Origin of the sequence: Hydrogenibacillus sp. N12 (genome assembly GCF_019645935.1) — a bacterium.
Lineage (GTDB): Bacteria > Bacillota > Bacilli > Thermicanales > DSM-22653 > Hydrogenibacillus > Hydrogenibacillus schlegelii.
Genome location: NZ_CP080953.1, coordinates 167,698 through 629,070, shown reverse-complemented (window position 1 = coordinate 629,070; position 461,373 = coordinate 167,698). Strand labels below are relative to the sequence as shown.

At 66.4% G+C, this 461,373-nt stretch carries 380 protein-coding genes, 13 tRNA genes, 2 rRNA genes, 15 pseudogenes, 5 CRISPR repeat arrays and 5 riboswitches (2 of these 420 cut by a window edge); of the genes and pseudogenes, 81 read left to right on the top strand and 329 right to left on the bottom strand.

Going from position 1 to position 461,373, the window contains the following annotated elements; genetic code table 11:
• The 56 genes and pseudogenes from rpsB to K2M58_RS02705 all read right to left on the bottom strand — a co-directional run.
• Positions 1–31: the start of a 30S ribosomal protein S2 gene (gene rpsB / locus K2M58_RS02980; RefSeq protein ID WP_066200094.1), read on the bottom strand. 755 nt of this gene lie to the left of the window's left edge; only the first 31 of its 786 coding nucleotides appear in the window; it begins with the start codon at positions 29–31; its stop codon lies off the left edge, out of view.
• Positions 32–182: 151 nt separating this feature from the next.
• Positions 183–917 carry a hypothetical protein gene (locus K2M58_RS02975; RefSeq protein WP_220678222.1) on the bottom strand — a complete coding sequence of 245 codons (735 nt, stop codon included), beginning with the start codon at positions 915–917 and terminating at the stop codon, positions 183–185.
• On the bottom strand, positions 904–1,185 hold the full coding sequence (locus K2M58_RS02970) for a hypothetical protein (protein ID WP_066200088.1): 282 nt from the start codon (positions 1,183–1,185) through the stop codon (positions 904–906). The genes K2M58_RS02975 and K2M58_RS02970 overlap by 14 nt, the downstream gene beginning before the upstream one ends.
• Positions 1,182–1,985, bottom strand: coding sequence for a sigma-70 family RNA polymerase sigma factor (locus K2M58_RS02965; RefSeq protein WP_220678221.1), 804 nt, complete (start codon positions 1,983–1,985; stop codon positions 1,182–1,184). Before K2M58_RS02965 ends, K2M58_RS02970 begins: the two co-directional genes overlap by 4 nt.
• 35 nt (positions 1,986–2,020) lie before the next feature.
• On the bottom strand, positions 2,021–2,500 hold the full coding sequence (locus tag K2M58_RS02960; RefSeq protein WP_220678220.1) for a chemotaxis protein CheD: 480 nt from the start codon (positions 2,498–2,500) through the stop codon (positions 2,021–2,023).
• Entirely contained in the window at positions 2,497–3,132 is a 636-nt protein-coding gene (locus K2M58_RS02955; protein WP_220678219.1) for a chemotaxis protein CheC, read from the bottom strand. The genes K2M58_RS02960 and K2M58_RS02955 overlap by 4 nt, the downstream gene beginning before the upstream one ends.
• Positions 3,129–3,635, bottom strand: a complete 507-nt coding sequence (locus tag K2M58_RS02950) for a chemotaxis protein CheW (protein WP_252393515.1) — start codon at positions 3,633–3,635, stop codon at positions 3,129–3,131. The genes K2M58_RS02955 and K2M58_RS02950 overlap by 4 nt, the downstream gene beginning before the upstream one ends.
• 30 nt (positions 3,636–3,665) lie before the next feature.
• Entirely contained in the window at positions 3,666–6,272 is a 2,607-nt protein-coding gene (locus tag K2M58_RS02945) for a chemotaxis protein CheW (RefSeq protein WP_220678218.1), read from the bottom strand.
• 12 nt (positions 6,273–6,284) lie between these two features.
• A complete protein-coding gene (locus K2M58_RS02940; protein ID WP_220678217.1) occupies positions 6,285–7,220 on the bottom strand; it encodes a nucleotide-binding protein in 936 nt (311 codons plus the stop codon).
• Entirely contained in the window at positions 7,217–8,473 is a 1,257-nt protein-coding gene (locus K2M58_RS02935; RefSeq protein WP_220678216.1) for a flagellar biosynthesis protein FlhF, read from the bottom strand. Before K2M58_RS02935 ends, K2M58_RS02940 begins: the two co-directional genes overlap by 4 nt.
• The gene (flhA, locus tag K2M58_RS02930; protein WP_220678215.1) at positions 8,470–10,476 is read right to left on the bottom strand and encodes a flagellar biosynthesis protein FlhA; all 2,007 of its coding nucleotides are present in this window, start codon (positions 10,474–10,476) and stop codon (positions 8,470–8,472) included. Before flhA ends, K2M58_RS02935 begins: the two co-directional genes overlap by 4 nt.
• Positions 10,477–10,569: 93 nt before the next feature.
• On the bottom strand, positions 10,570–11,667 hold the full coding sequence (flhB, locus tag K2M58_RS02925; RefSeq protein ID WP_220678214.1) for a flagellar biosynthesis protein FlhB: 1,098 nt from the start codon (positions 11,665–11,667) through the stop codon (positions 10,570–10,572).
• Positions 11,668–11,678: 11 nt separating this feature from the next.
• Positions 11,679–12,428 (bottom strand): flagellar biosynthetic protein FliR, encoded by a 750-nt coding sequence (locus tag K2M58_RS02920; RefSeq protein ID WP_220678213.1) that lies wholly within the window; start codon positions 12,426–12,428, stop codon positions 11,679–11,681.
• Entirely contained in the window at positions 12,425–12,697 is a 273-nt protein-coding gene (locus K2M58_RS02915) for a flagellar biosynthetic protein FliQ (protein ID WP_252393514.1), read from the bottom strand. The genes K2M58_RS02920 and K2M58_RS02915 overlap by 4 nt, the downstream gene beginning before the upstream one ends.
• 21 nt (positions 12,698–12,718) lie before the next feature.
• Positions 12,719–13,402 carry a flagellar type III secretion system pore protein FliP gene (fliP, locus tag K2M58_RS02910; RefSeq protein ID WP_220678212.1) on the bottom strand — a complete coding sequence of 228 codons (684 nt, stop codon included), beginning with the start codon at positions 13,400–13,402 and terminating at the stop codon, positions 12,719–12,721.
• Positions 13,399–14,349, bottom strand: a complete 951-nt coding sequence (locus tag K2M58_RS02905) for a flagellar biosynthetic protein FliO (RefSeq protein WP_220678211.1) — start codon at positions 14,347–14,349, stop codon at positions 13,399–13,401. The genes fliP and K2M58_RS02905 overlap by 4 nt, the downstream gene beginning before the upstream one ends.
• A gap of 10 nt (positions 14,350–14,359) precedes the next feature.
• Entirely contained in the window at positions 14,360–14,722 is a 363-nt protein-coding gene (locus K2M58_RS02900; RefSeq protein WP_220678210.1) for a response regulator, read from the bottom strand.
• An 88-nt stretch (positions 14,723–14,810) separates the two neighbouring features.
• On the bottom strand, positions 14,811–16,106 hold the full coding sequence (gene fliY / locus K2M58_RS02895; protein WP_220678209.1) for a flagellar motor switch phosphatase FliY: 1,296 nt from the start codon (positions 16,104–16,106) through the stop codon (positions 14,811–14,813).
• Positions 16,096–17,091 (bottom strand): flagellar motor switch protein FliM, encoded by a 996-nt coding sequence (gene fliM, locus K2M58_RS02890; RefSeq protein WP_220678208.1) that lies wholly within the window; start codon positions 17,089–17,091, stop codon positions 16,096–16,098. The genes fliY and fliM overlap by 11 nt, the downstream gene beginning before the upstream one ends.
• A gap of 29 nt (positions 17,092–17,120) precedes the next feature.
• Positions 17,121–17,567: a flagellar basal body-associated FliL family protein gene (locus K2M58_RS02885; RefSeq protein ID WP_220678207.1), complete on the bottom strand. Its 447-nt coding sequence runs from the start codon at positions 17,565–17,567 to the stop codon at positions 17,121–17,123.
• Entirely contained in the window at positions 17,564–17,806 is a 243-nt protein-coding gene (locus K2M58_RS02880; RefSeq protein ID WP_220678206.1) for a flagellar FlbD family protein, read from the bottom strand. The genes K2M58_RS02885 and K2M58_RS02880 overlap by 4 nt, the downstream gene beginning before the upstream one ends.
• 101 nt (positions 17,807–17,907) lie before the next feature.
• Positions 17,908–18,720, bottom strand: a complete 813-nt coding sequence (gene flgG, locus K2M58_RS02875) for a flagellar basal body rod protein FlgG (RefSeq protein WP_220678205.1) — start codon at positions 18,718–18,720, stop codon at positions 17,908–17,910.
• A gap of 138 nt (positions 18,721–18,858) precedes the next feature.
• Positions 18,859–19,254, bottom strand: a complete 396-nt coding sequence (locus K2M58_RS02870) for a flagellar hook assembly protein FlgD (RefSeq protein WP_220678204.1) — start codon at positions 19,252–19,254, stop codon at positions 18,859–18,861.
• A complete protein-coding gene (locus K2M58_RS02865; protein WP_220678203.1) occupies positions 19,251–20,735 on the bottom strand; it encodes a flagellar hook-length control protein FliK in 1,485 nt (494 codons plus the stop codon). Before K2M58_RS02865 ends, K2M58_RS02870 begins: the two co-directional genes overlap by 4 nt.
• Positions 20,736–20,780: 45 nt before the next feature.
• Positions 20,781–21,569 carry a MotE family protein gene (locus K2M58_RS02860; protein WP_220678202.1) on the bottom strand — a complete coding sequence of 263 codons (789 nt, stop codon included), beginning with the start codon at positions 21,567–21,569 and terminating at the stop codon, positions 20,781–20,783.
• Positions 21,562–22,011 (bottom strand): flagellar FliJ family protein, encoded by a 450-nt coding sequence (locus K2M58_RS02855; RefSeq protein ID WP_169816913.1) that lies wholly within the window; start codon positions 22,009–22,011, stop codon positions 21,562–21,564. Before K2M58_RS02855 ends, K2M58_RS02860 begins: the two co-directional genes overlap by 8 nt.
• Positions 22,012–22,118: 107 nt before the next feature.
• Entirely contained in the window at positions 22,119–23,441 is a 1,323-nt protein-coding gene (locus tag K2M58_RS02850; protein ID WP_220678201.1) for a FliI/YscN family ATPase, read from the bottom strand.
• A complete protein-coding gene (locus K2M58_RS02845; protein ID WP_220678200.1) occupies positions 23,438–24,316 on the bottom strand; it encodes a flagellar assembly protein FliH in 879 nt (292 codons plus the stop codon). The genes K2M58_RS02850 and K2M58_RS02845 overlap by 4 nt, the downstream gene beginning before the upstream one ends.
• Positions 24,309–25,298, bottom strand: coding sequence for a flagellar motor switch protein FliG (fliG, locus tag K2M58_RS02840; RefSeq protein WP_066200023.1), 990 nt, complete (start codon positions 25,296–25,298; stop codon positions 24,309–24,311). Before fliG ends, K2M58_RS02845 begins: the two co-directional genes overlap by 8 nt.
• 76 nt (positions 25,299–25,374) lie before the next feature.
• Positions 25,375–26,973, bottom strand: coding sequence for a flagellar basal-body MS-ring/collar protein FliF (gene fliF, locus K2M58_RS02835; protein ID WP_066200019.1), 1,599 nt, complete (start codon positions 26,971–26,973; stop codon positions 25,375–25,377).
• A gap of 37 nt (positions 26,974–27,010) precedes the next feature.
• Positions 27,011–27,328 (bottom strand): flagellar hook-basal body complex protein FliE, encoded by a 318-nt coding sequence (locus tag K2M58_RS02830; protein ID WP_066200016.1) that lies wholly within the window; start codon positions 27,326–27,328, stop codon positions 27,011–27,013.
• Between the two features lie 103 nt (positions 27,329–27,431).
• Positions 27,432–27,920 (bottom strand): flagellar basal body rod protein FlgC, encoded by a 489-nt coding sequence (flgC, locus tag K2M58_RS02825; RefSeq protein ID WP_220678199.1) that lies wholly within the window; start codon positions 27,918–27,920, stop codon positions 27,432–27,434.
• A gap of 2 nt (positions 27,921–27,922) precedes the next feature.
• Complete coding sequence (gene flgB / locus K2M58_RS02820) at positions 27,923–28,297, bottom strand: flagellar basal body rod protein FlgB (protein WP_066200010.1); 375 nt, start codon at positions 28,295–28,297, stop codon at positions 27,923–27,925.
• A gap of 570 nt (positions 28,298–28,867) precedes the next feature.
• Entirely contained in the window at positions 28,868–29,650 is a 783-nt protein-coding gene (gene codY, locus K2M58_RS02815) for a GTP-sensing pleiotropic transcriptional regulator CodY (protein ID WP_066200007.1), read from the bottom strand.
• A gap of 96 nt (positions 29,651–29,746) precedes the next feature.
• A complete protein-coding gene (hslU, locus tag K2M58_RS02810; RefSeq protein WP_220678198.1) occupies positions 29,747–31,147 on the bottom strand; it encodes an ATP-dependent protease ATPase subunit HslU in 1,401 nt (466 codons plus the stop codon).
• Positions 31,148–31,711 carry an ATP-dependent protease subunit HslV gene (gene hslV, locus K2M58_RS02805; RefSeq protein WP_066441242.1) on the bottom strand — a complete coding sequence of 188 codons (564 nt, stop codon included), beginning with the start codon at positions 31,709–31,711 and terminating at the stop codon, positions 31,148–31,150.
• A 29-nt stretch (positions 31,712–31,740) separates the two neighbouring features.
• The gene (locus tag K2M58_RS02800) at positions 31,741–32,700 is read right to left on the bottom strand and encodes a tyrosine recombinase XerC (RefSeq protein WP_220678197.1); all 960 of its coding nucleotides are present in this window, start codon (positions 32,698–32,700) and stop codon (positions 31,741–31,743) included.
• Positions 32,701–32,784: 84 nt separating this feature from the next.
• Positions 32,785–35,148 carry a type I DNA topoisomerase gene (topA, locus tag K2M58_RS02795; RefSeq protein ID WP_220678196.1) on the bottom strand — a complete coding sequence of 788 codons (2,364 nt, stop codon included), beginning with the start codon at positions 35,146–35,148 and terminating at the stop codon, positions 32,785–32,787.
• A gap of 118 nt (positions 35,149–35,266) precedes the next feature.
• Positions 35,267–36,625 (bottom strand): DNA-processing protein DprA, encoded by a 1,359-nt coding sequence (gene dprA / locus K2M58_RS02790; protein ID WP_220678195.1) that lies wholly within the window; start codon positions 36,623–36,625, stop codon positions 35,267–35,269.
• A 305-nt stretch (positions 36,626–36,930) separates the two neighbouring features.
• On the bottom strand, positions 36,931–37,830 hold the full coding sequence (sucD, locus tag K2M58_RS02785; RefSeq protein WP_220678194.1) for a succinate--CoA ligase subunit alpha: 900 nt from the start codon (positions 37,828–37,830) through the stop codon (positions 36,931–36,933).
• Positions 37,831–37,833: 3 nt separating this feature from the next.
• Positions 37,834–39,003 (bottom strand): ADP-forming succinate--CoA ligase subunit beta, encoded by a 1,170-nt coding sequence (sucC, locus tag K2M58_RS02780; protein WP_220678193.1) that lies wholly within the window; start codon positions 39,001–39,003, stop codon positions 37,834–37,836.
• A 43-nt stretch (positions 39,004–39,046) separates the two neighbouring features.
• A complete protein-coding gene (tpx, locus tag K2M58_RS02775; protein ID WP_220678192.1) occupies positions 39,047–39,574 on the bottom strand; it encodes a thiol peroxidase in 528 nt (175 codons plus the stop codon).
• A 492-nt stretch (positions 39,575–40,066) separates the two neighbouring features.
• Positions 40,067–40,270 carry a hypothetical protein gene (locus K2M58_RS02770; protein WP_220678191.1) on the bottom strand — a complete coding sequence of 68 codons (204 nt, stop codon included), beginning with the start codon at positions 40,268–40,270 and terminating at the stop codon, positions 40,067–40,069.
• A 380-nt stretch (positions 40,271–40,650) separates the two neighbouring features.
• Positions 40,651–42,210: a YifB family Mg chelatase-like AAA ATPase gene (locus K2M58_RS02765; RefSeq protein WP_220678190.1), complete on the bottom strand. Its 1,560-nt coding sequence runs from the start codon at positions 42,208–42,210 to the stop codon at positions 40,651–40,653.
• Positions 42,211–42,363: 153 nt separating this feature from the next.
• Entirely contained in the window at positions 42,364–42,951 is a 588-nt protein-coding gene (locus K2M58_RS02760) for a nitroreductase family protein (RefSeq protein WP_354667531.1), read from the bottom strand.
• A 259-nt stretch (positions 42,952–43,210) separates the two neighbouring features.
• Complete coding sequence (locus tag K2M58_RS02755) at positions 43,211–43,936, bottom strand: glycerophosphodiester phosphodiesterase family protein (RefSeq protein ID WP_220678188.1); 726 nt, start codon at positions 43,934–43,936, stop codon at positions 43,211–43,213.
• Positions 43,937–44,023: 87 nt separating this feature from the next.
• Entirely contained in the window at positions 44,024–44,584 is a 561-nt protein-coding gene (locus tag K2M58_RS02750; protein ID WP_220678187.1) for a YraN family protein, read from the bottom strand.
• On the bottom strand, positions 44,581–45,222 hold the full coding sequence (locus K2M58_RS02745) for a ribonuclease HII (RefSeq protein ID WP_220678186.1): 642 nt from the start codon (positions 45,220–45,222) through the stop codon (positions 44,581–44,583). The genes K2M58_RS02750 and K2M58_RS02745 overlap by 4 nt, the downstream gene beginning before the upstream one ends.
• Positions 45,223–45,333: 111 nt before the next feature.
• On the bottom strand, positions 45,334–45,879 hold the full coding sequence (gene lepB, locus K2M58_RS02740; protein ID WP_252393576.1) for a signal peptidase I: 546 nt from the start codon (positions 45,877–45,879) through the stop codon (positions 45,334–45,336).
• A gap of 299 nt (positions 45,880–46,178) precedes the next feature.
• A pseudogene (rplS, locus tag K2M58_RS02735) lies at positions 46,179–46,520 on the bottom strand (50S ribosomal protein L19); the annotation flags it as partial.
• 267 nt (positions 46,521–46,787) lie between these two features.
• On the bottom strand, positions 46,788–47,747 hold the full coding sequence (ylqF, locus tag K2M58_RS02730; RefSeq protein ID WP_220678184.1) for a ribosome biogenesis GTPase YlqF: 960 nt from the start codon (positions 47,745–47,747) through the stop codon (positions 46,788–46,790).
• Entirely contained in the window at positions 47,744–49,108 is a 1,365-nt protein-coding gene (trmD, locus tag K2M58_RS12815; protein WP_220678183.1) for a tRNA (guanosine(37)-N1)-methyltransferase TrmD, read from the bottom strand. The genes ylqF and trmD overlap by 4 nt, the downstream gene beginning before the upstream one ends.
• Before the next feature lie 167 nt (positions 49,109–49,275).
• A pseudogene (gene rimM, locus K2M58_RS02720) lies at positions 49,276–49,902 on the bottom strand (ribosome maturation factor RimM); the annotation flags it as partial.
• A gap of 134 nt (positions 49,903–50,036) precedes the next feature.
• Positions 50,037–50,369: a 30S ribosomal protein S16 gene (rpsP, locus tag K2M58_RS02715; RefSeq protein WP_220678181.1), complete on the bottom strand. Its 333-nt coding sequence runs from the start codon at positions 50,367–50,369 to the stop codon at positions 50,037–50,039.
• A 113-nt stretch (positions 50,370–50,482) separates the two neighbouring features.
• Positions 50,483–51,826 carry a signal recognition particle protein gene (ffh, locus tag K2M58_RS02710; RefSeq protein ID WP_220678180.1) on the bottom strand — a complete coding sequence of 448 codons (1,344 nt, stop codon included), beginning with the start codon at positions 51,824–51,826 and terminating at the stop codon, positions 50,483–50,485.
• Positions 51,816–52,397 carry a sigma factor-like helix-turn-helix DNA-binding protein gene (locus K2M58_RS02705; RefSeq protein ID WP_220678179.1) on the bottom strand — a complete coding sequence of 194 codons (582 nt, stop codon included), beginning with the start codon at positions 52,395–52,397 and terminating at the stop codon, positions 51,816–51,818. The genes ffh and K2M58_RS02705 overlap by 11 nt, the downstream gene beginning before the upstream one ends.
• Before the next feature lie 272 nt (positions 52,398–52,669).
• Here K2M58_RS02705 and K2M58_RS02700 point away from each other — a divergent pair, with 272 nt between their 5' ends.
• The 6 genes from K2M58_RS02700 to K2M58_RS02675 all read left to right on the top strand — a co-directional run bounded on the left by K2M58_RS02700 (position 52,670) and on the right by K2M58_RS02675 (position 60,823).
• A complete protein-coding gene (locus tag K2M58_RS02700) occupies positions 52,670–53,821 on the top strand; it encodes an ABC transporter ATP-binding protein (protein ID WP_220678178.1) in 1,152 nt (383 codons plus the stop codon).
• A gap of 20 nt (positions 53,822–53,841) precedes the next feature.
• Positions 53,842–54,732, top strand: coding sequence for a carbohydrate ABC transporter permease (locus K2M58_RS02695; RefSeq protein ID WP_220678177.1), 891 nt, complete (start codon positions 53,842–53,844; stop codon positions 54,730–54,732).
• 37 nt (positions 54,733–54,769) lie between these two features.
• Positions 54,770–55,594, top strand: coding sequence for a carbohydrate ABC transporter permease (locus K2M58_RS02690; protein WP_252393512.1), 825 nt, complete (start codon positions 54,770–54,772; stop codon positions 55,592–55,594).
• Positions 55,595–55,680: 86 nt separating this feature from the next.
• Positions 55,681–57,057 carry an ABC transporter substrate-binding protein gene (locus tag K2M58_RS02685; protein WP_220678176.1) on the top strand — a complete coding sequence of 459 codons (1,377 nt, stop codon included), beginning with the start codon at positions 55,681–55,683 and terminating at the stop codon, positions 57,055–57,057.
• 106 nt (positions 57,058–57,163) lie between these two features.
• Complete coding sequence (locus tag K2M58_RS02680) at positions 57,164–58,585, top strand: MBL fold metallo-hydrolase (protein ID WP_220678175.1); 1,422 nt, start codon at positions 57,164–57,166, stop codon at positions 58,583–58,585.
• A 123-nt stretch (positions 58,586–58,708) separates the two neighbouring features.
• Positions 58,709–60,823 (top strand): bifunctional chorismate-binding protein/class IV aminotransferase, encoded by a 2,115-nt coding sequence (locus tag K2M58_RS02675; protein ID WP_220678174.1) that lies wholly within the window; start codon positions 58,709–58,711, stop codon positions 60,821–60,823.
• 117 nt (positions 60,824–60,940) lie between these two features.
• On the opposite strand, the gene K2M58_RS02670 is transcribed toward K2M58_RS02675, so the two are convergent.
• Positions 60,941–61,651: an anaerobic ribonucleoside-triphosphate reductase activating protein gene (locus K2M58_RS02670; RefSeq protein ID WP_220678173.1), complete on the bottom strand. Its 711-nt coding sequence runs from the start codon at positions 61,649–61,651 to the stop codon at positions 60,941–60,943.
• 36 nt (positions 61,652–61,687) lie between these two features.
• Entirely contained in the window at positions 61,688–63,616 is a 1,929-nt protein-coding gene (locus K2M58_RS02665) for a ribonucleoside triphosphate reductase (protein ID WP_220678172.1), read from the bottom strand.
• A gap of 247 nt (positions 63,617–63,863) precedes the next feature.
• Here K2M58_RS02665 and K2M58_RS02660 point away from each other — a divergent pair, with 247 nt between their 5' ends.
• From K2M58_RS02660 to K2M58_RS02650, 3 genes are all read left to right on the top strand, one after another.
• Positions 63,864–65,003, top strand: coding sequence for a TIGR04053 family radical SAM/SPASM domain-containing protein (locus tag K2M58_RS02660; RefSeq protein WP_220678171.1), 1,140 nt, complete (start codon positions 63,864–63,866; stop codon positions 65,001–65,003).
• A 377-nt stretch (positions 65,004–65,380) separates the two neighbouring features.
• The gene (locus tag K2M58_RS02655; RefSeq protein ID WP_220678170.1) at positions 65,381–66,715 is read left to right on the top strand and encodes a cytochrome C; all 1,335 of its coding nucleotides are present in this window, start codon (positions 65,381–65,383) and stop codon (positions 66,713–66,715) included.
• Positions 66,716–66,729: 14 nt separating this feature from the next.
• The gene (locus K2M58_RS02650) at positions 66,730–68,040 is read left to right on the top strand and encodes a hypothetical protein (protein WP_220678169.1); all 1,311 of its coding nucleotides are present in this window, start codon (positions 66,730–66,732) and stop codon (positions 68,038–68,040) included.
• 69 nt (positions 68,041–68,109) lie between these two features.
• Here the strand turns inward: K2M58_RS02650 and helD are convergent, their stop codons facing one another.
• The 15 genes from helD to K2M58_RS02575 form a co-directional block, all read right to left on the bottom strand.
• Positions 68,110–70,551 (bottom strand): RNA polymerase recycling motor HelD, encoded by a 2,442-nt coding sequence (gene helD / locus K2M58_RS02645; RefSeq protein WP_220678168.1) that lies wholly within the window; start codon positions 70,549–70,551, stop codon positions 68,110–68,112.
• Entirely contained in the window at positions 70,548–71,510 is a 963-nt protein-coding gene (gene ftsY, locus K2M58_RS02640) for a signal recognition particle-docking protein FtsY (RefSeq protein WP_220678167.1), read from the bottom strand. The genes helD and ftsY overlap by 4 nt, the downstream gene beginning before the upstream one ends.
• A 67-nt stretch (positions 71,511–71,577) precedes the next feature.
• A complete protein-coding gene (gene smc / locus K2M58_RS02635; protein WP_220678166.1) occupies positions 71,578–75,159 on the bottom strand; it encodes a chromosome segregation protein SMC in 3,582 nt (1,193 codons plus the stop codon).
• A 149-nt stretch (positions 75,160–75,308) separates the two neighbouring features.
• A complete protein-coding gene (rnc, locus tag K2M58_RS02630) occupies positions 75,309–76,025 on the bottom strand; it encodes a ribonuclease III (protein WP_252393511.1) in 717 nt (238 codons plus the stop codon).
• Positions 76,022–77,302, bottom strand: a complete 1,281-nt coding sequence (gene fabF, locus K2M58_RS02625) for a beta-ketoacyl-ACP synthase II (RefSeq protein ID WP_220678165.1) — start codon at positions 77,300–77,302, stop codon at positions 76,022–76,024. Before fabF ends, rnc begins: the two co-directional genes overlap by 4 nt.
• A gap of 187 nt (positions 77,303–77,489) precedes the next feature.
• Positions 77,490–77,729, bottom strand: a complete 240-nt coding sequence (gene acpP / locus K2M58_RS02620; protein ID WP_273151512.1) for an acyl carrier protein — start codon at positions 77,727–77,729, stop codon at positions 77,490–77,492.
• Positions 77,730–77,847: 118 nt separating this feature from the next.
• The gene (gene fabG / locus K2M58_RS02615; protein WP_220678163.1) at positions 77,848–78,621 is read right to left on the bottom strand and encodes a 3-oxoacyl-[acyl-carrier-protein] reductase; all 774 of its coding nucleotides are present in this window, start codon (positions 78,619–78,621) and stop codon (positions 77,848–77,850) included.
• 4 nt (positions 78,622–78,625) lie between these two features.
• Positions 78,626–79,591 carry an ACP S-malonyltransferase gene (gene fabD, locus K2M58_RS02610; RefSeq protein WP_220678162.1) on the bottom strand — a complete coding sequence of 322 codons (966 nt, stop codon included), beginning with the start codon at positions 79,589–79,591 and terminating at the stop codon, positions 78,626–78,628.
• Positions 79,588–80,640: a beta-ketoacyl-ACP synthase III gene (locus K2M58_RS02605; protein ID WP_220678161.1), complete on the bottom strand. Its 1,053-nt coding sequence runs from the start codon at positions 80,638–80,640 to the stop codon at positions 79,588–79,590. Before K2M58_RS02605 ends, fabD begins: the two co-directional genes overlap by 4 nt.
• 65 nt (positions 80,641–80,705) lie before the next feature.
• Positions 80,706–81,791 carry a phosphate acyltransferase PlsX gene (plsX, locus tag K2M58_RS02600; protein ID WP_220678160.1) on the bottom strand — a complete coding sequence of 362 codons (1,086 nt, stop codon included), beginning with the start codon at positions 81,789–81,791 and terminating at the stop codon, positions 80,706–80,708.
• The gene (fapR, locus tag K2M58_RS02595; protein ID WP_066199913.1) at positions 81,775–82,380 is read right to left on the bottom strand and encodes a transcription factor FapR; all 606 of its coding nucleotides are present in this window, start codon (positions 82,378–82,380) and stop codon (positions 81,775–81,777) included. Before fapR ends, plsX begins: the two co-directional genes overlap by 17 nt.
• A 138-nt stretch (positions 82,381–82,518) precedes the next feature.
• Positions 82,519–82,692, bottom strand: coding sequence for a 50S ribosomal protein L32 (gene rpmF, locus K2M58_RS02590; RefSeq protein WP_066199911.1), 174 nt, complete (start codon positions 82,690–82,692; stop codon positions 82,519–82,521).
• 34 nt (positions 82,693–82,726) lie between these two features.
• Positions 82,727–83,329 (bottom strand): YceD family protein, encoded by a 603-nt coding sequence (locus K2M58_RS02585; protein ID WP_220678159.1) that lies wholly within the window; start codon positions 83,327–83,329, stop codon positions 82,727–82,729.
• A 266-nt stretch (positions 83,330–83,595) separates the two neighbouring features.
• Entirely contained in the window at positions 83,596–84,672 is a 1,077-nt protein-coding gene (locus K2M58_RS02580) for a YlbL family protein (protein WP_220678158.1), read from the bottom strand.
• Positions 84,672–85,448, bottom strand: a complete 777-nt coding sequence (locus tag K2M58_RS02575) for a patatin-like phospholipase family protein (protein WP_220678157.1) — start codon at positions 85,446–85,448, stop codon at positions 84,672–84,674. Before K2M58_RS02575 ends, K2M58_RS02580 begins: the two co-directional genes overlap by 1 nt.
• A gap of 137 nt (positions 85,449–85,585) precedes the next feature.
• Here K2M58_RS02575 and K2M58_RS02570 point away from each other — a divergent pair, with 137 nt between their 5' ends.
• Complete coding sequence (locus K2M58_RS02570; RefSeq protein WP_220678156.1) at positions 85,586–86,836, top strand: nucleoside recognition domain-containing protein; 1,251 nt, start codon at positions 85,586–85,588, stop codon at positions 86,834–86,836.
• On the opposite strand, the gene K2M58_RS02565 is transcribed toward K2M58_RS02570, so the two are convergent.
• The 4 genes from K2M58_RS02565 to K2M58_RS02550 form a co-directional block, all read right to left on the bottom strand.
• On the bottom strand, positions 86,781–88,079 hold the full coding sequence (locus K2M58_RS02565; RefSeq protein WP_220678155.1) for an MFS transporter: 1,299 nt from the start codon (positions 88,077–88,079) through the stop codon (positions 86,781–86,783). The genes K2M58_RS02570 and K2M58_RS02565 overlap by 56 nt on opposite strands.
• Before the next feature lie 427 nt (positions 88,080–88,506).
• Entirely contained in the window at positions 88,507–88,791 is a 285-nt protein-coding gene (locus K2M58_RS02560; protein ID WP_252393510.1) for a DUF2129 domain-containing protein, read from the bottom strand.
• 76 nt (positions 88,792–88,867) lie between these two features.
• Complete coding sequence (locus K2M58_RS02555) at positions 88,868–89,311, bottom strand: YlbF/YmcA family competence regulator (RefSeq protein WP_220678154.1); 444 nt, start codon at positions 89,309–89,311, stop codon at positions 88,868–88,870.
• A 130-nt stretch (positions 89,312–89,441) separates the two neighbouring features.
• Positions 89,442–90,434, bottom strand: coding sequence for a DUF1002 domain-containing protein (locus K2M58_RS02550; protein ID WP_220678153.1), 993 nt, complete (start codon positions 90,432–90,434; stop codon positions 89,442–89,444).
• Positions 90,435–90,797: 363 nt separating this feature from the next.
• Here K2M58_RS02550 and K2M58_RS02545 point away from each other — a divergent pair, with 363 nt between their 5' ends.
• The 3 genes from K2M58_RS02545 (at position 90,798) to K2M58_RS02535 (ending at position 93,370) form a co-directional block, all read left to right on the top strand.
• Positions 90,798–91,103: a hypothetical protein gene (locus tag K2M58_RS02545; RefSeq protein ID WP_220678152.1), complete on the top strand. Its 306-nt coding sequence runs from the start codon at positions 90,798–90,800 to the stop codon at positions 91,101–91,103.
• Positions 91,104–91,181: 78 nt separating this feature from the next.
• On the top strand, positions 91,182–91,712 hold the full coding sequence (locus K2M58_RS02540) for a cytochrome c oxidase subunit II (RefSeq protein ID WP_252393509.1): 531 nt from the start codon (positions 91,182–91,184) through the stop codon (positions 91,710–91,712).
• Positions 91,676–93,370, top strand: a complete 1,695-nt coding sequence (locus K2M58_RS02535; RefSeq protein WP_220678151.1) for a cbb3-type cytochrome c oxidase subunit I — start codon at positions 91,676–91,678, stop codon at positions 93,368–93,370. The genes K2M58_RS02540 and K2M58_RS02535 overlap by 37 nt, the downstream gene beginning before the upstream one ends.
• A gap of 95 nt (positions 93,371–93,465) precedes the next feature.
• Here the strand turns inward: K2M58_RS02535 and K2M58_RS02530 are convergent, their stop codons facing one another.
• Positions 93,466–93,867, bottom strand: a complete 402-nt coding sequence (locus K2M58_RS02530) for a hypothetical protein (RefSeq protein WP_220678150.1) — start codon at positions 93,865–93,867, stop codon at positions 93,466–93,468.
• Positions 93,868–93,996: 129 nt separating this feature from the next.
• Complete coding sequence (locus K2M58_RS02525; protein ID WP_220678149.1) at positions 93,997–95,154, bottom strand: SAM-dependent methyltransferase; 1,158 nt, start codon at positions 95,152–95,154, stop codon at positions 93,997–93,999.
• 208 nt (positions 95,155–95,362) lie between these two features.
• Here K2M58_RS02525 and K2M58_RS02520 point away from each other — a divergent pair, with 208 nt between their 5' ends.
• Together K2M58_RS02520 and K2M58_RS02515 are read left to right on the top strand one after the other, a co-directional pair.
• Entirely contained in the window at positions 95,363–96,145 is a 783-nt protein-coding gene (locus tag K2M58_RS02520) for a YhcN/YlaJ family sporulation lipoprotein (protein ID WP_220678148.1), read from the top strand.
• A 106-nt stretch (positions 96,146–96,251) separates the two neighbouring features.
• Positions 96,252–96,764 carry a DUF5665 domain-containing protein gene (locus tag K2M58_RS02515; protein ID WP_220678147.1) on the top strand — a complete coding sequence of 171 codons (513 nt, stop codon included), beginning with the start codon at positions 96,252–96,254 and terminating at the stop codon, positions 96,762–96,764.
• Between the two features lie 24 nt (positions 96,765–96,788).
• Here the strand turns inward: K2M58_RS02515 and K2M58_RS02510 are convergent, their stop codons facing one another.
• The 5 genes from K2M58_RS02510 to K2M58_RS02490 form a co-directional block, all read right to left on the bottom strand.
• A complete protein-coding gene (locus K2M58_RS02510) occupies positions 96,789–97,181 on the bottom strand; it encodes a hypothetical protein (RefSeq protein ID WP_220678146.1) in 393 nt (130 codons plus the stop codon).
• Between the two features lie 293 nt (positions 97,182–97,474).
• On the bottom strand, positions 97,475–99,145 hold the full coding sequence (locus K2M58_RS02505) for a transposase (protein ID WP_252393508.1): 1,671 nt from the start codon (positions 99,143–99,145) through the stop codon (positions 97,475–97,477).
• Positions 99,129–99,590: a MerR family DNA-binding transcriptional regulator gene (locus K2M58_RS02500; RefSeq protein WP_220678145.1), complete on the bottom strand. Its 462-nt coding sequence runs from the start codon at positions 99,588–99,590 to the stop codon at positions 99,129–99,131. The genes K2M58_RS02505 and K2M58_RS02500 overlap by 17 nt, the downstream gene beginning before the upstream one ends.
• Positions 99,591–99,649: 59 nt before the next feature.
• Entirely contained in the window at positions 99,650–100,009 is a 360-nt protein-coding gene (locus K2M58_RS02495) for a YlaH-like family protein (protein WP_220678144.1), read from the bottom strand.
• Positions 99,996–101,522, bottom strand: a complete 1,527-nt coding sequence (locus K2M58_RS02490; RefSeq protein ID WP_220678143.1) for a leucyl aminopeptidase — start codon at positions 101,520–101,522, stop codon at positions 99,996–99,998. The genes K2M58_RS02495 and K2M58_RS02490 overlap by 14 nt, the downstream gene beginning before the upstream one ends.
• Before the next feature lie 100 nt (positions 101,523–101,622).
• On the opposite strand from K2M58_RS02490, the gene K2M58_RS02485 reads away from it, so the two are divergent.
• Positions 101,623–102,876, top strand: coding sequence for a MalY/PatB family protein (locus K2M58_RS02485; RefSeq protein ID WP_220678142.1), 1,254 nt, complete (start codon positions 101,623–101,625; stop codon positions 102,874–102,876).
• A gap of 452 nt (positions 102,877–103,328) precedes the next feature.
• Here K2M58_RS02485 and K2M58_RS02480 read toward each other — a convergent pair whose 3' ends face one another.
• The 7 genes from K2M58_RS02480 to K2M58_RS02450 form a co-directional block, all read right to left on the bottom strand.
• Positions 103,329–104,381 carry a bis-aminopropyl spermidine synthase family protein gene (locus K2M58_RS02480; RefSeq protein WP_220678141.1) on the bottom strand — a complete coding sequence of 351 codons (1,053 nt, stop codon included), beginning with the start codon at positions 104,379–104,381 and terminating at the stop codon, positions 103,329–103,331.
• 127 nt (positions 104,382–104,508) lie between these two features.
• Positions 104,509–106,275, bottom strand: a complete 1,767-nt coding sequence (gene merA, locus K2M58_RS02475; RefSeq protein WP_220678140.1) for a mercury(II) reductase — start codon at positions 106,273–106,275, stop codon at positions 104,509–104,511.
• Between the two features lie 170 nt (positions 106,276–106,445).
• Positions 106,446–107,705, bottom strand: a complete 1,260-nt coding sequence (locus tag K2M58_RS02470) for an aminotransferase class I/II-fold pyridoxal phosphate-dependent enzyme (RefSeq protein ID WP_220678139.1) — start codon at positions 107,703–107,705, stop codon at positions 106,446–106,448.
• Between the two features lie 219 nt (positions 107,706–107,924).
• On the bottom strand, positions 107,925–110,213 hold the full coding sequence (metE, locus tag K2M58_RS02465) for a 5-methyltetrahydropteroyltriglutamate--homocysteine S-methyltransferase (RefSeq protein WP_220678138.1): 2,289 nt from the start codon (positions 110,211–110,213) through the stop codon (positions 107,925–107,927).
• 175 nt (positions 110,214–110,388) lie between these two features.
• The gene (locus K2M58_RS02460; RefSeq protein ID WP_220678137.1) at positions 110,389–111,345 is read right to left on the bottom strand and encodes a methylenetetrahydrofolate reductase; all 957 of its coding nucleotides are present in this window, start codon (positions 111,343–111,345) and stop codon (positions 110,389–110,391) included.
• Between the two features lie 155 nt (positions 111,346–111,500).
• Positions 111,501–111,652, bottom strand: a riboswitch (SAM riboswitch).
• Positions 111,653–111,853: 201 nt separating this feature from the next.
• Positions 111,854–112,822, bottom strand: coding sequence for an NAD(P)-dependent oxidoreductase (locus K2M58_RS02455; RefSeq protein ID WP_220678136.1), 969 nt, complete (start codon positions 112,820–112,822; stop codon positions 111,854–111,856).
• 150 nt (positions 112,823–112,972) lie between these two features.
• The gene (locus tag K2M58_RS02450) at positions 112,973–113,566 is read right to left on the bottom strand and encodes a hypothetical protein (protein ID WP_220678135.1); all 594 of its coding nucleotides are present in this window, start codon (positions 113,564–113,566) and stop codon (positions 112,973–112,975) included.
• Positions 113,567–114,000: 434 nt separating this feature from the next.
• On the opposite strand from K2M58_RS02450, the gene K2M58_RS02445 reads away from it, so the two are divergent.
• Positions 114,001–114,657: a DUF1054 domain-containing protein gene (locus K2M58_RS02445; RefSeq protein WP_220678134.1), complete on the top strand. Its 657-nt coding sequence runs from the start codon at positions 114,001–114,003 to the stop codon at positions 114,655–114,657.
• A 174-nt stretch (positions 114,658–114,831) separates the two neighbouring features.
• Here the strand turns inward: K2M58_RS02445 and K2M58_RS02440 are convergent, their stop codons facing one another.
• Positions 114,832–115,281, bottom strand: coding sequence for a CBS domain-containing protein (locus K2M58_RS02440; RefSeq protein WP_066199812.1), 450 nt, complete (start codon positions 115,279–115,281; stop codon positions 114,832–114,834).
• A gap of 140 nt (positions 115,282–115,421) precedes the next feature.
• Between K2M58_RS02440 and K2M58_RS02435 the strand changes: the two genes are divergently transcribed.
• Positions 115,422–116,900, top strand: coding sequence for an aminotransferase class I/II-fold pyridoxal phosphate-dependent enzyme (locus K2M58_RS02435; RefSeq protein ID WP_220678133.1), 1,479 nt, complete (start codon positions 115,422–115,424; stop codon positions 116,898–116,900).
• A 216-nt stretch (positions 116,901–117,116) separates the two neighbouring features.
• Here K2M58_RS02435 and K2M58_RS02430 read toward each other — a convergent pair whose 3' ends face one another.
• The gene (locus tag K2M58_RS02430) at positions 117,117–117,275 is read right to left on the bottom strand and encodes a hypothetical protein (RefSeq protein WP_220678132.1); all 159 of its coding nucleotides are present in this window, start codon (positions 117,273–117,275) and stop codon (positions 117,117–117,119) included.
• A 233-nt stretch (positions 117,276–117,508) separates the two neighbouring features.
• Here K2M58_RS02430 and K2M58_RS02425 point away from each other — a divergent pair, with 233 nt between their 5' ends.
• Complete coding sequence (locus K2M58_RS02425; protein ID WP_066199804.1) at positions 117,509–117,766, top strand: DUF1450 domain-containing protein; 258 nt, start codon at positions 117,509–117,511, stop codon at positions 117,764–117,766.
• A 100-nt stretch (positions 117,767–117,866) separates the two neighbouring features.
• Complete coding sequence (locus K2M58_RS02420; RefSeq protein ID WP_066199801.1) at positions 117,867–118,277, top strand: DUF1885 family protein; 411 nt, start codon at positions 117,867–117,869, stop codon at positions 118,275–118,277.
• 115 nt (positions 118,278–118,392) lie between these two features.
• On the opposite strand, the gene K2M58_RS02415 is transcribed toward K2M58_RS02420, so the two are convergent.
• Positions 118,393–119,115: a hypothetical protein gene (locus K2M58_RS02415; RefSeq protein ID WP_066199795.1), complete on the bottom strand. Its 723-nt coding sequence runs from the start codon at positions 119,113–119,115 to the stop codon at positions 118,393–118,395.
• Between the two features lie 67 nt (positions 119,116–119,182).
• On the opposite strand from K2M58_RS02415, the gene K2M58_RS02410 reads away from it, so the two are divergent.
• A complete protein-coding gene (locus tag K2M58_RS02410; RefSeq protein ID WP_082718280.1) occupies positions 119,183–119,704 on the top strand; it encodes a GNAT family N-acetyltransferase in 522 nt (173 codons plus the stop codon).
• On the opposite strand, the gene fabI is transcribed toward K2M58_RS02410, so the two are convergent.
• The 6 genes from fabI to K2M58_RS02380 all read right to left on the bottom strand — a co-directional run bounded on the left by fabI (position 119,691) and on the right by K2M58_RS02380 (position 123,948).
• Positions 119,691–120,464: an enoyl-ACP reductase FabI gene (fabI, locus tag K2M58_RS02405; protein WP_220678131.1), complete on the bottom strand. Its 774-nt coding sequence runs from the start codon at positions 120,462–120,464 to the stop codon at positions 119,691–119,693. The genes K2M58_RS02410 and fabI overlap by 14 nt on opposite strands.
• A 117-nt stretch (positions 120,465–120,581) precedes the next feature.
• A complete protein-coding gene (locus tag K2M58_RS02400; protein ID WP_220678130.1) occupies positions 120,582–121,115 on the bottom strand; it encodes a hypothetical protein in 534 nt (177 codons plus the stop codon).
• 173 nt (positions 121,116–121,288) lie between these two features.
• Positions 121,289–121,750, bottom strand: a complete 462-nt coding sequence (ytfJ, locus tag K2M58_RS02395) for a GerW family sporulation protein (RefSeq protein ID WP_220678129.1) — start codon at positions 121,748–121,750, stop codon at positions 121,289–121,291.
• Positions 121,720–122,319: a DUF2953 domain-containing protein gene (locus K2M58_RS02390; protein ID WP_220678128.1), complete on the bottom strand. Its 600-nt coding sequence runs from the start codon at positions 122,317–122,319 to the stop codon at positions 121,720–121,722. The genes ytfJ and K2M58_RS02390 overlap by 31 nt, the downstream gene beginning before the upstream one ends.
• Positions 122,320–122,469: 150 nt before the next feature.
• Positions 122,470–122,691 carry an alpha/beta-type small acid-soluble spore protein gene (locus K2M58_RS02385; protein WP_220678127.1) on the bottom strand — a complete coding sequence of 74 codons (222 nt, stop codon included), beginning with the start codon at positions 122,689–122,691 and terminating at the stop codon, positions 122,470–122,472.
• A 168-nt stretch (positions 122,692–122,859) separates the two neighbouring features.
• Positions 122,860–123,948, bottom strand: coding sequence for a M24 family metallopeptidase (locus K2M58_RS02380; protein ID WP_220678126.1), 1,089 nt, complete (start codon positions 123,946–123,948; stop codon positions 122,860–122,862).
• Between the two features lie 236 nt (positions 123,949–124,184).
• Between K2M58_RS02380 and K2M58_RS02375 the strand changes: the two genes are divergently transcribed.
• Positions 124,185–124,781 carry a gamma carbonic anhydrase family protein gene (locus K2M58_RS02375; RefSeq protein ID WP_220678125.1) on the top strand — a complete coding sequence of 199 codons (597 nt, stop codon included), beginning with the start codon at positions 124,185–124,187 and terminating at the stop codon, positions 124,779–124,781.
• On the opposite strand, the gene thiI is transcribed toward K2M58_RS02375, so the two are convergent.
• The 7 genes from thiI to K2M58_RS02340 all read right to left on the bottom strand — a co-directional run bounded on the left by thiI (position 124,772) and on the right by K2M58_RS02340 (position 132,992).
• Positions 124,772–125,992: a tRNA uracil 4-sulfurtransferase ThiI gene (gene thiI, locus K2M58_RS02370; RefSeq protein ID WP_252393507.1), complete on the bottom strand. Its 1,221-nt coding sequence runs from the start codon at positions 125,990–125,992 to the stop codon at positions 124,772–124,774. The two genes, K2M58_RS02375 and thiI, sit on opposite strands and share 10 nt — an antisense overlap.
• Complete coding sequence (locus K2M58_RS02365; protein WP_252393506.1) at positions 125,989–127,137, bottom strand: cysteine desulfurase family protein; 1,149 nt, start codon at positions 127,135–127,137, stop codon at positions 125,989–125,991. The genes thiI and K2M58_RS02365 overlap by 4 nt, the downstream gene beginning before the upstream one ends.
• A 211-nt stretch (positions 127,138–127,348) precedes the next feature.
• Positions 127,349–127,939, bottom strand: a complete 591-nt coding sequence (locus K2M58_RS02360) for a tetraspanin family protein (RefSeq protein WP_220678124.1) — start codon at positions 127,937–127,939, stop codon at positions 127,349–127,351.
• 57 nt (positions 127,940–127,996) lie between these two features.
• Positions 127,997–128,158 (bottom strand): hypothetical protein, encoded by a 162-nt coding sequence (locus K2M58_RS02355; RefSeq protein ID WP_220678123.1) that lies wholly within the window; start codon positions 128,156–128,158, stop codon positions 127,997–127,999.
• Positions 128,159–128,315: 157 nt separating this feature from the next.
• Entirely contained in the window at positions 128,316–130,775 is a 2,460-nt protein-coding gene (locus K2M58_RS02350) for a septation ring formation regulator EzrA (RefSeq protein ID WP_220678122.1), read from the bottom strand.
• A gap of 314 nt (positions 130,776–131,089) precedes the next feature.
• A complete protein-coding gene (locus tag K2M58_RS02345) occupies positions 131,090–131,959 on the bottom strand; it encodes a hypothetical protein (RefSeq protein WP_220678121.1) in 870 nt (289 codons plus the stop codon).
• 67 nt (positions 131,960–132,026) lie between these two features.
• Positions 132,027–132,992, bottom strand: coding sequence for an MBL fold metallo-hydrolase (locus K2M58_RS02340; protein WP_220678120.1), 966 nt, complete (start codon positions 132,990–132,992; stop codon positions 132,027–132,029).
• Between the two features lie 188 nt (positions 132,993–133,180).
• Here K2M58_RS02340 and K2M58_RS02335 point away from each other — a divergent pair.
• Positions 133,181–133,816, top strand: a pseudogene (locus K2M58_RS02335) (DNA-3-methyladenine glycosylase); the annotation flags it as partial.
• A 127-nt stretch (positions 133,817–133,943) separates the two neighbouring features.
• Here K2M58_RS02335 and K2M58_RS02330 read toward each other — a convergent pair.
• The 3 genes from K2M58_RS02330 to K2M58_RS02320 are packed head-to-tail and all read right to left on the bottom strand — an operon-like array spanning position 133,944 to position 136,953.
• The gene (locus K2M58_RS02330) at positions 133,944–135,272 is read right to left on the bottom strand and encodes a purine/pyrimidine permease (protein ID WP_220678118.1); all 1,329 of its coding nucleotides are present in this window, start codon (positions 135,270–135,272) and stop codon (positions 133,944–133,946) included.
• Positions 135,269–136,312 (bottom strand): zf-HC2 domain-containing protein, encoded by a 1,044-nt coding sequence (locus tag K2M58_RS02325; RefSeq protein WP_220678117.1) that lies wholly within the window; start codon positions 136,310–136,312, stop codon positions 135,269–135,271. Before K2M58_RS02325 ends, K2M58_RS02330 begins: the two co-directional genes overlap by 4 nt.
• Positions 136,309–136,953, bottom strand: a complete 645-nt coding sequence (locus tag K2M58_RS02320) for an RNA polymerase sigma factor (protein ID WP_220678116.1) — start codon at positions 136,951–136,953, stop codon at positions 136,309–136,311. The genes K2M58_RS02325 and K2M58_RS02320 overlap by 4 nt, the downstream gene beginning before the upstream one ends.
• A 307-nt stretch (positions 136,954–137,260) precedes the next feature.
• Here K2M58_RS02320 and K2M58_RS02315 point away from each other — a divergent pair, with 307 nt between their 5' ends.
• Genes K2M58_RS02315 through K2M58_RS02305 form a run of 3 tightly spaced genes read left to right on the top strand, consistent with a single transcriptional unit; the run spans position 137,261 to position 140,338 of the window.
• Positions 137,261–138,439 (top strand): NEW3 domain-containing protein, encoded by a 1,179-nt coding sequence (locus tag K2M58_RS02315; protein ID WP_252393505.1) that lies wholly within the window; start codon positions 137,261–137,263, stop codon positions 138,437–138,439.
• A complete protein-coding gene (locus K2M58_RS02310; RefSeq protein WP_220678115.1) occupies positions 138,436–139,392 on the top strand; it encodes an ABC transporter ATP-binding protein in 957 nt (318 codons plus the stop codon). The genes K2M58_RS02315 and K2M58_RS02310 overlap by 4 nt, the downstream gene beginning before the upstream one ends.
• Position 139,393: 1 nt before the next feature.
• Positions 139,394–140,338 carry an ABC transporter permease gene (locus K2M58_RS02305; protein WP_220678114.1) on the top strand — a complete coding sequence of 315 codons (945 nt, stop codon included), beginning with the start codon at positions 139,394–139,396 and terminating at the stop codon, positions 140,336–140,338.
• A gap of 758 nt (positions 140,339–141,096) precedes the next feature.
• On the opposite strand, the gene K2M58_RS02300 is transcribed toward K2M58_RS02305, so the two are convergent.
• The 6 genes from K2M58_RS02300 to K2M58_RS02275 all read right to left on the bottom strand — a co-directional run bounded on the left by K2M58_RS02300 (position 141,097) and on the right by K2M58_RS02275 (position 148,728).
• Complete coding sequence (locus tag K2M58_RS02300; protein WP_220678113.1) at positions 141,097–142,002, bottom strand: sulfurtransferase; 906 nt, start codon at positions 142,000–142,002, stop codon at positions 141,097–141,099.
• A 696-nt stretch (positions 142,003–142,698) separates the two neighbouring features.
• Positions 142,699–144,114 carry a polysaccharide deacetylase family protein gene (locus K2M58_RS02295; protein ID WP_220678112.1) on the bottom strand — a complete coding sequence of 472 codons (1,416 nt, stop codon included), beginning with the start codon at positions 144,112–144,114 and terminating at the stop codon, positions 142,699–142,701.
• A gap of 308 nt (positions 144,115–144,422) precedes the next feature.
• Positions 144,423–145,253, bottom strand: a complete 831-nt coding sequence (locus K2M58_RS02290) for an ABC transporter ATP-binding protein (protein ID WP_252393573.1) — start codon at positions 145,251–145,253, stop codon at positions 144,423–144,425.
• A 97-nt stretch (positions 145,254–145,350) separates the two neighbouring features.
• Positions 145,351–146,370, bottom strand: a complete 1,020-nt coding sequence (locus tag K2M58_RS02285) for an ABC transporter substrate-binding protein (RefSeq protein WP_252393572.1) — start codon at positions 146,368–146,370, stop codon at positions 145,351–145,353.
• 179 nt (positions 146,371–146,549) lie between these two features.
• Complete coding sequence (locus tag K2M58_RS12810; RefSeq protein ID WP_220678110.1) at positions 146,550–147,434, bottom strand: ABC transporter permease; 885 nt, start codon at positions 147,432–147,434, stop codon at positions 146,550–146,552.
• 112 nt (positions 147,435–147,546) lie between these two features.
• The gene (locus tag K2M58_RS02275; RefSeq protein WP_220678109.1) at positions 147,547–148,728 is read right to left on the bottom strand and encodes an acyl-CoA dehydrogenase family protein; all 1,182 of its coding nucleotides are present in this window, start codon (positions 148,726–148,728) and stop codon (positions 147,547–147,549) included.
• Positions 148,729–148,848: 120 nt separating this feature from the next.
• Positions 148,849–148,960: riboswitch (TPP riboswitch) on the bottom strand.
• A gap of 214 nt (positions 148,961–149,174) precedes the next feature.
• On the opposite strand from K2M58_RS02275, the gene K2M58_RS02270 reads away from it, so the two are divergent.
• Complete coding sequence (locus K2M58_RS02270) at positions 149,175–150,032, top strand: SDH family Clp fold serine proteinase (protein ID WP_220678108.1); 858 nt, start codon at positions 149,175–149,177, stop codon at positions 150,030–150,032.
• A 48-nt stretch (positions 150,033–150,080) separates the two neighbouring features.
• On the opposite strand, the gene K2M58_RS02265 is transcribed toward K2M58_RS02270, so the two are convergent.
• Complete coding sequence (locus tag K2M58_RS02265; protein ID WP_220678107.1) at positions 150,081–150,911, bottom strand: TatD family hydrolase; 831 nt, start codon at positions 150,909–150,911, stop codon at positions 150,081–150,083.
• A 583-nt stretch (positions 150,912–151,494) separates the two neighbouring features.
• Complete coding sequence (locus K2M58_RS12805) at positions 151,495–151,617, bottom strand: hypothetical protein (RefSeq protein WP_289628261.1); 123 nt, start codon at positions 151,615–151,617, stop codon at positions 151,495–151,497.
• Between the two features lie 175 nt (positions 151,618–151,792).
• On the opposite strand from K2M58_RS12805, the gene K2M58_RS02260 reads away from it, so the two are divergent.
• Positions 151,793–152,101 carry a winged helix-turn-helix transcriptional regulator gene (locus tag K2M58_RS02260; RefSeq protein ID WP_066199710.1) on the top strand — a complete coding sequence of 103 codons (309 nt, stop codon included), beginning with the start codon at positions 151,793–151,795 and terminating at the stop codon, positions 152,099–152,101.
• A gap of 76 nt (positions 152,102–152,177) precedes the next feature.
• On the opposite strand, the gene sppA is transcribed toward K2M58_RS02260, so the two are convergent.
• Positions 152,178–153,161 (bottom strand): signal peptide peptidase SppA, encoded by a 984-nt coding sequence (sppA, locus tag K2M58_RS02255; RefSeq protein WP_220678106.1) that lies wholly within the window; start codon positions 153,159–153,161, stop codon positions 152,178–152,180.
• Positions 153,162–153,164: 3 nt separating this feature from the next.
• Positions 153,165–153,323, bottom strand: coding sequence for a NifB/NifX family molybdenum-iron cluster-binding protein (locus K2M58_RS02250; protein WP_220678105.1), 159 nt, complete (start codon positions 153,321–153,323; stop codon positions 153,165–153,167).
• Between K2M58_RS02250 and K2M58_RS12800 the strand changes: the two genes are divergently transcribed.
• A complete protein-coding gene (locus tag K2M58_RS12800) occupies positions 153,318–153,848 on the top strand; it encodes a hypothetical protein (RefSeq protein ID WP_220678104.1) in 531 nt (176 codons plus the stop codon). The two genes, K2M58_RS02250 and K2M58_RS12800, sit on opposite strands and share 6 nt — an antisense overlap.
• Before the next feature lie 13 nt (positions 153,849–153,861).
• On the opposite strand, the gene K2M58_RS02240 is transcribed toward K2M58_RS12800, so the two are convergent.
• The 26 genes from K2M58_RS02240 to K2M58_RS02115 all read right to left on the bottom strand — a co-directional run bounded on the left by K2M58_RS02240 (position 153,862) and on the right by K2M58_RS02115 (position 174,473).
• Entirely contained in the window at positions 153,862–156,801 is a 2,940-nt protein-coding gene (locus K2M58_RS02240; protein WP_220678103.1) for a ComEC/Rec2 family competence protein, read from the bottom strand.
• 163 nt (positions 156,802–156,964) lie between these two features.
• Positions 156,965–157,795 (bottom strand): helix-hairpin-helix domain-containing protein, encoded by an 831-nt coding sequence (locus tag K2M58_RS02235; RefSeq protein WP_220678102.1) that lies wholly within the window; start codon positions 157,793–157,795, stop codon positions 156,965–156,967.
• 80 nt (positions 157,796–157,875) lie between these two features.
• On the bottom strand, positions 157,876–158,454 hold the full coding sequence (locus K2M58_RS02230; protein WP_220678101.1) for a phospholipase D-like domain-containing protein: 579 nt from the start codon (positions 158,452–158,454) through the stop codon (positions 157,876–157,878).
• A 223-nt stretch (positions 158,455–158,677) separates the two neighbouring features.
• Positions 158,678–159,250 carry a phospholipase D-like domain-containing protein gene (locus tag K2M58_RS02225; RefSeq protein ID WP_220678100.1) on the bottom strand — a complete coding sequence of 191 codons (573 nt, stop codon included), beginning with the start codon at positions 159,248–159,250 and terminating at the stop codon, positions 158,678–158,680.
• 27 nt (positions 159,251–159,277) lie between these two features.
• Positions 159,278–160,522: a hypothetical protein gene (locus tag K2M58_RS02220; RefSeq protein ID WP_220678099.1), complete on the bottom strand. Its 1,245-nt coding sequence runs from the start codon at positions 160,520–160,522 to the stop codon at positions 159,278–159,280.
• A gap of 253 nt (positions 160,523–160,775) precedes the next feature.
• Complete coding sequence (locus K2M58_RS02215; protein ID WP_289628260.1) at positions 160,776–161,627, bottom strand: prepilin-type N-terminal cleavage/methylation domain-containing protein; 852 nt, start codon at positions 161,625–161,627, stop codon at positions 160,776–160,778.
• A 205-nt stretch (positions 161,628–161,832) separates the two neighbouring features.
• On the bottom strand, positions 161,833–162,495 hold the full coding sequence (locus tag K2M58_RS02210; protein ID WP_220678097.1) for a hypothetical protein: 663 nt from the start codon (positions 162,493–162,495) through the stop codon (positions 161,833–161,835).
• Complete coding sequence (locus K2M58_RS02205) at positions 162,470–162,946, bottom strand: hypothetical protein (RefSeq protein WP_220678096.1); 477 nt, start codon at positions 162,944–162,946, stop codon at positions 162,470–162,472. Before K2M58_RS02205 ends, K2M58_RS02210 begins: the two co-directional genes overlap by 26 nt.
• A 128-nt stretch (positions 162,947–163,074) precedes the next feature.
• Positions 163,075–164,160, bottom strand: a complete 1,086-nt coding sequence (locus K2M58_RS02200) for a type II secretion system F family protein (RefSeq protein WP_220678095.1) — start codon at positions 164,158–164,160, stop codon at positions 163,075–163,077.
• The gene (locus tag K2M58_RS02195) at positions 164,157–165,590 is read right to left on the bottom strand and encodes an ATPase, T2SS/T4P/T4SS family (RefSeq protein ID WP_220678094.1); all 1,434 of its coding nucleotides are present in this window, start codon (positions 165,588–165,590) and stop codon (positions 164,157–164,159) included. Before K2M58_RS02195 ends, K2M58_RS02200 begins: the two co-directional genes overlap by 4 nt.
• A gap of 120 nt (positions 165,591–165,710) precedes the next feature.
• Positions 165,711–166,097 carry a prepilin-type N-terminal cleavage/methylation domain-containing protein gene (locus K2M58_RS02190; protein WP_220678093.1) on the bottom strand — a complete coding sequence of 129 codons (387 nt, stop codon included), beginning with the start codon at positions 166,095–166,097 and terminating at the stop codon, positions 165,711–165,713.
• Positions 166,098–166,593: 496 nt separating this feature from the next.
• Positions 166,594–167,700, bottom strand: coding sequence for a hypothetical protein (locus K2M58_RS02185; protein WP_220678092.1), 1,107 nt, complete (start codon positions 167,698–167,700; stop codon positions 166,594–166,596).
• Between the two features lie 789 nt (positions 167,701–168,489).
• Complete coding sequence (locus K2M58_RS02180) at positions 168,490–168,654, bottom strand: hypothetical protein (protein ID WP_220678091.1); 165 nt, start codon at positions 168,652–168,654, stop codon at positions 168,490–168,492.
• Positions 168,655–168,681: 27 nt separating this feature from the next.
• Positions 168,682–168,757 (bottom strand) — tRNA-His (locus K2M58_RS02175).
• Between the two features lie 4 nt (positions 168,758–168,761).
• Positions 168,762–168,847 (bottom strand) — tRNA-Tyr (locus tag K2M58_RS02170).
• Positions 168,848–168,999: 152 nt separating this feature from the next.
• Positions 169,000–169,075: transfer RNA gene (locus tag K2M58_RS02165), tRNA-Phe, on the bottom strand.
• 15 nt (positions 169,076–169,090) lie between these two features.
• Positions 169,091–169,167, bottom strand: a tRNA-Pro gene (locus K2M58_RS02160).
• Positions 169,168–169,202: 35 nt separating this feature from the next.
• Positions 169,203–169,276: transfer RNA gene (locus tag K2M58_RS02155), tRNA-Gly, on the bottom strand.
• 23 nt (positions 169,277–169,299) lie between these two features.
• Positions 169,300–169,383: transfer RNA gene (locus K2M58_RS02150), tRNA-Leu, on the bottom strand.
• A gap of 74 nt (positions 169,384–169,457) precedes the next feature.
• Positions 169,458–169,533 (bottom strand) — tRNA-Asp (locus tag K2M58_RS02145).
• Between the two features lie 4 nt (positions 169,534–169,537).
• Positions 169,538–169,614: transfer RNA gene (locus K2M58_RS02140), tRNA-Met, on the bottom strand.
• Between the two features lie 12 nt (positions 169,615–169,626).
• Positions 169,627–169,701: transfer RNA gene (locus K2M58_RS02135), tRNA-Val, on the bottom strand.
• Positions 169,702–169,711: 10 nt separating this feature from the next.
• A tRNA-Glu gene (locus K2M58_RS02130) sits at positions 169,712–169,788 on the bottom strand.
• Between the two features lie 7 nt (positions 169,789–169,795).
• Positions 169,796–169,871 (bottom strand) — tRNA-Thr (locus K2M58_RS02125).
• An 81-nt stretch (positions 169,872–169,952) separates the two neighbouring features.
• A 23S ribosomal RNA gene (locus K2M58_RS02120) occupies positions 169,953–172,871 on the bottom strand.
• A gap of 79 nt (positions 172,872–172,950) precedes the next feature.
• Positions 172,951–174,473, bottom strand: a 16S ribosomal RNA gene (locus tag K2M58_RS02115).
• The 16S and 23S rRNA genes sit together here with 11 tRNA genes alongside, the layout of an rRNA operon.
• 431 nt (positions 174,474–174,904) lie before the next feature.
• Between K2M58_RS02115 and K2M58_RS02110 the strand changes: the two genes are divergently transcribed.
• Positions 174,905–175,225, top strand: a complete 321-nt coding sequence (locus tag K2M58_RS02110; RefSeq protein WP_220678090.1) for a DUF2614 family zinc ribbon-containing protein — start codon at positions 174,905–174,907, stop codon at positions 175,223–175,225.
• A gap of 113 nt (positions 175,226–175,338) precedes the next feature.
• On the opposite strand, the gene K2M58_RS12925 is transcribed toward K2M58_RS02110, so the two are convergent.
• The 5 genes from K2M58_RS12925 to K2M58_RS02085 form a co-directional block, all read right to left on the bottom strand.
• Positions 175,339–175,935 carry a Fur family transcriptional regulator gene (locus K2M58_RS12925; RefSeq protein WP_354667524.1) on the bottom strand — a complete coding sequence of 199 codons (597 nt, stop codon included), beginning with the start codon at positions 175,933–175,935 and terminating at the stop codon, positions 175,339–175,341.
• Between the two features lie 219 nt (positions 175,936–176,154).
• Positions 176,155–176,901, bottom strand: a complete 747-nt coding sequence (nth, locus tag K2M58_RS02100) for an endonuclease III (protein WP_252393504.1) — start codon at positions 176,899–176,901, stop codon at positions 176,155–176,157.
• Between the two features lie 57 nt (positions 176,902–176,958).
• Entirely contained in the window at positions 176,959–177,909 is a 951-nt protein-coding gene (locus tag K2M58_RS02095) for a D-2-hydroxyacid dehydrogenase (RefSeq protein WP_220678089.1), read from the bottom strand.
• Between the two features lie 24 nt (positions 177,910–177,933).
• Complete coding sequence (locus K2M58_RS02090) at positions 177,934–178,431, bottom strand: peroxiredoxin (RefSeq protein WP_220678088.1); 498 nt, start codon at positions 178,429–178,431, stop codon at positions 177,934–177,936.
• A 14-nt stretch (positions 178,432–178,445) separates the two neighbouring features.
• Positions 178,446–179,258, bottom strand: coding sequence for a tRNA 5-(aminomethyl)-2-thiouridylate-methyltransferase MnmM (locus K2M58_RS02085; protein ID WP_220678087.1), 813 nt, complete (start codon positions 179,256–179,258; stop codon positions 178,446–178,448).
• A gap of 102 nt (positions 179,259–179,360) precedes the next feature.
• Here K2M58_RS02085 and K2M58_RS02080 point away from each other — a divergent pair, with 102 nt between their 5' ends.
• Positions 179,361–180,050, top strand: a complete 690-nt coding sequence (locus tag K2M58_RS02080) for a zinc metallopeptidase (protein WP_220678086.1) — start codon at positions 179,361–179,363, stop codon at positions 180,048–180,050.
• A complete protein-coding gene (locus K2M58_RS02075; RefSeq protein ID WP_220678085.1) occupies positions 180,047–181,387 on the top strand; it encodes a glutamate-1-semialdehyde 2,1-aminomutase in 1,341 nt (446 codons plus the stop codon). Before K2M58_RS02080 ends, K2M58_RS02075 begins: the two co-directional genes overlap by 4 nt.
• A gap of 88 nt (positions 181,388–181,475) precedes the next feature.
• Here the strand turns inward: K2M58_RS02075 and K2M58_RS02070 are convergent, their stop codons facing one another.
• Both K2M58_RS02070 and K2M58_RS02065 read right to left on the bottom strand, forming a co-directional pair.
• The gene (locus K2M58_RS02070) at positions 181,476–182,006 is read right to left on the bottom strand and encodes a DUF402 domain-containing protein (RefSeq protein ID WP_220678084.1); all 531 of its coding nucleotides are present in this window, start codon (positions 182,004–182,006) and stop codon (positions 181,476–181,478) included.
• A gap of 186 nt (positions 182,007–182,192) precedes the next feature.
• Positions 182,193–182,360, bottom strand: a complete 168-nt coding sequence (locus K2M58_RS02065; protein ID WP_066203073.1) for a gamma-type small acid-soluble spore protein — start codon at positions 182,358–182,360, stop codon at positions 182,193–182,195.
• A gap of 203 nt (positions 182,361–182,563) precedes the next feature.
• Between K2M58_RS02065 and K2M58_RS02060 the strand changes: the two genes are divergently transcribed.
• Complete coding sequence (locus tag K2M58_RS02060) at positions 182,564–183,187, top strand: superoxide dismutase (protein ID WP_220678083.1); 624 nt, start codon at positions 182,564–182,566, stop codon at positions 183,185–183,187.
• Between the two features lie 59 nt (positions 183,188–183,246).
• On the opposite strand, the gene mutY is transcribed toward K2M58_RS02060, so the two are convergent.
• From mutY to K2M58_RS02045, 3 genes are all read right to left on the bottom strand, one after another.
• Positions 183,247–184,413, bottom strand: a complete 1,167-nt coding sequence (gene mutY, locus K2M58_RS02055; RefSeq protein WP_220678082.1) for an A/G-specific adenine glycosylase — start codon at positions 184,411–184,413, stop codon at positions 183,247–183,249.
• Positions 184,410–185,507 (bottom strand): D-alanine--D-alanine ligase family protein, encoded by a 1,098-nt coding sequence (locus K2M58_RS02050; protein ID WP_220678081.1) that lies wholly within the window; start codon positions 185,505–185,507, stop codon positions 184,410–184,412. The genes mutY and K2M58_RS02050 overlap by 4 nt, the downstream gene beginning before the upstream one ends.
• 83 nt (positions 185,508–185,590) lie before the next feature.
• Complete coding sequence (locus tag K2M58_RS02045) at positions 185,591–186,490, bottom strand: sulfurtransferase (RefSeq protein ID WP_220678080.1); 900 nt, start codon at positions 186,488–186,490, stop codon at positions 185,591–185,593.
• A gap of 147 nt (positions 186,491–186,637) precedes the next feature.
• Between K2M58_RS02045 and K2M58_RS02040 the strand changes: the two genes are divergently transcribed.
• From K2M58_RS02040 to K2M58_RS02030, 3 genes are all read left to right on the top strand, one after another.
• Positions 186,638–187,234: an FAD-dependent oxidoreductase gene (locus tag K2M58_RS02040; protein WP_220678079.1), complete on the top strand. Its 597-nt coding sequence runs from the start codon at positions 186,638–186,640 to the stop codon at positions 187,232–187,234.
• A 256-nt stretch (positions 187,235–187,490) separates the two neighbouring features.
• Positions 187,491–188,384 carry a manganese catalase family protein gene (locus K2M58_RS02035; RefSeq protein ID WP_220678078.1) on the top strand — a complete coding sequence of 298 codons (894 nt, stop codon included), beginning with the start codon at positions 187,491–187,493 and terminating at the stop codon, positions 188,382–188,384.
• A gap of 331 nt (positions 188,385–188,715) precedes the next feature.
• Positions 188,716–188,943, top strand: coding sequence for a Rossmann-fold NAD(P)-binding domain-containing protein (locus K2M58_RS02030; protein WP_220678077.1), 228 nt, complete (start codon positions 188,716–188,718; stop codon positions 188,941–188,943).
• Positions 188,944–189,204: 261 nt separating this feature from the next.
• Here K2M58_RS02030 and K2M58_RS02025 read toward each other — a convergent pair whose 3' ends face one another.
• The 6 genes and pseudogenes from K2M58_RS02025 to thiS all read right to left on the bottom strand — a co-directional run bounded on the left by K2M58_RS02025 (position 189,205) and on the right by thiS (position 192,379).
• Positions 189,205–189,846, bottom strand: coding sequence for an RNA-guided endonuclease TnpB family protein (locus tag K2M58_RS02025; RefSeq protein ID WP_220678076.1), 642 nt, complete (start codon positions 189,844–189,846; stop codon positions 189,205–189,207).
• 35 nt (positions 189,847–189,881) lie between these two features.
• A complete protein-coding gene (locus K2M58_RS02020) occupies positions 189,882–190,163 on the bottom strand; it encodes a helix-turn-helix domain-containing protein (protein ID WP_220678075.1) in 282 nt (93 codons plus the stop codon).
• Between the two features lie 34 nt (positions 190,164–190,197).
• A pseudogene (locus K2M58_RS02015) lies at positions 190,198–190,344 on the bottom strand (nitronate monooxygenase); the annotation flags it as partial.
• A gap of 370 nt (positions 190,345–190,714) precedes the next feature.
• The gene (locus K2M58_RS02010; RefSeq protein WP_220678074.1) at positions 190,715–191,347 is read right to left on the bottom strand and encodes an MBL fold metallo-hydrolase; all 633 of its coding nucleotides are present in this window, start codon (positions 191,345–191,347) and stop codon (positions 190,715–190,717) included.
• Positions 191,344–192,144 carry a thiazole synthase gene (locus K2M58_RS02005; protein ID WP_220678073.1) on the bottom strand — a complete coding sequence of 267 codons (801 nt, stop codon included), beginning with the start codon at positions 192,142–192,144 and terminating at the stop codon, positions 191,344–191,346. Before K2M58_RS02005 ends, K2M58_RS02010 begins: the two co-directional genes overlap by 4 nt.
• 34 nt (positions 192,145–192,178) lie before the next feature.
• Positions 192,179–192,379: a sulfur carrier protein ThiS gene (gene thiS, locus K2M58_RS02000; protein WP_066203291.1), complete on the bottom strand. Its 201-nt coding sequence runs from the start codon at positions 192,377–192,379 to the stop codon at positions 192,179–192,181.
• A 62-nt stretch (positions 192,380–192,441) separates the two neighbouring features.
• Positions 192,442–192,575: riboswitch (TPP riboswitch) on the bottom strand.
• Between the two features lie 170 nt (positions 192,576–192,745).
• Here thiS and namA point away from each other — a divergent pair.
• Together namA and fumC are read left to right on the top strand one after the other, a co-directional pair.
• Complete coding sequence (namA, locus tag K2M58_RS01995; RefSeq protein WP_220678072.1) at positions 192,746–193,801, top strand: NADPH dehydrogenase NamA; 1,056 nt, start codon at positions 192,746–192,748, stop codon at positions 193,799–193,801.
• 78 nt (positions 193,802–193,879) lie between these two features.
• Positions 193,880–195,277: a class II fumarate hydratase gene (gene fumC, locus K2M58_RS01990; protein ID WP_220678071.1), complete on the top strand. Its 1,398-nt coding sequence runs from the start codon at positions 193,880–193,882 to the stop codon at positions 195,275–195,277.
• Positions 195,278–195,385: 108 nt separating this feature from the next.
• On the opposite strand, the gene K2M58_RS01985 is transcribed toward fumC, so the two are convergent.
• Together K2M58_RS01985 and K2M58_RS01980 are read right to left on the bottom strand one after the other, a co-directional pair.
• The gene (locus K2M58_RS01985) at positions 195,386–196,378 is read right to left on the bottom strand and encodes a threonine/serine dehydratase family protein (protein WP_220678070.1); all 993 of its coding nucleotides are present in this window, start codon (positions 196,376–196,378) and stop codon (positions 195,386–195,388) included.
• 71 nt (positions 196,379–196,449) lie between these two features.
• Entirely contained in the window at positions 196,450–197,547 is a 1,098-nt protein-coding gene (locus K2M58_RS01980; RefSeq protein ID WP_220678069.1) for a site-2 protease family protein, read from the bottom strand.
• 106 nt (positions 197,548–197,653) lie between these two features.
• Here K2M58_RS01980 and K2M58_RS01975 point away from each other — a divergent pair, with 106 nt between their 5' ends.
• From K2M58_RS01975 to istB (K2M58_RS01965), 3 genes are read left to right on the top strand one after another with little or no spacing between them, the layout of a single operon-like run.
• On the top strand, positions 197,654–197,947 hold the full coding sequence (locus K2M58_RS01975; protein ID WP_220678068.1) for an LSm family protein: 294 nt from the start codon (positions 197,654–197,656) through the stop codon (positions 197,945–197,947).
• Positions 197,948–197,993: 46 nt separating this feature from the next.
• Positions 197,994–199,271: an IS21 family transposase gene (gene istA / locus K2M58_RS01970; RefSeq protein WP_252393391.1), complete on the top strand. Its 1,278-nt coding sequence runs from the start codon at positions 197,994–197,996 to the stop codon at positions 199,269–199,271.
• The gene (gene istB / locus K2M58_RS01965) at positions 199,268–200,053 is read left to right on the top strand and encodes an IS21-like element helper ATPase IstB (RefSeq protein ID WP_220676869.1); all 786 of its coding nucleotides are present in this window, start codon (positions 199,268–199,270) and stop codon (positions 200,051–200,053) included. The genes istA (K2M58_RS01970) and istB (K2M58_RS01965) overlap by 4 nt, the downstream gene beginning before the upstream one ends.
• A 324-nt stretch (positions 200,054–200,377) precedes the next feature.
• On the opposite strand, the gene spoVAE is transcribed toward istB (K2M58_RS01965), so the two are convergent.
• The 15 genes from spoVAE to coxB all read right to left on the bottom strand — a co-directional run bounded on the left by spoVAE (position 200,378) and on the right by coxB (position 213,776).
• Positions 200,378–200,728 carry a stage V sporulation protein AE gene (spoVAE, locus tag K2M58_RS01960; RefSeq protein WP_066203110.1) on the bottom strand — a complete coding sequence of 117 codons (351 nt, stop codon included), beginning with the start codon at positions 200,726–200,728 and terminating at the stop codon, positions 200,378–200,380.
• Between the two features lies 1 nt (position 200,729).
• Positions 200,730–201,734 (bottom strand): stage V sporulation protein AD, encoded by a 1,005-nt coding sequence (gene spoVAD / locus K2M58_RS01955; protein WP_220678067.1) that lies wholly within the window; start codon positions 201,732–201,734, stop codon positions 200,730–200,732.
• 143 nt (positions 201,735–201,877) lie between these two features.
• The gene (gene spoVAC, locus K2M58_RS01950) at positions 201,878–202,333 is read right to left on the bottom strand and encodes a stage V sporulation protein AC (protein ID WP_220678066.1); all 456 of its coding nucleotides are present in this window, start codon (positions 202,331–202,333) and stop codon (positions 201,878–201,880) included.
• 72 nt (positions 202,334–202,405) lie between these two features.
• Positions 202,406–203,041, bottom strand: a complete 636-nt coding sequence (trmB, locus tag K2M58_RS01945) for a tRNA (guanosine(46)-N7)-methyltransferase TrmB (RefSeq protein ID WP_220678065.1) — start codon at positions 203,039–203,041, stop codon at positions 202,406–202,408.
• Positions 203,038–203,304 carry a hypothetical protein gene (locus tag K2M58_RS01940; RefSeq protein WP_066203297.1) on the bottom strand — a complete coding sequence of 89 codons (267 nt, stop codon included), beginning with the start codon at positions 203,302–203,304 and terminating at the stop codon, positions 203,038–203,040. Before K2M58_RS01940 ends, trmB begins: the two co-directional genes overlap by 4 nt.
• A 163-nt stretch (positions 203,305–203,467) precedes the next feature.
• Positions 203,468–204,202, bottom strand: a complete 735-nt coding sequence (locus tag K2M58_RS01935) for a pseudouridine synthase (RefSeq protein WP_220678064.1) — start codon at positions 204,200–204,202, stop codon at positions 203,468–203,470.
• A 128-nt stretch (positions 204,203–204,330) separates the two neighbouring features.
• Complete coding sequence (locus K2M58_RS01930) at positions 204,331–205,665, bottom strand: glucose-6-phosphate isomerase (RefSeq protein WP_220678063.1); 1,335 nt, start codon at positions 205,663–205,665, stop codon at positions 204,331–204,333.
• Between the two features lie 164 nt (positions 205,666–205,829).
• On the bottom strand, positions 205,830–206,420 hold the full coding sequence (locus K2M58_RS01925) for an SCO family protein (protein WP_220678062.1): 591 nt from the start codon (positions 206,418–206,420) through the stop codon (positions 205,830–205,832).
• An 8-nt stretch (positions 206,421–206,428) separates the two neighbouring features.
• Entirely contained in the window at positions 206,429–207,367 is a 939-nt protein-coding gene (cyoE, locus tag K2M58_RS01920) for a heme o synthase (protein ID WP_066442120.1), read from the bottom strand.
• Between the two features lie 2 nt (positions 207,368–207,369).
• Positions 207,370–208,365, bottom strand: coding sequence for a COX15/CtaA family protein (locus K2M58_RS01915; protein ID WP_220678061.1), 996 nt, complete (start codon positions 208,363–208,365; stop codon positions 207,370–207,372).
• A 99-nt stretch (positions 208,366–208,464) separates the two neighbouring features.
• Positions 208,465–209,397, bottom strand: coding sequence for a cytochrome c oxidase assembly factor CtaG (gene ctaG, locus K2M58_RS01910; RefSeq protein ID WP_220678060.1), 933 nt, complete (start codon positions 209,395–209,397; stop codon positions 208,465–208,467).
• A 282-nt stretch (positions 209,398–209,679) separates the two neighbouring features.
• Positions 209,680–210,012 carry a cytochrome C oxidase subunit IV family protein gene (locus tag K2M58_RS01905; protein ID WP_220678059.1) on the bottom strand — a complete coding sequence of 111 codons (333 nt, stop codon included), beginning with the start codon at positions 210,010–210,012 and terminating at the stop codon, positions 209,680–209,682.
• Between the two features lies 1 nt (position 210,013).
• Positions 210,014–210,676, bottom strand: coding sequence for a cytochrome (ubi)quinol oxidase subunit III (locus tag K2M58_RS01900; protein ID WP_220678058.1), 663 nt, complete (start codon positions 210,674–210,676; stop codon positions 210,014–210,016).
• A complete protein-coding gene (ctaD, locus tag K2M58_RS01895) occupies positions 210,676–212,556 on the bottom strand; it encodes a cytochrome c oxidase subunit I (RefSeq protein ID WP_220678057.1) in 1,881 nt (626 codons plus the stop codon). The genes K2M58_RS01900 and ctaD overlap by 1 nt, the downstream gene beginning before the upstream one ends.
• Positions 212,557–212,705: 149 nt before the next feature.
• Positions 212,706–213,776: a cytochrome c oxidase subunit II gene (gene coxB / locus K2M58_RS01890; protein WP_220678056.1), complete on the bottom strand. Its 1,071-nt coding sequence runs from the start codon at positions 213,774–213,776 to the stop codon at positions 212,706–212,708.
• A gap of 244 nt (positions 213,777–214,020) precedes the next feature.
• Here coxB and cls point away from each other — a divergent pair, with 244 nt between their 5' ends.
• The 3 genes from cls to K2M58_RS01875 all read left to right on the top strand — a co-directional run bounded on the left by cls (position 214,021) and on the right by K2M58_RS01875 (position 217,976).
• On the top strand, positions 214,021–215,439 hold the full coding sequence (gene cls, locus K2M58_RS01885) for a cardiolipin synthase (protein ID WP_220678055.1): 1,419 nt from the start codon (positions 214,021–214,023) through the stop codon (positions 215,437–215,439).
• An 80-nt stretch (positions 215,440–215,519) separates the two neighbouring features.
• Positions 215,520–217,295 (top strand): UbiD family decarboxylase, encoded by a 1,776-nt coding sequence (locus K2M58_RS01880; RefSeq protein ID WP_220678054.1) that lies wholly within the window; start codon positions 215,520–215,522, stop codon positions 217,293–217,295.
• A gap of 69 nt (positions 217,296–217,364) precedes the next feature.
• Positions 217,365–217,976: an NUDIX domain-containing protein gene (locus K2M58_RS01875; protein ID WP_220678053.1), complete on the top strand. Its 612-nt coding sequence runs from the start codon at positions 217,365–217,367 to the stop codon at positions 217,974–217,976.
• Positions 217,977–218,135: 159 nt separating this feature from the next.
• On the opposite strand, the gene K2M58_RS01870 is transcribed toward K2M58_RS01875, so the two are convergent.
• From K2M58_RS01870 to nfsA, 9 genes are all read right to left on the bottom strand, one after another.
• The gene (locus K2M58_RS01870; RefSeq protein WP_220678052.1) at positions 218,136–218,660 is read right to left on the bottom strand and encodes a DUF420 domain-containing protein; all 525 of its coding nucleotides are present in this window, start codon (positions 218,658–218,660) and stop codon (positions 218,136–218,138) included.
• Between the two features lie 86 nt (positions 218,661–218,746).
• Positions 218,747–219,697, bottom strand: coding sequence for a magnesium transporter CorA family protein (locus K2M58_RS01865; protein ID WP_220678051.1), 951 nt, complete (start codon positions 219,695–219,697; stop codon positions 218,747–218,749).
• A gap of 21 nt (positions 219,698–219,718) precedes the next feature.
• Entirely contained in the window at positions 219,719–220,726 is a 1,008-nt protein-coding gene (locus K2M58_RS01860; protein ID WP_220678050.1) for a magnesium transporter CorA family protein, read from the bottom strand.
• Between the two features lie 125 nt (positions 220,727–220,851).
• Positions 220,852–221,784 carry a magnesium transporter CorA family protein gene (locus tag K2M58_RS01855; protein WP_220678049.1) on the bottom strand — a complete coding sequence of 311 codons (933 nt, stop codon included), beginning with the start codon at positions 221,782–221,784 and terminating at the stop codon, positions 220,852–220,854.
• Between the two features lie 244 nt (positions 221,785–222,028).
• Positions 222,029–222,400 carry a fluoride efflux transporter FluC gene (locus tag K2M58_RS01850; RefSeq protein WP_220678048.1) on the bottom strand — a complete coding sequence of 124 codons (372 nt, stop codon included), beginning with the start codon at positions 222,398–222,400 and terminating at the stop codon, positions 222,029–222,031.
• Positions 222,397–222,822 (bottom strand): fluoride efflux transporter FluC, encoded by a 426-nt coding sequence (locus K2M58_RS01845; RefSeq protein ID WP_220678047.1) that lies wholly within the window; start codon positions 222,820–222,822, stop codon positions 222,397–222,399. The genes K2M58_RS01850 and K2M58_RS01845 overlap by 4 nt, the downstream gene beginning before the upstream one ends.
• 63 nt (positions 222,823–222,885) lie before the next feature.
• A complete protein-coding gene (locus tag K2M58_RS01840; protein ID WP_220678046.1) occupies positions 222,886–224,133 on the bottom strand; it encodes a mechanosensitive ion channel family protein in 1,248 nt (415 codons plus the stop codon).
• Positions 224,134–224,245: 112 nt separating this feature from the next.
• Positions 224,246–225,376, bottom strand: a complete 1,131-nt coding sequence (locus K2M58_RS01835) for a deoxyribonuclease IV (protein ID WP_252393503.1) — start codon at positions 225,374–225,376, stop codon at positions 224,246–224,248.
• A gap of 56 nt (positions 225,377–225,432) precedes the next feature.
• Positions 225,433–226,209, bottom strand: a complete 777-nt coding sequence (gene nfsA / locus K2M58_RS01830; RefSeq protein ID WP_220678045.1) for an oxygen-insensitive NADPH nitroreductase — start codon at positions 226,207–226,209, stop codon at positions 225,433–225,435.
• Between the two features lie 247 nt (positions 226,210–226,456).
• Between nfsA and K2M58_RS01825 the strand changes: the two genes are divergently transcribed.
• Positions 226,457–227,620 (top strand): NAD(P)/FAD-dependent oxidoreductase, encoded by a 1,164-nt coding sequence (locus tag K2M58_RS01825; protein ID WP_220678044.1) that lies wholly within the window; start codon positions 226,457–226,459, stop codon positions 227,618–227,620.
• Between the two features lie 85 nt (positions 227,621–227,705).
• Positions 227,706–228,491 (top strand): helical membrane plugin domain-containing protein, encoded by a 786-nt coding sequence (locus K2M58_RS01820; protein WP_220678043.1) that lies wholly within the window; start codon positions 227,706–227,708, stop codon positions 228,489–228,491.
• Between the two features lie 72 nt (positions 228,492–228,563).
• Here the strand turns inward: K2M58_RS01820 and K2M58_RS01815 are convergent, their stop codons facing one another.
• The 6 genes from K2M58_RS01815 to gatC all read right to left on the bottom strand — a co-directional run bounded on the left by K2M58_RS01815 (position 228,564) and on the right by gatC (position 234,658).
• Positions 228,564–229,121 (bottom strand): chromate transporter, encoded by a 558-nt coding sequence (locus K2M58_RS01815; RefSeq protein WP_220678042.1) that lies wholly within the window; start codon positions 229,119–229,121, stop codon positions 228,564–228,566.
• A gap of 93 nt (positions 229,122–229,214) precedes the next feature.
• Entirely contained in the window at positions 229,215–229,859 is a 645-nt protein-coding gene (locus K2M58_RS01810; protein WP_066441234.1) for a chromate transporter, read from the bottom strand.
• A gap of 168 nt (positions 229,860–230,027) precedes the next feature.
• The gene (gene rlmD, locus K2M58_RS01805) at positions 230,028–231,416 is read right to left on the bottom strand and encodes a 23S rRNA (uracil(1939)-C(5))-methyltransferase RlmD (protein ID WP_252393502.1); all 1,389 of its coding nucleotides are present in this window, start codon (positions 231,414–231,416) and stop codon (positions 230,028–230,030) included.
• Positions 231,417–231,420: 4 nt separating this feature from the next.
• Positions 231,421–232,866, bottom strand: a complete 1,446-nt coding sequence (gene gatB / locus K2M58_RS01800; RefSeq protein ID WP_220678041.1) for an Asp-tRNA(Asn)/Glu-tRNA(Gln) amidotransferase subunit GatB — start codon at positions 232,864–232,866, stop codon at positions 231,421–231,423.
• A gap of 13 nt (positions 232,867–232,879) precedes the next feature.
• A complete protein-coding gene (gene gatA / locus K2M58_RS01795; protein ID WP_220678040.1) occupies positions 232,880–234,349 on the bottom strand; it encodes an Asp-tRNA(Asn)/Glu-tRNA(Gln) amidotransferase subunit GatA in 1,470 nt (489 codons plus the stop codon).
• A 12-nt stretch (positions 234,350–234,361) separates the two neighbouring features.
• Positions 234,362–234,658, bottom strand: a complete 297-nt coding sequence (gatC, locus tag K2M58_RS01790; protein WP_220678039.1) for an Asp-tRNA(Asn)/Glu-tRNA(Gln) amidotransferase subunit GatC — start codon at positions 234,656–234,658, stop codon at positions 234,362–234,364.
• A 183-nt stretch (positions 234,659–234,841) separates the two neighbouring features.
• Between gatC and K2M58_RS01785 the strand changes: the two genes are divergently transcribed.
• A complete protein-coding gene (locus tag K2M58_RS01785) occupies positions 234,842–236,005 on the top strand; it encodes an MGDG synthase family glycosyltransferase (RefSeq protein ID WP_220678038.1) in 1,164 nt (387 codons plus the stop codon).
• A 117-nt stretch (positions 236,006–236,122) separates the two neighbouring features.
• On the top strand, positions 236,123–237,028 hold the full coding sequence (locus K2M58_RS01780) for an AEC family transporter (RefSeq protein ID WP_220678037.1): 906 nt from the start codon (positions 236,123–236,125) through the stop codon (positions 237,026–237,028).
• A gap of 68 nt (positions 237,029–237,096) precedes the next feature.
• Here K2M58_RS01780 and K2M58_RS01775 read toward each other — a convergent pair whose 3' ends face one another.
• From K2M58_RS01775 to K2M58_RS01735, 9 genes are all read right to left on the bottom strand, one after another.
• On the bottom strand, positions 237,097–238,131 hold the full coding sequence (locus K2M58_RS01775; RefSeq protein ID WP_252393569.1) for an ornithine cyclodeaminase family protein: 1,035 nt from the start codon (positions 238,129–238,131) through the stop codon (positions 237,097–237,099).
• A gap of 5 nt (positions 238,132–238,136) precedes the next feature.
• The gene (locus K2M58_RS01770; protein WP_252393501.1) at positions 238,137–239,441 is read right to left on the bottom strand and encodes an MFS transporter; all 1,305 of its coding nucleotides are present in this window, start codon (positions 239,439–239,441) and stop codon (positions 238,137–238,139) included.
• 126 nt (positions 239,442–239,567) lie between these two features.
• Complete coding sequence (gene pruA, locus K2M58_RS01765) at positions 239,568–241,115, bottom strand: L-glutamate gamma-semialdehyde dehydrogenase (protein WP_220678034.1); 1,548 nt, start codon at positions 241,113–241,115, stop codon at positions 239,568–239,570.
• Between the two features lie 266 nt (positions 241,116–241,381).
• Entirely contained in the window at positions 241,382–242,305 is a 924-nt protein-coding gene (locus K2M58_RS01760) for a proline dehydrogenase family protein (protein ID WP_220678033.1), read from the bottom strand.
• Positions 242,302–243,033, bottom strand: a complete 732-nt coding sequence (locus tag K2M58_RS01755; RefSeq protein ID WP_220678032.1) for an ABC transporter ATP-binding protein — start codon at positions 243,031–243,033, stop codon at positions 242,302–242,304. The genes K2M58_RS01760 and K2M58_RS01755 overlap by 4 nt, the downstream gene beginning before the upstream one ends.
• The gene (locus K2M58_RS01750) at positions 243,030–243,800 is read right to left on the bottom strand and encodes an ABC transporter ATP-binding protein (RefSeq protein ID WP_220678031.1); all 771 of its coding nucleotides are present in this window, start codon (positions 243,798–243,800) and stop codon (positions 243,030–243,032) included. Before K2M58_RS01750 ends, K2M58_RS01755 begins: the two co-directional genes overlap by 4 nt.
• On the bottom strand, positions 243,797–244,774 hold the full coding sequence (locus tag K2M58_RS01745; RefSeq protein ID WP_220678030.1) for a branched-chain amino acid ABC transporter permease: 978 nt from the start codon (positions 244,772–244,774) through the stop codon (positions 243,797–243,799). The genes K2M58_RS01750 and K2M58_RS01745 overlap by 4 nt, the downstream gene beginning before the upstream one ends.
• Before the next feature lies 1 nt (position 244,775).
• Positions 244,776–245,669, bottom strand: a complete 894-nt coding sequence (locus tag K2M58_RS01740) for a branched-chain amino acid ABC transporter permease (RefSeq protein ID WP_220678029.1) — start codon at positions 245,667–245,669, stop codon at positions 244,776–244,778.
• A 62-nt stretch (positions 245,670–245,731) separates the two neighbouring features.
• Entirely contained in the window at positions 245,732–246,979 is a 1,248-nt protein-coding gene (locus tag K2M58_RS01735) for a branched-chain amino acid ABC transporter substrate-binding protein (RefSeq protein WP_220678028.1), read from the bottom strand.
• A gap of 145 nt (positions 246,980–247,124) precedes the next feature.
• Here K2M58_RS01735 and K2M58_RS01730 point away from each other — a divergent pair, with 145 nt between their 5' ends.
• Both K2M58_RS01730 and wrbA read left to right on the top strand, forming a co-directional pair.
• The gene (locus K2M58_RS01730) at positions 247,125–248,675 is read left to right on the top strand and encodes a sigma 54-interacting transcriptional regulator (RefSeq protein ID WP_220678027.1); all 1,551 of its coding nucleotides are present in this window, start codon (positions 247,125–247,127) and stop codon (positions 248,673–248,675) included.
• A gap of 101 nt (positions 248,676–248,776) precedes the next feature.
• A complete protein-coding gene (wrbA, locus tag K2M58_RS01725) occupies positions 248,777–249,379 on the top strand; it encodes an NAD(P)H:quinone oxidoreductase (protein WP_220678026.1) in 603 nt (200 codons plus the stop codon).
• 97 nt (positions 249,380–249,476) lie between these two features.
• Here the strand turns inward: wrbA and K2M58_RS01720 are convergent, their stop codons facing one another.
• The 5 genes and pseudogenes from K2M58_RS01720 to K2M58_RS01700 all read right to left on the bottom strand — a co-directional run bounded on the left by K2M58_RS01720 (position 249,477) and on the right by K2M58_RS01700 (position 256,978).
• Positions 249,477–250,613, bottom strand: coding sequence for a CamS family sex pheromone protein (locus tag K2M58_RS01720; protein ID WP_220678025.1), 1,137 nt, complete (start codon positions 250,611–250,613; stop codon positions 249,477–249,479).
• The gene (gene ligA, locus K2M58_RS01715; protein ID WP_220678024.1) at positions 250,610–252,667 is read right to left on the bottom strand and encodes an NAD-dependent DNA ligase LigA; all 2,058 of its coding nucleotides are present in this window, start codon (positions 252,665–252,667) and stop codon (positions 250,610–250,612) included. The genes K2M58_RS01720 and ligA overlap by 4 nt, the downstream gene beginning before the upstream one ends.
• Before the next feature lie 73 nt (positions 252,668–252,740).
• Positions 252,741–255,026 carry an ATP-dependent helicase gene (locus tag K2M58_RS01710; RefSeq protein ID WP_220678023.1) on the bottom strand — a complete coding sequence of 762 codons (2,286 nt, stop codon included), beginning with the start codon at positions 255,024–255,026 and terminating at the stop codon, positions 252,741–252,743.
• A gap of 425 nt (positions 255,027–255,451) precedes the next feature.
• Positions 255,452–255,739 (bottom strand): annotated as a pseudogene (locus K2M58_RS12515) (YerC/YecD family TrpR-related protein); the annotation flags it as partial.
• An 84-nt stretch (positions 255,740–255,823) separates the two neighbouring features.
• Positions 255,824–256,978 (bottom strand): DUF3048 domain-containing protein, encoded by a 1,155-nt coding sequence (locus K2M58_RS01700; protein ID WP_220678022.1) that lies wholly within the window; start codon positions 256,976–256,978, stop codon positions 255,824–255,826.
• Positions 256,979–257,070: 92 nt separating this feature from the next.
• Between K2M58_RS01700 and K2M58_RS01695 the strand changes: the two genes are divergently transcribed.
• Complete coding sequence (locus K2M58_RS01695; protein ID WP_220678021.1) at positions 257,071–258,378, top strand: MGDG synthase family glycosyltransferase; 1,308 nt, start codon at positions 257,071–257,073, stop codon at positions 258,376–258,378.
• A gap of 171 nt (positions 258,379–258,549) precedes the next feature.
• On the opposite strand, the gene K2M58_RS01690 is transcribed toward K2M58_RS01695, so the two are convergent.
• Complete coding sequence (locus tag K2M58_RS01690) at positions 258,550–260,349, bottom strand: adenine deaminase C-terminal domain-containing protein (protein ID WP_220678020.1); 1,800 nt, start codon at positions 260,347–260,349, stop codon at positions 258,550–258,552.
• A 158-nt stretch (positions 260,350–260,507) separates the two neighbouring features.
• On the opposite strand from K2M58_RS01690, the gene rocD reads away from it, so the two are divergent.
• The gene (gene rocD / locus K2M58_RS01685; protein ID WP_220678019.1) at positions 260,508–261,701 is read left to right on the top strand and encodes an ornithine--oxo-acid transaminase; all 1,194 of its coding nucleotides are present in this window, start codon (positions 260,508–260,510) and stop codon (positions 261,699–261,701) included.
• Between the two features lie 161 nt (positions 261,702–261,862).
• On the opposite strand, the gene fetB is transcribed toward rocD, so the two are convergent.
• From fetB to K2M58_RS01625, 13 genes and pseudogenes are all read right to left on the bottom strand, one after another.
• Complete coding sequence (gene fetB, locus K2M58_RS01680; RefSeq protein WP_220678018.1) at positions 261,863–262,624, bottom strand: ABC transporter permease; 762 nt, start codon at positions 262,622–262,624, stop codon at positions 261,863–261,865.
• Between the two features lie 51 nt (positions 262,625–262,675).
• Entirely contained in the window at positions 262,676–263,428 is a 753-nt protein-coding gene (locus K2M58_RS01675) for an ABC transporter ATP-binding protein (protein ID WP_220678017.1), read from the bottom strand.
• Positions 263,429–263,765: 337 nt separating this feature from the next.
• Positions 263,766–265,199, bottom strand: coding sequence for a phosphoribosylamine--glycine ligase (purD, locus tag K2M58_RS01670; protein ID WP_220678016.1), 1,434 nt, complete (start codon positions 265,197–265,199; stop codon positions 263,766–263,768).
• A 45-nt stretch (positions 265,200–265,244) separates the two neighbouring features.
• Positions 265,245–266,828, bottom strand: a complete 1,584-nt coding sequence (purH, locus tag K2M58_RS01665) for a bifunctional phosphoribosylaminoimidazolecarboxamide formyltransferase/IMP cyclohydrolase (protein ID WP_220678746.1) — start codon at positions 266,826–266,828, stop codon at positions 265,245–265,247.
• Positions 266,825–267,514, bottom strand: coding sequence for a phosphoribosylglycinamide formyltransferase (purN, locus tag K2M58_RS01660; protein ID WP_220678015.1), 690 nt, complete (start codon positions 267,512–267,514; stop codon positions 266,825–266,827). The genes purH and purN overlap by 4 nt, the downstream gene beginning before the upstream one ends.
• Positions 267,515–267,696: 182 nt before the next feature.
• Positions 267,697–268,827: a phosphoribosylformylglycinamidine cyclo-ligase gene (gene purM / locus K2M58_RS01655; RefSeq protein ID WP_220678014.1), complete on the bottom strand. Its 1,131-nt coding sequence runs from the start codon at positions 268,825–268,827 to the stop codon at positions 267,697–267,699.
• The gene (locus K2M58_RS01650) at positions 268,824–271,190 is read right to left on the bottom strand and encodes an AIR synthase-related protein (RefSeq protein WP_220678013.1); all 2,367 of its coding nucleotides are present in this window, start codon (positions 271,188–271,190) and stop codon (positions 268,824–268,826) included. The genes purM and K2M58_RS01650 overlap by 4 nt, the downstream gene beginning before the upstream one ends.
• 91 nt (positions 271,191–271,281) lie before the next feature.
• Positions 271,282–272,043, bottom strand: a complete 762-nt coding sequence (purC, locus tag K2M58_RS12510; protein WP_252393568.1) for a phosphoribosylaminoimidazolesuccinocarboxamide synthase — start codon at positions 272,041–272,043, stop codon at positions 271,282–271,284.
• Between the two features lie 108 nt (positions 272,044–272,151).
• Positions 272,152–273,441: pseudogene (purB, locus tag K2M58_RS12505) on the bottom strand (adenylosuccinate lyase); the annotation flags it as partial.
• 513 nt (positions 273,442–273,954) lie between these two features.
• Positions 273,955–275,118 carry a 5-oxoprolinase subunit C family protein gene (locus tag K2M58_RS01640; protein ID WP_220678011.1) on the bottom strand — a complete coding sequence of 388 codons (1,164 nt, stop codon included), beginning with the start codon at positions 275,116–275,118 and terminating at the stop codon, positions 273,955–273,957.
• A 115-nt stretch (positions 275,119–275,233) separates the two neighbouring features.
• Complete coding sequence (pxpB, locus tag K2M58_RS01635) at positions 275,234–275,995, bottom strand: 5-oxoprolinase subunit PxpB (RefSeq protein ID WP_220678010.1); 762 nt, start codon at positions 275,993–275,995, stop codon at positions 275,234–275,236.
• Between the two features lie 120 nt (positions 275,996–276,115).
• Positions 276,116–277,183, bottom strand: a complete 1,068-nt coding sequence (locus K2M58_RS01630; protein ID WP_220678009.1) for a 4a-hydroxytetrahydrobiopterin dehydratase — start codon at positions 277,181–277,183, stop codon at positions 276,116–276,118.
• A 253-nt stretch (positions 277,184–277,436) separates the two neighbouring features.
• The gene (locus K2M58_RS01625; RefSeq protein WP_220678008.1) at positions 277,437–278,939 is read right to left on the bottom strand and encodes a hypothetical protein; all 1,503 of its coding nucleotides are present in this window, start codon (positions 278,937–278,939) and stop codon (positions 277,437–277,439) included.
• Between the two features lie 251 nt (positions 278,940–279,190).
• Here K2M58_RS01625 and K2M58_RS01620 point away from each other — a divergent pair, with 251 nt between their 5' ends.
• Positions 279,191–279,607, top strand: a complete 417-nt coding sequence (locus K2M58_RS01620; RefSeq protein WP_066203248.1) for a hypothetical protein — start codon at positions 279,191–279,193, stop codon at positions 279,605–279,607.
• 252 nt (positions 279,608–279,859) lie between these two features.
• Here K2M58_RS01620 and phnD read toward each other — a convergent pair whose 3' ends face one another.
• The 4 genes from phnD to K2M58_RS01600 form a co-directional block, all read right to left on the bottom strand.
• Complete coding sequence (phnD, locus tag K2M58_RS01615; RefSeq protein WP_220678007.1) at positions 279,860–281,104, bottom strand: phosphate/phosphite/phosphonate ABC transporter substrate-binding protein; 1,245 nt, start codon at positions 281,102–281,104, stop codon at positions 279,860–279,862.
• A 287-nt stretch (positions 281,105–281,391) separates the two neighbouring features.
• Complete coding sequence (locus K2M58_RS01610; RefSeq protein WP_220678006.1) at positions 281,392–284,676, bottom strand: 5'-nucleotidase C-terminal domain-containing protein; 3,285 nt, start codon at positions 284,674–284,676, stop codon at positions 281,392–281,394.
• Between the two features lie 156 nt (positions 284,677–284,832).
• Positions 284,833–285,840, bottom strand: coding sequence for an S-layer homology domain-containing protein (locus K2M58_RS01605; RefSeq protein WP_082910551.1), 1,008 nt, complete (start codon positions 285,838–285,840; stop codon positions 284,833–284,835).
• Between the two features lie 854 nt (positions 285,841–286,694).
• Entirely contained in the window at positions 286,695–290,417 is a 3,723-nt protein-coding gene (locus tag K2M58_RS01600; protein ID WP_220678005.1) for a 5'-nucleotidase C-terminal domain-containing protein, read from the bottom strand.
• A 656-nt stretch (positions 290,418–291,073) separates the two neighbouring features.
• Here K2M58_RS01600 and purU point away from each other — a divergent pair.
• Positions 291,074–291,958: a formyltetrahydrofolate deformylase gene (gene purU, locus K2M58_RS01595; protein WP_220678004.1), complete on the top strand. Its 885-nt coding sequence runs from the start codon at positions 291,074–291,076 to the stop codon at positions 291,956–291,958.
• A 197-nt stretch (positions 291,959–292,155) separates the two neighbouring features.
• On the opposite strand, the pseudogene K2M58_RS12495 reads toward purU, so the two are convergent.
• A pseudogene (locus K2M58_RS12495) lies at positions 292,156–292,558 on the bottom strand (RNA degradosome polyphosphate kinase); the annotation flags it as partial.
• A gap of 431 nt (positions 292,559–292,989) precedes the next feature.
• A complete protein-coding gene (locus K2M58_RS01585; protein ID WP_245637726.1) occupies positions 292,990–293,253 on the bottom strand; it encodes a YgaP family membrane protein in 264 nt (87 codons plus the stop codon).
• 89 nt (positions 293,254–293,342) lie between these two features.
• Here K2M58_RS01585 and K2M58_RS01580 point away from each other — a divergent pair, with 89 nt between their 5' ends.
• Positions 293,343–295,427: an asparagine synthase gene (locus K2M58_RS01580; RefSeq protein WP_220678003.1), complete on the top strand. Its 2,085-nt coding sequence runs from the start codon at positions 293,343–293,345 to the stop codon at positions 295,425–295,427.
• Between the two features lie 96 nt (positions 295,428–295,523).
• On the opposite strand, the gene purK is transcribed toward K2M58_RS01580, so the two are convergent.
• The 4 genes and pseudogenes from purK to K2M58_RS01560 form a co-directional block, all read right to left on the bottom strand.
• Positions 295,524–296,759 carry a 5-(carboxyamino)imidazole ribonucleotide synthase gene (gene purK / locus K2M58_RS01575; RefSeq protein WP_220678002.1) on the bottom strand — a complete coding sequence of 412 codons (1,236 nt, stop codon included), beginning with the start codon at positions 296,757–296,759 and terminating at the stop codon, positions 295,524–295,526.
• A 182-nt stretch (positions 296,760–296,941) separates the two neighbouring features.
• Positions 296,942–297,421: pseudogene (gene purE, locus K2M58_RS01570) on the bottom strand (5-(carboxyamino)imidazole ribonucleotide mutase); the annotation flags it as partial.
• Positions 297,422–297,548: 127 nt separating this feature from the next.
• On the bottom strand, positions 297,549–298,778 hold the full coding sequence (locus K2M58_RS01565; protein ID WP_220678001.1) for an MFS transporter: 1,230 nt from the start codon (positions 298,776–298,778) through the stop codon (positions 297,549–297,551).
• 308 nt (positions 298,779–299,086) lie between these two features.
• On the bottom strand, positions 299,087–300,457 hold the full coding sequence (locus K2M58_RS01560) for a TrpB-like pyridoxal phosphate-dependent enzyme (protein ID WP_220678000.1): 1,371 nt from the start codon (positions 300,455–300,457) through the stop codon (positions 299,087–299,089).
• Here K2M58_RS01560 and K2M58_RS01555 point away from each other — a divergent pair.
• Complete coding sequence (locus tag K2M58_RS01555) at positions 300,432–300,695, top strand: hypothetical protein (RefSeq protein ID WP_220677999.1); 264 nt, start codon at positions 300,432–300,434, stop codon at positions 300,693–300,695. The two genes, K2M58_RS01560 and K2M58_RS01555, sit on opposite strands and share 26 nt — an antisense overlap.
• 54 nt (positions 300,696–300,749) lie before the next feature.
• Entirely contained in the window at positions 300,750–302,063 is a 1,314-nt protein-coding gene (locus K2M58_RS01550; RefSeq protein ID WP_220677998.1) for a polysaccharide deacetylase family protein, read from the top strand.
• Positions 302,064–302,189: 126 nt separating this feature from the next.
• Here K2M58_RS01550 and K2M58_RS12490 read toward each other — a convergent pair.
• From K2M58_RS12490 to K2M58_RS12795, 11 genes and pseudogenes are all read right to left on the bottom strand, one after another.
• Positions 302,190–302,285: pseudogene (locus tag K2M58_RS12490) on the bottom strand (protease); the annotation flags it as partial.
• A gap of 292 nt (positions 302,286–302,577) precedes the next feature.
• On the bottom strand, positions 302,578–303,141 hold the full coding sequence (locus K2M58_RS01545) for a hypothetical protein (protein ID WP_220677997.1): 564 nt from the start codon (positions 303,139–303,141) through the stop codon (positions 302,578–302,580).
• Between the two features lie 250 nt (positions 303,142–303,391).
• Positions 303,392–304,744 (bottom strand): sensor histidine kinase, encoded by a 1,353-nt coding sequence (locus K2M58_RS01540; protein WP_220677996.1) that lies wholly within the window; start codon positions 304,742–304,744, stop codon positions 303,392–303,394.
• A gap of 6 nt (positions 304,745–304,750) precedes the next feature.
• The gene (locus K2M58_RS01535; RefSeq protein ID WP_066200631.1) at positions 304,751–305,440 is read right to left on the bottom strand and encodes a response regulator transcription factor; all 690 of its coding nucleotides are present in this window, start codon (positions 305,438–305,440) and stop codon (positions 304,751–304,753) included.
• 35 nt (positions 305,441–305,475) lie between these two features.
• A complete protein-coding gene (locus K2M58_RS01530; RefSeq protein WP_252393566.1) occupies positions 305,476–306,291 on the bottom strand; it encodes an aspartate/glutamate racemase family protein in 816 nt (271 codons plus the stop codon).
• A 252-nt stretch (positions 306,292–306,543) separates the two neighbouring features.
• A complete protein-coding gene (locus tag K2M58_RS01525; RefSeq protein WP_220677995.1) occupies positions 306,544–306,969 on the bottom strand; it encodes a metallophosphoesterase in 426 nt (141 codons plus the stop codon).
• 347 nt (positions 306,970–307,316) lie between these two features.
• Entirely contained in the window at positions 307,317–308,633 is a 1,317-nt protein-coding gene (locus tag K2M58_RS01520) for an RNA-guided endonuclease InsQ/TnpB family protein (protein ID WP_220677994.1), read from the bottom strand.
• A gap of 101 nt (positions 308,634–308,734) precedes the next feature.
• Complete coding sequence (locus tag K2M58_RS01515; RefSeq protein WP_220677993.1) at positions 308,735–309,430, bottom strand: nuclease-related domain-containing protein; 696 nt, start codon at positions 309,428–309,430, stop codon at positions 308,735–308,737.
• A gap of 872 nt (positions 309,431–310,302) precedes the next feature.
• Positions 310,303–310,803 (bottom strand): DUF4411 family protein, encoded by a 501-nt coding sequence (locus K2M58_RS01510; RefSeq protein WP_220677992.1) that lies wholly within the window; start codon positions 310,801–310,803, stop codon positions 310,303–310,305.
• Complete coding sequence (locus tag K2M58_RS01505; protein WP_220677991.1) at positions 310,800–311,945, bottom strand: ImmA/IrrE family metallo-endopeptidase; 1,146 nt, start codon at positions 311,943–311,945, stop codon at positions 310,800–310,802. Before K2M58_RS01505 ends, K2M58_RS01510 begins: the two co-directional genes overlap by 4 nt.
• A gap of 403 nt (positions 311,946–312,348) precedes the next feature.
• Complete coding sequence (locus tag K2M58_RS12795; protein ID WP_220677990.1) at positions 312,349–312,582, bottom strand: transposase; 234 nt, start codon at positions 312,580–312,582, stop codon at positions 312,349–312,351.
• Between the two features lie 604 nt (positions 312,583–313,186).
• Here K2M58_RS12795 and K2M58_RS01495 point away from each other — a divergent pair.
• The 8 genes from K2M58_RS01495 (at position 313,187) to galK (ending at position 322,063) form a co-directional block, all read left to right on the top strand.
• Positions 313,187–314,197 (top strand): substrate-binding domain-containing protein, encoded by a 1,011-nt coding sequence (locus K2M58_RS01495; protein WP_220677989.1) that lies wholly within the window; start codon positions 313,187–313,189, stop codon positions 314,195–314,197.
• A 103-nt stretch (positions 314,198–314,300) separates the two neighbouring features.
• Entirely contained in the window at positions 314,301–315,773 is a 1,473-nt protein-coding gene (locus K2M58_RS01490; protein WP_220677988.1) for a sensor histidine kinase, read from the top strand.
• On the top strand, positions 315,739–316,584 hold the full coding sequence (locus tag K2M58_RS01485) for a response regulator (protein WP_220677987.1): 846 nt from the start codon (positions 315,739–315,741) through the stop codon (positions 316,582–316,584). Before K2M58_RS01490 ends, K2M58_RS01485 begins: the two co-directional genes overlap by 35 nt.
• Positions 316,585–316,725: 141 nt before the next feature.
• Positions 316,726–318,060 carry an ABC transporter substrate-binding protein gene (locus K2M58_RS01480; protein WP_220677986.1) on the top strand — a complete coding sequence of 445 codons (1,335 nt, stop codon included), beginning with the start codon at positions 316,726–316,728 and terminating at the stop codon, positions 318,058–318,060.
• Positions 318,061–318,122: 62 nt separating this feature from the next.
• The gene (locus tag K2M58_RS01475) at positions 318,123–319,052 is read left to right on the top strand and encodes a carbohydrate ABC transporter permease (protein ID WP_220677985.1); all 930 of its coding nucleotides are present in this window, start codon (positions 318,123–318,125) and stop codon (positions 319,050–319,052) included.
• Positions 319,053–319,117: 65 nt separating this feature from the next.
• The gene (locus tag K2M58_RS01470) at positions 319,118–319,888 is read left to right on the top strand and encodes a carbohydrate ABC transporter permease (protein WP_252393565.1); all 771 of its coding nucleotides are present in this window, start codon (positions 319,118–319,120) and stop codon (positions 319,886–319,888) included.
• A gap of 6 nt (positions 319,889–319,894) precedes the next feature.
• The gene (galT, locus tag K2M58_RS01465; protein ID WP_220677983.1) at positions 319,895–320,884 is read left to right on the top strand and encodes a galactose-1-phosphate uridylyltransferase; all 990 of its coding nucleotides are present in this window, start codon (positions 319,895–319,897) and stop codon (positions 320,882–320,884) included.
• Positions 320,885–320,911: 27 nt separating this feature from the next.
• A complete protein-coding gene (galK, locus tag K2M58_RS01460) occupies positions 320,912–322,063 on the top strand; it encodes a galactokinase (protein WP_220677982.1) in 1,152 nt (383 codons plus the stop codon).
• A gap of 90 nt (positions 322,064–322,153) precedes the next feature.
• Here galK and rbsB read toward each other — a convergent pair whose 3' ends face one another.
• The 6 genes from rbsB to K2M58_RS01430 all read right to left on the bottom strand — a co-directional run bounded on the left by rbsB (position 322,154) and on the right by K2M58_RS01430 (position 328,305).
• On the bottom strand, positions 322,154–323,125 hold the full coding sequence (rbsB, locus tag K2M58_RS01455; protein WP_220677981.1) for a ribose ABC transporter substrate-binding protein RbsB: 972 nt from the start codon (positions 323,123–323,125) through the stop codon (positions 322,154–322,156).
• A gap of 263 nt (positions 323,126–323,388) precedes the next feature.
• Complete coding sequence (gene rbsC, locus K2M58_RS01450) at positions 323,389–324,324, bottom strand: ABC transporter permease subunit (protein WP_066200588.1); 936 nt, start codon at positions 324,322–324,324, stop codon at positions 323,389–323,391.
• Positions 324,325–324,337: 13 nt separating this feature from the next.
• Entirely contained in the window at positions 324,338–325,831 is a 1,494-nt protein-coding gene (locus K2M58_RS01445) for a sugar ABC transporter ATP-binding protein (RefSeq protein WP_066200585.1), read from the bottom strand.
• 11 nt (positions 325,832–325,842) lie between these two features.
• Complete coding sequence (rbsD, locus tag K2M58_RS01440) at positions 325,843–326,238, bottom strand: D-ribose pyranase (protein WP_066200583.1); 396 nt, start codon at positions 326,236–326,238, stop codon at positions 325,843–325,845.
• Positions 326,239–326,244: 6 nt separating this feature from the next.
• The gene (gene rbsK / locus K2M58_RS01435) at positions 326,245–327,201 is read right to left on the bottom strand and encodes a ribokinase (protein ID WP_220677980.1); all 957 of its coding nucleotides are present in this window, start codon (positions 327,199–327,201) and stop codon (positions 326,245–326,247) included.
• Positions 327,202–327,243: 42 nt separating this feature from the next.
• Positions 327,244–328,305, bottom strand: a complete 1,062-nt coding sequence (locus tag K2M58_RS01430; RefSeq protein WP_082718303.1) for a LacI family DNA-binding transcriptional regulator — start codon at positions 328,303–328,305, stop codon at positions 327,244–327,246.
• Between the two features lie 554 nt (positions 328,306–328,859).
• On the opposite strand from K2M58_RS01430, the gene K2M58_RS01420 reads away from it, so the two are divergent.
• Positions 328,860–329,000, top strand: coding sequence for a hypothetical protein (locus K2M58_RS01420; protein WP_169793273.1), 141 nt, complete (start codon positions 328,860–328,862; stop codon positions 328,998–329,000).
• 64 nt (positions 329,001–329,064) lie between these two features.
• On the opposite strand, the gene K2M58_RS01415 is transcribed toward K2M58_RS01420, so the two are convergent.
• The 9 genes and pseudogenes from K2M58_RS01415 to K2M58_RS01375 all read right to left on the bottom strand — a co-directional run bounded on the left by K2M58_RS01415 (position 329,065) and on the right by K2M58_RS01375 (position 342,368).
• Positions 329,065–329,535, bottom strand: coding sequence for a PCYCGC domain-containing protein (locus tag K2M58_RS01415; protein ID WP_252393500.1), 471 nt, complete (start codon positions 329,533–329,535; stop codon positions 329,065–329,067).
• A 123-nt stretch (positions 329,536–329,658) separates the two neighbouring features.
• Complete coding sequence (locus K2M58_RS01410; RefSeq protein WP_220678744.1) at positions 329,659–331,188, bottom strand: succinyl-CoA:acetate CoA-transferase ScpC; 1,530 nt, start codon at positions 331,186–331,188, stop codon at positions 329,659–329,661.
• 249 nt (positions 331,189–331,437) lie between these two features.
• A complete protein-coding gene (locus K2M58_RS01405; protein WP_252393499.1) occupies positions 331,438–332,076 on the bottom strand; it encodes a LytTR family DNA-binding domain-containing protein in 639 nt (212 codons plus the stop codon).
• Positions 332,077–332,124: 48 nt separating this feature from the next.
• Complete coding sequence (locus K2M58_RS01400) at positions 332,125–333,099, bottom strand: DUF4236 domain-containing protein (protein WP_220677978.1); 975 nt, start codon at positions 333,097–333,099, stop codon at positions 332,125–332,127.
• Between the two features lie 21 nt (positions 333,100–333,120).
• On the bottom strand, positions 333,121–337,080 hold the full coding sequence (locus K2M58_RS12790) for an AAA family ATPase (protein ID WP_220677977.1): 3,960 nt from the start codon (positions 337,078–337,080) through the stop codon (positions 333,121–333,123).
• Positions 337,055–338,437 (bottom strand): exonuclease SbcCD subunit D, encoded by a 1,383-nt coding sequence (locus tag K2M58_RS01390; protein ID WP_220677976.1) that lies wholly within the window; start codon positions 338,435–338,437, stop codon positions 337,055–337,057. The genes K2M58_RS12790 and K2M58_RS01390 overlap by 26 nt, the downstream gene beginning before the upstream one ends.
• A gap of 208 nt (positions 338,438–338,645) precedes the next feature.
• Positions 338,646–339,203: pseudogene (locus K2M58_RS01385) on the bottom strand (transposase); the annotation flags it as partial.
• A 189-nt stretch (positions 339,204–339,392) separates the two neighbouring features.
• Positions 339,393–340,076 (bottom strand): 3'-5' exonuclease, encoded by a 684-nt coding sequence (locus tag K2M58_RS01380; protein ID WP_220677975.1) that lies wholly within the window; start codon positions 340,074–340,076, stop codon positions 339,393–339,395.
• 1,068 nt (positions 340,077–341,144) lie between these two features.
• Positions 341,145–342,368, bottom strand: a pseudogene (locus tag K2M58_RS01375) (IS256 family transposase).
• Between the two features lie 157 nt (positions 342,369–342,525).
• A CRISPR array of direct repeats spans positions 342,526–345,908; the repeat unit is 28 nt; unit sequence GGTCCATCCCCGCATGCGCGGGGGAAAC.
• A 116-nt stretch (positions 345,909–346,024) separates the two neighbouring features.
• Here K2M58_RS01375 and istA (K2M58_RS01370) point away from each other — a divergent pair.
• Both istA (K2M58_RS01370) and istB (K2M58_RS01365) read left to right on the top strand, forming a co-directional pair.
• On the top strand, positions 346,025–347,302 hold the full coding sequence (istA, locus tag K2M58_RS01370; RefSeq protein ID WP_252393391.1) for an IS21 family transposase: 1,278 nt from the start codon (positions 346,025–346,027) through the stop codon (positions 347,300–347,302).
• The gene (gene istB / locus K2M58_RS01365; protein ID WP_220676869.1) at positions 347,299–348,084 is read left to right on the top strand and encodes an IS21-like element helper ATPase IstB; all 786 of its coding nucleotides are present in this window, start codon (positions 347,299–347,301) and stop codon (positions 348,082–348,084) included. The genes istA (K2M58_RS01370) and istB (K2M58_RS01365) overlap by 4 nt, the downstream gene beginning before the upstream one ends.
• Positions 348,085–348,224: 140 nt before the next feature.
• Positions 348,225–353,317: direct repeats of the CRISPR family, unit length 28 nt; unit sequence GGTCCATCCCCGCATGCGCGGGGGAAAC.
• 141 nt (positions 353,318–353,458) lie between these two features.
• Here the strand turns inward: istB (K2M58_RS01365) and K2M58_RS01360 are convergent.
• The 9 genes and pseudogenes from K2M58_RS01360 to cas3 form a co-directional block, all read right to left on the bottom strand.
• A pseudogene (locus tag K2M58_RS01360) lies at positions 353,459–354,682 on the bottom strand (IS256 family transposase).
• Positions 354,683–354,855: 173 nt separating this feature from the next.
• Entirely contained in the window at positions 354,856–355,185 is a 330-nt protein-coding gene (cas2e, locus tag K2M58_RS01355; protein WP_220677974.1) for a type I-E CRISPR-associated endoribonuclease Cas2e, read from the bottom strand.
• Positions 355,157–356,053 carry a type I-E CRISPR-associated endonuclease Cas1e gene (gene cas1e / locus K2M58_RS01350; protein WP_220677973.1) on the bottom strand — a complete coding sequence of 299 codons (897 nt, stop codon included), beginning with the start codon at positions 356,051–356,053 and terminating at the stop codon, positions 355,157–355,159. Before cas1e ends, cas2e begins: the two co-directional genes overlap by 29 nt.
• Entirely contained in the window at positions 356,050–356,793 is a 744-nt protein-coding gene (gene cas6e / locus K2M58_RS01345) for a type I-E CRISPR-associated protein Cas6/Cse3/CasE (protein ID WP_220677972.1), read from the bottom strand. Before cas6e ends, cas1e begins: the two co-directional genes overlap by 4 nt.
• Before the next feature lies 1 nt (position 356,794).
• On the bottom strand, positions 356,795–357,562 hold the full coding sequence (cas5e, locus tag K2M58_RS01340; protein WP_220677971.1) for a type I-E CRISPR-associated protein Cas5/CasD: 768 nt from the start codon (positions 357,560–357,562) through the stop codon (positions 356,795–356,797).
• Entirely contained in the window at positions 357,559–358,758 is a 1,200-nt protein-coding gene (gene cas7e, locus K2M58_RS01335) for a type I-E CRISPR-associated protein Cas7/Cse4/CasC (RefSeq protein ID WP_220677970.1), read from the bottom strand. Before cas7e ends, cas5e begins: the two co-directional genes overlap by 4 nt.
• A 24-nt stretch (positions 358,759–358,782) precedes the next feature.
• Positions 358,783–359,298, bottom strand: a complete 516-nt coding sequence (gene casB, locus K2M58_RS01330) for a type I-E CRISPR-associated protein Cse2/CasB (RefSeq protein ID WP_220677969.1) — start codon at positions 359,296–359,298, stop codon at positions 358,783–358,785.
• Positions 359,295–360,890, bottom strand: a complete 1,596-nt coding sequence (casA, locus tag K2M58_RS01325) for a type I-E CRISPR-associated protein Cse1/CasA (protein WP_220677968.1) — start codon at positions 360,888–360,890, stop codon at positions 359,295–359,297. Before casA ends, casB begins: the two co-directional genes overlap by 4 nt.
• The gene (cas3, locus tag K2M58_RS12470) at positions 360,853–363,591 is read right to left on the bottom strand and encodes a CRISPR-associated helicase Cas3' (protein WP_220677967.1); all 2,739 of its coding nucleotides are present in this window, start codon (positions 363,589–363,591) and stop codon (positions 360,853–360,855) included. Before cas3 ends, casA begins: the two co-directional genes overlap by 38 nt.
• A gap of 596 nt (positions 363,592–364,187) precedes the next feature.
• On the opposite strand from cas3, the gene K2M58_RS01315 reads away from it, so the two are divergent.
• A complete protein-coding gene (locus K2M58_RS01315) occupies positions 364,188–364,745 on the top strand; it encodes a DUF3267 domain-containing protein (protein WP_220677966.1) in 558 nt (185 codons plus the stop codon).
• A gap of 49 nt (positions 364,746–364,794) precedes the next feature.
• Here K2M58_RS01315 and K2M58_RS01310 read toward each other — a convergent pair whose 3' ends face one another.
• The 6 genes from K2M58_RS01310 to K2M58_RS01285 form a co-directional block, all read right to left on the bottom strand.
• Positions 364,795–366,090, bottom strand: a complete 1,296-nt coding sequence (locus tag K2M58_RS01310) for a hypothetical protein (protein ID WP_220677965.1) — start codon at positions 366,088–366,090, stop codon at positions 364,795–364,797.
• A 221-nt stretch (positions 366,091–366,311) separates the two neighbouring features.
• Complete coding sequence (locus K2M58_RS01305; RefSeq protein ID WP_220677964.1) at positions 366,312–367,385, bottom strand: RNA-guided endonuclease TnpB family protein; 1,074 nt, start codon at positions 367,383–367,385, stop codon at positions 366,312–366,314.
• 95 nt (positions 367,386–367,480) lie between these two features.
• Positions 367,481–367,927, bottom strand: a complete 447-nt coding sequence (locus K2M58_RS01300; protein WP_220677963.1) for an ASCH domain-containing protein — start codon at positions 367,925–367,927, stop codon at positions 367,481–367,483.
• A gap of 243 nt (positions 367,928–368,170) precedes the next feature.
• Complete coding sequence (locus tag K2M58_RS01295; RefSeq protein ID WP_220677962.1) at positions 368,171–370,012, bottom strand: DUF262 domain-containing protein; 1,842 nt, start codon at positions 370,010–370,012, stop codon at positions 368,171–368,173.
• Between the two features lie 365 nt (positions 370,013–370,377).
• Positions 370,378–371,310, bottom strand: a complete 933-nt coding sequence (locus K2M58_RS01290; protein WP_220677961.1) for a gamma-glutamylcyclotransferase family protein — start codon at positions 371,308–371,310, stop codon at positions 370,378–370,380.
• A gap of 81 nt (positions 371,311–371,391) precedes the next feature.
• Positions 371,392–373,074, bottom strand: a complete 1,683-nt coding sequence (locus K2M58_RS01285) for a phosphodiester glycosidase family protein (RefSeq protein ID WP_252393563.1) — start codon at positions 373,072–373,074, stop codon at positions 371,392–371,394.
• 199 nt (positions 373,075–373,273) lie between these two features.
• On the opposite strand from K2M58_RS01285, the gene K2M58_RS01280 reads away from it, so the two are divergent.
• Positions 373,274–373,657, top strand: coding sequence for a DUF4282 domain-containing protein (locus tag K2M58_RS01280; RefSeq protein WP_220677959.1), 384 nt, complete (start codon positions 373,274–373,276; stop codon positions 373,655–373,657).
• Positions 373,658–373,827: 170 nt separating this feature from the next.
• Here the strand turns inward: K2M58_RS01280 and K2M58_RS01275 are convergent, their stop codons facing one another.
• Complete coding sequence (locus K2M58_RS01275; RefSeq protein ID WP_220677958.1) at positions 373,828–374,148, bottom strand: AAA domain-containing protein; 321 nt, start codon at positions 374,146–374,148, stop codon at positions 373,828–373,830.
• A gap of 120 nt (positions 374,149–374,268) precedes the next feature.
• Here K2M58_RS01275 and K2M58_RS01270 point away from each other — a divergent pair.
• Positions 374,269–375,492 (top strand): annotated as a pseudogene (locus K2M58_RS01270) (IS256 family transposase).
• Here K2M58_RS01270 and K2M58_RS01265 read toward each other — a convergent pair.
• Positions 375,405–377,654 carry a DEAD/DEAH box helicase gene (locus tag K2M58_RS01265; RefSeq protein ID WP_220677957.1) on the bottom strand — a complete coding sequence of 750 codons (2,250 nt, stop codon included), beginning with the start codon at positions 377,652–377,654 and terminating at the stop codon, positions 375,405–375,407. The pseudogene K2M58_RS01270 and the gene K2M58_RS01265 sit on opposite strands and share 88 nt — an antisense overlap.
• Positions 377,655–377,777: 123 nt before the next feature.
• Here K2M58_RS01265 and K2M58_RS01260 point away from each other — a divergent pair, with 123 nt between their 5' ends.
• On the top strand, positions 377,778–379,115 hold the full coding sequence (locus K2M58_RS01260; protein ID WP_252393496.1) for an IS1380 family transposase: 1,338 nt from the start codon (positions 377,778–377,780) through the stop codon (positions 379,113–379,115).
• A 221-nt stretch (positions 379,116–379,336) separates the two neighbouring features.
• Here K2M58_RS01260 and K2M58_RS01255 read toward each other — a convergent pair whose 3' ends face one another.
• Positions 379,337–380,293, bottom strand: a complete 957-nt coding sequence (locus tag K2M58_RS01255) for a hypothetical protein (protein ID WP_220677955.1) — start codon at positions 380,291–380,293, stop codon at positions 379,337–379,339.
• Between the two features lie 35 nt (positions 380,294–380,328).
• A CRISPR array of direct repeats spans positions 380,329–381,695; the repeat unit is 31 nt; unit sequence GTTTCAATCCCTCATAAGGTAGGCTCAAAAC.
• 203 nt (positions 381,696–381,898) lie between these two features.
• A complete protein-coding gene (locus tag K2M58_RS01250; RefSeq protein ID WP_220677954.1) occupies positions 381,899–383,191 on the bottom strand; it encodes a transposase in 1,293 nt (430 codons plus the stop codon).
• A gap of 138 nt (positions 383,192–383,329) precedes the next feature.
• Positions 383,330–384,777: direct repeats of the CRISPR family, unit length 31 nt; unit sequence GTTTCAATCCCTCATAAGGTAGGCTCAAAAC.
• A 113-nt stretch (positions 384,778–384,890) separates the two neighbouring features.
• Between K2M58_RS01250 and K2M58_RS01245 the strand changes: the two genes are divergently transcribed.
• Positions 384,891–385,172 carry a transposase gene (locus K2M58_RS01245; protein ID WP_082910488.1) on the top strand — a complete coding sequence of 94 codons (282 nt, stop codon included), beginning with the start codon at positions 384,891–384,893 and terminating at the stop codon, positions 385,170–385,172.
• A 23-nt stretch (positions 385,173–385,195) separates the two neighbouring features.
• On the top strand, positions 385,196–386,092 hold the full coding sequence (locus K2M58_RS01240; protein WP_220678726.1) for an IS3 family transposase: 897 nt from the start codon (positions 385,196–385,198) through the stop codon (positions 386,090–386,092).
• Between the two features lie 52 nt (positions 386,093–386,144).
• Positions 386,145–388,990: a CRISPR direct-repeat array (repeat unit 31 nt; unit sequence GTTTCAATCCCTCATAAGGTAGGCTCAAAAC).
• A gap of 199 nt (positions 388,991–389,189) precedes the next feature.
• On the opposite strand, the gene cmr6 is transcribed toward K2M58_RS01240, so the two are convergent.
• From cmr6 to K2M58_RS01200, 8 genes are all read right to left on the bottom strand, one after another.
• Positions 389,190–390,011 carry a type III-B CRISPR module RAMP protein Cmr6 gene (cmr6, locus tag K2M58_RS01235; protein ID WP_220677953.1) on the bottom strand — a complete coding sequence of 274 codons (822 nt, stop codon included), beginning with the start codon at positions 390,009–390,011 and terminating at the stop codon, positions 389,190–389,192.
• A gap of 139 nt (positions 390,012–390,150) precedes the next feature.
• Positions 390,151–390,567 carry a type III-B CRISPR module-associated protein Cmr5 gene (cmr5, locus tag K2M58_RS01230; protein WP_066198744.1) on the bottom strand — a complete coding sequence of 139 codons (417 nt, stop codon included), beginning with the start codon at positions 390,565–390,567 and terminating at the stop codon, positions 390,151–390,153.
• A 286-nt stretch (positions 390,568–390,853) separates the two neighbouring features.
• Entirely contained in the window at positions 390,854–391,741 is an 888-nt protein-coding gene (gene cmr4 / locus K2M58_RS01225) for a type III-B CRISPR module RAMP protein Cmr4 (RefSeq protein WP_220677952.1), read from the bottom strand.
• Between the two features lie 155 nt (positions 391,742–391,896).
• The gene (cmr1, locus tag K2M58_RS01220) at positions 391,897–393,591 is read right to left on the bottom strand and encodes a type III-B CRISPR module RAMP protein Cmr1 (protein ID WP_220677951.1); all 1,695 of its coding nucleotides are present in this window, start codon (positions 393,589–393,591) and stop codon (positions 391,897–391,899) included.
• Positions 393,588–394,847, bottom strand: coding sequence for a type III-B CRISPR module-associated protein Cmr3 (locus K2M58_RS01215; RefSeq protein WP_220677950.1), 1,260 nt, complete (start codon positions 394,845–394,847; stop codon positions 393,588–393,590). The genes cmr1 and K2M58_RS01215 overlap by 4 nt, the downstream gene beginning before the upstream one ends.
• Positions 394,828–396,741 (bottom strand): type III-B CRISPR-associated protein Cas10/Cmr2, encoded by a 1,914-nt coding sequence (cas10, locus tag K2M58_RS01210; RefSeq protein WP_220677949.1) that lies wholly within the window; start codon positions 396,739–396,741, stop codon positions 394,828–394,830. Before cas10 ends, K2M58_RS01215 begins: the two co-directional genes overlap by 20 nt.
• A 6-nt stretch (positions 396,742–396,747) precedes the next feature.
• Positions 396,748–398,202, bottom strand: a complete 1,455-nt coding sequence (locus K2M58_RS01205) for a TIGR02710 family CRISPR-associated CARF protein (protein ID WP_220677948.1) — start codon at positions 398,200–398,202, stop codon at positions 396,748–396,750.
• A gap of 460 nt (positions 398,203–398,662) precedes the next feature.
• Positions 398,663–399,094: a hypothetical protein gene (locus K2M58_RS01200; protein WP_220677947.1), complete on the bottom strand. Its 432-nt coding sequence runs from the start codon at positions 399,092–399,094 to the stop codon at positions 398,663–398,665.
• Between the two features lie 249 nt (positions 399,095–399,343).
• On the opposite strand from K2M58_RS01200, the gene K2M58_RS12785 reads away from it, so the two are divergent.
• Positions 399,344–399,469: a hypothetical protein gene (locus K2M58_RS12785; RefSeq protein ID WP_289628258.1), complete on the top strand. Its 126-nt coding sequence runs from the start codon at positions 399,344–399,346 to the stop codon at positions 399,467–399,469.
• Between the two features lie 374 nt (positions 399,470–399,843).
• On the opposite strand, the gene csx15 is transcribed toward K2M58_RS12785, so the two are convergent.
• From csx15 to K2M58_RS12460, 24 genes and pseudogenes are all read right to left on the bottom strand, one after another.
• A complete protein-coding gene (csx15, locus tag K2M58_RS01195) occupies positions 399,844–400,227 on the bottom strand; it encodes a CRISPR-associated protein Csx15 (RefSeq protein ID WP_220677946.1) in 384 nt (127 codons plus the stop codon).
• Between the two features lie 22 nt (positions 400,228–400,249).
• On the bottom strand, positions 400,250–401,119 hold the full coding sequence (locus K2M58_RS01190) for a PDDEXK family nuclease (protein ID WP_220677945.1): 870 nt from the start codon (positions 401,117–401,119) through the stop codon (positions 400,250–400,252).
• A gap of 316 nt (positions 401,120–401,435) precedes the next feature.
• Positions 401,436–402,722, bottom strand: a pseudogene (locus K2M58_RS01185) (IS1380 family transposase); the annotation flags it as partial.
• A gap of 346 nt (positions 402,723–403,068) precedes the next feature.
• The gene (locus tag K2M58_RS01180) at positions 403,069–403,539 is read right to left on the bottom strand and encodes a hypothetical protein (RefSeq protein WP_220677944.1); all 471 of its coding nucleotides are present in this window, start codon (positions 403,537–403,539) and stop codon (positions 403,069–403,071) included.
• Positions 403,540–403,626: 87 nt separating this feature from the next.
• The gene (locus tag K2M58_RS01175; RefSeq protein WP_220677943.1) at positions 403,627–405,042 is read right to left on the bottom strand and encodes a flagellin N-terminal helical domain-containing protein; all 1,416 of its coding nucleotides are present in this window, start codon (positions 405,040–405,042) and stop codon (positions 403,627–403,629) included.
• Positions 405,043–405,248: 206 nt separating this feature from the next.
• Positions 405,249–408,644: a helicase-related protein gene (locus K2M58_RS01170; protein ID WP_220677942.1), complete on the bottom strand. Its 3,396-nt coding sequence runs from the start codon at positions 408,642–408,644 to the stop codon at positions 405,249–405,251.
• 89 nt (positions 408,645–408,733) lie between these two features.
• Positions 408,734–409,030, bottom strand: a complete 297-nt coding sequence (gene csrA / locus K2M58_RS01165; RefSeq protein ID WP_220677941.1) for a carbon storage regulator CsrA — start codon at positions 409,028–409,030, stop codon at positions 408,734–408,736.
• A gap of 6 nt (positions 409,031–409,036) precedes the next feature.
• Entirely contained in the window at positions 409,037–409,447 is a 411-nt protein-coding gene (locus tag K2M58_RS01160) for a flagellar assembly protein FliW (protein WP_220677940.1), read from the bottom strand.
• A 115-nt stretch (positions 409,448–409,562) separates the two neighbouring features.
• Complete coding sequence (locus tag K2M58_RS01155; RefSeq protein WP_220677939.1) at positions 409,563–410,180, bottom strand: DUF6470 family protein; 618 nt, start codon at positions 410,178–410,180, stop codon at positions 409,563–409,565.
• A 72-nt stretch (positions 410,181–410,252) separates the two neighbouring features.
• Positions 410,253–411,185, bottom strand: coding sequence for a flagellar hook-associated protein FlgL (gene flgL / locus K2M58_RS01150; RefSeq protein ID WP_220677938.1), 933 nt, complete (start codon positions 411,183–411,185; stop codon positions 410,253–410,255).
• A 95-nt stretch (positions 411,186–411,280) separates the two neighbouring features.
• A complete protein-coding gene (gene flgK / locus K2M58_RS01145; RefSeq protein WP_220677937.1) occupies positions 411,281–412,846 on the bottom strand; it encodes a flagellar hook-associated protein FlgK in 1,566 nt (521 codons plus the stop codon).
• A 218-nt stretch (positions 412,847–413,064) separates the two neighbouring features.
• Positions 413,065–413,607: a flagellar protein FlgN gene (locus K2M58_RS01140; protein ID WP_220677936.1), complete on the bottom strand. Its 543-nt coding sequence runs from the start codon at positions 413,605–413,607 to the stop codon at positions 413,065–413,067.
• Between the two features lie 32 nt (positions 413,608–413,639).
• Positions 413,640–414,116, bottom strand: coding sequence for a flagellar biosynthesis anti-sigma factor FlgM (locus K2M58_RS01135; protein WP_220677935.1), 477 nt, complete (start codon positions 414,114–414,116; stop codon positions 413,640–413,642).
• A gap of 82 nt (positions 414,117–414,198) precedes the next feature.
• On the bottom strand, positions 414,199–414,621 hold the full coding sequence (locus K2M58_RS01130) for a TIGR03826 family flagellar region protein (RefSeq protein WP_220677934.1): 423 nt from the start codon (positions 414,619–414,621) through the stop codon (positions 414,199–414,201).
• Between the two features lie 176 nt (positions 414,622–414,797).
• The gene (locus tag K2M58_RS01125) at positions 414,798–419,855 is read right to left on the bottom strand and encodes a UvrD-helicase domain-containing protein (RefSeq protein WP_220677933.1); all 5,058 of its coding nucleotides are present in this window, start codon (positions 419,853–419,855) and stop codon (positions 414,798–414,800) included.
• Complete coding sequence (locus tag K2M58_RS01120) at positions 419,855–423,676, bottom strand: PD-(D/E)XK nuclease family protein (protein ID WP_220677932.1); 3,822 nt, start codon at positions 423,674–423,676, stop codon at positions 419,855–419,857. The genes K2M58_RS01125 and K2M58_RS01120 overlap by 1 nt, the downstream gene beginning before the upstream one ends.
• A 151-nt stretch (positions 423,677–423,827) precedes the next feature.
• Entirely contained in the window at positions 423,828–424,553 is a 726-nt protein-coding gene (locus tag K2M58_RS12780; RefSeq protein ID WP_289628257.1) for an RsfA family transcriptional regulator, read from the bottom strand.
• 102 nt (positions 424,554–424,655) lie between these two features.
• Positions 424,656–425,246: an undecaprenyl phosphate transporter UptA gene (locus tag K2M58_RS01110; RefSeq protein WP_066198676.1), complete on the bottom strand. Its 591-nt coding sequence runs from the start codon at positions 425,244–425,246 to the stop codon at positions 424,656–424,658.
• Between the two features lie 36 nt (positions 425,247–425,282).
• Entirely contained in the window at positions 425,283–426,650 is a 1,368-nt protein-coding gene (locus tag K2M58_RS01105; RefSeq protein WP_220677931.1) for a hemolysin family protein, read from the bottom strand.
• Positions 426,651–426,941: 291 nt separating this feature from the next.
• Positions 426,942–428,258, bottom strand: coding sequence for an Nramp family divalent metal transporter (locus K2M58_RS01100; protein ID WP_220677930.1), 1,317 nt, complete (start codon positions 428,256–428,258; stop codon positions 426,942–426,944).
• 257 nt (positions 428,259–428,515) lie between these two features.
• Positions 428,516–429,547 (bottom strand): cytochrome d ubiquinol oxidase subunit II, encoded by a 1,032-nt coding sequence (cydB, locus tag K2M58_RS01095; protein ID WP_220677929.1) that lies wholly within the window; start codon positions 429,545–429,547, stop codon positions 428,516–428,518.
• A gap of 24 nt (positions 429,548–429,571) precedes the next feature.
• Complete coding sequence (locus tag K2M58_RS01090) at positions 429,572–430,945, bottom strand: cytochrome ubiquinol oxidase subunit I (RefSeq protein ID WP_220677928.1); 1,374 nt, start codon at positions 430,943–430,945, stop codon at positions 429,572–429,574.
• A 240-nt stretch (positions 430,946–431,185) separates the two neighbouring features.
• Entirely contained in the window at positions 431,186–432,697 is a 1,512-nt protein-coding gene (locus K2M58_RS01085) for a flagellar assembly protein A (protein ID WP_220677927.1), read from the bottom strand.
• A 159-nt stretch (positions 432,698–432,856) separates the two neighbouring features.
• A riboswitch (cyclic di-GMP riboswitch) is annotated at positions 432,857–432,944 on the bottom strand.
• Between the two features lie 182 nt (positions 432,945–433,126).
• Positions 433,127–433,327 (bottom strand): annotated as a pseudogene (locus K2M58_RS12460) (LuxR C-terminal-related transcriptional regulator); the annotation flags it as partial.
• Between the two features lie 1,748 nt (positions 433,328–435,075).
• Here K2M58_RS12460 and istA (K2M58_RS01075) point away from each other — a divergent pair.
• Both istA (K2M58_RS01075) and istB (K2M58_RS01070) read left to right on the top strand, forming a co-directional pair.
• Positions 435,076–436,353: an IS21 family transposase gene (gene istA, locus K2M58_RS01075; protein ID WP_252393391.1), complete on the top strand. Its 1,278-nt coding sequence runs from the start codon at positions 435,076–435,078 to the stop codon at positions 436,351–436,353.
• Positions 436,350–437,135: an IS21-like element helper ATPase IstB gene (gene istB / locus K2M58_RS01070; protein ID WP_220676869.1), complete on the top strand. Its 786-nt coding sequence runs from the start codon at positions 436,350–436,352 to the stop codon at positions 437,133–437,135. The genes istA (K2M58_RS01075) and istB (K2M58_RS01070) overlap by 4 nt, the downstream gene beginning before the upstream one ends.
• Positions 437,136–437,235: 100 nt before the next feature.
• Here istB (K2M58_RS01070) and K2M58_RS01065 read toward each other — a convergent pair whose 3' ends face one another.
• Together K2M58_RS01065 and gdhA are read right to left on the bottom strand one after the other, a co-directional pair.
• A complete protein-coding gene (locus K2M58_RS01065) occupies positions 437,236–438,345 on the bottom strand; it encodes a DedA family protein (protein ID WP_220677926.1) in 1,110 nt (369 codons plus the stop codon).
• Positions 438,346–438,669: 324 nt separating this feature from the next.
• A complete protein-coding gene (gene gdhA, locus K2M58_RS01060) occupies positions 438,670–440,049 on the bottom strand; it encodes an NADP-specific glutamate dehydrogenase (RefSeq protein WP_220677925.1) in 1,380 nt (459 codons plus the stop codon).
• Positions 440,050–440,366: 317 nt separating this feature from the next.
• On the opposite strand from gdhA, the gene K2M58_RS01055 reads away from it, so the two are divergent.
• Positions 440,367–440,681, top strand: a complete 315-nt coding sequence (locus K2M58_RS01055; protein ID WP_220677924.1) for a hypothetical protein — start codon at positions 440,367–440,369, stop codon at positions 440,679–440,681.
• Between the two features lie 229 nt (positions 440,682–440,910).
• On the opposite strand, the gene K2M58_RS01050 is transcribed toward K2M58_RS01055, so the two are convergent.
• The 18 genes from K2M58_RS01050 to K2M58_RS00965 form a co-directional block, all read right to left on the bottom strand.
• Positions 440,911–442,071, bottom strand: coding sequence for a universal stress protein (locus K2M58_RS01050; RefSeq protein WP_220677923.1), 1,161 nt, complete (start codon positions 442,069–442,071; stop codon positions 440,911–440,913).
• A gap of 179 nt (positions 442,072–442,250) precedes the next feature.
• Complete coding sequence (gene kdpC, locus K2M58_RS01045; protein ID WP_220677922.1) at positions 442,251–442,823, bottom strand: potassium-transporting ATPase subunit KdpC; 573 nt, start codon at positions 442,821–442,823, stop codon at positions 442,251–442,253.
• Positions 442,824–443,007: 184 nt separating this feature from the next.
• Complete coding sequence (gene kdpB / locus K2M58_RS01040) at positions 443,008–445,059, bottom strand: potassium-transporting ATPase subunit KdpB (protein ID WP_220677921.1); 2,052 nt, start codon at positions 445,057–445,059, stop codon at positions 443,008–443,010.
• Between the two features lie 6 nt (positions 445,060–445,065).
• Positions 445,066–446,763 (bottom strand): potassium-transporting ATPase subunit KdpA, encoded by a 1,698-nt coding sequence (kdpA, locus tag K2M58_RS01035; RefSeq protein ID WP_220677920.1) that lies wholly within the window; start codon positions 446,761–446,763, stop codon positions 445,066–445,068.
• Between the two features lie 33 nt (positions 446,764–446,796).
• On the bottom strand, positions 446,797–448,275 hold the full coding sequence (locus K2M58_RS01030) for a transposase (protein ID WP_220677919.1): 1,479 nt from the start codon (positions 448,273–448,275) through the stop codon (positions 446,797–446,799).
• Positions 448,276–448,435: 160 nt separating this feature from the next.
• The gene (kdpF, locus tag K2M58_RS12920) at positions 448,436–448,510 is read right to left on the bottom strand and encodes a K(+)-transporting ATPase subunit F (RefSeq protein ID WP_354667530.1); all 75 of its coding nucleotides are present in this window, start codon (positions 448,508–448,510) and stop codon (positions 448,436–448,438) included.
• Between the two features lie 54 nt (positions 448,511–448,564).
• The gene (locus tag K2M58_RS01020) at positions 448,565–448,714 is read right to left on the bottom strand and encodes a hypothetical protein (RefSeq protein ID WP_220677918.1); all 150 of its coding nucleotides are present in this window, start codon (positions 448,712–448,714) and stop codon (positions 448,565–448,567) included.
• Between the two features lie 254 nt (positions 448,715–448,968).
• A riboswitch (cyclic di-AMP (ydaO/yuaA leader) is annotated at positions 448,969–449,122 on the bottom strand.
• A 160-nt stretch (positions 449,123–449,282) separates the two neighbouring features.
• Positions 449,283–450,356: an ABC transporter substrate-binding protein gene (locus tag K2M58_RS01015; RefSeq protein WP_220677917.1), complete on the bottom strand. Its 1,074-nt coding sequence runs from the start codon at positions 450,354–450,356 to the stop codon at positions 449,283–449,285.
• Entirely contained in the window at positions 450,353–451,126 is a 774-nt protein-coding gene (locus tag K2M58_RS01010) for an ABC transporter permease (protein ID WP_252393559.1), read from the bottom strand. Before K2M58_RS01010 ends, K2M58_RS01015 begins: the two co-directional genes overlap by 4 nt.
• Before the next feature lie 65 nt (positions 451,127–451,191).
• Positions 451,192–451,992: an ABC transporter permease gene (locus tag K2M58_RS01005; protein ID WP_220677916.1), complete on the bottom strand. Its 801-nt coding sequence runs from the start codon at positions 451,990–451,992 to the stop codon at positions 451,192–451,194.
• A 269-nt stretch (positions 451,993–452,261) separates the two neighbouring features.
• Complete coding sequence (locus K2M58_RS01000; RefSeq protein ID WP_220677915.1) at positions 452,262–453,413, bottom strand: ABC transporter ATP-binding protein; 1,152 nt, start codon at positions 453,411–453,413, stop codon at positions 452,262–452,264.
• 223 nt (positions 453,414–453,636) lie between these two features.
• Complete coding sequence (locus tag K2M58_RS00995; protein WP_066201025.1) at positions 453,637–453,849, bottom strand: hypothetical protein; 213 nt, start codon at positions 453,847–453,849, stop codon at positions 453,637–453,639.
• 166 nt (positions 453,850–454,015) lie between these two features.
• Positions 454,016–455,368 carry a phosphoglucosamine mutase gene (gene glmM / locus K2M58_RS00990; RefSeq protein WP_066201023.1) on the bottom strand — a complete coding sequence of 451 codons (1,353 nt, stop codon included), beginning with the start codon at positions 455,366–455,368 and terminating at the stop codon, positions 454,016–454,018.
• 53 nt (positions 455,369–455,421) lie between these two features.
• Positions 455,422–456,726 (bottom strand): CdaR family protein, encoded by a 1,305-nt coding sequence (locus K2M58_RS00985; RefSeq protein WP_220677914.1) that lies wholly within the window; start codon positions 456,724–456,726, stop codon positions 455,422–455,424.
• Positions 456,719–457,555, bottom strand: coding sequence for a diadenylate cyclase CdaA (cdaA, locus tag K2M58_RS00980; RefSeq protein ID WP_245637670.1), 837 nt, complete (start codon positions 457,553–457,555; stop codon positions 456,719–456,721). The genes K2M58_RS00985 and cdaA overlap by 8 nt, the downstream gene beginning before the upstream one ends.
• 238 nt (positions 457,556–457,793) lie before the next feature.
• Positions 457,794–458,687, bottom strand: a complete 894-nt coding sequence (gene rocF / locus K2M58_RS00975) for an arginase (RefSeq protein ID WP_220678740.1) — start codon at positions 458,685–458,687, stop codon at positions 457,794–457,796.
• A gap of 261 nt (positions 458,688–458,948) precedes the next feature.
• Positions 458,949–459,025, bottom strand: a tRNA-Pro gene (locus tag K2M58_RS00970).
• A 4-nt stretch (positions 459,026–459,029) separates the two neighbouring features.
• A tRNA-Arg gene (locus tag K2M58_RS00965) sits at positions 459,030–459,106 on the bottom strand.
• 273 nt (positions 459,107–459,379) lie between these two features.
• Here K2M58_RS00965 and K2M58_RS00960 point away from each other — a divergent pair.
• The 3 genes from K2M58_RS00960 to K2M58_RS00950 form a co-directional block, all read left to right on the top strand.
• The gene (locus K2M58_RS00960) at positions 459,380–459,823 is read left to right on the top strand and encodes a hypothetical protein (RefSeq protein WP_220677913.1); all 444 of its coding nucleotides are present in this window, start codon (positions 459,380–459,382) and stop codon (positions 459,821–459,823) included.
• A gap of 115 nt (positions 459,824–459,938) precedes the next feature.
• Positions 459,939–461,243, top strand: a complete 1,305-nt coding sequence (locus K2M58_RS00955) for a hypothetical protein (RefSeq protein WP_220677912.1) — start codon at positions 459,939–459,941, stop codon at positions 461,241–461,243.
• Positions 461,244–461,267: 24 nt separating this feature from the next.
• A protein-coding gene (locus K2M58_RS00950; RefSeq protein WP_252393495.1) for a DUF2249 domain-containing protein crosses the window boundary here: on the top strand, positions 461,268–461,373 show its beginning. Its footprint extends 521 nt past the window's final position; the window shows 106 of its 627 coding nt (coding positions 1–106); the start codon lies at positions 461,268–461,270; its stop codon lies off the right edge, out of view.

The following is a 461,373-nucleotide window of genomic DNA, read 5'->3' as shown; positions in this document are numbered from 1 at the left end:
CGAGGAGCTGCTTCATCGAAACGATGGACATGGAGATCCTCCTTTGGGGTTCGCCTCCGCCCCCTGCACCGCCCGGCCGACCGCGGCGCGGCCCTTCGGCCGCCCAAACCGCGGCACCCCGCGGGCCTTCGGGAGCGTGCGTCGATGACCGTTCCCTACTATAGCATAACGCCGCCGGTGATTCAACCGCGCCGCGGCGCCCGCCCTTCGGTCGGCGCCTCCGGCGGCCGAAGGCCCGGTCCCTCCGGCCGGAAAGGCGCCTCCTCCGGCGCACCGCCGAAGGCACCGAGGAGGGCCACCTCCCGGGTCCCCCGGCCGAGGTCCCGGGCGACCTTCTCCGGCGCCTCGCCCGCCCGAAGCCGCCGGAGGGCTTCCTCCCGCCAGCCGTCGGAGGCCGAGGAGGCGCCGGCGGCGGGAGACGCCGCCGGGCGCCCGGGGACCGCCGGAGCATCCGGCGCCCCGGCCGCGCCGTCCAACCGCCCCGGCCACGGGCGCTCTTCCGGCCCCTTTCGCCCTTCAAGCGGCGATCCGGACGGGCTTTCCGCACTGCCCGGGAAAAGCGGCGATCGACGGTCGGCGATCGCCGCTTTGGCGGGGTCGCCTGCGCCGGGCGGCGCCGGCCCCGGAGCCCCGGCATCCTGCGGCGGGGCGGCGGGGATCCTACCGCCGGCCGGCGCCGCGGCGCCGCTGGCCGGACCGAGGCCCGGCGCCTCCCCCGGTCGGGCGTGCCACAGAGCGTCGAGGAGCGCCCGGTTCTCCTCCTCCAGGCGCTCGACCGCCTCCAGAAGCGCCTGAAGCGCCGCCTCGAGCTCGGCCACCTCCCGGCCGGCCGCCGGCCGGTTCGACCGGACATGAAGCCAGAGCGCAACCGCCGCGAGGCCGAGGGCCAAAAAGGCGAGGAGGTCAGATCCGGACATCGAATCTTCCGCCTCCGGTCGCCCCCGCTCCGGCCTCACCCGGCGCCGCGCGGCGGAAAGCGGCCGGCGGCCGCCGGCCGGTGCGGGCGTCGACCTCCCCGAACGCCGCCGCTTCGGCGGTCAGCCGCCGCCGGCGGCGGTCGTCGTCGACCCGGCGGGCGGCCTCCTCCGCCTGCGCGGCAAGCTGTCCCGCGAGCGCCTGCCGCTCAAAGGCCGCCTCCAGCGACCGCGAAAGCGCCACCTCCAGTTCCACCGGCCTGAAGTTCACCGTTTGTCCCCCTTCCCTTCGGCGCCGGGGCCGTCCACCGGCGCGTCGTCCCACCACGGGGCGAGGACGGGCCGGAGGCGCCGGAGCGCCTGCCCGTGCAGCTGGGAGATGCGGGACGGAGAGAGGCCGAGCACCGACGCCACCTCACTCAGCGTGAGGCCTTCGTAATAAAAGAGCGCGAGAACGATCCGCTCCTTTTCCGGGAGGGCGGCGATCGCCTCGGCCAGCGCCTGCCGGAGGGCCGTCCGGACGCTCGCGTCCTCCGGGAGCTCCGCGGATTGGTCCGGCACCTGCTCGAAGGGCGACGCTTCCTCCCCGTCGGACGGAGTGCCGTAGGCGGCCGAGCGGGAGCGCTTCAGGGCGGCGAGGGCCGGAAGCGTGAGTCCGAGCATCCGGGAGACGTCCCGATCGTCCGCCCGCCGGAGGCGGGACTGCTCCAGGCGCGCTCGGGCGTCCTCGTACCGCTTGAGCTGATCCCGGGCGCTCCGGGTGAGGGCGTCGCCGGCCCGGAGGCCGTCGTAGATCGCCCCGCGGATGCGCCAGAAGGCGTAGGTGACGAATTTGAGCCCCCGCTCCGGATCAAACTTCCGCACCGCATCGAGGAGCCCCAGGTAGCCGTAGCTCCGCATCTCGTCGGCCTCGGCCCGGCCGCCGAAGCGGCCGGCGAGGGTGCGGACGGCCCGTTCGACGAGATAAGCGTACCGCTCCACCAGGGCGTTTTCAAGCGTTCGGGAGCCGGTCTCCTTGTACCGCCGCCAGAGTTCTTCCAGTCCGTTCGAGGCGATCGGTTCCGGGTCCACCGCCAGATCCCTCCTCGCCCAAGACCTCGGCCGCGTCAGAGCACCCGGACCTCCTGCCGGGCCGTCCGGACGGTAAGCGTGCCGTCGGCGAGTTCGAGCTCGATCGTTCGGCCGACGTGGCCGCCGGTATCTTCCGCGACGATCGGAACGCCGTGCGCCCGAAGCGCCGCCCGGGCCGCCTCGACGTTCCGGGCGCCGATGAGGAGCGCTTCGTTTTGGATCTGTCGGAACATGTGGGCGCCGCCGGCGAGCTTGGCGACGATGAACGGCCGCCGGGCGCCGAGGGCTTCCATCTGCCGGAGGAGTTCCGGCACCGCCGTATCGGCGAACTTGCCCGGGAGGACCGCGCCCCGGGCGTGGGACGAGTCCGGCAGCATGATGTGGGCGAGGCCGCCGACCCGGGTCGAGCGGTCGTAGAGGGCGATGCCGACGCAGGAGCCCAGCCCGGCGGTCCGGAGACGGCCGGGATAAGCCAGCGCCGCCAGTTCGGCGATGCCGACGCTCACCACCGTCACGGCCCGGACACCCCCAGCGCCCGAAAAATCGTCTCGAGGGAGTCCGGCGACGGGAGCAAAAACAGCTGCGCCTCGATCGCCGCCTCGCCGGGGGACGGCCCCTTCATCTCCGCATCGATGACGAGGGCCACGTCGCCGACCTTGCCGGCCTCCAGGAGGCCGTAGACGAGGATCGCCTGCCCCATGTCGACGGTCGCATCCGGCACGCCGGGGACGATCCGGAGGCCGGTAAAGTCGGCCAGCGCCGAAAGGAGCGACCCGGCGAGGATGTTGCCGACCTCCTTGAACGCCGACCACTCCAGCGGAGAAAAACCGTCTTCCTCGCCGGAGGCGGCCTCGATCCCCGGGAGCAGCCGGCGAAGGAGCGTCCGGACGCCGTCCGGCGGAAAGAGAAGGAAAATACTCCCCTCGATGTCGCCGCCAAAAGCGAGGTACGCCGCGGCCACCGTCCGCTCCTCGCCGACGAGGGCGCCGACGTCGGCGAGCCGGAGCAACCGGGCCGACGGCACCGACATCTCGATGCGGGTGCCGGTGAGCTTGGCCAGCGACGTCGTCGCGTGGGCGGCGCCGATGTTCCCGATCTCCCGGATGAGGTCGAGGTGGAAATCGCTGAGCGGACCGATCCCGTTCACCGGCCGCCCTCCTCCGCCGCCTCCCGAGCTCGGGCGGCGGAGGCCCGCTCCTCGTCGGTGAGCACCCGGGAAAGGTCCAGGAGGACGATGAGCGCCTCGTCCCGGCGGACGATGCCTTCGACGTAGGCCGACCGCACCGTCGTCGCCACCGCCGGCGGCGGCACGATCGCCGCCTCCGGCACGTCGACGACGTCCTCGGCCCCGTCGACGACGAGGCCGACCAAAAACTCTCCGTCCCGGACGACGAGAAGACGCGCCTCCTCCTCCGCCTCCCCCGGCGGAAGCCCCAACTTCAGCCGGAGATCGACGACCGGGACGACGACGCCCCGGAGGTTCACGACGCCCCGGACATACGCCGGCGCCTCCGGCACCCGGGTGATCGGGAGCATCCGCTCGATCGACTCGACGTGCTTCACGTCGACGGCGTACCGCTCGTCGCCGAGGGTAAACACGACCAGCTTTCGCTCCGACGGCTTGGCCTCCTCTTCCGTCCACTCCAGCACCGGTCTCACTCCTTTGGCTTGAAATGGGCGTCACCGGCCGCTTCCGGCCGGCTCCGCGAGGGCGAGCGGTTCAAAAAAGGCCGCCGGCTCCACGACGAGGGCCACCCGGCCGTCGCCGAGGATCGTCGCCCCGAGAAATGTCCGAACGGCTTTGAGATACGCGCCGAGGGATTTCAGGACGATCTCCTGCTGCCCGAGGAACCGGTCGACGATCAGGCCGGCGAGCCGGTCATTCTTTTTCACGACGGCGACGAACAGGACGCCGCCTTCCCCCTCCGGCCTCCGGACGGCGCCGTCGTCGGCGAGAAAGGGCGGGGCGTCGGTCCGGAAGAAGCGCCGGCCGTCGACGAGGGGGACGACCGCGCCCCGAAGGTCGATCACCGGCTGCCGGTGAACGGTCCGAACGGCCTCCGGCGGGATCCCGAGCGTCTCGACGAGATCGGCGATCGGAAGGGCGTAGGTCTCCCCGCCGATGTCGACGAGCATCGCGTACAGGATGGAAAGCGAAAGCGGCAGCTGAAGGCGAAAGAGGGTGCCCGCCCCCCGCTTGGAAAAGACATCCACCCGGCCGCCCAGGGACTCGATCCGGCTTTTGACGACGTCGAGGCCGACGCCCCGGCCGGAGAGATCGGTCACGACATCCGCCGTGCTGAAACCGGGCTGAAAGAGGAGCTGGAACACCGCCGAATCGGACATCGACGCCGCCTGTTCCGGCCGGACGAGCCCCCGATCGATCGCCTTTTTCAGCACCTTCTCCCGGTCGATCCCCCGGCCGTCGTCTTTGACCTCGATGTAGACGTGGTTGCCGCTCGGGTAGGCGACGAGTTCGATCGTCCCCTCCGGCGGCTTCCCCGCCGCCTTACGCTCCGCCTCCGATTCGAGGCCGTGATCGATGGCGTTACGCAAAAGATGCACAAGCGGCTCCCCGATCTCGTCGACGACGGTCCGGTCGAGCTCCGTCTCCTCGCCCCGGATCACGAGGCGGACCGACTTCCCGAGTTCCCGAGCGACGTCCCGGACCATCCGGGGAAAGCGCTGAAACACGTGTTCGACGCTCACCATCCGGATGGCGAGGATGAGGCTTTGCAGTTCGCTCCCGGTTCGGCTCATGTGCTCGACGATGTCGGCGAGATCCCGGTGGCCGAGCTCCCGGGCGATCAGTTCCAGCCGCCCCCGAGCGATGACGAGTTCGCTGAAGAGGTTCATCAGCTTGTCCAGCCGCTCGGCGTCGACGCGAATGACCTTCGCCGGCGCCTTCCGGCCCGCCGGCGCCGTTCGGTCACCGGCGGTCGGTCGGCCCGCCGCCGGGGCGGAAGGGGCCGGAGGGTCCGCCTGCCCGGCGGACGGAGGTTGCGTCTGTCCGGCGGCCGAACGTTCCGCCCGGCCCGCCGCCGACCCGTCGGCCGGTCCCGCCCCCTGAACCGGCGGCGCCCCCAGCTCGATCGCCCGAACGTCCCGGATCTCGCTGATCCCCCGCACCGCACAAGCCACGGTTTCCGGATCGGCATCGGTGAGGAGCGTCAGGACGAAGGCGTCCTCAAAATCGCCGTCTTCCAGCCGGTCGGCCGGAGGCGCCGTGTGGATGACCTCGCCGAAGCCGGCGGCGGTCTGATAGACGACGTACGCCCGGGCGCCTTTTAAGAGCACGCCGGGGACGAGGACGACCTCGAGGCGGACGGCCCGTCGGCCCTGCCGCAGGGCTTCCCGGATCGCCGACCGGTGATGGGGCTCATAGTCGGCGTACGTTTCCACCGAAGCGGTCGCCCCCGGCGTTTCGGTCGATGCGGACGGGCCGGGCGCGGCCTCCTTGGCCCCCTGGTCGGCCGCCCCGTGCGCGGTCGCCCCGGATGCGGCGTTCAGGGCCGTCACCGCCACCGTCTCGACGTCGGCCACCCCCTCGACCGCCCGGCGGACGGCCGCCTCCGGCTCGGCGCTTACCACGGTGAGGACGAACGAGCGGTCAAATTGCCCTTCTTCCAATTCCTTGACCGGCGGATGGCTGTGGACGATCTCCCCGAGCGCTTCCAGGGCGCGGTAGACGACGTACGCCCGCGCCCCCGGCAGAAGGGCGTCCGGCCGCAAGACGACTTCCACCCGGAAGACGCCGAGGCCTTCGGCGAGGGCCTGCCGGATGATCTCCCGGTGGTAGACGTCGTAGTCGTCGGGAAGGGCGCCGGCCGGCGTCTTCCCGGCGGAAGGCGGAGCGCCGGCGGCCGCCGTCTCGCCCCCCTTCGGTGGAGCCAGTGCCGATCCTTGGGGTCCGCCGCCCAGCGACCGAAGCGCCGCCACGAGATCGTCGATCGGCGCCTCGCCCGACCCGCCGCCCTCGATGTCCCGGAGCATCGCCTCCATCCGATCCGTCGCCCGAAACAGGATGTCGACATCTTCCGGGCGGAGCGTCGTTTTGCCCTGACGGACCGGGTCGAGGGCGCTTTCGAGCTCGTGCGTCAGTTCCGCGAGGCGTCCGAACCCCATCGTGGCCGACATCCCTTTTAAGGTGTGGGCGGCCCGAAAGAGGTCGTTGACCGTCTCCCGATCCGTCGGGTCCTGTTCAAGCCGGAGGAGCCCTTCCGTGATCCGGCCGACATTTTCGCGCGATTCGTCGAGAAACATCGCCAAATATTCGCCGTGGTCCATCGTTAAGCCCCCTTATGAGGAAAAGAGGCGCGCTTTCAGGCGGGCGACGAGGGCGCCGAAGGGGCGGCCCGCCGCGGCGGGCGGGGCGGGCGCCCCGGCGCTCCGGTCGGGGTCTTTGCCGCCGGCGCGGGCGACAAGCCGGACGGCGAGCCCGGCAAAATCCCGGCGGGCCCTGGACCGTTCCGGCAGCGGAAACGGCGGCACCCCCTGCCGCGCCGCCCGGGCGATGACGTCGTCCTCCCGGACGACCCCCAGAAGCTCCGGCCGCCGGCCGAGGAAGTGTTCGGCGATGTCGCCAAACCGCTCCGCCAGGCGCCGGCCGGCCGCCTCATCCGGCACGCGGTTCGGGACGACGAAGACCGCCGCCTGCCCCGCCTGGACGAGCCATTTGTAAAGGCCGTACGCATCGACGAGGGCCGCCGCCTCCGTGGATAGGACGAGAAGCACCCGGTCGACAGCGAGGAGCAGCGCGCGGGCGCCGGCGCCGAGGCCGGCGCCGAGGTCAAACAGGGCGACATCGTACGGCCGGTCCACCGCTTCCAGGGCGGCGATCAGCCGGTCGACGAGCCGCCGCTCGTCGTCGGCCTCCCGGACATCGGCGCCGCCGATCCCGGCGAGCAGGTCGAATCCGCCGGCGACGGGCGTGACCGCCGCGGAGAGGGGCGATCGGCCGGCGGCGACGTCGGCCAGCGTCGCCTGCGGGCGGATGCCGAGGAGGACGTCGGCATTGGCAAACCCGAGGTCAGCGTCGATGAGGACGGTCCGCCGGCCGAGGGCCGAAAACGCCCCGGCGAGACCGACGGCGACGTGGGACTTGCCGACGCCGCCCTTCCCGCTGGCGACCGCCAGCGTCACGGTCGGCCGCCGGCCGGCCTCGACCGGATTCGTCGGGGGGACCGCCTGAGCCCGCTCCATGAGCGCCCGGAGACGGTCGGCCTGGCCGTTCATGCGTCGGCGCCTCCCAGAAGCCCGTCCACGAGCGGCGCCGCCTCCAGGGGCCGGAGGTCGTCCGGCACGTTCTGTCCGTCGGCGAGGTAGACCGCCCGCACCGGAAAGCGCAGGACGGCGTTCAGCACCTGCCCGAGGCGCGGCGCTTCGTCGAACTTGGTAAACACGAGGGCGTCGACGCCGAGGGCGGAAAACCGCTCGATCAGCCGGGCATTGTCCTCCCACTGGTGGGTGAGGGCGAGCGTGAGGAGAAAGAGCGCTCCGCCGTCAAGGGGGCGGAGCGCCTCGACGACCGGCCGGAGAGCGTCCGCCGCCTCCGGGCTAAAATAGTTCCGACCGGCGGTGTCGACGTAGACGGTCCGGCCGGCGGCGAGATGATGCGCCGCCGAGCGAGCGGCCTCGCCCGGCGAATACGCGACCGCAAACGGAACGCCGAGGATGTCGGCGTACGTCCGGAGCTGCTCCACCGCCGCCACGCGAAAGGTGTCGGCGGTGATGAAGGCGACCCCACCGCCGCCCAGACGGTCCCGGGCGGCGAGCTTGGCCGCCGTCGTCGTCTTGCCGACGCCGGTCGGGCCGACGAGGGCGACCAGCCGGGCCGGCCGGCGGGGCGGACCGACCTTCTGCTTCAACCAGCCGGCGAGGATCGCCGCGGCCGCCTGGCGCATCGCCGCCGGATCGCCGGCGGTCTCCGGCCGCCGGCGGAGGACGGCGGCGTGCAGCCGTTCCACCCAGCGGGCCTCGACCCCGTGCTGAAAAAGCGCCTCCGCCGTCGGCCAGAACGCCGGGACGAACGCCCGCCGGTTTGGCGGAAGCCCCCCGAGGGCCGCCGCCCAGGAAGGGACGGACGTCTCCGCCGGCGGGTCCCCGGCCGCAAGAAGTGCCCCGGCGGCCGCCGGGCCGCCGGCCGGCCGCCGGGCGAACGCCCCCTCGGACCCGGCCCGGACCCGGCCCGTCCGCTCCATCGCCGCCAGCACCGCCTGCCGGCGCGCCTCCAGCCCGGCCGCCCCATCCTCCGGTTCCGGCGCCGGGCCCGACGGAGGAACGGCGGACGGCGCCCGGTCGCCGCCCCGTGGAGCGTCGCCCTCGTCATAAGCGGCGACGACGACGACCCGGCCGCGGCGCAGCCAACCGAGGAGTCCCTTCGGCCGTTCCCGGCGGGACGCGAGGATGATCGCCCGCTCGCCCCACTCCGCCCGCACCAGGGCCAGGGCCTCCGCTTCGGTGGCGGCGACGAACTGTTTGAGCTTCATGAGGCCGTCACCACGCTTATGCTCTGGACTTCCACCGTCGGCTCAAGCTCGTTGTACGAAAGCACGGTCCAGTCCGGCTGAAGCCGGGTGAGGAGGTCGGCGACGTGGCGCCGGACCGCCGGCGAGGTGAGGACGACCGGCGGCTCGCCGGCCGCCTCAAACGGCCGCCGCGCTTCCTTTAGGCGCCGGAAAAACGCCTCAAGCTCTTCGGGAGAGAGGGCGACGAACTCTCCGAAGTCCGTCCGCTGAATCCGCTCGAGGATCTTCTGCTCGAGGTCGGGCCCGAGCTGAATGACCCGGATCACGCCCTCCCGGGCAAACTGCGCCGTGATCTGCCGGGCGAGCGCCTGCCGGGCGAATTCCGTAAGAAGCGCCGGGTCCTTCACCTTCGCGCCGTGGTCCGCCAGCGCCTCGAAGATCGTCGGAAGCCGTCGGATCGAGATCCGCTCCCGGAGGAGGCCCGCCAGGACCTTCTGCACCTCCCCGACCGTGAGCACGCCGAGGAGGTCGTCGACGAGGGCCGGGTGCCGCTTCCGGACGTGATCGACGAGGGCCTTCGTCTCGTCCCGCCCGAGGAGCTCGTGGGCGTGGCGCCGGATGAGCTCGGTGAGATGCGTCGCCAGCACGCTGGACGGATCGACAACCGTGTAGCCGCCGAGCTCCGCCGCGTCCCGATCCTGCGGATCGATCCAGTACGCCGGAAGGCCGAAGGCCGGGTCGACCGTCCGCTCGCCGGGAAGCTCCCGCTCGCCGCCGACGGCAAACAGCCGGTCCGGGCGCACCTCGCCGCGGCCGACGACGGCGCCGTGGATCTTGATGATGTAGGCGTTCGGCCGAAGCTGGAGGTTATCCCGGAGACGGATCGTGGGCACGATGAAGCCGAGCTCGAGGGCGAGCTGACGGCGGATCATGAGCACCCGCTCCATGAGATCCCCGCCCTGCTTCGGGTCGGCGAGCGGAATGAGGGCGTAGCCGAATTCGACTTCCACCGGTTCGGCGTCGAGAAGCTCCAGGGCGCTTTCCGGCCGGACGGGCTCCCTGGGGGCCTCCGCCTCCGGCGGCGGGGACGGCGCTTTCGCCAGTCGGTCGATCCGGTAGCCGCCGAAGGCGACGAGGCCGGCCAAAGGCCCGGCGGCCAAAAACGGGATCGGCGTGAGCACCCCGAGCAAAAGGAGCACCCCGGCGACGATGTAGAGAAGCTGCGGGTAGGCAAAAAGCTGCGTCTCGAGCTCCCGGACGAGTCCTTCGCCGGAGGCGGCCCGGGTGACGAGGATCCCGGTGGCGGTCGAGACGAAAAGCGCCGGGATCTGGGCCACGAGGCCTTCGCCGACAGACAGGACCGTGTAGATCGACGCCGCCTCCGAAAGGGACTTCCCGTGGACGAGGACGCCGATGATGAGCCCGCCGACGATGTTCACCGCCAGGATGATGAGCGCGGCGATGGCGTCGCCTTTGACGAATTTGCTCGCACCGTCCATCGCTCCGTAAAAATCGGCCTCCCGCTCGAGGGCCGCCCGCCGCCGCCGGGCCTCCGCCTCGTCGATGAGGCCGGCGCCGAGGTCGGCGTCGATCGACATCTGCTTCCCCGGCATCGCATCAAGGGTGAAGCGGGCGGCGACTTCCGCCACGCGCTCGGCGCCTTTCGTGATGACGAGGAACTGGATGATGACGAGGATGAGGAAAACGATGAAGCCGACGACCGGCTCGCCGCCGACGACGAAGCTGCCGAAGGCGTGGATGACCTCGCCGCCGGTCATGCGGCTTAAGATCGACCGGGTCGTGGAGACGTTGAGCGCCAGGCGAAAGAGCGTCGTAATGAGAAGGAGCGTCGGAAAAACCGAAAACTCCAGCGGGTCCCGCGTGCTCATCGCCACGAGGAGGACGGTGAGGGAAAGCGCCAGGTTGAGCAGGATGAGAAAATCCAGAAGCGGCGGCGGTAGCGGCACGACCATCATCAGGACGATGGCGACCACGCCGATGAACACGACCGCTTCCCGGCGCACGAGCTTCCCCCCTTTCGGCGGCTTCCGGCGAGCGAGCTCCGGCGTCCCCGCCCCCGCCGCCCTCCGGCCGGCGACGAACCGGCCCCCCCACCGCTACGGCCCGCCGAGCGTGCGGCCTTTTTTCCGGTAGACGAAGGCGAGCACCTCCGCCACCGCGCGGTAAAAGGCCGGCGGGATGCGGCTGCCGAGCGGAACATCCCGGTAGAGGGCCCGGGCGAGGGGCGGGTTTTCCACCACCTCGACGCCGTGCCGGCGGGCGACTTCCCGGATGCGGAGGGCGAGAAAATCCGCCCCTTTGGCCACGACCCGCGGCGCCGGATCCCGGAGGGCGTCATAGCGGAGGGCGACGCTTAAGTGCGTCGGGTTGGTGATGACGACGTCGGCCTTTGGCACTTCCTGCATCATCCGCCGCGTCGCCAGCTCCCGCCGCCGGCGCCGGAGGCGGCTTTTCGTCAGCGGATCCCCTTCGGTCTTTTTCCACTCGTCTTTGAGCTCCTGCTTCGTCATCCGGAGCTTCCGGGCATAATCGAACCGCTGGTAGCCGAAGTCGAGGGCGGCGACGACGGCCGACGCCAGCGCCGCCGCGAAAAGGAGTCGGAGCGAAAGGTCGCCGACGGCGGCGGCGACGCCGGCCGGCGCCATCGCGGCGAGGGCCGGGAGCCGGGCGAGCTCGTTTTTCAGCACGCCGTAGAGGACGGCGGCGAGAAAAGCGGCCTTAAGGAGCGCCTTCCCGAGCTCGACGAGCGCCCGGAGGCCGAACAGGCGCCGGAGGCCCTGGATCGGATCGATCCGGGAGAGCTGCGGGAGGATCGGCTCCACGGCCATGAGGCTTCCGACCTGGACGTACTGGCCGAAAAAGGCCGCCGCGAAAACCGCGCCGAAAAAAAGCCCGAGCCACGGCATCACGTCCCGCACCGCCTGAACGAACGCCGTCCCGATCCCCCCGGGCGTCGCCGCCTCCGGCCCGAAAGACGCCGCCCGGTAAAACGCCGCTTCGAAGGCGGCGACGATCCGCCCGCCGACCGCGGCGAGGGCGAGCGTGCCGGCGAGGAGGACGAACGCCTGGGACACCTCCGGGCTTTTCGCCACCTGGCCTTTTTTTCGCGCCTCTTCTTTTTTCCGCGGCGTCGCCGGTTCCGTTTTTTCCTCGGCAAAAAACTGAAGCGCCACCGGGTAGGGAAGCCGGTCCATCCCGTTTCCTCCTAGCCGCCGGCCGAAAGGCGGAGGATCATCGCCGCCAGCCGGTCGAAAAGCGGTCCGAAGGCGGCGGCCATCGCCGGAAGAAAAACGCCCAGGGTAAACAAGGCGCCGAAGATCTTCACCGGCAGGCCGACGACGAAGATGTTCATCTGCGGCACCGCCCGGGACAAAAGCGCCAGGGCGAGGTCGACGACAAACAGCACCGCCGCCATCGGCGCCGCAAACAGCGCACCGAACGCGAACACCTGGGCCGTCCAGGCGGCGAGCGCCGGCACGATGGGACCGTCCAGCCGGAGCGGCCCGTCCGGGGGCCAGACGGAAAAGCTCTGAAGCACCGCCGCGATGAGCGGCCGGTGGGCGCCGGAGACGAAGAACACGAAGAGCGCCAGAAGCGAAAAGAGCTGCCCCAGAAGCGGCTGCTCCGCCCCCGTCCGCGGGTCGAGAACGTTCACGATGGCGAGTCCCATCTGATAGTCGACGAGACCGCCGGCGACATCGAACAGGGCAAAAAACAGCTGCACCGCAAAGCCGAGGGCGAGGCCGAGGAAAGCGTTCATGAGGACGGAAAGCGGAAAGGTACCGTCCGGCTCCGCCGCCGGCACCCCGGCGACGAGGACGACGAACGCCGTCGCGAGGGCGAACGCCGCCCGGCCGAGCAGGGAAAATCCCCTGAGCGCAAACGGCGTCGCCACGAGGAAAAACGCAAAAAGCCGCGTCATGACGAGCACCGCCGTCCCGACGAAGGCCGTCATCCGCCGGCGGCCCCCCGGGCGAGTTCGAACATGAGCCGGGCAAAATCGACGATCGCGCCGAAGATCGCCCGACCGAAGACGACGAGGGCGACGAGGACGGCGACGATCTTCGGGATGAACGCGAGGGTCTGCTCCTGGATCTGCGTCGTCGCCATGAGGAGGCTCACGACGAGGCCGACGAGAAGCCCGGCGCCGAGGGGCCAGGCGATCGCCCGAAGGACCGTCCAGACCGCCTGTCCGACGACGTAAAGCCCCATCTCCGCCGACACGGGACGCCTCCTTCCCGGTCGCTAGCGCTGAAACGAAAGAAGCAGCGTCTCGACGACGAGCGACCAGCCGTCGACGAGGAGGAAGAGGAGCACCTTAAACGGCAGCGAAACCATCACCGGCGGCAGCATCATCATCCCCATGCCCATGAGGAGGCTCGCCACGACGAGATCGATGACGACGAACGGAAGGTACAGATAAAAGCCCATCTTGAAGGCCGTGGTGAGCTCGCTCACGACGAACGCCGGCACGAGGGCCGCAAGCGGGATGTCCTCGACCGACTCCGGCGGCGGATACCGGCCGTAGCTCAAAAAAAGCTGCAGGTCCTTCTGCCGCGTCGACTGCGCCATAAACGTCTTGAGCGGGACGACCGCCCGGTCGATCGCCTCCTCGGCGGTGATCTTCCCGTCGACGTACGGCCGGTACGCCTCATCGACGATCGTCCCGATCGTCGGGGCCATGATGTACGCCGTCATAAAGAGCGCCAGGCCCACGAGCACCGGGTTCGGCGGGATCTGCTGCGTCGCAAGCCCGCTCCGGACGAAGGCGAGGACGACGACGATCCGGGTAAAGCTCGTCATGAGGACGACGATCGCCGGCGCCAGCGTGAGCACCGTAAGGAGAAGAAACAGCCCGATCGTCGTCTGCCCCTGGGCGGGGGCGTCCGGCCACCAGAGCTTAAGGAGCGTCTCGAGGTCCACCGTCATCGCCCCCCGCCGTCCCGCCGGTGGAACCGATCGTCAAGCCGCCGCCGGGCCTCCCGAAGGGCCGCCGCCTGCGCCGTAAGGCGCCGCGCCCGGTCGAAAAGCGCCGCCGAGAGCGCCGGAAGCCCTTCCGGGCGCGCCGGCCGACCGGGCGCCTGAGACCGGCCGCCCGGCGGCGCCCCGCCGTCCCGATCGGCGGCCGCCCGATCCTCGCGCCGGCCGGCTTCTTCCCCCTCCGCCTTCCATCCCCGCTCGGGTTCCGCCTGGATCGCCGCTTCCGCGGCGACGCCGTCGGCGAGCCGGTCGAGGAGGGTGACCGCCTCGCCCACGCCGAGGAGATACCGCCGGCCTTCGACCTCCACCACCGCCACCGCCCGCCCCGGCGCCAGGGGCTGGATCGCCTTCAGGCTGAGCCCGGTCGCCTCGCTTCCGAAGGCGCCGAAGGCGACGGCCCGCCGGAGGCGCCTCACAAGCGCCCCGAGGCCGAGGAGGAGGGCGACGACGAAGCCGAGGGCGAGGATGACCTTCAGCGCGCCGGCGATGCCGGGTCCGGCCGGCCCCCCGGTGCGGGGGTCGGCGAGGGGGCGGGCGTCGCCGGATGGGGCCGAGGACGGCCCGGCGCCGTCCCCTTCGGCCGCCCGGCGCTTGAGCCACGTCGCCACCGTCTCCTCCGGGTCGGCGGGCTTTCCGGGAGCGGAAGGCGCCCCGCCGTTCGCCTGACCGGAAGCAACCGCCGCCGCGCCGCCGAAGGCGGCCGCCGGTGCGATCCACCCGGCCGTTTCGGCCGCCGCGCGCCGGCCGGATGCGGCCGCGCCCATGTCGCCGGCGGCCGGAGCCCATCCGCCGGAAGCGGTCGCCGCGGTTCCCCGCGCGGCCGGCGCGCCGGCGACGACGAGCGCCGCCAAGATCCCCAGAGCCCACCGAACCCGGCGCCCGCGCCCTCCGTTCACCGCCCTCACCTCACCCGAGCAACTTTCGGACCGCCTCGAGCACCCGCTCCGCCTGAAACGGTTTGACGATGAAATCCTTGGCGCCGGCCTGGATCGCCTCGATCACCATCGCCTGCTGTCCCATCGCCGAACACATGATGACCTTCGCCTGGGGATCGATCTTTTTGATCTCCTTGAGCGCCTGGATGCCGTCCATCTCCGGCATCGTGATGTCCATCGTCACGAGGTCCGGCTTAAGCTCTTGGTACAGCTTGACGGCTTTGGCGCCGTCCGGCGCCTCGCCGACGACCTCGTACCCGTTTTTCGTCAGGATGTCTTTGAGCATCATGCGCATGAACGCCGCGTCATCCACGACGAGGATTCGCTTTCCCATCGTCGACCTCCAATTCGGTGCGCCGTCGTTTCGCCGAACGCCTTGCGTCCCGCCTGCCGGACGCCGTGCCTTCCGCCCCCGCCGGGGCTTAGGACTCCAGCGTGCCGAGGCGCTCCCAGGGGCTAATGATTTCCGTCACCCGGACGCCGAAGTTCTCGTCGATGACGACGACTTCGCCGCGGGCGATCCGCTTGTGGTTGACGTAGATGTCCACCGGTTCGCCGGCGAGTTTGTCCAGCTCGATGATCGACCCCGGAGCGAGGGAGAGGATGTCCTTGATGAGCCGCTTTGTCCGGCCGAGCTCGACCGTCACCTCGAGGGGAACGTCGAGCAGAAGCTGGAGCGTCTCCGACCCCGCCCCGACCGGCGCGGAAGCCGAAAGGTCCGGAAAGACCACCGGCTGCACCCGGGCTCCCGCCGGCCCGCCGGAGGGCGCGCCGGCCGCTCCCCCCGACGGCGCTTCAGCGCGGCCCGCTCCCGCGCTTCGCGGGGCCTCCCCGCCGACCGGAGCGACCCGGGCGGACGGCCTCGCCGCTTCGCCGCCCGGCGCCCGGCCGACGTCCGGCCGCTCCGTCCCGCCGTATCCCGCTTCGGGAACGTCGGGCCTCCCGCCCGCTTCTTTCCCGGCGCCCGAAGACGAAGGCGCCAAGGCGTCCGGCGCCGGCGCATCGCCCGCCGGCTCCGCCGCGCCGCCGAGCAGGCGGGCGACCATGGCCTTGGCAAACGGAAGCGGGACGAGCTGCATAATCGACGAGTCGACGAGGCGGCCGATCTTCAGCCGGAAGGCCACGCGAACGAGCCGCCGCTCTTCGGACAGGGGCCAGAGCCCTTCGTCGGTCGGCCGCTCCATGAACCGGGCCTGCGGCGGCGAGATGTTCACCCGGCCGCCGAAGACTTCCGACATCGCCGTCGCCGCCGAGCCCATCATCTGATTCATCGCTTCCTGAACCGCCGAAAGCTCGAGCTCGCCGAGATCGTCCCCGACGCCGGTCCCGTCCCCGCCCATCATGAGAGACGCGATCACCGCCGCGTCCCGGGCCCGAAGGAGGAGGGCGTTCGTCCCCTGAAGCCCCTCGGTGTAATCGACGAACACCGCGACGAGGGGATAGGCCAGGTCGTCGTACAGCGCCGCCGTCTCCACAACGGACACCATCGGCGTGGTGATCTCGACCTTCTGATTCAAGATTTGCGACAGCGCCGTCGAGGCCGAACCGAAGCTGATGTTGCCGATCTCCCCGAGGACGTCCGCTTCCAGTCCGTCGAGTTCCGCCGCGACCTCCGGCGCCGAAGGCGGAACGTCCGTCCCGGCGTCGTCCTGAACGGCCCGAAGGAGGGCGTCGATCTCTTCCTGGCTCAACAGATCCCGGTTCTTTTCATCCGCCATCGGCGTCATCCTCCTTCACCGGCCCCTCGACGAGGACCGCGAGCTTGCGCCGCGACCGGCCCGGGCGGACGGTGAACTTCGGCCGGGAGCCGACGTAGAGGAGAAGCGGCTCCTCCGTGCGGCGGTTCAGCCGGACGACGTCGCCGACCTCGAGCGACAGGAGTTCCCGGAGGAGTAGCGTTGCCCGGCCGAGCTCCACGACGACCGGCACCGGCGTCCGGGCGATCTGCCGCTCAAGCCGGGCCCGCTCCTCGTCGGTCAACTCCCGCCGGACGGTCGACAGCATGTGCCGGGCCGTCAGGCGGTTCAAAAGCGGTTCGAGCATGACGTGCGGCAGGCAGATGTTCATCATCCCGCTCATCTCGCCGATTTTGGCGCTGAGCGTCACGACGGCGACGATTTCGTTCGGCGAGATGATCTGAAGAAACTGCGGGTTCGTCTCCACATCTTCGAGCTCCGGCGTGAGCTCGATCATCTGCTGCCACGACTCCCGGAACACCTGCCCGGCCCGGGTGAGAAGCCGCTCGACGATCCGCTGCTCGATCTCCGTCCAGTTATACCGCTGAAACGGCCGCGCCCCGCTCCCGCCGAGCACCCGCTCCAGCAAGGCGTAGGCGAGCGCCGGCGAAAACTCGATGAGAAAATTGCCTTTGAGCGGCGCGGCCGAATAGACGCCGACGATCGTGCTGGCGCCGATCGAGCGGATGAACTCCTCATACGGCAGTTGGTCGACGGAGGCCACCGCGAGGCTGACGTAACTCCGGAGCATCGTCGAATAATGCGTCGAAAGCAGCCGGGCGAAGTTTTCGTGAATCCGCGTCAGCGTCCGGATGTGGTCCTTGGAAAAGCGGAGCGCCCGCTTGAAGTCGTACGCCCGGACGCGAGCGGAGGCCTCCTCTTGCCGGAGCGCCTCGACGTTCATCTCTCCGGACGTGAGGGCCTCAAGCAGCGCGTCGATCTCCGCCTGGGACAAAACGTCGCTCACAGGATGCCCCCCTTTCCCGCCGGCGGGGGTCACTGGATCACCTTTTTCGTCGTCGCCACCTTCAGGATCTTCCCATCCGGGAGATACGGCCGGAGCCGCTCGGCGACGGCGGCCTCCATCTTGGCGACGCCCTGCTCCGTGAGGAGCTCCTCGGACGTCATTTCGGACAGGACGCCGATCACTTCCCGTTTGACGATGAACATGGCCTCTGCCAGGGCATCGGCCGCCTTTTTGGAATCGGTCATGATCGTGAGATTAAGAAGAATGTAATGCTTGTCTTTGAGGTCGGTCGTCAGATCGCCGGTCTCGACGCTGTATTTGGCGTAACGAAGGAGGTCCCCGCCTTCTTCCGCCCTGGCCGGCGCCTGAGACACCGGCGGCGCGATGACATACCGCCAGAGGAGGGCGGTGACGACCGCCAGCGTGCCGATGGCGACGATGAGGACGACGGACAGACCGATGAGCCGCTGTCTCATGGCACCGACGCTCCGCCTCGTTCGGGGTCGCCCGCCGTCGGCGCCCGGAGGAGCCCGCCGGGGGCGAGGTCCCGGACGGCGGCGACGAACCGCCGGACGACCTCGTCGGCGGACTCCCGGACGACGAGTTTTTTGCCGGTGACGAGGGTGATGACCGTATCCGGCGTCGCCTCGACGGTCTCGATGAGAAGCGGATTGAGATAATAACGCTCCCCGCTCCGGCGCGAAAGTTCCAGCACGCCGCCCCCTCCTCCTCGGCCGCGGCGGGACCCGGCCGTTTTTGACGCCGACCGGATCGCCGGCCGGCGAACCCCTCAGGATCATTTCAGGTGGGCCGATGTTAGCGCTTCAGGTTGACCAGTTCCTGCAAGACCTCATCGGACGTCGTCGTGATGCGGGCGTTCGCCTGGAACCCCCGCTGGGCGACGATCATCTCCGTAAATTCGGTGGTGAGGTCGACGTTGGACATCTCCAAGAAGCCGGAGAGGATCTCCCCGCGCCCTTCTTCGCCGGGCGGGCCGATGAGCGCCAGCGGATCCGTCTCCTGATCGGCGTTGGGCGTCATCCGGTAGCGGCTCTCGCCGACCTTCTCCAGCCCGGCGGGGTTGGCGACGCGGACGACGCCGATCCGGACATCGGTGTTGATGGTCCCGTCGGCGAGGACCTGGATGATCGTCCCGTCCTTGGCGATCGAGAAGCTCTGGAGGCCTTCGTCGAGTTGAATCGGCCCGCCACCTTCATCGAGGACCAAAAGCCCGTCGGCGGTCACCAGCTGCCGCGCCGCATCGACGTAAAAGTTCCCGGCCCGGGTGAGATAGACGTTTCCGGCCGCATCCTGAACGGCGAAAAAGCCGCTCCCGTCGATCATGAGGTCCGTCGTCGCGCCGGTCATCATCGGGCTTCCCTGGGTAAAGAGGGTGTCGATCGAGCGGATCTTGCTCCCGAGGCCGACCTGCATCGGGTTTATCCCGCCCCGGGTCCCTTCTTCCGGCGCCGTGACGCCGGCGATCGTCTGGCTCAGGACGTCGGCGAACATCGCCCGACCGGCCTTGAAGCCGACGGTGTTCACGTTGGCGATGTTGTTCGCCACGACGTCCAGCTTCGTCTGAAAGCCCCGCATCCCCGAAACGCCGGTGTAGAGCGAGCGGAGCATCGAACTCCCCCTTTCGGTCGCCTGAAGGCGACGATCTTGAGGCGGCGGGCCAAAGCCGCGCCGATCTTCGGCGCGACGCGGCGCGGAGCCGGCGACAGCAGGCGCCCGCGGCGCGCTCCGACCCCCGACGGCGCGCCCTTAGGCGTTCTCCGGCGGCCGGTCGCCGGACGCCGGCGCGGCCTCCAGGGCGGAGGCCCCTTCCGGCGAACGTTCGCCCTCCAGGCGCCGGCGGATCGCTTCGATCTCCCGGTTCATCGCCGCGATCCGGTCGTTCAGCAAAACGAGCTGTTCCAGCGTCGCAAACGCCGCAAGCTGCTGCATGAATTCTCGATCGTTCACCGGCGAGAGCGGATCCTGGTACTTGAGCTGGGCGATGAAGAGCTTCAAAAAGTCGAGCTCCCGAAGCGCCCGGAGGCCGGCCGCCTCCCCGGGGCCGGCGGCGCTTTCGTCGGCCGTCCGGGATTCCGCCGGCCGAGCGTCCTGAGATGCCGCGAACATCCGCGCCTCCCCGGCGACGGCCCCGACGTCGTTCATGTCCGTCCCTCCTCGATCGAGCGCGAAAACTCCCGCCCGTCCCCTTCCCGCCGCCGCCGGCGACGGTCGTCCTCCGGCGGCCGCTCCCGACCGCCCTCTCCGTCCGGCCGCACCCGAACCGCGTCGGACCCCTCCGCCCGGACGGCGACGTCGATCCGGTCGACGGCCCAGCCGGCGGCGATGAGGCGCGCCCGAAGCGCCTCCAGGTGCCGCTCGGCCCACGCCCGGGCGTCCTCGCCGGCGACGGCAAAGACGACCGCGAGCCGATCCCCGTCGGCCTTCAGGACGACGTCCATCACGCCGAGGCCGTCCGCATGAAGCTGCAGGCGAAGGTGCGCGGCGCGGCCGTCGGCCCGAAGGAGCTCCGCCCGCGCGACGAGCGCCTGAAGCTCCGGCGGAAGGGGCGCCGCCGGCGCCGGTCGCCAGAGATCGCCCCGGTGGACGAGCTGCAGAAGCGGAAGCGAACCGCCGAGCACCCCCCGATCTCCGGCGCCCGGCTCGCGGTGGCCGGCCGGCGATCCGCCGTCCGCCGAAGGCGCGGCCTGAGGCGAGACGGTCCTGGCCGGAGGCCAATCCGGCCCGTCCGACGATGCCTGAGCGACCGCCTCCCGGGAGGCGGCAGAAATGAGCCGCGCCACCGCCGCCTCGAGCCGGGCAAGATCGGGAATCCGGGCGAGGACCGGTCCCCGACCGTCCGCCTGCCCCGATTCGGTTCCCGTCCCCCCGGCCGAGGCGCCGGCCGGCGACCGGGCGGGCGGCCGGGCGTTCGCCGGGCCGATCCGATCACCCGGAACATCTCCGCCTTCGACCGCGAAAGAGGCGAAAGCGGCGGCCCATGCGGGGGCCTCGGCCGGTGAAGGAGCCACCTGAGCTGCGGCGGATTCGGTCGTCGATCCGGCGGCCGCCCGTTCCGGCGCCCTCGCGCTTTCGGGCGGACCCGAGGCCGGCCGGCCGCCCGCTCCGGTCGCCGATCCGCCGGCGCCGACGGCATCACCTACTCCGGCCGCCGACGCGGGGAGCCGAGCGGCGATGAAACGCCCGCTCCACCCGGCCCAAGCGCCGTTCGCTCCGGCGGAAAAACCGTCCGCTCCCGCGTCGAAAGCGGCGAAGCCGATCGAGACGTCTGCCCCGACGGCGGGGACGGCGAGGTCGGGCGGAAGGGCGTCCAAGGCCGCGCCGGCGGCCTCGCCGAAGGCCCCGGCCGAAGCAAAAGCGCCGGAGCCTTCCGGGGCCTCTTTCAGCGCCGAAGGAAAGCCGCCGGATCCGGTACCCGCCGGTTCTTCGAAAACGTTCCCCAAAACGCCGGCGCCCGGAACCCCTCCGCCGCCTTCGGCGCCACCGGATTCGCCCGCGGCTTCGCCCATCGCCACAAGCGCCCAGACCGCCGCCCACGCCACCGCGGCGTCCGGCATCCGGCGGCGGTCGCCGGATTCGGACGCCGGCGACGGGACCGCCGCCGCCGGACCGATCGTGTCGGCCATCGTTTTCCTCCTTTCCCTTGCCGGTGGGGGTTGGACGCTCACCGCCTAGCGGGCGGCGTCCGGCGTCAGCCGGTCGACGAGCCCCCGCCCGACCGCCGGCGGGAGCGCCGCGAGGATCGGCCCCCGGCTCGGCGCATCCAGGGCGGCGAAAGCGGTGGCGGCAACCCCCGGACGCTTGCCGTACAGGTCGGCGAGGAGCTTGGCCGCGGCATCGGGCGGCATCGCCTTCAGCGTGAGGGCGAGCGCTCCGGCCCGATCCGGCGACCCGTCCAGAAGGCGGGCGACGAGGTCCGCCGCCTTCTCCGGCGCCAGCTTCCCGAGGACCGCGCTTCGGGCGTCGCTCCCCAGGCCGAGCCAGATCGCCGAGGCGAGCCCCGGATCGAGGAGGCCGAGGATCTCCGCCGCCTTCGACGGCGGAAGTCCTTCCAGAGCCCGGATCGCGGCCTCCTCCCTTCGTTTTTGCTCCGCCTGCTGGCCCTGGGCCGCCGCGAGGGCCGCCTCGAGAGCGGCCTTTTCCGACGCCAGGGCGGCCTTTTCCTGTTCCAGCTGCGCCAGGGCCCGGGCCTGTTCTTCGATCTTGGCCGCCTGAGCGCGCACTTCTTCCTCCAGCGCCTGAAGGCGCGCCGCCGCCGTCTCGGTCGGGGCCGCGCCGCCCTCGGCCGGCGCCGGCCGGAGGAGGGCGGCGCCCTTGGCCCAGAGGGAGCGGCCGTAGGACAGGACGTCGACGCCGAACGCCGCCAGCGTCACCGCCGTCACGACGACGGAGAAAAAGCCGGGGATGAGTCCGACGTAAATCACCCAGTCGAGCCGCGACGGGCGTTTCGCCTCATCCATCGTCGTCTCCTCCTTGCCGCCGCCGCCAGCCCTGGACGGCCACCTCGTCGAAAAACGCCTGCTCCCGCCGGACCGCCTCGGCCTGCGCCCGCGCCCGGACCCGGTCGCTCAGGCGCTCGTACGCCCGCACTTCCCGGCGTTTTTCCAGCACCTCCGACCGGCGGGCCGCCACCCCCTCCATCGCCGCCCGGTGGGCCGCTTCCTCGGACCGCAGGGCCTCCCGAAGCCGCCAGACGTCGGCGGCGGCGACGAGGAGGGCGTAGGCCGGCACCCCGGCCTCGGCCCGGCCGAGGACCTGCGCGGCGGCGGCGGCCGCCTCCGCCTGCCGGGCCAAAAGCCTTGCCTCGGCTTCCCGGGCGGCGGCCTCGGCCTCCCGGAGGCGGAGTTCCCGAAGCGCCTTTTCCTGCTCGGCCAGTCGCTTAAGCCGCTCCAGCCAGCGCACGGCCTTCCCCCCGTTTTCGTCGGCAAACCGGTTCGGTCTCCGGTCGGCCGACCGGATCGGGCGGCGAACCGGTCGGAGCCGCGAACCGGTTCGGTCGACCGACCGGATCAATCGGCAAACACCGCCTGAAGCGCCGAGAGCGTCTCCTCCGGTGCGGCCCGCTCGTCGACGTCCTGCCGCAAAAAGGCGTCCATCGCCTCCTTGCGCTTCAGGCTTTCGTCGAGCCGGGCGTTCTGTCCCCGCCGGTAGGCGCCGATGGCGATGAGGTCTTCCGACTGGCGGTAGACGGCGGCGAGCTCTCGAAAACGCGTCGCGAGATGGAGCTGCTCCGGCGGGACGATCGCCCGCATGACCCGGCTTGTGCTCTCGAGGACGTCGATCGCCGGGAAGTGCCCCCGCTGGGCGAGGGCGCGGCTTAAGACGATGTGCCCGTCGAGGAGGCCCCGGACGGCGTCGGCGATCGGATCGGTGAGGTCGTCCCCGTCGACGAGGACGGTGTAAAACGCCGTGATCGACCCCCGCTCGCTCGTCCCCGCCCGCTCCAACAGCTTCGGCAAAAGCCCGAACACCGACGGCGGATAGCCTTTCGTCGTCGGCGGCTCGCCGGAGGCGAGGCCCACCTCCCGGGCGGCGTGGGCAAAGCGGGTGAGGGAGTCCATCATGAGGAGGACGTCGAGCCCCCGGTCGCGAAAATATTCGGCGATCGCCGTCGCCACGTAGGCGCCTTTCATCCGGAGAAGCGCCGGCTGGTCGCTCGGCACGGCGACGACGACCGACCGGCGCCGGCCCGCTTCGCCGAGGTCCCGCTCGAGAAACTCCCGCACCTCCCGGCTCCGCTCGCCGATGAGGGCGATGACGTTCACGTCGGCCGCCGTCCCCCGGGCGATCATCCCGAGGAGCGTGCTTTTGCCGACGCCGCTTCCGGCAAAGATTCCCATCCGCTGTCCCCGGCCGACGGTCAGCAGCCCGTCGATCGCCCGGATGCCGACCGGAAGCGGCGCCCGGATCGGCGGTCGGGCGAGGGGGGGCGGCGGCGGCCGGAACACCGGCCGCCGCTCGCTCCGGATGGGCGCCCCCCCGTCCTGCGGCCGGCCGAGGCCGTCGAGGACGCGGCCGACGAGCGTTTCGCCGACGACGACCGACAGGGGGCCGCCGGCCGGGCGCACGCGGGCTCCGGGCCCCACCGCGCCGAGATCGCCGAGGGGCATGAGGAGGACCGCGCCGCGGCGAAAGCCGACGACTTCCGCCAGCACCTCCGCCCCGCCGCCCTCGGGGACGATCCGGACCGCATCGCCGACGGCGACCGCCGGCCCCCGGGAGACGATGAGAAGCCCGACGACTTCCTGGACTTCGCCCTGAAGCTCGAGGGGCTGAAACGCCTCCAGCCGGGCCCCGAGGGCGGCGAGCCTCTCCCGAAGGCCGTCCTTCATCGTCCGCCCTCCGCCCCGAGCGGCGCCGGCAGCGGGTCGCCCCCGGGAGGCGGCGAGCCCTCCCCCGGGTTCCCCCCGGTCGGGGCGGCCGCCTCGAGCAGGGCGGCGGCCAGGCGCTCGATCTGCCCCTCCACCGAAGCGTCGACGATCCCGCCCTCCGTCGCCACCCGGACGCCGGAGACGAGGTCGGTCGCCGGCAGGAGGCGCAGGGCGACCCCTTCCGGCAGGGCGGCGGCGAGTTCCGACCGCCGGCCGACGAGGGCGGCGTACCGCTCCGCGGGGGCGTAGACCGTCACCGTCTCGAGAAGGGGGGCGGAAAGGAGGATCTCCCGGGCATAGGCGACCCACGCCCCGTCGTCCGAAAGGGCCCGGCGGGCGATCTTTTCCGCCGCCTGGAGGGCGAGGCGGACGAGCGCCGGCAGCGCCTCGTCGAGGGCGGCCCGGAATTCCGCCTCAAGGGCCGAGCGGGCGGCGGCGACGGCCGCAAGCCGCTCGGCGTAGGCGGCCTCCGCCGCCCGGCGGCCGGCGGCCTCGCCGGCGGCATAGCCGGCCCGGTACCCTTCCGCTTCGGCCGCCGCCCTCGCCTCGGCCGTAAGCCGCTCGGCCTCCTTCCGGGCGGCGGCGAGGATCGTCTCCGCGTCGGCCCGGGCCGCTTCCAGGATCGCCGCCGCCTCGGCCTGGGCGGCGGCGAGGATCGCCGCCCGTTCCGCTTCCGGATCGGCGTCGGCGCGGGCCGGGGCGTCCGGGAGGTCGGCATGGGGCGGGGTGCCGCCGGACGGCCCCGACCCGGCGGCGGGGCGCTTCGGCGCCGGCGGGGGAACGACGAGGACGAGCGGACGGCCGGCGAGCGGCGCCCCCTTGATGACGCTAGACAATGATCTCGTCCCCCCTCCGGCTGATGATGATCTCGCCGGCCTCCTCGAGGCGCCGGATCACGGCGACGATCCGCTGCTGGGCGTCCTCGACGTCCCGGAGGCGGACCGGCCCCATGTACTCCATCTCCTCCCGGAAATTTTCCGCCATTCGCTGCGACATGTTCCGGAAGATGTGCGCCTTGACGTCCTCGCTGGCCGCTTTGAGGGCGAGCAGGAGGTCTTCGTTCGCCACCTCCCGGATGACCCGCTGGACCGACCGGTCGTCGAGGAGGATGATGTCTTCGAAAACGAACATCCGCTTCTTGATCTCTTCCGCCAGCTCCGGATCCCGCTCCGCCAGCGCTTCGAGGATCGTCCGCTCGGTGCTCCGGTCGACGCCGTTTAAGATGGCGACGACCTGCTCGATGCCGCCGGCCTGCCGGACGTCGGAAAACGCCGTCGAAGCGAGCTTCTGCTCGAGGATCGCCTCGATCTCGTCGATCACCTCCGGCGCCGCGCCGCTCATCGTCGCGATCCGCGTCGCCACCTCGGTCTGAAGCTCCGGCGGGAGCGCCGAGAGGATCGGCGCCGCCTGCTTCGGGTCGAGGTACGAAAGGACGAGGGCGATCGTCTGGGGATGTTCGTTTTGCAAGAAATTTAAGACCTGCATTGGATCGGCTTTTTTCATGAAATCAAACGGCCGGACGGTGAGGGCCGCCGTCAGGCGACTCAAAACCTCATGGGCCTTCTGCGGCCCGAGGGCTTTTTCCAGCAGTTCTTTGGCGTACTGGATGCCGCCCTGGGCGATCGCCTGCTGGGCGACAAACAGCTGGTGAAACTCCCGGATGACGGCGGCCTTTTCTTCCATTTCGACGCTGGTGAGGCTGGCGATCTCGAGCGTCAGCCGCTCGATCTCGTCGTCCCGGAGGTGCTTAAACACGGGCGCCGAAGCCTCGGGCCCGAGGGCGATGAGGAGAATCGCCGCTTTTTTGATCCCCGGCATCTCTTTTCCGCCCCGCGACACCGCCTTTCACCCCCACCGCTTCCCGGCGCCGGCCCGGGTGCGCCGGCCGGGCGCCTCAGCCGTCTTCTTTGAGCCAGGTCCGAAGCACGGCGACGAAGTCCTTCGGCTTTTCCCGGGCGAGGCGTTCGAGCTGCTTTTGAATTCGCGCCTCGTCGGTCTCCTCGAGCTGAAGCGGCGGCACCGCTTCCGCTTCCGGCGGAAGGACGGCGGAAAAGCCCGGCGCATCGGCTTCCGCCGGCGCCTTCCGCCGCCGGATGAGGAGGAAGACCAAAAGGGCGATCAGCGCGAGGAGAACGCCGGCGGCGACGAGCCCCCGCCAGTCTTGCCACCACGGCGCGGCCGGCGGCCCTCCCGCCTCGGCGCCGGTGGAAAATTTTTCGACGACGACCTGCACGCGCCCGGCGGGATCGCCGGCGTTCGCTCCCGCGTCGGCCAGGGCCGAGCGGACGACGTTGGCGGCGATGTCCCGGACCCGGCCGGTGAGGTCGGCGACCCTCGGGTCGTTCGGATCCAGGCCGAGGGCGCCGGCGTCGAGGGCGATGTTCACCGCCAGATCCTTGAGGGCGTACGGCTGTTCCTTGACGGTGCGGGTGATGCGGTTGAGCTCGTAGTTGACCCGGTCTTCCGTCCGCTCGTACTGCCCGCGCCCCGTCCCGGTCGCCTGATACCCGGGGACGTCCGTCGTGCCGACGCCGGCGATCCCGCCCGGCGGCTGCCCCTCCCCCTGCCACGTCTCGGAGAGCTTCTCCATGCTGAGGACGAGCCCCTGGCGGTTGGCCTCATCCGGCGCCGTGACGAGGTGCTCTTCGCTCTGGCGGGCCGTAAAGTCGACGGTGGCAAACGCCTGAACGACAAACTTGCCGGGGCCGAAGATCGGCGTCAGGAGGCGGGCGAGGCCCCCTTCGACGTCCCGCTCGATCGCCCGCTTGACCTCCTGCATGCGGGCGTAATCCGGGGCGTCCGCCGCCTCCCCCGCCGGCGGCGGTTCGAGGAGCGTGCCGTACTGGTCGGTGATGGCGATGTTGTCGCGCTTTAAGTTCGGCACGCTTTTTTCCACCAGCGTGTACAGGGCGGCCACCGCCGGCGGTTCGAGCCGGACGCCGGGGGCGAGGTGGAGGATGACCGCGGCGCTCGCTTCGCCGGGGGCCTGGGCGACCCAGATCGACGGCTCCGGCAGCGTGAGCATGACCTGCGCCCGCTCGACGCCCCGGATGCCCGTCTCGATCATCCGGGCCAGCTCGTTTTCCAGCGCCTTCCGCTCCAGCGTGGAAAACTGCCGGTCCGTCAGCCCCATGCCGGTGTTTTTCGCCAGCGCGTCGTATGTAATCGTGCCGGTCCGGGGCAGCCCCTCGGCGGCGAGCTTCACCCGCACTTCGGCGGCCCGCCGCCGGTCCACGTCGAGGCTCCGGCCGTCGGGAGCGATCCGGTAGGGGATGCCTTCGGCATCCAGCCGGGCGGCGATCTCGCCGATCTCCCGTTCCGTGAGGTTGGTGTAGACCCGCTCGTAATCGACGTGCCGGGCATACAGAACCGCCACCAGCCCGGCGGCGACCACGGCGGCCAAGGCGAGCCCGCCGAAGAGCCGGGCCCGCGGCGAAAGCCCCTTGATCCGCTCGATCGCCGCGCTTGTATACGCCTTCAGCCTCTCCAGCACCCTCTACACCTCAACGCATCGCGCGCGGCCGCCGGCTTTAAAGCGGCATGCGCATGAGCTCCTGATACGCTTCGATCGCCTTGTTCCGGACGGCGACCGCCGTCTCGACGATGAGCTCCGCCCGGGCGAGATCGAGCATCACCCGGTGCGGCGGCACCGGAAGGCCGAGGGCAAACGCCCCGGCGCTCGCCTCCGCCTGGCGCTCCGCCGCCTCCCACGCCCTCAAGGCGTCCCGAAGCGCCGTCCGAAAATCGGCGCCGGCGGCCTCCGGCCGGTTCCCGACCGGCGCGGCGCCGGCCGCTCCGACCGGCGCGAAGGCGGTGAGAGGGGCGATCCCGGAAAACGGTCCGGCCATCGTCTCCCTCCTTTCGAGAAGCGATTCTGGAAGCCCGATCCTCGAAGGTCGGATCGATCCAACGCTTCGCCGGCCCGACGAACCGCCGGATCGAAGAGGCCGATCAGCGGCGCCCGAGTTCGAGCGTCTTCTGCCAGAGCGCCTTGCCGACGGCAAACGCCGTCGCGTTCGCTTCGTAGGCCCGGGCGGCGGCGAGGAGGTCGACCATCTCCCGGGTGAACTCGACGTTGGGGTAGGCGACGAAGCCGCCTTCATCGGCGTCCGGATGGCCGGGGTCGTAGACGCGCTTGGGCGGCGACGGATCCCGCTCGATCGCCCGGACTCGGACGCCGCCCGCGAGCATCCCGGTGCCGACGGGCGACGGGCGGGCAGGGGACCCGAGCGCCGCCTGAAGCTCGGCGGCAAAATTCGCCGGCCGGAGGGGAATCGGTTCGAGGGCGACCGTCCGCCGGACGTACGGCTGCCAGCGGCCGCCTTCGAACGTCGCCCGAGTCGTGTCAGCGTTGGCGATGTTTTCCGCGATCACGTCGAGCCGGAGCCGGCCGGCGGTGAGCCCCGAGGCGCTGATCGAAAGCGGTGATGCCCAGACCATCGTCAGCGGCCCTCCCGCAGGACGACGGTGAGCCGCCGGAGCGTCGCGCCGGCGATCTCCACGAGCGTCTCGCCCCGGAGGGCGTTGTCCGCCAGGGAGACGAGCTCGTAGTCGAGGTCGACGTTGTTGCCGTTTATGCTCCCGCGGGTCCCCCGGTCTTCGACGAGGCGGTATGCCGGCGCCGCGGAACCGCCGATCGGAAGGTGCCGGGGGGCGTCCGTCCGGCCGCGGAAGGCGGAGGCCGCCTCCTGAAGGACGACGTCGAAGCGCCGGTAGCCGGGGGTGTCGGCGTTGGCGATGTTGTTCGCCAGGGCCTGCTGGCGGAGGTAGACGCCGTCGAGCGACAGGCCGAGGAGGCCGAACATCCGGTCGAGCATGGGCACCGTCCTTTCTTCCCGTGCCGAAGGGACCTGAGATCGCGCCGGTCAAACGGAGGAGACGCCGAGCGAAACGCGGCGGAGGCGCTCCGATCGGCCGGGGCCAAGCGGCTCGGTCAAGAGCGGATGCGCCGGGCCGAACCCCTTCGGACGCCGGCCGTCCGGCGTAGGCCGCCCGGCGGATGGCGCCGGTCGAAGGGACGGGACGAATCCCGGCGGAGGGCCGGATCGGGCCCTCCCCGGTTCGATCTCGATCCCGTCCGTTCGACGATTTCAACCATCGTATTCGACACCCGGCGACGAATTCCTTTCGGCGAATGCGCCCCCGGCCGGTTTTTTAGAACTGCCGGGTTTTTGATCCCTTTTTCATCCTAGCCGACGGGGAACCGGAAAAACAATGCTCCGGAAGTCCTATCTTCCTTTTTTTCACTTTCCCCGATCGACACAGGAAAAAAATTAGGAAAAACGTCGGAAACGGGTCGAAGGCGGTCGTCGGCCGGGGCCGGCAGAGCAAAAAACGCCCGACCGGCCGATCGGCCGGTCGGGCGAAGGGGCCGGGGGCGACCCGGCTCAGGCCCGGACGCGCTCGAGCTCCGGCAGGAGCTTGTCGTTCAGAATCTTGATGTAGGTGCCCTTCATGCCGAGGGAGCGGGATTCGATGACGCCCGCCGACTCGAGCTTCCGGAGGGCGTTCACGATGACGCTCCGGGTGATGCCGACCCGGTCGGCGATCTTGCTCGCCACGAGGAGGCCTTCCGTCCCGTCGAGCTCCTTGAAGATGTGCTCGACCGCCTCGAGCTCGCTGTACGAGAGCGAGCTGATCGCCATCTGGACGACGGCCTTGTTCCGGGCTTCCTGCTCGATGAGCTCGGCCCGCTCCCGGAGAATCTCCATGCCGACGACCGTCGCTCCGTATTCGGCGAGGACGAGGTCGTACTCGCTGAAGGGCTCCTTCAGCCGGGCGAGGAGCAGCGTCCCCAGCCGGTCGCCGCCGCCGATGATCGGCACGATCGTCGTCAGGCCGTCTTTGAGCTGCTCCCGCATCTCGACCGGGAAGGCGGTGAGGTCGGATTCGATCGGGATGTTCGTCATCGTCTCCTGGACCTTCAGCAGTTCGTTGTTGTACCACTCGGGGAAGCGCCGCTCGGCGAGCATCTGCTGCATCCGTTCGTTGTCGATCTCGGTGTGGATGGCGTACCCGAGGACCTTCCCCTTCCGGCTGAGGACGTAGACGTTGGCGCCGATGGCGTCCCGGAGCACTTCCGCCATCTCGGTGAAGTTGACGCTCTGGCCGGCCGATTTTTGCAGCAGCCGGTTGATCTTCCGCGTCTTGTGCAAAAGATCGGTGCTCATCGGACGTTCCTCCTTTTCCGGTTGATCGAGGATTGGCGCATCCGGCGTGAGATCCCGGCCGCCGGCGTCGGCCGGGCCGGCGGCAGGCCGGGCGGCTCACAGGATGTATCGGCTGAGATCCCGGTCCTCGGCAATCGGCCCGACTTCCGCCCGGACGACCTCCGGCGTGATGACGACCGTCTCGCCGGAGCGCTCCGGCGCCTCGAACGACAGCCGTTCGAGGAGCTTCTCCAGGATCGTGTGCAGCCGCCGGGCGCCGATGTTTTCAGTATGGGCATTGACGGCGGCGGCCAATCGCGCAATTTCGCGAATTGCTTCTGGTGTGAACTGCACCCGCACCCCTTCCGTTTCGATGAGGGCGGTGTACTGCTTGATGAGCGCGTTTTCCGGTTCGGTGAGGATGCGGACGAAATCGTCCTCGGTGAGGGCCGAAAGCTCGACCCGGACCGGAAAGCGCCCCTGGAGCTCCGGGATGAGGTCCGACGGCTTGGCGACGTGAAAGGCGCCGGCGGCGATGAAGAGGATGTGGTCGGTCTTCACCGGGCCGTACTTCGTCATCACCGTCGAACCCTCGACGAGGGGGAGGATGTCCCGCTGGACGCCTTCCCGGGAGACGTCGGGGCCGGCGGTGCCCTCCCGGCCGGCGATCTTGTCGATCTCGTCGATGAAGATGATCCCTTCCTGCTCGGCCCGCCGGATCGCCTCCTCCCGCACCTCCTCCATGTCGATGAGCTTCTGGGCCTCTTCCTGGATGAGGATCGGCCGCGCCTCCCGGACCGGCAGGCGCCGGCGCTTCGTCCGGCGGGGGAGGAAACTGCCGAAGAGGTCCTTCACGTTGAGGCCGAACTCCGAGGCGCCGGCGCCGGCGATGATCTCGAGGGGCGTCGGCGCGCTGTCCTCCACCTCGATCTCGACGAGGGTGTCCTCGAGCTGGCCGGCCCGGAGCTGCGCCCGGACGTGCTCCCGGGTGGCGTCGTCGCCGGCGGGACGGGGCTCACCGCTTTGGCCGCCGGCGCCGCCGAACGGGCCGAAAAACATCTCCAGCGGGTTTTCCGGCCTCCGGTCGGTCCGCCGGCCCGACGGGACGAGGAGGTCGACGAGGCGCTCTTCCGCCCGGCGGCGGGCTTCCGCCTCGACGAGGGCCATCTTTTCCTGCTTGACGAGGTGGATCGCCGCCTCGACGAGGTCCCGCACCATGGCGTCGACGTCCCGGCCGACGTAGCCGACCTCGGTGAACTTCGTCGCCTCCACCTTGACGAACGGCGCGCCGACGAGGCGGGCGAGGCGGCGGGCGATTTCGGTCTTGCCGACGCCGGTCGGCCCGATCATCAGGATGTTTTTCGGCATCACCTCGTCCCGAAGCGGCTCCGGAAGCCGGCTCCGCCGGTAACGGTTCCGGAGCGCCACCGCCACCGCCCGCTTCGCCGCTTCCTGACCGACGATGTATTTGTCGAGTTCGGCGACGATCTCCCGCGGGGTGAGGGTCTTCCCGTTCACTCAGGCGCCTCCTTCCGCCGGCAGCTCTTCGACGACGAGGCGGTCGTTCGTGTAGACGCAGATTTCGGCGGCGATCTTGAGGGCCGCCTCGGCAATCTCCCGGGCGGAAAGGGCCGGCGCATGCCGGAGGAGGGCCCGGCCGGCGGCGAGGGCGTACGGTCCGCCGGAACCGATGGCGGCGATGCCGTCGTCCGGCTCGATCACCTCGCCGTTTCCGGAGAGGATCAGGAGGTGGTCCCGGTCCATGACGAGGAGCATCGCCTCGAGCCGCCGGAGCAGGCGGTCCGTCCGCCATTCCTTGGCCAGCTCGACGCTCGCCCGGGGGAGGTTCCCGTGATACGTTTCGAGCTTGGCCTCAAATTTCTCAAACAGGCTGAAGGCGTCGGCGACGCTTCCGGCGAAACCGGCAACGACGTCGCCGCGATAGAGGCGGCGAACCTTCTTGGCCGTCTGCTTCATGATCGTCGCATTGCCGAACGTCACCTGGCCGTCGCCGGCCATCGCCGACCGGCCCCGATGCCGGACGGCGACGATCGTCGTCCCGTGAAGCTCATAGCCTTCCACGCGCGCATGGCCTCCTTGCACCGCCGGGGTCAGCGTTCCCCGGGGTCGGGTTCCCGCTCGGGCTCCGGCGGGCGGGTCGCCCGCGGATGGGACGCCCGGTACGCCTCCCGCAGGCGCTTGGGCGCAAGATGCGTGTAGATCTGGGTCGTGGAAAGATTCACATGCCCCAACAGCTCCTGCACGACGCGGATGTCGGCGCCGCCGTCCAGAAGGTGCGTGGCAAACGTGTGTCGGAGCACGTGCGGCGTCGCCCGGGCGGCGATGCCGGCCTCCCGGCGGAGACGCTCCAGGCGCCGCCGGACGGCCCGATCCGAAAGGGGCGCCCCCCGAACGCCGACGAAGACGTGCTCCACCGGCGCCGGCGCCCGTCTGAGGAGGGCGGGACGGCCTTGCTCGAGGTACCGGGCGAGGGCGGCCGCCGCCGGACGGCCGAAGGGGACAATGCGGCCTTTTCCTCCTTTGCCTTTGACCGTCACCAGCCGCCGGCCGAGGTCGAGGTCGCCGAGGACAAGGCCGACGAGCTCGCTCACCCGAAGGCCGCTCGCGTACAGGAGTTCCAGCATGGCCCGATCCCGAAGGCCGATCGGCGACTCCGCCGGCGCCGCGAGCAGCTTAGGCATCTCGTCGGGCATGAGCGCCTTCGGGAGCCGCCGGCCCCGGCGGAGGAGCCGGACGGCGGCAAACGGGTCGGCCGGAAGCCGCCCTTCCCGGACGAGGTAGCGGAAAAAGGCCCGCGCCCCCGACACCCGCCGGGCGACGGTCCGCCGGCTCAGCCCCGCTTTGAGAAGCGCCGCAACGTACTGCCGGGCGAGGGCCGGCGTGACGTCTTCCGGCCGCCGGACGCCAACCTCGGCGAGGAACGCCATCAAGCTTCGGACGTCGGCGGCGTACGCCTCGATCGTCCGCCGGGATGCGCCTCGCTCGGCGGAAAGATACCGCAAAAAAGAAAGAAGCGCCGCTTCCATCGCCTTCCCCTCCGGCGCTTCCATCTTATCACGCCCCTCCGGCAAATGCAAGGAAATTGTGCCGGGTTCGGGTATAATTCAGAATTACGGTGCGCCCGGGTCCACAATTTAGCGGACGTACTCCCGGTCACACGTCTTCTTTTTGCGGACGTCCGGCCCGGAACCGTCCGAAGCGACGGCCTCCGGCGCGGTGTCGTCCGACGCGGGCCCGCGCCCCTCGGAAGCCTCCGGCGCCGAGGCGCCCGCCCCGACGGCTTCCGGCGCAGGAGCATGGCCCGCCGGTCCTTCGGAAACCTGGGGACCGGGAACGAGGAAGGGCGTCGGCTCCACCGGCGGGAGCGCTTCCAAGTCGAACCGGGCGCCACAGGCGGTGCACACGGCCATCTCCCGGCCCCGCCGGCCCTTCAGAACGAGGAGGCCGCCGCATTCCGGACACGGCGCCGGGTGCGGCCGGTCCCACGTCGTAAAATCGCACTCCGGGAAGCGGCTGCAGCCGTAAAACACCCGGCCCCGCTTCGACCGCCGCTCGACGAGCTCCCCCTGTCCGCACTTCGGGCAGCGGGCACCGCTCGAGACGACGTACGGCTTGGTGTTCGTGCATTCCGGATAACCGGAGCAGGCGAGAAACTTGCCGTAGCGGCCGGTCTTGACGACCATCGGCCGGCCGCAGACATCGCAGTCGACGCCGGCGTACTCCGGCTCCAGGGTGACCGGCGCCATCTCCGCCTCCGCCGCCTCGAGCCGGCGCTGAAACTGGGCGTAAAACGTCTCGAGGAGCGTCCGGGAATCGAGGGCCCCTGCCTCGATTCGGTCGAGATCGGCCTCCATCTTGGCCGTAAAGGAGACGTCGATGATCTCCGGGAAGAACCGCTCGAGAAGCTCCGTCACGAGCCGGCCGAGCTCCGTCGGATGAAAGCGCCGGTCCCGGAGGACGACGTAGCCCCGTTTCTGGATCGTCTCGATCGTCGGCGCGTACGTCGACGGCCGGCCGATGCCGAGCTCTTCCATCGTCTTGACGAGCTGGGCTTCGCTGTAGCGGGGCGGCGGCTGGGTGAAATGCTGCCGCGGATCCGTCCGGAGGTGGCGGAGCGTCTCACCCCGCTCGACGGGGACGATCCGCCGGAGCTCGCCGAAGTCTTCCTCCCCGACGTCTTCGGACTTGCCGCCGCCTTTTGCTTCCCGGGCTTCCGCCGCCGGACGGTCTTCCGTCGCCTCCTCGTAGACTCGGAGGAAACCGTCGAATTTGATCACCGATCCGGCGGCCCGGAAGCGGGCATCGCCGGCGCCGATCGTCACCGTCGTCGTGTCGTAGACGGCCGGCGGCATCTGGCTGGCGACAAACCGCTCCCAGATGAGGCGGTAGAGGCGGTACTGATCCCGCGAAAGGTACGGCTTGACCGCCTCCGGCGTCCGGCGGACTGACGTCGGCCGGATCGCCTCGTGGGCATCCTGGGCCCCGGCGCGGGCTTTCCGCACCGGCGGCGCCGCCGGCACGTAAGCGTCGCCGAAGACCTCGGCGAGGTACGCCCGGGCCTCCGCCTGGGCGAGTTCCGACACCCGGACGGAGTCGGTCCGCATGTAGGTGATGAGGCCGACGTGGCCTTCCGGGCCGAGGGGGACGCCTTCGTAGAGTTCCTGGGCGACCCGCATCGTCCGGGTGGCGCGAAAGCCGAGCTTTCGGGACGCCTCCTGCTGAAGGGTGCTCGTCGTAAACGGCGCCGGCGGCTTCCGCCGCCGCTCCCGGCGGGCGACGTCGAGGACGACAAACGGCCGGCCTTCGATGTGCCGAAGGAGCGCCGCGACGTCCGCCGACGACCGAAGCGGCGTCTTTTCCTCGCCGTAACCGTAAAACTGCGCCACCAGTTCTCCGGCGGCGGCTTCGAGGTGGACGTCGACGGTCCAGTATTCTTCCGGGACAAACGCCTCGATTTCGTTTTCTCGGTCAATGATGAGCTTGACCGCCACCGACTGGACGCGGCCGGCGGAGAGGCCCTTTTTGACCTTTTTCCAGAGGAGCGGGCTGATCTGGTAGCCGACGAGCCGGTCGAGGATGCGCCGCGCCTGCTGAGCGTCGACGAGGGCCCGATCGATCTTCCGGGGATGTTGGAACGATTCTTTGACCGCCCGCTCGGTGATCTCGTGGAAGACGACCCGGATCGGCGCGTCGAGATCGAGCTTTAAGTACTGCGCCAGGTGCCAGGCGATCGCCTCCCCCTCCCGGTCGGGGTCGGAGGCGAGGTAGACGCGGGATGCCTTTTTTGCCGCGTCTTTGAGCGCCTTGAGCACCTCTCCCTTGCCGCGGATGGTGATGTATTTGGGGACGAATCCGGCCTCGATGTCGACGCCGAGCTCGCTTTTCGGCAGATCCCGGACGTGGCCCATCGAGGCGAGGACGCGGTATTTTCGACCGAGGTATTTGGCGATCGTCTTCGCTTTGGCCGGCGACTCGACGATGACGATGGACTCGGACACGGCGGATCTCCCTTCTGCCCCTCATTCGGGACGCCGGCCGGCCCGGGGCAGGACCGGCCCCGCACCGGCGGCGCTCCGGCCGGCGGTGCGGCGGCATCGGCTGTAAAGTTTAGCCTTATTATGGTCGCGGCATGCGCCGTTTGTCAATCGGAAGGGTGTAGCGGCCGCCGGGCAGGCGCCGGACCCAGCCCCGGAGCTCGAGGCGGGTGAGCGCCGCGAGGACATCCGCCGCCGGCGCCCCGGCGGCGGCCACGAGGGCGTCCATCGGAAGGGCCGGCGCCGCCGCCAGCGCCGTAAGGAGGCGCTGCTCAAGGGCCGGCGCCTCGCGCCCTTCCTCCGGCGGCGCATGGCGCTCCTCCGACGGCGGCGCACGATCGTCCTTCCGCAAAGCCGGATCCTCCGCCGACGCCGCCGGGCGCCCCTGAGAAGCAATATGCGGATCCGCCGCAGGCGGTGCGCCGCCCCTCCCCGACGCGCCGGGGCCTGCCGCCGGATCTTCCATCTCCGGAGCCGGAAGCCGCGGGGCCCCGGCCGGCGGCCCCTCGCGATCCTCCTTCGCCTCCCCGAGCCAGAGCACCGGATCGGCGACGACGGGCCGGTATTCCGCCAGGATGTCGTCGACGCCCAGGACGAGCTTCGCCCCTTCCTGGATGAGGCGGTTCGGTCCGTCGCTTTTCGGCGAAAAGATCGGCCCCGGCACGGCGAACACGTCCCGGCCCTGCTCGAGGGCCCAGGCGGCGGTGATGAGGGCGCCGCTTCGCCCGTGCCCTTCCACGACGACGACGCCCCGGGCGAGGCCGCTCAGCAGGCGGTTTCGCTCGGGAAAGTACGCCCGGTGGGGCCGCGCGTCCGGCGGGTACTCGGAGAGGACGAGCCCCCGCTCGGCTATGGCGCGAAAGAGGGCCGCGTTCGACGGCGGGTACGGGTAAAACAGCCCGCCGCCGAGGACGGCGATCGTCCCCCCGGGGCCCTCCAGGGCCGCGGCGTGGGCGGCGGCGTCGATCCCGGCGGCAAGGCCGCTTACGACACACCAGCCGGCGGCCGAAAGCCCTTCGGCGAGCGCCCGGGCGGCCCGGATGCCGTACGGGCTCGGCGCCCGCGTGCCGACGACGGCGATCGCCGGGCGGCGAAGGAGCGAAAGATGGCCCCGGGCGTAGAGGACCGCCGGCGGATCGGGAATCTCCCGAAGCGCCGGCGGAAAGGCATCCGCCTCCGGCGTGAGGACGACGATCCCGGCCGTCTTCAGCTTCCGGGCGGCGGCGGCGATCGCCTCCGGCCTAAGCTCGGCCCGAAGCCGCTCCGCCAGTTCCCGGCCGACCCACGGCGCCGGGTCGATGTTCCCGTCCAGAAAAGCGTCCCACCGGCCCCGAAGCCCTTCGACGAGCACCCGGAGCCGCCGGCGCCCGAGCCCCGGCAGGCGCCCGGCCAGCCAGAGAGCGGCTCCGACCCGGAGCGAAGCCCCATGCCGCTCGACCACGTCGCTCCCTCCCTCGGCTTAAGAAACGTCCCAGGCCCGCCGTTCGTCCCCCCAACCCGTCGTTCCGTCGGACAGGCCCTGAAGCCACCGGCGGCCCGCTTGCGGGTCGGAGGCCGAGCGGATCGGGGGCTTTCCGACCCCTGCCGTATCCTTCGCCGTCCGATCGGCCGATTCCTTTTTTTTCTGCCGAAAACGAAAAAAGCCGCCTCCGATCCGGCGGAGGCGCCTCCGTCCGGGGCGCCGCCCGCCGCGAGGATCGGAAAGCGGTGTTTTGCGGATTTCCCCTTCCCAAGCCGGGGCCCGGTTCAGCCGGTGACCTTGTCGAGGAGACCCCGGACCTTCAGCGTCTCGACGAGCGTCTCGCCGATCGCCGCCGGCGTCGGCGCCACCCGGACGTCCGCCGCCTCGAGCGCCGCGACCTTTTCTTTGGCCGTCCCCTGACCGCCGGCGATGATCGCCCCGGCGTGGCCCATCCGGCGGCCCGGCGGCGCCGTCTGCCCGGCGATGAACGCGACGACCGGCTTCGTCATGTTCGCCTCGATCCACCGGGCGGCCTCCTCTTCCGCCGTCCCGCCGATTTCCCCGATGAGGATGACCGCCTCGGTGTCCGGATCTTCCTCGAACATCTTCAACACATCGATAAACTCCGTCCCCTTGACCGGATCGCCTCCGATGCCGACGGCCGTCGACTGGCCGATCCCCCGGGTGGTCAGCTGGTGCACCGCCTCGTAGGTGAGCGTCCCGGAGCGGGAGACGATGCCGACCTTCCCCGGCTTGTGGATGTAGCCGGGCATGATGCCGAGCTTCGCCGCGCCGGGGGTGATGACGCCGGGGCAGTTCGGCCCGATGAGGCGCGTCGGGCGGCCTTCGAGGGCGCGTTTGACCTTGACCATGTCGAGCACCGGAATGCCTTCGGTGATGGCGACGATGAGCCGGATGCCGGCGTCGGCCGCCTCGAGGATGGCGTCGGCGGCGTACGCCGGCGGGACGAAGATGACCGACGCGTCGGCCCCCGTCGCCCGCACCGCCTCCGCCACCGTGTCGAACACCGGCACGCCGTGCACTTCCGTGCCGCCTTTGCCCGGCGTGACGCCGCCGACGACCTTCGTGCCGTACTCGATCATCTGCCCGGCGTGGAAGCGGCCGGCGTCGCCCGTGATGCCCTGGACGATGACCCGCGTGGTGTGATCGACGAGGATGCTCACCCCTCAGGCCCCCTTCCCGACGATCTCGACGATCTTCTGCGCGCCGTCCGCCATCGTGTCGGCCGAGATGATCGGGAGCCCCGAGCGATCGAGGATCGCCTTTCCGAGCTCGACGTTCGTCCCTTCCAGCCGGACGACGAGCGGCCGGTCGAGACCGACTTCCCGGGCGGCGGCGACGATCCCTTCGGCGATGATGTCGCACTTCATGATCCCGCCGAAGATGTTGACGAAAATCCCTTTGACGTTCGGGTCGGCGAGGATGATCTTAAACGCCGCCGTCACCTTCTCCTTCGACGCGCCGCCGCCGACGTCAAGGAAGTTCGCCGGCCGGCCGCCGTAGAACTGGATGATGTCCATCGTCGCCATCGCCAGGCCGGCGCCGTTCACCATGCAGCCGATGTTGCCGTCCAGGGCGATGTAGCTCAGGCCGTACTTCGACGCCTCGACCTCTTTCGGGTCTTCCTCGTCCAGATCCCGAAGGGCGGCGACCTCCGGACGGCGGAAGAGGGCGTTGTCGTCGAAGTTGAACTTCGCATCGAGGGCGACGAGCTCCCCGCCGCGCGTGAGGACGAGCGGGTTGATCTCCGCCAACGAAGCGTCCTTCTCGACGAAGACCCGGTAGAGGTTCAGGAAAAACGGCACGGCCTTCCCGACCGCCTCCCGGGGCAGGCCGATGGCGTAGGCGAGCTTCCGCGCCTGATACGGCATCAGGCCGACCGCCGGATCGACCGTCTCCTTGACGATCTTCTCCGGCGCCCGGGCGGCGACCTCTTCGATCTCGACGCCGCCTTCCGACGAGGCCATCACGACGACCCGGCCCGTCGCCCGGTCGACGACGGCGCCTATGTAAAACTCCCGCTCGATCGCCGTCCCCTCTTCGACGAGCACCTTGCGGACGACCTTCCCCTCCGGCCCCGTCTGGTGCGTGACCAGCGTCCGGCCGAGGAGCGCCTCGGCGTGGGCGCGGACCTCGTCGAGGTTCCGGGCGAGCTTGACCCCGCCGGCCTTGCCGCGGCCGCCGGCGTGGATCTGGGCTTTCACCACCCAGAGGTCGCCCCCGAGACGGCGGGCGATCTCCACCGCCTCCTCGGCGCTCGTCGCCACCTCTCCGCGGGGCACCGGAACGCCGGATTCCCGGAGGAGCGCCTTCGCCTGATATTCGTGGACGTTCATCCCGCATCCCCCTTCATCCGCGCCGACAAAAAAGGGACGCCCTTCAGAGGAGGGCGCGGACGGCTTCCAGCGCGGCGTCGTAGTTCGGATGTTCCGTCACGTCGGGCACGAGTTCAATGTAGCGGATCACATCGTCTTTGTCCAGCACGAAAATCGCCCGGTGATCGAGGCCGAACTCCTTGATGTAGACGCCGTACGACAGGCCGAAGTTATGATCGTAGTAATCCGAAAGGACCGTCACCCGATCGATGCCGGCGGCGCCGCACCAGCGGGCCTGGGCCGTCGGAAGATCGCAGCTTACGGTGATGATCGCCACGTCCTCCCCGAGGCGGCTCGCCTCTTCGTTGAACCGCCGCGTCTGAGCGTCGCAGACCGGCGTATCGAGGCTCGGCACGACGCTGATGAGCTTCACCTTGCCGGAAAAATCGCCGAGCGTCGTCCGCTCGTCGGAAAACGCGCTCTTCCGGAGCCGGAAATTCGGCGCCCGATCGCCGACCTGAAGCTCCGGGCCGACGAGGGTGACCGGCTGTCCTTTAAACGTCACCACACCCAAGCGCTCCACCTTCGCCATCCTTTCCGCCGGTTCCTCCGCTTCCGCCGGCCCTCCGGCCGGGACGTTCGCCTCTTGCGCCGCGGCCCCCGCCTCCCGCCGGCCGCGATACGAGGCGGTCGGCGGATCCGGCCGGGGTTCCTGGCCGGAGCCAAAACGGAAGCGGTCACGAAAATGCCGGCTTGTAATCTGATTCACAAGTATTATACCGCCCCGCCCCGCCCGGAGCAATCGCCGGTTCGTCGGGCGGCGGTCCACCGGATGGACGGGGGGACGACGTCCGAGGAAAGGGGCGCGGATCGCGACGAACGTCGATCCACGCGCAGAAGGAGAACGCCGACGATCGCCCATAAAAAGAAAAAACGGCCGATTCGCTCGGCCGAAATGACTTTCACGTTCCTTTCTGCACTTTCCTCTGCACTTTCCATCCGCCGTCTGCCCCGTCCGCCCCGCTTCTCCTCTCTTCCGCCCGGCCGGACGCGGGCATTCCTCGTTCCCCGGGCAGCGAGACCGTCACTGGATGCGGCCCCGGAGGAAACGGCGGCGCTTGATCGCCTCGAGGCTCTGCTTCCGGGCGAGCGCTTCAAAGTCGTCTTCGTCCCAGTCCGCCTCGGCGCTCGGCCGCTTCTCCCGGGCGTCGAGCCACTCCTTGAACTCCTCCCCGATCACCTGCTTCTGCCAGGCGAGCTGTTCTTCCTTCTTGTTGGGGAAGATCATCCCCTCTCACCTCCGTCTCACCGGTCTTCAAACATCCGTCGGCCCGCCGGACCGAACGATCGTCCTGCGGGTCGCTGTAAGGCAAAAGCCGCTTTCACGGCGCTCCCTCGGGGTTTGGGCGGGCCGGCGGTGCCTTCAACCGACCGGCTTACAGAAAACGTCGCGTCCACCCTCCGACCGAATCGGCCTGCCCTCCCACCGCTTCCACCGCCCGCGCCGGGGCTCGCCTTTATTATACCACACCCCCCAAAAAATCAATACCCCATTGCAAATTTTCCTCCGCTTGTCACAAAGATGTTAAAAGGCAAGTTTCGCGGTGCCGACAAAAAATCCGCCGGTGATTTCAAAAAGACAGCGCCGGCGTTTTCAATCGTTTTGGCTTATAAACTTTCGTCCCAACCATCCACCCGAAAGGCGAGCGCCTCCGCCACGTGCGCCTCCGCCACCTCGGCGGCGTCGTCCAGGTCGGCGATCGTCCGGGCCACCCGAAGCGCCCGGACCGCCCCGCGGCCGGTCAGGGCCGCCTGCCGGACGGCTTCGGTAAAAAGCCGCCGGGCAGCCGGCGAGATGGCCGCCGCCTTCCGGAGGAAGGCGACGTCCATCTCGCCGTTGAAGCGAAACGGCGTGCCGCGGAAACGGTGCCGCTGCCGTTCAAAGGCGGCGGCGAGCCGCCGGGCGAGGTCGGAGGCCCCGGACGGCGTCCCAGACGGTCCGCCGTCGGGCGCCGGTTCCCCGCCGGGGACCGCCGACCAGAGGGAAAAGCCGTCCGGCCGCGGAACGTCGACGACGAGATCGAACCGGTCGGCGATCGGCCCGGAGATCTTTTGCCGGTAGCGGGCGATCTCCGGCGCCCGGCAGCGGCACCGGTGCCGCTCGTCCTCAAAGCCGTAGTAGCCGCACGGACAGGGGTTCATCGCCGCGATGAGCAGAAATCGGGCCGGATAGACGACGCTTCCGCGGGTACGGCCGATCCAGACGCGGCCGCTTTCGAGCGGCTGCCGGAGCACCTCCAGCGCCCGGCGGGAAAACTCCGGAAGCTCGTCCAAAAACAAGACGCCCCGGTGCGCGAGCGTCACCTCGCCCGGCCGCGGCGGATTGCCGCCGCCGATGAGGCCGGCGGTCGTGATCGTGTGATGGGGCGCCCGAAACGGCCGTCTCCGGCGTTCCTCCGGCGGCCGCCGCATCCCGGCGACGTCGTAGATCGTCATCACCTCGCGCATCTCCGCCTCATCGAGCGGCGGAAGAAGCCGCGGCAGCCGCTCGGCGAGCATCGTCTTTCCCGCGCCCGGCGGGCCGATGAGAAGCGCCGAATGAAAGCCCGCCGCCGCGATGAGAAGCGCCCGCTTCGCCGCCGGCTGGCCAAAGACGTCGTCCAAATCGCCGTACGTGTGCGAAGGCTCCGGCTCCGAAGGGACGACGGCCGCCTCCGCCTTCCCCTCGAGATAGGCGACGACGTCCCGGAGCGACGCTCCGAGGAACGCCGGATGCCGGACCCACGCGGCGTCCGGCCGGCTTTCGGCCGGAAGGACGATCGCCCGAAAGCCCGCCTCCTTCGCCATGAGCCCCATCGCCAGCGTCCCCCGAACGGCTTTTAAGCCGCCGTCCAGGGAGAGTTCGCCGACGAGAAGCAGCCGTTCGAGCGGCCGGCGGGGCCTGATCTGGCCATCCGCGGCGAGGATGGCGACGGCGATCGGAAGATCCAGCCCGGAGCCTTCCTTTCGCCGGTCCGCCGGCGCCAGGCTCACGGTGATGCGCCGGAGGGGAAACTGAAAACCGCTGTTTCTGATCGCCGCCCGGACCCGCTCCCGGGCCTCGCGGACGGCGCCGTCCGGGAGGCCGACGATATCGAAGGCCGGAAGCCCGCCGGAGAGGTCCACCTCGACGGCGACGGGCAACCCGACGACGCCCTCGACGGTGGCGCCAAAGACGCGAACGACCATCCCCCACCCCCGCTTCCAAACGACGGCGCCGGCGGCCCCTTTCGCGCAAGCCGGGTCATCGATCCGTCGCCGGCCGCGTTCCGACCTTTTCGTCAGGCCGGCGGCACCCCTGGCCGGCCGATCCCAGGCCGGCCGCCCGGCCTCACCCCCGCCTCACCCGTCGGCGTACGGCCGGTCCTCATCGATCCACTTCGTCTTCTCCCAAAACGGCGTCCGGGTTCGCTCCGGCGGCGGGCCGTCGGGGTAGCCGAGGTAGACAAAGCCGACGATCTCGCCTTTTTCCCCGAGGCCGAAGAAATCCCGCACCTTCGGGTGGTACGTCTTTTTCCCGGTCCGCCACATCGCCCCGAGCCCCAGGGCGTGGGCGGCAAGCAGCATGTTCTGGATCGCCGCCGCCACCGCGGCCCGCTCCTCCGCCAGAACGACGTCCGGCCGCTCCGCCGGCACGACGGCGACGGCGATGACGACCGGCGCCCGGAACGGCTTCTTCGCCTCCCGTTCGAGTTTCTCCCGGTTTTCCGGCGTCTCGGGATCGACCATCTCCGCCTTGGCAAGCTCGACAAACAGCCGGGAAAGGGGTCGGCGCCCCTCGCCGGTGAGGACGAAAAAGCGCCACGGCTCCGTCCGGTGGTGCGTCGGTGCCCACGTCGCCGCCTCGAGGATCCGCTCGATCTTCTCCCGTTCCACCGGATCCGGCTTCACCCGGCCGATGCTCCGCCGCGTCCGGATCGCCTCCAGCACGTCCAACAGCGCTCTTCCTTTCCTGGTCGGTGATTCCTGGTCGGTGATGCAAGGTCCTGGTCGGTGATCCGAGGTCCGGCGCGCAAATGCCGCGTCCCTGATGCCGCGTCGTCGCTTGGGGGACGCGCGGTCGGCGAACACGCGATGTTAAGCAAAGGTCCCGGATCGTCCCGCGCCGGGCTTTTCACATTATAGCGCGCCGCCGGAAAAAAGGGGGGCGCAAAAAGATCTCCCGCGGTCCGACCGGCTTCCGGCCCGCTTACGGAACGGCCAAAAGGGCCTGCCGGGCTTCGGCCGGGCGGTTGGTGATGACGCCGTGCACGCCGTAGGCTTGAAGAAGCCGGATGTCCTCCGGCCGGTCGACGGTAAACGCCCGCACCCGGGCTCCGCACGCCGCGGCGTGGGCGGCAAGCTCCGGCGAGACGGTGAGGTAGTACGGGTGAAGGTCCGCTCCGCCGATCGCGGCGAGATACCGGCACGGGTCGAACAGCCGGGCGACGTAGAGGATCGCCGCCCGAACCTCCGGGTGCTCGTGCCGGAGGCGGCGGACGCTTTCGTGGTTGAACGACGAGAGGACGGTTCGCTCGACCAGATCATGCCGGTGGAGGAGGGCCACCACGGTCTCCTCGAGGCCCGGCATCGGAAAGAGAGCGTTTTTGAGCTCGATGTTGAGCCTCAGGTTCGTCCCCCGCGCCCACACGAGCACGTCCTCCAGCCGCGGCACCCGCTCGCCCCGAAAATCCGGGTGAAACCAGCGCCCGGCGTCGAGCCGGGCGAGCTCCGCCCACGTCTTTTCGTGCACGAAGCCGGAACCGTCCGTCGTCCGCTCCAGCGTCTCATCGTGGATCACCACGACGACGCCGTCCCGGGTGAGCTGCACGTCCAGTTCGATGCCGTCGGCGCCGGCGAGAAGCGCCGCCTGAAACGCTGCCAGCGTATTTTCCGGCGCCACCGCCGAAGCACCCCGATGCGCCCAAATCTCCACCTCGGTCCCTCCCCTGCGACCCGCCGGTCCGTCCGTTCCTTCCGCCCGGCGCCTCATCGTCTCTCCGTCCGCGCCTGAGGCGAAGGCCTAAAACGCTCCGGCCAGATGGACGATCGCCGCCGCCCCGCCGGCAAAGGTCACCTCGACGACATCGAAGCGGACCGGCACCTCGCCCCGGCCGCTTCGGGCCAGGTAAGCCGCCGCGAGGCGCCGGAGGCGGGCCTGTTTGCGCCCCGTCACCGACTCCCGGCCGGTGCCGAAAGCGGTGCCGCGGCGGGTGCGCACCTCGACGAAGACGAGGCATCCGTCCATCTCGCCAATAAGATCGATTTCGCCGTACCGGGTGCGAACATTCCGATCGATCGGGCGAAACCCCCGGGCGACGAGATGCTCGAGGGCCAGGGCCTCCCCCAGGGCGCCGAGCGCCTGGCGATCAAGCGTTCTGACGTCGGAGGGCCCGGAGCCGCCGGCGCCGGTCGATCCGGCGGCGTCGCGCGGTTCGACGTCGGGAGGTCCGGAGATTCCATGCGATCCAGACGCCCCGCGCGGTTCAAGATCGCCGCGCGGGGCGGAATTTTTCGACGGAACGCTTCCCGTCCGGCGGGCATCCGCCGGCCGCCGGGCGCCGCCGCCTCCGCCCGCCTTCATGCCCGCTCCCGCCCGCGGCTGCCGGTTTCGACCGCCGGCGCCGAGGCCAAAAAAGACAGGAACGTCCGGCGGTGCAGGGGCGTCGGGCCGAAGCGCTCCAGCCGATCCCGATGTTCCTTCGTCCCGTACCCCCGGTGCCGTTCAAAACCGAACGCCGGATAGACCCGCCCCCAGGCTTCCATCCACCGGTCCCGGACGACCTTGGCCACGATCGACGCCGCGGCGATGGAGATGCTCCGGCGATCCCCGTGCAGAAGAACCGTCTCCGGCACGCCCGCCTCCACGGGCAGCGCATCGACGAGGACCGCCTCCGGCGCCGGAGCGAGCCCCCAAAGCGCCCGCCGCATCGCGAGCCGCGTCGCCGGGACGATCCCCAGCCGGTCGATCTCCGCCGCCGTCGCCCGGCCGACGGCGACGGCCAAAGCCGCCTCGAGGATGCGGCCGTAGAGCGCCTCCCGCCGCTTGGGGGACAGGCGCTTCGAATCGTCCAGCCCCGGAATCGGACGCTCCGGCGACAGGATGACCGCGGCGGCGACGACCGGCCCCGCCAGCGGCCCCCGGCCGACTTCATCGACGCCGGCCAGGCGCCGGATCCCCGCCGCCCAGAAGCGCCGTTCGAACTCCTCTCCCGCCGGCAACGCTCATCCCTTCCTCTACGCCTGTGGCTTCCGGTCCTTACTCCTTTTTCCGGTCCTTTTTCCGGTCATTCCGCGTCAGGCTCTCGGTCTTGGGCGGGCTCCGACGCCGCCCTACGGGTGAAGCCAGCGAAACCGGTCGGGGGGCCAGAAGACAAACTCCGCCCGCCCGACAATGCGAGAGAGCGGCACGGGGCCGAGCACCCGGCTGTCGGTCGAATTTCGCCGGTTGTCGCCGAGGACGAACACCGTGCCCGGCGGCACCCGGTCCACGGTAAAATCTTCCGTAAACGGCAAATCCGGCGGCAGGTGCGCTTCTTCGAGCTCCTTTTTCCAGAGGGCCTTGTTTTCCGCCAGGTAAGGTTCGTCCACCGGCCGGCCGTTCACGTAGAGGACGTCGCGCCTCACCTCGAGTCGGTCCCCCGGAAGGCCGACGATGCGCTTGATAAAATCTTTGTCCGGCGTCGCGTGAAAGACGATGATGTCGCCCCGCTTCGGCGCTTCGAAGCGATAGATGAGCTTGTTGACGATGACCCGCTCGTGCGTCTCGAGCGTCGTCATCATCGACTCTCCGTCGACGATCGTCGGCGCAAAGACGTACGTTCTGACGAGCACCGACAGCACGACGGCGATGGCGATCGCCTTCGTCCAGTCCCACAGCTCTCGGGTGAGGGACCGCCGGCGCTTCGTCGCCTCCGGCGGAGCGGCGCCGCCTGCGTCGACCTCCGCCGCCTTGTGCTCGTCCGCCACATCCGGCCCCCCCTGTCGATCGACCCCAGTATACCCGATCCCGGGAAGCCGGCGCAAAGTCCCGGCCTGCCGGACCGCCCATGAAGTCCCGCCCGCCCGAAAGAAAAGAACGGCGCGCCGTGCGCGCCGCCCCTTCATTCGGGTTGGGACCCGGACGCCTCTTCGGCGACCGCCGCGGCCGGGGCCCCGGCCATCGCTTCCGCCTTCGGCTTCCGTTCTTTGATCTTCGCCGCCTTCCCGTGCCGCTCCCGCAGGTAATGGAGTTTCGCCCGGCGCACCTTCCCGGTGCGGACGACCTCGATCTTGTCGATCCGGGGCGAGTGCAGCGGAAACGTCCGCTCGACCCCGACGCCGTACGACACCTTGCGCACGGTAAACGTCTCGGAAATGCCGCCGCCCTGCCGCTTCAGGACGACCCCTTCAAACACCTGAACGCGCTCCCGGCCGCCTTCGACGACCTTGACGTGGACGCGAACCGTATCGCCGGGGCGAAAATCCGGCAGATCGTTCCGCAGCTGATCCGCGGTGATCTCGCGGATGATCGGATGCATGGCGTTCACCTCGCACGACATTTGCCATTATATCACGGGGCTCGCTCCCGTCGCAAGGCAGGCGGAAGATCGCCCGGGCGGAAAAACCCGGCGCGCCCCCGCCGGGCCTTCGCCGGCGCCGGGCGGCCGAACCGGCGCGCCGCGGTGCGGGCGGTCCCCCTGGCCCCCGCCGTCCCGGATCGGACGAGCCGAAGCGGCGGTTCGGCGGAGGATGCACCGTTCGCCGCCCCCCGTCCGTCGACGCCGGGCTCGGACCTCGGGCACCGCTCACGGCGCCTCGAAACTCACCGGCCCCAGCGCTCCGCTCCGGACTTCCCGTAAAAACAGCTCGGCGGCCGCCGCCGCATCGGCCGCGCCGCCGGGGCGAAGGAGCCCCCGCGCCGCCGCAAGCCGCGCCAAAAACACCGCCGGCTCCGGCAGGCCGGCCGCGCCGAACGCGCCGCCGCCCAAAGCCGTGCCGCCGCTCAAAGGGTCGCCCTCCAAAGCCACGCCGGGCTCATCCTCCCCGGCCGAGGCCGGCGCGGACGGCCCGCCCGCCGAAAGCACCGCCCCGTAGCGGGCCAAAAGCGCAGCCGGCTTCAAGTCGGCAAGGCGACGGTAGAGAAAGGCCGCCACCGCCTCCGCCTGAAAGCGATGCTCGGCGACGGCGCCGAGGGCGGCGAGAAGCAGCGCGCCCTCCGGATCGTCCAGCTTCGGCCAGAGAAGCCCCGGCGTATCCAGAAGCTCCACCCCGCCCCGGGCCCGAATCCACACGAGGCCCCGGGTCACCCCCGGCCGGTCGCCCACTTTGGCCGCCCGCCGGCCGGCCAGGCGATTGATGAACGTCGATTTGCCGACGTTCGGCACGCCGACGACCATCGCCCGGGGCGGACGCGGGAGAAGCCCCCGCGCCCTCCGCCGGGCGGCGACGTCCCGGCCAAGACGCTCAAGGGCGGCGTACAGCGGGCCGAGACCGGCGCCCCGCACCAGATCGACCGCCACCGCCGCATCGGCCGCTCGCCGAAGCGCCTCGAGCCACGCCTGGGTCACGGCCGGGTCCGCCTGATCCGCCTTGGCGAGGACGATGATCCGCCGTCGCCCGCCGAGCAGTTCCGGAAGGCGCGGATTCGCTGTCGCCCGGGGCGCCCGGGCGTCCCGGAGCTCGAAGACCGCATCGACGAGCTCGAGCCGCGCTCGAAGTTCCCGTTCCGCCTTGGCCATATGCCCGGGGAACCACTGAATGCTCATCCGTTCGCCTCCGTCCGGCCGCCGTCGTCCCGACCGTCATCGGTCGGTCCCCCTTTTGCCTCCCCGTCACGGGCCGGACCGGCTTCGTCGCGCGCGTCGTCCGATCCCCTTATTGCTTCACTGCCACCGGCCGGCCCGCTTCGCCCGGCCTCTCCGGCATCCTCTGGGCGCCAGGCCGCCCCGGCCGTTTCGCCGCCGGCGTTCCGGGCAGCGAAAAAGGGATTTTCTCGGCGCCTTCGCCGGGGCTTCGACATCGGCGGCGGCAGCCGCCCGGCGGCCTCGAGGGCCCCGACGATCGCGGCGGCGACCTTCGGAAGCGACGCCTTCCCGCCGGCCGCCCGGACGACGGTGGCCGCCCGGAAAAGCGCATCGAGCGGCGCATCGGCGCCGAATAACGCATCAGCCCCCTCTTCCGCCCCGGCGCCGGCGGACGCCTCCCGGCCGCCGGCCTCCGTCGCACCCCGTTCGGCCTCTTTTGCATCTCGTCCGGCCTCCGCCGCCTCCCCGCCGGCCTCCTCCGCTCCGGCGAGGGCGGCTTCTTCGTGGTCAAGGCCCGCCCAACGCCGAAGAAGCGCCGCCTCCTCCGCGTCCGGCGGGTACATCCAGAGCAGATCCGGTCGGCGAAGGAGCGTCCGAAGGAGCGCCTGCTCCTTCCGCCAGGCGGCGATCCGGGCATGATGCCCGGAGCGAAGCACGTCCGGAACCTCCCAGCCGCGATACGACGGCGGCCGGGTGTAGTGAGGATACTCGAGCCGCCCCATGGCAAACGACTCCTCGACCGCGGACCGCTCGCCGCCGAGGACGCCCGGGAGGAGCCGGACGACGGCGTCGACGAGCACCATCGCCGGAAGCTCCCCGCCGGTGAGGACGAAATCGCCGATCGACACCTCGTCCGTCGCCAGGTGCTCCCGGATCCGCTCGTCAAACCCTTCGTAGTGGCCGGCCAGCAGGATGAGGTGCGCTTCACGGCTCAAGCGTTCCGCCAGGCCGTGGGTGAGCCGCTCCCCCTGGGGCGTAAGAAGGATCAGCTTCGGCCGCCGCGTTTCCTTCGGCCGGGAAAGCCATGCCTCAAACGCCTCCGGCCCGCCAAGAAGCCCCTCGACGGCCCGGGCGATCGGCGGCACCTTGAGCACCATCCCGTCGCCGCCGCCGTACGGGACGTCATCGACCGTCCGGTGCCGGTCGCAGGCGTAAGCGCGAAAGTCCACGAGGCGATAATCCCAGAGGCCGGCCCGCCGGGCCCGACCGAGAATGCTCGCCTCGAACACCGGCGGAAAAAGCTCCGGAAAGAGCGTCAGCACGTCGATCTGAAGCTTCGGCGCCGTCCCCGTCGCGGGGCCCGGGATCCACGCGTCGGTCATCGTGCCCCTCCGCCGTCGTCCGGCAGAACGGAACCGGCCCCGTCCGCCGGCGGGCGGGATTCGGAGCGGCCGCCGGAAGGCCGCCCGCCCTTCCGGCCGCCTTTCCGGTTCCCCGTTCGGTCGGCGGCCCTGCCGGCGGCCCGCCGGGACGGCACCTCGGCTTCCGCCTCGTCGTCGAGGCCGGGCAGAAGCCGGACGACGATCCGACCGCCCTCCAGGTCGACCGCCCGAACCACGTCCGGAATGTACGGGAGGAGGAGATCCCGCCGCCCCGGCCGCGCGACGACCCAGACGTCGTTGGCGCCGGGCTTTAAGATCTCCTTCACCGCGCCGAGGACGGCGCCGGCTTCGTCGACGACCGAAAGGCCGATGATCTGATCGAAGTAGTACGTCCCCTCCGGGAGGGGTTCCCGGTCCGCTTCGGCGACCTTGAGCACGGCGCCCCGGAGCGCCTCGGCCGCCTCGACGGTGTCGACGCCGCGGAACTTGACGAGATAGACGTTTTTGTGCCGGCGGGCGCCTTCGACCTGAAGCGGCTCCGGAAGGGCCGCCTCACGAGGAAGCGCCGGATCCGTCGCCGAAGCCGTCCGTCGGACCGGTTCGGAAGGCGCCCCGGCGGCTCCCTTCGGGCTGGCCTCCGCCTGCCGAACGTCCCCCTCTTCCCGAAAGACGTACAGCGTGCTCCCGGGGCGGAACCGGACTTCGGGAAAATCGGTCACGGCGAGGACGCGGACTTCCCCTTTGAGGCCGTGGGGGGCGACGATCCGGCCGACGTTAAAGTAGCGCACGGGCACACCCCGCCTTTTTGCCAGCGCTTCCCGTCTGATCTTCCTTGCGCCCCGCGCCGCCGGGAAAGGCCGGCGATTTCGCCGCGAGCCTGCCCCCTAACACAAGGCGGCCGGCGGCGCGGAGCGCTTCGGCGAGGCGCTCAGGCGCCAGACCCTTCGGTGCCGGACAAAGTCGCCGGTTCCGCCGCGTCGGAAGCCTGGCCCTTTTCCGCCCGGCGGGCCTCATAGAACGCCTTGAGCACCCCGGTCCGCCGGAAGAGGGAGCGGACGGTTTCCGTCGGCTGGGCACCGTTTTTCAGCCAGTAGACGGCCCGCTCGACGTCCACCTTGACGTCCGCCGGGTCGGTGAGGGGGTTGTAGTAGCCGATCTCCTCGATGAAGCGGCCGTCCCGCGGCGAGCGGGCGTCGGCGACGACGATGCGGTAAAAGGGGCGCTTTTTCGCGCCGAGGCGGCGCAGGCGAATTTTGACCATGCCGACGGTTGCCTCCTTTTTGGCCTGATGGGTCTTTTCGCAGACCGACGATCCGACGGAAAATGAAAAGGCACAAGAGACTCAGGGTTGGGAGCGCAAGAGAACTCGAGGTTTTAGGGGAAAGGAAACGGAAACTTAAAGCCCCGCGGACCTTTGCCTTTTTTGCCGCCCATCTTCGCCATCTGCTTCATGAGCTTCCGCGCCTCTTCGAATTGCTTGAGGAGGCGGTTGACGTCGGCGACGGTGGTGCCGCTCCCGGCGGCGATCCGCTTCCGGCGGCTGTAGTTGATGATCTCCGGCCGCTCCCGTTCTTCCGGCGTCATCGAGAGGATGATCGCCTCGAGGCGGGCGAGCTGCTTTTCGTCGACCTGGATCTGGCCGAGGCGGGCGCCGACGCCGGGGATCATCTTGAGGAGCTCTTCGAGCGGGCCCATCTTCTTAAGCTGCCGGAGCTGGTCGAGGAAGTCGGTGAGCGTCCACTCCGCCCGGCGGAGCTTTCGCTCGAGCTCCCGCGCCTTTTGTTCGTCGACTTCCGCCTGGGCCTTTTCGATGAGGGTCAGCACGTCGCCCATGCCGAGGATGCGGGAGGCCATCCGGTCGGGGTAAAACGGCTCGAGGGCGTCGAGCCGCTCCCCGGTGGCGGCAAACTTGATCGGCACGCCGGTCGCCGCCTTGACGGAAAGGGCCGCCCCGCCCCGGGTGTCGCCGTCGAGCTTCGTCAGGATGACGCCGGTCAGGGTGAGGGCGTCGTGGAAGCGCTCGGCGACGGCGACCGCCTCCTGACCGGTCATGGCGTCGACGACGAGCAGGATCTCGTCCGGTCGGACGGCCGCCTTCACCGCCTTGAGCTCCGCCATGAGGACCTCGTCGATGTGGAGGCGGCCGGCGGTATCGACGATGACGACGTCCCGCTCTTCCGCCCGGGCCCGGGAGAGTCCGGCTTCGGCGATGGCGACCGGATCGGTGAGATCGCCGGGGAGGTGGACGGGGACGTCGATCGAGCGGCCGAGCACCTCAAGCTGGGTCACCGCCGCCGGTCGGGTGACGTCGGCGGCGACGAGGAGCGGCTTTTTCCCCCGCCCGGCGAGGTGCCGGGCGAGCTTGCCGGCGGTCGTCGTCTTCCCGGCGCCCTGAAGGCCGACCATGAGGATGACCGCCGGCCGCCGGGAGAGGTTCAGTTCGGCGAGGGTGCCGCCGAGAAGGTCGACGAGCTCGTCGTAGACGATCTTGACGACCTGCTGGGCGGGATTGAGGGATTTTAAGATTTCGGCGCCGACGGCCTTCTCCCGGATGCGGCCGATGAGCGGCCGGACGACCTTGACGCTCACGTCCGCTTCCAGAAGCGCGAGGCGGATCTCCCGCAGGGCCTGATCGACGTCGGCCTCCGTGAGACGCCCCCGCCCCCTCAGGCGGCGGAACGCCTCGCCGAGGCGCGCCGTCAGCGATTCAAACGCCATCGTCTCCCTCCTTTCCGGCCGATCGCCCGTCCTCCGGACCGGCCGCGCCGCCCGATCCCGACGAAGCGCCGGAGGCCTTCGGCGCTTTTCGGACGCCTCGACTCGGCGCAGACGGATCGCTTCGGCGGATCGGCGCTCCGTTCCGCCGTCCCGCCCGATGCCCGGGGCCGGATCTTTCCGGCGAAAGCAGTCGGCTTTGGGCGGAAGGCGCCCGGGCGCTCGGTTCCGGTGCCTCTTCGAGCGCCCGAAGCGCGGCGGCGACCTTCGCGAGGTCGCCGGCCGCCGGGCAGTCGCGAAGCGCCCGAAGGCGGGCGTCGAGCTCCGTCAAAAGCGCCTCCCGCTCGCGGCTCCGATCCCAGAGGCCGAGGACGGCTTCCAGCCGGTCGAGGGTCGCCTCCGCCCGCCGGAGGAGGGCGTGGACCGCCTGACGGCTCATCCCGAGGGCGTCGGCGACTTCCGACAGCGACCAGTCTTCAAAGTGATACAGCACAAGCGCCCGGCGCTGTCGTTCGGAAAGCAGCCCGCCGTAAAGATCGTACAGCGAGGCCACCCGCGCCCGCTTCTCAAGCACGGTTCGTCTCCTTTGCCTGAAGTCCCTAAGGCCGGGAGCGAAAGCATCGTCCGGCCGGAGCCGCCGCTTAGCATACCAGAGCTTTTTGCTGGTGTCAAGTTTCCGGTTTGACAGGAGGGGCACCCGGTTTCGCTTGCGCCTCCGAGCGCCGCCGTCTTTACATTCTCTTTACCGATCCATTACAAGCTCTTAACTTCCCCTTCATTTGCCCTTCAAAACCCCGTGCTATTCTGAGGTGGTGGCCACTTTACTCGAGCGTTGAGGTGAGCCCGTTGCGCGTCGAACTTGAAGGCCTCAGCATGCGCTTCGGCGACGTCACGGCCGTCGACCGTCTCGATGCCGTCATCGAGTCGGGCGAGCTCGTCGCCCTCCTCGGGCCGAGCGGATGCGGCAAAACGACGACCCTCTTTTTGCTCGCCGGGCTGTATCGCCCGACGGCCGGCGTCATCCGCTTCGATGGAGCGGTGGTCAACGACGTCCCGCCGGAACGGCGAGAGATCGGGATGGTCTTTCAAAACTATGCGCTCTATCCCCATATGACGGCGTTCGAAAACATCGCCTTTCCCCTGAAAGTACAAAAAATCAATAAAAACAGGCGACGGGAGATGGTGCTGGAAATGGCCCTCCTGGTGCGCATCGAATCTCTTCTCGAGCGAAAGCCCGCCCAGCTTTCCGGTGGCCAGCAGCAGCGGGTCGCCATCGCCCGGGCGCTCGTCAAACGGCCGAAATTGCTTCTTCTGGACGAGCCGCTTTCCAATCTGGACGCTCGTCTTCGGCTGGAGATGCGGGAAGAAATCCGTCGCATCGTCTCGAGCGTGGGGATCACGACCGTCTTCGTCACCCACGACCAAGAGGAGGCCATGAGTCTCGCCGACCGCATCCTGCTTTTGCGCGAGGGGCGAAAAGTCCAGTACGACACGCCGGACATGCTGTACATCCGACCCGCGCACCGGTTTGTGGCCGAATTTCTTGGAAATCCGCCGATCAACATCCTGTCCGCTCGAGTCGGCGCCGATGCCCGCTGCCTCCTCCTGGGCGACGGAAGCCCCCTTTCCGACCTGCCAGAAGACATGGAGCCGCTTCCCCCGGAGACGCCGGTGGTCGTCGGCATCCGCCCGGAAGATTTCCGCCTCGAGGCGGCCGGCGTCGCCCCCGGAGATCCGAAAGCGTGCAGGGGCGGAATCGCGGGACGGGTGGCGGTTCGCGAGACCATCGGTCGGGAGACGCTCCTTCGCGTCGAGACGTCCGCCGGGGCCGTTCGCGTCCTCGCTCCGACCGGAAAAGCCCCTCACCCCGGCACGGCGGTCGTCTTGACGGTTGAGCCGTCCGCCATCCATCTTTTCCATCCCGAGACCGGCGAAAGCCTACGCCGCAAGGAACCTCAAGGCCGCCCGAAGGCGGCTTCCGGCGTTCAACTCGCCTGATTTTCCGGGAGGGACGGCCGTTGCCGGACAAGCCAAACCTGCGTTCCACTGCCAAAGCCCTCGTTTATCTTGCCCCTGCGCTTCTCGTGCTGGGGACGTTTACGATTTACCCCATCGTCGAGTCGTTCCTTTTGAGCTTCTACGCGGACTACGACTATTTTCACGACCGCGTCTATCGCCTGGGCTTTGACAACTACCTTTATCTCCTCAAAGATCCGGAGTTCCATTTGGCGCTTCGGAACACCGCGGTTTTCGTCCTCGGCGTCGTGCCGATTTCCATCGCCCTCTCCCTCGGCATCGCCCTCATGCTTTACCGGCCGATCCCGCTGCGCTCGTTTTTCCGAACGGTCTACTTCCTGCCGACGGTGACGTCCGTCGTGGCGGTGGCTGTCGTCTGGAGATGGATTTTTCACTCCGACTACGGGCTTCTCAACTTCGGGCTCGGTTTGCTCGGGATCCAACCCGTTCGGTGGCTCACCGATCCCCGCTGGGCGCTTCCGGCCCTCATCCTCTTCGCCATCTGGAAGAGCCTCGGCTACAACGTCGTCCTTTTCCTCGCCGGCCTGACGAACATCCCGGAGACGTATCATCTCGCCGCCCGCCTCGATCGTGCCGGACCGTGGCAGCGGTTTTGGTCGATCACCTTTCCGCTCCTCTGGCCGACGACGTTTTTCGTCTCGATCGTCTCGATCATCGGCGCTTTCAAAGTGTTCGACGAGGTCTACGCCCTGTTCGGCGGCAGCCCCGGGCCCCTTTCGAGCGCCCTGACGCTCGTCTACTACATTTTCGTAAAGTTTTATCGGGAACAGGATTACGCCGTAGCCTCCGCCGCCGCCTACGTGCTCTTCCTGATCACCTTCCTGCTGACCCTCATCCAACTTTGGATCGGCCGAAAGCGGACGGCCGTCTGAGGGCCGTTCATGATCCAAAACGGAAAGGGGACCGCCCGTGATTCGCGACGCCTTATCCCGGGGGACGATCCTCCTCCTGCTTTCCCTCGGCGCGGCGCTCATGCTTCTTCCTTTCGCCTGGATGATCTCGACGTCTCTCAAGGCTCCGAACGAAGTGATGCTCATGCCGCCGAAGTGGATTCCTTCGGAGTGGCACTGGGACAACTATGTCCGGGCGCTCACGATGGCGCCGTTCGGCCGTTATTTCCTGAACAGCGTCCTCGTCACCGCCCTTTCGACGCTCGGTGAACTCATCACGATGATTCTCGCCGCCTATGCCTTCGCCCGCCTGTCGTTTTGGGGACGGGACCTCCTTTTCAGCTTGCTTCTCGGCACGATGATGGTCCCCGGCGAAGTGCTGCTCGTCCCCAACTACGTGACGCTTTCTCGCCTGGGCTGGATCGACCGGTACGAAGCGCTCATCATCCCGTGGACGGCAAGCGTGTTTGCCATTTTCCTTCTCCGGCAGCATTTTCTTTCCGTGCCGAAGGAGCTCGGTTACGCCGCTCGCGTCGACGGCGCGGGAGACTTTCGCTTCCTCTGGACGATCATGGTCCCGATCGTCCGGCCGGCGCTCGTGACGATCGTCGTCCTGAAGGCGATCGGGAGCTGGAACGCGTTTCTCTGGCCGCTCATCGTCACCAACAGCCGGGAGATGCGCACGCTTCCCGTCGGCCTTACCGCTTTTACGACCGAGGCCGGGACGGCTTACGAACTCCTCATGGCCGCTTCGGCGTTCGTCATCGTGCCGATGATCGTCCTTTACCTCCTGTTGCAGCGATCTATCGTCGAAGGACTGGCCCGGACCGGGATCAAAGGTTGAGGGGGGATGCCGGCCGTTTCGGGTGGCCGCCGTCGCGCCTTCGTCGCTGGCCAAACGCTGCGGTCAAGGAGGACCGGTAGACGATCATGAAACGACGCATCCTTTCCGTCCTGGCGCTCGGCCTCATCCTCTTTGCCGCCGCCTGCGGCAAGCCTGAAACGACGCCTCCGGCGCCTGCAGGAAGCGACAAAAACGCGCCATCATCGGCGGCCGACAAGACGGGCGATGCCGCTTTTCCGACGCGTCTTCGCGGTCCGGTTGAAATTACCTTCTGGCATGCGATGACCGGCCATCACGAAGAGGCGCTCAAGTCGATCGCCGATCGATTCATGGCCGAACATCCGGACATCCGCATCAAGCTCGTCGGACAGGGCAACTACGGCGACCTGCAGGAAAAGCTCACCGCCGCCGCGAAGTCGAAGACGCTTCCGGTGATGGCCCAGGTGATCGAAACGTGGGTGACCGACTACAAACAAAGCGGCCTCGTCCAGGATCTTACGCCCTATATCGAACATCCGGAGATCGGTTGGACGAAGGAAGAATTCGAAGATATCATCCCGGTGTTCCGGGAGGCCAACCGGTGGGACGGCCGTTACTTTTCCCTCCCCTTCAGCAAAAGCACCCAGATCCTGTATTATAATACCGATCTTTTCCAGGAACGCGGCGTCGAGGTGCCGAAGACGTGGGACGAACTCCGGCAGGCGGCCGAAAAGCTCACCTTCGAGCGAAACGGCAAAAAGATCATCGGCATGGGCTTTGAAAACTCCGTCGGCTGGCAGTTCCACATGTGGGTGCGGCAGGCCGGCGGACGCTACATCGACGAAGCGACCGGAAAAGTCCTTTTCGACAGCCCGGAAGGCCGGAAAGCCCTTGACTTTATCGCCGGGCTGTTCAAAGATAAGATCGCCCGCCTGGCCGGAGAAGACCAGTATATGTCGAACCCGTTCGGCCGCGGCGACGTGGCGATGTACATCGGTTCCTCGGCGGGCATCCCGTTCGTCGCCAAGGCCGCCGAAGGGAACATCCGCTGGGCGGCGGCGCCGGTCCCGGCCGGAGCGAAGCGGGCCGTCCCCTTTGCCGGAAACGCCGTCGCCGTGTTCAATTCGGCCACGCCGGAGGAAAAACTCGCCGCCTGGCTGTTTATCAAAACGCTCCTGAACACGGACAACACCGCGTACTGGGCCAAGGAGACGGGGTACCTCCCGATCCGCCGCTCGGCCCTCGAAAGCCCGATCTGGAAGGACTTCGTGAAGGACCATCCCGCCAACGGGGTCGGCACCGAGCAGTTTGACGCCGGTTTCTTCGATCCGCGCATCCCCGGCTTTGACGCGGCGATGAAAGTCGTGCAAAAGGAAATCGAAGCGGTCCTCCTCGGGGAAAAAGCGCCCGACGCCGCGCTCCACGATGCCGCCGCCAAGGTCCAGGCGGAGATCGACCGGGCCAAGGCGCGCTCCCGCGAGTAAAGCCTTCGCGGGAAGGCGGGGCGTTTTGCCCCGAGCAGGACCCAGACCAGGCCTGCCGAAAATAAAGCCGGCCAAAAAAACACAAAAAGAAGAGGAGACCGTCGCGATGAGCGCGATCACCTTCTTCGGGGGGCTTTGGACGATCGGCGGCACGATCGTCATGCTCGAGCATGGCGATCACCGCCTTCTTTTTGACTTCGGCCTCGTCTACGAACCGGAACGGGCGGTGCTGGAAGCGTCGATCCGTCCGCGCGCGGCCTTTCGCCTCGCCGATCTCATCCGCCTCGGGCGGGTGCCGGCGATCGACGGCCTCTACGCTCAGGACGCCCTTCGGGCGCCGGCCGGCGACCCGCGACTTCCTCGCCCCTTTTGCCCGGATGGACCGGCGACGGCGGTGGCGGTGTCGCATCTCCATCTCGACCACGCCGGCGCCGCCGGCTGGGTGGCGCCGGACATCCCCGTCTATGGAAGCGAGCCCTCCCGGGCGCTGGCGGAAGCCCTCGCCGAGATCGGCGACGGCATCCATCCGGCGCGGCCGCTTGCCGGCGTCCCGTTCGAGACGCCGGTTCGTCACGGGCCGATCCGCTTCTTTTTCGTCCCCGTCGACCACGACGTCCCGGGGGCGGCGGCATTGTTCATCGAGACGCCGGAGGTGCGGATCGTCTACACCGGCGACTTTCGCCTGCACGGCGCCCGCCCGGAGCTGACGGCGGCGTTTCTCGAACGGGCGCGGGCGTTTCGGCCGGATCTCCTTCTCATCGAAGGGACGACGATCGGCCCCCGGGAAGTCCTTCCGGATGAAGCGTTGACCCCCGAGGCGCCGCCGCCGGAGGGGGCCCTTTCGGAGGCGGACGTTCGGGAGGCGCTCACGGCCGCCTTTCGGGAGACGGAGGGCCTCGTCGTCGTGAACGTCTATCCGTGGAACCTGGACCGGCTGGAAGGGGTGCTTAAGGCGGCCGAGGCCGCCGGTCGACGGGTCGCCTTCGAGCCGGCTGTCGCCCACCTGCTTCGGCGGCTCCGGGGCCTTCGGCCCCTCGTCTACGTGCCCGACCTTCGGGCGCCGGAAGCCGGTGTGGCGCCCGAGATCGTCGGCGCCCCGTGGTGGGCCGACCTCCGACGGGAGGCCGATCGGGTTGACGCCGCGATGATTCGAGAGGCGCCGGGCGCTTTCGTCGTGCAAAACCGGTGGGAGAACGCCTTCGCCCTCCTCGATCTTCCGACCGCCGGCGGCCGGTACATTCAGAGCGGCGGCGAGCCGATGGGCGGCTTTGACCCCCGGTGGCGCCACCTCGAGGCGTTCGTGCGGAAGCTCGGCATGACGCTTTCGGTTGTCCACACCGGCGGCCATGCCTGGCCGGGGGATCTCCTCCGGGCCGCCGCGGCGATCGGCGCCTCGACCGTCGTGCCGCTCCACAGCCGCTTCCCCGAGCGGCTCGCCGTCCGGCTGCCGGGGGCCGTCTTTCCCGCCGCCGGCCGGCGGTATCGGCTTCGGCGGCTCGCGGCGGAGCGGGGGGTCGTCTTCGAGTAACATCGCGGGCGAACATCCGCGGGCGGTTCCAATGCGAACGTCGGATCCAATGCGAAAGAAGATCGCGAAAAAGATCGCGGGCGGCGCGGGGCGAAAGAGGCGTTTGGAGGAGGGGGCACGCAGATGACGACTTTTTCCTTTCGTTTTGCCCGGTTCGATTTTCCCGGCGGACCGCGGATCTTTGCCCGGCCGGTCGCCGAGCTCGTCGCCGAAACCCCGGAGGAAGTTCCGGCCATCCTCGCCGCCGTCGACGCCGCCCGGCGGGCCGGCCGATGGGCGGCCGGCTTTCTGACCTACGAAGCCGGGGCGGCGTTTTGGCCGAACCTGCCTTTTCCGCGAGCGGAAGGAGGGGCTTCGGCGCGCCTCCCGTTCGCCTGGTTCGGCCTCTTCGAAGGAGACGAAAGGGGTCGCGCCGGCGTTCCGCCGGCAGACGGAGGGGCGGGAAACGGCGGCGGACCCCGCGGCGGAGCGCCGGCCGTCTCCGGCGCCGCCCCGCCCGGGATGCCGCCGGAAAAAGAACCGGCCGCCGGCGGGGCGCCCGCCGAAGACACGGCGGACGGCGCCCCGCCCCCGGAAGCGGACGAGGGCCTCGATGGGGAGGACGGCGGCATCGATGGGGGGGACGGCGCCTGGCCGGCGCTTCTTGCCGCGCTGGAGGCCGGATGGGCACCGGACGGGGTGCCGCCGGAGGCGACCTGGGCGGCGTACCGGGCGGCGTTTTCCACCTTGATCGCGGCGCTCACCCGGGGGGAGGCGGAGGTCGTGAATCTCACCTTCCGCCTCGCCCTGCCGCTCGCCGATGTCGGGCATGCGACCGGCGATGACGCCGGCTTTTTCCGCCTCTACCGGCGCCTCCTTCGGCGGCAGGGGGCCGGCTACGGCGCGTTTTTGGATTTTGGTCGCCTGAAGATCCTCTCGGCGTCGCCGGAGCTTTTTTTTGCCTGGGACGGCCGGACGCTCGCGATGCGGCCGATGAAGGGGACCGCGCCTCGGGGGCGATACCCCGAAGAAGATGCCCGGCGGCGGGCGGCGCTTTTCGCTTCGGCCAAAGACCGGGCGGAGCTCCTCCGGACCGCCGCCGGCATCGCCCGCGAGCTCGCCGCCGTGGCCGAAGGCGGCGCCGCCGGGGTCCGGATCGGGGAGCCGGTCCTCGAGGCCTACCCGACCGTCTGGCAGCTCACCGCGCCCGTCGAAGCGACGACGCGGCCGGGGGTGGGGCTTTCCGACCTTTTCCGGGCGCTGTTTCCGAGCGGGAGCATCGCCGGCATGCCGAAGCGCCCGGCCCTCGAACTCCTCGGCCGGCTGGAGCAAAGCCCGCGGGGGATCTACACCGGCGCGATCGGCATCACCGGTCCCCAGGGCGCCGTGTTCAACGTCGCCATCCGGACCGCCGTTGTCGACGTCGACGCCCGGCGGCTCATCTACGGCACCGGAAGCGGCATCACCGCCCGCTCCGTCGCCCGGCGGGAATACCGGGAAGCGCTGCTTAAAGCGGGCATTTTGCTCCGGCCGGCCGCCCCGCCGCCGGCCCTTCTCGAGACGATGCGCCTCGAAGACGGGGCGGTGTTCCTCGAGGCGCTCCACCTGGCGCGCCTTTTTGCCTCGATGCGCCATTACGGCTTTCCGGACCGGGCCGCCGACGTCCAGAAGGCCCTGGAGGCGGCAAAGCGCCGGCATCCGGCCGGCCTCTTTCGCCTTCGGCTCGTCGTTCCCCGAACGGGCGCCGTCACGGCCGCCGCCGATCCCCTCGGGGCGCCGTGGGACGACCGGCGGCGGCTTGCCCTCCTTCCGGCGCCGGACCTTTCGGGGGCGGTGCTGGCCGTCCCAGCCCGGACGCCGATCGACGCGGATGACGACCGCTGGTGGCACAAACGGCTCGATCGGGCGCCGTACGAAGCCAGGCTGGCCGAGGTGGCGGCGGCGACGGCGAACGCCGCCCTCCCGGTTCCATCCGGCGGCCTCGACGTCCTCCTCTGGAACGGCGCCGGGCGGCCGACGGAGCTTTCCCGGGCCAACCTCGTCGTCGAGCGGGACGGGCACTTCTGGACGCCGCCCTTATCCGACGGCCTCCTCCCGGGCGTCTTCCGGGCCCATCTCCTCGCCGCCGGATTTGTCCGGGAAGCGCCGATGTCATGGCGCGATCTTTGCACGGCCGACCGCCTCTGGGCGGTCAACAGCGTCCGGGGCTGGATGCCGCTTCGCCTGTGGGCGGGAGACGGAGATCGGCCTCGATCGTAAACCCGACGCACGCCCGGCGCGTCAGTCCCGGCGCGTACGGAGGCTTCCGAAGGGGCTGCGTACCTGCAAAATCCGCGCAACGTCCGTCCCGGCGCGTCCGGAAGTTTCGGCGCCGCGTCAGCCGCCGCGGAGCTCGACCGCGGTCGCCGCCGCCGGCGCTTCGGCGAGGATGCGCGCTCTCAGACGCCTGAGCCGATCCGGCGGCGTCGGCTCGGTGCCGGCGATCTCGGGGGCCATCACCCCCGGAGCGGGCCGATACGCCTGCAGGACGAGTCGGGGCACCGGCCCGATCCAGCGCACCGCCCGCAGGATGGCCTCGTCCTCGTGGAGTTTTGGCGTCACCGTGATCCGGATTTCATAAGGGACGCCGCTTTCCCGGAGGACGGCCGCCGCCGTCCGGACCCGCTCCGGCGCCCGGGGATCGGGCGCATAGCGACCGTATCGTTCGGGCGCATCTTTGACGTCCATCGCGACGAAATCGACGAGCCCGCGGGCGAGGAGGTCCGCGAGCGCGTCCGGCCGGTCGCCGGCGGTATCGAGCTTCACCCGGTAGCCGAGCGCCTTGACGGCGGCGAGAAAATCCGGAAGGTCCTTCCAGAGCGTCGGCTCGCCGCCGGTGACGGCGACGCTTTCCAGCCGCCCGCGGCGCTCCGCGAGCAGGCGGAGCGCCGTCTCGGGAGGCATTTTCGGCGGCCGAACCCGCTGGAGGAGGGCGTTGTGGCAAAACGGACAGCGGAAGCGGCACCCGCTCGTAAACACCGTCGCGGCGAGGTGGCCCGGATCATCGAGGAGCGAAAGCGGCAAAAGGTCGTAAAACATCGCTTTCATCGCCTCCCGTCGTTCTGTCGCCCGCGCCGCGACCCTTCACCGCGCCGAGGCGGGAAGTTCCGGCCGAAAGACGAGCCGCTCGGCAAACTCCTGCCGCTTTCCGTCGTTCCACCGCCGGACGGGCCGGTAGTAACCGACGACGCGGCTGTAGACTTCCGTCGGACGGCCGCAGTGCGGACAGGTCGGCACCTCCCCGGGAAGGTAGCCGTGGGCATCGCAGACGGAAAAGGTCGGCGTGAGCGTCACATACGGAAGCCGCGTCGTCTCGAGCACCGTCCGGAGCAGCTTTCCCGCCGTGCGGCCGTCGGGAAGCGCCTCGCCGAGAAAGATGTGGAACACCGTTCCCCCGGTATATTTTTCCTGCAGCGGCTCTTCGAGGGCGATTTGCTCGAACAGATCGTCCGTCGCCCCGACGGGAAGCTGCGTCGAATTCGTGTAGTACGGCGCTTCCGGCGTGCCGGAGGTGACGATGTCCGGGTAGCGGGACCGATCGATCCGGGCGAGGCGATACGACGCCCCTTCCGCCGGGGACGCCTCGAGGTTGTAGAGATTCCCCGTCTCCGCCTGAAAATCTTGGAGCCGCTCCCGGATGAAATCGAGCACCCGGGCGGCGAAGGCGACCCCTTCCGGTTCGAGGAGGGAAGGGAGGCCGAGGTTGAGAAGCGCTTCGTGCATGCCGATGACGCCGATCGTGCTGAAGTGATTTTGAAAATAACCGCCGCTTTCCCGTCCGCCAACGGGACGCCCGCCGGCCTCCGGCTCCGTCAAGGCGAGAAAAAGCCCCGGCGCCCCGCCGCCGGACCCGACCCCGGGCCCGGTCCCGACCCCGGCGTCGGCGACGTCGCCCGGATCCCCGGCCGGCGCCAGATGGCGCAGATAATGGCGCGTATACGGATACAGCCCCGCCGCCATCCACCGCTCCAGGGCCGCCCGCTTCCGCTCCAGGCTGTCCTTGGCCAGCTCAAGGAGCCGCTCGAGCCCCCCGAAGAACGCCTCCGGCGACGTCGCCCGGTAGGCGAGCCGCGGCAGGTTCAGCGTCACGACGCCGATGCTTCCCGTAAGCGGATGCGCGCCGAACAGCCCCCCGCCCCGGCGCCGGAGCTCCCGATTGTCCAGCCGGAGCCGGCAGCACATGCTCCGGGCGTCCTCCGGCCGCATGTCCGTGTTGATAAAATTGCTGAAATACGGTGTGCCGTATTTGGCCGTCATGGCGAGGATCGCCTCGACGACCGGGCTGTCCCAGGGAAAATCCGGCGTCACGTTGTACGTCGGGATCGGAAAGGTGAACACCCGACCCGCCGCGTCCCCCGCCATCATCACCTCGGCAAACGCCCGATTGAGCATGTCCATCTCCCGCTGAAACTCCCCGTAGACCCGGTCCGTCCGCCGCCCGCCGATGATCACCCGCTCCTCCCGCAGCATCGGCGGGACGACGAGATCAAACGTGAGGTTCGTAAACGGCGTCTGGAACCCGACCCGCGTCGGCACGTTCAGGTTAAAAATAAATTCCTGCATCGCCTGTTTGACGTCTTCGTACGACAGGCCGTCGTAGGCGATAAACGGCGCCAGGTAGGTGTCGAAGTTGGAAAACGCCTGGGCGCCGGCCGCCTCCCCCTGAAGCGTGTAAAAGAAATTCACGACCTGCAGCAGCGCCGTCCGGAAGTGCTTCGGCGGCCGGCTCGCGATCTGCCCCGGAACGCCGCCGAAGCCGTGGAGGAGGAGATCCTCCAGGTCCCAGCCCATGCAGTAGACCGACAGGGAATTGAGATCGTGCAGGTGAAAGTCGCCGCCGACGTGGGCCTCCCGGATCGCCGGCGTGTACACCCGCTCGAGCCAGTAGGCGGCGGACGCCGCGCCGGAGAGGTGCTGATTGAGCCCTTGCAGCGAGAAGGCCATGTTGCTGTTTTCCCGGACCCGCCAGTCCCGCTTCGTCAGGTAGTCGTCGATGCGGGCGAGGACGTCCATCCCCATCCCTCCTACAAGTAGTGTTTCCAAAGATTTTGGGACACCACATCTAGGATAGCCCCGGGCCGCCGCCGCGGACAAGGTCGGAACGCCGCGGGTCAACAAAGATTTGAATTCACCGTCTATTTTTGCCGTAGCCCCGTTGTTTACGCTGCCGATGAGGGTTAATCCTTCGCCCGGGACACGGTTTTGTGCCGACCCGGAAAGGGCGGATCCGGTATGCTGGGGGCGAGAGGAGGGCATCCGGATGACTTTTGACGAACGGCCGTTTCTCGTCTTCTGGGAGCTGACCCGCGCCTGCCTGCTCCGCTGCGCCCACTGCCGGGCCGTCGCCCAGCTCGAGCGGCATCCGGGAGAGCTTTCGACCGACGAAGGCCGCCGCCTGATCGACGCCCTCGTCGACCTCGGCCGGCCGAGGGTCATCCTCACCGGCGGCGATCCGCTGATGCGCCCGGATTTTTTTGACCTGGTCGACTACGCCGTCCGGCAAGGGCTTTCCGTCTCCGTGACGCCGAGCGTTACGCCCAAAGTGACCGAAGACGTCATCCGAAAGGCGAAGGCCGCCGGCATCGCCCGCTGGGCGGTGAGCTTGGACGGCGCCACCGCCGACGTCCACGACGGGTTTCGCGGCGTCCCGGGGACGTTCGACCGGGCCCTTCGCCTCCTCGGGTGGCTCAAGGCCTACGGCCTGCCGGCACAGGTGAACACGACCGTCACCCGGCGAAACGTCCACCAGCTGGAGGCGATCGCCGAGCGCATCGCCGACTACGACATCGTCCTGTGGAGCGTCTTCTTCCTCGTGCCGACCGGCCGGGCCCGGATGGAGGAGATGCTCGACGCCCGGGAGACGGAGGCGGTTTTTGCCCGCCTGTACGCCCTCGATCAGACGATGCCGTACGCCATCAAGACGACGGAAGCGCACCATTACCGGCGGTACGTCCTGCAGCAAAAGGCTCGGGAGCTCGGTCGGCCGGCGTCGACGCTTTCGTTCCAGGCGTTCGCGCAGAGGAAGCGGGCCGGACAGGGCGCCGTCGACGACGGGATCGGCCGGGCGCCGGACGGCCTGAGGGACGGCGCCGGCGTCGTCTTCATCTCCCACATCGGTGACGTTTTCCCGAGCGGCTTTCTCCCGGTCAAGGCCGGAAACGTCCGGGAGGCGCCGCTCGGGGAGATCTACCGCCGGTCGCCGGTGTTCCGGGCGCTCCGGAATCCGGACGGCTTCGGCGGCAAATGCGGCGTGTGTGACTTCCGCCACATCTGCGGCGGAAGCCGCGCCCGGGCCTACGCCGTAAGCGGCGACATGCTCGCCGCCGAGCCGACGTGCGCGTACATCCCGCCGGCGTGGACCCGACGGATCGCCGAGCAAAAAGCCGGCGGTGCCCGGTAGGCATCCGAAGGTCCGGTCCGACGAAATCCGGGACCGGAAGGCCGACGAAAGCCGAAGCGGCAGGCCGACGAAATTTCGGTCCACCCATCCGCCGAAGGTCCGAATCGCCCGAGCGGCCGATCCAAAGACGAAGGACGACGGAGACGTCGGAGCGGATCCGGCCGGGAAGGCGGTGCGGAGGCCGCCGGGCGCCTCCGCCGACCTGGCCGGACCGCATCGGGCAAGGAGGGGAAACGATACCGGAAGCATGGCTGGGGCTTTACCCGCAGTGGTACGTTCCGGGGTTCGGCTCCGGATACGTCGTCGCCGCGATCGCCTCGACGCACGTGCTGTTTTCCCACATTTCAGTCTGCGCCTCCTTTCTTCTCGCATACTGGGTGACGCTCGCGTACCGGCACCATCGGCCAGAGCTCTACGGCTATGCCCGAGACAACTTCTTTGCTCTTCTTTTCACCTCCTACATCATCGGTTCGCTGACCGGTCCGGGCATCTGGTATTCGACGACCGTCGCCAACCCGAGGGGCATCTCGGAGCTCATCCACAACTTCATGGGGGTGTGGGCGGCGGAGTGGGTCTGGTTCGTCACCGAAGTGACGCTCGTCTACGTCATGGTCTACCTGTTCGACAAGGTCGGCCACCGGACGTACATGTACCTCTCGTGGGTCTTTGCCGTCGTATCCTGGGGGACGATGCTCATCATCGTCGGCATCCTGTCGTTCATGATGTCGCCGGGAAGCGACGCCTGGTTTCAGAGCGGCAACGTGCTTCAGGCCTTCTATAACCCGAATTACTTCCCGCACCTTCTCATGCGGACCGGCTTTATGATCGCCCTCGGGGCCCTGCTGGGCCTCGCCGTCGCCACCCGCATCCGGGAGGCGGATCTCCGCGCCTGGATCGTCCGGCGGCTCGCCGGCGCCGGCCTCGTCGGAATGGCGTTCGGCGGCGCCTTTTTCCCGCTGTACCTGCACACGCTTCCCGACCGGGCCCGGGTGACGCTGGACGGGATCATCCCGAGCTCGGTGAAGCTGTCCATCGCTGCCGGCATCGGAGCGCTCGCGCTGGCGCTTCTTTTGCTCTGGCTCCGGCCCAAGCTCCGCTACGCCGCTGGCTTTGTCGTCATCCTGGCCACCGTCACGCTCGTTCTGGCGATCTATCCGCAGGAGCGGGTACGGGAGTGGATCCGAAAGCCGTACATCGCCGGCGATTACCTGTACGTCAACCAGCTCGTCGCCCGGGACGTCCCCGGAAAAGGCATCCGGAGCGAGCTCGAGACGGTCGAGCGGCACGGGTTTCTCTCCGTGCACCCGTTCGTGCCGGAACGGCTGAAGACGGTGACGCCGGAGAACGTGCTGGAGGCCGGGAGAGCGATGGCGCTCGTCTCGTGCGCCGCCTGCCACAGCCTAGAAGACAGCGGCCCCCGGCCCCTCGTCCTCAAAATGCAAGGAATGACGGATCCGAACGCGGTAGAGCAGTTTTTGCGAGCGCGACTGAACGGCGATCCGGCCCACGGCGGAGCGCCGTATATGCCGAAGCTCGTCGGGACGGACGATGAGATCCGGGGCTTTCCCTCTACCTCGCCGAGCAAAATCGCCGCTTTGCCGCCCAGACCGCCGCTCAAGCGGCCGCCCGATGACGCGGAAGGCGTCGGGCACGTTCTCGGCCGTCCTCCGGAATCCGCCGATGGCATCCGCTCCAACCATGCTCGAGTCTGAAAGGAGGGATGAGGATGGATCCGGCAACGCTCCTGTCCGTCCTCCGTTCGCCCAGCGGCGTCGGTATGTATCCTGCGGTGATCCAGCTTTTGTACGTGCTCACGTGGGCCGTCCACATCACCTTTATTCATCTGACGATCGGCGGGCTTTTCGTCGCCCTGTACGCCGCTTTCCGGCGCCGCGATCCCCTCGCGCAAAAGCTCGCCCGCACGTCGGTGAAGACGGCCGTCGTCGGCCTCTCCCTCGGCGTCGTCTTTGGCGTCGCCCCGCTCCTGTTTACGCAGGTGATCTACGACTCCGGTTGGTACACGGCGAACACCCTCTCGGCGTGGTGGGTGATCGCCTTCATCCCCGTCGTGATCGCCGCCTATTACCTCATCTACGCCTTCTACTTGAAGGCGCGGCGGGCTTTCCCCGCGGCCGTGCCGGAAGGCGCCCGGACCAAAGCAGCTTCCCCGGCCGCCTTCGCCGAGGCGGCGGCCACCGAGACGGCCGGTCCGAGGACGGTCGGCGGTGGGGGGATCGCCGCCCTCTTCGGCGGGCTTGTGCTGGTCCTGTTTGCCGGTGCGATCATGCACATCATGGCCTATCAGGCGCTTTTCCCCGACCGGTGGATCGACTGGTACACCGCCGGCGGGACGACGATGCACACCAGCGGTCTGTTCGTCTACGCCTTCAACGCCGCCCGCTACGCCCTGTTTGTCCTCGCGGCCCTCTTCGTCTACGGCCTCTACCTGCAGGCGTACGCCTGGTACTTCGCCCCCCGGCCGGACGCCGATCGCGACGCCCTCCGGGCCTTTGCCGGCACCGGTCGGCGGCTCGCCGCCGTCTTCGGGCCGTTCGCCGTCCTGGCGGGCTTCGCCTACCTCGCCCTGGACGGCCTTCTCGGCCGGCCAGCCGTCGCCGGCGCCTTTCTGCTCGCCGTCGCCTTCGGCGCCCTCGCCGTCTGGTCGACGGATCGGGACGGCAAGACGCCCCCCCGCGCGCTCGCCTTCGGCTTTCTCGCCGAGCTGGCTTTAAGCGCCTTCCGAGAGGCCGACCGCTTCAACCGCTACGGCGCCTTCGGCCATACACCGTACGACTATCCGCTCCACCTGTCCCCGTACGGGTTCTTCTTTTTCCTCGGGACGTTCGCCGTCGGGATCGCCTTCTTCGCCTTTTTGCTGCGGCTTCTCTTCCGGGCCGGCCGGAGCGCCGACGTCGTCACCGACGATCAGGTGGCGGCCGCCCTCGGTCGCAACTGGCAGCTTTCGTGGGGGCTTTTGATCGCCTGGCTGATCGTCTTCTGGGGCCTCGGGCTCGCCGTCGTCTTCTTCCCGCTTTAAACCCATTCAAACCGCTCGAATTCACCTGGCGTCGCCAAAACACACCCCCGCCCGATCCGGGCGGGGGTGTTACCGTTCGGAGACGACGACGCTCACGCGGTCGACGGGAAGAAGCGGCGACGGCTCGCCGACCGCGTAGAGCACCGCCGCGTGTTTGGCCCGCATGAGGAGGGTGTAGAGGAGCTTCCGATCTTCCGGCTCGCCGTAGCGCCGGCGCGAGACGTCGAAAAGAAGCACGGCATCGAATTCGATCCCCTTCGCCAGCGCCGCCGGCATGAGGAGCACCTTGCCGCGGAGCTCTCGCGTCCCGGCGTAGACCCGCTGGTAAGGCACCCGGCGGTCGAGGTACGCCTCCGCCGTCTCGCACTCCCGCTCCGTGCGGCAGAGGACGGCGATCATGCCGTGGCCGGCCTGAAGGAGCCGGGCGATGTCCTCCGCGAGCGTCCGGGCGAGGGCGGCGTGATCGGGGACGACGACGAGCCGAGGCGGCGGGCCGTGGCGAAGCTCCGCCCCTTCCGGCACCGGCACGCCCAGCACGGCGGCGGCGAGCGCCTGAATTTCCGCCGTCGAGCGGTAGCTCGCCGGAAGCGTCTTAACGTCCAGCGGCCCCCGGCCGGCGTAGGCGGTGCCGAGCCAGTCGACCGATGCCGGATCGAACACCGTCGACCGGGGAAGGAGCGCCTGCGCCCGATCGCCGAGGAACATCCAGCGGGCCTTCGGAAACAGGGTCAAGAGCCAGAGGACCTCTGGCGGGGCGTAGTCCTGCGCTTCGTCGACGACGACGAACCGGACGGCCGAATCTTCGCCGGCGCCGGTGAGGGCCGTCTTGACGTAGGCGGCGGCCACGGCATCTTCGAAGGCGAGGGGGCGCCGGGTGAGCCGATCGGCGACGTGGGCCTGCAGGCTTTGGAGAAACGCTCCGTCGAGGCCGGTTTCCGCCTGAAAGGTCCGCCACAGCTCGGCGTACCGCTCCGGCTCGGCGAACAGCCGGCGGTACGTCGCGACGGCGTCGACGAACCCGAACGCCCGGATCGCCTCCCGATGGGCCTCGGCCCGGCGCCGGACGATCCAGCGCCGGAGCGCCCGCTCGTACGTCTGATCAAAATCCGACGGCAGATCGTCCGCCCGCCGGAGGAGCCGCTCGTGAATCCGCCGGGCGACGGCCGCCGGAACGGCATCGAGGGCGAAGTCGACCCACGTCGCCATGAGCATCGCCTCCGCCCGCCGGGCGAGGGCCAGCTCAAGGAGCGCCCCGAGCCGGCGAACCCACGCCGGGTCGCCTGAGCCGTACACCCGCCGGGCCAAGCGGCGGATCATCTCCACCGAAAACCAGGTCGCCTCCTCATCGCCGATCGGCCGGAAGACGAGATCGTCCGGCCCGAGCGACCGGACGAAGGCGGAAAGCAGGCGGGCATAGGCCGGCGACGAGAGTTCGGCGTCGATCCGGTGCCGGAGCGCCCGGCGGGGGTCGTCCGTCCCCCCCTCGAGGAGGTACTCCAGCTTCTCAAACGGCGTCTCGATCGCCTCGCCGCCGAGCACCGCCTCGATCCGCTCAAAAAGCGTCGTCCGGCGGACGTTCGTCTCGCCGAGCTCCGGCAGGACGAGGCCGATGTATTCGGTAAACAGGGCGTTCGGCGAGAGGATGAGGATGTGCTCGCTGGAGAGGGTCGCCCGGAAATGGTGCAAAAGATAGGCGACGTGCATCAGCGCCACAGACGTCTTGCCGCTCCCGGCCGCCCCTTCCACGAGGAGGACGCCGTAGTCGTCCCGGCGAATGACGGCGCTCTGCTCCTTCTGGATCGTCTCCACGACCGCCCGGAGGTGCGGCGCTGCCGGCCGGGCGAGGATGTCGGCCAAAAGCTCGTCGCCGGCGGCGACGCCGGTGAGGTCGACCATCGCCTTCAGGGCCCGCTGGCGGATGATGAACTGCCGTTTGAGCCCGAGGTGCCCCCGCACCGGCCCGTCCGGCGCCCGGTAGGCGGCCGGGCCGACGGCCGCCTCATAGTAGAGGCTCGCGATCGGCGCCCGCCAGTCGACGACGAGGTCCGCCTCGAACTCCTCATCGTAAAACGCCCGCAGGCCGAGATAGACGGTCACCGGTTCGCCGCCGTCCGGCGCGAAGTCGATGCGGGCGAAGTATGGCTTTTGCATCATTTGGACGAGGCGTTCAAGATCTGCCGCCGAGGCGCCGATGCGGGCCCGAAGCTCTTCGACGATGGCCGCCTGCTGGGCGATGTCGGCGTAGCTTTCCAGGAGGTCGTCCGGCGTCGAGACGTCGAGGGAGATGTCCTCCCAGAAGTCTTCCGCCACCCGCTCGTGGGCGCTCTTGATGCCGCCAGAGGCGGCCGACAGGCGCTCGATGTGCCGCTGAATCCGCCCGACGACGAAGGCGAGGTGCTTCGTCTCTTCTTCCCAGGCCGGATGGCCGGTGCCGGCCGCCCCGCCGTCGCCCGCCGTCGCCGCGAAGGCCGCCGGAAACCGGTCCTTCGGAGCGTCTTCCTGCCGGCTCATGCCGCTCCCTCCGGAGGCGAAAGCAGCGCCCGCACGTACGCCTCAGCCTCAAACGGCTTCAGGTCGTCGATCCCCTCGCCGAGGCCGACGAGCTTCACCGGCAGGCCGAGCTGTTCCCGGACGGCGACGGCGACGCCGCCTTTGGCCGTCCCGTCCAGCTTTGTCAGCACGATGCCGCTCGCCCCGGCGACCTCCCGGAACGCCTTGGCCTGAAGGAGGGCGTTCTGTCCCGTCGTCGCATCGAGGACGAGGAGCACCTCGTGCGGCGCCCCCGGTACTTCCCGGCCGGCGACCCGGACGATCTTGTTCAGCTCGTTCATCAGGTTCACCTTGTTCTGCAGGCGGCCGGCGGTGTCGCACAGGACGAACTCGAAGCCTTCCGCCTTCGCCTTCTGGATCGCTTCGTAGACGACGGCGGCCGGATCCGACCCGGGCGCCTTGGCGACGACCGGCACGCCGGAGCGCTCGCCCCAGATTTGAAGCTGCTCGATCGCCCCCGCCCGAAACGTGTCACCGGCGGCCAGAAGCACCCGGTGCCCGGCCTGCGCGAGCTTGTGGGCGAGCTTGCCGATCGTCGTCGTCTTGCCGACGCCGTTGACGCCGACGAAGACGTACACCGTCGGCGGCGCCTCGGCCGTGGCGAGGTCGACCGCGCCGCCGGCGAAACGCTTTAAAAGGAGCGACTCCAAAAGCGGCCACGCCGCCGGCGGATCGGCGATCTTCTCCCGCCGCACCGCCTCCCGGAGCTCGTCGACGAGCGCCATCGCCGTCTCGACGCCGACGTCGGCGGCGATGAGGGCTTCTTCCAGCTCTTCGTAGAACGCGTCGTCCAGTTTGCCGCCCCGGCGAAACAGCCCCGCCAGGCGCCCGCCGAGCGCCTGACGGGTCTTGGCCAGGCCGTCGTGAAACGATCGGCCGATCGTCTCGAGCGACGCCTTGAGACGACGAAACAGGCCCATCGTCTCCCTCCTTTCTGTTTCTTCCTGCGGACCGAGGCACTGCCTGCGTTTCCATGCGCGCCCGCGGTCAACCCGAACGCCGGCCGACGCCGACGGCCCGCTCCGCATCCTCCAGCGCCACGGCGATGAGCCGGCTCGCACCGCTTTTGTCCATCGTGACGCCAAAGAGGGCGTCGGCGACGGCCATCGTCCCCTTGCGGTGGGTGACGACGATCCACTGGGTCGTCTCCTTTAGCGTTTGCAAATACCGGGCAAAGCGCCCCACGTTGGCCTCGTCGAGGGCGGCGTCCACCTCATCGAGGAGGCAAAACGGCACCGGCCGGACCGAAAGGGCGGCAAACAGAAGGGCGATCGCCGTAAGCGCCCGCTCACCGCCGGAAAGGAGGCTCAGGCGCTTCGTCCGCTTCCCCGGCGGCCGGGCTTCGATCTCGATCCCGGCGACGAGGGGATCGCCGTCCTCCAGCCGGAGGTCCGCTTCCCCGCCGCCGAAAAGCGCCCGGAACGTCGCCCGAAACGCCGTCCGGATCGCCTCCACCGCCTCGAGAAAGCGCGCTCGCATCGCCGCGTCGATCTCGTCGATGAGGGCCTTGAGCTTCGCCTCGCCCGCCCGCAGGTCCTCGATCTGGGCCCGGTAGAACGACAGGCGTTCATCAAGCTTTCGCGCCTCTTCGATCGCGGCCAGGTTGACCGGCCCGAACGCCTCCAGCGCCGCCGTCCGCTCCGCGAGCGCCGCCCGGGCGGCGGCGGCTTCTTCCGGATCGAGCGGCGGATGAAGAGCCCGGGCCGCCTCAAACGTCAGCCGGTGCCGCTCGCCGAGGAGACGGAGGTTCCGGTCGAGGGCCTCGCCCGCTCGCGCGAGGCGGGCCTCGGCGTCTGCCCGGGCCGTCCGGGCCTCGAGCACCGCCGCCTGCGCCGCCGACCGGGCGAAAGACGCCGCCTCGAGCCGGGCGCGGAGCGCCTCTTTTTCAGCGTACCGCGCCGCCTTCGCTTCCGCAAGGGCAGCCTCCCGGGCCCGGGCCGCCTCCAGCGCCGCCGCGAGCGCCCGGGCGCGCTCGCCCATCTCCGCCGTCTCCCGCCCGAGCGCGTCCAGCGACGCCCGGGTCCGGCGGACGTCGGCGTCGAGGGCCGTCGACCGGGCCTCGGCCGCGGACCGGGCCTCGACGAGCGACATAAGGCGCGCTTCGGCCCGGGCGATCGCCACCTCCAGCGCCTGGCGGCGGTCCCGCCGGGCTTTCGCTTCGGCCCGGAGCGCCTCCGCCGCCGCCTCGCGGTCCCGGAGCGTCTTTAGCGCTTCCTCCGCCGCCGCCCGAAGCGCCGTCGCCCGCCGGGCGGTCTCCTCGGCGGCCACGCGCAGCTCCGCCGCCTCCGCCCGAGCCACCTCGGCCTCGGCCGCCGCCCGGGCGACCGCCTCCCGGGCGGCGGCGAGGCGCCGGGCCGCCCGGTCCCGGTCGGCCTCCGCTTCCCGGAGCGCCGACTCGGCCGTCTCCAAGGCCGCCGCCGCTTCTTCCGCAGCCGCCCGAGCTGCGGCGAGGGCCGCGCGCCGGTCCGCAAGGGCGGCGTCGGCCGCCATAAGCGCCCGTTCCGCCTCGGCGCGCTCGGCCTGAAGCCGCCGGAACGCCTCCCCGCGGGCGGAAAACGGCCCGCCGCGCCGCCGCCGGTCGACGCCGCCGGTGACCGAGCCGCCCGGCGCGATGAGCTCCCCGCCGACGGTGACGATCCGGTAGCGGTAGTCTAGGGTCCGGGCCGCCGCCTGGGCGACGTCGAGGGTGCGGACGACGAGGACGTTCCAGAGGAGGTAGCGCCGGACGACGTCGTAGCGGCCGTCGGCCTCGAGGAGCTCCGCCGCCGGGCCGATGACGCCGTCCAGAGCGCCGGCGAGCGCGCGGAGCGCCTCCGGCACCGGCCGCGCCCGGAGGACGGAAAGGGGCAAAAACGTCGCCCGCCCGAGGCGCCCTTCCTTCAGGTAGCGGATCGCCGCATGGGCCGCCGCCTCATCGTCGACGACGATGTCAAAGGCGCCGGCGCCGAGCGCCACGTCAAAGGCCGTCTCGAGGCCGTCCGGGACGCGAAAAAGGAGCGCCACCGGACCGTGGATGCCCGAAAGGCGTCCGCTCCGGGCGGCAGCCATCACCGCCCGGGCGCCTTCGGCCAGGCCGAAATCCGCCTGCGCCGCCTCAAACGCCCGCAGGGCCGCTTCCTGCTCGGCGAGGCGCGCCGCCGCCGCCGCCCGGGCCTCTTCTGCCTGCCGGGCCGCCCGCCGGACGTCGGCGAGGGCCACCCGGGAAAACGCCGCCGCCCGCTTTTTTTCTTCCACCGCCGCCGCCGCTGCCCGGACCGCCGCCTCCGCCGCTTCGAAGACCTGAAGCGCTCCCGCTTCCTCAGCCCGGGCCCGGGCCGCCTCCTGTTCGATTCGCCCGAGGGCCGCCTCCGCCCGGGAGGCGGCCGCCTGAAGGCGCCGCGCTTCCGCCTCCGCCTCCGTCGCCGCCGCCAGCCGATCGAAGTACGCCGAGCGGAGCGCCTCCAGCGCCTCGTCCGGATCGTCCGGGGCGGCCGCCGCCGAAAGCTCGGCCGCCTCCGCCCTCAAGCGATCAAGCTCGGCTTCGGCGGCCGCCGCCTCCCGGGCGGCGGCGGCCGCCGCCGCGGCCGCCGCCGCCTGCTCCTCCCGGAGCGCCGTAAGGCGCCGCTCGAGGGACGCCCGCTCCCGCCCGAGGGCCTCCGCCCGCGCCGTCGCGACGGCCTGATCCCGCGCCAGCGCCTCGGCGGAGCGGACCGCCTCGAGGTGATCGGTGTCCAGTGCGGAAAGCTCCGCCTCCAGCGCCTCGAACGCCGCCGCCAGGCGCCCGGCCTCCGCCTCCGCCTCCGCGAGGCGCTTATCCGCGGCCCGTTCCGCCTCCCGCGCCCGCTCGGCGGCTTCCCGAGCGCCGTCCCGCGCCGCGAGGTCCGCCTCGATCGCGGTGACGAGAAGCGCCCGCTCGAGGGCCTCCGCCTCCGCCTTGAGGGCGAGGTACGCCTCCGCCCGTTTGGCCTCCGCCTGAAGCGGCGGAAGGCCTTCCGCCAGCGCTTCGTAGACGTCCTCGACCCGCGCGAGGTTGTGGGCCGTCTCCTCGAGCTTTCGCTCCGCCTCCTTGCGGCGGGCTTTGTACTTCGCGATGCCGGCCACCGTCTCGAACAGGGCCCGGCGCTCTTCCGGCCGCTGGGACAAGACGGCGTCGATCTCCCCCTGGCCGATGATGAACGCCGCCTCCCGGCCGAGGCCGACGTCGACGAGGAGCGCCTCGATGTCCTTGAGCCGGACCGGCGTCCCGTTCAGCAGGTATTCGCTTTCTCCGGTGCGAAAAAGACGCCGGGTGACGGCCACCTCGGCGTAATCGACGGCGAGCTCGCCGCCGGCGTTGTCGAGGACGAGGCTCACCTCGGCGACGTTCACCGGCCGGCGGCCCTCGCTTCCGGAGAAGATGACATCGTCCATCTTGCCGCCCCGAAGGCGCTGGGCACTCTGCTCGCCGAGCACCCAGCGGACGGCGTCGACGAGGTTCGACTTGCCGCTCCCGTTCGGCCCGACGACGGCGACGATCCCCGGCCGAAACTCGATCGTCGTCCGCTCGGCAAACGATTTGAATCCGTAGAGCTCGAGCCGTTTTAAATGCACTGCATCCCCTCCCCGCCTCCGGACCTGGGCGCCGAGGCGAAAGGCGGCGCCGGAACGCCGAGGGTTGAGGCGGCGCCTTTGGCCGGCGGCTCAGGCGGCGCGCCCCAAGGCGCCCCGGTCGAGGCGGTGCCGAAGCTTTGATGCCGGCGCTACACCAGCACGCCGAGCCGCCGGAGGGCCTCCAGGGCGGCTTTCTGCTCCGCTTCTTTCTTCGACCGTCCGACGCCCTCGCCGAACGCCTCACCCTCGATGACGACCCGGGAGACGAACTCCCGGTCGTGGGCGGGCCCCCGTTCGGTGACGACCTCGTACTGGATGTGCACCGTCCCTTTTTGCTGCAGCCACTCCTGGAGCGTGCTCTTGTAGTCGAGGTGGGCTTCGATCTCGCCGTTTTCGATTCGCGGCACGAGGTGATGCTCGAAAAAACGGACGACGCCGTCCAGCCCCTGATCGAGGTAGAGGGCGCCGACGAACGCCTCGAACACGTCGGCGAGGAGACTCGGCCGGTCCCGGCCGCCGGAGATGTCCTCCCCCCGTCCGAGGCGGATGAGGGGCGGAAAGCCGAGGGCCCGGGCAAACGTCGCGAGGGACGCCTCGCAGACGATCATCGCCCGGCGCTTCGTCATCTCCCCCTCCGTAAGCGGCGGCACCTTCCGGTACAGGTAATCCGACACGACGAGTTCCAGCACCGCGTCGCCCAGAAACTCAAGCCGCTCGTTGTCCTCCTCGGCTTTGACTCCGGCGTCGTGGACATACGAGGCGTGGGTAAAGGCGATCACAAAAAGCTCCGGCCGGCGCACCGAAAGGCCCAGCGCGGCGAGGTGCCGCGCCAGGGCCTCCGGTCCCTCCCACCGCCGCTCGCTCACGGCGCCACCCCTTCTTTCGCCGTTTCGACCGTCGGGCCCGAGTCGTAGCGCTTCAGGACGAGGACGGCGTTGTGGCCGCCGAAGCCGAAGGAGTTCGACAGCGCCACCCGGACGTCGGCCCGGACGGCGACGTTCGGCACGTAATCGAGGTCGAGCTCCGGATCGGGGTCCGTCAGGTTGATCGTCGGCGGGATGATCCCCCGGGCGATGGTGAGGGCGGTCGCCACCGCCTCGACGCCGCCGGCGGCGCCGAGGAGGTGCCCGATCATCGACTTGTTGGAGCTCACCTTGAGCCGGTAAGCGTGCTCGCCGAAGACCGCCTTGATCGCCTGCGTCTCGGCGAGGTCGTTGTATTCCGTCGACGTGCCGTGGGCGTTAATGTAATCGACGTCTTCCGGCCGGAGGCCGGCGTCCTGAAGCGCCAGCCGCATCGCCCGGGCGGCCCCCTCCCCTTCCGGCGCCGGCGCCGTCAGGTGGTAGGCGTCGGCCGAAAGGCCGTAGCCGGCCACCTCGGCGATGATCCGGGCGCCGCGGTGCTCGGCAAACTCCAGCGCCTCGAGGACGACGACACCGGCGCCCTCGCCCATGACGAAGCCGTCCCGACCCCGGTCGAACGGCCGGCTCGCCGCTTCTGGCGCGTCGTTCCGCGTCGAAAGCGCCTTCATGCTGGTAAAACCGGCCAGCCCGAGCGGCCGGATCGCCGCCTCGCTCCCGCCAGCGATCATCACGTCGGCGATCCCGCGGCGGATCATCTCCGTCGCCTCGCCGATGGCGTGGGTCCCGGTGGCGCAGGCGGTGACGATCGTCGTGTTCGGCCCTTTGGCGCCGAAGAGGATCGAGACGTAGCCGGAGCCCATGTTGGCGATCATCATCGGTACGAGAAACGGGCTCACCCGGCGGGGCCCCCGCTCCAGGAGCACCCGGGTGTTTTCCTCCAGCGTCGCCAGCCCCCCGATGCCGGAGCCGATGATCACCCCGACCCGCTCGGCGATGTCCGGCGTGATCTTAAGGCCCGCGTCTTCGAGGGCCATTCGGGTCGCCGCCACGGCAAACTGGATGAAGCGGTCGACCCGCCGGGCCTCTTTTTTGTCCATATAGGCTTCCGGATCGAACCCCTTGACCTCCGCGGCAATGCGGGTTGGGAAGTCCGACGCATCAAACGCGGTGATCGGGCCGACGCCGGAGCGGCCGGCGACGAGGTTGTTCCAGAACGTCTCGACGTCGTTCCCGATCGGGGTGACGACGCCGAGCCCGGTGATGACCACGCGGCGCCGCACACAATCCCTCCTTTGATCGGGCCCGTCACGCCGATCGGACCCGTAATGCCGGCACCGGGGGAGGGGGACCGCAGGCGGGGCGACGGGATCACCTCCGCCGAGAAGAAAAAGGCGAGGCCGCCGGCGCCCGGCCGCCGTCCTCGCCCCATCCGATGCCGGTTCGTCCGCGGACCGCGCCGGGCAGCGGTTACGCTTGGCGGGCCCGGATGTAGTCCAGAACGTCCTGAACCGTGTTGATCTTCTCGGCGTCCTCGTCGGAGATCTCCATGTCGAACTCCTCTTCGAAGCGCATGACGAGCTCGACGAGGTCGAGGGAGTCGGCGCCGAGGTCGTCCTTAAATGACGCCTCCGGCGTCACCTTGGCTTCGTCGACGCCGAGCTGTTCGGCGATGACGGTCCGAATCTTTTGCATGAGTTCGTCGCTCACCGGCGACACCTCCCGAATCGCATTATAGCACGAACCGACGACCGGCATGAACGCCGCCGGCCCAAACCCGACCGGCGTGCACGCAAGCAGCCCAAGCGTCTTCCGGCGGCAAGCGGCCCTACGACGGCATGCTCATCCCGCCGTCGACGCCGAGGACCTGCCCGGTGATGTACCGGGCGCCTTCGGAGACGAGGAAGCGGACGGCGTGGGCGACGTCTTCCGGCGCTCCGAAGGCGCCGAGGGGAATGCGCCGGAGGAGCTCCACCTTGACCGCCTCCGGCAGCGCCTCGGTCATGTCCGTCGTGATGAAGCCCGGCGCCACCGCGTTCACCGTGATCCCCCGGGAAGCGAGCTCCAGCGCCGCCGCCTTCGTGAGCCCGATGAGGCCGGCCTTGGCGGCGACGTAGTTCGCCTGGCCGACGTTGCCGAGCCGGGCGACGACCGAGGCGATGTTGACGATCCGGCCGTAGCGGGCCCGCATCATCGGTCGGGCGGCGGCCTTCGTGAGGTAAAAAGCGCCGGTGAGGTTCGTCCGGAGCACCTCGTCCCAGTCGTCCGCCTTCATTCGGACAAGGAGCTGGTCCCGGGTGATGCCGGCATTGTTGACGAGGACGTCGAGCCGGCCGAACGCCTCGAGGGCCGCCTCGACCGCCGCCTCCGCCGCCTTAGGATCCCGGACGTCGAGGGCGATCGGCACGGCCCGGACGCCCCGGGCCTCCGCCTCCCGGGCGACGGCTGCGGCGAGGTCGGCGTTTCTGGCATAGCCGAGGACGAGGTCGAAGCCGTCCTCGGCCAGGCCGAGCGCGACGGCCCGCCCGATGCCCCGGGAGGCGCCGCTCACCAGGGCGACCCGCCGGCCGCCGGCCTCCCGCGGCCCATCCGCGCGGTTCACCGCATCACCCCCTTTCCGGCGCCCGTTCGGCCAAAAGCCGCTCCAGCCCCTTGAGGTCTCCGGCGGAATCGACCCGAACCTCCGGCGCGATGCGGCGGATGAGCCCGGCAAGGACGCCGCCGGGACCGAATTCGACGAACCGCCGGACGCCCCGGGCCACCATGAAGCGGACCGAATCCGTCCAGCGGACCGGCCGCATGATCTGTTCCGCGAGCCGCTCGGCGATCGCCGCCGCATCGAGGACGTCCGCCGTGACGTTATCGACGACCGGCACGGCCGGCGCCCGAAAGGCGACGGTCGCGAGGACCGACCGATACGCCGCCGCCGCCTCCGCCATGAGCGACGAGTGGAACGGCCCGCTCACCTTGAGGCGGACAAATCGCCGGACGCCCCGCTCCCGGAGGGCCGCCTCCGCCCAGCGCAGGCCCGCCTCGGTGCCGGAGAGGACGAGCTGCCCCGGGGCGTTGTCGTTGGCGAGCTCGACCCGCTCGCCGGCCGCTTGAAGCGCGGGGGGGAACTCGGCGAGCACCGCCTCGATGAGCGCCGCGTCGGCGCCGAGGACGGCCGCCATGCCGCCCGCCCCGCCGGATGCCGCCATCAGCTCCCCCCGGCGTCGGACGAGGCGGACGCCTTCCTCATAGGCGAGGGCGCCGGCGGCGTAGAGGGCGGTGTACTGGCCGAGGCTGTGGCCGGCGACAAACATCGGCGCCTCTTCGATCCCCCGGGCGGCGAGGGCCTCCCGGTAGAGCGTCCAGAGGACCGCCCCGGCGACGAAGAGGGCCGGCTGGGCGTTTTCCGTCGCCCGAAGAACCTCCTCCGGCCCGTCGAACATGAGCCGGGAGAGGGAAAATCCGAGGGCGCGGTCGGCGGCGTCAAGCATCTCCCGGGCGCGGTCAGAGGCGGCGTAGACGTCTTTGAGCATCCCGACCGCCTGGGACCCTTGGCCGGGAAAGACGTACGCCACGGTCATCGGATCCCGGCCTCCGCCGGCGCCGCCCGTCCCGCCGCCCCTTCCCGCCCGGGCTTCACCGCCGCCGTCCATTCGACGATCGCCGCCCCCCACGTGAGGCCGGCCCCGAAGCCGACCATGAGCACCTTGTCGCCGGGCCGGATTCGCCCGCTCCGGACGGCTTCGTCGAGGGCGACCGGGATCGACGCCGTCGACATGTTGCCGTACCGGTCGAGGTTGACGATCACCTTCTCCGGGGGAAGCCCGAGCCGCTCCCGAGCCGATTCGATGATGCGGAGGTTCGCCTGGTGGGGCACGAGAAAGTCGAGCTCCTCCTTCCGGAGCCCCGCCTTGACGAGAACCGCCTCCGACGCTTCGTCCATGATCCGGACGGCAAATTTGAACACTTCCCGGCCGTTCATCTTGAGAAAGTGGAGCCTCTGGTCGACCGTCTCGTGGCTCGCCGGCCGCCGGGAGCCGCCGGCCGGAAGCTCGAGGAGGCAGCCACCGCTCCCGTCGGAGCCGAGGGTGAAGGCCTGAAGGCCGCCGGAGACCACCGGGCCCATGACGACGGCGCCGGCGCCGTCGCCAAAGAGGACAGCCGTCGAGCGGTCCTCCCAGTCGACGATCCGGGACAGCGTCTCGGCGCCGACGACGAGGACGAACCGGTAGGCGCCGCTTTCGATGAACTGGGCCGCCGTCGCCACGGCATAGATGAAGCCGGAGCACGCCGCCGCGAGGTCGAAGGCCGCCGCCCGCCGGGCGCCCAGGCGATCCTGCAGGAGGTTGGCCGTCGAGGGAAACGCGGTATCGGGCGTGATCGTCGCGACGATGATGAGGTCCAGCTCCTCCGGCGACACGCCGGCCGCCTCAAGCGCCCGAAGGGCGGCCGGATAGGCGAGGTCCGACGTCGCCTGTTCCGGCGCGGCGATCCGCCGCTCCCGGATGCCGGTCCGGACGCGGATCCACTCGTCGCTCGTGTCGACCATCTTTTCCAGATCAAAATTCGTCAGCACCTTTTCCGGCACGTAGCTGCCGGTGCCGAGGATGCCGGCTTTCGGCATCGTCATCGCTCCCTTCGTCCCCATCCGGCGCCCTGCCCGTAGGGGTGCCCCCGGCGGGAATCCTTTCTCGCCTAAGGTCCGCCCCCGTCCCCGGGCTCCCCTTCGGCGTCGCCCGCCCCCGTTTCTTCCTCCGCCGCCCGGCCTTCTCCGGCGTCCACCCCGTCCTCCTCCCGCCCGAGGGCCGCCGCGAAGGCGATGCCGGCGGCGCTTTTGGCGACGGCGATCGCCTGGGCGATTGCCTCGGGGCCGCTCGCGCCGTGGGCCTTGATGAGGGGCCGCCGGAGGCCGAGAAGCGGCGTTCCGCCGTAGGCGGCGTAATCGAGCCGGTCCTTTAAGGCCCGAAGCTCCGGGAGGAGAAGCATCGCCCCGAGCTTCGCCCGAAGGCCGGAGCGAAAGGCGTCTTTCAAAAGCGCCAGGACGAACGCCGCGGCGCCTTCCGTCGCCTTGAGGAAGACGTTCCCCGTAAAGCCGTCGGTGACGACGATGTCCGCCGCCCCGAACAGGACATCCCGCGCCTCGACGTTGCCGACGAAGCGGATCGGCGCCGCCTCGAGGAGCGCGTAGGCCGCCTTGGCGAGGGCGTTTCCCTTCGTCTTTTCCGCCCCGACGTTCAAAAGCCCGACCGACGGACGCTCCCAACCGAGCACCGCCTCGGCGTACCGGACGGCCAACAGGGCGTGCTGCCTGAGGTGTTCCGGCCGGGCGTCGGCGGAGGCGCCGACGTCGACGACCATCACCCCCCGTCCATTCGCGGTCGGAAGCACCGGGGCGAGGGCCGGCCGGAGCACCCCCGGAAGGCGACCGAGGGCAAACAGGCCGGCCGCCAGGAGCGCCCCCGTGCTCCCGGCGGAGACGGCGGCATCGGCGGCGCCGTCCCGGACGAGGCGGACCGCCTGAACCAGGGTGCTCTCCGGCTTCGCCCGGACTGCCTTGACCGGCTCCTCCTCCGGATCGATCCGCTCCCGGGCCGGGTGTAAGACGAGCCGGCCGGCCGCCTCCAGGGCCGGGGCGCTTTCCCCGAGGTGCGGCCGGATCGCCGCCGGCGGCCCGACGAGGACGACCGAAAGGGCTTCGTCCTCCCCAAGCGCCCGAAGCGCCCCGGCGACGACCGCCCCCGGCGCCCGATCGCCGCCGAGAGCGTCAACGGCGATGCGCACGACCCATCCCCTCCGCTTCTCCGGTGAACTCCTCCGCCCGGAGGAGCGCCACCCGAAAGACGCCGGTGAAGACGGGTTTTCCGCCCACCGCCCCCTCCACCCGGACGACGCGACGGTTCGGCTTCGGCCGCTCGACGACGGTGGCGACCGCTTCGACCGTGTCGCCGAGGGTGACCGGCGCGAGGTAGTCGATCTCCGCCCGGCGGGTCAGCGCCGCCGGCGCCGGGGCGACGGCGATCGCCAGGGCGTTCGCCTGGGCGAAGAGGACGTGGCCCCGGGCGATGCGAGAGCGGCGAAACGTGTGCACCGGCGTGATGGTGAGCGTCGACGCCGCCCGCCGGTCGAGCTCGAGGGCGACGAGGGTGCCGATGAATTCCTCCTCGGCCAGCGACGTGACGTTTTGAAACAGCCGCTCCGCCACCGCCCGCACCCGATCCCGCATCTCCGGGATGCCGAGGGCCGCCCGGTCGAGGCGGATCGTCTGGACGCTCACGCCGAAATGCTCCGCCAGCGCTTCGTCGGTGACAAACGGGTTTTCCCGGAGGTAAGCCTGAAGGGCCGCCCGGCGGGCCTCTTTCGACAGGCGCATGGGGCCCCCTTTCCGCGGCCGCCGGCCCGGAGCCGGCGGCGCCGCTTATGACCTGGTGCTAAATTCGCCGGTGAAAAAAGGCGCCGCCGCGCCTTCGGCCCGTTCGGCCCGCCCGGAAGGCGGACGAGGCCGGCGGGCTTACTTGTCGAGGACCTGGCGCCCCTTGTAGTACCCGCAGTGCGGGCAGACGCGGTGGGAAAGCTTCCATTCGCCGCACTGCTCGCAGCGGACCATGTTCGGAAGTTCGAGTTTGTAGTGCGTCCGGCGCAGACGCTTCCTCCGCTTCGACGTCCGCCTGAACGGAACCGCCACCGGTGCCGCCTCCTTTCTGTTCGCCCCGCCCGGGCTACTTCCGCCCGTCCCAGAGGGTCCGAAGCGCCAGCCAGCGGGGGTCGATCGTCTCCGGCTCGCAGCCGCACGGACCCTCGTTCAAATCTTTGCCGCACGTCGGGCAGAGGCCGGCGCAGTCGGGCCGGCAGATCGGCGCCCACGGAAGGTGGACAATCGCGAGGTCCTGAAGCACCCGCCCGACGTCGATCTCCGCTTTCGCGACGACCTCCACCCCGGGATCGGCGTCCGCCGCCTTCGTCGCTTCGGCCTCGCCGCCGGCCCTGGACCTCTGCTCCCTCCGGGAGCTGCCCCTAAGGCGCCCGATCGCCGGGGGGTCGTAGGCGAGGGCCGCCTCCGCCGGTCGAAAGCGCTCCTCGACGTCGACGTGGAACTCCGCCGTAAAGGGTTTCAAACAGCGGACGCAGGTGAGACGCGCCCGGTACGAGAGCGCGCCGGTGAGGCGGACCTCCCCGTCCGCCCAGCGGGCCTCGCCGTCGAAGTGAAGCGGCGAAAGCTCCAACACTTCCCGGATCGCCACCGGCCGCCGCGCCGGGACCGCTCCGGCGAGGCGGACGGGTCGGCCGGCCGCCTGCCGCGCCTCGGAAAAAGAAAGCCGCATGCGCCTCACCCCGACAATACGCGCTTATTATAGCGCCCCCCACCCCGGGTGTCAAACGGGCCGATCCAGCGTTCCAGGGCGGCGCCGACCCCGGCGGCAAGGCCGGTCGCCGGCCTCCGAACCCCACCCGGAGCGCCGAAGCGACGGCCACGCCGACGGCCTCGTTCCCGGCAGAACGCGGCAAGATCCGTCGGAGCGCCGAAGCGACGGCCCGGCCGGCGGCCTCGGCCTCGGGCGACCGCGGAAGGGCGCCGGGCCGGCCGCCGTCAGCGGGCCGGGCCGGCCTGAGCGGGGGCGAACGCCGTCCGGAGGTACTGAAGCGCGTCGTCGACCGTCCGCACCGGCACGATCGTCAGTCCCAGGCGAAAGCGCTCGTTCGTCCGCCGGGCCTCCTCAACGTTGGAAGTCCGTCCCGCCTCCGGCGGATCGTCCGGGACGAAAAAGACGTCGGCCCCGGCCGCCGCGGCGGCGAGGACCTTGAGCGAAACGCCCCCGACCCGGCCGACCCGGCCGTCCAGGTCGATCGTCCCGGTGCCGGCGATCCGGTGGCCGTGGGTGAGATCTCCCGGGACGAGGCGGTTGATCAGGGCGAGGGTGAGCATCAGCCCCGCCGACGGCCCGCCGATCGGCTCGAGGTCGATCGTCACCGCGAGAGACGGCCGCACCTCCCGGGCGGTGAGGGGTTGGATGAGGCCGAGGCCCGGCCGGCCGCGGCTCCCGGGAAACGGCGCGAGACGAACCGTTCGCTCTAAGGGCCGGCCCTCCCGCAAAATCCGCAGGCGGACGGGCGTCCCGGCGTCGCGGGAGGCCAGCCGCCTGAGAAGATCATCGGCCGTCGGCGTCGGCACCCCGTCAACGGCGGTGATGACGTCCCCCGCGTTCAGAACGCCGTCGGCCGGCGAGCCCGGCACGACGCCGGTGACGAGGGCACCCCGGTTCTCGACGGCGATCGGCACGCCGGCCTTGCGAAAGGCGACGATGAGCGCCTCCTTTTCCGACGCTTCCATGACCGCCTGCTGACGGCTGAAATAATGGTCCACATCTTCGTGCGGAAAGAGGAGATCGTCCATCCGGACGATCTCCCGCGCCGGGCGGAACGCGGCCGCGGCCAGCCGGATCAGCGTCGCCCGGTCGGCCCGGACGGTCGTGAGATAAAACGTCCCGACCTCATCGTGGTAAGCGTCCTCGACGTGCACCGCCTCGTCGAGGGAGATCGCCGAACCGGGGAGCAGGATGAAGTACGGGAGCGGCCAGAGGGCCGCCGCCCCGCCGACGGCGAGCGCCAAAATCAGCCTGAGGACCGACCGCACGTCCGGCCGGCGCGCCCGCCCGAGGGAAAGCATCATCCGACCCTCCCGAGGCGCTCGAGGATGGTCCCGATCGCCGCCCGGGCCGCCCGCTCGCCTTCGGCGATGATCGCCGAAACGTTTTGGAAGCTCAAGGGGCTGTGCTGCCCGACGGCCGGCGTGATGAGGATGTCATCCGGGTGAATCCGACCCTGGAAGATCTGGCTTTCCATGATATCGATCGTCTGGAGGATGACCTCGTAGATCGACCGAATGCGCTCCGGCGGCGCCGGTTTGCGGGAGACGTCGACGCCGATGACGACGTCGGCGCCCATCGCCCGGAGGGCGGCCATCGGCACCCGGTCGACGACGCCGCCGTCGACGAGGAGCCGTCCCTGCCACTCGACCGGCTCGAAAATCCCCGGGATGGCCACGCTCGCCCGGACCGCGTCGGCGATCGGCCCCTCCCGAAGGACGACCGCCTCGCCGGTCAAAAGGTCGGTGGCGACGACGGCGGTCGGGATCGGAAGTTCCTCGAGCCGCCGGTTTTTGGTCAGAAGCGCCACGAGCTCCCGAACCCGCTCCCCTTTCAGGAGGCCCAGCCTCGGCACCGTGTAGTCGACGAGAAGGCTCCGGCGCATGTGTTCGGCGAGCTTGATCAGATAACGAAGCTCGATGCCGGAGGCGTACGTCACCGCGACGACGCTCCCCATGCTCGAACCGGCGAGAAAATCGATCGGAATGCCATATTCTTCCAGAACCTTGAGGACGCCGAGATGGGCAAACCCGCGCACCCCGCCGCTCCCGAGGGCGAGACCGACTTTGGGCGCCATCGCCCGCCTCCTCCGAAGGTCGCTTTTTCCGCCCTTTTGCCTTTCTTGCCTCATTGTAGCACAAACGCCGCCGCCTCCATCCCGGTCTATCCCGAGCGGACGGGCGGTATACATGGGGGTGAAACGGAGGCCAGGGGATGCACGCACGTTCGATCCGAAACGCCGCCGTCGTCGCCGCCGTCACAGGCGCCATCGCCGCCTTCCTGGCACACCCCGGCGTCGTCTTTCACGCCGCCCGCCGCGGAGCGGAAATCTGGGGCACGGTCGTCTTCCCGGCGACGCTGCCGTTTTTGATCCTCGCCGAGCTCAGCCTCGGCCTCGGGATTCCCCACTTTTTTGGCGTGATGCTGCAGCCGATCATGCGCCCCCTCTTCCGCCTGCCGGGTCCGGCAAGCTTTGCCCTCACCGTCGGCCTCGCCTCCGGCTATCCGATGACGGCCCGCCTCGCCGTCCGCATGCGGGAGGCCGGCGCGCTCACCCGAACCGAGGGGGAGCGGCTCGTCGCCTTTGCCACGACCGCCGACCCGGTTTTCCTCACCGCCGCCGTCGCCGTCGGCTTTTTCCACGCCCCGGCCTACGCCGCCGTCCTCGCCTCGGTCCACTACGGAACGGCGATCGCCCTTGGGATTTTGTTTCGCTTCTACGGCGATCGGCGGGACGAGCGCGTCCCGTCGGCTGCGCCGCGAACGCCGGGCGAGCTCATCGCCCGGGCCTTTCAGGCGATGGACGACGCCCGCCGGGCCGACGGCCGGCCCTTCGGCCGGCTCCTTTCCGACGGCGTCGAAGGGGCGCTGGCGACGACGTTCCTCATCGGCGGACTCCTCATCTTTTTTTCCGTCTTGATGGCCCTGCTGGAAACGGCGGGGGGGATGGCCGCCCTCGTCGGCGTCGCCGCCTTCGCCGGGAGCCTCCTCGGCCTGCCGGAAGCCGTCGCCCCGGCCCTCGCCCGGGGGCTCTTTGAGGTGACCCTCGGCGCCGAAGCGGCGGCGGCGGCCGCGGTTCCGCCGGAGGTGCGCCTTCAGGCGGTTTCGGCGATCCTCGCCTGGGCGGGAGGATCGGTGCAGGCGCAGGTGGGCGCCCTCATCGCCCGCTCGGACCTCCGCTTCCGGCCCTTTTTCCTCGCCCGAATCCTTCACGCCGTGCTGGCGGCCGCCGTCTTCCGCCTCGCCTGGCGCTTCTGGGCCCACCTTAACCCGGATCTCGCCGCACCGGCGCCGGCCATTTTTGCCGTGGCGCCGCCCCTGCCGCCCCCGGCGGTCGCCCTCGCCGCCGGAGAACGCCTCGCCGTCGCCGGGGCGCTCCTCATCCTCGCGAGCGGCCTCGTCCTCGCCGTCACCGCTCTGACGGCCGCCGCGGGGCGGTGGCGCCGAAGCCGGCCGGAGGCTTGACAGCCGCCGGCGCCTCGCCGCGGTCGGCCGGCGGGGGTGCCGCCTTCCGGCGATAAGCCGGCACGATCTCCCGCCAGGCCAGCGCCGCGTCGGCCAAAAGCACCGCCCCGGAAAAGACGAACACCGCCCGCATGCCGAAAAGTCCCGACACGGCGCCGCCGACGATCGGGCCGACCATGTTGCCGAAGAACGTCGCGCTGTTCGCCAGCCCGTACGTCCGGCTCTCCATCCCCGCCGGAGCCTTTTCCCGGATGAGGGCGTTGATCGACGGCATAAGGCCGCCGGCGGCCAGGCCGAAAAGGAAGCGGGCGACCATGAGGCCGCCGACATTTCCGACCAGGGCATGCAAAAACATAAAGGCGCTTCCGGCGACGAGGCTGCCGACGAGCACCCGCTCGCCGCCGAACCGGTCCGCCAACCGGCCGAGCAGGGGCGAGGCGAGCATGTTCGCCACACCGGTCATGCCCATGACGACGCCGGCCCAGAACGCCGCCCCCTCCTCCCGCCCGAGGAGGGTCTCCGTGTAGAGGGCGAGGACCGGCATCAGGGCGACGAGGGCGAACTGGACGAAGAGGCTCGAAGCAAAGAGCGCCGGAAGCGGCCGGGTCGAGAGGATGCGGGCGGCGTCCCGGCGAAACCCGCCCCCCGCCGGCCTGGCCGCCGGCGACGGGCGGTTCGTCTCCCGGACAAAAAAGAGGACGATCAGCGTCGCGAACAAAAGCGCCCCGCCCGTCACCCAAAAGAGCGCCCGAAAGCCGATCCGGTCCGCCAGGAGCCCGCCCAAGGCCGGACCGAGAATCGTGCCGGCGACGCCGCCGGACTGGAGCACGCCGAGGGCGGTGCCGACCCGCTCCCGGGGGGTGTTCGTCGAAACGAGGGCGATCGACGCCGGGATAAAGCCGGAGATCATGCCGTTCAAAAACCGGAGCAAAAGGAGCTGCTCCGGCGTCTGGACAAACCCCATGAGGCCGTTGGCGATCGCCATGCCGAACCCGGAGCGAAGGATCATGAGTTTCCGCCCGTAGCGGTCGGCGAGGTTTCCCCAAAGCGGCGCCACGAGGAGCGCCGGCAGGAAGTTGACGCCAAAAATAAGGCCGGTCCAAACGTGCACGTCCCGCGCATCGCTCAGACCGAGCTCTCGGGTGAGAAGAAACGGCAAAAAGGGCATGATCTGGTTCATGGCCGCCATGACGAGAAACTGGGCCAGCCAGAGCACCGCGAGATTCCGCTTCCAGACGTCCATCGGCGTTCATCCCTTTCTGGAAGCATTATATTTCGCTTCGCGAAATTTTTCAAGGGATGGACGCCCGTTTCAGATCGTCCGGTCGGCGGCCCGCTCGCGCCCTTCGGACCAGCCGCCCCGTCGGACCGTTCGCACGAAGCGTACGAAGTCCCGGCGCGAACCGGCCGGCGCCCGGAGATCCGCCCGGACGACCCGCCCCCAAAAACGGACCGCCCGCACGAAAAACCCCGGGCGATCGTCGGAATCGCCCGGGCGGGAAACTTCGCCGCCGGCCGCTCGGCCGCCGGGCTTCGCGCCGAAGCCCCTCCGGCCGGAGGCCGAGGCGCCTCGTCCGGAAGCCGAAGCCCGTTCGGTCGGAAACCTGAAGCCCCGCGACGAAAAGCCGATCCCTGCCCGGCCGAAAGCCCGATCGGGGCGGCCGGCGGCGTCACGCCTCATCGGCTGCGGGATCTCTGGCCTCCCCGTTCAGGTTGACGATCGCCTCCACCGCCTCCCGGTACGGCGACGGTTCAACCCGGACGACGAACCGGCTCGCCCGAAGGGCCCGGATCACCGCCGGCGCCCGACGGCGCTCGACGTAGACGACGGCGTACCGGAACCGTTCCGAGACATAATGAACGAGGCCGTAGCGGCGAAGGTGGCGGGCCGAACGGGGGTGATCCAGCCAAACGGCCAGGGCCACCTGCTCTTCCATCGCGATCGTCCTTTCCATCCCCTTTCGGCTTCAGGCCGCCCCGCGGGACGAAGGCGCCCGGCGGACCGAACCAGTCGCCGGCGACACGAGGACGCTAGCGGCACGAGCAGGCGCCTCCCCCGCCGCAGCCGCCGCCCGCTCCGGCGAGGGCCTCGCCGGCGGTGAAGAAAAACCGCTCCCGGCCGGGCGCTTTGACCGCCGGCGAGACGCTTCCGGCGATCAGCCGGGCGATTTCGTGCAAGAGATCATCCAGCGCCTCCTCGGCGGCGCGAAAGCGGGCGACCGTCGGATGAAGCTCCATGCGGACCTTTTTGGCATAGACGTCCCGCCGGAGACGGCCGTAATCGGGATGATAGCGTCCGTAACGGGCCGCCGTTTCGTATTGTTCTTTTGCAGCGACAAAATCCTCGATCAACCGCCGGGCCTCGGCGTCCGCCCTGAGGAGCGCCTTGGCCCGACGGTATTCCTCAGCGAGGACGCTTTCTTCCAACGCCTTCAGGAGGTCGTCCAGGAGGTCGGCCAGCGCGCCGTAGTCCATGGACCGCCCTCCTTTGCACTTTCTTTTCATTATAAGCCGTCTCGGGCGCCGGGATCAAGGAAAACGTTTCGGACCCAGGGCCGGAAAGACCCGGTCCCGAAGGGCAAAGAAAAACGACCGGGCGGCGCGATCAGGCGGACGCCGGCGGCGCGTTCAGCCAGCGGTCCCAAAGGCCGCCGAGCGCCTGCCAGAGGCTTTTTAAGAAACTGCCGACCTTCGCGAGGAGCGACTGGGTCGCCGGCTCGTCGAGCCAGGCGCGGGTCGCCTCGGTGACCGCCCGAAGTTCGGCCTTCAGCCGATCCCAGTCGATGTTCACCGCCCGGAGGCGCTCGACGAGATCCCGCACGGCGGCCAGATCGGCGTCCGTGAGCTCCAGGCCGAGCCGGGCCGCCTCCTGCTTCACCGCCGCCTCGATCTCCGCCGGCGTGCGGAGCCCCCCGGCGGCGAGCGCTTCCTTCAGGGCGCCGAGGAGCGCCGCCACCTGCTTGGGATCGTGATGTTCTCCGAGGCGCTCCGCGACGGCAAACTCGTCCAGGGCGGCCGCCTTCCGCTCCGGCGAGAGCCCGGCGCCTTCGGCCGCTTCGTACGCCTTGAACAGCCCGACGAGGGCCGCCGTGCCGGATACGGGGTACGGGGCGACGATGCGGACGGACGCGTCCCGGACGCCGGCCGTAAGAAGCGCCTGCCGGTAGATCTCCGGCGCCACGCCGGTGATGTTGATGAGCTCGAGGGAAAGCCCCGCCCCCGCTTCCCGCGGAACCACCCGGACGGACGAGATGGCCCGGGTGCCGATGACGGACGGCGGAAAGCGCCCGGCAAGAAGCGCCCGCTCCTCCGCATTCGTCACGGTGAGCCTTCGATCGTCCGGCCCGGCGCCCAGGCGCTCGAGCACCGCCTGCCGATCCGCCGGCGCAAGATCCGCCCCGAGGACGACGACCGGCCGCTCCCGGCCCCCGTCCGCCGCCGGGCGGCCGTCCTCGGCCCGGACAGATCCGGCACCGAAGCCCAAAGCCCCCGGCCCAAGGGCCCATCCCCCGACGAAGAAGAAGAGGAGCAAAGCCGCCACCCGGCGAACGGGCGCCCAGGCGCCCGGTGCGGGGCGACGACGGAATCGGCGATCCACCCGCTCATCCCTCCCGCCTCCACGTTTCGTCCTAAGGAAAAACGGCATCGCCCGGCGGCCCGTCGCCGCCAGACGGTCATGTCGGTCCGGTGAAACGTCCCCCGCCGGAAGGTCGACCTCTGCCGTCGAAGGATCACCCTCTGAAGGATCGGCGCCGTCCGACGGGCACCGTCCGGCGTGTGAAGATTGGCACATGAAGATTAAGGTATAAACGCCCGCCGCTTCGGCCAAGCTAAGGGTCGATCGCGTGTTCCAGAGTGTGCCAAAACCCGGAGGATCGTCGGAGCAGGCCCGGAAGATCACCGGCAAGGGCCGAGGCTGGCCGGTGGGACCCCGATGATCGCCGGAGAAAGGAGGCCTGCGATGGAGGGGATGGCCCAGGACTCCCGCCCCGTCCCGCCCTCGGCGGTCGGAGCCTCCGCACCGCGCTCGGAAGCGCGGCTTCAGGCCGCCTGGGCGAGGGCGAATCCCGTCTCGGATCCGACCGCTTCAAATCCTCCCGCGGCGGGGACGAACCGGTCGGACGCCGCGCCGGATCGGCCCGCCCAAGAAGAGGCGCAAGAAAGAGAGCCGGACTTCCGGGACACGTTTCGCCTCTCCCTTTTCTTCGGCGGGCTCATCCTCGCGATGTGGCTTACGATCTTCATCGTTTTTCTCCTCCGGCTCTAAACGCCGCCCGCCCCAGCGTCGGATCGGTCCTTTTCCGCTTTTACTTTAGCGCATTTCGTCCGGAGGGGGAAGGCCCCGGTGTTTCGCCTGGACTGGCCCAAGCTCGAGGCGCTCTGGATGAAGGTGAGCCTCGGGACGATGGCGACGTTTCTCGTCACCATCGGCGTCATGGCGTTCGGCATGGACTTGCACACGGCCGACGGCCGGCAGACGATCGACCCGACGCGGGTCGACGAGACGCCGCCGTTCGATCGACCGGGGCTCTATCGGATCGGGCCCGACGCCTACCGGGCAGTCGTCGTGGCCCGGGTCTTTACGTTCAACCCCGATCACCTCGTCCTCCCGGCAGGGGCTCGGATCGAGTTCGTCATGACGAGCGCCGACGTCATCCACGGGGTTTCCATCCCCGGAACCAACGTCAACCTCATGCTCATCCCGGGCCAGGTGACCACGTATGCCACCACCTTTAAGCGGCCCGGAGAGTATCTCCTCCTTTGTAACGAATATTGCGGCATCGGCCATCACCTGATGATGGGCCGATGGACCGTCGTGGCCGAAGGAGGCGAACCGGCATGGTCCGCGTCGAGCACGGCCCCGGCGGGTCGGTGATCCGAACCGCCGGCCACGTTTTTCCCGCCGAAGAGCGGCGGCTTTTCCTCGCCCACTTCATCGTCGCCCACCTCGCCTTTTTCCTCGGCATCATCGCCGGGCTTCTGCAGGGGCTTTCCCGGACGGGCTTTCTCGTCCTTCCGTCGACGATCGGCTACTATCAGCTCCTCACCTTGCACGGCGTCGCCCTCGCCTACGTCTTTACGACCTTCACCATCGTCGGTTTTCTCCTTCTCGGCACGGCGAAAACGACCGGCGGGTCTTTCACCCCGCTGGAACGCCGCTTCGCCTGGGCCGGTTTCATCCTCATGCTCGCCGGGACGGCCCTCGGCGTCTTCGCCATCCTGTCCAACCGGGCGACGGTGCTTTACACGTTTTACCCGCCGATGCACGCGCACCCGACGTTTTACTTCGGCATCCTGTTCGTCCTCTTCGGCAGCTGGCTGCCTGGGGTGAGCCTCTTTTCAGCGTACCGGCGCTGGAAAAGCGCCCATCCCGGTGAGCCTTCGCCGCTTTTCGCCTACATGGCCGTGGCGACGTACATCATGTGGCTCATCGCCACCCTCGGCGTCCTCGTCGAGCTCGTGGTCCAGCTCATCCCGTGGTCGCTCGGCTGGGTCCCCAGGATCCACGTCGGCGCCGCCCGAACGTTTTTCTGGTTTTTCGGACACCCGGTCGTCTACTTCTGGCTCCTTCCGGCGTACATCTACTGGTACGTCAACCTTCCCCGGATGATCGGCGGGGAGATTTTCAGCCATCTCTTCCCGCGGCTGACGTTCCTCCTCTTCATCCTCTACTCGATTCCCGTCGGGCTGCACCACCAGTTCGGCGACCCCGGCATCGCGCCGATCTGGAAATTTGTCCAGGCGACCCTGACCTTCTTCGTCGTCATTCCGACGCTTCTCACCGTCTTTACCGTTCTGGCGACGTTTGAGGCGGCGGGCCGCGGCATGGGCGCGACGCGGCCGTTCGCCTGGATCCGGAAGCTTCCCTGGCAGGACGCCCGCTTCCTCGCGCCGGTCGCCGGCATGCTGCTCTTCATCCCCGGCGGCGCCGGCGGCATCATCAACGCCAGCTACCAGCTGAACGCGGTCGTCCACAACACCCTCTGGCTCCCCGGCCACTTTCACCTGACCCTCGCCACGACGGTCGTCCTGACGTATTTTGCCATCACCTTCTGGGCCGTCCCTGCCCTCACCGGTCGGGCGTACACCTCCGGGGCCAATCGGGTCGGCATCGCCGCCGTCCTCCTCTGGAGCACGGGCATGCTCCTCATGTCGACGGCGATGCACGTCCTCGGCGTCCTCGGCGAGCCGCGGCGCACGGCCTTTGCCACATACGCCGGAGCCGCCATCGTCGAGCGGTGGGCCCCCTGGCGGGCGCTCCTCGCCGGCGGCGCCGTCCTCCTCTTCCTCGGCGCCCTCGTCTACCTGGCGGTCGTCGCCTACCTCTTCCTCTACGCCCCCCGCGCCGAAGCGATCGTCGACTTTCCGATCGGAGACGTCCGAAAAAAGGCGCCCCCACCGCCGCCGATCCTTGAGCGGTGGGGCCTCTGGGTGGCCATCGCCGTCGCCCTCATCCTGATCGCCTACACCGGACCGTTCATCGAACTCCTGACGCAGACGAAAAACGGCGCTCCACCGCTTCGCACGTGGTGAAGCGCCGTTTTTTGGGCGGCCGCGGGGCCGCGGCTTCCACCTTCCACCAGGAGGGCAGACCCGGCCGGCCGATCGCCCCGCCCGGCCGCGGTCCCTTACGGCACCGCGACCGTCCACTCCCGGACGACGCCGTACGGCGACCCGTCCCGGTGCACGAGTTCCGCCCGGAACGCGTGCGCTCCCGGCTTGAGCCCCTCGACGACGAACACCCGCCGGTCGAGCCGGGCCACTTCCCGCCCGTCGACGGTGAGGACGATATAGCCTTCGCCGTAGCGCTTCGGCGCCGTCGGGTCCGGAGCGGCGAGGCGAAAATGCCGGCAGCGAAACTCGAGGTACACCTTGCCGTACCGCACCTCGCTTTTCACGTCGAGCTCCGGCGTCGGCGCCGCCTGGGCGCCGCCGGCCGGGAGGGCGGCCAGGACGACTCCGAGGCCGAACGTCACCGAAAAGAGCGCCGCCAGAACCGAAGCGAGGAGCCGGCGCCACGATCGCCGCATGCGTCTCCCCCTTTGCCAAAAATCGGGTTGGCCGTCTTAGCGTGCGCCGATGCGCCGGTCGCTATGCGCCGCGGCAAATCCAAAACCGCGAAAAAAGTGCCGGGTCCAGGGTGGGAAAAAGCGCCGCCGTCAGGGCCGCCGCTGCACGAGGACGAAAAACGCCTGGCCGAAGCCGTCGGGAAGGATGAGCGCCCGGACGGCCCGGTTCCGGCGGGCGATCGGGTGAAACGGATCCCGCTCCGCCGGCGTCCCCGCCACAGGCTGCAAAAAGTCGAAAATCCCCCGGGCGACGAGGTACTCCCCCTGCGGGAGCAGGGCTTCCGTCGCCAGGCCGGCCGCCTCCCCCTCGCTCCGATACGCCTCGACCGGCACCTGCGCCGTGAGGTCCATCTCACCGGGCCGCTCAAACCAGTCATCCCGGAGCCTGTGCCGCCAAAAGCCCACCACCGTCCCTTCCCGCCGGTGCGGCGCCGCCAGCTCGGCAAACGGAAGGCCGTAATCGACGGTGATGAACGTCGCCCCGGGAAAGGCCTCCGCAAGCCGCCGGTACAGCCGCAGGCCCTCAAGGGGCGCTTCAAACACGTGCTCCGGCGAAAACGCACCGCCAAACCGCTCGGCGTACGCCCGGGCCTCCGCCGGCACGTCGTCCGCCCAGGCGAGGACCGGCCGGCCGGCTTCCTCCCGCACGACCTGCCAGAACAGCCGGCCGTCCGGCGCCTTCTTCAGCCGCTCGACGGGAAAGGCGTCGTAAAATTCATTGGCAAAGACGATCACCGGTCCGGCGCCGGCGAGGGCATCGCCCGAAAGAAGCGCCTCCGGCGTCGGGACGAGGTGAAGAAGCGGCCGGTGGTTCTTCGTCCGCAGAAAAAGGCCCTCCCGGTGCCACGGAGACGCTTCGACCGCGACGTAGCGGAGCCGGCCGTACACCTCCGGCCGCTCGGCGGCCAGCCGGTCCAGGACCTGAGCGGCAAACCGGCCGTCGCCGGCGCCGAGCTCGACGATCGCCGGGAACCCTTCACCGCCCGCCCTGGCCTCACGCCAGGCTTCAAACCGGCGGGCAAAATCCCGGGCCCAGAACGCGCCGTAGACGTCGCCGACGGCGCTCGCCGTATAAAAATCCCCCGCCCGTCCGATCTTCTCCCCGGGCCGGAAGTAGTAGCCGCAGACCGGGTCGTAGAGGGCAAAGGCCATCCACGCTCCGAAGCCGATTCGCCCGCCTTCGTTCCGAAGGTGCCGGAGGAGGCGTTCCGCACACGCCGCCCGATCCGCCGCCGCCCGACCGGTCATCGCCCTGTTCCCTCCTTTGTGATCTTCATACCGATCGGTGTCGCCGCCCCGCCCGAGGCCGACCCGCTCCTCCCCTTTCCGCCCGGCGCCACAGGCCGGCATAGGGGCCGCCGGCGCCGGACAGACTAACCGCACGAACCGGATGTTTTCGGTCGGAAGTCCCGCGCCGCGGGTCCGGGCCTTCCGGCCAGGCGAAAGGGGAGACGTCATGGGTCGCGCCACCGCCCGCCTGATCGTCGGCATCGCCCTGGCGCTCGGCCTCGGCGGCTGCGCCTTGCCGTGGACCGCCCCCGGAGGGACGGCCGGCGAGGCGCCGGCACCCCCGTCAACGACCGGTCGCCCGCCCCACGAAAAGGTACCCAACGCGATCCGCTACGAACCGCCGCCCGAAGCCCCGAAAAACCGGGCCGAAGCCGAGAAAATCGCCGACCGGCTGGTCGAGCTCGCTCTCGCCGACCCGTACGTCCGACGCGCCACCGCCGTCGTCCTCGGCCCGTACGCCGTCGTCGCCATCGGCGTCGACGAACATCTTTCCCACGCCCAGGTGACGACGACCAAATACGCCGTCGCCGAAGCCCTGAAACACGACCCGTACGGCGCCCGGGCGATCGTGACCGTCGATCCGGACCTTTTTGCCCGCCTGCAGGCGATGCGGGACAAAATCGCCCGGGGCGAACCCCTCGGCGCCGTCTTCGACGAGCTCGCCGACATCGTCGGTCGCCTGGCACCGGAGCTTCCCCGCGGGCCGAAAATCCGCGAACCGGCAGACGGCGCGGCGCCGATCGCGCCGGTCCGAACGACGCCGGGCGGGACGGTCCCGAGCCGATCCGCCCCGGGCGAGGCGCCGGCCGGCCCGAAAGCCCCGACCGCACCGGCGACGCCGGCGCCGTCTTCCCAGGCGCCGGCCGCCCCGAGGACGCCCGCTTTGCCGACGTCCCCGGATTCGCCCGCGCCATCGCCCGCCGCACCGCCTCCCGCCTCCGCTCCGTAATCCTCTTCGTTCGCCGGCGCCCGGCTTCGGGCGGCCGGCGATTTCTTTTGCACCGGACCGGAGCGTCGGCCGGCGCCGGTTTTGTTTTTTCGCCGGCGGCGGTATGATGTTCCCGAAGAAAAAAGTCCCGATCGAACCGAGGGAGGGATGCGCCACGGACCGACCGACCCGGCCGCCGGCCGATCGCCGCCCCGACGACCGTTCCCCGGGCGGCACCCGCCCGGACGGCCCTTCCCGAACCGACCGCTCCGCCCGAGACGACCTCGGACGGCGATCCCCGACCGACTTCGAGCCGGCCTTATCGACGGAAGCGCTCACGGCCCTCCTCGAGCGGCTGGAAACCCTCGAGACGTCCCTCCGGCCGATCGACCGCCTCGCCCGGGCGCTCGCCCGGGGGGAATTTTACGACCTCTTGACCCACTACACCTCGCCCCGACGGGTGATCGCGCTGAACCTCCTCGCCGGCATCACCCGGGGGCTCGGCATCACCCTCGGCGCGACGATCGTCTTCGCCCTCGTCCTCCTCGTGCTCCGGCACTTCGTCTCGCTCCCGCTCATCGGCGCCTACATCGCCAACCTGCTCGATCTCATCGACCAGCACCGGGGGCTCGTCCGCTGACGGAGCCGGTGGGCCGGACGCGGCCTAAGGGCCGCCCGGCTGATCGGCCGCGCCCCGTTCGTCCGCTTCCGGGCCGCCTCCCTCCTCCGGTGAACCGGCCTTCGGTCCTGCCGCCTCCGGCTCCTCCGCTTCCGGATAGACGATGCCGTACTTCGGATCGCCCTCGACGGCCCGAAGGAGCGCTTCGACGCGGTAGCGGTCGAAGGCGGCTCGCTTCGGCTCCCCGGCCTGCCGGTAGACGACGACGTACGCCGCTTCGTCGGTCGCCTCTTCGATCGCATCGACCTCGATGCGATGGTCTTCCAGCAAAATGCGATAAAAGAGATCCGCCGTCTTCCGGGCCGCCGGATCGTGGGGCCGGCCGCGGGCGAGGATCTCCGCCTCCAGCCAGTGCTCAAGCGCCTTTTCCGCCCGCACGGGGACTGCCTGGTTCGTAAAACCTACCTGAACTTCATTTCAGGCAGGGACCCCTCCGAACCAGGCGTTCACCTCCTTTCGGAAATCGGGGTCTGGGCCCGGGCGTCCCACCCGGAGTGCTCACGGGAAGGTCTTCCTTCCCCGTCCCCCGGTCTCGTCTGCACGGCCGGACGGAGTGCGCTGCACCCGCAGAACGGAGTGGGCCGGGGGAGAGGCGGCGAAACCCGCCGCCGCAAGCACCGATCTGTCAGATTCGCCCTGCCGGGTTTGTCCGAACCCCCGGCGAAACGGGGTTACCGGAAGGCCAAAGCAAGCGTTTTGAGTTCGCGCCAGCAGGAGAAGAAACTTTCCTGCTGCCGGCGGGCAAGCCCGTTGTGCAGAAGAAGCTTCGTCTCCAGCGCCTGAAGCGCGGCTTCGACCTTCCGGGTCATCCCGGTTCCTTCCCTCGGTCGGAGATCACCCGTCGGTTTCCGCCGTTCTTTCACCCGAAGCACGAAGTCCCGAACCTCGCGCGTGATGCGCTCCCTAAAACCCATGGCCCGCCTGCCGATGACCAGGGCCGCCGCACCGTGAACGGGAACGCCGTATTTCTTTTCGTACTTGAGCCGGCCGATGGTGGAGGTGTGCTGGGGCGGGACTTGTTTGTACCCCACGTTCTCTTTGACCGCCCGCCGCATCAACGCCTGAAGGACCATCGCATAGGGAAACTGGGCGGCCATCCGGTTGAACGTTTTTCCCCGGTCCAGCCTCCCCTGATCGAAACTCAGCGTTTCCATCGCCAGAGGCTTCCCCAACGCTTTGGCGACGTCCACGACCACCTTGGCCAGGACGCCGATGAGATACCGGCGCCGAAATCCCGAAGCGTAGGCGAGTTCGGGGACCCGGATGGTCAGAAAACCCGATGGATACGGGATGACTTGAAACTCCCCGTCGTATTTGCCCAGGTTCTTCGGATGGGGAATCCGGAATCCTTTCGGCCACGGTTCGGGAAGACCGCAGGAAGAGACGTTGGCGAGCCCCACGCCGTCGGGGTTGATATCGACGGCGAGGGCGCCGCGCGAAAAATCCGGCGCCGGTTGATCGTCCAGTTCCAGCGCGATGTGAACGCGAAAGCGTCCGTCCGGGCCCCGGATCAGTTCCGCGGTGTACGGCCGCTTTTCGGCAAGCCACCCGAGAAGGCGCGCCCGGTGCTTTGGGGGAATCCAGAGTCGCCCAAGGACGCGAGGCGCCCGGCGCATGATCGGTCGCCCCAGAGCGTCCACACCGGTCGGCTCCGACAGATGAGAAATCGTGACGGCCATGCGGAATGCATGCCCGTCGAAGGTGATCTTCAGGTTGGGGTTGCCGCCTTTGGTGCGGTCTCCGCGGGCGTAAAGCCGATTTTTTCGGGCCGCCCGCCATTCGTCCCGGGTGGCCTTTCCCTTGCAGACGTTCCGCCAGAGCTTTCTTCCTCCAAAGATCGCCGTGGGGACGGTTCCGTTTTCTTTGTGTTCTCTCAACTCCTTCAGCCGCTTTTCCAGTGCCGAGACGCGCGCCTGCCTTCCCGGGACGGTCCGATCGAGCGTCCGGAGTTCGTCTTTCGAGAGGCCGTTCTTCTCGGCCCGGCTCCGTTTCTCCATGGCCCAGCCGAGTTTCTTTCGCGCCCGCCGAAGCTTCGCTTCGGTCGTTTCGATCTCAAGCTCCAGAAGTTCTTTCTGCGCATCGATCATGCCCTGCGCCTTCAGGCGGGCATCGTCGACGTAGCGGGAGTTGAGGCCGAAAAGATCCTGGCCTTGCTTTTTGATTTCCGTGCGGGAAACTCCCTTCAAAATCCGCCTGTAAGACCACCGCAGGCAGGCGGAGAAAAGCCGCATCTCGATGGTCAAGGGATCTTCTTCGCCCCGGGCCCACTTCCCGGACCGAAAGGCCGGGTAAACTTCGGGGAAGAATTCCCCGATGATCGTGAAGCTATTCTTCACGGACACGCCGCATCAGCTCCTGAAAGCCCCGGCGGATTTTCCTGCCCCCTCGGGCGCCGTCGATCCGGGCGGAAAAAGACGTGACGATGGCCAGAAGATCCTGAACCAGCTCCGCGTGCGCCTCTTCCGGTTCTTTCGGCGAGATCACTTCGATTTCTACGCCGCAGGACTTCAGAACGTCGAAACCAAACCGCGCCAGGCGGTCGGGAGAGAGGTTTCCCGCTTCGGCCTCTTTTTTCGTCGAGATCCGGGCGTAGAGAGCGACCGCATCGGCTTCTGTTTCGTTCATCCCTCCTGCCTTCAGGATGCGGTCGATTTCTTCTGTCGGGTATCTTCGGTGGCCGCTCGGAAGCCGAATCGGGCGGATGAGCCCTTTTTTCTCCCACTCCCGGAGACGGTTGGGGTGCACGCCGAGCTTTTTCGCCGCTTCGCGGATGGATAGAAGTTCCATGTCTCTGTAGTATCAAAACAGGAAGTTTCAGTCGATAACAGGTTGGTTATTTGTAACTGCTACGAACCTCCTTTCGCCGCGCCGGCGCGCTCCCGCCGGCGCCGCCAGCGATAGACGATGAGGACGATGAGGCTTGCGCCGAGCGCCTCGGCGATCGGCAAAACGTACGCCAGCACGACGAGCGGAAAGGCAAGGGCGACGAGGAGCCCGTAGACGAGCACCCGCTTCCCGGGCGGAAGCGGGCGCTCAAAGCCGAGGCGAAACACGAGGGCAAGAAGCAGCGTCACGACGGCATACTTCACCCCGAACCGGTCCCAGAGGGCGAACGCCGGGAGAGCGGCGCCGCCCGGCAAGGCGAGGACGTCGCCCGCCAGGAAGCCGGCCCGGAGGACGCCGGGCCAGGGCTTACCGCCCGGCATCGGCCTTTTCGTCCTCTCCCGCCAGCCGGCGGACGAGCTCGACGAGGGTCCGGACCATGACGCCGCTCGCCCCTTTCGGGACGAGCGCCGTCCCTTTCTCCTCCCACGCCGTCCCGGCGATGTCGAGGTGGACCCACGGCACGTCGTCGACGAACGCCTTGAGGAACATCCCGGCGGTGATCGTGCCGGCGTTCCGGCCGCCGGAGTTTTTCAAATCGGCGACCGGGCTTTTGATCTGCTCCAGGTAGACGTCAAAGGAGGGAAGCAACCACACCCGCTCGCCGGCGGCCTCGGCGGCGGCCTCCACCTCCCGCCAGAACGCCGCGTCGTTCGTCATCGCGCCGGTCGTCTGGGTGCCGAGGGCGATGAGGACCGCCCCGGTGAGCGTCGCGAGGTCGACGATCTTCGCCGCGCCGAGCTTTCGGGCGTAGGTGAGGGCGTCGGCGAGGATGAGGCGCCCCTCGGCGTCGGTCGAGATCACCTCGATCGTCTTCCCGCTCATCGACGTGAGGACGTCCCCCGGCCGGTAGGCGCGGCCGTCGGGCATGTTTTCCACGAGCGGCGTCACGGCGAGGACGTTCAGCTTCGGCCGGAGCCGGCCGATCGCCTCCATCGCGCCGATGACCGCCGCCGCCCCGCCCATGTCCATGATCATCGATTCCATGTTTTGCGCCGGTTTCAAGGAAATGCCGCCGGTGTCAAACGTGATCCCTTTGCCGACGAGGGCAAGGGGCGCCTCCCACGTCGGAAGCCCCTGGTATTTCATCACCACGAGGCGGGGCGGGTTCGCGCTCCCCTGAGCGACGGCGAGAAGCGCCCCCATGCCGAGCCGCTCCATGTCCGCCCGGTCGAGGGCCCACGCCTCCATCCCGTAGCGGGTGGCGACGGCCAGGGCTTCTTTCGCCAGCACCTCCGGCGTGAGCTTATTGGCCGGCGTGTTCGTGAGCGTCCGGGCGAGGTTCGTCCCTTCGGCCGTCGCCCGGCCGACGGCCCAGCCCGCTTCGACCGCGCCTCGGACCTCCGGCGGCATCGCCACCCGGAGCCGCTCGATGCGGACGTCCGGTTCCTCCTCCGCCGAGCGGTACCCGGGGAAGCGGTACGTCGAAAGCAGCGCCCCTTCGGCGATCATCTGTCCCGCCCGTTCCGGGGTCACCCCCGGCGCGGCAAACGACCCGTAGCAGAGGAGAAGATCGGAAAGCCGGTGGCGCCGGGCCGCCTGCATCGCCTCGGCGACCGCCTCCCGGATGCCGTTCGCCTGAAGGGCGTCCCGGCGACCGACGCCGACGAACACGACGTACCGGGCCGGAAGCCGCCCGAGGGTGTGAAGCACCAGCGTCCGATTCCGCTTGCCGCCGAGGCGCCCGGCGGCCCACTCTTCGGCGAGCGCCCCGCCGAGAACATCGTTGAGCCGCGGCAAAAGCCCCGCTTCGTCCACCCCGGCTTCCGAGACGGCGACGACGAGGCCGTCTGCCGGCGTCTCGAGGAGCCGGCCGTCCAACGCTTCGATGTGCACCGCTTCGACCTCCCGCGCTGGCGCAGATTTGTTTCCTTACCATCATATCTCGAAACGCGAACGAAGCAAAGAAACGGGAACGGAGAAAGGAGCGACGCCGTTGTCCCCGAGCGACCCCCGCTCCTCCGAAAGCGTTCATCCGCCGCACGTCGATCTTTCCCTCTATCGCGCCCTCCGCAACCACCCCGTCGACCGGCGGCACACCGCCTCGATCAAGTGGGAGCGGCACCTTCTCCCGCCGGGGACCCCGCCGCCGGAGGGCTGGATCGCCCTCTCGGTCGCCGACATGGACTTTCCGGCGCCGGCGGCCGTCGTCGAAGCGCTCCGCCGGCGGGTCGAGGAAGGCCTGTTCGGCTATACGTACGTCGGCGACGGCGCCACCCGGGCGGTCGTCGACTGGCTCCTTCGCCGGCACGGCTGGGCGGTCGACGAGAAGGCGCTCCTTTTCGCCCCCGGCGTCATCCCGGCGATCGCCCTCGCCATCGAAGCGCTCACGCCCCCCGGCACGCCGGTCGTCGTCTTCCCGCCGGTCTACGGCCCCTTTTACCGGGCGATCGAGGCCGCCCGGCGGAGGCCGGTCGACGTGCCCCTCCTCAAGGACGGGCCGGCGGAGGCCCCCCGCTACCGGATCGACGTCGACGCCCTCCGGTCGGCCCTCGATGAGACCGGCGCCCGGGCGATCCTCCTCTGCCACCCCCACAACCCCGGCGGCCGGGTCTTCACCCGGGACGAGCTCGCCGCCGTCGCCGACCTCGCCGAACGCTCCGGCGCCGTCCTTCTGAGCGACGAAATTCACGCCGATCTCACCCATCCGCCGGCGACCTTCACCTCGCTCGCCGCCCTGCCGGAAGCCGCCGGGCGGACCGTCGCCTTCTGGTCGCCGGGGAAGACGTTCAACCTCCCCGGACTCCGCATCGCCTACGCCGTCGTTTTGAATCCGGAACTTCGCACGGCCCTGCGGACGGCCCTCGAGCGGCTTCACCTGCACCTGCCGAACGCCCTCGGCATCACCGCCCTGGAAGCGGCCTACCGCCACGGCGAGGGGTGGCTCGAAGCGGTCCTCGCCGTCATCCGGGAAAACATCGCCTTCGTCCGGGATGCCTTCGCCCGGGCGCTCCCGGAAGTCCGCGTCATGCCCCCGGAAGGGACGACCCTGGTCTGGATGGACCTCTCCGCCCTCCCGTACGACGAAAAAGAGCTCCGGCGGCGCATCGTCGACCGGGCCCGGGTCGGCGTGAACTTCGGCGGCGAATTCGGTCCCGGCGGTGCCGGCCACATCCGCCTCAACGTCGCCACCGCTCGGCCGGTGCTGGAAGAAGGCGTCGGCCGCCTGATCGAGACCCTCCGGCCGTAGGCCGCCCCGAAAAGGCCCCGTTCGACCGTCACCCGGCCGATCCGGCCATGCCGTCGCCCAACACGAACGCCGCGCCGGACGTTCTGCCGTGCGAACGGCGATCGCGTCCTCGCCGGCGAAGCGCCATTTCGGCGCTCCCGGAAGCCGACACCGCATCGGAACCGGGGCGCCATCGGCTCCAGACGCCGGAGCGATTCAGGAATGAGACCTCGGCCCCGAGCCGAAACGCCGGGCCGAAGCCGAAACGCAAAGCGGGGCTCGAAGGATCCCCCTTCGAGCCCCGCCGCTTTTTCACCGCCCTCGCCGCCCCAACCGGCCCCGGTCGCCGGCGCCGGCCCGGCCGACCTCCGGGGTCCGCGCTCCGGTCGATCGGCCCGGAAGGATCGGCACGGTCGGCAAGGATCGGCGCGCCTTCCGGCGACGCGCTTTTACGCCGCCCGGTCCCGAAGCGCCTACCGCGGCAGCGTCACGCTCGCCTCGTCGTCGTAGTAGAGGTCGCGGTCCAGCTCGACCCGCCCGGTGTACCGCGGCGCCCGCGAGGCGACAAGCACCAGGCGGAAGACGGTGCTCCGGTAAAACGGGACATCCGGCTCCCGAACGGCGACCGGCGCTGCCTGAGCGACCGGATAGCCGAGGGCGACGATGTCCTCGAGCTCGTAATCCTGATACGCCGGCAGCGCGTCGGTGATGGCATACCCCATCTCGAGGATGCCCCGCTGGATGTCCCGCCACTTCGACCACGACGCCTCGAGGTAGGAAAGTCCGAAATAGCCGGCGCCGCCTTCTCGAAGCGCTTCCGTCGCCCGGCTCAAAAAGAGGAGAATCCCCGGGAGCGTCTCCACCGGATCGGTGAAAAAGACGTCAAACGCCCCCCGAAGCGCCGCCGGCAGCGGCTCCCGAACGTCGTACACCTCGGCCGAGACGTGATCCCAGCCTTCCTCCCGGGCGACCTCCCGGATGAACGCGACGACCCGCGCATCGACGTCCAGGACGTGAACCCGCCGCGGAAAGCCCGAAAGGGCGGCGGCGAGGCTCATCAGGTCATCGTCGCCGAGGAGGAGAAGGTCCCGCCCCGCCAGGTCCCCCCGCCGGGCGAGGAGCGAAAGCCTGAGGACGGCCGTCTCCGGCGTGACGACGCCCTGGTCGAACTCCGGCGCCGCTTTTGGCCGCCGCTTGAGCCGTTCGCGAAACGCCTGAAGCACCCCGTCAAACGGCGGCTTCAGGCGCATCCCCCGTCCGCCGCACGCCTCGCACCCGGGATCGACCAGCCGATCGAGGGCGAGGGCTGAAAGCCGCGCCCGACCGGCCTCGGTGAGCACGAACCGGTCCTCCTTCGTCGCCACTTCCCCGGCGTCCAGGAGCGCGCGAAGCGCCCCTACGACGGCATCCGCCTGCGCCTCGCCGTCCCGGAGGACGCCCCAGTACGAGCGCTCCCCGTGCTGGAGCGCCCAAAGCAGGCGTTCCTCGATCCGGCGGGCGGCAAGCCGTGCTTCGGAACGCTGCACCGGCACCGCTCCTTTCCGTACGATGCTGGGCGCCCGTCCGGCCGCCGGGTTTTGATTGTATCGATTTCGAAGAGGCCTGTCAAACGTTCGTTTCGGAAAAAGCCGGGAGCGGGCCCGCCGTCGGGCCTCAACCGGCGCAGCACGAAAGCCGGCGCACGTCGACGTCGAAGGCGAGGGCGGCGAGCTTGAGCCCTTCGGCCATCGTGAGATACGGAAAAAGCGTCTCGCGAAGGTCCCGGACCGTAAGCCCGGCCCGAACGGCCAGCGTCGCGGCGGCGATCACTTCTCCGGCGTCCTCGGCGACGACGGAGGCGCCGAGAAGACGGCCCGTCGGCGCGTCGACGACGAGTTTGAAGACGCCGTCCGTCTCGCGGCCGACGATCGCCCGCGGCACCTGCCCGAGGTCGAGCGTCGCCGTCCGCACGGCCCGCCCCATCCGGCGGGCCTCCGCCTCCGTGAGCCCCACCCGGGCCAGCGCCGGCGACGTAAAGAGCACCCGCGGCACCGCCTCGAGCACCGCCGTTCGCTCGCCGCCGAGGGCGTTTTCCGCCGCCACCGCCCCGGCGTGGGCGGCGACGTAGACGAACGGCGGCAGTCCCGTCACGTCGCCGGCCGCATAAATGTGCGGCGCGCTCGTCCGGAGGCGGGCATCGACGACGATCTCCCCCCGGGATCCGACGGCGACGCCGGCCCGCTCGAGAGAAAGCGCCTCGGTGTTCGGCCGGCGGCCGGTGGCGACGAGGAGGGCGTCCCCCTCGACGGCGAAGGGCTGTCCGTCTTTTTCCCCGAGCACCCGCGTCCGGCCGGCGGCCTCCTCCACACGCCCGATCCGGGCGCCGAGCAAAAAGGCGATGCCTTTTTGCTCAAGAGCGCGAAGGAGCGCCGCCGACGCCTCCGGCTCCTCGGCCGGAAGGAGCCGCGGCCCCCGGCCGAGGACCGTCACGCGGGCCCCGAGCAGGCGGACGGTGAGGCCGAGCTCGAGAGCGATCATCCCGCTGCCGATGACGATGAGGTGCTCCGGCGGGTGCCGGAGCGAAAGGAGCGTCTCGCTGGTCAAAAAGTCGACGGCCGCAAGCCCCGGGATCTCCGGCACCGCCGGACGGCGTCCCGTGGCGACGACATAGGCCCGGCCCCGGACCGGCCGCCCGTCGACTTCGAGCGTCGCCGCGTCCCGAAACCGCCCTTCGCCCCGAAGGAGGGTAAAACCGTAGTGGTCAATGAGCCGCTCGTATTTGTCCCGGCGGAGTTCGGCGACGAGGGCGTCCTTCGCCGCGATGAGCCGCGGCAGGTCGACGGCCCCGGCAGACGTCCCGAGGCCGTCGTAAGGCGGGTGCTGGGCCCGGTCCCGCACCGTCCCCGCCCGAAGGAGCATCTTCGACGGGATGCAGCCGACATTCACGCACGTCCCGCCGACGACGCCCCGTTCGACCATCGCCACCCGCGCTCCGCGGCGGACGGCCTCGATGCCGGCGGCAAACGCCGCGGCCCCGGAGCCGACGATGACGAGGTCGAAGGCGTCCGGATCGCGTTTCGGCGGACGGGCCCGCCGGGACTCAGGCCGGAGCGCCGGAGGGCCGTCCACGTTTGCCGGAACCGAACCGCCGCCTTCGTTCGCCGGCCGAAACCCGCCTTCGACCTCCGGCGACGCCGGTCGTTCGCCGGCTTCCGCCGTCCGGCGGACCGCCTCCCCCGGCGTATATCCGGCCGCCCGGACGGCCGAACGAACCCCCGCCAGCGACCCGCCGTCCGGGAGCGCAAACCGCACCTCGCCGAGGCGAACGTCGACGGCGATCTCCCGGGCCTCCGCCGCTTCAAGCGTCCGAACGACGGCCCTTTCGCCCCCTTTGCGCGACATCCCCCGAACCGCGAGGCGAAACACCGCATCCCGCCCCATGATCGATCCCTTCTTTCTTCCGGCTTCCGGCAGCCTTTCGGCACTCGGTCCATCCAAAGCATAAACCCTGGACCTAGGTCCAGGGTCAAGGGGGGGAGGGCAGGCCAAACGCCGGGCCATTGGGTCGGGCGCCGAGAAGCCGGGGCGCCGAGAAGCCGCTGCCGCCTCCTTTATCGCTCCCCGGCGGCGGTGAAACACCCGTAAAGCGCCGCTTTGAGGTCGTCCGGATCTTCAAGCCCGACCGAGAAGCGCAAAAGCCCCGGCGTCACGCCGGCCCGGAGCCGCTCCTCTTCCGGCAGGCGGCTGTGGGTCGTCGTCCACGGGTGGACGACGATCGTCCGGGCGTCCCCCAGATTGGCGGCCATCTTGAGCGGGCAGCGCCGAAGCACCGCCCGGGCGCCTTCGAGCCCGCCCTCGACGTCCACCGTAAGCATCGTCCCAAACGTCCGCATGTACCGCCGCGCCCGCCCGTGGGCCGGGTCGTCCGGAAGCCCCGGGTAGCGGACGGCCCGGACGCCCGGAAGCGTCCGGAGGTAAACCGCAAGCTCGGCCGCGGTCCGGCTCGCCCGCTCGATCCGGAGCCAGAGCGTCTCGAGACCGTAGAAGAGCGTATGGGCGTGATACGGCGAAAGCGTCATCCCGAGAAGCGAAAGCCCGAGCTGCCGGACCCGGGCCGCATACGCCTCCTCGCCGGAGACGTCCCCCGATGCGCGGCCGCCCGCTCCGGCCTCCCGGAGCGCCGGCACGTCCTGCCAGAGGTCGGCGCGCCGGACGAGAACGGCGCCGCCGAGGACCGTCCCGTGGCCGGAGGCCCATTTGGTGAGGCTTTCGACGACGACGTGGGCCCCGAGCTCGAGCGGCCGGACGACGGCGCCGACCGCCCCGAACGTGTTGTCGACGACGAGGGGCACGCGATGCGCTTCCGCGACCTCCGCGAGCCCCTCAAAGTCCGGGAGCTCGAGGGCCGGGTTGGCGAGCGTCTCGACGAAAATCGCCCGCGTCCGCGCGCTGAGCGCCGCCGCGACCGCCTCCCGCTCCGGCGGAACGAGATGCACCCGGATGCCGAGGGGCGCGAACACCTGATGGAAAAGGCCGAGCGTCTGGCCGAACAGGCCGCGCCCGGCGACGAGCTCGTCGCCGGCCCGGAGGAGGGCCAAAAGCGCCGCCGCCGTCGCCGCCTGGCCCGAGGCGAAGGCGATCGCCCGGTCGGCCCCCTCCAGCGCCCGAAGGCGTTCCTCAAGGGCGGCGACGGTCGGGTTGTGGATCCGGCTGTACGTGTACCCCTGGCCCGTTCGAAACCGCTCCGCCCCTTCGTCGAGGGAGGCAAAGCCGAAGGCGGCCGTCGCATAGATCGGCACGCCGATGGCGCCGTGGGGGTCGTCCGGAAGGCCGGCGTGCACCGCCAGCGTGGCGTAGTGCCTGTTTTCCATGGGGCTCTCCCTCCCCGCTTGCCCCGTCTTGCGCCCGGAGCGCCGCGACCGTTCAAAACCGCCGAGCCCGGCGCCCGACGATCGCGTCATCCGCCGAGCCCGACATCTTTCGATCCCGGCGCCGACCGAACCGCATCCCGCTCGGACGAACGAAACCCTTTTCCGACCCGAGCGGGCGCGCCGCCGGCCCGGCGGCCGCCGGTCGGAGCCTACGGAACCTCACTGCTCGCCGAGCTCCGCCCGAAGCCCCCGGGCCGCCGCCACCATGTTTTTGAGCGAGGCGATCGTCTCCGGAACGTCCCGCGTTTTGAGCCCGCAGTCGGGGTTGATCCAGAAGTTTTCCTTCGGAAGCACCCGGAGCGCCCGCCGGGCGAGGGCTTTCATTTCCTCGACGTCCGGCACCCGCGGCGAGTGGATGTCGTAGACGCCGAGGCCGATTTCTTTGTCGTACGTGTTTTCCTCGAACGCCTGGATGAGCTCGCCGTGGCTCCGGGACGTCTCGATCGAGATGACGTCGGCGTCGAGCGCCTTGATCGCGTCGATGATGTCGCCGAACTCGCTGTAGCACATGTGGGTGTGCACCTGCGTCTCCGGCCGGGCGCCGGCCGTCGCCAGGCGAAACGCCCGCACCGCCCAGTCGAGATACCGGTCCCGGTGCCGCCGCTTAAGCGGCAGCCCCTCCCGGAACGCCGGTTCGTCGACCTGAACCATGCGGATGCCCGCCGCCTCGAGCGCCTCGACTTCTTTCCGGAGCGCCCGGGCGATGGAATAGGCGATCGCCTCCGGCGGCACATCCTCCCGCGGGTACGACCACTTGAGGATCGTCACCGGGCCGGTGAGCATGCCCTTGACCGGCTTTTCCGTGAGCGACTGGGCGTACGCCGTCTCCTCGACGGTGAGCGGCTCCCGGTAGACGATCTCGCCGTAGATGATCGGCGGCCGGACCGCCCGGGACCCGTACGACTGGACCCAGCCGTGCTCGGTGAAGGCGAAGCCGCCGAGCTTTTCCGCGAAGTACTCGACCATGTCCGTCCGCTCGAATTCGCCGTGGACGAGGACGTCGAGGCCGAGCTCCTCCTGGATGCGGATCCACTCGGCGATCTTGGCCCGGATGAACGCTTTGTAGCCCTCGGCGTCGAGTTCGCCCTTCCGGAAGCGGGCCCGGGCCTCCCGGACGTCTTTCGTCTGCGGGAAGCTCCCGATCGTCGTCGTCGGAAAAAGCGGCAGGGAAAACCGCTCGGCGTGGATCTTTTTTCGAGCTTCAAAAGGAATCGCCCGCGTCGTCTCCTCCGCGGTGACCGCCTCCGGCGCCGGAAACGGATGGGCGGCAAAAAACCGCCGCCGGGCTTCCGCCGACGCCCGGTACGCCGCCTCCGCCTCGGCGTCCGGCGCATCGGCCCGGGCGAGGAGCCGGAGTTCCGCGAGCTTTTCGTCGGCAAAGGCGAGGACGTCCCGAAGCGCCGGATCGAGCTTCGTCTCCCGCTCGAGGCTGATCGGAACGAAGAGGAGGCTCGTCGACGGCGAGAGGATCATCCGCTCGAACGGCACGACGGCGGCGAGTTCCCGGAGAAAGGCCGCCCCCGCTTCGAGGTCCGCCCGCCAGACGTTTCGCCCCGGGATCAGGCCGACGCCGAGGACCTTGTCCTCCGGAAAGCCGTGCCGGAGGACGCTTGCGCGGTTGTCCGCGAGGCCGTCGACGAAGTCGAGGCCGATCCCCGCCACCGGCAGCCGGACGACATCGGAATAATGCTCGACGGCCTCAAAATACGTCTGGAGCATGAGCTTCGCCGGTGCCGCCGCCTCGGCGAGCGCCCCGTAGACCTCATGGAGGAGGGCGATGTCGTCGGCCGGAACGTCAAGGACGAGCGCCGGTTCGTCGATCTGGATCCACGCCGCCCCGGCCTCCGCCAGCGACCGGAGGAGCGCCCGGTACGCCGGGACGAACGCCCGGACGACCTCGGCGAACGCCGCTTCCGGATATCCTTTGCTCAGCCGGACGAACGTGTACGGCCCGACGACGACCGGCCGCGCCCGCTCCCCGACGACTTCCCGCGCCTCCCGGTACGCCTGAAGCGGCCGGTTGTCGGCGATCTCCGGCGCCCGGCCGGCGGCGACGGCGTCGAGCTCCGGGACGATGTAGTGGTAGTTCGTGTTGAACCACTTCGTCATCTCCGCCGCCGGCACCCGGTCGCTCCCCCGGGCGATGGCAAAATAAAGCTCCAGGGAGACCGGCCCGCCGGCGTAGCCGTACGCTTCCCGGAAGCGGGCCGGCACGAGGCCGAAGGTGACGGCGAGGTCGAGCATCGGGTCGTAGAAGGTCAGGTCGCCCGCCGGCACCCACGTGAGGTCGAAGGCCGCCTGCCGCCGGAGGGCGTCGCGGTACACCGTCCGGATGGCGTCGTGAAGCTCCGTTTCGGTCAATTTCCCCTGCCAGTAGCGCTCGAGGGCCCGCTTCCACTCCCGGCGCGGGCCGAGGCGGGGATAGCCGAGGTTCGCGGTCTGGATCATGGACGGAAGGTCACTCCTTTGCTGGCGGCGCGCCGACGCCTTCGGCACGCCCGATCGAGGTCAAACGCTTGGGGAAGGGCGCCGGGCGGCCATGCTTCGGCCGCCGAAAGGGCGGCCTCCGGCGAGGCGCCGGAGACCGGTCGGGCGCGAGAAGCGCGGGAGCGTCGGCGTTTGGCTACGGCCCGAGCTCCGGGGCAGCCTCGACGCCCACCGAAGCGCCGGGCCGTGCCGACGTCCCGACCCCCGACGAACCGTCGTCCGCCGGCGAGGCGCCGGTGGGCGGCCGCCGCGCCAAGACGAACCGGGCGAGGCGGGCGGTCGTCGACGCCCGGAGGTACGGGGTGATCAGGTAAAACCGCGTCCACCCGAGCTCGAACGCCCGCTCGATGAGCGCCTCGGCCTGCGCGAGGCCGGCTTCGATCGCCGCCTCGCCGGTATACGGCTCGAGGGCCCGGACGACGTCCGACGGGACGTTCATCCCCGGCACCCCGGCGAGGAAGCGGGCGCTGGCGGCGGAGATGAGCGGCATGATGCCGATGTAGAGCGTCCCGCGCCCGCCGAGAAGCGCCCGGGCCTCGAGGAGCCGCTCGAGGTCGGCCGGATCGAAGATCGGCTGCGTGAAGAAAAACCGGGCACCGCGGTCCGCCTTGGCGGCGAGCCGCCGGAGGTGCGGGCCGAGGGTGCGGCCGAGGTTGAGCGCTCCGCCGTAGCAAACGTCCAGCGGGCCCTCCAGCGGCCGGCCGAAAAAGTCGACGCCGGCCCGAAGCCCGCGGAACCGCTCCATGAGCCCGAGGCTGTCCGTCTCGTAGACGGCCTTCCCGTCCGGATGATCGCCCAGCGCCAGCGCATCGCCGCTGATGAGGAGAAAATGCCGCACCCCGGCGGCGAACAGGCCGAGGACGGTCGACTGCTGGGCGAGGAGGTTCCGGTCCCGGCTGTTCAGATGGACGACCGGTGAAAGGCCGAACGCCTGCCGGAGGAGCACCGCGGCGACGACGTTGGACAGCCGGGCGTGGGCGAGGGAGTTGTCGGCGATCGTGATGTGGGTCACCCCGGCCGCCTGAAGCCGCCGGGCCGCCTGCAAGTAGCGGTCGAACGCCGGAGCCCGGGGCGGGTCGAGCTCCACGACCACCTCCGGCATGGCGCAGCAAGGATTGCGGTCGGACATCGCTCACCGGTCCGGCCGACCCTGAAACGGGCGGCCGGATCGCCGGTCCACCTCCTTTCCCGAGAAAAGCCATAAAAAAACCCTCTTCGATAAGAAGAGGGCAAAAAGGACGCACCCCCTTCTTATCTTTCGGCCGCCGGTGCGGCCGCAGGAGTTGGCACCTTTCCCGGGGCACGCCGTGCGCCCGTAGGCGAGGAGGCCTTTCGGCTCCCCGCGCCGGGAAGGTTGCCGGGCTTCATCGGGCCAGTCCCTCCGCCGCTCTCGATAAGAAGGTGCCGCCGAAAAAACGGCGGCGCATCGATTCGGTTGTGCCCAGAGCTTCTGGCTCCGCGAATCTTGCGCCTATTGTACGGCTTCCGGGTGCCGCTGTCAAGCGGTACCGGCAGGGGTTTTCCCCCGTTCGGCGGCACCGCCCGGGGGTCCCGGCGGCCCCGGCGCCGGCCGCTCAAGCGCTTCGACCGCCGGCATCGGATCAGCCGCTTTCACGGCCGGCGTAAGGAGCCTCCGCCCCGACGGCGCCCGCCCCGTCGGCTTTCGTCCCGCCGCCGGCCCGCTCCCCCCGCACCACGGAGACGCCGGCCGTCCGCTCGAGGGGACGGATGAGGGCGGCGACGTCCTCGCCGCCGTGTCCTTCCGCCATCGCCCGAACGAGGTGCGCCTGCGCCTGAGCGCCGAGGGCGAGGGGCACGTCCATCGCCTCGGCAAACTGAAGCGCCAGACGGACGTCCTTGTGCAGGAGCGCGATGCTGAACCGAGGGGCAAAATCCCGATCCTGGATGAGATCGATCGTCCGGTCGATCATGAAGCTGTGGCCGGTGCTCGCCTTGAGGACGGCGTGAAGGACCGCCGGATCCACGCCTGCCTTTGCGCCGAGGACGAACGCCTCCGACAGGGCGACGGTGTGCACGGCGACGAGGAGGTTGTTGATGAGCTTGACGGCGCTTCCCTTGCCGGGGCCGCCGAGATGGACGATCATCCGGCCGAACGCCGCGAGGACCGGCCGCACCCGCTCAAAGGCTTCGGCGTCGCCGCCGACCATGATCGTGAGCGTCCCCGCCTCGGCGCCCATCGGCCCGCCGGAGACCGGCGCATCGAGAAAAAAGACGCCGAGCTCCTTCGCCCGCCCGTAAAACGCTTCGGCGTGGGCCGGCGCGATCGTGCTGAGGTCGACCCAGATCTGCCCCGGCCGGGCCCCTTCGCGGACGCCGCCCGGCCCAAAGTAGACCGTCTCGACCGTCTCCGGGTACGGAAGCGACGTCATGACGACATCGGCGGCCCCGCCGACCGCCGCCGGGGAATCCGCCGCCACCGCCCCCTGAGAGACGGCCCATTCGACGGCCCCCCGGGAACGGTTGTGAACGACGACAGCGTACCCCGCCCTGAGCAGGCGGGCGACGATCGGCCGGCCCATCGTGCCGAGCCCGATGAACCCGATCCGCATGCTCCCACCTCGGCGCCTTTTTTTCGCGGACACAGAACTTTTTTCGCGAACGCAAAAAACGAACCCAAAGGGCCCCAAACGGGACAAAAAACGCGCGCCCGCTTCCGCCGCCCTCTTTTTGTACGCGGCGGCTCTCCGTTCGGCGCGCGGTCAGACCTCGTAGAGGAGCATCTCCCGCCGGAGCTTCTTGAGCCGTTCCTTGCTCGCCCGGATGCCCGCCGCATCGCCGGCGGCAAGGGCTTCCCGTAAGCGGTCGAGCTCGGCGTCGACCGCTTCCCGGAGCTTCGGGATCCGGTTTTCGATCTCGTTCAGCAGGAACATCTGCATGACCTTTTCCATCGTGACCGTCTCTTTCTTGTCCAGAAGCACCTTCCGCTGATTGCCGGACACTTCGGTGATGCGGACGACCTCGCCGTACTGGACGTGATGGATGTAGAGGGTGTCGGACCGATACAGCTTGATCGTCGCGTGGCCTTTATATCGAACGACAAAGTCACGAAAGATTTCGGCAATCACAGGGTCATGAAACGTCAACCGCCGGTTGAGGAGCTTGTACCCGTCTTCCCGGAAGCGGAATTCGAGGGTGATGTTTTCCGCTCCGCCCAGGCGGATGATCTGCGACGTCTCGCTCCGTTCCGCGGTATAGGCGACGCCGCGCGCGCTCAGATCCCGGAGGAGTTCCTCCATCTGCTCCTCCGTGCAAAAAAGGTCCACGTCGGAGACTTCGAGCATGTACGCCAGCACCCCGTTCGCCCCCCTTCTCCCGTCTTGGATGCCGGCAACCGCCGGCCGGACCGGACCGGCGGGCCCGCCGAATCACCGCTTCCAGCGGCGGAGCGGAAGGATTCCCAATTTCTGGAAATCCGTTCAGGGAATTCTTACGATTGGAGTACATCTATCTTACTATGCTCGGCGCGGGATTGCAAGGGGAATTTGCGGCAGCCCGGCCGTTGTGATACGGTGTCGATACGGCGAACCGTTCGCCCGCCGGACGGCGCCGGCCGACCCGCCGGCCGGCAGGAAGGCACCTGGCGATCCGCCGGCCGGTCGGTCGAAGGAAACAGAAAGGACCCGCCCTGCTCGATCGTTCGAAGGCACCGGGCGCCCCGCGCCGAACGGCGCCCGGACCGGCAGCGGGGGCGGTCGCAGGCGAATGTTTCTGCGAAAGGAGGACCAACATGTCGGAGCACCCCGCGGGCGTCCGCCCCGCCCTCGACGCCAAGGCCTTCGATGCCCTCCTGGTTCCGGGCCTTGAAGCCCGCATGGCGGCCATCGAACGGGACATCCGGCCGATCTTTCGCGCCTTCGCGGAAGCGGTGGCGCCGATGCTCGCCGCCGGCGCCGGCGAGCCGATGCACGTCCACATCGCCAAGCACGCCCGCCGGACGGTCAACCCGCCGAACGACACGTGGGTCGCCTTCTCTTCCGACCCCCGCGGGTACAAAAAGCGTCTTCACTTTCAGTTCGGCCTCTGGCCGACCCACGCGTTTTTCTGGCTCGCCGCCATCTATGAAAGCCCTTTCAAACCGGCATGGGCCAGGCGCTGGCTGGAGGCGCTGGACGATGTCGTCCGCCTCGTGCCGGGGGATTTCGTCTGGTCTTTCGACCACACGGCGCCGGACGTCGTCCGCCACGACGCCCTCGGAGCGGAAGGGCTCGAACAGGCCTTCCGGCGGGCCATGACGGTGAAAAAAGCCGAGCTCCTCGTCGGCCGCATCCTTCCCCGGGAAAAGGCGGAGGGGGCGGACCTCGTCGCCTTTGCGGAGGCGACGGCCAGACCGCTTTTTCGCCTCTACCGGATCGCCCTGAGCATCGACGCCCCCCGCTCCGGGTAAGCCCCCGTTCCGGCGGACGGAGGGGGCATCGCGGCCGGGGAGCGCCCTCGCGGCACGGCGCCCGGATGGGCGGCGCCCCGGCCGGAGGGCGTTCCGGCGGCCCGATACGGCGGACGACGCCCCGGCCGCGACGCGCCCCGGCGGACCGCTTCGGCCGCCGGGCGCACGGCTCCGCTACGGCTTCGGCCGCCGGACGTCGGCGCCGCCGGCGCCTTTTGAGAGCGCTTTCGTCGTTTGGGCGCAATATTCGAGGATCTCTTTCCGGCGGACGATCCCGATGAAGACGCCCCGTTCGTCGACGACGGGGACGAAGTTTTGTTCGATCGCCAGGCTGATGAGGTCGTCCATCGTCGCGTCGATCCGGACCGGCTGGTGCCGCTTCACCTGCGGGATGTCCTCGATGCGAACCGTATGGGCGTTGTCAAACGAAAGCCCCGGCGTCCGTTTCAGCATGAAGAGGAGGTCGCCCTCGGTGATCGTCCCGACGTAGCGGCCGTCGGCGTCGACGATCGGGAGCGCGTTGTACCGGTGGTGCTCCATCCGCTCCAGAGCTTGTCGCATCGTCGTCCGGGGGGTGACGTACACGACTTCTTCCTTCGGCAAAAGGAAGAACGCGATGTTCATCGATCGCCATCCTTTCTCGGAGCGTTCCCCGTCCACCGTGCGGCAAGCGGCGAGCCGATTCCATTATATCACCTTTTTCGGCGGGTCAAGCTTTGCTATACTGAGGGTCGTTTGATGCCGCAGAGGAAGAGGGGGTGCCCATGGGCACAGAGGATCGGCAGCGGCTCGCGCCGCTTTTCGACGGCCTCGTCGCCCACGTCGAACGGGGCCGCTATCCGTTTCACATTCCGGGACACAAAGGCGGCCGGGGCGCCGATCCGGCGTTTCGGGCGTGGATCGGCGAGCGGGCGTTTTGGCTCGACCTCATCAACATCGCCCCCCTCGACGACCTGCACGCGCCGCGGGGGATCATCCGGGACGCCGAGCGCCTCGCGGCGGAGGCGTTTGGGGCGGAACACGCCTTTTTCTCCGTTCAGGGGACGTCGACGGCGATCATGGCCATGGTGCTGGCCGCCGTCGGCCCCGGGGAGAAAATCATCGTCCCCCGCAACGTCCATAAGTCGGTCCTCTCGGCGATCATCCTCGCCGGCGCCGTGCCGATCTTCATCTACCCGGAGATGGATCAGGCGTTCGGCATCGCCCACGGCATCAGCCCCGACGCCGTCGAACGGGCCCTCGAGGCGCACCCGGACGCCCGGGCGGTGTTCGTCGTCCACCCGACGTACTACGGCGTCGCCCTCGATCTCCCGGCGATCGTCGCCACCTGCCACCGCCGCGGCGTGCCGGTCCTCGTCGACGAAGCCCACGGGGCGCACTTTTCCTTCCACCCGAAGCTTCCGCCGTCGGCGATGGAAAGCGGCGCCGACGCCGCAGCGACGAGCGTGCACAAGCTCGGCGGGTCGCTCACGCAAAGCTCGCTGCTCCTTCACCAGGGGCGGCGGATTGCGCCGGAGCGGCTCCGGGTGACGCTGTCGCTCCTGATGACGACGTCGACGTCGTACCTCCTCCTCGCCTCCCTGGACACCGCCCGGCGGCAGCTCGCCGTCGCCGGCGAGGCGCGCCTTCAGGCGGCGATCGAGCGGGCGGAGACCGTCCGGCGGGCCGTCCGGACCATCCCCGGCCTTCGGACGCTGGAGGCGGATGATCTCCCGCCGGGGACCCTCGGCCTCGATCCGCTGAAGCTCACCGTCCACGTCGCCGGCCTCGGCCTCTCCGGCGCCGATGTCGAGGAATGGATGCGGGCGGAAGGCGGCATCGAAGTGGAACTTTCGGACCTGTACAACGTGCTCTTTTTATTCTCCCTCGCCGACGGCGACGACGCCGTCCGCCGGCTGACGGACGCCCTTCGGCGGCTTTCGGAAGCCCACCGGCAAAACGGCGCCCGGAAGCCGAAACCGATCCTCCTTCCCGAGATGCCGGCCCTCGCCCTTTCGCCTCGGGACGCCTTCTACGCCGAGACGGAGCGGGTGCCCCTGGAGGAGGCGGCCGACCGGATCATGGCCGAGTTCATCCTCGTCTATCCGCCGGGGATCCCGGTCGTCATGCCGGGGGAAATCCTCACGCAAGACAACATCGACTACATCCGGGCCAACCTCGCCGAAGGCCTGCCGGTCCTCGGCCCGGAGGACGCGACGCTCCGCACCGTTCGGGTGATCAAGGAGCGGACGCCGCTTCGCTGAAGGCGCCGCTTTGGCGGTGCTGTCGCCATGAGGGCCGCCTGTCCGGCGCCGCCCGCCGTCGGGCCGGCATCCGGCGCGGCGCCCCGTCAGGCCGCGCACAGGGCAGGCCAACGGCGACAGAAAACGCCGCCCTTTCGGGCGGCGTTTTGCGGATCGGCCCCTGAGGGCGCCCTTTCAACCCCAAATGGGCTTCCGCCGAAGCCGGGCGGCCCGGCTTCAGCGCTCCACAAACCGAACGGCCGCCGGACGCCCGGCGGCCTTCTCGACGCCGCAGACGGAGCAAAAGCCGTCCGGCCGCACGTAGCGGACGATGACTTTATGCGACGCAAAATGACCGACGACCCGGCCGCATGACCGGCAGACGTACTGCCCCACGGTGCTCCCCCACCCCCAATGTGTTATCCTCATCGGGCTGAATGCGCTTTATCGGTTATCCTGATTGTATCTTGAGCCGCCTCAAGCGGTCAACGGCAAAAAATGGTTCGTCCCCGAGCCACCCCGGCCCCCGCAAGCGGCGCCATCGCCGTCCTCCTTCCGATCGTCTTTGGCTCTCCCGACGACCTTATGATACAATGGGGAATGATCTCCGCGAAGGAAGGCCGAGGGCGATGGCGAAGTTTCTTGGCCTCTGCCGAAACAATGCCGCCTACCGGGCGCTCGACGACGTTCGGGCGCTGGCCGAAGCGGCCGGGCTCACGGTCGTCGTCGCCAACTGCCAGAATCGCTGCGCCTTTTGCGATGTGACGCCGTACGCCCTCCTCGGCCGGGAAGTCATCTTCGGCGACGACGTCGACGAATTCCTGGCCGAGCTGGAAGCGGCGCTCGCCGAGCGGTGCGCCGCCTGCCCCGAGGCGTCCGCCCGCTGACGGCCGCCGTCCGTCCCCCCGCCCGGCGATCCGACCGCCGGCGCCGAACCGGCGCCTTCCCGCGGCCATCCGCCGCGACCCGGAAGAAAGGAGTGGCCCGATGCCGAAAAGCGCATTCGTCCGCTGGACCCCGAAGGGCGACGAGACGGTCGACCTCGCCACCCTGAAGGCGGCCCTCGAAGCCTACCGGGAAAAGCTCGCCAAAACCGGCGAACAGCTCGGATGGGACTACGCCCATTACGCCTTCCCGTACCGGATCGAAGAAAAAGAAAAAGACGGCCTCCCGTACCTCGAACTCGTCGGCCACGATCCGGTGATGTACCGGCGCCTCCTCATGACGGCCCAAACGGTCGACGGGATCGGCGTCGTCCAGATCACCCTGCCCGACGACGCCACCCAGGGCGATAGCAACAAGGCCAACGAGCTCGCCCGCTACCTGGCCAGACATTACCAGGCCGAACTCCTCCTCTTCAACGGCCGCGTCCAGTACTTCACGGTCGGGAAAAAGTAAAAAACGCCGCCTCGGCGGCGTTTTTCTCTTCTTTTTCTTCCGCGGAACGGTTCTTCCGCGGGGCGGCTCACCCGCCCGGAGCCGGCGGATTTTGTTTCCGGACCGACCCCTCGACCTAACGCGTGGCCACGATCGTCTTTTCGCCGACCGTCACGTAGCGGTCGCCGGTCGCTTTCCCTTTGACCTGAAGCTGCAGCCGGTAGCTTCCGGGATCGCCGAAACGCGCGTTTTTCACCTCGAAGACGATCCAGCCTCCCCGCTCCGGCAGGCGCACCGTTCCCGGCACGACGGCGAACTCGCCGGCCGCCGTCCGCCCCGGCGCGCTCGCGACGAGGCGGAAGTCCATGTTCGCCTCCGGCAAGTTGTTCACCTCGGCGTAGACGAAAAACCGCTCCAGCCGCTCGCCGGCCTTGACGAGGGAAAAGGGGCCGTAGAGGCTGAGCGCTCCCTGATCGTTTTTGCCGGCGTAGCTGAGCGCCAGGAGCGAGACTTCCGGCTTGATGAAACGGGCCTCTTTCGTCGCCGGATCCCAGTCAAAAATGACGCCGAGGAAGGCGGCGAGCTGCTGCAGCGCGTACCGGGCCTGGCCGCCGAAACTGGCGATAAAGGCGCTCGAACCGGATTTGGCGTCGTAGACCGTCTCGTCATTGACCCGGATGCGCGAGACGTCGATCTCGCCGGCGGCCGACGCCGGGCCCGGCCGGAAAGACGCCGCCAAAACGACGATGCCGAGGGCGACGATCCCCCGGCGAAAGCCCCGGGACCAGGACGACCGCGAGCGTTCCGGCGCGCCCGCTTCAAACCGTGTTTGCCTCGGGTTCACTTCATCCGCCTCCACCGTGTTCCGTCTGTCCGTTGTACGCTCTTTCTCCGAAAAAAGTTGTGCTTGCCAGGGAGGCGGACGGATGAAATTTCGCGTGCGACTGTTTTCGGCACCGGACGATCGCCATTCCGCCGAGCGGGCGGCGGTCCTATTCATCCGCCGGCGCGTCTTCATCGAAGAACAGGGCGTGCCGGAAGCCCTCGAGATCGACGTCCACGACGACGAGCCGTCGACCGTCTATGCGCTCCTCACCGAGGCCGCCACCGGCCGGCCCCTCGGCTGCCTCCGCCTTCGGCCGTACGGCGACCGGACGGTGAAGGTCGAGCGGGTCGCCGTCCTCAAGGAGGCGCGACAAAACGGCGCCGGCCGGGCCCTCATGAACGCCGCCGAAGCGTGGGCCAGAGAAAACGGGCACGTCCGGGCGTACCTGCACGCCCAAGGACCCGTCGTCGGCTTTTACGAAACGCTCGGCTACCGGCCGGTCGGCGCGCCGTTCGTCGAAGCCGGCATCCCCCACCAGGCGATGGAAAAGGCCCTCGTCGAGGCCGTCCGGGATCGCCGACTCGACCTCCCCGATCCCCCGCGGGGTCCTAAAGCCCCATGACGTGATACCCGGCGTCGACGTGAATCACCTCGCCGGTGACCGCCCGGGAGAGGTCGCTCAGAAGAAACACGGCGACGCCGGCCACGTCGTCAAGCGTGATGTTCCGGCGAAGCGGCGCCCGTTCCTCGATCACCTTGAGGATGGCGCTAAAGCCGCTCACTCCCCGGGCGGAGACGGTCCGGATCGGGCCGGCGGAGATGGCGTTGACCCGGATGCCGTCTTTGCCGAGGTCATAGGCGAGATAACGGACGCTCGCCTCGAGGGCCGCCTTCGCCACGCCCATGACGTTGTAGTTCGGCACGACCCGCTCGCTCCCGAGGTACGTGAGCGTCACGATGCTCCCGCCGTCCGGCATGAGCGGCCGGAGCGCCCGGCTGACCGCGACGAGGGAATAAACGCTCACCTCGTGGGCCAGGCGAAACCCTTCCCGTCCCGTGGCGATGAACTCGCCGGCCAGCTCCTCCGGCCGGGCGAGCGCCACCGAATGGACGAGGCCGTGGACGGTGATGCCTTCTTTCTGCAAAAACGCCGCGAGGCCGTCGATCGCCTCGTCCCGCTCGACGTCGAGCTCGATGACGAGGGCGTCCTGGCGCGTGAGTCCCGGAAGGAGCGCCTCGATGTTTTTCCGCCGCCGCGGGCTCCGGATCGTAAAGACGAGACGCGCCCCCTCCCGATCGAGGGCCCGGGCGATGCCCCAGGCGATCGACCGCTCATTGGCGACGCCCATGACGACATATGTACGGTCTTGTAAAAGCCCCACGCCTCTCCCCCCCGCCTGGCCGCGGCTTTGCCGGGCCGTTTTCGATCCTTGGCCGAGTATAACAAAAGCCGCCGAGCGGCGGCAAGGCAGGGGCTTCCGCCGACGACGGCGCAGTCGTCATCCCTTCGTGTGTCCGAGGCGGCGCTCCTTCGGGAGCGAGTAAGAGTCGATGCCGGTGATGACGTACTCGACCTCCCGGTTGCTCCGGTGGTAGTGGCGCGTGCAGGCCATGATCGCGTGGTAGAGGGCGAAAGGGAACGATACCCCTTCCATCCGAACCTCTTCCACGATGTCCTCCGGCGCATACCGCGGCGCGATCGTAAAGAGATGCACGAGGGGCGTGCGGCGGGTCGCGACGACGTAGCCGATGTCCTTTAAAAATTCCCCCAGGTCAAAAATGCCCGCTTCATCGTAGTCCTTCACGAACGGCGAGCGGTAAAGAAGCCCCCACAGGTCGGCCAGAGACAGCGTCTCCCAGCGCTTCGGCTTCGGCATGCCGACGATGGCGCCGTCGTCGTAAACGAAGTAGATCCCCCGGCGATAGTGGAAGATCGCCTCGTCTTCCCCCAGCCGGTCGACGAACAAAAAATTCGATGCCGGGATGAGGTACTGGAGGAGCTTGACGGTCGAGTACTCATGCCACACATCCATCCCTCCACCCCACCGCGCGACCGGCCGCGCTCTTTTTACCCCTACGCCGGGGGCATCGCCTCCGCCTGGACGGTCGACCGATGGCGAAGGCCCGTTTTGAGGCCGCTTCCCGCTTCGCTTCGGGTGAATCCGGGTTGAACCCCGATCGAGGCCGGCGTTCGGCCACGCCCGCCTCAAGCTTCGCCCTCTTCCACCGGGATCGACCGGCCCCGCCGGCCGCCGTCCTGCCCGCCGCCGCTTGCGCCGGTTTCGTTGCGTCCGCCTTTGAGCATCGTCTGCAGCCGTTCGAGGGCTTTCGGGGCAAAGTCGATCAGCCGGTCGTAGAGGTGGACCTGCGGGTCGAGGGGGATAAAGCGGACGTCGGATCGACCGACGACGAGAAACCCGACCGGCTGGATGCTCACCCCGCCGCCGGAGCCGCCGCCGAACGGAAGGTCCGCATCCTGGCCGCCGGTGCCCGGGTCGTATTCGGTGCCGCCGGCGACAAAACCGAACCCGACCTTGCTGATCGGAAGCACCGTGCTCCCGTCCGGCGTGACGACCGGCTCGCCGATGATCGTCGAGACGTCGACCATGCCCTTTAAGTTTTCCAGCGCCTTCGCCATCAGGCCTTCAAGGGGATGCGCGCTGTCCATCGAATGTCCCGCCTTCCTCGTCCGTCGAACGCGATCTTCAGGGCCGCGAGCATAGCTTCGCCGAGGCGCACCCGGGCTATGCACTCGACCTCCGTGGTAAAGATCGGCGTCTGAAACGCCGGCCGGACGCCGATGCGCGGCGCCGCCTCGAGCCGGACCAAGCGGTGAAGCCCGACCCACGCGGCGGCCTTCAGCTGATACAGGGCGCCGGCGGCGAGGGCCGTCTCGGCGGCATCGCCGGTGCCGACGACCGTCGACCAGCGAAACGCCGTCACCCGGACGGCCTGAAGCGCCGGGCGGAGCCGGCGCCAAAGCCCCCGGTACGCCTTCAGCCGTTCCCCGAGCGGCCGGCGATCCGCCGGACCGCCTCCCCGCCCGCCGACCGGCGACACGGCCCGCCGCCACGTGAGGCGACCGCCGAACAGACGGATTTCCGCCGCGCCGCGAAAAGCGTCGCCGTCCGGCCATACCGCCTGAAGCCGGATCTCGATCGTCATCCGCCAGAGCCCGATGCCGATGAGGAAAAGGATGAACAGGCCGACGCCGAGCCCCCCGCTTCCGCCTGCCAAATCGCGACCGCCCCTTTCCCGCGTCCATCCTTCGGCCGGCGGCGGCCGGCCTCCGCCGCCCGCGCGGACCTTACGCGCCGGCGCCGCGCCGCCGGATAAAAAAGCAGGCGACGAACGCCGTCCGCCGCCTGCTCCATCGAGCGTATGCGCTTAAAACCCTTGCGGCTGCTGGCCGGCAAGGTGCTGCTGGGCAAACATCACCAGGCGCTTCGTGATCTCACCGCCGACGGACCCGTTCGCCCGGGAGGTCGTGTCCGGGCCAAGCTGCACCCCGAACTCGGAGGCGATCTCGTACTTCATCTGATCGATCGCCGCCGCCGCGCCCGGGACGACCAGCTGGTTCGTGTTGCGGGGATGCGAGTTCTGGGCCACCTGCACTCACCTCCTCTCGCGGTGTATCCATAGAATCCGCGGAGAAGAGGTGCCTCATTCACCGAAGCCGCTGCCACATCTTGTGTTCGTTTTCGGATCGTCTTGCATTCGATGGGGCGAGGCGACCGCCGCCACCCGAATGATCCGGCCGAACGGCGAATCGCCGCCCTACGGCAGGACGACCCCCTCCACCGCCTTGGGCGAACGGGTCAGGATCTCCGGGCCCTCCGGCGTGACGACGACGTCGTCTTCGATTCGGATGCCGCCCCACTCCGGGTGATAGATCCCGGGCTCGACCGTCACCGCATCCCCGACCTCAAACCGGTCGGAGTTCCCGCCGTCGACCGACGGCGCCTCGTGCACCGCGAGGCCGAGCCCGTGGCCGAGCCGGTGGATAAAAAAGCCGTCGAGCCCATGCGCCCGAAGCGCTGCCCGGGCCGCCCGGTCCGCTTCGGCGACCGGCGCCCCCGGCCAAATCGCCCTGAGGGCCGCCTCCTGCGCCGAGAGCACCGCCCGATAGCGGTCGAAAAACACCCCGTCCGGCGCCCCGAGCCAGTACGTTCGGGTGATGTCGGCATGGTAGCCGTCCACGACGACGCCGAAGTCGATGAGAAGAAGCCCCGGGCCGATCGGCACCTCTCCCGGCACGCCGTGGGGGAGCGCTGTCCGCCGCCCCGTGAGGACGATCGGCGGAAACCCGAGGCCTTCGGCGCCCCGCTCCCGCGCCCGCGCTTCGAGGAGCGCCGCCACCGCCCGCTCGGTCATCCCGGGGCGGATCGCCGGAAGCACCTCCGCCAGGACCGCGTCCGCGAGCGCCGCCGCCGCCCGGAGGCGGTCGCGTTCCGCCGCGTCCTTCTTCCGCCGGAGGCGGACGACCGCCGGCGTCGCATCGAGGAAACGGAGGCCGGGAAACCGCCCCTGAAGCGCTTCGGCCCGGGCGAGCGAAAGGACGCTTTTTTCCACAAAGAGGGCCGCCGGCGGCCCGAAAAACGCCTGCGCCAGCGCCTGAACCGGATCCTCGCCGTCCCGGTAAACGATCGCCGCGAGGCCACTTTCCCGGACCGCCTCGGCCTCGAGCGCCGGCACGACCCAGACCGCCTCCCGGTTCGGCCGAAGCACGAGGCCGACAAACCGCTCGTGAGGCTCGAGGCGGACACCGGTCAAATAGCGGAGCGACACCGGATCCGTAAGAAGCGCCGGCGCCCCCTGGACCGAAAAGGCTTCGGCCAGGGCCGCCCGTCGAGCCACATAATCCACCGTTTTTCCTCCCTTCCGACCCCGTCTGAATCCCCCGCCGAACCCCGCTCAACGGACCGCCGGCCCCGTTTGCACGGGCCACCGGGTCTTGACGCCCCTGTGGACTCGCCGGATCTCCCGCCGCCGGCGCCCGACGGGGCGCCTCACTCCGTCAACAGCGCTTCCCGGCGAAATCCTTGCGTCCCGACGCAACCCGCGCTTTCCGACGACCCGTTCCCAGCGAAAGGAGGGCCGCCATGCCCGTCTATCCGTTCCGCGACCGGTGGCCTCGAATCGCCGAAGAGGCCTTCCTCGCCTTCAGCGCCGTCGTAAGCGGCGACGTGGAGATCGGCCCGGAGACGAACGTCTGGTTCGGCGCCATCATCCGGGGCGACGTCGCCCCGACCCGGATCGGCGCCCGGGTGAGCATTCAGGACAACGCCGTCCTCCACCAGAGCCCGAACCGGCCCCTCATCATCGAAGATGACGTCGTCATCGGCCACGGGGCGATCGTCCACAGCGCCGTCGTCCGCCGCGGCGCCCTCATCGGCATGGGCGCCGTCGTCCTCGACGGCGCCGTTGTCGAAGAAGGAGCGATTGTCGGCGCCGGCGCCCTCGTCCCGCCCGGCGGCCGCGTTCCGGCCCACACCGTCGTCATCGGACGGCCGGCCCGTCCCCTTCGGGAGACGACCGAAGCCGACCGGGCGGAACACGCCCGCATCGTGCGCGAATACGTCGAAAAGGGGCGCCTCTACCGGGCCGCCGGCGCAGGCCGACCGCCGCTTTCCGAAACGGACCGCTCCCCTTCAAAACAAATCGTCCCCTTTAAGGATGCGGGGGATTCCTACAGATAAAGCTCCAGCTCCGCCTCAAACCGCGCCGGCGGCGTCTCCGGCGAAAGCTCCAGCACTTCCGTCCCCTGAAGCGCCCGCCCGATCATACCTTCCCGGTCGAGCCCCGCCCGGGCTTCGATCGCCTCGACCTTCGCGAGCTTCGGCTTCGTCTGCGGATGCGCCGGCGTAAAGACGGTGCAGCAGTCTTCATACGGCAGGATCGACGTCTCGTACGTTCCGATCTTGCGCGCCAGGGCGATGATCTCCGTCTTGTCCAGGCCGATGAGCGGCCGGAGCACCGGCAGGCGCGTCGCCGCCGCGATGACGTGAAGGTTTTCCAGCGTCTGGCTCGCCACCTGCCCGAGGCTTTCCCCGGTGGCGAGGGCAAGCGCCCCGACCTCGTCGGCGATCCGCTCGGCGATCCGCATCATGTACCGGCGCATGAACGTCGTCAGAAGCGGCTCCGGCACCGACGCCTTGAGCGCTTCCTGAATTTCGGTAAACGGCACGACCCGAAGCCGCACCCGGCCGCTCCAGAAGCTTAAGAGGCGGGCGAGTTCCACCACTTTAAGCTTCGCCCGCTCGCTCGTATACGGCGGGCTGTGGTAGTAAACCGCCTCGACCTCGGCGCCCTTCCGCATGATGTACCAGCCGGCGACCGGGCTGTCGATGCCGCCGGAAAGAAGGAGGACGACCTTGCCGGACGTCCCGACCGGAAACCCGCCGGCGCCGGGGACGACCCGGTCGTAGACAAACGCCCCCTCCTGCCGGACTTCGACCATGACCTCCTGCTCCGGCGTATGCACGTCCACCTTCAGGCCCGGCACCCGCTTGAGCACGTACGCGCCGACCCGCTTCATGAGCTCCGGCGTCGGAACCGGAAACGCTCGGGCCGTCCGGCGGGCGCTCACCTTGAACGTCTTCGGCCGGGCCGCCTCCACCAGCCGGAGGGCCGCCGCCTGGATCGCCTCCAGATCGAGCGGCACCCGGATTGCCGGCGAAAATGAAATCAGGCCGAAGATGCGCTGAAGCGGCTCCGCCACCGCCTCGTACGGCGTCCCCCCCAGCTCGATGTACAGACGGCCGTGGGTCCGCCAGAAGGCGAGCTCCGGATACACCTTGAGCCGCCGCTTGATGTCCTGGATGAGCCGCGCCTCAAAATCGGCGCGGTTTTTCCCTTTTAAGGCCAGCTCCCCAAAGCGAATGAGCACCGTCGTATACACGTCGATCACCTCATCCCATCGTGCACCGATCTCAGCCGCCGGACGGTCCGGACGAGGGTCTCCGCCGCCCGCTCCACGTCTTCGTCGGAGACGTCCCGGGCGAGGCTCAGCCGGATCGCCGACCGCTGGACCGCCTCCGGGAGCCCGACCGCCTTGAGGACCGCCGACGGCTCCCGGCTCCGGCTCGAACAGGCGGCGCGGGTCGAGACGAAGATTCCCGCGTCGGCCAGCGCATGGACGAGCGTCTCCGCCCGCACGGGCGAAAAGGCCGCCGCGAGCAGGTGAGGCGCTCCGTCCGGCGGCGACAGCACCTCTCCTTCGGCGGCCTCCACCGCTTCGATGAGCCGGGCCCGCTGCCGGCGGAACCGCTCGACCGCCGCCTCCCGGGCGGCTTCCGCGAGGCGCATCGCCCGAGCCGTCGCGGCGATGAGCGGAGCGTTGGTCGTCCCCGGCCGAAGCCCCCGCTCCTGCCCGCCGCCGAAAAGAAGGGGCACGAGGCGCACCCCTTTTCGGACGAACAAAAGCCCGATCCCCTTTAACCCGTGCCACTTGTGCGCCGACAGCGTCACCAGGTCCGCCTGCCACGCCGCCGGCCGAACCGGCATCACCGCGTAGGCCTGCACCGCATCGACGTGAAAGAGCGCCCGGCTTTTTTTCACCCGCTCGCCGATCGCGACGAGGTCCTGGACGGTGCCGAGCTCGTTGTTGACCGCCATGACGCTGACGAGGATCGTCTCCGGCCGGAGGGCCCGGGCAACGGCGTCCGGATCGACGCGCCCGTACCGGTCGACCGGAAGCCGCTCGACCGAAAACCCCTCTCGCGCGAGGGCCTCCGCCGCCTCCCGGACCGACGGATGTTCGATCGGTGAGACGAGGATATGCCGCCCCCGGCCGGCGTACGCCCGCGCCGCGCCGAAAAGCGCCAGGTTGTTCGCTTCCGTGCCGCCGGAGGTAAAGACGATCTCTTCCGGCCGGACGCCGAGAAAACGGGCCGCCTGCGCCCGGGCCTCCTCGACGAGCGCCTCGGCCCGGGCCCCCAGCCCGTGCAGCGACGCCGGATTGGCAAACACATCGGCGGCCGCCCGGGCGTACGCCTCGAGGACCGCCGGATCGGGCCGGGTCGTTGCGGCATTGTCGAGGTAGATCACGGCCATCCCCTGCCTTCACCCTCTCATCTTAACACATTCCGAGCCTTTCGCTCGAACCGGGTCCCTGCCCCCGATCGATCCTCTCCTTCGGTCCGCCATCGAGATCCGTCCTCGGTTCGCCGTCGGGCAGGCGGCCCCGGAGGGGAACTCGGAACGAAAAAAACCTTCCGCCCCCGAATGCGCCGGGGGCGGAAGGATCCAGGGCGGTCGGGCGGCGTCAGACGACCGGCGGGAAGACAAACCGGGCAAACAGCGCGATGACCACCGCCAGCGCGCCGATGCCCATCGACCAGAGACCGAGGGCGCGGCTCCCCTGGGCATACGCCCAGTACCCGAGGCCGATCGCCACGAGCCCCATGAGAAACGGGGCAAAAAGGAGGGAAAGGATCGCCACGACGAGGGCGGCGATGCCGATCCCCCGCCCCCCTTCCGCGGGCTCGGCGTCTCGATTCTCCGGCCGGTCTTCCTGCGCCCGCGTTCCGCCGGCGTCGTCCGCCTCCGGGACGTTCGGCGCGAGCTCATACGACGTCTCGGCCTCCGCGTCCGGGTTGCCGAAGCGCCGCACGCCGTCGACGCCGGCCATCCCGTACCAGTCGATGCCGTAGGCGTTTTCGGCCGGCGGCCAGGCGTCCGCCGCGCCGGCCGCCCACCGGTCATCGACCGGTCCGGCCGCTTCCGCCCCCTCCGGCGGGCGGCCGGCCTCGTCGACGGCGGCCGGCGCCGAATCCGCCGGGCTCTGCCCGTCGACGCCGGCCCGGCCGGTTTCTTCCGCCGGGCGACCGGCTTCGTCCGGTTTCCGCTCCTCCATGCCGTCACCTCCGGGGGCATGGCAAGGATGGACGCGGCCGGCGGCCTGCCGGCGACCTCAGTCCAGGCGGACGTGAAACACGAGCCGCCGGACGCTCGGGCGGGTGAGGGCCACGGCCTTCAGGGCCTTCACCCACCAGGGGAGCCGCCGGGACAGGACCAAAGCGGCCAACTCGGCCATGGCGGTTCCGAGAAGGATGATGCGCCACGGCACGGCCATCACCCCTTCCTTAGCCTGACCCCAGAGGCGGAATTCGTTCCCCCCCAATCTCTGCCGATGCGGTGACCGCCGGGCGGGCGGCGGCATATCGTATGGCGAACCCTCCCCCGCCCACCGACGCCGGCGGGCGGAACCCCGCCCGCTTCAGGCGGCCTCCTCACTGGAGCGCCGCCTGCTTTTTTTCGGCGATCGCCCAGGCTGCCTCGGCATACGCCCGGGCCTTGTCAAACGCCCGATCCCGGAAGCAGTTTTCCGCCTGCATGAGATAGCGGCCGATGTCCGGATCGTGCAGGCGAAAGCGGTTCAGCCGGGCAATGATCGCCTCCGCCCGCCGGGCATCCTCCAGCCGGCCGAGAAGCGCATCCGCCGCCGCCGTCGCCTCGGCATGGGCCCGGGCCAGCGCCTCGCGGAGTTTGGTCACCGAAAGGGGCCGGTGGTCGAGCCGGAGGAGCACCGCCTGAAGGAGGGCTTCGGCCCGCTCGAAGTCGCTCCGGAAGGCCGAGGCGAGTTCCGGCAACATCGCCCGCTCCGCCTCCTGCCGGGCGTAGACGAGCCGCGCCCGGTCGTCCTGCACCTGATCCCGCGCCGCCGCCTCGAGGTTCTCCAGCGTTTGCACGATTTCCATCGCCTCGGCCAGGGTCCGTTCCGCCGTCTTCCGCCGGGCGATGAGGGCGTCCGCCTGCCCCTCCGCCAGCGCAAAATGCCCGTCCCGAACGAGCCGTTCCAGCTCGGCAAACGCCGCCGCATAGGCGTTCCGGGCATCCTCGAGCCGCGCGAGCGCCTCCGTCAGCGCCGCATCGTCCAGGACGAACTTCCGGGCGAGGGCGGCCAGCCGGTGCGTGAGCGCCTCCACCGCCGCCCGATAAGCCGCCTCCGCCGCCCGTTCCTCGGCGTACCGGGCGTCCATGCCCCGGCGGGCTTCCCCTTCGGCCTGAAGCCGCCGGTCGACGTCCTGAAGCTCCGCCTCGATCTCGGCGATCGTCGCCCGAACCGCCGCAAAATCGCCGTCCGCCCAGAGCGGCCAGAGGCGATTCCACCGGGCCTTGAGCCCCTTCAGCGCCCGCTCGAGCTCCGCCTGGGCGGCCACCTTGCCCGTGTCCTGAAGCGCCCGAAGCCGCGCCTCCCGCCGGCGGATGGCCTCCGGAAGGCGCGTTTCGATTTCGGCCATGAGCCCTTCCGCCGCCTCGAGATCTGCCCGGAGGGCCCGAAGCTCCGCCTCCGCCTCCGGAGCGAGCGGACCGCTCCGGGCAGCGGCCAGAAGCCCTTTCAGCCGCTTTTCAACCTGCGGCATCTCCACGCCGCTTCGCTTCCGATACGCCTGCCACGCCGCCTCGAGGGCCAAAACCGCCGCCTCCGCGTCTTTCGCGGCGGAAGGAACACCCGCCGCGGCGGTTTCCGCCGCCGCCGGGCCCGGCCGGTCCCCGCCAAGCGCCGGCGGCCGCTCCAACTCCGGCGTCGGGCCGCTCCCCGGGGGACCGGCTCCCTCCGGCGGATCGGCGGCCCCGTCCGCCTCGCCGGCCTCCGGCGCCTCCGCTTTCCGGATCGGATCGAACGCTTCCGGTCCTCCGTCCGTTTCGGCCTCCGCCGCCCCGTTCGAAGGACCGTCCGCCGGAGGCGTTCGGTCCAAAAGCGACTCCAGCTCTTTGAGCACCGCTTCCACAAAGGCGAACTCTTCTTCCGCCCGGAGAAGGCGAAACGTCCCGAGCGCCCGTCCGCCTTCCTGAAGCGCCGCTTCCGCCTCCGGAATCGCCGCCCGGAGGAGGCGCTCAAAGGTCCGCCGCCTATGCTCCGCCGCCCGATCGCCGTCCGGCGACGCCGGCAAAAGCGCCAAAGCCGCCCCTTCGAGGGAACGCCGGGCCGCCGCGAGCGCCTGGCGCAGATCCTGCTCGCGGCGCCGCAGGCGGCGGTACTGAAAGGCGCCGTATCCGGCCGAAGCCAGAAGGAGGCCGAGGAGGAGGACCGGCACCGCTTCGGACCACCGGATCGCCCGCACCCCGGCGCCCTGACCGCCTTCCGCCGGGGCCGCCGGCGGGCCGGGAGCCGGCGGCCCGGTCGACGCGCGGTCGAACGCCTCTCCTGCCGCGGGCGGCGCTTCAGCAGACGCCGCCTCCGAAACAGCATCGGCAAGCGCCCGAAGGACGGTGATGAGGGCCGGCGCCGGTCCGTCGCTCGCCAGCGTGGGGGCAAAATACCGGTCGATCACCCGGTCGGCCGCCGCCTCCGACATCCCCCGCGCCCGAAGCGAGGCGCCGATCCGAACCTCTAGCCGGCGGTCGGCGGCGATATAGCGCAGGGCGAGCCCGTCCGGCGGCGGTTCAAGCGCCTCTCGGTCGGGCACCGCCGGCGCCCTCGCCCAAAGCTCCAGCACGACCGGATACGGCATCTCCCGGACCGCCCGTTCGACGTCTTCCCGGTCTTCGGCGGAAAGCACGGCCTCCCGGTCGACGACCGAAGCCTCCCGATCGACGACGCCTTCGGTCGTCCCGGACGCGCCGCCGGATCCGGCCTGTACGCCGGCGGCCGATGCCGCCGGCGATTTCAAAGTCTGCCCCGGCAGGCCGAACCCGAGGCTGAGCGCCACCGCCGCCCCCAGCGCGACCGCCCGCAACCGTCTCATCCGCTCGCGGCTCCTTTCGGCCGAACCTCTGCCCGGGACATCGACCGAAGTCGACATTCCGGGCTGATTCGATCAAGAGATTCGACACCGCCGGCCAAAATCCTGCCGCTCTGCCGGCGAAAGATCCGCGGTCGGCTCGCCGGAGACGGCGCCTTGAAACCGGCGCCCCGGTCCGGTGCGCCGGATCCGTCCGAGGGGCCCGTCCCGGGCCGAAGCGTCGACCGCGGCCGAAGGGGCCGACGAGGGCCGATGCGCCGACTGCCCGGCCGACGCCTTCCCGCCGGCGTCCCGCTCCGGGACCGCCCCGGCGGCGATCACCGGCCGGCCGGCGCTCCCGGAATGCCGGTCAAGTCCGGCGGCGTAAACGTGCCGAAGCGGCGGAACGTAAACACCACCCGCGTCGTATCGTCGTTCCGCTGACCGTCTTCCGTATACACCGCCCGCTCGACGTATTCCACCCGTTTCGGAAGCCCCGTGGCCCGGTCGTAGGCGATGAGGTACGTCCCCGACAGCGCCTCATCGCCGTCCACCGAGCGATCGTCCACCCGGGAACCGGCCGAAAGCCGCTCCACCGCCGCGTCGCCGTCCGGCGTCTCCGGCGCCCGGCGGTTTGCCTTCTGAGCGAGCTCCGCCCGCATCGCCGTCGGATCGAGAACGACCTGAAGGAAGGCCGTCTCCCCTTCCACCGGCGCCGTGAAGCGTTCCGGAGAGCCCCACTCGATCTTCCCGGCGAGATGCGCCATGCGGCGGAAATGCGCCCGGGGGTCCCAGTTGGCCAGCTCCTGAAGGGTGACCGCCCGATCCGCTTCGGCCGGATGCCAGTCGACCTCGTCGGCAAACCGGAGAAACACCTGATCCCCCCGGGCGAAAAACTCCATGTCGTCGGCATAGCCGCCGTCTTCCGGCGTGACCGAAAGCCGCACGTAAAACGCTTCCGGCGAGGCGCTCCCGCGGAAGAGGGCGGCCGGCTGACTTCCGCCGCCGTTCGACTGCCAGTGCACCTCCCCGTCGAACTGAAACGCCGTCTCCGCCAGTTTCGCCGCCACCGTCTCAAGCGCGACGCGGGCCTCCCCCGGCCCTCGGTCCGGCGCCGCCGCCCGCTCCTGGCCGCCCGGTGCCGAGCAGGCGGCCAGCGCGACGAGCGCCGACAGCCCGGCGGCCCAGATCTTCCGTTTTCCGATCATCCCGATCCCTCCGATCGACGGCGTGTTTCACGCTTAACCTAACCGGTCGGAGGGGAATTATGCCGATTTAGTCGGCCGGCCGGTACCGGATGATCGGCCCGTCTTCGACGGTCGCCCGGCCGAGCTCCACGAGGAGATCGAGGTGGCCGACGACTTCCGAAAGGACGAGGGGAAGCTCCGTCCGGAACAATTTGGGAAACAACCGCTGCGAAAGCCCGAAGGCCGTCGCTTCCTCCGCGAGAAGCCCCCGCAGCAGTTCCGCCCGCTCGAGCTGCTGCCGAAGCCGCTCCCGGATGAGCGCCGCCGGCTCCGCAACCGCCTCGCCGTGCCCCGGCAAAACCCGCCCGATGGGGAGATCCAGCAGCCGCCCCAGCGCCTCCCGGTAGACGACGAGGGACCGGGGACGAAGCGGCGTCCCGTACGCCGGTTCGACAAAGGCGTTCGAGGAGATGTGCAGAAGAAGGTGATCGCCGCCGATGAGCAGCCCCTCGTCCGGGCGGAACAGCGCCACGTGATCGGGCGCGTGGCCCGGCGTCTCGAGCACCGTCCACCCGGGAAGCTCCGGGAGCGTCGCCCCTTCCCGCACCGGCCGGATCGCCGGCACCGGCCGGAAAAAGCGCAAATACGCCCGGTAGACCTCCTCCGCCTCCGCGATGAGCGGCTCCGGGACGCCGGATTTTTGATACAGCGTCCGCATGAACGCCGCCCGTTCCGCCAAAAACGCTTCCGCCTTCCCGACGTAGGGCGCCGCCTGCGGGTGGGCGTACACCGGGAGCGGTTTTTCGTCCAGGATGCGGGCCGCCAGCCCGACATGATCGATGTGGTGGTGGGTGAGGACGATCGCATCCAGGTCCCGAACCTTCAGGCCGACCTCCCGAAGCCTCGCCTGAAGCGCCGCCCACGCCTCGTCCGTCTCCGGGCCCGTGTCGACGAGGACGCGCCCCTCGCCCTCGATGAGATAGACGTTGACGTCGCCGACGCGAAAGGGCGTCGGAAGCGCGATTCGCCGGATCCGTTCTCCCCCAGCGTTCATCGGCGTCCCTTCTTTCACAAAAAATGTTTTGCACAAAAAATGTTTTGCATAAAAAGCGTTTTACAACGCCGGCCGTTTGATGAATGAACATTCATTCATAAGCCGGCCATCGGCCACCGGCGCTTCCGGCGGTCCCGCCTTGACCGGCGCCTTCGGTCGGCTATACTGGGCAGGCGAGGAGGGAGACCATGAGCGATTCCCGACCGCTGACCGACGCCGAACGGGCCTGGCTGGACGCCCACCCGCCCGTATCCCCGGATTTCTTCACGCGACCGACCCTCGAGCTGGCCCGGGCGCTCCTCGGCCAGATCCTCGTTCACATCGCGTCCGACGGCGTCGCCGCCGGCCGCATCGTCGAAACGGAAGCCTACCTCGGCCCCCACGACAAGGCGGCCCACTCCTACGGCGGCCGCCTGACGCGCCGGACGCGGATCATGTTCGGGCCGCCGGGCTTCAGCTACGTGTACAAGATCTACGGCCTCTACGACTGCCTGAACGTCACCGCCGGCGCCGAAGGAGAGCCCCAGGCGGTGCTCATCCGGGCGGTGGAGCCGATCTTCGGCGAAGCCCTGATGCGCCGGCGGCGGAACGATCCCCCGGAACGGACCCGCCTCACCGCCGGCCCGGGCCGCCTGACGCGGGCCCTCGGCATCACGACCGCCCACTACGGCCTGCCCCTTTTCGCCCCGCCGCTTTATATCGCCGCCGGCGATCCGGTCCCCCCGGAGCGCATCGCCCGAGGCCCCCGCATCGGCATCGACTACGCAGAAGAAGCCCGCCACTACCCGTGGCGCTTCTGGATCGACGGCCATCCGTTCGTTTCGGTGCTGCCCAAAACCGGGCGGGCCTCCGGGCCGACGAAGTCCGGACCGACGGAAGCGCCGGAGCCCGGGGGCCCTTTCGGGCCGGCGAAAACGTCGGAGTCCGGGACCTCGCCCGGGCCGAAGGCGACTACCCCTCCCGCCGAAGGACCGGCGCCATGAGCCGTTCAAGCCCGATCGCTGCCAGCACCGCGACGATGAGCCCGTTGCCGGCGATCCCCCGGATCGCCGGCGGAAGCGCCCCGAGGGCATCCGGCGGCAGGAAGAGGATGCCGACGCCGAGCATCACCGAAAGCCCCACCGCCGCCGTCCACGCCGGCGTCGCCGGAAGCCCTTTCAGTTCTGCCAGCCCGAAGCCGACGAGCTGGGTAAACGTCACCCAGAGCACCGCGTAGCCGACCGCCGGCGGCATGCCCGCCAGCCACCCGACGACCGGCGGAAACCCGCCGACGAGCCCCATGCCGACCGCCGCGGCCAAAAACGCCCCCCGATCCGCCGACCCGCTCAGCCGGATGACGCCGGCGGAGATCGAAAGGGGCACCGTCCCGACGACGCCGAACACCCCCGAAAGGACGTGACTCACCCCGCTTGCCCACGCCCCCCGGGCGGCCCGCGCCGGCCGCTCTTCGGCCGGCACTCCCGCCGCCTCCGCCGTCACAAACACGCTGGCGTAGACGTTGGAAAGCAGGATGATCGCCGTCACGACGCCGAGGACGATCGCCGCCGGATCGGCCTCCGGCGGGCCGAAGAAAAAAAGACCCGGAAAGGAAAACCCACTTTCCGAAAACCCGCCGGTCCCCGTCCCCCCGCCCCCGCCGGCGCCCCCCGGCCGAAGGAGCCCCGCCGCCTCCAGGGCGGCAAAAAGCCCCCAACCGTAGACGACGCTCCAGAGGGCGTAATACGCCCTGAAGACGGGACGGCGGGACAGGGCGAAGCCGAGGGCGACGACCACGACCGAAAGGGCCGCCGCCACCCCGAGGGGGGACCCGACGTCCCAAAAAAGCCCCCGGACGAACGCCCCGCTCATCGAAAGGGGCAGCACGAGCATAAACACGCCCCGCACGAACGGCGTAAAAAGCCGGGAAAGGGCGAGGCGCCCCCGCCGCCCGAGGACGAAGAGGGCCATCCCGCCGGCCAGCATCGCCGCGGTGAGCTTCCGGCCGACCGCCTCCGGCGGAACGCCGAGGGCCGCGTTCGTCTCGAGCGCCAGCAAAAACACGTTCCACCAGAGCCCCGCCGGCCCTTCGATGATCGGCAGCCGGTGGCCGAAAAGCCCCTGCACCAGCGCCCCGAGCCCGGAGGCGACGAACGTCGCCGAAAGAAACCGGGCCGTCTCCGCCGGCGACAGGCCGAAGGCATGGCCGACGACGAGCGGCACGACGAGGGCGTTCGCGAGCATTATCCAGAACCACTGCAGGGCCAAAAGCCCCCGTCGGCCCCATGCCTCCGCGCGCCTCATCGCCCGCCCCCGAACGGTCGGGCGGGGCGGCCCGGCTCAGGAAGTTCGCCCATATCGTTCCCTACCTCCTCCAAGCAGAAGACGACCACCGCCACCGGCCCCTCGCCGTCCTCAGCCGGATGAAAGCGCCGGCCGGGATCGGAGACGAAGACGACGGCCGCCGGGCCCGCACATCCCGAAGCGGCCGCCTCAGCCGCCGGCCGGCCGAACCCTCCGGCCCGTCGGGCAATCGCCTCGGCCGCTTCGGCGCCGGACGGCGTCCCGTCCCCGAAGCCGGTGCCGAAGGCGACGAAGGCCGCCGAACGGGCCGATGTCCCTCCGGATGGCGGCCGCCTGGCCTCCGCCCCCTCAAGGGGCGCCTCAGCCTCCGAAAAGCCTGCCGCCGCTCCGATCGCCGGCGCTCTGGCGGCGATCTCCCGATCGGCGTGTCCCCAGCCCGCGTCGGCGACGACCGGAGGCCAGGCGGTGGCGGTGGGCGCCGTCTGAACCGCTAAGCTTGGGCCGATCTGGTGCCAGGCGCCGGCGACGACGAGCGCCGCCCCGCCGAGCCAGACGACCGCCTGCCGGACCGCCACGCCCAGCCGAAGCCGGAGGAGTTCCCGCCGAAGCCTCCGGGACAGGCGCCGGAGCCGGCGGGCGATCGCCGGATCGGCCGATCCGGCCGTCCCGTCCGTTCCGACCGGGCGGACCGACCCGTCCGGCCCGGTCGATCCCGGCGTTCCGATCGGGGGGAGGTGATCTCCGGCGCCGGGCGGTCCGTCCGCCGTCCCGGCCCGGTCCTCCGGCGTGGCCCCCGCTTCAACCTGCCTGACCCCGGGGTCGATCCCGGCGTAGGCGACCCTCGCCGCCTCTGGAAGCGCCGCCGCCAGAGCCGCCCACGCCGAGCGCCTTTCCGCGCACACCGGGCAGCCGGCGGCGTGCCGTTCGAGCGCCGCCGCTTCTTCCGGCCCGAGGCGCCCGAGGGCCCAGTCGACCCAGCGCTCCTCCGGCGGGCACGCCCCCGGCGCCGGAAAAACGAAAAAAGCGCCGCGGTCCCTCATCGCCCGTCTCCCGCCCCCGGCCCCGCCGTCCCGAGCCCCCCGCCCTCCCCCGACAGGGGCGATCGCCCCCCACGCGCCGGTGCGGAGGGCCCCGGAGGACCCCAAGGCCCCAGCCGGCCGAGCGACCGGCGCAGGCGACCCAGCCCGCTTCGGAGCTGCGACTTCACCGTCCCCAGAGGCCGGCCGAGGGCCGTCGCCAGCGCCCGGTGGGACAGGCCGAGACCGTAATGGCCGATCACGGCCGCCCGCTCTCCCTCGCTGAGTTCGAAAAGCCCGGCGATGAGCGCCGGCCTGAGCCCCTCCGCCCAGAGCCGCCGCTCGATCGCCTCCCACGGATCGACCGCCCGGGCCGCCGCCGGTTGGGCCGCCGCCCGCTCCCGCCGGGACCGCCGGAGGAGATCGAGGGACCGGGAGCGGGCCATGACGAGCAGATACGCCCCGAGGGAGCCCCGGCCGGCGTCGTACCGCTCCGGCGCCTTCAGCCAGGCCAGAAAGACGTCGTGGGTCACGTCTTCCGCCAGCGCCGGATCGCCGAGGATGGCCAGCGCCACGTGATAGACCGCCGGCGCATATCTCCGGTAGACGGCCTCAAACGTCGCCGGATCGATCCGCCCCTTCCCGCCGCCGCGGCCAGCCTCCATCGTCCCCCTCCTTTCCGGGCCGGCGCCGATCGCGTCCCCCTCGCCGCTTGCTCGGAAAAGGCGGTTGACTCGGAAAAAGCCGTTTCCTCGAAAAACACCCCCGCCCGACGCCGTCTCCCCTGAACGGTCAACCGTTCGCCGGTCGCAATTCCTGTCCTTTACCGTACCGCACCGCCTTTCCCGGCTCAAGGGCCCGTCAAGGTAACATTTGCATCATCCGCCGGTCGCCGGCGGTCGTACTCAGAATGGAACGCTACCCGAATCCCGCCACCCCATAGGCGCAGGCAAACAGGACGGAGGGATGCCCATGCCTCGATTTCGCTCGGTGAAGGCCGTCCAGGCCGTCCCGGCGATGACGGCCGCCCTGGCGGCGCTTCTCTGGACGCTTCTTCTTGCCTTCCCCGGCCCCGCCTTTGCGGCGCCGGCCGGCGTCATCTTTTTCACGCCGTACACCGACGTCGCCGTCACCCCCGGTGAGACGATCACCTACAGCATCGAGATCAAAAACACGACCGGCGAGATCCGGCGGATGAAGCTCGCCGCCCAGGCTCCGTCCGGCTGGGAGACGAACCTCACCGCCGGCGGCTACAAGATCCAGGAGATCGCCGTCCGGCCGAACGACAGCGAGACGGTCACCTTCACCGTCGACGTCCCGCTCAAGATCGACAAAGGGACGTACCGCGTCGCCCTCCTCGCCGACGGCGCGCCGGTGTTGCCGCTTTTTGTGAACGTCACCGAACAGGGGACGTACCAGGCGGAACTTTCGACCGACCAGCCGAACATGGAAGGGACGAACAAGTCGACCTTCAACTACGAGCTCAAGCTCAAAAACCGCACCCCCGACGCCCAGACGTTTGCCCTTCGGTCCGACGCCGAACCCGGGTGGAACGTCCAGTTCACCGTCGAAGGAAAGGACGTCACCTCCGTCAGCGTCGACCCCGGCGGCCAGAAGACGATCCGCGTCTCGATCAACCCGCCGAGCCGCATCGAGGCCGGCACGTACAAAATCCCCGTCCGGGCCGAGACGAAAAACTTGAGCGCCGAGACGACCCTCGAAGTCGTCATCCGGGGGACGTACGGGCTCAAGCTCACGACGCCGGACGAGGTCCTCTCGACGTCCATCACCGCCGGCGGCGAGCGGCGGGTGAAGCTCCGGGTGGAAAACACCGGCTCGGCGCCCCTCGCCAAGATCCAGCTCAGCGCCGACACCCCGGTCGGCTGGGACGTCAAGTTTGACCCCGATACCATCGACACGCTCGCGCCGAACGAGACGAAAGACGTCACGGCGACGATCCATGCCGACAAAAAGGCGATCGCCGGCGACTACGTCGTCACGATGAACGCCCGGACGCCGGAAGCCGAAGACAGCGCCACCTTCCGCGTGACGGTGAAGACGAGCCTCCTCTGGGGCGTCGTGGCGGTCCTCATCATCGGCGGGGTGCTCGCCGGCCTCTACGCCCTCATTCAGCGCTACGGGAGGCGGTGACGGTGTCGGCGATCATCGAGCTTCGGGGGCTCACGAAGCAGTACGACGCCGTCCGGGCAGTCGACAACCTCACCCTGACCGTCTACGAAGGGGAAGTCTTCGGCCTCCTCGGACCGAACGGCGCCGGCAAGACGACGACGATCCTCATGATGCTCGGCCTCGTCGAGCCGACCGACGGCACGGCCCGCATCCTCGGCATCGACGCCACCCGGGAGCCGCTCAAAGTGAAGCAGGTCGTCGGCTACCTCCCGGACGACGTCGGCTTTTACGACGACCTGACCGGCCTCGAAAACCTCGTCCTCACCGCCCGCTTAAACGGCCAGAACGACCGGGAAGCCGAGGCGGCGGCCCGGGCGCTCCTCCGGCGGGTCGGCCTTGAGGCGGCGGCGGACAAAAAGGTCGGCGCCTACTCCCGGGGCATGCGGCAGCGGCTCGGGCTCGCCGACACCCTCATCAAAAAACCGAAGGTCATCATCCTCGACGAGCCGACCCTCGGCATCGACCCGGAAGGCGTGCGGGAGTTTCTCCAGCTGATCCGGACGCTCAGCAAAGAAGAAGGCCTCACCGTCCTCCTCTCGTCTCACCACCTGCATCAGGTGCAGGCGATCTGCGACCGGGTCGGCATCTTCGTCGACGGCCGGCTGATCGCCGTCGGCACGGTGGAAGAGCTGTCGGCGCAGATTTTCGCCGACGACCGCTTCAGCGTCGAAGTCGCCGCCCGGCCCCTCGACGACCGCCTCGTGGAGGCGCTGCAAAGCCTTCCCGGCGTGACCCACGTCGACGTCCGGCGGGAGGCGGACGGCGGCGGCGAAGCCGTCGTCCGAGCGACCCGGGACGTGGCGGCCGACGCCGCCCGGGCGGTCGTCGCCGCCGGCGCCGAGCTTAGGAAGCTCACCCGCCGGGCGTACGGCCTCGACGACATCTACCACCGCTACTTCGAGGGGAGGACGTAAGATGCGCCGGTCCCTTTCCGTCCTCTTCCGGAAGGAAGTCGCCGACCACCTCCATTCGTGGCGCTTCAACATCCTGATCGCCCTCATTGTTCTCACCACCCTCGCCTCCCTCTACACCGCCGCCCAGACGATCCGTTCCGTCGTGCCGCAGGCCGATCAGCCCCTCGGCGACACCGGGCTCTTTTTGAAGCTCTTTACGACGACCGACGGCAAGCTCCCGTCGTTCGTCGCCTTCGTCGGCTTCCTCGCGCCGCTTCTCGGCCTCGGCATGGCGTTCGACGCCATCTCCAGCGAACGGAACAAAGGCACCCTCGTCCGGCTTTTGTCCCAGCCGATCTACCGGGACGACGTCATCCTCGCCAAGTGGTTCGCCGCCCTTTCCGTCGTCGGCGTTTTTTTCCTCGCCCTGGGCTTCATCGTCATGGGGCTCGGGCTTTTCGTCTTCGGCATCCCGCCGACGGCTGAGGAGGTGCTCCGGATCGTCTTTTTCCTTCTCGTCACCGCCGTCTACGTCGCCGTCTGGCAGAGCCTCGCCATCCTCTTTTCCATCCGCTTCCGGCAGGCGGCGACGAGCGTGCTGGCGGGGCTTTCGGTCTGGCTCTTTTTCAGCCTCTTTTATCCGATGATCGTCAACCTCATCGCGCCGATCACCGGCCGCGGCACGGTCGACGACGTCCTTCGGGAGATCGGCCGGCACCAGTTCTTAAGTCGCCTTTCGCCGGTGACGCTTTACGAAGAGGCGACGACGATCCTCCTTTCGCCGGACGTTCGGGCCCTCGGCCCCTTCACCCTCGAGCAGGCGATCGGCGCCATCCCGACGCCCCTTCCCTTCGATCAGAGCCTTCTGCTCATCTGGCCGCAGATCGCCGGCCTCGTCGCCATGAGCGTCGTCCTCTTCGGGCTGTCGTTCGTCCTCTTCATGCGGCAGGACATCCGCGGCCGCTGACGCCCGGCGCCACGGGGCGGCCTTCGGGAAGCCGGAGCCGCGCCGGCCCCTTTCCCCCTCACCGCCGTCGACCTCACCGGGACCGCCGAGGTGGACGCAGCCGACGGAACGAAATCCGCTTCGCAGGATTCGATGCCCTCGAAGGACGAAGGCTTTGATCCAAGGGAACACCGGCGCACCGATCGTTCTCGGCGAAACGCCCCTCATGCTCGGGGGCCGTCCGCCGGCGGCCGCTTCCGCTTTGCCGTTCCGGACGAGGCGCTCGCCCGGCTTCAGCGCGACCCGAACGCCGAACTTCGGGTGCGGGTCGTCGACGCGGTGAAAGGTGCGGGTCGTCGACGCGATGAAAAACGGCCGGCGGTCCCCCTGCTCCGACTGCCGGAAACGCCAAAATGTCATGCGACAAAACCGGGGCCGCGCTTGCCCCGCCGCCGAAACATGAAACGGCTGCCATCCCATGACGGCAGCCGTTTTTCCGCCCGGTCGTGCCCGATTCCGCCCCCGCTTGAAAAGCGCCGCGACGCAACCGATCGGAAACGAGGGCGACCGACTCAAAGCGAACGCGACCGGCCGGAACGCGAAAGAGACCAACCACGAAAGCGACCTCTCAAAAGATAAGCACGGCGCAAAAGGCGCGGCGTTCCCACCCGACGGCCGCCGAGCGGCCCGAAGGCAAAAGCTGCCTTGCGGCCCGGCGCCGGCGAAGGCGGCCCCGGGAGCGGAGCGCTGGCGGGGGCGGCCTGGACGGCCGGGGCGGCTCAGACGACAAAGACGGCCGCTTCGTTCAATTGCAGCCACTCGTGCATGCTGCCGAGATAATTGCGCGCCGGCACCCCGAGCGCTCGCAGCACAAAGAAGGCGACGGCGCTCCGGGCGCCGCTGTGGCAGTAGACGCCGACGGGGGCTCCTTCCGAAGCGGTAAGACCGAGGCGGGAGAGCAGGCGCTCGGGCGTCCGGAAGACCGCCGGATCCAAAAACCACTCGAGCGGGGCGTGACGTGCCCCCGGGATGCGGCCGCCGCCGGAGCAACACGGCGCATGGGCCGTCCCGTCAAACTCCTCGGCGCTCCGGACGTCAAAAAGCCGCCCCGCCCGGGCGAGCGCTTCCGCCTCCGCTTGAAGGAGCAGCCACTCCCGCCGCCACGGCCGAAGCTCCGCCGGATCGGCGCCGGCTTCGGCCTGGCGCGCTCCGGCCGCCGTCGGCGGACCGGCATCGCGTTCCGACAGCACCGCACCGCCCGCCGCGATCGGAGAGCGCGCCGCGGCTTGGCCGTCGGCCGCGACCGGCCCGGGCCCCGCACCCTGGGGACGCCTCACGGCCTGGTCGCGCGTCGCCATTCCCCCGATCGCCCGCCCTCCTCCCGGCCAGAGGACGACGTCCCAGCCGGCCAGGCCGATCAGATAGGCCGTCCGGGCGAGCCGGGGCGTCAGCCCGTCGTCGAGAACGCCGACCCGCCGCGCGCTCCCCAGCCCGAGGGCGACGAGCTCCCGCCGGATGCCCCGAATAAATTCGCACGCCTCTCCCTCGTCCCGAAGCACGGGCATCGGCCGCGTCCCGTCCCAGCGGACCGCGGCGCCCCCCGCCGCCTCCGCCGCCGGCCGCGGATCGACCCAGACGTCGACCGCCGCTTTGATCGATCCGTCGATTTGATCCAACCCGTTCATGCCGCTCGCCCCTTTGTCCTGTGGAATGGGTCAACCCGAAAGATCCCGGCCGAACTTGCCCGCGGCGCGGGTCCTCGGCTTCGGAGAACCGGAGCGGAATCCGGTGCCGAAGCTAAAGGGCAGGCGGCCGAACAAGCGCCAACCGCCCTTTTGGGAATCCCCGGAATGGATTCCGGGAAGAAGCTCAAGCGTCTTTGGCGAAGAAGCCGCCTTCGGCGAAGGCGCTCTCTCGCCCACGGCCGGTTCCGCGCCCACCACCGATGCCGCGCCGTAGAATGATCATCATTTGAAAATCATGATCTGTCAAGCCTCGTTTCGCGCCTAAAAAGCCGCGTCCCGCCTCGATGCCGGACTACGATCCCCGGAACGGTACCGGATCTTTTTTTCTTCACGGAAGCCGGGACGGGCATCGAAGACCTGGCCCCCGATCCCGAGCGCCCCGACTTCAAAAAAAACCCGGTTTCTTTACAGGAACCGGGAGAAGGGCGTTCGACCGATCCGCCCCGCGTTCGGGTGGGCCGGCCGAACCTTTTCCGCCGACCGAAGCCCCGAAACCGCCTTTCCGAGCGATGATCCCCCCAGCCTGCCGATGGCCGGTCGAAGGGGCGCTTCGCCCCGCCGGGATGCGACGCTTCCGTCCGCCGGCGGCCGGACGAACGTTACCGTAACCGAAGGCATCCGATTCCGTGTTCGCTCTCATCGATCCGCATTCGGCGCTCTGGCCCCTTCCCGGTTGAACGTTTCGTTCGGCGCGGCCGACGGTGTCCGGCGGATCGATTCATTCCGGCGGGGCGCATCGGACGACCCCGCCGGCCCGTAGCGCCGAAGCAGCACCGCCCGAGGCATGACGACCCAGTGCGGGACGAACCCGTCGCCGGCCTCGAGCCGCTTGTCCCCCTCCGGATGCAAAAACCGAAGAAGCCACCGCATGTAAGCGCCGGCGAGCGCGAGATGCGGCGTCGGCCGCATCGGCACGACCGCAAATCCGAAGGGACGGATCCCCCGGTGAAGCGCCGAGTAACCGAAAACGCCCCGCGCTTCCGGCCGCATTTCCATCGCGTAGCGGGCCAGGAGCCGAAGCGCCGCTTCCGCCTCCCGCTTGAGACGAACCATCCGCCGGAACTCGCTTCCGCCGGCGAAGAGCGCCTCCACGAGCAGCCGGTTGTTGAAGTGGAGGTTGAGCCCCCGCTCCCCGGGCCGGAGGCTTTCCCCCTCCAGCGTCACCGGGGGCCCTGCATACCGCCGATCTTCCACGTACAAAAACCCGTCCGGCCCGAGAAGCGGCCGGTAACGAAAGAGGCGGTGGTGAAGCGCCTCAAAGGCGAAATAAAGCTGCACCCGCCACGGCAGCGTCGTCCCGACCTTCTCCGTCCCGGCCTCCCCGGCCGGCCGCACCGGCGGCCCCTCTTCCGGGAGGGGCAAAAACCGAATCTTAAGCCCGACCGAGCGAACGGTTTCAAAAAAGTCCTCCAGCATCGCGAGCATCCGCTCCGGCGCCGTCGGATCGGCGCCGAACGTTTCGCCGGAGTCGTGGAGGAGGACGATCGCCCCCGGCGTCAGGCGCCGAAAGATCCGCCACTTCATCGCCGTCGGATCGCTCCGCCGCTCCCAGTCCCGGGGCATCACCGACCAGAGGACGACGCGAAACGTTCGGAACACCGCCCCGTCGGCGAGGCCGATGAGCCCCCACGGCGGCCGGTAGAGGACCGGCCGGCGGCCGGTGATCGCCTCGATCTCCGCCTGCAGGCGTCCAAGCGACCGCGCCGTTCGCCACGGCGGCACGAGCCAGTTCGGCACGTGCCGCTCGTTGTGCAGGCCGATCGCATGCCCCTCGGCGATCATCCGCCGAAGGAGCTCCGGGTGCCGCCGGGCCGCCTCGCCGACGACGAAAAACGTCGCCCGGGCGTCGTACCGCTTCAAAAGATCCAAAAGCCGCGGGGTATACACCGGATGCGGCCCGTCGTCAAACGTCAGATAGACCGGAAACCCGGCTTCCCCCCTCCGGCGCTTCAACACCTTCCAGCCGAAGATCCGAAAGACCGTCCACGATAGGCCGACATAGGCGGCGTACAGGGCCAAAAGAAGCGCCGCCGCTCCGATGGCCGTCCGCATGGGCCGCTTCCTTCACTCCTTTCGGCTCCATGATAGCACATCCAAGCGACGACGTCCCTTTTTCGCGGAAAGAGAGCACCCGCCGGACGGAGCCCCGTAAGCCTTCCCCGGGGAAAACCGAAGCCGCTTCGGCCTAAAACCGGAAGTCGCGCCGAACGGCGAGCCGGAAGCCGCGCCGCCCGCGATCCGGGAGCCGGGCCGGCCCGCAAACGGAAACCCCGCCGGTCCGAAACCGAACGACCGTGCCGCGGCGTGCCGGTCGCATTGCCGCCCGCGATCCGGCCCGGAGCGGTGCCCCCGGCACGGGACTACCGGAACGGGGCCGAGGCCGGTCGATCGCCGGGTTCCGGCAGCAACGCCAGCAGACGTTCGAGGAGCGCCGCCTTCAGGCGCACAAACGCCCCATCGGCCCGAAGCGACCGCGTCCGCGGGCGATCGAACGGCACCTCGACGACGTCGACGACCCGGGCCGGCCGGGGCGAAAAGACGACGATCCGATCGGCGAGATACAGCGCCTCTTCCACGTCGTGGGTGACCATGAGGATCGTCCGCCGCTCCCGGCGATACACCCCCTCCAGCCACTCCTGGAGCGACGCCCGGGTCAGGGCATCCAGCCGGCCGAACGGCTCGTCCAGAAGCACGAGCGCGGTCCCCTGCACCAGCGCCCGAGCGAGGGCCGCCCGCTGCCGCATCCCCCCCGAAAGCGCCGACGGATACCGGTCGACGAACGCTCCGAGGCCGAAATCGCGAAGGAGCGCCTCCGCCTGCCGGAGCGCCTCCCGCCGGCGAACCCCCCGCACGATGAGCGGCAGGGCCACGTGTTCCCGGATCGTCTGCCACGGAAAGAGAAGATCGTCCTGCATCATGTAAGCCGCCGTCCCCGGCCGGCCGTCGATCGGCGCGCCGGAAAAATGCACCGTTCCCGCGTCCGGCCGAACGAGCCCGGCGACGATATCGAGCAGCGTGCTTTTCCCCGACCCGCTCGGCCCGACGAGGGCGAAAAAACGGCCGGCCGGCACCGCGAGATCGATCCCGTCCAGGACGTTCAGCCTTCCGTCCGGCCGCTTCGGATCCGGAAAGGCCTTCCGCACCCCGCAGATCTCCAGACCGGCCGGGCTCCCCTCCCCGCCGCCGGCCATGCGCCTCACCTCCGTTCCCCGGCCCCCACCCGAGCGGTCCGCCGGAGCGTCCCAAGGCCGCGGACGAGCGGACGGCCGGCGCCCATCCTCGACGTCCTCACTTGACGTCCGAGGAAAGAAAATCGTTCGTAAACGCCCGATCCACGTCGATCGGCTGCTCGATCAACCCGGATGCATGCATCCAGTCGGCAAACCGCGCCCAGACGTCCCGCTTCTGATGGCCCCAGTACGGCCGGCCCTCGGCCCGGTCGCTCGCATCGACGCCGGCGAGGTACGCCGCGGACCGCCGGACGAGCTCGCCGTTTAACTCCGGCGCCGCCTGAAGGAGCACCTCGGCCGCCGCCTCCGGATCCGCGTACGCCGCCTGATAGCCTTTCGCGAGCGCCCGCATGAACTTTCGCACCGTCTCCGGACGCTTCTCGAGCATCGCTTCCCCGGCGATGATCACCGGCGTGTAATAATCGAACACCGGATCGAGGTCCTTGAGGAACAGAAGATCGAGCGCCATCCCCCGCCGCTCCGCCTCGATGCCGTCCCAGCCGTAGTAGATCCACTCAAAATCCGCTTCCTTGCCGATCGTCGCAAAAAAATCCGCCTGCCCGAGGACGATCATCTTCACCTTGGAAAAATCGGCGCCGTATTTGGCCATGAGCGCCCGAAGCACCGCCTCCTCCGTCGGCGATCCCCAGCCCCCGTAGCGCTTCCCCTCGAAGTCCTGGACCGAGCGGATGCCCGCCTCTTTCAGCGAGGCAAACGCCGACGTGTTGTGCTGATACAGCGCCCCCAGCGACACAACCGGCACGCCGCTCGCCCGGGCATACGTCACCTCTTCCTGATAGCTGTAACCGAAATCCGCCCGACCGGCCGCCACCGCCTGCGCCACCCCGCTTTCCCCCGGTTGGACGATCGACACGTCCAGTCCCTCCGCCGCGAACAGCCCTTTCTCCCGGGCCCAGTACAGGCCGAGGTGGTTCGTGTTCGGATACCAGTCGAGCATCACCGTCACCGACTCCCGCGCCGCCCCCTCCGAAGGCGCCCCTTGTTTCGTTCCCGCTCCGCACGCGGTCAGGGCCAGGGCTCCGAAGACCGCCAGGGCGAACGCCCACCCCTTCATCATCCCACGCACCGCCGTCGCCTCCTTGATGAAAAAGGTCTCATCGCGCAGACGCGCAATTTTTCATCGGATTGACGCGCCCTTTCCGCATGATCCCGCTCATTCCGCATGGACCCCGCATTCCGCTTCAACTTGTGCGCCGAAATCCCGCTTTCGTCCCGTTTCCCCGCCCGTCTTTCGGTTCACCCCCGATCCGCCGCGTCCAACGTCGGGCGCCCCCGCAGGCTCATGCGGGCCAGAAACTCCGCCGCCGCGAAAAAGAGGAGGCTCACCCCGACGATGACCGCGATCGCCGCAAACAGCCGCTCGGTCGCAAATGACTTCGACGCCCGGATGAGATAAACGCCGAGCCCCTTCGTCGCCCCGAGCCACTCGCCGATCACCGCGCCGGTGACGCTGTACGTCGCGGCGATCCTGAGCCCGGCAAAAAACGACGGGAGCGCCGACGGCCAGAGGACGTAGCGGAACGCCGCCCACCGGCCGCCGCCCATCGTCCGAAGGAGCGCGAGCCGGCGGGGATCCGCCGTTCGGTACCCTTCGGCCAGACTCACCGCCAGCGGAAAAAACGTCACCAGCGCCACGACGAGCACTTTCGGCAACATGCCGTAGCCGAACCACACGATGACGAGCGGCGCCAGGGCGATGATCGGCACCGTCTGCGACACGACGAACAGCGGATAGAGGGCGGCCCGGACGGCGGCAAAAAAGGCCATCGCCGTCGCCACCGCGACGGCCAGAAGGGCGGCAAGCACAAGCCCCACCGCCGCTTCCGTCACCGTCGCCGAGGCGTGATCCAGGAGCACCGTCCGCTCCGCCCCGAGCGCCCGCACCACCGCCGAAGGCGCCGGGAGAAGCCACGCCGGCACGTGAAACGCCCGGACGGCCCCTTCCCACCCGAGCAACAAAACGCCGAGCGAAACCGCTTCCCATCGGAACCGGCCGCTCGCTCCCCCGGCGCGCCCCTCCGGCCGAAGGCGCGCTGTCGCCCGGCCCGACGAGCGAAGGCGCGCCGTGGCGCGACAAAAGGGCCGGCGACCGCCCTCGCCCCCGGCTTCATCCCCAGGCATCTTCGCCCCCCTTCCCGTCGCCCGGCCCGCCCGGGCGGCCGGGACGGCCGAACGTTGGTGAACCGTCTGGGCGTCGTTCGGCAGCGAAGCGCTTGTCGGAGATCAGGCCGCTTCATCCCGCCGGCGGCGCCGGCCGGAGCACGACGTGCTGACAGGCCGTCACCAGATCGCGAAACCGGCGGTTCAGCTGCCCCTCCGGCCGGATCGCCCGCATGCCGAGAAAGGGGAGCGCCCGAACGACCGCCGACCGCTGGGCGTGCGCCGCCCGCCGCATCGCCCCGCCGAGCCGCCTCGCCGCCGCCTCGTCGAGCGTCCCCGCCGAAAGCCTTCGCTCCGCCTCCGCCACCGCGGCGAAAAAGAGGAGCCGCCCGTCGTCCGCTTCCGCCCGGAGCCGCTCGACGACCTCCCGGGCCTCCGCCTCCGTCGGCGCGTCTTCCCCGAGCGCCGCCTCGAAAAACCCCCGGCCGAGCCCGATGCAGACGGCGCCGATCGACGCCTCGGCAAACAACAAAAACGGCAGCCGATAGACCAAAAGCCCCGGATCCCAAAGCGCCTTCCCGACGACGAACGACCGCTCTTCCGGCACGAACCGCTCCCGGACGGAAAACGTCCACCCGGAGGTCGCCACCATGCCCAACGCCGACCAGTCCCGCTCAAGCTCGACCTCCTCCGGGAAAAAGGCAAACGCCCGAACGACGTTCCCGGAAACCTTCGCCCCGGCGGCCGCCCCGCCGGAAGCCGGACCGCCGCCCTCCTCGGACGGCGCGCTTCCTTCCACGACCGCGTTGGCGGTAAACAGCGTCGCATACTGCGCCCCGCTCGCGTACCGCCAGCGGCCGCTGACGACGTAGCCTCCCGGCACCCGGCGGGCCCGCCCGGCCGGATGCCCCGTCCCGGCGATCACCGCCTCCGGCGGCGAGAAAAAGGCCCGGGCGATCTCCGGCCGAAACGACGGCACAAAATACCCGCCGCCCGAACCGATCTGGGCGAGCCACCCGAGGCTCCCGTCGACGGCCGACAGCGCCTCGTAGATCCGGACCGCCTCCCCGAGGGTGAGCCCGGCACCGCCGAACGCCTCCGGCACGAACAGCTTAAAAAGCCGAAGCGACCGCATCCACGCGACAAGTTCGTCAGGCAAAAGCCCCGTCCGCTCCAGCTCCGGCCCCCGCCGGACGAGCGCTTCCTTTTCCGCCGCGATGGCGGAGAGGATCGCCGCCGTCCGCCCGCCCGGTTTTCCGTTCTCCGCCCGCTCGCCGGCGGATGGGTCCCGATCGTCCATCCGAAAATCCCGCATCAAAAAACCCCCACCTTCTCCGGCGGGGGACGGCATCTTCGGATGGCGTTTTCACGAATCCGAATTTCGGTTCCGAACGCGCCCGATCGACCTGTCGTTCGCCCCTCGATCGCCGCATCCGGATTCCCGAACGCCGCTCCCTCCGCCGGTCCGAACCGGATCAGGTTCAGGCGGTCTGCAGCGCCTCTGGCTGCACTCTCAGCCGGCTGCCCCGGCTCCCGCGCGGCCCGGGCGACCCTCGCCCGGTTCTCCGGTTGTCCCAGTCCGATGATACCACAAAAAGATTATACCGCATCGCCCGCAAAAGGCCACACTTTTGTCCGCGGCGGCCCTCGGTTATGCTGAGGGTAAACGGCGGCCCGACCGCAGATCCGAAGATCCGAACCGCCGCCCGACGATCCGCTCCCGGCCCTCATCCGGCGGGCGTCTTTGTAAGGAGGTTTTCGATGGACTTTTTTCTGCTCCTTTTCTGGCTGTTTTTCTTCTTCACCGCGCTCCTTCCGATGCTTCAGCAAAAGCGGACGAACGCCCTCCGAACCGAACTCATCCGCCGGCTGGAAAAAAAGCGCCGCTCCCGCGCCATCACCCTCATCCACCGCCAGGAAGCCCTGAGCTTCCTCGGCATCCCCTTTTCCCGCTACATCGACATCGAGGACTCCGAACAGGTGCTCCGGGCGATCCGTCTCACCCCGCCGGAGATGCCGATCGACCTCATCCTTCACACCCCCGGCGGCCTGGTGCTGGCCGCCGAGCAGATCGCCTTCGCCCTCGCCCGGCACCCGGCGAAGGTGACCGTCTTCGTTCCCCACTACGCCATGTCCGGCGGCACCCTCATCGCCCTCGCCGCCGACGAGATCGTCCTGGACGAAAACGCCGTCCTCGGCCCCGTCGATCCCCAGCTCGGCGAATACCCGGCGGCCAGCATCTTGAGCGTCCTCAAAGCCAAGCCGATCGAAGCGATCGACGACCGGACGCTCATCCTCGCCGACGTCGCCCAGAAGGCCATGCGGCAGGTTCGCACAAGCCTGGAGGACCTCCTCCGGCGGAAGATGGACGAACAAAAAGCCGCCGACCTCGCCCGCCTGTTCAGCGAAGGCCGCTGGACCCACGACTACCCGATCGGCACCGACGAGCTCGCCCGCTTCGGCATCCGCTTTCGCACCGACATGCCGGAAGAGATCTACCGCCTGATGGAGCTTTACCCGCAGCCCGCCGGCCGCCGGCCGTCGGTCCAGTACATCCCGTTCCCATACGAGCGGCCCTACGAGCGGCCCTACGAGCGGCCGGAGCGACGAAGCCGATAAAAAGCGCTTCCGCCCCACCGGTCGCCCGGGCAATCGGTCCGGCGGCCGTTAGCTCCCCTGATCCGCCGTCGGCCCCGACCCGCCGGCGGCCTCCGAGCTGCCGAAGAGCGAAAGAAAAGCGGCCTCCGCCGCCTCCGAAAGCCCTTCCGGCGCCTCTCCGACCGCCTCCGCGGCACACTGAAGCACCCGCCCGAGCCAAAGCGGCTCCGCCGGCCGGCCGCCGAACGGCCCTTCGTACGGCCACGGCCCGTCCGTCTCGAAAAGAAGCGGCGCCCCCCGCCGCCGGACCGCCCGGGCAAGCGCCCGGGCCCGCTTTCGATAACAGACTTCCGGCGTGACCGACACCCGGTATCCGGCGGCCAGGATTCCTTCGACGACGGCGTCCGGCGCCTTGAGCCAGTGAAAGTGCGCCTTTCGGACGCCTTCCTCCCGAAGCACGGAAAGCGCCTCCGCCGCCCCGTCGTAGACGGCGTGCAGCGCGAGCGGAAGCCCGAGCTTTCGCCCCAGGCCGGCAAAAAAACGAAGGCGCTCCCGGACCGCCGGCTTCTGATCGACCCGGGCATAGTGCGGAAGCCCGACCTCCCCGATCGCCGCAATCCGCCCCCGCTCCGCCCGGATGAGCGCCTCCAGCGCCCAAAGTTCCCGCTCCGAGGAAAGGGGCCGCTCCGGATGCTCCCCGAGGGCGGCAAAGACGAAATCGGGAAACCGCCGCTTCAACTCCAGCGTCCGCTCCGCCGACGGCCGGTCGACCGACACCGCCAGCACCCCCCGCACGCCGCCCGCCCGCCACCGCTCGACGAGCCGCTCCGCCCGATCCCAGTCGATCGTTCCGTCCTCCCGGGCGACGATCGCCTCAAAGTGCAGGTGCGCGTCGAACATCGGCCTCCTCCTCTCGGCGCTCCCTTTTCTCGACGTTCCCCTGCCTCTAGACGCTTCCCTGCCTCACTATGGATCCGCCTCAATATGAATCCGAACGAACGGAACCTTCCGAACGGAGCGGCGGAATTTCCCGGCCCCCGCTCGCGTGCCGAATCCGACGGAAGCGCCGCCCCCGACTCCGGAAGCGCCGACCGCCCATCTCCCAAGCAGACGCCGTCCGACCGAACAAGGCGGCCGTCCGGCCGCCTTGATTCGGGATGACCGCCGGCTCGGCGTAAGACCTGCCGACCGGCTTTCATTTTCGCCGGATTCCGGGCCCGATGACCGGCCGCCGGATCCTTGAACCGGCTTCCGGAACCGTGAACCGGCTGCCGGTCCGTTCGCCGGCTTGCGGATCGGGATCGCCATCGTTGGCCCCGTCTCGTTTCGAGGAAGAGGACGTCGGCCTTCCGAAGCGCCTGGACGGCCGCCTCCGCCTCGTCCGGCGTCGCCATCACCGCGCTCTCGACCCGGCGACCGCCGCCGTACGCCGCGACGTACGCCGCGCCGAGGGCCGACGCAAGCCCGCTGCAGATGGTCGTCTTTACGTGTTGCTCGACACGATGCCGAGCGTGCCGCCGACGCCGAACCCGCGGGCGAGCGCCTCGGCGATGGCCCGTCCGGTAAGCGCCCGCAGGGGGAGCTGCTCCCCGAACGAAAGCGCCATGTCGATCTCTCCTGCTTCGTTTGGGTCGCGGATTTTGAACACCGCAACCGTGCTTTCCCCCTTTGGCTGGACGAGTTTTCCCGGATTTGCCATTCGGATGTTCCCTCCACGGCCCGCCGTTTGGGGCCGCCCTTCGGCGTGTGCTACAATGATGGGGGTAAAGGAGCGGATCGCCATGGACTACTCGCACATGTGTCCGAAATACGAAGCGGCGGCCGAAGTGCTCGGCAAAAAATGGACCGGCCTCATCATCCGGGTCCTTCTCGGCGGCCCCAAGCGCTTCAAAGAAATCCGCGAACAGATCCCCCAGATGAGCGATAAAATGCTTTCCGATCGAATGAAGGAACTGGAAGCCCTCGGCATCGTCGAACGGCGGGTCTTCCCCGAGACGCCGGTGCGAATCGAATACGCGCTGACGGAAAAAGGCCGGGACGCCGAACCGATCATTCAGGCGATCCAGCACTGGGCCGACCGCTGGTTCTGACGCCCGGCGACTTTGGTCCGTCCGGCGACGCCCGGCGCCGCCCCACGCTTCAGCGCCGCAGGCGCCGTCCTAAACTTCAACGCCACTGGTAAAGAAGCTTCGGCGTCGGCGAAAAATCCAATCGACCGGTGACGGCCCGAAGGAGCGTCTCCAGGCGACCGTCGCCGGTTTTTTCGTTGAGCAGTAAATCGAGGAGGACGTTTCGCCGCTTCTTTTCCGCGTATTCGATCACCGTCGCCTCTTTGAGGCCCGCCAGCGCCTTCGCCGCCTCGATCGCCTCGTCCAGGCCGCCGAAATCGTCGATCAGGCCGGCCGCCCTCGCCTGCGCGCCGGTGTAGACCTGCCCCGTCGCGAGCTCAAGCACCCGATCCCGGGGAAGCTTGCGCGCCTCGGCGACGAGGTCGACGAACCGGTTGAACGTATCGTCGACGATCGACCGGAACGCCGCCCGGGCTTCGTCCGACATCGGTTTGTACGGATTGCCCATGTCCTTGAGCGGCCCGCTGGCGACGATCTCTTCCGAATAGCCGATCGTCTCGGCCAGCTTGTGAACATTCGGCAGCGCAAAGATGACGCCAATGCTTCCGGTGAGCGTGCTCGGGTTGGCCAGGATCCGATCGGCGGCCAGGGTCACGTAGTAACCGCCGGAGGCGGCCACTTCCCCCATGCTGGCGACGACGGGCTTCCCGGCCTGCCGGATTTTTTGCAGCTTCCGGTAGATCTCATCGGACGCGACGACGCTCCCGCCGGGGCTGTTCACGTAGAGCACGACCGCCCGGACGGCGTCGTCTTCTTCCGCCTGTTTGAGCTCCTCCATCAGCCGGGCAAACGAAAAGCCGTCCGACCCGAACAGCCCGCCGCCTTCTTCCAGCTGGATCCCCCCCTCGAGGCGGATGACGGCCACCTTATCCGGACCGGCGCCTTCCAGCCTCCGCTCCTCGAGCCCCCGATCGGCCGTCCCCCTGCCGGCAAAAAGCGGGCCGAGCAGGCGCACGCCGGCGAGGCCCAGCGCGAGGACAACGATGATTGCCACGAAGGTGATCACCGAACCGCGGCGCACCCTTTACGCCCCCCGTTCTTTGAGAAACCGCGCCACGTGCAGCACCGCCTCCCGTGCCGATCCGCGGGCGCCGGTCACGACGCGGATGTCCATCTCTTCGAGCACCCGGACGAGCCCCGGCCCGGCGTGGTCGAGGATGAGGACGTCAATCCCGTTTTGCACGAGAAAATCCTTGATCGCCGCCTGAAACGCCGCCCACTCCGGGCCGCCCCGTCCGCCCCCGTGGCCGTGACCGTGGGCATGATGCCGGTGATCATGATCGTGCTCGGCGTCCAAATCGTGACCGGCGCCGTGATCATGGACGCGGCCATGATCGTGGTCGTGATGATGATCATGGGCGCCGGCATGCCCGTGTTCATGGTCGTGCTCAAGCTCATGATCATGACAGTGGTCGCGATCATGATCATGCCCGTGACCGCCGCCGTGCGGCCCGTGGTGATGGCCGGGATGAAGGTGGTGGAAGGGGCTTTCGACTTCTTCCCAGCCGACGATCTCCAGACCTTCGACCGTCGCAATCGCCAGCCGCTTTGCCCGCCCAAAATGCGGATTGATGCGACCGTTCGGCAACACGGCAAGTGCCATCTTCATCGGCGGTGCCTCCTTTTGCGATCGATGACCGCTCAAAATCCTTTCGGAGACCTTGGCTGCCCGAGCGGCCCTCGCCGCTCTCCCGGCATTATAACATGAAGGTTCGGCGCGATCATCGCTCCGACCCGACCGCCGGCCGGATCGTCGGCGGTCCGTCCCGGCCCACGACGACGCGGACGGCCCCCTCCCGACCGACCCGGTAAACGCAGGAAACCACGCCCGGCCTTTCCTCCGGCTCTTTCGCCGCCGGTCCCCCAGCACCGCTCGCGGCGTTCCCGAAGCCGCTCGCCGCCGGCGCCCTCGCACCGGCCGCGGCGCTCACGGACCCCGCCGCCTGCGTCCGCGCGTCAGTCAAGGACTCCGCTTTCCGTCCGTGCGTTGCCGCCGCCCGCTCCGCCGCTCGCGCTTCCGTCAGCGTCACCGGCCCCGCCGCTTGCGTTTCCGTCGCCGCCCCCTCGCCCGCCGACCCCCCGACCGCACACCGGCCCTCCTCCACCGCTTCCCCTCCCGGCGGCTCCGCCTCCCGCGCCGCCCGGTAGTCGATCCGGATCCCGAGCTCTGGAACGTCCATGCGCCCGCCGCCGAAGGCGACGAGGCGTTCCCCGATCCGAAGCCGGTACCCGAGCTCGAAAGCCGGACCGCCGCGACCGGCACCCGCGAATGCGGCGGCGTCCAGCCAAGCATCGCCGGCGCCGAGCGTCCACCCCGGCCCGATCGACACGGTGGCGCCGGGGCAGCGAGCCCGTAACGTCGGAAGCATCGCCGGCGACGCGCCGGCCGGAAACCCGCGCCCACGGCCTTCCTCACCCGACGCCCCTTCTCCTTTCGGCATCCCCGGATCTCGAGAAGCCGGCCCGTCCGACGGGATCAACCCTTCCCACGCGCCCCCACCATCGGAGGCGATGACCCAAATCCGCTGCCCCGGAACGGCTCGACACACCTCCGCAAGCCCCCCGGCACCGACCGCCGCCGGCCCGACGATGATCCCCTCCAGACGGCGGACACCAAAGGCCCGGAGCGCCGGTACGACGCCGTCCCGCCAGTCGTCGACCGGCCTTCGGCGGCGCCGCCACGGCAGGACGTCCGGCGGTTCGAGCGCCGCCTCGGCGACAAGAACAGAATATTTCCCGGGAAATTCGACATGAAAAACTCGGGCGTCCCTGAGGGTAAAAAACGTGAGCCGGGCTTCCTCCCCGGGAAAGCGGGGGCCGCCGGGCGATGCCCCGAAAAGGCCGAACGCCGTCCCGACCACCCCCACCGTGCCGCCGGCGATCAGGAAGGCGGCCGCCGCCCGCCGCCGGCGGCGGGCGGCGTCCTCCGGGCGAACGCCCTCGACCGCCTCCCGATGCCCACACCGAACGTCCCGATTCGGCCGCCGGCGGAACACCGGCGGGTAAAGCGGCCGGAGGCCCGCCCAGGCCAGCCGCCGCCGGACGCCCTCCAGCACGCCGAGAATCCCCAGGGCCGTGACGATGAGTTCCACCGTCTGTAACGCGCCGCCGAAGGAGCGTACCGCCCCGGTGACGGCCGCCAGCTCCTCGACCCCCCGGTGCAGGGCGGAAAAAAACGCGGCCGCCGGCCAGGCCAAAAGCGGCGCCGCCCGCGAATCGACCGCCTGCAGGATCGCCGCCAAAACGGTCGACGCCGCCGCCGGCGGAAGGCCGAGGGCATAAAGCGGAAGCAGCGCCGCATTCGCAAAGGGCGAGATCGCCGGCCACGCGCCGAGGTGGCCGAGAAGAAAAAGGGCGCTCAGCCCCTCCGTAAGGCCAAGCGCGGCAAGCCCCCGGCCGATCCGATGGGCGTGACCCTCCGGAACCCCCCGCCGCCTCAGCCAAGCGGCGGCCCCTTTGCCGAGCGGCGGCGCATAGCGGACGAGCGCCGCCGTCAAGGCAAACGACAGCTGAAAGCCGAGGGCCGTCACCTGCCGTGGCGCGACGAGCAAAAACAAAACCGCCGTCCAGGCGAGCACCGCCTCTTTGTCGGCGACTCGGCCGCCCCGCCGGGCGAGGCCGTACGCCGTCACCATCGCCGCTCCTCGCAGGACGGGGATCCCCCCGCCGGCGAGATAAGCGTACAGCCAGACGAAGGCCAGCACGGCCGTCTCCCGCGTCCGACGGCCGATGCCGGCGGCGCGGAGCGCGGCGGCGACGGTCCCGGCCAAAATGCCGACGTGCACCCCGGAGACGACGAGCAGGTGGTAGACGCCGGCGGCCTGAAACGTCGAGAGCGTCTCCGCCCCAAGCCCGCTTTTGTCGCCGAAGACGACCGCCAGCGCGAGCGCCTCCGCCTCCGGCGGCGCCGTCCGGAACGCCTCCCGGGCAGCACGAAGCGCCGATTGCCGAAATCGCGCCGGCGGCGGCGCATCGGCCAAGACGCGGGTCTCCCGAAAAGCGCCGGTGACCGTGTAGGCGATTCCCTCTTGCCAGAGGAAGCGGCCGAAATCAAACGCGCCGGGGTTTTTCGGCGCCGGAAGCGGCCGAAGGACGCCGGTGACGTAGACCGTGGCGCCTTCCGCCCAGCGGCCGGCCCCAAGGCGCTCCTCCGGCCGCTCCAGCCGAAGGCTCGCCCACGCGAGCGCCGGACGAAAGGCCTCGGGCGCACCCGGCGCCTCATGCTGAAGCCACGTCCCGCCCTCAGAGTCGGCCTCGTCCCACCGGATCGCCCGGAGTTTCAGCCGGACGATCACCCGGTCGCCGTCGACGATCGCCGGCGAGGCCAGCGTGCCGACGCCCGAAAACGGACGGCCTCCCTCCGGCAAACGGACGGACCCCGCCGCCTTTCCTTCCTCGAGGGCCGCCACGGCCAGGCCGAGGCCGAAAAACGCCGCCGCGACCAATCCGGCCAAAGCCGCCGCCCCGTCCCCCGCCGATCGGGCCTCCCTCCGGATCGCCGCCGGCCACGACGGCACGTTCGAGCGGCCGGCCGCCCACACCACGGCGGCAAAAAACAAAACGACCGCCGCCGCCGTCAGGCGATCCGGCGCATAATACGTCGACGTCCCCCCGATGAAGGCCAGGGCCGACGCCGTCCCATTGAGCCGAAACCGCCCCATCGCCGGCGTTCCCTCCCCCGGCCGTTCTTGAGCGTCCGGTCGCCTCCCGTTCTTGGAGGCAGCGCCGGCGCCCTTCGATCGCTCCCCGAAACGCCCCCTCGACCGGGGCTTCCCGACGTGCCGGCCCTTCAACGCTCCGGCCGCCGGCGGCCGATGGCCGGCGCTACGGCCCGACGGTGACGTATGGAAGAAGCCGCTCGAGCGTCTTCGGCCCGATACCGCTTACGTTTTTCAGCTCCGTCACGTCGCGAAACGGCCCGTGCTCCTCCCGGTACGCGATGATCGCCTGCGCCCGGGTCGGTCCGATCCCGGGCAGCGTCTGAAGGAGCGCGGCATCGGCCGTATTGAGGTTCACTTTCGCCGGCCGGCCGGCCGCGCCCAACCCGGCGTCCGACCCCGCCGGCGAAGATCCGCCGGCTTCGGCCGCCTCGCCTTTTTTCGGTACGTTGACGACAACCCCGTCGGCAAGGACGGCCGCCCGGTTGACCCGGTCGACGTCCGCCTCGGGAAGAAGGCCGCCGGCCGCCTCAAGCGCCTCAAACACCCGCGCGCCGGCCGGGAGCCGGTAGACGCCGGGCCGGGCGACGGCCCCCTTGACGTCGACGACGATCTCCGGCCCCGCTTCGGCCCGCCCGGACGACGCATCGGGCCGTCCCGCCGCCGCTTCCGCCCGTCCGGACGCCGCTTCGGATTTTCCGACCGCCGTTTCCGCCGCGGCTCCCCGCCCTTCGTCCGCCGCGCCGCTCGGCGCCGCCCTTTCTTCGCCCGGCGATTCGGCGAACCCGGCCGGCACCGCCACCAAGCCGCTCGGGCCGTCCGCCGGCCTGAGCGCCGGCCAAACCCACGCCGTGAGTGCATAGCCGCCGACGAAAAGGATGAGCAGCCCGTACGGCCAAAGCTCGCTCAGGCGACCGTCCCTCCGCCAACGGTCGATCGCCGTCCAAGCCGCCCGCGCCGCCCGAACCGGAAGCGCTCCCCCGATCGACCGCCGCATCCTTCCGTCCTCCCCTTTCCCGACCGTCTGCCCGTTTTTTCTTCGATCTCGGCCTTCCGCCGCCGTTTGGGCGCCGCAGGTCACGAACCGGATCCCACCCGCCGGTAGTAGACCTCGTCCGTCCAGAGGCGCTCAAAGAGCGCCGTCAACGCCTGCACGGCATCGGGATCGCCGATCCAGACGAGGAGCTCTTCGTTCAACGCGGCGGCGGCCGTCGTCCAGTTGTACGACCCCGCGGCGGCGAGGCGCCCGTCAATGAGGACGAGCTTCAAATGCATCAGCCCCGCGCCGTCGTTCACCTTGACCGGCACCCCGGCCATGCGCAGGCGGGCAAGGCCGGAGGCCGCCTCCGGCCGTTCGACCTCCCGCCGATCGGTGATCAGGCGCACCCGGACGCCCCTCTGCTTCGCCCGTTCGAGCGCCTGGACGAGCGCCGCATCGTCGAGGGCATAGACGGCGACGTCGATCGTCTGCCGGGCGGAGGCCAGCGCCTGGAGAAGCGAACGGCGGGGGTCTTCGCCGTGCAACGTGAGATAAACCGCTTCCTTCGGCATGAACGGCCCGAACGGGACGATCCGCCCGAGGGCGTAACCGAAGCAAAACAAAAGCGCCACCCGGACCGCCCACGCGCCCGTTTTCCGCCCTTGCGGCATCCTCATCCCGCCCGCGCTCCCGACCGGCTCCGACCGAAGTCGCCCGTCGACCTGCACGCCCGCCTCCCCCTCCGCCGCCCGGCGTTTTTTCGTCCGACGCTCCTAAGCCGCCGGAGCCTCCGCCGCCCGTTCCGGCGCCTCATCTCCGACCGCCCGATCTCCCTCGAAACCGCCGGCGGCCAGAGCCCTGCGGCGATTCCTTCACGTTCCGGCCGAAGCCGCGCCAGCCTTACCGCCCTTCCCACGGCCGGTACCGCCGTTCATCCGACCAGATCGCCTCGAAAACGTCCTGAAGCCGCGCCGCCGCCGGCCCCAGGACGGTGATCCAGAGTTCCTCGTTCCGCTCCGTCGCCGCAATCGTCAGGTTGTACGACCCGAAGCCGGCCGCCGCCCGATCGACGGCGAGAAGCTTCAGATGCATCGCCCCCGGGTGGACGTTCGTCCGAATCGGGATGCCCGCCGCGGCGAGGCGCATGAGCGCCGCTTTTTGCGCCCCCTGCCGCGCCTGCCGCTCGTCGGTCAGCACCCGCACGCGGACGCCCCGGCGGGCCGCTCGGACGAGCGCATCGACGATCTCCCCGTGCGTCAGGGCAAACGCCGCCACATCGACCCGCTCCTCGGCGCCGTCGATGAGCTCGACGATCGCCCGATCCGGCGGACTCCCCTGGCGAGGCGCATACACCGCCTCAACCGCCGGCCACGCCTCGAGCGCCGGCGGCCCATCGGCGCTCCCCACGGCATAGCCGAAAAAAGCGACGGCCGTCCCACCGGCGATCGCCCACCGCCTTGTTTTCATCGACATCCCGGCCTCTTCCCTTTCGGCTCGCCTTTATTCCGGGCTCCGGCAGGCGTGCCGCTTCGGATCGTAGCCGGACCAGTTCGTCCGCGCCCAGCAGACGAGCCGGTCCCGAGGGCCGCCCGGCCCGTCGGAAAACGACCGCAAAAACGTATACCTCCGCTCAATCCGATCGTATTCCGCCGGAAGCGGCGCGGTGAGAAGATCCGGCGCCGGCATCGCCACCTCCAGCGTCCCGGCGGCCCATGCCGGAAGGCGCGGCGTCTCCCGAGCCCCCGATGCCGCTTCGAATCGAACGTCCGCTGCCGAAACGGCGGTCGCCTCCGCCGGCGCGTCCGCCGCCGGATCCGGCCCGGCAAACGCCGCGACGCGGATCGTTCCGACCGGTCCGTCCGCCGGCCGACCGGCCCGGTCGACCCAGCGGCCGGCACGGGGCGCGATTTCCTCGAGCGCTTTGAGCGCTTCCCGCTGCCGGCGGCACGGATCGAGAAGGCGGAGCTTGAGCCCGGAAAACCGAACCTGCCGCCTTTCCTTCTCCGACCCGCCGGAAATAAGCGACCCTTCCTCGTTTGTCTCGCCGGAAAAAGGCAGTCCTTTCTCCCTGGCCCCGCCGGATAACGGCCGCCCCTCCTCCATCTCCGCCCCGGAAAACGAAACCATCTCCCAGCGGAGCCATCCCCGGCGCCGAACATCGCCGCCCCCGTCCTCGATCGTCCAGGACGCCGAGTGGGCGCCCTCCGCAGAACATCCTTCATCCACTCCGGCATCCGCTCCGGCCGACGCCCCTTCCCAAAGCACCCGCCACGCCGCGCCGTCTTCCGGAGGCGGCGCCTCCTCCGGCGCAACCGCCGCCAAAAGACGCACCGCGACCGTTTCTCCGGCCGATGCCTCCAGGCGCCATGACACGCACACCGTTTCCCCGGCGAGGCCGGTCGCGGGAAACGCGACCGCCCACCCCTCCCCGGGAGCAAGCATCGCCTCGAAGCTCCCCTCCCGGGGAGGATCGACCGACGCCGCAAGCGCTCCGATGCCACCGCCGGCCGCCGAACCGCCGGAAGGATAAGCCGAGGCGGAAACGATCGGCTCCGAGTGCGGAAGCTCGGCCGGCAGGCAGTACGGGAGGGCAAAGACGAACGCCGCGCCGCTTTTCACCAGCGCCTCCAGATCCGCTTCGGCCCAAAAAAGCTCCATCGTCTCTCGGCGCTCGACGATCCGCTCGAGGACCGAGACGGCAAGAAGCGAAACGACGGCGAGCGAAAGAAGCACGATCGGAAGCATCCACCCGCCCTCCCGGCGGCGGGCGTCGGAACGCCGTCCGGTCCGAAATCCGGCGGCCGCCGCCTCGGCCGAAGCGACGGAAGCGACGGCGGGAAATTCGTCCTTCCCGGTCTTTCCGCGGCCCCACCCTCGCCCGAAGCCGGCCTGACCGACGCCGAGCCCGGGGCCGCCCTTCCGACGGATCCGCCGGCCGGTCTCGCCGCTCTTTTTGCTCCGGATCGTTCCACCCCGCCCCCTTCATGATTCACGCCGTTTATCCGCCGGAAGATCGCCCGGAACCGCCCCCCTTTGCCGGCAGCGATCCGCCGGGGCACCCCGGTGGGTTTTCCGGAACCGTCCACCGCTCGTCGACCGGCCAGGCGAGGTAAACATCGAGCCGGCCGGCTTCCTCCGGCCCGTCCGCCGAGGTCGTCCAGCGCCAGCGCACCCGCACCCCATCGGCGAGCGCCGACGGCGGCTCGCCCGTCGCGAACCGGGCCAGTTCCAATCGGGGCCGGTCCGGATCCGGCTTCTTCCAATCCGTCCAAATCGGGCCCTGGCGGGAAAACTCGAGCAGCGTTCCTTCTTCCCCTTTTTTTCCCCAGCGCAGCCGGTACGATCCCGTCGCCGATCGGTCCGCCGCCCGATCCAGGCGAAGCTCGAATCGCCGTCGGTCCGCTTCCGACCCGCCGAAGTCGGCGGCGAGCACCGGCCCCATCGAGTCCTCCTCGAAGCACGGTTGAAAGGGCTGCTTCCGCACCTGATTCGGGTCGACCGCCCCGGCGCCTTTTTCCCCCGTCCAGCCGTCGGCATACGTCACCCACTCGCCGCGCAGATACGAGCCGGCATACAGGGCTTCCAGCCGGCGCGCGCCGGCCGCATCGAACGCTTCCAGCCGGATGTGGGCACCGCCGATGCTCCGGACGAGAAGCGGGAGAAGAAGCGCCGCCACCGCCAGCGCCACGAGCGCCTCCAGCAACGTAAACCCCCCGTCGCGGCGAGACGGCGTCCCCGCCTTGACCGTCCCCGCCTTACCCGCGGCCCCCGATCCCGCTCTGCTTTCCCGAGGCCTCGAGCTCTCTTTGCTTTCCCAAAGCCCCGAGCTCTCATTGCTTTCCCGAGGCACCGATCTCCCTCTCTTTCCCGGGGTACCGACCTTCCCGCCCTTTCTTGCGACCGCCGTCCTCCCGATGCTTTTCAATCGCACCGGTGTCGTCGTGCAGAAGCGATCGTTCCGAAGCGGTCGATCCAGGGGTCATCGTTCAACGATCGTTCAACGCCGGCGCGCTTCATGCCGGGATTTTCCGTCGGCGCCCGCGTCACGATGGCCCTTATGGCGGCCAGGCCCGAAACACGACCGCCGTCCAGAGGCGCATCCGGCGTTCCAGAGGCGGGCGATCGGCCGAAACGGGGAGCCGGAGCGTGACGTCGACCGGCACCGCCGCCCGAACGGCGTGAGCGTCCGACCAGAGGGCCGGCGATCCGATGGCGTAGGTGAAAGAGACCGTCGGCACAGGCGCGGTTCGTCCATGCCCCGGCCCCTTCAAGGCAAACCCTTCCCGCTCGACGGCCGCCTGAAGCGGCTCAAGCACCCCCTGCCTGACGGCGGCTTGAGCCCGAGCGGCCCAGATCGCCTCCGACGCCGATGGCCCCTCCGCCGCAGCCTCCCCCGCTCCCGCCGTCGGCCCGTCCGGCCCCGAATCCGCCACCCTGCCCGGTCCCGAATCCGTCGCCCTCCCGAGCGCCTCCTCCCCATCGACGACCGGCGGCCAGCGGGCGAGGACGTATCGAGCGGCCTCAAGCAGCGTGGCCTCGGCCGCCTCCGCTCCGGCCTTTTCCCGGACGCCGACGAGGAGGTGGACGATCGCCTCGAGGAGCACCGCGATCACCCAGAGCGCGATGAGGACCTCGACGAGCATCCAGCCGCCGGTCGACCGCCGGCGGATGAGCCGATCGTCTGACCCCTTCTTAACGCCCTTCGCAGCGCTTTTCATACCAGACCCCCGTCGGAGCCGCCAGGCCAAAGCAGCGCCCCCCGACCGACGCGACGGTCAGCCGGACGTTCGGCGTCCCGGGCACGACGCGGCCGTTTTGGCCAAATCCGTACGAGATCGGCCCCATGTTCGGGGAACTTTCCGAGACTCTGGCGACCTTGACGCCGCCACCCGTTCGAACCCACCAGACGGCGTGTCCGATCGACCCCTGAGACGATCCGTCGTCGGCAAAATCCACCTTCGCCGTCTCCGTCATCAGCCGGGCGACGACGGCCGCCCGGACGACGTCGATTTCGACGCGGGCGGCAGCGCCTCCCAAGCGGATCCCCTCCGCCCGCCGGAGAAAGAGTTCGCCGAACGGAAGAAAGAGGGCGGCGATCGCGACCAAGAGGGAGAGGCCAACGAGAACTTCGGCGAGCGTCGCCCCCGCATCCTGGGTTGGGCAGGGCACCTCGGGTCGGGCGGCAAGCGGAACAGGGTCCTGCCCTGCACGCGCCCGTCCTGCACCGATCGGCTTCGAAGCGTCCCGCGACATCAACCGGCATTCCCCTTCCGAACCGGCAGCGAGTCCAGCGACCGCTACAACCGGGCCATGAGATCGAACACCATGCCGAAAAGCGTCCCGGCGACGAGAAGCACCGCTCCGCCGACGACGAGCACCGCCGCCGGTTCGATCCAGCGGACCTGCGCCTCCGTCCGCCGCTCGAGTTCCGCCTCCAGGCGGGCGGCGTAGGCGTTCAGCAGCTCCACCAGCCGCCCCGACCGCTCGCCGCTTTCCACGTAAAGCCTCCAGTCGTCCTCCAACCACGGTGTCTCTTCAAACGCCCCGGTCAGCGTCGCGCCGGAGAGAAGCCGGGTCTCCAACCGGCCATACCAGGCTCGAAGCACCCGCCAGGGCGTTTCCGTCTGAAGCAGCCGGACGGCGGACAACACATCGTGGCCCGCCTGAAGCAAAAGCCCGAGCGGCTCAATCGCCTCCCGCGTCAAAACGAGGCGGACGATGCGCCCGAGCGGCCCGAGGCGGACGAGGCGACCGACAGCCGCCTCCGAGCCCCGGCGGACCGCCAACCCGACGCCGACCGTCCCCCCGCCCATCAGCCCGGCGACCGCCAGCCCGCCGATCAGGCCGGCGGTCCATGGGACGGAAGACCTGAGCGTCCCTTCCACCGTCTGAACGCCGGCGCTGCCCGCAAGGGCCGTCTCCAGCGCCTGAAGCCTCGGCCCGAGGCCGGCGAGAAGATACCCGAACAAAAGGAGCGCAAGCGCCAAAAGAAAAGCCGGGTAGGCGAGGCGGGCGCGGATCGTTCGCCGAAATCGAACCCGTCTGGCGTAATGGTCGCGAAGATGAGCCAGCTGGACGGCGACATCTCCCGTCATCTCGGCCAGGGCCAGCGCGGCCAGGGCATAGGGCGGCCAGCCGATTGCCCGAAAAGCGTCTGAAAGCAGCGCACCCCGTTCCACCGCATCCCGGGCGTCGCGAAACGACGGACGATAGGGCGACGGCAAATACCGCTCGGTCGCCTCAAGCCCCTCGAAAAGCGGCAGCCCGCCGGCGGCAAGCTCCGAAAGGGGGACAAGCACCCGCTCGAGAACGGGCTCCGTCCACCGCGGCCGGCGGGTCGGCCGTCCCCCCCTTCGAAGAAACCTTTGGAGAATTCCGGTCACCGTCCGATCCCCCCGGGATCGCCGGCCCGCACCGCGGTCGAAGCGACGACCGGCCGGGAAACGCCGCCCGCCCCTCCCGCCGACGGAGCGCCGCCGGCGGCCGACCCTGCGGGCGCCGGTGCGCCCGTCGATCCGGTCGGCCCTCGCATCGGTTCGCACGGTCCTTTGAACGGCGGCCCGATGCTTTCTCCGACGGACGGAACGACCAGTTCAAACGCCGGAGACGGCACCACACCGAGTCCGCCGCAGGCGCCGCACCCTTCGCCGGGGTGGGACGGGCCGAGCCGGGCCGACCCGTCGTCCGACGGCGCCGTTCCTGAACGAACGACCGCGCCGCCCCCGGCGCCGTCGACCCGCCCATCGCCCGCCTTTTCCGAATCCCCGACCCCCACGCCGACCCTTCCTCGACTCCCGTTCCCGACGCCGGCACTTCTCCGCCCCTCGTTCCCCATGCCGGCATTTCCTCGGCTTTCGTTCTCCCAACCAACGCGCCTTCGGCGCCCGTCTCCGGTACCGGCCGCTCTGCCGTCAGAAACGACCGTGTCTGAAAGCGCTGCCCCCGATGCGTTCCCCGTCCCGCTGCATCGAATGCACATCCGGAAACGCATTCGCTGGCCGATGACGCCGAGAAGCGTCCGAGACACCCAGGCCGGTTCGGCGCCCAGCTCCAGCAGACGGAAGACGGCCGAGCCGGCATCGTCGGCATGGATCGTCGCCAGGACGAGCGTCCCGCTGAGGGCCGCCCGGACGGCGATCTCCGCCGTCTCCCGGTCGCGAATTTCCCCGATGACGAGGGCGTCCGGATCGTGCCGGAGAATGGCCCGAAGCCCGGCGGCGAACGTGAGCCCGATCTCGTCGGCCACCGCGATCTGATGCACGCCGGGGAGGCGGGCCTCGACCGGATCTTCGACGGTGTAGATGACCGACCGGGCAGGGTCGAGCGCGCCGACGAGGGCATAGAGCGTCGTCGTCTTGCCGCTCCCCGTCGGGCCGGCGACGAGGATGAGCCCTGCGGACGATCGGAGCCACGCCCGGACGACCTCCGCCTGCTCCGGAGGCATGCCGAGGGCCGTCGGATCGCGATAGCGGGCCTCCGGGTAGAGAAACCGCGCCGTCAGCTTCTCGCCGGCGACCGTCGGCAACGTCGCCACTCGCACTTCGTACCGCCGGCCGCCTTCGCCGACGTAGTCGAACGCACCGTCCTGCGGGAGCCGCCGCTCGGCGATGTTGAGACGCGCGAGCAGCTTCAAGCGCTGCAGGAGGGTTTCCCCCTCCCGACGCCCAAAGTCTGCTAACGAAACAAGCCGGCCCGCAACGCGCATCCGCAGGCGAAAACCGTCGGTCGTCGGTTCCAGGTGCAAGTCGCTCGCCCGCGCGGCGACGGCGCGGGCGAACCACGGCGCCTCCGGCATCCCCTCCGCCTGCGCCATCCGTCCAACCTCCCCTCCCTCTTGGCCGTTCAAACGACCGGTGGCCGTCCAAACCGAACGGTCGGTTTGGGATTCAAGATTTTACCCGCATTATTTCGACTTTTTATTTCCTCTTGATTTTCATCGTTGATTCTCACCGGTTCTTTGCCAGATCACCTTCGGCGCCCCGCCTTCGGACGTCAGGGTGAACACCCCGCCGTCGCACGTCTCTTTCACCGTATCATCCAGATACACCGCCCGACCATTCTCTGAAACCTGAAGCTTGTTTAGCACATCGCCAATCGTTTGCCCGGGATCTTCGCCGTGGTCGAGCCGGTATTCGACGATCGCCTGCGTGATGAGCGCCGCCTGGGCATGACAGAGCTTTTCGTCCGCCCGCGCTTTGGCCGAAAGAAGGCGCGGCGTGACCAGCGCCAGAAGCACGACGATAAGGGCCAGGACGACAAGAAGCTCCGTCAGCGTAAACCCCGCGGCAGCCGAAGATACGCTTGCGCTCGGACGCCTCACCACCGCCGGCCCCAGCGGGCGACCGTTCCGCCGCGGTTTCGTCGGCGCCGACGACAATGCGGTTCGCACCTCCTAACGAACGTTTTTTCTGGGCTCGTCCCTTCCGGACGAGCTGCAGCCGCCTCAGTTCGACATCATTCGACATTCAATTCATTTATCAATATTTTTCTGTTTTTTTAGCCCAAAAATCTTCGCTTTCTGTCGACTACCGGTAATGTATCACAGCCCTCGGCCTTAGTCAATCAAACGTTTGTTCTAATCTGACGAAAACATCATTTCCGCTTCGCATTTCCACATAAAAAAACCCCCCTTCGCCACACATCTGGGGGAAAACATGCATCCGACACGCCTTAAGCCCCTTCGTTAGGCGCGCTGAATTCACGGCGCATGGATATTAAGGAGGTTTTCCCACGTATCACGCAACGGCAAAACGAAGCCGCCGTAAGAACGGTCAACCGAACCGAGTTGTTGAGCGGTTTCCTACACTGAGCGGTTCCTACCCTATAAAAGCTTTCCACGGACGTGGTCGTAAAGCCTCCTTTTGACTTACGTCAACAACCCAGGTAAGCCGATCACGAGACTCAAGAACATAATGCGGGTGGTGCCGCCGGACCTCTTGGCCAGGCTGAAAACCGACGCCAGACATCGACAGGTGGTCCACAGCCAATGTTATTTGCTTCGCTCTCTCATAAATCGCGGGATAAAACAAAAGCTGTAGCCTCATATTGAGAGTTCGCCCGTTCCCCTTGTGATTTTCCAGAGGATAACACAAGAGGTAGTGATAGCCCTGATCGTCGAGGACCTGCTCCGCCCCACCCCACCCGGCCAACAGGAGTGTCGTCCCTTCCGGCAAATTGAAGAGCTTTTTATAGGATATTTTTGTTTGCAACGTAAGAGCGAACCCGTAACGACCGATCGCCACTTCACTGAGGGTGACTGGATATCCGTTTGCGGAAGTGGAGATGTTCGGGTGAAACACTTTCATGGATGATTCGAGCAGAGAACGAGGCGAAGGAATGACGCGCGATAACAGATAGCGAATCGTCTCGATTGCCCCAATACGAGCATACTTTTCTTCGATGTATGCAATGACATCCGCGTGATTTGGTAGATCTAGAATTTGAGTTAGTATAGACAGTATATCATCTCTATTATCAGCAACAAAAGCAACAAACCTTCGAAACTCTTCATCTTGACTGTAGTAACGCAGCTTATTTAATACATTTTTCAATATCTCAAGCGATATTGTGGTCGGGTGCGCCGTCTCAATGTCACGCAGCAATTCCAGAATCGTTTCTGTTAAACGGGGAGGCTTTCCAAGCTGCTGCAGATGTATATTATGTTGCTCCGCTTGTGAGGCACGGTAAGATGCGTGTAAATTAGTCCGTAAACTTGTGAGTGCTCTCCATAGAACCATACGCACAACCGTATCACCGGATGTCTGTTCAAGCCATTTTACAGGATCTTCTGCCTGTGATAAATTATGCAGCAATGTCTCTTCTTCTTCGGGAAGTCGAGGAAGTTCGGCGTTAGGCGGCAGTTGAGATAACGCTCGAATCTGCGTCATCAGTCGATATTCTACCCACGGCCTCTCCACTTTCATCGTTTCTCCCCCCCATATTTTGCCAGATCCTGTTGCTACAAGCGAAGCGAGGAAGATTGCCTCATGCGCGGGACAGACGCCAACGGTCCACGCGTGGATGGTTTTACGATCACTGGGTTATATACTCAGTATCACTAGGATAGCGAAATGTACAAGTGCCGCCCCACGCAAGGAGCACACTTCCGTTCATTGTCGCGCTGACTGTTCCGGGGCCCGTATAATCGACCCTATCTTTTTTCCACTCACTCGCAAACAACCAATCGCTTCCCGAAACGTTGCCATATCCTCCTGTGCTCCAGTTAAGCCAGCTTACATGATAGCCAGCATTTACAAATGGACCAAGTCTAGAGCCGACTTCCATGAGAAATGCAGCCGAACCAGTACCTCAGTCCTCAATAAAGAGCGAACTCCATCCACAATCTCCCTCGCGAACATCAGCAGGTCCAATGCTTTCGTAAATCTCATTTACCGATGGACACAAATTATGCACTCTAGCATATTCAAGAGCCGAGCCCTTCAGATTCTCGCAATCGAGCTTCATGGGAACTCGATTGGTAAATCGGTCTCCTTCCTCTGCTTGTATAGGCTTCATTAAGCTGACCATTGCGGATGTTATTGCTACCGTTGAAACGAACATAAATGCCAAAAACCACCTTAGGATTTGCATGATCCTTTCCTCCTTCCTGAAATTCAAATTAAACCCTCCCACAACATCGCCATACGGCCTGCCCTACACCGGTGCTGCGAAGCATAGCAGAACGTTACTTACCCAAACTTGATCTGAATATTTTATTGATTTAAATAAACAATACCAAAACCACCGTTCTTTGTCAAGCGAAAATACGTTTTAATCAGGCGAAAAGTCATATCCGGCGCGACGCACGTTGGGGCGGTAGGCGCACCGAATTCACGGCGCAAAAAAGTCAAAAACGCGGGATTGGCGTAAAGCGCCATCCCGCGTTCCGTCGGCGTTTTTAAGAATGGGGCGGTCGAAGGGATTCGAACCCTCGAATGCCGGAGCCACAATCCGGTGCGTTAACCGCTTCGCCACGACCGCCAGCTGGTGGAGGGGGACGGATTCGAACCGCCGAACCCATGAGGGAGCAGATTTACAGTCTGCCGCGTTTGGCCACTTCGCTACCCCTCCACATGACGTTCCCACACCGCACGCCTTCGCTCGCACCCGAACCGACGCGCGGTCTTCCCCGACGCGACCGTACGTTTCCTTTCTCCTTTGGTTTCCCTTCTCCTTTGGAGAATATCTCCTTCGAGAGAATACGCCGATCGCGTCAGCCGCGGTGGTGGCTCGGGACGGAATCGAACCGCCGACACGAGGATTTTCAGTCCTCTGCTCTGCCAACTGAGCTACCGAGCCATAAAAAGAAAAGAATGGTCGGGATTACAGGATTCGAACCTGTGACCTCTTGGTCCCGAACCAAGCGCTCTACCAAGCTGAGCTAAATCCCGACTGATCCGTCCGGCAAAATCCGGCCGACATGAACTGGAGCGGGCGATGGGAATCGAACCCACGCATCCAGCTTGGAAGGCTGGAGTTCTACCACTGAACTACGCCCGCGCACCGGAAGCCGGGTGGAAGGGTGGTGCGGGTGGAGGGACTCGAACCCCCACGCACGAGGCCCTAGATCCTAAGTCTAGTGCGTCTGCCAGTTCCGCCACACCCGCATCTCGGGAGGGCGTCTTAGGCGCGCTCGGGTATCCGTCACGCCTTCTGTCTGTCGATGCGCTTAAGGAAAGAATGGCGGTGCTGACGGGACTTGAACCCGCGATCTCCGGTGTGACAGACCGGTGTGTTAACCCCTACACCACAGCACCGCTTTGGTTGCGGGGGCAGGATTTGAACCTGCGACCTTCGGGTTATGAGCCCGACGAGCTACCGAACTGCTCCACCCCGCGATGAGAGAAGAATGGTGGACGATGACGGTTTCGAACCGCCGACCTCTTGCGTGTGAAGCAAGCGCTCTCCCACTGAGCTAATCGTCCACCTTCAAGCTGGTGACCCGTAGGGGATTCGAACCCCTGAATGCCGCCTTGAAAGGGCGGTGTGTTTGTCCACTTCACCAACGGGCCACGGACGTGGTGCTCCCGACAGGAATCGAACCTGCGACCTCATCCTTACCAAGGATGCGCTCTACCGACTGAGCTACAGGAGCAGGGATCTCGTAGGGGCAACGAATATTATACAGCCTTCGGCCGTAGAATTCAACCCCTACTCCCTCAAAACCGGATCGTGGGGAGGCAAAGCCTCGACCGATTCGGATCCGTCAGCTTCACGCGTTACCGCGCTTCCACCTCGGACCGATCGACCTCGTCGTCTACGAGGGGTCTTACCCGGTCAAGCCGGTGGGAAATCTCATCTTGGGGTGGGCTTCGCGCTTAGATGCTTTCAGCGCTTATCCCGTCCGCACTTGGCTACCCAGCGGTGCGCCTGGCGGCACAACTGGTACACCAGCGGTGCGTCCGTCCCGGTCCTCTCGTACTAGGGACGACTCCCCTCAAATTTCCTCCGCCCGCGACAGATAGGGACCGAACTGTCTCACGACGTTCTGAACCCAGCTCACGTACCGCTTTAATGGGCGAACAGCCCAACCCTTGGGACCGGCTCCAGCCCCAGGATGCGATGAGCCGACATCGAGGTGCCAAACCTCCCCGTCGATGTGGACTCTTGGGGGAGATCAGCCTGTTATCCCCGGGGTAGCTTTTATCCGTTGAGCGATGGCCCTTCCACTCGGCACCACCGGATCACTAAGCCCGACTTTCGTCCCTGCTCGACCCGTCGGTCTCGCAGTCAAGCCCCCTTCTCGCCTTTGCACGCTCCGCGCGATTTCCATCCGCGCTGAGGGGACCTTTGGGCGCCTCCGTTACCCTTTAGGAGGCGACCGCCCCAGTCAAACTGCCCGCCTGACACGGTCCCCCGACCGGCTCACGGCCGCGGGTGAGTCGTCCGCCGCCTCCAGGGTGGTATCCCACCGCCGCCTCCGCGCCCCCTGACGAGGACGCTTCCCAGGCTCCCACCTATCCTGTACAGAAGGCGGCAAACCACAATATCAGGCTGCAGTAAAGCTCCACGGGGTCTTGCCGTCTAGTCGCGGGTACCCTGCATCTTCACAGGGACTACGATTTCACCGAGCCTCCTGCCGAGACAGCGCCCAGGTCGTTACGCCTTTCGTGCGGGTCGGAACTTACCCGACAAGGAATTTCGCTACCTTAGGACCGTTATAGTTACGGCCGCCGTTTACTGGGGCTTCGGTTCAGAGCTTCGGGCCTATACCCTAACCCTTCCCCTTAACCTTCCAGCACCGGGCAGGCGTCAGCCCCTATACGTCGCCTTACGGCTTCGCAGAGACCTGTGTTTTTGCTAAACAGTCGCCTGGGCCACTTCTCTGCGGCCTGCCTTCCAAGACAGGCGCCCCTTCTCCCGAAGTTACGGGGCCATTTTGCCGAGTTCCTTAGCAGGAGTTCGCTCGCGCGCCTGAGGATCCTCTCCTCGCCCACCTGTGTCGGTTTCCGGTACGGGCGCTCCCAGGCCTCGCTAGAGGCTTTTCTCGGCAGTGCGATCCGGAAGGCCTTCGGTACTCGCCTTCCCTCCCCGTCACGGCTCAGGCTTCCGGCGCGCGGATTTGCCTGCGCACCACCCTCGCCGCTTGGACGCGCTCTTCCATCCCGCGCGCGCCTTCGGACCCCCTGCGTCCCCCCGTCGCTCAAACGGCCGGGAGCGGTACGGGATTCTCCACCCGTTTCCCATCAGCTACGCCTCGCGGCCTCGCCTTAGGTCCCGACTTACCCTGAGCGGACGAGCCTTCCTCAGGAACCCTTGGGCTTTCGGCGGGTCGGATTCTCACCGACCTTCTCGCTACTCACGCCGGCATTCTCGCTTCCCTGCGCTCCACGCGCCCTCCCGGTCGCGCTTCTACGCCCAGGGAACGCTCCCCTACCGCACTCCTCGTGCCCGGCGCTTCGGTGTCGCGCTTAGCCCCGTTACATTTTCCGCGCAGCGCCACTCGACCAGTGAGCTATTACGCACTCTTTGAATGATGGCTGCTTCTAAGCCAACATCCTGGTTGTCTTCGCAGCGCCACATCGTTTCCCACTAAGCGCAAACTCCGGGACCTTAGCGGCCGGTCTGGGCTCTTTCCCTCTCGACGACGAAGCTTATCCCCCGCCGTCTGACTCCCAAGGACCACGCCCGGGCATTCGCAGTTTGACAGGGCTTGGTAGCCCTCGCGGGCCCCGCACCCAATCAGTGCTCTACCTCCCAGGCGCTCCCCTTGAGGCTCGCCCTCAAGCGATTTCGGGGAGAACCAGCTATCTCCGGGTTCGGTTGGCTTTTCACCCCTACCCACACCTCATCCCCTGGTTTTGCAACACCAGTGGGTTCGGGCCTCCAGTCGGATTTCGCCGACCTTCACCCTGGACATGGGTAGATCACCCGGTTTCGGGTCGACGCCTGCATACTCCCGCCCTCTTCAGACTCGCTTTCGCTCCGGCTCCGGCCCTGAAGGCCTTAACCTCGCATGCAAGCGTCACTCGCCGGCTCATTCTGCAAAAGGCACGCCGTCACCCATCGACGGGCTCCGACTGCTTGTGGGCACACGGTTTCAGGTCCTCTTTCACTCCCCTCCCGGGGTGCTTTTCACCGTTCCCTCACGGTACTCCTCCGCTATCGGTCGCCAGGGAGTATTTAGCCTTGGGAGGTGGTCCTCCCCGCTTCCCGCGGGATTCCTCGTGTCCCGCGGTACTCAGGAGCCGGGCCAGGAGGAAAGAGCGTTTCGGCTACAGGGCTCTCACCTTCTCCGGCCGACCGTTCCAGGTCCGTTCGCCTACGCCCTCTCTTTGTCACTCCCATGCGGCCCGGTCCTACAACCCCGGACTTCCGTCCGGTTTGGGCTCCTCCCCTTTCGCTCGCCGCTACTCGGGGAATCGCGGTTGCTTTCTTCTCCTCGGGGTACTGAGATGTTTCAGTTCCCCCGGTTGCCCTCCTGCGCCTATGGATTCAGCGCAGGATGCCAGGGCTCCACCCTGGCGGGTTCCCCCATTCGGGCACCCCCGGATCCCGGCCCGCTTGCGGCTCCCCGGGGCATTTCGCCGCTTGCCGCGCCCTTCATCGGCTCCTGGCGCCGAGGCATCCACCGTGCGCCCTTCCACCTTTGCCTCGCCCACGATCCAGTTTTCAAGGAGCAGATGAGGGAAGCATTCCCTCAAAACTAAACAGCACCCAGCCCCAGCTCCTAGAAAGGAGGTGATCCATCCGCACCTTCCGGTACGGATACCTTGTTACGACTTCACCCCAGTCGCCAGGTTCGCCTTCAGCGCTGCTCGCGCCTTCGGGCGCCCCCGACTCCCATGGTGTGACGGGCGGTGTGTACAAGGCCCGGGAACGGATTCACCGCGGCATGCTGATCCGCGATTACTAGCGATTCCGCCTTCATGCAGGCGAGTTGCAGCCTGCAATCCGAACTGAGACCGGCTTTCAGGGATCCGCTCCGCCTCGCGGCTTCGCTTCCCGCTGTACCGGCCATTGTAGCACGTGTGTAGCCCAGGGCATAAGGGGCATGATGATTTGACGTCATCCCCACCTTCCTCCGCCTCGTCGGCGGCAGTCCCCTTAGAGTGCCCGGCTCCACCCGCTGGCAACTAAGGGCAGGGGTTGCGCTCGTTGCGGGACTTAACCCAACATCTCACGACACGAGCTGACGACAACCATGCACCACCTGTCTCCGCCGTCCCTCGCGGGAAAGGCCCATCTCTGAACCCGTCAGCGGGATGTCAAGCCCTGGTAAGGTTCTTCGCGTTGCTTCGAATTAAACCACATGCTCCACCGCTTGTGCGGGCCCCCGTCAATTCCTTTGAGTTTCAGCCTTGCGGCCGTACTCCCCAGGCGGGGTGCTTAATGTGTGAACTCCGGCACGGATGGGTCGCCCCACCCACACCTAGCACCCATCGTTTACAGCGTGGACTACCAGGGTATCTAATCCTGTTCGCTCCCCACGCTTTCGCGCCTCAGCGTCAGTTACAGGCCAGTGCGCTGCCTTCGCCATCGGTGTTCCTCCCGATCTCTACGCATTTCACCGCTACACCGGGAATTCCGCGCACCTCTCCTGCACTCAAGCCCGCCAGTTTCCGCTGCACCCCCACGGTTGAGCCGTGGCCTTTCACAGCAGACTTAACAGGCCGCCTACGCGCCCTTTACGCCCAGTCATTCCGGACAACGCTCGCCCCCTACGTATTACCGCGGCTGCTGGCACGTAGTTAGCCGGGGCTTCCTCGTCGGGTACCGTCAATGCCGCTCACGCAGCCCTTCTTCCCCGACAACAGGGGTTTACAACCCGAAGGCCTTCCTCCCCCACGCGGCGTCGCTCCGTCAGGCTTCCGCCCATTGCGGAAGATTCCCTACTGCTGCCTCCCGTAGGAGTCTGGGCCGTGTCTCAGTCCCAGTGTGGCCGGTCACCCTCTCAGGCCGGCTACGCATCATCGCCTTGGTAGGCCGTTACCCCACCAACCAGCTAATGCGCCGCAGGCCCCTCCTAAAGCAGGTCTCCCCTTTCCTTGCCCCAGCATGCGCCAGGACAATCTATCCGGTATTAGCACCGGTTTCCCGGTGTTATCCCGGTCTTTAGGGCAGGTTGCCTACGTGTTACTCACCCGTCCGCCGCTAAGCTCTCAGAGGGTTAACCCCCCCTCAAGCTCCGCCCGACTTGCATGTATTAGGCGCGCCGCCAGCGTTCGTCCTGAGCCAGGATCAAACTCTCCGATCCATCCCCAGCGTCGCCGCCAGGGCCTTCCAATCCCCCCCAGTCCCAACAGACGACCAAGGCCGCCGGCTCCACCCCGGCTCCTTAAGCCGCCCGCCGGTCCCGGAAAGGCCTTCCTCACAGGGCGGGTGCTGTTTAGTTTTCAAGGAACGCCTGCTCGCTTCACGATGCCGCCCGGTTTCGAGCAGCGACATTGGCTAATGTATCATAACGTCTCTTCCCTGTCAAGGGTTTCGGTTTTGGTAATTATTGCATCAACTGACGAAAGGCCATGACGCAGGACCGCCGATCGGCTATACTCGCCTCAGGAGGGCCGGCGCGTCGCGGCGCCGCCGTTCATCACCGGGCGGCCCTTTTGCCCTCGGCCTCCGTTGGTCTTTAGCGACCGCCGGTCGATGAGGGCCTCAAGGTCGTTCGTCCAAGGAGGGAGGCCGTTGTTTCGCGGCAAGCTGAACGCCTACCGCTCGATCAGCCTGCTGGCGCTCTTGGCCGGCTTTCTCCTCATGTACGGCGCGATTTTGTTGAAAGGTCTGCCGCTTCTCGCCGGTGGGCTCATGGTCGCCGGCTTTCTCTTCGTCATCGGAAGCGGCCTTTCGTATTTTCTGATCGGCGCCCTATCGATGCGGGCCGTCCGGGTCGTCTGCCCGACGTGCGGCCGGGAGACGAAGATGCTCGGCATGCACGACCGGTGCCTTTACTGCGGACAGCGGCTCACCCTCGACCCCTGCTTTCGGGAAGAGGAAAAAAAAGAATAGGCGCCGCCGCGCCGAGGGATGGGGCAAACCGATTGGGGGTCAACGGCGAAAGGACCCGGAGACAGGACAGGCCGGCCGGCGGGCAAAGGTGCCACGGGACGGCCGATGAGACGTCACGCCCCGGTTTCTTCGGCCGCCGGCACAATCGCCGCCGGACGCCGGGGCGCTTCGTCGGCCGACGCGCCGGCAGCGGGCGCCGGTCGCTCGGGGCTCCGTCCGGCCTTCTGGCAGTCGCTGCAGATGCCGTAAACTTCAAACCGGTGCTCGAGGGGGCGGAAACCGGTCTGCCGCAGCACTTCTTGCCGGAGCAGGGCGACGGGGAGCCGGCCGTCGGCGGGGTATTCAACGTCTTCGATCCGACCGCAAACGACGCAGACGACATGATAGTGGTCGTGCAGCTGGCCGTCAAAACGGCTCGCCTGATCGCCGAAGGTGAGCTCCCGCACGAGCCCGACTTCTTTGAAGAGCTTCAGGTTGTTGTACACCGTGGCGACGCTCATGCTCGGAAAGCCCGGCGACAAGGCTTTGTAGATCTCATCAGCCGTCGGATGAGAACGGGTCTTCAGCATATAGGCAAGGATGGCATGGCGCTGTGGCGTCATGCGGATGCCCCGCGCCCGAAGCGCCTCGACCGCTTCCTGGAATCGGGCTTCGAATGCTTTTTCGCCGTCGGCGTAGACGCGTTCGGAGGTTGCTGCTAACTTCTGCACCACCCTGACCCCCTTTTCACGGCGGCCCTATAACTGAGAATCTTTATCAATAAGTCCGGGAAAGAAGGCGCCGCAGCGGGCGCTTGGACATGAAGCGATTTCACTGTTTGGCGATCGGCCTCTCACGATCGGGTGAGGTTCGGAATCGGTTGGAATTGTAATGAGAACCGTTCTCAGTGAATGAGGCCGCTAACCTTTTTTCCTTCTCCTTTTTTAACTTTAATCGCCACGGCCGATGTTGTCAACTGGCGGATCTTGATTTTTTTGTCCTGATCGGGCGGCCTTTAAACCGTGCGGACAGTCGACCCAAAGCGGGCAGCGGTCGCACTTCGGCGCCCGGGCATGGCACATCCGGCGGCCGTGCCAGATGAGGCGGTGATGGGTGACGGCCCACTCGCTCATCGGGATGCGCTCCCGGAGCTCCGCCTCGACCCGCTCCGGCGTGTCGCCGGAGGCGAGTCCGAGCCGGCGGCTGACGCGAAAGACGTGGGTGTCGACGGCGATCGCCGGGAGGCCGAAGGCGGTGCTCAGGACGACGTTGGCCGTCTTCCGGCCGACGCCGGGAAGGGCGACGAGGGCGTCGAAGTCTCGCGGCACTTCGCCGCCGTAGCGCTCGACGAGGATCCGGGCCGTTTCGATGATGTTTTTGCTTTTTGTCCGGTAAAGGCCGATCGACTGGATGTGCGGCGCCAGCTCTTCCGGCGTGAGGGCGGCAAAAGCGCGCGCATCGGGATAGCGGCGGAACAGCTCCGGCGTCACCTGGTTGACCTTGGCATCGGTCGATTGGGCGGACAGCATCGTCGCGACGAGGAGCTGGAACGGCGTCTCGTAATGGAGCTCACAGCGGGCGTCCGGATACAGGGCCGCGAGGCTGTCCAAAATCCGTCGAACGCGACGGGATTCGTCCATCCGCCCGTCCGCTTCGCGCTCGACCGGTACCCGCCGGGGAGCGGTCTCAGGCGGCATGCGGTTCCCTCGCTTTGTTTCTGATCGGTGGCCGGGCGATTGAGCCCGACGGCCGGGCTAATACCCCCGGCGGAGATCGACGCGATTTTCCAGGCCGGAGAGATCCCCGGACCGATAGCGGTGGAGGTTCCGGCGAAACAGCTCGAGCGCCCGCTCGAGGTAGTGGGGCGTCCGGCCGGCGACGTGCGGGGTGAGGATCACCCGGGGGAACGTCCAGAACGGATGCTCCGGCGGGAGCGGTTCGTCGGCAAAGACGTCCAGATAGGCGGCGGAAAGCCGCTCTTTCCGAAGCGCTTCCCAAAGCGCCCCTTCGTCGACGAGGGCGCCCCGGCCAACGTTGACGAAGACGGCGCCGGGCTTCATCGCCGAAAAGCGCCGCCGGTCGAAGAGGCCGGCGGTCGTCGATGTGAGCGGCAGCACGACGACGACGATATCCGCCTCCGGCAAAAAATCCTCCAGGGCGGAAAGGTCACCGATGCGCTCAAACGGCGAAAGCGCTCCGGACGACCGCCGGATGCCGAGCAACCGGACGCCGAACGGGGCGAGCCGCTCGGCGATCGCCCGGCCGACGGCGCCGGCGCCGACGATGAGAACGGTCTTTCCGGCGAGCTCCTCGACGCGAAGGGTCGGCGACCAGCGGCGCGCCTTTTGTTCTTCGTAAAAGGCGTAAAGCCGGCGCACGTGGGCGAGGAGAAGTCCGATGACGTGCTCCGCCATCGGAATGGCATGAATGCCCCGGGCGTTGGTGACGACGATCCCCCGGTTCAGAAGCGCCTCCCGCGGCAGCCCGTCGATGCCGCTTTTGAGAACCATCACCCAGCGCAGGCGAGAAAACGCGGCGAGGCGATCGGCCCCCAGGTCGTCGCCGTAGGTGACGATCACCTCGGTGTCGGACGGCGCCGGAGCGGTGGAAAGCGACGGCACAAAATCGAACGGGACGTCCGGAAACGCTCCTTTGAGCGCCTCCCGGTGCTTGTCCGCCAGCCGGGCGGTGACGACGACGCGCATCGGCCCTCTCCCCTTTTGGAGTCGTCAGCGGTTTTCCATCGCTTCGATCGCCTGCCGGACTTCTTCCCCGTGGCCGTCCACCTTGACGTTCAACCAGCGGCGGGCGATGCGCCCCGCTTCGTCGATGAGAAACGTCGAGCGGACGATGCCCATGCTCTCCCGGCCGAAGCGGACCTTCCGCTGCCAGACGCCGTATCGCTCGGCGACCGCATGGTCGGCGTCCGAAAGAAGAAGAAACGGAAGGTCGTATTTGGTGCGGAACTTTTCGTGGCTTTCGATCGGGTCGGGGCTTACGCCGAGGACGACGGCCCCGAGGCCGGTAAACGTCGGATGGAGGTCGCGAAACTGGATCGCCTCTCGGGTGCAGCCGGGGGTGTCGTCTTTCGGGTAAAAATAAAGGACGACTTTCTGTCCGCGAAAATCGCTGAGGCGGACGACGGTGCCGCCTGCGGCGGGCAGGGCAAAATCCGGCGCCGGCTCGCCGACGTTCGGCGGAGCCGGACGGCGGGTTTCATCGTTCATCGCATTCCCTCCCGTCAAGGGTTCAAGATCTCCGACGTCCAGGACTCAAGGTCTCCGGCGTTTTCCTCCCCCATCGTATCATGTTTGTCCGCCCCGTGCATCCCGCCCTTTTGAACGGCGTATTTTTGAACGGCGTACAAGATCGGCGACCGCCGGGCCGTCCGCTCGGAGGAGCCGGTGGGGCCGACCGTCTCCGGACGGTCGGAGGCCGCGACGACACCGTCCCCTTCGAGGCGACCTGTGGCCGCGATGGGGCCGCCGTTTCCGGGGGGATCGGGAGACGAGGCGGTCCCGTCTTTCCCGGGGCGGTCGGGGCCGTTCATCCGGCGAAAGGTGTAGACGTGATACGCCGGGTGAGGAAGGACCGCGAAAAAGCGCTCCAGCGCCTCGGCTTCCCGGGCCCCTTCCGGGTGGCCCGGATAGGCAATGACGGTGAGCACTCCGCCGGGCCTGAGCAGAGCGAGGGCCGCCTTCACGGCGGCAAGGGTCGTCGGGGTGCGGGTGGTGAGGTCCGGGCGGCCTTCGGGCCAAAAGCCGAGGTTGAAGACGGCGGCGGCGATCCCCGGCGGGACGAATTGAGGGAGTTCGGCGTGATCGTGCATGAGCCAGCGGACGTTGGCGAGGCCCCGGCGCTCGAGGCGCCGCCGGGCCCGCTCCAGCGCCTCCGGCTGGATGTCGAAGGCGTACACCACCCCGGACGGTCCAACCCGTTCGGCCAAAAAAACGGTGTCCCGGCCGCTTCCGGCAGTGGCGTCGACGGCGCGATCGCCCGGACGGAGCGCCCGGTCGAGGATCTGATGGGCCAGTTCGGTCATGCGGATGGGCACGATAGACCTCCCGCCTTTCGGCGCCCGGCAATGCCTTGACAACACCGGAGCGCTCCGATATGAATCTAAATGGGGGAGCATGTGGCGAAGGGGGAGACCCGCATGTACTTTTATACTCCGTGGACGATCCTCATCCTGGCCGCCTTCGGCCTGGCGATGTGGGCTCAGTTTCGGGTCCAGGGGACGTTTCATGCGCATTCCCGGGAACGCGCCTCCTCGGGCCTGACCGGCGCCGAAGCGGCGCGGGAGATGTTATACGCGAACGGCATCACCGACGTCCGGATCGAACCGGTGCCGGGGACGCTGACCGATCATTACGACCCGGTGGCCAAGGTCATCCGCCTGTCGGAGCCGGTCTACAGCGGGCGTTCGATCTCCGCCGTATCCGTCGCCTGCCATGAAGTCGGCCATGCGATCCAGCACAAGGTCCGCTATCCGATGCTCGTCTTCCGGCACGCGATGGTGCCGGTGACGCAGTTTGCCTCCGGCATCGCGCCGCTCCTTCTGCTCGCCGGGTTTTTCTTCAAGCTATCGGGTCTTCTGCTCCTCGGAATCATCGCCTTCAGCTTTGCCGTCCTCTTCCACGTCGTCACCCTGCCGGTCGAGTTTGACGCGTCCCGGCGGGCGAAGGAGCAGATGGTCCGCCTCGGGATCATCAGCCCGGCGGAAAAGCGCGGGGCGGACCGGGTGCTCGGCGCCGCCGCCCTGACGTACGTCGCGGCAACGCTTGTGGCGGTGCTTCAGCTTCTGGAATACATCTGGCTGTTTAACCGACAGGAGAACGAACAATGAAACGAACAACGAACGGAAGAAACGAGGCGCAGGCGCTCGATCGGCATGAAGCGTGGTACGCCCGGGCGCTCGATGTCATCACCGGCGGCGTGAACAGCCCGTCCCGGAGCTACAAAGCGGTTGGCGGCGGGGCGCCGCGTTTTTTTGTGCGCGGTGAGGGGGCGTACCTGTACGACGTCGACGGCCGGCGATATATCGACTACCTGGCGGCTTTCGGCCCCCTCATCCTCGGCCACGCCCACCCGGCCCTCGTTCGGGCGATCCGGCAGGCGGCCGAGGAGGGGACGCTCTTCGGGACGCCGACGCCCTATGAAGTGGAGTTTGCCGAGCGCCTTCGAGCGGCGATCCCGGAGCTCGAGCGGGTTCGGCTCACGAACTCCGGCACGGAGGCGGTGATGACGGCCGTCCGCCTGGCGCGGGCATACACCGGTCGGTCGAAAATCATCAAGTTTGCCGGCGCCTACCACGGCCATTTCGACCTCGTCCTCGTCGCCGCCGGGAGCGGGCCGGCGACCCTCGGCGTGCCGGATGCCGCCGGCGTGCCGGCGTCCGTCGCCCGGGACGTCGTCACCGTCCCGTACAACGATTCCGAAGCCCTGGCGCTCGCCGTGGAACGCTTCGGATCGGAGCTCGCGGCGATCGTCGTCGAACCGATCGTCGGCAACTTCGGCATCGTGCCGCCGGAACCGGCGTTTCTCGAGGCGATCCACCGCCTCGCCCGGGAATGCGGCGCCCTCGTCGTCTACGACGAGGTGATCACCGCCTTTCGCTTCCGCTACGGCAGCGTCATGCCGATGCTCGGGACGAGAGCCGACCTCATCGCCCTCGGCAAGATCATCGGCGGCGGCCTCCCGATCGGCGCTTACGGCGGCCGGGCCGAGATCATGGCCCTTGTGGCGCCGGAAGGCCCGGTGTATCAGGCCGGGACGATGGCCGGGAACCCCGCCTCGGTGCGGGCGGGGCTGGCCCTGCTCGAGGCGCTTCAGGCGCCGGGGCTCTACGACGGCCTCGAGGCCAAAGCTCGGGCGCTCGCGGACGGGCTGCTTGCGCTTTCCGACCGCTACGGCATCCCGCTTCAGATCAACCGCGTCGGGGGCGCCTTTTCCACCCATTTTACCGACCGGCCGGTTCGAACGTACGCGGACGCCGAGGCGGCGGACGGGGCCCTTTACGCCGCCTTCTTCCGCGGCATGCTGCGGCGCGGCGTGCTCCTTCCGCCGTCGAAATTCGAAGCGTGGTTCGTCATGGCCCCTCACTCCGACGCCGACGTCGCCGAGACGCTCGCCGCCGCCGAGGCGACGTTCCGCGAGATGGCGGCGGCTCCGCGGCGGCCGTAGCGCTTCGCGCCGGCCGGCGGGGCCCCGATCGGCCGGAAGGCGCCTTCACCGCCATGCCTCCTTCCGGCTTCAAACCATGGCGCCGCCGTCAGGAGCCGACGAGCCGGACAAAGCGCGCGTGGTAGCGATGGACGACGTCGGGATCAAACGGCGGCCGGCGGGCCTGGATGAGGCGGAGCAACCGGCCGAGAGCGCGCCGGGCCTGGGTGACGACCTTGAGGGGATAGGCATACCGCTCCCGGTTGACCCGAAATTCCTCTTTGTCCAGGACCTCCACCTCGCCGTCCGGCGTCACCCGGACGTCGAGATCGAGGTCCACGTAGGTGAGCGTCCCCCGCCGCCACTCGGCGGGGGTGCTTATATTGCAGTAAAAATGCACGCCGTCCTCCCGAAGCATGGCGATGACGTTGAACCACTCCCGGCGATCGAAAAAGCAGATCGCCGGCTCTCGGGTCGTCCACGTCTTGCCGTCCGCCTCGGTGACCGCCACCCGGTCGTTCCCGCAGATGATGCGCCGACCATCGGCGAGCAGCAGGTTGCCCGACCATCGGCGGTGCAGCTTGCCGTCGTACTTGTAGCTTTCGATGTCGAACCGGTCGCCGATGTGCCGGTAATGCACGGCGCATCCCCCGCTGGCTTTCCTTTTTTTGTCTGCCTCCGTTATTGTACCTCACCCGCCGGCCGGTCCCAAACCGCCCCGACGATCCATGCCAAAACGCGCCTGCCGAACGGCAGGCGCGTATTGACTCGTATTGATCTGCTTCGGACCGTCCACCTCCCGGCGGATCGGCAGAAGCTCCCGGCGTCAGCTCTTTTTGTTCTGCATCGACCGTTTATTTTCCGCTTTGACGTCGGCGACGTTCGTCTCGGCGGCAAACTCGGAGCCGTAGCCGCCGGCCTGGTTCGCCTTAGCCGCCTGGTTGCGCTTCTTCACGTGCTCGACGTTCGTCCCGGCCTTCGTCTTCTGGTCCATGTCCTCACCCCCTCGGCTGTATTGTGCCCGGCGCCGGGCCGAGCATGCCGTGGGAAATTTCTCTGCCGGGACGAGGACCTCTGCCGGGGAGGATTTCCAACCCGATCGTAGGGGTTTCCTTGATTTCCCTCAAGCATTGTTTTAGACTAGAAAGCGAACACTACGCGGTGAGCCCAGACGAGCTTGAGCGAGGAGGGATAGGGATGTTCGAACTGCCGCCGCTTCCGTACCCTTACGACGCGCTGGAGCCGTATTTTGACGCCAAGACGATGGAAATCCACTACAACGGGCACCACGGCGCTTACGTCAAGAACCTGAACGCCGCCCTCGAAAAATATCCCGCATGGCAAAATAAGCCGCTTGAAGAGCTGCTTCAGTCCCTCGACCAACTGCCAGAAGACATCCGGACGGCGGTCCGGAACAACGGCGGCGGCCACTACAACCACAGCTTCTGGTGGCCGATGCTGAAGAAAAACGAAGGGGGCCAGCCGGTCGGCAAGTTTGCCGAAGCGATCAACCGGGACTTCGGCAGCTTTGAGGCCTTTAAGGACGCCTTTTCCAAGGCGGCGGCGGGACGGTTCGGAAGCGGCTGGGCGTGGGTCGTCGTCGAACCGGATGGGAAACTCACCGTCACGACGACGCCGAACCAGGACAACCCGGTCATGGAAGGGAAGACGGTCGTCTTCGGCCTCGACGTCTGGGAGCACGCCTACTACCTGAAGTATCAGAACCGGCGGCCGGAGTACATCCAGGCGTTCTGGAACGTCGTCAACTGGGACGTCGTCAACCAGCGGTACGAAGAAGCGCTGAAAAAGTTCGGGCGGTAAGCCGGTTGCCGGGTGAAGCGAAAACCCCCTTGACGGCCCGACGGGCCGCAAGGGGGTTTTTACGCCCGATCCGGGAAGGCCCGAGCCCGGTAGAGTTCATACGCCTTCCGAAACGGGCCGGCGAGGGGAAGCGCCGCCACCTCCTCCTCCGGAAGCCAGCGGGCTTCCTGCGCCTCCGGAGAAAGGGGCCACGCTTCTGCCGCAACGGTCCGGACGTCGAGCGTCCAGAGGCGGTGGGTGAAGACGTGTTCGACGGTGCCGACGGTTTGGGCCCGGCCGAGGGCGTCCGGCGGGAGCGCCTCGGCGGCGAAAGACGCGCCCGCCGCCCCGGCGGTCTGGCCGGCATCGGTCGGGACGGGCCGCTCGATGTCATCGCCGGCGGAGGGAGGCCGGGCGAACGGCGCGTTGGGAAACTGCCAGAGGCCGCCGAGGAGGCGCCCCTTCCGGCGCTCGACCCGCAGGGCGCCGTCCCGGCGCCGGACGATCCAGACGATCCGGTGCTCCCGGCGTTTGGGCGCCGGCGGCCGGCGCACGGGGAACGCCTCCGGCCGGCCGAGGGCCCGGGCGGCGCAATGGGTCTTAAGCGGACAGCGGCCACAGGCCGGCGCCTTCGGCGTGCAGACGAGGGCACCGAGCTCCATGAGGGCCTCGGTGAGCGTCCGGGGCGTCGCCGGCGGTCGGAGGGCGCCGTACGCCGGCCGGAGGGTCGCTTCCGCCGCCCGGTCGAACGCCGGCCGGTCGACCGGCGTCTCCCAGGCGAAAAACCGCGCCAGAACCCGCCGGACGTTGCCGTCAATCGCCGGTTCCGGCCGGCCGAAGGCGATCGACAGGACCGCTCCGGCGGTGTAGGCCCCGATGCCGGGAAGCCGCCTGAGCGCCTCCGGATCGTCCGGAAGCCGCCCGTCGTAGCGGGCGACGACTTCCCGGGCGAGAGCGTGGGCGTGCCGCGCCCGGGCGTAGTAGCCGAGGCCGCTCCAGAAGCGGAGCACCTCCGCCTCCTCCGCCTCGGCCAGGGCCCGAAACGTCGGAAAGCGGGCCATCCACCGCTCGTAGTACGGCAGGACCGTCGTAACCTGCGTTTGCTGCAGCATCAGTTCTGCGATGAGAATGCGGTACGGATCGTCCGTCCGGCGCCAGGGAAGATCCCGCGCCTCCCGGCGAAACCAGTCGACGAGCGCCCGAACGTCTTCCGGCGCCAGGCGCTCCGAAGTCGGGGCGTCGGTCAACGTCGATCGTTCCTTTCGCCGGCCCGGCGCAGGGCCTCCTCGACGAGCCGGTCGATGAGCGCCGGATACGCAAGGCCGCTCGCCGCCCAGAGGCGCGGATACATGCTCCGGTCGGTAAAACCGGGCATCGTGTTGATTTCGTTCACGTAGAGCCGCTCCGCCCCCTTGTCGAGGAAAAAGTCGACCCGAGCGAGATCCCGGGCGCCGATCGCCCGGTACGCCCGCAGGGCGAGGGCGCGGATCTCCTCGGCGAGCGCCCCGTCGATCGGCGCCGGGACGAGGAGCTCCGCGCCGCCGGCGGTGTATTTGGCCTCGTAGTCGTAAAACGCCCGCCGCGGCACGACCTCCCCGACGACCGACGCCTCCGGCGGCTCATTGCCGAGGACCGCCACCTCGAGCTCCCGGACGGCGAGGCCCTCCTCGACGAGGACGGTCGCATCGTACCGCGCCGCTTCCTGAAGGGCCCGCACGAGCGTCGACCGGTCGTCGGCCCGGGAGATGCCGAGGCTGGAGCCGGAGTTCGCCGGCTTCACGAAGACGGGGTAAGGAAAAGCCTCTTCCACCGTTCGGGCGACCGCGTCCGGGTCCGCCTGGACCGCCCGCCGCTCGAAGACGAGGTAACGCACCTGCGGCAGCCCTTCGAGGGCAAAGAGCCGCTTCATCGTCGCCTTGTCCATGCCGACCGCCGAAGCCAGCACGCCGGAGCCCACGTACGGGATGCCGAGGAGTTCGAGGTATCCCTGAACCGTCCCGTCTTCCCCCATCGGCCCGTGCAAGAGCGGAAAGGCGACGTCCGCCGCGTTTAAGTGCGGCGACCCGACCGCCCGCCACGGCGGGCCTGGAGGAAAGCCGGGCGAAGCCGGCGGATCGGTCTTTGGACCGCCGGCCGGCCCCGCCGCCGGGACGTCCGCTCCCCGGAGCAGGGCCCACGACGCCTCCGGCGAAAGCCACGTTCCGTCCCGGGCGATGGCGACCGGAAGGACGGTGTACCGTTCCGGGTCGATCGCCCGGAAGACCGATCGGGCAGACTGGATCGAGACGGCGTGTTCCACCGATGCACCGCCGAACAAAAGCGCCACTTTGCGCTTGGTCACCGCTCATCGCCTCATTTCTCTCGTTGCCGCAACCGGCCCGCCGACCCGTTCGGTCCGCCGACCGCATCCGGCTTACCCTTTCCCTATGTGTTCCCGCCCCCTGCTATGCCGCCGGAACCGGGGGCGGCCGCTCCCCGGGCGATCGGGTTCAAGGGGTCACCGACCCAGGCGCTGTAACTTCCGGCGTAGACGCGGACGTCCGCCCATCCGGCGGCCCGGAGCGCCAGGGCGACGATCGCCGACGTCACCCCGGAACCGCAGTAGACGACCGCCGGACGATCGGCCGGAAGGCCCCGGAAGACGTCCTGAAGCCGCTTCGGCGCCGCGATCTCTCCGGTGGCGGGATCGCGCAAGGCGGCGTACGGGACGTTCAGCGCCCCCGGAATGTGGCCGGCGACCGGGTCGATCGGTTCGCTCAGCCCGAGGTACCGCTTCGGGTCCCGGACGTCGATGAGTACCCCGAAAGCCTCGCCGGCTACGAGGCGCCGGACGTCGTCGGTCGTCGCAAAACCGGCCTCCGGCCGGGCCGCCGCCGAAAGCGGGTACGGCGGCTTCGGGCGGAAGACCGGCCGCTCGGCCGTCGTCGGATAGCCCCGCGCCTTCCAGACGGAAAACGGAACGGAAAGCACCGCCGCCCGCTCGTGGCCGATCGCCCGAAGCATCCAGACGATCCGTCCGGCAAACCCGCCGCCGTGGTCATCGTAGACGACGATGGCGTCGTCCGGTCCGACGCCGAGGTCTCCCAGGCGGGCCGAAAAGGCCGGCCACGGGGGGAGGGGATGTCGCCCTGCCCGCGGATCGGGCGGCGCCGACGCGTCCCGTTCGAGGTCGATGTACCGGGCGCCGGGAAGATGTTCCCGTTCGTACGCCCGCCGCCCCGCCGCCGGATCCAAAAGATCGAAGCGAGCGTCCAGGAGAACGAGGTCTGGGGCCTCGAGGCGGGCCAGAACGTCTTCCGGCGGGACGAAAAAGGCTTCGGCCACCGTCCGGATCGCCCCTTTCCCGTTCTTTTTCGCCGGCCACAACCGGTCGGCCACGGCCGGCCGCGCCGGAATCCCCGCCGGCCGTCCCCGGGGCTCCTCGACGGAGGCCCCGGTCAAAAGCGCACAAGCCTGGAGGTGCACTGAACGATGATCGACGTCGTCGTCATCGGCGGCGGCCCCGCCGGGGCCAGCGCCGCCCTCTTTCTCGCCAAAGCCGGCCTTTCCGTCGTCGTCGTGGACGCCGGCCAGGGCATCACGAAAAAGGCCTGGATCCGAAACCACCTCGGCCTCCCCGACGTCACCGGACCGGAGCTCGTCGAGCTCGGCCGGCGCCAGGCGACGGCCTTCGGCGCCCGCTGGATCGACGGGACCGTCGTCGACGCAAGCCGCGAGGGAGACGGCTTCCGCCTCACCGTCGAGCGGGACGGCGCCCGGGAGACCCTCAAGGCCCGGCAGCTTCTCCTCGCCACCGGCCTCTGGACCGACCTCGCCGAGCGGATCGGCGTCCACATCGTCCCGGCCAAAGAGCCCCGGGTCAAGGCGAACGTCGCCGTCGATCCCGAAGGCCGGACGAACGTCCCCGGCGTCTGGGCCGCCGGCACCGTCGCCGGCGCCAGCGTCCACACGATCGTCACTGCCGGCGACGGCGCCCGGGTGGCGATCAACCTCCTAAGCGCCCTCCGGGGCGAGCGGTATGTCGACCACGACCTTCTGTCCGACCGGCCGGCGGGCCCGACCGCCTGAGCACCGCCCACGGCGATGAAGCGGCGGAACCGACGTCCCGGCCACGCAGCGGAAAAAGCGACGGAACGGTTGTTCCTCGCCACGCGGCCGAAGCCGAAGAAGGGGTCGGACAGCCGGAGCTCAAGCGGCGTCGAACCGAATTCTATCACAGCGGTCAGGCACCCCCCAAGAGGCGCCCGCATACAAAGGCGGATAAAGCGGACGGCTTCGACCGTTTCCGATCATCCGCCGCCGGCGGAAAAAAGGGGGCCTCGCGGTGTACCTTCGGATCGACCGCCTGCAGATCGAGCTCCCGAAGGTGTGGGAGCCGGACCCGAACGCCGCCGCCGCCGTTCAGGAACTTTTCGGCGGGCGCTTCGGCGAGATGTCGACGCTCATGAACTATACGATGCAATCGTTTAATTTCCGCGGCCGGACAAAGCTCCGCCCCTTCTACGACCTCATCGCCAACATCGCCGCCGAAGAACTGGGACACATCGAGCTCGTCGCCGCCGTCGTCAACCAGCTCCTCGTCGGCGCCACCGAAACGGCGCCGCCGACGGAAGCGCCGCTTGAGCCGGGCAAAGAGGCGCGAAACAGCCACTTTTTCATCAACACCGCCCAGACGGCGATGGCCGTCAATTCGATGGGCGAGCCGTGGTGCGGCGATTATGTCTTCAACAGCGGAAACCTCATCCTCGACCTCTTGCACAACTTCTTCCTGGAAAACGGAGCCCGGCTGCATAAGCTGCGCGTCTACGAGATGACGACCCACCCGGTGGCCCGAGAGGCCGTCGGTTACCTCATCGTCCGCGGCGGCGTGCACGCCCTGGCCTACGCCAAAGCCCTAGAAGCGCTCACCGGCGTCGACGTCCCGAAAATGCTACCCATTCCGAAAATCCGGGACGACGCCATTCCCGAAGCGGCCAAATACCGCCGCATGAACGTTCACCTCACCCTGTACCGCTTCAGCCCCGACGATTACCGGCAAATCGCCGCCATCTGGCGCGGCGAGCATCCGGACGGCGGAGCCCTCGTCGTGAAAGACGGCCCGCCCCCCGGCGGCCCCATCCCCGAACTCCCTGATCTTCCGGAAAGCTTTGCGCCGGAATACGACCCCGAAGCGCTCGCCGAAATGGTCCAGTTCCTGTTGAAGAAAAAAAAGACGTAATCCGCGGCGGAGCCCCATCACGCCCTAGAAAACGAACGTCACGGCATGAACCGTGGCACCATGTTCGGTGCGGAGGCCGGGAAGAGGCCGTGGGAAAAAGCGACTTCGATTTTTCGGCGGGGGGTTCGATTCAATATCAATCGGGACCCCTCTTGTCGGGAAGGCACATGCCGCTCCGCGGTGGCGGCGGTTTTTTTTTTTTTGCGGCGTACATCGTTTTCGTTCGGATCGTCGGCGCGCTCGACGCGCAGGCGCCGTGGGTTCAAGACGGCGGACAGCAAACGGGCGGAGCGGACGACGACGGTCGGCCGTCGAACGGCGGAACGGGCCCATGAAGCGGCGTTTGCAACCTTTTTGGGATGCCGCCGCTGGATTGCGCCTTTTGGCGACTCATCCCGAGTCGTTCAATCAAGTCTGGCATCTGCCGACGGCGAGCCCGCCGATCGACGGTCATGCGTTCATGGAGGCCGCCGCCGAAGCGCTGGGCGTGCCCTTGCGTGCAGCGACGCTTCAGTGGTGGATGTTTCGCCGTTTGAGCGGCATTTTCGGTTTACGCTGACGCCGTATCGGGAAGGATTGAGGCCACCGTGCGATGGTTGGCGCGAAATGAAGGGGATGGGCGCCTCGTATTCGCGCATCGGAGAGATGAACGCGTTCTGAATCCGTTCCACAACTCATGGACAAATATCTCAGCAAAGGGATATCGTCCCGGTTGCTTCCTGCTTCACAGGCGGGATGCTCGTAGACCGGGGATCCACGTTCCGCCGCAGAGCCCGTCTCCATAGGCGTCACTTCCCGCGGAACTCGCGGTAGGGCCGCATCAGCCCGCGGCCAGGGCGAATCGGAGCACATTCTTCGCCGCGTTCTCGTCCCGGTCGTGGTGTGCACCGCAAACGGGACACGTCCACGCCCGGACGAAAAGCGGAAGTTCGGGAAGGATGTGGCCGCAGAAAGAACATTTTTTCGACGTCGGTTCGTAACGGTCGACCTTGACGATGCGCACGCCTCGAAGCTTAGGCTTAGCGTCAAGGAGCGCCCGGAAGGTGCCCCAGCCGACGTCGGCAATGTGCCGGGCAAGACGACCGTTTTTGAGCATGTTCCGAACGTCCAGAGCCTCGATCGCGATCACCGGATGCACCCGGACGAGTTCGGTCGTGAGCTTGTGGAGAAAGTCCAGCCGGATGTTTCGAATCCGGCGATGAAGCCGGGCGAGCTGGAGGCGGGTCTTTTCGTAGTTTTTCGTGCGCGTCTTAAGCCTCCCCTGCCCGTCCCGTTCGCCCCGGCGAAAAAGACGCCCATGGAGTCTCCGCAGACGGCGAAGCGCCTTCCCGAGCGGCTTGGGCGCCCTAACCTTCCGCAGTGTCCCCCGCTCAAGAGCGATCGCGGCGAAGCTCGTCAGGCCGACGTCGATCCCCGCAGCCGCCCCCTTCGGCGGAATGGGATCGGGAATCTCTTCTTCCACCGTGAGGCTCACGAACCACCGATCGGCCTCGCGGCTCACGGGGGCGTGGAGGATTGCGCCCCTTCGGGAAGTGGGGCTTTACGCCGCCTTTTTTCCGGCGGACGGGTTTCTCTTTCAGGCGCTCGGCGCCGATCCGGGGCAGCACGACGATGAAGTTCGATGGCGTTCGGGCTGCGGCCTTCGTTCTCGTCAATCTCCTCCCACCGCGCCAGGCCCCAATTGTAGGCGAAGCGGGCGGCCCCGGCGTGCTTGGCAAGGAGGATGCGCTGCTGGGCGTTGGGGTCCAGTTCATAACGGTAGGCTCTATGGATCTTCACGCTGAAGCGCCTCCAGCGTCTTCAGAAATGATTTCAAATAGCCGGCGCCGAGGAAACCGAGGCCGCCTTCGTTGGACACCGCCGCGACGAGCTCGGGCGTGGTCGGGCCGCCGGCCATCGGGGCTTGAATCAGCGGATATCGGATGCCGAACAGGCGGGTGACCGCCGTTTCATGCCCCATGGGACCTTCTCCTCCGGCAAGTCCTCCGGCAAGACGAAATAAAACCCGCCTCTTTCTGAAGGCGGGTTTGACGACGGCTTCTCAAACGACGTCTTCCAGCGCGCCCGTACCGCCACAAACGCTGCAAGAGACGACGCCAAACCCAAAGCAATACGGGCACGTCCCTTCTCCCGCTTCCCCTTCGCCGGTTCCGCCGCACATCCGACATAGCTCCTCGCCGTTCCCACGGCACTTCGGGCAGTCGATCATCGCCCCGACCTCCTGTTATAAAACATACGGCTGATTTCTTGCTCACATTATATAACAGGGGGAAGCGGAGGCGCAACGACCCCAAAGCTGTTTAAATTGCATTCTGCGGTCGCATTCCCCGTCATCCACGGACGAATGGATTCGACGTCCGCTCCCGGCCGATCGTCGTCTCCAGCCCGTGCCCGGGGTAGACCCTCGTCTCCGGCGGCAGCGGATACAGCTTTTCGCGAACGCTCCGAAGAAGCGCCGCGTGATCGCCTCCCGGAAGATCCGTCCGACCGATGCTTCCGGCGAAAAGCGCATCGCCGGTGAAAACGGCTTCATCGATGAGATAGGCGACCGAACCGGGCGAATGGCCGGGCACATGCAGCACCTTAAGCGTTCTTCCGGCAAACGGAAGGACATCGCCGTCTTCGACCAGCCGATCGGCGTTCGGGGCGACGACGCGCGCGGTGAGCTCCGGAAAGAAGGCCGAGCCGTTCAGCTCGGGGTCACGAAGCCATCCCGCCTCCTGCGGGTGGATCAGGATCGGGGCCCCGGTCGCCTTTTTGAGGGCCTCGAGGCCGGTGATGTGGTCAAAATGGGCGTGGGTAAGGAGAAGGTACGCCACGCGATAGCCCCGGACCGCCTCGATGAGCGGTTTAGGATCGGCGCCGGGATCGATGACGACCGCTTCCTTATGCGCGTCGTCGAACAGCGCGTAGGCGTTCTCCTGAATCGGTCCGAGGACGAAACGCTCAATGCGGAGGCTCACGTGATCATCCCTTCCATCGGCGACGAAGCGCTCGCGTAGGCCCGTTTCGGCATGCGACCGGCGCGATACGCCATCCGGCCGGCAATGACCGCATGACGCATCGCTTCGGCCATTTTCACCGGGTCTTTGGCCTCGGCCACCGCGGTGTTCACGAGCACCGCGTCGGCGCCGAGCTCAAGCGCCAGCGCCACGTCTGACGGCGCGCCGAGCCCGGCGTCGACGATGACCGGCACGCGAACCGATTCGACGATGAGCTTCAGCGCATAGGGGTTCAGGATGCCGAGCCCGGTGCCGATCGGTGCGGCCCCCGGCATGACCGCGTGCGCCCCCACCGCTTCGACCCGCTTGGCGAGAACCGGGTCATCTGACGTGTAGGCGAGGACGATGAACCCTTCCTTCACGAGCGCTTCCGTCGCCTTCAGCGTCTCGATCGGGTCCGGAAGGAGCGTCCGCGCATCGCCGACGATCTCGACCTTGATCATCGAAGAAAGCCCGCTGGCTTTCGCCAGGCGGGCGAGGCGGATCGCCTCCTCCGCCGTCCTGGCTCCGGCGGTGTTGGGAAGCAGCCGATGCCGGGAGAGGTCAACCCCTTCCAGCACGCCGGAGACGCCTTCGACCCCTTCCCTCCGGTCGAGGTCGACGCGGCGCACGGCAAACGTCACAACCTCTGCGCCCGACGCCTCAATCGCCCGCCGCTGGACGTCAGAGGACGGGTATTTTCCTGTCCCCAAAAAGAGCCGCGAACGAATACGATACGGACCCAGCGTGAGAACATCGTCGTCGTGGTTGACCGGCATGACTGCTTCCTCCTTAAGAGACATTTTTGTGTTTTTATCCCCCGCCGACAAAATGGACGATCTCCAGCTTGTCGTTGGGGCGAAGCGGCGTTCGGGCGTAATCGTCCTTCGCCACGATGGCCTCGTTCAGTTCCACCATGACGATTTTGCCTTCCAGTCCGTAATGCTTGAGCACGTCATAAACCGTCTCCACGCCCGGAAGATCGACCTTTTTCCCGTTGAGGATGAGTTCCATCTGATCCCCCCTCAGCCACAAAAAAACGCCGCCCGGCGGCGGCGCCTGCATCTGAACGCATGGTCTCACGACCGCCACCTTCCCTCCGCCGGCATTACCCGGAGCGCTGAGAATCCTCAGCGCGCATTCAGGTTCAAAGGGTTGGAGCCAAGCTCCTCTCAGCCGGGCCAGAGGCCCAGCACCCCCGGTGGCCTTCCTCTCGCTGCGATCGCTTGTGGTCGCTTTCATTGTACAGCAATGCCGAGCGTCGCGCAAACAGGCTCCGCGGCTCAAACGGGCAGCGGGCATACGGGCGCGGTCCGATCTGGCCGCTTGCCGTTGATCTCGGACGCCCGCTTGTCGTAGCATAGGCTCGAGGTGAGACCGATGCCTGGATTATTCGACCCGATGATCCTTCGAGGGCTGACCCTGCCCAACCGCATCGTCATGTCGCCCATGTGCCAGTACAGCGCCGGAACGGACGGCCGGGCCAACGACTGGCATTTCGTGCATTATGGCACGCGGGCCGTCGGCGGCGTCGGCTTGATCCTTCTGGAAGCGACGGCCGTCGAAAGCCGCGGCCGCATCAGCGAAGCCGACCTCGGCCTTTATGATGACGGGCAGATTGAGCCCCTGGCGCGGATCGTCGATTTTATCCACGCCCAAGGGGTTCCCGTCGGTGTCCAGCTGGCCCACGCCGGGCGCAAGGCCTGGTCACCGGCGCAGGGAATCGGCCCCGAACAGGCGGTGGCCCCGTCTGCCCTGCCCTACGCCGACGGCTGGCCGGCGCCGCGGGAATTGTCCACCGATGAACTTCCGCTCATCGTGGAGGCGTTCGTTCAGGCGGCGCGGCGGGCCGCCCGGGCCGGCTTCGACGTGATCGAGATCCATGCCGCCCATGGTTATCTTTTGCACGAGTTCCTTTCGCCGCTGTCGAATCATCGGCAGGACGCGTACGGAGGCGATCTCGAGAACCGCATGCGGCTTCTTCTGGAAGTGGTGGAAGCGACAAGGGCCGTCTGGCCGGACGATCGGCCGCTTTTTGTCCGCCTTTCGGCCGTGGACTGGGCGCCGGGCGGTTTGACCCTGGAGGACACGGTGAAAATCGCGAAAGCGCTGAAAGCGCGCGGCGTGGACCTGGTGGACGTAAGTTCAGGAGGGTTGATCCCGCCGCCCGAGCCCATCCCGGAGGGCCCGGGATACCAGACGGGCTTCGCGGCGGAAGTCCGCCGGCGGGCGGGCGTCGCCACCGGAGCCGTGGGTCAGATCACCGCCCCTGCTCAGGCCGACGCCGTCGTTCGCAGCGGGCAGGCCGATCTGGTGTTCTTGGCGCGGCAGCTCCTCCGTGAACCTTACTGGCCGCTCCGAGCGGCGGCGGAACTCGGCGTCGACCGCCCCTGGCCGCGCCAGTACCTGCGCGCAAAGCCGCGCGTCCATGCCTGAACTTTGCCATCCCCGGCGTTGTTGACTAGAATGGAAGAAGCGGCGGTTTTAGCGTCTTTTCCCAAAGGAGGCAGCACCGTGGAATACCGCATCGAACGGGACTCCCTCGGCGAGGTCAAAGTCCCCGCCGACAAGCTCTGGGGCGCCGTCACCCAGCGGAGCCTGATGAACTTCCCCATTGGCAGCGAGCGGATGCCGATGGAGGTCATCCGGGCCCTCGCCCGGATCAAAAAGGCGGCGGCGGACGTCAACCGAAAGCTCGCCGGCCTCGATCCCGACAAGGCCGAGGCGATCATGGAGGCGTGCGACGAGATCCTCCGGGGCGAGCTCGACGACCACTTCCCCCTCGTCGTCTGGCAGACCGGAAGCGGCACCCAGACGAACATGAACGTCAACGAAGTCGTGGCCCGGCGGGCGACGGAAAAGCTCCGGGCTCGCGGCCTGGAGAAGCGCGTCCACCCGAACGACGACGTCAACCGCTCCCAGAGCTCGAACGACACCTTCCCGACGGCGATGCACATCGCCGCCTACAGCCTGATCGTCGAAAAGCTTCTGCCGGCCCTCCGGACGCTTCGGGCGACCTTCGAGGCGAAGGCCGAGGCGTTCCGGGACATCGTGAAGATCGGCCGGACCCACCTTCAGGACGCCACGCCGCTCACGCTGGGCCAGGAAGTCAGCGCCTGGGCCCGGATGTTGGAAAAAAGCGAGGCGATGATCCTGGACGCCCTCGAGCCCCTGCGGGAGCTCGCCATCGGCGGCACCGCCGTCGGCACGGGGTTAAACGCCCATCCGCGCTTCAGCGAGGAAGTCGTCGAGCGGATCAACCGGGAGACCGGCTACGCCTTCTTGCCGGCGAAAAACAAATTCCACGCCCTAACGAGCCACGACGAGCTCGTCTACGCCCACGGCGCCCTGAAAGCCCTCGCCGCCGACCTCATGAAGATCGCCAACGACGTCCGCTGGCTCGCCAGCGGCCCCCGGGCCGGCATCGGCGAGATTACCATCCCGGCGAACGAGCCCGGCTCGTCGATCATGCCCGGCAAGGTCAACCCGACCCAGAGCGAAGCCCTGACGATGGTCGCCGTCCAGGTGATGGGCAACGACGCGGCGATCGGCTTTGCTGCCAGCCAGGGGAACTTCCAGTTGAACGTCTTCAAGCCAGTGATCATCTATAACTTCCTGCAGTCCGTCCATCTCCTCGCCGACGCCATGCAGAGCTTCAACGACCGGGCGGCCCTCGGCATCGAACCGAACCGGGAGACGATCGCCCGGAACGTCGAGCGCTCGCTCATGCTGGTCACGGCGCTCACGCCCCACATCGGCTACGACAAGGCGGCGGAGATCGCGAAGAAAGCGTATGCCGAAGGGACGACGCTCAAAGAGGCGGCCCTCGCCCTCGGCTACGTCACCGAGGAGGAGTTCGACCGCTGGGTGCGGCCGGAACGGATGATCGCCCCCGAGTGGCCGAACGACTGACGCCGAAGCCGGATGTCGACCCCGGCGTCCCGCGGAAACGAGCCGTTTCGCGGCGCCGGGGTCGTCTTTTCCTTCCGATCCCCTGATCCCGCTGACCGCCCGTTCCGCTTACAGCCCGTGCCGCGCAAGCGTCTCCGAAAGCGCCGGCCAGAGGGCCCGCCAGTCGACGTTCCCGCCCGAGAGGACCGCGACCCGCCGGCGGGCCGCCGCCGGCCGGAGGGCGGCGGCGACGCTTACGGCGCCGGACGGCTCGACGACCTGCTTGAGGCGCGTCATGAGGAAAAAGACCGCCTCGACGATCTCCGTCTCGCTCACCCGGACGACGTCGTCGACGAGCCGGGCGATGATCGGAAAGGTGAGCTCGCCCGGCGTCAGCGCCCTGAGGCCGTCGGCGATCGTCGGCGCCGCCTTCAGGGCGACCCGCCGGCCGGCGGTGAGCGAGCAGTGGGTGTCGTCGGCGAGCTCCGGTTCGACGCCGATCACCGCCACCTCCGGCCGCCGGTCCTTCACCCACGTCGCGATGCCGGAGATGAGCCCGCCGCCTCCGATCGGGACGTAGATCGCCTCGACGTCCGGAAGATCGTCGAGCACCTCCAAGCCGACGGTCCCCTGACCGGCGATGACGCGGGGATCGTCGTACGGCGGGATGAAGGCGGCCCCTTCCGCTGCGGCGAGCTCCCGGGCCTTCGAGAGGCGCGTCTCCGAATCGTCGCCGGCGACGACGATGCGGCCGCCGTACGCCTCGATCGCCGCCCGCTTCGCCGGGGCGATCGACGCCGGGACGACGACGGTCGCCGTAAGGCCGACCGCCCGGGCGGCGTACGCGACGGCGGCGCCGTGGTTTCCCGACGAGGCGGCGACGACCGCTCGGGCGCCCGCCTCGGCCGCGGCCAAAACGGCGTTCAATGCACCGCGGATCTTAAACGATCCCGTCTTCTGCAGATGTTCCCCTTTCAAAAAAAGCGACGCTCCGGCCCGCCCGTCCAGAAGCGCCGAACGAAGAAGCGGTGTCCGGCGCACGTGCGGCCGGAGGCGCGCATCGGCCGCGAGCACGTCGGCGGCTGTCGGCGCCCCTGCGGGCACCGTTTTTTTCGCCTCCATCGAGGTCCTCCTTTTCATGCGGTTATAAGACCACCGGCCCGACCGCGATCACCGCACCGGGACCGCCGCGATCACCGGGGCGGGGGCGGCGGCAGGCTCCCGGCAGCGACGCCGGTCATCACGAGGAGAAAGGCGATGAGCCCAAAATACGCCCCGCCGTAAGCGAGCCGGGTTCCGAGCGGCACCCGGTAATATTCCGGGTCGACGGCGATCCCCCGCGGCGTCCGCTCCGACCGGTAACGGACGCGCAGCCGAAGCCGACCGGCCGCCGGGCCGAGGCGATGGTAGCCCAGCATCTCCGCTTCCGTCACCGTGCCGAGCGGAAACGAAACCTCCCCGATCTTCCCGACGCCGGGATAGTCGACCTCGAGGACGGACTCCCGGTCGTCGAGCCGGACGTACTGGCGGAAGTCGAGCGCCCGCCGGTGAGCTTCCCCCGGAACCGGCGCCCCCGCCGCCTCGAACGCCGCCGGCGAAGCCGGGACGGTGAGCACCGTCTCCTGATCCCCGCCGTTTTTCCGGCCGAAAACCGTTCGGACGAGCTCCAGGGCAAACAGAAACCAGAACAGCAAAAAGACGATCGCCTGGAGGTAAACGATGACGACCAGCCCGACGACGAGGCCGACGACCCAGAGCCAGCGGGAGATGGCAACGACGATCCGCCCGCCGTCGAGGGGATGGATCGGCAAGAGGTTTAAGAGATTGATGAAAAATCCGGCCCAGGCGACAAGCATGAAGAGCGGCGAATCCAGCCAGCGGGCGAGGCCAAACGCCCCGAGGGCGCCGAGCGTGCCGAGGGCAGGACCGCCGATGGCGACGAATGCCTCTGTCGGCGCGTCGGCCGGCTGCCGCCTTAGGAGGATCACCGCCCCGAGGAACGGAATGAACGCCGGGAGCGTCACCGGTAGCCCCGCCCGTCGGGCGGCGAGGACGTGGCCCATCTCGTGGATAAAGAGCATGGCCACGAGGCCGACGGCAAAGGGCCACGGGTAGATGAGGGCGTAGGCGCCGATGGAAAGGGCCATGCTCCAGATCGTCGGCCCGAGTTTACCGAATTTTAATAGTTTGATGACAAGGAACCCGATGCTTTTCGCTTTGCTCAGCAGAATCGCCAGCGCGGCGATGAGTCCCCCCGTCCGGCCGAATCGGCCCTTCTGGCGCTCCCTCACGGCGGACCCCCCTGCCCAAAATGCTTTAATCATTATACCGGCACAGACCGCTTCCGGACAACCACCATACCGTAAGGTGAGATCGTCCGAGAAAGGAGGGAACCCGATGGCAGTCGCCTACGCCCACGCCGTCCGCTACATCGGACGGCCGGTCTGGGTCCTGACCAAAGACGGCCGCCGCCTTCACGGCATCGTCCATCACGTGACGCCGACGCACCTGTACCTGCGCCCCTTTGCCCCCGCCCCCGTTGGGCCGGTCGTGCGGCCGATGGGCGCCGAAGGCCGGACCGACGTCGTCCCCCTCGGCGCTGCAAGCGGCCAGACGACCGTCGACGTGTCAACATCGGATGTAAAATCCCCAATAGCAGCGGATAAAGATTCCCCAAAATCACCGGCATGATTTCCTCAAAATCATCGGGATGAATTCCCCACCCCTGTGTCGAACTATGGCACCTGCCATCACTTTTGGGGAGGTGCCGGTGATGAGGGAGAGTGAGAAGATGGAGATCAGGAAGCTGTATGAGGAGGGCGTCAGCATCTCGGAACTGGCCAGAAGATACGGCCATGACCGCAAAACCATCCGCAAGGCTGTGAGTGAGCCGAGGCAGCAGGAGGAGGGGAGGGTGAAGTCGCGCAGCCGTAGGGTGAAAGGCCACAAGCTGGAGCCGTACAAGGCCTATGTGGAGCAGCGCATGCGTATCGGCGTCCTCAATGCGGAGCGAATCTTTCGCGAGATCCGGGAGCAGGGATATACCGGCGGAATTACCGTACTGCGCGAGTTCATGCACCCTCTCCGCCCGGTTGTCTCTGCCAAGGCAACCGTGCGGTTTGAGACGGCTCCGGGGGAACAAGCGCAAATCGACCTGGGCGCATTCCCCTACCTGGATCCGCAGGGCCATCGGCGCAAGGTATGGTGCTTTGCCATGGTCCTCGCCTACTCCCGCATGCTCTACCTGGAGTTTATCAGAGCGGCGGACCAACGGCATATCCTCCAGGCGCTCCGGAACGCGCTGGAGTTCTTCGGCGGGGTTCCAAAGGTCATGCTCAGCGACAACTGCTCCCCGCTGGTCGTGGCCAACGACGGTCATGGACACGTCGACTGGCAGCCGGCGTACATGGACTTCGCCAAGTACTACGGATTCGTGCCCAAGGCCTGTAAGCCCTACCGAAGTCGCACCAAAGGGAAGATTGAACGGCCCATCGGGTATATCCGGTCCAGCTTCTGGCCGGTTTCGTTCGTGGACCATGACGACCTGAACCGGCAAGGTGCCATCTGGCGGGATACGGTGGCTAATGTGCGCATCCACGGCACGACGCGGGAGCAGCCGGTGGTGCGGTTTCAGGCCGAGACGCTTAAGCCCCTGCCTAAGAGCCGGTACACGCTGGCGTACGCCGATATGCGCAAGGTCATGAGCGATTGTCGCATCTCCTGGAACACGAACATGTACACCGTTCCATGGCGGTATGTGGGGCACACCGTGCTGGTCCGGGAGTTTGAGTCAGGCCGCCTGCAGATCGAGTACGGCGGGCAGGTCATTGCCGAACACCGCGTGCTCACAGGCAGGCACCAGGTCTCAACCGACCCTGAGCACTTCAAGGGCATCCCGGCTGGGACGCCTCATCCGGATCGAGGCAAGGTGCCAGGGTTGCAAATCGGGCCGGACGTGGAGCAGCGGGAGCTGTCCGTCTATGAGCAGATCGCGATGGGAGGTCAGGGGCAATGAGTGAGGCGTTGGTTTTGGCCAAGGCCGAGGAGCAGCTGCTGGAGCTGGGATTGAAGCGCGCCGCGGCGGTGCTGCCGGCGTGCGTGGAGTGGGCAGCGGGGCACCAGGCGACCTATGCGGAGTTCCTGCACAGACTGCTGGATGCTGAGCAGGAGGAGCGATACAGCCGTTACATGCACGCCAGACTCCGCATGGCCAACTTCCCGTATCACAAGACCCTTGCAGATTTCGATTTCTCGTTCCAGCCGTCCGTCGATGAGCGACAAATACGCGAACTGGCCGGCTTGACGTTCATCCGGGAGGGCAGCAACGTCATCTTCCTGGGACCGCCGGGGGTGGGCAAGACCCACCTTGCGGTGGCCCTGGGGATGGAGGCGATTCGACAGCGCATGAGCGTCTACTTCGTGACCATGCAGAAGCTGGTCGCTGACTTGCGACGGGCGTACCAAGAGGGACGGCTGGACAAGCGCCTGCGCATCTACACCCAGCCGAAGCTGCTGATCTGCGACGAAGTCGGCTACTTGCCGCTTGACGCCTTGGACGCCGCGAACTTCTTCCGGCTCGTGTCGGAGCGCTACGAGCATGGCTCCCTGATCATCACGTCCAACACCAGCTTCACCAACTGGGGGACACTCTTCGGTGACCAGGTGCTGGCCTCTGCCTTGCTCGACCGGCTCCTGCACCACGCCACCACCATCAACATCCGCGGCAACAGCTACCGGATGAAGGACAAGCTGCGCGCCGGGGTGACCCATGCGCTGAAGGAGGAGGTGACCGCGTAGATCGAACATACGTCTGGGGAATGATGCGCGATGATTTTGGGGAACTGAATCCGCTGTTTGTGGGGAATCGAACGCGATTTTTTTGGGGAGTTTTAATCCGCTATTGACAGACGAGACCCAATGGTGGTGGGGACCGTATACGGCGGCGGTGATTGCATTGCCGCTTTTTGTCCTGCTCGCCCTCGGACTTCTCTGGATCTAAGATAAGGAAGTCAAAAAAGCGGCCCGCCAAACGGCGGGCTGTTTTCTGACCGGGCGTCCGGCGGCTTCAAGCGTACGACCGCATATTTTGCACCATCCGCTCTCCTGATCCGCCCGCCCTCCCTATCCCTTCGGACGGAAGACGAGGGCGGCGAGAAAACTGAAGATGATGGCCGCGCTGATGCCGGCGCTCGTGATCTCGAACATCCCGGTGATGACACCGATCCACCCGTGGCGCTTGAGCTCCTCCAGCGCCCCGGTCGTCAAGGCATAACCGAAGCTCGTGATCGGCACGCTCGCCCCGGCGCCGGCAAAGCGGATGAGGGGCTCATACCAGCCGAGGCCGCCGAGGACGGCGCCGGCGACGACGAGCGTCACGGTCGTGTGCCCCGGCGTCAGCCGGCCCACGTCCATCATCAGCTGGCCGACGGCGCTGATGAGCCCGCCGACGACGAAGGCCCAGAAAAAGATCACCCTACATCACCCTCTCCACCGCCACCGCGTGGGCGATCGCCGGCACCGACTCCCCCTGCTGGTACGTCACCGGCGACATGAGGGCCCCGGTGGCGACGATGAGCAGGCGGAAGACCGTCCCGGCGACGAGGTGTTTCATCAGGTGGCCGTAAAACACCGCCGCCGAGCTCGCCGCGCCGCTTGCCCCGGAAAAGACGTCCTGATCTTCCCGATAGATCATGAGCCCCGCGTCGACGATCTTCTCCGGGTCGAAGCGAAGCCCCGCCTGCTCGAGGAGCTCCAGCAAAAGCTCCCGCCCGATCCGGCCGAGGTCGCCGGTGACGATGAGGTCGTAATCGCCGGGCGAGCGGGTCATGTCTTCAAGGTGCGTCACGATCGTGTCGTACGCCGCCGGCGCCATCGCCGCCCCCATGTTGAGCGGATCTTTGAGCCCGAGGTCGACGACCCGGCCGACGGTGGCGGAGGTGATGACGACCGGTGCCGGGTCGAGGGCGACGATGCCGGCGCCGGCGCCGGTGACCGTCCACTGGGCCGTCGGCGGCTTCTGGGCGCCGTATTCCGTCGGATAGCGGTACGTCCGCTCCGCCGCCAGGTTGTGGCTCGCCGTTCCGGTGAGCGCCCGGCGCGCCCGCCCGGCGTCGACGGCGAGGGCCGCCAGGGCGAGCCCCTCCATCGACGTCGAGCAGGCTCCATTTAATCCGATGAAGGGCATGCCCATCGTCCGGGCCGCAAAGGACGCCGTCACCCCCTGGCTCAGGAGGTCACCGGCGAAAAAAAGGTCGACGTCGTCCTTTCCGAGGCCGGCCTTTCTGAGGGCGATCTCCGCCGCCGACTCGAGAAGCTTCCGCTCCGCCTGCTCGAACGTCTGCATCCCGGCGTAGACGTCATCGAAGATGAGATCAAAATCGCCGGCGAGCGGCCCTTCCCCTTCTTTCGGACCGCCGACGGCCGCCGAAGCGAGGATGCCCGGACGGTTCGGAAACAGCCACGTTCGCCCGCGTCTCACCCGACCCCCTCCTTTTGACCGTCATCCGTTCCGGGCGCCGGCCGGATCAGGGCGGCCCGCCTTCTTTCCGGAACCGGCGTCTTGCGGCCGGCCCGGAGTCAGCGCGGGACGCCAAGACGACGCCGACCGGCCCCTTTCCGGCCTCAGACCAGCGCTTCCACCAGCGCCCGGACGAGGGCGACGACGAAGGCCGCCACCGTTCCGAAGACGATCACCGGCCCCGCGACTTTGAACATGTTCGCGCCGACGCCGTAGACGAGTCCTTCCGACCGGGCGTCGAGGGCGCTGGCGGCCATCGTGTTGGCAAACCCGGTCACCGGCACGATGCTTCCGGCGCCGGCCCACTGGCCGATCTTGTCATAGACGCCGAGGCCGGTCAGAAGCACGCTCAAAAAGACGAGCGTCGCCACCGTCGGGTTGCTGGCGGTCTGTTCCGTAAATCCGAACACCGTCTCGTACAGCCACATGAACGCCTGCCCGACGACGGAGATGAGCCCGCCGACGAGAAAGGCCCGGGCGACGTTGGTCGCCACCGGCCGGGTCGTCTCCTTGGACCGGGCAAGCGCCTGGTAGGCCTTCGCTTCCGGCAGTCTGGCCATGCCGCTTCCTCCTTCCGTCTGGTTAGCATGCACTCCCCGGCATAAAATAATCGGCAAAAAAAATCCGGCCGGTCAGCCGTCCCGCCGGAACACGCCGGCGTAGATCGGCCGACCGGCCAAAAGAAACCTGGCCTCATAATCCGTCACCGGCCCCCGAATCGGGCCGCCGACGACCGTCCGCTCTTCGAGCGGAACAAGCCCCTGTGCGAGCAGCTGCTCCCGGCTGTAGGCGTAAAAGTTCGGGTGGTCGGTTTTAAAGACGACCTCCCCGCCCGGCCGAAGCAGGGCGACAAGACGACCCAGCCGCGCCGGATGCGTGAGCCGCCGCTTCGCGTGTCGCCGCTTCGGCCACGGATCGCTGAAATGAAAATACAGCCGGTCGATCTCCCCCGGATGAAAGTAGGCGTTCAGCCGGTCGACGTCGTCGAAGATAAAGCCGACGTTCGTCCGCTCGGCCGACCGCACCCGGCGCCAGGCGACGTAGAGGGCCTCCGCCTTCCGCTCGACGCCGACAAAATTCACCCCCGGCTCCGCCTCCGCCGCCTCGACGAGAAAGCGGCCGCGGCCGGAGCCGAGCTCGACGTAAAGCGGCGCCGGGCGGTGAAAAAAGAGAAGCCGCCACTTCCCCGGCCAGCCGTCGGGGCGGTGGACCACCTCCGGCGCGGCGAGGAGCGCCGGACGGGCTTCCGGCTTATGGCGGAGCCTCACCGGTCCTCCCCTTCCCCGGCAGGGTCAAACCACCGGTCGAGCACCGTCCCCGACAGCACCTGCGCCCGGATAAACTGCACCTGATGCGGCAAAAACAGGCTCTCCCACGGCAGGCCGAGCCGGCCGGCGAGATCGACCAGCACCAAAAGCTCCGTCCAGGCGACGTAGCGCTTGTACCAGAAAAACGACGGATTTTCCACCATGTACGGATAGAGATCGTCGAAGGCCGTGTGCTTGCTCTGGATCGCCCGCTCGAACTGCATCTTCGCCGCCCGGAGCCGCTCCTCGACGAGCGCCGCGCACCGGGCGTCCTCCGTCGTCGGCCAGGCGCCCCGCTCTCTCGCCTCGGGCATCCTCGCCCCTCCCTTCTTCGCCCGCCGCGCCGCGCACCGCGCGCGGTGCGGCCGTTCTTTCCCGTTTACAGACCTACCGCCTCTTCTCCTCGAGGCCGACCACCGCCCGAAGCGCCGCCCCTTCTTCCGGCGTGAGGGGGCGGACGGCGCCCTCCGGGAGTTTCGGATCGAGGACGATCGGCCCGATGCGGATGCGCTTCAGGTCGACGACCGCCTTCCCGACGGCAAGAAACATCCGCTTGACCTGATGGTACTTCCCTTCGGTCACCGTCACCCGGGCCATCGATCGGGGGCCTCTGGCGACGATCTCGAGCGTCGCCGGCCGAAGGCGCGTCCCGTCGTCCAGCACCATCCCGGCGGCAAACCGCCGGACGTCTGCCTCGGTGAGAACGCCGTCGACTTCGACGACGTACGTCTTTTCCACCGCCCAGCGGGGGGCGGCCAGCCGGTGACCGAGCTGGCCGTCGTCGGTGATCAGAAGCAGGCCGCGGGCGTCTTTGTCCAGCCGGCCGACGGGGAAAAGGCCCGGCCGCCAAAGCTCCGCCGGCACGAGATCGAGCACCGTCTCCTGGCGCCGGTCGACGGTGGCACTCACCACCCCCGGCGGTTTGTTCAGCATGTAGACGACGTGCGCAACGTAGCGGACCGGCTCCTCAAAGACCGTCACCCGATCCGCCGCCGGATCGACGTGGACGTCCGGAGACGGCGGCACGGCGCCGTTGACCTCAACCGCCCCACTTTTGATCAGCTTTTTCACTTCGCGGCGCGTGCCGTATCCCATGTGGGCGAGCAGCTTATCGAGGCGCACCGCCGCCCCTCCTTTCCCGGTGCCTGAAGCACTCCGGCGCCGGCCAGACGCTCCGGCGCGAGGCCCGACCGCTTCCGCCCGCCGGCCGTTCCGACGCCCTCCGTTCAGACGTTCATCGCTTCGGCCGCCTACCGCCGTCCGAGGAGCGCTGCGATCTCGGCCTGAAGCGCCTCCCCCCGGGCTTCATACCCGGGACGGCCAAGGAGCGCGAACAGATTCGCCTTATAGGCTTCCACGCCGGGCTGATCGAACGGATTGACCCCGAGGAGCATCCCGCTTAAGGCCACCGCCCGCTCGAAAAACATCACCAGCGCCCCGAACGCCTCCGGCGAGCGATCGCGGAGGACGATGCGGCCGACGGGAACGCCGCCGTTTCGATGGGCGACGTACGTCCCCCACATCGCCCGCTCGTTCATCCACTGAAGCGAGCGGCCGCGGAGGTAGTCGAAGCCGTCGGCGACGGCGCGATCCGGCACCGTCACGTCGACGCCTTCGTCTTCCAGCCAGAGGAACGTCTCGAACAACAGGCGCCGCCCTTCTTGCACATACTGCCCGATGGAGTGGAGGTCGGTCGTATATTTTCCCGTCACGGGAAAAATCCCGCGGCCGTTCTTCCCTTCGCTCTCGGCAAAAAGCTGCCTCAGCCAGTCGCCGACGCCCGAAAGCCGCGGCGTAAAGGCGACGAACAGTTCGACCGCGTAACCCTTCAGATACAGAATATGACGAAGCAGCGCATACCGGTTGGGATCGTCCGCCGCCGGATCGGTCCCCTCCGGCGCCGCCATCAGCGCCCGGGCGCCGGCGAGCACCCGGCGCACATCGATCCCGGCGACGGCCATCGGCAAGAGGCCGACCGGCGTCAGCACCGAGAAGCGCCCGCCGACGTCCCGCGGGATGTCGAACGACGTCCACCCCTCCGCCTCCGCCATCGCCCGAAGCGCCCCGCCGGACGGATCGGTGGTGGCGATGATGCGGCGGCGGGCTTCCGCGGGGCCGACTGCCGTTTCCAGAGCTTCCCGCAAGAGGCGAAAGGCGACCGCCGGCTCCGTCGTCGTGCCGGACTTCGAGACGACGTTGAGGACGACCCGCCGTGTGCGGACCGCCTCCAGCGCCTCGACGAGGGGCGTCGGGCTTAAATCCTCACCCACGAAGCGGATCTCGGGCGCGGCGGCGTCCCGGCCGAGGAACTCGAGCGCCGCCCGAGCGCCGAGGGAGGAGCCGCCCACGCCGACGACGAAGAAGACGTCTGCATCTCGGCGCACCCGCTCCGCGATCGCCTCGACGCCGCCCAGCGTCTCCTCCCCGATCCGCGACGGATAATCGAGCCAGCCGAGCATGGCGCTTTCGCTTCGCCGCTCGACGAGCGTGGGGTGAAGCGATCGCACGACGTCTGCCGCCCGCTCCACCTCCTCCGGCGCGACAAAAGGCCGGTAAGACGCCGCATCCAGCCTGATCGGGCGCACCGGACGCCCCCTTTCTCCGCGGTTTTTCCCCAGTATAGCACAGGCGGCCGCCGACGTTGAATCGCCGGCGGCGAAAAAAATCGGCCCCAAAAAAGACAACACCGGCGAAAGGCGACCCGCCCTTCGCCGGTCCTCCGTCGGAGCAGAAGCCCATCGGCGCAAGCCTATCGGATCAGGCGTTTCATGTCGCGGTAGACGTCGTCGACCGGAAGGGTCGAACCGGGATACAGGGCGCGGATCTTTCCTTCCCCATCGACGAGGACGACCCGATCGGAGTGGATGAAAAGCCCGTCGTTCGACGGCTGGACCAGGAGCCCGAACGCCCGGACGACGCCCCGGGTCTCTTCCGGCGAGCCGGTGAGCGCCCGCCAGTACGGCCAGTCGAGCGTCTCCCCGTCGTAGCGGAATCGCTCCAAAAACGCCCGCATCGCTTCCGGCGTATCCCGTTCCGGATCGAAGGTGATGGAATAAAACCGGACTTTTTCCGGCGGCACGCCGTCGGCCTTGAGTTTTTTCTGCACGGCCAGCATCCAGTGGGTCATCGCCGGGCACTCGGTCGGACAGGTCGTATAAACAAAGGAGATGAGCCGAACCGCCCCGGCGTCGTCATGCAGATGAAACGGCGCCCCGTCGATCGTCCGAAGCGTAAAGTCCGGCGCCTCGCCCACCACCGGAAGCGACCCCGGCCCGCCGCAGGCAGCCAGGAGCCCGGCAAGGCCGACGGCAAGAAGAACGGACCGCACGCCAGGCCGCATCCGCATCCTCATCCCACCACCATCAGGCCGTACAAGGCCGTAAGATACACGACGGAAAAGACGAACATCGCGCCGCCCCAGCGCCCTTCCGCCGCTCCCGTCGCGCGGGCGCCCTGGAAGGCGAGCGCGAGGTAGACCGCCCCAAGGACGAGAGCGCCGACGACGTACACCGCCCCGACCACGCCAAAAAGCGCCGGAAGGAGCGACGCCGGCACGAGGGCCAGAGTGTAAAGCGCCATCTGCCGTTTCGCCACAAGCGACCCGGCAACGATCGGGAGCATCGGCAGTCCGGCCCGGGCGTAGTCCTCCCGGCGGCGGAAAGCGATGGCGAGAAAATGAACCGGCTGCCAGAGAAACAGGATGAGAAAGAGCGCCCACGCCACGGCGTCCAGCCGCATGCTGTACGCCACGTACCCGGCCACCGTCGGCGCCGCTCCGGAGACGGCGCCGACGAGCGTTCCGAGCGTCGTCGTCCGCTTCGACCACAGCGAATAAAACACGACGTAAAACAGCCAGCCGATCGCCGTCACCGCCGCGACCAGCGGGTGCACCCCCGCGTACAAAAGGGCCTCCCCCACCCCGCCAAGCGCGGCGCCGTACGCCAGCGCCACCGCCGGCGACACCTCACCCGCCGGCACCGGACGCCGCCGCGTCCGGTCCATCTGCCGATCGATGTCCCGGTCGATGACGTTGTTGATCGACGTTCCCGAGGCGACGACGAGCGCCACCCCGACCAGGGTCGCCACCGCCCACGCAGCGGGGCGCGGATTGAACGCGCCGCTTCCCGCGGCGAGCATCCATCCGGCGAACGCTCCGAAGGTATTCGACGCCACGATCCCCGGTTTCGTGAGGCGAAGGAGCGCCCCCACAAATCGGCGCACCTCGGCCGGCCGCTCCCAAAGGGGCGCGACCGCCGGGCCGGTCATCTCCTCCCTCACCTCCGCCACCGTCAACCCCTCCCTTCCCCGGCGAATTCCGCCCGTCCAAGCCCCTCCGGTCGCCGCCCGCGCTCCGCCGTCCGTTCCCCGGACACCGACGCGGGGCGGAGCGCCGCATCGACCGAACCATAGAGGAACGCGGTCGCCCCCAGCGACAGCGTCGCCAGGATCATATGGGCGGCCACCCAGAACGGCTTTAGCCCCGCCACGACGACGACAAACCCGATCCCCACTTCCAGCACAAGGAGGGTCGACGCCGCGGCGACCGGCAGCCAAAATCGCCGCCGGAACGGGACGGTGAGATGGGCGGTCGCGACCCCGAGCGCGGCGGCGGCGATCGTCGCCGAAAGCCCCAGGGTGCCGTGCAGAACGTAGACGGACCGCGCGAGGACCGGATCGCGGAGCCAGACCCGCTCCGGTTCCAGCCCGAAAAACACCTCCGCCAGCGCGCTGTGCTTAAAGAATCCGCCCAGGACGAGGGTCCCGTAGACGGCGGCGGTGAGGACCGCGGCCGACCGCCGGAGCGCCTTTAGCGCCGTCCGATCCCCGGCGGCCGGCTTTTGCGAAAGCGCCGTTTCGTCCGCCTCCCGCCGGGCGAGGTAGATCATCACCGCCACCCAGAGCGCCTCGCTGACCATCACATCGAGCGTCGTAAATCCCTTTGGCGTCCCGAGGAGGACGTTGAGGCCCCCGACGCCCGCCTGGAGGAACAAAAGCGCCACCAGACCGAGCGCCAGACCGGTGCCGCCGCGACGGCGAACGGCCGGGTGGAAGGCGACGGCCGCGTTGGCGACGACGACGAAGCTGAGAAGCCCCGTCACCAGTCGGTGGGTATACTCGATCACTTGCTTCACGTTCGTCGGATCCGGATACAGCTTGCCCCCACAGTACGGCCAGTCGAAGCCGCACGCATCGCCGCTTTCGGTCGCGACGACGAGAACGCCCATCACCAGCACGAGGAGCGTCATCGCCGCGACCGCTCGGGCCATCCGGCGTCCCATCGCCATCTCCTCCCTCGCCGCCCGGACCGCTTCCCGCCGTCCGCCTCCCGCCCCTCCCCGGCCGAATCCCCGCCGGAGAAATCCGTCTCAGCCTCTTTCCCGGCGCTACGACTCCCGCTCTCGAAGCCTGGCTTCGGCCAGAACGGCCTCGGTGCTCTCCCGTTCTTTCGCCCACGCCTCCCGGAACCAGCGCACAAACACCGCGATGATGAACCCGGCGTAAATCAGCTCTTGCAACACCTTCATCAAGATCCCGCCGAGCTTCTGATCGTCCACCGGCGAAAGAAGGTTAAACTGCGCCGCCGAAAGACCGCTCAGATCGATCGCCCGGGCCCCGGGCGGAAGGCAGTATCCGACCATCTGCTGCCAGACGGCAGCGTCGTAATACGACCGGTACAGCACGTGATCGCTCAAGAACAAAAACGCGCACGCCGGCGTGAGCAGCATGCCGTTGGCAAAAATATAGCCGATCTTTTTGATGTACGACCACTCTTCCCGATCGGGCAGCGGATTTAAGATCGGCCACCACATGATCCACGCCGCGGCGAACATGGCGATCGCGTACATTGTGCCGGCGCTCCGGTGGGTGTTCAGGAAGTCGAACACCACCGGAATGTGGTAGATCGAAAACAGCCCGTTAAAGAGAAAAATCGCCACGAGCGGATGGCTGAGCGCCCCGACGAGGCGCCGAAGCCACGCCGCTTGAAAGGCCATCTCGACCATCCACGCGGGGATCCCGAGGATCAGAAGCGGTGGCACCAAAAGATAGACGATGGCCATCTTCACCATATGCAGCCAGAAGATCATGTGGCTCATGAGGTAGAGCGGGCTTCCCTGGGCGACGTAATAGAGGACGAGCGCGCCGTAAAACGCCGCCACTTCCGCCGGTCTCGGCGGCGTCGCCCCCGGGATGTCCCGGCGATACGGGCCGACGAGCAGGGCGTACAACCCCCCGACGACGAGGACGAGGACGATCTTATCCGGGTTCCAGAGGGCGACCCAGCCGAACATCTTGAGCTGCTGATAAAGGGCAAGCATGCTCCCCCTCCTCCCGCCGCGCCGCCCGCAGCCAAGCGCCTTGCCGGGCGTAAGCCGACCCATCCGCCACGCCTGGAAAACGGTGCGCGCCGCCACCGGCGACCTCCGCGCCGAAAACGGCACGGGCCGCCCGCCGTCACCTCCGGCGCCCACCGACCGAAAATGGCCGATCCGCTCACCGAGCGGTCGAACGGTCCCGATCGCCGCCGCGCTTCCGTCGCCACGCCATCTCCGGGCCTCTTTTCGAGAACCGACCGGACGGCGACGCGGCCCGCCTGCCGCTTAGGCGACCGTCCACCAGCTCATGAGCAGGATGCCGATCACGATGACGACGGTGACGTAGACGCCGACGTAGAAAAAGAGCTGCGGCACGGCGTGCCCTTCGTCTTTGAGATGCATCCAGATGTACGCCTGAAACGCCGCCTGGACGACGGCGAGGCCGACGAGAAAGGCGACGACGAACCCCGCCGACGCTCCGCCTTCGATGGCGTAAACGACGGCCCCGAACGCCAGGATGGTCAGCACGATGCTGGCCAAAAAGGCGACCGTATGCAGCGATCGTTCCTTTTTCGTCTCCCGCTCGCCGGACGGGGAAAACATCGGCTCTGCCGACATCTCACGCCACCTTCCCCATGAGGTAGACGACGCTAAAGATGAACACCCATACGAGGTCGACAAAGTGCCAGTACAGGCTGAAGGCGTACACCTTCGGCGCGATGTACGGCGTCACGCCCCGCCGGAGGTTCCGCACGAGGAGGGCAAAAAGCCACAGGAGGCCGAACGTCACGTGGGCGCCGTGGAAGCCGACGAGGCTGTAGAAGGCCGTCCCGAAGGCACTGGACGTAAACGTATGGCCCAAGTGCACATAGTGGTTGAACTCATACGCTTCTAAGGCGAGGAACGAAGCCCCGAGCAGCCACGTCGCCAAAAGCCAGGCCTTCATCGCCCCGGCCTGTAGCCGGCGCATGTTGAGGACCGCCATGACGCTCGTGAAACTGCTCGAAAGAAGGAGCGCCGTGGCCAAAAAGACGAGCTTGAGGTCGAACAGCTCCTTCCCCGTCGGCCCGCCCATCGTCGAATGCCGGAGGGCCAGGTAGACGGCGAAAAACGAAGCGAACAGCACCGACTCGGCGGCGATGAACAGCCACACGCCGATCAGCTTGTTGCGCCCTTCTTGCGTCGCCAGCTCGATCGGCGGAGCCTCGCTTTTTTCGACCGCCCCCGCCCGAGCGGCGGGGGCGGCGGCGCCGAGACGACCCGGTTCGGCCGTGAGGCTCATCAGGCGCTCACCCCTTTTGCATCTTCCTGCTCCACGAGCTCCCGCGGCACATGCCGGCCTTCATCGTCGATCACGGAGCGGAGGAACATGACAAACAGCGTCGCCGCCACGCCGAAGAGAGCGAGGTAGAGGAACGACGGATGATACTGGTCTTTGAAGATGAACCCGAGTCCGGCGATGAACATGGAAAGCGACATCATAAAGGGCAGGATGCTCGGGTTCGGCATGTGGATGTCCGCGTACGGCTCCGCCGGCGGCATCGTCTTGTTCCCCGCCTGCTTCTCCAGCCAGAAAGGATCGAGACCGCGGATGAGGGGCAGCCGGGCGAAGTTGTACTCCGGCACAGGCGTCGGCGTCGCCCACTCGAGCGTCCGGCCGTCCCACGGATCGGCCGGCGCCGGCTTGCCCTTGAGGAACGTGACGACGATGTTGACGGCAAAGACGATCACGCCGAGGGCCATGGTGTAGGCGCCGATCGTGCTCACGAGGTTCGGCAGCTCATAGCCCTGCCCCGGCAGGTAGGTGTAGATGCGCCGTTGCATCCCCCACAGGCCGAGGAAGTGCTGGATGAAAAACGTCAGGTGGAAACCGATGAAAAAAAGCCAGAAGTGGATTTTGCCCAGCGTTTCGTTGAGCAGCTTGCCGAACATCTTCGGCCACCAGTAGTACGCGCCGGCAAACACGGAAAAGACCGTCGCGCCGATCAGCGTGTAATGGAAGTGGGCGACGATGAAGTACGTGTCGTGGTACTGATAGTCCGCCGGCGGAAGCGCCATCATCACGCCCGTCACGCCGCCCATGACGAAGGTGAAGATGAACCCGACGGCCCAGTACATCGCCGTCGTCATGTGGAGCTTCCCGCCCCACATCGTGGCGATCCAGTTGAAGATCTTGATCCCCGTCGGCACGGCGATGATGACCGTCGCCACCGCGAAGACACCGTTCGCCAGCGGCCCCAGGCCGACGGTGAACATGTGGTGCACCCAGACCATGAACCCGAAGAAGGCGATGAGGGCCGTCGCCACCACCATCATCGGATAGCCGAAGAGGCGCTTCTTCGAAAACGTCGGGATCACTTCCGAGAAGATCCCGAAGGCCGGTAGCGCGACGATGTACACCTCCGGGTGGCCGAACAGCCAGAAGAGGTGCTGCCAGATGATCGGGTTGCCGCCGCCGGCGGGATCAAACACCCGCCCGCCGAAAAGCTGGTCGTAGATCATGAGGAAAAGGCCGGCCGTAAGCGGCGGAAAGGCGAACATGATGAGGATGGACGCGACAAGCGTCGTCCAGGTGAAAAGCGGCATGCGCATGTACGTCATGCCCGGCGCCCGGTGGTTGACGATCGTCGCCACGAAGTTGATGCCCGTAAGAAGCGTCCCGAGCCCGCTCAGCTGCAGGCCCATCGCGTAGTAACTCATGCCGTAGCCGGTGTAGTCCGGATGCACCAGCGGAAAGTACCCCGTCCAGCCGCCCTGCGGCACATCGCCGGTCAAAAAACTGACGTGCGTAAGAAGCGCCCCGAAGAAATAGAGCCAGTAGCTCAGCGCATTGACAAACGGAAAGGCGAGGTCGCGCGCCCCGATCTGGAGCGGCACGACGGCGTTCATGAGGGCAAAGAGGAGCGGCATGGCGACGAAAAAGATCATCGTCGTCCCGTGCATCGCCAGCACTTCGTTGTACGCTTTGCCGTCGAGAACATGATTGAGCGGTACCGCGAGCTGAGTGCGTATGAGGAGCGCCTCCAGCCCGCCGATGAGGAAATAGACGAGCCCCGTCCAGAAGTACAGGTGGGCGATCTTCTTGTGGTCGACGGTCGTGAGATAATCCCAGAGGAGCGACTTTTTGCGCACCCCGCCGACCGGCACGCTGATCGTCGTCATCACCGGACCTCCCTTCTTTTCCGCCCTGCGCTTTTCGTCCTCAAGGGCCTATAGGCTCGAAAATCGACAGGCCGTCTCCTCTTCCACGCGTCGGCGCACCTCTGAGATCCCGCGCCCAAAAGCCTTTCGGCTTCCGCCCGCCGCGCACCTCAGCGCGCCGCCGCCTTCGGCGGGACGACGTCGACCTTCTGCAGCATGAGGAAGTCGACGAGCTGGTCGAGCTCTTCCGGCGAAAGCTTATCCTTAAACGGCGGCATGACGACCGTTCCCGGCACGTCGTTTTGCGGCTTGACGGCGTTCGGCGCTTCGATCCAGCGCCTCAAGCTCGCCGCCCGCTCGGCGTCGTCGCCCGCCGGGAGCACGCCGGCGATCGTCAGCCGGCCGCCGATGTTGGCCAGGTTCGGGCCGGGCCGATTGGCGGTGTCGGTCGCTTCCAGGGCGTGGCACGCCATGCAGTTTTTCTGGAAGACCTGTTCTCCGGCCACCGCTTTCGTCGTCTCCGGCTTCGGCGCCGGTTTTTTCATCGCTTCGACCCAGCGGTTGAATTCGTCTTCCGGCAGGGCGACGACCTTAAACTCCATGAGCGCGTGGGACGGGCCGCACAACTCGGCGCACTTCCCAAGGAAGACGCCGACCGTCTCGGCGTCGAAGCTGAAGCGGTTCGCATTCTGTCGCTTGCCGTCCAGAAGGGCGCCCGGGTTGGCGTCCATCTTCCCGGTGAGCGCCGGCACCCAGAAGGAATGGATGACGTCCGTCGACCAGAGCTCCACGCTGATCTTCTTGCCGACAGGGATGTAGAGGTCTTGCGCCGTGACGATGCCGAGGTCCGGATAGCGGAACTCCCACCAGTACTGGTGGGCGATCACTTGAAGCTTGAGGGCGTTCGGGTCATCGCTGTGGTCCTGGGCCATCGAAAACGTCAGGCGCACGGTGAGGATCGATAGGACCGTGATGATGAGGACCGGGATCGCCGTCCAGATGAACTCCAGCAGGTTGCTGCCCTCGACCTGCTTCGGAATGGTCCGATCGCCGGGCTTCGCCCGAAAGCGGATGAGGACGACGGCGAGGAGAAAGATGACGACGCCCATCACGCCGAACATGATGTAAGCGCTTATCTGGATGAGCGAAAGAGATTCCCGCGCGTTCGACCCTTGCGGGACGAGGGCGGACACCCGCGGATCGCCGCAGCCGGCGAGCGCCAAGGCGAGCAACGTGAACAAAGGAACATAGAATGCTCCTTTTTTCCGCCCCTGCCGAACCAAGCGCGCCTCCCCCTTCCATGTCAACTGCTGAACACATTCTACAAAGTTTTTATGTTTGGCGTCAATCAAGCGGTGGGAATTCCCACGGCCGGACGGCAGGAGTTCGGAATTTGTTCATAATTGAAAGGCGGCCTTTGTGCCGCCCGGTGCTTTCGGCTACAATGAGGTCGCAGCGCGAAAACGGGCTTCGGTGGGGTGGGCGATGGAACACGTCTGGGCCGTCATCGGCTGGCTGTACATCCCGACGGCCGTGTTGATCGGCTTCACGATCGTGCTGGAAAAGCGCCACCCGACCCGGACGATCGCCTGGCTTTTGGTGCTGGCGTTCGTGCCCGTCGTCGGCTTCATCCTCTACCTCCTTTTCGGCCGGCACATGCGGAAGCGCCGGGCCATCCGGACGAAAGAAGACCTGGACTTCAGCGCCTTAAAAGAAAAAAGCGAGAAGTCCGCCGGGTCATGGGATCACCCGCTCGTCCGGCGGCTCGCCCGCATCGGGGTGAACGCCGCCGGCGCCCCGGTGACGACGAACAACCGGGTGTGCTTTTTTACCGACGGCGAAACCCTCTTTCGGACGATGCTGGATGACCTGAGAAGCGCCCGCCATCACATCCACCTCGCCTACTACATCGTCCGGCACGACGGCCTCGGCACGGCGATCCAAGAGATCCTCCTCGAGCGGGCCCGATCCGGCGTCGAGGTGCGGCTCCTTTTCGACCACGTCGGCTCGGTCTGGCTTTCCCGGCGCTTCCGCCGAGCGCTTCAAGCGGGCGGCGTGGAGCTGGCGGCCTTTTTGCCGGTGACGTTTCCCCTCATCAGCCGGCGGCTCAACTTCCGTTATCACCGGAAGATCACCGTCGTCGACGGCCGGATCGGCTACCTCGGCGGCTTCAACATCGGCGACGAATACCTCGGCAAGCACCCTCGGATGGGGTTTTGGCGCGATACGCACCTGAGGGTCGAGGGGGAGGCGGTCCACAGCCTGCAGGCGCTCTTTCAGTCGGACTGGGCGTTTGCCAGCGGGCGGACGTTCGACGGCGAGGCGTATTTTCCGGCCTTTTCGGCGCCGGTCGGCACGACGGCGATGCAGCTCATTGCCAGCGGCCCGGATTCGCCGTTTCCGTCCATCGAGCACGCAACGCTGGCGATGATCGGCGCCGCCAGCCGGCGCCTCTGGATCGCCACGCCGTATCTCGTGCCGGACGAGGCGGTGCTCATGGCCTTAAAGTCCGCGGCGATCGCCGGCGTCGACGTCCGCATCCTCCTCCCGAGCTTTCCCGACCACCGGCTCGTCTTCTACGCCTCGACGTCGTACGTGGCGGAGCTCCTCGCCGCCGGCGTCCGGATTTTTCGCTACCGAAAAGGGTTTCTCCACGCCAAAGTCGTCCTCGCCGACGACGTCGTCGCCTCGGTCGGCACGGCCAACCTCGACAGCCGGAGCTTTGAGCTCAACTTTGAGGCCAATTTTTACCTCTACGATCGGGAGGCGGCCGCGGCGATTGCCCGGCAGTTCGAAGCGGATTTTGCCGAGAGCGAGGAAGTCGACCTCTACCGCTTTCATGCCCGGCCGCTTCGGGAACACGTCGTGGAGTCGTTTGCCCGGCTGTTTTCGCCGCTCATGTAAAAAAGGAGCCGGACTCCCTCCGGCGAAAGATGGCCGCATCGGCGGGACACGATCGCCGGCGAAGGAGGCCAAGACGCGCGATGCACGCCAATCTCCGTTCCTTTTTGCAGGCGCTGGAGGCGGACGGCGAGCTCGTCCGGATCGCCGCGCCGGTCGATCCGAAGCTCGAGCTCGCCGAAATCCACCGCCGGGTCGTCGCCGAAGGCGGGCCGGCCCTCTGGTTCGAACGGGTGAAGGGGAGCCCTTATCCGGTCGTGACGAACCTCTTCGGCACGCCGCACCGCCTCGAGCGGGCGTTCGGCCGCCGGCCGGAAGCGCTCGTCCGGCGCCTGGCGGAGGCGTTGCCGGCCCTCTTTTCGCCGTCGGCGAAGGCCCTCTGGAACCTCCGGGACCTCGCCGGCGAGCTCCTCTTCCGGACGGGGCTGAAAATGGTCCCGCCGGAGAAGGCGCCGGTTGCAGCGATCCGGGACGACGATTTTGACCTCACGACGCTTCCGGCCCTGACAAGCTGGCCGGAGGACGGCGGTCCGTTTTTGACGCTGCCCCTCGTCTACACCGAACATCCGGAGACGAAGGCCGGGAACCTCGGCATCTACCGGATGCAGATCTTTGGGCCCCGGACGACGGGCATGCACTGGCAGATCCACAAAGGCGGCGGCTTCCACCATCACGTCGCCGAAGCCCGCGGCGAGCCGCTTCCGGCGACCGTCTTTTTGGGCGGTCCGCCGGCGCTCATCGTCGCCGCGGTGGCCCCGCTTCCGGAAGGGGTGCCGGAGCTCCTTTTTGCCTCGCTCCTCCTCGGTGGGCGGCTCGCCCGAACCCGCGTGGACGGCGCGCCGCATCCCCTCGTCGCCGAGGCGGAGTTTGCCCTCGTCGGCGAAGTGCCGCCCCATGAGCGGGCGCCGGAAGGGCCGTTCGGCGACCACTACGGCTACTATTCCCTCGTGCATGATTTCCCTGTTTTTCATCTGAAGCGCGTCTTTCGCCGGAAGGACGCCCTCTTCCCGGCGACGGTCGTCGGCAAGCCGGTCCAGGAAGACTACTGGATCGGTGAATATTTGCAGCGGCTCCTTCAGCCGCTCTTCCCCTTCGTCATGCCCGGCGTCCGGGACCTCTGGTCGTACGCCGAGACGGGCTTTCACGCCCTCGCCAGCGCCGTCGTCCGGGAGAGCTACTCCCGGGAGGCGCTCGCCCACGCCCTCCGCATCCTCGGGGAAGGGCAGCTTACGCTGACCAAATTTCTCCTCGTCACCGACGCACCGGTCGACCTCCGGGATGCCCGGGCGACGTTCACCGCCGTCTTAAGCCGTTTCCGGCCGGAGCGGGACCTCGTCATCTTCGCCGAGACGGCGATGGACACCCTCGACTACACCGGCCGGCGCTTCAACCACGGCAGCAAGGCGATCCTCCTCGGCACGGGGGATCCGGTGCGGACGCTCCCGGCGGCGTACGACGGGCCCCCGCTTCCGGGCGCCGCCGCCCTCCGGGTCTTTTCCCCCGGCGTCCTCGTCCTCTCCGGCCGGCCGTACGCCGGCGCCGAAGACTGGCCGAAGCGCCTCCTCGCCGAAGCCGAAACGAACGAAGCCCTCCGAGCGTTTCCCCTCGTCGTCCTCGTCGACGACGCCCGGGCGGCGGTGCGGGATCAGACGGCCTTCCTCTGGACCGTTTTCACCCGCTTCGATCCGGCCTATGATCTGCACGCGCCGACGTTCGTCGGCCACAACCGCCTCGGCTTTGCCCTCCCGATCGTCATCGACGCCCGGATGAAGCCGTTTTACCCCGGCACGGTCGAACCCGACCCCGAAACGAAGGCGCTCGTCGACCGCCGCTGGACGGAGTACTTCCCCGGGCGCTGATGCTTTCGCCCCTGTTCGCTCCGGTCGCGATTGAGCTGCGAAATCCCGCCGTGAAAGAAGGAGGAGCCGATGGACGAGCCCCGACGTCCCCTGAGGGAAGACGAAGAAATCAGCGACGCGTTTTACGAACGGCCGCTCGAGCGGACGCTCCTCTACCGCGGCCGGATCATCGACGTCGCCCGTTACCGCGTCCGGCTCCCCGACGGCCGGGAGGCGGAACGGGAGGTCGTCCACCACCCTGGCGCCGTCGCCGTCCTGGCCGTGGCCGAAGACGGCGGTCGGGAAACGATCGTCCTCGTCCGGCAGTACCGTTTTCCCCTCCGCCGGACGACGCTCGAAATCCCGGCCGGAAAGCTCGAGCCGGGCGCCGACCCGCTCGCGGAAGCCCGAAGGGAACTGGCCGAGGAGACGGGCTTCGGGGCCGAACGCTGGCGGAAGCTCGGCGTCTTCTTCAGCTCCCCGGGCTTTGCCGACGAGGCGATGCACCTGTATGAAGCCCGGGGGCTCGTCCCCGGAGCGCCGCACCCGGACGCCGACGAGTTCGTGCGGGCGGAACGGCTGACCCGGGACGAAGCCTGGGCCGCCGTGCGGCGCGGGGAGATCGTCGATCTCAAGACGGTCCTCGCCCTCCTCTGGTGGGAACGACGCGGCGGAGGGGAGCGCGGCGATCCCGGGCCGTAAGGTCGTCGTCGAACGACCGCAGACAAGCGGCAAAAAGGAAACACGCCCGCCGAGATTTCGGCGGGCGTATTCGGCATCGCGCCCCTCATGATCGCCGGGTCGGCCAAAGCGGACGCCGACGCCTTTTTTGACGAAGCAGAGCCCCCGGCCCGGCGAAAGCTAGCGGCCGTAGTACGGCGCGATCAGGACGTAGACGAGGACGCCGCTTACGGAGACGTACAGCCAGAGGGGGAAAGCAAAGCGGACGATCCGCCGGTGCAGCCGGTCCTCGCGGTTCAAACCGCGAAACAGGGCCAGGAGGACAAGGGGGACGATGACCGCGGCGAGGACGATGTGCGTGAAAAGAAGGACGTAGTAGACCCCCTTCAAGAGCCCCTCGCCGCCGTACGGCGTCGACGGCGTCGTGAGGTGATAGGCGACGTAGCTGAGGAGAAAAAGCGCCGTCGCGGCCAGGGCGGCGAAGATGAAATTTCGGTGCCGCTCGACGTCACGCCGCCGGATGGCCCGGTAGGCGAGCAGCAAAAAGACCGTCGCCAGGGCGTTCCACCCGGCGATGAGCGGCGGGAGGAACGACGTGTCAAACGGCGCCGGCACCTTCGGCAGGGCGAAAAGGGCGGCGATGACGGCGTAGACGGCGGCGGAAAGAACTCCCGCCAGCCGGCCGGGAGCGCGGATCGGGCGCATCTTTCACCCTCCCTTCCAGGATACCGCCTTTCGGGACGCCGGGGCCGCACGCGTGCGGCCGTCCGCCGGCCCCGACGAGCGTTCATTCAGAAAAATCGGAGCCGCCAGAAGACCGCGGCCACGGTTGCCGTCGCGCCGACGATGAGCATCAGCGCATCGATGAAGCCGTCGGGGCGGTCGAACAGGAAAAACGGCACGTTCATCGACAGGGCGCTGGCGATGAGGATCGGCACCGAAAGGAGAACCGTGACCGCCGTGAGAAGCTTCAGCACGGCATTGACGTTGATCTGGATGACGTTGCCGTAAGCGTCCATGACGTTGACGAGCTTCCGGTGGTGCACTTCGACCGCGCCGTACGCCTGTTCGAGGTCGATGGCGACGTCCTCGAGCAGGTCGCCGTCGTCCGGGTACAGCCGGATGACGTCCCCGGCGGCGATCTTCCGGAGCGCCGCCCGCATTTCGGCGAGGGACGTCTCGAGGAAGATGAACGTCTCGCCGGCGGCAAACAGCCGGTAGAGCTCCCGGTTGGCGTACGCCCGGGCGAGGTCCCGTTCCGCCGCCTCGACTTCTTTCTGCACGGCGCGAACCGCCTGCAAAAACGCTTCGGCGACGGCCGCCAGCACGAGGAGCGTGATGCGGGTTTTCATATGGCTGCCGAAGCCGCCGACCGCGCCGGTGAGAAACGGCTCCAGAAGCGGCACCGGACCGCCGGCGACGGTGATGAGATGATCCGGAGCGTGGACGATGGCGAGCGGCCGCAGGCGAAAGAGCGGACCGTCCTCCCGCGGAACATCCTCCTCACCGGCCGGCACCGGCACGTGGACGACGACGACGGCCGCCTCCCCCCGGCGCTCCGCCCGGGGCCGCTCGTCCGGGTCGAGGACCGACGCAAGCACCGCTTCCGGCACCCTCGTCTCCCGGGCCGTCGCCTCGAGCTCCTCCGGCGTCGGCGCCTCGAGGTGCACCCACGCGTTTTTGACCGGGGCCGGAAGCGGCCGGAGCCGGCCGTCGGCATCGGTGGCGACGATGCGCCGCATGCGGATCCCCCCGGCCGCGCCTCACCAGCGCAAAAAATTTCGTTGATAGAAATAGAGCACCAGCGCGCCCCCGGAGACGATCATGGCGAGCAAAAGGAGGCCGAACAACCACGGCGCGTCTTCAAACGGGAGCCGGGTGTTGAGCGTAAAGATGCCGGCGATGAGGACGGGCAACGTCAGGACGACGGTGAGCGTCGTCAGCACCTTGAGCACGGCGTTGACGTTGTTGTGGATGACGGCGGCGTAGGCGTCCATGAGGGTCGACAGTCGATCCGCGTGAAGCGCCGTCAGTTCCTCCGCCTGCTCGAGGTCGACGAGGGCGCTCCGGAGAAGGTCGGCGTCGTCGGCGTAAAGCTTCAGGTCCCGACCCGCAAGGAGCCGCCGGTAGACGATGACCGACGCCCGGAGGGCCGAAGCGAAGTAGACGAGGCTTTTGTTCACCCCGAGGAGCATAAAGAGCTCCCGGTTCCGGTGGGCCGCCCGAAGGCGCCGCTCGATCGCCCGGGACAGCGCTCGGAGTTCCCGGAGCGCGGCGAGGTAGGCATCCGCCACCGCCTGAAAGATGAGGAGCGTCAGCCGCGTCTTCATATGCGTCGCCACCGGCGCCCGGCGCCCATCCAGCACGTCGAGGATCGCCGGATGCGCCCGCCGGGCGACGACGATGAGGTGATCCTTGAGATGGACGAGCGAAACCGGCATCACCCCGTACGGCATCGACCCCGGCCGGCCGTCGTAAGCGGCGTCGCCGTTTTGGTGCGGCAGGCCGAGGACGAGGATGAGCACCGGCGCGCCGTCTTCCGTCTCCCCCAGCTCGACCCGCGGCCGCTCCAGCGGGTCGAGGGCGTCCCGAAGGTAGGCCTCGTCGAGATGAAACGCCCGGGCGACCCGGCCCAGCTCTTCCGGCGTCGGGTCAAAAAGGGTGAGGACGCTGTTTTTCGGAAAACCGCCGAACGCCGCGTCGCTCCCGTCCGCCGGCGCCGGATGGCCCGCGATCCGGCCGTCCGGCATCGTGAGTCGCACCTCCAGCATCGTCCCGGCCCCTTTGCCCAGAAAATCGCCCGCGCCTCCGCGCCGCCGGGCCTTATGCCGCCCTCAGGCGGCCCGGGCCCGTTTTGCCGCTTCCCCTTTGCCCGAACGGTCCCGCCCCGCCGCGATCAGAAGAGGCGCATCCGCCAGAACGCGTAGCCGGTCGAAAGCCCGACGAGCGTCGAGATGCCCATGAGCACCGGGAAGGCATACGGGCTGTCCTGGTACGGAAGCGGCACGTTCATGCCGTAGATCGAGGCGATCATCGTGGGGATGGCGAGGATGATCGTCAGCGCCGTCAGGATCTTCAGCACCGTGTTGACGTTGTTCTGGATGATCGCCGCGTAAGCGTCCATCAGGTTGCTCAGGTTCTCGCTGTGGATGTCCGACGCATCGAGCGCCTGCTGCATCTCGATGATGGCGTCTTGCAAAAGCTCCTCGTCGTCTTCGTACATTTTCATGTACGTTTCACGAGTAAGCTTTTGCATGACGCCACGGTTGACCTTCAACGCCGTCGTAAAATAGACGAGGCTCTTGTTGATATTCAGCAGGATATACACTTCCTGGTTCCGCATCGACCGCTGCAGCGCCGCCTCGGCCTCGACGATGCGGGCGTTCAGGTCGTTAAGATAATGCAGATAATACCGGGCCACCAGGAACATGAACTGCAGCGTAAACCGCGTTTTCATATGGGTATAAAAGCCTTTCACCTGACCGGCCGTAAACGCCCGGAACACCGGATGGTCTCGCCGGCAGACGGTGACGAGGACGTCCCGCGTGTGGATGATGCCGACCGGGATCGTCCGGTACGGCACCGGATCGCCCTCCGTCGGGTAGGGCACGCTCAGGATGATGAGCACGCCGGCGTCATCCTTCTCCACCCGGGGGCGCTCCTCGGCGTCCAGCGGGTCGTGGAGGAAATCGGCCGGAAGGCCCAGGGCGCCGGCGACCCGCCCGATCTCCGCCTCCGTCGGGTCGACGAGATGCACCCACGTGTTCCGCTCGATCTCCGGCACCGTCTCCAGGCGCCCGGTGGCATCGCTGCGATAGATCCAAAGCACGGCGGTTCCCCTTTCCCGGGCGCCCGGCCGCCGCCGAAGCGCCGATCCGCCCGATGCGCATCTTTCGCTTCCAGTCTATGCTCCCCGCTTAAGCGCCGGAACACGGGAAGCGCCCGCCGTCCACCGCGGCGGACGGCCGGCGCTCGCTCGGCCTCGCTTCTCGCTTCGCGCGGCCTTTTTCCTCGCGTCTCTTGTCCGATCGCGTCGTTTGGCCTTTTCATCGTACCGCCGGCGCCGCCGATTGTCAAATCCACCGGTGGACGAACGCGGCGCCGAGGAGAACGACGATGGGACCACCGAGGAAGGAGATCGCCGCATAGGCGACCGCCGCCGGACGGCGGTTTTGCCACCGGTCGTCGATTTCGAGCATCAAGGCCGAAAACGTCGTATACCCGCCGAGAAAGCCCGCGAGAAGAAACGGCCGAAGCGCCGACAAAAGGGGAAGCGCCGACTCCAGCGCGCCGAACAAAAACGCTCCGCTCAGGTTGACGCCGAGGGTTCCCCACGGAAGCGCCGCGCCGCTTGCGGCCGCCCGGGCGTTCAAGGGCGCGCTCGCCAGATAGCGGAGGATCGCCCCGAAAAACCCGCCCGCAAAGACGAAAAGCCCCGCCATCATCGCTGCCCTTCCCGCCTTTCCGCCGCCGGTCGCCCAGGCGCCCCGGCGACGAGACGCCGACCGGCGCGAAGGGCCGCCCACCCGGCGAAGAGCGATAAAACCCCGTAGCCTAAACCGGCTCCGGCGCCGAGGTGAACCGCCTCCCCGCTGAAGGCCGAAAACGTCGTCAGCCCGCCGAGGAAACCGGTCCCGTACCAGAGAAGGCGCCGGGCAGACTCCGGCGACCGATCCCGGCGCACGGCTTCGGCCAGAAGCCCCATGCCGAAGGCCCCGGCAAGGTTGACGGCCACCGTTCCCCACGGCACCCCCGCCTTCGGGAGAACCTCCCCGGCCGCCCAGCGCACGAGAGAACCGAGACCGCCGAAAGCGCCGACCGCGAGAACGTCCAGCCCGCGAAACGACGGGCGGACCGCACCGCTCATCTGCTCCACCCCCCACTTCCGTCATGCATGACCGCGCTTCCGTCGTTCATGAAGGCCCGGTTTTTATTTCCCTCTTTCCCCTTCGCCGCCCTCCTTCGCCTCCGGCGGGCGCTTTTCGGCCGGGGTCGCCTCCCCCGGGCGAAAGACGGCTCCGGCGCGGTCCGCTCCGCTCCCGACGGCCAACCCGAGGGCGGCGGCCGTCCCGGGCGCCCCTTCCGGCAGATGGAACGCCCCCGCCGCGACGAGCACCCGCTGCGGCACCGCCAAAGCGATCCCTTCCTCCTCCAGAAAGCGGAGGACGTCGAGATTGAGCCGCTCGTTGATCTGAAGCCACGCGTCGTATTGCGTCGAGCGGGTGTAATAGGTGACGAGCACCGAAAAGCCCGCTTCCGTCACTTGCTCGAAGGCGACGGTGACCGCATCCGGCACGACGTCCGGCTGCGCCTGAAGGTGCGCCCGGAACCGCGCCACGAAGCGGGCGAGCGCCTCCGGCGGCGTCGTGCGGTCGAGGAGGAGGCGGTACATCGTCCGGCGGCGGCCCATCCGGCTCCAGTTTTTGAGCGCGCCGCCGACGAGATTCGCGTTCGGCACCGTGACGAGCCCCTGGTCGAACGTCCGGATCTTCGTGCTCCGGATCGTGATCGCCTCCACCGTTCCGCTCACGTCCGGCGTCTCGATCCAGTCGCCGACGGCAAACGTCCGTTCAAACAGGATGACCGCCCCGGCAAACAGGTTGGCGAGCGTGTCTTTCGCCGCCAGCGACACCGCAAGCCCGCCGAGGCCGAGACCGGCGATGAGGGAGTCGATCCGGTAACCGAACTCCTGCAGGAGGATCGTCGCCCCCACCGCCACGAGGGTGAAGCGAAGGCCGACGGAAAGAAGCGGCACGACCGTGGCCTGAAACTCGGCGCCGTGCCGGGCGCCGAGCCGGCGGAGCCAGGCGGCGTTCCGGTCGACCAGGCGATAAAGCCCCCAGAAGACGGCGACGATGACCGCCACCCGGAACCCTTTCTCAAGGGCGGCGCCGACCCACGGCGGCGGGCCGTAGACCGCCGCCGCCAGGGTGACGGCGAGCGCCGCCCAGAGGAGGCGGGCCGGCGGGCCGGCGGCCAGCAAGGCTTCTTTCCAGACTGCCTTGTCCTCGCCGGCCGCCTCCAGCGCCCGCCGCCAGCGGCGCCCGACCGTCCGGGAAAAAAGCGCCCCGAGCCCGAGGAGCGCCCCAAGCACGAGCACCGCCCCGACGGGCCGCCCCCACGGGCCGAGCCGGGCGGTGAGGCTCACCCCTTGCGCGAAAGCGTCCGCCACCGACACACCGATCCCCCCCTTCCGCTTCCAGCGGTCCGGACGCTTCCATCGGTCCGGACCCGCCGGGCCGGGTTCGCGCCTCCCGACCGAGGGCCGGCCGGATGGCCGAGAGGCGGCTTTACCCTTCGCAGAGGGCCGCAAGCGGTCGCGCGGCGGTGGCAAAATAGGCGATGAGGCGGTGGTTGAGCGCCTCTTCGCTGAGCCCTTCTCCGAAGCCCGCCTCCCGGGCGAGGGCATAAAACCGCTCCATCGGCTCCCGGCGATCGGCGCCTTTGGCCCGAGACGCCGTCCAGAATTCAAGCACCGTCTCCCGGGGCTTGAACCCTTGCCGGGCAAAAAAGGCGGCCAGCCGCTCCACGTCGTCGCAAAACGCCACGCCGAACCGCCGGCGAAGCGTCCCGGAAAGCAGCGCGATCTCCACCTCGTACATCGGCCGCTGCGCTTTTTTGTCCTGACCGATCCACGGCGTCTCGAGGATGAACGGCCGGCCCGCGAGGGCCGGGTGCCGGACGACCGCCTCGATCGCCCCGTAGCCGATCCAGCCGGAGCCGACCGGCGCATGGCGGTCTTTCGCCGCGCCGCGGGGGTTTTTGCTGTCGTTCAGGTGGACGACCGAAAGGCGATCGAGGCCGATGATCCGGTCGAACGCCTCGAGGACGCCGTCGAGGTCGCCGACGAGGTCGTAGCCGGCGTCGTGGACGTGGCACGTGTCGAAGCAGACGCTCAGGCGCTCCGGGTGCCGGACGCCGTCGATGATCGCCGCGATCTCCTCAAACGTCCGGCCGACCTCCGTCCCCTTCCCGGCCATCGTCTCCAGGGCGATGCGAACGTCCCCCGGCACCGAAAGCACCTCGTTCAACCCCTCGACGATGCGCCGGATGCCGTAAGCCGGGTCCCGGTCGGTGTAGGCGCCGGGGTGGACGACGATCTCCCGGGCGCCCAGGGCGGCCGTCCGCTCGATCTCCTGCTGTAAAAACTCAACGGCCAACCGAAACGTGTCGTCGTTCGGCGAGGCGAGGTTGATGATGTACGGCGCGTGGACGACGATCTCGTCGATGCCGTGGGCTCGAGCGAGCGCCCAGCCTTCGTCGACGAACTGCTCGGCCATCGGCCTTCGCACCGTATTCTGCGGCGCGCCGGTGTAGACCATAAACGTCGTCGAGCCGTAGGAGATCGCCTCTTCGGCGGCGGCGAGCAGGCCTTTTTTGGCAAACGAGACGTGCGAGCCGATCTTCAGCGGATGGGACACCTTCAAACCTCCGTGCTCGATGGAGCTTGCTCTGACGTGTTCTCCGTGGTTCGAATTCAACGACCGGCCGTCGGCTCCTTCACGGTTGCCTGATCCCGAAGAAATCCCCGGGCCCGAAGGTACGCCGCCATGTGCGCCCGCCGAGGCTCGGCGAGGGTGCGGGCGACGAGGCCGGTGTAGGTGTCTTCCCGGCGGCCGCCGGTCCGAGCCCGGTAGTACGCCCGCACCACCTCGTCGTACGCCGAAAGCCCGGCGTCCCGCCCGATGTCGTAGCGCTCCTCGTGGTAGACGACGGTAAGCGGCAGGCGCGGTTTCGGCGCCGGGTCTTCCGCCGGCCGGCCGACCGTCATGCCGAAAAGCGGGGTGACCTGCTCCGGAAGCCCGAGCCGCTCCGACACGGCGTCGATGGCGTTCCGAAGACCGCCGATGTAGCAGATGCCGTAGCCGAGGGACTCGGCGGCGACGGCGGCATTTTGGGCGGCGAGGGCGGCATCGACGGTGGCGACGATGAACGCCTCCGTCGTCTCGACCCGGGCCGCGACGCCGTGCCGGGCCGCCGCCGCCGAAAGCCGCCGGAGATCGGCGAGGAAAACGAGAAAAAGCGGCGCCTCGGCGACGTGGGCGTTGTTCGAAAGCGCGGCGAGCTCCGCCCGAAGCTCGGCGTTCCGGACGCCGATGATCGTGTATGCCTGAAGAAAGCTCGACGTCGACGCCGCCTGGGCGCTTTGGATGATCCACCGGACATCCTCCTCGGGCACCGGATCCGGGCGGTAGCGGCGGATCGAGCGATGGCGGAGCATGAGGGCGATCACTTCGTTCGGCGGATGGGACATGAACGCGTCGCTTCCCTCCTCGAACCCGTTCGGATTTTTCTCCTCGATCCCGTTCTCATTTTTCCACCCGTTCGCCGAAGCGATCGGTCGGGAACCGTTCTCTGAACCCGTCGCGAACCGGCTTTTGCAACCCTCCCGCGAAACTTTCGCGGCGGGACGGGGCAGACTATCCCGAAGCCGCGGTACGGGAAGCCCTTCCGACTCAAACGCCCAAGCCTCACCGGCCGCCGAAAGGCGGGAGGGAATCATGCGCATCGTCATCCTCGGCGCCGGCACCGGCGGGCTTACGCTGGCCAACCGCCTGGCGCGCCTCATCGCCGACGAACTCGAACGGGGTCGGGCGGAGATCGTCCTCGTCGAACGCCGAAAGGACCACGACTACCAGCCCGGCTACCTCATGGCCGGCTTCGGCGTCCGGCCCCTCGCCCATTATAGACGATCCGTCCGCCCCCTTGTCCACCGCCGGGTGCGTCTCATCGAAGACGACGTCCGGAAGGTCGATCTCGACGGCCGGCGGCTTCGGGGGAAAACGGAGACGGCGTACGACCTCCTCATCGTCGCCACCGGGAGCGTCCCCGACTTCCGACTCATTCCCGGCCTCGACGCCGAGGACGTCCGGCGGCCCGATGCCGGCTTCGGCACCTTCTACACCGCCGAAGGGGCCGAAGCCCTTGCCCGGACGCTGGAGACGTTCGAGCGGGGACGGATCGCCGTCGTCGTCGCCTCGCCGGTGCACAAGTGCCCCGCGGCACCGACGGAGTTCGCCCTCCTCCTCGACGACCTCCTCCGGTCGGCCGGCCGGCGGCGCCGGGTGGAGATCGTCTACACCTCCCCCCTCGATCGGCTGAACCTCCTCGAAGCGCTCGACGCCTGGGCGCGGCCGGAATTCCACCGCCGGGGGATCGAGGCGCTTTTCTCCTTCGTCCCCGTCCGGGCGGACGTCGCCCGCCGGCGCCTGTTCGCGAAAGACGGCCGAACGCTGGAGGCGGATCTCATCGTCGTCGTCCCGCCCCACCGCGGTGCCGAGGTCGTCCGGAACTCCGGGCTGGGGGACGAAGACGGCTTCCTCCCGACCGACCCGGAGACGCTCGCCGTCGCCGGACGGGACGACGTCTATGCCGTCGGCGATGCGACCGACCTGGCCTTCCCCGTGCTCAAGGCGGGCGCCATCGCCCACTTTCAGGCCGTCGTGCTGGCGCAAAACCTCGCCCACCGCCTCCGGAACGTCCCGACGCCATACCGCTACGACGGCCGCTTCCTCTGCTTTATGGACGACGGCTTCGCTTCCTCCGCCTTCATCCGCTACGACCGCCACCACCCGCCCCGGACGGCGACGACCGGGGTTCTCGTCCATGCGATCCGGCAGGCCTATCACGAGCTGTACTGGCTCGGCGTGCGGGGCATCCTCTGAAGTCGCCCGGCCCCCGAAAGACCCATCCGCCGCCCGATCTTCGGCAAAGCCCCCCCATCTCCGACAAAAAGGAGGGAGACGGCCGATGCGACGCCGCCCGACCCGCCGGCCGGCCGAGCTCCAAAACCCTTCATCCCCCTCCGGGGGCGCCGGCGCCCCGATGTCCTCCCCCGGGGGGGCGGCCGCCGGCGCGCCGAAAGAACAACGCACCGGCGATCCGGCGGCAGCCGGCCGCCCGGAGCGGGCGCCGGCGGCGGCGCCGGCCGAAGGCCGCGAAGTCTTTGACGTTCAGGCAGGCCGGAAGACCTTCGACGACCGGGAAGGCCAGAAGACGCTTGACGACCGGGAAGCCCGGGAGACCTTCGACTCCCGGATCGAAGTGGAGCCGGTGGCGGTGGACGGTCGAGGACCGTGGGACGTCCTCGACGCCGCCGAGCGGGCCGCCCTCGTCTCCGCCCTGCGGCGCCTCGCCCGGCTGGAGCGGAGCGGCACGCTGGCGGCCTTCGGCGAACTCTTAGATGCCGCCTTCGTCCTGAAAAGCGCCCTCACGCCCCTCGACGCCGGCGAACAGGCCCGCCGCCTCGTCCGCCTCGTCGAATTCCTTGACGACGCCCAGCAGCGGGGCCTCGGCGCCGCCGGCCGGCGGGCGCTCGAGGCGGTCGACGCGGCGGAAGCGGAGCTCGAACACGTCACCGAAGACGGCCGGGCTCCGGGGCTTTTCAGCCTCCTCCGCCTCGCCCGGGATCCGGCCGTTCGAGAAGGGATGTTTTTTGCCCTCGCGTTTTTGAAGCACTTCCGCGAGCTCGGGCTCCCGCCGGACCGTTTCGCCTTGGAATCCGACGCCGAAGACGGCGATGCCGACCGCCGGTGAAGCCGGGCCGGGGCTCGCCGCCTCGGGCCCGGCCGGAGATCGCCTCGGCCGCGCCGTTTCGCCCTTGACCGATCAGTGCGGCAGATAGTGCGGCAAATACACAAACATGCCCGCCACGCCAGAAAAAAGAAGGACGAGCGCCGGGTGGAGCTTCGTCCGGGCGAAAAGGACGAAGGCGACGAGGAAGAAAAGAAGCGTCGTCCACGAAGCCTCCCCGCTCAAAAGCCCGTTTCGCCTGGCAAAGGACGCCGCAGCATAAAAAATCATCCCCGCGATCACCGGCCGGAGAACGTAAAACGCCGCCGCGACCCTCGGGTGGCGGTGATACTTAAAAAACGCTCGGGCGAAGATCAGGATGAGAAACAAAGACGGGATGGCGACGCTGACCGCCGCCAAAAACGCGCCGCCTATGCCGAGCAGGCGGTAGCCGACCATCACCGCCGCGTTCACCGCGATCGGCCCCGGCGCCATGCTGGCGACGGCGATCATGTCGATAAAATCCGTCTCTCGAAACCAGTGCTCCTCCGTCACGACCATGTGGTCGATGACCGGAAGCATCGCATAGCCGCCGCCAAAGCTCACAATGCCGACGATGAGAAACGTCACGATGAGAAGCAAAAAAAGCGGCATCGGCCCACCCCCTGACCGGCGTCTTTTCGAGGCCCAGCATCCCGCAGCCAAGCCGCCGCCCATCCTCGCGCCAAGCCGTGCCTTGAGCCCGCCTCACCGGACGCGGGTCGGTTTTCGGACCCGGCGGGTTTTTTCCCACTGGCCGACGACCAGGCCGAGAACGATGCCGCCGACGATGACAAGGACCGGATGAAGGTGCAAGAAAAACAAGACCCCAAAGGTGACCACGGCGATGCCGCCGGTCAGCCACCCGTCGACCGCGGTTTTCGCCACCCGGACGCCGGCATAGGCGATGAGGGCCACGATCGCCGGACGGAGGCCCGCCATCGTCGCCTCGACGTACGGGTTCGCCTTGAGCCCCTCATAAAGAACGGCCAGGACGAGCATGATGAGGATCGTCGGCAGAAGCGCCCCGGCGGTGGCGAGGACCGCGCCGAGGACGCCGGCGAGGCGGTAGCCGATGAGGGTCCCGACGTTGACGTAAATCGATCCGGGGACCGCCTGGGCGACGGCGAACAGGTCGACGATCTCTTCCCGGCGGGCAAACCGGTGCCGGTCGACGAGCTCCCGCTCGAGGAGCGGGATGACGGCAAAACCGCCGCCGAAGGTGACCGGGCTCAGCTTGGCGAACGCCAAAAAAAGGGCCCACGCCGTTCGCCACCGGCCGATGTGCCGAACCCGCTCTTCCGACGCCCCCGCGACCGCTTTGGTCCGCCTTTGAGCTTCCTCCCGGGCCACACCGATCCCGTCCTTTCGTCTCGACTGCCGCTGAAAGCATACCCTACGGGGAAGCGTGTTTTTCCCTGCATGCGTCTTCCGTCCGCCCGTCCTGCCCGCCCGGGGTGCTCGACATGGGTTCATTGTAACACAGGAAAAAAGGGCGCGTCGTCACAACGCGCCCATTTTTCACATAACGTTCACATCTCGTTCGAAAAGGGCGACCGTCTCCACGTGGACCGTCTGGGGAAAGAGATCGACGGGTCGGGCGGCGGCGAGACGAAGCCCTCCGGCGGCAAAGAGGCGGGCGTCCCGGGCGAGGGTGCTTGGATTGCAGGAGACGTAGACGAGACGCCGGGGCCGGAGGCGGAGGATCGCGTCGACCGCCTTCGGATCGAGTCCCTTCCGCGGCGGGTCGACGACGACGGCGTCCACGGTCTTTCCTTCCTCGGCAAAGCGGGTGAGGAGGTCTTCGGCCGCGCCGGCGAGGAAGCGGGCGTTTTCGATGCCGTTTCGCCGGGCGTTTTCCTCGGCGTCCCGGACCGCCTCCGGCACCGCCTCGAGGCCGATCACCTCCGCCGCCTTGCGGGCGAGGACGAGGGCGATCGTCCCGACGCCGGCGTAGGCGTCGATCACCGTCTCCCGCCCCGTCAACCCGGCCATCTCTTCCACGATCCGGTACAGCGCCTCCGTCTGCTCCGGGTTGACCTGAAAGAACGACCGGGCCGAGATGCGGAAGCGAACGCCGAGGAGGGTCTCCTCGATCGTCTCCCGGCCGGCGATCACCCGGCTCTCCTCGCCGAGGATGACGTTCGTGCGGCGGGAGTTGATGTTTTGCACGACCGAGACGACCGAAGGCACCGCCCGCCGGACGGCGGTGGCGAGCCGCCGGGCGCCGGGGAGATGCGGCCCGTTCGTCACGACGACCAGCATCGCCTCGCCCGTCCGGGCGGTCCGGACGACGAGGTGCCGGATGAGCCCCTCATGATGCACCTCGTTGTACGGCGGAAGGGAGAGGGCGCGGATCGCGTCCCGGGCGGCGCGGAGGGCGGCCATCCCGGATGAGTCCTCCAGGAGGCAGTCGTCGATCGGGACGAGGGTGTGGGTTTTCCGGGCGTAGTAGCCCATCTCCGTCCGCCGGCCGAAGCGCCGGACGGCGAGCTGGGCCTTGTTCCGGTACCGCCACGGCTCCCGCATGCCGATGATCGGAAGCACCGGCGGGTCGATAAAGCCGCCGAGGCGCCGGAGGGCGTCCCGAACGGCGTTTTCCTTGAAGGCGAGCTGCGCGGCGTACGTCATGGGCTGGAGCTGGCAGCCGCCGCAGCGGCCGTAGACCGGACACGGCGGCGCGACCCGCTCCGGCGATGCCCGGACGATCCGGGCGAGGCGGGCAACGGCGTAGGACGCCCTCACCGCCTCGACGACGATCTCGACCGTCTCGCCGGGGAGCGCCCCCGGGACGAAGACGGCAAACCCGTCCGGTCGGGCGATCCCCTGGGCGTCATGCGTCAGACCGACAATCTCCACCGTCCGCCGCTCGCCGGCCCGAAGCGGCGGGCGGCGGATGCCTTCCGCCACCGCCTCAGGCCCCTCCTGCGCTCCGCCGGGCCTCGAGGGCTTTTTTGAGGAGGTCGTTCGCAAGCCCCGGGTTCGCCTTCCCTTTCGTCTCTCTCATCACCTGGCCGACGAGGTGGCCGAGGGCTTTTTCCTTTCCGGCGAGGTAGTCGGCGACGGACTTCGGGTTCGCCTCGAGCACCCGCTCCACGACCGCCTCGAGGAGGGCGGCGTCCTGGATCTGGGCCAGGCCCTTCTCCCGAACGAGCGCCTCGGGATCGGCGCCCGTCGCGATGACCTCCGGAAAGATTTCCTTGGCGATCCGGCCGCTGATGGTGCCGTCTTCGATGAGGCGGACGAGGCGGGAAAGGTGCGCCGGCGTCATCGGCACCTCATCGATGGATTTTTGCTCTTTGTTCAGGTAGCCGAGGACTTCGACCATCATCCAGTTGGCGATCGCCTTGACGTCGCCGCCGTGGGCGACGGCCGCCTCGAAAAAGTCGCCGACGGCCTTCTCCTGGGTGAGCACCCGGGCGTCGTACGGCGAGAGGCCGAGTTCCTCGACGTAGCGCTTCCGGCGGGCGTCCGGAAGTTCCGGCAGGCTCTCCCGGATCTCCTCGATCCACGCCTCCGGGATGGTGAAGGCGACGAGGTCCGGGTCGGGAAAGTAGCGGTAGTCCGCCGACGTCTCTTTCGCCCGCATGCCGACCGTCACACGGCGGGCTTCGTCGTAGCGGCGGGTCTCCTGGACGATCGTCCCGCCCTGGGCGAGCACTTCCACCTGCCGGGCCGCCTCGTACTCGATCGCCCGCTCGACGCTTCCGATCGAGTTCATGTTTTTGATCTCCGTCTTCGTGCCGAAGCGGGTCTCGCCGACCGGCCGGACGGAGACGTTGGCGTCGCACCGGAGCGAGCCTTCTTCCATCCGGACGTCGGAAACGCCGGCGTAGGCGAGGATCGCCCGGAGCTCGGTGAGAAATGCCGCCGCCTCCTTGCCGGAGCGGATGTCCGGCGCGGTGACGATCTCGATGAGCGGCACGCCGCCGCGGTTGAAGTCGACAAAGGTGCCTCCCGGCGTGTGGATGAGCTTGCCGGCGTCTTCTTCCAGGTGCAGCCGCTCGATGCGGATGCGCTTTTTTTCACCGTCGACTTCGATGTCGACGTAGCCGTTTCGGCCGAGAGGGCGGTCGTACTGGCTCACCTGGTACGCTTTCGGCAGGTCGGGGTAAAAGTAATGTTTCCGATCGAACTTCGTCTCCCGGGTGATCTCGCAGTTTAGGGCGAGGGCCGCTTTCAGCGCGAGGGCGACCGCTTCTTCGTTCAACATCGGAAGCGTCCCGGGATAGGCGAGGCAGATCGGGCACGTGTTGGCGTTCGGCTCGTCGCCGAAGTCGGTGCGGCAGCCGCAAAAAAGCTTTGTCTTCGTCGCCAGCTCGACGTGAACTTCAAGCCCGACGACCGTCTCGTAGGCCACCTTCGTCCCCTCCTCACAGCGCCGGGCGGCGGCGGTGGTGCTCCGTCGCCGCCTGATACGCGTAGGCCGCCTGCAGCACGAGGGCGTCTTCGGCGACGTCGCCGACGAGCTGCAGGCCGATCGGTAGCCCCGCCGCGGAAAAGCCCGCCGGAACGCTCACCGCCGGAAGCCCCGCCAGGTTGGCCGGGGTCGTCAACCGGTCGCTCTGATACATCGCCACCGGGTCGGAAAGCCGCTCCGACAGAGGAAAAGCCGGCGTCGGCGCCGTCGGTCCGGCGACGAGGTCGTAATCGGCAAACACCCGTTCGAAATCCTGCCGGATGAGCGTCCGAACCTTCTGCGCCCGGACGTACATGTCTTCGTAACGGCCGGCGGAGAGAAAGTACGTCCCGAGGAGCACCCGCCGCTTCACTTCCCGGCCAAATCCCCGCGCGCGGGTTTCGGCATAAAGGGCCGCCAGATCCCGGGCATCGGAAAACCGCCGGCCGTAGCGGAGGCCGTCGAAGCGGGCGAGGTTCGACGCCGCTTCGCCCATCGTCAGGATGGTATACGCCGCTTCGGCATACGCTAAATGGGGCATATCGACCGGCTCGACGACCGCCCCCAGCCCCTCCAGCACCCGGAGCGCCTCTTCCGTCCGGGCCCGAACTTCCGAATCCAGGCCGGCAAGCCAGAGGGTCGGCACAGCGATCTTGAGCCCCCGGATGTCCCGGCCGAGGGTCGGCGCGACCGGTTCCCGATCCCGGGGAAGCGACGTCGTGTCGCTCGGATGGAAGCCGTGCAAAGCGTCATAGACGATCGCCGCCTCCTCGACCGTCCGGGCGAGGACGCCGACGGTGTCGAACGACGAGGCGAAGGCGACGACGCCGGTCCGGGGGATGCGGCCGTACGTCGGCTTGAAGCCGACGATGCCGGTGAAGGCCGCCGGCTGACGGATCGAGCCGCCGGAGTCGGTGCCGATGGCGTACCAGACTTCCCGGGAGGCGACCGCCGCCGCCGAGCCGCCGCTCGAGCCGCCGGGAACGCGGGAAGGGTCCCACGGATTTTTCGTCGTCCGGTAGGCGGACGTCTCCGTCGACCCGCCCATGGCAAACTCGTCCAGGTTCGCCTTGCCGACGATCACGCCGTCGGCATCGAGGAGCCGTTCGGTGACGACGGCATCGTCCGGCGGCAAAAAGCCCTCCAGCATCCGGCTTCCGGCGGTCATCGGCATTCCGACGACGGCGATGTTGTCCTTCACCGCGCCCGGAATGCCGTACAGCGCCCCGAGCGCCTCGCCGCGGCGGCGTTTTTCCAAAAGAGCCGCCGCCCGCCGGCGGGCCGCTTCCGGATCGAGGGCGATGAAACTCCCGATCTCCCCTTCGACCGCTTCGATGCGCCCCAAGGCCGCATCCAGCACCATCTCCGGCGACAGCTCCCCGGCTTCAAGGCGCCGGCGGAGTTCCGGAATGGACGCCTCCAACAGTTCGCCGTAGCCTGCCATGGCCACCCCTCCTCAGTCCCCGAGCACGCGCGGCACGCGGAACGTTCCGCCTTCGGCTTCCGGCGCCCGAGCGAGGAGCGCCTCGCGGTCGTGGCGCCGCACGGGCTCGTCTTCCCGCATGAACAGCTGAAGCGGCACCGGGTGGACCGTCGGTTCGACGCCGTCGACGTCTACCGCCCGTAGGACGTCGACAAAATCGAGGATGTCCTCCAGCTCTTTCCCGACGGATTCCCGTTCTTCGTCGGTCAGGGCGATCGCCGCCGCCTCGGCGATCTTCTGGACCGTCCCCTCGGTGAGGCGTTTGGCCATCGTCGTCCCCCCTCGCTAACATCCGAATGATACCAGAATGCCCCGCCGGGAGCAAAAGCGGCGCCGGAGGAGCGGATCAGGGAAACGATGGAAATCCCTCTGGCAAAAAAAAGGCGAATGAAGTAAGATCGAAACGAACGGCATTTCAACGGCGCATCGCGATCCCGAAGGAGGGTTTGCGCGATGAGCGAACCAAGAACGCTTCGACCGAACATCCTGATCGTGACGGAAGCGACCCTCGGGATGGGGCACACCCGGGCGGCGGAAGCGCTCCGGGACGCCTTTTTGACGGAGGCGCCGGACGCTGTCGTCCGGGTGACGACCGCCCTCGTCCCTCAGGCCGAAGCGCTCTTCAACCGCCTGTACGGCCAGACCCTCGCCCGGATGCCCCACCTCTGGGGCGCCGCCTACGCCAGCGAACGCTGGACGAGCACCCTGGCCAAGCGGGCCTTTGGCGTTTCGGGGCTGTCCCGGGCAAAGGAGCTGTTCGACGCCTTTCGCCCGGACCTCGTCATCTCGACCCACGCCCTGAGCGTCCCGCCCTTCGCCCGGCTGAAGCGGCGGCGGCCGTTTACCCTCGCCGTCGCCATCACCGACTTCGACGCCAACGGTTTTTGGATCAACCGCCGGGTCGATCATTACTTCGTCGCCCATCCCGACGTCGCCCGGACGATCGCCGCCCGCTACCGACTGGACGTCGGCCGTTTTCAGGCAACGGGCATCCCGATCGACCCGCGCTTTGCCGACCCGACGCTTCCCGAGCGGGCCCGGGCGCTCCGCGCCGCCCTTGGGCTCGGTCCGGCGGAGCCCCTCGTCCTCCTCATGGGCGGCGGCGAAGGCCTGCTGGACATGCCGACCGTGCTGAAGGCCCTCGACCGGCGTCCGGAGCCGTTCGCCGTCGCCGCCGTCTCCGGGCGGAACGCCGCCCTGCGGGAAGCGCTGGAGGCCCTGCGGCCGCACCTTTCCCACCGCTTGATCGTCACCGGCTGGATCACCGAGACGGCAACGTGGCTTTCCGCCGCCGACGTCGTCGTGACCAAGCCCGGGGGGCTCACGCTGTCGGAGCTGTTTGCCCTCGGGAAGGCGGCGGTTCTCCTGCAGCCGATCCCCGGCCAGGAGACGAGAAACGTCCACTTCGTCGAACGGCACGGCGCCGCTACCGTGGTGGGCGACGCCGAGGAGGCGGCCCGAACGGTGGGCGCCCTCCTCGGCGATCCGGACCGGCGGGCGGCGCTCGAGGCGGCGGCCCGGCGCCTCGGCCACCCGGAGGCCGCCCGGACGATCGCCCGAACGCTCCTTGAGACGTTGACGAACGGCGCCCGAACGCCGGAGGCGGTCGTGCGCTAGGGCGGCCCGGCATCGGGGCGGCCGCCAGGCATGGCGGGATAAAGCGGGATCATGCAGAATACAAAATGGATGAAAATCGCGGAAGGTCCCGGAGGAGAATCGAGGGGATAAGCGCCGATGCTTCAGCTCTTCTGGAACGTCGTCCTGCCGGTCCTCGTCATCGTCGCCGCCGGCTACGCCTATCGTCGGACGTACGCCGTCGACACGGTCGCCCTCGCTCGCTTTTCGTCGCAGCTTTTAAGCCCCTTCCTCATCTTCGCGTATCTCGCCAAGAGCCCGATTCCGGCCGATCTCGCCGGCGCCATGGCGCTGGCGCTTCTTCTTTTTACGGCCATGCTTGCCGCGCTTACGGTCGCCCTCTTCCGGCTGTTTCGCCTTCAGGCGCTCCTTCGGCCGGCGCTCATGACGACGCTCTTTCCGAACACCGGCAACTACGGCCTCCCGCTCATCCTGTTCGCCTACGGCGACGGGGCGTTTTCGCTGGCGGTTTTCGTCGTCGTGCTCAATTTTATCCTGATGTACACCGTCGGCATCGCCCTCGCCGCCGGGCGGGGGACGTCCTGGCCGGCGACGATCCGCCAGATCCTCACGCTTCCGACGACCGTCGCCACCGGGCTCGGACTCATTTTCGGCCTTTTTCACCTGCCGCTCCCCGACGCGCTGTACCAGCCGATCCGCCTCGTCGGCGACGCCATGGTGCCGGTGGCACTCCTCATTCTCGGCATGCAGCTCGCCGAGGCCCGGCCGGCGGCCTACGCCCGGGCGACGGCGCTGGCGAGTGCGATCCGCCTCGTCCTCTCGCCGGTCGTCATGGCCGCCGTCGTCTTCGCGCTCGGCCTTTCTCCCCTTCCGGCCAAGGTACTCATCGTCCAAAACGCCACGTCGGCGGCCGTCATCATGACGATGATGGCCGCCGAATACCGGGTTCAGCCCGATTACGTCGCCTCGGTGACGCTCGTGACGACGCTCCTCAGCTTCTTTTCCCTCACCGCGGTGCTCTATGCCGTCGAGCTCGTCTTCTAGAAGCCGGACCGACCCCATGCCGAACTCGCCCGCGAACGCCGTTCCACAACGGGCCGTTGAGAACCTCTCTACCGTTCGGCCTCCGCTCCTTCGACAAGGGCGGCAGCGACCGCCACGTCGAGCCATCCGACGCCGACCGATTTCATCACCACCAGCGCCTCCTCCGACACCCTTCCCGGTTTTTCCCGGGAAATGACGTCGGCGAGCTCGCCCGTAAGCCGCGACCAGTCCCACATTCCCGTGCGCACGGCCTGGATGAGATCGCCGGCTTCTGCCCTCGCGCCCGCCTCCGTATCGACAAAGACCGAATCGGCCCGAGCGACGACCTCCGGCGCCAGTTCCGCCCGATCGGGCGTATGGCTGCCGATGGCGATGATCGTCTGTCCGGGGCGGACCATGTCGGCGCTGAGTAACGGCTCCGTCGCGCTCGTCGCGGTGACGATAACGTCGGCGGCAGGCGCCCCTTCGGAGAGGCGGTCGACGACGGCGATCGCGGTGCCGAGGTCCCGGACCCGCGGCTCCCGTTCCAGCCGGGCCCGCAAAGCCTCGGCCTTTTCCCGGGTTCGGTTGAACAGATAAAGGACGTCCAACGAAAGCGCCTCCAGAAGCCCCCGCGCCTGATCGAAAGCCTGCGCCCCGGCGCCGACGAGAAGCGCCGTCCTGGCCGTGGCCGGGGCGAGGTGGCGGGCAGCGACGCCGGTGAGCGCCCCGGTGCGAAACGCCGTGAGGGCATCGCCGTCCAGAACGGCGACGAGCGCGCCCGAATCGAGGGAAAAGACGAGGACCGCGCCCTGAATCGCCGGCGCGTTTCGACGGGGGTTGTCGGGGTAGACGGTGAGCGCCTTGACCGCGGCATAGGGCGAAGGCAGGCGGCGGGGCGTCGTCCGCCCGCTGTCCTCCGCGTTCCCCCGGTCGCCGGCCGCGACCGGATCGATCGCCGCCGGCATGACGAGAAGCGTCCCGCCCGCCGGAAGCGGCATCGCCATCAGCCGGGGCGCCCGGGCGACCCCGCGGGCCCGGGCCAAGAAGGCCGCTTCGACCGCGGCCATCGCCTCGGCCATCGACAGGCGTTCGCGGATCGTCGGGCCGTCGATCACGCGCATCGCCCTCACCCGTCCAGCTCCCGGCCGCGCGCCTCCCGGGCGAAGGCGACGGCGACGAGGGAGATGAGCGCCGTCAGCATGAGGTAGAACGCGAGCGGCACGGAGCTTTGGTCGAACGCCCTAAGGAGCGCCGTGGCGATGAGGGGCGCCGTTCCGCCGGCGAGCGATGCCCCGAGTTGGTAACCGAGGGAGACGCCGGTGTAGCGCACCTCCGTGCTGAAGTTTTCTGCAAAGAGCGTCCCGAGGACCGCCGTGACCGGCGCCCAGAGGATGCCGAGCCCGAGCACCGTCGCCAGCATCAGCGCCCACCCTTGTCTGAGATCGAGCAGCCAGAAGTACGGGAACGCGTACAGCATGAGGAGCACGGCCCCGGCGACGTACAGCTTCCTTCGCCCGACGCGATCGGACAGCGCCCCCATAAGGGGGATGAGGACGGTCGCGACCAGCGTCGCCAGCGAGACGGCATTGAGCACCGCCCGCCGATCCATCTCGAGCGTGCCCGTCGCGTAGGAGACGATGAACGTCGAAAAAAGATAAAACGGCGCCGTCTCCACGACCTTCGCTCCCGTCGTGACGAGGACCGCCTTTCCGTGGCGGCGGAAGGTTTCGACCACCGGCAGGCGGACGGTCCGCCCGGCGCCGAGGGCTTTTTTGAAGCTCGGCGTCTCGTCCAAGCCGGTGCGAATCCAGAGGCCGAAGGCGATCAAAGCGAGACTCAAAAGAAACGGCACCCGCCAGCCCCACGACATGAACGCTTCATCCGGCAACAGAGATAGAAGCGACAACGACAGCGTCCCAAGCAGCATGCCGATGGTGACGCCGATCTGGGGAATGCTGCCGAAAAATCCTCGCCGGTCTTTCGGCGCGTACTCGACGGCCAGAAGGAGCGCCCCGCCCCACTCTCCGCCGAGGCCAAGCCCCTGGATGAGGCGCAGCGCGACAAGGAGCGCCGGCGCCCAGATGCCGATCGCCTCATAATCCGGCAAAACGCCCATGAGCGCCGTCGCCCCGCCCATCAGCGACAAGGTGAGGACGAGCGTCCGCTTGCGGCCGTGCCGATCGCCGAAGTGGCTGAACAAAATGCCGCCCAAGGGCCGCATGAAAAACGACAGCGCAAAGGCCGAATAGGCGATCATGAGGCCAACGAACGGGTCTTCGCTCGGGAAAAACCGCTTGTTGAAGACGAGGCCGGCGACCGTCCCGTACAAAAAGTAGTCGTACCACTCGATGGCGCTCCCGACGAGACTGGCGAGCAAGACTTTTCGTTCGACGGAAGATACAGGAACCGATGTCGTCTCCTCCCGAGCCACGGCGGCTCCCCCCTTAGCGAAAACAAAATATTTTCGTGAACAAAGCGCCGAAAAAGTCCCGCGGTCGGGGAACGCCCATCGGGGAGCGCCCCGGCCGCGGGAGACGCCGTCCCGCATGCTCGCCGGTTAGAGCACTTCCGAAGACGACTTGAGCTGCATGAAGAGACCGAGGTAGTCCGGGCCGCCGGTCTTCGCGTTCGTCCCGGACATGTTGAAGCCGCCGAACGGATGCACGCCGACGATGGCGCCGGTGCACTTCCGGTTGAAGTAGAGGTTGCCGACGTGGAATTCCTTGCGGGCTTTTTCGATGCGGGCCCGGTCTTTCGAATAGACGGAACCGGTCAGGCCGTAGATCGTGTCGTTGGCGATCTCGAGGGCGTGGTCGAAATCCCGCGCCCGGATGAAGGCGAGCACCGGCCCGAAGATCTCCTCCTGGGCAATCCGGCCCTTCGGGTCGACGTCGGCGAAGATCGTCGGCTTGACGTACCAGCCCGTCGTCGGATCGCCTTCGCCCCCGAGGACGAGGCGCCCTTCCCGCTTGCCGATCTCGATGTACGAGAGGACCTTTTCGTAGGCGCCCTGATCGATGAGGGGCCCGATGACGTTCGTCGGATCGACGGGATCGCCCTGCTTGAGGGCCTTCGTCTTTTCGATGACCAGCTCGAGGACTTTGTCGTAGACGGCGTCGACGACGATGGCCCGGGAGCAGGCGGAACACTTCTGCCCCTGGAAGCCGAAGGCGGACGTGACGATGCCCTGGGCCGCCGCTTCCAGGTCGGCCGTCTCGTCGACGATGATGGCGTCCTTCCCGCCCATCTCGGTGACGACCCGTTTCAGCCACTTCTGCCCGGGCTGCACCTTGGCCGCCCGCTCGTAGATGCGGACGCCGACCTCGAGGGAGCCGGTGAAGCTCACAAAGCGCGTTTTCGGATGATCGACGAGGAAGTCGCCGATCTCGCTCCCGCTTCCCGGGAGGAAGTTCACCACGCCGTCCGGGACCCCGGCTTCCCGGAGGATTTCGAAGAGCTTGTAGGCGACGATCGGCGTGTTCGACGCCGGCTTCAAGATGACAGCGTTCCCGGCGACGAAGGCGCCGGAGGTCATGCCGGTGAGGATCGCCACCGGAAAGTTCCACGGCGGGATGATGATGCCGACGCCGAGGGGGATGTACTCGAGGACGGAGTCCTCCCCGGGGAGCGGATAAAGCGGCTGCGGCCGGCTGTAGCGCTCCATCTCCCGGCCGTAGTACTCGAGGAAATCGATGGCCTCGGCGGTGTCGGCGTCGGCCTCGACCCAGCTTTTCCCCGCCTCCTTGACGATCCACGCGGAGATCTCGTGCTTCCGCCGCCGGAGGATGGCCGCCGCCTTGTAGAGGGTGCGGGCCCGCTCGACGCCGGGGATGCGGGACCACGTCTCAAACGCCTTCCACGCCGCCTCTAGGGCCATCTCGGCGTGCTCCCGGGTCGCCTTGGAGCTCCGACCGATCACCTGGCGGTGGTTCGCCGGGTTGGTGGAGACGATCTCATCGTCGGTGTAGATCTCCTTTCCGCCGATGACGAGCGGCGTCTTGAGCCCGAGCTCCGACTCGACCTTGGCGAGGGCCGCCCGAAACGCTTCGGCGTTCTCCGGCCGGCTGAAATCGGTGAGCGGCTCCGGGCGGAAGATCTGCATCATCGGGCATCGCTCCTTTCACCGGATGATCTTCTATCGAAACGCCGCGGCGGCCCGCCGCCCGGCGTTCCGGTCCAAGGCGAAGACGCCGTCGCTTTGGCCGCCGACCGATCCGACCGAAGCGAACGGCCCGCCGGCGTATCTCTTCCACCGGAAAACCCCCGCCCCGAAGGAGGATCCCTCCGACGGAGGCGTTCGCCCGCCGAGATCGGCGCCGGATCGGTCGGCAGGGCGAACGCGGATCAAGATCCTGAAGCGGCCAAACAGCGTCAGCGGGCAAACAGCGAGCGGAGGACGAACCAGGCGTTTTCCGGCCGCTCCGCGAGGCGCCGCATCGTGTAGCCGTACCAGTCGATGCCGTACGGCACGTACACGCGGGCGGTGTAGCCTTCCCGGGCGAGGCGCTCGAGGAGCGATTCCTTGATGCCGTAGAGCATCTGGAATTCAAACCGCTCCCGCGGGATGCCCGCCTCCCGGACGTAGGCCTTCACCCTCTCGATCAACCGCTCGTCGTGGGTGGCGACGGCGGCATAGCCGCCGGCCGAAAGGTGCCGCGCAACGAGGCGGAAATAGTTCTCGTCGACGTCGGCCTTGTTCGGATAGGCGACGCTCGGCGGCTCCTTATACGCCCCCTTGACGAAGCGAATGTTCGGCCGGTCGGGAAGGAGTGCCTCGAGGTCGTCGGCGCTCTTGTAGAGGTACGCCTGCATGGCGATGCCGATCGTCTCCGGCCCGAACTCGTCCAGAAGGGCGCGAAAGAGGCGAAAGGTCGCTTCGTTCCGGGCGTAGTCTTCGATGTCGATGCGGACGAAGCGGCCGCGCCGCTTCGCCTCGCTCAGGATGCGGCGCATGTGGGCGTGGGCGAGCGCCTCGTCGACGTCGAGGCCGAGCTGGGTGAGCTTGACCGAGAGGTAAGCATCGACGCCGGCGCGGTCCATCGCCCGGAGCGCCTCGATCGCCGCCGCGGCCGCCGCCTCGGCTTCCGCCCGGGAAGTGACGAACTCGCCGAGGTGGTCGACCGTCGCCTTGATGCCCCGGTCGTTGAAGGCCTTGACCCGCACCATCGCCTCTTCCACCGTCTCGCCGGCGACAAAGCGCCGGGCGCCGAGGCGAAGCCCGTACCGCCGAGCAAGGCGGTTGGCGAGGCGGCTTTTCGAAAGATAGAGAAATGTGTTCTGCATGAACGTGCTCATCGGCGTCCCTCCGCCTGGGCAAGATAGGCGTCCACCACGCGAGGGTCGCTCGCCAGCACTTCGGACGGCCCCTCCAGCACCTTTTTGCCGAGCTCCAGAACGACCGCCCGGTGGGCCAGGGCGAGGGCCGCTTTGGCGTTTTGCTCGACGATGAGGATGGCCGTCCCTCGGCCGTTGATCGCCCGCAAGGTTCGGAAGATGTCCTGCACGACGATCGGCGCGAGCCCCATCGACGGCTCGTCGAGGAGAAGGAGCCGCGGCCGGCTCATGAGCCCCCGGGCGATGGCGAGCATCTGCTGCTCGCCGCCGGAGAGCGTCCCCGCCGGCTGGTGCAGCCGTTCTTTGAGGCGCGGAAAGAGCTCGAAGACGAACGCCAGCGTCTCCCGAAGAAAAGCCCGATCCTTCCGCTGCGTAAACCCGCCGAGCTCCAGATTTTCCAGCACCGAAAGCGGACCGAACACCTGCCGTCCCTCAGGGACGTGCACGATGCCTCGACCGACCAGAGCGTGGGGCGAAAGGCCGGTGACGTCTTCGCCGGCGAAGCGGATCCGGCCCCCGGCCGGCCGGACGAGGCCGGACAGGGCCCGGAGCGTTGACGTCTTGCCGGCGCCGTTGGCGCCGAGGAGGGCGACGATCTCGCCGTCGCCGACGGCGAGATCGAGGGCCCGCACCGCCGTCACCGGGCCGTAGGCGACCGTGAGGGATTCGACGCGAAGGAGCGCCGTCATCCGACCGCCTCCTCCCCGAGGTACGCCTCGACGACCTTGGGATGCCGGAGGACGTCCGCCGGCGGCCCTTCGGCGATTTTCTCGCCGTAGCTTAAGGCGACGACGTGCTCCGAGACATTCGCCACGAGGCGCATGTCGTGTTCGATGAGGATGACGCCGATTTCGAGCTCGTCCCGGATGCGGCGGATGAGGTCGGCGAGGGCGGCCTTTTCCGCCGGGTTGAGCCCTGCCGCCGGCTCGTCGAGGAGCAGCAGTTTCGGCTGAAGCGCGATCGCCCGGGCGATTTCCAAAAGCCGCCGATGACCGTACGGCAGCGCCCCGGCGGGCCGGTCGGCGACGTCCTGAAGGCCGACGAAAGCGAGGGCCCGACGCGCCTCCTCCCGGGCCCACGCTTCCTCCCGGCGCATGCCTGGCGTCCGGAAAAGGGCGGCGAACACGCCGGAGCGGGTCCGGGGATGGAGGGCGCTCAGGACGTTTTCCAGGACCGAAAGCGTTTTGAACAGCCGGATGTTCTGAAACGTCCGGGCGAGGCCCCGGCGGGCGACGGCGCTCGGCGGAAGGCCGGTGATCCGCTCGCCGGCAAAGCGGATCTCGCCGGCGGTCGGACGGTAAAACCCGGTGATCAGGTTGAAGAGGGACGTCTTCCCGGCGCCGTTCGGCCCGATGAAGCTCGCGATCGTCCCGGCGGGGACGGCGAACGAAAGATCGCGGATGACCTCAAGCCCGCCGAAGCGGAGCGAGAGCCGTTCCACTTCAAGGAGCATCACCGCCCGTCGCCTCCATTCAGCGCCGCCTGACCGCCCTGAGGCATCTTGCGCCGGCCGGCCGGCCAGAGCCCTTCCGGCCGGAAGTGCATCATCGCGATGAGGAGCGCGCCGAAAAGAAAATACCGCCAGCTGGCGAATTCTCGCATGGCCTCCGGCAGGAGGACAATGAGAAACGCCCCGAGCACCACCCCCGGCAGACGGCCGAGGCCGCCCAGGATGACCGCCAGCAGGATGAGGACCGACTGCATAAAACCGAAGCTTTCCGGCGCGATGGCCGTCATCCGGACGGCGAACACCGTCCCGGCGAGGCCGCCCACGACGGCGCCGACGACGAAGGCGAGCAGCTTGTAACGGAACGGATCGATGCCCATCGCCGCCGCCGCGTCTTCGTCTTCCCGAATGTACTTCCACGCCCGGCCGACGCGGGAATGTTCGAGCCGCCGCATCGCGAGGTACGTGACGATCGCGAGGATGAGAAGGAGATAGTAAAAATCTTGCTGCGTCTTCAGCGCATGGCCGAACACGATCGGCCTCGGGATGCCGTAGATGCCCGACGCCGAGCCGGTCAGGGTGAGGTTCTTGGCCGTGATGCGGATGATCTCCCCGAAGCCGAGGGTGACGATGGCGAGGTAGTCGCTCCGAAGCCGGAGGGCCGGCGCGCCGATGACGACGCCCGAGAGTGCGGCGAGGGCGGCCGCCGCCGGCACCGTCCAGAGGAACGGCACGTGATAGACGGTCGTGAGGATGCCGGTCGTGTAGGCGCCGATGGCGAAAAAGGCGGCATAGCCGAGGTCCAAAAGCCCGGCGAAGCCGACGACGACGTTGAGGCCGAGGGCGAGGATGACGTAGAAAAAGGCCGAGGTGAACACGTCCAGCCAGTAGTTGGACGCCACCCGCGGAAAGAGGAACAGGGCGAGAAGAAGCCCCGCCGTCGCCCCCTGAGCGGCCCGCGCCCGAAACGAAGTCGCCGCCATCTCAGACCCGCTCCGTCCCGGTCCGCCCGAGCAGTCCCGTCGGCTTCAGGGTGAGGATGAGGATGAGGATCACGAAAGCGAACACGTCTTTCCACTCCCCGCCGAGGGCCGCCGCGCCGAACGTTTCGAGAAAGCCGAGGAGATACCCGCCGAGCATCGCCCCCGGCAGCGAGCCGATGCCGCCCAAGACCGACGCCGTAAACGCCTTGAGCCCGACGATGAAGCCCATCATGAAGTTGATCTTCCCGTAGTAGACGCCGGCGAGGACCCCGGCGCTCCCGGCGAGAAACGATCCGATGAAAAACGTCAGCGCGATCACCCGGTGCACCGGAATGCCCATGAGGGCCGTCGCCGTCGGGTTCACGGCGATCGCCCGCATCGCCTTGCCGTAGAGCGTCCGCCGGACGAAGGCATCCAGAAGGAGCATGAGCCCGACGGACGTGGCGATGATGGCGAGCTGGGCATACGTCACGTCGGCGCCGAAGAGGGAGATGCCGCTTCGGGGAAGCTCGACCGGCATGACGCGGAAGCTCGGTCCGAGGGCGAGCATGACGCCGTTTTCCAGCACGAGAGAAACGCCGATCGCCGTGATCAGCATCACCAGCCGCGACGACTGAAGGAGCGGCCGGTAGGCGATCCGTTCGACGCCGAGGCCGAGAAGGCCGGTGACCAGCGAGGCGAAGAGAAACGCCGCCCCGAGGCCGACGAAAAGCGGCGCCCCGCTCATCGCCGAAAGGACGCCGTAGCCGACAAACGCCCCGACCATGTAGACGTCCCCGTGGGCGAAGTTGAGGAGCTGGATGATGCCGTAGACCATCGAATACCCGAGGGCGATGAGGCTGTAAAACGAGCCGATGACGAGGGCATTCATGAGCTGCTCGCCCCAGACGTTCACCGAATCGCCTCCTTTCGGCCGCGTTCCGGCGCCGAATGTCCAAGCGGGCCCGTGGATCGTTCTTACGGCAACGCGAATTCGCCGTTTTTCACCACGACGACGATGAAGTTCGACTTCTGAATCGTGCCGTCGGGGTTGAAGGTGATCGTGCCGCCGAAGACGGGGAAGTCTTTCGTCTCCCGGAGCGCCCGGACGATCGCCGCCGGCTCGGTCGAGCCCGCCCGCTCGATGGCGTCGGCCAGAAGCCGCATGCCGTCATACGAGAGGGCGGAGTACGGGCCGGGCTCTTCGCCGAATTTCGCGTAGTATCGTTCGATGAACGCTTTCGCCTCCGGGATGAATTCCGCCGACGGGCTCATCGTGATGAACGTTCCTTCGGCGTTTTCCTTCCCGGCGATGGCGATGAGCATCTTGTCGTTCGCCCCGTCGCCGACGCCGATGATCCCCGGCACCTTCGCCGTCTTAAACTGCTTGATGAAAAGCCCGCCGGCGGAGTAGTACGCCGTCCAGTAGGTCGCGTCGGGCTTTAAGCTTTTCAGCTTGGAGATGACCGGCGTAAAATCGTTTTCGTCGCTGTTGACCGCCTCGAAGGCGATGACTTCGCCGCCCAGCGCCTCGACTTCTTGCTTCGTCGCCTCGGCGAGATCCCGGGCAAAGGCGGAATTGTCGTGGACGAGGGCGATCCGCTTCGCCCCTTGCTCCTTGACCATGTACTCCGCCGCCCGTTTCGCCTGATGTTTCGTCGTGCCGTTGACAAGAAAGATCTCCGGATATCCCTGCGCCGGAATCTTCTCGGAGTTCGCGGCGGTGACCACCATCGGGATGCCGGCCTGATGGTACACGCCGGTCGCCGGGAGCGTCGCGCCGGAGCAGTAGCCGCCGACGACGGCGACAACGCCTTGTGAGACGAGCTTGTTGGCCGCCGCCGTCGCCGTCTGCGGGTCGCAGGCGTCGTCGGCGAAGGTCAGCTTGATCGTCTTTCCGAGCACGCCGCCCTTGGCATTCAGTTCTTCGACGGCGAGCTCGATCGCCTGGTTGATGTCCTGGCCCATCTTCGCTTCCGAGCCGGTCGTCGGGGACTGCACGCCGATCAGGATCTCGCCGCCGGACGAACCTCCGGTCGCCTCCCCGGCCGTCTGGCCCGAAGGTGGGCCGTCCGTCGACGCCGTCTTCCCGCCGCACGCCGAAAGAAAGCCGCTGCCCAGAAGGACGAGCGCAAGAAGCGCGAGGCCGGAGATCGTCCGCCGCCCCGGGCGGAGCCGCCGGTGCGCCGGATGAACCGACGAAAAATCCGCCGATCGCTGTTTCATCGGATGGTTCAACCTCCTGTCCATCTGTTGAAATTTAAACACCTGTTGTCTTTTCAACAAGTGTGGTAAGATGATTATACTTGATACCGCTTACTTAACGGAATCGCCGATATTTGCACATTCCGCTGGCGGCAAGGGGATCGAGATGTCGGAAATTAAACAGGCTCGTTCGATGCGCTTCCCTGTGGAGCGGCTCGACGCCATTTTCGAGACGCTCCTTCAGAGTCTGAACGACGCCGTGACGATCGTCGACCCGACCGGGACGGTGCTGTACTGGAACCGGGCGGCGGAAATGATCTACGGCATTCCACGTGAGGCGATCGTCGGCGCCCCGATCGACCGGTTTTTCCCGGCGGGGTCGGTCATGCTCTTTAAGGTGCTCCGAAGCCGCCGGCCGGTGCACCGCCTCTACCACCGGCCGCGGCCGGACAAGCACGTCCTCATCAACGCCTATCCGATTTTTTCCGAGTCCAGAGAGCTGATCGGCGCCATCGCCGTGGAACAAGATATCACCGAACACGTCGCCCTCTCGGCGGCCCTGTACGGCGCCCCGGAGACCGCGCCGGAAGAAGGGACGACAAAGCGGCTCCTCGACATCCTGTTCCCGGACCTTCTGGACCTCGCCGGGCGAATCGCCGCGGCGCTCAAAGAGCGCCGGCCGGTCCTCCTCCTCGGCGAGCGGGGCTCCGGTCGGGAGGCGCTGGCCCGTTACGTCCACCGGACGCTCGGCCTGGAGGGGCCGTTCCTCGTCTTTCACAGCCGCCTCGTGCCGGACGGCTTTCAGGCGGCGGAACTCTTCGGCTTTGAAGGCCCCGGCGGCGGGGCCCCGGAAGCGGGGCTCCTCGAGCGGGCCCGAGACGGGCTTCTGTTCCTCAAGGACGTCGACGCCTGGCCGGAGGCGCTCCAAGCGGCCCTGGCGGAGGCGCTCGCCGGCGGCCGGTACGTCCGTCAGGGCGGCCGGGAGCCGCTCCCCGTCGCCGCCCGCCTGATCGCCGCCGCCGGCCCGGACCTTCCTGCTGCGGTCGAGGCGGAGCGGTTTTTGCCGGAGCTCTTTTACCGCTTCTTCGTCTTCTCGCTTCCGCCGCTTCGGGCGCGGCGAAAAGAGCTCCCGGCCCTGGTGCGGCACCTCATCGACGAGGCGGCCCGCGCCCTGGGGCGGCCGGCGCCGCGCATGACCGACGAAGCGCTGGCAGCGCTTCTCCACTACGACTGGCCGGGCAATCTGCCCCAGCTCAAAAACGCCCTCGAATATGCCGTCCTCATGGCCGACGGCGGGACGGTCGAACTCCGGCACCTCCCGGAGCCGATCCGCGCCCGGACGCTCTGGGCTTACGCGCCGGAACCGTCGGGTCAAGGCCGCCTCCCCGGCGCCGGAGCGACCGTGACGGCCGCTCCTTGGGCGCCGGGGGACAGAGGACGGACGGGCGATCGAACGGGAGGCCGGGCCGAAGACCCGGGAACGCTTCCACGAACGGCCGGGGCGGCAGACGAAACGGCGCCCGAACCGGCTTCTTCCCGGATGCGTCTCGAACGCCTCCCGGAGGCCCGCCTGGCGCTGGAGCGGGAGCGGATCCTCGCGGCGCTCGAGGCCGCCGGCGGGAACAAAAGCCGCGCGGCGAAGCTCCTCGGCATCTCCCGCGGCGCGCTGTACTACAAGCTTCGGCAGCTCGGGATCGAAAAAGATTTATCCACTTGACTTTGTTAAGGAAGCCGGCGATAATGGTGGCGTCTTCCGCTTCGCGAGCCGCCGCTTGAAGACGGCCATACTGAACCTGTCAAGGGAGGCCACCGTGGACCATGCGCGTTGCCATCATCTACTACAGCGCCACAGGCACCAACTACCGTCTGGCCCAGACGGCGGCCCGCGCCGCCGAAGCGGCAGGGGCGGAAGTCCGCCTTCGCAAGGTGGCGGAGCTCGCCCCGCCGGAAGCCATCGAGCAAAATCCCGCCTGGAAGCGGCACGTTGAAGCGACCCGGGACGTCCCCGATGCCCGGCTCGACGATCTCGTCTGGGCGGATGTGATCGTCTTTTCGACCCCGACCCGCTTCGGCAACGTCCCGTCGCAGCTGAAACAGTTCCTCGACACGACGGGACCGCTCTGGGCGAAAGGCGCCCTCGTCGACAAGGTCGTCACCGCCATGACCTCGGCGCAAAATCCTCACGGCGGTCAGGAGGCGACGCTCCTTTCCCTGTACACCACGGCCTACCACTGGGGCGCGATCGTCGTCCCGCCGGGCTACACCGACCCGGCGGTGTTTGCCGCCGGCGGCAACCCCTACGGCACGTCGGCGACGGTCCCCGAGCCGGACACGCCCCTTCCGGAGGCGGTCGTCCGGGCGGCGGAACATCAGGTGCGCCGGGCGATCGACATCGCCCGGCGGCTCAAAGCCGGCCGTTAAAAAAATCCCGTTCCCTGAAAAAACCGGCCCTTCCGCGACGGAAGGGCCGGTTTTTTGCCGTCTTCGCTCGGCATCGGGAGTGGCTCGGCCCCGGCACCTACTGGCGAAAAAGATGCACGAACGTCTCTTTCCCCGGCGGCCGGACGATGAGCGCGATCGGCCGGCTGGCGGACTGGACGATCACCTCGACGTCCGCCTCCGGCGGAAAGCGGTCGGTGACGAGGGTGGCGGCGTATTCGGCGAGGCCCATCACCTGGCCCTGAGAGCGGTAGCTCGCCGTGATGGTCGCATCGAGTTCCAAAAGTCGGTCGCCGTCCAGGCGGGCGAGGCCGACGACGCTCAAAAACTGCGGAAACGCCCGCTCCAGGGCCTCTTTGAACTCGTCAAAGACGAGCGAAAGCCGCTTGTCCGCCTCGCTCACCTGCAAGGCCGGAAGGAGCAAATACCGCTCGGAGACGGGCGTGTAGCGAACGCCGCCGGCCGCTCCCTTGGCGAGCTCCCCGGTCAGAAAAAAATGTCCCGGCTCGAACGCGGTCCGCGGCGAGGCGAGGTAAGCGCCGAGGACGATCGGGCCGTCGACGCCTTTTTCCCTGAGGCGCCGGGCGATCTTCTCGCCGGCGTCCCGGGCATAGCGATCGAGCTCCTCCGGCTTGAGCGGTCGGGCGATCCACGGGTTGTTCGTGCCCTGGCCGGCAGCTTTCGATTCTGCGGGAACGTCCACCGTCGGATTCAAGACCATCCCGACCGTCACGCCGGCGAGGGCCCCGGTTTGGGCGTCGAGGTAGTCTTGCTCCCAGAAAAACTGAAAGACGTTGCCCGATGCCGAAGGGCGATAGGCCGGGTCGTTCAGGCCGACGGGATTTTGCTCGGGGTCGTACGGTTTGAGCCAGTCTCCGATCTCCTCGGCGCTTAAGAGCTGGCCGTCTTCGTAAAGATGCGTCTCCGGCGGAAACGTCTTTCGGCTGAGCGCCATGAGGCCGAGCTCAAACCGGGCCCGATCGACCCGGGACACCTTTTCCCACGGGGGTTGCCCCTGGCCGGGCCGGTAGGGGAGCGGCATCCGGTAGAGGACGCCCTCCGGCGGAATCGTCGAGGTCACCTCCGGCGGCCGGGCCGGCGGTGAGGCCGCCGGCGGCGCCCCCCCCTCCGTCGCCGGCTTTGGCAGGCAGCCGGCGGCCAGAAGAAAAAACGCGGCCGCCGCGGCGAGACGAAGCCCCCGGCCCAAGCGGCTCATCGGCGATCCCCGCTTCCATCGCCCTGCCGCCGGGCCTCGATGAGCGCCCGCAGGGCCGCCTCTCCTTCCAGGATCGGAATCCCGAGGGCTTCCGCCCTGGCCCGTTTGGAGCCGGCCTTTTCGCCGGCGACGACGTAGTCGGTGTTCCGGGAGACGCTGCCGGCAACGCGCCCGCCCAGCGACTCGATGAGGGCCGTCGCCTCCTCCCGGGAGAGCGTCTCCAGCGTGCCGGTGAGGACGAAGGTGAGTCCCTTGAGCGGACGATCTCCCGGTTCCGGCTCCTTCGCCACCGGCTGCGGCCGCACGCCCCGGGCGAAAAGCTTCTCCAGCGTCTCCCGCACGTGCGGCGCCCGGAAGAAGTGGACGATGCTTTCGGCGACGACCTCCCCGACGCCGGGAACGGCCTGAAGCGCTTCGAAGGTGGCGCCGAAAACGGCGTCAAACGAGCCGAAGTGCTCCGCAAGCCGCCGGGCGGTCTCCTTGCCGACGCCGTGGATGCCGAGGGCAAAGAGAAACCGGTCAAGGGGAACGGCTTTCGACCGCTCGATCGCCGCAAGGAGGTTGTCGGCCTTTTTGGCGCCGAAGCGGGGCAGGACGAGGAGGGCCTCGGCGGTGAGGGCGTAGAGGTCGGCGACGTCCCGGACGAGGCCGGCCTCGACGAACTGGGCGGCCGTCTTTTCGCTCAGCCCTTCGATATCCATCGCATCCCGCTGGGCGAAGTGGACGATCTGCCGGATGAGCTGCGGCGGGCAGGAGAGGGTGTTCGGGCAGTAGAAAAACGGCCCTTCCCGCTCGAGGAGCGTCCCGCACGCCGGGCAGGCGGCCGGCGGAACGATCTCGTGGGCCGGGTCTGCCTCCGCCGCCTCCGCCGGGCCGAGGATCTGAGGGATGACGTCGTTCGACCGGCGGAGCCGCACGAGGCGGCCGAGGGCGAAGCGGAGCCCTTTGCGCTCGATGTCTTCGATGTTGTTCAAGGTCGCGTGGCGGACGACCACACCGCCCACCTCCACCGGCTCGAGCACCGCCTGGGGCGTGACGACCCCGGTCCGGCCGACGTTCCAGACGACGTCGACGAGGCGGGTCGTCGCCTCCACCGCCGGAAACTTCCACGCGATCGCCCAGCGGGGCGCCTTCGCCGTCGCGCCGAGGGCCTCCCGGGTGGCGAGGTCGTCGAGCTTAATCACGAGCCCGTCGATGTCGTAGTCGAGGGCGGCCCGCTCCGCCTCTTTCTCCCGAATCGCTTGAAGGAGCGCCTCGAGGTCGGTGAAGGCCTCCGAATACGGCGTCACCTTAAGCCGCATCTCCCGCATGAAGGCGATCATCTCCCGGTGGCTCCGGAAGGGGCGGTCGGAGGCGTAGTTCACGTGATAGAAAAAGACGTCGACGCCCCGCCGCCGGACTTCCCGCGTGTCGAGGTTCCGGAGCGCCCCGGCGACGCCGTTCCGGGTGTTGGCGAGCTTGACCGGACTTTCTTCGTTGTAGCGGAGGAGCCGCGACCGGGGCATGATCGCCTCCCCCTGAAACTCGAACACCCCCCGCCGCTCCGGGATCGAAAGCGGAACGCTCGGGATGACCTTCACCGTCTCGAGGATCATCTCGCCGACCTCGCCGTTCCCCCGGGTGGCGGCCTTGGTCAGGCGTCCGTCTTCGTAAGTGAGGACGACGGTGAGCCCGTCAAACTTCGGCTCCAGGATGTACACCGGCGCCGGAAGGGGCGGAAGCCCCTGAGCCGCCCGGGCCGCGTTCGCTTCCGCCCAGAGCCGCTCGACCCGCTCCGCCCATGACCGGAGCCCCGCCTCCGTCGTCGTCTTGTCGAGGCTAAGAAGCGGCACCCGGTGCCGGTGCTCCGGAAACTGGCCGGAAAGCTCCGCGCCGACCTTTTGCGTCGGCGAATCCGGCAGCACGATGCCGGTCTCCCGCTCCAGCCGGACGAGTTCGTCGTACAGCGCGTCGTATTCTTCGTCCGGCACCTTCGGTTCGCCGAGGGTGTAGTAGTAGTAGTTGTATTCGTTCAGAAGCCGAACGAGCGCTTCCATTCGCTCTCGCTTGTCCACCGATCCGGCCTCCCGATCCGTCGAGCCGTGTTCTTCCCGGCTTGGGGCCATCGCGAGCGGCCCGAGCGCCCCGTCAGGCGCGCACGAGCGGCGCGTATGCCGAAAGGAGCTTTTTGATGCCGTGCGGTGCCGAAAAGGCGACCGTAAGCACCTCATCGTCTCCGCTTCGCTCGACCGCAATGACGACGCCCTCGCCCCACTTGGCGTGGCGGACCCGGTCGCCGGCGGAAAAGCCGGAGGCCGGGACGGCAGAGGACGCCGGGCGGGCGGGGAAGGCCCCTCCCGGCCGCGGCCCGGTGGGGCCCGGGCCGAAGGGGCCCGCCCCCCCGCTTCCGGCCGGGATGAGGCCGCCGGCCTGAGGACCGCCCGCGCCGGCCCCCCACCCTCGGCCGCCGGCCGCCGTCCCCCCGGCGCCGGACGCCGCGGGGAAGCCGTCGACGATCTCGAGCACCTCCGGCGGCAGCTCGCTCAAAAACCGCGACGGCGCCGACGGCTCCACCCGACCGAAGAGCCGCCGCTGGGCGGCGGTGATGAGGTAGAGCCGCTCCTTGGCCCGGGTGATGCCGACGTACATGAGCCGCCGCTCCTCCTCGAGCTCGTCGTCGTCAAACAGGCTCCGGCCGTTCGGGAAGATGCCTTCGTCGAGACCGGGGATGAAGACGACGGGAAACTCGAGGCCCTTGGCGCTGTGGAGCGTCATGAGCGTCACCGCGTCCGCCGCCTCGAGCTGATCGACGTCGGTGGCGAGGGCGAGGTCGGCGAGGAAGTCGGCCAGCGTCCCGCCGGGCGCCTCCGCCTCATACGCCTGAAAGACCGAGTAAAGCTCGGCGACGTTCTCCAGCCGCGCGCGCCCTTCCTCCGTCTCCGCCTCCGCCTCGAGCATCGCCCGGTAGCCCGTCTCCTCGAGCACCGCCTCAAGGAGCGCCGAAGGCGGGCGGTCGGCGACATCCGCCCGAAGGCGCTCGAGAAGATCGGAAAGCGCCCGCATGCCCTTGGCCGCGGCGCCCCGGACCCCGGCCGCCTCCGGCGTCGCCAGGACGTCATACGGCCGAAGTCCCGCCTGGGCGGCGTACTCGACCGCTCGCTGCCACGACGTCTCGCCGATCCCCCGCCGGGGAACGTTCAAGATCCGTTCCAGCGACAGGACGTCGCCCGGGTTGACGAGGACGCGGAGGTAGGCGAGGACGTCTTTAATCTCTTTCCGCTCGTAGAAGCGAAGCCCGCCGACGACGCGGTACGGGAGCCCCAACCGGGCCAGTTCCCCTTCGATCGCCCGCGACTGGGCGTTCATCCGGTAGAGGACGGCGACATCGCCGAGCCGGACGCCGCCTGCGGCGAGGGCGCGGATCTCCTCGGCGATAAAACGCGCCTCGTCGGCTTCGTCGATGGCGTGATACAGCCGGATCTTCTCGCCGCCGGCCCGGCGCGTCCAGAGCGCCTTCGGCTTTCGGGCCGTGTTGTGGGCGATGACGGCGTTGGCCGCCTCGAGGATGATCGCCGTCGAGCGATAGTTTTCTTCGAGCAGGATCGTCTTCGCCCCGGGAAAGTCCCGCTCGAAATCGAGGATGTTGCGAAGATCGGCCCCCCGCCAGCGGTAGATCGACTGATCGCCGTCGCCGACGGCAAACAGGTTTCCGTTCTCCCCGGCGAGGGCCCGCAGGAGAAGGTACTGCACGCGGTTCGTGTCCTGATATTCGTCGACGAGGACGTGTCGGAAGCGCCGGCGGTACTTCTCCAGCACGTCCGGCCGCCGGCGAAAGAGGATGAGCGTCTGAAGCAACAGCCCGTCAAAGTCGAGCGCCGCGTGTTCGACGAGCGCCCGTTCATACGCGGCGTAGACGTCGAAGAGCACCCGGGCGGCGGGATCGCCGGCGAGACGGCCGTACGCCTCGACGTCGATGCCTTCGTTTTTCAGCCGGCCGATCTTCGCCCGCATCGTCCGGGGCGGAAATTTTTTTTCGTCCAGATTGAGCGACCGGAGCACCTTGGCGAGAAGCCGGTCGGCATCCTGCGCATCGAGGATCGTAAACCGGGGATCGACGCCGATCGCCTCGCCGTCGATCCGAAGCACCCGGGCCGAAAAGGCGTGAAACGTCATCAGCCAGACGTCCCGCGCCGCCTCGCCGATGAGCGCTTCGGTCCGCTCCCGCATCTCCCGGGCCGCCTTGTTCGTGAAGGTGATGGCGAGGATCCCGGTGGGCGGGACGCCCCGCGCGATGAGGGCGGCGATGCGGTGGGTGAGGACCCGCGTTTTGCCGCTTCCGGCACCGGCGACGACGAGCACCGGGCCGTCGCCGGCCAGCACCGCTTCCCGCTGCCGGTCGTTGAGGCCCTGAAGAAGCGTGTCGACCGCTTCCATCGGCGCGCCTCCTCTCTTCCCGCATTGTACCGGATGCGGGCGCATAAAAAAAGCGCCCGCGTTCGCGGGCCGAGGCGGCGGCCGGGCTCTGGGACGGGTCCGTTCGACCGGACGCGGCGCTTCCGCCGAAGGCCGGACCGACGCCGGAACCGCGGTCGCCCGTCTCCCGTCCCTCCCCGCCGTCCGTCGACCGCTTAGGCCTCGGACGGAAGACCCGGCGCCGCCGCTCGCCGGACACGGGCCTCATCCGGCGCCTCTTCGTCCCGGACCTCCGCCGCCAAGGCCGCCGCGTCGGCGCCCCTTCCTGCCGCTTTGCCGGCGCGGGCCGCCGGCGCTTTCGACCCGGGAGGCTGAAGCGGGTCGGCGGCCGCCGCTTCCTCCCGGCCGTCTCCGAAGGCGGCGCCGGCAGGCGGAAGCTTCCCCGCCTGCTCCAGCCGCTCGAAGACGAGGGCGTAGCCGTCGTTGCCGAAGTGAAGGCTCCGCTTTACGCGGGAGATCGTCGCCGTCGACGCGCCGGTCTTGGCCTCGATGGCGGCGTACGTCTCCCCGTCCCGGAGCATCTTGGCGACCATCAGCCGCTGGCCGAACGCCTTGAGCTCGTTGATCGTGCACAGGTCATCAAAAAACGCATAACACTCCTCCGGCGTCCGCAAGGTGAGGATCGCATCGAACAAAAAATCGATGCCGTACGGCTTCAGCTTCTCCAGGCGCATCGCCAGCACCCCTTTGTCCACCCTCGAACCCCTCACCCTTTCGTTTGCCGACATTATACTTCAACGCTTTAGTTTTGTAAAATGTCACGGCCGGGACGCCGCCCCGCCGCCGTCGGCCGGCGCCCCGCCGTCCGGCGCCTCTCCGGCGCCGCGGTACTGAACCGTCGCGCCGACGTCCGGAACGACTTCGACCCACGTCTGGCCCGGCGCGAAGGCGATCTCCGCCCGGTCTTCCGTGTAGGCCCGAAGGACACCCCGGACGTTCTCCCACGTCACCGGCACGGCCCGGCCGAGGCTGACGAAAACGCCGCGGCCGCCGCCGTCCAGGTCGATCGCCAGACGGCCGGCCGAATCCAGAACCCGGTGCCGGGCGAAGAGGACGAGGATGTTCGTCGCGGTGAGCGGTTTTCCCGTCTCCAGGTCCGAATGCGGCTGGCCGTTGATCGCCCGCCGGTACGTCCGGGATTCGGCGTCGTACGTGTACGTCACGCGGTACGACGGGTTGTATCGAACGAGAAGCTCGTCCGCCGGGCTTCCGACCGGGCGACCGGGGCCCGACCACGGATCGACCAGGAAGCGAAAGCCGGGGACGGTGCCGGTGTCGCGGTAATGCTTCTTGTCCATCATGGCCCGGACGTTTTCCAGGCTGGTGTAGAGGTTGTGGGGCGCCTTCCGAAACGACGCCCGCCAAAAGTAAGGGTCCGCCTCGCCCAGAAGGCCGTTCAGACTCGGGAGCCCCCGATCGGCGATCGTCTTCAGCGCCTCGGGGCTCCCGCCGGCGTGGACCATGACCGCATCGAAGCCGTCGGCGAGGCGGATGAAATACGGCCGGATGCTCCGGATCGGGCCGATGGTGCCGGCGTCGGCCGTCTGGTAGACGGCGGCAAAGCGCGGGATCCCGCCTTCGGCCAGAAGTTCGTAGACGACGTCGGCCCGGTCGAGCCCCGACTGAGGCCGGGCCTCCGGGCTGTTTTCGATGATGGCGACGATCGCCCGCCGGCCCGGCGCGGCGTCCGTCGGAAGGCCCGTAAGCGGCGAGACGTACGGCTTCCCGACGGCCGCGTCGCCCCCCTTTTCCTCCGGCGCCGGCGCCTGGACGGCCGGCCCGTCGGCCGGCGGCGCCTCCGGTTCGGACGCCGGCCGGCTCCGGCAGCCGGCGAGAAGGACAATGAGCGAAAGCGCCCCAAGCGACAGCGTGCGCACGAGGCGCCGGATCGAACGATGACGCTCCGCCAACATCGGTCTCGCTCCTCTCCCAGACCGAACGCGTCGGTCTTCGACATGGCGATGAACGTTCGGCTACAATGGAGGCAGAAAAGGAGGGAAAGGCCGTGGACGCCGCTTCCGGCTCCCCCATCCTCATCGTCACCGGCGGCTTCGGCGACGGCCACCGCCGCGCGGCGGAAGCCCTGGCCCTCGCCGTCCGCGATCTGGACGCCGGCCGTCCGGTGCACGTCGTCGACCTTTACGCCGCCCTTTCGCCGAAGCTTTATCCGCTCATGCTGCAGGGCTATCGGCTCACCTTAAGCCGCGCCCCGGAGCTCCTCGGAGGGACGTACCGGCTCACCGCCCGCCTTCGGGCGGGGCGGAATAAGCCCGCCGAAGTCTTCCCCGGCTTTTTTCGTTTTCCCCCGATTTCGCTTCGCCGCGGTCCGCTCATCCTCCTTCCGCGCCTCAGGGTTCCGCGGCCCGAATTTTCCTTCCCGGAGCGCCTCCGCCTCGGCCGGTCCGCCCCTCTCGGACGCCCGGCTCCCTTCCGCCCCCCGCGGGTCCTGGCGGGGCACGTCCTTCACCTGCTCGAGGCGATGCGCCCCGCCGCCGTGGCCATCACGGCTCCGGTTCCGGCCCTCTTCCTCGCCCGCGTCAAACGCCGGGCAGGCCTCGCCGTCCCGCTCGCCTATGTGGTGACGGACCTTCTGCCGCATCCGGCGGTCGCCGAACCCGAGATCGATCGCTTCCTGGTCGCCCACGGCCGCGCCCGGGCGCACCTTGCCGCGCTCGGCCTTCCCGAAGAGCGCATCCGCGTCACCGGCATCCCCATCCATCCGGCCTTTTCCGCCGCGGCCGAAGTCCGGAGGCGGCGCCTGCAAGGGGACGCCGACGCGGGAAAACCGCTCCGAATCGTCGTCGCCGGCGGCGGCTTTGGGATGGCCGAAGGGGCAAAGCGCCTGCTGGAACCCCTCGCCGACGGCGGGAGGACGCTTCCGCCCCTTCGCATCGCCGTGCTCGCCGGCCGGAACGTCGGACTCCGTAAAACGCTCGGCGATCTCCGCCTTCCGCCGCCCCACCGCCTCGCCGTCCTGCCGTACCTCTCTCCCCCCCAGGTCGCCGCCCTCTACGCCGCCGCCGACGGCCTCGTGACCAAGCCGGGGGGCCTCACCGTCGCCGAGGCGCTCACGGTCGGCGTCCCGCTTTTTCTCTTCGATCCCCTTCCCGGTCCGGAGGAAGAAAACGCGCGCTTCCTGCTGGATGAGGGGCTCGCCGCTTCCGGAGGGGCGGACGCCTTTTTCCGCTGGGTCGGTACGGTCGCCGACCCGACGACGCGGATGGCGCTGAGTCTCCGCCTTCGGTCGGCGCTCCCGCCGAACGCCGCCGAAGCGGCGGCCCGGGAAATCCTCCACCTCGCCGGGGCCCGGTAGAACCGCGCCGAGGCCCGGGGATCGCCTCGCCTCCGACGCCATCCCCCGAGGAGGCGCCCCGATGTCCGACGGCCTTAAGCGGGCTCGTCGCGCCCGCCCTCGGGCTCGCCGGGCTTTTTCCCGAAAGACCGGCCGGCGCCGCGGCCGGACCGGCCCCGCCCGATCCGCGGTTCAGGCGGTCCCGCCGGCCGCCGGCCCCGAAAGCCGCCGGACGGGAGAAAGGATCCGTCCGTCTTTCACCGAAAGGAGCCCCCGCTCGGTGAGGCGCACCCGGGGAAGATGCGTCGACGACAGGAAAAGGAGCATGTACAGCGGGTCCCGGTGGGGAAAGCCCGCCTTCCGCATCGCCCGGACGAACGCTTCCGTCCGCTCGATGAGCTCCGGCATGGCGAGGTCGCTCAGGCGGCCGAAGAGGGGGAGCGGCAAAAACCCCGCCTCCTCCGCCGCCCCGACGCCGATCCGCCAGACGATCCCCGGCCGTTCGACGACCGCCCGGTACGCCTCCAGGGCCCGATCCGGCGATGAGGCGAGGACGAGGACGTCGTCGCTCGCGGTAAACGTCGACGCGACGGCAAGGGATCCTTCCCCAAGGCCGCTCGTCACGGCGGCGGTGACCCACCGCCCGTCCCGGTCGACGAGCGCCGCGAGATGAAGCGTCCCGCCGAGCGCCGCCGGGTCGATCCGGTCCCCGCGCACCGGAAGCGGCCGTTCGGCGAGGACGGTGATCACGTCGCTGTGCAGGTGGACGATCGGCTGCGGCGCCCCCGGCGCCCCGGGGGGGAGAAAATCGTCCGGCCGAAGCGGCGCCGGCCGGACCTTCAGGCGCCGGGCTTCCGGCACAAGCCGCTCCCACGCCGGCTCCGGCAGCCGGAGTTCCGAGGCCGGCCGGCCTTCGACCCACGTCAAAAGGGGCGTCGGCTCCGACGGCGAGGCGAGGACGTTCACGTCGGCGAGCCGCCCCGGCGCGATCGCTCCGACCGCATCGTCGAGACGGTAATACTCGGCGACGTTCAGCGTCGCCCACCGGTACGCCCACGCCGGGGGCGCCCCCGCCTCGAGGGCGAGGGCGATCAGCCGGTCCAGGAAGCCGTCGGTCAAAGCCGGCGGCGTCGCCCCGTCGGTCGTGAGCATGAGGCGGGACCAGGCCGCCGGCACCTCCAGCGCCGCCCGGACGAGTTCCGGCAGATCCGGTCGGATCGACGAGTGGCGAAGGGGCGCAAAGTACCCGAGCCGGAGGCGCCGGAGGAGTTCCTCGCCGTCGATCGCCTCGTGATCCGCCGTGGCGCCGGCGAGGGCGAGGCGAAGAAGCGTCTCGTACGAGGCGCCCGGGGCGTGGCTTTCGATGCGTTTTTCCGCCTCGATAAACGGCGAAAGCCGCGCGAGCGCTTCTTCGTCGCCGGCGGCCAGCGGGACAAAATCGGTCAGTTCCCCCGCCTGAACGACGAAGGGATGGACGGCGAGGGCGGCGAGGTGCTCCGGCGCGTACCGGGCCGAAAGGCGCCCATCGTGTGCCTGCGGCGTCGTCCGGGCCCACCAGAGAAACTTCACCGGATGCGCCGAAAAGGCCGCCATGAGCCGCTCCCACGCCGGAAGGGGGAGAAGCTGAAAGAGCATCATGTTGTCCGCGATGAGCATCGTCGTCCCGCGGCCGAGGACGTAATCGGCCAGCGTCCACGGATGATACAGCTGAAACGGATGAGCGTGCGGTTCGATGTACCCCGGAACGAGCACCCGGTCCCGGACGTCGACGATGCGCGTCTCGGGTCCGACACGGGGCGCCTCCGGCCCGACGTAAGCGATCCGCCGGCCCAGGAAGGCGACCTCGGCCCGAAGCCATTCGCCGGTAAAAACGTTCAGCACCACGCCGCCGGAAAGCCACACGTCCGCCGGCGCCTCCCGCCGGGCCACCCGGATGAGCGCCGCCCGCTCCCGGACCGACGGCGGATGAAGCCGCTTCGGTCGCTTGATCATCGAAATCCTCCTTTTGCATGGTTCATTTCGACGCCGGCGGCCGACCTCCTGCCGGAGCGGTCGGGTTCATCCCGCGAAAAGACCGGCCACCCTTGAACCCGCCACCGCCGGACGATAGACTGTCCGTGAAGCGCCTGAAACGAAAGGAGAGCCTCCCCATGCGCCGCTCCGATTCCTTCATCGCCCGTGAACAGGCGGTCGGCGCCCGGAACTACGCGCCGCTCCCGGTCGTCCTCGCCCGGGCCGAAGGCGTCTGGGTCGAAGACGTCGACGGCCGGCGCTACCTCGATTTTCTGAGCGCCTACTCGGCGGTCAACCAGGGCCACCGCCACCCGAAGATCATCCGGGCGCTCAAGGAGCAGGCCGACCGGCTGACGCTCACGTCGCGGGCGTTTTACACCGACCGTCTCGCCCCCTGTCTGGAAAAAATCGCCCAGATCACCGGCAAACCCCGCGTCCTCCCGATGAACACCGGCGCCGAAGCCGTCGAGACGGCGATCAAGGCCGCCCGGCGCTGGGGCTATCGGAAGAAGGGCGTCCCGGACGGCGCCGCCGAAATCATTGTCGCTCACGGCAACTTCCACGGCCGGACGACGACGATCATTTCGTTTTCGTCGGAGCCGGCCTATCGGGACGGCTTCGGCCCTTTGACGCCGGGATTTAAGATCATCCCCTACGGCGACGTCGACGCCCTCCGGGCGGCGATCACGCCGAACACCGTCGCCTTCCTCGTCGAGCCGATCCAGGGCGAAGGCGGCGTCGTCGTCCCGCCGGACGGCTATCTCCGGGAGGCGTACGCCCTCACCCGGGCCCAGGGCGTACTCTTCATGGCCGACGAAATTCAGACCGGCCTCGGCCGCACCGGCCGGATGTTCGCCTGCGACTGGGAAGGCATCGTCCCGGACGTCTACATCCTCGGCAAAGCCTTGGGCGGCGGCGTCTACCCGGTCTCCGCCGTCGCCGCCGACGCCGACGTGCTCGACGTCTTCGACCCCGGCTCCCACGGCTCGACGTTCGGCGGCAACCCCCTCGCCTGCGCCGTCGCCCTCGCCGCCCTCGAAGTCATCGAAGAAGAACGGCTTCCGGAACGGGCGGCCGCCCTCGGCGAGCGCTTCCTCGCCGCCCTCAAAGCCATCCGTCACCCGGACATCGTCGACGTCCGCGGCCGGGGACTCCTCATCGGCATGGAGCTCCGGGTCCCGGCCCGCCCCTACGCCGAGCGGCTCCTGGAAAAAGGGCTCCTCGTCAAAGAAACCCGGGAGACGGTCCTTCGCTTCGCCCCGCCGCTTACGATCGACGACGCCGAGCTCGACTTCGCCCTCGACGCCATCCGGGACGTTTTTCGTTCCTAAAGCGATCCGGGCGATCCCGATACCGCCGGCAAACCCCGGACCGGAGGAGGAACCGGGACCGGTCGACGCCAAGGAATGGCCCGGGCGACCCCGAGACCTGGCCGGCGTAAAGCGGCCGGGCGCCGGCCGAAGCGGGGCACCGGCGGCCGCCTCCGTCCCGCCTACCGCCGGAGCTGATGGGCGGAGGTGAACACGAGCGGCACCGACAGGACGTACAGGGTGGCCGCCGTCACCGCCGCCCCCCCGGCGATGGCGTACATGATGAGGATCTGGTACCCGACCGCCGCAAGCGGCGAGGCTCCGGCAACGATCATCCCCGTCATCATGCCGGGAAGCTGGACGATCCCGACCGTCTTCAGCGTATCCAGGCTCGGCAGCATCGCCGCCCGCACCGCCTCTTGGGCGATCTCCCGGTACGCCTGCCGGCGGTCGGCGCCGAGCGAAAGCCAGAGGATCAGCACCTCTTCCCGTTCCCGCCGGCCCGCCAGCAGACGATCGTAAAACAGGCCGGCGACGATCATCGCATTGCCGATGATCATGCCGCTCATCGGCACGATCGTTTCCGGGCGGGCCGGAACGATCCGGAGGCCGAAAAAAAGCCCCATCGCCACCGCCTCCGCCAGCGTCAACGCGAGCGCAATGCGGAAGAAGGCGCCGGGGCGCCGCCCGGCCTTTTTCCAGGCGGTCCAGGCGGCGACGCCGAGCATCGCGCCGAGGGGGAAAAGAAGCCACGCGGGCGAGCGGGCGCGAAACAGCCAGGACAGCACCATTCCGGCGGCCATCAATTGAAGAAACGTCCGGACCGTGCCGACGGCGATCTCCCGCGTCAGATCCAGCCGGAGCCCGTAAGCGATCGCGCCGACGAGGAGCATAAACCCGAGACCGAACGCCGGCACGGCGAGCGCCTCTTTCCACTCCGGCACCTCGAGCCCTCCTTCCGGTCTTTGGCGGCCTGGGCCGGTGTTCCCCCGCGATTAGCGCCGGGCGCCTCCTTCCCCGGCGGCCGCCCCGCGGTTTTCGCCTTCGGCCCCGGCTTCATCCGCGCCTTCCGGGGGCGCGCCTTCCGGCGGGCGGGTCAGCCGTCCCCGCTCAAGCCACCACATCCGCGAAGCAAAACGACGGGCCAGCGCCCAGTCGTGGGTCACCCAGACGACGGTCCGCTCCCCTTCGCCCCGCGCCGAAAGTCCCGCAAACAGAGCCCGCAGGACCCCTTCGGCGCTCGGCGGATCGAGGCTCGCCGTCACCTCATCGAGGAGGAGCACCTCCGGCGTGAGCATGACCGCCCGGGCGAGGGCGACGCGGGCCAGCTCTCCTCCGGAAAGCTCGCGGGCGTCCCGATCGATGAGGTCGGCGCCTAAACCGAAGGCGGCCAGCATCTCCGCCACCGCTTCCCGCGGACACGGCAGGCGGTGGATCCGGCGGCCGAGACACACGTTGTCCGCCACCGTTCCCGAAACGGCCGTCGCCCGCTGCGGGACGAGGACCACCGACCGCCTAAGCTCCCGCGGGTCGTAGGCTTGAAGCGGCCGCCCGCGGAAGAAGATCGACCCGGCCGTCGGATCGAGCAGCCGGTTCAGCAAAAAAAGAAGCGTCGACTTCCCCGCCCCCGACGGACCGAGGACGGCGAGGCGCTCCCCCGATTCGATCGTCGCCGAAAGGCCGTCGATCCGCCGCCGGCCGTCCGCCTCGGCGACGACGACACCCTCCAGACGAAAAAGCGGCTCCATCGCCCCCCTCCTTTCTCTCGACCGACGGCCCCCGGCCGGCGGCTCGAGAGCGATCCGCTTCTTTCCCTGAAGCCCGAACCCCCGAACCGATGGAGAAACCATAAAGACGTCAGCGTCATTGTAGCGCAATCCAAAAAGCGCGGCCAGATCGCCTCGCCCGGCCGGCCCGCAGGCCGAAAGACGGCCCGCCGGCCGAAAGAGGCGCTCCGCCGCGCTTTTTTGCTGTTTTGCCACCGTTTTCTTTTGCCGCCGCTTTTTTCGGCCGACGCCGGCCGCCGCCCTCCCGGACCGGCGTCATCGATCGACCTTGTTTGCCCTTTGTGCCGCCGGGTCCGCCTCAGGGGGCTTCAGGACCGGCCCCATCTCCGGGGGCTTTCGCGCCCGGTTCGCCGACGTCCATCTCCGCCGCTTCTTTTTCGCCGATGTCCGTCCGGTAAAAGAGCCCGCTTTCCGCCGGAAGAAGCCGCCGAAGCGCGTCGTACGCCCGCGCTCGGGCCGCCGAAAGCGACGCGCCGCCGGCGACGAGGGCAAACACCCGGCCGCTTCCGGCGAAAAGCTTCCCCGCCCGGCGGAACGTCCCCGCGTGAAAGAGGACGAGCTCGTCCGGCGCCTCTTCAAGCGGCGCCCGATCGCCCGGCGCCCCTTCCTTCCGAAGCCGCGCCGGCGGATCCCCGTCCAGCGCCGGAAGCTCGATCGGCGGCCGGCTCTCCGTCGGGTATCCCTCCCGGGCGGCGACGACGGCCACCGCCGCCTGCGGCGCCTTTGCTCCGGCCGGCCGGCGAAGCGCCGGGTCGCTCGGGTCGAGGGTTCCGTCCGCGACGGCCGACAAAAGGGCCAGCCAGTCCAAAGGCGCTCCGACGACGAGGGCCTGCGTCTCCGGATCGCCGAAGCGAACGTTGAACTCCAGCACCTTCGGCCCCTCCGGGGTGAGCATGAGGCCGGCGTACAAAATCCCCCGGTATTCGAGGCCGCGCTCCTTCAGGCCGGCGAGGATCGGCCGGAAGACCTCCCGCTCGATCCGCCCGAGCCCCTCCGGCGTCACATCCGGCGGCGGAAGGATCGCCCCCATGCCGCCGGTGTTCGGCCCGGCGTCGCCGTCGTAGGCCCGCTTGTAGTCCCGGACCGGCGGGAAGAGGACGACCGCCTCGCCGGCGACGGCGCCCATCACCGACACCTCCCGCCCGGGGAGGAAGCGTTCGACGACGATCCGCGCCGCCGCGTCGCCGAAGCGCCGCTCGACGAAGAAGGCCGCGAGCGCCGCCTCCGCCTCCGCCTGGTCCCGGGCGATGAGGACCCCCTTCCCCTGCGCCAGCCCGTCCGCCTTGAGGACCACCGGAAAGCCGAATTCCGCCACCGCCCGCCGGGCCGCCGCCGCATCGTCGACGACGCGAAATTCCGCCGTCGGCACGCCGGTCGCCGCCATGAGCGCCTTGGCGAACGCCTTGCTCCCCTCCAGGCGGGCCGCCGCCCGTTCCGGGCCCACGACCTTGAGCCCCCGGGCCCGGAACCGGTCCGCCACCCCCGCCATGAGCGGCGCCTCCGGCCCGACGACGGCGAGGTCGATGGCCGCCTCTTTCGCCCAGGCGGCGAGGCCGTCCGCGTCCGTCGCCGAAAGGGGCACGTTGGTCCCGATCGCCTCCGTCCCGGCGTTGCCCGGGGCAAAAAAGAGCGCCACCGCCCGCCCGCTCCGTTCCGCCGAGCGCCGGATCGCCCAGCCGAGGGCGTGCTCCCGCCCGCCGCCGCCGATGATGAGCACCCGCATCGTCCGCATCGGCCGCCTCCTTTCGCCGTTTTGGCCGCCGCTTCGCCGCAAGCGTCAGTGTCGAAAATGCCGCACGCCGGTCACGACCATGGCCATCCCGGCCCGGTCGGCGGCGGCGATCACCTCGTCGTCCCGGATCGAGCCGCCGGGGTGGATGACCGCCGTCACGCCGGCCGCCGCCGCCACCTCGATCGAATCCGGCATCGGGAAGAAGGCGTCCGACGCCATCACCGCCCCCCGGGCCCGCTCGCCGGCCGCCTGAACGGCGATCTTCACCGCCCCGACGCGGCTCATCTGCCCGGCGCCGATGCCGACCGTCATCCCCTCCCGGGCGAGGACGATGGCGTTCGATTTGACGAAGCGGACGACCTCCCAGGCGAAACGAAGCGCCCGCCACTCCGCCTCCGTCGGCGCCCGGCGCGTCACCACCCGGAAGGCGGCCGGATCGTCGTCGCCCGCATCCGGCGTCTGCACGAGAAGCCCCCCGGACGTCGTCACCGCCTCCGGAACGAGGGCGCCGAACCGGTCGGGGGCCGTCCGGGAAAACGCCGCCGGCCGGACGCCGCCTTCCTCCGGCAGGGTGAGCACCCGGACGTTTTTCTTCGCCGCGAGAATGCGGAGCGCCTCCGGCTCCGCCGACGGCGCGACGATCACCTCGAGGAAAAGCCCCTTCAGGCGATCGGCCAGGGCCGCCGAAAGCGGCCGGTTCACCGCCACGATCCCGCCGAAGATCGACACCGGATCGGCCGCATAGGCCCGTTCGAACGCTTCCTCGACCGTCTCCCCGACGCCGGCGCCGCACGGGTTCATGTGCTTGACCGCCACCGCCGCCGGCGCCTCAAACCGCCGGACGAGGGCGAGGGCCGCCTGGGCGTCCTGGATGTTGTTGTACGAAAGCGCCTTTCCCTGGTGCTGCACGAACCGGACGAGCGCCTCCGGCCCCGCCAGGGGGTCCCGGTAGTACGCCGCCTCCTGGTGCGGATTTTCGCCGTAACGAAGCGCCGCGACCCGCTCGTACGCCGCCACCCAGACGTCCGGGAGCGCCTCGAGTCCGTAGGCGTGGGCCAGGGCCCGGGCGATTAAGGCGTCGTAAAAGGCCGTCCGGCGAAACGCCTTGACGGCAAACCGCCGCCGAAGCTCCGCCCACGCCGCCTCGTCCGCCTCCCCCTCGAGCGCCTCGATCACCGCCGGGTAATCGGCCGGATCGACGACGACGAGAACGTGGGCGTGGTTTTTCGCCGCCGCCCGGATGAGGGCGACCCCGCCGACGTCGATCTCCTCCACCCACGCCGCCAGATCGCGGGACCGTTCCAGCGCCTCCCGAAACGGGTAGAGGTTCACGACGACGAGCTGAAACGGCCGGATGCCGTGCCCCTCGAGTTCCGCCCGGTGGACCGGATCATCCGGCCGGGCGAGGATCGCCCCGTGCACCGCCGGATGGAGCGTCTTCACCCGCCCGCCGAGAAGCGGCGGATAGCCGGTGAGCGCCTCGACGTCCGTCGCGGGGATCCCCGCCGCCTGAAGGTGCGCCGCCGTCCCCGACGAGGCGACGAGCTCCACCCCCCGCCGGGAAAGCCGCTCCGCCAGCGCCAAAAGCCCCGTCCGATCCGACACGCTCAAAAACGCCCGCTGGATCATCCACCGCCCCACGCCGGTCCTCCCTCCCTCGTTTCGGTTAACCAGACGACCGTCCGGCCGACGACGCGATGGGGCTCGGCGACGAGCCGGTCGAGCGTCCGGGGATACAGCCGGTGTTCCAGTCGGTGCAGCCGCTCAAGAAGCGTCTCCGCCGCTTCCCCCGGCCGGATGCGGAGGGCGGCCTGGGCGACGATCGGCCCCGTGTCGATGCCCGCATCCACCAGGTGGATCGTGACGCCGGTGACGCGGACGCCGTAGTCGAGCGCCTGCCGGACGGCGTCTTTGCCCGGAAACGCCGGGAGAAGCGACGGATGGACGTTCACGATCCGGTTCGGATACGCCTCAAGAAGCGTCGGCCCGACGAGGCGCATGTATCCGGCGAGGGCGATCCACCGGACGCCGTGCGCCCGGAGGTGGGAAAGCACCGCCGCCTCGTACGCCCCTTTGTCCGGAAACGCCTTCGGCGAACGGGCCCAGATCGGAAGCCCGACCGCCCTCGCCCACGCGACGACCGGCGCCTCGGGCCGGTCGCTCACCAGCGTGACGACGCGAAAGCGGCACCGGTCCTGCGCCCGCCAGAGGGCCCGGGCGTTCGTTCCCTGTCCGGAAGCGAAGACGGCGACCGGCACCTTCTCCTCCGTCGACGGAAAGGCGGAAGACTCCTCCGTCGCCCCCTCCGAAACCATCCGATTGCCCCCTCTTTCTGATCCCTCCTCAGGCCGAGGGGGACGCCGCACACGCCGTCGCCTCGGCCCCTCACCGCGGTTGCCGACGCGCCCGGCGGGGCCCCTTGCCCGGCGGGCACGCCGGCCCCCCGATCTTCCCCCGCCGGACATCGTCTCGGGCCAAAAGCGCCCCTTACGCTCCTTCACGGGACAAACGCGACGCACCGCTCCCCCGAGACGACTTCCCCGACGACGAAAGCCCGGCCGCCGGCCCGGGCGATCGCCGCCTGCACCCGGTCGACCCCCTCCGGCGCCACGATGACGATCATCCCGAGGCCGATGTTGAACACGCCGGCCATCTCCGGCCACGCCATCGGCGGCGATCCCGGGAGCGGATGCGCCCGAAGCCAGTGGAACACCTCCGGCACCGGCCACGTCCCGAAGCGGACGACGGCCCGAAGCCCCGGCGGAAGCACCCGCGGCACGTTTTCGTAAAAGCCGCCGCCGGTGATGTGGGCCATCGCCTTCACCGCCGGATCCCGCCCGGCCTCCTTGAGCCACGGGACGTAAATCGCCGTCGGCCGAAGGAGCGCCTCGAGGAGCGTTCCTCCCTCGAACGGTGCCTCGAGGTTCGGCCGGTGCGCTTCCAGAATCCGCCGCACGAGCGAAAACCCGTTGGCGTGGATGCCGGTCGACGGCAGCCCCACGAGGATGTCGCCGGCCGCGACCGGCCGCCGCTTGCGCACCCCGTCTTCCAGCACGCCGACGGCAAAGCCGGCCACATCGTACGTCCCCTCGGCGTAGACGTCCGGCATCTCCGCCGTCTCGCCGCCGACGAGGGCGCACCCGGCCTCCCGACAGCCGTCCGCCATGCCCCGGACGAGCGCCTCGACCGTCTCGGGGACGATCCGCCCCATGGCGATGTAATCGAGGAAAAAGAGCGGCCGTCCCCCCTGGGCGACGATGTCGTTGACGTTCATCGCGACGACGTCGACGCCGATCCCCTCGTGACGGCCGGTGCGCGCCGCAAGGAGCGCCTTCGTCCCGGCGCCGTCCGCCGCCGCGACGAGGACCGGCTCCGCCTCGCCTCCGGCCGGGAGGCGATAGAGCGCCGCAAAGCCCCCGATCCCCGACAGCACCCGCCCGTCGTGCGTCCGGGCGGCCAGCGCCCGAATCCGCTCGACCGCCGCATACCCCCGCCGCACGTCGACGCCGGCCCGGCGATACGCCGCGGTGCCGGGCGCCTCCGGCTCCTCGGCCGAAAGCCCGTCGGCCGAAGGGGAGGACGGGATCCGGGCGTCTTCCGCGCCCGAGCGAGGGGCCTTTTCCGTCATCGCGCCGCCTCCTCTCTCCGGTCCGGACCGGTTCCATCGGGCCGTACGCGCTCCGCGGCCGTGGCGGGATCCTCGGCCGCGGTTTCATCGAACACGAATGCATCGACCGCCGAGGCGGCCTTCGCCCGAAGGGCCGAAAGCCGGATCCCGGCTTCCGCCGCCGGATCGTCCGCCGCCACGACCCGGGCCAGCACCGCCGCCCGACCGCCGGCCGCCTCGATGGTCGCCCGAAGGGCCGGGACGGCCTCCCCGGCGGCCACGACGACGGCCGCGCTGACATTCTCCGGCGCCAGGGGATCCGCCAGCCCGCCGGCCGGCGAACCGCCGACGAACGGCCCGCCGTCCTCCGCCGCAAAGACGAGCGCCCGCTCGGGAAGCGCCGCCTCCTCCGACCGCCCCCGCGCCCCCGCCGGAGCCGCCCGGCCCGACCGCTCTTCTTCGTCGAGAAGAAGGAGCAGAAGTTCGGCGGCCGCCTCGACCGGCCCCGCCCCTTCCACCGGCACGCCGGCCGTAAAGAGCCGCCGGAGCCGGGCCGCCCCCAGCGCTTCGATCCACGGACGAAGGGCCGCGGGAGCCGGCAGGCCGTCCGCCGCCCCGTCTCGCGGCGGACCGGCCGCGTCCGCCGGCGGCACGATCCAGACGAGGACGTCGCCCGGCGCAAGGGGAGGGGGGCCGGCGAGCGCCGCCTCCGGCGCATCGCCGACGAGACCGACGACCGGCGACGGCGGGATCGACCGGCCTGCCGTCGCGTTGTAGAGGCTCACGTTGCCGCTCACCACCGGAAGGGCGAGCGCCTCGGCCCCGGCGGCCAGACCTTCGATGGCCTCGACGAGATCCCGGGCCACCCGCGGATCCGCCGGATCGCCGAAGTTCAGGTTGTTCGTCACCCCGAGGGGCCGGGCACCCCGAAGCGCCAGCCGGAGGGCGCCCCGGACGACGAGCGCCGCCGTCCCCCGCCGGGCGTCCCGGGCGACGAGCGCCGGGTCGGCGACGACCGTATACAAAAGTCCGCCCGCCGGCCGGTCCGCCGCCTCGGCCGGGAGACGAACGGCGCCGACCGGCCCCCGGCCCGGACCGAACCACCGCCGGACGGCCGAACGGGCCGCCCGCTCCACGGCAGAGCCGAAGGACGCCGCCAGGGCAGCCGCCTCGCTCCCCGCAAGCCCCGCGCCGGGCGCCGGAGGTCCGTCCGCCGCCCCGGCCGATCCGGGCCCGTTCGCCGGCGGCCGGAGGACCGCGCCCGGGACCCGCGCCCGGAGGTCGTGAAGCGGCACGCCGTCGACGAGGAGGGCGACCGGAACGTCGGCGAGCACCCGGCCGCCGGCGACAAGGACGTACCGGCCGTCGGAGCGCACCTCACCGACGGCCGCCGCCGGCACGCCGTGGGACGCCAGAGCGGCGAGCACCGCCGGGACGTCTCCGCGCCGGACGGCGAAGAGCATCCGCTCCTGCGTTTCGGAAAGCATCATCGCCTCCGCCGCCTCCGGCGTGATCGCCTTCTCCCCCGCCGGCAAAAACGCCTCCGGCACCCGGTCGAGCCAGAGCGTCGCGCCGCGGCCGCCCTTCGCCGCCATCTCGGCGCTGGCGCTCAACAGCCCCGCCGCCCCCATATCCTGCACCGCCCGAACCCATCCGGCGGCGATGAGGGCGAGCGTCGCCCGGTAGAGCCGCTTCCCCGCCTCCGGATCGGCCTTCGGCACCCGCACCGCCGGCGCCGCCGCGCCGAACGCCGCCGAGGCGAACGCCGCCCCCCGAACGCCGTCCAAGTCCGTCGGCCGGCCGGCATAGACGAAGACGAGATCGTCTTCGCCGGCGGCGCTCCGGGCGAGACGGTCGACCGCGACCACGCCGACGGCGAGGACGTTGACGAGCGGGTTTTGGGCGTACGCCGGGTCGTCGACGGCCAGCACCGCGCCGACCGGGACGCCAAACGCCGCCGCGTACGCCTGAAGGCCCGCGATCACGCCGTCCAGCAGGCCCGACGCCTTCGCCGTCGCCCCGTCGGCGAAGATGGCGCCGGCCGCGCCGACGATCTCCGCCCCCATGCCGAACACGTCCCGCAAAATGCCGCCGAGTCCCGTCGCCGCCCCGTCGAACGGCGCGACGTACGACGGATGGTTGTGGCTTTCCAGCTTAAACACGACCGCCCGGCCGTCCCGCCAGGCGACCGCCCCGGCCCCTTCCCCCGGCCCGGCGACGACGCCCGGCCCGCGGGTCGGAAGCCGCTTTAAAAGCAGCTTCGTGTGCTTGTAGCTGCAGTGCTCCGACCAGAGCGCTTCAAACAGCGCCAGCTCAAGCGCATTGGGCGCCCGGCCGAGCCCGGCCTCGACGGCCTCAAGCTCCTCCGGCGTAAGCCCGCTCATCCGCCTCGCCCCTTTTGTCCGTCTCGTCCGACCGAAGCCGCCACCGAAGCGTTTTTCGTCCGCTTTCACATCGCGCCTCCGTCCCGGTGCCTCACGCGCCGCCTCCGTCGCCGTCCGCGAGGGCGGCGAGGCCAAACCGCTCGGCGACCGCCCGGTAGCCGTCGAGGACGTCGCCCAGGTCCCGGCGGAAGCGGTCTTTGTCGAGGATGTCCTTCGTCTCCCGGTCCCAAAAGCGGCACGTCTCCGGCGAAATCTCGTCGCCGAGGACGAGGGCCCCGCCGTCGTCCCGGCCGAACTCGAACTTGGCATCGACGAGGAGGAGCCCCGCCTCCGCCGCATGGGCCCGGAGGAGCTCGCCAATCCGGATCGCCTCGCGCCTGAGCGCATCCAGCGTCTCCGGCGCCAGAAGCCCCAGCGCCTCGATGTGCGCCTCCGTGAGGAGCGGATCGCCGAGATCGTCCCGCTTATAGTAAAACTCGACGATCGGTCGACCGAGGGGCGTCCCCTCGGGGAGGCCGAGGCGTTTGATCAGCGACCCGGCGACGACAAAGCGCACGACAACTTCCAGCGGCAGCATCACAAGCCGCCGCACGAGGTGCACCCGCGGCGCCGGCTGCCCGAGGAAGTGGGTCCGCACCCCGTGCCGGTTGAGATACGAAAGGAAGTAGCCGGAGATTGCCGCGACCAGGCGGCCTTTCCCCGGTCGGACGCCTTTTTTCGTCCCGTCGAATGCCGTCAGGTCGTCCCGGTACTCGAGCCAGAGCACCGCCGGATCGTTCGTCCCGTAGACGTCCTTCGCCTTCCCCCGGGCAAGAAGATCGCTCCGTTCGAGGGCCGCGCCCCACGCGCCCATCCCGTCCATCCCGCCATCCGCTCCTTTTACCGCCCTTTCGGCGCCTTCCGGCCTTTCGCCCTCCACCGCTTGCTCCGCCGGCGCCCCTCCCCGGTCCGCCGGCCTCCAAAGGCCGATCCGCCGGAAGATCGCCGGCACGTGCCGGAAATAGGCCGCCTCGTCGAGGGCCGCCCGGAGCCCGTCCGGCCCGAGGGCTTCCGCGATCGCCGCATCGGACCGGATGCGCTCGACAAACGATGGCCCTCCTTCCCACGCCGCCAGCGCGTGGGCCTGCACCCGATCGTACGCCGCCTCCCGGCTCCAGCCGGCGGCGACGAGGGCATTGAGCACGCGGCCGGAAAGGTAAAGCCCCCCCGTCCGCCGGAGGTTTTCCGCCATCCGCTCCGGCCGGACGACGAGCCGCCGGAGGATCGCTGTCAGCCGGTGCAGCAGAAAATCGAGGGCCGTCGTCGCGTCGGGGATCGCCACCCGCTCCACCGACGAATGGGAGATGTCCCGCTCGTGCCAGAGGGCGACGTCCTCCAGCGCCGGCAGGAGATACCCGCGGACGAGGCGGGCGAGGCCGGTGACGTTTTCCAGGCCGATCGGGTTTTTCTTGTGCGGCATGGCCGATGAGCCCTTCTGGCCGGGCGCGAAGCCTTCTTCGACCTCGCCCACCTCCGTCCGGGCAAGGTGCCGGAGCTCGACGGCGATCTTCTCCGCCGTCGCCGCGACGAGGGCGAGGAAGGCGACGTACTCGGCGTGCCGCTCCCGGGAAAGGGTCTGCAGCGCCACCGGCGCCCGGCCGAGGCCGAGCCGCCCGAGGACGTACGCCTCCACCTCCGGCGGCACCGACGCATACGTGCCGACGGCCCCGGAGAGCTTGCCGACGTGAATGCGGTCGGCCACCCCCCGAAACCGCTCGAGATGCCGGCGAATTTCTTCGCGAAAATACGCCATCTTGAGGCCGAACGTCGTCGGCTCGGCGTGAACGCCGTGGGTGCGGCCGATCATCGGCGTGTCCCGGTGGCGGAGGGCGAGTTCCGCCAGCGCATCGTGCAGCGCGACGAGATCGCGAAACAAAAGCTCGTTCGCCTCTTTGATCCGCACCGCCCAGGCCGTGTCGACGACGTCCGCCGACGTCAGGCCGTAGTGCACCCAGCGCCGCTCCGGACCGAGCGTCTCCGAAAGCTGCCGCGTAAAGGCGACGACGTCGTGGCGCGTCTCGGCCTCGAGTTCGGCGATGCGCCGGAGATCCACCTTGGCGTTTTCCCGGATTTTCACCGCGTCCTCCCGTGGAACGAGGCCGAGCATCGCCCACCCTTCCACGGCGAGCACCTCGATCTCCCGCCAGATTTCAAACTTGCGCGCTTCGCTCCAGATCGCGCCCATCTCCGGCCGCGTATAGCGCTCGATCAACCGGCAACCCTTCCTTCGTGTCCCGCGTCGGCAAACGAAACGGCATCTTTCGTCCCAAATCATAGACCGATATCCCATCGGCGGGATACCCGTCCGGTGGCTTCCTGCTGCATCGACGGGGGCTCACCGATCGCGGTCTCCCGCGTTCCGCCTGAGCGACCGTCTCCTGAGGCTGCTTTTCGCGGAACTCGCGGTCGGGCCGTTTACCCCGCGGCCAGGGACCGCGGCCAGGGCGAATCGCTTTATCCTCGCCGCCTTTTCGTCCCTCCCGCTCCCCGCGTTTCGGCCGAACGTTTTGCCGGATCCGGGCCGCCGCCTCCGGCAGGACGACGCCGGAGCGGGGCCGCCCGGCACCCCGCCGATCGGCGTTCGCGCCGCGTCGCCCGCTCCGGCTTCCCGCCGCCTCCGGCGGGTCGGAACTTCAGATTCGTAACGATAAGACGTTCCTAATGTAAAACGTTAAACGGTAACCGTACGTTGCGGATCTTATTTAACCATTTTGTTCGCCTGATTTCAAGCCGTCGTCGTCCCCCCGGCGGCCGCGTCCGCTCTGGCGAGACTCGCCGCCGGATCGAAGGCGTCCGGCCGAAGACCGGCCGCGGCGAGGGCCGCCGCCCAGCGCAGGGCGATCGCCGCCTCCAGCTGCCGGAGATGCCGCCGCCGCTCCATCCGCCACCGGAGGGCCGCCGGCCGGCCGACGGCGTAAAAGGCCACCCGGTCCCCGGGGCGAAGCTGGGCGAGAAGCGGCCGGTCGACGGCGATCACCGCGCCGATGCGGGGGTAGCCTCCGGTCGTCTGATGGTCCGAAAGAAGCACGATCGGCCCGCCGCCGGGGGGAAGCTGGACGACGCCGAAGTCGACCGCCGCCGAAAAAAGCTCCTCCCGGCGGGAAAGCGGAAGGGGCGGCCCCTTCAGCCGGGCGCCCATCCGGTTCGACGCCGGCGAAACGGTAAAGACTTCCCCCAAAAACGCCGCCTGCGCCGCCTCCGTCAGCCAGTCCCACTCCGGGCCGGGAAGAAAACGCAGCACCGTCACCGCATGCTCCGCCGGGAAAAACGCCGCCGCCGGCCGGGCCCGCCCCCAGGCCCGCAGGGCCGCCCGGGCCGCATCCGGCGGGAGGGCCGAAAGGCCGCCCCCGCCGAGGGGGAGCCGATCCCCGGCGACGAGCCGCCGGCCCTCCAACCCGCCGAAGCGGGCCGGAAGGTACGTGCTCCGGGAACTGAGCACCGGCGGGACGGCGATCCCGCCGGCGACGGCGACATACGCCCGGGCGCCCCCCAGGCGCCCGATCCGGAGCCGGCCTCCGGACGGAAGGAAAAACGGCCGCCCGAACGGAACCGCCTCGACGCGGCCGTCCGGAAAGACGGCCTCTGCCGGCCCCGGCGCCCCCATGAGGGCGACGAGACGGCCCTCGGTGAGACGAAGGGCGGGGCCGGCCAGCGTGATTTCCAGGGCGGCGGCGCCCGGCGGGTTGCCGACGAGGCGGTTGGCGATCCGAAGCGCCTCCGGGTCCATCGCGCCGGCCGGCGGCACCCCGCTCGCCCGGTAGCCGGGGCGGCCGAGATCCTGCACCGTCGTGAAAAAGCCGCCGTTTTCCACGATCAAGACGGCCGCCGACGCCTGCCGCGCCGGAACGGCCCCGGACGCCGCCTCCTCTTCGGCCTGTCGTCCACGCATCGCCCGACCCCCTTTCCTTCCGGTCGACGGATCTTTTCGGCCGATCTTTCCCGGCCGTCCGATTCGTCCCGGCCGACCGCCCGATCCGGTCTTTTTCCCTTTGCGACGGGCTCCGTCATTCGACGGGGACAAAGCGCACCCGATCGCCGATGCGAAGCCGCACCGGCGGGTCGGCCGCCGGGTCGAACATCCTGAGCGGCGTATGGCCGATGATCCACCAGCCGCCGGGGCTTTCGTACGGATAGATGCCCGTCTGCGCCCCGGCGATGCCGACCGCGCCGGCCGGCACGCGGGTCCGGGGCACCGAACGCCGCGGCACGCGAAGAGGCTCCGGCACCTCCCCGAGATACGGAAACCCCGGCATAAAGCCGATCATGTACACCGTGTAGATCGTCCCGCTGTGCAGCCGGACGATGTCTTCCCGGGAGAGGCCGGTGCGTTCGGCGAGCGCCTCGAGATCCTCCCCGTCGTAGCGCACCGGGATTTCCACCGGCTCCGCCGCGGGGCGGGGCGCCTCCCCGGAAGCGGCCGACGGCGGGGACCGATCCCCCCGGCCGTCCGGGGCCGGGTCCTCTCCGGCGTTCAGGCTCGCCTCGGCGAGCCGCCTCGCCGCCTCCGCCGGATCCGCCGCCTCCGCTCCGGAACCGTCCGAGGCTCCGCCGAGCGCCGCGACCACCGCCTCCGGATCGTAAAGGAGGCCGAGCGTCGTATATCCCGGAATGAGCTCCAGAAGGCCGGGAAACGGCCGGGCCAAAAGCCGGTCCCGAACGCGGACGATCGCTTCCGTCACCGCCGGCGACGGCCGGTCGGCGAACTCGAGCAAAAGCAACCCTTCCCCGAGCGGCACCCAGCGTTGGGGACGCTCCGGCACCGCCATCGCCCCCTCCTCCTTGTTCAGCGTCTGCCGGCCCGCCTCGCGCTGCGTTTGGCGGCCTCGCCCTTCGTTCGGCGGTCTCCTCTTTCGTCCGACGGCCTCGCGTCTCTCCCGGCGGCCGCCTCATCCGCCGCCCGGCGGCCGAACGGCAAAACCCGCCGCCTCGAGGGCCGCCCGCACCGCCCGGGCGTGGGCGACCGCCTCGGGGGTGTCGCCGTGGAGGCAGATCGAATCGACCGCCACCCGGACCGGCGTCCCCTCCGCCGACGGAAAAGCCTCTCCGGCCGCCAGATGAAGCGCCTGCGCCCGGATGCGGATCGGGTCCCGGTGCACCGCCCGGGGATCCCGCCGGGAAAGGAGGCGCCCGTCGGCGGTGTATGCCCGGTCCGCAAACCCCTCCCGCACGACGCGAAGCCCCGCCTCCCGGGCCGCCCGCTCGAGGGCGCTTCCGGCGAGGGCGTAAAGGAAAAGCCCCGCATCGAACTTCAGGACGCTCCGGACGATCGCCGCCGCCACCGCCGGATCGTCCGCCGCCCGGTTGTACAGGGCGCCGTGGGGCTTGACGTGGGCGAGGCGCCCCCCTTCGGCCCGGACGAGCGCCGCGAGGGCCCCGAGCTGGTAGAGGACGATCGCCTCGATCTCCGCCGGGGCGAGGTCCATCCACCGACGGCCGAAGCCGAACCGGTCCGGGAGCCCCGGATGCGCCCCGACCGCGACGCCGGCGGCGAGGGCCGCCCGCACCGTCCGCACCATCCCATCCGGATCGCCGGCGTGAAAGCCGCAGGCGACGTTGACCGACGAAAGGTGCGAAAGAAGCTCCAGCTCCAGCGCCGCCGCTTCTCCGGCGGCCTCCCCGACGTCGGCGTTGAGGTCGATCGCCCGCTCCGCCGGCCTCTCCTCCGGGACGAAGCGCCGGTACGCCGCATCGAACCGGTCCGCCAGGTCAAAATCGAGAGCCGTCAGCCCCCCCGCCTGCCAGCTCGAAAGCCGGAGCGTCACCGCCCGGTAATCGACGGCGATGAGGGGGTGGTGCCCCGCCGCCTCGGCGATCTCCCCCACCGCCTGGGCAAAGGCCATCGCCGCCGGAAAAGACGGAAAACGATACCGCCGGACGATCCACTTTTCGTCTTCCCGAACCCACTCCGGCCGCCGCCGAAGTTCCGCTTCGATCGCCGCCTCGTCGAGCCGCACGGTGAACGCCTCCTTTGCCGCTCCGATCGGTTCGTCGTCTTACCGGGAAATTTTTCCCGAAGTCCCGATGCCTGCCGAAGTCCCGATGCCTGACCTTGCCCTAGCCGACCCTAACGGCGGGGCGGGCGCAACGGAACCGGCCCGCCGTCCCGACCTCGAGAAAGAGACAAAAAAACCGCCGTCCGACCGAGCCGACGGCAGACGACGTCAAAAACGAACATCGCCCGACGGCCATCGCCTGCCCGCCGGCGCTTTACGGCCTTGACGTCGCCCGCCAGCGCAACCGAAGCCACTGCATAAGCTCCTTTTCCCGCCACCAGAGAGGGCCGTTTTCGAAAACGTACGAGACCGCCTCGCTTTCGGTGCCGAGGGCGATCCAGACCGGAGGCACCTTCGGCAGCGGGCGCAGATGGAGAAGAAAAGGAACGACGTGGCGGTTGACCTCCACCGCCCGATCCAAAAGCCGGCCGAGCTTCCGCGTGCGCCCCCGGCGTCCGTATTCGACCAAAACCGCCCCGTAAGCCCAAACAGCGCTCGCTTCTTCTCCATACCGCTTCAGCAGGCGGGCCGCTTCTTCGTACCGCCTTTCTTTGACGTAGAGGGTTAAAAGGGAATAGCGATTTCCCTGATGGTCGTCGAAGTTGAGCTCAAGAAGCGCCTCGTATTCCCGAATCGCCTCGTCCGTTCGCCCGAGGGCATCCAGCGCCGCCGCATGCCCCGCCCGAGCGCGCATGTACGGTCGTGCAGGGACATACGTCCACAGATGCCCGCGAAACGCTTCAATCGTCTCCGGCCCCAAATCGCGCTCGCCGGCCTCGATGCCCTTGGCAAAAAGCTCGAGCGCTTTTTCCGGCGTCGATGCCTGTTCTGCCAGGATGACATAGGCATCCGCCGCATCCGCATAGATCTTCAAGGCCTGCCGGGCCAGCCGCTTCTTCAGACGGGGGGAGTTCGCTTCCCAGGCATCGTAGAGGAGCATCTGCGCCTTGAAACGAGGATCGGGAGACTCCTGGCGCTCAAAAAAATCCGGATCGGCGTTTAACTTCCGGACGACCTCCTGGAGCCCTTCTTCGTCCTCAATGCCATGCGCCTCGAGATAAGCATGGAGCAGAAAAGAATACCGTTCGCCAATCTTGGCGTCGCTCGGAAACGGCGGCGCGACGATCGGCGCCGGGCCGCCACCATCGTATGCCTCAGCCGTCCATTCCGCCTCTTCTCCCTCGACGTCTGCGCGCCGACCGCCCGCTTTGCCCCACTCGTTTTCGTCCCGATCCTCTGCCTCGTCCCCCTCGAAATCGCCGCGCCCCCCATCATCGTCGTCCCCGTCTCCTTCCAGCCGCTCCCCAAGCGATTCCACGTCGTCCAGCACGTCGACGAAAAAATCGGCCAGCTCCTGGGCGCGCCGGGTGACGGACGATGGCGAAACGCCGTATCGCTGCGCCACCTCCTTCTGCGAGCGGGGAACTTCGTCAAAAAACTGAGACATCAAATACACCATGGCGGCGACGTCGACCGCCCGCTTTCGCGTCCGCGGTTTTGTCATGACGGCAAACAACGCCCAGAGCATCAAGGCCGTCAAAATCGCGGACTCCGGATACGCCGCCCGCAAAGCCGCTTCGATTTGCCGCGCCGTCTCCCGGTAACCTTCCGGAAGCTCCCGAATGACGTCTTCCACCTCGACCCGCAGTTTCCGAGTCTCGGCGTCGGACCAGGGGGCCGACCGGGAACGAAAGGGGAGAATTTTCCCGCTTTCCATCAGGATCCCACCCTTACGCCTTGATCCCCAACCTCCAACTTTAATTTTAACAAACCGGACGGGCGCCTCCAAAGCCGCGATCGTGGTGGAGGGAGTCTAGCGGACATAAAAATATCCCGCGCGCCCCCGTCAAACGCGCCAACGCTCAGTTACAATATGGTCGATCCCTGGTCGGGCTCCGACCGCTGCCGTTCGTTTCCAACCTCCCTCATTCTCGCGATCCCCATTCTCACGATAAAGGGTGGTCATCCGTGCGCCTCCCAAGCCGCATCCTTATCCGCGCGATCCATCTGTTCGAGTGGCTCCTTGCCGTCATCATCATCTTCGCCGTCCTCGGCGAAGGGGCGATGATGGTCACGGCCCTCGCCAACTACATCCTCACCTGGGAGCTCTCCGAACGCTTCCGCAGCTTCCTTTCCGACGCTCTCCTCTACCTCATCGGCCTCGAGATCGCCCTTCTCCTCCTCAAACGAGACTTCGTCCTCATCATCGACATCATGATCTTCACCATCGCCCGGAAGGTGATCATCCAGGACGTGGGCATGAGCGAAACGCTCATCGCCGTCATCGCCATCATGCTCCTCTACGGGCTTAAACTCTACGGCGCCGGACAAAAAATCCGCTGGCGCAAAATGCAGGTGGAGAGCGACGAGGCAAAGAACGCATAAGTTGGAGCCAGACGAAAGCCCGGCCAAAGGAAGGCCGGGCTCGATCTGTCGCTTCGCTCGAGAAGGGATTCATCGCGTCCGGAAGCATCTGCCGGGCGGTGGGGGCACGGCTCGATCCGACGACGACGGCCCGCCGAGGCCCACCCGTTCTTTCCGCCCTGCCGGCAGCATCCGTCCCCTTCGAGGGCCGCGATCGGAAGCGGATCGGGCGTCACGCCGCTTTCGGTTGCGGATTCGTCGCTTTGACTCGCTTTATGATTTTTTGAGCAGCCGGAACGTTCGCCGCACGATGTCGTACTCGCTGTCCTTCACGTCGGCAAAACCGTCGATGTTGTAGATCGCCTTGAGATCCTTTTTGCCGTCTTCCGTGAGCGCGAGAACTTTGAATGCTTCCTTCAGCTTTGCCTTCCAATAGGGCGAAAGATCGCTCCGGACGCTCATGACGTCGTTCGGGATCGGATCGCTTTTCGCGAGGATACGCGTCTTCTTTTTGACGTTCGGATCGGCTTTTTCGACGATGTCCCGGGCGTCGTCAAAGCTGAACGCCGCATCGACGTCGCCCCGAAGGAGCGCAAGAATCGTCTTGTCGTGGCCGCCGGCTTCGACAAGCGTGACGTCTTTTTCCGGATCCAGCCCCGCCTCGATTAACATCGCAAGGGGATAGGTGTACCCGGACGTCGACGCCGGATCGACGAAGGCGATCTTTTTCCCCTTGAGATCTTTTAGAGATTGAAACGGCGCGTCCTTGGCCACGACGATCTGCGAGCGATAGGTTTTGGAACCATTCCGAACGCTGGCGAGGAGGACGTCGGCGTAGCCTCGGTCGTGGGCCAGGACGTACGACTGCGGACCGAACATGCCGACGTCGACCTGCTTGGCCCCCATCGCCTCGATCGTCGCCGTATAATCGGTTCCCACGTAGACCTTGACCGGCAACTTCAGGTGGTTCTGCAGTTTCTCGGCAAACGGCTTCGCCTTGTCGGCCAGTGCCTGCGCTTCCTGCGACGGAATGAGGCCGACGACGATCTCCTTCTTCGGAAACGGTTCGGCTTTGTACGTGATGACGCTCGCCACCTTGGCCGTCGGTTCCCACGAGACGCTCCCGCCAAACGCCTCTGTCACCGCTTTGGCCGGGACCATGGTGCGGTCGTTTTGTATCTCCGGCGCCGCATCAAGGGGAACGCGCGTCGTCTTGTGGGCGCCCTTATACATCGTCGTGGAGCCGACCTGGAGCCAGAGAACGTCGCCTCCGCGGCTGAGTTTCACCTGCTTCGTCGCCGCGACCCACTCGCTCTTGTAACCGAGCTTGTCCGCGATAAACTTGACCGGCACCATCGTCCGGCCGTTTTTCAGGTACGGTTCCGCATCGACGGTGACGTCTTCCCCGTTGACGAGGAGCGTCACCCCGGCCGCCCGGGCCGTGTTGGCCCCCGCGAGTACGACCGTCGCCACCAAGAGGGCGCCGAACAGCAAAAGGGACCCGCGAGATGCGCGCATCGCACTCCCCCCTGAAAACTTTGACTTGAAATCTTCAAACGACCGCAACGCCGTTCGCTTCCGGCCGACCGAAAATGATCGTATCACGGAACCAACCGAATAGCCACTAATTTTGTAAAGACTTTGTTGATCCGATGTAAATCCTCCGTAAAGATTTGGTAAACGTTTGGGAAACGACGAGTTTCGCACCGCAGATCGGGGAAACCCGGACCGCACGCAAATGCCGCCGGCAGGGCCGGCGGCCTGGCATTCGCCGATGCGCGGTGAAGTGTGAGCGCCGTTCGGCTTCAGGGCAGTTCGACCGGATCCGCCAGCGGTCGAGGCGCTCGGTCCGGATCGCTCGAAAACGCATCGAGAACATAAATTTTTACAATATATGCCTTCCCGCTGACGTTAAAATAAGCATGCACCGTCTCCGGTTCTCCCGACCAGGCATCCTGGTCCAACGCGACGATGCCGGCCGGCTCAGGCGCGTCCCCGCTGCGCTCTAAGAGCTGGAAGACGACCACGGCGCTTCCGGCAAAGGCCGAAGCAGGTCCCACGGTGACGGTCGCCCGAAGGCCGTCCGTCCGGTCGAGGCTTGGATTGAGGATGCGGAAGGGCCGATCTTCGGGAGCGGGGAGAGAAGGCGCCGCGATGTCTTCCGCCCCGCGGGGCTTGACCTGATAAACGCCGTTGTAGACGCTCGCCACGCCGACGACGTCGACGCGATCGCCGTTTCGGAACGTGAAATCTGGGTACGCCAATCCGGTGCGATTGTCCACCCGGACGACCACGGCACGTCCCGCCTCGTCGGTGGCCTTGAACTCAAACGTGCCGTACGCGTTGACCGGTTTCAGTTCGGAGATGAGGACATCCGCCAGGCGCACGAGTTCCCCTTGATGCTCTTGCACCTGATCCGGGCGAATCGTCTTCGCCTCGGGAAGGGCTTGGTCCGTCTGCAGGACCCGGACGTCGAGCGGCGTGTCGATCTCCCACTCGCCGAAGTAGTTTTTCGTCTTCCCGATCACCTCGACCAGGTCCCCGCGCCGGACATCGAACGCCGACTGATAGACGTAAAGCCCGCCGGTGTCATCCTGGAGGTAAAAGCCTTTGGCGCCCCACGCGCCGGGGGTCGTCGTGACGACGCCCTGCACGCGGACGGGCGTTCCTTCGGCGACGTTGCGCGCCTCTCGGATGGAAAGGAGCGGAAGATCCGGCACGTCGCCGGTGCGCTGGATCCGGATGCGCCCTTCCTTCTTCGCTTCGACGCTCCCCTGGGTCGCCATCAAGTGTCGGGCATACTGCTCCAGCGCGTCGGTGACCAGGCCGACCATCGTGAAACGAATCTCGCCGAGCGCCGGAAACGGATAGCCGGAGCCGCCGGTACCGATGTAATCCGGCACGACGACGCGATACACCTTGTCCGGGTCGACGGGTTGTCCGCCGATTTCCATCGTGACGTCTTTGAAGTTGCCGAGGGCGTCCGTCACGATCGTATAGCGCATCCCGGACACCTGCAGATCGATGCTGTTGCGCCCCTCGCGCGTGTAGGAATATCGAAGGATCTCGCGGAGCGCGCGGCCCGGCAGGTCGATCACCGTCAGCTGATTCGCAAACGGCTCGATGCGGTACAGATCGCCTTTGGTGATCGGCCCGGGCTTTAAGTCATCCCGAATGCCGCCGGCGTTCATAAAGGCAATGTCCGGATGCATGTCCTGGAGATAGAAGCGCATGGCGTCGGTCCAGAAGTTGCCGAGCGGGACGTCGCCGCTGTTTTTCCCCGACTGCGAAAGTCCGTTCTTCGTGACGCCGACTTGCTCTTTGAGGACATCTTGGACGGCCTCGGTGTAGCGGTCGACGATCGCCTGGATCTTCGGATCGGCCTCCGAAAGAGAAGCGACGGGGATCAGTTCGCCGTCCACCGCCGTGACCCGCTTCGTCTGCGGATCGATCGTAAGCCACGTGTGGCCGATATGGGTCAAATGAGCGCCGGTCTGGACGATGGGGACGCCGTTGACGACCGACGGTTTGTTCAGCGTCGTATGGCTGTGCCCGCCGATGATGAGGTCGAACTGCGGGAACCGTTCGGCCAGCGATTGGTCGTCCGGGTAGCCGACGTGACTGAGCAAAATGAAGACGTCCACCTGATCTTTAAGCCAGAGGTATCGTTCGATCGTCTCCGCGTAATCGTCGAACGCAAGCCCGACGACGTTCTTCGGCGCCGTCGCCGGCGGCGCCTGGGTGATGGCCAGAAGGCCGACGGTGAGGACGCCGGGCTTGTCCCGGTCGTAGGCGTCTCCCGGCCGGTAGACGGTTTTGTGTCCCGCTTCGTCGATCTGGATCACGACGTACGGGTCCGGCGGGGCGACGGGCGTCGCGCCCGAATCGACCACCCGGACGTTGGCCGCCAGCCACGGGTAGGTCGAGGCGTTCCGCCGCTCCATCATGATCTCCGGCCCGTAGTCGAAATCATGGTTGCCGATGGCCATGGCATCGAGGCCCACCGCATTGAACAGCTCGACCATCGGTTTCCCTTTGGCCAGATCCGTCACCGCATCACCGCTGAACTGGTCGCCGTCGTCGATCACCAGCGTATAGGCGTGTTCGGCGCGCGTGCGCTCGATCACCCTGGCCAGCTTGGCAAAATCTTGAATCTTCCCGTGGATGTCGTTCGTGTGGATGATGTGCAGGGCGGACGTATCCTTGGCCGGCGGCGCCTCACGGACCGTGACGTCGACGCGCGCCGTGAGGCCGCCGTAGACCGCCTGGACGACCGTTTGACCGGGAGAGACGGCGGTGATGAGACCGCCCGCATCCACCGTCGCGATGCGGGGATCGGCGCTCGCGTACGTCGCGTAAGGCGTGACGTCCGCCGTTTTCCCGTCGGCGAAGACGGCGGTCAGCGAAAGCTGCCCGGTGCGATGTTCTTGGAGATCAAGGACGACGTTCTCCGGGTCGGCCTGGAGCTGCTGGACGGCCTCGGCCGGCGGGGCGGACGGCAGGGTGTAGACGGCAAAATCGTCGATGTTGATGCGGGGCGGCGTTTGGGTCGAGCCATCCGTCTTCTGCACTTTGAAGCGGATCGGACCGGTGTGGTGAATCTCAAAGGAAGCTTTTTCCAGCGTCGAACCGCTGGGGACTTCCGGTCCGGCGTCTTGCCACGTTTGCCCTTGGTCGATCGAGTACTGTAACTTCCATTTGCCGCCCACGTCTCCAGAAAATCCTGCATTTGCATGCCAAAGCTCTACGTAGGCGACATCGGTCACGGTCACATCGAAGTTCATCGTCAGCGATCCGCTTTTTTGGATGCGGATGGACTGATTGCCAATTTTTTTATCCCTTGCATCTGTACCAAGCAGCGCATCGTCGAGCTCCCACGGTCCCGTCGGGAGATTGACGGTGTCCTTCGCATAACTCTGTTTTGTCCCCTGCTCAAACCCTTCATAGAGCACCAAGACCCGCTCGGCCGTCTCAGCCGTCGCCTGCGCCGCTCCGAACAACGGCACATCGGCCGCGCCGAGCAACGCCATGACGAGCAGAAGCGAAAGCCACCACCGCCGCCGCGGACGAAACGGCGCTTTCTCGAACATCCCGATCGCTCACCTCCCGTTGGTCGGCTCGGACCATATATTTTTTGGCGTGGCATTTAATGGGCATATCGCAAGAATATCGAGTGATCAGCGAAAAGCCCGGCGCCAAACCGGCCGGGCCTTTTGCTGATCAAAATCGGGGCGGCTTCCGCAAGATCATGGCTGAAAAACAGCGTTGTACAAGAGCGCCGCCGCTTCCGCCCGCTTGGCGTTCGCTTTCGGGGCGAAGCGGTTGTCGCCGACGCCTCGGATCAGTCCTTTCTCCTGCGCCAGGCCGACCGCTCCCTTGGCCCAGGCGCTGATGCTGCCGCCGTCGGCAAAGGTCGGCGTTTTCCCGGCCGCCTCGTCCTTCATCCCCAGCGCGTTCACCAGCACGACGGCCATCTCTTCCCGCGTGATCGGCGCGTTCGGCCGGAACGTTTGGCCGTCGCCGGCCATAAGACCGTGTCGATAAGCCGTCGCCACGACGTCGCGGTACCAGGCGCCTTCCGGCACGTCGCGGAACGGATGCGCCGCCCGCTCGACGGGGAGGCCGAGCGCGTTCAGCATGAGCGCCGCGAATTCCGCCCGCGTGACGTTCTCGTTCGGGGCGAAGACGTCTTCGCTTTTTCCTTTCACGATGTGGTGCGCGGCCAGCACTTCGACGACGTCTTTCGCCCAGTGGTTCTGGAGGTCGGCAAACGTTTTGTGATAGGCGATCGCCGCCACGGTGCCGAAGCGGCTCATCTTGGCCGTGAGCGTCTTCTTCGCCGCGTCGGCCCTTCCGCCGATGTACTTCCAGCTGCCGTCGGCCTGCTTCAGGTAGGCGCCGACCTTGCGGACGTCGCTTCCGCCGGCGACGAGGTTGAGCGTGACGTCGATCGGCTGTTTCAGACTTCCGGGCCCTTCGATCGCATAGGCGAAGGAGACGACCTCCGTCGTCGGCGCGGCCGCGATGCGCACCGTCTCGCGCTTCAGCTCGGCGACGCTCACTTTGAGGCTCAAGCCGCCGTCGCCCGCCACGAACGCGTCGAGGGCTTCGCCGGGAATGCTGACGGTCAGACCGCCGTACCCGACGTTTAAGGCCTGTCCGCCCGCCTTGACTTTGGCGACGGCGTCTTTGTCGACGGTCAGGGCGAGGACATCGCCGGCTTTCAGGGCAAGGCCGGAGAAGTTCAGGGTCACGGTTTTCCCGCCGGCAGAGAGAGCCTGATCGATGGCCTCACGCGAGACGCTGAGCGTGACGGATCGCGTCCCGTCGGCGCTCTGGGTGATCGTGGCTTTGCCGCCGGGGAAAGTCTGCTCCGTCGAAGGCTTCGCGCCGGGAGCAGGGCTCGTTCCGCTGCCGCTGCCTCCGCCGGAACCGCCAGAACCGCCGCCGCTGCCGCCGGAACCACCACCGCCGCCGCTCCCGCCACCGGAGCTCCCGCCACCGCCTCCAGAGCTCCCGCCGGAACCGCCGCCACCGCCGGAGCCGCCACCGGGCGGAGGAGGCGTCGTGCCGCCGCCGGAACCGCCGCCGTCGGACGGCGGTGGCGTGCTCCCGCCTGGGGCGACTGAAAACGTGGTGTTCGCAGTAACCTCGCCCCAGCCGACGACCACCGTGTACGTTCCCGCCATGGCATCTTCCGGCAGGCGAAACGCCGTCTGTAGGCGCCGTTTTGTACGGCGGGCACGTCCACGAACAAGATCGTCCGGTCCGGCCGGAGGACCTTGACGGTCACCTGGCTCAGCGTCGTCGTCCCTTTGAGATCGACGCGATCTCCCGGTTTTTTAGCTGCGACGGGCTCGACGGTCACCGCCGGGGCAGGGGAAGTTTCGGCCAAGGCGGCTTGGGGGAAAAGCCCGAGCAGCAAGGCGAGCCCCGCGGCGATTTTCATCAACCGCTCTATCGTCTTCACCGACCGATCCACCCCGCTCGCTCTTAAACTCCGTTTACGCGAACCGCAAAAGGCGGGACCGGGCCCGGCGCCGACCGAGCCCGGCCGATCCCTTTCATGATCCGAACGAAAACCGGATAATGTCGTCTGTGCACTGTTTTACTCGACGGGCAGCACCAACGGTTCCGCCAGGCTTTTTTCCGCTCTGTCCGGGCTGCCGCTGAAGCCGTCGAGGATGAAGACTCTCACCTCATAGCCGCTGCCTGTGACGTTGAACCGCCCGTAAAGGGTCTCGGGTGTCCCGGACCAGCCCTCTTTCTCCAGGGCCGTGATCGCGATCGGTTCGGGCGTCCCCCCTACGGACCGGAGAAGTTCGAAGATGACCGCTGCCTTGGAGGCGTACGGCGCCTTGGGTCGCACCGTCACCCGTGCCGTAATGCCGTCCGTCTGATCGACATGGGACTCCAGACGCTCGAAGAGCGCCTCCTCGGATTCGCCTGCTTGGCCGGCCACGTCGACGATGCGGCCTTCCACGCCCGCGTATGCTTCACCCACCGTGCCGATCTTCTCCAGGTACGCCACAAACACTTCGTAATCCGGGTAGAACAGGTTGGTCATCTTGCCGGCATCCTGCGCCGCCTTGAACATCGTGTAGCCGTCGCCGCCGTCCGCCATGAATTTGTTCGTGACGACGGTATAGGTCGCCTTCGGATCGATCGGCCGGTACCCATTTTCTGTTTTGATTTCCACGCCGACGATGCGCTGGCCCGCCGGCTTGGATGAATCGTACCGATAGCGCAACCCGGCGACGTGCGGGAAGTAGCCTTTCTTTTGCTCCACCGCCGAGACGCCGTTTTCCAGCGCCGCGATGAGGTCCTCGCCGCTCAGCTCCAGCGTGACCAGCACATTGCCGAAGGGCAGGACTTCCATCACCTGACCGAGCGTGATCTCACCGGCGGGAATCGAGCTGCGAATGCCGCCGCCGTTGGTGATCGCCACTTGAGCTTCAGGCACGAAAGAGCGAGCAAAGTCCAGCATGCCGTCGGCGATAAGGTTGCCTAAGTTCGTCTCCTGCGTGCGGACGTGATCCCGCTCGCCGTCGAGGAAGACCGCCGTTTGACCGACCACCGTCTGCTTCAGCGCCTGGATCGGCCCGTCCAGTTCATCGATAAGCGCTTTGGCTTCCGGATCTTCGGCGACGGTGTAATTGCCATCCGCGTCTTTGTCGCTCGTGGGGATGAGCTTGCCGTTTGCATCGATGACGTCGCCCTGGGCGTTAAACGTCACGTCAAGGCGACCTAAGTACTTCCGGTGCTCGTGGGCCTGCACGATCACCGTCTGGGTGCCGTCGGCGTGCTGGATGACGACGGGCTCGTCCAACCGGGTATGGGAGTGGCCGCCGACGATGACATCGATCTCCGGGACCGCTTCGGCCAGCGTGAGGTCTTCCGCATAGCCGATGTGCGTCAGGGCGATGATCTTCTGCACGCCTTTTGCTTGAAGCTGAGCGACCGTTTCTCGCGCCGCTTCGACCGGATCGCGGAAGCGGATGTGTTCCCCGGGGCTGGAGATGAAGGCCGTCTCCGGCGTCGTAAGGCCGAAGAGCCCGACCTTTTCGCCGTTTACGTCGAGGACGACCGCCGGATAGATCTTCCCCCCCAGATTCGACGAAAGTTCGTCGATCGTCGATTCGCCGATCGTCGTTTCGACGAGACCGCCGAGCGCCGGCTCTTCGCCGAAGTCGATGTTGGCGCTCAGAACGGGGAACGGCGCGTCTTTCACAAACTTGGCCAGGCCTTCCGGCCCTTTGTCAAATTCGTGGTTGCCGATCGTCATCGCCTGATAGCCGAGAAGGTCCATGAAATCCAGATCGGCCAGACCTTCATATTGGGTGAAAAAGAGCGTTCCGGTAAACACGTCGCCGGTATCAAGCAACAGGACGTTTTCCGCCTTGGCCCGCTCCTCTTTGATGAGCGTCGCCAGGCGCGCCCCGTTTTCCAGATGGGCATGCGTATCGTTCGTGTGCAGGATGGTGAGGCGCCACGCGGATTCGCCCGGCTGAGGCTGCGGCGCCCCGCCTTGAGCCGGCGGCACGTACATCGCGAGCAGCTGGCCGCCTTCGACGAGCTCCGGATCGGTGTGTGTGAAGTGCGCCTGAACGTCGAGGAGGTACCAGCCCTCGCCGAGGATGTCGGAGACGTCGATGATGCCGGACGACTCTTCGTCGTTGGTCAGGAATTTCTCGCCGCTCGGGGCGAAGCGTCTCGGATCGTGCCGGGCGACTTCCTCCAGCTTGCCGTCGGCGAGCGTGTAACGCCAGACCTTGGCGATATGGTCGTTTTTGCCCGGGTCTTCCTGGATCAAGATTTCGCCGCGGGGGGTGACGGTGAGGTTGTCCATCATTTTCTGCCCTTCGTCGCCCTTAAGGAGCATCTCGATCGTCCCGCCGACCTCCGGCTGCGTCACGTCGTTGAAGGTAAGCTTCCACAGCCGGCTTTTGTTGTTCATCGTGGCGGTGGTGACGAAGTAGAAGACGTTCGGGTCATGCGGGTCCCACGCGCCGTCTTCCGGCCGCTGGAACTGGGTCACCCCGCCGGCGATGATCTCCTGGGCCAGCTCGGCGCCGCTCTTGTTTCTGGCATCGCCGAACGGATGCAGCGTGAACGGCTTCGGGCCTTCCCACTGGGTGTCGTCTTTCTCTTGCGGCAAATCTTCCACCTTGAGCCCGTACAGCGTCCCGTTGTTCAGCCCGGCTCGTTCGGCCGGATTTCCTTCGGACTGCTTTTCGCCGATATAGACGAAGACCGTCCCGGACCCTTGTCCAGGGGAAGTATCATCCAGCCCGATGACGACCGTCTTTTCGCCCGTCTTGGGATGGACGAGGATGTTTTCCCAGCTGGCCTTCCCGAGGGCCGGGAGTTCATAGCTCGTCCCGTCCAGGGCGTGGGCAAAGGCGCGGCCCTCACGGCCTTTTTCCTCGCCGTTCATGAACAAGCGACCCGGATAGCCCTTGCCGCTTTCTTCATCATAAAAGGCGCTTTGCGGCGGCAGGTCGGCCGAGCACAGGCGGGACAGGGCGACGTCCTGGACCGGCGCATCGTATTGATTCTTTTCCTTATTCCACAGCATAAATTGCTGAATCAGGTCTTCTCCGCCTTTGACTTCCAGCGTCTCCTTATCAATGATCCACTTCGACACGAAGGCGCCCTTCGCCCCGTGGGCGCGGACCGCTCCTGCGGTGTTCGGAAGTTCGTGGTTCATAAGGAGCGTAAACGTGCCGTCGCCGTTGTCGTAAGCGCCGAGGCCGTCGGGGATCCCGACCATCCGGTAAGGCTTCCCGTCCTTCCCGGGGACCGCGTCCCCGACGGTCAAAAGCGACTTGATCTCGACGCCGTCCATCGTCGGCACGAGGTACGGCGGCTTCGAGCTGCTCGGCCCGCGGTTTGGATCATCTTCAACGACGGGGACAAAGAGGGAGATCGTATCCGGGGACGTGGCGCTGATGGTCACAACCCCCGGGTAGCGGTAGTCTTTGCCGTCAACGGTCAGCGTGACGCCGTACGTCCCCTCCGGAAGCGTGACCGTCGCCTGACCGCCGCTCACCGCGAGTCCCGCATAAACGTCCTCGCCGACGGTCTTGCCGTCTGCGTCCGTCTTAAAGATCGTCATCGTCGCCGCCGGCACCGGGCGCTGCTCGACGTCGGACACCGCAAACGTCACCGTTTTCCCGGTGTAAACATCCTCGGTCACCGTCGTGCTTTCACCGGCCGCCTCCGCCTGCGCCGCCGGGAGGCCGAACGGCGGCACGAGCAGCGTGACGACGAGCGCCAGCACCAAAGCCACCGTCAGCGGTCGCATCTTGCGCATGACTCGGTCTCCCATTTTCTCCTTCCCCTCCTCCGCGCTTCTCCTTGCTGCCTGGCTGCTTCCCCAATTCTCTCATCGGCTCATCGTCTCAGCCGGTCCACCGCCGCAAGCCGCTCTCGCCTTCCGCACCGTCACCGGACGGCGCCGGACCGCCCGGCATATGGAGATGCCGCATCCAATTCCGTCCCCCCTCCTTGACAACGTGCATGAAAGATGACGCCATGCCGCACCCCAGATAGCGCCTTGGATCGACATCGCGTGCAATTCTAAGTTTACTAGACGTCTTTTAACGTCCCGTAAAGGTTTTGTTAAGTTTCGGTGAAGGCTTCGTATCATGTTTTTAAATGACGCCGCATCTGCTCTGCCGGCGGGCGGCCGCTTTCGCATCGGGGCGTCGAAGGCTGCCCGAAAAATCCTCTTGCAGACCCAACCGGCCGCCGCAACAAAAATTGTCAAGCATCCCCGACTTGAGTAGAATACCGCTCAGTGCGGAAATCACGTTGCGCCTTCCGCGAACCCCAATGCGACGCTCGACGCGCCCACTCGACCGGTGCCCCGGAAATTTTCTTCGCCCCCTTCCCGCCGATCCGACGGCGGCGGCCACCGGTCGGCGCCCGCCGCCTCGGAATCTGCGACTTCCTACGACATCCCCAAAAAGGAGCGCAAGCGCGATGTCCCAAAAGCTGCGACCGGAAATCCTCCAAAACCGGGCCCGCATTCTCCTCTCCTGCCCCGACCGGCCGGGCATCGTCGCCGAGACGGCGTCCTTCCTCTACCGGCAGGGGGCGAACATCGTCGCCCTCGATCAGTACACGACCGATCCGGCCGGCGGGCTCCTCTTCATGCGGGTCGAATTCGATCTCCCCGACCTTCCGGCACAAAAAAAGGCGCTCGAAGCCGGTTTTGCCGAGGTCGCGCGCCGCCTGGATATGCAGTGGGAGATCCGCTACGCCGCCGATCGAAAGCGGATCGCCGTCTTCGTCTCCACCGCCGATCACGCCCTCCTGGAGCTCCTCTATCAATGGAAGACGGGAGAACTCGCCGGCGACATCGTCCTCGTCATCTCCAACCACGAGACGCTGCGGCCGGCGGTGGAACCTTTTGGCCTTCCCTACTTTTACATCCCGGTCACCCCGGAGACGAAGCCGGAGGCCGAAGCCCGGCAGATCGCCCTGCTCACCGAATACCGCGTCGACCTCCTCGTCCTCGCCCGTTACATGCAGATCCTCTCGCCGGAATTCGTCCGGCGGTACCCGAACCGCATCATCAACATCCACCACTCGTTCCTGCCGGCCTTCGTCGGCGCCCGGCCGTACGAGCGGGCCTACGCCCGGGGCGTCAAGCTCATCGGCGCCACCGCCCACTACGTCACCGAAGAACTCGACGAAGGGCCGATCATCGAGCAGGACGTCGAGCGGGTCACCCACCGGGCGGATGTCGCGACCTTAAAAAAGATCGGCCGGAACATCGAACGCATCGTCCTCGCCCGGGCGGTGCAGTGGCACCTGGAAGACCGCATCCTCATCTATCAAAATAAAACGATCGTGTTCTACTGAACACGATCGTTTGATTTTGCGCCTTTTTACGCCCGCCGGCGGCGAAGGCGCCGCGCCTCGTCGCGGAGGAGCGCAAAGATGTCCATCTGCGCGTCGACCGCCGCTTCGCCGTCTTTCGGTCGGACGCGCACGTAGCGGCCGTCGGGCAGAAGCTCCCGCGCGTTCACGCTGTCGCGCAGGTACAGCTCCAACTGCGGGTTGTAGTTCCCCGTCCCAAGGTGCACGTAGCGCACGAGATGCCCGGCTTCGCGGCGGACGACGAGCGTCATCTTGGCGTGCGTCTTCAGACCGACGAGCCCGTACGTCACATGGCAGCCGGCGTCTTCCAACTGACGCGCCCATTCGATGTTCTTCTCCTCATCGAACCGCGCCCGGAGTTCGACCACGACCGACACCTGCTTGCCCGCCTCCGCCGCGCGCATGAGCGCCTGAACGATCGGCGAATCTTTTCCCACGCGGTAAAGCGTCTGCTTGATGGCCAAGACGGTGCGGATCTTCCGCCGCCGTTTCGATAAAACGGACGATCGGCTGGAACGACTCGTACGGATGATAAAAGAGCAAATCCCGCCGGCGGATCGCCGCAAACAGGTCGTCCTCGCCGTAGCGGACCAAGAGGTCCGCGCGATCCACGATGCGCCTGATCTGAGGGGCAGAAATATTTCAACACGGACGAGGAGGAGGCATGGAAGAAGGCGCAGCAGGCCTCGAGAGAATCCGCTCAGGCTTGTGCCCAAGCGGCCTAAGTGCTCACCGCTCCATTCGCCAAAGAAGGCAATTTTACACACGATCTCGGACTTGACCCATGACCTCTGTTCGTCGGGCCGGAGGTTTGCCGCCGGCTTCCTTCAGACTCCGCCTCGCGGCGGACGCCCTTGCCTTAAGCGAACGGTTACTGCCGTCTTCGCCGTTCGGGACTTTCACCCTATCGACAGCGCCCATGCCGGGCGCCCCAAAATCGCCGCCCGAATCGGAGTTCCGGGCGGCGGGGAAACCGAATATGCATATTCGTTTGTGCCGATCCGAGAAAAAGTTCAGGACGACTTACGCGTCGAGATGCCGAAGATCGCATAAAGCGGACAAAAGCCGATCAGTCCGGTGAGAAGCGGAACGAGCCCGATCCATCCCCACGGCGTCTTCGGACCGACAAAGACGAGAAACAGAAGCACGATGCCGATGATCACGCGGATGACGCGGTCGACGGGGCCCATATTGGCCTTCATCGTCTCCCCTCCTTCCCAGAAGTTCTTCAATTCTTTCGGCGCTTTCATTATACCTTCCGTCGTAAGTCCGGTCAACTCAAGCGTTCCCCTTGCAAAGCCCGGAAAAACCTGCGATACTGCGAGCGGTGGATGAAACAACGGTCAATCAGACGGGAGGGCCGGCCATGGGCGGGCTTTGGGGCGTCATCGACCGGCCGCAAGCGTTCCGTGCGGCCGCCATTTCCTTTTCAATCCCAACTCCGGCGAACGCAACGTCCCGGACGGGCGTCGATCGGTTCGTTCGCGCCCCCGGTCGAATGGAGACCGTCGGCGATGAAGACATTGCCGGCGGCGAAGACGAACTCGAACGCGTGTTTTTACAGATGGCCGCCCGCGGGCCCAAAGGAAGCCGTCCGGAGCTCGTCTACGCCCGGGCAGGCGTCCGCATCGGGCGCTGGGAAAGCGCCGACGACCGCTTGCCCCCCCACCCCGCGGAAGCATTCGGCGCTTGTCTCCGGGGGGCGGCGGCCCGATGCCGTTTCGCCGTCCGTCGGGGAGCATTCGACCGGCGCACCGGCCGGTACGCCTTGATCGCCGGGGAAGTGACGAACGCCGAAGCCCTCCTCCGTGCGGCCCGACAGCTTGTGGGCGGAGATCTTCCGGAGGCGATCGAGGGCGACGCGCCGGAACGGGCCTTCCTCGTCCTGTTCGACGCCGACCCGGAACGGGCGCTCCGGTTTCTTGACGGCGCCTACCTCCTCTATGTGGACGATCCCGCCGCTTTTGAGGCGCTCCTCGTCCGGGACCCGTTCGGCCGCCAGAGCGTCTTCTACGCCGTCGACGGCAAACGGGTCCTTTTTGCCACCGAGCTTTCGGCGGCGGTCGCCGGCCGCAGGCGGGCGCCGGAACCCGACCCTTCGGCCTTTCTGATGTACATGACGCTGCAGTACATCCCCGCCCCCGCAACGCCGTTTCGCGATGTACACGCCCTGTTGCCCGGACACCGGCTCCGCCTTCGGGCGGAAGGCTTGGCGATGGAGCGTTATTTTGCACCGGCCTTTTCCCCGGTCGACCGGCCGGAAGCGGAGGCGATCCGCGCCGTCCGGCACGCCGTCGAACGGGCCTTTCTTCGGGTCTGGACGCCGGGTCAGACCGGCGTGCTTCTTTCAAGCGGCGTCGACTCGGCGATCCTCGCCGCCCTCGCCCACCGTGCCGGCGGAGGGCCGGCGTTTTCCCTCTGCTTGGACGGCGAGACCGACGAATGTCCGCCGGCCGAGGCGACCGCCCGGTCGCTCGGCCTTTTTCACCGGAAGCGCCGCGTCGGGCCGGAAGAATTTTTCGCCCGCGCCCCGCTCGCCGTTCGAGCCTTCGGCGTTCCGCTCGGCGATCCGTCGGCGGTGGCCCTCTATCTGCTCACCGAAGCAGCCGCCGGCGAAGCGGCCGTCGTCCTCTCCGGCGAGGGATCGGATGAATTTTTCGCCGGTTATCGCATCTATCGGGAGCCGGCGGCCCTCGCCTGGGCCGCGGTGCTGCCGCCCCCCTGGCGGCGGAAACTGCTCGCGATGGTGCGCCGGCTCCCCGACTTTTACGGAAAAAACTTTCTTATCCGCTCCCTCACGCCTCTGGAAGAGCGGTACCTCGGCAACGCCAAGGTGTTCGTCGACGATCGGCTGCGGGTGTTTCATCCGGACGTTCGGCCGGCGCTCCAGGACGGCCGGGACGCTCTCTCCCTCATCAAAGAAGCGTATACCGCCTTTCCGCCCGGCCTGGACGACGTCCAGCGCATGCAGCTCATCGATATCCTCTTTTGGCTTCCGAACAGCATCCTCGTCAAGGGCATGCGCTCCGCCGCCGCCCACGGCCTTCGGCTCGGCCTGCCGTTTATGGACCGATCCGTCTTCCAAGTCGCCGTCCGGATGCCGACCGCTCTGAAGATCCGGGACGGGCAGACAAAGTGGATCGTCCGGGCCGCCTTTCGCGATCTTCTGCCCCCGGACGTCGTCGAACGGCCAAAGCTCGGTTTTCCCGTCCCGCTTCGGCGGTGGCTCCAGACCGGATGGGCCTCTCCTCTCCTCGAGCGGATCGACGCCTCGCCGCTTTCTGCCTGGCTCGACCGCGCCTACGTCGCCGACCTCGCCCGCGACCACATCGAAGGGCGGCGCGACAACGCCCGCAAGCTGTACGCCCTGTACGCCCTCGCGCTCTGGACCGAAGCGCATCTTGGGCCCTCTCAGACGCTCGCCGAAGTTGCCGGCACGGAATGCCTTTAAGCGCGGCGCCGAAGACGGCGCTTAAGGCGTAGGCCACCCCGTAGGCCACCCCGCCCGAAAGGCGGGGCCCGGCCGGCGGCCGGGCCCCGCGACCCGCTACGGGTTTTTCCGTTCTGCCTGAAGTTCCGGCCACACGCCCGTCGCCTCGGCGAGCCGGAGCGCCTCTTCGACGGAGTCGGCGAGGATGTTCACGTGGCCCATCTTTCGTCCCGGCCGCGCCTCCGCTTTGCCGTACAGATGGACTTTGAAGCGCGGATCGAGCGTCGGAAGGGCCTTCAAGAGCGCCGGGAGATGCTCGCCGAGGACGTTCACCATCACGACCGGCGACCAGAGGCGAACCGCGCCGAGCGGCAGACCGGACACCGCCCGGACGAACTGTTCGAACTGCGAGGTCGACGCGGCGTCCAGGGTGTAGTGGCCCGTGTTGTGCGGTCGGGGGGCGAGCTCGTTGACGACAAGCGCGCCGTCTTTCAGCCAGAAAAACTCGACCGCAAGGAGCCCGACCGCGTCGAGGTGGGTGGCGATGGCCCGGGCCAGTTCGACCGCCCGTTCTTCGACCGTCTTCGGCACCCGGGCCGGCACGATCGAGCGGTGCAAGATCCCCCGCACGTGGACGTTTTCCGCCGGCGGGAAGGTCGCCATCGCTCCGTCCGCCCGGCGCGCCACGATCACGGAAAGCTCGGCGCGGAAAGCCAGTTCCCGCTCGAGGATGAACCGGGCCCCCGCCGCGTCCCCTTCCGACCGCGCCTCGCCGGACCGACCGGCGCCGGTTTCGCGGAAAGCCGCCCGGACGATTGCCTCCGCTGCCGCCGCCTCGGCCGCCGTCCGGAGGCGCCACTGCCCTTTGCCGTCGTAACCGCCGGTCGTCGTCTTCAAGAGCGCCGGCAGGCCGACCGTCCGGAGCGCCGCCGGCCAGTCTTCCGGCCGGGCGATCGCGGCATACGGCGCCACCGGAAAACCTCCGGCCGAAAGGGCGGCCTTTTCCAGGGCACGATGCTGCGCCAGGCGAAGAAGCGCCGTCCCCTGCGGCACCGGCACCGATTCGGCCAAGGCCGCGACGGCCTCGGCGTCGAGATGTTCGAATTCGTACACGACGACGTCGCTCGCCGCCCCGAGGCGCAAAAGCGCCGCGCGATCGGAAAAATCCCCGCGGACGAAGACGTCCGCCACCGGCCGGGCCGGCGCCTCCTCCGCCGGATCGAGCACGGCAAACCGATACCCCATCGCCCGGCCGGCGAGGGCGATCATCCGGCCGAGCTGACCGCCCCCCAGAATTCCGATCGTCCGGCCGGGAAGAAGCGGCGCCTCCGGCCGAACGTCTTTAGACCGCATCGCCCCGCGTCCCGTCGAAGGCATGTCCCTGCCGTCCCTTCCCCTCTGGCTCCGAATCCGGACGCCGATCCATCGGGTCAGCCGTCCGAACCGTCCGGCCGACCCCGATCCCCTCCTGGAACACGGCCCGGTCCGGACGGCTCAGCGCTCTGATCGTCTGCCGGCGGAAGCGCCGCCTCCGCCAGCACCGCCTCCCGCATCGCCGCCCGCCGCCGCCGGAGCCGCTCGCGGATCTCGCCGTCCGAGGCGCCGAGGATCGCCGCCGCCAGAAGCGCCGCGTTCGCCGCGCCGGCCGCCCCGATGGCGACCGTCGCCACCGGTACTCCGGCCGGCATCTGCACGATCGAAAGGAGCGAATCGAACCCCCGAAGCGCCCGCGACTCGACCGGCACGCCGATGACGGGAAGGACCGTCTTCGCCGCCACCATCCCGGGAAGATGGGCCGCCCCGCCGGCGCCGGCGATGATGACCCGGATCCCTCGCGCCTCCGCCGTCTCGGCATAGCGGAACATCTCGTCCGGCGTCCGGTGCGCCGAGACGACCCGCGCCTCATACGGGATGCCGAGTTCTTCCAGCACTTCGGCCGCCTTTTTCATCGTCTCCCAGTCGGAGCGGCTCCCCATGATGAGTCCCACCCGAGGAGCATGAGCCCCGTCCGCCATTCGGCCGCTCCCCCTTCAAGTTCCGAACGTTTTCATCTATTATACCCGGATCGTTCCGAAAAAGTATACCCGGATCGTTCCGAAAAAGCATGCGGCGCCGGCGAACGGGCCCCATTCGCGCCGACGTTTACCTGAGCCCCGGTTCTCCCGCGCGCCTTCCCCTTTCGGCGGCGCGGCCGAGCTCCGCCTCCATCGTGACGGGCGCCCCGGCCCGGAACCCGGCCAGAACGGTCAGTCCCGAAGTCACCAGCAAAAGCGAAAGCGCCGCCGGCCGACCGGCGAGGTCGAGGAGCGCCCCGACGCCGACCGGTCCGACCGCCGCAATGAGATAGCCGACGCTTTGGGCCATGCCCGAGAGGGCCGCCGTTCCCGCCGCCGTCTCGCTTCGAAGGCCGATCAGGGCGAGCGCCAGGCTGATCCCCGCCGCCTGGGCCACCCCGAGGGCGACGACGACCGGCACGACCGCCCGCGCCCCCAGCGCGGCATAAAGCCCCCAGCCGACAACAAACAACCCGCCGACGAGGGCTCCGAGCCCCCGCTGGCGCGAAAGGCGCACCGCCACCCAGGGAAAAAGAAAATTGGCCGGGATGCCGATGAACTGCGTCGCCGAAAACCACCACCCCGCCGCCCACTCCGGCACGCCTTCCGCTCCCAGCATCGTCGGAAGCCACGCCGCCGCGGAAAAAAACAAAAACGACTGCAGCCCCATAAACGCCGTCACCGCCCACGCCGTCGGCGAACGAAGCGCCGACCGGAGCGAGGCTCCGGAAGCCACCGGCCGCTCTCCGGCCATGCCCACATCGGCCGACCGTTCGTCGGCCGTCGGGTCCTGGCGACCGAAGGCGGCGGCCCACACGAACGCCGCCGCCCCCGCGGGCAGGCTCCAGAGGGACAGCACGAGCGGCCACGGCCACCCCCAGGCGAGGGCCGCCGACGCCGTCGCCCCCGTCGCCAGGGCCGCGGCGAGATTCAGCATCATCGTGTACAGCCCTGTCAGCGTCCCCATCCGCTCCGGATACCGCGCCTTGATGAACGCCGGCAAAAGGACGTTCAGCGCCGCCATGCCCACCCCGGCGGCCAGCGTCCCGACGGCCATGGCGCCGTAGCCGTCCCACGGCCGGAGCGCCAGAGCCAGCGTCAACCAAACGAGCGCCCCGCCGAGGGCCTTGGACAGGCCGAGCCGCCGGGCGACGGCCGGCATGAGGGGAGAAAAGAGGCCAAAGGCGACGATCGGAAGCGTCATCAGCGCTCCCGCCGCACCGGCGCCGACGCCCCACACCGCCTGAAAGGCCGCCATCAGGGGCCCCATCGAGGCGATCCCCGTCCGCATATTGGCCGCCGCCAAAAGAAGCGCCACCACGCCGAGTGCCTTCCCGCCTGCCGTCCAGCGCGTCGTTCTCCCTCCCCCCGATCGGACTTCGGACCCGCGGTCGGCCGCCCTTCCGGGCCGGTCTCCGCCCCTGCGATCGGTCCGCTTTCGCGCGACCGCCAGAGCCGCCGGCAGCTTTCCTCCAGAAAAACGCCGGGGCCCGAAACGACGGGCCCGTCCCTCGCGATTCTTTTCATTTTACCAGATCTTCATTATACCAGATCGATCCGGATCGGTCCGAAGACGACCTCTTCCGCGACCTCGTGGATGAGGCGATCGACGAGCCGAAAGACCGCCTACGCCTCCTCCGCCACCGGCACGACGCCGGCCAGCGTCTTTTTGAGCTCCTCTTCCTCCGGCGCGACATCGTCCAGCCGTCCGGCGAGATACGCCTCGTACGCGGCGAGGTCAAAATGGCCGTGGCCGCTCAGATTGAACACGATCGTCGGCCGCGTCCCTTCTTCCTTCGCCCGGAGCGCCTCGTCGATCGCCACCCGGACCGCGTGGGCCGACTCCGGCGCCGGTACGATCCCCTCAATCCGGGCAAACTGCACCGCCGCCTCAAAGACCCGCCGCTGGCCGACCGCCCGCGCCTCGATGATCCCCTTCCGGTAGAGGGCGCTCACCAAGGGGCTCATCCCGTGATAGCGGAGCCCGCCGGCGTGAATCCCCGGCGGCATGAAGCCGCTCCCGAGCGTGTACATCGGAAGAAGCGGCGTCAGCCCCGCCACATCGCCGAAATCGTACCCGTACGCCCCCCGCGTCAGCGTCGGGCAGGCCGCCGGCTCGACGGCGATGAAGCGGATCTCCCGTCCCGTCGTCAGCCGTTCATAGACGAACGGAAAGGCAAGCCCGGCAAAATTGCTCCCGCCGCCGGCGGACGCGATGACGATGTCCGCCTGCTCGTCGATCGCGTCAAGCTGCTTTTGTGCTTCGAGGCCGATCACCGTCTGGTGGAGCGCCACGTGATTGAGGACGCTTCCGAGGGCGTAGTTCGTATCGCCGTGCGTCGCCGCATCTTCCACCGCCTCGCTGATGGCGATGCTGAGGCTTCCGGGAGAATTCGGATCCCGCTTAAGCACCGCCCGGCCGGCCGCCGTGCGCTCGCTCGGCGACGGGATCACCTCGCCGCCAAAGGCGTTCATCATGATCCGGCGGTACGGCTTTTGCTCGTAGCTCACCTTCACCATATAGACGGTGCATTCCAGGCCAAAAAAGCGGCAGGCGACGGAAAGCGCCGTCCCCCACTGCCCGGCGCCGGTCTCCGTCGCCAGGCGCCGGACGCCGGCCTTCCGGTTGTAGTACGCCTGCGCCACCGCCGTGTTCAGCTTGTGGCTGCCCGACGCGTTCCCGCCTTCATACTTGTAAAAAATCTTCGCCGGTGTCCCGAGGGCTTCTTCCAGCCGCCGGGCCCGGATGAGCGGCGTCGGCCGCCAGAGGCGGTAGATCTCCCGCACCGGCTCCGGGATCGGGATCCACCGCTCGGCGCTCATCTCCTGCTCGATGAGATCCGGCGGAAAGATCGCCGCCAGATCCTCCGGCCGAAGCGGCTCCCGCGTCGCCGGATGGAGGGGCGGCGGCACATCCGGAAGATCCGCCTGCAGGTTGTACCAGTGCGTCGGAAGCTCCGCTTCGGAGAGGATGATCTTCGTCTCCTCTCGGCTCAACTCATCTCATCCCTTCTCCAACGGATTTTTTCTCGTCTCGTCGGATTTTCCCCTTCGAATCCGGCCGATGATCGGGCCGGACCGACGTTTGGAAGAAAAGGCCGGCCGGCCTTCCGCCGGCGCCGCGCCGACGGCTTGCCGACGCCGCACCGATGACTTCAATCATAACGCGAAAAAAACTCAAAATCCAGCCGCCGGCCGCAACGAAGCGACGCCGAATCTCGTCCAGATAGAATAGACGAGCCAGACAAGAAGCGACATTCTTCGAAACGCCCCGAAAGGAGTAGCCCCCATGCGCTCCCCGGCCGCGCCCTTCCTTCGCCGGATCGTCGCCGGAGGGATCGCCGCATCGCTGGCGATCCTTCTCCTCGCCGCCTGTTCCCCGAACGCCGGCATCTCCCCTCCCCCCGCCTCCAAAGGGGCGGCCAAAGAAACCGTCGCGCCGGGTCCGAACGGCGCCGCGGGGCGCTCATCCGCTTCATCCGGCGCCGCCGCCCCAACCGGCGACCCCGTCGGGACCGCCGCCGGCGAGCGGTCCGCGCCGCCTTCGTCCGGAAACGGGCCGGCCGCCGCGGCGCCCGATCGTTCCGCCGACCCCCCGACCGAAAATCCCGCCGGGACGCCGGCCGGAACCCCCGCCGGAGCCGCCGCTTCCCGCGTTCCGTACGACGGGCCGATCGAGCACCTCTTTTTCCACCCGCTCATCGTCTATCCCGAGCGGGCCTTTACCGGCGACCGGCTGGCCAAAGGCTACGACGACTACTTCGTCACCGTCCCCGAATTCAAAAAGATCCTCGCCTCCCTCTACGAACGCGGCTACCTCCTCGTCGACATCTTCGACGTGCTGGACGTCCGGGAGGACGGCACCGTCGCGCGAAAGACGCTCCGCCTCCCCGAAGGCAAAAAACCGCTCATCCTCTCCGTCGACGACCTCAATTACTACCCGTACATGGTCCGGCGCGGCAACGCCGTCCGGCTCGTCCTGGACGAAGAAGGGAACGTCGCCGCCGCGTCGATCGACCGCGACGGGCGCCCGGTCGTCTCCCGGGACGACGAAATCGTGCCGATCGTCGACCGCTTCGTCTCTGAACATCCCGATTTTTCGCTGGACGGCGCCAAAGGCATCCTCAACCTCACCGGCTACGAAGGCATCCTCGGCTACCGGACGCAAAACCCCGCGCGCCCGGAGGCCGAAGCGGAGCGGCAGGCGGCGCTTCGGGTCGTCGAACGGCTCAAGGCGACCGGCTGGCGCTTTGCCTCCCACAGCTACGGCCATCCCGACGTTGCGAAAATCTCCCTCGAACGGCTCAAGGAAGACACCCGCAAGTGGAAAACCGAAGTCGAGCCCCTCGTCGGCCCGACGCCTCTCTACGTCTATCCGTTCGGAAGCCACGTCCCGCCGTCCGACGCAAAATTCCGGTTGCTCCAAAGCCAGGGCTTTCACGTCTTTTTCGGCGTCGGACCCAAACCCTACCTGCGGATGGAGCAAGACTGGGCGTTCATGGACCGCCGGCACATCGACGGCATCGCCCTCAAGACGCAAAAAGACCTCCTGCGGCCCCTTTTCGACGCCGACGCCGTCCTCGACCCGGCGCGACCTCGCTGACGACTGCGCCGCTTGCGAACGCGCACCGCCGAGCCCGAACCCCAAAATCTCGCTTCCGCTCACTGCTGACCGGCTCGCTATCGCCTTGAACGGGACGCACGCTCAGGCGTCCCTCTCCTCCAGCGCCTAAGCGAGCGCCCGGCCGTACGCCGGCAGATCCGGCGACCGCCGGGCCGAGATGAGGTTTCCGTCGACGACGACCGGCTCGTCGACCCAGTACGCCCAGCGGTGCGGGCACTGTGCAAAAAAGAACCGATCCGGCGTCCGATTCCGGTGCCGGAAGTGCGGAAATCCCCGGAATTCATTCCGGGGAGGAGGTCAGCGTCACGTAGAATTCCTGCAACACCTGAACGCTTAGACAGCCATGGCCCGTATTCAAATGTGTTTTGCCTTTCGCAACACTTCTTTGGAGAACGAAAGGGTCACGTCCTGGTACTCCACGGCATCCACCTCCACGCAATTTAGTGTATTCCTTTGCAAAAAAAAAGCGGAAAGGAGAGGAGGTCGGCATTCATTAAAGCGTAACGTATCCTTGGACCGTCACTTCATGCGTATCGGTATTGTAGATCGCGATCGAATAACGGTCGGCGACCTGAATCGTAAACGTCTCTTGATCGGCCCCGCCGGTAAACGGCACGTAATAGAAGTTGCCTTCAGAATCGATCAACCCGACGTACAGCTTCGCATCCCGCGGAATCCAAGAAAGGGAAATGGTCACTTTTTCCCCGCGCGTAAAGGACCACCACGTTTCGGACGCCGCTAACGTCTGGCCCGGAATGGTTAGATTGATGGCGTAGGTCGCCTCAACGCCGATGTCTTGAAGGTGCTTCGTCTGCCCTTCGTCAAACGGGAACGGGAGGGTCTGTCCTGTGCCCCATTCTCCCGGCGCGGCAACGTTGACGCGGTGATCGCCGACCGTGACGCGGTCGGATGTGTTCTGACCGTCCTCAAGAGCGCGTTTTGTGGGCGTTTTCTTGCCTTTCGTCGTCACCGTCACCGGCCCGTTTTCCTGGGCGCTCACGTCCTTCATTTTCGACGAATCTATGCTTGCGTTTGACATCCCGAGCGGCGCCATCACCGACGAAGTGTTCCTTTCATCATTTGCAGCATAGGCGACATCCGCAGCGTACGCAAGTGGTGTACGAATATGGAAAGCCCAAAGAGAAAGACCGTGAACGCTCCAGCCCAAAGCCATGCTTTTCGCTGTACTTTCATGATCGTTCAGGCCTCCTTGCGATGTTTTCCTCCCCTCTCCTTTCCGCCGCTTCCATCATACAACGGAGGGCATTAAGCCCCCGTTAAGTTTTGGGTAAGGCTTCTGTTAAGTTTTAAGTTTTGGGTTTCATGGGCGTTCGGTATGGTCCTCGGCCGTGCGGAAAGCGGAGGGCAAAAACGCTCCCTTTCCCCGGAGCACTTTCCACCTCGACGGTTCCCCCGTGCAGTTCGGCGACATGGCGGACGATGGCGAGACCCAGTCCGACGCCGCCGCTCTTTCGACTTCGCGAATCGTCGAGGCGATAAAAACGCTCAAAAATGCGCTCCTGCGCTTCTTTTGGAATCCCTATGCCGGTATCCTCGACACGAATCGTCCAAAACGCCCCGTTGTCGGACAAGAGGCGGATCCAGACGCGGCCACCGGGGCGATTATACCGCACGGCATTGTCGATGAGATTGGCGACCGCCCGTTCGATGAGCCGCCGATCGCCGAGGACAAAAGCTTCGGCTTCCGCGGCATCGTCGATGTTGACGGACAGCGTGACGCCGTGCGCTTCAGCAAGCGACGACAATTCCTCGACGACATCAAGAAGGACGGCCGCAAGGCTCACCGCCTCCCGTTCCAGATTGCCTTCCCCCCGCGCCAGAACCAATAGGCCTTCGACCGTCTCCTGGAGCCGCTCGACCGCCCGATCCAACCCCTTCCATGTCTCTTCGTTCCCGTTTTGGCCCCTTTTTGATTCCGCCGCTTGGTCATCCAACAGCGTGCGAAGCGCGGCGAGCGGCGTGCGAAGTTCGTGGGCCGTGGCGGCGACGAAGTCGCGTTGCTGTCGAAACGACCGCTCCAGGCGCGCCAACAGAGCGTTGAACGATTCGGCCAGCACCCGCACTTCATCCGGAGGCCCTTCGACCGGCAGGCGCACGTCCAGCGTACCGACCTGCACGTTGCGGACCGCCTCGGACAACTTTCGCACCGGATCCAGCGCCCGACCGCTTAAGACGTACGCGCCGACCGCGCCGAAGATCGTCGCCAGGGCGACGGTCAATAACGAGATCCAGCGATATTCCTTCAAAACGGCGGCGTTCAGCATGGAAAGAAGCGACAGTCCATGGTTTTCTTTTTCGGTCAACGGCGGAAGCGGAAGTTTTTCAACGGCTACGGATCTTTTGGTCTCCGGCTCGATGCGAGCGATCTTCTCGCTTCCGCCTGCCGGCGGACCTGGCGCAGTCGGCGCCCGATCAAAAGACGGCGGATCAAGAGGGGATTCGCCGGAGATGAAGGGATCGGCGCTTAAAGAAATCTCCACCATCCGGAGCGGCCCAAGGAGCGCTTGCGGAAGGTGCGAAGATGCCAAGGCGTCGATGAAGAGCCACTCCGCCGTTCCGATCACAAGCAGTAAAGCCGCAGTCCACAGGGTGAGGCGACTGCGCAGGGTCAGGCGGCGCTTCCAAAAAACGGGGCGCACGCATCTTCACCTCCTCGATTCGGATTCGTCCGTGCGCAACCGATACCCGCCGGGGACAGTTTCGATGTACCGCGGCGCATCGGCGCTGTCGCCGAGCTTTCGCCGAAGCGCATGGATGTGTACGCGAACGCTGGCGGTGAACGGATTCGCCGATGCATCCCAGACGTGTTCCAGCAGATCTTCCTGCGTGACGACTTCGCCGGGACGCCGCATGAGATATTCCAAGATGGCGAATTCTTTCTTCGTCAACGACAGCCGCTCATCTCCCCGCCAGGCGAGGCGCCGCAGCGGATCGAGGCGCAGCGTTCCGACGGTCAAAACCGGCGTGCGAGCGCGCGGATCGCGCCGGAGAACGGCGTGAATGCGGGCGAGAAGTTCGGCGAAATGAAAGGGTTTGACGATGTAGTCATCGGCGCCTTCTTCCAGCCCGGCGATCTTATCCTGGAGCCCATCGCGCGCCGTCAGCATGATGATAAAAAGCTCCGGCCGTTTTGCCCGGAGCGCCCGGCAAACGTCAAGTCCGTCAATCTTGGGAAGGTTGAGATCGAGAAGCACCAGGTCATAGGCATGTACGTCCGCCAGCTCTAAAGCCGCTTCGCCGTCGTGGACGATATCGACGGCAAATCCTTCCCGCGAAAGCCTTCGAGCAAGCGCCTGCGCAAAGTCTGCTTCATCCTCCACGAGAAGAAGGCGCATGGCATCGAGCCCCCGAACCGCCAATGCTTCATCGTTCATGCACGGTCCCTTCTCTTTATTACCACAGCGAATGTTAAGCAACGGTTAAAAAGCGGCGCCGAGAATCGGCCCGCCCGCCTTCCGAACACCTCGCCTGACCGTTTCAAACCGTCTGCCCCGTATCCCCCGCCCCCGAGGGGCCCCTCGACCGCCGCCTCCGCGTGGATCACCGTCGTCTCGAACACCGGCCGCCGCACCTCGTCGGCCTTCAGCAGGAGCCCGATTTCGGTGCCACCGAAGATGATCCCTTCCGCCCCTTGCGCGACGAGCCCGTCGATGATGTCCAGATACGCCGCCTTCGACGGCCGGCAAATCTCTCCCGGGCACAGCTCCTCATAGATCACCCGATGCACCTCGATCACCCGATGCACCTCCGCCCGCTCCTCGGGCCCGGGCACGAGGACGGTGAGGCCGAAGCGCTCCTCCAGGCGGCGCCGGTAAAAGGGCTCTTCCATCGTAAAGCGCGTGCCGAGAAGCTCCACGGTGCGGCGGCCTGCCGCCCGGATCCGCTCCCCCGTCGCATCGGCGATGTGAAGGAGCGGGAGGCGGACCGCCGCCTCGATCGCGGAAGCCACTTTGCGCATCGTTTTCGTCGCCAGAAGGAAGGCCGTCGCCCCGGCGCCCCCAGGCGGCGGGCCGAAACGGCCAGCACCTCCCCGAGCGCCTCCCATTCCCCGGCGTGCTGCATCGCCTCGATCGGCGCAAAATCGAGCGAATGCAGCAAGCGATCCGCCGAATGAAGCCCGCCGAGGCGCCGCTTGACCCCCCTCGTTGATGAGGCGGTAATGCTCCAGCGTCGATTCCCGGCTCATCCCGCCGATGATTCCGATCCGCCGCAAAGGGACCCCCCTTTCTTTTCCCGTTCTTCGTTCGCCTTCCTTGCGCTTTTCTCTCCATCCGTGCGCGATTTGCCCTTTCCACCGGAGCCCACCGCGCTCGATCGACCGGACGCCCTCTCCCGAACGCCGGCGCCCTCGTCCGGAGACCGCCCTCGATGCGCCTTCGCCTAGGGGCCCGGCGGCCCATTCTCCCCTTCGTCCGACGCGTTAAAGTCCCAGGTAGTGTTAAAGTCCCAGATTGCCCAAGACGGCATAGACCCCCAGAGGAGCGTGAAGGCCCTTTAAAATGGAAGTTTCGCTCAGCTGCGGATCGGCCGTGTGATCGAGCAGATCTCCGGTAAAGACGATCAATTCTGCATTAAGGGCGCGAACAAGCGCCGTTACGTCTTCTACGGCCCGGATGTTCGTGTACAACCCGAAACCATAGTGGAGATCGCTGAGGTGAGCGATGGTCAGACCGTCAAGCTCCGGCGGCATATTCGGAAGAGTAACTTCAACCTGCTTTACGGTCACCCGCTGCGAAGCCCGGGCCGATATTAAGATAAAAGACAGAGGAAGAATAAGGATTAAAAGAACAAAAAAAGCGATCGCTAAGATAAACTTTCGCCGGGTCACCGCCACCCTTTCCTTCCCCCCATACCGCTTCGCCATACGGAGAAGCCCTTCTTTCGCCTCGAGTTTGTTTAGCTGAAAAACAAAGAGACTGTGCGGTCCTTTCCGTGACGATGTTTGATGACAACCCCATCTCGCCCTTTACTCGGCAGCGAAACTATACTGCCGGGAATCCTTCTCAACCTGTCGCTGAAACGCTTCCAGGTGGATCGATGCCGTGCGAAGCTTTTCAAAGACAGCGCGAACATCATTCGTCCAGTGACTTTCTCCCTCCCCCTGAAGGGGCAGGGCTTCCTGGCGGCAGGATGTCCTGCCGGGTTACACCGAAGGCTTCACGCCTCCGGAGGGGACCGTCACCGAAGTCCCGACTACGTCAGGTGCCGGGCTTATGCCCCGGCCCTTGACGATACGTGTACGTACCGGTTGTAGCGCTTATCCCAGCGCCAGTGCCGGATCGTGTGGAAAGACACCGGACCGGGTACGCCGACGACGTTTTCGGCAAGCCGGAACTTGAGCAAATTCCCGGCGCCGTTCAGATCCGCCTGCAAAGAGAAGCCACATCGCCTGCACTTCCAGTGCCCACGATGTCTTCTCGACGACGGGTCCCGCCGTCCGCAGGCGTAACAGGTCGATGACGTGTACTTTTCGGGAAGAAAGATCGTCCGAATCCCGCGCATGAGGTTTTTGTACCCCTGCTGGGAGCCGAGACGATCATAGGCAAACTGGTTGATCTTCTGATTGGCCTTCTTCCCCTTCATCCCGGTTCCGGCGGAGCGGCGAAGGCCGGTCAGATCGCCGAGGACAGCGGTGGCGATGCCTTCTTTGAGGTCGAGTTCGGCCAGCGCTTTCGTCAGGGCGTGCTCCATGTGCCGAATTCTGCGATCGAGCTTCTCCAGGACCCGGGCTTTGGCCGCCTGAAGCCGGCGCCAGCGCCGCGATCCTTCCCTGAGGCGGGTCAGCTTCGCCTGAAATTCCGCCAGCACCTTGTTGCGGTACTGAATCTGGGCCAGGAGTTCGCGGCCGACGAAAAGATCCAGCACACCGGCGGAGGTCGCCCGGGCAAGCATGGCCGCGTTGTAGTCGTACGCCGCAACGGGACCCGCCTCAGGGCGGACCGGCATGACCCCGAGATCGAAGGTCACGTGGAGGATCAGGTTTTCCACCTTCCGGCGACGGACGATCGCCTTCACCTTGACCTCGACCGGGGTGCCGGTCACGCTCCGTCCGTCCGGCAGGACGATGACGTTCCATCCCGCAGGCAGCGGAACCGAAACGGGATCTTTTCCCCGCGATCGCTTCAGCCCAAGGCCGTCCGGTCGGACGTCAAAGCCCTGCTTTTTCCAGGTCACGGTCCGAAGGTGTTTCTTCGGTTTGAAATCCGGCGGACGCATTTCATCGTGACCGTTTTCCCGGTGCTTCCGGTAGCCGGAGACGGCCTCAAAGTACTCTTCCACGACCGCCTGAGCCGACTGGGAGTGGAGTTCCTTCCAGACCTTGAAGAACTTGAACTTCGCTTTCAGCTCCCCTTCGTTCGGCCACCGGTTTTCTTTTTCCCGGATCTCCCGCGAATGCCAGACGCACGAATTCCAGATCCGGTTGGCCGCCTGCATGATCGGTTCGAACTCCGGCCGGCGGTCGGGTCCGATCGGAAACTGCCGGGTGAGCAGCAGCCGATCGGGATGGGAGGCGGAACTCCAGGCCATGCTTTTCACCTCCTTTAAGCCGAGGATACCGAAATTCGCACAAACGTTCAAGCGCCGCTTTCATCCCGCCCTCTGAAGGAGGCGGGTCTTCCCGCGGCGTGCTATAACGCACGAAGCGACTGTTCAATTTCACTTACCTGCTGCTCAGTTAACCTGCTCGGTTTTTTTGTGATGGTTTCAACCAGCCACTTGCCCGGCAGGACGGTTACCCCCTGCACAGGGCGATACACCCGCACAAAACCATTGACAAACACCAGGAACGGATGAATGAAAACCGAATGGCCAAGTCGCGATTCCAGGGTTTCTTTGAGCCACATCGTTTGCCGCCAAACCTGGCTCACCACATTTTTCTCAAGCGGTCTGCCATCTCGTAGCAGATTCCCGTCTGAGGAAACCGTGATCTCCCCTCGATGGCTTTTCGTCTCAATCACAAAAATGCCGGTAGGTCCCACAACGATATGATCAATGTTCCCCGCCGGGCACGGCAAATCATGGAACACGACGTAGGTGTCCGGAAGCGAGGAAAGGATCTTCTCAACACGTTGTTCTCCTTCGGCTCCCTGGAGGGCCCGGTCGATCATTTTGTCAGGGTTATCTTTTTCATTTCCAAGAAGAACCACAAAAACCGATATGATAAGGCCAATACCGAAGGCTCCTATAACGGTGGAATTCGGAAACATACGTATAAGAAGTACGCCAACAACGAGATAGATAAGTATGATTCCATACAGGATCAACGTCCGCTTTTCGGCCATCTTTCTTGCACTTACACCGGCTTTTCTAAAATGTTTGGCCATACGCGTTCATCCTTTCTGTTCAGCCTGTTCAGCTAACTTAACCGCAAGCACCGTGACCGACGCTTCCGCCTTGCCTTTCAGCGCCCGCCGCCCGACCAGCGTCACCGACACCCAGCGGAGTTTCGACACCGCCTTGACCGGGTCGGGTCCTTGCGCGCGCCTCAGCCGGTCCAGTAGAGATGCCAGTGAGCCCGGCGGATGTGTGAAATGACCGAAAACGCCGGCCGGAGTCGGAGTCGACCTCCCCGGACGCTCCCACAGTCCGTACCACGTGAACCCGCCGGATCGCGCTCCCCCATCGCCAGCCCGCGAGGATTACCTTCGGTTCCACCGGTTCGAATGTGCGACCGGAGCGCTTGATTTGTCTCGGTTCCGGCTGCAGCGATGTCTCGGACAGGTCGGGTTTGTCCTGAGCAAGAAAAAGCAGCAGGATGAGGAGGGCGGCAATCAGCGTGCTATAATCCTTTTTGACGTCTGCGGCATCAATTCCTTCCGGGGACATTACCGCCGAACGGGCGAACGTTTTTCGATCGCCTCGTCCAGGGTTTCGGTGTCCAGGTCGATCTGAACCGGGAAAGGCGTTCCGTCGTCGTGGAAAAACAGATATCCGACCTCATTGTGATTTTCCCGGAGATCCCAATCCAGAAACGAAAGAAAGCGACGACGGATTGCCCCTTGTATATGACGCTTCCCGGCAGAAGCAGGACCAGCGTCGCCGGTTCCGGAAGGCGTGCGATGAGTTCCACGGGCAGGCGGTCGATCGGCATGTCGATAAGTTCGCCGACCAGCGCCTCATCGCAAATATACGCCCCTTTCGTGAGGCGCCACAGGCCGTAAGTTTGCAGGAGGACGTTTGTGCTGCCGTCCGGTTTTCAGATCTTAATATTCAGACGCCGCATGAGTTCAAACGTGTCGATGGATTTGATCTGATGAGCCCGACATACATCCGGAATTTTGATAGATTTTTTTGATTGGAGTGACGATGCTTCCTGAGTAACCACGATAAGATTTCTCGCCTTCGCAAATGCCACCACCCATGCATCGGCATTGTTCGCGGCCGCAAATTCGTTTATCGCGGCTCTTCTGTACTGAGGCTGGCCGCTTGCCCACCGGATGATTTCTCCGTAATGATGAACAATATCTGCCGTTTGCGTTGATTGGATGAATGGCGTGAAATGATCGTTCAACCACCGCTTTAACTGGTCGTTTCCTCGATCGATTTCGTCTTTAACTCGATCGATACTGATGATCTTCCCTTTTCCGGCATGCGTCAAAATGGCTTTCCAAAAGGACGGGGCAATGTCGAAAGCGTAGTAGGATCGGGCTGCCTGGGTGAAGACGCTGGTGTCCAAAAGAAAGAGGGGCGCGCTCATAAGCGTTCACCCGAAACCCTGGCGGCAAGCTTTTCGAATGTGTCGCCGTATATTCCCGTCAACCGAAAAGCCTCGTGATACAGAAGGTCTCCTGCGCGCGCCGCACGAACAACGGTTTCCACAAATCGCCTCCCCAGCCGCCGGATCTGGGTGTAGTAGTATTGCCCCCCGTCCTCTTCCCTCTTCGCCCGCCTTTCCCGTCCGAGAGAGTCGCGGTAAAACCGGAAAAACGTTTCCCTGTCGATCAAGCCGAGATCGAGCGCCCTACGCGCCGCTACAATCTCACTGACCTTAAACTTTCGCGCCACCGCCTGAAGCGGAGATTTCTCCTGTCGAGCCTCGGGCCAGTAACTCTTAAGTTCCTCCGACGGTACAAGGAACTCCGCGGCAATCCGGTTGCACTGCCTTTCAACAGGATCATCCGCAGGTTCGAGGTCGCGCAGGTCGAAAACGGCACTCTTGCCGATCCAGATGTGCGCAAGCTCGTGAGCCAGGGTAAACATCTGGGCAGCCTTTGCATCGGCACCGTTCACGAAGATGAAGGGAACGTATTCGTCGATCAGGACAAAACCGCGAAATTCTTCCGGATCCAGCCGCCGGAAATTGTTCGTCCCCACGACGCTGTTTACGGACACGACGATGCCCGCGTTTTCGGCCGCATCTTGAAGGGCACGAAGGGCACCGGTCCAGGTGCGATGCCGGGATGCCCATCCCTCGTTAAGATCGAGAACGCGCCTCATCTCACGGGCCGTTTCAACCGGATCATCGGAAAGCACGGCGGACCCGACGAAGGGAAGCGGTTCGTATCCCTTCTCGATCAGGTACTCGTGCATCCATTCCTGGCGACGTTCAAGGGTATAGATCGTCTCCAGCAGATCGGGGCTCGGCTTTTGAACCCTTTCCCTCTCCACGGTCCGGAAAAACGGAATCGGCAATACTTCTTCCGGCGGTTCAGGAAGAAAAAAATAACCGAAAGGCGTCGCCGTGGCCTTCGCAAATTCTTCCAGCTGACGCAGCGTAGGCCGTACGGTTCCTCGTTCCCATTCGGAAAGGTTACGGAACTTTCGATAAAGTTCTTCCCGCTTTTGAGATCTTTTGATCGCCCAGCGAATCAGATCGGGCCTGACGTCAACGCGGACCATGAGGTGTCTCTCCTGTACTTTTGATCCTAAGTTGGGGCCAGAAGCGCACCCTAAAGCACCGCCTTTTGCGCTGGCCTTATTTTATCACATCCTTAAGATCTTAAGATCTCCCTCACCCGCCCTGGCTCGTGCGTGTGTGTCAACGTTCGGTAGGCAAAAACCTCACCGGCACCGGTTCTCTTCACCACAACCCTTGCTCCGCTCGGGCCAACGCCCGCAGCACCTGTTTGACCCACGGCCCACGGCCGGTCTCTGTAGGGCCTTCCAGTGCCGGAAAATAGTCTCAAGCCTTCCCCGGTCACGCGAGCCGGTTGGGTTCCACCGTCGCGTCACTCGTCGCTCCAGCGTCCCGGAAACCTTTCTCTCCCGGCGGTCCATGAGTCGCGCCCCTTCCCCCTGGCTTTCACGGCCAAAAGACGCGCCGGATGATCCGCCCCTCGCGCACTCCACCGGTTAAAGTCTCAAGTTGTGGTGTAATCTCCACTTCGATCTTTCCGGCCTTCTCGAACAACAACTCTTTTAGCCGTTCAGCCACTTCACCCACCAAGACCTTGCGGCGGTACTTGGGGCACCATATGAGGTGATAACCGATGTTGTACCCTACCGTTTTTGATCGCTTCCACCGTTTCCCGTTCATGTCTGTATCATAGCACAACCATTAGAAAAATGACCCTTGAAAGGGTGGGCTTTCCCGGCGGCCTCTCGTAAAGAACCACGACGTTTCGGCCACCGCTAACGTCTGGCCCGGAATGGTTTAAATTGGTAGGTCGCCTCAACGCCGATGTCTTGAAGGTGCTTCGTCTGCCCTTCGTCAAACGGGAACAGGAGGGTCTGTCCTGTGCCCAATTCCCCCGGCGCGGCAACGTTGACACGGTGATCGCCGACCGTGACGCGGTCGGATGTGTTCTAACCGTCCTCAAGAACGCGTTTTGTGGGCGTTTTCTTTCCCGCGGAGGGACACGGCCGGATCGAACGGGCGTTTCAAGCGCCCAGGCGTAATAGTCTTCTGGGAAATCTTCCGTCGTTATTTTCGTTCAATCTGTTACTTTCGTTCCCTTTGTTATCATACCACACCGAGGAGGACAAAACGTGGCACTCTGTCTGAAGCATGACGGGTTTTTACCCGATCACCGTCGGATGTTCGGACATTTGGGCATCACTAAAATTTTACATTTTCTTGTTCGAGATCGATTGTAGGGATCGTGATACAATGGTCTCCGATAGAATGAGGAGGATGGCGCATGTTTCGAGCTTTTCTCGGCATCGAGTCGACGGCAGGCCGCCGAGCGGCGATCGCGATGATCGCCTTGCTCATTTTGACCCTCGCTTTAAGCGCCTATTTCGGCTACCGAGCATACCGCCTGCCCATCGACGATCAACCACTCGACACCGACGCCTATCGCGGCCAGCGATATCATCTACTTCTGATCGGCCAGGAGGCGGACAATCCTTACTGGCAGCGGATTCTTACGGGGGCCAGGCGGGCCGCTCAAGCGGCGGACGTCTATCTCGATTATCGGGCGCCGTCCACCCCCGATCCGGAAGCGCCTCAGAAACTCATCGAATGGGGGACTTTCGTCCGGGTCGACGGCATTCTGACACCGGGGCTCGATCCCCAGCGTTACGCGCCGGTCATCGACCGGGCCGTCGCTGCCGGCATTCCGGTCATTACGATCGACACCGATGCGCCGGCCAGCCGGCGAATCGCCTTCGTCGGCACGTACAATTACTATGCCGGGCGGCAGGCGGCCCGAGAGCTCGTACGCCTGACCGGCGGGCGCGCCCGAATCGGGATTATCACCGGGCGATTGGATACGAGCAGCTTTGCCGAACGGGTCCAAGGATTTTTAGATGAAATCCATGCCTATCCAGAAATGCACGTGCTTGCGATCGAAGCCTCCGATCTCAGCCGGCTCTTTGCCGCCGAGAAAGCCAGCCAAATGCTACAAAAATACCCGGACTTGAATGCTTTCTTCGGCACGAGCGCCCTGGACGGCCCGGGGATCGTCGACGCGCTTAGGCGCCACGGTCGCGCGGGCCGCGTTGCCGTCGTCGCGTTCGATGATCTGCCGGAGACGGTGGCGGCCCTTCATTCCGGGACCATCCAGGCGATCGTTGTCCAGAATCCTGAATTGATCGGAGAATACAGCATCCGCCTGATGGTAAAAACGCTGTCCGGACAGCCGGTTGCCCCTCTCAATCTGACGGACACCCATATTCTCCGGCACCGACAGCTTCCGCGCCGGAATTAAGCGGCGGAATTTTCACGCCGAAAACTTTAATCCTGCAACATAACTTCGTTTTCAAATTGATTTCCGCGTAAGTTTAGCGCAAGATTTAAGCGAGGGACGAAGCATGCACCAAAAAAGCGGGGCTGTCTTCCGCACCGATCGAAAGGAATGGCTCAATCATCTGTACACCCACCTGCTGTTTTACTTTCTCTTGATCTTCGTGCTCATTAACGTCAATTTTTTAATTTTTTATTTTAACGCGGAACGCTCCAGCAGCCGCTATATCCGGACGCTCGATCGCCTGGTCACCTTGAGCGAGACCGCCGATGCTGCCCGAACGGTCGCGGCCGATCTGCAAAGGCTTTTGATCGGCGGACAGAACGGCTCCCGCGACCGCCTGGCCGACGATCTTGCGCTCCTGCAAGAACGGATCGCTGCTTTGGATCAAGCGATTGCGCACCCTCCCTATCCGATCGACTGGAAAAATCACGTCAGCCTCCTCCATTCGCTGGTTGAAAAGACAGAGCAGACCGTCGCAGCCTTCGAGCGCGACGACTTAGAACGCTACACGGCCCTCTACGGACAGGTCAAAAGCATCTCTGTCCTCACCGGCGAACAAACGTTGATGCTGATGGCCGAAGAACTCCATCGATATCGGGACGTCTTCGAACGGCAGAGCGAACAAAAACGGTGGCTGTGGTGGATGAGCTGGACGCTCCACGGCGGACTCCTCTTTTTGATCGCGCTGATCGCCCTTCTGTTTGCGGAACGGATCGCCCGACCCATTCGGACGCTGGCCACCGCAGCCGCCTCCCTCGCCGAGGGTCGCTTCGACCTGCCGACTCTCCGGCCCGAAGGACTGGAAGAAACGAAGACGCTCATGCATGCTTTTAACCACATGAAAGAAAAACTTCAGCTGATGTTTAAAACGATGGAGGAAAATGCTGCCAAAGACCGCTTGCTCCGCGACATGCAGCTCAAAATCTTGCAGCAGCAGATTAACCCCCACTTTTTGTTTAACACGCTCAACATGCTTTCCAAATCCGCCTTTCTCGAAGGGGCCGAACGGACGAGCGATCTCATCGCCGCCGTGGCCGATTTGCTGCGTTATGATCTGGACCACCGTGAAGAGGCCGTCCCCCTGCGCGATGAACTCCATCACATCCGGAACTACGCCGAAATCTTGGAGGCGCGCTTCGGGCGAGAAAAAGTGAGCTTCTCTTTTGAGATCGACGATGCCCTGACCGACCTCCTCGTGCCGAAGCTCATCCTTCAGCCGCTTGTGGAAAACGCCTACTTTCATGGGATCGAAGGGCTGGGACGGCCGGGAGAAATTCACGTCCGCCTTTACCGCCGTAACGGGTCGGCGGTCATCGAGATTCGGGACAACGGCCGGGGAATGGAGCCCGATTCGTCCCGGCGCGGCTTAGGCTTGAGCAACGTCCGCGATCGGCTCGCTCTCTTTTACGACGGACAGGCCAAGATGGAGCTTCAAAGCCGCCCCGAAGCCGGCACGACCGTCATCCTGGTGCTTCCCCTGAGCGGAAATGGGAGGGGTGCTCATGCAGCGGCTACGGATCGCCATCGTGGACGATGAACCGATCGAACGAAAGGCCCTCCGGACGATCATCGAGCGGTCACTGCCCACCCTCGAGGTGATCGGAGAAGCGGAGGACGGCGCCACGGCCATCAAGCTTGCCGATCAGCTGCAGCCCGACCTGATGACGGTCGACGTCAAAATGCCCGGCATGGACGGGCTTACGGCCATCCGGCACATCCGCGCCCGCCACCCGCACATCCAGTTCATCATCGTGTCGGCTTACGACACGTTTGCCTACGCCCAGCAGGCCATTCAGCTCGGCGTCAAGGACTATCTCCTCAAACCCAGCCGAAGGCAGGTCATCCTCGAGGTGCTTAGCCGTGTCGCCGAAGAGATCCTCCTCAAAAAGCAAGAAGAAAAACGGCTTCGGTGGCTGGAGGCGGAGTGGCGGCGCATGGCCGAACTTCTGAAGACCGATCGCCTTTCCCCTCCGGCCGGCGGACCGTCGTCCGAATTCAACGACCCCTTCCGGTCCGCCGTCGCTCTGATCGAAGAACAATATGCCAAACCGCTCTCGCTCACCCAGGTGGCCCGCGCGGTCGGCGTCAATCCGTTTACCTTAAGCCGCCTTTTTAAACTGCGGACCGGCTTGACGTTTGTGGAATATTTGACGCACCGAAGGATCTCGGAAGCCAAACGGCTGCTCATGGAGACGGACCTGCCGATGAAAACCATTGCCCTCTCCGTCGGCTTTCGCGACCCGAATTACATGAGCCGGGTTTTCCGACGGGTCACCGGCCACCCGCCGTCCGCGTATCGGTCCCGACCGATGACGCCGGAGGCACCGGCGGATCCGCAGCCCGATTGAACGGCAATCGCCGGGACCAAGATCGTCCAGACAAAGATCAAAATCGTCCAGCGGGTCGGACCGCGACTGTAACCGCTCCCATGGTACAATAACCGCCAAGAAGCTGCTCAAATACTCTAAACCCCAAGGGAGGGGGATTCGATGCAGCGTTACCGCCTGCTTTCCGGCCTTTTGGCATTCCTCATCGTGACCGCGCTGGCCGCCTGCGGAAAGCCGACGGCGTCGACGGGATCCGAAGCGGCCGACCAGAAAGAGCCGCCGGCTTCCGAACAGACGTCGACCACGCCGGGGAAAAAAACGCTGGAAATCTTCAGCTGGTGGACCGGCGCCGGCGAAGAAGCGGGACTCCTCGCGCTGATTGACCTGTTTAAGTCCAAGTACCCGAATGTCGACGTCGTCAACGCCGCGGTGGCCGGCGGCGCCGGAACGAACGCCAAAGCGGTCCTCGCCAGCCGGATGCAGGGCGGCGATCCGCCGAGCACGTTCCAGGTTCACGGAGGCGCCGAGCTCAACGACAGCTGGGTCGCCGCCGGCAAGATGGAACCGTTGAACGACCTCTACGAATCCGAAAGCTGGATGGACAAATTCCCGAAAGAACTCATCGACTTGGTCAGCAAGGACGGGAAGATTTATTCCGTTCCGGTCAACATCCATCGCGGCAACGTCCTTTGGTACAACAAGGCGATTTTTGAGGAAAACGGCCTGACGCCGCCGAAAACGTTCGATGAATTTTTCTCCGTCGCCGAAACGCTGAAGCAGAAGGGAATCACCCCGCTGGCGCTCGGCGACAAAGAGCCGTGGACGGCCGCCCACCTCCTGGAAGACGTCCTCCTCGGCACCCTCGGCCCCGACGGGTACCGGGCCCTCTGGACGGGCGAAAAGCCGTTCGACGATCCGGACGTGCGGAAAGCGCTGGAGACGTTCAAGCGGATGCTCGCGTACGTGAATGACGATCATGCGGCCCGCAACTGGCAGGATGCTGCCCAGCTGGTCGCCAGCGGCAACGCCGCGATGAACATCATGGGAGACTGGGTCAAAGGATACTTCACCACCGACCTCAAGCTGAAACCCAATCAGGATTTCGGCTGGGCTCCCACCCCGGGCACCGAAGGCGTGTTCGTCGTCGTCACCGACACCTTCGGTCTCCCGAAAGGCGTCGACCATCCGGAGCTGGTGAAAGACTTCCTCAAAGTCCTCGGTTCCGTGGAAGGCCAGACCGCCTTCAACGTCCTGAAAGGCTCCATCCCCGCGCGCATCGACGTCGACCCGCAAAAATTTGACGTCTACGGTCAGGCGACGATCGAAGACTTTAAGCGGAGCACCCTTGTCCCGAGCCTGGCTCACGGATCCGCCGCTCCGGAAGGATTCGTCACGCAGGTCAACCAAGCGGTGAACGTGTTCGTCACCACCGGGGACGTAGAACAAATGATCCGGACCCTTCAAACCGCTCAGGACACCCTGATCAAAAAGAAGTGACCGGTGAACGGTGGCGGATCCCGCCACCGTTCTCCCTTCAGTCGATCATCGGGAGGAGCACCATGCAGAAAAGGCGAAAACCGCGCCACCCCGATCGCTGGCTGGCCGCCTTGTTTCTCCTTCCCTCGGCGCTCGCCGTCGCCGTCTTCGTCTACGGGTTTATCGCCTGGACGGGATACGTCAGCCTGTCGAACTGGAGCGGCCTCGTGCCGGATTTTTCGTTTGCCGGTTTAAAAAATTACGCCGACCTCTTTCACGACTACCGCTTTCAATCCGATCTCCGCAACACCTTGTTTTTTACGCTCTTTTTCTTGCTCTTCACCGTCGGACTGGGATTCATTCTGGCCGTCCTGATCGATCAGCGCCTGCGTGGCGAAGGGTTCTTCCGCAACGTCTTTCTGTTTCCGATGGCGCTTTCCTTTATCGTCACCGGCGTCGTCTGGCAGTGGCTGTTCAACCCGAGTACCGGTATCAACCGCCTCCTCGGCGCCGTCGGCCTTTCCCCTCTGCCCAAGTGGTATACCTCCACGGAGATCATTCCTGGCATCAAGCTCGGCAACATTGCCTTCGGGCTTCCGGTCGCCTTGATCGCCGTCGTCATCGCCGCCGTCTGGCAAATGACCGGTTTTGCCATGGCGATGTACCTCGCCGGCCTCCGCGGGATCCCGGAAGAGCTCAAGGAAGCCGCCCGCATCGACGGCGCCACCGAACGACAGGTGTATACGCAGGTGATCCTTCCTCTCCTTCGACCGATCACCATCAGCATCGTCGTCATCATGGTGCATATTTCACTAAAAATCTTCGACCTCATCTATGCCATGACGGGGCCGGGGGCCAACTTCGTGACCGACATGCCCGGGGTCTACATGTTTGAGGCAACGTTTCGCGGGAATTTTTATGCTCGCGGCGCGGCCATCGCGATCCTGATGCTCCTCGTAAGCTCCCTCATCATCGTCCCCTACTTGATGCATCAGCGGAAGGAGAGCACCTGATGCGTCGTTCGCATGGGCGGCCGTTTCCCGTCGGCCGGTGGCTGATCTACGGGTTTTTGACGTTCATGGCCGGCCTGTTCCTTCTGCCGGTTTACGTCATGGGGGTCACGAGCCTCAAGCCGTTCGCAGAAGTCTCCCTGGACGCCATGTGGAAGCTCCCTTCTTCGATTTCGCTGGAAGGGTACGCCCGGGCATGGAGCAAGCTGGCCCCCCACTTTTGGAACAGCGTCGCCCTCGTCATTCCGGCGACGCTCCTTTCCGCAGCGCTCGGATCGCTGAACGGGTATATTTTTTCGAAGTGGCGCTTTCCCGGATCCGAGACGCTGTTTACCGCTTTCCTCTTCGGCATGTTCATCCCCTATCAGAGCATCCTGATTCCCCTGATCCAATTTCTGCAGCGGATCGGACTCTACAACTCGATTCCCGGGCTCATCCTCGTGCACGTGGTGTACGGCCTTCCGATCACGACGCTTATTTTCCGCAACTTTTATGCCGGCATTCCCGACGAGCTGCTTGAAGCCGCTCGCATCGACGGCGCAGGGTTACTCAGAACGTACGCTTCCGTGATGGTGCCCCTGTCGATCCCGGCCTTTGTCGTCGTCGCCGTCTGGCAGTTTACCAATATATGGAATGAGTTTCTGTTTGCCGTCACGCTCACCACCCCGCGTTCCCAACCCGTGATGGTCGCCCTGCAGAATCTTTCCGGAAGCCAAATCGTTCAGTGGAACGTTCAGATGGCCGGCGCCCTCATCGCGGCCCTCCCCACCTTGCTCGTCTATCTGGTTCTCGGAAAATATTTCATCCGCGGCCTTCTGGCCGGCTCGGTCAAAGGATGATCGGCCTTGGAACTGCGCTTCAATCCGCTCCTTCGGGACTGGGTGATGGTGGCGGCCCATCGACAACATCGCCCTCATCTGCCGGCCGAGCACTGCCCGTTTTGTCCGGGCTCCGGCAAAGTCCCGGATCATTACGATCTGCTCATCTACGACAACGATTTTCCCGTCCTCGTTCCCGATCCGCCGGCGCCGGACGACGTGGCGACCGGGCTTTACCGGTCGGCTCCGTCCTACGGGAAATGCGAAGTCGTTTTGTATACGCCCGAACATGACCGCAAGCTCTGGGAACTGGACGACGACCACCTCGCCCGCCTCGTCGACCTCTGGGCGGAACGCTTTCAAAAACTCGGGGCGGACCCGAACCATCGCTACGTGTTAATCTTTGAAAACCGGGGGGAAGAAGTCGGCGTCACGATTCACCATCCCCATGGCCAAATTTACGCCTATCCTTTCATCCCCTTAAAAATCGCCCGGGAACTCGAGAGCATGAAGTTTCACCATCAGGAAACCGGCCGCTGCCTCATGTGCGATATCAACGAAACGGAGCTGGAGTTTGTCGAAAGAGTTATTGCGGAAAACGAACATTTCATCGCATATATCCCCTTTTTTACAGACTTTCCGTACGGCGTGTTCATCGCCAGCAAAGCCCACCGGCCGTCGCTTTTGGAAATGAAAGCCGAAGAGCGCCGGGCGCTGGCGAAAATGCTCCGACGGGTCGTCGGAGCGTTTGATCGGCTATTTCAAAAGCCCTTTCCGTACATGATGGTGCTGCATCAACAACCGGTCGATGGCGAACCGTACGATGATTATGTTCACTTTCACATCGAATTTTATCCCCCGCTTCGCGCCGCGGACAAGTTGAAATTCTACGCCTCCTCGGAGATCGGCGCCTGGGCGACGGCCAACCCCAGGCGGGTGGAAGAGACGGCGGAGGAACTCCGACGCGCGTACCGAGCGTTTCTCCGCGAACTGGGAGAACAACCCGAAAAAGCGTAAACCGGCCGCCAAGGGGAGCGAAACCGGATGAAACGGATTTTCTTTGCCCCGGGGCGCATCAACCTCATCGGGGAGCACACCGACACGACCGGAGGGCTCGTCATGCCGGCGGCCATCGACGCCGGCACGACGGGCGTCGTGAACGTCCACAACGGGGAGACGATCACGTTCGTCTCCCGGTCATTTCCCGGGCGGCTTCAGATCGATCGCCGTGCTCTCAAACACGGGGAGGTCCGAGTGGTCGATCGAAGCGATGACGGATGGGGCGAATACGTTCGCGGCGCGATCATCGCCTGGTTGGAGGTTGCAAGCGCCGCCGGCCGACCGATTGCGGACCTTCCCGGGATGAACGTCGAACTCGTCAGCGATCTTCCCGTCGGCGCCGGTCTTTCCTCCTCGGCGTCGCTGACGGTTTTGATCGCGCTCATCTTCGACACCTTCGGCCAAACGGCGCTCGGCCCAGAGCACTGGGCGAAAATCGGGCAAAGGGCGGAAAACGAAACGGTCGGCGTCGCATGCGGCCTCATGGACCATTTCGCCGCCTCTTACGGCAAGCAAAATCATGCGCTCTTTCTGGACACCCACACGCTGGCTTATGAATGGATTCCCTTTTCTCCGGAACCATATGTTCTCGTGGTCATCGATTCCGGAAAACGCCGGTCCCTTCGCCATTCCGCCTACAACGATCGGCTCAACGAAGTCGAGCAGGCCTTATCGTGGATCCGTCGACACCGCCCGACCCTCACCCACCTGGGAGCGCTCCGGCCAGAGGAATGGGCGGCGATTCGCCCTCTCTTGCCTGAGAGCGCTCCGCTTCGCCGCGTCGACCACATCGTCGCCGAAAACGACCGCGTGTTAAAAGCGCGGGATGCCCTCCGAAGCGGTGATCTGCGCACCTTTGCTGCGCTCCTTACCGCAACCCATCGGTCGCTCCAATCTCTCTTTGAAGTCACCCGCCCGGAAATCGACGCCCTCGTCGAGCTTCTGCTCAAAGCGCCCGGCGTCCTCGGCGCCCGGATGATGGGCGCCGGCTTTGGCGGCTCGGTGCTCGCGCTCGTGCACCGAGATCAAGGGCCGGCCCTGATCGCCGACGTCGGCCCGCGATATCGGCACCTTACGGGCCTGGAAGCGAAGTTCTACCGTTTTTCGCTCGGCGACGGGGCGCGTGAGCGAACATAGCGATCTTTTTTCATGAAAAAAGGAGGGGACTCCCTCCGCTCCCGAGGGGGTCCCCTCCTCTGCCGCGGTTGAGACCGCTTATGAGATCGCTTATGACTTGGTGACCAGATCGAGGGGCACCGGAATGTTCTTGTCGACCGTCTCCCCGTGCAAGACCTTGACGGCCGTCTCGACGGCGATCTTTCCCATCTCCTCCGGCCGCTGGGCGATCGTCGCCGCCAGGCGCCCCGCTTCAACCGCCTTCCGAGCGTCTTCCGTCGCGTCAAAGCCGACGACGATCACCTTTTTCCCGGCCGCCTCCAGCGCCTCCAGGGCACCGAGGGCCATCTCGTCATTATGGGCAAAGACGGCGTCGATGTTCGGGTGGCTCTGAAGGATATTTTCCATCACCTGCAGGCCCTTCGCCCGGTCAAAATCGGCCGGCTGCGAGGCGACGATCTCGATGCCGGGCGCGGCGGCGAGGGCGTCGTGGAAGCCTTCCCCGCGATCCCGGGCGGCCGACGTGCCGGGAATGCCCTGAAGCTCGACCACTTTCCCCTGACCGTTCAGCGCCTGCTTGATGAATTCGGCCGCCAGGGCCCCGCCCTTGAAGTTGTCGGAGGCGACATGGGCCACGACGTCTCCGCCGTTTGCCGTCCGATCGACGGTGATGACCGGAATGCCGGCCGCGTTGGCCGACTGCACCGCCGTCACGACGGCGTCGCCGTCCGTCGGGTTCAGGATGATGAGATCGACCTTCTGCTGGATCAGATCTTCGAGATCGCTCACCTGTTTCGCCGGATCGTCCTTGGCATCGACGACGACGAGCTCCACCCCGGCCGCTTGGGCCGCCTTTTCGGCGCCTTCTTTCAGGCTGACGAAAAACGGATTGTTCAGCGTCGAGATCGAAAACCCGATCTTCGCTTTCGCCTCCGCCGCCGGCGTAGAACCGCCCGCGGCGGACGAAGGCCCCGCATCGCCCGACGGGGGCGCCTCCTTGGCGGGGGAACCGCAAGCCGAAAGAACCGCCAGAAACATGAGACTGACGACGAGCAAAACCCCGATTCGCCGCTGAGTACGCATCGCCTTTTCCCCCCTGTTTCTCGATGGGTCTTCCCGGCTTTTTTCTTCTCTCCAAGAACGCTCCCCAGGACCATTCGCGGCGCTTTAGGCCCGAAGCCGCACTCGCTTCGCCCTCATCCCCGAACCTCCGCCGAAGGGCGGTGCATCGGCCGGGGCTTCTTCCCCGTTCTCCTCGGCGGACACCACCCCCTTTCCGGGCGATCCGATTTGCGGTCGATCCGGTTGGTCCGGCCGCACCGGCATCAGCGCCCGCCGCCCGGTCGTCAGCGCCCCGCTTTCGATCGATCCAGCAGGACGGCGAGCAAAATGACCGCCCCTTTGACCACCTGCTGATAAAACGACGAGACGTTGAGCAGGTTCAGGCCGTTGTTCAGCACGCCGATGATGAGCGCCCCGACGAGCGTCCCCCCCAGCGTCCCCCGGCCGCCGGACAGGCTCGTCCCGCCCAGGACGACCGCGGCGATGGCGTCGAGTTCATAGCCCATCCCGGCCGTCGGCTGGGCCGAATTCAGCCGGGACGTGAGAATGATGCCGCCGGCGGCCGCGGTGAGACCGCTGATCGTGTACACCCAGATTTTGATCCGATCGGTGGCGACGCCCGAGTGGAGCGCGGCTTCTTCGTTGCCGCCGACGGCATAGACATGCCGGCCGAAGACGGTGGAATTCAAAAGAAGATAACTGCCGGCAAACCCCAGCCCCAGCCAGAGCACCGGGAGCGGAAGGTCGAAGAGATACCCGCGACCGATGACGCCAAACGCATCGCCGAGGCCCGTGATCGGCCGGCCGTCGGTATAGACGAGGGTCAATCCCCGGTAGACGGTCATCGTCGCCAGCGTCACGATGAACGGCGCCAGGCGGCCTCTGGCCACCAGCACGCCGTTGGCCGCGCCCATCGCCGCCCCGGCGAAGAGCGCGAGCGCCACCGCCAAGGCCGCAGGCACCCCGCCGTGGATCATCCCCGCCGCCAGAGCGCCGGAGAGCGCCAGCATCGACCCGACCGAGAGATCGATCCCGCCGGTCAAGATGACAAACGTCATCCCGAGGGCAATCAGGGCGTTGATCGAGACCTGTCGGAGGACGTTCAGGATGTTGTTCACGGTCAAAAAATGCGGGGTCGTGAGCGCCAAAGCCACGGACAGGACGATGAGCCCGAGGAGCGGCCCGGATCGCCGAAGCCGCTCCAGGATGAACGCCTTCATCTTCGCCGCCCCCTCAAGCGCCGCCGGCCATGGCGATCATCACCGCTTCCTGGGTCGCCTCGGACCGCGTAAAACGCCCGCTCACCCGTCCCTCGTGAAGCACGAGAATGCGATCGCTCATCCCGAGGAGTTCCGGCAGGTCGGATGAAATCATCAGGATCGCCACCCCTTCGCGGGCAAGGGCATGCATGATCTCGTACATCTCCCGCTTGGCGCCGACGTCCACGCCGCGGGTCGGCTCGTCGAGCATGAGGACCTTCGGCGTTTGAAACAGCCATTTCCCGACGACGACTTTCTGCTGATTGCCGCCGCTTAGCGTGCGGACGGCCCGCGCCGGGTCCGGAGGGCGGATGGAGAGGCGGGCGATCATCGTTTCCGCTTCGGCCCGCTCCCGCCCCCTGGCGAGCCACCCCCACCGCGAGAGCCTCGAAAGCGTGGGGAGCAGCACGTTGTCCTGCACCGATCGGTCGAGGACGAGCCCCTGGCGCTTTCGATCTTCGGGGACGAAGGCGATGCCCGCCCGGATGGCGTCCCTCGGGTGCCGGAGCACGATCGGCCGGCCGTCCAGCCGGATGGTGCCCCCGCGGACCGGCTCAAGGCCGAACAGCGCCCGGGCCAGCTCGCTCCGGCCGGCGCCGACGAGCCCGGCGACGCCCAGGATCTCGCCCCGGCGAACGGCAAAGCTGATGTCGTGAAGCTTTCCGGGCACGGACAGATGTTCCACGACGAGCCGCTCCGGCCCCGGCGCGACCGACTTCTTCGGGTAGCGCATCTCGAGGGGACGACCGACCATCTGCCGGATCAGCGCCTCGAACGTGGCCTCCTCCGTCCGCATCGTCGCGACGACGCGCCCGTCCCGAAGGACCGTGATCCGATCGCTGAGGCGGAAAATCTCTTCCATGCGGTGAGAGATATAAACCATCCCGGTCCCGCTCTGTTTGAGACGCCTAAGAACCCGGAAGAGATGGTCGATTTCCCGCTCCGTGAGCGCGGCGGTCGGTTCGTCCAGGATCAGGATTTCACTTTTCCGCAAAAGGGCCCTGGCGATTTCGACCATCTGCTGCTCGGCCATCGAAAGCCGTTCGACCGGAAGCGCGGGATCGAGGTCCATGCCCAAAAGTTCCAGCATCTCGCGGGCTTCCCGGAGCATCCGTCCCCGATCGAGCCCCACCCTCCGGCGGCGACGGGGTTCCCGGCCGAGGAAAATGTTTTCCGCCACCGTCAGCGTCGGCACGAGGTCGAGCTCCTGGTGGATGACGGCGATTCCCAGCTCCGCCGCCCGGCGCGGGCTGTCGATCTCCTGGATGGCCCCGCGGATGCGAATGACGCCGCGATCTTTCCGGTAGATCCCGGAAAGAATTTTCATCAGCGTCGATTTGCCCGCGCCGTTTTCTCCGAGGAGGGCGTGCACTTCACCGGCATACAGGGTAAAGCCGACGTCGCGGAGCACTTCGACCCCGTGGAACGATTTCGAGATGCCCTCCATCTCGACGAGCGGCGTCGTCATGGCCACCCCTCCTAAAAAACGACCCCGGCCTGCAAGATCACATTGGCATACGGCGTGAATTCGCCGGTTCGGACGATCGCCCGAACGCTGGTCGCCTCGGTTTTCAGCGCCGCGTGGGGCACGGCTTCGATCGGGACGTCGCCGAGGAGCGCCCGGAGCCTGGGATAGAGGGCCGGGCTTTGCTGCCTCATTTCTTCCGCGACCAGCGCTTTTTCCACCGCGAGTTCGGTCAACACCGCCTCGACGACCTCGAGAAACGGCGGCAGGCCGGGCCGTACGGCGAGATCGATCCGCTCGACGCCCGGCGGAATCGGGAAGCCCGCATCGGCGATGAGGATCCGGTCCGTGTGCCCCAGCTCGCCGATCAGCCGCGAGAGATGACTGTTGAGGATGCCGGTTTTTTTCACGCGATCTCACTCCTGCCAGCGTTCGAGTTCGGCCCGCGTCGGCATGCCCGCCTGAGCGCCGAAGCGCGTCACCTTAATGGCCGCGGCCCGGTTCGCCATGCGGACGGCCTCCCCCAGCGGCCTCCCTTCGGCGAGGGAGACGGCCAGCGCCCCGTTGAACGCATCGCCGGCGCCGGTCGTGTCGCGGACCGGCACCCGAACCGCCGGAACGCGGTGCAGCCCTCCCGGGTTGCCGTGCGCATCCCGGATCGCATAAGCGGCGCCCTCCGCGCCGAGGGTGACGACGACCGACGAGACGCCCCGGGCCAAAAGCGCCCGGACCCCGGCTTCAAGCGCCGCCGACGCTTCCTCCTCCGGCGCTTCGACCGCCGGAGGAGGGAGATCGTTTACGACGCGCAGTTCCAGGCGGTTCGGCGTCAGGACGTCGACCGCGCGAAGGAGGGTCGCCGGAAGCGGCCGGGCCGGCGCCGGGTTCAGGATGACGCGGACGCCGGAGCGCCGGGCGAGCTCTACCGCTTTTTCGACCGCCTCGAGAGGAATCTCGAGCTGGACGAGCACGACGTCCGCCGCCCGGAAAAGCGCCGCCTGCCGGTCGACGTCGTCCGGGGTGAGGCGGGCGTTGGCGCCGGGAACGACGATGATCCGGTTGTCCCTTTCGGCCAGGGTGATGAACGCCAGCCCCGACCCTTCATCCGGAACGACCTTGACCCCCTCGGTGTCGATCCCCTCGGTCCGCAAGGCCTCGAGCAGCCGGGCACCGAACGCATCGCGACCGACGGCGCCGATGAGGCTGACCTCGGCGCCGAGGCGCCGGGCGGCGACGGCCTGATTGGCGCCCTTCCCTCCGGGGAGCATGTGCGCTTTTTTCCCGAGCACCGTCTCCCCTTGATCGGGCAGCCGGTCGACTTCGACGATGAGATCCAGATTCAGACTGCCGACGACGACAATGTGCGGACGCCGCATCGCCGACGCTCCTTTGAACCGCATATTTGCACCGGATGTTTCTCAGCGATTTTTCCGCAACGTTGAGGCGCGCTCGATGACGGTAACCTCGAGCTCATAAACGGACGGGCCGGCCGCAGACGACGGATCGTCCGGGCGCTCGATCGGCTGCGCCGCGGGATGCTTTTTTTTCGGCCGAGCGTTCGACCTTCGCAGCAAAAGATCGACGGCCAGCCGCCCCATCACGTCGACCGGCTGGCGAACGGTGGAAAGTTCCGGTTCGACGACCGCGGCAAGCGGAATGTCGTCAAACCCGATGAGGGCGACGTCTTCCGGCACGCGGATGCCGCGGCGGTGAAGCACCTTGAGCGCGCCGATGGCCATCAGGTCGTTCGCCGCAAAGATGGCGTCGACGTCGGGATGCCGGGCCAGCAGCGCTTCGGTGGCCGCCATCCCGCCTTCGATCGAAAGCTCGCCGCCGACGATGAGGCTCGGCGCAAACCAGGGGCGCGCCTCGACTTCGTCGAGATAGCCCTGCCTCCGCTCGGCCGCCGGGAGAATCGAGGCCGGCCCGGAGAGATGGGCGATCTTCTCGGCGCCGATCGCCATCAGATGGCGAACGGCCAGCCGCGCCCCCTCCCGGTTCCGGCTCCGGATCTGCGGCACGCCGTGGGCAGAAGGCCGGTCGACGAGGACGAGGGGGATCGCCTCGGCCTGAAGCCGCGCGATCTCGTCTTCGGCGATGTCGTGGGCCGCGATGATCGCGCCGTCGAGGTACTGCTGGCGGATCATCCGGGCGTAAGACGACCGCTTCGACGCGTGCGACCGGGCGTTCCAGACGAGGACGTTGTAGCCGTAACGTTCCGCCTGCTCGTCGATCGCCTTCAAGAGTTCCGGGAAAAACGGATTCGTGATGTCCGGGAGGATGACCGCGATCGCGTTTAATTTCTGATTGGCGAGACCCCGGGCCACTTCGTTCGGTTCGAACTTGAGCGCCCGAATGGCCGCCTCCACCTTCTCGGCGGTCTCCCGGCTGACGTAACCTTTGTGATTGAGATAGCGCGACACCGTCGCGACCGACACACCGGCCAGTCGGGCCACATCGCGGATCGTCGGCACGGTCATCTCCGTCAGTTGGCAAATCAGCCATTTTTGCGATATGAAACCGGTTAGATGGAGCGTCGGTTCGATGTGTAACCGGTTACCTATCGGCTATGATCATTATGAGCTTGAACGGGGGCGTTGTCAACTGCCTTTTGGACAAATCGACCCAGCGAACCTAACGTTTGGCGGCAAACGTCGTGGACAAAACCGTTTCATCCTCTTTGGCTTCGTTTTTTTCTTAGCCTGTTTTGCCCAAGTCCCCCTCAGTGTACGAACGACAGGTTGGTGTAATATTTTCGCTTTCCAACCCCGGACAACTTCCCTGTCCGACGCCGTCGTCATGCATACCGTACTGAGTGAGAGGAGGTGAAACGCATGTCACACGCGTACGGGGCGCCGGGATACGGAGGGATCAGCCTGTTCGCCTTCGCGATCGTCATCTACGTCCTTCTCGTCATCGTCCTTGACGGTCGCTGGTGGGGCGGATGGTAAGACAACGCCGTTCCCGGATCGCGAGTCGCCCTTCCCCCTTCTCATCCGGAACGAGATCCGGCCATCAAGGAGGTGTCCGATCGATGAGCTTCGCGCAAGCGACGGCGAGCGCCGGCGACGGGTACGCCTTTCATGGCATCGGCAGACATTTCGCCTTTGCCATCGTCATCTACGTGTTGCTCGTGATCATCCTGCGCGCCGGCGGGCACGGTTACGGCTACTGAAGCCGGTGCCGATCGATTTTAAAAGGAGAGGGGAATCCCCTCTCCTTTTTAACTTTAATAAACTTTAATAAACCGGCGGCGCGGGCGTCGGGGTGGGCGGGCCGAACGACCCGTACTTCGTGTCAATCGCCTTCCGGATTTCCGACACCGGCATGCCGCTTTCCGCCATTCGCGCCGCATCCACCGCAATGTTCAAACAGACATCGCAGCCGACCGCGTGACTGTCCCATACCACCGGACCGTCCGGACGCCTTTCGGCGATAAAGCAGTCGCGGTTGCTCCGATGCCCGATCGATCCGCAACCGCAGGTGCAAGGGATCCACTCAAGCATATCGGCGTGCCTCGCGGCAAGACGGTATGTCGCCCGAACGTCATCGGGCGCATTGTGCAGAAAAGAAGGAAGGACATCGATGGAAGCTGTGGCCTCCCTCCCATCGCCGGGATGCGTCTCGGCAGAGCACCCGGCAAGAAACGAAGCGGCGGCGAGAAGCCACAGCCCCGTCCAACGCGAGATGGTCAAGCCTTTAGTCCGCAAGGGCCCACCCCTCCTTCCACAGTCTGCCTCACGGGCGCGGGCATTCCCTGGAGCACCGAATATTATACTACGCTCGTCACCGTGGAGTGTCTTCCAGGCGGTGGCACCGGCGCGCGTTTCCCCTCACGAGGACGACACCGGCGCCTCGATCGACGCCGTCGTCGGCTTGGCGCGCATCGATCCGTAGCGCTCGTAGTTGAGGTGGAAGGCAAAGGCTTTCTCCAGCACGTGCGGCGTCTGCCCGCCGCGCTTCAACGCTTCGCGGAAATATTCCATAAGCAGCGGGCGATAGTCCGGGTGCGCGCACCGTTCGATGATGAGCGGCGCCCGCTCGATCGGGGCCAGGCCTCTCAGATCGGCATAGCCGTATTCCGTGACGAGGACGTCGACGTCGTGTTCCGGATGGTCGACGTGCGAGACGAACGGCACGATGCGCGAGATGGCGCCGTTTTGCGCCACCGACTTGGTCACGAAGATGGTCAGACGCGCATTTCGCGCAAAATCGCCCGATCCGCCGATGCCGTTCATCATCTGCGTGCCGCGCACGTGCGTCGAGTTGACGTTGCCGTAGATGTCCGCTTCCAGGGCCGTGTTGATGGAGATCAGGCCGAGGCGGCGGATGATCTCCGGATGATTCGATATTTCCTGCGGTCTCAGCACCAGGCGTTCGCGATAGGCGTCAAACCGCCCGAAGACGTCCCGCATCTTCTTTTCCGTCAGCGTGACGGCCGCCGCCGAGGCAAAGACGATTTTGCCGGCGTCGATCAGATCGAAAACGGCATCTTGCAGCACTTCGGAGTAAAATTCGAGGTCGTGGAATTCCGAATCCAGAAGGCCGTACAGGACGGCGTTGGCCACCGAACCGATGCCCGCCTGAAGCGGCGCAAGACGCGGCGTAAGCCGCCCGGCGGCGACTTCATCACGTAAAAAGCGAAGGATGTGCGCCGCGATGCGCTCGGTATCGCGGTCCGGCGGGGAGATCGGCGAAGGCGAGTCGGGTCGGTGGGTGAAGACGACGGCAAGGATTTTGTCCGGATCTACGGGTATGCCGGGAAGCCCGATGCGGTCCGACGGGCGGATGATGGGGATCGGGGCCCGGGCGCCGCGCACGCCGACGTCGTACACGTCGTGGATGCCGTAGAGCCCTCGCGGCTGGGCGGTGTTGATCTCGACGATCACGCGGCGCGCCCTTTGCGCGAAAATCGCCGAATTCCCGACCGACGTCGTCGGGATGAGGAGCCCCGCTTCGGTGACGGCGAGCGCTTCGATGATCGCGACGTCGATCGGCGGCAGCACGCCGTCGCGGATCCACTCCGCGGTCTCGGACAAATGCTGATCGATGTACAGGATCTCTCCGCGGTTGATCTTTCGGCGCATCACGTCGTCGGATTGATACGGCAGACGCCGGCGGACGATCCCGGCTTCGGCCAGAACGCGGTCGACGTCCGAGCCTAACGACGCGCCGGTGATGATGTTCACTTTAAGCGGCGCCTGCTTGGCCCGCTCGACTAGGGCAAACGGCACCGCTTTCGGCTCGCCGGCCCGCGTAAACCCGCTTAGGCCGAGCGTCATGCCGTCCTCGATCCAGGATGCGGCCACGTCCGCCGTGACCACGCGATCGTGAAGACGGGCATCGCCGAGAAGCGCTTTCATTTCTTCAGAGGAGACCACGGGCCTTTCGCTCCTTTCCGCGCTTTTTAAAAGGCAACATAGCAGAGTCAAGGCCCGCGGTCGAGTATTTTGACACCAAACGGCTTTTTTCATACATGAGCGGTCCAAAACGTGACGCCGGCGGCACCGGCGCTTCCGGCACGCCCATCCCTTGCATCTGGGGTGACTGCCGCGCGCCGCACCGGCCGCATCGGCGGCGCAGGCCGCTCGCCCCTCCCGGCCCTTCAGGTCTCAGAAGCCGAGCCGCTGTCGCAAAAGCGGCGCATATGTCCGGCTCACCGGCAGGCGCGAGCCGTCGCGCATCACGAGAAGCAACGTGGAATGCGAATACGGATGGATCTCGGCGATCTGCCGGACGTTGACGATATACGCCCGGTGGATGCGCGCAAAGCGGTCAGCCGGAAGCGATGCCTCCAGGGAGGAAAGCGATTCGCGGTGCATGCCCTGAACGTCCATCGCCCTGACGAACGTCTTGCGGTTTTGCGCCTCCAGGTAGATGACGTCTTCAAAGTCGAGCGGAATCCAGCGCTCGCGGCTCCAGACGGTGAGAAACGGGCCCTTCGGCGGAAGCCCGGCCCGCTCCCGATCCGCCAGCGGAAAGACCAGCGTGACGGCGCCCCGACGGCGGCCCGCTTCGGTCAACGGAACGGAGAAGCCAAAATAGGCCACGCCGAACAGGCGCTCATCGCGCGGTTCGGCGACCTCGCGGTTCAGGCGCAGGGCCTTCTCGGTGACGGAATCGGGCTTGATCGGATCGCCCGGCCGGATGTGCAAATCGATGAACGGGCTCGGTCGGTAGTAGACATAACGATCCTCATCGGCGATGACGACCGACGGCAGCTTCATCGCCCATACCGCTCCCGCGTCCATGCCGCCCATGCCCCTCAAGACCACCCTTGCTCGCTTCCATCGATTTTTTCATGCCACATCGATTGATCCGCACCAGAGGACGGCCGGCTCCTTCTTCTGAACATACGCCAAAAGCGCCTCCGTCGATCCGCCGCCCTCCCCCAGCGCCGCAAGCAGCGCAAGCTCCCGGCGAGCGGCCGCTTCCCGGCCCAGAAGGAGATGCGCTTTGGCCCGGAGCAATCGGACCGACCGGATCCACGCATCGGCCTGCCTTCTGGGCACCCTGACCTGCGCAAGAAGCATCAGCGCCGCGTCGGCGTGCCCCTCCGTCAGATGGGCGGCCGCAAGCGCCGTGAGCGCCGTCGGCGGAACGGAACGCTCCGCCGCCACAAAGGCGCGCACGACCGCGCGCAGCGCTTCGGTGCCGGAAGGTTCGTCCCCTCGTTCGTCGTCCGGAGGGCCGCCTTCCGGGGGGCCGGCTGCGGCGGGCGATCCGACGGCAGCGGGCGATTCGATGACGAAGGACGACCGGGATCTTAGGGCCATGTCGAGAAGCCCCAGGCGAAAGCGGGCCGCCGGATCGTCCGGAAAGCGGGCGAGATACCGGCGATACAACGCCACGGCGGCTTTCGTCTCGCCGAAGGCATCCGCCGCCGCCGCGCGAAACGCCAGCGTCCAAGCGTCGTCCCGCCACGGACCGCTCCACGGCGGCGCCTCGTCGTCGCCGGGCGCCCAAGCAGGCAGGGCAAACGCCCGCTCCCCCAGCCGCGCCGCCAGCGGCCCGCCGGAAAGAAACCCGTCGGAGGCCGGGAAGTTGACCTTCTCCGTTCGCGGCACCTGATGCGCTTTGGGGCGAGACCCCTTCTTAAGGGACTCGACCGCATAGAGGCCCGTTCCCGGGATTCCCGCCGAAACGTACGGCCCGCGGGGGCCGACCCCGACGCGAAAACCGCGGACGCCGACGCTCACGCCCACCCAACGCTTCGAAAAATTCAAATACACGCCCTTGGCCAGCCGCACGCGCCGGGAAAAGCGAAGCCCCATCGCCATCCCTCCTTCGGCAGGTCACATCACTTCAAAGCGCACCCGCGAACCGCGCGTCTCGTCCGCCGGCTCGACGATGAGCCGGTACGGGATGCGCTCCCGAAACGCCGGCACGTGGGTGATGACGCCGACCGCCATCCGCTCCGACGAAAGCCGCATGAGCGTCCCGATGACGACCTCGAGCGCCTCCGGATCGAGGGTGCCGAAGCCCTCATCGAGAAAGAAAAACTCGAGCGGATCCGTCCCCTTCAGCTGAACGGCGTACGAGAGCGCCAGCGCCAGCGCCAGCGAAGCGAGAAACGTCTCTCCGCCGGACAAGGAGGACACCGGCCGGAGGCGGCCGCCCCGCAAATAGTCCCGGACGACGAAATTGGACTCGGAGTCGACCTCCAGCGAAAGTCGCCCGCCGGTCAGCCCCTGGAGCCGTTCGGAAGCGGCCCGGCTCAAGGCGACGAGCTCCTCCCGGGCGAGGTACTCGACGAACGCCCGTCCCTCGAGCGCTTTCAAGAGCTGCTTGTGAAGGACGACCGCCTTCTCCAGCCGCTCCAGCTCGGCGGTCAGGGCGAGGTAGCGCGCGTGGCGGGCCTGAAGCGCGGCGAGCTTTTCCGCCGCCTCCCCGACCCGTTCCGTGGCCCTCTGAACGGCCACCTCCTGCTCCCGCAGGGCCGCCTCGGCCGCTTCGAAGACCGCCGACGGGAGCCGGCCGCCGGGGACGGCCGGCGATGTCCCGGCGCGAAACGAATTCTCGCGAAGGACGGCCGCGGGCTGGACGTCGCGAAACGCCGCCTCGAGCGCCGCCGCCACTTCCGCCCGCCGGGCTTCGAGCGCCGCCCCTTCCCGGGCGTAGCCGTCGAGCTCGTGCCGAAGGAACGCCATCTCCCGTTCGTCTCGCACGGCCTGAAGCGCCGCCTTCGGATCGGCAAAACCGGCATCGATCGCTTCGAACTCCGGCCGGACGTTGTCCCAGGCAGCCTTCGCCTGCTCCAGACGATGCCGGGTCTCCTGAAGGGCGCTTTCGGCGGACGAAAATTCCTTTTCGGTCGCCCGATGCGCCTCCCGGGCCGCCGCCACCGCCGCTTCCGCCCGCCGGACCGCCTCGTCGAGGGCCTGAAGCTCGGCTTCCACCGCCTGACGAAGTCCTTCCGGCGGGCGGCCGCCGGTGAGGACCGAAAGCTCCCGTTTCAGTTCTCCGGCCTGCACCTCCCGCGCCCGAAGCTCTGCCTCGTGGCGGGCGAGGGCCGCCCCGGCCGCCTCCAGGACCGCCTGCGCCTCCGTCTGCGCCTTACGGAGTTGCTCGAGCTCGGCCATCGCCTGCTCGAGCGCTTGCCGGTGCGCCTCGGCCTCCCGGGCCTGCCGGAAGGCCGCTTCCCGAAGCCGGTCGACGTCCGACCACGGCAAGTCGGGAAAGCGGGCCGCATACGCTTCGGCCGCCGCCTTCCGGGCTTGGGCTTTCTCCCGGGCTTCTTCTTCCGCCCGGGCGGCCCCGTCCCGGGCGCGCCGCGCCGCCTCCAGCCGCAGGGCAAACGCTTTTTCTTCCGCGTCAAGCGTCCGGACGAACGCCTCCAGCCCCCGACGCGCGGCATCCAGATCTTCGGCGAACGCCCCCAGCGCCTCGACCGCCGCCCGAAGCTCTCGCAACGCATCCGCCTCGGCGGTGCCCGGCGCTTCCCCGGTGAGGGGCCCCGTCGCCTCCGGACCGAGGGAGGAGGCCGCACCCGGGTTCAAGGACGGGGCTTCACCCGGTCCAAAAGGCGCGGTCGAATCGAGGGCGAGCCGTTCCACGGCCGAAAGGGCAGCCCGCACCGCCGCTTCCGCCCGGGCGGCCGCCTCGCCCCGGCCGTCGGGCGTCCCCGGCCGATCCCCGAACGTCTCCGGCGTCGCGCCTTTTTCCGCTTCGGGGATCGCCGCCGCCGACTCCGCTAAATTCTCCAGCGACTCCGCCAAAGCTTCCCGGACGGCCTCCGGCGCGAGGTTCGGCGCCGCGCCCGGCGCCCCGGAAGACGCCGGATCCGGCGCCGCGCCCGGCTCAAGCGCCGTCGCCCCTCCGTCGGGGGAACCCGGCCCTGCGGCGAGAAGCCGCTTCCCTTCGGCCAGCGACTTCTCCGCGGAGGCCAGCCGATCGGCGACCGCCGCGCGGCTTGCGGAAAGCGCCTCGCTTCGCGCCTGAAGGGTGCTTCGGACGACGAGCCATACCTTTCCGAGCTCGCCGACCTCCGCCGCGAACGCCGCCGTCGCCCCGGCCCCATGCGCGGCCTCCGGCCGGAGGTGGGCCGGGGCCGGATGGTGCGAAGAGCCGCAGACCGGGCACGGGATGCCGTCGACGAGGTGCGACGCGAGTTCCCGGATGAGACCGTCCCGCTCCGCCGCTTTATGCCGGAGCCGCACGACCTCCTCCGCCTTTTCAAGGGCCGCCGAAAGCTTCGGAAGGGCGTCGGCCCAAAGGGACGCGGCGACCGCAAGGCGCCCCTCCGCCGCGGCGACCCGCGCCCGACCGTCGCTTACCGCCCGGGCCAGCCGCTCAAAGCTCGAGGCGGCCGCCCCGATCTCCCGGGCGGCAGCCTCCCGGGCCTCCGCCGCCCGCGTCGAACCCGCCTCGGCCGCCTCTTCCGCCTGCCGGAGCCGCACGGCCGCCTGCCAGGCGTCATCGAGCCGCTTTCGCCGCTCCTCCGGAAGCGCAAGCCGCTCGACCTCCGCCTTCAGCGCCCGGATCCGCTCTTTTTTCGCCGCCTCCTCGGCTTTGAGACGCATGAGCGTCCGCTCATGGGCCGCCGTTTCGGCGGCCGCCAGATCCCGCTTCCGTTTGTCCTCGGCGATCTCCGCCTCCAGCGCAAGAAGCCGGGCCGCCCGGGCTTCGGCCATCCGATACCGCTCCGCCTGCCGGAGAAGGTCCGGCCGGAGCGCCTCCGCCCGCTCGCGGCGGGCAGCGAGATCGGCCTCCGCCTGCTCGAGCCGGGAGGCCGCCTCGGCCGCCTTCGCCCGCGCTGCCTCCCGGACGCGGAAGGCGGCCTGAAGCCGGTCCGCTTCTCGAACCAGCGCCTCGGCGTACGGCCGGAGATGGGCCGCCGCCTCCGCCTGGCGAAGCGCTTCCCGCATGGCTTCGATCTCCGGCGCCCGGGCCCGGTGCCGCCGAAGGGCCGCCTCGAGCTCCGCTTCTTTTTCCTGGAGCTCCCGGACCTTCCGCAGCGCCTCGACCTCCGCCCGGAGCGCCTGAAGCCGCCCTTCCGCCGCCGCCCGCTCGGCTTCCGCCCGGGCATGGGCCGCCTTCGCCGCCTCCAGCGCCTCCCGGGACGCGTCGCCGAGGCCGATCCGCTCCGCCGCTTTGACCTCCCGCTCCGACTCGAGCGCCCGAGCCCGGGCGTTGACCCGTTCGTAAAGCGCTTTCCCGTACCGTTCCAGGTTCAGGATGCGCTCGAGCATCTCCCGCCGGTCTTTGCCCTTGAGGGTCAAAAATTCGTGAAACCGCCCCTGCGGCAGCACCACCGCCCGGGTAAAATCGTCACCCGTCAGCCCGATCAGCCGCACGACGGCCCGATCGACCTCCCGCGGCTTTTCCGCCAGCACCTCGAGCGGGACCGCTTCCTCCGGCGCCGGCCCCTTCAGGCGGAGGAGGCGGGCGCTTTCGTTTTTCAAGCCAAAGGAGGCTCCGTCTCCCGCCTCTTTCCGCTCTCCGTCGAGGCGCTCCCCGCGCCCCGAAGGCCGGCGGTAGCGGCGCTCGACGCGGTAGGCGGTGCCGGCGAGGGCGAAGTCGAAGGCGACGGCAAGCCCGTCGGCGTCGACGTTCAAAATGCCGGATGTCCCCCGCTCCGCCCGGACGACGGTCCCGTACAGGGCGAGGGTGATGGCGTCGAGAATCGTCGATTTGCCGCTCCCCGTCGGGCCGAAAATGCCGAAAAGCCCCGCCCGAGTGAGCGGCCGAAAATCGATGATCGCCTTTTCCCGGTAGCTGTGCAAACCTTCAAATTCCAGCCGAAGCGGCCGCATCGCCGTCCTCCTCCGTCTCCAGCTCGTTCAGGTAGACAAGAAAGAGCTTCACGAGCTCCTCCCCCGGCTCCGCACCGGTTTTCTCCCGGTAAAACCGGCGGAACCGCTCATCCCACGGAAGCTCCCGGAGGCGAACCGCCCCGGCGGCGGGCCCGACCGGCGCGATGGCGAAGCGGATCCCGACGATCCCCGGGCGGGCCGCCCTAAGCCGCCGGATTTCCTCCTCGCCCGGCAGGTCGGCACCGGAAGGCAGGGCGAGCTCCAGATCGATCCACGCCGTCGGATCGTCGCCCCGCTCGATCCGGCGCCAGACCGGCGCGAGTCCGCCTTCCGCCCGCCAGCGGACGAGGGGCCGCCCGGAGGAAAGAAACACCTCCTTCACCTGCCCCCCTCCGGCTCCCATCCGACCTTCGGGCGCCGGCACCGGCGCCCCTGGCCGAAGTTCCAGCACCGTCGCCGACTTGGCGAAGCCGGCCTCGGAAAAGCCGAGCTGAAGGGGAGCCCCGGCATATCGCACCGGCGCCGGCGCCCCCGCCACCCACTGCGGCCGATGCAGATGCCCGAGGGCGACGTAGTGGGCGACAGGAAAACTTTCCGGCCGTACCGTGTACGCGCCGCCGAGCTGGATCGGCTGCTCCGAATCGCTCGTCTCCCCTCCGGCGACGAAGAGGTGGGTGAGGACGACGTTCACCGCATCCGGTCGAAAGGCGCCGGCCATCCCCTGAAGGAGCGCCCGCACCCGCCGGTCGTAGGCGTCCTGCATGGCCTCGGCGGCCGGATCGGCGGAAAAAAGCGTCCCGAGGCGCCGTTCGGACGGAAACGGAAGCGCCGCAACGACGAGCCGCTCCCCGGTGCGGGGGACGACGAGCGAAAGCGGCCGGAAGCGCTCCACCTCTGCCCGGCCCGCCGGCTCGTCAAGCCCGCTCTGCCTCTCCCGCCCTGCTTCCCGACGCGCCGCAGGCCGACCGCCCGCCGCGGCGGCGCCGGCCCCGGCATCGGGTTCACCGGCTGCGGCGCCGTCCGCATCGAGCGGGCCGATGAGCAAGATGCGTCGGGGGCTCCCGACGATGAGGGGCCGGGCCGCTGCCAGGCGCTCCGGCTGGTCGTGGTTGCCGGCGATGACGATGACGAGACGCCCGTCCTCCGAAAGCCGCGCCAGCGCCTCAAAAAAGAGCGCCTCCGCCCACGCCGGCGGATTGGGCGCATCGAAGACGTCCCCCGCAAGCAGCACGACGTCTATGGCTTCCTCCCGGACGATCGCCGCCATCTCATCGACCATCGCTTCGAACTCGTCCTGCCGGCTCCGGCCTTCGAGCGTCTTCCCGAGGTGCCAGTCGGCGGTATGGAGAATGCGCATCGATCCCCTCCGTTCAGGGCCGTGGAATCCTTTCGATGGAAGAGCAACCCTTTGCCCGAACCGCTCCTCGCGGAACGAAAACCGCCAAGCCTTAAGAGTCTGGGGACGAAAGGTTTGGGTCCGGATCGGGAGGATGGAGGTCAGACGGAGAGGAGTCGTCCTGCACCTCGTCCCCGCCGTCGGAAAACGAGCGATCTTCTTCCTCCAGCCGGGCCAGATAAGCGTCAAGCGACTCCACGGGGACCGGCGCGATGGGCTTTAAACTGTGGATGGAAGCATTGGCTCGGACAAGCGTACCGTCCACCGCGACATGCACTTCCGGCTGAACGAGCCCTGCGGCGATGCACTGATCCACCACATGGCGCATGGCTTTCTCAAAAATGCCGTGCCTGCGCCAAAGTTTTCGTGTTTTGACCACGGTCGTACGATCCGGAAGCCGCGGACCCCCGGCCTCCGGGTGAAGTACGGACTCAAAATCGAGCCCTAAGAACCACAAATAACCGGCGTGCATGGGGAGCGTTTGAAAGAGTTCCCGCTCAGAGTGATTGAAGAGGTAAGAAAGTAAGATGATTCGCATGACGAGTTCCGGATCGACGGCCGGGCGTCCGGTGCGTTCCGAATAAAGCGGGGCGACCCACTCATGGATCGCAGAGAAGTCCAAGACGCGATCGATTTGGCGAAGGATGTGATTTTGTGGCACGAGGGCTTCCATATCAATATGCTGAAACAATTTGGGTTGATGGGAAGTCAATCGTCGAGGCCGCATGTTTGAATCTCCTTTTTGAGAAGGGATGCTTGCTTGCTTTGATTGAATGAATTCGATCCATGGGTCCGGTTTTCCTTCAAAACGAAGGGGTTTTTCACCGGCCTTCTAACGCTACCCTAAAGCGTAGCGTGCCGACACACTACGGAGTCCCGTCCGACGTTTTTGGCGAACCGTACCTAATCTATATTTCTAAATTAATCTTTTTTTCCTCAGCATATTAAACAGACGTTCAGTGAATATGTGCTTTGAAACGGGAAAGCCATTAATAACATTTCTTAAGATTAATACAAGCGAAAGAACGTCCCCAAGTGCAGAATGTGGTATCAAGTTATCAATACCAAAAATGGATCTGAGTGTATCCAATCTGCGATTTTGCGCCCCACAAATACGATGCCAATCAATTATCAACGTATCCAACCAAAGACTTTTAATATTATCTCTCCTGTATATTTTACTTATAAACTTTTTGTCGAATCTTACATTGTGCGATATCAATACATCAGCCTGATCGATTAATCTTTTTATTCTTTCTGAGTCAAATTTTAATCCAATGAGATCTGCTTTTTTCAAGCCGTTTATTTGCGAAACCTTTTCAGGTATTTGTCGAGAAGGCTCTTGTAAACCGGCATATGCATCTAAGTAACCTTCAATCGTCCCTTTCTCCCCATCTACAACAACAAGAAGGCCGGCAAATTCAATTATTTCATCTATTTTTGGATTTAAACCTGTCGTTTCAATATCAATAATAAGCGCAAGGAACTGGTTGGGCAAAGGTCCGCCTTCAATGCGTGGGATGAATTGAGGAATCATATTTAAGCTGATCCGAGCGACAATTTTATCTGGCAAACCCTCATTTCGATCTTTGCCTATCAACGTTGACCTCCTTTGAAGTTAAACCCCAATCGCTCTTTGAACCGGAGTTCATTGTAGATGAATCAGGTGTCACAGTACTGCGCCACGCCTTCGTGCGATAAAAACTCCTTGTTAATTTCTAGCGATGTTCCATCTCATAGGCTTCACCTTTTCCAAATCACTTTGTCAATCTGTGAGAGCTGTACAGTCTCCAATCTGCTATCGTCAAATTCAACCTCAGTGCGACCCGTTGCACTATAAGTCTTGCATGAGCAAGACGAAAAGTGCGGGATGAAAGATCATCCTAACTTGCTTCCCGACGGCAGGAATGAGAGGCCCATGCCGCCTCGAAACTGCCGGCCTGATACTCCTGCAGGCGTCGGAGGGTACCGGCCTTCCGGGGTCTGAAGCCAGGTGAAGTCGGCGTCAATGCACCTACAGCCGCAAGGCCATGGTGTATACGCCGGGGCGCCATAAGGCCCGCATGGTGAGAATGGGAGGGTGTCTCCCTCCCCGACGAAGCCGCGAGTGTACGGGTCGTCAACGTAGCCATCCGGAAACGGATGGTTGTCCGAGGACGCCATGAGCGGTTCCTCAAGGACTTGTTGCCCGGCGCGGAGTAAAGTTTCGGGTATGAAACGCTCCCATCCGGCAACGGGGATGAGTGGGCATCCGGCCCATAGCGGCCACCTAAACGGGCGTATGCACGGCTAGGGAAGCAGGAACGGGGAAAGCCAGCCACGGCCTAGGTTCGGATGAACCTACAAACCGCCGGTACGGGGCCGGTCCCTATAAGGCGCAGTGCCGAAATGGGTTTGGGCTGGTGAGAGCGCGGTCACGACTGATGAAGGCCCTGTAATGGGGCTGGAGGAACAGGCCGCAGTCTACCGATTCAAACGGCATCTCAACCCTCAGATCACCGGTCGGGTAAGAATGTGGGTACATCCCGCGTTCCCGCTGCGGGAAGGGGGATGCCGCAGTGATCGCCCTGCGATACAGCGAGTCAATAAGTATCGTAGGGTCTTAGGGCTGATCAAGTCCAGTATCATGTGTAAATTGCCCTCTTCGGCGAATGAAAGGACAGGTCACTCAGGCATTCACAACGTGCAGCATGGCCGGCTCAGTGGATTTCTGTTGTTCCTTCTTCCACTGCCAATACTCATCCATATTCAGGTAGCGGTGCCCAGTGGTCCACGTCTCGTCTATCTCCATGAGTAGCGCTCCAAGCAACCGTATCACGGATTCCCGGTTGGGAAAGATGCGGATGACTCTTTCACGGCGGCGAATCTCCTCGTTGAGTCGTTCCACGCCGTTCGTGGTACGCAAGCGCCGCCGTGAGCGTCACGGCAAGACCAGCACGGCCGTGACGTCGTCAAAGCCCTCCTCTAGCACCTTGACGGCCTTGGGTGCCTTCTCAGCGTACTCCTCCACAAATTCATTCATGAGCAGTCGGGCCGTCTTGAGGTCGGGCGCATCAAGAATGGCTCGTACACGCTTGTAGACCTCCTTCTGCAACGCCTTGGGTGTGGCGTCCAAGATATTGCGCATGAAGTGGGTCTGGCACCGTTGCCAGGTGCATCCCTGAAACTCCGTCTGCAGTGCCTTCACCAGCCCGCCATGACTGTCAGACACCACAACGTCAACGCCGCGGAGACCCCGGTTCTTCAGCCAGGCAAAGAACTCCCGCCAGCTGGCCTCCGATTCGCTGTCGCCCAACATCAAGCCAAGAATCTCACGGTACCCTTCTTCGTTGATGCCAACAGCGATCATGGCCGCTCGAGAGCGAACACGCCCTTCCTCCCGAATCCGGAGTACCAAAGCGTCCACCAGCAGGAACGGATAACGATGCTCAGCAAGGCTGCGATTATTCCATCCCTGAACGATGGGATCAAGGCGCTTGCACAGCTCGGAGACCGTGGACTTCGAGAACGTCGTGCCGCACAACTGCTCGGTGACTTTCGCCACGTCCCGGGTGGACACGCCGTTCACAACCATCTCCATCAGGGCGATGATGAACGCTTGTTCGCTGCGCTGGTACCGAGCAAACAGCTCTGTGGAGAACTGGCCATTCCGGACCCTCGGAACCCGCAACACCAGCCGCCCCACACGGGTTGTCAGGGTGCGGGTGACTGTTCCGTTGCGATAGCCTTGGCGTTCTTTCGTGCGCTCGTATGGCGCCGCTTTCAGATGCTCCTGCACTTGCGCTTGGAGGATCTGGTTGACCACACTCTCCACCAGCTTTGCCACGCCTCCATCCCGCTGAAAGAGGCCTTCCAAAATCTCGTCGTCCACGGTAATCTGGTACTGAGCCATCCGGTATCCCTCCTGGTGAAGTGGTTTCTTCTCCGTCTCACATTCTACCAAAGAGGGCCGGATGGCTCATTTTATGTCACCTGGACCATCCGTTTTTACACATGATACCGGACACGACTGAAACAAGGTTTATCTTACCGATCGGAATATGGAGGAGGGTCCATCCCCGCATGCGCGGGGGAAACATGACAAATAGCGGCACTGCCGCAGTAACAGCGGGTCCATCCCCGCATGCGCGGGGGAAACGGACGGCTGACCTCAGTGCCGGCCTTGAGATGCGGTCCATCCCCGCATGCGCGGGGGAAACGTCGTGCGCGGTCGATGGTGCGTAAAAAAGTACGGTCCATCCCCGCATGCGCGGGGGAAACTTTAATTCGGGACTGGAGAGCTTATCTTCGTGAGGTCCATCCCCGCATGCGCGGGGGAAACCTGCTTCCGATTGCCATCGAACGGTTAGATACGGGTCCATCCCCGCATGCGCGGGGGAAACGTGAACAAAAAAGTGTGTATGGAGCAGTAAAAAGGTCCATCCCCGCATGCGCGGGGGAAACGGCATCCGGTACTGGTCTGAGGTCACGGTCGCAGGTCCATCCCCGCATGCGCGGGGGAAACCCACCGTCGGGACATCGCCGTTCGTCAGGTACAGGTCCATCCCCGCATGCGCGGGGGAAACCCGTCCGGGTTCGGTGCCGTCGAGGCCAACAAGGGTCCATCCCCGCATGCGCGGGGGAAACTCTTATCGGTGTGCTGGTTGGAGTCGGTGCTGGGGTCCATCCCCGCATGCGCGGGGGAAACGATGTCTTTCTGGAGGTGGCGATGATGGAAAAAGGTCCATCCCCGCATGCGCGGGGGAAACTCTCTTCACATCGAGCTCCCGACGCCGTCTGAGGGTCCATCCCCGCATGCGCGGGGGAAACGACACACCTTACACCAGGACGGTCGCGCGCAAAGGTCCATCCCCGCATGCGCGGGGGAAACCGATGATCGGGGAACGCGGCCCGGAAGCGGTAAGGTCCATCCCCGCATGCGCGGGGGAAACGCAAAAACCGATCCGAGACGACAACCACTTCCAGGTCCATCCCCGCATGCGCGGGGGAAACTTTTCACCCTTTCGATGGAAGATGGGAACGTCAGGTCCATCCCCGCATGCGCGGGGGAAACTTTACTGTGGGATTGATTTATGCACACAGAAAAGGTCCATCCCCGCATGCGCGGGGGAAACTCTTTGGGGTAAAAGCCGTCGAAGCCGATTGACGGTCCATCCCCGCATGCGCGGGGGAACCACCCCGGCACTGGCTCACCGGTAGGCGTTGATGGGTCCATCCCCGCATGCGCGGGGGAAACGGCGTAAGCCTCCCTGCCCCGGCTTGTCTCCAGGGTCCATCCCCGCATGCGCGGGGGAAACTTCTTGCCAAGATTCGTCCAAGCTCTGGCCAAAGGTCCATCCCCGCATGCGCGGGGGAAACACTTCGGCGATAGGCAGCTTGTAGCTACCGAAGGGTCCATCCCCGCATGCGCGGGGGAAACCGCCCTATGGCACAGGGCATCGCATTGCACGTGGGTCCATCCCCGCATGCGCGGGGGAAACACGATCGCCCGGCCGTCATACTTCTTCGGTGCGGGTCCATCCCCGCATGCGCGGGGGAAACACCCCTGCCGTCTTCGCGACGGGGGCGACATACGGTCCATCCCCGCATGCGCGGGGGAAACCATGCCGCAGGAACTGTACTTGTAGCGCTAGGAGGTCCATCCCCGCATGCGCGGGGGAAACCGCCGAGGACGATCTACCGCTGGCGGGAAGAGAGGTCCATCCCCGCATGCGCGGGGGAAACCCCGATACAGGACCCGGACGACATCCGGCCGGGGGTCCATCCCCGCATGCGCGGGGGAAACACTATCTCGAGTAATCAGTCTCTTTCTCGGACGGGTCCATCCCCGCATGCGCGGGGGAAACGATTTATCCGTGACCGTCCGGGGAAATGTCGAAGGTCCATCCCCGCATGCGCGGGGGAAACTCTTCAAGACTTCGGTATAGGTTTTGCTCTTGGGGTCCATCCCCGCATGCGCGGGGGAAACGCCGGACGGCGACGGTGAACGTCGTGACTGCCGGGTCCATCCCCGCATGCGCGGGGGAAACCGAACGGGATATCGTCCGCGAGATCATGCGTGTGGTCCATCCCCGCATGCGCGGGGGAAACTAACTGCCACATTACGTATCGGTTCCCACTTAAGGTCCATCCCCGCATGCGCGGGGGAAACGCGACAACATCCCAGAAGAACGCAACCATCTTAGGTCCATCCCCGCATGCGCGGGGGAAACCTTCGCGAGATAATCTTCGATGCGGCGGATCAGGGTCCATCCCCGCATGCGCGGGGGAAACGCGTCTACGTCCGTCGCGAACGTAATCTGTCCGGGTCCATCCCCGCATGCGCGGGGGAAACATCGATTTCCGGGATGACCTTCACGCGCTGGAAGGTCCATCCCCGCATGCGCGGGGGAAACAAAGGAAAAAGCGTGATGGCGAAATGGGGAGAAGGTCCATCCCCGCATGCGCGGGGGAAACTAACAAACCTGCCGCTTTTGCGACTGTTGCGGCGGTCCATCCCCGCATGCGCGGGGGAAACCCGACCACCTCTATCTGGATGCTATCACATCGCGGTCCATCCCCGCATGCGCGGGGGAAACTATTCACGGCGCGCATGATGACGACCCGCCGGTGGTCCATCCCCGCATGCGCGGGGGAAACTCATCGACGAGGCGAGCGGGATCTCGGATGAAAGGTCCATCCCCGCATGCGCGGGGGAAACCGTCAGGTACACTTCCGCATCCATGCCGAGTACGGTCCATCCCCGCATGCGCGGGGGAAACACGAAGAAAGTAGGTATTCTTGATCCGACAAAAGGTCCATCCCCGCATGCGCGGGGGAAACCTGTTTCCGCTCTCACCCGCCGGTCGTGGCAGAGGTCCATCCCCGCATGCGCGGGGGAAACACCGATCGAGCATTTCTCCTTTTGTATCGAGCAGGTCCATCCCCGCATGCGCGGGGGAAACAGCATATCTTCCGCATCTCCCGCCGCCGCCGCCGGTCCATCCCCGCATGCGCGGGGGAAACCCTGGCGGTCCTCCCCTCTCTCTCTGCTCTCGAGGTCCATCCCCGCATGCGCGGGGGAAACTGACCTCCGTCTTGTTACGCAGCGCATTCTCGAGGTCCATCCCCGCATGCGCGGGGGAAACAACTCGTCCGGCCGGAGCCCCGCACGCAAAGCGGGTCCATCCCCGCATGCGCGGGGGAAACAACCTGAAAAAGCCGTGCGGTGTGGATGCGAAGGGTCCATCCCCGCATGCGCGGGGGAAACCCTCCTTATGACGCGCCGCAGTGCGGGCAGTAGGGTCCATCCCCGCATGCGCGGGGGAAACCGAGGTGCGTAAACGCCTTGGGCGTAATTGGCGGGTCCATCCCCGCATGCGCGGGGGAAACAGGTGTTGTCGTGGGTGTTGGCGCTGGGTTATCGGTCCATCCCCGCATGCGCGGGGGAAACCCGGGTGTCAACATCGGATGTAAAATCCCCAATAGCAGCGGATAAAGATTCCCCAAAATCACCGGCATGATTTCCTCAAAATCATCGGGATGAATTCCCCACCCCTGTGTCGAACTATGGCACCTGCCATCACTTTTGGGGAGGTGCCGGTGATGAGGGAGAGTGAGAAGATGGAGATCAGGAAGCTGTATGAGGAGGGCGTCAGCATCTCGGAACTGGCCAGAAGATACGGCCATGACCGCAAAACCATCCGCAAGGCTGTGAGTGAGCCGAGGCAGCAGGAGGAGGGGAGGGTGAAGTCGCGCAGCCGTAGGGTGAAAGGCCACAAGCTGGAGCCGTACAAGGCCTATGTGGAGCAGCGCATGCGTATCGGCGTCCTCAATGCGGAGCGAATCTTTCGCGAGATCCGGGAGCAGGGATATACCGGCGGAATTACCGTACTGCGCGAGTTCATGCACCCTCTCCGCCCGGTTGTCTCTGCCAAGGCAACCGTGCGGTTTGAGACGGCTCCGGGGGAACAAGCGCAAATCGACCTGGGCGCATTCCCCTACCTGGATCCGCAGGGCCATCGGCGCAAGGTATGGTGCTTTGCCATGGTCCTCGCCTACTCCCGCATGCTCTACCTGGAGTTTATCAGAGCGGCGGACCAACGGCATATCCTCCAGGCGCTCCGGAACGCGCTGGAGTTCTTCGGCGGGGTTCCAAAGGTCATGCTCAGCGACAACTGCTCCCCGCTGGTCGTGGCCAACGACGGTCATGGACACGTCGACTGGCAGCCGGCGTACATGGACTTCGCCAAGTACTACGGATTCGTGCCCAAGGCCTGTAAGCCCTACCGAAGTCGCACCAAAGGGAAGATTGAACGGCCCATCGGGTATATCCGGTCCAGCTTCTGGCCGGTTTCGTTCGTGGACCATGACGACCTGAACCGGCAAGGTGCCATCTGGCGGGATACGGTGGCTAATGTGCGCATCCACGGCACGACGCGGGAGCAGCCGGTGGTGCGGTTTCAGGCCGAGACGCTTAAGCCCCTGCCTAAGAGCCGGTACACGCTGGCGTACGCCGATATGCGCAAGGTCATGAGCGATTGTCGCATCTCCTGGAACACGAACATGTACACCGTTCCATGGCGGTATGTGGGGCACACCGTGCTGGTCCGGGAGTTTGAGTCAGGCCGCCTGCAGATCGAGTACGGCGGGCAGGTCATTGCCGAACACCGCGTGCTCACAGGCAGGCACCAGGTCTCAACCGACCCTGAGCACTTCAAGGGCATCCCGGCTGGGACGCCTCATCCGGATCGAGGCAAGGTGCCAGGGTTGCAAATCGGGCCGGACGTGGAGCAGCGGGAGCTGTCCGTCTATGAGCAGATCGCGATGGGAGGTCAGGGGCAATGAGTGAGGCGTTGGTTTTGGCCAAGGCCGAGGAGCAGCTGCTGGAGCTGGGATTGAAGCGCGCCGCGGCGGTGCTGCCGGCGTGCGTGGAGTGGGCAGCGGGGCACCAGGCGACCTATGCGGAGTTCCTGCACAGACTGCTGGATGCTGAGCAGGAGGAGCGATACAGCCGTTACATGCACGCCAGACTCCGCATGGCCAACTTCCCGTATCACAAGACCCTTGCAGATTTCGATTTCTCGTTCCAGCCGTCCGTCGATGAGCGACAAATACGCGAACTGGCCGGCTTGACGTTCATCCGGGAGGGCAGCAACGTCATCTTCCTGGGACCGCCGGGGGTGGGCAAGACCCACCTTGCGGTGGCCCTGGGGATGGAGGCGATTCGACAGCGCATGAGCGTCTACTTCGTGACCATGCAGAAGCTGGTCGCTGACTTGCGACGGGCGTACCAAGAGGGACGGCTGGACAAGCGCCTGCGCATCTACACCCAGCCGAAGCTGCTGATCTGCGACGAAGTCGGCTACTTGCCGCTTGACGCCTTGGACGCCGCGAACTTCTTCCGGCTCGTGTCGGAGCGCTACGAGCATGGCTCCCTGATCATCACGTCCAACACCAGCTTCACCAACTGGGGGACACTCTTCGGTGACCAGGTGCTGGCCTCTGCCTTGCTCGACCGGCTCCTGCACCACGCCACCACCATCAACATCCGCGGCAACAGCTACCGGATGAAGGACAAGCTGCGCGCCGGGGTGACCCATGCGCTGAAGGAGGAGGTGACCGCGTAGATCGAACATACGTCTGGGGAATGATGCGCGATGATTTTGGGGAACTGAATCCGCTGTTTGTGGGGAATCGAACGCGATTTTTTTGGGGAGTTTTAATCCGCTATTGACACGGGACGTTGACCGTGTGCCGGTACCGCAGCAGGTCCATCCCCGCATGCGCGGGGGAAACCGTCCCGAAGCGGCAGGCGAAGATTTGCCGGAAGGTCCATCCCCGCATGCGCGGGGGAAACCGCGCCCTTCGCTTTCTTCCCTGCTTTTTCGACGGTCCATCCCCGCATGCGCGGGGGAAACGCGCGAAATCTTCAGCAGGAAGCTGATCAAGCAGGTCCATCCCCGCATGCGCGGGGGAAACCTCGGTGTATGAGAGGGGACGCTATGATGAGGAGGTCCATCCCCGCATGCGCGGGGGAAACTAAGCCGGCTGATCAGCCGGGCTTCCCGGGCCAGGTCCATCCCCGCATGCGCGGGGGAAACCAGGAAGTACGTCACCACGTCCACATACCGGCGGGTCCATCCCCGCATGCGCGGGGGAAACACGCGAGCGCTATATCGAGGCGGAGCTTGCGAAGGTCCATCCCCGCATGCGCGGGGGAAACCAGCGTCGCAGGCCACGGTCCCACTCTCCGACGGGTCCATCCCCGCATGCGCGGGGGAAACCCGTCGCCACGCTACGCAACATACGCACCCGCAGGTCCATCCCCGCATGCGCGGGGGAAACTGGGAGGTCCTGTTGCGCTCCCTTGACGAGGGGGGTCCATCCCCGCATGCGCGGGGGAAACGTCAGGAGCAGATGTTTGACCGGTTTTGGGAGCGGTCCATCCCCGCATGCGCGGGGGAAACTTGAGCAGGCGCAGCGCCAGGATCGTCGCCTGGGGTCCATCCCCGCATGCGCGGGGGAAACTTGTCGTCGGCCTTTCCCCGGATGAGCGTCGGAGGTCCATCCCCGCATGCGCGGGGGAAACAGGCCGCGGTGAAATGTTGTATATGCGGATACAGGTCCATCCCCGCATGCGCGGGGGAAACCGGGCGACCGCCGTTACCGTTCCCGATCGGTGAGGTCCATCCCCGCATGCGCGGGGGAAACGTTATCGACTCAGCTCGTGGATCGAGGGGGACGGGTCCATCCCCGCATGCGCGGGGGAAACCGTCAAATTCGATCACCTGTCCGGTTTTGCTAAGGTCCATCCCCGCATGCGCGGGGGAAACGAACGACGGAAAGAGTCGCCATAGGCTCTCTGCGGTCCATCCCCGCATGCGCGGGGGAAACTTCCTCGAGGATGTCCTCGGCTCCCAGCCGGCAGGTCCATCCCCGCATGCGCGGGGGAAACGTGCTGGCCTGGCTGGCAGGGGAAGAGTGGAAAGGTCCATCCCCGCATGCGCGGGGGAAACATTGGGCGGAACCTCGCCCTGGGCGATGGTATGGGTCCATCCCCGCATGCGCGGGGGAAACGTGGGTTCCGTCCCACTTTAAGCCGGTGATGTAGGTCCATCCCCGCATGCGCGGGGGAAACGTGCTGGCCTGGCTGGCAGGGGAAGAGTGGAAAGGTCCATCCCCGCATGCGCGGGGGAAACATCGTAAGCGTCATGTCCGATTCTGGGCTTCGGGGTCCATCCCCGCATGCGCGGGGGAAACAGCGAAGTATCCTTGCGGCTTCAAGGATGTCGGGGTCCATCCCCGCATGCGCGGGGGAAACTTCTCCGATTGACGAAGATGCCAGCCGTTCTAAGGTCCATCCCCGCATGCGCGGGGGAAACAGAAGAGGTTCCAATTCTGCAGGAAACTCAAACGGTCCATCCCCGCATGCGCGGGGGAAACACCTCGTCATCGTCAACGCCTGACCATAGCGGTGGTCCATCCCCGCATGCGCGGGGGAAACATGGCGGCCTATCTCTCAGGATGCATCGATGCAGGTCCATCCCCGCATGCGCGGGGGAAACGGTATCGAGGTCTGGAGGCCGAAGTCGTACAGGGGTCCATCCCCGCATGCGCGGGGGAAACTCTCTGACGGTCGCTTTTTCAATGCCGAACTGAGGTCCATCCCCGCATGCGCGGGGGAAACACCTCCACCGCCACCGATCGCTTCGATATCGAAGGTCCATCCCCGCATGCGCGGGGGAAACGCGTCGACGTTCCAGCGCAAACAGCTGTTAGCGGGTCCATCCCCGCATGCGCGGGGGAAACTTTCGCAAAGCGGCTGATAGCCCAACCCATTGCGGTCCATCCCCGCATGCGCGGGGGAAACTTTTCGCCGTTTACGGGAGGGTGTTGTAATGCGGGTCCATCCCCGCATGCGCGGGGGAAACTCTGCATTGCTTAAATTTTCCTCCTCATCGTGAGGTCCATCCCCGCATGCGCGGGGGAAACATTGCCGTTTCATTTACCTCTTCCGGCCGGAAAGGTCCATCCCCGCATGCGCGGGGGAAACTCGGCGCCGTCTGGTCCGGGATTGTAGGGATTAGGTCCATCCCCGCATGCGCGGGGGAAACTTGTATCAACGCCCTGCTTCGAGCGGTGCAAAAGGTCCATCCCCGCATGCGCGGGGGAAACGACTTTCAGCCCCGCCCGGAGCTCGACCAGAAAGGTCCATCCCCGCATGCGCGGGGGAAACTCGACCCGCCGGCGATTGACACGACGACGTTTAGGTCCATCCCCGCATGCGCGGGGGAAACGACTCCCGTGATTCGCCGGATTTCCTCGATCAGGGTCCATCCCCGCATGCGCGGGGGAAACTCCGGAATTAGACGTGATATTCTTCTATCCAGAGGTCCATCCCCGCATGCGCGGGGGAAACCAGTTTTTCGCCCGCCTCAAAATAGGTATATGCGGTCCATCCCCGCATGCGCGGGGGAAACCTGTTCCTCGGCGCTTCCAGCGGTGGTCATGACGGTCCATCCCCGCATGCGCGGGGGAAACCGAGCCTTAGCACGCCGGACAGCGCGCTGGGCGGGTCCATCCCCGCATGCGCGGGGGAAACGGCGTTGTTGTGGGTGTTGGTAGCGGCCTTTCGGGTCCATCCCCGCATGCGCGGGGGAAACAATCCAAGCGCAACTAATACAGTAGCAGCCGCAGGTCCATCCCCGCATGCGCGGGGGAAACCGACGTATGGTGTTGGTACCCAGGACGTGGTAGGGTCCATCCCCGCATGCGCGGGGGAAACCCGCTGACGGCTATACAAGCAGGTGTTGCTACGGGTCCATCCCCGCATGCGCGGGGGAAACACTTCATCGTAAAACGTCCGCGAAAGAGACTCAGGTCCATCCCCGCATGCGCGGGGGAAACTGGTGATGAGCCCACCTTCGGCCAGGCGTGGGAGGTCCATCCCCGCATGCGCGGGGGAAACCGCCAAGGGTCGAGTCCGGCGATGGCGGGGGCGGGTCCATCCCCGCATGCGCGGGGGAAACGTATCCCTGTCCCTGCGGAGGCGGGTCAACGAGGGTCCATCCCCGCATGCGCGGGGGAAACCGCCAGCGGGGGCGAGGAACGTCCGTCATGGCAAGGTCCATCCCCGCATGCGCGGGGGAAACCGCCGAATGGGACCGTACGGTCTTCAGCGAGCGGGTCCATCCCCGCATGCGCGGGGGAAACCGCTCCAGAGCGCCCGGCCGGCGATTATGGGGGGGTCCATCCCCGCATGCGCGGGGGAAACCTGGCCTGGATGGTAAGTGCTTTTGCGGAGGAGGGTCCATCCCCGCATGCGCGGGGGAAACTGCTTACACCGGCACTCCAGGATCGGGGAAAAGGGTCCATCCCCGCATGCGCGGGGGAAACGCCGACATCCCTAATCGGCTCCCACCGAATGGGGGTCCATCCCCGCATGCGCGGGGGAAACGAATCCCTCCGCCAGTTTGCGAAAGCAAAAGGAGGTCCATCCCCGCATGCGCGGGGGAAACCTGCTGTGCGTACAGCACCGCCAGCCGGACGAGGGTCCATCCCCGCATGCGCGGGGGAAACCGCGGGTGTAGTAATAGCGCCAGCGCTCAAACGGGTCCATCCCCGCATGCGCGGGGGAAACACGATCTTGTCAGGGACGAACAGGGGCGTGTAGGGTCCATCCCCGCATGCGCGGGGGAAACCGAAAGGAAAAGAAAAGGCGTGGGGAGGCAAAAGGTCCATCCCCGCATGCGCGGGGGAAACACCCACAACGACACCTATCAGAACGATCAAAAGGGTCCATCCCCGCATGCGCGGGGGAAACATAGACTAGATCCAGAGACGTCACACCTACAAGGGTCCATCCCCGCATGCGCGGGGGAAACTTTACCTCACGCGGTCGAAATATAACGGGAAAAGGTCCATCCCCGCATGCGCGGGGGAAACAGGTAGACACAGTAATACCAAGAGCAACTAGAAGGTCCATCCCCGCATGCGCGGGGGAAACTCGTCCTTCCGCGTCTTCCAAAGCTCAGGCGCAGGTCCATCCCCGCATGCGCGGGGGAAACCGCGAGCTCGCGGAAATCAACGCCATCAATAACGGTCCATCCCCGCATGCGCGGGGGAAACGCGTCATCGTAGGTGGTATACGTAAGGCTTTCGGGTCCATCCCCGCATGCGCGGGGGAAACCCGGAGGACAAAATCGAAGAGGCGCTGGGTAAGGGTCCATCCCCGCATGCGCGGGGGAAACTGCACCATGACGCGGACCGGCAGGAACCGCCGGGGTCCATCCCCGCATGCGCGGGGGAAACTCGGTTTTGCACCGAGATTATTGATGTTCAAAGGGTCCATCCCCGCATGCGCGGGGGAAACATACGCTTAATGATGGGCTTGTGCCTTCTAGCGGGTCCATCCCCGCATGCGCGGGGGAAACGTCGATCGCCTGATCGCGGGCGAGCGTTCCGGCGGTCCATCCCCGCATGCGCGGGGGAAACGGTTTTAGAACAGCGGACCCGGCATGAAATAGAGGTCCATCCCCGCATGCGCGGGGGAAACCGGTCACGCCGCCCTCATGCATGGCGCCCAGGAGGTCCATCCCCGCATGCGCGGGGGAAACTAAAGAAACTACAGCTACCAGCGACATGAGTCGGGTCCATCCCCGCATGCGCGGGGGAAACCCTCCTTAGTGAACATCCTCGCCGGGAATTATGGGTCCATCCCCGCATGCGCGGGGGAAACACGAAAGACGAGATCGAGCGCCATCGGAAGCGGGGTCCATCCCCGCATGCGCGGGGGAAACTTCCTGTTTTCGGTGATCTTGAGCTCGGGAAAAGGTCCATCCCCGCATGCGCGGGGGAAACTCTTGACAAACCAATTTCTTGTGATAGGATAAGGGTTTTAAAACCCTGAACACATACTCCTAACGCAAACCCAACGGTCATTGGATCAAGTCCAGTATCATGTGTAAATTGCCCTCTTCGGCGAATGAAAGGACAGGTCACTCAGGCATTCACAACGTGCAGCATGGCCGGCTCAGTGGATTTCTGTTGTTCCTTCTTCCACTGCCAATACTCATCCATATTCAGGTAACGGTGCCCAGTGGTCCACGTCTCGTCTATCTCCATGAGTAGCGCTCCAAGCAACCGTATTACGGATTCCCGGTTGGGAAAGATGCGGATGACTCTTTCACGGCGGCGAATCTCCTCGTTGAGTCGTTCCACGCCGTTCGTGGTACGCAAGCGCCGCCGTGAGCGTCACGGCAAGACCAGCACGGCCGTGACGTCGTCAAAGCCCTCCTCTAGCACCTTGACGGCCTTGGGTGCCTTCTCAGCGTACTCCTCCACAAATTCATTCATGAGCAGTCGGGCCGTCTTGAGGTCGGGCGCATCAAGAATGGCTCGTACACGCTTGTAGACCTCCTTCTGCAACGCCTTGGGTGTGGCGTCCAAGATATTGCGCATGAAGTGGGTCTGGCACCGTTGCCAGGTGCATCCCTGAAACTCCGTCTGCAGTGCCTTCACCAGCCCGCCATGACTGTCAGACACCACAACGTCAACGCCGCGGAGACCCCGGTTCTTCAGCCAGGCAAAGAACTCCCGCCAGCTGGCCTCCGATTCGCTGTCGCCCAACATCAAGCCAAGAATCTCACGGTACCCTTCTTCGTTGATGCCAACAGCGATCATGGCCGCTCGAGAGCGAACACGCCCTTCCTCCCGAATCCGGAGTACCAAAGCGTCCACCAGCAGGAACGGATAACGATGCTCAGCAAGGCTGCGATTATTCCATCCCTGAACGATGGGATCAAGGCGCTTGCACAGCTCGGAGACCGTGGACTTCGAGAACGTCGTGCCGCACAACTGCTCGGTGACTTTCGCCACGTCCCGGGTGGACACGCCGTTCACAACCATCTCCATCAGGGCGATGATGAACGCTTGTTCGCTGCGCTGGTACCGAGCAAACAGCTCTGTGGAGAACTGGCCATTCCGGACCCTCGGAACCCGCAACACCAGCCGCCCCACACGGGTTGTCAGGGTGCGGGTGACTGTTCCGTTGCGATAGCCTTGGCGTTCTTTCGTGCGCTCGTATGGCGCCGCTTTCAGATGCTCCTGCACTTGCGCTTGGAGGATCTGGTTGACCACACTCTCCACCAGCTTTGCCACGCCTCCATCCCGCTGAAAGAGGCCTTCCAAAATCTCGTCGTCCACGGTAATCTGGTACTGAGCCATCCGGTATCCCTCCTGGTGAAGTGGTTTCTTCTCCGTCTCACATTCTACCAAAGAGGGCCGGATGGCTCATTTTATGTCACCTGGACCATCCGTTTTTACACATGATACCGGACACGACTGGTCATTGTCCGCCGAGGCCTTGAGTTAGAAAAACCTTGAGCAAAAAGACCTGTTTACCCCTTCTCCTTCCCCTCCTCATCTTCCCATATTCCGGGGCGTCTGGCAAGAAGCATGCCGTCTTGTTGGACAACATCGATCGGTGGAAGCCCGAGGACCCTGACGGCCATTTCGCCCGGCTGAGCGGGATCGCGCCATACCATGACTATGCTCGCCTCGACCTCTCTTACGAACCATTCTTCGAGAACTTCCCATACCCGCTCGCGAACAGCCGGTGAAAAACGAACGGCGGCATACACGCCAGGGGCAAGCTCAAGCATGGAAGATGCCAGAAACCCGCGAATCCGGTCCGAGACGTTACGCGTCACGAGAATCGTCGCCGACATGGATGAGCTCCTTGATCTGATCGATCATACTCGGAATCACCTTCTTTTTACGAAACATGCGCGCCGCCTCATAACGGATCTCTCGCTCCAGAGAAAGCTCTCTGTTTTTGAGGACGCGGGCAGCCACCGAAAAAGCAAGTGGCAACGTCACCTCGACCCGCCAAAGGTCGGCGATGTCCAGCGTAAACGCATTGCTCGAATCCTCGTGGATGAATCCGAGCGGCGGCAGGGCCCCGACGGCGGCGACGGCAATGTCGGCGGCCGCTTCTACGAACGTGGCCGCATGGTTGATCGCCTGGTTGGGAATATCGGCCGCTTCGGGGTTTTCCCGATCATAGCGCCGCCCTTTCCACTCGACGCCGTATCGCTGAGCGATCAAGCGATACGCCTCTCGCAACCTGCCGCCTTCCATCCCTCTCAAGACGCTGATATCCCGATTCGGAAAGACTTCCCCGAACCGCCAGGCGTACATTTTTCGCGCGATCCGATTCCGCTCTTTCTCATCAGCCCAGAGCCGGGCGTGTGCGCGGGCCACATCGGAGCGCCCTTGCCCCATTGGGGGCGCCGTATAGAGCTTCACCCCACCTTCGCCGACGGCCGCGAGCAGCGTCCCGTGTCGCGCCAGAATCCTCAGCACATCGTGTGTGATGGTCGTGCCGGGGCCCGCAAGGATCATCGAGACCATCTGGTACGGAATCTGGTACAGACCCGGATCGATCTCATCGCTTCCTGCCGCCAAAAAGAGCAGGGTCCCATTTTCGACGTAAAGCTTTCCGCGCGACAGCCACAGCAGCCCGTGGCGATCCGCGTGCGGAATCCTTGCCCCGGCCAGACCGAGACGCCCTGACAAAAACGAGCCCTTGCTCATCGCACCGGCCTCAACAGGAGCATCCCGTATCCGAAGGCTCGATGCCGTCCGATGCCATGCGCCAGCAAGGCGGAAAATGCTTCGGGATCGTTCACCGTCAGTTCTCCGCGGATGAGCGCCTGGGGTCGAACGATCTGGCGGCGCTTTCGCTCCTTCCCGTGGGTATACCGGGCCTGCCGAACAAGCCGGAATCCCTCCAGGCGGGCGGCGTGAACGACCGCCGCCTCCCTTTCTTGCAACAACTTTTTGACCCACCTCCCATAAAGCTCTGCTCTTGACGCTTCGGCTTTTCCGCCGTTCTGTTCAACGTGATGAAGAAAAAGATCTTTTTCAATTGTCTTATCCCCCGCTTCACCGCCCGACGACTTTCGCGCGATGGGAACCGTCAGCACCTCGAAAGCCAGCAGCCGCCCTCGGGTAAATTCGGGCATCGGCTTGCTCAGGATGCTGCTTTCCGAATGCGGGAGAACTTGATACGCCCCGGGCGTAGCATATACGTTGAGCTGTTCTCGCAAAGCCTCCGCGTCATGTGGCGCGTATCCCAGGATCTTGGCGGGACGCCGGCGGGCCATAAAGAGCCGCCACGGCTTCGGCGAAAGCGGGCCGAACGCCGATACCAGCCACGTGTGGATTCCGTACCCGAGATCTTCATCATCCCGGCGCGGCTCCATGCGCGCGTCCTTTAAAAACCGCATCAACGCCCCGACATCCAGCGCGATCTCCACCAGATGCACGCCCATCTTAGTTCACCTCGATCGAATCTTTCACCTCGATCAAACCTTCCATTCGCCATCGGCTCCCGGCGGGAAGCTGATTGGCCCAATCCCTGAGATCAAAGACGCGCCTCAATTCGCCGCGCACCCCCGAAGGAGTCCCTAACTCATCCGGCCAGCAGGCCGGCAGAAGATCTTCCGCTTCCCTGCGAGACTCCGCCCGCCCCCGGCGGATCCAACGCGGGATCCGACGGAGCAGTTCGAGCAGATCGTCTCCCTCGACGAGCGGAGTGGACGGGTCGAGAAGCGGGCGGGACGGTAGGCATGTTTTTCGGCCGATGAAAAGGGGACGGGACGGGCGCCGAAGAGCTTCCAAAATCCGATTCAGGCCCGGATCTTCTTCCTCGTTGAGCAGCGTCAGCACGACCGTCATCAGACCGTCCGTCCAGTAATGACGAAATCGTTGATGGATTTCTTTCTTGGCGGTACCGCCGCTTCGGTGTTCCGGCCTTCCGCGCGTCGTCCAGCCCGGTTCGACCATTTTGGGCTGACCAAGGTCGACCGTTTGATAGTCGACCAGCCGCACAGGACGAACGTCCCACCGGGCGGCGTACCGGAGGCGCTCTTGCAATCGTTGAAGCCGATCAAAATCCCGGTGGTCCCAGCCTAACGCATTCCCGAGAAGCCCCGTCAAAAGCGCCGTCCCCGGAAAATAATCTGTAAACCCGTGATGATCGACGGCGGTCGTGCCGAAAGCGAGCATCGGACCGTCCAGACGAAGAACAACCGCCTTCATGCTCCTTCGCCTGCCCCTTCGCCGGCTTCGAAGATCGCTCTGAGCGTGCCTTCGATGGCGGTGGAGAGGTCGCTTTTTTGCTCCCGTTGCCGCGGCCAGGGATGAAGCGAGGCGACGTACCGCGTCTCGCCCGAATCGCCGTACATCCCCTCTAGCTTCGTCAGGTACTCCGACAGCCGGTCGACGGAACGGGCAAGTCCGTTCGCGTTCCCGTCCAAAGGCACCGGCTCCAGAAAGGCATTGGCCAGACTCCGGGGGAGCGCCTCTCCGGCTTCCAGCAACACAAACTCTGCCCGGGCATACGGCGCGGTCGCTCCCAGCTTGGCGCCGGGCGTGACCGTCGCGATCGCCTGAATAAGAAGCCCCAAAAGCTCCCGGGCCATCGCCTGACCGTCCGGATCTTCCCTCCATTCCTTCCGGTCGCGGCCGCCCAGGTTCGACACGAGGAGCGGCACGTCGACGGCGACGTACCCGTAGAAGATCCCGGCCCCGAGCTCCATGTCCCCCGCGTGGGCCGCGCCCGTTTCCTCATCGGCGGCGAGATCGTCGACAACCGTAAAGAAGTCGATCTCGGTCCGGAGCTCATGGGTGGTAAAGGCATGGGCGACATGAACCGGTGCGTCAACCCGTGCCAGAATATCCGAGGTGACAAAGCGCCCAAAGAGCGCGCCTTCGAACCCGACCGCCGGATTGCCCAAACCGGCCTGACGGAGCATGGACTGGATGTTGCTCTTGCTCTCTTTGATGGCTTCCGTCAAATATTTTTTTGCATCTTCCTCACTCCCTTGAGCCGCGGCTTCGCGGATCAGCTTTTTAAAGTACTCGGCCTCCGGCCGTCCGAACAAGACGGGCTGCTTCATCGCCAGAGTCGTTTTGCTGTCCAGCGCGTCTTTTTCCCCAGAGGCCCGCAACACTTCTTGAGCCAGGTGATAGGCCAGTTCATGCGCCAGCGCATCATCCATGCCTTCCCGGACGAGTTCGTGTTTGATCACGCGGGAAAAGAAATGGCGGGAACGAATGGCGGACGGCAAAGAAGTGACCTGCATCATCCAGTCGCGCCAGTGCTTTTTCTGGGCCTGACTCGAAATGCGCAGCCGCTCCGCGCCGCCAAACCGAATTCGCTTCGCCAGCCCCGTATCATCCCGGTTGAGCAGGCTGGCATGATAGCTCGTGAGGTAGTGAACCTGAAGAAACATTTTACATTCCTCCTTTGGTTTATATCAAAGATTTGTTGATTTTTCCCTTTGAGATTCATTGACGGCTCGATAATAATCTTTGGCCACCTGGCGGTGGATGTCCTCTCGCCGTTCGGCGTCTCGCGTAAGCAGGAACCGGGCTGCTTCCGTCCAGTCGAACGCCTGTCCCTTCGCAGCGAGGAAGCGGACGGCGCGGAGGAACAGCAGCCGTCGGCCGTCGCCCCGAGCGGCGAGCAGGCGCTCGAGCCGGAGGTCGGAATACTGTGCTTTGCCAAGGGCAGTCCCCAGTTTATGGCCGGGGTCATGAATACGAGGGTACATAAGCGCCATTCCCGCAACCAGAGTCTGCCAATCCTTTCGCCGCTCGAGATCGGCGTCCCAGTCTTCGGGCAAGATCTGGATGGCAAGGTGATAAAAGGCGAGCGGCGGCGGTTGCGTCGGCGTCATCCGCCGAAGGGCGGCGCGATCTCCGGTCGGAAAGGCATCATCCCCAATACGCTGCACCAGCCACTCGATTTTTCTCTGAAGCGCACTGCTCACGGGTGTACCTCCTCTTTTCTCTGTTGAGAGAGCTCGGAAAAGCGATTGTAGAAAGCGCCGAGGAAGATGCGTTCTGCCGCTGCAACCGTCTGGTACCTCCTTCCTTCTTTGCTCGGAAGGCGGCGTTCCGTCTCCCGCAGCACCTCGAGGGCAATGGAGTACAGCTTGCGGGTCCATTCCTGAAGCGCCTCGTCGCGCGACACGTCTTCCGGGACGGACCACAGCCAGGGAAAAAACGCGTCCTCCCAGGCCGCCGTATACTCCCTGGCCGCCCGTTCCCACCACGTTTTAAACGTCACGTTTTCACGCCCGCCGCGCTCCAGGTTGCCGAGCAGAGCGTAGACCGCCGGCTTCAGGATCCGGTGTTCCACCTCCCCCGCCCGTTCGACGGCATTTTTACTCAACTTTGCGAATGTCTCGCGTTGTTCCTGTCTCTTCCACAGTCGGGGATGAGCGCGTTCGGGAATGGTGACGATCTGATGGTAAAAGCCGTTCGTCTTTCCCTCCCCCCGAACGAGCACAGAGATTGAGAAATACACGTCTCCCTGCCAACGGTCGAGCGGTTTCTGCAATGCTCCGAGCTCGAACCCCTCTTCAAAAATGAGTCGACGCAACGTGTCGACGCTTATGCCCTCCGGCGGGACGGTGTAAGCTTTCGGCTCGTCCTTGGCGTCTTTGGGCATCACCACCGGCAACCAGGCGTCACCGACCACCCCCTTTAAGTCTTTGGCGGCAATTCTGTCGTTGTCCGCCGGGAGGCTGTCCGCCTGCACGATGGACGTCCCGTCGGAGCGAAGCCGAATCCGCCGGCAGATCTCGAGGTAGAACGGGTCGAGTCGACGGAGCGGAAGGCTTGTCTTTCCGTCCCATATTTCTGTCCAAACGAGGACCAGCCCCTGGTGCGGGTCATAACCGAACGGCCTTCGGAGCACTTCCCGGCGATGCAAAAGCAGGCGCTCCACGGCGTCCTTCCACCGGCGCCCGGGCCGGAAACTCCGCACCACTTCCGCGATCGGCCGGTTACCGTAACCGCTGTTCATGCGGGATATTCCGCGATTTCCTCGGCCATAGTATCCGCTCATCGTCTGCAAGCTGATGAGGGCGTACACCCATCCGTCGACTTCGGCGGAGGAGGCCCGCGCTTTTTTGAGATCGTGATTTTTGGCCGTCGGCAAGAGATCCAGTTCGTCCGGCGTATACGCGGTCGGCTTGAGGCGGGCATGGTCTGCACGGGGAAGCGGAGGTTGCATAAACGCCGGCTGCAACATCTCTTCCACCACCAGCGTCCACGCATCGTCCCCGGCGGGACCCGCCAGCGCGCGGAGCTTGTCCCGCCAGTAATCCGCCGGGCGAACCGGATCCTCCTCTCCGTTCCGGGCCAGGACGGCCGCTCCAAGGTAAGAGAGGAAGACGTGGAACGGGTCTTCCTGATGCTTTTGGAGGCCAAGAAAGTGCTCGATCTCATCTCGGCCGAGGGCTTCGAAGACCTCGGGAAGGCTCAGGCGCCTTCTCCCTTCCCGGGTCTGGACGCGAAAGATCGGCTCTTCCAGCAAATTAAACAACCTCAGGCTCTGGGCGGTTCCCTTTTCCATCGGAGATCACCTCCAACCCGTAACGGCTGTAACGATAAAGATGCGTTCCAAAGCGCAGGATCGCTTCCACGCCTTCCTCAGCGGCTTCGACGATCACTTCATCCGGCGGATTCTCCGGAGCCCAATGCACCGGAATGGTGATTTCCCGGAGGGTCTGGCCGAACGGCGAGATCACCGGTCGGCTGAGCGGCACTTGCAACGTATCCGCCCCGAGACGCGTGGTGACTTTTGCACCGTCTACATTAAATTCCGCCTCCCCGAAGTGTTCGTCAAAACTGGCCACGATGTAATTGGCGGCAATCCCCTTGAAGAGATCAGCGCCTTCCCGCCCTTCCATGTGCCGCCGCCACGGAGGACTCTCTTCGGCCAGATGCTCCAGCCGTTCCGGATGGGTCACGGACTCGACGAGCAGCCGGTTGTCCCTCGGGATGACGACGTCCGGACGGCCGGCAAGCACGCGCCGGGTGAGCTCGAGCATCCTCAGATCTTCGTAGACGCTGCCATAGCCGAGCGCCTTGTACGCCGTCCGGATATTGCCTTTCTCGTCCAGGGCTGCCGAAAGGTCGCCCTCGGGCACAAGCACGAAGCAAGAAGCCGGATGCCGGTACGGTTCCGGACGATCTTGTCGATCGTGTCGGTGCAGCCGGCCGACGCGTTGAAGGAGGACGTCGGCCGGGACAAGGTCCGTAATGAGCACGTCGGCATCGAGGTCGAGGCTCTGTTCCAGCGTCTGCGTGCCGATGAGGAGAATCGGACCGCCTTCGCTCCCGCGTCCGAGGCGCCTGGAGACACAAGCGTCGAGGATCACGCGATCTTCGGGCGCAAAGCGGCCGTGGTGGAGCGTCACCACTTCCCGACCCTGATGGCCCCGGCAGCGAAAGAGCCACTCCTGATTCAGATCCGGATGCGCTTCGATCATTTTTTGCAGGGATACGGCCCGTGAGACGGTGTTCAAAACGACGAGGACCCGGGCGCCGGACCGGAGGTGCCGGATGATTTCCGCCGCGACTTCCTCGAGTTTTTGGGCCAGGGGGAGGAGCGTAAAGCGAACCCGTTTTTCCCGCCCGGACGGGACAGCAAGCCCCGAGCCATCGGCGAGCGTGATGCGGGGATACGGCGCCTCGACGGCCGACGCCCACCCGACGTTTTCTCCCGCGCCCCCGGCCGCCCGAAGGTAACGCTGGCGCGCCGAGGCGCCGAGCGTCGCCGAGATGAGCATCGCATAGCCCCCGATCCGGTGGTGATGGCGCACGAGCGCCTCGAGCAAATGGGTCATGTACGCATCGGAGGCGTGGACTTCGTCGACGACCAGCAGGCTCCGGTCCAAACTCACCGAACGGAGATGCGCGTGGGCCGCCTTGACCACCGAAAGGAGCGCCTGATCGACGGTCCCCACCGCTACCGTCGCGGCCAGGAAGCGCTTCGGCCGTTCTGCCGCCCAGCGGCGCTCATGCAGCCGGAGCCCTTCGTCCTCCTGCCAGCGGTTCCCCTCTCCTTCGGCGGGAAGCACCTGCGACACCGGCAGACCGTCGACCTGCGCATATCCCGGAACGGCGAGGACGGTCACCGGCCGGTCTAAAGGATCCGGGAACCAGCGCTCCATCGCCCGATGAACGCGGGTGTAGAGCTCTCGCGCGGCGACGCGGGTGGGAAGGGCAAAATACAGCCCGTCCACTTTGCCGGCAGCAAACAATTTGAAAAACCAGTTCAACGCCGCCTCCGTCTTGCCGGAGCCCGTTTCGGATTCGAGGATCAGAAGCCTGGTACGGTCATCTTCCGGATCGAGGTGCTCGATGCGTTCCTGCACGGAATTGGGGGGAAACCCAAAGCGCTCCTCAAAACTGCGGATTCTGCCGAGATGCGGACGAAGGGAGCGGACATCGAGCCCCACGGCCTTGAGAAGCCTCGGTACGACATCTCGGACATGGGCCAGCCTTTCCTCAAAGGTGACCGGGCGAATGGGAAACCAGTGTTCGTGGGAACCGAGCCAGTCGGCCAGCATGAGGAGGCCGGCAAACCGGTGCACGAACGCCGGGGAATCCGGAAGCGTAAGGCGCTCCGGATCCTCCTGGAAGGCCAGCGGGAAAACCCGACGGGCCCACGCGACGAGCTCCCGAATGGCGGCAAAGGGATCCCCTTCCGGACCGGGCGTCCATCCGGGAAGGGATCGCCGGCGGTCTTCGTCCTTCCCGCCGAACTTTACCGGTCGCCCGTGATGGGACAGGATCGCATAAAAATAACTGAACGCTGTCTCATCGTCCGAAAACCAATCTTGAAATTCGGGCGGCAAAGCTTCAAGCCACCGATTGAAGAGCGACGCTTCACCGACTTCAAGATCGAGGATCGCGGCCATCGCCCGGATGTGTCCAACCTTCCTTTTGAAGGTCGGATCAATTTGGCGTTGAAAGTCGAGGTTGGCCTTTCCCATGTCGTGCAACGTTGCCAGCACCGCCAGTCGATCGAAGTCCATCGTCCTGAGCGCTCTTCCTGCCGCCCGCTCAAGAGCGCGACGAAATCCCGGAAGTTCCATGAGCGCCCTCAACACGTAAGCCACATCCAGACTGTGGGCCGCAAGAGGAAGGCAGCGAACTTTTTGGGGATCATTCGCGTCGGGCTTGAGCTTCCCCCAAAAGATGCAGGAACGATAAACTTCATCATCTGGTGGGGAAGCATTTCCAGGCGAAGGTTCTCCCGATGGCACGTTCGATTTCTCCTCCTTATCTTAAATTGAAGTGGACATTGCCCATCCCAGCTTGAACCATCCTAATTATAAAGCCATTACCTGGAAGAGTCAAGGAGTTTTAACTCCTGCTTCGCTTCTTGACTCGCCATTAAGAGCGTAGATAATGTAAGCTTGAATCTGACCAACGTACATGCGCCGCGTTTCCCCCGGCACGCCCGTTTGGGTCGATCTCGGGGATGGACCCTAGGAAGGTTCAGCTTTTCCTGAGGGAAGATCTTTTCCCCCGCGGCAGCGGGGAACTCTTATTGTCTTTTTTCGCAGGGTTCATTTAAGTTTACCGTCATCTTATCACAGCCAGGGTGACAAAACGTGGCACTCTGCCCCTCAAATCTTCCGGAACGTCCAGGGATATGATCGGGCGGCGCAAACCACGGCCGAAAGGAACGAAAAGAAGCCGCAAACGGGAATCAGGGAAGCCCGGAAGCAAGCGCCCCGAAGCCGGCGGAAGCGAATTCAGGTGTTGAAAGTGACGCGACGGTGGAACCGGCAACCCGCTCGAAAAGCCTTTGGCTACCTCGGTCAAAATCCCTAAAAAGTGGATTAGGAGGGTCTTGGTGACAACCGCTCAGGGTCGGCTGGTTATTGTTCCTGTGGAACGGGCCCAGAAGGTCGGTCTTCTTTTGACCGTCGGCGCGCTGGTGATGGAGACGGCCCTTTTTCTTATCCTCTGGGGAGCGGAACCCTTACGGGCCTTAGTCGCCGGTCCCGTCGACGTTCTCTGGGCCATCGCCATTTATTTCGGCGGCGTTGTCCTTCACGAGGGAATTCACGGTTTGGGCTTTTGGCTTTTTGGAAAAGCCTCCCTTAAGGACATCCAGTTCGGCGTCCTTTGGAAATACCTAACCCCCTACGCCCACCTCAAAAAGCCGATCCGCGCCCGGGCGTATCGCTTGTCCTTACTGGCTCCGGGGTTAGGCCTGGGGCTTTTCCCCCTGCTGCTCGGGCTTTTCCTGGGTAGTCCGGGCTTAAGCCTGTTTGGGGCAGTCTTTCTGGGGGCGGCAGGAGGGGATTTGGCTGTAGATTGGGAGGTGCGTAAACTCCCCCATGACGTCTACGTCCTTGATCATCCCCATGAGATTGGGTTTTTCGTTTTTGAGAAGGAGACGCCTTAGAAAACTGTGGCAAAATATTCGCAGACTTTACATAGGGCGCATCGGATCATCACAGCACCTCGAACCAGCGTTTGATGCGAAGGGCCATAAGCCGGCGTCGTTCGGTGAGGAATGTTTCAAAATCCGGTACCTCACCGTTCAACAAACTCATCGGCAGACAGTTTTCCTCAAAATTTTGCCGCAGAGTGTCGGGATCGGTGATGCCTCCGTACCGCTTGGGCCCTCCATTCACTTGCTCAAGGATCTCCCTAAAGTAGACCTCCGGCGGCTTATCGCCGATGGCGATGTTGATCTCGCTTTGCGCCATCACGAAGTTGGCGATCTGGTTATAGCGGCTGCGGCTCAGCCCTTGCTTTTGGAGATACTTGCGCGGGAAAATGTGATGCTTGTCGCCGCGGTTAAGCAAAAGATCACGAACCGTGATGTTGGTGGATAGAAATCCTTTGTCGCCCAGCCGGGCCTGGGCGGCCAGATAAGCGATAAAGTACGGGGACTGCCCCGAGGAAGTGTTCATCAGCTGCGGCAGCATTCCCGTCCAAAACGTCGGAGGAATCTCGTTTTCGATGACCGACTCTGCATAACGAACGAGTCCCTGCGCCTCCATCTGGCGGATGTCAACGTCGAAGGTCGACTCTAGGTTACCGGAATAGCGACCGGTGAGGATGGACATCACGTACCAGCGGCGTACGAGGCGTTCCAGCTCGTCTGCCGGTACCCCCTCCCGTCGACCCCGAAGATACAGAATGTAGGAAGCATTGACGGCATTCTGAGAGGATATGAGGTCAGCGGTGACAAAGCCGGCCGACCGCAGAATCATGGTCAGACGATCAAAGTGGGTTTTCTTGATGAATGCGTGCACACCCGATTTGAGCTTGGCAAAAGACTCCTCCGCAATCGCTTCCTCGTACTGCTTGGTCTCAAAATTGCGTCCCGAAAGGAGCGCGACCAAGTCTTGCAGTCGACCGCGACCAAACTCGAACGTAAACGCCACGCGCAGCATGTCGGTGTAAGTGGGAACGTAAAGGGGATCGTTGACTTCCGCAAGCCAGCGCATCGCCGGCCAGAACTCGGACCCGGCAAACTCCGGGTCGTTCTTTTCGATGGTCGAGGCAACTTCAGGAGCTTTCGCCAGGTGGCAGAAGTAGTCGATGGCCTTGCGAATCAAATGGCCGCCGTATTTTTCGTTGACGGCGATCTTGGACATGGCGAAGTCCGCCTGGGAGAGGGGGACGCCGGCGGAGTTGACGCGTATGAAGATCTCGGTGACCGTCTCGATGTCCAGATCTTCGGCCAGCTCAATCACCCCGACATGGTTGTAGACGATCTTGCTGAGCCTCTGGAGCACTTTACCGATGGCTTTACGATCCGTGCCCGGGTTGTTCTCTACTTGACCTCCTCCCCAGAATGAATTCTGGAGATTCCCACGAGGAGGTTAGCGCTTGCTCAGCCTCATGCCTTTCAGCTTCGGCCTCATCGCAGCGCCATCGGGGCTTACGTCTCGGCCCGCCCCGGCTGCGTTCCGCCGAAAGGCGTTACCGCACCGGGCGGCGGCCCTCGAACGGCGGCTTACGCCGCCTCGGCCAGGCCGCTAATCGCAAAGCTCACGTTCCAGGCGCCGACGGCATCCGCATGGGCTTCGTAGCCGCACTTCCGGCAACGGAACCGGATGCCGTTTCGGTTCTCTTTTGCGCAGTGCCTGCACCGCGGACACGTCCGGCTGGTATCCTTCGGGTTCACCCATTCGACACGGATTCCCGCCAGCCGCGCCTTGTAGGCGATGAATTGCTGAAGCCGGTAGAAAGACCAGGAATGAAGCGATCGCCCGAAGTCGCGCTTCCGGGTTTTCCGTCTGCGAATCCCTTCCAGCTTTTCCATCCGGATGATGCTCACGCCACGGGCGAGGCACCAATCCACGATGGCCCGGCTGATCTTGTGGTCCTGGTCTTTCATCCAGCGGGCTTCTTTGTCCTTCATCTTACGGATGGCTTTGAGCGCTTTGACCTTCCCCATCCGCCGGCGAAGGGCATGATACCGGCGGCGGACGTAGGCCGCCTGATCGCCAGGGAAAAAGAGCGTCTCCCCGCCCGCGTTCACGACCGCGAGATAACGAAGACCCATGTCGATCCCGGCGATTTTGTCGTGTTTATCGCGCGCCGGTTCGACCGCCTTCTCTTCGGCCGGGAGCGTGACCGAAAGAGCGAGATACCACCGCCCGCGCTTTTCGTACAGCTTCGCCGCCCCCTGCCTCACATCCCGGCCGAGGCGTTCGAGGAGGGCGGCCTGCTTAGGGGTTACCGCGAGCGGCACCCGCACCCGGCCGGTTTGCATCGGAAACGAAGCGGTCCAAAAGTCGCCGACTTTTTTCAAGCGCAGGTTCTGGTTGTTGAACGACGGCCAGAGGACCCGGAACGTTTTAACGTCCCGATGCGCCGCCACGTCCCGAAGCGCCTGGTTGATCACAGCCGAGGGGAGGTCGCCGGCGAGGTACGCCCGCGCCGTCCGGCTGGTGAGTCCCTTTGGCCTTCCGGCGGCGACGAGGTTGTTGGCAAAGGCCGTCGTGCGTTCGACGAGTTCCCGATACCGCCGGATCTTCGCCTGCGTCGGGCGATGGAGATGGAGGCGGAGGGTGACGGTTTGCAATCAGCTCCCTCCTTTCAAGTAAGCACGACCGGCTTCGTCCCCGGAATGAATTACGAAGCTTTCGCCGGCGAGTTTTGTAACCCAAAAGGGCAGTTTTACCGGGACCTCGATTTGCCGGAAGACGGCGTCTCCTTGACAAGAAGGGCATCCAGCTCATCCGGCGTGATGTACTCCGGATCAAATGTGCATCGATACAGCCCCTGCTGGCCACGGATGGGAAACGGCCGGATCGGGCGCGCTTTTTCAAGCACCCAGGCAAAATAACCTTCCTCATAATCTTCTTCCAGCATATAGGCCGCTTCCACATCCTCACGGAGAAAAGGCCGCACATCGACGAGATCGACGATGCCGACCGCAAGACCGCCCGGCAGCGTTAGGCGCGTTCCCTCTTCCGTATCGGCGGACCATGAGCGCGCCGTCGCCGCAATGACGAGCGGTCCTCGATGGCGCGTCTTCCACGATCGCACTTCGATCGTCTTCGCTCCCACGGCGATCAGATAGGCATAAGGCTGATCGATGGAAATGCAGCGAAACTCGGGCATAGTCTATCCCCCTTTTTATGCGCGCCGGGCTCGATAACGCGCTTCTCAGCAGACGAATGGGCGTGGGCACGATCCCTGAATCGACTTTTTTATTTACCGTCATCCTATCACGGACAGGGTGACAAAACGTGGCACTCTGATTTCCGCTTACCGAAAAAAACGATGCAAATTGTACCTCTTCTGAATGTCGCCGATCGCCGCGCTCCTGTCGCCAGGTGGGCTGCCCGCCCGTAACGCTCTCGCTTATTGAAGGAGAGGATCGATCCGAAGCAGCCGTTCTGGACTCCAGACCTTTTCGGCCAAGAGGCGATAAAGCTCCTGGCGTTCGACAAGATCGGCTTTCTTGAATTCGGCATGAGGACGAAACGGGAGTCCGCTCTCCTTGACGAACCGGACGAACCCGGGATCATGTTCGTACGCCTCCTCGTGAAGGCTCTGAGCCAGAAGATTTTGCTTCAGGTAGTGTTTGCGCTTCTCTTCGTAGGGGAGGTCCCCGTAACTCGCGTTGAAGCTTTTGGGGAGAAGGAGGAGACCACCGATACGATTTCGGTATTCCGCGAAATCAGAGGGGTGGGAAAACTCATCGGCGTGCCGGTCGTACTGATTGGCCCAGATGTGCTCGATTTCGTATCCCTGCGCCCCCTGTCGCTGAATGTATTCGTGAAAACGGGAAGGACGCCCCGATTGCGTCTCGACATAATCCGTCATCCGCGCCAGCAGATAATGAACCTGTCGGCCGTTCATTCCATGCAGCCGAAACGCAGGATTGCCGGAAAACGTTTCCTTATCTGCATTCAGCCACTCCAGCAACCGATCGATGAGGGCGGGAAGATCCTGACCCCGGATCTCACGCATGATCTGAAACATGCTGTCCTGCATGGTCGAATAATCGATGGCACGCCAGTTCCAGATGCGGCGGGCCAGCAGGATGTCCAGATAGGTCGCAACAGCGTTCAGCTTGGCCCGGATCTCCTCTTCGGAATCGTCCCGCCGAAGCGGAGCAAGCAGGACCGGGTGCTGGAGCGTGAAATTAAGCTGAGCATTGTAATAGATCGCTTCGAGGCCGGGGATTTTGTTTTTTTCGGCTTCACTGCGAATATATGCATACCAGCGGGAATAGAAGGAAAAATCTTCCTTGATCAATCGCGCAAAGGCCGCGCTATTGGTGAGGCCCATCCTTTCTTTCTTGTCGCGTACCCAACGGTGAAATTCTGAGCCGATCAGCTCAAAATCGCCGATCCTGGTCCCGTTTTTACGGTCGCGAATGCTTTCGGCGTACTGGCTGCGCAACCACGCCTTGATTCCGTCGCTTTCTTCTCCCTTGCCGATCTCCTGAAGCTTTTTTACCTGTTCGCGCCAGACACGGCTTGCCTCGATCCGCTCTCTTTCATCGGTGATATTCGCGAGAAGGTAGCCTTTGAGCATATCCGTGGGCGTAAGGCGTAGCCCGCGATCGTTCATCGTCTCAAAGATTCGATAAGCGTCCGCATCGCTGTAGACGGTGATCTCTACCAGATAGACGTTCTCGATGAGCCAGTCCGCAAAATACGGGAGCGCCTCTCCTCGAAGTTCCTCGGGAAAATATTCCGTCACGTCCTGATACCGTCGATAAATATTGACGACCGACTCAGGCTGCCCGGTTTCATCGAACGGTTTCCCGGTAAAAAGGGCGTCCATGCATGCGTAACGTTCCTCGATATCGAGATTGAAGGAGCGCCGGCCGAATCGCCGGGAAAAGATAAGGTCAGCGAGCTGCGCTTTCTGCTCCTCATCATTCAGATGCCGGTACAGGAAGATCAGAAGAAGCGTGAGCGTCGTGAGGCGTTGCTGACCGTCGACGATAAATTTTTTCCCGTCCCGGTTGCTGATGATGATTGATCCGAGGAAGTAACGGTGGTAATGTTCGACGGCGCTCCGATCGTTTCCCGGGCGATGGCTTTCCTTGAATTCCTCGGCCAGATCTTTGATCAGCTCGGTGACGTGTTCGGATTGCCAGCCGTACTCGCGCTGATAGTAGTCCACGCTGAACTTGGTCCCGCCAAGAAGCGCCCGAAGGTTTTTCGCATCGGCCCGAATCTCCTGCAAGGTACGAGCCCCCTTCAATTGCCGGCCAGAACAGCGTCTTGCCCGGGAGGATCGCTTCGACCGCCTGCATCGGCTGAACCTTTGTTCTGAATTGGTCGCTTCGTGAGGGAGCCCCTCGTCCGTCCATCACCTTTTGCGAACCCGCCTGCCCTTCGTTCATCCCGGCACCGGGAACGGGAACACTCGGTAACGCGAGGGAACCCCCGGTAAAGCCAAGGAACGATCGATAACGCAAAAAGAACGCCCGATCGCGCAAGGTAATGCCCGGTCACGCCAAGAAACGCCAGGTAATGCTAAGAAACGCCAGGTAACGCAAAAGGAGAGAAAGCGTTCACTTGACGCGGACGACGGCCATGGAAAAAGAGCTATATTCTGCATTTATTGAACAAAAACTCATAATACTTTTCGCTGACGAACCCGCGGGCGCCGCGGAGAATTTCCTCCGCATAATGGGGAGGCGGGGGTGTCTCCGGGCCTTTCTCCACGACCGTAAACGTTACGACGTCCGCCACCGTCTCCCCGCCGATTTCCAGATCGACAAACGTCGGGCGGTACGCTCCTCCCCGCACGCCTTCCCGCTTGTAGAGATAGTCAAGCGCCTCCCGACCGATCCGGTAAACTTTCCCTTCCACGACGTCGTGCGGCGCGCCCGTCTCCACGATGTCGGCCCGTCCCCGGCCGTCTTCTTGCGAACGGCGGGTAAACGCCAGCGTATAGCCTCGTAACACCCCCCGTCCGACGACATCCCGAAACAGTTCCCGTACGCCTTCCGCCTCGAAGCGCCGGTCGTCCATGCACGAACCGTAGGCAAAGTACAGCCAGGTATCTGAACCGTCGGCCTGACGATCCGTCGCCGATCCGGCCGACGCCTCTTTGGTCGGATCGGGCAGATGACGGTAAACCTTCCAGTCGCCGAAAGCGATCGGCTTGAGCCCGGTTGCCCGCTCTTCCGGGTAGACATAGGCAAACGCTTCCGTTTCGCCGGTATCGGTGTGAACGCAGACGGACACGCGATCATAGTGGTTGTCGCGTCTTCCTTCGGCGTACCCTTCCAGCGCATCCAGCGCCGCCAGCGCGTTCTCGGAGACTTCCACGAGCTCTCCGTACACTCTCCCCCTGTGCGAAGAAGCCGAAGAACGATCAGAGCGAACGTCCAGCACAAGGGCCGGATAGCCGTAACCCGTATCGTACAGTCTTCCGGACACCCACGCCTGCCGGGCCAGCCAGATCGCTTCGTTCAATCTGATGGCGTTTGGCTCATGGCGACGCAAAGTGCCGTAGACGAAAACGCGCGGCATGGCGTTCCCTCCTTCGACCTTCGATTCGTGTTCAGGCCATCGTGTTCAGGCCCATCGATCGAATCATTTAAAAGCTTCCGATCAGCGATCCTCAAACACAAGAATCGCGTTGCTGATCGCCCGTCCCGGCGCCGTGAGGTATCGCCCCCGGTAATAAAGCCCGCTCGATGCGCCGCCGTCCAGGTTCATCGCCTGCACGGCGCCGAGCGCCTTCATCACCTGGGCGAGTTCGGGGATCGTGGCGCCCGGCACGGTGACGAGCATGACGTAGCCTTCTTTCGTCGTCCCGATTGCGCTTCGGGCGCCGCCCAGGGTGAGGATCTTCGGATCGGTGAAGCCTTCCCGGCGGGGGTCGACGACGATCCTCCCGTGCATCACGAGCCGCGGGCCGGCGCCGACGGCATCGTCGATCATCGACCAGTCGATCGGCCGCTTCGCCGGGTCTTCGTGGCGAAGCCGGTAACCCGCGCTGACGCCGACTTCAAAGCGGCTCAGGATGTCCCGGTTGGTCGGATCCGGCCCGATATGGACGACGAATCCGTCCGGCGGGATCGCCGCTTCGCCCGTGACGATCGCCTGGACGATCCCCCGGCGCACGATGACGGAATGACCGGTCGCTTTCCCGGTCTTCGTCCCTTTTTCCGGCGTGAAGAGGGTGATCGCCGCCGGTTCGTCCCGCAGGTGGTTGATGCCCCACGCGTACCAGTTGTCGGGCCATTCGAAGCTGTCCCGGAGCATGCCGTCGACGAACGTGCGCAGGGTCGAAAAGCGGACCGTCCCGTCTTTGCCGAAGCCGACCGTGGAGCCGACGTTGGAAAGATGCACGAACTTCCCCTTGATCTCGAGATTCCCCTGCGGCTGTTTGTCGGAGTAGGCGTTGAAAAACGTGCCGTTGATGGCGGCGACGGCCCCGTGCCGCCGCGCCAGCGCCGCCAGATCTTCCGTCCCGCCGACCACGCCGCCGCCGAGGGCGGTTTTGATTTTCACCCTGGGACTTTTCGGGTTGACATAGACGATCTGCGCCGTTATGGTTTTTCCGCCGATTTTGACCGCCCGAACGGCGTTCCAGACCGTTTTGTTCGGATCGTTTCCGGGAATCTTTTCCTTTGCCCGTTCTGCCGCTTTCTTTTGCCTGTACGCCTGGGCGTCGGCGCGATAGTCGAACAGCTGATTCAACAGGACCGCCGCCTGAGCCCGGGTGAGCGTCTCTCCGGCGCCGAAGCGGCGTTCCCCCGTCGCCGCATCCCGCCCGATGCCGTCGGTGAGAGATTCGAGATACGCCGTGTTGACGTAACCGCGATCGACATCGGAGAGCCGGTCGCTGTCGACGAAGAAGTCGAAAGAGGCATCGCGCGGCGGAATCCCGAGCGCCCGGAGCGCGTAGACGAGCGCTTTTTCCCGCGGGATCGGCGCCTGAATCCACTCGGGTCGCCACGTCGCCCCGTCAAGGATGCCGGCGTTCTGAAGGGCCCGAATCGTTCCGGCCGCCCAGTGGTCGCCGGGAGCCGGCTTCTCCGGCTCGATCGAAACGAGCTTTGCCAGCATGCTGAGGTACTCGGCGTATGTAAGCGCCTTTTCCGGGCGATACGTTCCGTCCGGGAATCCGTCGACCATGCCGCGCGTTCGAGCCTGCATGACCGCGCGTTCATACCAGGCGCCGGGCGGGACGTCGCTGAAGCGAGTTTCCGCCTGAGCCGTTTTGACCCCCCCGATGGAGAGACCAACAGCCAACGCCAACTGAACGGCGATGACAGCAAAAAGCATTCTCAATTTTCATCCCTCCTAGTCTCGGTTACGAAAAGAAAGTCAAGATTTTCACGAGATCGTCACCAGCATCCCCCCATCCCCGGAAAACTCTGACCGCCTGCGAAACAGTTTACGGCATCGCTGTTCCGCCTTCAAGGCTCGATCATCGAGCGCTTGATAAAACCATCGATCATTTTGATATAGAGTCAAAAACCAATTGCGCTGCATCTTTGATTTTTCGTTTCGCCGCTTCATCACGCCTCAAGTCTCGGGCATTTTTTATGGCTTGGCCGTAGTAGTCATCGGTCTTTTTTCCTTCGTCCTGCTCTTTCTTCTTTTCCCCCTTTCGTTGATTGTTTCTCCCGCTTTCTTCATCATTTCGGTCGTTTTAGCCCGGATCGGCATAGAATCCACTGTTTCTCTTATGCGCATAGCGGAAAATTCGTCGCTCCTGGTTGAACTTGAACGCAAACGTCTGACCGAATCAACTTCAGCAAAACCGCACGAGGCTCCACCACCTGCATCAAGGCCTGCGCACCCGACGGCCCCGAATGCTTCTTCTTCGATAGATGGCGGCCAAACGCCCTCCACCCCCTTGTAAGCGGGCTTTGAGCCGTTCAAGTCACGGATAACACGTATAAAAAACAAGAGAGCGACGTGCCGCCGCTTCAAACTGAAATCCGCCCTCCAGGGAAGGGGGGCGGATTTTTTAACTTTTTAAGACCGCCTTCTCTTCAGTGTTTCTTTTGCGGTGATGCTTTATTTCCCGAGTTAACATTCATAAGAGCGGTCGATATCGTCTAATCTAATTGGATGAAGATGCTCAACGACAATGCTAAAACCTCCTAGACTCTTCCATTCGGTTCGATTGCCAATGATGTAAATCCGTTCTTTTGCCCGGCTGACCGCAACATTCAACAGATTTGGTTTTTCAGCGACCCATGCCCGTGCACCGGAATTAGAAGGGCCGCTGCCGCCGAGGACGAGGATGACGACCGCCGCCTCTTTTCCCTGAGTCGTATGGACGGTGCCCACCCGCTCTTGAGGAACCCGAAAAGCAGCGGCTATCCGTTTCTGTCTGATCTGGCGCACGAGTCGTGTCCGGTATCATGTGTAAAAACGGATGGTCCAGGTAACATAAAATGAGCCATCCGGCCCTCTTTGGTAGAATGTGAGACGGAGAAGAAACCACTTCACCAGGAGGGATACCGGATGGCTCAGTACCAGATTACCGTGGACGACGAGATTTTGGAAGGCCTCTTTCAGCGGGATGGAGGCGTGGCAAAGCTGGTGGAGAGTGTGGTCAACCAGATCCTCCAAGCGCAAGTGCAGGAGCATCTGAAAGCGGCGCCATACGAGCGCACGAAAGAACGCCAAGGCTATCGCAACGGAACAGTCACCCGCACCCTGACAACCCGTGTGGGGCGGCTGGTGTTGCGGGTTCCGAGGGTCCGGAATGGCCAGTTCTCCACAGAGCTGTTTGCTCGGTACCAGCGCAGCGAACAAGCGTTCATCATCGCCCTGATGGAGATGGTGGTAAACGGCGTGTCCACCCGGGACGTGGCGAAAGTCACCGAGCAGTTGTGCGGCACGACGTTCTCGAAGTCCACGGTCTCCGAGCTGTGCAAGCGCCTTGATCCCATCGTTCAGGGATGGAATAATCGCAGCCTTGCTGAGCATCGTTATCCGTTCCTGCTGGTGGACGCTTTGGTACTCCGGATTCGGGAGGAAGGGCGTGTTCGCTCTCGAGCGGCCATGATCGCTGTTGGCATCAACGAAGAAGGGTACCGTGAGATTCTTGGCTTGATGTTGGGCGACAGCGAATCGGAGGCCAGCTGGCGGGAGTTCTTTGCCTGGCTGAAGAACCGGGGTCTCCGCGGCGTTGACGTTGTGGTGTCTGACAGTCATGGCGGGCTGGTGAAGGCACTGCAGACGGAGTTTCAGGGATGCACCTGGCAACGGTGCCAGACCCACTTCATGCGCAATATCTTGGACGCTACACCCAAGGCGTTGCAGAAGGAGGTCTACAAGCGTGTACGAGCCATTCTTGATGCGCCCGACCTCAAGACGGCCCGACTGCTCATGAATGAATTTGTGGAGGAGTACGCTGAGAAGGCACCCAAGGCCGTCAAGGTGCTAGAGGAGGGCTTTGACGACGTCACGGCCGTGCTGGTCTTGCCGTGACGCTCACGGCGGCGCTTGCGTACCACGAACGGCGTGGAACGACTCAACGAGGAGATTCGCCGCCGTGAAAGAGTCATCCGCATCTTTCCCAACCGGGAATCCGTGATACGGTTGCTTGGAGCGCTACTCATGGAGATAGACGAGACGTGGACCACTGGGCACCGCTACCTGAATATGGATGAGTATTGGCAGTGGAAGAAGGAACAACAGAAATCCACTGAGCCGGCCATGCTGCACGTTGTGAATGCCTGAGTGACCTGTCCTTTCATTCGCCGAAGAGGGCAATTTACACATGATACTGGACTTGATCGGCGCACGACATCCCGAAACGGAGAGATGATGTACACATCTTTAGGATCAAAGGATTTATAGCATTTGATAAGGATTGACAAAAGTTTTTTGAGGGCTTCCCCTTCTTCCGGGATAAAATGTCTGGAATCAATTCGACCGGAGAACGGCACGTCGATCCACCCGCTCTCCGGAAGTTGTATTGTTGACGGCTTACGTCCCCACACCATCATGTCGTTATAACTCAACCGGTTGATGATGCTGAACATCGGATTATCGCAGCGGCGATGAACGCGAAGCGGGGCGCCCACCCATACTTCACGACCATCGAGCTGCTTGAGTTTTGTCCCGTAAATCATGGATCGATCGGCCAGAGACTGAACTGAAGCGTGGGTGGGCCACCAGTCTCCTTCAACGTCAAAAATCTTTCCGAAGGCGGCCACGATCCGCTTCGGAAGGGTGACGACCGGCTCAAGCTGAAGCGGATCGCCGACGACGACCACCCGCTTGGCCCGCCAGAGGGCCCCGGCGGCTTCCTGAGGCCTCGCCTGTCCGGCTTCGTCGATCAGCAGCCAGCCGACCGAATGCGGTGCAAAGTCCCGAAACATCCGGGGAAATGATGCAAAGGTCGTTGAAACGACGGGAACGACCAGTCCCAACGTCTCCAGAGCGGTCTTCAATCCATCGGCCGGTAACGTCTTCCCGCTGAGCCAACGCTTCACCAAAATGAGATTTGACCACATCTGATCTGCGGCATTTTCGATAAAGGCCTGGTGCAGTTCTAGAGCCCGAAGAAAGACTTCGATGCGCGCCCGCAACCAATCCTCATCCGCCCAGGGAGCCTGAAGTTCCGCCTTTGCCGCGTCAATCGATCCGTCGCGCAGCGGAATACGGTTACCAAGAATCGATTTGAGTTTTTTTATTTTATCTTTATATTCTTTCATATGTTGAATGCTGTTTCGGCATTGACTCTTTGCCCGCCCAAGCTTTATTTGTTCTTCTTTCCACGCTTTTTCTTTTTCGCGTAGATCAGCGATGAGCTTTTCTTCAAGATTGAACCTCTCCCGGTATTCCGCCTCCAGCTCCTTCAATTCGTGCCGCCACCGGCGATAAGAACGTCCGAACGTCCTTAACGTTTCGAGCCATCCGGGCTTCCTCCTCTTGTGAAGAAGCCACGCATCCCTCCGGCGCTGAATGTCGACCTCAAGCTGAGACCGTCGATTTTTGAGCTGTTCGATTTCCTGTTCAAGCTTCGATATTCGTTCTTTGTATTCTTGGATCTGCCGCATCTGATTCCGGATTGATCGCCTTACGTCGAGGTAGTGATTGAGGATCTCGGCCTCCCGAGCGATTCGGGTGCGGTGCGCTTGCTCCTTTCTTAACGCCTCTTCAAAGGTCTTTACGACCTCTGACCAAGACTTTTCCGGGGATCGCTTTCCATCCGAAATTTCTTTCAATCGATGAATCAGACCGATGGCTTCGGCACTGACTTCGGAGCGCTGCAAAGCCGGACGTTTTTCCAAAACGATTTGGATAAACTGATCGCGATTTTCTTTTTTTCCGAGTCGAGCCGCAATCAGTCCCCACGCCTTTGAAACCGAGGACTGTTTTTCCGCCGATTGAAGAAGAGCGGTGGCCAGTTCCTGAAAATAAGCTGCCTGATTGACAAAGTTATTTGCCACAGCATCTGTTTTGGGCAACTCTAACGTCACGTTTTCGACTGCTCCGTTATTGCTGGAAGCGACGACGATGGCATGATCGAGATGTTGAATTGGATAATACGGCGGTTCATTTTCGTCATATTTCCTTTTGGGCAAGAAGATTTTACGGGGATCGTCATATTTGGACAAAATCTTTGCTCGATCGACAACGACGGCGGCGACGATATCTCTTAGTAGTGTCGTCTTTCCGGTGCCGGGCGGACCGTTGACGGCAAAAAGCCCGCCCCGTTTCGAAGTCAGATGATTCCAAAGTGCATTCACGGCAAATTGCTGGCTTCGCACCAGAGAATAGTCCGATGGCCAGCTGCCTTGCGGAAAATACCGGGGATGAAGAAGCCGAACGACTTCCATTTCGCCTTCTTTCGAGCGAAGATCGATCCTTCGTTCGCCAGAATCTTGGTCCATTATCCTTTTAAAATAACCTGATTCCGTGAACAATCTCCCTTGATCCCCCCTTCTTTAGCAGGTAAATCATGGCTTTGCATCGAAATATAAGATCAACCTCCTTTCACCTGCGGGGTGATCATGTTGAAAATTCAGTTTGAGTTCTCCGATGACCTCATTCTTACCGCACACGGTGGGCTGTCCGTCGTCGGTGCACTGTTAGAAGCCTCACGCGTATTCTCCGAACTGAATCGTATACGCCTTCGCGAAAACGAGCATCCCACTTTCTCTCATACCGACGTCGTAAAAAGTTACGTCGGCATGCTCTGCCAGGGAAAAAGCGACTTCGACTACCTGGAAACGGTACGCGACGACGACACATTTCGTCTTTGCTTAAACCTTAACCATGTTCCTTCCAGCCCCACGGTTCGCCAGCGCCTGGACGAGGCGGCCGCGTCTAACTTGGAGAAGTGGAACGATATCCTTATCCGCACAGGACTGGAGCTCATCCAACGCGTCCATGCCCCGCTGACTGGGGTAAAAGTTGGCAATAAGACATACATTCCCCTCGACATTGACGTCTCTCCTTTCGATAACTCCGGGACGAAGAAAGAAGGGGTATCGCGAACATACAAAGGCGTCGATGGGTATGCACCGATCTTTGCTTACCTGGGACAAGAGGGTTACGGTGTCCATGTAGAACTCCGAGAAGGAAGCACCCATGTCCAGAAAGATACCGCTGACTTCCTCGCCGCAAGCATCCTCTATGCGCGCATCGTTACCCAAAAGGATCTTCTCGTCCGCATGGATGCGGGACATGATAGCCTGGAGAACCTTAGGGTGTGTCAGGCGCACAAGGTGGACTACATCATTAAGGTCAATCTCCGCCGTACAAACGAAGAAGAATGGCTCGAATATGCGCAAACATACGGGACCTGCACAGAGCCTCGGGAGGGGAAAAAGGAGTACATTGGCGTTCGCGAGGTAGAAAAACCGGGCTTTTCATCGCCGCTTCGGCAAGTCTTTCACGTCATTCATCGGACGATGGACCGGCATGGGCAAATCTTACTCGTGCCGGATATTGAAGTAAACGTCTACTGGACGAGTCTGGAAGGTGACCCGTGGCGGGTGGTCGAACTGTACCGCGAGCACGCCACCAGCGAACAGTTTCACAGTGAAATCAAGTCGGACCTAGACTTAGAGCGGTTACCGTCCGGGAAATTTCGGACGAATGATCTGGTGTTGCACCTTGGCCTGCTTGCATACAACCTGCTACGCATCATCGGGCAGAAGAGTTTGCGCCTGGGCGGTGCACCGCTTCGCAAACACGTCCACCGGCGGCGCATCAAAAGCGTCATTCAAAACATGATCACCATTGCCGTTCGGGTGGTTCGTCATGCCAGACGGCTTAAATTTGTGTTTGGCAAACACAGCCCATGGGCCGGCGTCGTAAGTCGTCTCTATGCTGCTTTTGTAACGTAGGCGAACGAAAAGAAGAACGATAGGTGCATTCCGTGGAGACAAGATAAAACTATTTTTTAAAGTCCACATTCGATGGGCTTGTTTCAGCATGCCCAAAAAGCATAGGATTTCTTCTTATTGCAGACGAGAGCAGACAAAATCTTAGGTTTAAATGGCCTGGAGAACAATTTTAGCGGCAATCAACAGCATATAGCATGTGTTTTCGTAGTTTGATCACGGAATCAGGAATAACTTAAAAAGGCGTCTCCGCCAAGGTAACTGGAACTTTCAATCCGATGCAGATCCGAAATATAAAAACTGTTGATCAGGCCTTCGTCCACCGGCCGGGCATCGGCGACGTGATCGACCTCAGAAAAGGAGGCGATACGCGGTTGATCGTGCGGATGATCGTGCGGTTGATCGTCCAATTGATCTAGCGATTGATCGCGCTTTCGGCCGCGCAATTGATCGAACGCGCTCTTTTTCTGTGCTTTTTTTAGTTGTTTGCTTTTGACGATATAGCGCGGTGTCGTCCCCAGCAGCTCTTCCGACAAACCGCAATGCCGGATCACCAACCGAGTAAAGTCATCGAACCATGCTTTATCGACCGGTTTTTTAAGCAACCGAACGCGCTCGGCAAGTTCTTTGCGTAGCGCGACCTCCAACGTATCGAAGCCGGGCACTCCGCTTCGCCGTTGGATCTCTTCCCTTCCGGGTTGCGGCAACCCATCGAGGTTGCACCATGTTCCCTGTTGCAACGCGCCGACTCCTTGATGAAGAATGACGCCGGCAGCCCAGCCGGCCATCGATAATGCGAACGTTTCCGCAATCGGACGTCCTTCGGCGTCCACCTCAACGTCATACAGCCGGCCGGTGCCGCTGGCTCGATCGTACTCGTCGTCTTCACGTTCATTATCCGCAATTAAGCTTTTAATTTCATCTAAAATCTTTTCATAAAATATTCTAATATCATACAAGCCGGCTTGTACGATGTAATGCCATTGATGTTGATCGCGCGGTTGTTTTCGACGATGTTCATGGCCTTCTATCCAAGGCATTGCACCTTTTTTCTTATTAATTTCATAACTCGGTTCTAACTTGTCATCGGGATGAGCTTTGTCGGCTGTTTGAGGCGTCAACGCTTCCAGAGTAAGCCAGTAACGCAAAATTTTATTAATAAATTCCCGAGAATTAATCATTTCTTGCCCTCCACTTTGATTTTTGTTTTATAGCTTTAATCCCTTTTATTAGGTGGGCTCAAAACTGACATATGAGGACCGCTTTCTCGCGAAGGAGATCAAGTTTCAATCCCTCATAGGTAGGCTCAAAACTCGGCTTCCGTCTCGAAAGACTGGACCAGTCTTTTCGAGTTTCAATCCCTCATAGGTAGGCTCAAAACTCATCGCCGTCCGCCGGCCATCGGCAGGCCATCACCGTTTCAATCCCTCATAGGTAGGCTCAAAACACGGAAGGGCTATCGTACTGCGTGACGTGTCCGTCTGTTTCAATCCCTCATAGGTAGGCTCAAAACCCGCTCACGAGACCATTCGATTACATCGTGCTGAAGTTTCAATCCCTCATAGGTACGCTCAAAACTTAGTAGTGAAATCAAAAGCGTTCGAGATGAGCTCAGGTTTCAATCCCTCATAAGGTAAGCTCAAAACGGCCCTCCAGAGCGATAGGGATGCTCCAGTAGCTCGTTTCAATCCCTCATAAGGTAGGCTCAAAACCGGTGTCGCGGAAAAGGATCTTACGTTGCAGATCGCGTTTCAATCCCTCATAAGGTAGGCTCAAAACCGCGTTCGACCAGGCATCCCGCACGATGCGGAGGGGTTTCAATCCCTCATAAGGTAGGCTCAAAACCCTTTAATGTTAATCAGGTACGCCCTCGAAATCAACGTTTCAATCCCTCATAAGGTAGGCTCAAAACGCCGCTTTTCCCTCCGACGAAGGGCGCAGACGGCGGGTTTCAATCCCTCATAAGGTAGGCTCAAAACGCCGCTTTTCCCTCCGACGAAGGGCGCAGACGGCGGGTTTCAATCCCTCATAAGGTAGGCTCAAAACCCGAACGATGCCGCGGAGCTCGGGAAACCCTTCCCGGTTTCAATCCCTCATAAGGTAGGCTCAAAACACCGCTCTCCGGCGGGCCCGGGCTTCGTTCATCCGGGTTTCAATCCCTCATAAGGTAGGCTCAAAACCCTTCCTTTCGGTTCGTTTTTCAGAGCGCGAACATCGGTTTCAATCCCTCATAAGGTAGGCTCAAAACACATATAGCAAAGGAAAAACTGTCGACAGTTTGCATGTTTCAATCCCTCATAAGGTAGGCTCAAAACATCGTCAACGTCACGGAACCTAAAATTTTTAGCTAAGTTTCAATCCCTCATAAGGTAGGCTCAAAACAAAGGAAAAGAGAAGAAGATAGAGGAAAGGAGAAGAGTTTCAATCCCTCATAAGGTAGGCTCAAAACATCGTCAACGTCACGGAACCTAAAATTTTTAGCTAAGTTTCAATCCCTCATAAGGTAGGCTCAAAACAAGCAGAACGCGGTGCATTAAACACAAGGAAAAGCCGTTTCAATCCCTCATAAGGTAGGCTCAAAACTGTTAGAAGGCTGGTGAATTAAGTCCACTGGATCGACCATCTTCGCCTGACGAAGTGTGACGTCAGAACGAATAGAACCATCAAAAATGCGGCCACTTCCCTTGTGAGCCTTTCGTATGCCGGTTTGAGGCACACGGAACTCCCGGTCTGTGGGTGCTTCCGCACATACCGGCTTAATCGTTTGAGATTCTGCACCACAGCTGTCAGGATGGCTTCCCCAGCATCGCTTCCAACCCACGACTTCGAGCACGGCTTAAGCCGTGCTGCGATTTGCCTTCGGCAAAAAGGCGTTCAATGACGACGCGTCGCGTCCGTTTGGCTCGGTCATGCGGTTGATCATTCAGGCGACGAACAATGCTTTGAACGAGCACCGCCTTGATCTTGCTCCATCTTTTGCGCGCTTTCTCCGGATCCCGGACGGCTCGGCGCCACCCGGGGAGCGCTTCTTTTTGAAGCGATCGCACGGGAATGAGGGGAACGACGTCCATCTTCAAAAGCCGATCGAGCGTTTCCGTATCGGCATATCCACCGTCCCCGGAGGCGCTTTGAATGCGAAGAGAGGGGTGCTCACGCCGGATGTCCAGCAACGCTTCGAGGGCGGCCTCTCGTTCCGCAGTGCCCGTGATGATCTTGGCCTGGGTCCGCAAGATGACGGAGGAGCGGGTGTCCACCGTGTGATGAATGAGATCACGCCAATGGGCTTCCTGGCCGGAGCTTTTTCGATAAAGGCGGGCATCCGGATCGGTCACGCTCCGGTGGGTCCGGTTGGAAAACCGCTCCCCCCGAAAATCGCCCGGCTTCTTGGGTGGGCTTCCCGACGAAGCCGAAGAGGAGTCGGGGGATGAAATGTTTTGGTCCGGATCGGGAGGATGGAGGTCGGACGGAGAGGAGTCGTCTTCGTCTCCGCCGTCGGGAAACGAGCGATCTTCTTCCTCCAGCCGGGCCAAATAAGCGTCGAGCGACTCCACGGGGGCCGGCGTGATGGGCTTTAAGCTGTGGATGGAAGCATTGGCACGGACAAGGGTGCCGTCCACCGCGACATGCCCTTCCGGCTGAACGAGCCCTGCGGCGATGCACTGATCCACCACATGGCGCATGGCTTTCTCAAAAATGCCGTGCCTGCGCCAAAGTTTCCGTGTTTTGACCACGGTCGTACGATCCGGAAGCCTCGGACCCCCGGCCTCCGGATGAAGCACGGATTCGAAATCGAGCCCTAAGAACCACAAATAACCGGCGTGCATGGAGAGCGTTTGAAAGCGTTCCCGCTCAGAGGGGTTGAAGAGGTAAGCAAGTCCGATGATCCGCATGACGAGTTCCGGATCGACGGCCGGACGGCCGGTGCGTTCCGAATAAAGCGGAGCGACCCACTCATGGATCGCAGAGAAGTCCAGGACGCGATCGATTTGGCGAAGGATGTGATTGTGTGGCACGAGGGATTCCATATCAATGTGCTGAAACAATTTGGGTTGATGGGAAGTCCATCGTCGAGGCCGCATGTTTGAATCTCCTTTGAGAAAGGGATGTTTGCTTGCTTTTATTGAATGAATTCGATCCATGGGTCCGGTTTTCCTTCAAATGAAGAGGTTTTTCACCGGACTTGTTAGAGAAGGCTATACAAGGTATCTTGAATTTGAGTTTCAATCCCTCATAAGGTAGGCTCAAAACTCGGATCAGATTCGGGCGGTCCCGGTTCTTTTCGCGTTTCAATCCCTCATAAGGTAGGCTCAAAACCTGGGGGCGGTATTTTAATGAATATGCTACACAATGGCGTTTCAATCCCTCATAAGGTAGGCTCAAAACTTGACGGCGTTACGGTGCCGATCAACCGATCTGTCTTGTTTCAATCCCTCATAAGGTAGGCTCAAAACACCGGCACCTGACCCCTCCCCGGATTGAAATCCGGGTTTCAATCCCTCATAAGGTAGGCTCAAAACGCATTTATTGATCTATGCTACGAAAATATTTTCCGCGAAGTTTCAATCCCTCATAAGGTAGGCTCAAAACTATCAAGGGCGATCTTGAGGTGATCGCTCGTGAGCAGTTTCAATCCCTCATAAGGTAGGCTCAAAACACGCTAAAGGAGAAGGTCGATGAATCGCCCGAGATAGTTTCAAACCCTCATAAGGTAGGCTCAAAACCCCACCGCCCGAAAAGGTCCCTAAGGATCGCCTCGAGTTTCAATCCCTCATAAGGTAGGCTCAAAACATCGACGAAGACCCGGAGCGCAGTCTGTATGTCTTTCGTTTCAATCCCTCATAAGGTAGGCTCAAAACACCGTCCTGGCGTTCAGCCGGCGGGATGAGGAAGCAGTTTCAATCCCTCATAAGGTAGGCTCAAAACGAGCGGACATGAACTCGAACCCGTCGACCTTGTGGCGTTTCAATCCCTCATAAGGTAGGCTCAAAACGACTTCCGCCTGAGCGATTCTCACCGCATCTTCCGGGTTTCAATCCCTCATAAGGTAGGCTCAAAACCACCGGGCACGCCCCGCAGACGTCGGCGACCCGGGTTTCAATCCCTCATAAGGTAGGCTCAAAACGCGACGTTTCGCGTCCCCGGGCGCGGCCTTGACCGGTTTCAATCCCTCATAAGGTAGGCTCAAAACCCGGCGACCCGTTCCAGAACCGCCTCGAGATCGTCTGGGGTTTCAATCCCTCATAAGGTAGGCTCAAAACGAGCGGACGTTTGCAAACGATCGTCTCGGCCGCGCGACTGTTTCAATCCCTCATAAGGTAGGCTCAAAACTGAAAGAATTTCTTGGCAACCTGAGTCCCGAGAAAGAGTTTCAATCCCTCATAAGGTAGGCTCAAAACGGCGCAGGGGAAAGTAAAGCAGGCGACGTAAGGCAGGTTTCAATCCCTCATAAGGTAGGCTCAAAACGTGCAAAAGATGGCACTTGCGGAGGGGATTTTCTCAGTTTCAATCCCTCATAAGGTAGGCTCAAAACGCGTGGTGCGGGGTCCCCGGGGCCGGGCGATCCCCCGTTTCAATCCCTCATAAGGTAGGCTCAAAACTTCGATCGCCTGATCGCCCTGTACGGCCCGGATGCAAGTTTCAATCCCTCATAAGGTAGGCTCAAAACGGGCGAGGACCGGAGCGCCTTGATCCGCGGGAGGGGGTTTCAGGTCATGCGCCCCTCAGACTGGACAAATGCTAAAACTATGTTGTATCCTTCTGTCAAAGGAGGGGCGACCTGTGAAACGAACAAAATCCATCCCCGGCTCCATCAAATTCAAAGCGGCTTTGGAACTGATCAAAGGCGAAAAAACGCTCGTCGAACTTTCCCGGGAATACGGCGTTCATCCGAATACCCTCTTGAAGTGGAAGCAAACCCTCCTGGAAAAAGGCGCTGAGCTCTTTGAACCCCCGAACAAAGAGCAGGAATACCAGAAGCGCATTCGTGATTTGGAACAGCTCCTCGGCAAAAAGGAGGTCGAAATCGCGCTCCTAAAAAACTTCCTCGGGCAGGGGAGCTAGATCAACTTCCGCTTCAGGAGCGCATCCGTCTGGCGCAAGAGGCGCTGGCCAGGCGGCTGGCTCCCCTGCCGATTCTCCTCAAGACACTTCGCATTCCACGAGCGACGTGGTATTACCAGAAAAAGCGCCGGGAAACCGAGAAGAAACGAAGGGAGTCTGATGCAGCGCTCAAAGCTGAGATCGAAGCCATCCTTCAGGAACATCCGGAGTACGGCTATCGCCGCCTCGAGGCCGAGCTTCGGCGGCGGGGAATGGTCGTCAATGGAAAGCGGGTCCGTCGTCTTCTCCACACGTTTGAGCTTTCCCTCAAACGAAAGGTGAGAAAACCGAAGCCCAATCCGCTGCTCGAGACGGTCGTCCTGGCCAAGGAACGGGCGAATCTCGTCGCCGGCCTTCTTTCCGAACGGGAACCAGACGCCTTTGAGGTGCTCTACACCGATTTCACCCAGCTCGTCTATGGCGGCGGGAAGGTTTGGTTTTTGCCGATTCTGGACCATCGGACCCGCATGGTGATCGGATATGCCATCTCTTTCTCGCCGGATGTTCGGACCGCGCTTCAGGCTTGGGAACGGGCCAAAGCGTTCATCCTGACCCAAAAGAGGGAGCGCCCGAAAGCCATCCTCCATCACGATCAGGGCGGCGCCTTCTTGAGTCACGCGTGGGTCGGTCATCTCCTGCTTGAAGAAGGACAGCGACTGTCGTACAGCCTGCGGGGACCGAAGGAAAATCCCATTGTCGAATCCTTCTTCTCGCGTTTCAAAGCAGAGCATCAAGACCTTCTGCTTGAAGCAAGGAGCATCGAAGCCCTCGATGCGCTTTTGGCCGAACGGATCCGGTACTACAACGAGCATCGGCTGCATTCAAGCCTGCGGTACAAAACGCCCCAAGAAACGCTCAAAGAAGCCCTGAGCACAAGCTAGGTCTGAATCACATAGGGATACCGATCAAATTGTCTAATTTAAGGGGCGCGGCTCCTCAATCCCTCATAAGGTAGGCTCAAAACGTCGGGTCATGCGCACCATCATGGAGGCGATCGCTCGTTTCAATCCCTCATAAGGTAGGCTCAAAACCATCGACACTGCCGACGATCATCCCGACGTCCTTCCACGTTTCAATCCCTCATAAGGTAGGCTCAAAACGATAGAACCCTTGCCTCGGGTAACCTCGTCAAAAAGTTTCAATCCCTCATAAGGTAGGCTCAAAACAATCCATCACTGCCGAAAAGCGAACATAATCCACCTGTTTCAATCCCTCATAAGGTAGGCTCAAAACATTGCTGCGGCCCGCATGGCGATGGCCTGGTTGATGTTTCAATCCCTCATAAGGTAGGCTCAAAACAATTTGCTCTGTGATTTTGATGTTCGATCTGGGGACTGTTTCAATCCCTCATAAGGTAGGCTCAAAACATCTTATCAATAAGCTTATTGAGTCTGTTACTTTGTGTTTCAATCCCTCATAAGGTAGGCTCAAAACATATCATCCCGTCGTCCAAAAACTACGTCGAAGGGGGTTTCAATCCCTCATAAGGTAGGCTCAAAACATAAGTGTAAAATGCAGTCGCACGCGTCACATAAACGTTTCAATCCCTCATAAGGTAGGCTCAAAACCGTTCCGTCGCGCGGAAAGTCACGACGTCGACCGTGTTTCAATCCCTCATAAGGTAGGCTCAAAACGTTTGGCGCCGTAGTACCCGAGGATATCCAGGACCGTTTCAATCCCTCATAAGGTAGGCTCAAAACGACACCGGTGATGACCGTCGTCTCCTTGCGCGCCGGGTTTCAATCCCTCATAAGGTAGGCTCAAAACTGAGGGGGGGTCCCCGTCGCCCGCGGCGGCGGCGGAGTTTCAATCCCTCATAAGGTAGGCTCAAAACCGCGAGAAAAGGGATACGAGGAGATCAAGCTTCTCGGTTTCAATCCCTCATAAGGTAGGCTCAAAACGAACCGGAGCGCGCTCGGCGAAGTGCTGGAATGGAGTTTCAATCCCTCATAAGGTAGGCTCAAAACTTGAGGCGACATGTACTCGAGTATCGACGAGAGAAGTTTCAATCCCTCATAAGGTAGGCTCAAAACTCGAGATCCTGGAGGCCGTGCGGGATCACGAACGCAGTTTCAATCCCTCATAAGGTAGGCTCAAAACCACATTAGCTAAGAATTTTAGATTTGCAGATGAGAAGTTTCAATCCCTCATAAGGTAGGCTCAAAACCGGGAACCAAGCGATTTTAGCGGTCTTCCCGTCCTAGTTTCAATCCCTCATAAGGTAGGCTCAAAACTCGCCGTCGCCCTGCCGTCGACGCAGGTCGTGGCGGGTTTCAATCCCTCATAAGGTAGGCTCAAAACTGATGGCCGGCATGGATCTTCCCCGGGACGCCATCCGTTTCAATCCCTCATAAGGTAGGCTCAAAACTGGTCGCCATTCGGATCCGGGAGGCCGCCAAAACCCGGTTTCAATCCCTCATAAGGTAGGCTCAAAACGAACAGATCTGAACCGGAAAGGAGGGCAGAGAAGATGGTTTCAATCCCTCATAAGGTAGGCTCAAAACTTTCCATGATAATCCGGGAAGCGCTCGAAATCAACGTTTCAATCCCTCATAAGGTAGGCTCAAAACGACCGACGTCCCCCGGACGATGATCTCCGTGATCTCGTTTCAATCCCTCATAAGGTAGGCTCAAAACGGTGATCGGCGATGACGATCTACGATCCGTTTTTCGTTTCAATCCCTCATAAGGTAGGCTCAAAACGGGAAACCGGCCGACGATGAACCGAACGTTCTGGGTTTCAATCCCTCATAAGGTAGGCTCAAAACAGGGGGTGCCGGGATGATATGCGGAGGAAGAGTTGTGAGTTTCAATCCCTCATAAGGTAGGCTCAAAACTCAAAGAAAAGGTCTACCGTCTTCAAAAATTGCTCGTTTCAATCCCTCATAAGGTAGGCTCAAAACGTTGCTCGATTGTGGCCATGCCGAGATCGGCAAGAAGTTTCAATCCCTCATAAGGTAGGCTCAAAACCCTAATCAATATACCGCGTCAGTCTCAGCACCCAGGTTTCAATCCCTCATAAGGTAGGCTCAAAACGGTACAAACCGGGCCGATCAGCAAAGACGTGGATGTGTTTCAATCCCTCATAAGGTAGGCTCAAAACACGAAGACGCTCCGCGCCGGTTCGGGAAGCGACGGTGGTTTCAATCCCTCATAAGGTAGGCTCAAAACGTGAGTCTCAAACACCCCTCCGACTGCTGTTCCTACTGGTTTCAATCCCTCATAAGGTAGGCTCAAAACCGTGTATTGCCGCGAAAACGGCCGTTCCCCGACGAAGTTTCAATCCCTCATAAGGTAGGCTCAAAACTTGGATACCAGGGCGGCGTCGGCGCGCTGATCCGCAGTTTCAATCCCTCATAAGGTAGGCTCAAAACCGTGATCACTCACAAGCGATACCGACGCCTCAGCAAGGTTTCAATCCCTCATAAGGTAGGCTCAAAACCGTCCTCCGCGTCCCGTCGTTTCGCGGCGCGGGAAGGGTTTCAATCCCTCATAAGGTAGGCTCAAAACGTGGCAGACCTCTGAAAGATGAACGATCAATCGAGGTTTCAATCCCTCATAAGGTAGGCTCAAAACATGTCGACTCCGGCCCGCATCAGGTCCTTCGCAGCCAGTTTCAATCCCTCATAAGGTAGGCTCAAAACACGAGTCGCTTACGTACACCGCCTACGACGATGCAGGTTTCAATCCCTCATAAGGTAGGCTCAAAACATGAAGAAGATTGCCCTGTTTCCTAGAAACTTGATTAGTTTCAATCCCTCATAAGGTAGGCTCAAAACCTAACTAAGCACCGCATAATCAATTTGCTTTTCCCTTTTACCGAATTAATGACCCTCAATCGCAGGCTTTGGAAAAATGCGCTAGGCCAAGTATAGCACAGGATACAAAAGACAGCAAGTTGTCGTCGATCCCCGGGGGTTTTGGCACGATCGTAGATCGACGACATGAGCACAATAATTGCTTGAATGTCTGTCATCCTTAAGCATCGTCTTTGTCAAGGATCAGACGAAGTCGACCGTAACCGCTCGATGTCTTCGCACCGACTCCGACATAACGAAACGCCAGCCGCAAGATCTGGAAGGCCGTTCTGACCCATTTGGGTTGTCCTTCCAGAGCGATCAAGAATCGACCCGTCACCGATATGAACGGAATTGGCGTTGGGCTATCCCAGTCGGCGGGCGGAACTTTGCCGTCGCGATAGTATTCCGAATGGTGGACGTTCATAACATCCGAATGGATCAGAACAGACTCCGGTATGGGCAGCGCATCGTAAAACGTGACCATACCCTCAGCCTCGATCGTCCCGAACAACGTTTGATAGGCATCCCGATCGGCGCGCCAGGCCTCACCGAGATATAATCTGGCGAATCGGGCCGCAAGTCCCTTCAGTGCTCTGCCCGGAATATACGGAATGCCGTACGGATGTTTAAAGAGAACGGACGTCTCCAGCACACTCGGCGCCCCGAGGTGGATGCTGAGTCTGCCAAGGGTTTCAGCTTCCCGCATCATCGCTTTACGTTCTTCCAGGGCTTCTTTCCATCGCTTAAAGAATTGCGCATATGCTAATTCGATCTTATCACTTTCTAGATCCTTATTTTCTTTAGCCGAAACGTTTTTATTGAAGAGCAAGACCACACGGTGGACGTGATTTTGACGCGCCTCTTTATCTTCCCCATTTCGAGCAAGAAAATATTTGTCAAACCACAGCGCCGGATTCATCATCGCCTTCGGCAGCCAGCGCTCAGCCTCATCGCGAGAAGCGGACAAGATCCGGGTCAGCGAATCCCGCCAGACAGGCATCGCATTCCCCTCCCTTTTCCGGGATCCCTCGGCGTTTCGAATTCCGATCTCCCAACATCCTCAGCGTTTCGAATTCCAATCCAACATAATCCACCGCGTTCCGAATTTCGATTTCCGAACCCCTGATTTCCGAACCCCTCTATCTGATATCCGAACCTGCATCCATCGCGACCGTATGGTCGACTTTAAGCACAGACTGGGCAAAGCGCCTGTACCATTCTAAGGCCGCCAGCGCTTCTCGTGTAAGCCGCATGTACGTCCGCAAGTCGGCCGTCCGCACCTGTTGTAGGAGCGCCTCCCGATTCGAAAAGCCCAGAACGTGAGCGAGATGATCGAGAAGAATGAGCCCCGCTTCCTCTCCCTCGCTTCTTTCCTTCGTTGAGCGCGCGTGCACATACGCAAGCGCCTGCTGCAATCCGGCCCTTCGGACGAGATAAGGGAGCCGTAGCGCCCAGCTGCCGTATTTGACGCGACTTTTTTCGTTCATCCTCGCCACTTGATCCCCCACCACTTGCCGGTAAATCAAAGCCGCGTACTTCTGACTTTTTGTCTGCATGTTCCCCCTCCTCTCTGTACCGCCCGATCTATCGGCACACCCATAAACGAGCAACGCCGATCGCGAATCCCATATCCCTCGGCTCGCTTCTCAACCGCAAATCTCGCGATTTTCCATATCCCTCTCATCGAACTGCACAACCGTAAATCCCGCATCCCTCCTTGTGCTTCACGATCGCGGAGCCCCCATCTCACGTGGAATTCACGTATGATCGATTCCGGTCAGCGCATGGCACATTCGGATTCTCGCTCGCCCCTCGCAGGCATAAAGTCGTGCTGCGTCTCGTTCAGGACTTTACCACCCGCACCCGACACAGGCCCCGCCCCACGGTGGCCTTTCCGCCCAGCTGAAGAGGCTTTTGGGTAAGCGCTTCGACGGTCTTCAGAACCTCGTCGGCTTCCGCCTTTACGGGCATCGCCAGAAGCATTCCCGATAGCACCGATTCGGTAGGCAGCGCCTCTTCGTACCAGAGCCCGCCTTCTACCACCGTCTTAAACTCACTGTCCAGCCGGACCCGGGCCTCCACTTCCGTCGCCGTGTCGAGCAGATAACCGAAAAGATCGTCGTGGACGACCAAAAACCTCTCCCCAAAAAACGCCTGCATCGCCGGGTCGCCCGGAAAAAGCCGCTCCGCCAGCCAAGTGGCCCATCCCCGACTTTCCTCGGAGAACCGGGGCATAAGATCCAGATCTTCGAGCACGATCCAGGCAGCAGCGCCTTCGGAGGGGGGATCCATCTTTCCGACGATGGCCGCCTCTTCGGTTGCGACGAGTCCTTCGTCCACTGACGCCGGCTCGGGAACGTCCGGTACGGCCTTCGCTATCTCCGCAAGCTCCAGGTCGCGACGAAGTCGCCTCAGGACAAAGGGCGACGTCGCCCAGGCAAACGTCCCCCAGAGGCTGCGTACGGGGAACAAAAGAAGCTTCTGATCCCCGATCACGACCGAGCCCGCATGTTCAGACGCTTCGGCCGTGTCCGGTCCAAAGAGGCGCCGGCGCACATCCGGATCTTTGCAGGCATCGCGCAGCACCCCCTTGAGTGACGATCCGGGAAGATACGGCAACCCGGTCGCCCGCTCCCGGGCGACCGGAAGATCGATGATGCCCACCCCCTGCCCCGTCCCCGCATGGAGCGGGGAGAGCGCGTGCACGAAAAGCGGCCACCCCCGAAGCATAACGGCACCTCCCTCGCAGGGTATCCAGTCAAGGCATATCAAAACAGAACGGGCGCCTTCCGGAGCGCTTCCGTTACGCGCATCCGGACTCCGCTACGGCGCTCTGCACCGCATCCATTCTTCCGCGACGCCGCCGCCACGCCACATCGATCATTTCAAAGCGTCTCGAAAAACGCCGCGAGCACGTCGACTTTGCCGTCCACGGTCCGAAGCGGGAGGGGCTGAAGCGGACTGATCTTCTGCGCCTCCTTCGGGGTGAGAAAAGGATCGACCGCATACGTCCGTCTCCCGGCCTGCAGGGCGAGGCGGTGACCGCGCCACTGAAAAATCCCGGTGTTTTCCAGAATCAGCGCCAGGCCGACCGCACCGTTTTGGCAGGCATAGGGCCGCAAAATGAGCGGGCTCGCCAGACGGTCGACCCTGTTTCCATCGCCGAGCAGCCTGCCTCGAAGCTCAATGTTTTTCTCCCTTGGATCGGACTTTCCACCCCTAAAGTGAAACACGATCGGCAGGCCGAACGCCGCCCGCGGAAATTTGTCGATGATCTCACCCTTCGGTTCGTTCTGCGGACGACCCCGGCGGCCCGGAGCGCGAAGGAGGTTCCGAATGGCATCGGCCTCGGGCCAGGCCGAACACCCGTTCACCTGTTTTTTTCGGAATGCGCGCAACTTGGACACGAGCTCTGTCCACGCCTCTTCGACGTTGCGATAGCAGGTCTGAGCGGAACGAAAGCGGCCATCATCGCCCGAACTGCCGGCGCGAGGCCCCGACGGTCCGATCACTTTAAGGCGCATGTGCGGATGGAGATGCGGCACGCCGGGAGGCCATTTTCCGTCTACTCCCACGTATTGCTTCAATTTCTTCTCGATGTCGCGTCTTACGTCATCGACCGTCGCAGGCGGCGGGATCCTCCGGCCATCGATTTCGACCAGCCGAATCGCCCCAAATCCGCGCCGCGTCCGGGCGCCGAGGCCGCCGAACGTCTCCCAGGCCCACAGTGCCGCGTGAACGTCTTCCTGATGCCGCTTCGGGTAGATCAGTTCCAGTGCGAACTTCACGCCCCGGATGACCCGGCCGGGCGGAAGCCGCGGCTCTCCTCTTGTGCTCTGCAGCGGGAAGGCGACGTAAGCCACTTTTTTCCACAGCGAGTTCGGTTCCTGCCGGAGATCACGGTCGTTTCGGCCGTTCCGCTCGCGCTGCTCCTCACGGTTCACCTGGGGATACGGCGTCTCGTAGCGGAGGGGATCGTGGGGAGTGAGCATCCGGACAAAGATCTGAACGTTCATCGAGCGGTGCGGTTTTTGCCCGTCCGCTCCCGATTTTCCGGCACCGGGATACGCAGCAGCAGCTTCAGCAGCGGCTTCAGCGGTAGCTTCAGCGGCCGCAGCTTCAGCGGTACCAGCATCGGCGTTACCAGCTTCATCAGGAGCGGCTCCGGCGGCACCGGCGTAAGCGGCAGCGACTTCAGAGAACCCAGCTTCAGCGGAAACGGCATAAGCGGCTTCGGATTCGGCTGCAGCCGTCCTGGACGCGCCCGCTTTTGCGCCGCCCCCTGCGGCCATGCCCCAGATCTCCGCTTCCAGTTCGTACAGGCGGGCGAGATCGCCGTTCGACTTTCCCCCCCGAACCGCCCGCCACCAGAAGCGAAGCTGTCCCCGGATCGCCGTTCCCCGCACGGGGGTGATCGGATCGGGACTGCGCGGCACAACGCCGCCGAACATCGGCGTGATCACCTCGTAGACCCGCCGTTCGAAGACAAGTTCCTCCAAAGATGCCGGGTCAAAGCGGACCGGCGGAGGCGAAGCCTGACGCGCCTTCCTCAGGCGCTCCCGGTTCCCCTTGCCGTTCATCGACGTCCCTCCTCGGCGGCCGACGCCATCACCGGCACGGCTCCATCCCAGAACCCCACCGCCACCACGCCAAAGCCGGCGCAGCGGTCGTCGGCCTCATCGCTGATGGCGGCAAACCACATCGTCTGCACCCACCGCCGGATGTCCGCTTCTTTCCCCTCCAGCCGGAGAAACAGGACCGTTCCGGCCGGCGCCAGCCGTCGGCTCGGCTTTTCCCTTCTTCTGGCAAAATCCCATCCCGAAACCGTCTCGTAGCGGCGCAGGGCGATCGCCCGAAGGGTCGGCCGGACGTTTTCCCGAACGTCCAGCAGCCAGGACGGCCGCCACCCCTGCCGAAAATGCGCCGGGGTGAGGAGCAGCAGGCGGGCATGGCCGCTTTTGGCGATCTTCTCCGGCAGATCCGCCGGCATCGCCGGGACGCTTTTCGCGCTCTTTTTCCATCCGACGAGGCGCCGTTCGCCGCCCAGCGGCGCCGGGCCGCCTGCAAGATTCAGCGGATCCCCGTCGACCGCCACCGCAAGAGCAAGGCGGCGGGCGCGAGACAGCGCCCGACCTTCGCCGGGCTCCGTAAACTCAAGCCCCCGCGTCTGAAAGAGCGCCCCGCTCTCGACGTCCGCGGTCAGCGTGTGCGGAAGAATCTTGACGTGCGTTCTCATCTCCTGAACCGGTCCGCTTATGCCGAACTCCGGACGGCGGACGCGCCAAGTCCACGCGCCGTCCGGCGCCGCCTCATCCGGCGGATCGCTCAGCCACCGAACATAAGCGTCCCACGACCAGTACCGGGGGGCGCCGCCGATCGGCTTTCGAGGGTCCCGTTCTTTTAACCCGACCGGAAGGAGCTCGTCGACCAGATCCGTCACCACCCCGTCCGGCAGCCGGAGCGGGATGAGGCGCTTGACGGCGATCCAGTCGGAGGCACTCGCCCCGCCTTCCACCGAGGCTACGGCGTCGGTCTCCGGGGTAGCGTCGAGCAGCAGGGCGTCGGCGGGAGGCGTCACGAACCATTGATCGATCTCCCCCGCCCGATCGAGCGCGACGAGAAACGGGCCGCGGACGCAGAGCTTCTTCACCTGCTCCAGCCGACGTTCTTGAAAACGGCCGTCCGGCCCCAGGCCGGCCCGCGTCCGGAGCGCGCCGGTCGTCGTCGACGGATACGGAAAATCGAGACTGTACGCCCGGGCGCCGGGATAGGCGCCGAACGGTCGACCGTCCCGGACGATCAGCGGATCGCGCGGTTCAATGATCCATACATCCAACGCCCGCGCCCCCTTCCCCGGATGCCCGGACTTCGGCGTCCGGAAGCTTATACGGCCCGTCCCCGGCCAGATCTTTGACGGCCGCGATCTCCCGGGCGATGAGAAGCTCGTCCACCCGTTCCTCGAGCCAGGCGAACACATTTTCCGTCCTTTCCAGATCGTCGATCAGACGCTGAAGGAAGGTCGCGTCGATCGGGGCTTCGCCCCCCTCCGTTCGCTTTCGCCGCAAGAGGCGAACGGCCTCTTTCCGGGCGGCCTCCTCCAGGTCCGACGCCTGCGCCGGATCGGTCGGCCGAAGCGTCCGGGCGAGCGTCTTTAAGTCGTATGCCAGCCGATCCGAGAGTTGCCCCGTCCGCAAAAGCTCGATCAGCCACCGGAGCCGCTCATCGAGAACGCCCCAGCGGCCGCGCACCGTCCGCTGGCTTCCTGACCGTTTCGATAGGGTGATGGCGAGGGCGTTTTTTTGCGGAAGTGACTTCGCCGCCTTCTCCGTCTTGCGGGCCAGATCAAGCACGTCCGAGAGCGGCTCGAGGTGATGAGCGATGACGAGGCCGACGGAAAGCGTTGGCGAGATCCGTCCGTTCTTGTCCGGCGCTGAAAATGAGCCGAGAAACGAGCGGAAAGTGTCAGAAAGTTTTTTGGCGCAGTCGAGGGCACGATGGAGCGGCACGAGGGCGAGCACGTCGTCGCCGCCGGAGTAAATGAGGGATCCGCCGCACGCAGAAGAGGCGACGAGCTCGGCCGCCCGGAGCGCAAAGCGGCTCTGCCGGAGAGACAGCGCCCGGTGCTGATCGGGTGAAGTCTGCGCATCGATGATCCGGCCCATATGGTCGCCGTCGGACACCAGAAGCGCGTAGTAGGGGTGCGGGCGGAGCAATCGTCCGCCGCTTCCCTCCCCGAACGCCTCGTCCAGAAACGCGCGCAGCGCCTCGAGGGCCGCCTTTTTCCTACGCCGCACTTCATCCGGCCCCGCCGCGGAGGTTGACCGCTCGACGAGCCGCGCCAGCCGTTCCTCAAAGAGGAGCTCCCCGTCGTACGGCCCGAAGACCGGATGCTCCGGCCGTACCGTCGGAAGATCGTCGTCCTGAAGGCCGAGGGCCCTGAGGCGATCGATAAACGTCGTCACCGCCGATCGCCGCTCGTCCGTCAGGCGCTCGAGAAGCGGCAGGGCCGCCACGTGCGACGTGCTCCAGAAGGTCGACGGAACCTCATCCGGGACGCCCGGCCGCAGGCGCCGCCCGTGGCGCTTCATCAGGCACACGCCGCACAGATGCTCCCCCTTCTGAATCCCGTAGCGACGATACAGCTCCGCCTCCTCGAGGGTCCGGACCTCTTCCGGGAAAAGCACCGACTCCCGCGCGCCGTCCAGCGCACACTTCGGCTTTTCCGCCCCCCAGGTCACCGGCGCAAAGTCCCGCGACGCCTTCCGGGCGCTCATCGCCGCCTCGACGACCTGGCGCGCAGCGTCGTAGCGGTCGCTAAGCGGGGCCGCCGCCCAGAAGAGTTCCGGAAAATCGTCCACCTGCCGCACGGCGACCGCCCGATCGAACCGTCCGACGATGCGGCGATACGCCTCCTCCCGAAGCTCTCCGAGGCGCCGAAGGACGGCCTCCCGCACCGCCCGGCCGACGTCCTTCGGCGGGCGATCGATGACGGCCAGCACCCGGTTCGGCGCGCTGAAGTCGGGATCGGCCAGGCGTTCAAGGCGATCCGGCGCCGGGAAGATCAGCGCCTCCCGGGAACCTCCGCTTAGCGCGACGATCTCCCGGGCCGCCGCCTTGGCGAGCTCGCTCAGGAGCCAGGAACCGTACCAGAGGTCCCGGCTTCTCCGGGCCGTCGCGATAAAGTCCTGGACGGGGCCGATGTGGAAGAGGAAAAGGTGCTCATCGCTCATTCTTCGTCACCACGCCTCGACCGCCAATCGTTCAAACGTCCACGGGTCTGATTCGTCGTAAAACCGATCCTCCTGAAGCTCCTGAACCAGATCGATGAGCAGCTGACTGTCCCTTTCGTTCGGCGAGCGGAATCCGTGGGCAAACAAGCTGTGGTTGCGCAGGCTGGCCAGGTGAAGCAATCGCCCGGGAGGAAGATTTTTCCACTGGATGATCGGTTCGTCGCCCAGCGCCCGCAAAAGGAAGTAGGAGGCCGTCAGATCGAGCGTCTTCCGGCTTAAAAGTGAATCGTCCCCGGTTTCCTGAGGCCTTTCATCGTCCGCTTGCCGGCGGTCGATCGCCCTGCGTCGCTCTTCCCGATACCGCTCATCCAGCGCCTGAAGATCGACGCCGTGTCGGTCGCGAAGCGCCGCCCACTCCGGCCGCGCCGTGCGGAGCCCCCACCGGGCGAGCCGGTGCTGAAAGTAAAGCTCTAGAGAACGGTAGCTGAGCAGGGTCGCCTCCGCCAGACGGTTTTCCCGCATGCGGTATTCGATGATGCTCCTGAAAATGGACAGCGTCCGGCGAATCGTCACAGGATCGGCGAGAGGCTCGAGCTCAGCATCCGTGCCGGCCACCTGGATCAACCGGTTGAGTCGCTGAAAGGCATCTTTTTGCGCCTTGAGCTCATGGATTTTAATCCTCAGCGGATGGCGCCGGTGAGCCGGCTCGTTCAGCTGCTGGATGAGGTAGTTCAACTCCTCATGCGCCCGGACAAAGTCGCCTGACTCCATCGCCGCATAAGCTTGGGCGAGCGTCGCTTCCGGTGGATCGATCCGTCCTTCCTGCCTCGCCACTTCCTGAAGCAGTCTGACCGCTTCGCTGTAATGACCTTCCGCATACGCCGTCCTGGCGCGCTGACGTACCCAGTCGGTAAAGACGTGGCGAGGATTTTCCAGCTGGCGGATGAATTCTGTCCCCGCGATGGGACGCCTCTTTTTTTTATTGTTCTCCTCTTTGTCATATTCGCTGTCCACATAGAAAATATCGATAGAGTATTCTTCCTGCGCCATGGTCATCGCGATCATTGCCAACCCGGCCGCCATCGCCTTCGTTCCGCCCGTCAGATCAACGGCGAGCCGCTGATCACGAGAAAAGGTGACGATTTTGTCGCGGACTTTCTTGTAGATGTCCTCGATATCACCTTTTTGGATTTCAATCAACCTGACACGGCTTACAGGTAGACCAAGCTCCTTGGCGATCCGATCGCATTCATCCAAGTTGTCCAGCGTGTGAAGTAAAAAAACTTTTTCTGCATCTATGGCCTGAATCGACAGGATGATCGGCTCTGGCGTCCTGCCCACTGTGTGGAATGAGGCAGCATACTTCGTTCCGCCAATGATGTCCCTGGAAAACCCCTCTCTGATCAGCGGCCAGATGCGCTCCTGGTAAAATTGCTCCTGCTCGACGGGGTTGCTGAACATCTTATACTCCTTCCAGAGCTTCCGAAGCGCCTCCCAGTTGCGATTCATTGATCCGTCCTTCCCCACTTTAGGTCTTCACTTCAGGAGCGATCCTTCCCGCGGCGACCCTCGCCGTGGCGAACCGCATACGAACAACCCAAACGGACGTTTTCAGCACTTCTCGCCACCGGGCGTCGCATCATTTCGACAAAAGTGGTAACAGACCGAGCTTAAGAGAAGCAAACCGTGTCCGGTCGGCATACTTCTTCTGGATTTTTGAATACGCCGTTTCCATGTTTTTTCCTGCTGTAAATATTACATTTCAGTACAAACAAGACTGGCTTCTCTCGGGAAGACTGATCCATTGATCTAACTGATCCATTAATTGATCTAATTGATGGGACGCGTTTCCGAGGAAGTCGCGCCCCTTGATTTAGGCATTTTGTTCGGTCTTTCTATGGGATGCAGACCTCGCTTGTGCTCAGGGCTTCTTTAAGCGTCTCTTGGGGCGTTTTGTACCGCAGGCTTGAATGCAGCCGGTGCTCGTAATAGGTCCGGATCCGTTCGGCCAAAAGCGCATCGAGGGCTTCGACGCGCTCTGCTTCATGAGAAGCTCTTGATGCTCCGCTTTGAAACGTGAGAAGAAGGGTTCGACGTTGGGATTCTTCTTCGGACCTCGGAGGCTGTACGACAATCGCCGCCCTTCTTCAAGCAGGAGATGACCGACCCACGCGTGACTCAAGAAGGCGCCGCCTTGATCGTGATGTACGATGGCTTTCGGGCGCTCTCTCTTGGTGGTGAGCCCCTTAAAGGTGTCCGGTTCCCGTACGGAAAGAAGGCCGGCGACGAGATTCGCCCGTTCTTTGGCCAGAACGACCGTCTCGAGCAGCGGATTGGGCTTCGGTTTTCTCACCTTCCTTTCGCGTGAGGGAAAGCTCAAACGTGTGGAGAAGACGATGGATTCGCTCCCGCCTCCGACCATCCCCCGCCGCCGAAGCTCGGCCTCTCGAGGCGGCGATCGCCGGACTCCGGATGTTCCTGTTTGTCGGGGAGCACAACCCAATCACGGATGCGCTTCGGAGATCCGCTCTTTGTTCGGGGGATGGAGCGCTCAGCGCTTTTTTTCCAGGAGAGTAAGCTTTCCCTTCAAGAGGGGATTCGGATGAACGCCGTGTTCACGGGAGCGTTCGACGAGCGTTTTTTCGCCTTTGATCCGTTCCAAAGCCGCTTTGAATTGGATGGAGGCAGGGATGGATTTTGTTCGTTTCACGAGTCGCCCTTCCTTTGACAGAAGAATACAACATAGTTTCAGCATTTGTCAGTATGATGGGCGCATGGTCAATGGTAGCGCGACCTCGATGAGCTTCTTACGGAATCCATTCATATCTTTTCATTCCATTTTTCTCATTTTTCATATCATAGAATCTGGTGACACGTCGAGCACAGAGGTGTCAGGGGATATTCTCCAGAATCCCTGGTCATCTTCCTGAACCTCTGGCTTATGAAGCTTGTCAGACGAGAGAGGCTTCTCCTGTCGGGCAGTGTCTACTATTCGTTCAAAGATTTCTAGATTAAAACCTGCGGCGGCAACAGCCCAGCTTCGAGAAAAGAACCGACTTTCCCTCAAATGCCTAAAACTTCCTTTTTACTTAATAAAAACCCTCAATCCCTCCTCTTCCTGGCCTCCTCCCTCACCTGGTGGAGGTTAATGATCTCCGCCACTTCGAACTGGGGCGGCAGGCTACCTTCCATAGGGCGCAAGCGCACCACCGCGGGAAAATAGCCACACCTGCCATGGACCTCTGCCAGAAGGGTCACAGCGCTTATATTGAGGGCCGGGGGATTGAGGATAAAAGGCAAGGTCTGCCATTCCTCAGGGGTGAGACCCACTCTGTCCACCAACTCCACAATCTGCTCCACCAGAGGTTTTTGTTGGTTTATGTGGGAGTTCACCTCTATAACCTGTTCTATTTTTTGCTGCGCCAGTTCTTCTATTTTTTGTAGGTGAACCTTATTCAAAGGATGAGAAAAATTTATAACAAGCATTTTGTCGCCTCCATGTTCTCGGTTAATTGCTCAGTTTTCTCCTGATGGCTTCAATGAGTTTCTGGCGATCTGCATCGGAAAGTGGTCCCTCCTGGGCAGAGGGCAACTCTACGACTTCCACCTTGAAAGCTTGGGCCAACTTGCGGTTATTTTCCTCGTACTCTCTGTCCAGTATCAAAAACTTATTGGTAAAAGTGCCTAAAAATCGGTTTTCACCCGCGGTTATAAGCTGTTCTAAGGCCCTCTTTTCCTTAGCTTTCTTCCCGCTTTTGATTTCCGCTATTCCCACAAAGTTTCCTCTACGTAAGACCAAATCTATTTCCACAGCAGGGTGGGCCTTAAACCTTACCTCCCTTTTAATTTCATCTACATTTTCCCTTAGAACCTCGTAAATCTGCTTTTCAAAAGGGTTTTCAGAAGTTTCCTTCTCCTCGTAGAGCCCCTGGTGGGCGTATAGATAGAGGTCGAGATTTAACAGAGTGGGTATTTCTTCCCGCTCCAATTCCAGCTCTCCCGCATTCACCCAGTATTTGTAAATAATATTCCTGGAACCCTCACTCTGCAGATAGAAAAAGGGAAGAGAATAGCGCATGGCTATACGGGAAACAGCCAGAGCCATGGGCTTGGTGCCTCCCGTCAAGTTGCACCATACCTGATAATTTTCTTTTATCAAAAGGGAAATGGAATCTTCCAGGGTTCTCTCAATATCTTTCATGTTGTAGGCATCTGTCTCTTCTAAGTCCCCTTTAAATTTCTCTTGTAGCCTCCTAGCTATTTCTTTTGTCTGCTTGGTGTGTACAAACAAGTTTTGTTCGGGTTTAAAGTATAAGATGGGCAAGAGATTGGGTATAGGTTGCTCTCCCACGAGGGAAATAAGGGCGGTCTTTTGCACGGAATTCGCCTCCCTGTTTAAAAAAATTATCCTGTTTACCCTTCTGTCTGAAATAAAAATTACAAAACATACATCCTACATTAATTGAAACCTGATTCCGTGATCAAACTACGAAAACACATGCTATATGCTGTTGATTGCCGCTAAAATTGTTCTCAAGGCCATTTAAACCTAAGATTTTGTCTGCTCTCGTCTGCAATAAGAAGAAATCCTATGCTTTTTGGGCATGCTGAAACAAGCCCATCGAATGTGGACTTTAAAAAATAGTTTTATCTTGTCTCCACGGAATGCACCTATCGTTCTTCTTTTCGTTCGCCTACGTTACAAAAGCAGCATAGAGACGACTTACGACGCCGGCCCATGGGCTGTGTTTGCCAAACACAAATTTAAGCCGTCTGGCATGACGAACCACCCGAACGGCAATGGTGATCATGTTTTGAATGACGCTTTTGATGCGCCGCCGGTGGACGTGTTTGCGAAGCGGTGCACCGCCCAGGCGCAAACTCTTCTGCCCGATGATGCGTAGCAGGTTGTATGCAAGCAGGCCAAGGTGCAACACCAGATCATTCGTCCGAAATTTCCCGGACGGTAACCGCTCTAAGTCTAGGTCCGACTTGATTTCACTGTGAAACTGTTCGCTGGTGGCGTGCTCGCGGTACAGTTCGACCACCCGCCACGGGTCACCTTCCAGACTCGTCCAGTAGACGTTTACTTCAATATCCGGCACGAGTAAGATTTGCCCATGCCGGTCCATCGTCCGATGAATGACGTGAAAGACTTGCCGAAGCGGCGATGAAAAGCCCGGTTTTTCTACCTCGCGAACGCCAATGTACTCCTTTTTCCCCTCCCGAGGCTCTGTGCAGGTCCCGTATGTTTGCGCATATTCGAGCCATTCTTCTTCGTTTGTACGGCGGAGATTGACCTTAATGATGTAGTCCACCTTGTGCGCCTGACACACCCTAAGGTTCTCCAGGCTATCATGTCCCGCATCCATGCGGACGAGAAGATCCTTTTGGGTAACGATGCGCGCATAGAGGATGCTTGCGGCGAGGAAGTCAGCGGTATCTTTCTGGACATGGGTGCTTCCTTCTCGGAGTTCTACATGGACACCGTAACCCTCTTGTCCCAGGTAAGCAAAGATCGGTGCATACCCATCGACGCCTTTGTATGTTCGCGATACCCCTTCTTTCTTCGTCCCGGAGTTATCGAAAGGAGAGACGTCAATGTCGAGGGGAATGTATGTCTTATTGCCAACTTTTACCCCCGTCAGCGGGGCATGGACGCGTTGGATGAGCTCCAGTCCTGTGCGGATAAGGATATCGTTCCACTTCTCCAGGTTAGACACGGCCGCCTCGTCCAGGCGCTGGCGAACCGTGGGGCTGGAAGGAACATGGTTAAGGTTTAAGCAAAGACGAAATGTGTCGTCGTCGCGTACTGTTTCCAGGTAGTCGAAGTCGCTTTTTCCTTGGCAGAGCATGCCGACGTAACTTTTTACGACGTCGGTATGAGAGAAAGTGGGATGCTCGTTTTCGCGAAGGCGTGTGCGATTCAGTTCGGAGAATACGCGTGAGGCTTCTAACAGTGCACCGACGACGGCGAGCCCCTGTGTGCGGTAAGTATGAGGTCATCGGAGAACTCAAACTGAATTTTCAACATGATCACCCCGCAGGTGAAAGGAGGTTGATCTTATATTTCGATGCAAAGCCATGATTTACCTGCTAAAGAAGGGGGGATCAAGGGAGATTGTTCACGGAATCAGGTTCTCCTTTCCTGTCGCTATATTCTTAGAGTAATAACGCGTGGACTGCGGGATGTGAAGGGTGCCAAGGATGACAGGCAGGGTAGACAAAGGTATTCTTTGCCGCCTTGCCGCTTCGGGTGGTTAATTTCGAGCTCCAGGGCGCGCTTACTTTGCTCAAGGCGATGAATGCCGCGAAAATTCACGGGAGTCATCTTGTGAGGTTAATATATTTTTTTAGTTCCTCTAATAAACGATTAAGACCCAATTCTTCTAATACCTCTTTTTGAATTGAAACGATGGTACGATATCCCATCCCATGTTGATCAATAACCGCAAACCGCCTGATGAGATCTCTATATTCATAATAAGGAGCGGGAAAATATTTGCGAAGATTTTGTACCATTTCTTTCATATTGTTATATTCTTCTTTTTTGTTTACTTCATGCATTACTTCTCCAAAATTATTATATCGCTCCCTTTCACTCAATATACGATATAAATCTTTTATGAAACGAGAATATTCTCTACCGTAATAGCCTTTTTCAATATGGTTTAATAAATCAACAAGTAATAATAGAAAAATCTTATGTTCATTATCTTTTCTAGCGAAATCAGTTAATTGTTTTTTGAAAGATGCTCTGTTCTTACTCACATCGTTGTTACCATACATTCCGATCACCTCCGGCCATCCAACAAGAAAGTGCTTTTTTGAGGAAAAAAGGGCCTATAAATAGGCCCTTTGAACTCGATGATTTTAGTCGCCATTTTATCGTAAGAGCTGCAGCACGCCCTGCGGGACCTGGTTCGCCTGCGCGAGCATCGCCTGCGCCGCCTGCGTCAGGATGCTGTTCTTCGTGAACTCCATCATTTCCTTGGCCATGTCGACATCGCGGATGCGGGACTCGGCGGCCGAGAGGTTTTCCGAAGCGGTGCCCAGGTTGTTGATCGTGTGCTCGAGACGGTTTTGGAAAGCCCCCAGCTTGGCGCGCTCCGCCGACACTTTCTCGATCGCCGTGTTCAAGGTGGTGATCGCCGTTTCTGCCCCGTCCTGCGTCGTTACATCAACATCTTTCACCCTCAGGCTGGTCGTATCCATCTTGTTGACGTCGATCTTCATCGTTTGACCCGTGTTGGCGCCGATGTGCATCGTAAGCGCGTTGTTTGTCACCACAACGTCAGAAGTATCCGCAGTGGTAACAGCATCGATCGTAAGATCGAAGGCAAAGCCGCCCGCTTCAAAGTAGCTGTCCGTGATTTTCAAGCCCGCGGCGTTCGAATACATGCTGCCGCCGTTGGTGTTAGTAATCGCGAAATCCCCGGCGCCGTCAAACTTCGCGTTGATGTTAAGCGTCATCTCTCCTGCCTGGACGGTGGATCCTGCTTTGATCGTCAATTGTACGCCATTTGCACCCGTCAAAACAGCGTTGTCCTTAACACTGTCACCATCAGCATCGTTAAAATCCACATTGGTCGCACGGGCGACTTCCACACCGTTTTTGTCATACAGATAGAAATCAAAGAATCCCGCCGTGGCCGCATCTTTGACGACCAGCTTGTAATCGCCCAGTTTCAGGCCTGTCGAAGCCGCAGCGGTAAAGTCAAAATCAGTGTCGCTAAGCCCGGTGGTGTTCGTTTTGATGTCTACTCCCACCGTCGCGGCGGTCCCGATGGTCACCTTGTAGGTATCCGACGGCAGTTCGGCGTTGACGACCGAAACCGTTTTCAGACCGATCTTGTCATCCTTCAAAACCGCGCTGATACCGACCGTCCCGTCGAGAAGCTTCTTGGTGTTGAACTCCGTCGTGCTGGCGATGCGGTCGATTTCACTTTTGAGCTGATCGATTTCCTTTTGAAGCGCCAGCCGGTCTGCCGCCGTATTCGTGTCGTTCGCCGCCTGCACGGCCAGTTCGCGCATGCGCTGCAGGATGGCGTGCGTCTCGTTGAGCGCGCCTTCCGCCGTCTGGATGAGGGAGATGCCGTCCTGGGCGTTTTTCACCGCCATGTCGAGGCCGCGGATCTGTCCCCGCATCTTCTCCGAGATGGCGAGCCCTGCGGCGTCGTCGCCAGCGCGGTTGATGCGAAGCCCGGAGGAGAGCTTCTCGAGCGACTTGGCGACGTTCGAGTTGTTGAGCGTGAGCATCCGGTAGGCGTTCATCGCCGAGATGTTGTGATTGATGCGCATCGCCATTCCTCCTTGAATGGGTTTTCCCGCCTCCGTGCGGGGGCCGGCCGCCGCATGGCGCCCTGCGGCGCCGGCTTCATCCTCATGTATCGGACGGAGCGCCGGAGCCGTTTAGCCCTTTGCGCCGCCTTCGGCGGACGTTTTTTACGATCATGACGCTCGCGGCCGGGACCCTTCGCCGTGACCCCATCCCCGAGGCCGCGCGCTTACGCGCGGACGACGGTAAGGCCGACGACCTCCGCCCATCCCGCCCGGCGGAGGGCCGCCGCGCAGGCGTGCAGCGTGCTCCCCGTCGTGTAGACGTCGTCGACGAGGAAGACCCGCGTCCCCGGCGGGCGGCCGTCGTCCCGGGAGGCGTAGAGCGTCTCCGCCCGCTCGAGGCGCGCCGCCCGGCCGAGCGACGCCTGTCGCCGGCCGTCGTCGGGCCGCACGAGAAGCGCCCGCACCGGAAGGCCGCTCGCCCGGCCCAGGGCCCGCGCCAGCGCCTCCGCCGGGTTGAACCCCCGGGCCCGTTCCCGCGCCGGGGACATCGGCACGAATGTCACCGCGTCAAAAGAGTCATGCGCAAAATAATTCATATAGGCGAGGATGAGGAGGCGCGAAAGGGGACGGAAGAGACCGAGTTCCCGCCCGTATTTGTAACGGTGAAGCAGCTCGCGCACCGTGGCGGTGAGCGTCACCGCGCTCCGGTTCAGGGCGAGGGCGCCCCCGAGGCGGGCGTCCGCGCGCCACCTCTGACAGTCGGCGCAGAGCCCGTCGCCGGCGCCGGGCGAAGGAAGCGTCGGCCCGGGCGGCGCCCCTCGATGTCCCAAGGTTCCGCGACCCTCGCCCGACGTCCCGCGCGCCGGACCGGGGGCGAGGTCGCGAAGCCGCGGATCACGAAGCGACCGGCCGCAGTGGGCGCAAAGGGGCGGCGCCGGCGCGGGGACGTCTTCCCGGCACCGGCCGCAAAAAAGATCGCCCAGCGGATGGTCGTCCTCCGCCGCAAAGGGCACGCCGCAGAGAAGGCACGCCGCCGATCGCCGGAAAAAAAGCGCCGAAAGCGATCGCACCCGGGCGAGGGCTTCGGGCGGCCGCATCCCCCGGACGATCGACCCGAGAAGCGCCCGCCCGCGCGCCCGCGGGTCGGGAGCTGCAGGCGCTTCGGAAGCGGGCGCTTCGGAAGACAGAAAAGACGCGTCCGTTCCGGCGCCCCTAGGCCGCTCCGGTGCGGCCGCACGCCCGCGCTTTCCCCCCGCCGGAAGGAGCGCCGCAAGGCGCGGATCATCGGCGACAAGTTGCTGCGCCGCCGGCGCCGCCTCCGCCAGGCGGTTCATCGCCGCGATGTGCCCTGCCGCCCGGCGGATCCCCTCCGTCTCTTCGGCGGCGAAAAACGCCACCGCCCCCGCCTCGTCTTCGGCCATCCGCCCGGCGCGCCCGGCGATCTGAATGAGCGTCGGCGCGTCGAACACCCGGGCATCGGCGTCCAGGACGACGACGTCGCTCCCGGCGACGGTCACCCCGCGCTCCAGGATCGTCGTCGTGACGAGGACGTCGAGCGCCCCTTCGCGAAAGGCGCGCACCTTGGCGTCGCGCCCGTCGTCCCCGGCGTGCGTCCCGGCGATGCGCACGCCATCCGCCCGCGTCCCGTCCGGCGCCGCCCCCGCGGCGCCCGACGGGTCGGAACCGGCGGCGGCCCGACCGGCATCCGCGTCCGCCCGGCCCGCGGCGTTGAGCGCCGAAGCGAGGGCCGCCACGGCCTCTGGCACGTCGGCGACGCGCGGCACGAAGGCGAACACCCGCCGCCCGCGCCGGAGCCGTTCGCCGATGAAGTCGAGGACGGCAGCCGGCATTCTGACGGCCGATCCCCCGCCTTCGCCGCGAAAGATCGGCCGCTTGAGACGGATGACCTCCGGCTCCGGCAGCGGCCGGCCGTGATGGCGGAGCGGCACGATGACGACCGCCCCGCCCGAGGCCTGCACGTCCGCGAGATCTTCCGCGCTCGGCGTGGCCGTGACGATCACGATCCGCCCGCCCGGCCGAAGCGCGCGCCGGACGGCCCGCGGAAGAAACGGCTCGGCCGTATACGGAAAAGCGTCGGCCTCATCGACGATGACGACATCGAAGAAGCGTTCGAAAAGAAGCGCCTGATGCGTCGTCGACAGCGTGAGCGCCGACGCCTCGGCGAACGCCTCGGCCCCGCCGTAGAGGGCGACGACCGCTCCGGGAAACGCGGCCCGGAGCCGGGGCCACAGTTCCAGCACGACGTCGCGCCTGGGCGTCGCCCAGAGGACGCGCCGCCCGGCGGAAAGAAGCGCCTCGACCGCCGGGAAGAGCATCTCCGTCTTTCCCGCGCCGGTCACCGCCCACAGGAGGAGCGTCGGCGGCAAGGCTTCTTCCGCCGTCCCGCGGCAAGGCGCATTTTCGGAAGCGACCATCGGCGCCGAATCCGCCAAAGCGCCGCCCGGGCGGTCCCTCTCCTCGGTGAATGCGCCGGCGACGAAGGCGCGGACGGCCTCCGCCGCCTGCCGCTGCGCGGGCGTAAGGCGCGCCCGCCAGGACTCCCCACCGGTCCCGGCGGCGACGGCTTCGTCCGGCAGCCGGGCCTTTTCCCCGAACCGGGCCGCGTCCCGTTCGCGATCGCCGGCCGCTCTGGCCGGATCGGCGGCCTCCCCCGCCTCCGGCGCCTCCGCCGCCTCTTTCTCCGGTCGCTCCGCCGGGCGCCCTTCCGGCGCCCGGCCCGACCGCACCGCCGGCGCCACCGTCCCCGACGCCCCGGACGCCTCTTTCGCCCGGAAGACGGCGGTGCAGCCCCGCACGGGGCCGAGCGCGGCGCACGCGGGGCAGAAGACGTCGTCCGTCCCGCAGTCGGCGCAAAGGTGCGTCTCCACCGTCCGGGACGCGGTGCCGCAGCGGCGGCAGACGAAGACGGGCGCGCCGTCCCGCACTTCGAGGCCCATCCCCGCCGCAAGCCGAAGCGCCCCTTCGTCGAGGAGCGCCTGCACGAGGAAAAGCAGCGCTTCCTCCCGGGAAGCAAGATCCGAACATTCCGTCCTTTTAAGCCGCCGGACGAGCTGCTCGAAGGTGAGCACCCGCCCCGCCACCGCCTCGAGGAGGCACGATCGGGCCGCCGCGAACGCCGGCCCATCCGGCAGGACCCCCAGGGCGGGCGCGCCAGCCCGATCGCCGGCGGCCGGCGGGAACGACGCGTCCCCCGAGACCGATCCACCCGTCGGATCGCCCACGGCCGATCCCTCCACCGGATCGCCGGAGGCCGATGCGCCGGTTGGGCCGCCGGCGACCGGCGGGCCCGCCGCTTCTTTCGCATCCGGCGGCGCCGCCGGCGCCCGCTCCGGCCGCGAAGGCGAAGCCTCCGGCCAGGCCGACCAGCCGACGTCGAAGCGCCGGTCGGCCTCCCGGAGGGCCGCCTCCGCCGTCTCGGCGCGGCCTTCCGCAAGGGCCGCCATCGCCCACTCGGCGACCGCAAGCGGCACCATCGGCAAAAGGGGCGCCGCCTCCGCCGGGTCGATGCCCGCCCGGGCGAGGCCCGCAAAAAACGCGGACGGCGACACGACGGGCCGGACCGTCCCCCGCACCCGGAACAGGGCCATCCGCACGGCCATCCCTCCTCGCCTTAGGTCGATGCGGCGCCGGACGCGATCGGTTCGGCGAACGGCGATCGGTTCAGACCGTCCGCTTTTTGAGGCCGATCCTAGCGCCCTTCCTCCGGACCGCCCCCTTCTGCCGCCGGATGAGCGGCCCGCGCCGCATCGCCCGCCGGCCGATCCGCTCCCAGCGCGCCGAGGAGGCGGCGAAGATCGTCCCGCGGCGCCGCCGCCGCCCGGTTCGCCCAGGCGATCTCCGCGTACAGCTCCTTCCGGAAGACGCCGACCTCCCGCGGCGCCCGGATGCCGAGCCGGACGCCGCCCCCCTCAACGCCGAGGACAACGATCTCGATGGCGTCGCCGATGACGATCGCCTCGCCGACCTTTCGCTTCAGGACGAGCACGCCGCCTCACCCCCGCCCCTCGGCCGGCTCGGGCCGCTTCGGAAAAAGCGGCATGCGCGTCGAGTAGGGGACGTCCTCGAGGACGACCTGTTCGCCGAGGCGCGTCCGGACGTTCACGACGATCGGCGCCCTGAGGTTGATCGTCGACGCTTCCTTTGGCGAGCGCACGGTGACGACGGCGAGGACGACGGCGTCCTCCGGCGCCTCCCACGGCCCGAGGCGATCTTTCACGTCGTCCGGAAGCGCGAAGGCGTAGTCCGGGTAAAAGGCGTACGGATTCGCGACGGGAAGGGCCACCGCCGGCGCCTCCGCCGCCTCGAGCACGTAAAAAGGCGGCGCCTCCTCAAAAAGCCGCCAGCGCGTATAGGCCTGAAAGCCGGGAAGCCCCCGGCGAAAGGTGATCACGGGGTCGTCCACGGACGCCACCCCCCGACGTCATCTCCCGGCCGCCTCACCGCCCGCGGACCGACATCCGTTCCGCCGTTGCCGGACCGCTTACGGATCCTCGTCCCGGCCGCTTCCCGCTTCCCCTTCACAGGCGCATCTCCAGGCTCGGCGCCGGCCACGGCGGAAGCACCCGGTCGTCGACGACGGCCGCGAAGCGAAGGCGCGGGGCGGCCGTCGGCACGATCCGGACCTCCCCCGGAACGTAATCGATCTCCGGCCGCCGGGGGCGGATCTCGATCTCGGCGCCGCCCCGTTCCCACGCGATACGAAGGGCGCCCGGGTCGTAGGCGAGGCGCACGGCGCCGGCGGACGGCTCGAAGCGAAGCCCCGGCGGCGGAGGCGGAGGCGGGAAGGCCCGGTCGCGGGCGATGTCGGCGATCGCCCGGCCTCCGCCCGTCCCCGCCTCGATGCGGGCGAGGCGCCGGCCTTCCTCCGCCCGCCGGGCGATGCCTTCGAGGGCCCCTTCGCGCCCCGCCTCGGCCGCCCGCCGCGCCGCCTCGAGGGCGCCGATCCGGCCGAGGGCCGCCCAGGCCCCGCTCTGGTCGATCGAAAGCTTTGGCGGCGTGCGCTCGATGCGCATCCTGGCCGGCACCTGGCGGATCGAGACGTCGGCGGGCGGCTGGCGGATGAGAAGCTTCCCCGGCCGCCGTTCGATCGCGATCGCGGCGCGGGTCGCGCCGATGATGAGCCGTACCCCGGGCATCGGCCGCCCGCTCCTTTCCTCCCCGGTCTTCTTCTCGCGTCTCTTCCGCCGCCCGGCGCCCATCCGTCCCCATCAGCGCAAAAAGTCGACGAGCGTCGGCAAAAGCACCCGCGCGCCGGTGGCGAGCGCCGCCCGGTGGACGTTCTCCTGCATGTTGAGGCGGGTGATCGTCTCAGCGATGTCGACGTCGGCCTGGCGGGAGAGGAGTTCTTCCGTGATCGCCGCCTCCCCTTCGAGGCGCCGCATCATCATCTCGAGGCGGTTTTCCACCGCGCCGAGCGTCGTATGGGTGCGCAAAAAGCGATCTTCGTGATCGTCGAGGGCGCCGAGGAGATCGCCGACGGTCTGGCCGCCCTTCAGGCGCTCGACGACTTTATCGAGAAAAGCAAAAAACGTATCGCCGTTTCGATCCGGCGTGTTGAACAGCGTCTTGCCGATGACGTTCATCGGGAGATCGATGCCGGGCTTGAGCGTCGCCTCGATCACGGCGTCGTTCCCGCCGGGATTCTGGACCGCCGGTCCCGCCGCCTCCCGGAAGACCATCTTCGTCGGATCGGCCGGATCCGGCCCGTACGGCGGCTCTCCGGTGTTCGTCCCGGCGAACAGGAAGCGCCCGCCGATCGACGTGTTGGCGATCGCGCCGAACTGTTCCTTGATCTGGGCGATCTCGGCGGCGAGGGCCGCCATCGACTGCTCGCCGAGGGTGTCGCTCGCGCCCTGCACCATCTTCTCCCGAAGCGTCTTGAAGAGGTCCTCCGCCTCAAAAAGCGCCGCGTCCGTCGTCCGCACCCAGCTCAAGAGCGTGTCGCCGTTTCGCCTGTACTGCTCGATCGCCCGAAGCTCCGCCTGCCCCCGGAGCGTCATCACCGCCGTCACCGGATCTTCGGACGGCTTGAGCACGCGCTTTCCGGTCGCGAGCTGCCCCTGCAGCCGGTCGAGCCGCGCGAGCGACCGCTCGTAATTCGCCAGAAACTGCGACGCGAGCATCCCGTGGGTCACGCGCACGCCCATCCCCCCTTTCCGCGCCGAACGTCGCCCTGGCCGCGCGCCCGGTCATCCCGATCCGCGCCGGCCGCCCGATGCGCCGGCCCCGGGCCCGCTTACCGCCCGACGAGGCCGGTGCCGTTGATGAGCCGATCGAGGAGCTGGTCGATGGCCGTAAGGGCCCGAGCCGCGGCGCTGTAGGCGTGCTGGTATTCGATGAGCTTCGTCATCTCCTCGTCGAGGGAGACGCCGTGGACCGACTGCCGCTGGCGATCGACCTGCTCGACGAGCGTCGCCTTCATCTCCCGCAGGTGATCGGTCCGCTGGGCGTCGATGCCGAGGCGGCCGATGAGGCCGCCGTACGCCTCGCCGAAGGCCTCGCCGGTCGGAAGCCCCGGAAGCCCCGCCGTCCGAAGCGCCGCCAGCGCCTTCGCCGTTCGGCCGTCGGCGATGCCCGTCGGCGGGGCGCCGGCGGCGGCGAGGAGGGTCCGGTCCCGGACCAGGAGGGGGTTGACGGCGACGTCGCCGATCCCGCGGGCCTCCCAGACGTACGCCGACCCCGGCGGGTCCGCGTTCGGATCGAGAAACTGCGCGTCCGTCCACGAAAGGGTCCCGCTTTGCAGCTGATCCCAGACCGCCGGATCGAGCGTCTCCAGCCACGACCGGCTCACGAAAAACGGAATGTTGCTCGGGTCCGTCTTTCCGGCAAGAATGTCCCGGAGGTTCACCCCGGCCATGTGGCGCCGGTTGACCTCGGCTTGAAACGCCCGGGCGAGGGCGTCGTAGCGTCCCTGAAGATCGGCGAGCACCCGGTCGCGGGCCTCCATCGCCGCCTGGAGCGTGCCGCCGCGGGCCTGAAGCGCTTCTCCGCCGAGCGCCACCGTCGTCCGCCCGGCGCCGTCCGTCCCGATCTCGAGGGGCCGGACGTCCGTCCCGTCGACGAGCGTCTTGCCGCCGGCGATCGTCACCCGGATCATGCCGTTTCCGAGGTCGACGACCTCGAGATCGACCCGCGCCGCAAGCTCGTCCAGAAGGTGGTCCCGGGCGTCCTCCCAGTCGTTCGTCATCAGGCCGTGGGGCCTGAGCCGCCCGATCTGGCCGTTCAGGTCGGCGATGCGCCGGGCGATCGAGTTCACCTCTTCGGCGATCTGGCGCACCTGGAAGTCGAGGTCGCCCCGGATGCGATCGAGCGACTCGGCGATGTGCCAGAAGGCGTCGACGAGGCTCTGGGCCGCGCCGATCGCCTGTTCCCGGGCCTCCCCCCGCTCGGCGTTCAGGGCGAGGTCGTCGAACGCCCCGAAAAAGGCGTCCGCGGCCGCGAGAAGCCCCGTCCCGCCGAGCTCGGGATCTTCCCGGAGCACCGCCTGCAGCCGGTCGTAGACGTTCGAGAGCGTCTCGTAGTACGCCGCCGCCGCCCGCTCCTCCCGGTACTGCCGGTCCAGAAACCCGTCCCGGAGGCGGGCGATCCGCGCCACGTCGACCCCCATCCCGATCTGCCCCGGCAGCGCCCCCATCGTGAGGCCCGGATAAGGGAGCGGCCGGGCGGCGACGAGCTCCGCCCGCTGGCGGGTGTAGCCGTCCGTGTTGGCGTTGGCCACGTTGTGTTCCGTCGTCTGGAGGGCCGCCTGCTGGGCGAAAAGCGCCCGGCGGGCGATCTCGACGCCGGTAAAGGTCGAGCGCATCCCCATCCCCCCTTTCGATCCGAAGGCATCGCCCGTCGTCTCGGTGCCGCTTGCCGCGCCCCGGCGTCGCTCCGGCGCAGGCGATCCCCTGGCCGGCGCGAACGCCTCGTCCGCCCGAACCGTCCACCGGAATCGTCCGTCCGAGCCGTCCGGGGCAAAAGGCGCCGCGCTCGGCCGATCGCTCCGAAGCCGGCGTCCCGCTTCGCGCCGGCGCCGCCTTACGCCCGCCCGTCGAACAGGGCGCCGCCGTCCCGGGGCACCTCCCGCCCCGGCGGGGCGTATCCCGCGCCTTCGCCGACGCCGGCGTACAGTTTGATGAGCGCCTCGATGGAGGAAAGCGAAAAGGCGATCAGCGCCTGGTTGATCTCGTTGGCCGCCCGAAGGCGGGCGATCCGGTCCCGAAGCGCCGCCCGGGCGCCTTCCAGCCGCGTTCGCGCCTCCCCGGGCGCGAGCCGCTCGATGAGATCCTGAAGGGTCCGGGGCGCCGCATTCCCCTGGCCGGTCGCGGCCGCCCAGCTTCCGACCGCCTCCGCCCGGCGCGCCTCCAGTTGTTCGGCAAGGCGGACGAGGGCCATCTCCTCCGCCACCGCCTGCTCGAGCGCCGGCACATCTCCGGCCGTGAGGGCGGCGCGCTTTCTTTCGGCCGCCGCGATGAGGGCGTCGTGCACTTTGATGAGGTCCTCCAGCACGTCGATCAAAGAGGAGAGCGCCGCCGCATCCGGGCGGCCTTCCGCCTCGCGTCCCGGTCCGTCGGTCCGCATCGGTCCCTCCCCGCCCTTCGCCCCGCCGGAGTTCACCGATCCGCCCGCCGGCCGCCGGCCAGAGCGCGAAGGAGGGCCTCGGCGATCGCCGCCGGATCCGGGCGGTAGGCGCCTTGTTCGACGGCCTGCCGGAGGGCTTGAAGGCGCTGCGCCCGATCGCCCGCCGCGCCAAAGAGCGGCGCGCCCACCGAAGCCGGGGCGGAAGAGGGGCCGGCCGGAGCCGGCCCCGCCGCCGCGGGGCCCTCCGAAGCCGAGGCGCCGGCGCCGGCGGCCGGAGACCGCGCCGGCGACGGCGCGCCGGTCGGGGGCGAAACGGCCGGCACCCCGCCCGGAACCGGCGCCGGCGCCGCGCGCCCGGCGCCTTCGACCGAAAGCGCCCGCGCCGCCGGCGAGATCTCCAGCCGGTCTTCGGCCCGAAGCGCCCGATGCGGCGGGGGCGTCCGGCCGGCGCTAGCCCGGCTGGCCTCCGCCCGGTAGGCGCCGGCGCCCTGCGTCGGATCGATTTTCATGCCGCATCCCCCGCTTTCGGCAACTCGAGCGCCGCCTCGCTTTACCGTCAGTATCGGCCGAACGGCGGCAAAGGTTTACGGCCTACGGCCGCTTTTCCGGCGGCCGACCCTTTTTTTGCAGATACCGCTCGCCTGCCTCCGGACGCGCCTCGAGGGCGCGTTTGAGCTGCTCCGTCATTTCCTCAAGTTCCTTTTTGCAGCTCGGGCAGAAGCGCCCCTCGGTGATGAGCGCCTTCCCGCACCGCTCGCACGGGTAGGCGAGGTTCGGATGATCGGCGATCCGGATGCGCCCCTCCCGGATGAACTCGGTGATCTGCCGCACGCTCACGCCGGTTTTGTCGCTCACCTCGTAGATCGTCGCCTGCCGGTTTTCCTTTTTCCGGATGAACGCGTACACCCGCTCGAACTCCGCCTCGATCTCCGCCGCGCACGCCGGGCAGACCTTCTGCCCCGGCAGGCGAACGAACACCCGGCCGCAGCGCGGGCAGTTGTCGAGCTCCCCCATGCGCTTCCCCCTTCGGCCGTTTTTGCCGATGGCCGCTTGACGGCGGGCGGCCGCCGGACGGTCGCCTTGCGACGCTTCGCCGCCCGTTTTCGGCAAAAAACCGCCCGACCGACCCGATCCTTCGGGCGACGACAACCACCCGGGCGGCCCGCTTCCGGCTTCGCCGCGTCTTCACCCTACACCCGCACCGGCTCGTCCCGATCGAGGTAGACGATCCACCGCTCCCGAACCGGAACCCCCCAGATGGCCTCGATCGCCCGGGCGTAGAGCCGAAGCTGAAGCGCGTGCCGCTTCCGGAGCGCTTCTTCGGAAGGCGGATGGCGGGCGGACCGGTCGCCGGCGCCGGTCGGGGCGGACCGGTCGGTCCGGTCGGTTTTGTAATCGAGGAGGACGAGCCCCCCGTCCTCTTCAAACAGGGCGTCGATCGTCCCCTGGACGACGATCGGTTCCGCCTCGCCGTCCGGGCCGGCCGCCGTCCGAACCGCGCCCGCCGGGGCCGAGAGAACCGCGCTCCCTTTGTCCAAAAAGACCGCCCCTTCCGCGTCCGCTCCCCCGGTTCCGGCCCGTTCTTCCCAGAGCGCCTGGGGCGACAGCGCGTAGAGGAACGACACCTCCCGCCGGAGCGTCCCCGTCCGGGCCGCCCGGGCGAGCCGCACCCCGAGGGGCGACGTCCAGAAGCGGACGATCGCCGCCCGGTCGACCGCTTCCGCCTCCTCCGGCAGCAGGGCCTCCCCCTCGACGAGGCGGCGGATCGTCGCCTCGACCGCCTCGATCGACGGCGGCCCGCCGAAATCGAGCGACTGCAGCACCCGGTGCACCGCCGACCCGATCGCCTCCGGCGTGAGGGCCGCCCCCGAAAACCGCGGCCGCCGGAGGCGGAAGGGCGCCACGAGGGGCCGCGCCAGCGGATCCGGCGCCTCGAGCCGCCGCTTGAGCTCCGTCACGGAAAGCTTCGTCGGATACGCCGCGCCGGCGTCCGGAAGGCGCATCGCCCGAAGCAGCGCCTCCCCCGCCTTCGCCACCCGTTCCGGCCGGGGAAACAGGGCCGCCAGGGCCGGCGGGTCCGGCAGTCGGAAGGCCGCGACCGCCTCGGCCAGGATCCGGTCGGCGTCCGGCACCCGATCGCGGGCGCTTTCCGCTCCCGGCCCGGAGGCGCCGGACGGCATCGCCCGCTCGACCCCGATGCCGGGCGCGCCGGACGGAACCGCCCTTTCGACCGCCTCATCGAAAGCGCCGGAAGCAGGGGGCCGCATGTCGCCGGTACCGGGCGCCTCCGACGGCGTCCCCCCGGGGCTTTCGGCTGGCGTCTCGCCTTTGGCGCCGACCAGGGCGCGGCCGGGCGCCCCCGATCCTTCGGCCGGCGCCCCGACGAGGGCGTCCGCCGGCACGACGCGCAGGCGGAAGGCCGCCGTCCGGCCGAAGCCGTCCGGCAGGGTGACGAGGATCGCCTCGTCCGGCGACTTCCTCGCCCGGTCGAGGACCTCCCGGAACCCGCCGCCGAAGACCCCGCCGCGCTCCCGGAGCGCCGCCTCGAGGGCGAAATACAGCCGGTGCACGGGGCGATCGCTCAGGCGGATGCCCGAACGGGGCGGAAGGTCGATGAGCCGCCCCCGCGACGACTTCGGCGACCGGAGCCCGAACGTCTGGGCGGCGTCCCGGACGGCGCTCACGAGGATGAGCCGCTCCTTCGCCCGGGTCAGGCCGACGTAGAGGAGGCGGATGGCTTCCGCCCCGCGCTCCCGCCTCAGGCGTTCCTGAAGAAGGAAGCGGTACACCGCCTCGACCCGCTCGACGCCGAGGTCCAGGTCGACCCGCCGGAGGGCGAAGCCGAGCTCGCCGTGCAAAAGGAGCGACTCCCGCTCGTCCTCCCGGTTCTGCCCGCGGCCGAGCCCGGCGAGGAAGACGACCGGAAACTCGAGCCCCTTGCTCCGGTGGACGGTCATGATCCGCACCCGGTCCTCCTCGCCGTCGGCGATCCGGAGCACGTCGTCGGCGCCGCTTTCCTGAAGCCGCTCGAGTTCCCGGAGAAAGCCCGAAAGCCCCCCGAGGCCGTGTTCGGCGTACCGGGCGGCGAGGTCCCGGAGGGCAAAGAGCCGCTCCCGCCGAAGTTCCCCTTCCGGAAGGCCCAGGACGTACGCCGGATAGCCGGTGTCGGCATACAGACGGTCCAAAAGCGCCTCCGGCGAAAGCCGCCGGGAAAGCCGCCGCCACGTCTGAAGCCGCCGAAAGAAGCGAAGGAGCTTCGCAAGAAGCGCCGGAGACACCGCCGGCCCATCGCCCGGCGTCTGCGCATCGGACCCGGCCGTCGCTTCCGCGTCGGGTTCCGCTTCATCCGGCAGGGCCGCCGCTTCTTCCGCCCCGGGCGCCGCCCCATCCGGACGGGCCCCGGCCGCATCCGCAGCGACCGCTTCTGACCCGGCCGCCCCCGCCCGGGCCGCTCCCGCTCCGGCCGCTTCCGCTCCGGCCCCCTTCGCTTCGCCGGCCGTCTCTTTCTCCCGAAGCGCGGCCAGCCGGACGAGCGCCCGCACCGCCCGATGAAACGGCCGGTCCGGATACGCCGCCCGGATCTCCGCGAGCTCCGCATCGGTAAAGCCGCCGAACGGCGCCGTGAGCACCGCCGCGAGCGGGATGTCCTGCGCGCCGTTGTCGAGAAGCTGGAGGAGGGCCACGATCCGCTTCAAATCGATCGCCTCAAACAGCCCGGAACGCTGGTCGACGACCGCCGGGATGCCCGCTTCCCGGAGCGCCCGGGCGTAGACGTCGCCGGCGCCTCTCATCGTCGGCAAAAGGACGGCGATCTCCCGGTACGACCGGCCCGCCGCGACGAGCTCCCGGATGCGCCGGGCGATCCACCGTCCTTCCGCTTCGGCCCCCTCCGGCGCCTCTTCCTCTTCTTCCGGCGCCGCCTCTTCGCCGAAAGCGCCGTCCGCCTCCGGCGCCGGGCCGGCCGGAGCCCCGGCCGCATCCGGCCCGGCCCCGTCATCGGGCGCCCCGGCGCTCCCGCCTCCCGCGCCGGCGCCCGTCGCCTCACCGCCTTCGCCGTCCGCCGCGGCGGAAGGCGGCTCCGCCGCGCCCGGCCGAACGTCGAGGATCGTCCATTCCGGCACCGCCTCCGGATCCGGCGGCGCCTCCTTCCCCGGCCTCAGGGCCGCGGCGGCGTCGTAGTCGATCTCCGCCGCCTCCTTCACCATGAGGCGCTCGAAGAGGGCGTTGATGAAGCGCAAGATCTCCGGCTTGCTGCGAAAATTTCGGTTAAGATCGATGCGAACGCGGCTTTTGGCCTCCCCGGACCCCGCGGCGGCGTCCCGCGCCGCGCCGACCGCGGCGGCCGCCTCCGGGGCCGGTCCGGCCGCCGAAGCCGCCGCGCCCCCGCCGTCGGCCGGCCCCTCCGACGAAAGGGCCCAAGACCCGCCGGCGGGCGCTCCCTCCGCCGAAAGCGCCGTAGCCCCGCCGCCCGGCGCATCCGCCGCCGAAAGTGCCGCGCCCCCGCCGTCGGGCGCTCCCTCCGCCGGAGGCGCCGCAACCGCGCCATCGGCCGGGCCAACCGCCGCGGCCCCGCCGTCGGCCGGCCCCTCCGCCGGAGGCGCCGCGATCGGACGGAAGCGCTCGTATTTCTCCTGAAAGAGCCGCGGCTCGCTCAGCCGGAAGCGGTAGATGCTTTGCTTGACGTCCCCGACCATAAACACCCGCACGCCGCGGGCAGAAAGCCGGGCGACAAACGCATCCTGCAGCCGGTTCGTATCCTGATACTCGTCGACGAGCACCTCGTCGTACTGCGCCGCGACCGCCTCGAGGGCCCCGGCCTCGAGCACCCGAAGGAGCGCCCGGGCGACGTCGGAAAACGTCCGGACGTTCTCCCGCCCCTTGATCGCCTCAAGCCGGTCCGCGTACTCCCGGTACAGGCCGACGAGCGCCTCGAGGACCGGTCGGGCGGCGGCCGCCTCTTCGGCCGCCTCCTCCGCCGGGACGAGGGCGGGGGTGAGGCGATCCTTCAGCTGATCCCGAAGCGCCGCCCGCTCCCGCTTGAGCCGCTCGACGGCCGCCCCGGCCTCCGGCGAAAGCCCCCGAACCGACACCCGGGCGAGCGGGCGGGCGAAAAACCCCCGCAGGGCGGCGACGACGTCGTCCCAGCCTTCGGCCGCCCGCACCGCCTCGAGCGCCGCCTCCGCGGCGGCGGCGTCTTCCGCGAACGGCTCCGCCGCCTTGGCCGACACCGCCCGGGCCTGTCCGACGAGCCCCCGAAGATCCCGGACCAGCCCTTCGAGCGCCTCGGTCATCGTCCGCCGGAAGGCCAAAAACCACCGGCCCGCCGTCGCGCCGGCGGCCGCCCCGGCGTAAGCCTCGAGGCCCGCGGCAAAAAACGCGTCCGGGTCCGGCAGCGAGCGGACGAAGTCGTCCAGCCGAAAGAGCGCCTCGACGAGCGGCCCGTCGTCCCGGGTGGCGTGCAGCCAGTCGACGAGCCGGTAAAACGGATCGTCCGGCGCCTTCGTCCCGTACGCCCAGGCGAGCGTCGCCTCAACCGCCGCCTGCCGAAGCGGCCGCTCCTCGATCTCGTCGATGAGCCGAAACGACGGATCCCAGCCGATGAGGTGGGCGAAGCGCCGGACGACCCGGAGCGCGTAGGCGTCGAACGTCGTCACTTCCGCCTGGGGCAAAAGGAGAAGCTGACGCCGGAGATGGGGATCGCCCGGGCGGGTCCGGGCCCGCTCGAGAAGCGCCCGGGCGAGGCGGCTTCGCATCTCCTCCGCCGCCGCCCGGGTGAACGTGAGGACGAGCAGCCGGTCGAGGGACGTCCGGCGACCAAAGCCCGCCTTGTCCGGCATCGGGGCTTTCGCGCCGATCTCGCCGGACGCCGCCGCACCGGCCTTTCCGGACGCCGTCGTACCGAGCTCGCCGGACGCCGCTGCACCAGCCACGCCGGACGCCGTCGCGCCGGCCTCGCCGAACGGCCCCGAACCGCCGGGGCTGCCGGAGGCGGCCGCCGCCATGAGTCCGCCGGGGGCTTCCGCACCGGCCTCGCCGAAGGTCTCCTGCCCGCCGGACCCCGCCGCCTCGCCGGCGCCGCCCGGGCCCGCGTCGTCGCCGGCGACGAGGCGGACGATCCGCTCGATGAGGACCGCCGTCTTCCCCGAGCCGGCGGCGGCGGCGACGAGCATCTCGTCGTGCCGGACGCCGATCGCAAGCCGCTGCTCCGGCGTCCAGCGAACCCCTCCCGCGCCCGGAGATGCGCCCATCACATTCCACCCCCTTGCCCGGCTTCAACGCCCCGGCCCGCCGCCTCCGCCGCGGCCGCCCGGCCGTGCACGATCTCCGCCAGCACCCGCCGGGCGTCGCCGGCCGAATAAAACCGCCGGGGCCGGTCGCCCGCCTCCGGATCGAAGCCGCAGACCGCCTGGTACGGGCAGAAGCGGCAGACGGGAGTCCCGTCCGGCTCGGCGAAGGGCGCCGCCGGATACCGCCCCGCCTCGATCCCGACCACCGCCTCCTCCAGCTTTTCCCGGGCCACCGCCCGAAGGGCCGCCCAGCCGGCCTCCGGGATGAGGAAGAGGGCCGTCCCCCGGCTGCCCGCCGGCAGGTCCCCCTCCAGCGTAAGCGAAAGATCGAGAACCGCGCTGTCGACGGTGCGGCGCCGGGATTTTTTCTCTTTCTTCTGCTCCTGAATCGCCCGCAGCCGCTCCGGCAGGCTTTCGTCCAGGCAGAAGACGGCGTCCCGGTCCCGGGCGATCCAGCCGCTTAGGCGATACGCTTTGAGCACGAGATGCGCGATCTCCGCCTCCCCCTCCGACCCTTTCACGATCGGCCGGGGATCGCCGACGATCTGGTAGAGGGCCGCCGCCGGCCGCGGCAGGATCCGCTTCCCTTCGATCCGGAGGCCTTCGTTCAAAAGAAGATCGAGGTAGACGATGAGCTGGAGATCGACGCCGGCCAGAAACCGCCGGGCGTCCGGCGCCACAAAGCGGGACTTGTAATCGACGATCCGGAGCCAGGGCGCCGCCTTCCCCGGGGCGAGGTCGATCCGGTCGATCCGGCCGCGGATCCGGATGACCCGGCCGCCGGGAAGCCGAAGCGGCACCCCGTCCCGGCCGTCGCCGACGGCGAATTCAAAGGCGTGCGGCCGAAACGCCCCCCGCCGAAGCTGCTCCACCGCCGCCCGGGCCGTCCGTTCGACGTGCCGCCGGAGCCGGTGGGCGATCGCCTTCCGGCGGGCGTCGGCCGAAAAGAGGGCCCGGCGATCCTGTTGCAGGGCCGCCGCCGTCGCCGCCTCGACCGCCGCCCGGAGCGCCGCCTCGGCCTCGGCGGGGATCCCGCCGGAAAGCCACGACCCGCCCGCCCCTTTCGTCCGGTCGGCCAGCGCCGCGAGGGCCGGCCCGGCGGCGGCGAGCGCCGCGTGATAGAGCTCCCCGACGTCGGGCATCGTCAGCCGGTGCACCGGCCGCTCGGCGAGGGCGAGCCCGTGGGCGGCGTAAAAGGCGTACGGGCATTCGTGGTACCGCTCCATCTTCGACACGCTCGCGATGAGAGGCGGCGGAAAGAGCCGCCGGGCGAGCTCGGGCGCAATGCGCCCCCGCTCCGGCCGGCCGGCGGCGAGCCCGGCGATCCCCCGGGCGGAAAGGCCGGCCGGATCGCCCGCCTTCTCCAGGGCGACGTAAGCGGCATAAAGCGGCCAGAAGGCCGGCGGCGGCAGGGCGCCCCGGACAAAGGCCCGCACGCCGGCGGCCAGAACCTGAAGCCCCTGCGTCGGGGAAAGGAGGGACGGCGGGATCCGGCGACCCGCGGCCGGCGGCGACGTCTCCTCCAGCGCCTCGACCCACGGCGCCGGCGTCGCCGGCTCGTCGCCGACCGCCGCCGGGACGAAGACGGCGCGGGCGCGCCCGGCCTCGGCGAAGAAGCTCCAGAGCTTCACCGCCGCCTCCGCGACCCGCTCCTCGAGCGGCGGCGCGAGACGCACGGCCGGCGCCTCCGCCTCGGCGAGCCGCTCGAAGAGCCGGCGCCGCTCCGCCTCCGAAAGCCAGCCGTCGTCGCCGCCTTCCGGCGGCATCGCCCCCCGGACGGCGCCGAGGAAGACGATGACGTCGACGTCGAGGAGGCGAGAGCGGTCGAGGTCCGCCACCGTCACCGCCTCCACCGTCCGGGGCACGAGGCGAAACCGCGCCGAGCGCAGCCCGAAGCGGAAAAGGCGGGCAAACGTCCCGGCGTCCATCGGCGTCTCGCCGAGGACGTCCGCCGTCTGCTCGAGGAGCTCGATCAGCGTCTGCCAGGCCTGCCGGTCTTCGTCCGCCTCCTCGACCGCCCCCCGCCCCTCGGCGGCGAACATCGACCGGCGCACCCCCGCCTCGACGTCCAGCGCCTCGATCCGCCGCCAGAGCCGCCGGGCCCACGCCCCGGCCGTCGGCGGCTCGGCCGCCGTCCTTTCCTCCGCATCGGGAAAAAGGGCCTGGGCGAGGGCTTCCCGGATCTTTTCCCGGAGCGCCGCCCCGGCCCCTTCCGGCCCGCCGCCGGCGAAAGCGGCTCCGGCTTCCCGCGCCCCATCGGCCGGGCCCGCCGGACGTCCCGCCGTCTCCGGCCGCCCGCCGTCCCTCGCCGCCTCGACCTCAGGCGGCCGGCCGAAATGCGGCTTCGCCCAGTCGCTTCCCTGCACGCCGTACTCGAGGAGCCAGTTCTCCAGCCGATCGATGTCGTCTTCCGTGAGCGTCATGCCCCGGGCTTCAAAAAACGGCCCGAGAAGCCCCGTCTTAAGGAGCGCGATGAGCGCCGGGGTCGACGGGCCGTTTTCCATCCCCTCGAGGAGCGCCTCGACGAGCCGGACGAGCGGGTGCGGCCGCATCGGCCGCTCCCGGTCGAGGAACACCGGGATGTCCGCCGCGGCGAAGACCGCCTCGACGATGCCGGCGTACGCCTCGAGATCGCCGGCGACGACGGCCATCCGCCGGTACGGGATCCCCCGCCGGCGGTAGTGCCGGAGGACCGCCGCCGCCCCCTCCACCTCCCGCCGCCGCGTCGGCGGGCGAAAAAGGCGCGTCTCCGGAAGCGGGCCCGCCGCCGCCCAGGGGCCGGCCGCCGCCCCCGCCTGGGCCGCCCCGTGCGCTCCGCCGGCCGCCTCTCCGCGGGCCGCCCCGGCCGCCCCGCCGTGGGCCGCGCCGGCCGCCGGAGCCGATCCGGGCGCCGAATCCGGCGCCGGCGCGAGCTGAAAGGGCACGCCCCGCCGCCCGGCGAGCCGCTCGAGTTCCGCCACCGTCCGCGCCACCGGGCCGTCGAGCCCCCGTTCGACGTCGCCGTACAGCGCGCCGAGGGCCCGGAGGACCGACCGGGCCGCCGGATCGGCGACCTCCGCCGCCGCCCGAAGGTCGGGGAACAAAAACGCCACCGACCGCGTCCGGGCCATGAGCCCGTCCAGCACCGCCAGCTCCTCCGGCGTAAAGCTCAAAAACCCGTCGACGAACACCTCGGCCTCGGCCACCCAGGCCGGCCGCTTTGCGGGATCGGGCGCCGAAAGCCGCTTCGCGAGCCCCCGCAAGGCGTCTTCCGCCGCGAGATAGCGGGACTGAAGCGCCCGGTCGACGTCGGCGTAGACGGTCGCCGCCGCCGCGAGCTTTTCCTGAAGGGCCGGATCCGACGCCAGAGCCTGCGCCGCCGCCCGAAGCGCCTCCGGCGGCGTCCCGTAGCGGCGGAGTTCCCGGAGGAAGGCGGACAGCCGTTCCAGCGTCCCGATCCGGTCCGCCGTCCGGGCAAAGGGGCCAAGCTCCTCCCGCCGGCGAAGGGCCGCCTCCGCCACGAGGAGGAGCTCCCCGATCGCCGTCACCGGCCGCCGGGCGAGCCCGCCCGCTTCCTGAAAAACCCGCCACGCCAGGCGCGTAAAACTCACGACCCAGAGCCGCGTCGAGCCCCGGAGCCCCCGGCGGACGAGGGCCCGCTCGACGGCAAACGTCATCTGTTCCGGCACGAGGAGAATCAGCGGCGCCCCGTCCGGCTCCCGGTGCGAGGCGTCGATGAGCCGCCGGTAGAGCCCCTCCCGCGCCGATCGCATCGTCGCCGCCCGCCAGACCGTGACCTGCAAAAAATCCCCTCCCGCGCCGCCTTCCCCTTTCTCCCATTATAAATATAAAGGATGCGGGAAAAAAGGGAAAAGACGGCGCGAAAGGGGACGGACGTCGGCGCGATTCGGCCGACGATGAGGGCCGACTCGACCGCCGGGTCGGTTTCCGGCGTCAAAACCCTTCGGCCGCCCGCTCCGGCGTCCGCTCCGGCGGCGCCGGCGGCTCGAGGGCGCCGGCTTCTTCCTCGACCAGCCGGCGGGCCCGCTCCAGGATGCGCACGATGAGCCCGTAGTCGTCCGGCAACACCGCCTCGCCGGCGGGCCAGCGAAGGCCGGCCTCCCGCTCTTTCAAAAGCCGCTCGATCGTCGCCTCCCGCTCCCGGAGCTGCTCCCGAAGCGCCGCCGCCTCCCGCTCCAGCGCCTCGACCCGCTTCGCCGTCTCCCGAAGAAAAGCGATCACCTCAGCAAAGCCGAGCGCTCCGGCGCGCCGCCGGCCGACCGGGCGCCCGCTTCCCCCGGCGGCCGCCCGGATCGCGTCCTCCGCCTCCGCCGCGGCCCCGTCCGGGGCGCCCCCGTCCGCCTCGATCCACCCCTCTCTCCCGTCCTCCGCCTCGCCTTCCGTCGAATAGAAGACCGGCACCTCCGCCGACACCGCCGACCGCTCCCGGCGCCGGGCCTTCTTGCCGGTGAGCTTGGCCAGCATCACATCGCTTTCATAGTGCTTCCGGACGACGCTGTTCCAGCGGAAGCCGCACGCCGCCGCCGTCCGGCCGAGCTTCTCCGCCACCTCTTCAAACGCCCGAAGCTGCGTGCTTCCCTCCCGGATGTGCCGGAGCACCGTCTCGGCGAGCAGGAAATCTTCGTCTTCGCGCCAGGCGTCCTGCCGCTTGGCGGCCATCGGCCTCCCTCCTTCGGCATCGAGTCTTCATTTGCCAGTATGGAGGATTCTCATAAACGATATACGCCGGACGCGAAAACGGCGTGCCGGTCGGCACGCCGTCTACGAACGCTCCGCCCGCCTGCGCCACACGACGTAGAGGGCGAACGACCCCGCTGCCACCGCGAGAAAATACGGCCAGTAGCGGGCGGCGATCGCCTTGGCGAGCGGCCAGTTTTCACCGATCTTGGCGCCGAGAAAAAAGAAAAAGAGCGACCACGGCACGATGGCGAGGGCCGTGTAGAGGATAAACGGCCCGTGGCCCATCCGGGCGAGCCCCGCCGGCACCGAGATCGCGTGCCGGACGACCGGCACGAACCGCGCCGAAAAAATCACCCCCGGCCCGTAGCGCTCAAACCACCGCTCCGCCACCGCGAGGTGCTCCGGCCGGATGAGGACGTACTTTCCGTACCGAAGGACCGCCGGCCGGCCGCCGTAGCGGCCGAGCCAGTAGAGAAAAAGCTGCGACAGGACGCCGCCGACGACGGCGGCGACGAAGGCCGGAACAAAACCGACGGCCCCCTTCGCGATGAGGTACCCGCCGTAGGCGAGGACGATCTCGCTCGGGATGACCTCGATCATGAGCCCGAGGGCGATGCCGAGGGCGCCCAGCGCCTCCAGACGCTCGAGCACCGTCTGCACGAACTCCGCCACCGACGCCCGCTCCTCCCCGGCTCTGCGCACGTTCGATTATTGGGCTTCGGCCCGCCGCGGTTCTTCCACCACGCCCTCTTCCTCCGGCCCTTTTTCCGCCTCCGCTTCCGGCGTCCGGCGGTACAGGAGCCGGGCGACCCGGAGGCCGTCCATCTCGGCGATGACGAACTCGTGGGCCCCTTCGAAAACGAACCGTGCCCCGACCGACGGCGGCGTGTCGAAATGGGCGTAGGCCCAGCCGCCGATCGTATCGTAATCGTCGTCGTGAATCGCCGTGCCGAACCGCTCGTTGAACTCCTCGATGAGCATCCGACCGTCGACGGAGTACGCCCCGCCTTCCGCTTCCTCAACCTCCGGCCGCTCCTCGTCAAACTCGTCCTGAATCTCCCCGACGATCTCCTCGAGGACGTCCTCGAGCGTCACCAGCCCCGCCGTCCCGCCGTACTCGTCGATCAGGATCGTCATCTGGGTCTTTTCTTTTTGCATGATTTTGAGCAGGCGGACGAGCGGGATCGACTCCGGCACCTTCGTGATCGGCCGGATGAGCTTTTTGAGGTCGCGCTCTTCCGGATGGCGCCAGAGGTCCTTGATGTGGATGAACCCGATGATGTGGTCCTTATCCGGGTCGCAGAGCGGGTAGCGGGTGTGAAGCTTCTCCCGGACGATCCGCATGTTTTCTTCGTAGGAAAGCCCGGTGTAGAGGCATTCGATCTCCGTCCGGGGCACCATGATCTCCCGGGCGTTCGTCTCGGCAAAATCGAAGATCCCCTCGACGAGATCGTACTCCGACTCGTCGATGAGGCCGCTTTCGTGCGATTCCCGCACGAGGAGCCGGAGCTCCTCTTCCGTGTGTCCCGCCGTCTCCCCCGCCCCCGGATCGAAGCCCAGCAGACGGACCACGAGCCGCGTCGCCCCGTCCAGCAGCGCGATGAACGGCCGCATCACCCGGTAGAAGTAATAGAGCGGCCCGTAGGACCGGAGGGCGATCTGTTCGGCGACGTGGACGGCGACGACCTTCGGCGCCTGCTCGCCGACGACGATATGAAGCGCCGTCACGACGGCAAAGCCGGCGCCGATGGCGAGGGGACCGGCGAGGGGCTCCGGCAACCGGAGAAGCTGAAAGAGCGGCCAGAGGAGGGCCCGCATCGCCGGTTCCCCGAGCCAGCCCAGGACGAGCGAGGCGAGGGTGATGCCGAGCTGCGCCGCCGAAAGGTACCGCGGGAGCTCGGCGACCATCTCGAGCACCCGGCGGGCCGCGGCGTTCCCCTCCTCGGCGAGCACTTCCAGCCGGCTCTGCCGGACCTTCACCAGCGCAAACTCGATGGCGACAAAATACCCGTTCATAAGGAGAAAAAACGCGATCCAAAGAAGCGTTCCCGGAGACCACACGCCGGGTTCGTCCAATTTGCTCCGCCGCGCCCCGCTTTTTCCCGGTTGCAAAACGCGCCGATGGCGCGCGCGGCGGACTCCACCTCCTCGGCCGTGAATTCTTCCGTCGGAGCCGCCGGGCGTCCGGGGCGGCCCCGACCTGCCGCCGGCCGGCGCAGCGTGGCCTCCCGCCGGCCGGCCCCGGCAGCCCCCGAAACGTATACGCACCCGACCGTATTGTACAACACTTTCCGGAAACGGTAAAGGCGCCGGTCGCCCGGCGCCGAAACGCGCTTTCTTTTTGTCCGACGGCCGGGGGCGCCCGCCTCAGACGGCCACGCCGTGGAAGGCCGAGTACAGGAGGTAGCCGTTTAAGGCGAGGACGACCGCCGTCACCGCATACGCGAGAAGGTTGGTCAAGGGCCGGTTGGCGAGCTCTCCCATCACCCGCCGGTCTCGGGTGAGGAGGACGAGCGGCACGAGGGCGAGCCCGATGCCGAAGGAGAGGACGACCTGGCTCACCAGCAGGGCCGTCGTCGGACTCATCCCTGAAAGGATGATCGCCAGCGGCGGAATCGTCGAGACGATCCGCCGGGCGTAGATCGGGATCCGGAAGCGGATGAACCCCTGCATGATGACGTCGCCGGCGAGGATGCCGACCGACGAGCTCGAAAGCCCCGATGCGAGGAGCCCGACGGCGAAAAGAAGCGTCGCCGCCGGTCCGAGGAACTGCCCGAGCAGCCGGGCCGCGTCGTCGATCTCCTCGACGACCATCCCCCGGCCGTGAAAAAGGGCCGCCGCGACAATGACCATGCTCATGTTGATCACCCCGGCGATCCCCATCGCGATCCAGAGGTCGAGGAGCTCGAGTCGGTAGAGGCGCTTTTTTTCCTCCGGCGTCCGGGCCGTCACCCGGCGCTTGGTGAGGGCCGAATGGAGGTAGATCGCATGGGGCATCACCGTCGCCCCGAGGATGCCGGCGGCGAGAAAGACCGCCTCGGCGTCGGGAAAGGTCGGCACCAAAAGACCGCGCATCAGCGGAGCCGGTTCGGCGCCGGAGAGGAACATCTCGACGACGAACGAAAACGTGACGACCATCACCAGCCCGGTGATCGCCGCCTCCAGCGGCCGCACCCCCCGCCGCTGAAGCTCGAGCAGCAAAAACGAAAGGATCGTCGCAAAGACCGCGCTTTCCACCATCGAGCGGCCGGTCAGAAGATGAATCCCGATCGCGCCGCCGAGGAATTCGGCGAGGTCGGTGAAGATGACGACGAGCTCCCCCTGGACCCACATGAACCAGCCGGCGGCGGCGCCGTAGCGGTCCCGGATGAGCTCCGGCAGATCCCTGCCGGTGGCGATGCCGAGCTTGGCCGAAAGGGCCTGGACGAGGATCGCCATCAGATTCGCCGCCAGCACCACCCAGAGCAGGCGGTAGCCGTACGTCGAACCGGCGGCGATGTTCGTCGCGTAGTTCCCCGGATCGATGTACGCCACCGACGCGATGAACGCCGGCCCCAGGAAGGGGAGGATGCCCCGAAGCCCCGGCCATCGTTCGGCGAGGGCCCGCTCCGCCCGCTCGTACCGCTGCCCGATCTCCGGCGCCCGCCGTTCGATCGGCCCGTCGATCGCCTTCTTCGCCTGCATCGCCGCCCCTCCCTTCTCGTCCGTCCGGCCGGCGGCCTCCGCCTGGCCCGTTCGAGCCCGCCCGGATGCAGGCGGATTTTCTACTTGCCACATTTTATTAATGCGTTCGATTTTATTTCCTTACGCCAACTCCTTTTTAAGCATAAAAAAAGGCGCCGGCCGGCACAAGAGTTGATTTTGCACTCCTGTGCCGCGGCGCTTCGACTTCGCCCGCCGGCGGATTCGCCGCAAACGGCGCCCCGGCGCCCGCTCGGCGCTCAGCGATACCCCTTCGCTTCCTCCGGTCGGATCTTCGCCCGAAAGAGCCGGTAGGCCCAGAGCTGATACCCGATCACGATCGGAACGAAAATGACCGCCACGAAGAGCATGATCGACAGGGTGAGCTCGCTTGCCCGGGCCTCGTACAGCGTGATCGACGCCGCCGGATCGAGGCGGGAGATGAGCATGCGGGGAAACATTCCGATAAACCCCGTCGCCGTCGTGAGGGCGATCGCCCCGGAGGTCATGAGAAACGACCAGAGCAAGCGCCCGCGGGCGTAGAAGAAGCGGACGAGCAACAAAAGAAGAAGGGCGAGGGCCGGAACGACGTAAAGGATCGGATACGCGTTGTAATTGTCGAGGATCGTCGTCCGGTTGGCCGTCGCCGAGAGAAAGAGGCCGTGGAGCCCGAGGACGACGAACCACGCCCAGCCGGCGACCGACCGCGCCCGGTCGTGAAGCGGGCCGCTCACCTTATGGGCCGTCCAGAGGGAGCCGGAGAGAACGGCAAAGGCGACGAACAAAAGCCCGCCCAGTATCCCGTACGGGTTCAAAAGCGACGCGAGCGTCACCGCGTTCGTCGTCCGGTCGAAGGCAAGACCGTAGAACATATTGGCGAAGGCGACGCCGAGAAGAAGCGCCACGGCGAGGCTTCCCCCGAAGAAAGCGAACGTCCAGCTCGCCTTCCAGAAGCGCCCCGACCCTTTGGACATAAATTCCAGCCCCGTCGCCCGGTAGAAGAGGCCGAACAAGATGAGAAAAAGCGGCACATAAAGCGTCGAGAACATCTCCGCGTAAACGAGCGGAAAGGCGGCAAACGTCGCCCCGCCGGCGGTGATGAGCCACACCTCGTTGCCGTTCCAGAACGGACCGACGACCTCCTGGAGCTGAGCCTCTTCCTGCTCATTTTTGCGCAGGAACGGGAAGAGGATGCCGACGCCTAAGGTGTAACCGTCGAGGGTGAAATAGACGATCCAGAGGACCGCCCAGAGGATGAACCAGAGGACGGAAAGGGCGTCGTACGAGAGCATGCTCTCCCTCCTTTCTCCTGCCCGTCAGGCTTCCTGCGGCCGGCCCGCAGGCGCCTTCGGCGCCTTCGCCGGCGGCTCGCCCGGCGACGCCGCGACCTCCGGCCCGGCCTTCGCGTGCTTCACGAGGAGATAGACATCGGCGATGATGAGGGAGGTATAGAAGACGACGAGCCCGACGAGGGAAAAGACGATGTCGCCGATGGAGATGGGGCTCACGGCATCGGCCGTTTTCATGAGCCCGTAGACGATCCACGGCTGCCGCCCGACTTCCGTCACGACCCACCCGAGGTTGATCGCGACATACGGAAGGGGGATGAAGTACGGAAGCGCCTTGAGCAGCCCCCGCGCCTCGAGAAGCGTCCCTTTTCGCTCCCGCCACCACGCATACCCCGCCACGGCGAGGAAGAAAAGACCGAGCCCGACCATGAGCCGGAAGCTCCAGAAGACGATCCACACCGGCGGCCGTTCGTCGGCCGGGATGTCGCCAAGCCCTTTGACGTACCCGGTCGGCGAATTGGTGGTCAGGAGGCTCCCGAGGTACGGGATCTTGCCCCACTCGATGATGTTGCCGTCGTTCTTCAGGCTCGGCACGGCCAGGAGGTAGAACGGCTGCGCCTCCCCGGACTCCCAGATCGACTCAAAGGCGGCCGCCTTCGCCGGCTGGACCTTCGCCGCGTTCAGGCCGGCCAGATGGCCGCTCAGCGGCGCCATCACCGTCGCAAAGAGGGCGAGCGCCAGCGCCAGCTTGAACGAACGGTGGAAAAACTCGACGTGCTGCCGCCGGAGGAGGTGATAGGCGCTCACGCCGAGGACGAAGAAGCTGCCGACGATGTAGCTTCCGATCAGCGTGTGGACGAGCATATACCAGACGTACGGGTTAAAAAGCACGGCCCAGAAGTTCTCCAGGTGCACGCGTCCGTCGACGAGGGTGTAGCCGACCGGATTTTGCATAAAGCCGTTGGCGGTGATGATCCAAAGCGAAGACAGCGTCGTGCCGAGGGCGACCATCCACATCGAGAGCGCCCGCAGTTTCGGGAACCGCTCCCGGCCGAAGATCCAGATGCCGATGAACGTCGACTCCAGGAAGAAAGCGACGAGCGCCTCGATGGCGAGCGGCGCCCCGAAGATGTCGCCCATAAACTTCGAGTACTCCGACCAGTTCGTGCCGAACTGGAATTCCATCGTGATGCCCGTCACGACGCCGAGGACGAAGTTGATGACGAAAAGTTTGCCCCAGAAGTCGGCCATGCGCCGGTAGAGGTCGTCTTTGGTCCGGGCATACAGCGTTTCCATGATGGCGACCAGAAGCACGAGCCCGAGGGTAAGCGGGACGAAGAGAAAATGATACATAATCGTTACCGCAAATTGAATGCGGCTCAGCAAAAGCACATCGGGCATCTCCGACCCTCCTTTCGCGCATCCGGCGATCGCGTCGACCATCCGGCGATCCCACCGCCCGGCCGAACGATCGCGCCGCCCTCCGACGATCGCACCGCGCGTCCGGGCGATCGCACGCCGTCGCGCCGCTCATCGTGGGGTTCGCTCCGAGTGTACCAGAACGGAGCGCAAAAAAAGGGCCGGCCGCGGCCCCCTTTGTGACATAAAGACGGTCGATTGGTGGCAGACCGGTGACGGGGTTCACAAAGATGACAGCGCCTCCAACGCGATCCGGCCGTCGTCGCCGAGCCGAACCCGGACGTGCGACCGCCGCTCTCGAAAGCGGAGGCTCGCCGCACCGACGGCGACCTCGACCTCCGGATGGACCGTCTCCAGCTCGACGGCCGCCGCCCGGCCGACGGCGACCTGCGTCGGGACGCCGGACTCGCTTCCGGCCTCCCGGAGGCGGGCGCCGCCTTCGGCGTACAGCCGCCCGCCGCGAAGCGGTCCGGCGACGACCGCCCGGCCGAACGTCTCGATCTCGGACTGGAAGGCGCCCCGGTCGCCGATCACGACGTCGCCGAAGGCGATGACGCGGGACGCTTGAACGTAACCGGCCCGGACGCCGCTTTCTTCCAGCATCGCCATCGGGCGGGCTTCGGCGGCCGCATGCACCCACCGCACCGCCGCCGCCAGCGCTTCCGGTCCCGGCGCCTGCCGGTGCTGTACGCCGCCGATAAAAAGCGCCCACAGGTCAAAAAAATGCGTTTTTCCCCCGTTCGCCTCACCGCCCTCCGTCCAAAGCAGCCGAAGCCGCTTGAGCGCCTCCCGGATCCGGTCCGCGTCCTCTCCGACGATCGCGGTCACGAGCGACCGGAACGCTTCCGGGCGGCCGAGGCGGGCGGCGATCTCCGGCACGCTCTGGGCGGCGCGGATTTTCTGGATCAGTCGGAGGAGGCTTTCGTCGAGGGCGTGGAGCGCCCGGATGTCCCCGGGCGTCCACCGTTCGTCGCCCGAGACGATCCGGGAACCGACGGCGCCCCCGGCGACGACGATGAGGCCGCCCGACCGCACCGTCGCCCGGGTGATCTGCCCGTGTACCACCACCTGTTCCCGCGCCTCGACGAGCATTCCTTCCGTCACATCTCCGAAAATTTCCACAGAACCGGCGAAGCGGATGTTGCCGCTTTTCAGATCGACGGGGCCGCGATGGACGAAGAGCGGGCCGATCGCAAGGCGCACCTTCCGGCGGCTCGCCTGAACGGTGAGGAGGCCGGACCGCTCGGCGACGATCTCCCCCGTTTCGGCGTCGTAGCGCACGCCGGCGCCGGCGATGACCTCGACGGGATAGACCGGCTTCGGCGGGATCGGCTCGCCAAAGACGCTCGTGCCGGGCCGGCCCGGCACCGGCGGGTGCACCCGGGCGAGCACCGTCCCCGCCTGGACGCTCGGAAGCCGCCGCCGCTCGCGATAATCGATCGCCTCGTCCTCCCCGGCATCCTGAAGGGCATCGACCGGCGTCGTCTCGACGAGCCACTCGACCCGGCCGTCCTGCCCCTCTTCCGGCGGCGTCCCCCGGGCGACGATGTAGACGCCCGGCCCACCCCGGGCAAGCGCCTCGACGGCCCCGGGATCGATGCCGGTGCGCACTCCCCGGGCGGCCAGAAGCGACAAGAGGGCGGCCGGGTCGTCGCCTTCCGGACCGGACGGCGCCTTGCGCTCGGCCCGAACCTCGAGCGGCCGGATGTGCCAGAGGATCGTCTCGCCATCCATCGCGCTCCCCCCGCTTTCGGCGTCTGCATCCGTTTCGGCGCGCCGCACGGCGTCGTCGGATCCCCCTCCATCCCGCACAAATGAATAAACGCCGACTAAATAAATAAAGCAGGGCTTTGCGACAAAGACACCCCACCCGTCGGTCGAACCCGCATCCGATTCGGCAGCCAGACAGCCATAGCGGACGCGCCGCCGTAGGCTCACGGCTTTGCGGCCCATCCTTTCGGATGGTGTGCCTTTGTCGTCGGCCATGTTCGGTTTTGGTCGCAAGATCCGACGTCGACGCCGGCGCCCCGGCGAATCCTGAAAAAGCCGCGCGTTCGACCGGCGCCACGACCCCACCGCCCGCACCGGAATGGCCGGCATCCGGTTGTTCCCTTAGTCTATCAGGACTAGGCGGGTGGGACCAGACCCCGATTATGCACGCCCTCAACCGTCCGCCCGATCCGGCGGGCGACCGCGATACAGGAGCGAAAGAAGCTGCACCCGGTCGGAGACGCCGAGCTTGGCGAAGATGTTGGAGATGTGATTTTTCACGGTGTGCTCGCTGATAAAAAGCGTCTCGGCGATCTCCCGGTTCCGCTTCCCGAGGCTGAGTTCGAGCAACACCTCTTTTTCCCGCTGGGTGAGGGTCGAAAACGCGTCGATCCGCTTTTTGAGCCGCTCCACCCGCCACGTCTCCGGCTCCGCCGGCGCCGAAAAAACGGCGTCCGGAACTCCGTCCCCGACGGCCGAGGAGGTGGCCTCGCCGACCGGAGCGGGGTCGCCTTCGTCGGCGGCCGGCGCCGGGCCGGCCCCGTTTGCCGTTCCGTAAGCGGCGATCGGCCCCGGGCGTCCGCCGCCGTCCGCCGGCGCCCCGCCGGCGGCCTTCTCGGCCGCCCCCCCACCGACGACCTCCCGAACCGGCGCTCCCGCCTCCGGCCAACCCGACCGGGCGAGGAGCGCCTGAAACGCCGCCATCCGCTCTGCCACCCGGCCCGCCTGCCGGAGCGCCTCCGGATGCCGGGCCAGAATGTCGATCGCCGACGCCAAAAGCGCTTCCAGCGCCGTAAGGACCGCCTCGGGATCGTCCTCCGCTTCCGGCGCCGGGCGCGCCGGCGCTTGTGCCCCGTTCGGTGCACGGGTCTCGTCGACGAGCGCCGCTTTTGCCATCGCCCCTTCCATCGCCCCTTCATCCCTCTTCCCGATGCTCCACGGATTCTCGGCGTAAGCCGGCAGCACCAGCAGCCACGCGGCGACCACCGTCCCTTCCCGGCGGACGGGATAAACCCGTCCCATGAGATCCCAGCCGGCCTGGAAAAAGGCACAGGCGGCGCCGTCCCGGCCGGCGAAGGCCGCCTCCGCCGCCGCGGTCGCCTCTTTCGCGAAGACGACGGCCTCAAGCGGCCGGCCGGAGAGCGCTTCCGGTTCGAAACCGAGGCGCACCCAGAGGCGGCCTCCCGCCCAGCGCACGATCGAACCTTCGCCCATCTTCTCGAGCAGGAGAAGGCCCCACTCCGACGCCTGAAGGGCGGAAAGAAGCGGATCGACCGCCTTCCGCCTCTCGTCCGGCCCGGCCGCCTGCTTTTGGGATCGGCGGTGCCTCATTCGCTGCAAAAAGACGAGCGCCCACACCGTCAGGGGAGCGAGTGAGAGGGCCGATACGGCCCACAAGGTTGCGAGGTGGTCCACGGTCTCCCCCTCCCACTTCATCCCCCCCTGCCGACAGCACTCGACACCATACTTTACCACTCGTCCGCCGGACGGACCATAGGCATGGTCGCCTATCCTCTTGGCCCGCGGCCCGAAGCGTCCTCCATTCTTCCTAGGAAGTTCGAAGCATCGCCCGTAAAACGCCGCCGCGCCGGGGCTTCCCCCGGCGCGGATCGCCCGGCCCACCATCGCGGTTGACGTATCGGCGCAGCTGGCGGTTTCCCCCGGCGCGGATCGCTCGGCCGTTCCGTTGCGGTTCGTTCGTTCGGTCTTTCGGCGACAATGATTTCGGGCTCCCGCCGACGGGCCGGCCGGCTATGCGAAGACGGGCCGATCGGCGCTTCGACGACGGGCCGATCGGCTTTCTGACGAGGGCCTTTATCGGCCATGCGGCGATGGGCCGGTTCGGCTCCCCGACTCCGGTCCTTCGCTTCTTCCGGCGATGAGCGCATCCCAGACGAAAAGATGAACAAACCCCCATACCGTTCCGAGGAGGGCCCCGGCGACGGCCGCCACCGGAAGCCCGCCGGCGGCAACGGCGGCGACGATCGCCGCGCCGGCATGGGCAAGGAAGGTGTCAACATCGGATGTAAAATCCCCAATAGCAGCGGATAAAGATTCCCCAAAATCACCGGCATGATTTCCTCAAAATCATCGGGATGAATTCCCCACCCCTGTGTCGAACTATGGCACCTGCCATCACTTTTGGGGAGGTGCCGGTGATGAGGGAGAGTGAGAAGATGGAGATCAGGAAGCTGTATGAGGAGGGCGTCAGCATCTCGGAACTGGCCAGAAGATACGGCCATGACCGCAAAACCATCCGCAAGGCTGTGAGTGAGCCGAGGCAGCAGGAGGAGGGGAGGGTGAAGTCGCGCAGCCGTAGGGTGAAAGGCCACAAGCTGGAGCCGTACAAGGCCTATGTGGAGCAGCGCATGCGTATCGGCGTCCTCAATGCGGAGCGAATCTTTCGCGAGATCCGGGAGCAGGGATATACCGGCGGAATTACCGTACTGCGCGAGTTCATGCACCCTCTCCGCCCGGTTGTCTCTGCCAAGGCAACCGTGCGGTTTGAGACGGCTCCGGGGGAACAAGCGCAAATCGACCTGGGCGCATTCCCCTACCTGGATCCGCAGGGCCATCGGCGCAAGGTATGGTGCTTTGCCATGGTCCTCGCCTACTCCCGCATGCTCTACCTGGAGTTTATCAGAGCGGCGGACCAACGGCATATCCTCCAGGCGCTCCGGAACGCGCTGGAGTTCTTCGGCGGGGTTCCAAAGGTCATGCTCAGCGACAACTGCTCCCCGCTGGTCGTGGCCAACGACGGTCATGGACACGTCGACTGGCAGCCGGCGTACATGGACTTCGCCAAGTACTACGGATTCGTGCCCAAGGCCTGTAAGCCCTACCGAAGTCGCACCAAAGGGAAGATTGAACGGCCCATCGGGTATATCCGGTCCAGCTTCTGGCCGGTTTCGTTCGTGGACCATGACGACCTGAACCGGCAAGGTGCCATCTGGCGGGATACGGTGGCTAATGTGCGCATCCACGGCACGACGCGGGAGCAGCCGGTGGTGCGGTTTCAGGCCGAGACGCTTAAGCCCCTGCCTAAGAGCCGGTACACGCTGGCGTACGCCGATATGCGCAAGGTCATGAGCGATTGTCGCATCTCCTGGAACACGAACATGTACACCGTTCCATGGCGGTATGTGGGGCACACCGTGCTGGTCCGGGAGTTTGAGTCAGGCCGCCTGCAGATCGAGTACGGCGGGCAGGTCATTGCCGAACACCGCGTGCTCACAGGCAGGCACCAGGTCTCAACCGACCCTGAGCACTTCAAGGGCATCCCGGCTGGGACGCCTCATCCGGATCGAGGCAAGGTGCCAGGGTTGCAAATCGGGCCGGACGTGGAGCAGCGGGAGCTGTCCGTCTATGAGCAGATCGCGATGGGAGGTCAGGGGCAATGAGTGAGGCGTTGGTTTTGGCCAAGGCCGAGGAGCAGCTGCTGGAGCTGGGATTGAAGCGCGCCGCGGCGGTGCTGCCGGCGTGCGTGGAGTGGGCAGCGGGGCACCAGGCGACCTATGCGGAGTTCCTGCACAGACTGCTGGATGCTGAGCAGGAGGAGCGATACAGCCGTTACATGCACGCCAGACTCCGCATGGCCAACTTCCCGTATCACAAGACCCTTGCAGATTTCGATTTCTCGTTCCAGCCGTCCGTCGATGAGCGACAAATACGCGAACTGGCCGGCTTGACGTTCATCCGGGAGGGCAGCAACGTCATCTTCCTGGGACCGCCGGGGGTGGGCAAGACCCACCTTGCGGTGGCCCTGGGGATGGAGGCGATTCGACAGCGCATGAGCGTCTACTTCGTGACCATGCAGAAGCTGGTCGCTGACTTGCGACGGGCGTACCAAGAGGGACGGCTGGACAAGCGCCTGCGCATCTACACCCAGCCGAAGCTGCTGATCTGCGACGAAGTCGGCTACTTGCCGCTTGACGCCTTGGACGCCGCGAACTTCTTCCGGCTCGTGTCGGAGCGCTACGAGCATGGCTCCCTGATCATCACGTCCAACACCAGCTTCACCAACTGGGGGACACTCTTCGGTGACCAGGTGCTGGCCTCTGCCTTGCTCGACCGGCTCCTGCACCACGCCACCACCATCAACATCCGCGGCAACAGCTACCGGATGAAGGACAAGCTGCGCGCCGGGGTGACCCATGCGCTGAAGGAGGAGGTGACCGCGTAGATCGAACATACGTCTGGGGAATGATGCGCGATGATTTTGGGGAACTGAATCCGCTGTTTGTGGGGAATCGAACGCGATTTTTTTGGGGAGTTTTAATCCGCTATTGACAGAAGGCGAAAAAGGCGGCGACGTACGGACCGATCCCCCGGGCCCGGACGGCCAGGGCGTACAGCGAAAAGCTGCCGACGGCCGCCGCCCAGTACGGCCCGATTTCCGGCGCCGGGATCCCCCGGGCGGCAAACGGCGCCCAGAGGGCCGTCAGACTCCCGGCGAGCAGGACGGTCACCCCGCCGTAGAGAAGCGGATAGGCCCGCACCGCCCGGCCGACCGGCAACCGGACGGCGGCCCAGACGCCGGCAAGAAAGAGCGCTCCAAGGACGACAGGGGCCGTCGCCAGCCGGATCGCCGACCGCCCCAGGGGCCCGAGGTCTTCCATCATCGCCGCCACGAGCCGCCGGGCGGCGGCATCAAAGGCGTCGAGGTCCCGCTCCATCGCCTCCTCCAAAAGCCCGACCAGGGCGAGGGAGGCCGCCGTCGCCAGCCCGAAGAGCAAAAGGAGGCGGAGCCGAAGGCGCCAGAAGGGAAGCGAACCGATCGGAAAAACGCGCCGAAGCGCGACCACGCTTTTTTTGAGCAGGCGCCGATCGACGAAGAAAAGAAGGTAAACCACGAACAAAACGGCGACGACCGCCGCCAGAATCCACGCGGCCCGGGTGAGCGTCTCGTGGTAGACGGCCCACTTTTCGCCGACCCATTTGCCGAGGGAGATGAACGTCGCCGTCCAGAGGAACGCTCCGCCGTAGGCGAAGACCGCAAAAAGGGGGGGCGGCACCCGCAGGATGCCCGCCAGATAACCCGTCAGATGCCGGACGCCGGGGATGAAGTAGCCGACGGCGATGAGCGGGTAGCCGATCCGGTCGAACCACGCCGACGTCCGCTCGATCCGCTCCGGCGTGAGATGGACGACCCGGCCGTAACGCAAAAGAAGCGGCAGCCCGAACACCCGGCCGAGGAAATAGGCGACGGTGATCCCCGCGATGCTCCCGGCGGTGGCAAGCCCGACCGCCGCCCACCAGGGGAAGACGCCCCGCCCGACGAGCGTGCCGACGTACACCATGAGCGTCTCGCCCGGAATGGGAAGGGCGATCACTTCGAGCGCCAGCGCCACCGCCAGCGCCACAAGCCCGTACTGGGCGATCCACGTTTCCACCGGCAAACCTCCCGTCCCGTCCCGCCCTGAAGACCGCTCGCTCTTTGTTCTCCGGAACCCGCCGCAGGCGGGGAGTCCGGCCGGCGTCGTTCGCCCGGGTGGCCGCCTCCCCCGGTGGGGAGACCGTCGGAGGCCGGCCGACTCGCTGCCCCCGGCCGTCGGCGCCCGATCGGAGGCGGGACGACAGGTTCCCGGGCTATTATAGCGGACCGGCCCGCCCCAAAAAAGATAAAAAAAACGGCCCGCTCGGCAAGGACCCCGTTTCGCCGGGTCACAACGGAGCGCGCTTGCCGTCACAGGCCTTTCTTCGATCGCCGCCGACGCTCAGATGACCCCCTGCGCCGCCATCGCCTTGGCGACCCGGAGGAAGCCGGCGATGTTCGCGCCGGCGACGAGGTCGCCCGGGACGCCGTACTGGCCGGCGGTCTTGAGCGCCGTCTGGAAGATGGAGTGCATGATGTGCTTTAAGTTTTCTTCGACTTCTTGGAACGTCCACGAAAGGCGCATGCTGTTTTGCGCCATCTCCAGCGCCGAGACGGCGACGCCGCCGGCGTTGGCCGCCTTCCCGGGCGCGAAGAGGACGTCCGCCTCCTTCAGGCGCCGGACGGCCTCGAGGGTCGTCGGCATGTTGGCGCACTCGCCGACGGCGACGACGCCGCCGGCGATGAGGGCCTCGGCGCCGGAGAGGTCGAGCTCGTTTTGCGTCGCGCTCGGCAGGGCGATATCGCACGGCACGGTCCAGATCTCGGCGCTCCGGGGGACGTAACGGGCGTTCGGCCGCGCCTCGGCGTACTCCCGGACGCGGCCGCGGCGGACTTCCTTGATCTCCTTCATGAGCGCCACGTCGATGCCGTCGGGGTCGACGACGTAGCCGTCGGAGTCGCTCATCGCCACGACCGTCGCTCCGAGCTGGGTCGCCTTTTCGGCGGCGTAGAGGGCGACGTTTCCGGAGCCGGAGATGACGACCCGGCTGCCGGCAAACGACCGATTCCGCGTCCGGAGCATCTCCTCGACAAAGTAGACGCAACCGTAGCCGGTCGCTTCCTTCCGGACGAGGCTCCCGCCGTAGCCCAAGCCCTTCCCGGTGAAGGCACCGGCCTCAAAGCCGCCCCGGATGCGCTTGTACTGACCGAACAAAAAGCCGACCTCCCGCTCGCCGACGCCGATGTCCCCCGCCGGGACGTCGACGTCCGGCCCCATGTGGCGGTAGAACTCGGTCATAAAGCTCTGGGCGAAACGCATCACTTCCATCTCCGACTTCCCCTTCGGGTCGAAGTCGGCGCCGCCCTTGCCGCCGCCGATGGCGAGGCCGGTGAGGGCGTTTTTGAAAATCTGCTCAAAGCCGAGGAATTTGATGATGCTCGCGTTCACCGTCGGGTGAAAGCGGATGCCGCCCTTGTACGGCCCGATGGCGCTGTTGTACTGCACGCGAAAGCCGCGGTTCACCTGCACCCGACCGGCGTCGTCGACCCACGGCACGCGAAAGGTGATCATCCGCTCCGGTTCGACGAGCCGCTCGAGGATGCCGAGGCGCCGGTACTCCGGATGGGCCGCCAGGGCGGGAACGAGGGTCGGCAGCAGCTCCGTCAGCGCCTGATGGAATTCCGGCTCGCCAGGCGAGCGTTCGATCGTCCGGGCGAGCACGTCCTCGACGTACCGCTCCGCCGTCGCCACGTCGGCGGTCGTGACCAGACCTTCCAGCATGATCTCCACTCCTTTTGTCTTCTGCCGTCTTTTTTCTTCGCCTGCGGAACTTTCTTTGCCGGCGGATGAACTTCCGCCCCCCGCTTCGACCGCGCCCGCCGGCCCCCTCGCCCCGGGCCGGCGCAGCCGGCCGCCTCCGTTCGCGTTGTTCTCATCGTAACAAAGGCGAAGCATCGAAGCAATAGAACCGTTCGATAAAATCGATCTCAAAATGAGATGGTAGCGGCGTCCTCATCTGTGTTAAACCAGTTGCGGATCACCGGATTTTGTGATATAACAAGAGCAACACCGCCGGAAGCGGAAAAGGGGAGAGGGCCATGCGGAGCGCCGGATTCGTCTACGACCCGGAGTTGGAGCTGGAGCTTCCCGAGACGTCGCCCCAGGAGTTTCAACCGGAAGCGGCCGACGCCGAGACGCTCCTTCGCCTCGAGCGGGCAGCCGGCCTCATCCCGGACCGGATTGGGGCCCTGGAGGCCCGCTACGAAGCGCTGTATCGCCGGGCGCTGGAGGAAGAAGGCGAGGCCTTTTACGCCGCCATGGAAGAGGCGCTCGCCGTCGCCCGCCGGATCGCCGATCTCAACGTCTGGTACATGCGCCTGACCGGCCGGCCGATCACGCCCTACTACGGCTGAGGGCTGAGGCGCCCCCGGCGGCGGGGCCGGCGCAGGCCGAAAAAAAGCGGCACCCGAACGGGTGCCGCATTTTGCTTGCCCGCCGCGTCCCGCTTCGGGCCGCCGCGTCCCGCTTCGGACCGCCCCCTTCCGACGCTCCGCTTCCCTATCCTTCGCCGGTCCCGCTCCGCTGTTTTGACGGCCAGGGTCCGCCTTTCGCTTCCGCCGACGGCCCGATTCCCCGCCGCCGTCAGCGGTTTTTTTCCTGGCCGTTTCCGACGATGAGGACGTCGACGAAGCGGGTTCGTTCCATGATGCGGTTGGCCAGGGAGCCGTGGAGGATCTCCTGCCAGCGGCTCATCCCCGTCTGACCGAGGACGACCTGGGTGATGGCGTTTTCCTTGATAAACTCGACGATGACGTCGATCACCGGCCGGCCGCCGGCAGCGCGGATGAAAAACTTTCCGCCGAGGATTTTCGCCAGGGCCTCGATTTCCCGGAGTTTTTTCCGCTCCGCCTCCGAAAGCCGATCCGCCGGCTTCGTCGGGACGTGGAGGATAAAAAGCTCCGCCTTCATCCGCTGGGCGATCCGCCAGCCCCGGCGGATGAGCCGCTCGGCGTTGCCGCCGTCGCTCACGAGGACGAGGATCTTCGGGCTCGCGCCGGCGACTTCTTCCGCGCCGTCGTCCTCCCGGTATTCCTCGAGGCGCTCGTCGACGTCGTCGGCGAGCTCCCGGAGGGCGAGCTCGCGTAGGGCGATGAGGTTCGTCGGCCGGAAGAAGTGCTCGAGCGCCTGGGGGATTTTCTCCGGTCGGTAGATCTTTCCCGCCTTGAGGCGCTCGAGGAGCTTTTCCGGCGGGAGGTCGACGAGCTGGACTTCGTTGGCCACGTCGAGGATCCAGTCCGGCACCCGCTCCCGGACCTTGACGCCGGTGAGGTCTTCGACGATGTCGTGCAGGCTTTCGAGGTGCTGGATGTTCATCGTCGACAGGACGCTGATGCCGGCGTCGAGGATCTCCAGCACGTCCTCGTAGCGCTTTTTGTTTTTTGAACCGGGGACGTTGGTGTGGGCCAGCTCGTCGACGATGACGAACTGGGGCCGGCGCTTGATCACGCCCTCGACGTCGAGCTCGTAAAAGGTTCGCCCCTTGTACTCGATCGGCTTCAGCGGGAGCACGGGAAGCGCGCCGATCTGCTCCGCCGTCGCCTTCCGGCCGTGGGTCTCGACGACGCCGACGACGATGTCGACCCCTTCGGCGAGCATGTCGTTCGCTTCCCGGAGCATCGTGTAGGTCTTGCCGACGCCGGGGGCGGCGCCGATGTAAAGCTTGAAGTACCCCCGCTTCGACCGCTCGATCTCTTTCAAAATCTGCTCCGGCGACTTCCGCCGCCGTTCCGCCGCTTCGGCCACCGCCGCCCCTCCTTCGCGCGTCCGGCCTCGGACGTCCTCGGTTCCCGCATTTATTGTACCGAAGGCGGCGCACGGCGGGGACGGCCGTCCCGACGACCCGCGACGGGGGCGGCCGTCCCGATGACCCGCGACGGGGGCGGCCGTCCCGGCGACCCGTTCCGCCGTCGGTGCCGCCGGGCCTACCGCCGGCCGGCGAGAAGCGCCCGCAGCGCTTCGTTCAGGACGTTCACGTTGACCCGCGGCTCGCCGAAGAGGCCGAGCTCCCGGGGGAGCGCGACGCGGTCGATGAGGGCCAGAAGCTCCGCCTCGGGGATGCCGGTGGCGCGGCTTACGCGCGGCACCTGCGCCCGGGCCGCCGGCAGCGAAAGGTCCGGGTCGAGGCCCGAGCCGGAGGCGGTGACGAGGTCCGCCGGCACCGGAAGCGCCGGATCGCCGGCCTCTTTCCGGACGGCGTCCATCCGGCGCAGGACTTCCGCCTGGTAGTCGGGCCGGGCGACGGCGAGGTTCGTCCCGCCGGTGTCGAGCGGATCGTACGCTTCGCCCGCCGGTGGCCGGGGATGAAACCAGCCGTCGCCGGCGTACGGCTGGGCGATGAGGTACGAACCCCGGACGGTCCCGTCCGCGTCGACGATGAGGCTCCCGGTCGCCTGGTGGGGAAAAAGCGCCCGGGCGACGACGGTCGTCACCGCCGGGTAGACGAGGCCGGTGATGACCCAGAGGACGAGGGAGATGCCGAACGCCTGTCTTACCATCGCCGATCTCCTTTCGATCCAAGCCGCTTTGCCGGTCGTGGCCGCCAACCGTGACCACCGTCGGACGTCCCGGCGCGGCCCCTCGTGTTTTGGCGTCGCGCCGGCCGAAGGCCACCAGGGCCTCCGCTTCCAAAATCGCGCCGCGCCCGGCGAACGCCGTCCTCCTCCGTCCGGTGCCGGCTTCTCACCGGACGCCGAAGGCGACGAGCAGGAGGTCGATCAGCTTGATGCCGACAAACGGCGCGATGATCCCGCCGAGGCCGTAGACGAGGAGGTTTCGCCGAAGGAGCCGGTCCGCCGTCGTCGGGCGGAAGGTCACGCCCCGGAGGGCGATCGGGATGAGGAGCGGGATGATGATCGCATTGAAGATGAGGGCCGAAAGGACCGCCGTCGTCGGCGAAGCGAGGCGCATGAGGTTGAGGGGCTGAAGCTCCGGCAGCGCCTCCGCGAACATCGCCGGCAGGATGGCGAAGTACTTGGCGATGTCGTTCGCGATGGAAAATGTCGTCAGCGCCCCGCGGGTGATGAGAAGTTCCTTTCCGAGGGCGATGACCGTGAGGATCTTCGTCGGGTCGTTGTCGAGGTCGATCATGTTCGCCGCTTCCTTGGCGGCCATCGTGCCGGAGTTCATCGCCAGGCCGACGTCCGCCTGGGCGAGGGCCGGCGCGTCGTTCGTCCCGTCGCCGGTCATCGCCACCCGGCGGCCCTTCGCCTGTTCGGCCCGGATAATCGTGATCTTGTCCTCCGGTTTGGCCTCGGCGACAAAGTCGTCGACGCCGGCCTCCTGGGCGATCGTCGCCGCCGTCAGGGGGTTGTCGCCGGTGACCATGATCGTCCGGATGCCCATCGCCCGAAGCTCGGCGAAACGCTCCTTCAAGCCGGGCTTGACGACGTCTTTGAGGTGGACGGCCCCGAGGGCCCGGCCGGCGTCGGCCTTCAGTTCGGCGATGACGAGCGGCGTGCCGCCGCTTCGGGCGATGGCGTCGGTCCGCTTGAGAAGGGCGTCCGGAACCCGGCCGCCGACCCGCTCGAGCTCCCGCCGGACGGCGTCGACGGCGCCCTTGACGAGGCGGGTGCCGTCGGGAAGGACGAGGCCCGAAAGGCGCGTCTCGGCGCTGAAAGGAATCGGCGTGCTCCCCGCCGGCGCCGGCCTTTCGCCGCCTTTCCTCCGGGCGAGGTCGACGATCGAGCGGCCTTCGGGCGTCTCGTCATACAGCGAGGAAAGGTACGCCGCCTCAACCGTCTCCGCCTCGGAGACCCCCGGCGCCGGAATGAATTCGCTCGCCATCCGGTTGCCGTACGTGATCGTCCCGGTCTTGTCGAGGATGATCGTATCGACGTCGCCGCTCGCCTCGACGGCCTTCCCCGACAGGGCGATGACGTTGAAGCGGGCGACCCGGTCCATGCCGGCGATGCCGATCGCCGAAAGGAGCCCCCCGATCGTCGTCGGGATGAGGGCGACGAGGAGCGCCACGAGCGTCGCCACATCGAGGTCCGCGCCGAGGTAGCGGGCGATCGGGACGAGGGTGACGATGACGACGAGGAAGATGAGGGTGAGCACCGCAAGGAGCGTCGTGAGGGCGATCTCGTTCGGCGATTTTTCCCGCTTCGCCCCCTCGACGAGGGCGATCATCTTGTCGAGGAACGACTCGCCCTTTCCGGCGGTCACCTCGACGACGATCCAGTCGGTGAGCACCCGGGTGCCGCCGGTGACGGAGGAAAAGTCGCCGCCGGCCTCCTTGATCACCGGCGCGCTTTCGCCGGTGATCGCCGACTCGTCGATGGCGGCGAGCCCCTCGACGATCTCCCCGTCGGCCGGGATGATCTCCCCGGCCTCCACCCGGACGAGATCGCCCTTTTTCAGCTCGGACGACGGGACCATCTTCGTCGTCCCGTCCTTCAGAAGGAGGCGGGCCATCGTCTCTGTCCGCGTCCGGCGGAGGGTTTCGGCCTGGGCCTTCCCCCGGCCTTCGGCGACGGCTTCCGCGAAATTGGCGAACCAGAGCGTCGCCGCCAGGATGAGAAAGACGGCGAGATTATACCCCCGGGAAGCGCCGGACGGGCCGAAGAGATCCGGCCGGAGGACGAGGAGGAAGACGATCGCCATCCCGACCTCGACGACGAAGAGGACCGGGTTTTTCACCATCTGACGGGGATCGAATTTGCGAAACGCGTCGGCGGCGGCCCGGCGGAGGAGCGCCGGCGAATAAGGCGATTTGCCCGTCGCTTTTTTCAAGACCGCTCACCCCTTCAGCATCGCCAGCTGTTCTGCGATCGGCCCGACGGCGAGCACCGGAAAGAAGGCCAGCGCGCCGAGGATGAGGACGGTGAGCAGGTAGACGACGCCAAAGAGAGGCGTGTCCGTCCGGAGCGTCCCGGCGCCCGCGGCGACCGGCGTCTTTTTCGCCAGCGATCCGGCGATGCCGAGGAGGGCGATGATCGACACGAAGCGGCCGAGCAGCATGACGGAGCCGATCGTCGTGTTGTAAAACACCGTGTCGGCGTCGAGGCCGGCGAACGCCGAGCCGTTGTTCGCCGCCCCGGACGTGTAGGCGTAGAGCACCTCGCTCACGCCGTGGGAGCCGGGGTTCGCGATCGACGCCTGCGGGCCCGGCAGGGCGAGGGCGAGCGCCGTCGGAACGAGGATGATGAACGGATGGGCAAGGAGCGCGATCGCCGCGAGCTTCATCTCCTTCGTCTCGATCTTTTTTCCGAAGAGCTCCGGCGTCCGGCCGACCATGAGGCCGGTGAGAAAAACGCCCAGGATGACGTAGAGGAGGATGTTCAAAAGCCCCGCCCCGTCGCCGCCGAAGACGTTGTTTAACATCATCTGGAAAAGAGGCACGAAGCCGCCGAGGGGCGTGAGCGAATCATGCATGCCGTTCACCGAGCCGGTCGTGGCGCCCGTCGTCACCGTCGTGAAGAGGGCCGAGCCGAAGAGCCCAAAGCGGACTTCCTTCCCTTCCATGTTGCCGCCGACGAGCCCCGCCCGGACCAGCTCCGGGACGCCGTACCGTTCGCTTCCGTAGACGACGCTCCACATGACGAGGAAGAGGAAGAAGACGGCGATGAAAAGCACCCACGCCTGCCGGCGGTTTCCGATCATCCGCCCGAGGGCGAAGATCAGGGCCGAGGGGATGAGCATCATCGACAGCATGTGGACGAGGTTCGTCACCGGCGACGGGTTTTCAAACGGGTGGGCGGCGTTGGCGCCGAAGTAGCCGCCGCCGTTCGTCCCGAGGTGCTTGATCGACTCGAAGGCGGCGACGACGCCCCGCGGGATGACCTGCGTCCCCCCGTCGAACGTCCGGGCGACGACCGATCCTTCGAACGTCTGCACCGCCCCTTCCGCGACGAGGAGGAGCGCCACGCCGAAGGCGAGCGGAAGGAGAAGCCGCGTGTGCGCCCGGACGAGGTCGACGAAGAAGTTGCCGAGATCCCGGTGCACGCCGGTGAGGGCCCGGACGAAGGCGATCGCCGCAACGATGCCGGTTGCCGCCGAGGTGAACATCGGATAGATGATGGCGAGCATCTGGGCCAGCGTGCTCATCGCCGTCTCACCGCTGTAGGCCTGCCAGTTCGTGTTCGTGATGAACGAGGCCGCGGTGTTGTAGGCGAGATCCGCCGGCATGTTGCCGATGCGATCGGGGTTGAGCGGGAGAACCCCCTGGGTCCGGAGGACGAGATACATGAGCGCCATCATGATCCAGTTCGTCACCACGAGGGCCGTCGCGTACGCCCGCCAGTCCATCCGGGCCTCCGGATCGATCCCCGCGACGCGGTAGATCGCCCGCTCCAGCGGCAGGAAAAACCGGTCTCCCGGCGCCGGCCCGTCGCCGAACACGCGGGCCAGGTAACCGCCGAGCGGAACGGCGAGCCCGGTCACCAATGCGACGAACACGACGAGCTGCACGAGGTCGGCCCAAAGATCGGGCTTCACCGAAACATGCGCCTCCTTTAGAAGGCTGGTGAATTAAGTCCACTGGATCGACCATCTTCGCCTGACGAGGTGTGACGTCATAACGAATAGAACCGTCAAAAACGCCGCCACTCCCCTTGTAAGCCCTTCGTATGCCGGTTTGAGGCACACGAAACTCCCGGTCTGTGGGCGCTTCCGCACATACCGGCTTAATCGTTTGAGATTCTGCACTACAGCCGTCAGGATGGCTTGCTCTTGCATCGCTTCCAAGCCACGGCTTCGAGCACGGCTTAAGCCGTGCTGCTCTTTGCCTTCGGCAAAAAGACGTTCAATGACAACGCGTCGTTTCCGAATGGCTCGGTAATGCGTTTGACCATTCAGGCGACGAACTTTGTTCCGCACGAGCACCGCCTTGATCTTGCTCCATCTTTGGCGCGCTTTCTCCGGATCCCGGACGGCTCGGCGCCACCCGGGGAGCGCTTCTTTTTGAAGCGATCGCACGGGAATAAGGGGAACGACGTCCATCTTCAAAAGCCGATCGAGCGTTTCCGTATCGGCATATCCACCGTCTCCGGAGACGCTTTGAATGCGAAGAGAGGGGTGCTCACGCCGGATGTGCAGCAGAGCTTCGATGGCGGCCTCTCGTTCCGCAGTGCCCGTGATGATCTTGGCCTGGGTCCGCAAGATGACGGAGGAGCGGGTGTCCACCGTATGATGAATGAGATAACGCAAATGGGCTTCTTGACCGGAGCTCTTTCGATAAAGGCGGGCATCCGGATCGGTCATGCTCCGGTGGGTCCGGTTGGAAAACCGCTCCCCCCGAAAATCGCCCGGCTTCTTGGGTGGCCTTCCCGACGAAGCCGAAGGGGAGCCGGGGGATGAAAGGTTCGGGCCCGGATCGGGAGGATGGGGGTCAGACGGAGAGGAGTCGTCTTCGTCTCCGCCGTCGGAAAACGAGCGATCTTCTTCCTCCAGCCGGGCCAGATAAGCGTCAAGCGACTCCACGGGGGCCGGCGCGATGGGCTTTAAACTGTGGATGGAAGCATTGGCTCGGACAAGCGTACCGTCCACTGCGACATGCACTTCCGGCTGAACGAGCCCTGCGGCGATGCACTGATCCACCACATGGCGCATGGCTTTCTCAAAAATGCCGTGCCTGCGCCAAAGTTTCCGTGTTTTGACCACGGTCGTACGATCCGGAAGCCGCGGACCCCCGGCCTCCGGGTGAAGTACGGACTCAAAATCGAGCCCTAAGAACCACAAATAACCGGCGTGCATGGGGAGCGTTTGAAAGAGTTCCCGCTCAGAGTGATTGAAGAGGTAAGAAAGTAAGATGATCCGCATGACGAGTTCCGGATCGACGGCCGGACGTCCGGTGCGTTCCGAATAAAGCGGGGCGACCCACTCATGGATCGCAGAGAAGTCCAAGACGCGATCGATTTGGCGAAGGATGTGATTTTGTGGCACGAGGGCTTCCATATCAATATGCTGAAACAATTTGGGTTGATGGGAAGTCAATCGTCGAGGCCGCATGTTTGAATCTCCTTTTTGAGAAGGGATGCTTGCTTGCTTTGATGGAATGAATTCGATCCATGAGTCCAGTTTTCCTTCAAAACGATGGGGTTTTTCACCGGCCTTTTAGTGGTCCGTGGCCGTTCGACGATGAACCGCGGCCATCCCTCCGGATCGTCCGTCAGAACCGCTCCGGATGCACGAGCACGTAGACGAGGTATCCCATGAGGAGCATCGCCACCGCGAGAAGCGCCACCACCCTGATCCTCTCCTTTCGGACCGAACGGTCGACCGGCGGCCAAGCGCCCGCCTAAGCCCGGTCGGCGTACCGGATGAGGCCCAAAAACAGCCCGAACCAGACGAGGGAAAGGAGGGCCATCCACAGATCCATCATCGCCTTCCGGCTCCTTTCTGGGCTCAAAGCCGCTTTGTTCTGAAATGCGGTCGCCGGACCGCACACCGCCGATCCCGGCCCCTCCTTAGCATGGCCGGCGATGGAAAAAAGCGCCCTTCCGCTCCACCCCCCAAAAACAAAACGATCGGCCAAGCCCGCCCTTCAAAGCTCGGAAGCTTCAAAGGAACCGGTCTCGACCGATCGGTCCTCGCGCGGTCGCTCGGGCGGACGGCACGAGCGCCACCGGCGACGGGCCCGGCGTGGACCCGAGGCCAAGCGGGTCAACGCTCACCCTGGCGCCGCGCGGCCCTTTCCGCCCGGAAGCTTCTCTGCCTGGCCGACGGGGTTAGCTGACGGGTAGGACGGCAGAGATCACGCCCCTCCGGGTTGCCCCGGATTAACCCCAATCCGTTGGGTCCCCCGCTCCCGGAAGGCGGGCAGGCCCTGCCTTCCAGGATTAGGCCGGTTGTCGATCCTCATCATACTCCGCCGCGAACGGCTTGGCAAGGGGATTTCACTGATTTTCAGCCTATTTTCATCCGGCGCCGTGTCCGGCGCCACGGCGAACTTGCTCCCCTTTCGCCGGTCTTTTCGCCGCCCCCTTCCGCCGGCCCTTTTCACCGGTCGGCGGACCCTACTTCCGGTGCATCTTAAACGCCATATAGAGCTCGCTGTAGGCGGCGAGCGTCCGCCGGCCGAGGTCCCGGTACACCTCGAGGCGCCGGAGCGTCGCGTCGTCGGGATAAAAACGTCGATCGTCACGGATCTCCGGCGGAAGGAGCGCCATGGCCGCCCGGTTCGGCGTGCTGTAGAGGATGTATTCGGTGTTTTGCGCCGCCACCTCGGCATCGAGAAGAAAGTTGATGAACGCGTGCGCTCCGGCGACGTTGCGGGCCGTCGTCGGGATGACGAGGTTGTCGAACCAGAGGTTCGATCCCTCTTCGGGGATGACGTAGTCGAAGGCGTCGTTTTCGTCGATCACCTCCGCTGCATCGCCGCTCCAGACGACGCCGATCGGCGCCTCCTCCCCGGCGAGGAGGAACTTGATCTCGTCGCCGACGATCGCCCGGACGTTCGGCTTCAAGGCGTCCAGCCGGGCCTTCGCCTCGGCGAGGTGCACCGGATCGGTGTCGTTCAGGCTGTAGCCGAGGCTCTGAAGCCCGAGCCCGATCACCTCCCGCACCCCGTCGATGAGGAGAATGCTGTCCCGAAAGCGCGGATCCCACAAGTCGTTCCAGCTTCGGATCGCCCCCTCGCCGAGGGCCTCCCGGTTGTAGGCGATGCCGACCGTCCCCCAAAAATACGGCACCGAATAGCGGTTCCCGGGATCGAACGGCAGGTTCAAAAACCGGGGGTCCAGGTTCTTCAGATTCGGAAGGAGCGCGGGATCGAGCGGTCGGACGAGCCCTTCGGCGATCATGCGGCTTAAGGCGTACTCCGACGGCACGGCGACGTCGTACGGCGTCCCGCCCTGGCGGATCTTCGCCAGCATCGCTTCGTTGGAGTCGAACGTCTCGAGGACGACCCGGATGCCCGTCTCCGCTTCGAACGCCTGAAGCAGGGCCGGATCGATGTAATCGCCCCAGTTGAAGACGATGAGCGTTCGGTCCGCCGGCCCGCCGGCGGCGTGCTCGAGGCCGGCGAGGACGCCCCAGAGAAAAAGCGCCGCGGCGGCGACAAACCCGTACAGCCCTGCGATCGCCCTCATCGCCGGACGAACACCCCCCGGATTTTCGCCCCGTGCCGGGAGATGACGGCGTACCCGGCGGCAAAAAGAAGCGTCACGATGAAAAGGAGCACCGACAGGGCGTTGATCTCGAGCGAAATCCCGCGGCGGGCCCGGGAGTAGATCTCGACCGACAGGGTCGAAAAGCCGCTTCCGGTGACGAAGAACGTCACCGCAAAATCGTCCAGCGAATACGTGAGCGCCATGAAAAAGCCCGCCAGCACGCCCGGAGAGATGTACGGAAGGATCACCCGGCGCAGCACGTCCAGCGGCCCCGCCCCGAGGTCCCGGGCGGCGTCGAGAAGCGTCGGCGGCATCTCGTACAGCTTGGGCAGCACCATGAGCACGACGATCGGGATGGAAAAGGCGATGTGGGAAAGGAGCACCGACGTAAAGCCGAGGCGCAGGCCGAGGGCGGTAAAGAGGAGGAGAAACGAAGCGCCGATCACGACGTCGGAGCTCACCAGATGGACGTTGTTGAGCACCAAAAGCACGTCTCGCGTCCGCCGCCGGAGCTCGTAAAGCCCGATGGCCCCGAGGGTGCCGACGGCCGTCGCCGCCGCCGACGAAAGAAGGGCGATGAGGACGGTGGTGAGGACGATGGCGATGAGCCGCTTGTCGTCGGCGATCGCCCGATACCACTCGAGCGTCCAGCCGGTGAAGCGGACCATCTGCCCGCCTTCGTTGAAGGAAAAGAGAAAAAGATACCCGATCGGCGCATACAGCACGAGGAAGACGGCGATCAGATACAGCCGGCCGAGCCAGCCGAGGCCGCCTTCCGCCGGCGCCGGCGGCTTTCCCGGAGGCGCGCCCCGAATCACGTCCGTTCCCCCTTCCGGCCGACGACGGCCATCACCGCCGCCATCATCACGACGAGCATGACGGCGATCGTCGCCCCCATGCCCCAGTCCTGCGTGACGAGAAAATGCTCTTCGATCGCCGTCCCGAGGGTGATCACCCGGTTTCCGGCGATGAGGCGCGTGATCATAAAGAGGGACAGCGCCGGAATGAACACCGCCTGCACGCCCGCCCGGACGCCGTCTAACGAAAGCGGCCAGATCACCCGCCGGAAGACGTCCCACCGCCCGGCGCCGAGGTCCCGAGCCGCCTCGATGAGCCCCGGCGGAATCTCCTCGATGGCGTTGAAGATGGGCAGGATCATGAAGGGGATGAAAATATAAATGCTCACGAGCAGAAAGCTGAAATCCGTAAACAGAAGCGGCCGCTCCGGAAGGCCGGCGGCGAGGAAAAGGGCGTTCACCGGCCCGTGAAGGGCCAGGAGTCCGAGGAAAGCGTACGTCTTCAGGAGCAGATTGACCCACGACGGAAGGATGAGGAAGATGAGCCAGAATGCCTTCTGCCGGGTGCGGGTGAGGAGATACGCCGCCGGATAGGCGACCGCCAGCGTGATGACGGTGATGAGAAACGCATACCCGACCGACGTCCCGGCCATGGCGAGATACGTCGGCGTCAAAAACCGCTCATAATTCGCGAGGGTCCAGGCGCCGTCGATGTCGCGAAAGGAAGTGACGACGACGAGCCCGAGGGGGAGAAGGACAAAAATAAGAAGCCATGCCCCATACGGAACGAAAAGCAGCCAGCGGAGCGCCGTGCCCATCTCTGACCTGGTTCGCAAAACCCCCTGAATCTCAGGCCGGGACCCCTCCGAACCAGGTCGTCACCTCCTTCCAGGAACCGGGGTCTCGGTTCAGGTGTCCCGCCCGGTGCGTCCGCGTGTTTTTTCGGGCTCGCCCGCACGGTCCCCGCCTCGAGCCTCCCTAACGGACGCGCCGTCCTTCCGTCCGGCGACCGACCGCCGAGACGGCGCCGCATGCCGGATGCGGCCGGAAAGGCCGCCGGGCGGGTTCAAAACGCCGCCCGCGCCGATCACGTGGCCGCCCCTTTGCGCGGCGGCGCCGTCCAGGCCGGCTCCTCCCGCTCCGGACGCTCCGGATCGTCCGCCCCGTCGTCTGTGGACCGATCCGGCAGGGCCCCGTCCGGCCGGCGCATGACGTGGATGTCTTCCGGATCGAAGTCGAGGCCGACCGCCTCGCCGGGCTGGGCCCGCCGGGTCGAGTGGACGAGCCAGCGATTCCCCGCCTCGTCGACGCCGATCATCTCGTAATGGACGCCGAGGAAGAGGACCGATTCGATCCGCACCTTCAGCTTGCCCCGCTCCGGCGGGACGAGCTCCAGATCTTCCGGCCGAATGACGACGTCGACCGGTTCATGAGGCCGAAAGCCCCGGTCCACGCAGTCGAACACCGTCCCGGCAAAGGCGACCCGGTAGTCGGCGACCATCCGCCCCGGAACGATGTTCGACTCGCCGATGAACTCCGCGACGAAGCGCGTCTTCGGCTCGTCGTAGATCTCCTTCGGCGTCCCCCGCTGCTCGATCCGGCCTTCGTTCAGCACGAAAATCTCATCGCTCATCGTAAGCGCTTCTTCCTGGTCGTGGGTGACGAAGACGAACGTGATGCCGAGACGCCGCTGCAGATCCCGAAGCTCGTACTGCATCGCTTTTCTGAGCTTTAAGTCCAGGGCGGACAGCGGCTCGTCCAGCAGGAGCACCTCCGGCTCCATGACGATCGCCCGGGCAATGGCCACCCGCTGTCGCTGACCGCCGGAAAGTTCCGAGATCTTCCGCCGCTCATAGCCGCTCAGGTTGACGAATTTGAGCGCCTCGGCGACCTTTCGCTCGATCTCCGCCGCCTTGAGCCGTTGGATCCGAAGGCCGAAGGCGACGTTTTCAAACACGTCGAGGTGCGGAAAGAGGGCGTAATCCTGAAACACGGTGTTCACCCGGCGCCGGTTCGGCGGCACGTCGTTGATCCGGCGGCCGTGAAAATAAATATCGCCCGACGTCGGCTTCGTAAACCCCGCGATCAGGCGAAGGATCGTCGTCTTGCCGCAGCCGGACGGGCCGAGGAGGGTGTAAAATTTTCCGCGTTCCAGTTCGAAGCTCACGCCCTTTAGCACCGGCGGGTCGACGTCGTACTGCTTCGTCACCTCGACGAAGCGGATGATCGGTTCGACCAACGCCCCGGCTCACCTCCCCGGTCGTGCTGGACCACCGTTATTATAAACATTCCCGGTCGAATGACAACCCTCTGCGACAAAAAAACACCCCGGCGCAAATAAAGCACCGAGGCCGAAAAAACGGGTCGATCGAACGGCGCCCCGGCCGACGGCCCGAAGGCCGATTTTGCGCCCGGCCGAAGGGGCCGAAGGTCGACGCGCCGAACGCGGTACCGGCCCGACCTTATGCGTCAAAATGGCTCAGATGCATCTTGAGACTTTCCACCTTTTCAGCGTCGACATAATAGATGGCATCGCCGCTTCGAAAGTGGATGAGGTTGTTCGCGTGATCGAACGTCGTGTCGCCGAGGTGAAGTTCCAGCGTCTCCCCAGAATCCAGGCGGAGGATGACCTCGCCCCATTCCTTGAGCTTCGCTTCGATCCAATCGAGTTTCATCGCCATCCCTCCCAAAGGGGCACCGGGGCGGGCGGCCGAAGCGGGACGGCCCAGGCGCCTGTGATCGTACCTTCACCTTACCACACCCGGCCGGCCGAATCAACCGACCGCCTCCCCCCGGCCGGCCGAATCCACCGATCGCCTCGGCCCGGACCCGGCCGCCCCATCAGCCGACCGACTCCCCCCGAACGCGGGCGATCGCCTCGGCGACCTGGGCGGCGATCGCCTCGGCCTGCTCCGGCGCCGGCGCCTCGACCATCACCCGGATGAGAGGCTCCGTCCCGCTCGGCCGGACGACGATCCGCCCCGCCCCGGCGAGGGCCGCCTCGGCGGCGGCGATCGCCTCCCGGATCGCCGGCTCCTCCTCCCAGCCCTCTTTCGACCGGACGCGGACGTTTTTCAGCACCTGCGGATACTTTTCCCATGTCCGGGCGAAAGCCGAAAGGGGCTTTCCGGCGCGCTTGAGGGCGCCGAGGAGGAGCACCGCGGTCAAAAGCCCGTCGCCGGTCGTCGCCCGGTCGAGAAAGACGAGGTGCCCCGACTGCTCTCCGCCGAGGACGTATCCGCCTTCCCGCATCGCTTCGACGACGTACCGGTCGCCGACGCGCGTCATGAGGAGCCGAATCCCGTGCCGCTCCAGGAACTTCACCAGGCCGTAGTTCGCCATCACCGTCGAAACGATCGTGTCGCCCGAAAGCCGGCCGGCCTCTTTCCAAAGCAGGCCAAACGTCGACAGGAGATAGTCGCCGTCGACGATCTCGCCCGTCTCATCGACGGCGATCAGCCGGTCGGCGTCGCCGTCGAAGGCGAGCCCGACGTCGGCCCCGAGTCGGACGACCTCCTTCGCCAGCGCCTCCGGCTGCGTCGAACCGCAGCCGACGTTGATGTTCGTTCCGTCCGGCTGGCAAAAGATCGTCTTCACCTCGGCGCCAAGGTCCACGAACAGCCGGGCGGCGTACGGGCTCGCGGCGCCGTTGGCGCAGTCGATGACGACCGTGAGCCCCTCGAGCGACGTCTCGGCGGCGCTTTTTAAAAAGGCGAGGTACTTCTGGCCCCCTTCGAAGTGGTCGATCGCCCGGCCGATCTCAAGCCCCGACCGCGCCGCCCGCCGGTCCGGATCGCCGTCCAACAGCACCTCGATCGCCGCTTCGTCCTCATCGGACAGCTTAAAGCCGTCGGGACCGAAAAATTTGATTCCGTTGTCCTCCACCGGATTGTGAGAGGCGGAAATGACCGCCCCGGCATCGGCGCCGAGGGCTTTGGTGAGGTACGCCACCCCCGGCGTCGGCATAACGCCGAGGCGGACGACGTCGGCGCCGGCGGCCATGAGCCCCGCCACGAGCGCCGCTTCGAGCATCTCCCCGGAAAGACGGGGATCCCGCCCGACGACGACTTTCGGCCGGCGCCCGTGAGCGGCGAGCACCGTCCCCGCCGCCTGACCGACGGACAGGGCAAAGGCCGCCGAAAGCTCCCGCCCGGCGACGCCCCGGATGCCGTCCGTGCCAAAATATCGCCCCATTTTCGTCACTCCTTCACCGTGTTTCGCTTCCGGCTCTCCCGCCTTCCGCCCGCTTATGGCCGCCGCGATCCGTCGCTCCCCTCTCCGGAGGCCGGAACGGCCGGTTCGGCCGCTTCCGGCGCCGGCCGGATCTCGACGTCGACCGCCGGCGGCGTCATCCGGACGAGCGTCACCCCCGGCGGCAGATCAATCGCCGGCGCCAGCGTGTACGACCCGGCAGAAAGGCCGGCGGTCGGGAGGATCGCCCGAAGCGCCTCCGGCCGGATCGCCTGAACCGCCGACGGGTCTCCCCGCACGACGATCTCCACCGACTGGACGTCGCCCTGCACGACGACGGTGTGGCCCGGCGGCGCCGGCGCCTTGAGCGGAACGGTAAACGTCGCCTCCCCTTCCCGGGGGCCGATGCCGACCGCCGCCTCCACTTGAGACCCGTCGGCGGACGCCACCCCCGGCGGCAGGTGGAGGGGCACCTTGGCGACGACGTCCGCGCGGGCGCCGGCGATCGAAAGCGGCCCGGCCGGGACGGTTTTCAGCTTCGCCAGGACCTCGGGCGACCCTTTGACCCGAACCGTCGCCGGCGTCACCCGGACGGCGAGCACCTGATAGCCGTCCGCCGGCGCCCCGGTGAGCTGAAGCTCCACCGGAAGCACGGCCGTCACCGTCCCGAGGACGACGTCAAGCCGGACCGCCGCCGGTTCGAGCCGGAGGGAAAGCGGGCGGCCTTCGGCGTCGACCGCGACGAGCGGCGCCTCCACCCCGCCAAGCCGCCCTTGGGCCTCGGCTTCCGGCCACCGCTCCGGCGGAAGGAGCGCATAGGCGCCCTTGGCCGCCCGCACGGCCGATTCCGGCCCCGAAAGGCGCACCTCCGAAGGCGTCACCGTCACCCGGGCGTCCGGCGGGAGGGCCTTCCACGCTTCCGGCGCCTCCGGCCGGCCGAGGCGGACGGCGACGGGGAGGCGCGCCTCCCCCTGGCGGACAACGTTCACCTGCACCGTCCGGGGATCGCTCGTCCCGACGACGCCCGGCGGAAGGCCCGCCACGAGGAGCGAAACGGCGTGGCGGCCGGTCGATCGGCCCCGGACGTCGGCGACGGCGACGACGTCCGCCGCCCGCACCGCTTCCATCGCCTGGGCGGTGCCGAAGAGCCGGACTTTTACCCGCTCCGGCTTCGCCTCCGCCTCGGCGCCGTCGTCATGGAGCACCCGAACCGGCACGTCGTACAGCCACCGCTCGCCGTAGACCGGCGGCGCCTCCGCCGTCCGGCCGCCGAAGTCGGTGTGGAGGATAAACCAAAGCATGAAGGCGACGGCAAGGGCGACGCCTTTGGCGACGGTGTTGTTCGCCAGCCACTTATCCATCGCGTTTCCTCCAGCCCCAGGACGCAAAGCGGCGTTCCGCCCGCTTATCGTCGCCCAGCTCAAACGTTTCCATGAGGAGCGCCCTGAGCGCCTCGGCCCCGAGCCCCCGGGCGAGGTGGCCGCCGACGGCGACCGAGACGTCCCCCGTCTCTTCCGAGACGACGACGACGACGGCGTCGGTCGCCTCGCTCAGACCGATCGCCGCCCGGTGTCGGGTGCCGAGGGATTGGTGGATGGCCGGATTTTCCGTAAGCGGCAGATAACAGGAAGCGGCGGCGACGGCGTCGCCGACGATGATCGCGGCGCCGTCGTGGAGCGGGGTGTTGGGGATGAAGAGCTGAATCAAGAGCTCCTTCGTCACCGTTGCTCCGAGCGGAACGCCGGTTTCGATGTACTCTTTGAGGCCGACGTCCCGTTCGACGGCGATGAGGGCGCCGATCCGCCGCTTGGACAGGTAGTCGGCGGCCTGAAGGATCGCCTCGACGGTCTCCTCGCCGACGGCGCCTTCCCGGCGAAAGCCCCGCCGGCGAAACATCTGCCCGCTGCCGAGGTGCTCGAGGGCCCGGCGGAGTTCCGGTTGAAAAAGGACGAGCACCGCCACGACGCCCAGGCTGAAGGCCTGGGAGACGAGCCAGCGGAGCGTCGATAGCCCGAGGACGCTGCTTACAAGCCAGATGCCGACGATGACGACGAGCCCCTTCACCAGCTGCATCGCCCGGGTGCCGCGGACGAGGAGGATGAGATAGTAGATGACCGCCGCCACCAGGACGATGTCTACGGCGTCTTTCACGTACCCGAACCAGAGATCTTTGAGCCACCCGATCGACACACCCGTCTCCTCCGCCCGGCCGGTCGCGCCCGCCGCTCGTCGCCACGCCGGCGCACCGAGGTTTCGCCTACCGTCTCTTCCGCCCAGAGCCCCGTCTGGCGATCGTCCCGCCCTTCGGCGAGGGTCGAACTTCCGACACGACTGCATTGTAGCAGATCCGGGCAGCCGTTTGGGCGCCGCTTTGGCCAAAAGGGCCGGCGCCCGTCGCTCGGGCGCCGCGATGTCGGCCGCCCGCCGGTTACAGCAGGCGATCGCCGAGGAGCGAGCCGACGAGCCGCACCGCGGCAATGGCGGTCCGGTTCCGCTCGTCCAGGATGGGGTTGACCTCCACGACGTCGACCGAGCGGACGAGCCCCGTCTCATAGAGCATCTCCATCGCGAGGTGCGCCTCCCGGTACGTGATGCCGCCGGGGACCGGCGTCCCGACGCCCGGCGCGTCGCTCGGGTCGAGGGCATCGAGATCGAGGCTCACGTGAAGCGCCTCCACCGGCGGCAGGGCCGAAAGCGCCCGCTCCAGCACGGCGCTCATGCCGTAGCGGTCGATGTCGTGCATCGTGTACGCCTGAAGGCCGAGGCGGCGGATGAACGCCTTTTCCCCGGGATCGAGATCTCGTAAACCGAGCATCACGACCGCCTCCGGGCGCACCTTGGCGCCCGGCCCGCCGACGGCGACGAGGCGCGCATCGCCGTAGCCGAGGGCGACGGCGAGCGGCATGCCGTGGATGTTGCCCGACGGCGTCGTCTCCGGCGTGTTGACGTCGCCGTGGGCGTCGATCCAGATGACCCCGAGGCGGCCGCCGGCGGCGGCCGCGGCGCCGGCGATCGAGCCGATGGCGAGCGAATGATCGCCCCCCAGGACGACCGGGACGGCCCCGGCGACGAGATGTTCCCGCACCGTTTCGGAAAGCCGCGCCGCGACGGCTGCGACCGCGTCGGCGTACTTCACCGTCGGATCGCCGACGTCGACCGGCACCCCCTCCGGCAGCGCGACGTCTTCGTCGGCGACGATCCGGTGGCCGAGCCGGACGAGATGTTCTCGAAGGCCGGCGGTGCGGATCGCCGCCGGCCCCATCTCGACCCCGCGTCGTCCGGCGCCGAGGTCGAGGCGCCCGCCGATGATGGCCACATCCATCGTCATCCCTCCGCGCCTTTCGCAATCGGCCGCCGGTTCGCCTTTTTTGAAGCGGCCTTCTCCTCGTTTTTGGATCCGCCGTTTTGGGCGGTTTGACCCCTGCCCGCTTTCCAGTGTAAAAGGCGCGGGGCGGCGGCTCAATCTCGCAGAACTCGGTATATTCATTCACTCCCGGCTCCTCGGCCGGCGCGGTTTTTTCGGCCATGGAAAAACCGCGGCCGAAGCCGCGGCGGCGAAAGTCTTCAAAAGTCTTCATCAGGGTGGTCGGGATTACAGGACTCGAACCTGTGGCCTCCTGCTCCCAAAGCAGGCGCTCTACCAAACTGAGCTAAATCCCGACCGTGGCGTGCCCGGAGGGATTCGAACCCCCGACCTTCTGATTCGTAGTCAGACGCTCTGTCCGACTGAGCTACGGGCACACGCGGCATCCCCATGATAGCACGACCGGAGGGGACGATCAAGGGGCCCGAAAATCGCGGCGAACGGGGCGGGCGAAAAAGAGCTTGACCGCCCGGCCCCCGGCGGCGCTCGACCCCGGGCGCGGGCCGTTTCGGGCTCGGGGCTTTCGCCCCCGAGAAAGTGACGGCCGTCACACTTTCCGAATAGAACCGGAGTTATACTATGGGCGGGAGTTATGCCGATATCGACGGCGCGTCCGGCAAACGGGCCTTCACGGAGGAACGGGGGAGCCGATGCGAACGGTCTATGCCACCCTGCTGTATCTCCACATCGCAAGCGTCATTTTTTCCATCGGTCCGTACGCGGTCCTCATCCCGCATCTTCGGCGCCTCCGGGACGACGATCCCCAGGCCCGCCGGGTGCGGCTCGACGATTTTCATTTCGCCGTCCGCGTCTCAAAACACGCCGGCCACCTTCTCGTGGCCACCGGCGTGCTCCTTTGGATCGTCGGGCGGTTTCCGCTCAACACTCCCTGGCTCGTCGCCTCGGTCGCCATTCTGCTTGCCGCGCTCTTCTTCCTCGCCCGGGCGTTTTCGCCGACGCTCAGAGCGCTGGAAGCGGGACAGATCGACGTCGCCCGCGCCGAGCGGCGGCTTCGGCGGGCGCTCTTTCTTTATCTCGGTGTCCTGTTTCTCATCATGGGCTTCATGATCGGAAAGCCGCGCCTCTGGGGCTGATGCGGCCTTCCCCGGTTCCGATCGGATGACGGGGCCCGCCGCATCCCGGGACCCGGTCAAAAGCCGGCCTTCCGGGCCGGCAAAAACCCCACCACTGGAAGGGAGGGCATCGCAGATGGTGCGACGGTTGATGATTCAGGCGCTTTTTTTCTATCTCGTTCTCAGCACACTGGGGACGATCCTCCGCCTCAAACTCATTTTCCCGCTGTTCCCTGATCTTCCATACATCCACTTGCTTCATGCACACTCTCACATCGCCTTTTTAGGTTGGGCCAATGTTGCCTTGATGGCCCTGATCATCTTTTTTTCCTTTCCTGAGCAAGGTGAACGCCTCTATGCATTCAAGCCCTTTTTCTGGTCGCTGTGGTTCATCAATTCCGGTCTTGTCCTGGCCTTCCTGGCACAGGCCTATGGCCCGATTTCGATCGCCTTTTCGACCTTATCCGTTGTTTTGTCCGTATGGTTTGCGATCCTCTACTTCCGCCATCACACGGTTTCAAAAACGAGTCGTATGGCGGTACGGTTCGTATCAACAGGCGTCATTCTCTATGTCAGTTCAGCCGTCGGTCTCGTCATGGTTGCCCTATCGATGGCGGCAAAGATCGGCGGGGAAGGATTATTTCACGCGGGCGTTTACTTTTACCTGCACAGTCAATACAATGGCTGGATGATCTTTTCCCTGCTCGGGACGCTCCTGTTATTCCTGCATGAACAGGGGATTGCGCCGGATGAACGGCGTCTCAGACTGTCCTGGCTGCTTCTTATGTCAGGATTTTTACCTTCCTACCTGCCGCAGATTCACTTTTTGAACCTGCCCGGATGGCTCATCGCCCTTGGCGTCTTGGGAACGTTCGGTTCTTGGTTAGGCGTGTTTTTGTTTTGGCGTGAAACGTTTTCGCATATGTTACGGTCGCTCCACGTCCCCTGGCTACGCATGTTGTTTCTGTATTTTGTTGCAGCCATCATGATGAAGTATGGGCTGGAAGGGATCGGTTCGTTCCCTATCGTGGCGGCCATGATTGAGACGAACCGTCCCATCATCATCGGTTACCTGCATTTAACTTTACTGGGCGTCGTCTCATCCTACATTTTTTTGTCCCTCTTTGGGTTCGGGCTGGTGGCCGACCGTCTCGGATCGTCCCCCTCCGCCCGATCGACCTCCGGCTTATCGACGCCGCCCGCCCCATCGGCGCGCGGTTTCGTTTACGCCTACATGTTCCTGTCTTTCGCCATGGTGTTCCTGCTCTTTCTGTGGGGGCTCGCCATCTGGTCGGGTTTCCCGGTCGACGGGGGGCGGCTCAACGGGATGCTTGCCGTCATCAGCGGCCTTCTGGCCGTCATCGGCCTCATTCCCTTGCGCACGCTTCTTACGCTCAAGAATGTGCGCCATGTCACAGAGCTCCGGAAGCGTTCCGGGTAAACTTAAAGAGAACGATAATCGTTCATGGAAAAGGTGGGCGCGATGGCCAATACGATCGAGCTCGACGTCCGACCCTACCTCCGCAAAAAGCTGGAACCGTTTCAACTCATCATGGAGCACGTCGCCAGGC

Excerpts from the sequence above, each read along its gene's own strand:
- K2M58_RS01055 (WP_220677924.1), top strand. The coding sequence starts at position 440,367 with ATGCGGAGCGCCGGATTCGTCTACGACCCGGAGTTGGAGCTGGAGCTT.
- K2M58_RS01410 (WP_220678744.1), bottom strand. The coding sequence starts at position 331,188 with ATGAAAGCGCTTCTCGGCGATGCCCGTCTTCACGATCGCGTGGTCACG.
- flgB (WP_066200010.1), bottom strand. The coding sequence starts at position 28,297 with ATGCTCGACCGGATGTTCGGCCTCCTCGGCCTGTCGCTCGACGGCGTC.
- K2M58_RS02220 (WP_220678099.1), bottom strand. The coding sequence starts at position 160,522 with ATGCTTCCGATCGTGCTTCTTTCGCTCGCCGTCGTTTCGCTTCTTGCC.
- K2M58_RS02870 (WP_220678204.1), bottom strand. The coding sequence starts at position 19,254 with ATGAACGACGTCGGGGCCGTCGCCGGGGAGGCGCGGATGTTCGCGGCA.
- K2M58_RS01390 (WP_220677976.1), bottom strand. The coding sequence starts at position 338,437 with ATGCGCATTCTCCATACCGCCGACTGGCACCTCGGGAAGACGCTCGAA.
- fapR (WP_066199913.1), bottom strand. The coding sequence starts at position 82,380 with ATGCGCCTGTCGAAAGAGGCCCGCCGGGCGGCCCTTCAGGCTTACCTC.
- K2M58_RS02800 (WP_220678197.1), bottom strand. The coding sequence starts at position 32,700 with ATGGAAGCGCCGGAGGGGAAGGCGATGGAAGCGGCGCTTCTTTCTTTT.
- rpsP (WP_220678181.1), bottom strand. The coding sequence starts at position 50,369 with ATGGTCAAAATTCGCCTGCGCCGCCTCGGCGCGAAAAAGCGCCCCTTT.
- K2M58_RS02330 (WP_220678118.1), bottom strand. The coding sequence starts at position 135,272 with ATGAGGCGCGCGGAGGCATGGGGCCGACGGGGGCTTTTGGCCCTGCAG.
- purK (WP_220678002.1), bottom strand. The coding sequence starts at position 296,759 with ATGCGGTCTAAAGACGTTCGGCCGGAGGCGCCGCTTCTTCCCGGCCGG.
- K2M58_RS02750 (WP_220678187.1), bottom strand. The coding sequence starts at position 44,584 with ATGAAGGCGGGCGGAGGCGGCGGCGCCCGGCGGCCGGCGGATGCCCGC.
- K2M58_RS02885 (WP_220678207.1), bottom strand. The coding sequence starts at position 17,567 with ATGAGACAGCGGCTCATCGGTCTGTCCGTCGTCCTCATCGTCGCCATC.
- rbsK (WP_220677980.1), bottom strand. The coding sequence starts at position 327,201 with ATGCGGCGTCCGCACATTGTCGTCGTCGGCAGTCTGAATCTGGATCTC.
- K2M58_RS01745 (WP_220678030.1), bottom strand. The coding sequence starts at position 244,774 with ATGGCGGCGACTTCGTTTCGGGCGCGGGCCGCTCAGGGGGCGACGGCG.
- istA (WP_252393391.1), top strand. The coding sequence starts at position 346,025 with ATGGCACCTGCCATCACTTTTGGGGAGGTGCCGGTGATGAGGGAGAGT.
- casA (WP_220677968.1), bottom strand. The coding sequence starts at position 360,890 with ATGGAAAAGGGAACCGCCCAGAGCCTGAGGTTGTTTAATTTGCTGGAA.
- codY (WP_066200007.1), bottom strand. The coding sequence starts at position 29,650 with ATGAGCACCGATCTTTTGCACAAGACGCGGAAGATCAACCGGCTGCTG.
- K2M58_RS01870 (WP_220678052.1), bottom strand. The coding sequence starts at position 218,660 with ATGCGCCCGATCCGCGCTCCCGGCCGGCTGGCGGGAGTTCTTTCCGCC.
- K2M58_RS02240 (WP_220678103.1), bottom strand. The coding sequence starts at position 156,801 with ATGGGGCGGTTTCGGCTCAATGGGACGGCGTCGGCCCTGGCCTTCATC.
- flgC (WP_220678199.1), bottom strand. The coding sequence starts at position 27,920 with ATGGTCTGGGCATCACCGCTTTCGATCAGCGCCTCGGGGCTCACCGCC.
- K2M58_RS01640 (WP_220678011.1), bottom strand. The coding sequence starts at position 275,118 with ATGCGTGGACGACAGGCCGAAGAGGAGGCGGCGTCCGGGGCCGTTCCG.
- K2M58_RS02230 (WP_220678101.1), bottom strand. The coding sequence starts at position 158,454 with ATGAGGATGCCGCAAGGGCGGAAAACGGGCGCGTGGGCGGTCCGGGTG.
- K2M58_RS01845 (WP_220678047.1), bottom strand. The coding sequence starts at position 222,822 with ATGAGCGGTGCGGTCCGCCCGTCGTTTCGCGGGCTGGACGTTCTCGCG.
- K2M58_RS01170 (WP_220677942.1), bottom strand. The coding sequence starts at position 408,644 with ATGGCCGTGCGGATGGCCCTGTTCCGGGTGCGGGGGACGGTCCGGCCC.
- K2M58_RS02275 (WP_220678109.1), bottom strand. The coding sequence starts at position 148,728 with ATGCGGGATTTTCGGATGGACGATCGGGACCCATCCGCCGGCGAGCGG.
- K2M58_RS01915 (WP_220678061.1), bottom strand. The coding sequence starts at position 208,365 with ATGGCGATGGGACGCCGGATGGCCCGAGCGGTCGCGGCGATGACGCTC.
- K2M58_RS02765 (WP_220678190.1), bottom strand. The coding sequence starts at position 42,210 with ATGGTCGTTCGCGTCTTTGGCGCCACCGTCGAGGGCGTCGTCGGGTTG.
- K2M58_RS01155 (WP_220677939.1), bottom strand. The coding sequence starts at position 410,180 with ATGCCCGGGGTACGGCTCATCATCGGCGCGACCCGCGCCGCGATCGCG.
- purD (WP_220678016.1), bottom strand. The coding sequence starts at position 265,199 with ATGCGGACGATGCGGGTGCTCATCATCGGCGGCGGCGGGCGGGAGCAC.
- K2M58_RS01600 (WP_220678005.1), bottom strand. The coding sequence starts at position 290,417 with ATGGGAGACCGAGTCATGCGCAAGATGCGACCGCTGACGGTGGCTTTG.
- K2M58_RS02500 (WP_220678145.1), bottom strand. The coding sequence starts at position 99,590 with ATGGAACTTCTATCCATCCGCGAAGCGGCGAAAAAGCTCGGCGTGCAC.
- cmr5 (WP_066198744.1), bottom strand. The coding sequence starts at position 390,567 with ATGCAGACAAAAAGTCAGAAGTACGCGGCTTTGATTTACCGGCAAGTG.
- K2M58_RS01290 (WP_220677961.1), bottom strand. The coding sequence starts at position 371,310 with ATGCCGCGCGTTTTCGTCTACGGCACTTTGCGTCGCCATGAGCCAAAC.
- K2M58_RS01610 (WP_220678006.1), bottom strand. The coding sequence starts at position 284,676 with ATGTTCGAGAAAGCGCCGTTTCGTCCGCGGCGGCGGTGGTGGCTTTCG.
- K2M58_RS01135 (WP_220677935.1), bottom strand. The coding sequence starts at position 414,116 with ATGAAAATCGATCCGACGCAGGGCGCCGGCGCCTACCGGGCGGAGGCC.
- K2M58_RS02260 (WP_066199710.1), top strand. The coding sequence starts at position 151,793 with ATGGACTACTCGCACATGTGTCCGAAATACGAAGCGGCGGCCGAAGTG.
- K2M58_RS01690 (WP_220678020.1), bottom strand. The coding sequence starts at position 260,349 with ATGATCAAGCGACCGAAGCGGCTTCATCCGCCGTCGGTCCGGGAGCGG.
- istB (WP_220676869.1), top strand. The coding sequence starts at position 347,299 with ATGAGTGAGGCGTTGGTTTTGGCCAAGGCCGAGGAGCAGCTGCTGGAG.
- K2M58_RS02575 (WP_220678157.1), bottom strand. The coding sequence starts at position 85,448 with ATGGCGCCCAAAGTCGGTCTCGCCCTCGGGAGCGGCGGGGTGCGCGGG.
- K2M58_RS02830 (WP_066200016.1), bottom strand. The coding sequence starts at position 27,328 with ATGGCCGGACCGTTTTCCGGGATCGCCCCTCTCACCGCCTTCGCGCCG.
- K2M58_RS02865 (WP_220678203.1), bottom strand. The coding sequence starts at position 20,735 with ATGGCCGACACGATCGGTCCGGCGGCGGCGGTCCCGTCGCCGGCGTCC.
- K2M58_RS01125 (WP_220677933.1), bottom strand. The coding sequence starts at position 419,855 with ATGGGCGCATCTCCGGGCGCGGGAGGGGTTCGCTGGACGCCGGAGCAG.
- K2M58_RS02935 (WP_220678216.1), bottom strand. The coding sequence starts at position 8,473 with ATGAAGCTCAAACAGTTCGTCGCCGCCACCGAAGCGGAGGCCCTGGCC.
- K2M58_RS02340 (WP_220678120.1), bottom strand. The coding sequence starts at position 132,992 with ATGAACGCTGGGGGAGAACGGATCCGGCGAATCGCGCTTCCGACGCCC.
- K2M58_RS02665 (WP_220678172.1), bottom strand. The coding sequence starts at position 63,616 with ATGGACGTCCTCGCCCGCATCGACGACTACCTGACGAAGCGGGACTGG.
- tpx (WP_220678192.1), bottom strand. The coding sequence starts at position 39,574 with ATGGCGAAGGTGGAGCGCTTGGGTGTGGTGACGTTTAAAGGACAGCCG.
- K2M58_RS01875 (WP_220678053.1), top strand. The coding sequence starts at position 217,365 with ATGGACGAGCCCCGACGTCCCCTGAGGGAAGACGAAGAAATCAGCGAC.
- K2M58_RS02470 (WP_220678139.1), bottom strand. The coding sequence starts at position 107,705 with ATGGAAAACAGGCACTACGCCACGCTGGCGGTGCACGCCGGCCTTCCG.
- K2M58_RS02650 (WP_220678169.1), top strand. The coding sequence starts at position 66,730 with ATGGATCCGGCAACGCTCCTGTCCGTCCTCCGTTCGCCCAGCGGCGTC.
- ylqF (WP_220678184.1), bottom strand. The coding sequence starts at position 47,747 with ATGAGCATTCAGTGGTTCCCCGGGCATATGGCCAAGGCGGAACGGGAA.
- K2M58_RS02320 (WP_220678116.1), bottom strand. The coding sequence starts at position 136,953 with ATGGAGGCTGGCCGCGGCGGCGGGAAGGGGCGGATCGATCCGGCGACG.
- K2M58_RS02435 (WP_220678133.1), top strand. The coding sequence starts at position 115,422 with ATGGGCACAGAGGATCGGCAGCGGCTCGCGCCGCTTTTCGACGGCCTC.
- ytfJ (WP_220678129.1), bottom strand. The coding sequence starts at position 121,750 with ATGGACAGCGCGCATCCCCTTGAAGGCCTGATGGCGAAGGCGCTGGAA.
- K2M58_RS02325 (WP_220678117.1), bottom strand. The coding sequence starts at position 136,312 with ATGAGGGACCGCGGCGCTTTTTTCGTTTTTCCGGCGCCGGGGGCGTGC.
- K2M58_RS12795 (WP_220677990.1), bottom strand. The coding sequence starts at position 312,582 with ATGAACGGGAAACGGTGGAAGCGATCAAAAACGGTAGGGTACAACATC.
- flhB (WP_220678214.1), bottom strand. The coding sequence starts at position 11,667 with ATGGACCGGCTTCCCTACCCGGTGGCGCTTCAGTTTTTTGCCGAGGAA.
- cas2e (WP_220677974.1), bottom strand. The coding sequence starts at position 355,185 with ATGTCGGCGACGATTCTCGTGACGCGTAACGTCTCGGACCGGATTCGC.
- K2M58_RS02680 (WP_220678175.1), top strand. The coding sequence starts at position 57,164 with ATGAGCGCGATCACCTTCTTCGGGGGGCTTTGGACGATCGGCGGCACG.
- K2M58_RS02225 (WP_220678100.1), bottom strand. The coding sequence starts at position 159,250 with ATGTCGATGAAAACAAGGCGGTGGGCGATCGCCGGTGGGACGGCCGTC.
- K2M58_RS02530 (WP_220678150.1), bottom strand. The coding sequence starts at position 93,867 with ATGCGGCGATCGTGGCGCCGGCTCCTCGCTTCGGTTCTGGCGGCGCTC.
- K2M58_RS02675 (WP_220678174.1), top strand. The coding sequence starts at position 58,709 with ATGACGACTTTTTCCTTTCGTTTTGCCCGGTTCGATTTTCCCGGCGGA.
- K2M58_RS01485 (WP_220677987.1), top strand. The coding sequence starts at position 315,739 with ATGCAGCGGCTACGGATCGCCATCGTGGACGATGAACCGATCGAACGA.
- K2M58_RS02945 (WP_220678218.1), bottom strand. The coding sequence starts at position 6,272 with ATGGACCACGGCGAATATTTGGCGATGTTTCTCGACGAATCGCGCGAA.
- K2M58_RS02440 (WP_066199812.1), bottom strand. The coding sequence starts at position 115,281 with ATGAACATCGCGTTCTTCCTTTTGCCGAAGGAAGAAGTCGTGTACGTC.
- K2M58_RS02360 (WP_220678124.1), bottom strand. The coding sequence starts at position 127,939 with ATGGAGGAGCGGAAACCGGACGAAGCCGGTCGCCCGGCGGAAGAAACC.
- K2M58_RS02860 (WP_220678202.1), bottom strand. The coding sequence starts at position 21,569 with ATGGATGAGGCGAAACGCCCGTCGCGGCTCGACTGGGTGATTTACGTC.
- K2M58_RS01525 (WP_220677995.1), bottom strand. The coding sequence starts at position 306,969 with ATGGCGAAGCGGTATGGGGGGAAGGAAAGGGTGGCGGTGACCCGGCGA.
- K2M58_RS01505 (WP_220677991.1), bottom strand. The coding sequence starts at position 311,945 with ATGGTCCGCGTTGACGTCAGGCCCGATCTGATTCGCTGGGCGATCAAA.
- K2M58_RS02080 (WP_220678086.1), top strand. The coding sequence starts at position 179,361 with ATGTACTTTTATACTCCGTGGACGATCCTCATCCTGGCCGCCTTCGGC.
- K2M58_RS02770 (WP_220678191.1), bottom strand. The coding sequence starts at position 40,270 with ATGATCTTCCCCAACAAGAAGGAAGAACAGCTCGCCTGGCAGAAGCAG.
- K2M58_RS01015 (WP_220677917.1), bottom strand. The coding sequence starts at position 450,356 with ATGAGGGCGATCGCAGGGCTGTACGGGTTTGTCGCCGCCGCGGCGCTT.
- K2M58_RS00995 (WP_066201025.1), bottom strand. The coding sequence starts at position 453,849 with ATGAAACTCGATTGGATCGAAGCGAAGCTCAAGGAATGGGGCGAGGTC.
- K2M58_RS00955 (WP_220677912.1), top strand. The coding sequence starts at position 459,939 with ATGGTGCGACGGTTGATGATTCAGGCGCTTTTTTTCTATCTCGTTCTC.
- gatA (WP_220678040.1), bottom strand. The coding sequence starts at position 234,349 with ATGGCAGGCTACGGCGAACTGTTGGAGGCGTCCATTCCGGAACTCCGC.
- thiS (WP_066203291.1), bottom strand. The coding sequence starts at position 192,379 with ATGGAACTCATCCTCAACGGGAAAAAGGTCGATCTTCCGGGCGTGGAG.
- K2M58_RS02940 (WP_220678217.1), bottom strand. The coding sequence starts at position 7,220 with ATGAACGGCCAGGCCGACCGTCTCCGGGCGCTCATGGAGCGGGCTCAG.
- pxpB (WP_220678010.1), bottom strand. The coding sequence starts at position 275,995 with ATGGCGGTGCCGGAGCGTCCCCAACGCTGGGTGCCGCTCGGGGAAGGG.
- merA (WP_220678140.1), bottom strand. The coding sequence starts at position 106,275 with ATGGGGCGGGATGCGGTGTTTCGCCTCGCGGTTCGGGGGATGTCGCGC.
- K2M58_RS02670 (WP_220678173.1), bottom strand. The coding sequence starts at position 61,651 with ATGAAAGCGATGTTTTACGACCTTTTGCCGCTTTCGCTCCTCGATGAT.
- K2M58_RS01140 (WP_220677936.1), bottom strand. The coding sequence starts at position 413,607 with ATGCGGACCGACGGACCGGGACGCGAGGCGGAAGGCCGCCCGGATGCG.
- K2M58_RS02295 (WP_220678112.1), bottom strand. The coding sequence starts at position 144,114 with ATGCGGACGGCCATCGGAGCGGCGGCGCTTCTTTTGGCCCTGTACGCC.
- purC (WP_252393568.1), bottom strand. The coding sequence starts at position 272,043 with ATGGGCGCGTGGGGCGCGGCCCTCGAACGGAGCGATCTTCTTGCCCGG.
- cas7e (WP_220677970.1), bottom strand. The coding sequence starts at position 358,758 with ATGTTTCTTCAGGTTCACTACCTCACGAGCTATCATGCCAGCCTGCTC.
- K2M58_RS01780 (WP_220678037.1), top strand. The coding sequence starts at position 236,123 with ATGCTTCAGCTCTTCTGGAACGTCGTCCTGCCGGTCCTCGTCATCGTC.
- purM (WP_220678014.1), bottom strand. The coding sequence starts at position 268,827 with ATGACGGAAAAGGCCCCTCGCTCGGGCGCGGAAGACGCCCGGATCCCG.
- K2M58_RS01880 (WP_220678054.1), top strand. The coding sequence starts at position 215,520 with ATGCACGCCAATCTCCGTTCCTTTTTGCAGGCGCTGGAGGCGGACGGC.
- K2M58_RS02560 (WP_252393510.1), bottom strand. The coding sequence starts at position 88,791 with ATGGAAAGGACGATCGCGATGGAAGAGCAGGTGGCCCTGGCCGTTTGG.
- fliY (WP_220678209.1), bottom strand. The coding sequence starts at position 16,106 with ATGGCGGATGAAAAGAACCGGGATCTGTTGAGCCAGGAAGAGATCGAC.
- K2M58_RS02210 (WP_220678097.1), bottom strand. The coding sequence starts at position 162,495 with ATGAAAAGCGCTGCGAAGGGCGTTAAGAAGGGGTCAGACGATCGGCTC.
- K2M58_RS01510 (WP_220677992.1), bottom strand. The coding sequence starts at position 310,803 with ATGAGCGCGCCCCTCTTTCTTTTGGACACCAGCGTCTTCACCCAGGCA.
- K2M58_RS00960 (WP_220677913.1), top strand. The coding sequence starts at position 459,380 with ATGCGAACGGTCTATGCCACCCTGCTGTATCTCCACATCGCAAGCGTC.
- nth (WP_252393504.1), bottom strand. The coding sequence starts at position 176,901 with ATGCCGCCTGAGACCGCTCCCCGGCGGGTACCGGTCGAGCGCGAAGCG.
- K2M58_RS01445 (WP_066200585.1), bottom strand. The coding sequence starts at position 325,831 with ATGACGACGCCGCTCGTCGAGATGGAGGGCATCTCGAAATCGTTCCAC.
- K2M58_RS01520 (WP_220677994.1), bottom strand. The coding sequence starts at position 308,633 with ATGGCCTGGAGTTCCGCCTCCCATCCCGATCGGCTGCTGCTCACCCGG.
- ftsY (WP_220678167.1), bottom strand. The coding sequence starts at position 71,510 with ATGGGCCTGTTTCGTCGTCTCAAGGCGTCGCTCGAGACGATCGGCCGA.
- cydB (WP_220677929.1), bottom strand. The coding sequence starts at position 429,547 with ATGCTCTCGTACGACGCCCTTTCCGTCCTCTGGTTCATCCTCTGGGCG.
- sucC (WP_220678193.1), bottom strand. The coding sequence starts at position 39,003 with ATGAACGTCCACGAATATCAGGCGAAGGCGCTCCTCCGGGAATCCGGC.
- K2M58_RS02685 (WP_220678176.1), top strand. The coding sequence starts at position 55,681 with ATGAAACGACGCATCCTTTCCGTCCTGGCGCTCGGCCTCATCCTCTTT.
- K2M58_RS02515 (WP_220678147.1), top strand. The coding sequence starts at position 96,252 with ATGTTCCCGAAGAAAAAAGTCCCGATCGAACCGAGGGAGGGATGCGCC.
- K2M58_RS01250 (WP_220677954.1), bottom strand. The coding sequence starts at position 383,191 with ATGCGGCCTCGACGATGGACTTCCCATCAACCCAAATTGTTTCAGCAC.
- K2M58_RS01535 (WP_066200631.1), bottom strand. The coding sequence starts at position 305,440 with ATGCGCCTTCTTCTCGTGGAGGATGAAGCAGACTTTGCGCAGGCGCTT.
- K2M58_RS01405 (WP_252393499.1), bottom strand. The coding sequence starts at position 332,076 with ATGGACGCGGGAGCGGTATGGGCGATGAAGCTGCCGTCGGTCGTCATC.
- K2M58_RS01300 (WP_220677963.1), bottom strand. The coding sequence starts at position 367,927 with ATGCCCGAGTTTCGCTGCATTTCCATCGATCAGCCTTATGCCTATCTG.
- K2M58_RS02345 (WP_220678121.1), bottom strand. The coding sequence starts at position 131,959 with ATGATCGGAAAACGGAAGATCTGGGCCGCCGGGCTGTCGGCGCTCGTC.
- K2M58_RS02375 (WP_220678125.1), top strand. The coding sequence starts at position 124,185 with ATGCCCGTCTATCCGTTCCGCGACCGGTGGCCTCGAATCGCCGAAGAG.
- K2M58_RS01100 (WP_220677930.1), bottom strand. The coding sequence starts at position 428,258 with ATGCAGGCGAAGAAGGCGATCGACGGGCCGATCGAACGGCGGGCGCCG.
- K2M58_RS02185 (WP_220678092.1), bottom strand. The coding sequence starts at position 167,700 with ATGAAAGTGGAGAGGCCGTGGGTAGAATATCGACTGATGACGCAGATT.
- K2M58_RS01710 (WP_220678023.1), bottom strand. The coding sequence starts at position 255,026 with ATGGAAGCGGTCGACACGCTTCTTCAGGGCCTCAACGACCGGCAGCGG.
- K2M58_RS01905 (WP_220678059.1), bottom strand. The coding sequence starts at position 210,012 with ATGTCGGCAGAGCCGATGTTTTCCCCGTCCGGCGAGCGGGAGACGAAA.
- rocD (WP_220678019.1), top strand. The coding sequence starts at position 260,508 with ATGCGCCGCTCCGATTCCTTCATCGCCCGTGAACAGGCGGTCGGCGCC.
- ctaG (WP_220678060.1), bottom strand. The coding sequence starts at position 209,397 with ATGCTTGCCCTTTATCAGCAGCTCAAGATGTTCGGCTGGGTCGCCCTC.
- K2M58_RS12790 (WP_220677977.1), bottom strand. The coding sequence starts at position 337,080 with ATGCGGCCGCTTCGGCTGGAATTTGAAGGTTTGCACAGCTACCGGGAA.
- K2M58_RS12805 (WP_289628261.1), bottom strand. The coding sequence starts at position 151,617 with ATGGCGCTTTCGTTCGGGGAGCAGCTCCCCCTGCGGGCGCTTACCGGA.
- metE (WP_220678138.1), bottom strand. The coding sequence starts at position 110,213 with ATGATCCAGACCGCGAACCTCGGCTATCCCCGCCTCGGCCCGCGCCGG.
- K2M58_RS01475 (WP_220677985.1), top strand. The coding sequence starts at position 318,123 with ATGCAGAAAAGGCGAAAACCGCGCCACCCCGATCGCTGGCTGGCCGCC.
- K2M58_RS02400 (WP_220678130.1), bottom strand. The coding sequence starts at position 121,115 with ATGGATGTGTGGCATGAGTACTCGACCGTCAAGCTCCTCCAGTACCTC.
- purU (WP_220678004.1), top strand. The coding sequence starts at position 291,074 with ATGTCCCAAAAGCTGCGACCGGAAATCCTCCAAAACCGGGCCCGCATT.
- trmD (WP_220678183.1), bottom strand. The coding sequence starts at position 49,108 with ATGACCGACGCGTGGATCCCGGGCCCCGCGACGGGGACGGCGCCGAAG.
- K2M58_RS02365 (WP_252393506.1), bottom strand. The coding sequence starts at position 127,137 with ATGGCCGTGATCTACCTCGACAATGCCGCAACGACCCGGCCCGATCCG.
- K2M58_RS02420 (WP_066199801.1), top strand. The coding sequence starts at position 117,867 with ATGCCGAAAAGCGCATTCGTCCGCTGGACCCCGAAGGGCGACGAGACG.
- K2M58_RS01730 (WP_220678027.1), top strand. The coding sequence starts at position 247,125 with ATGTCGGAAATTAAACAGGCTCGTTCGATGCGCTTCCCTGTGGAGCGG.
- K2M58_RS02300 (WP_220678113.1), bottom strand. The coding sequence starts at position 142,002 with ATGAACGGGTTGGATCAAATCGACGGATCGATCAAAGCGGCGGTCGAC.
- K2M58_RS01285 (WP_252393563.1), bottom strand. The coding sequence starts at position 373,074 with ATGCTTTTTGCTGTCATCGCCGTTCAGTTGGCGTTGGCTGTTGGTCTC.
- K2M58_RS01490 (WP_220677988.1), top strand. The coding sequence starts at position 314,301 with ATGCACCAAAAAAGCGGGGCTGTCTTCCGCACCGATCGAAAGGAATGG.
- cmr4 (WP_220677952.1), bottom strand. The coding sequence starts at position 391,741 with ATGCTTCGGGGGTGGCCGCTTTTCGTGCACGCGCTCTCCCCGCTCCAT.
- K2M58_RS02235 (WP_220678102.1), bottom strand. The coding sequence starts at position 157,795 with ATGCGGCGGTCGATCGGGGGAGCGCTTCCGGTTCGGGCGGCGCGGGCG.
- K2M58_RS01480 (WP_220677986.1), top strand. The coding sequence starts at position 316,726 with ATGCAGCGTTACCGCCTGCTTTCCGGCCTTTTGGCATTCCTCATCGTG.
- K2M58_RS01850 (WP_220678048.1), bottom strand. The coding sequence starts at position 222,400 with ATGATGGCGGGGCTTTTCGTCTTTGCGGGCGGGTTTTTCGGGGCGATC.
- rocF (WP_220678740.1), bottom strand. The coding sequence starts at position 458,687 with ATGGATGTGGCCATCATCGGCGGGCGCCTCGACCTCGGCGCCGGACGA.
- K2M58_RS01030 (WP_220677919.1), bottom strand. The coding sequence starts at position 448,275 with ATGCGGCCTCGACGATTGACTTCCCATCAACCCAAATTGTTTCAGCAT.
- K2M58_RS01755 (WP_220678032.1), bottom strand. The coding sequence starts at position 243,033 with ATGACGGCGCTCCTTCGCGTCGAATCCCTCACGGTCGCCTACGGCCCG.
- K2M58_RS01265 (WP_220677957.1), bottom strand. The coding sequence starts at position 377,654 with ATGGACCAAGATTCTGGCGAACGAAGGATCGATCTTCGCTCGAAAGAA.
- K2M58_RS01175 (WP_220677943.1), bottom strand. The coding sequence starts at position 405,042 with ATGCGCATCAATCACAACATCTCGGCGATGAACGCCTACCGGATGCTC.
- K2M58_RS02305 (WP_220678114.1), top strand. The coding sequence starts at position 139,394 with ATGCGCCGGTCCCTTTCCGTCCTCTTCCGGAAGGAAGTCGCCGACCAC.
- cmr1 (WP_220677951.1), bottom strand. The coding sequence starts at position 393,591 with ATGAACGGCAAGGGGAACCGGGAGCGCCTGAGGAAGGCGCGTCAGGCT.
- K2M58_RS02580 (WP_220678158.1), bottom strand. The coding sequence starts at position 84,672 with ATGCTTTCCCTCGGGCGGGCGCGCCGGCCGGACGTGCGGTCGGTCCTC.
- K2M58_RS01860 (WP_220678050.1), bottom strand. The coding sequence starts at position 220,726 with ATGCTGGAGGTGCGACTCACGATGCCGGACGGCCGGATCGCGGGCCAT.
- gdhA (WP_220677925.1), bottom strand. The coding sequence starts at position 440,049 with ATGCTGGAAGGTCTGGTCACGACCGCCGACGTGGCGACGGCGGAGCGG.
- pruA (WP_220678034.1), bottom strand. The coding sequence starts at position 241,115 with ATGATGCAGATCTTCCGCCCGGAGCCGCTCACCGATTTCAGCCGGCCG.
- K2M58_RS01865 (WP_220678051.1), bottom strand. The coding sequence starts at position 219,697 with ATGCGGCGCATCGTCGCCACCGATGCCGACGGCCGGCTCCGGCCGCTT.
- K2M58_RS01825 (WP_220678044.1), top strand. The coding sequence starts at position 226,457 with ATGCGCATCGTCATCCTCGGCGCCGGCACCGGCGGGCTTACGCTGGCC.
- K2M58_RS02060 (WP_220678083.1), top strand. The coding sequence starts at position 182,564 with ATGTTCGAACTGCCGCCGCTTCCGTACCCTTACGACGCGCTGGAGCCG.
- istB (WP_220676869.1), top strand. The coding sequence starts at position 199,268 with ATGAGTGAGGCGTTGGTTTTGGCCAAGGCCGAGGAGCAGCTGCTGGAG.
- namA (WP_220678072.1), top strand. The coding sequence starts at position 192,746 with ATGCCTGGATTATTCGACCCGATGATCCTTCGAGGGCTGACCCTGCCC.
- cls (WP_220678055.1), top strand. The coding sequence starts at position 214,021 with ATGGAACACGTCTGGGCCGTCATCGGCTGGCTGTACATCCCGACGGCC.
- K2M58_RS01470 (WP_252393565.1), top strand. The coding sequence starts at position 319,118 with ATGGCCGGCCTGTTCCTTCTGCCGGTTTACGTCATGGGGGTCACGAGC.
- kdpC (WP_220677922.1), bottom strand. The coding sequence starts at position 442,823 with ATGGTAAGACAGGCGTTCGGCATCTCCCTCGTCCTCTGGGTCATCACC.
- K2M58_RS02285 (WP_252393572.1), bottom strand. The coding sequence starts at position 146,370 with ATGATGAAGGGGTGGGCGTTCGCCCTGGCGGTCTTCGGAGCCCTGGCC.
- K2M58_RS02565 (WP_220678155.1), bottom strand. The coding sequence starts at position 88,079 with ATGGACGTCTGGAAGCGGAATCTCGCGGTGCTCTGGCTGGCCCAGTTT.
- helD (WP_220678168.1), bottom strand. The coding sequence starts at position 70,551 with ATGAGCCGGCAGGAAGACGCTCCGAAGGACCGGTTTCCGGCGGCCTTC.
- K2M58_RS01925 (WP_220678062.1), bottom strand. The coding sequence starts at position 206,420 with ATGCGGCCTGGCGTGCGGTCCGTTCTTCTTGCCGTCGGCCTTGCCGGG.
- K2M58_RS01530 (WP_252393566.1), bottom strand. The coding sequence starts at position 306,291 with ATGAGCCGGGAATCGACGCTGGAGCATTACCGCCTCATCAACGAGGGG.
- K2M58_RS01085 (WP_220677927.1), bottom strand. The coding sequence starts at position 432,697 with ATGGATGGCGAGACGATCCTCTGGCACATCCGGCCGCTCGAGGTTCGG.
- K2M58_RS02040 (WP_220678079.1), top strand. The coding sequence starts at position 186,638 with ATGATCGACGTCGTCGTCATCGGCGGCGGCCCCGCCGGGGCCAGCGCC.
- galK (WP_220677982.1), top strand. The coding sequence starts at position 320,912 with ATGAAACGGATTTTCTTTGCCCCGGGGCGCATCAACCTCATCGGGGAG.
- K2M58_RS02605 (WP_220678161.1), bottom strand. The coding sequence starts at position 80,640 with ATGACGATGCCGAAAGCCGGCATCCTCGGCACCGGCAGCTACGTGCCG.
- K2M58_RS01400 (WP_220677978.1), bottom strand. The coding sequence starts at position 333,099 with ATGGGGCTTCGCTTTTCCCGGCGCGTGCGGCTGGCCAAGGGCGTGTAT.
- K2M58_RS02030 (WP_220678077.1), top strand. The coding sequence starts at position 188,716 with ATGAAGCGGCGTTTGCAACCTTTTTGGGATGCCGCCGCTGGATTGCGC.
- K2M58_RS01760 (WP_220678033.1), bottom strand. The coding sequence starts at position 242,305 with ATGAGCACGTTCATGCAGAACACATTTCTCTATCTTTCGAAAAGCCGC.
- fabD (WP_220678162.1), bottom strand. The coding sequence starts at position 79,591 with ATGACCGTGGCGTACGTCTTTCCCGGCCAAGGGTCCCAGGCGGTCGGG.
- glmM (WP_066201023.1), bottom strand. The coding sequence starts at position 455,368 with ATGGGGCGATATTTTGGCACGGACGGCATCCGGGGCGTCGCCGGGCGG.
- K2M58_RS00985 (WP_220677914.1), bottom strand. The coding sequence starts at position 456,726 with ATGGATAAGTGGCTGGCGAACAACACCGTCGCCAAAGGCGTCGCCCTT.
- K2M58_RS02095 (WP_220678089.1), bottom strand. The coding sequence starts at position 177,909 with ATGCGCGTCGTCGTCACCGCCCGGCTGGCGGACAAGCACCGGGAGGCG.
- K2M58_RS01420 (WP_169793273.1), top strand. The coding sequence starts at position 328,860 with ATGAGCTTCGCGCAAGCGACGGCGAGCGCCGGCGACGGGTACGCCTTT.
- phnD (WP_220678007.1), bottom strand. The coding sequence starts at position 281,104 with ATGCGCGCATCTCGCGGGTCCCTTTTGCTGTTCGGCGCCCTCTTGGTG.
- K2M58_RS02075 (WP_220678085.1), top strand. The coding sequence starts at position 180,047 with ATGAAACGAACAACGAACGGAAGAAACGAGGCGCAGGCGCTCGATCGG.
- rbsB (WP_220677981.1), bottom strand. The coding sequence starts at position 323,125 with ATGCGTACTCAGCGGCGAATCGGGGTTTTGCTCGTCGTCAGTCTCATG.
- K2M58_RS02195 (WP_220678094.1), bottom strand. The coding sequence starts at position 165,590 with ATGGCGCAGGCGGAGGGGATGCCGGAGGCGCCGTGGTTCGCCCGCGCC.
- K2M58_RS02355 (WP_220678123.1), bottom strand. The coding sequence starts at position 128,158 with ATGGCCGTGCCGTGGCGCATCATCCTTCTCGGAACCGCCATGGCCGAG.
- K2M58_RS01650 (WP_220678013.1), bottom strand. The coding sequence starts at position 271,190 with ATGAGCGGGCTTACGCCGGAGGAGCTTGAGGCCGTCGAGGCCGGGCTC.
- wrbA (WP_220678026.1), top strand. The coding sequence starts at position 248,777 with ATGCGCGTTGCCATCATCTACTACAGCGCCACAGGCACCAACTACCGT.
- K2M58_RS01815 (WP_220678042.1), bottom strand. The coding sequence starts at position 229,121 with ATGCCGCTTTTTTTGCTTCTCATCGTGACGTTTCTCATCGTCGGCATT.
- K2M58_RS01090 (WP_220677928.1), bottom strand. The coding sequence starts at position 430,945 with ATGCCCGATGTGCTTTTGCTGAGCCGCATTCAATTTGCGGTAACGATT.
- cas6e (WP_220677972.1), bottom strand. The coding sequence starts at position 356,793 with ATGGGCGTGCATCTGGTGGAGATCGCGCTGGATGTCGGGGCGTTGATG.
- K2M58_RS01515 (WP_220677993.1), bottom strand. The coding sequence starts at position 309,430 with ATGGCCAAACATTTTAGAAAAGCCGGTGTAAGTGCAAGAAAGATGGCC.
- gatC (WP_220678039.1), bottom strand. The coding sequence starts at position 234,658 with ATGGCCAAACGCCTCACCGAGGGGACGGTCCAGAAGATCGCCGAGGCG.
- rbsC (WP_066200588.1), bottom strand. The coding sequence starts at position 324,324 with ATGAAGGCGTTCATCCTGGAGCGGCTTCGGCGATCCGGGCCGCTCCTC.
- K2M58_RS02090 (WP_220678088.1), bottom strand. The coding sequence starts at position 178,431 with ATGAACGATGAAACCCGCCGTCCGGCTCCGCCGAACGTCGGCGAGCCG.
- K2M58_RS01985 (WP_220678070.1), bottom strand. The coding sequence starts at position 196,378 with ATGGAGGCGAAAAAAACGGTGCCCGCAGGGGCGCCGACAGCCGCCGAC.
- K2M58_RS01720 (WP_220678025.1), bottom strand. The coding sequence starts at position 250,613 with ATGAGCCGCTTGGGCCGGGGGCTTCGTCTCGCCGCGGCGGCCGCGTTT.
- K2M58_RS02900 (WP_220678210.1), bottom strand. The coding sequence starts at position 14,722 with ATGGGAAAGCGAATCCTCGTCGTGGATGACGCGGCGTTCATGCGCATG.
- K2M58_RS02350 (WP_220678122.1), bottom strand. The coding sequence starts at position 130,775 with ATGAGACGGTTGCGGGCGGTCGCGCTGGGGGCGGCGGTGGCGCTCAGC.
- purH (WP_220678746.1), bottom strand. The coding sequence starts at position 266,828 with ATGATCCAGCGGGCGTTTTTGAGCGTGTCGGATCGGACGGGGCTTTTG.
- K2M58_RS01495 (WP_220677989.1), top strand. The coding sequence starts at position 313,187 with ATGTTTCGAGCTTTTCTCGGCATCGAGTCGACGGCAGGCCGCCGAGCG.
- K2M58_RS12810 (WP_220678110.1), bottom strand. The coding sequence starts at position 147,434 with ATGCCTGGGGATGAAGCCGGGGGCGAGGGCGGTCGCCGGCCCTTTTGT.
- istB (WP_220676869.1), top strand. The coding sequence starts at position 436,350 with ATGAGTGAGGCGTTGGTTTTGGCCAAGGCCGAGGAGCAGCTGCTGGAG.
- K2M58_RS02005 (WP_220678073.1), bottom strand. The coding sequence starts at position 192,144 with ATGCCGGTCAACCACGACGACGATGTTCTCACGCTGGGTCCGTATCGT.
- K2M58_RS01775 (WP_252393569.1), bottom strand. The coding sequence starts at position 238,131 with ATGCGCGTGATCGACGGCCCGACGATCCGCGAACGCCTGTCGATGGCC.
- K2M58_RS01005 (WP_220677916.1), bottom strand. The coding sequence starts at position 451,992 with ATGGGCACGGCGCTCCGCTGGCTGCTTTTCGTTCCGTATGGGGCATGG.
- K2M58_RS12785 (WP_289628258.1), top strand. The coding sequence starts at position 399,344 with ATGAACGCCGTGTTCACGGGAGCGTTCGACGAGCGTTTTTTCGCCTTT.
- K2M58_RS01900 (WP_220678058.1), bottom strand. The coding sequence starts at position 210,676 with ATGAGCCTCACGGCCGAACCGGGTCGTCTCGGCGCCGCCGCCCCCGCC.
- K2M58_RS02270 (WP_220678108.1), top strand. The coding sequence starts at position 149,175 with ATGGACTTTTTTCTGCTCCTTTTCTGGCTGTTTTTCTTCTTCACCGCG.
- K2M58_RS02455 (WP_220678136.1), bottom strand. The coding sequence starts at position 112,822 with ATGCGGATCGGGTTCATCGGGCTCGGCACGATGGGCCGGCCGATCGTC.
- spoVAC (WP_220678066.1), bottom strand. The coding sequence starts at position 202,333 with ATGGCCAGACTGCCGGAAGCGAAGGCCTACCAGGCGCTTGCCCGGTCC.
- K2M58_RS02445 (WP_220678134.1), top strand. The coding sequence starts at position 114,001 with ATGTCGGAGCACCCCGCGGGCGTCCGCCCCGCCCTCGACGCCAAGGCC.
- ffh (WP_220678180.1), bottom strand. The coding sequence starts at position 51,826 with ATGGCGTTTGAATCGCTGACGGCGCGCCTCGGCGAGGCGTTCCGCCGC.
- nfsA (WP_220678045.1), bottom strand. The coding sequence starts at position 226,209 with ATGTCCCATCCGCCGAACGAAGTGATCGCCCTCATGCTCCGCCATCGC.
- K2M58_RS02660 (WP_220678171.1), top strand. The coding sequence starts at position 63,864 with ATGACTTTTGACGAACGGCCGTTTCTCGTCTTCTGGGAGCTGACCCGC.
- K2M58_RS02265 (WP_220678107.1), bottom strand. The coding sequence starts at position 150,911 with ATGTTCGACGCGCACCTGCACTTTGAGGCGATCGTCGCCCGGGAGGAC.
- K2M58_RS02535 (WP_220678151.1), top strand. The coding sequence starts at position 91,676 with ATGGTCCGCGTCGAGCACGGCCCCGGCGGGTCGGTGATCCGAACCGCC.
- K2M58_RS02520 (WP_220678148.1), top strand. The coding sequence starts at position 95,363 with ATGGGTCGCGCCACCGCCCGCCTGATCGTCGGCATCGCCCTGGCGCTC.
- K2M58_RS02065 (WP_066203073.1), bottom strand. The coding sequence starts at position 182,360 with ATGGACCAGAAGACGAAGGCCGGGACGAACGTCGAGCACGTGAAGAAG.
- K2M58_RS01130 (WP_220677934.1), bottom strand. The coding sequence starts at position 414,621 with ATGGGGGAGCTCGACAACTGCCCGCGCTGCGGCCGGGTGTTCGTTCGC.
- K2M58_RS02975 (WP_220678222.1), bottom strand. The coding sequence starts at position 917 with ATGTCCGGATCTGACCTCCTCGCCTTTTTGGCCCTCGGCCTCGCGGCG.
- fliP (WP_220678212.1), bottom strand. The coding sequence starts at position 13,402 with ATGACGGTGGACCTCGAGACGCTCCTTAAGCTCTGGTGGCCGGACGCC.
- K2M58_RS01580 (WP_220678003.1), top strand. The coding sequence starts at position 293,343 with ATGGGCGGGCTTTGGGGCGTCATCGACCGGCCGCAAGCGTTCCGTGCG.
- K2M58_RS01820 (WP_220678043.1), top strand. The coding sequence starts at position 227,706 with ATGCGACGCCGCCCGACCCGCCGGCCGGCCGAGCTCCAAAACCCTTCA.
- flgG (WP_220678205.1), bottom strand. The coding sequence starts at position 18,720 with ATGCTCCGCTCGCTCTACACCGGCGTTTCGGGGATGCGGGGCTTTCAG.
- K2M58_RS01555 (WP_220677999.1), top strand. The coding sequence starts at position 300,432 with ATGATCTTCGTCTCCTCTCGGCTCAACTCATCTCATCCCTTCTCCAAC.
- cas10 (WP_220677949.1), bottom strand. The coding sequence starts at position 396,741 with ATGAGCGATGAGCACCTTTTCCTCTTCCACATCGGCCCCGTCCAGGAC.
- cas1e (WP_220677973.1), bottom strand. The coding sequence starts at position 356,053 with ATGAGCAAGGGCTCGTTTTTGTCAGGGCGTCTCGGTCTGGCCGGGGCA.
- K2M58_RS01940 (WP_066203297.1), bottom strand. The coding sequence starts at position 203,304 with ATGCAGTTCGAGCGGGCGATCCAGAGCAAGCACACGGCCTTCGACGAT.
- csx15 (WP_220677946.1), bottom strand. The coding sequence starts at position 400,227 with ATGCTTGTTATAAATTTTTCTCATCCTTTGAATAAGGTTCACCTACAA.
- K2M58_RS01550 (WP_220677998.1), top strand. The coding sequence starts at position 300,750 with ATGCGCTCCCCGGCCGCGCCCTTCCTTCGCCGGATCGTCGCCGGAGGG.
- K2M58_RS01255 (WP_220677955.1), bottom strand. The coding sequence starts at position 380,293 with ATGATTAATTCTCGGGAATTTATTAATAAAATTTTGCGTTACTGGCTT.
- K2M58_RS02290 (WP_252393573.1), bottom strand. The coding sequence starts at position 145,253 with ATGGCCGGCGGCGGGGAGGGGAGCCCGGCCGGTCTGGAGATCTGCGGG.
- K2M58_RS02585 (WP_220678159.1), bottom strand. The coding sequence starts at position 83,329 with ATGCGGCTTTCTTTTTCCGAGGCGCGGCAGGCGGCCGGCCGACCCGTC.
- K2M58_RS02410 (WP_082718280.1), top strand. The coding sequence starts at position 119,183 with ATGAAATTTCGCGTGCGACTGTTTTCGGCACCGGACGATCGCCATTCC.
- K2M58_RS01700 (WP_220678022.1), bottom strand. The coding sequence starts at position 256,978 with ATGTTGGCGGAGCGTCATCGTTCGATCCGGCGCCTCGTGCGCACGCTG.
- K2M58_RS01675 (WP_220678017.1), bottom strand. The coding sequence starts at position 263,428 with ATGGAGCCGCTTTTTCGTCTGGAGGGTGTCGTCGTCGCCGAGGCGGAC.
- K2M58_RS01975 (WP_220678068.1), top strand. The coding sequence starts at position 197,654 with ATGGCAGTCGCCTACGCCCACGCCGTCCGCTACATCGGACGGCCGGTC.
- K2M58_RS01430 (WP_082718303.1), bottom strand. The coding sequence starts at position 328,305 with ATGACCGTGCCGACGATCCGCGATGTGGCCCGACTGGCCGGTGTGTCG.
- fliG (WP_066200023.1), bottom strand. The coding sequence starts at position 25,298 with ATGCCGGGGATCAAAAAAGCGGCGATTCTCCTCATCGCCCTCGGGCCC.
- K2M58_RS01205 (WP_220677948.1), bottom strand. The coding sequence starts at position 398,202 with ATGTTCAGCAACCCCGTCGAGCAGGAGCAATTTTACCAGGAGCGCATC.
- K2M58_RS02570 (WP_220678156.1), top strand. The coding sequence starts at position 85,586 with ATGCACGCACGTTCGATCCGAAACGCCGCCGTCGTCGCCGCCGTCACA.
- ctaD (WP_220678057.1), bottom strand. The coding sequence starts at position 212,556 with ATGACGACGATCAGCGTGCCGGTCGGCGGGGTGCGCAAAAAGTCGCTC.
- K2M58_RS12780 (WP_289628257.1), bottom strand. The coding sequence starts at position 424,553 with ATGGCCGCCAAGCGGCAGGACGCCTGGCGCGAAGACGAAGATTTCCTG.
- istA (WP_252393391.1), top strand. The coding sequence starts at position 197,994 with ATGGCACCTGCCATCACTTTTGGGGAGGTGCCGGTGATGAGGGAGAGT.
- K2M58_RS02920 (WP_220678213.1), bottom strand. The coding sequence starts at position 12,428 with ATGACGGCCTTCGTCGGGACGGCGGTGCTCGTCATGACGCGGCTTTTT.
- K2M58_RS02525 (WP_220678149.1), bottom strand. The coding sequence starts at position 95,154 with ATGACCGGTCGGGCGGCGGCGGATCGGGCGGCGTGTGCGGAACGCCTC.
- K2M58_RS02545 (WP_220678152.1), top strand. The coding sequence starts at position 90,798 with ATGGAGGGGATGGCCCAGGACTCCCGCCCCGTCCCGCCCTCGGCGGTC.
- K2M58_RS02495 (WP_220678144.1), bottom strand. The coding sequence starts at position 100,009 with ATGCCGGGCGGTAAGCCCTGGCCCGGCGTCCTCCGGGCCGGCTTCCTG.
- K2M58_RS02850 (WP_220678201.1), bottom strand. The coding sequence starts at position 23,441 with ATGAAGGACGGCCTTCGGGAGAGGCTCGCCGCCCTCGGGGCCCGGCTG.
- purN (WP_220678015.1), bottom strand. The coding sequence starts at position 267,514 with ATGGTTTCGGAGGGGGCGACGGAGGAGTCTTCCGCCTTTCCGTCGACG.
- K2M58_RS02555 (WP_220678154.1), bottom strand. The coding sequence starts at position 89,311 with ATGGACTACGGCGCGCTGGCCGACCTCCTGGACGACCTCCTGAAGGCG.
- flgK (WP_220677937.1), bottom strand. The coding sequence starts at position 412,846 with ATGCGCTCGACCTTTACCGGCGTCGAGATCGCCCGCCGGGCGCTTTTC.
- K2M58_RS02425 (WP_066199804.1), top strand. The coding sequence starts at position 117,509 with ATGGCGAAGTTTCTTGGCCTCTGCCGAAACAATGCCGCCTACCGGGCG.
- istA (WP_252393391.1), top strand. The coding sequence starts at position 435,076 with ATGGCACCTGCCATCACTTTTGGGGAGGTGCCGGTGATGAGGGAGAGT.
- cmr6 (WP_220677953.1), bottom strand. The coding sequence starts at position 390,011 with ATGCCTGTCTGGCGGGATTCGCTGACCCGGATCTTGTCCGCTTCTCGC.
- K2M58_RS01785 (WP_220678038.1), top strand. The coding sequence starts at position 234,842 with ATGAGCGAACCAAGAACGCTTCGACCGAACATCCTGATCGTGACGGAA.
- K2M58_RS01735 (WP_220678028.1), bottom strand. The coding sequence starts at position 246,979 with ATGAAACAGCGATCGGCGGATTTTTCGTCGGTTCATCCGGCGCACCGG.
- cas5e (WP_220677971.1), bottom strand. The coding sequence starts at position 357,562 with ATGAAGGCGGTTGTTCTTCGTCTGGACGGTCCGATGCTCGCTTTCGGC.
- K2M58_RS02180 (WP_220678091.1), bottom strand. The coding sequence starts at position 168,654 with ATGGCGCTTTACGCCAATCCCGCGTTTTTGACTTTTTTGCGCCGTGAA.
- K2M58_RS02315 (WP_252393505.1), top strand. The coding sequence starts at position 137,261 with ATGCCTCGATTTCGCTCGGTGAAGGCCGTCCAGGCCGTCCCGGCGATG.
- K2M58_RS01625 (WP_220678008.1), bottom strand. The coding sequence starts at position 278,939 with ATGGAAAGCGGGAAAATTCTCCCCTTTCGTTCCCGGTCGGCCCCCTGG.